The sequence below is a fragment of the Kitasatospora azatica KCTC 9699 genome (genome assembly GCF_000744785.1).
GTDB classification, from domain to species: Bacteria; Actinomycetota; Actinomycetes; order Streptomycetales; family Streptomycetaceae; genus Kitasatospora; species Kitasatospora azatica.
Window position 1 is genome coordinate 2516326 of record NZ_JQMO01000003.1, and the last position, 452775, is coordinate 2969100.

The 452775-nt window shown below is 71.6% G+C and carries 404 protein-coding genes, 6 tRNA genes and 11 pseudogenes (1 of these 421 only partly in view); 213 read left to right on the forward strand and 208 right to left on the reverse strand.

All coding sequences use genetic code 11. From position 1 onward, the window contains the following. The 3 genes from BR98_RS21840 to BR98_RS21850 form a co-directional block, all read left to right on the forward strand. Positions 1 to 109: the 3' portion of a hypothetical protein gene (locus BR98_RS21840; protein ID WP_232247483.1), read on the forward strand. 1223 nt of this gene lie to the left of the window's left edge; only the last 109 of its 1332 coding nucleotides appear in the window; its start codon lies beyond the left edge, outside the window; it ends in the stop codon at positions 107 to 109. Between the two features lie 76 nt (positions 110 to 185). Beyond that, the gene (locus BR98_RS21845; RefSeq protein ID WP_035847110.1) at positions 186 to 833 is read left to right on the forward strand and encodes a DUF433 domain-containing protein; all 648 of its coding nucleotides are present in this window, start codon (positions 186 to 188) and stop codon (positions 831 to 833) included. Then, positions 830 to 1288 (forward strand): DUF5615 family PIN-like protein, encoded by a 459-nt coding sequence (locus BR98_RS21850; protein ID WP_035847111.1) that lies wholly within the window; start codon positions 830 to 832, stop codon positions 1286 to 1288. Before BR98_RS21845 ends, BR98_RS21850 begins: the two co-directional genes overlap by 4 nt. 44 nt (positions 1289 to 1332) lie before the next feature. Here the strand turns inward: BR98_RS21850 and BR98_RS21855 are convergent. Further along, positions 1333 to 1569: pseudogene (locus BR98_RS21855) on the reverse strand (LLM class flavin-dependent oxidoreductase); the annotation flags it as partial. A 203-nt stretch (positions 1570 to 1772) separates the two neighbouring features. Continuing rightward, on the reverse strand, positions 1773 to 4226 hold the full coding sequence (locus tag BR98_RS21860; protein WP_035847114.1) for a non-reducing end alpha-L-arabinofuranosidase family hydrolase: 2454 nt from the start codon (positions 4224 to 4226) through the stop codon (positions 1773 to 1775). A 308-nt stretch (positions 4227 to 4534) separates the two neighbouring features. Here BR98_RS21860 and BR98_RS39530 point away from each other — a divergent pair, with 308 nt between their 5' ends. Further along, positions 4535 to 4807 (forward strand): hypothetical protein, encoded by a 273-nt coding sequence (locus tag BR98_RS39530; protein ID WP_157537876.1) that lies wholly within the window; start codon positions 4535 to 4537, stop codon positions 4805 to 4807. Between the two features lie 36 nt (positions 4808 to 4843). Here the strand turns inward: BR98_RS39530 and BR98_RS21865 are convergent. Together BR98_RS21865 and BR98_RS21870 are read right to left on the reverse strand one after the other, a co-directional pair. Next, positions 4844 to 5080, reverse strand: a pseudogene (locus tag BR98_RS21865) (LLM class flavin-dependent oxidoreductase); the annotation flags it as partial. Positions 5081 to 5118: 38 nt separating this feature from the next. Then, on the reverse strand, positions 5119 to 8565 hold the full coding sequence (locus BR98_RS21870) for a BTAD domain-containing putative transcriptional regulator (protein WP_051971134.1): 3447 nt from the start codon (positions 8563 to 8565) through the stop codon (positions 5119 to 5121). An 81-nt stretch (positions 8566 to 8646) separates the two neighbouring features. On the opposite strand from BR98_RS21870, the gene BR98_RS21875 reads away from it, so the two are divergent. The 3 genes from BR98_RS21875 to BR98_RS21885 all read left to right on the forward strand — a co-directional run bounded on the left by BR98_RS21875 (position 8647) and on the right by BR98_RS21885 (position 12568). Further along, complete coding sequence (locus BR98_RS21875; RefSeq protein WP_051970036.1) at positions 8647 to 9312, forward strand: hemerythrin domain-containing protein; 666 nt, start codon at positions 8647 to 8649, stop codon at positions 9310 to 9312. Between the two features lie 65 nt (positions 9313 to 9377). After that, positions 9378 to 9770 carry a DUF4267 domain-containing protein gene (locus tag BR98_RS21880; RefSeq protein WP_035847116.1) on the forward strand — a complete coding sequence of 131 codons (393 nt, stop codon included), beginning with the start codon at positions 9378 to 9380 and terminating at the stop codon, positions 9768 to 9770. Between the two features lie 155 nt (positions 9771 to 9925). Next, positions 9926 to 12568, forward strand: a complete 2643-nt coding sequence (locus BR98_RS21885) for an RICIN domain-containing protein (protein WP_035847119.1) — start codon at positions 9926 to 9928, stop codon at positions 12566 to 12568. A gap of 105 nt (positions 12569 to 12673) precedes the next feature. Here BR98_RS21885 and BR98_RS21890 read toward each other — a convergent pair whose 3' ends face one another. Beyond that, positions 12674 to 14131 (reverse strand): MFS transporter, encoded by a 1458-nt coding sequence (locus BR98_RS21890; RefSeq protein WP_051970037.1) that lies wholly within the window; start codon positions 14129 to 14131, stop codon positions 12674 to 12676. A gap of 148 nt (positions 14132 to 14279) precedes the next feature. Here BR98_RS21890 and BR98_RS21895 point away from each other — a divergent pair, with 148 nt between their 5' ends. Then, positions 14280 to 14993 (forward strand): TetR/AcrR family transcriptional regulator C-terminal domain-containing protein, encoded by a 714-nt coding sequence (locus BR98_RS21895; protein WP_035847121.1) that lies wholly within the window; start codon positions 14280 to 14282, stop codon positions 14991 to 14993. 86 nt (positions 14994 to 15079) lie between these two features. On the opposite strand, the gene BR98_RS21900 is transcribed toward BR98_RS21895, so the two are convergent. The 4 genes from BR98_RS21900 to BR98_RS21915 form a co-directional block, all read right to left on the reverse strand. Beyond that, the gene (locus tag BR98_RS21900; protein ID WP_083976825.1) at positions 15080 to 16180 is read right to left on the reverse strand and encodes a hypothetical protein; all 1101 of its coding nucleotides are present in this window, start codon (positions 16178 to 16180) and stop codon (positions 15080 to 15082) included. A 265-nt stretch (positions 16181 to 16445) separates the two neighbouring features. Next, on the reverse strand, positions 16446 to 17597 hold the full coding sequence (locus BR98_RS21905) for an MAB_1171c family putative transporter (protein ID WP_051970038.1): 1152 nt from the start codon (positions 17595 to 17597) through the stop codon (positions 16446 to 16448). Positions 17598 to 17605: 8 nt separating this feature from the next. After that, positions 17606 to 18166, reverse strand: coding sequence for a hypothetical protein (locus BR98_RS21910; protein ID WP_035847126.1), 561 nt, complete (start codon positions 18164 to 18166; stop codon positions 17606 to 17608). Between the two features lie 176 nt (positions 18167 to 18342). Next, positions 18343 to 18858, reverse strand: a complete 516-nt coding sequence (locus BR98_RS21915; RefSeq protein ID WP_035847128.1) for a helix-turn-helix domain-containing protein — start codon at positions 18856 to 18858, stop codon at positions 18343 to 18345. 235 nt (positions 18859 to 19093) lie between these two features. On the opposite strand from BR98_RS21915, the gene BR98_RS21920 reads away from it, so the two are divergent. Then, a complete protein-coding gene (locus tag BR98_RS21920; RefSeq protein WP_051970039.1) occupies positions 19094 to 20023 on the forward strand; it encodes an HAD family hydrolase in 930 nt (309 codons plus the stop codon). A gap of 1 nt (position 20024) precedes the next feature. On the opposite strand, the gene BR98_RS21925 is transcribed toward BR98_RS21920, so the two are convergent. The 12 genes from BR98_RS21925 to BR98_RS36530 all read right to left on the reverse strand — a co-directional run bounded on the left by BR98_RS21925 (position 20025) and on the right by BR98_RS36530 (position 36530). Beyond that, a complete protein-coding gene (locus BR98_RS21925) occupies positions 20025 to 20405 on the reverse strand; it encodes a YegP family protein (protein WP_198042266.1) in 381 nt (126 codons plus the stop codon). 187 nt (positions 20406 to 20592) lie between these two features. Beyond that, on the reverse strand, positions 20593 to 22389 hold the full coding sequence (locus BR98_RS21930) for a sensor histidine kinase (protein ID WP_051970040.1): 1797 nt from the start codon (positions 22387 to 22389) through the stop codon (positions 20593 to 20595). Between the two features lie 75 nt (positions 22390 to 22464). After that, positions 22465 to 26073 carry a thiol reductant ABC exporter subunit CydD gene (gene cydD / locus BR98_RS21935; RefSeq protein WP_035847135.1) on the reverse strand — a complete coding sequence of 1203 codons (3609 nt, stop codon included), beginning with the start codon at positions 26071 to 26073 and terminating at the stop codon, positions 22465 to 22467. Between the two features lie 9 nt (positions 26074 to 26082). Continuing rightward, positions 26083 to 27087, reverse strand: coding sequence for a cytochrome d ubiquinol oxidase subunit II (gene cydB / locus BR98_RS21940; protein WP_035847137.1), 1005 nt, complete (start codon positions 27085 to 27087; stop codon positions 26083 to 26085). Between the two features lie 19 nt (positions 27088 to 27106). Continuing rightward, positions 27107 to 28660, reverse strand: a complete 1554-nt coding sequence (locus tag BR98_RS21945; protein WP_035847138.1) for a cytochrome ubiquinol oxidase subunit I — start codon at positions 28658 to 28660, stop codon at positions 27107 to 27109. A gap of 210 nt (positions 28661 to 28870) precedes the next feature. After that, positions 28871 to 30406 carry a sensor histidine kinase gene (locus BR98_RS21950; RefSeq protein WP_232247484.1) on the reverse strand — a complete coding sequence of 512 codons (1536 nt, stop codon included), beginning with the start codon at positions 30404 to 30406 and terminating at the stop codon, positions 28871 to 28873. 1 nt (position 30407) lies between these two features. Next, the gene (locus tag BR98_RS21955) at positions 30408 to 31232 is read right to left on the reverse strand and encodes a response regulator transcription factor (protein WP_051970041.1); all 825 of its coding nucleotides are present in this window, start codon (positions 31230 to 31232) and stop codon (positions 30408 to 30410) included. A gap of 163 nt (positions 31233 to 31395) precedes the next feature. Continuing rightward, positions 31396 to 32088, reverse strand: coding sequence for a VC0807 family protein (locus BR98_RS21960; protein WP_035847139.1), 693 nt, complete (start codon positions 32086 to 32088; stop codon positions 31396 to 31398). A 188-nt stretch (positions 32089 to 32276) separates the two neighbouring features. Beyond that, a complete protein-coding gene (locus BR98_RS21965) occupies positions 32277 to 32939 on the reverse strand; it encodes a hypothetical protein (protein WP_157537878.1) in 663 nt (220 codons plus the stop codon). Between the two features lie 8 nt (positions 32940 to 32947). Further along, positions 32948 to 34156 carry an ABC transporter permease gene (locus BR98_RS21970; RefSeq protein ID WP_035847142.1) on the reverse strand — a complete coding sequence of 403 codons (1209 nt, stop codon included), beginning with the start codon at positions 34154 to 34156 and terminating at the stop codon, positions 32948 to 32950. After that, positions 34153 to 34986 carry an ABC transporter ATP-binding protein gene (locus tag BR98_RS21975; RefSeq protein ID WP_083976826.1) on the reverse strand — a complete coding sequence of 278 codons (834 nt, stop codon included), beginning with the start codon at positions 34984 to 34986 and terminating at the stop codon, positions 34153 to 34155. The genes BR98_RS21970 and BR98_RS21975 overlap by 4 nt, the downstream gene beginning before the upstream one ends. Then, the gene (locus BR98_RS36530; protein WP_051970043.1) at positions 34986 to 36530 is read right to left on the reverse strand and encodes an efflux RND transporter periplasmic adaptor subunit; all 1545 of its coding nucleotides are present in this window, start codon (positions 36528 to 36530) and stop codon (positions 34986 to 34988) included. Before BR98_RS36530 ends, BR98_RS21975 begins: the two co-directional genes overlap by 1 nt. A 211-nt stretch (positions 36531 to 36741) precedes the next feature. Between BR98_RS36530 and BR98_RS21985 the strand changes: the two genes are divergently transcribed. Continuing rightward, positions 36742 to 37296 (forward strand): sugar O-acetyltransferase, encoded by a 555-nt coding sequence (locus BR98_RS21985; protein WP_035847143.1) that lies wholly within the window; start codon positions 36742 to 36744, stop codon positions 37294 to 37296. A gap of 11 nt (positions 37297 to 37307) precedes the next feature. Here the strand turns inward: BR98_RS21985 and BR98_RS21990 are convergent, their stop codons facing one another. Both BR98_RS21990 and BR98_RS36535 read right to left on the reverse strand, forming a co-directional pair. Beyond that, positions 37308 to 37742 carry a GNAT family N-acetyltransferase gene (locus tag BR98_RS21990; protein WP_035847144.1) on the reverse strand — a complete coding sequence of 145 codons (435 nt, stop codon included), beginning with the start codon at positions 37740 to 37742 and terminating at the stop codon, positions 37308 to 37310. Next, positions 37739 to 38905: a PDDEXK-like family protein gene (locus BR98_RS36535; RefSeq protein ID WP_051970044.1), complete on the reverse strand. Its 1167-nt coding sequence runs from the start codon at positions 38903 to 38905 to the stop codon at positions 37739 to 37741. Before BR98_RS36535 ends, BR98_RS21990 begins: the two co-directional genes overlap by 4 nt. Before the next feature lie 182 nt (positions 38906 to 39087). Here BR98_RS36535 and BR98_RS22000 point away from each other — a divergent pair, with 182 nt between their 5' ends. Further along, on the forward strand, positions 39088 to 39483 hold the full coding sequence (locus BR98_RS22000; RefSeq protein ID WP_035847145.1) for a VOC family protein: 396 nt from the start codon (positions 39088 to 39090) through the stop codon (positions 39481 to 39483). A gap of 10 nt (positions 39484 to 39493) precedes the next feature. Here BR98_RS22000 and BR98_RS22005 read toward each other — a convergent pair whose 3' ends face one another. Both BR98_RS22005 and hisC read right to left on the reverse strand, forming a co-directional pair. Continuing rightward, positions 39494 to 39799, reverse strand: coding sequence for a hypothetical protein (locus tag BR98_RS22005; protein ID WP_157537879.1), 306 nt, complete (start codon positions 39797 to 39799; stop codon positions 39494 to 39496). 108 nt (positions 39800 to 39907) lie between these two features. Further along, positions 39908 to 40987, reverse strand: coding sequence for a histidinol-phosphate transaminase (hisC, locus tag BR98_RS22010; RefSeq protein ID WP_035847147.1), 1080 nt, complete (start codon positions 40985 to 40987; stop codon positions 39908 to 39910). Between the two features lie 364 nt (positions 40988 to 41351). Between hisC and BR98_RS22015 the strand changes: the two genes are divergently transcribed. Together BR98_RS22015 and BR98_RS22020 are read left to right on the forward strand one after the other, a co-directional pair. Further along, positions 41352 to 42527 (forward strand): LacI family DNA-binding transcriptional regulator, encoded by a 1176-nt coding sequence (locus BR98_RS22015; protein ID WP_063774822.1) that lies wholly within the window; start codon positions 41352 to 41354, stop codon positions 42525 to 42527. A gap of 567 nt (positions 42528 to 43094) precedes the next feature. Further along, positions 43095 to 43886 (forward strand): metallophosphoesterase, encoded by a 792-nt coding sequence (locus tag BR98_RS22020; RefSeq protein WP_407639478.1) that lies wholly within the window; start codon positions 43095 to 43097, stop codon positions 43884 to 43886. On the opposite strand, the gene BR98_RS22025 is transcribed toward BR98_RS22020, so the two are convergent. Then, positions 43883 to 44296 carry a YrdB family protein gene (locus BR98_RS22025; protein WP_051970046.1) on the reverse strand — a complete coding sequence of 138 codons (414 nt, stop codon included), beginning with the start codon at positions 44294 to 44296 and terminating at the stop codon, positions 43883 to 43885. The genes BR98_RS22020 and BR98_RS22025 overlap by 4 nt on opposite strands. A gap of 60 nt (positions 44297 to 44356) precedes the next feature. Here BR98_RS22025 and BR98_RS22030 point away from each other — a divergent pair, with 60 nt between their 5' ends. Then, a complete protein-coding gene (locus tag BR98_RS22030) occupies positions 44357 to 45136 on the forward strand; it encodes a GNAT family N-acetyltransferase (RefSeq protein ID WP_035847149.1) in 780 nt (259 codons plus the stop codon). 37 nt (positions 45137 to 45173) lie between these two features. Here BR98_RS22030 and BR98_RS22035 read toward each other — a convergent pair whose 3' ends face one another. Continuing rightward, on the reverse strand, positions 45174 to 45629 hold the full coding sequence (locus BR98_RS22035) for a GNAT family N-acetyltransferase (protein ID WP_035847150.1): 456 nt from the start codon (positions 45627 to 45629) through the stop codon (positions 45174 to 45176). Between the two features lie 158 nt (positions 45630 to 45787). Between BR98_RS22035 and BR98_RS22040 the strand changes: the two genes are divergently transcribed. Further along, positions 45788 to 46552, forward strand: a complete 765-nt coding sequence (locus tag BR98_RS22040) for an SDR family NAD(P)-dependent oxidoreductase (protein WP_035847151.1) — start codon at positions 45788 to 45790, stop codon at positions 46550 to 46552. A gap of 42 nt (positions 46553 to 46594) precedes the next feature. Here the strand turns inward: BR98_RS22040 and BR98_RS22045 are convergent, their stop codons facing one another. Next, positions 46595 to 47296 carry a response regulator gene (locus BR98_RS22045; RefSeq protein ID WP_051970047.1) on the reverse strand — a complete coding sequence of 234 codons (702 nt, stop codon included), beginning with the start codon at positions 47294 to 47296 and terminating at the stop codon, positions 46595 to 46597. After that, complete coding sequence (locus BR98_RS38235) at positions 47293 to 48648, reverse strand: sensor histidine kinase (RefSeq protein WP_051970048.1); 1356 nt, start codon at positions 48646 to 48648, stop codon at positions 47293 to 47295. Before BR98_RS38235 ends, BR98_RS22045 begins: the two co-directional genes overlap by 4 nt. Positions 48649 to 48923: 275 nt before the next feature. Between BR98_RS38235 and BR98_RS22055 the strand changes: the two genes are divergently transcribed. Together BR98_RS22055 and BR98_RS22060 are read left to right on the forward strand one after the other, a co-directional pair. Further along, a complete protein-coding gene (locus BR98_RS22055) occupies positions 48924 to 49415 on the forward strand; it encodes an NUDIX hydrolase (protein ID WP_035847152.1) in 492 nt (163 codons plus the stop codon). Between the two features lie 38 nt (positions 49416 to 49453). After that, a complete protein-coding gene (locus BR98_RS22060) occupies positions 49454 to 50038 on the forward strand; it encodes a MarR family winged helix-turn-helix transcriptional regulator (RefSeq protein ID WP_051970049.1) in 585 nt (194 codons plus the stop codon). A 30-nt stretch (positions 50039 to 50068) separates the two neighbouring features. Here the strand turns inward: BR98_RS22060 and BR98_RS36545 are convergent, their stop codons facing one another. Then, positions 50069 to 50524 (reverse strand): hypothetical protein, encoded by a 456-nt coding sequence (locus BR98_RS36545; protein WP_051970050.1) that lies wholly within the window; start codon positions 50522 to 50524, stop codon positions 50069 to 50071. Positions 50525 to 50624: 100 nt separating this feature from the next. Then, positions 50625 to 51521, reverse strand: coding sequence for a LysR family transcriptional regulator (locus BR98_RS22070; RefSeq protein WP_035847153.1), 897 nt, complete (start codon positions 51519 to 51521; stop codon positions 50625 to 50627). A gap of 119 nt (positions 51522 to 51640) precedes the next feature. Here BR98_RS22070 and BR98_RS22075 point away from each other — a divergent pair, with 119 nt between their 5' ends. Next, a complete protein-coding gene (locus BR98_RS22075) occupies positions 51641 to 52027 on the forward strand; it encodes a VOC family protein (protein WP_035847154.1) in 387 nt (128 codons plus the stop codon). A 1-nt stretch (position 52028) separates the two neighbouring features. On the opposite strand, the gene BR98_RS22080 is transcribed toward BR98_RS22075, so the two are convergent. Next, on the reverse strand, positions 52029 to 52748 hold the full coding sequence (locus BR98_RS22080; protein ID WP_035847155.1) for a TetR/AcrR family transcriptional regulator: 720 nt from the start codon (positions 52746 to 52748) through the stop codon (positions 52029 to 52031). 101 nt (positions 52749 to 52849) lie between these two features. Here BR98_RS22080 and BR98_RS22085 point away from each other — a divergent pair, with 101 nt between their 5' ends. Further along, positions 52850 to 53566 (forward strand): DUF4386 domain-containing protein, encoded by a 717-nt coding sequence (locus BR98_RS22085; protein ID WP_051970051.1) that lies wholly within the window; start codon positions 52850 to 52852, stop codon positions 53564 to 53566. A gap of 213 nt (positions 53567 to 53779) precedes the next feature. Here the strand turns inward: BR98_RS22085 and BR98_RS39535 are convergent, their stop codons facing one another. After that, positions 53780 to 53932 carry a thiamine biosynthesis protein ThiC gene (locus tag BR98_RS39535; RefSeq protein ID WP_198042409.1) on the reverse strand — a complete coding sequence of 51 codons (153 nt, stop codon included), beginning with the start codon at positions 53930 to 53932 and terminating at the stop codon, positions 53780 to 53782. Positions 53933 to 54007: 75 nt separating this feature from the next. Here BR98_RS39535 and BR98_RS22090 point away from each other — a divergent pair, with 75 nt between their 5' ends. Together BR98_RS22090 and BR98_RS22095 are read left to right on the forward strand one after the other, a co-directional pair. Continuing rightward, positions 54008 to 55579 carry a recombinase family protein gene (locus tag BR98_RS22090; protein WP_232247485.1) on the forward strand — a complete coding sequence of 524 codons (1572 nt, stop codon included), beginning with the start codon at positions 54008 to 54010 and terminating at the stop codon, positions 55577 to 55579. A gap of 364 nt (positions 55580 to 55943) precedes the next feature. Continuing rightward, positions 55944 to 56246 (forward strand): hypothetical protein, encoded by a 303-nt coding sequence (locus tag BR98_RS22095; RefSeq protein WP_035847156.1) that lies wholly within the window; start codon positions 55944 to 55946, stop codon positions 56244 to 56246. Between the two features lie 85 nt (positions 56247 to 56331). On the opposite strand, the gene BR98_RS22100 is transcribed toward BR98_RS22095, so the two are convergent. The 3 genes from BR98_RS22100 to thiC all read right to left on the reverse strand — a co-directional run bounded on the left by BR98_RS22100 (position 56332) and on the right by thiC (position 59318). After that, the gene (locus BR98_RS22100; protein ID WP_035847157.1) at positions 56332 to 56838 is read right to left on the reverse strand and encodes a hypothetical protein; all 507 of its coding nucleotides are present in this window, start codon (positions 56836 to 56838) and stop codon (positions 56332 to 56334) included. A 36-nt stretch (positions 56839 to 56874) separates the two neighbouring features. Then, positions 56875 to 57402, reverse strand: coding sequence for a ferredoxin (locus tag BR98_RS22105; protein ID WP_035847158.1), 528 nt, complete (start codon positions 57400 to 57402; stop codon positions 56875 to 56877). A gap of 98 nt (positions 57403 to 57500) precedes the next feature. Continuing rightward, positions 57501 to 59318 carry a phosphomethylpyrimidine synthase ThiC gene (gene thiC, locus BR98_RS22110; protein ID WP_035847159.1) on the reverse strand — a complete coding sequence of 606 codons (1818 nt, stop codon included), beginning with the start codon at positions 59316 to 59318 and terminating at the stop codon, positions 57501 to 57503. A 262-nt stretch (positions 59319 to 59580) separates the two neighbouring features. Here thiC and BR98_RS22115 point away from each other — a divergent pair, with 262 nt between their 5' ends. After that, positions 59581 to 59787, forward strand: a complete 207-nt coding sequence (locus tag BR98_RS22115) for a hypothetical protein (protein WP_035847160.1) — start codon at positions 59581 to 59583, stop codon at positions 59785 to 59787. 177 nt (positions 59788 to 59964) lie between these two features. Further along, positions 59965 to 61461 (forward strand): SPFH domain-containing protein, encoded by a 1497-nt coding sequence (locus BR98_RS22120; protein WP_035847161.1) that lies wholly within the window; start codon positions 59965 to 59967, stop codon positions 61459 to 61461. An 87-nt stretch (positions 61462 to 61548) separates the two neighbouring features. Here the strand turns inward: BR98_RS22120 and BR98_RS22125 are convergent, their stop codons facing one another. From BR98_RS22125 to BR98_RS22135, 3 genes are all read right to left on the reverse strand, one after another. Beyond that, the gene (locus tag BR98_RS22125; protein ID WP_035847162.1) at positions 61549 to 61749 is read right to left on the reverse strand and encodes a DUF5326 family protein; all 201 of its coding nucleotides are present in this window, start codon (positions 61747 to 61749) and stop codon (positions 61549 to 61551) included. Between the two features lie 167 nt (positions 61750 to 61916). Next, complete coding sequence (tenA, locus tag BR98_RS22130) at positions 61917 to 62585, reverse strand: thiaminase II (RefSeq protein WP_035847163.1); 669 nt, start codon at positions 62583 to 62585, stop codon at positions 61917 to 61919. A 36-nt stretch (positions 62586 to 62621) separates the two neighbouring features. Further along, complete coding sequence (locus BR98_RS22135) at positions 62622 to 62939, reverse strand: cupin domain-containing protein (protein WP_035847164.1); 318 nt, start codon at positions 62937 to 62939, stop codon at positions 62622 to 62624. A gap of 59 nt (positions 62940 to 62998) precedes the next feature. Here BR98_RS22135 and BR98_RS22140 point away from each other — a divergent pair, with 59 nt between their 5' ends. Further along, complete coding sequence (locus tag BR98_RS22140; protein ID WP_035847165.1) at positions 62999 to 63376, forward strand: phage holin family protein; 378 nt, start codon at positions 62999 to 63001, stop codon at positions 63374 to 63376. Positions 63377 to 63531: 155 nt separating this feature from the next. Next, the gene (locus BR98_RS22145) at positions 63532 to 64068 is read left to right on the forward strand and encodes an NUDIX domain-containing protein (protein ID WP_035847166.1); all 537 of its coding nucleotides are present in this window, start codon (positions 63532 to 63534) and stop codon (positions 64066 to 64068) included. Positions 64069 to 64073: 5 nt separating this feature from the next. On the opposite strand, the gene BR98_RS22150 is transcribed toward BR98_RS22145, so the two are convergent. After that, entirely contained in the window at positions 64074 to 65474 is a 1401-nt protein-coding gene (locus BR98_RS22150) for a globin domain-containing protein (RefSeq protein ID WP_083976830.1), read from the reverse strand. 323 nt (positions 65475 to 65797) lie between these two features. Then, positions 65798 to 66214 carry a hypothetical protein gene (locus BR98_RS22155; RefSeq protein ID WP_157537881.1) on the reverse strand — a complete coding sequence of 139 codons (417 nt, stop codon included), beginning with the start codon at positions 66212 to 66214 and terminating at the stop codon, positions 65798 to 65800. A 334-nt stretch (positions 66215 to 66548) separates the two neighbouring features. Here BR98_RS22155 and BR98_RS22160 point away from each other — a divergent pair. Both BR98_RS22160 and BR98_RS22165 read left to right on the forward strand, forming a co-directional pair. Beyond that, positions 66549 to 66881: pseudogene (locus BR98_RS22160) on the forward strand (DUF6879 family protein); the annotation flags it as partial. Beyond that, entirely contained in the window at positions 66878 to 67783 is a 906-nt protein-coding gene (locus BR98_RS22165; RefSeq protein WP_051970053.1) for a helix-turn-helix domain-containing protein, read from the forward strand. The pseudogene BR98_RS22160 and the gene BR98_RS22165, both read left to right, overlap by 4 nt. Positions 67784 to 67837: 54 nt before the next feature. Here the strand turns inward: BR98_RS22165 and BR98_RS22170 are convergent, their stop codons facing one another. Beyond that, on the reverse strand, positions 67838 to 68032 hold the full coding sequence (locus BR98_RS22170; protein ID WP_035847168.1) for a DUF397 domain-containing protein: 195 nt from the start codon (positions 68030 to 68032) through the stop codon (positions 67838 to 67840). Beyond that, entirely contained in the window at positions 68025 to 68852 is an 828-nt protein-coding gene (locus BR98_RS22175; protein ID WP_198042267.1) for a helix-turn-helix domain-containing protein, read from the reverse strand. The genes BR98_RS22170 and BR98_RS22175 overlap by 8 nt, the downstream gene beginning before the upstream one ends. Positions 68853 to 69165: 313 nt before the next feature. Here BR98_RS22175 and BR98_RS22180 point away from each other — a divergent pair, with 313 nt between their 5' ends. The 5 genes and pseudogenes from BR98_RS22180 to BR98_RS22195 all read left to right on the forward strand — a co-directional run bounded on the left by BR98_RS22180 (position 69166) and on the right by BR98_RS22195 (position 71076). Continuing rightward, positions 69166 to 69567 carry an ATP-binding protein gene (locus tag BR98_RS22180; RefSeq protein WP_035847170.1) on the forward strand — a complete coding sequence of 134 codons (402 nt, stop codon included), beginning with the start codon at positions 69166 to 69168 and terminating at the stop codon, positions 69565 to 69567. Continuing rightward, positions 69564 to 69821, forward strand: coding sequence for a hypothetical protein (locus BR98_RS22185; RefSeq protein ID WP_035847171.1), 258 nt, complete (start codon positions 69564 to 69566; stop codon positions 69819 to 69821). Before BR98_RS22180 ends, BR98_RS22185 begins: the two co-directional genes overlap by 4 nt. Further along, on the forward strand, positions 69809 to 70048 hold the full coding sequence (locus tag BR98_RS22190; RefSeq protein ID WP_035847172.1) for a hypothetical protein: 240 nt from the start codon (positions 69809 to 69811) through the stop codon (positions 70046 to 70048). The genes BR98_RS22185 and BR98_RS22190 overlap by 13 nt, the downstream gene beginning before the upstream one ends. A gap of 178 nt (positions 70049 to 70226) precedes the next feature. Then, a pseudogene (locus tag BR98_RS42795) lies at positions 70227 to 70552 on the forward strand (helix-turn-helix domain-containing protein); the annotation flags it as partial. A 119-nt stretch (positions 70553 to 70671) separates the two neighbouring features. After that, entirely contained in the window at positions 70672 to 71076 is a 405-nt protein-coding gene (locus BR98_RS22195; RefSeq protein ID WP_035847173.1) for a hypothetical protein, read from the forward strand. A gap of 202 nt (positions 71077 to 71278) precedes the next feature. On the opposite strand, the gene BR98_RS22200 is transcribed toward BR98_RS22195, so the two are convergent. Further along, a complete protein-coding gene (locus tag BR98_RS22200) occupies positions 71279 to 72376 on the reverse strand; it encodes a hypothetical protein (RefSeq protein ID WP_157537882.1) in 1098 nt (365 codons plus the stop codon). A 191-nt stretch (positions 72377 to 72567) separates the two neighbouring features. Here BR98_RS22200 and BR98_RS22205 point away from each other — a divergent pair, with 191 nt between their 5' ends. Next, positions 72568 to 72750 (forward strand): hypothetical protein, encoded by a 183-nt coding sequence (locus tag BR98_RS22205; RefSeq protein WP_035847175.1) that lies wholly within the window; start codon positions 72568 to 72570, stop codon positions 72748 to 72750. Positions 72751 to 73335: 585 nt separating this feature from the next. Here BR98_RS22205 and BR98_RS22210 read toward each other — a convergent pair. Genes BR98_RS22210 through pdhA (BR98_RS22220) form a run of 3 tightly spaced genes read right to left on the reverse strand, consistent with a single transcriptional unit; the run spans position 73336 to position 76756 of the window. Next, positions 73336 to 74625: a dihydrolipoamide acetyltransferase family protein gene (locus BR98_RS22210; protein ID WP_035853406.1), complete on the reverse strand. Its 1290-nt coding sequence runs from the start codon at positions 74623 to 74625 to the stop codon at positions 73336 to 73338. Between the two features lie 5 nt (positions 74626 to 74630). Further along, positions 74631 to 75593 carry an alpha-ketoacid dehydrogenase subunit beta gene (locus BR98_RS22215; protein ID WP_051971137.1) on the reverse strand — a complete coding sequence of 321 codons (963 nt, stop codon included), beginning with the start codon at positions 75591 to 75593 and terminating at the stop codon, positions 74631 to 74633. A 29-nt stretch (positions 75594 to 75622) separates the two neighbouring features. Next, the gene (gene pdhA, locus BR98_RS22220; RefSeq protein WP_035847177.1) at positions 75623 to 76756 is read right to left on the reverse strand and encodes a pyruvate dehydrogenase (acetyl-transferring) E1 component subunit alpha; all 1134 of its coding nucleotides are present in this window, start codon (positions 76754 to 76756) and stop codon (positions 75623 to 75625) included. 184 nt (positions 76757 to 76940) lie between these two features. Here pdhA (BR98_RS22220) and BR98_RS22225 point away from each other — a divergent pair, with 184 nt between their 5' ends. Then, the gene (locus BR98_RS22225) at positions 76941 to 77462 is read left to right on the forward strand and encodes an Lrp/AsnC family transcriptional regulator (protein ID WP_051970055.1); all 522 of its coding nucleotides are present in this window, start codon (positions 76941 to 76943) and stop codon (positions 77460 to 77462) included. Positions 77463 to 77492: 30 nt separating this feature from the next. On the opposite strand, the gene BR98_RS22230 is transcribed toward BR98_RS22225, so the two are convergent. Next, positions 77493 to 78074, reverse strand: a complete 582-nt coding sequence (locus BR98_RS22230; RefSeq protein WP_035847179.1) for a TetR/AcrR family transcriptional regulator — start codon at positions 78072 to 78074, stop codon at positions 77493 to 77495. A 122-nt stretch (positions 78075 to 78196) separates the two neighbouring features. Between BR98_RS22230 and paaN the strand changes: the two genes are divergently transcribed. Next, positions 78197 to 79879 (forward strand): phenylacetic acid degradation protein PaaN, encoded by a 1683-nt coding sequence (paaN, locus tag BR98_RS22235; RefSeq protein ID WP_035847180.1) that lies wholly within the window; start codon positions 78197 to 78199, stop codon positions 79877 to 79879. 104 nt (positions 79880 to 79983) lie between these two features. Here the strand turns inward: paaN and argS are convergent, their stop codons facing one another. Beyond that, entirely contained in the window at positions 79984 to 81735 is a 1752-nt protein-coding gene (gene argS, locus BR98_RS22240; RefSeq protein WP_035847181.1) for an arginine--tRNA ligase, read from the reverse strand. A 99-nt stretch (positions 81736 to 81834) separates the two neighbouring features. Further along, entirely contained in the window at positions 81835 to 83037 is a 1203-nt protein-coding gene (locus BR98_RS22245; RefSeq protein ID WP_035847182.1) for a bifunctional glycosyltransferase family 2/GtrA family protein, read from the reverse strand. 103 nt (positions 83038 to 83140) lie between these two features. Here BR98_RS22245 and BR98_RS22250 point away from each other — a divergent pair, with 103 nt between their 5' ends. The 7 genes from BR98_RS22250 (at position 83141) to BR98_RS22280 (ending at position 91493) form a co-directional block, all read left to right on the forward strand. Beyond that, the gene (locus BR98_RS22250) at positions 83141 to 84655 is read left to right on the forward strand and encodes an FAD-dependent monooxygenase (RefSeq protein ID WP_035847183.1); all 1515 of its coding nucleotides are present in this window, start codon (positions 83141 to 83143) and stop codon (positions 84653 to 84655) included. A gap of 63 nt (positions 84656 to 84718) precedes the next feature. After that, the gene (locus BR98_RS22255) at positions 84719 to 85618 is read left to right on the forward strand and encodes an oxygenase MpaB family protein (RefSeq protein WP_035847184.1); all 900 of its coding nucleotides are present in this window, start codon (positions 84719 to 84721) and stop codon (positions 85616 to 85618) included. 209 nt (positions 85619 to 85827) lie between these two features. Beyond that, positions 85828 to 88248, forward strand: coding sequence for a protease pro-enzyme activation domain-containing protein (locus BR98_RS22260; protein WP_051970056.1), 2421 nt, complete (start codon positions 85828 to 85830; stop codon positions 88246 to 88248). Positions 88249 to 88583: 335 nt separating this feature from the next. Then, positions 88584 to 89579: a hypothetical protein gene (locus BR98_RS22265; RefSeq protein ID WP_051970057.1), complete on the forward strand. Its 996-nt coding sequence runs from the start codon at positions 88584 to 88586 to the stop codon at positions 89577 to 89579. A 136-nt stretch (positions 89580 to 89715) separates the two neighbouring features. Continuing rightward, positions 89716 to 90189 carry an HPP family protein gene (locus BR98_RS22270; protein ID WP_035847185.1) on the forward strand — a complete coding sequence of 158 codons (474 nt, stop codon included), beginning with the start codon at positions 89716 to 89718 and terminating at the stop codon, positions 90187 to 90189. 20 nt (positions 90190 to 90209) lie between these two features. Further along, complete coding sequence (locus BR98_RS22275; protein WP_035847186.1) at positions 90210 to 90677, forward strand: SAM-dependent methyltransferase; 468 nt, start codon at positions 90210 to 90212, stop codon at positions 90675 to 90677. Positions 90678 to 90713: 36 nt separating this feature from the next. Then, positions 90714 to 91493: a TrmH family RNA methyltransferase gene (locus tag BR98_RS22280; RefSeq protein ID WP_035847187.1), complete on the forward strand. Its 780-nt coding sequence runs from the start codon at positions 90714 to 90716 to the stop codon at positions 91491 to 91493. On the opposite strand, the gene BR98_RS22285 is transcribed toward BR98_RS22280, so the two are convergent. From BR98_RS22285 to BR98_RS22300, 4 genes are read right to left on the reverse strand one after another with little or no spacing between them, the layout of a single operon-like run. Then, positions 91476 to 93680, reverse strand: a complete 2205-nt coding sequence (locus tag BR98_RS22285; RefSeq protein WP_063774824.1) for an FUSC family protein — start codon at positions 93678 to 93680, stop codon at positions 91476 to 91478. The two genes, BR98_RS22280 and BR98_RS22285, sit on opposite strands and share 18 nt — an antisense overlap. A 29-nt stretch (positions 93681 to 93709) precedes the next feature. Next, entirely contained in the window at positions 93710 to 95056 is a 1347-nt protein-coding gene (locus BR98_RS22290) for an HTTM domain-containing protein (protein ID WP_051970058.1), read from the reverse strand. After that, a complete protein-coding gene (locus BR98_RS22295; protein ID WP_035847188.1) occupies positions 95053 to 95697 on the reverse strand; it encodes a DUF5819 family protein in 645 nt (214 codons plus the stop codon). The genes BR98_RS22290 and BR98_RS22295 overlap by 4 nt, the downstream gene beginning before the upstream one ends. A 37-nt stretch (positions 95698 to 95734) precedes the next feature. Further along, positions 95735 to 96928 (reverse strand): rhodanese-like domain-containing protein, encoded by a 1194-nt coding sequence (locus tag BR98_RS22300; protein ID WP_063774825.1) that lies wholly within the window; start codon positions 96926 to 96928, stop codon positions 95735 to 95737. A gap of 321 nt (positions 96929 to 97249) precedes the next feature. On the opposite strand from BR98_RS22300, the gene BR98_RS41500 reads away from it, so the two are divergent. Together BR98_RS41500 and BR98_RS37115 are read left to right on the forward strand one after the other, a co-directional pair. Continuing rightward, positions 97250 to 98347 carry a PAS domain-containing protein gene (locus BR98_RS41500; protein ID WP_063774826.1) on the forward strand — a complete coding sequence of 366 codons (1098 nt, stop codon included), beginning with the start codon at positions 97250 to 97252 and terminating at the stop codon, positions 98345 to 98347. Continuing rightward, positions 98332 to 100044, forward strand: a complete 1713-nt coding sequence (locus tag BR98_RS37115; protein WP_063774827.1) for an ATP-binding SpoIIE family protein phosphatase — start codon at positions 98332 to 98334, stop codon at positions 100042 to 100044. Before BR98_RS41500 ends, BR98_RS37115 begins: the two co-directional genes overlap by 16 nt. On the opposite strand, the gene BR98_RS39545 is transcribed toward BR98_RS37115, so the two are convergent. Further along, the gene (locus BR98_RS39545) at positions 100045 to 100698 is read right to left on the reverse strand and encodes a hypothetical protein (RefSeq protein ID WP_157537884.1); all 654 of its coding nucleotides are present in this window, start codon (positions 100696 to 100698) and stop codon (positions 100045 to 100047) included. It abuts the gene before it with no gap. A 338-nt stretch (positions 100699 to 101036) separates the two neighbouring features. After that, the gene (locus BR98_RS22315) at positions 101037 to 102866 is read right to left on the reverse strand and encodes a phosphatidylglycerol lysyltransferase domain-containing protein (protein WP_083976838.1); all 1830 of its coding nucleotides are present in this window, start codon (positions 102864 to 102866) and stop codon (positions 101037 to 101039) included. A 183-nt stretch (positions 102867 to 103049) separates the two neighbouring features. On the opposite strand from BR98_RS22315, the gene BR98_RS22320 reads away from it, so the two are divergent. Continuing rightward, the gene (locus BR98_RS22320) at positions 103050 to 103712 is read left to right on the forward strand and encodes a response regulator (RefSeq protein ID WP_035847190.1); all 663 of its coding nucleotides are present in this window, start codon (positions 103050 to 103052) and stop codon (positions 103710 to 103712) included. A gap of 181 nt (positions 103713 to 103893) precedes the next feature. Beyond that, a complete protein-coding gene (locus BR98_RS22325; RefSeq protein WP_035847191.1) occupies positions 103894 to 104133 on the forward strand; it encodes a chaplin in 240 nt (79 codons plus the stop codon). 71 nt (positions 104134 to 104204) lie between these two features. Here the strand turns inward: BR98_RS22325 and BR98_RS22330 are convergent, their stop codons facing one another. Both BR98_RS22330 and BR98_RS22335 read right to left on the reverse strand, forming a co-directional pair. After that, positions 104205 to 104927: an alpha/beta fold hydrolase gene (locus BR98_RS22330; RefSeq protein WP_232247487.1), complete on the reverse strand. Its 723-nt coding sequence runs from the start codon at positions 104925 to 104927 to the stop codon at positions 104205 to 104207. Positions 104928 to 105038: 111 nt separating this feature from the next. After that, the gene (locus BR98_RS22335; RefSeq protein WP_035847192.1) at positions 105039 to 106295 is read right to left on the reverse strand and encodes a hypothetical protein; all 1257 of its coding nucleotides are present in this window, start codon (positions 106293 to 106295) and stop codon (positions 105039 to 105041) included. Positions 106296 to 106556: 261 nt separating this feature from the next. On the opposite strand from BR98_RS22335, the gene BR98_RS22340 reads away from it, so the two are divergent. Further along, positions 106557 to 106928, forward strand: coding sequence for a hypothetical protein (locus BR98_RS22340; protein WP_035847193.1), 372 nt, complete (start codon positions 106557 to 106559; stop codon positions 106926 to 106928). A 21-nt stretch (positions 106929 to 106949) separates the two neighbouring features. Here the strand turns inward: BR98_RS22340 and crcB (BR98_RS22345) are convergent, their stop codons facing one another. From crcB (BR98_RS22345) to BR98_RS41505, 4 genes are read right to left on the reverse strand one after another with little or no spacing between them, the layout of a single operon-like run. Beyond that, entirely contained in the window at positions 106950 to 107324 is a 375-nt protein-coding gene (crcB, locus tag BR98_RS22345) for a fluoride efflux transporter CrcB (protein WP_035847194.1), read from the reverse strand. Next, positions 107321 to 107695 (reverse strand): DUF190 domain-containing protein, encoded by a 375-nt coding sequence (locus tag BR98_RS22350; protein WP_035847195.1) that lies wholly within the window; start codon positions 107693 to 107695, stop codon positions 107321 to 107323. The genes crcB (BR98_RS22345) and BR98_RS22350 overlap by 4 nt, the downstream gene beginning before the upstream one ends. Beyond that, positions 107695 to 108117, reverse strand: coding sequence for a fluoride efflux transporter CrcB (gene crcB, locus BR98_RS22355; protein WP_035847196.1), 423 nt, complete (start codon positions 108115 to 108117; stop codon positions 107695 to 107697). Before crcB (BR98_RS22355) ends, BR98_RS22350 begins: the two co-directional genes overlap by 1 nt. Position 108118: 1 nt before the next feature. Then, entirely contained in the window at positions 108119 to 108355 is a 237-nt protein-coding gene (locus BR98_RS41505) for a hypothetical protein (protein ID WP_035847197.1), read from the reverse strand. Between the two features lie 83 nt (positions 108356 to 108438). Between BR98_RS41505 and BR98_RS22365 the strand changes: the two genes are divergently transcribed. Both BR98_RS22365 and BR98_RS22370 read left to right on the forward strand, forming a co-directional pair. Next, positions 108439 to 108981: a potassium channel family protein gene (locus BR98_RS22365; RefSeq protein WP_083976840.1), complete on the forward strand. Its 543-nt coding sequence runs from the start codon at positions 108439 to 108441 to the stop codon at positions 108979 to 108981. 40 nt (positions 108982 to 109021) lie between these two features. Continuing rightward, positions 109022 to 109207, forward strand: a complete 186-nt coding sequence (locus BR98_RS22370; protein WP_035847198.1) for a hypothetical protein — start codon at positions 109022 to 109024, stop codon at positions 109205 to 109207. Between the two features lie 102 nt (positions 109208 to 109309). Here the strand turns inward: BR98_RS22370 and BR98_RS22375 are convergent. Next, positions 109310 to 109393, reverse strand: a tRNA-Leu gene (locus tag BR98_RS22375). 453 nt (positions 109394 to 109846) lie between these two features. On the opposite strand from BR98_RS22375, the gene BR98_RS22380 reads away from it, so the two are divergent. The 6 genes and pseudogenes from BR98_RS22380 (at position 109847) to pknB (ending at position 118353) form a co-directional block, all read left to right on the forward strand. Then, positions 109847 to 110728: an FhaA domain-containing protein gene (locus tag BR98_RS22380; protein WP_035847199.1), complete on the forward strand. Its 882-nt coding sequence runs from the start codon at positions 109847 to 109849 to the stop codon at positions 110726 to 110728. A gap of 11 nt (positions 110729 to 110739) precedes the next feature. Next, positions 110740 to 111281, forward strand: a pseudogene (locus BR98_RS22385) (FHA domain-containing protein FhaB/FipA). Positions 111282 to 111334: 53 nt separating this feature from the next. Beyond that, complete coding sequence (locus BR98_RS22390; RefSeq protein ID WP_035847200.1) at positions 111335 to 113038, forward strand: BofC C-terminal domain-containing protein; 1704 nt, start codon at positions 111335 to 111337, stop codon at positions 113036 to 113038. A gap of 12 nt (positions 113039 to 113050) precedes the next feature. Next, positions 113051 to 114469, forward strand: a complete 1419-nt coding sequence (locus BR98_RS22395) for an FtsW/RodA/SpoVE family cell cycle protein (RefSeq protein ID WP_035847201.1) — start codon at positions 113051 to 113053, stop codon at positions 114467 to 114469. A gap of 69 nt (positions 114470 to 114538) precedes the next feature. Continuing rightward, the gene (locus tag BR98_RS22400; protein WP_035847202.1) at positions 114539 to 115999 is read left to right on the forward strand and encodes a peptidoglycan D,D-transpeptidase FtsI family protein; all 1461 of its coding nucleotides are present in this window, start codon (positions 114539 to 114541) and stop codon (positions 115997 to 115999) included. A 260-nt stretch (positions 116000 to 116259) separates the two neighbouring features. Further along, positions 116260 to 118353 (forward strand): Stk1 family PASTA domain-containing Ser/Thr kinase, encoded by a 2094-nt coding sequence (gene pknB, locus BR98_RS22405; RefSeq protein ID WP_035847203.1) that lies wholly within the window; start codon positions 116260 to 116262, stop codon positions 118351 to 118353. Positions 118354 to 118384: 31 nt separating this feature from the next. Here the strand turns inward: pknB and BR98_RS22410 are convergent, their stop codons facing one another. From BR98_RS22410 to BR98_RS22430, 5 genes are all read right to left on the reverse strand, one after another. Beyond that, positions 118385 to 119158, reverse strand: a complete 774-nt coding sequence (locus BR98_RS22410) for a class E sortase (protein ID WP_035847204.1) — start codon at positions 119156 to 119158, stop codon at positions 118385 to 118387. A 23-nt stretch (positions 119159 to 119181) separates the two neighbouring features. Beyond that, on the reverse strand, positions 119182 to 120171 hold the full coding sequence (locus BR98_RS22415; RefSeq protein ID WP_324606684.1) for a class E sortase: 990 nt from the start codon (positions 120169 to 120171) through the stop codon (positions 119182 to 119184). 10 nt (positions 120172 to 120181) lie between these two features. Then, on the reverse strand, positions 120182 to 120844 hold the full coding sequence (locus tag BR98_RS22420) for an aminodeoxychorismate/anthranilate synthase component II (protein ID WP_035847205.1): 663 nt from the start codon (positions 120842 to 120844) through the stop codon (positions 120182 to 120184). 62 nt (positions 120845 to 120906) lie between these two features. Then, positions 120907 to 121080 carry a hypothetical protein gene (locus BR98_RS40450; protein ID WP_035847206.1) on the reverse strand — a complete coding sequence of 58 codons (174 nt, stop codon included), beginning with the start codon at positions 121078 to 121080 and terminating at the stop codon, positions 120907 to 120909. A 63-nt stretch (positions 121081 to 121143) separates the two neighbouring features. Beyond that, positions 121144 to 121926 (reverse strand): DUF881 domain-containing protein, encoded by a 783-nt coding sequence (locus BR98_RS22430; RefSeq protein WP_083976842.1) that lies wholly within the window; start codon positions 121924 to 121926, stop codon positions 121144 to 121146. Positions 121927 to 122090: 164 nt separating this feature from the next. Between BR98_RS22430 and crgA the strand changes: the two genes are divergently transcribed. Continuing rightward, the gene (crgA, locus tag BR98_RS22435) at positions 122091 to 122342 is read left to right on the forward strand and encodes a cell division protein CrgA (RefSeq protein WP_035847208.1); all 252 of its coding nucleotides are present in this window, start codon (positions 122091 to 122093) and stop codon (positions 122340 to 122342) included. Between the two features lie 293 nt (positions 122343 to 122635). On the opposite strand, the gene BR98_RS22440 is transcribed toward crgA, so the two are convergent. Both BR98_RS22440 and BR98_RS22445 read right to left on the reverse strand, forming a co-directional pair. After that, positions 122636 to 123538, reverse strand: coding sequence for a rhomboid family intramembrane serine protease (locus tag BR98_RS22440; RefSeq protein ID WP_035847209.1), 903 nt, complete (start codon positions 123536 to 123538; stop codon positions 122636 to 122638). 101 nt (positions 123539 to 123639) lie between these two features. After that, a complete protein-coding gene (locus BR98_RS22445; RefSeq protein WP_035853425.1) occupies positions 123640 to 124164 on the reverse strand; it encodes a peptidylprolyl isomerase in 525 nt (174 codons plus the stop codon). A gap of 143 nt (positions 124165 to 124307) precedes the next feature. On the opposite strand from BR98_RS22445, the gene BR98_RS22450 reads away from it, so the two are divergent. Next, entirely contained in the window at positions 124308 to 125141 is an 834-nt protein-coding gene (locus BR98_RS22450) for a DUF5324 family protein (RefSeq protein WP_051970061.1), read from the forward strand. A gap of 116 nt (positions 125142 to 125257) precedes the next feature. On the opposite strand, the gene BR98_RS22455 is transcribed toward BR98_RS22450, so the two are convergent. From BR98_RS22455 to dnaA, 13 genes are all read right to left on the reverse strand, one after another. After that, positions 125258 to 125330, reverse strand: a tRNA-Ala gene (locus BR98_RS22455). 181 nt (positions 125331 to 125511) lie between these two features. Then, a complete protein-coding gene (locus BR98_RS41510; protein ID WP_211786189.1) occupies positions 125512 to 125640 on the reverse strand; it encodes a DLW-39 family protein in 129 nt (42 codons plus the stop codon). Between the two features lie 281 nt (positions 125641 to 125921). Continuing rightward, positions 125922 to 126107, reverse strand: coding sequence for a hypothetical protein (locus tag BR98_RS22460; protein ID WP_035847210.1), 186 nt, complete (start codon positions 126105 to 126107; stop codon positions 125922 to 125924). Positions 126108 to 126176: 69 nt separating this feature from the next. Next, positions 126177 to 126250 (reverse strand) — tRNA-Ile (locus tag BR98_RS22465). Positions 126251 to 126266: 16 nt separating this feature from the next. Beyond that, a complete protein-coding gene (locus tag BR98_RS22470; RefSeq protein WP_035847211.1) occupies positions 126267 to 127667 on the reverse strand; it encodes an SAM-dependent methyltransferase in 1401 nt (466 codons plus the stop codon). A gap of 277 nt (positions 127668 to 127944) precedes the next feature. Next, on the reverse strand, positions 127945 to 128697 hold the full coding sequence (locus BR98_RS36550) for a DUF3566 domain-containing protein (RefSeq protein WP_232247488.1): 753 nt from the start codon (positions 128695 to 128697) through the stop codon (positions 127945 to 127947). A 140-nt stretch (positions 128698 to 128837) separates the two neighbouring features. After that, entirely contained in the window at positions 128838 to 131432 is a 2595-nt protein-coding gene (gene gyrA / locus BR98_RS22480) for a DNA gyrase subunit A (protein ID WP_035847212.1), read from the reverse strand. A 49-nt stretch (positions 131433 to 131481) separates the two neighbouring features. After that, entirely contained in the window at positions 131482 to 133500 is a 2019-nt protein-coding gene (gyrB, locus tag BR98_RS22485) for a DNA topoisomerase (ATP-hydrolyzing) subunit B (protein ID WP_035847213.1), read from the reverse strand. A gap of 260 nt (positions 133501 to 133760) precedes the next feature. Further along, a complete protein-coding gene (locus BR98_RS22490; protein ID WP_035847214.1) occupies positions 133761 to 134270 on the reverse strand; it encodes a DUF721 domain-containing protein in 510 nt (169 codons plus the stop codon). Between the two features lie 102 nt (positions 134271 to 134372). Continuing rightward, on the reverse strand, positions 134373 to 135506 hold the full coding sequence (gene recF / locus BR98_RS22495) for a DNA replication/repair protein RecF (RefSeq protein ID WP_035847215.1): 1134 nt from the start codon (positions 135504 to 135506) through the stop codon (positions 134373 to 134375). A gap of 33 nt (positions 135507 to 135539) precedes the next feature. Then, positions 135540 to 136415 carry a phosphogluconate dehydrogenase (NAD(+)-dependent, decarboxylating) gene (gene gnd / locus BR98_RS22500; protein WP_035847216.1) on the reverse strand — a complete coding sequence of 292 codons (876 nt, stop codon included), beginning with the start codon at positions 136413 to 136415 and terminating at the stop codon, positions 135540 to 135542. Positions 136416 to 136555: 140 nt separating this feature from the next. Continuing rightward, positions 136556 to 137686 carry a DNA polymerase III subunit beta gene (gene dnaN, locus BR98_RS22505; protein WP_035847217.1) on the reverse strand — a complete coding sequence of 377 codons (1131 nt, stop codon included), beginning with the start codon at positions 137684 to 137686 and terminating at the stop codon, positions 136556 to 136558. A gap of 1027 nt (positions 137687 to 138713) precedes the next feature. Next, a complete protein-coding gene (gene dnaA / locus BR98_RS22510) occupies positions 138714 to 140657 on the reverse strand; it encodes a chromosomal replication initiator protein DnaA (RefSeq protein WP_035847218.1) in 1944 nt (647 codons plus the stop codon). 376 nt (positions 140658 to 141033) lie between these two features. Here dnaA and rpmH point away from each other — a divergent pair, with 376 nt between their 5' ends. The 9 genes from rpmH (at position 141034) to BR98_RS22550 (ending at position 147746) form a co-directional block, all read left to right on the forward strand. Then, a complete protein-coding gene (gene rpmH / locus BR98_RS22515; RefSeq protein WP_035847219.1) occupies positions 141034 to 141171 on the forward strand; it encodes a 50S ribosomal protein L34 in 138 nt (45 codons plus the stop codon). Positions 141172 to 141190: 19 nt separating this feature from the next. Further along, the gene (gene rnpA / locus BR98_RS38265; protein WP_083976844.1) at positions 141191 to 141631 is read left to right on the forward strand and encodes a ribonuclease P protein component; all 441 of its coding nucleotides are present in this window, start codon (positions 141191 to 141193) and stop codon (positions 141629 to 141631) included. Beyond that, entirely contained in the window at positions 141628 to 141945 is a 318-nt protein-coding gene (gene yidD / locus BR98_RS22520) for a membrane protein insertion efficiency factor YidD (protein WP_035847220.1), read from the forward strand. The genes rnpA and yidD overlap by 4 nt, the downstream gene beginning before the upstream one ends. A 3-nt stretch (positions 141946 to 141948) precedes the next feature. Next, positions 141949 to 143151 carry a membrane protein insertase YidC gene (gene yidC, locus BR98_RS22525; protein WP_035847221.1) on the forward strand — a complete coding sequence of 401 codons (1203 nt, stop codon included), beginning with the start codon at positions 141949 to 141951 and terminating at the stop codon, positions 143149 to 143151. A 93-nt stretch (positions 143152 to 143244) separates the two neighbouring features. Beyond that, complete coding sequence (locus BR98_RS22530; RefSeq protein ID WP_035847222.1) at positions 143245 to 143784, forward strand: Jag family protein; 540 nt, start codon at positions 143245 to 143247, stop codon at positions 143782 to 143784. Between the two features lie 184 nt (positions 143785 to 143968). Then, positions 143969 to 144739: a 16S rRNA (guanine(527)-N(7))-methyltransferase RsmG gene (gene rsmG, locus BR98_RS22535; protein WP_051970064.1), complete on the forward strand. Its 771-nt coding sequence runs from the start codon at positions 143969 to 143971 to the stop codon at positions 144737 to 144739. A 226-nt stretch (positions 144740 to 144965) separates the two neighbouring features. Then, positions 144966 to 145952, forward strand: a complete 987-nt coding sequence (locus BR98_RS22540) for a ParA family protein (RefSeq protein WP_035853431.1) — start codon at positions 144966 to 144968, stop codon at positions 145950 to 145952. Further along, a complete protein-coding gene (locus BR98_RS22545; RefSeq protein ID WP_035847223.1) occupies positions 145949 to 147040 on the forward strand; it encodes a ParB/RepB/Spo0J family partition protein in 1092 nt (363 codons plus the stop codon). The genes BR98_RS22540 and BR98_RS22545 overlap by 4 nt, the downstream gene beginning before the upstream one ends. Positions 147041 to 147137: 97 nt before the next feature. Then, the gene (locus BR98_RS22550) at positions 147138 to 147746 is read left to right on the forward strand and encodes a GNAT family N-acetyltransferase (protein ID WP_035847224.1); all 609 of its coding nucleotides are present in this window, start codon (positions 147138 to 147140) and stop codon (positions 147744 to 147746) included. A gap of 102 nt (positions 147747 to 147848) precedes the next feature. Here BR98_RS22550 and trxA read toward each other — a convergent pair whose 3' ends face one another. The 7 genes from trxA to BR98_RS22585 all read right to left on the reverse strand — a co-directional run bounded on the left by trxA (position 147849) and on the right by BR98_RS22585 (position 157966). Next, positions 147849 to 148193, reverse strand: a complete 345-nt coding sequence (gene trxA / locus BR98_RS22555) for a thioredoxin (protein ID WP_035847225.1) — start codon at positions 148191 to 148193, stop codon at positions 147849 to 147851. A gap of 91 nt (positions 148194 to 148284) precedes the next feature. Continuing rightward, entirely contained in the window at positions 148285 to 149262 is a 978-nt protein-coding gene (gene trxB / locus BR98_RS22560) for a thioredoxin-disulfide reductase (protein ID WP_035847226.1), read from the reverse strand. Between the two features lie 147 nt (positions 149263 to 149409). Continuing rightward, positions 149410 to 150369: a zf-HC2 domain-containing protein gene (locus BR98_RS36555; protein ID WP_051970065.1), complete on the reverse strand. Its 960-nt coding sequence runs from the start codon at positions 150367 to 150369 to the stop codon at positions 149410 to 149412. Next, positions 150366 to 151103 (reverse strand): RNA polymerase sigma factor SigM, encoded by a 738-nt coding sequence (gene sigM / locus BR98_RS22570; protein ID WP_051970066.1) that lies wholly within the window; start codon positions 151101 to 151103, stop codon positions 150366 to 150368. The genes BR98_RS36555 and sigM overlap by 4 nt, the downstream gene beginning before the upstream one ends. A 33-nt stretch (positions 151104 to 151136) precedes the next feature. After that, complete coding sequence (locus BR98_RS22575) at positions 151137 to 153035, reverse strand: protein kinase family protein (protein WP_157537887.1); 1899 nt, start codon at positions 153033 to 153035, stop codon at positions 151137 to 151139. Between the two features lie 143 nt (positions 153036 to 153178). Next, the gene (gene murJ / locus BR98_RS22580; RefSeq protein ID WP_198042269.1) at positions 153179 to 155494 is read right to left on the reverse strand and encodes a murein biosynthesis integral membrane protein MurJ; all 2316 of its coding nucleotides are present in this window, start codon (positions 155492 to 155494) and stop codon (positions 153179 to 153181) included. Positions 155495 to 155581: 87 nt separating this feature from the next. Continuing rightward, entirely contained in the window at positions 155582 to 157966 is a 2385-nt protein-coding gene (locus BR98_RS22585) for a DUF6049 family protein (protein ID WP_157537888.1), read from the reverse strand. Positions 157967 to 158271: 305 nt separating this feature from the next. On the opposite strand from BR98_RS22585, the gene BR98_RS22590 reads away from it, so the two are divergent. Together BR98_RS22590 and BR98_RS22595 are read left to right on the forward strand one after the other, a co-directional pair. Further along, positions 158272 to 159708 (forward strand): CCA tRNA nucleotidyltransferase, encoded by a 1437-nt coding sequence (locus BR98_RS22590; protein ID WP_035853446.1) that lies wholly within the window; start codon positions 158272 to 158274, stop codon positions 159706 to 159708. Between the two features lie 166 nt (positions 159709 to 159874). Then, positions 159875 to 160591, forward strand: coding sequence for a hypothetical protein (locus tag BR98_RS22595; protein ID WP_063774933.1), 717 nt, complete (start codon positions 159875 to 159877; stop codon positions 160589 to 160591). Here BR98_RS22595 and BR98_RS22600 read toward each other — a convergent pair. The 3 genes from BR98_RS22600 to BR98_RS22610 form a co-directional block, all read right to left on the reverse strand. Further along, positions 160584 to 161921 carry an MFS transporter gene (locus BR98_RS22600; protein ID WP_407639486.1) on the reverse strand — a complete coding sequence of 446 codons (1338 nt, stop codon included), beginning with the start codon at positions 161919 to 161921 and terminating at the stop codon, positions 160584 to 160586. The two genes, BR98_RS22595 and BR98_RS22600, sit on opposite strands and share 8 nt — an antisense overlap. Positions 161922 to 162064: 143 nt before the next feature. Next, the gene (locus BR98_RS22605; protein ID WP_035847227.1) at positions 162065 to 163147 is read right to left on the reverse strand and encodes an inositol-3-phosphate synthase; all 1083 of its coding nucleotides are present in this window, start codon (positions 163145 to 163147) and stop codon (positions 162065 to 162067) included. Between the two features lie 143 nt (positions 163148 to 163290). Further along, positions 163291 to 163968 (reverse strand): PadR family transcriptional regulator, encoded by a 678-nt coding sequence (locus tag BR98_RS22610; protein ID WP_035847228.1) that lies wholly within the window; start codon positions 163966 to 163968, stop codon positions 163291 to 163293. A gap of 408 nt (positions 163969 to 164376) precedes the next feature. Here BR98_RS22610 and BR98_RS22615 point away from each other — a divergent pair, with 408 nt between their 5' ends. Next, positions 164377 to 167109 (forward strand): transglycosylase domain-containing protein, encoded by a 2733-nt coding sequence (locus BR98_RS22615; protein WP_232247489.1) that lies wholly within the window; start codon positions 164377 to 164379, stop codon positions 167107 to 167109. 114 nt (positions 167110 to 167223) lie between these two features. Then, positions 167224 to 168912, forward strand: coding sequence for a glycosyltransferase family 87 protein (locus tag BR98_RS22620; protein ID WP_083977570.1), 1689 nt, complete (start codon positions 167224 to 167226; stop codon positions 168910 to 168912). Here BR98_RS22620 and BR98_RS22625 read toward each other — a convergent pair. From BR98_RS22625 to BR98_RS22635, 3 genes are all read right to left on the reverse strand, one after another. Then, entirely contained in the window at positions 168795 to 169955 is a 1161-nt protein-coding gene (locus tag BR98_RS22625) for an alanine racemase (protein WP_083976847.1), read from the reverse strand. The genes BR98_RS22620 and BR98_RS22625 overlap by 118 nt on opposite strands. A 16-nt stretch (positions 169956 to 169971) precedes the next feature. After that, the gene (locus tag BR98_RS22630) at positions 169972 to 171090 is read right to left on the reverse strand and encodes a lipid II:glycine glycyltransferase FemX (RefSeq protein WP_035847229.1); all 1119 of its coding nucleotides are present in this window, start codon (positions 171088 to 171090) and stop codon (positions 169972 to 169974) included. Positions 171091 to 171275: 185 nt separating this feature from the next. Then, a complete protein-coding gene (locus BR98_RS22635; protein ID WP_035847230.1) occupies positions 171276 to 171572 on the reverse strand; it encodes a hypothetical protein in 297 nt (98 codons plus the stop codon). A 313-nt stretch (positions 171573 to 171885) separates the two neighbouring features. Here BR98_RS22635 and rpsF point away from each other — a divergent pair, with 313 nt between their 5' ends. From rpsF to rplI, 4 genes are all read left to right on the forward strand, one after another. After that, complete coding sequence (gene rpsF / locus BR98_RS22640) at positions 171886 to 172176, forward strand: 30S ribosomal protein S6 (protein ID WP_035847231.1); 291 nt, start codon at positions 171886 to 171888, stop codon at positions 172174 to 172176. 98 nt (positions 172177 to 172274) lie between these two features. Then, positions 172275 to 172898 carry a single-stranded DNA-binding protein gene (locus BR98_RS22645; RefSeq protein WP_035847232.1) on the forward strand — a complete coding sequence of 208 codons (624 nt, stop codon included), beginning with the start codon at positions 172275 to 172277 and terminating at the stop codon, positions 172896 to 172898. A 75-nt stretch (positions 172899 to 172973) separates the two neighbouring features. Then, complete coding sequence (gene rpsR, locus BR98_RS22650) at positions 172974 to 173210, forward strand: 30S ribosomal protein S18 (protein WP_030304537.1); 237 nt, start codon at positions 172974 to 172976, stop codon at positions 173208 to 173210. Positions 173211 to 173227: 17 nt separating this feature from the next. Then, positions 173228 to 173668, forward strand: coding sequence for a 50S ribosomal protein L9 (gene rplI / locus BR98_RS22655; RefSeq protein ID WP_035847233.1), 441 nt, complete (start codon positions 173228 to 173230; stop codon positions 173666 to 173668). 126 nt (positions 173669 to 173794) lie between these two features. Here rplI and BR98_RS22660 read toward each other — a convergent pair whose 3' ends face one another. Beyond that, entirely contained in the window at positions 173795 to 175123 is a 1329-nt protein-coding gene (locus BR98_RS22660; RefSeq protein WP_035847234.1) for an MATE family efflux transporter, read from the reverse strand. Positions 175124 to 175628: 505 nt separating this feature from the next. Between BR98_RS22660 and dnaB the strand changes: the two genes are divergently transcribed. The 3 genes from dnaB to BR98_RS22675 all read left to right on the forward strand — a co-directional run bounded on the left by dnaB (position 175629) and on the right by BR98_RS22675 (position 179020). Next, positions 175629 to 177146: a replicative DNA helicase gene (gene dnaB, locus BR98_RS22665; protein WP_035853457.1), complete on the forward strand. Its 1518-nt coding sequence runs from the start codon at positions 175629 to 175631 to the stop codon at positions 177144 to 177146. A 104-nt stretch (positions 177147 to 177250) separates the two neighbouring features. Further along, complete coding sequence (locus tag BR98_RS22670; protein WP_035847235.1) at positions 177251 to 177685, forward strand: YciI family protein; 435 nt, start codon at positions 177251 to 177253, stop codon at positions 177683 to 177685. A gap of 60 nt (positions 177686 to 177745) precedes the next feature. Further along, a complete protein-coding gene (locus BR98_RS22675) occupies positions 177746 to 179020 on the forward strand; it encodes an RNA polymerase sigma factor (protein WP_035847236.1) in 1275 nt (424 codons plus the stop codon). A gap of 25 nt (positions 179021 to 179045) precedes the next feature. On the opposite strand, the gene BR98_RS22680 is transcribed toward BR98_RS22675, so the two are convergent. Then, complete coding sequence (locus tag BR98_RS22680) at positions 179046 to 179375, reverse strand: DUF1330 domain-containing protein (protein WP_035847237.1); 330 nt, start codon at positions 179373 to 179375, stop codon at positions 179046 to 179048. A gap of 107 nt (positions 179376 to 179482) precedes the next feature. Between BR98_RS22680 and BR98_RS40455 the strand changes: the two are divergent. Continuing rightward, positions 179483 to 180112: pseudogene (locus BR98_RS40455) on the forward strand (HAD family hydrolase); the annotation flags it as partial. Further along, positions 180089 to 180772 carry a class I SAM-dependent methyltransferase gene (locus tag BR98_RS39555; protein ID WP_157538204.1) on the forward strand — a complete coding sequence of 228 codons (684 nt, stop codon included), beginning with the start codon at positions 180089 to 180091 and terminating at the stop codon, positions 180770 to 180772. The pseudogene BR98_RS40455 and the gene BR98_RS39555, both read left to right, overlap by 24 nt. Positions 180773 to 180832: 60 nt before the next feature. On the opposite strand, the gene BR98_RS22690 is transcribed toward BR98_RS39555, so the two are convergent. Then, the gene (locus BR98_RS22690) at positions 180833 to 181246 is read right to left on the reverse strand and encodes a winged helix-turn-helix transcriptional regulator (protein WP_051970070.1); all 414 of its coding nucleotides are present in this window, start codon (positions 181244 to 181246) and stop codon (positions 180833 to 180835) included. Between the two features lie 108 nt (positions 181247 to 181354). Between BR98_RS22690 and BR98_RS40460 the strand changes: the two genes are divergently transcribed. The 5 genes from BR98_RS40460 (at position 181355) to BR98_RS22710 (ending at position 185247) form a co-directional block, all read left to right on the forward strand. Continuing rightward, entirely contained in the window at positions 181355 to 182017 is a 663-nt protein-coding gene (locus tag BR98_RS40460; RefSeq protein ID WP_035847238.1) for an FMN-dependent NADH-azoreductase, read from the forward strand. A 152-nt stretch (positions 182018 to 182169) separates the two neighbouring features. Next, on the forward strand, positions 182170 to 183027 hold the full coding sequence (locus BR98_RS40465) for an MBL fold metallo-hydrolase (RefSeq protein WP_035847239.1): 858 nt from the start codon (positions 182170 to 182172) through the stop codon (positions 183025 to 183027). A gap of 47 nt (positions 183028 to 183074) precedes the next feature. After that, positions 183075 to 183704, forward strand: coding sequence for a molybdenum cofactor guanylyltransferase (gene mobA / locus BR98_RS22705; protein WP_051970071.1), 630 nt, complete (start codon positions 183075 to 183077; stop codon positions 183702 to 183704). A gap of 38 nt (positions 183705 to 183742) precedes the next feature. Further along, the gene (locus BR98_RS42605) at positions 183743 to 183997 is read left to right on the forward strand and encodes a DUF6457 domain-containing protein (protein WP_051970072.1); all 255 of its coding nucleotides are present in this window, start codon (positions 183743 to 183745) and stop codon (positions 183995 to 183997) included. Further along, positions 183994 to 185247: a molybdopterin molybdotransferase MoeA gene (locus tag BR98_RS22710; protein WP_035847240.1), complete on the forward strand. Its 1254-nt coding sequence runs from the start codon at positions 183994 to 183996 to the stop codon at positions 185245 to 185247. Before BR98_RS42605 ends, BR98_RS22710 begins: the two co-directional genes overlap by 4 nt. Before the next feature lie 75 nt (positions 185248 to 185322). On the opposite strand, the gene BR98_RS22715 is transcribed toward BR98_RS22710, so the two are convergent. Together BR98_RS22715 and BR98_RS22720 are read right to left on the reverse strand one after the other, a co-directional pair. After that, positions 185323 to 186168 (reverse strand): bifunctional 5,10-methylenetetrahydrofolate dehydrogenase/5,10-methenyltetrahydrofolate cyclohydrolase, encoded by an 846-nt coding sequence (locus BR98_RS22715; RefSeq protein WP_035847241.1) that lies wholly within the window; start codon positions 186166 to 186168, stop codon positions 185323 to 185325. Then, on the reverse strand, positions 186165 to 186785 hold the full coding sequence (locus tag BR98_RS22720) for a cyclodeaminase/cyclohydrolase family protein (RefSeq protein WP_035847242.1): 621 nt from the start codon (positions 186783 to 186785) through the stop codon (positions 186165 to 186167). Before BR98_RS22720 ends, BR98_RS22715 begins: the two co-directional genes overlap by 4 nt. 110 nt (positions 186786 to 186895) lie before the next feature. Here BR98_RS22720 and BR98_RS22725 point away from each other — a divergent pair, with 110 nt between their 5' ends. The 5 genes from BR98_RS22725 to BR98_RS22745 all read left to right on the forward strand — a co-directional run bounded on the left by BR98_RS22725 (position 186896) and on the right by BR98_RS22745 (position 193279). Beyond that, on the forward strand, positions 186896 to 187873 hold the full coding sequence (locus BR98_RS22725) for an NAD(P)H-quinone oxidoreductase (RefSeq protein ID WP_035847243.1): 978 nt from the start codon (positions 186896 to 186898) through the stop codon (positions 187871 to 187873). A 218-nt stretch (positions 187874 to 188091) separates the two neighbouring features. Then, complete coding sequence (locus BR98_RS22730; RefSeq protein WP_198042271.1) at positions 188092 to 189063, forward strand: hypothetical protein; 972 nt, start codon at positions 188092 to 188094, stop codon at positions 189061 to 189063. A 58-nt stretch (positions 189064 to 189121) separates the two neighbouring features. Next, positions 189122 to 189748, forward strand: a complete 627-nt coding sequence (locus BR98_RS22735; protein WP_051970073.1) for a bacterial proteasome activator family protein — start codon at positions 189122 to 189124, stop codon at positions 189746 to 189748. A gap of 144 nt (positions 189749 to 189892) precedes the next feature. Further along, on the forward strand, positions 189893 to 191401 hold the full coding sequence (locus BR98_RS22740) for a protein kinase domain-containing protein (protein ID WP_083976848.1): 1509 nt from the start codon (positions 189893 to 189895) through the stop codon (positions 191399 to 191401). Positions 191402 to 191521: 120 nt separating this feature from the next. Then, positions 191522 to 193279 carry a protein kinase domain-containing protein gene (locus tag BR98_RS22745; RefSeq protein ID WP_407639487.1) on the forward strand — a complete coding sequence of 586 codons (1758 nt, stop codon included), beginning with the start codon at positions 191522 to 191524 and terminating at the stop codon, positions 193277 to 193279. Between the two features lie 45 nt (positions 193280 to 193324). Here BR98_RS22745 and BR98_RS22750 read toward each other — a convergent pair whose 3' ends face one another. After that, on the reverse strand, positions 193325 to 194323 hold the full coding sequence (locus BR98_RS22750) for a phosphotransferase (RefSeq protein WP_035853469.1): 999 nt from the start codon (positions 194321 to 194323) through the stop codon (positions 193325 to 193327). A 254-nt stretch (positions 194324 to 194577) separates the two neighbouring features. Further along, on the reverse strand, positions 194578 to 195237 hold the full coding sequence (locus BR98_RS22755; protein ID WP_035847245.1) for a response regulator: 660 nt from the start codon (positions 195235 to 195237) through the stop codon (positions 194578 to 194580). A 360-nt stretch (positions 195238 to 195597) separates the two neighbouring features. On the opposite strand from BR98_RS22755, the gene pdhA (BR98_RS22760) reads away from it, so the two are divergent. The 6 genes from pdhA (BR98_RS22760) (at position 195598) to BR98_RS22785 (ending at position 203272) form a co-directional block, all read left to right on the forward strand. Further along, positions 195598 to 196743, forward strand: a complete 1146-nt coding sequence (gene pdhA, locus BR98_RS22760) for a pyruvate dehydrogenase (acetyl-transferring) E1 component subunit alpha (protein WP_035847246.1) — start codon at positions 195598 to 195600, stop codon at positions 196741 to 196743. 7 nt (positions 196744 to 196750) lie between these two features. Next, complete coding sequence (locus BR98_RS22765; protein WP_035847247.1) at positions 196751 to 197722, forward strand: alpha-ketoacid dehydrogenase subunit beta; 972 nt, start codon at positions 196751 to 196753, stop codon at positions 197720 to 197722. 13 nt (positions 197723 to 197735) lie between these two features. After that, entirely contained in the window at positions 197736 to 199148 is a 1413-nt protein-coding gene (locus BR98_RS22770) for a dihydrolipoamide acetyltransferase family protein (RefSeq protein WP_035847248.1), read from the forward strand. Positions 199149 to 199226: 78 nt separating this feature from the next. Next, positions 199227 to 200456, forward strand: a complete 1230-nt coding sequence (locus BR98_RS22775) for a benzoate/H(+) symporter BenE family transporter (RefSeq protein WP_051970074.1) — start codon at positions 199227 to 199229, stop codon at positions 200454 to 200456. A 110-nt stretch (positions 200457 to 200566) separates the two neighbouring features. Next, positions 200567 to 201802 (forward strand): M64 family metallopeptidase, encoded by a 1236-nt coding sequence (locus BR98_RS22780; protein WP_051970075.1) that lies wholly within the window; start codon positions 200567 to 200569, stop codon positions 201800 to 201802. A gap of 126 nt (positions 201803 to 201928) precedes the next feature. Next, complete coding sequence (locus tag BR98_RS22785) at positions 201929 to 203272, forward strand: MFS transporter (RefSeq protein WP_035847249.1); 1344 nt, start codon at positions 201929 to 201931, stop codon at positions 203270 to 203272. A gap of 28 nt (positions 203273 to 203300) precedes the next feature. Here the strand turns inward: BR98_RS22785 and BR98_RS22790 are convergent, their stop codons facing one another. Beyond that, on the reverse strand, positions 203301 to 204137 hold the full coding sequence (locus BR98_RS22790) for a maleylpyruvate isomerase family mycothiol-dependent enzyme (protein ID WP_035847250.1): 837 nt from the start codon (positions 204135 to 204137) through the stop codon (positions 203301 to 203303). A 173-nt stretch (positions 204138 to 204310) separates the two neighbouring features. Here BR98_RS22790 and BR98_RS22795 point away from each other — a divergent pair, with 173 nt between their 5' ends. The 3 genes from BR98_RS22795 (at position 204311) to BR98_RS22805 (ending at position 206823) form a co-directional block, all read left to right on the forward strand. Then, positions 204311 to 205108, forward strand: coding sequence for a carbon-nitrogen family hydrolase (locus BR98_RS22795; RefSeq protein ID WP_035847251.1), 798 nt, complete (start codon positions 204311 to 204313; stop codon positions 205106 to 205108). Positions 205109 to 205180: 72 nt separating this feature from the next. Next, entirely contained in the window at positions 205181 to 206095 is a 915-nt protein-coding gene (locus BR98_RS22800; protein WP_324606685.1) for a GntR family transcriptional regulator, read from the forward strand. 80 nt (positions 206096 to 206175) lie between these two features. After that, a complete protein-coding gene (locus BR98_RS22805; RefSeq protein WP_035847252.1) occupies positions 206176 to 206823 on the forward strand; it encodes a hypothetical protein in 648 nt (215 codons plus the stop codon). Positions 206824 to 206870: 47 nt separating this feature from the next. Here BR98_RS22805 and BR98_RS22810 read toward each other — a convergent pair whose 3' ends face one another. Beyond that, positions 206871 to 207665: an SLATT domain-containing protein gene (locus BR98_RS22810; protein WP_035847253.1), complete on the reverse strand. Its 795-nt coding sequence runs from the start codon at positions 207663 to 207665 to the stop codon at positions 206871 to 206873. A 413-nt stretch (positions 207666 to 208078) separates the two neighbouring features. Between BR98_RS22810 and purD the strand changes: the two genes are divergently transcribed. The 4 genes from purD to BR98_RS22830 all read left to right on the forward strand — a co-directional run bounded on the left by purD (position 208079) and on the right by BR98_RS22830 (position 214002). Next, complete coding sequence (gene purD / locus BR98_RS22815) at positions 208079 to 209332, forward strand: phosphoribosylamine--glycine ligase (protein WP_035847254.1); 1254 nt, start codon at positions 208079 to 208081, stop codon at positions 209330 to 209332. 497 nt (positions 209333 to 209829) lie between these two features. Further along, positions 209830 to 211356, forward strand: a complete 1527-nt coding sequence (locus tag BR98_RS22820; RefSeq protein ID WP_035853478.1) for a hypothetical protein — start codon at positions 209830 to 209832, stop codon at positions 211354 to 211356. 145 nt (positions 211357 to 211501) lie between these two features. Then, the gene (locus tag BR98_RS22825) at positions 211502 to 213043 is read left to right on the forward strand and encodes a N,N-dimethylformamidase beta subunit family domain-containing protein (protein ID WP_035847255.1); all 1542 of its coding nucleotides are present in this window, start codon (positions 211502 to 211504) and stop codon (positions 213041 to 213043) included. A gap of 59 nt (positions 213044 to 213102) precedes the next feature. Then, a complete protein-coding gene (locus BR98_RS22830) occupies positions 213103 to 214002 on the forward strand; it encodes a phosphoribosylaminoimidazolesuccinocarboxamide synthase (RefSeq protein WP_035847256.1) in 900 nt (299 codons plus the stop codon). Between the two features lie 110 nt (positions 214003 to 214112). On the opposite strand, the gene BR98_RS22835 is transcribed toward BR98_RS22830, so the two are convergent. The 3 genes from BR98_RS22835 to BR98_RS22845 form a co-directional block, all read right to left on the reverse strand. Then, positions 214113 to 214188 (reverse strand) — tRNA-Gly (locus tag BR98_RS22835). A gap of 45 nt (positions 214189 to 214233) precedes the next feature. After that, a tRNA-Gly gene (locus BR98_RS22840) sits at positions 214234 to 214306 on the reverse strand. 150 nt (positions 214307 to 214456) lie between these two features. Further along, a complete protein-coding gene (locus BR98_RS22845; protein WP_035847257.1) occupies positions 214457 to 214774 on the reverse strand; it encodes a histone-like nucleoid-structuring protein Lsr2 in 318 nt (105 codons plus the stop codon). 479 nt (positions 214775 to 215253) lie between these two features. Between BR98_RS22845 and purS the strand changes: the two genes are divergently transcribed. The 4 genes from purS (at position 215254) to BR98_RS22865 (ending at position 219393) form a co-directional block, all read left to right on the forward strand. Continuing rightward, positions 215254 to 215505: a phosphoribosylformylglycinamidine synthase subunit PurS gene (gene purS, locus BR98_RS22850; RefSeq protein WP_035847258.1), complete on the forward strand. Its 252-nt coding sequence runs from the start codon at positions 215254 to 215256 to the stop codon at positions 215503 to 215505. Beyond that, positions 215502 to 216182, forward strand: a complete 681-nt coding sequence (gene purQ / locus BR98_RS22855; RefSeq protein WP_035847259.1) for a phosphoribosylformylglycinamidine synthase subunit PurQ — start codon at positions 215502 to 215504, stop codon at positions 216180 to 216182. Before purS ends, purQ begins: the two co-directional genes overlap by 4 nt. Next, on the forward strand, positions 216182 to 218437 hold the full coding sequence (gene purL / locus BR98_RS22860) for a phosphoribosylformylglycinamidine synthase subunit PurL (RefSeq protein WP_035847260.1): 2256 nt from the start codon (positions 216182 to 216184) through the stop codon (positions 218435 to 218437). Before purQ ends, purL begins: the two co-directional genes overlap by 1 nt. Before the next feature lie 116 nt (positions 218438 to 218553). Continuing rightward, a complete protein-coding gene (locus BR98_RS22865) occupies positions 218554 to 219393 on the forward strand; it encodes a maleylpyruvate isomerase family mycothiol-dependent enzyme (RefSeq protein ID WP_035847261.1) in 840 nt (279 codons plus the stop codon). Between the two features lie 84 nt (positions 219394 to 219477). Here the strand turns inward: BR98_RS22865 and BR98_RS22870 are convergent, their stop codons facing one another. The 6 genes from BR98_RS22870 to rfbH all read right to left on the reverse strand — a co-directional run bounded on the left by BR98_RS22870 (position 219478) and on the right by rfbH (position 225894). Beyond that, entirely contained in the window at positions 219478 to 219693 is a 216-nt protein-coding gene (locus tag BR98_RS22870) for an acyl-CoA carboxylase epsilon subunit (protein ID WP_035847262.1), read from the reverse strand. Beyond that, on the reverse strand, positions 219690 to 221279 hold the full coding sequence (locus tag BR98_RS22875; protein WP_051971144.1) for an acyl-CoA carboxylase subunit beta: 1590 nt from the start codon (positions 221277 to 221279) through the stop codon (positions 219690 to 219692). The genes BR98_RS22870 and BR98_RS22875 overlap by 4 nt, the downstream gene beginning before the upstream one ends. Positions 221280 to 221388: 109 nt before the next feature. Further along, on the reverse strand, positions 221389 to 222354 hold the full coding sequence (locus BR98_RS22880; RefSeq protein ID WP_035847263.1) for a Gfo/Idh/MocA family protein: 966 nt from the start codon (positions 222352 to 222354) through the stop codon (positions 221389 to 221391). After that, the gene (locus BR98_RS22885) at positions 222351 to 223784 is read right to left on the reverse strand and encodes an NDP-hexose 2,3-dehydratase family protein (RefSeq protein WP_035847264.1); all 1434 of its coding nucleotides are present in this window, start codon (positions 223782 to 223784) and stop codon (positions 222351 to 222353) included. Before BR98_RS22885 ends, BR98_RS22880 begins: the two co-directional genes overlap by 4 nt. Positions 223785 to 223831: 47 nt before the next feature. Beyond that, complete coding sequence (locus BR98_RS22890) at positions 223832 to 224593, reverse strand: SDR family NAD(P)-dependent oxidoreductase (protein WP_035847265.1); 762 nt, start codon at positions 224591 to 224593, stop codon at positions 223832 to 223834. Beyond that, complete coding sequence (gene rfbH / locus BR98_RS22895; protein WP_035847266.1) at positions 224590 to 225894, reverse strand: lipopolysaccharide biosynthesis protein RfbH; 1305 nt, start codon at positions 225892 to 225894, stop codon at positions 224590 to 224592. The genes BR98_RS22890 and rfbH overlap by 4 nt, the downstream gene beginning before the upstream one ends. A 110-nt stretch (positions 225895 to 226004) precedes the next feature. On the opposite strand from rfbH, the gene BR98_RS22900 reads away from it, so the two are divergent. Then, on the forward strand, positions 226005 to 226619 hold the full coding sequence (locus BR98_RS22900) for a dTDP-4-dehydrorhamnose 3,5-epimerase family protein (RefSeq protein ID WP_035853483.1): 615 nt from the start codon (positions 226005 to 226007) through the stop codon (positions 226617 to 226619). Between the two features lie 81 nt (positions 226620 to 226700). Here the strand turns inward: BR98_RS22900 and BR98_RS39565 are convergent, their stop codons facing one another. The 7 genes from BR98_RS39565 to BR98_RS22935 form a co-directional block, all read right to left on the reverse strand. Beyond that, positions 226701 to 227798: a glycosyltransferase gene (locus BR98_RS39565; protein WP_035853485.1), complete on the reverse strand. Its 1098-nt coding sequence runs from the start codon at positions 227796 to 227798 to the stop codon at positions 226701 to 226703. 2 nt (positions 227799 to 227800) lie between these two features. Beyond that, a complete protein-coding gene (locus tag BR98_RS36565) occupies positions 227801 to 228658 on the reverse strand; it encodes an SRPBCC family protein (protein WP_051970077.1) in 858 nt (285 codons plus the stop codon). 23 nt (positions 228659 to 228681) lie between these two features. Continuing rightward, a complete protein-coding gene (locus BR98_RS22915; RefSeq protein WP_035847267.1) occupies positions 228682 to 229869 on the reverse strand; it encodes a nucleotide disphospho-sugar-binding domain-containing protein in 1188 nt (395 codons plus the stop codon). Between the two features lie 36 nt (positions 229870 to 229905). Further along, positions 229906 to 231318, reverse strand: coding sequence for an MDR family MFS transporter (locus tag BR98_RS22920; RefSeq protein WP_051970078.1), 1413 nt, complete (start codon positions 231316 to 231318; stop codon positions 229906 to 229908). A 116-nt stretch (positions 231319 to 231434) separates the two neighbouring features. Further along, positions 231435 to 232412 (reverse strand): quinone oxidoreductase family protein, encoded by a 978-nt coding sequence (locus BR98_RS22925; protein ID WP_035847268.1) that lies wholly within the window; start codon positions 232410 to 232412, stop codon positions 231435 to 231437. Positions 232413 to 232539: 127 nt separating this feature from the next. Next, positions 232540 to 233427, reverse strand: a complete 888-nt coding sequence (gene mca / locus BR98_RS22930; protein ID WP_035847269.1) for a mycothiol conjugate amidase Mca — start codon at positions 233425 to 233427, stop codon at positions 232540 to 232542. Between the two features lie 29 nt (positions 233428 to 233456). Continuing rightward, positions 233457 to 234905, reverse strand: a complete 1449-nt coding sequence (locus BR98_RS22935) for a DHA2 family efflux MFS transporter permease subunit (RefSeq protein WP_232247490.1) — start codon at positions 234903 to 234905, stop codon at positions 233457 to 233459. A gap of 122 nt (positions 234906 to 235027) precedes the next feature. Between BR98_RS22935 and BR98_RS22940 the strand changes: the two genes are divergently transcribed. The 3 genes from BR98_RS22940 (at position 235028) to BR98_RS22950 (ending at position 237487) form a co-directional block, all read left to right on the forward strand. After that, on the forward strand, positions 235028 to 235645 hold the full coding sequence (locus BR98_RS22940; protein WP_035853502.1) for a TetR/AcrR family transcriptional regulator: 618 nt from the start codon (positions 235028 to 235030) through the stop codon (positions 235643 to 235645). A 121-nt stretch (positions 235646 to 235766) separates the two neighbouring features. Beyond that, entirely contained in the window at positions 235767 to 236474 is a 708-nt protein-coding gene (locus BR98_RS22945; RefSeq protein WP_035847270.1) for a hemerythrin domain-containing protein, read from the forward strand. After that, a complete protein-coding gene (locus tag BR98_RS22950; protein WP_035847271.1) occupies positions 236471 to 237487 on the forward strand; it encodes an NAD-dependent epimerase/dehydratase family protein in 1017 nt (338 codons plus the stop codon). Before BR98_RS22945 ends, BR98_RS22950 begins: the two co-directional genes overlap by 4 nt. Before the next feature lie 163 nt (positions 237488 to 237650). Here the strand turns inward: BR98_RS22950 and BR98_RS22955 are convergent, their stop codons facing one another. Further along, a complete protein-coding gene (locus tag BR98_RS22955) occupies positions 237651 to 239195 on the reverse strand; it encodes an FAD-dependent monooxygenase (protein ID WP_035847272.1) in 1545 nt (514 codons plus the stop codon). A 253-nt stretch (positions 239196 to 239448) separates the two neighbouring features. On the opposite strand from BR98_RS22955, the gene BR98_RS22960 reads away from it, so the two are divergent. From BR98_RS22960 to BR98_RS22970, 3 genes are all read left to right on the forward strand, one after another. Next, positions 239449 to 240015 carry a hypothetical protein gene (locus tag BR98_RS22960; protein WP_035847273.1) on the forward strand — a complete coding sequence of 189 codons (567 nt, stop codon included), beginning with the start codon at positions 239449 to 239451 and terminating at the stop codon, positions 240013 to 240015. 123 nt (positions 240016 to 240138) lie between these two features. Next, the gene (locus tag BR98_RS22965; protein WP_035847274.1) at positions 240139 to 240924 is read left to right on the forward strand and encodes an SDR family NAD(P)-dependent oxidoreductase; all 786 of its coding nucleotides are present in this window, start codon (positions 240139 to 240141) and stop codon (positions 240922 to 240924) included. A gap of 98 nt (positions 240925 to 241022) precedes the next feature. After that, positions 241023 to 242450, forward strand: a complete 1428-nt coding sequence (locus BR98_RS22970; protein ID WP_051970079.1) for an MFS transporter — start codon at positions 241023 to 241025, stop codon at positions 242448 to 242450. Between the two features lie 99 nt (positions 242451 to 242549). Here BR98_RS22970 and BR98_RS22975 read toward each other — a convergent pair whose 3' ends face one another. From BR98_RS22975 to BR98_RS23020, 10 genes are read right to left on the reverse strand one after another with little or no spacing between them, the layout of a single operon-like run. After that, positions 242550 to 243566 carry an aldo/keto reductase gene (locus BR98_RS22975; protein ID WP_035847275.1) on the reverse strand — a complete coding sequence of 339 codons (1017 nt, stop codon included), beginning with the start codon at positions 243564 to 243566 and terminating at the stop codon, positions 242550 to 242552. Further along, positions 243544 to 245178, reverse strand: coding sequence for an FAD-dependent oxidoreductase (locus BR98_RS22980; protein WP_035847276.1), 1635 nt, complete (start codon positions 245176 to 245178; stop codon positions 243544 to 243546). Before BR98_RS22980 ends, BR98_RS22975 begins: the two co-directional genes overlap by 23 nt. Beyond that, complete coding sequence (gene rfbB, locus BR98_RS22985; protein WP_035847277.1) at positions 245175 to 246161, reverse strand: dTDP-glucose 4,6-dehydratase; 987 nt, start codon at positions 246159 to 246161, stop codon at positions 245175 to 245177. The genes BR98_RS22980 and rfbB overlap by 4 nt, the downstream gene beginning before the upstream one ends. Then, complete coding sequence (locus BR98_RS22990) at positions 246158 to 247234, reverse strand: glucose-1-phosphate thymidylyltransferase (RefSeq protein WP_035847278.1); 1077 nt, start codon at positions 247232 to 247234, stop codon at positions 246158 to 246160. The genes rfbB and BR98_RS22990 overlap by 4 nt, the downstream gene beginning before the upstream one ends. Beyond that, the gene (locus tag BR98_RS22995) at positions 247231 to 248541 is read right to left on the reverse strand and encodes an FAD-dependent monooxygenase (protein ID WP_232247491.1); all 1311 of its coding nucleotides are present in this window, start codon (positions 248539 to 248541) and stop codon (positions 247231 to 247233) included. Before BR98_RS22995 ends, BR98_RS22990 begins: the two co-directional genes overlap by 4 nt. Before the next feature lie 12 nt (positions 248542 to 248553). Then, entirely contained in the window at positions 248554 to 249336 is a 783-nt protein-coding gene (locus tag BR98_RS23000; RefSeq protein ID WP_051970080.1) for an SDR family oxidoreductase, read from the reverse strand. Then, the gene (locus tag BR98_RS23005; protein ID WP_035847279.1) at positions 249329 to 249964 is read right to left on the reverse strand and encodes an antibiotic biosynthesis monooxygenase family protein; all 636 of its coding nucleotides are present in this window, start codon (positions 249962 to 249964) and stop codon (positions 249329 to 249331) included. Before BR98_RS23005 ends, BR98_RS23000 begins: the two co-directional genes overlap by 8 nt. 41 nt (positions 249965 to 250005) lie before the next feature. Continuing rightward, complete coding sequence (locus BR98_RS23010; protein ID WP_035847280.1) at positions 250006 to 251595, reverse strand: class I adenylate-forming enzyme family protein; 1590 nt, start codon at positions 251593 to 251595, stop codon at positions 250006 to 250008. Next, a complete protein-coding gene (locus tag BR98_RS23015; protein WP_035847281.1) occupies positions 251588 to 252535 on the reverse strand; it encodes an aromatase/cyclase in 948 nt (315 codons plus the stop codon). Before BR98_RS23015 ends, BR98_RS23010 begins: the two co-directional genes overlap by 8 nt. 44 nt (positions 252536 to 252579) lie before the next feature. Beyond that, positions 252580 to 253365, reverse strand: a complete 786-nt coding sequence (locus tag BR98_RS23020; protein ID WP_035847282.1) for an SDR family NAD(P)-dependent oxidoreductase — start codon at positions 253363 to 253365, stop codon at positions 252580 to 252582. A gap of 209 nt (positions 253366 to 253574) precedes the next feature. Between BR98_RS23020 and BR98_RS23025 the strand changes: the two genes are divergently transcribed. Further along, positions 253575 to 254018 (forward strand): nuclear transport factor 2 family protein, encoded by a 444-nt coding sequence (locus BR98_RS23025; RefSeq protein ID WP_063774830.1) that lies wholly within the window; start codon positions 253575 to 253577, stop codon positions 254016 to 254018. A 104-nt stretch (positions 254019 to 254122) separates the two neighbouring features. Here the strand turns inward: BR98_RS23025 and BR98_RS23030 are convergent, their stop codons facing one another. The 6 genes from BR98_RS23030 to BR98_RS23055 all read right to left on the reverse strand — a co-directional run bounded on the left by BR98_RS23030 (position 254123) and on the right by BR98_RS23055 (position 259689). Further along, positions 254123 to 254392: an acyl carrier protein gene (locus BR98_RS23030; protein ID WP_035847283.1), complete on the reverse strand. Its 270-nt coding sequence runs from the start codon at positions 254390 to 254392 to the stop codon at positions 254123 to 254125. A gap of 121 nt (positions 254393 to 254513) precedes the next feature. Then, complete coding sequence (locus BR98_RS23035; protein ID WP_035847284.1) at positions 254514 to 255767, reverse strand: ketosynthase chain-length factor; 1254 nt, start codon at positions 255765 to 255767, stop codon at positions 254514 to 254516. Then, positions 255764 to 257038, reverse strand: coding sequence for a beta-ketoacyl-[acyl-carrier-protein] synthase family protein (locus BR98_RS23040; RefSeq protein ID WP_035847285.1), 1275 nt, complete (start codon positions 257036 to 257038; stop codon positions 255764 to 255766). The genes BR98_RS23035 and BR98_RS23040 overlap by 4 nt, the downstream gene beginning before the upstream one ends. A gap of 115 nt (positions 257039 to 257153) precedes the next feature. Then, entirely contained in the window at positions 257154 to 257900 is a 747-nt protein-coding gene (locus BR98_RS39570) for a thioesterase II family protein (RefSeq protein WP_051970081.1), read from the reverse strand. Then, positions 257897 to 258670 (reverse strand): cyclase family protein, encoded by a 774-nt coding sequence (locus tag BR98_RS39575; RefSeq protein ID WP_035847286.1) that lies wholly within the window; start codon positions 258668 to 258670, stop codon positions 257897 to 257899. Before BR98_RS39575 ends, BR98_RS39570 begins: the two co-directional genes overlap by 4 nt. Before the next feature lie 215 nt (positions 258671 to 258885). Further along, a complete protein-coding gene (locus tag BR98_RS23055) occupies positions 258886 to 259689 on the reverse strand; it encodes an AfsR/SARP family transcriptional regulator (protein ID WP_035847287.1) in 804 nt (267 codons plus the stop codon). A gap of 266 nt (positions 259690 to 259955) precedes the next feature. Between BR98_RS23055 and BR98_RS39580 the strand changes: the two genes are divergently transcribed. The 5 genes from BR98_RS39580 to BR98_RS23070 all read left to right on the forward strand — a co-directional run bounded on the left by BR98_RS39580 (position 259956) and on the right by BR98_RS23070 (position 265435). Then, a complete protein-coding gene (locus BR98_RS39580; protein WP_157537894.1) occupies positions 259956 to 260114 on the forward strand; it encodes a hypothetical protein in 159 nt (52 codons plus the stop codon). Next, entirely contained in the window at positions 260114 to 260572 is a 459-nt protein-coding gene (locus tag BR98_RS42365; protein ID WP_324606686.1) for a hypothetical protein, read from the forward strand. Before BR98_RS39580 ends, BR98_RS42365 begins: the two co-directional genes overlap by 1 nt. Beyond that, on the forward strand, positions 260470 to 262404 hold the full coding sequence (locus BR98_RS23060) for a TOMM precursor leader peptide-binding protein (RefSeq protein WP_324606687.1): 1935 nt from the start codon (positions 260470 to 260472) through the stop codon (positions 262402 to 262404). The genes BR98_RS42365 and BR98_RS23060 overlap by 103 nt, the downstream gene beginning before the upstream one ends. 125 nt (positions 262405 to 262529) lie before the next feature. Then, positions 262530 to 264029, forward strand: a complete 1500-nt coding sequence (locus BR98_RS42085; RefSeq protein WP_157537895.1) for a SagB family peptide dehydrogenase — start codon at positions 262530 to 262532, stop codon at positions 264027 to 264029. Between the two features lie 212 nt (positions 264030 to 264241). Then, positions 264242 to 265435: a sensor histidine kinase gene (locus BR98_RS23070; RefSeq protein ID WP_051970083.1), complete on the forward strand. Its 1194-nt coding sequence runs from the start codon at positions 264242 to 264244 to the stop codon at positions 265433 to 265435. Between the two features lie 46 nt (positions 265436 to 265481). Here BR98_RS23070 and BR98_RS23075 read toward each other — a convergent pair whose 3' ends face one another. The 6 genes from BR98_RS23075 to BR98_RS23100 form a co-directional block, all read right to left on the reverse strand. Next, positions 265482 to 266087, reverse strand: coding sequence for a response regulator transcription factor (locus tag BR98_RS23075; protein ID WP_035847289.1), 606 nt, complete (start codon positions 266085 to 266087; stop codon positions 265482 to 265484). 70 nt (positions 266088 to 266157) lie between these two features. Then, the gene (locus BR98_RS23080; protein ID WP_051970084.1) at positions 266158 to 267030 is read right to left on the reverse strand and encodes a 4'-phosphopantetheinyl transferase family protein; all 873 of its coding nucleotides are present in this window, start codon (positions 267028 to 267030) and stop codon (positions 266158 to 266160) included. Further along, positions 267027 to 268814, reverse strand: coding sequence for an acyl-CoA dehydrogenase (locus BR98_RS23085; RefSeq protein WP_051970085.1), 1788 nt, complete (start codon positions 268812 to 268814; stop codon positions 267027 to 267029). The genes BR98_RS23080 and BR98_RS23085 overlap by 4 nt, the downstream gene beginning before the upstream one ends. A gap of 127 nt (positions 268815 to 268941) precedes the next feature. After that, positions 268942 to 269214 (reverse strand): DUF6059 family protein, encoded by a 273-nt coding sequence (locus tag BR98_RS23090; protein WP_157537896.1) that lies wholly within the window; start codon positions 269212 to 269214, stop codon positions 268942 to 268944. A gap of 129 nt (positions 269215 to 269343) precedes the next feature. Next, a complete protein-coding gene (locus BR98_RS23095; protein ID WP_051971147.1) occupies positions 269344 to 270240 on the reverse strand; it encodes an NAD-dependent epimerase/dehydratase family protein in 897 nt (298 codons plus the stop codon). Further along, entirely contained in the window at positions 270233 to 271399 is a 1167-nt protein-coding gene (locus BR98_RS23100; RefSeq protein WP_051970086.1) for an acyltransferase family protein, read from the reverse strand. The genes BR98_RS23095 and BR98_RS23100 overlap by 8 nt, the downstream gene beginning before the upstream one ends. A 249-nt stretch (positions 271400 to 271648) precedes the next feature. Here BR98_RS23100 and BR98_RS23105 point away from each other — a divergent pair, with 249 nt between their 5' ends. Genes BR98_RS23105 through BR98_RS23115 form a run of 3 tightly spaced genes read left to right on the forward strand, consistent with a single transcriptional unit; the run spans position 271649 to position 273575 of the window. Next, positions 271649 to 271975 carry a hypothetical protein gene (locus BR98_RS23105; RefSeq protein WP_035847292.1) on the forward strand — a complete coding sequence of 109 codons (327 nt, stop codon included), beginning with the start codon at positions 271649 to 271651 and terminating at the stop codon, positions 271973 to 271975. Continuing rightward, entirely contained in the window at positions 271975 to 273132 is a 1158-nt protein-coding gene (locus tag BR98_RS23110; RefSeq protein WP_051970087.1) for a WXG100 family type VII secretion target, read from the forward strand. The genes BR98_RS23105 and BR98_RS23110 overlap by 1 nt, the downstream gene beginning before the upstream one ends. A gap of 2 nt (positions 273133 to 273134) precedes the next feature. Further along, complete coding sequence (locus BR98_RS23115) at positions 273135 to 273575, forward strand: hypothetical protein (protein ID WP_035847293.1); 441 nt, start codon at positions 273135 to 273137, stop codon at positions 273573 to 273575. 69 nt (positions 273576 to 273644) lie between these two features. On the opposite strand, the gene BR98_RS23120 is transcribed toward BR98_RS23115, so the two are convergent. Both BR98_RS23120 and fbaA read right to left on the reverse strand, forming a co-directional pair. Then, entirely contained in the window at positions 273645 to 274064 is a 420-nt protein-coding gene (locus tag BR98_RS23120) for a DUF3151 domain-containing protein (RefSeq protein ID WP_035847294.1), read from the reverse strand. Positions 274065 to 274203: 139 nt separating this feature from the next. Then, positions 274204 to 275226 carry a class II fructose-bisphosphate aldolase gene (gene fbaA / locus BR98_RS23125; protein ID WP_035847295.1) on the reverse strand — a complete coding sequence of 341 codons (1023 nt, stop codon included), beginning with the start codon at positions 275224 to 275226 and terminating at the stop codon, positions 274204 to 274206. A gap of 220 nt (positions 275227 to 275446) precedes the next feature. Here fbaA and BR98_RS23130 point away from each other — a divergent pair, with 220 nt between their 5' ends. Then, the gene (locus BR98_RS23130) at positions 275447 to 276178 is read left to right on the forward strand and encodes a DedA family protein (RefSeq protein ID WP_051970088.1); all 732 of its coding nucleotides are present in this window, start codon (positions 275447 to 275449) and stop codon (positions 276176 to 276178) included. A gap of 116 nt (positions 276179 to 276294) precedes the next feature. Here BR98_RS23130 and BR98_RS23135 read toward each other — a convergent pair whose 3' ends face one another. The 8 genes from BR98_RS23135 to sigJ all read right to left on the reverse strand — a co-directional run bounded on the left by BR98_RS23135 (position 276295) and on the right by sigJ (position 286095). Next, entirely contained in the window at positions 276295 to 278139 is a 1845-nt protein-coding gene (locus BR98_RS23135; protein WP_035847296.1) for an alkyl/aryl-sulfatase, read from the reverse strand. Between the two features lie 143 nt (positions 278140 to 278282). Continuing rightward, positions 278283 to 278831: an orotate phosphoribosyltransferase gene (pyrE, locus tag BR98_RS23140; protein ID WP_035847297.1), complete on the reverse strand. Its 549-nt coding sequence runs from the start codon at positions 278829 to 278831 to the stop codon at positions 278283 to 278285. A gap of 76 nt (positions 278832 to 278907) precedes the next feature. After that, positions 278908 to 279906 (reverse strand): CoxG family protein, encoded by a 999-nt coding sequence (locus tag BR98_RS23145; RefSeq protein ID WP_051970089.1) that lies wholly within the window; start codon positions 279904 to 279906, stop codon positions 278908 to 278910. Between the two features lie 126 nt (positions 279907 to 280032). Further along, the gene (locus BR98_RS23150) at positions 280033 to 281649 is read right to left on the reverse strand and encodes a polyamine aminopropyltransferase (protein WP_035847298.1); all 1617 of its coding nucleotides are present in this window, start codon (positions 281647 to 281649) and stop codon (positions 280033 to 280035) included. Positions 281650 to 281924: 275 nt separating this feature from the next. Next, on the reverse strand, positions 281925 to 282617 hold the full coding sequence (locus tag BR98_RS23155; RefSeq protein ID WP_035847299.1) for a DUF2617 family protein: 693 nt from the start codon (positions 282615 to 282617) through the stop codon (positions 281925 to 281927). 419 nt (positions 282618 to 283036) lie between these two features. Then, positions 283037 to 284317 (reverse strand): MFS transporter, encoded by a 1281-nt coding sequence (locus BR98_RS23160; RefSeq protein ID WP_063774831.1) that lies wholly within the window; start codon positions 284315 to 284317, stop codon positions 283037 to 283039. A 228-nt stretch (positions 284318 to 284545) separates the two neighbouring features. After that, the gene (locus tag BR98_RS23165) at positions 284546 to 285211 is read right to left on the reverse strand and encodes an NAD(P)-dependent oxidoreductase (RefSeq protein ID WP_035853533.1); all 666 of its coding nucleotides are present in this window, start codon (positions 285209 to 285211) and stop codon (positions 284546 to 284548) included. 5 nt (positions 285212 to 285216) lie between these two features. Then, positions 285217 to 286095: an RNA polymerase sigma factor SigJ gene (sigJ, locus tag BR98_RS23170; RefSeq protein ID WP_035847300.1), complete on the reverse strand. Its 879-nt coding sequence runs from the start codon at positions 286093 to 286095 to the stop codon at positions 285217 to 285219. Between the two features lie 83 nt (positions 286096 to 286178). Between sigJ and BR98_RS23175 the strand changes: the two genes are divergently transcribed. Continuing rightward, positions 286179 to 286436 (forward strand): hypothetical protein, encoded by a 258-nt coding sequence (locus BR98_RS23175; RefSeq protein ID WP_035847301.1) that lies wholly within the window; start codon positions 286179 to 286181, stop codon positions 286434 to 286436. A 55-nt stretch (positions 286437 to 286491) separates the two neighbouring features. Here the strand turns inward: BR98_RS23175 and BR98_RS23180 are convergent, their stop codons facing one another. Beyond that, the gene (locus BR98_RS23180; RefSeq protein WP_035847302.1) at positions 286492 to 286929 is read right to left on the reverse strand and encodes a hypothetical protein; all 438 of its coding nucleotides are present in this window, start codon (positions 286927 to 286929) and stop codon (positions 286492 to 286494) included. A 22-nt stretch (positions 286930 to 286951) separates the two neighbouring features. Next, positions 286952 to 288181 (reverse strand): L,D-transpeptidase, encoded by a 1230-nt coding sequence (locus BR98_RS23185; protein WP_051970090.1) that lies wholly within the window; start codon positions 288179 to 288181, stop codon positions 286952 to 286954. A gap of 247 nt (positions 288182 to 288428) precedes the next feature. On the opposite strand from BR98_RS23185, the gene BR98_RS36570 reads away from it, so the two are divergent. After that, the gene (locus tag BR98_RS36570) at positions 288429 to 289304 is read left to right on the forward strand and encodes a helix-turn-helix domain-containing protein (protein ID WP_051970091.1); all 876 of its coding nucleotides are present in this window, start codon (positions 288429 to 288431) and stop codon (positions 289302 to 289304) included. A gap of 176 nt (positions 289305 to 289480) precedes the next feature. On the opposite strand, the pseudogene BR98_RS23195 reads toward BR98_RS36570, so the two are convergent. Further along, a pseudogene (locus BR98_RS23195) lies at positions 289481 to 289912 on the reverse strand (aminotransferase class I/II-fold pyridoxal phosphate-dependent enzyme); the annotation flags it as partial. Positions 289913 to 289935: 23 nt separating this feature from the next. On the opposite strand from BR98_RS23195, the gene BR98_RS23200 reads away from it, so the two are divergent. The 8 genes from BR98_RS23200 (at position 289936) to BR98_RS23235 (ending at position 303257) form a co-directional block, all read left to right on the forward strand. Next, positions 289936 to 291375 carry a recombinase family protein gene (locus BR98_RS23200; protein WP_051970092.1) on the forward strand — a complete coding sequence of 480 codons (1440 nt, stop codon included), beginning with the start codon at positions 289936 to 289938 and terminating at the stop codon, positions 291373 to 291375. 896 nt (positions 291376 to 292271) lie between these two features. Beyond that, the gene (locus BR98_RS23205) at positions 292272 to 292529 is read left to right on the forward strand and encodes a hypothetical protein (protein WP_035847304.1); all 258 of its coding nucleotides are present in this window, start codon (positions 292272 to 292274) and stop codon (positions 292527 to 292529) included. 233 nt (positions 292530 to 292762) lie between these two features. Next, positions 292763 to 293887, forward strand: coding sequence for a DUF2637 domain-containing protein (locus BR98_RS23210; RefSeq protein ID WP_035853542.1), 1125 nt, complete (start codon positions 292763 to 292765; stop codon positions 293885 to 293887). Positions 293888 to 294185: 298 nt separating this feature from the next. Then, positions 294186 to 294785, forward strand: a complete 600-nt coding sequence (locus tag BR98_RS36575) for a plasmid mobilization protein (RefSeq protein WP_157537897.1) — start codon at positions 294186 to 294188, stop codon at positions 294783 to 294785. Next, complete coding sequence (locus BR98_RS23220) at positions 294782 to 296536, forward strand: relaxase/mobilization nuclease domain-containing protein (RefSeq protein ID WP_051970095.1); 1755 nt, start codon at positions 294782 to 294784, stop codon at positions 296534 to 296536. The genes BR98_RS36575 and BR98_RS23220 overlap by 4 nt, the downstream gene beginning before the upstream one ends. Positions 296537 to 296696: 160 nt before the next feature. Further along, entirely contained in the window at positions 296697 to 299345 is a 2649-nt protein-coding gene (locus BR98_RS23225; RefSeq protein WP_051970096.1) for an ATP-binding protein, read from the forward strand. A 135-nt stretch (positions 299346 to 299480) separates the two neighbouring features. Then, entirely contained in the window at positions 299481 to 299831 is a 351-nt protein-coding gene (locus tag BR98_RS23230) for a hypothetical protein (protein WP_232247492.1), read from the forward strand. Between the two features lie 219 nt (positions 299832 to 300050). Further along, entirely contained in the window at positions 300051 to 303257 is a 3207-nt protein-coding gene (locus tag BR98_RS23235; RefSeq protein ID WP_035847305.1) for an HsdM family class I SAM-dependent methyltransferase, read from the forward strand. A gap of 36 nt (positions 303258 to 303293) precedes the next feature. Here the strand turns inward: BR98_RS23235 and BR98_RS23240 are convergent, their stop codons facing one another. After that, on the reverse strand, positions 303294 to 304373 hold the full coding sequence (locus BR98_RS23240) for an IS4 family transposase (RefSeq protein ID WP_232247493.1): 1080 nt from the start codon (positions 304371 to 304373) through the stop codon (positions 303294 to 303296). A gap of 52 nt (positions 304374 to 304425) precedes the next feature. Then, positions 304426 to 304548, reverse strand: a pseudogene (locus BR98_RS41520) (transposase domain-containing protein); the annotation flags it as partial. An 859-nt stretch (positions 304549 to 305407) separates the two neighbouring features. On the opposite strand from BR98_RS41520, the gene BR98_RS23245 reads away from it, so the two are divergent. The 4 genes from BR98_RS23245 to BR98_RS38285 are packed head-to-tail and all read left to right on the forward strand — an operon-like array spanning position 305408 to position 313260. Further along, positions 305408 to 305968, forward strand: coding sequence for a hypothetical protein (locus BR98_RS23245; protein WP_051970098.1), 561 nt, complete (start codon positions 305408 to 305410; stop codon positions 305966 to 305968). Between the two features lie 49 nt (positions 305969 to 306017). Further along, positions 306018 to 307322: a restriction endonuclease-related protein gene (locus BR98_RS23250; protein ID WP_035847306.1), complete on the forward strand. Its 1305-nt coding sequence runs from the start codon at positions 306018 to 306020 to the stop codon at positions 307320 to 307322. Further along, positions 307313 to 310579 (forward strand): DEAD/DEAH box helicase family protein, encoded by a 3267-nt coding sequence (locus tag BR98_RS23255; protein ID WP_035847307.1) that lies wholly within the window; start codon positions 307313 to 307315, stop codon positions 310577 to 310579. The genes BR98_RS23250 and BR98_RS23255 overlap by 10 nt, the downstream gene beginning before the upstream one ends. Positions 310580 to 310602: 23 nt before the next feature. Continuing rightward, entirely contained in the window at positions 310603 to 313260 is a 2658-nt protein-coding gene (locus BR98_RS38285) for an RNaseH domain-containing protein (protein ID WP_051970099.1), read from the forward strand. Between the two features lie 130 nt (positions 313261 to 313390). On the opposite strand, the gene BR98_RS23265 is transcribed toward BR98_RS38285, so the two are convergent. Continuing rightward, positions 313391 to 314599 carry an MFS transporter gene (locus BR98_RS23265; protein ID WP_083976866.1) on the reverse strand — a complete coding sequence of 403 codons (1209 nt, stop codon included), beginning with the start codon at positions 314597 to 314599 and terminating at the stop codon, positions 313391 to 313393. Between the two features lie 23 nt (positions 314600 to 314622). After that, positions 314623 to 314841, reverse strand: a complete 219-nt coding sequence (locus BR98_RS23270; protein WP_035847309.1) for a DUF397 domain-containing protein — start codon at positions 314839 to 314841, stop codon at positions 314623 to 314625. 209 nt (positions 314842 to 315050) lie between these two features. On the opposite strand from BR98_RS23270, the gene BR98_RS23275 reads away from it, so the two are divergent. Beyond that, positions 315051 to 315470: a hypothetical protein gene (locus tag BR98_RS23275; RefSeq protein ID WP_035847310.1), complete on the forward strand. Its 420-nt coding sequence runs from the start codon at positions 315051 to 315053 to the stop codon at positions 315468 to 315470. Beyond that, positions 315467 to 317821 carry a tetratricopeptide repeat protein gene (locus BR98_RS23280; protein ID WP_051970100.1) on the forward strand — a complete coding sequence of 785 codons (2355 nt, stop codon included), beginning with the start codon at positions 315467 to 315469 and terminating at the stop codon, positions 317819 to 317821. The genes BR98_RS23275 and BR98_RS23280 overlap by 4 nt, the downstream gene beginning before the upstream one ends. Before the next feature lie 189 nt (positions 317822 to 318010). Here BR98_RS23280 and BR98_RS23285 read toward each other — a convergent pair whose 3' ends face one another. Both BR98_RS23285 and BR98_RS23290 read right to left on the reverse strand, forming a co-directional pair. Next, positions 318011 to 318241: a DUF397 domain-containing protein gene (locus tag BR98_RS23285; protein WP_051970101.1), complete on the reverse strand. Its 231-nt coding sequence runs from the start codon at positions 318239 to 318241 to the stop codon at positions 318011 to 318013. Then, positions 318242 to 319114, reverse strand: a complete 873-nt coding sequence (locus BR98_RS23290; protein ID WP_035847311.1) for a helix-turn-helix domain-containing protein — start codon at positions 319112 to 319114, stop codon at positions 318242 to 318244. Positions 319115 to 319371: 257 nt separating this feature from the next. On the opposite strand from BR98_RS23290, the gene BR98_RS23295 reads away from it, so the two are divergent. The 10 genes from BR98_RS23295 to BR98_RS23340 all read left to right on the forward strand — a co-directional run bounded on the left by BR98_RS23295 (position 319372) and on the right by BR98_RS23340 (position 328788). Next, positions 319372 to 319860, forward strand: coding sequence for an ATP-binding protein (locus tag BR98_RS23295; protein WP_035847312.1), 489 nt, complete (start codon positions 319372 to 319374; stop codon positions 319858 to 319860). Between the two features lie 114 nt (positions 319861 to 319974). Beyond that, positions 319975 to 320979, forward strand: coding sequence for an NAD-dependent epimerase/dehydratase family protein (locus BR98_RS23300; protein WP_232247495.1), 1005 nt, complete (start codon positions 319975 to 319977; stop codon positions 320977 to 320979). After that, the gene (locus tag BR98_RS23305; RefSeq protein WP_035847313.1) at positions 320976 to 321866 is read left to right on the forward strand and encodes a glycosyltransferase family 8 protein; all 891 of its coding nucleotides are present in this window, start codon (positions 320976 to 320978) and stop codon (positions 321864 to 321866) included. Before BR98_RS23300 ends, BR98_RS23305 begins: the two co-directional genes overlap by 4 nt. Then, entirely contained in the window at positions 321847 to 323418 is a 1572-nt protein-coding gene (locus BR98_RS23310; RefSeq protein ID WP_035847314.1) for a glycosyltransferase family 2 protein, read from the forward strand. Before BR98_RS23305 ends, BR98_RS23310 begins: the two co-directional genes overlap by 20 nt. After that, positions 323415 to 324065 (forward strand): AAA family ATPase, encoded by a 651-nt coding sequence (locus BR98_RS36585; RefSeq protein WP_051970103.1) that lies wholly within the window; start codon positions 323415 to 323417, stop codon positions 324063 to 324065. The genes BR98_RS23310 and BR98_RS36585 overlap by 4 nt, the downstream gene beginning before the upstream one ends. After that, a complete protein-coding gene (locus BR98_RS23320; protein ID WP_083976870.1) occupies positions 324062 to 325060 on the forward strand; it encodes a Gfo/Idh/MocA family protein in 999 nt (332 codons plus the stop codon). Before BR98_RS36585 ends, BR98_RS23320 begins: the two co-directional genes overlap by 4 nt. Continuing rightward, a complete protein-coding gene (locus BR98_RS23325; RefSeq protein WP_035847315.1) occupies positions 325057 to 325989 on the forward strand; it encodes a phosphotransferase family protein in 933 nt (310 codons plus the stop codon). Before BR98_RS23320 ends, BR98_RS23325 begins: the two co-directional genes overlap by 4 nt. A gap of 26 nt (positions 325990 to 326015) precedes the next feature. Next, a complete protein-coding gene (locus BR98_RS23330; RefSeq protein WP_035847316.1) occupies positions 326016 to 326417 on the forward strand; it encodes a cupin domain-containing protein in 402 nt (133 codons plus the stop codon). Beyond that, positions 326410 to 327651, forward strand: coding sequence for a DegT/DnrJ/EryC1/StrS family aminotransferase (locus BR98_RS23335; RefSeq protein ID WP_035847317.1), 1242 nt, complete (start codon positions 326410 to 326412; stop codon positions 327649 to 327651). Before BR98_RS23330 ends, BR98_RS23335 begins: the two co-directional genes overlap by 8 nt. A gap of 45 nt (positions 327652 to 327696) precedes the next feature. Beyond that, positions 327697 to 328788, forward strand: a complete 1092-nt coding sequence (locus BR98_RS23340; RefSeq protein WP_051970105.1) for an alcohol dehydrogenase catalytic domain-containing protein — start codon at positions 327697 to 327699, stop codon at positions 328786 to 328788. Here the strand turns inward: BR98_RS23340 and BR98_RS23345 are convergent. Continuing rightward, positions 328778 to 329869: a phosphotransferase gene (locus tag BR98_RS23345; RefSeq protein WP_083976874.1), complete on the reverse strand. Its 1092-nt coding sequence runs from the start codon at positions 329867 to 329869 to the stop codon at positions 328778 to 328780. The two genes, BR98_RS23340 and BR98_RS23345, sit on opposite strands and share 11 nt — an antisense overlap. A gap of 250 nt (positions 329870 to 330119) precedes the next feature. Between BR98_RS23345 and BR98_RS23350 the strand changes: the two genes are divergently transcribed. Further along, positions 330120 to 331076, forward strand: a complete 957-nt coding sequence (locus BR98_RS23350) for a hypothetical protein (protein WP_035847318.1) — start codon at positions 330120 to 330122, stop codon at positions 331074 to 331076. A gap of 95 nt (positions 331077 to 331171) precedes the next feature. Here the strand turns inward: BR98_RS23350 and BR98_RS38290 are convergent, their stop codons facing one another. Together BR98_RS38290 and BR98_RS23370 are read right to left on the reverse strand one after the other, a co-directional pair. Next, positions 331172 to 334054, reverse strand: coding sequence for a tetratricopeptide repeat protein (locus BR98_RS38290; protein ID WP_157537899.1), 2883 nt, complete (start codon positions 334052 to 334054; stop codon positions 331172 to 331174). Between the two features lie 156 nt (positions 334055 to 334210). Further along, complete coding sequence (locus BR98_RS23370) at positions 334211 to 335371, reverse strand: pyridoxal phosphate-dependent aminotransferase (protein ID WP_035847321.1); 1161 nt, start codon at positions 335369 to 335371, stop codon at positions 334211 to 334213. Positions 335372 to 335558: 187 nt separating this feature from the next. On the opposite strand from BR98_RS23370, the gene BR98_RS23375 reads away from it, so the two are divergent. From BR98_RS23375 to BR98_RS42610, 3 genes are all read left to right on the forward strand, one after another. Beyond that, positions 335559 to 336047 carry a hypothetical protein gene (locus BR98_RS23375; protein ID WP_157537900.1) on the forward strand — a complete coding sequence of 163 codons (489 nt, stop codon included), beginning with the start codon at positions 335559 to 335561 and terminating at the stop codon, positions 336045 to 336047. Positions 336048 to 336219: 172 nt separating this feature from the next. Further along, the gene (locus tag BR98_RS36595; protein WP_083976878.1) at positions 336220 to 336927 is read left to right on the forward strand and encodes an HNH endonuclease signature motif containing protein; all 708 of its coding nucleotides are present in this window, start codon (positions 336220 to 336222) and stop codon (positions 336925 to 336927) included. A gap of 133 nt (positions 336928 to 337060) precedes the next feature. Next, a complete protein-coding gene (locus BR98_RS42610; protein ID WP_157537901.1) occupies positions 337061 to 338116 on the forward strand; it encodes a DUF4365 domain-containing protein in 1056 nt (351 codons plus the stop codon). A gap of 123 nt (positions 338117 to 338239) precedes the next feature. On the opposite strand, the gene BR98_RS38300 is transcribed toward BR98_RS42610, so the two are convergent. The 10 genes and pseudogenes from BR98_RS38300 to BR98_RS23435 form a co-directional block, all read right to left on the reverse strand. Next, on the reverse strand, positions 338240 to 339253 hold the full coding sequence (locus tag BR98_RS38300; RefSeq protein ID WP_083976881.1) for a DUF4365 domain-containing protein: 1014 nt from the start codon (positions 339251 to 339253) through the stop codon (positions 338240 to 338242). A 171-nt stretch (positions 339254 to 339424) separates the two neighbouring features. Then, the gene (locus BR98_RS23395) at positions 339425 to 340723 is read right to left on the reverse strand and encodes a DUF4419 domain-containing protein (RefSeq protein ID WP_051970109.1); all 1299 of its coding nucleotides are present in this window, start codon (positions 340721 to 340723) and stop codon (positions 339425 to 339427) included. 148 nt (positions 340724 to 340871) lie between these two features. Further along, complete coding sequence (locus BR98_RS36600; protein WP_051970110.1) at positions 340872 to 342647, reverse strand: ADP-ribosylglycohydrolase family protein; 1776 nt, start codon at positions 342645 to 342647, stop codon at positions 340872 to 340874. Positions 342648 to 342669: 22 nt separating this feature from the next. Beyond that, on the reverse strand, positions 342670 to 343353 hold the full coding sequence (locus BR98_RS23405) for a DarT ssDNA thymidine ADP-ribosyltransferase family protein (RefSeq protein WP_051970111.1): 684 nt from the start codon (positions 343351 to 343353) through the stop codon (positions 342670 to 342672). Continuing rightward, positions 343350 to 344819 (reverse strand): 3'-5' exonuclease, encoded by a 1470-nt coding sequence (locus BR98_RS23410; RefSeq protein ID WP_232247496.1) that lies wholly within the window; start codon positions 344817 to 344819, stop codon positions 343350 to 343352. Before BR98_RS23410 ends, BR98_RS23405 begins: the two co-directional genes overlap by 4 nt. Before the next feature lie 115 nt (positions 344820 to 344934). Next, positions 344935 to 345675, reverse strand: a pseudogene (locus tag BR98_RS23415) (aminotransferase class I/II-fold pyridoxal phosphate-dependent enzyme); the annotation flags it as partial. Positions 345676 to 345729: 54 nt separating this feature from the next. Further along, complete coding sequence (locus BR98_RS40475; protein ID WP_035847329.1) at positions 345730 to 346077, reverse strand: cupin domain-containing protein; 348 nt, start codon at positions 346075 to 346077, stop codon at positions 345730 to 345732. A 95-nt stretch (positions 346078 to 346172) separates the two neighbouring features. After that, positions 346173 to 346715 carry a type III secretion system chaperone family protein gene (locus BR98_RS23425; protein ID WP_035847330.1) on the reverse strand — a complete coding sequence of 181 codons (543 nt, stop codon included), beginning with the start codon at positions 346713 to 346715 and terminating at the stop codon, positions 346173 to 346175. Positions 346716 to 346875: 160 nt separating this feature from the next. Then, entirely contained in the window at positions 346876 to 349467 is a 2592-nt protein-coding gene (gene clpB, locus BR98_RS23430) for an ATP-dependent chaperone ClpB (RefSeq protein ID WP_035853599.1), read from the reverse strand. Between the two features lie 63 nt (positions 349468 to 349530). Beyond that, positions 349531 to 350424 (reverse strand): LysR substrate-binding domain-containing protein, encoded by an 894-nt coding sequence (locus BR98_RS23435; RefSeq protein WP_035847332.1) that lies wholly within the window; start codon positions 350422 to 350424, stop codon positions 349531 to 349533. 70 nt (positions 350425 to 350494) lie between these two features. On the opposite strand from BR98_RS23435, the gene BR98_RS23440 reads away from it, so the two are divergent. The 5 genes from BR98_RS23440 (at position 350495) to BR98_RS23460 (ending at position 355931) form a co-directional block, all read left to right on the forward strand. Next, entirely contained in the window at positions 350495 to 351616 is a 1122-nt protein-coding gene (locus BR98_RS23440) for an SLAC1 family transporter (protein WP_035847333.1), read from the forward strand. Between the two features lie 143 nt (positions 351617 to 351759). Beyond that, positions 351760 to 352746 carry a LuxR C-terminal-related transcriptional regulator gene (locus BR98_RS36605; RefSeq protein WP_051970112.1) on the forward strand — a complete coding sequence of 329 codons (987 nt, stop codon included), beginning with the start codon at positions 351760 to 351762 and terminating at the stop codon, positions 352744 to 352746. Positions 352747 to 352899: 153 nt separating this feature from the next. Continuing rightward, positions 352900 to 353232: a hypothetical protein gene (locus BR98_RS23450; protein WP_035847334.1), complete on the forward strand. Its 333-nt coding sequence runs from the start codon at positions 352900 to 352902 to the stop codon at positions 353230 to 353232. Positions 353233 to 353835: 603 nt separating this feature from the next. Next, complete coding sequence (locus tag BR98_RS23455) at positions 353836 to 354873, forward strand: LuxR C-terminal-related transcriptional regulator (RefSeq protein WP_157537903.1); 1038 nt, start codon at positions 353836 to 353838, stop codon at positions 354871 to 354873. Continuing rightward, positions 354870 to 355931: a helix-turn-helix domain-containing protein gene (locus BR98_RS23460; RefSeq protein ID WP_035847337.1), complete on the forward strand. Its 1062-nt coding sequence runs from the start codon at positions 354870 to 354872 to the stop codon at positions 355929 to 355931. The genes BR98_RS23455 and BR98_RS23460 overlap by 4 nt, the downstream gene beginning before the upstream one ends. Positions 355932 to 356147: 216 nt before the next feature. On the opposite strand, the gene BR98_RS36610 is transcribed toward BR98_RS23460, so the two are convergent. From BR98_RS36610 to dnaK, 6 genes are all read right to left on the reverse strand, one after another. After that, on the reverse strand, positions 356148 to 356774 hold the full coding sequence (locus tag BR98_RS36610) for a TIR domain-containing protein (RefSeq protein ID WP_157537904.1): 627 nt from the start codon (positions 356772 to 356774) through the stop codon (positions 356148 to 356150). A gap of 726 nt (positions 356775 to 357500) precedes the next feature. Next, complete coding sequence (locus BR98_RS23470) at positions 357501 to 358544, reverse strand: helix-turn-helix domain-containing protein (protein WP_035847338.1); 1044 nt, start codon at positions 358542 to 358544, stop codon at positions 357501 to 357503. A 126-nt stretch (positions 358545 to 358670) separates the two neighbouring features. Further along, the gene (locus BR98_RS23475) at positions 358671 to 359198 is read right to left on the reverse strand and encodes a heat shock protein transcriptional repressor HspR (RefSeq protein ID WP_083976883.1); all 528 of its coding nucleotides are present in this window, start codon (positions 359196 to 359198) and stop codon (positions 358671 to 358673) included. 6 nt (positions 359199 to 359204) lie between these two features. After that, complete coding sequence (gene dnaJ, locus BR98_RS23480) at positions 359205 to 360353, reverse strand: molecular chaperone DnaJ (protein ID WP_035847339.1); 1149 nt, start codon at positions 360351 to 360353, stop codon at positions 359205 to 359207. Positions 360354 to 360446: 93 nt separating this feature from the next. After that, on the reverse strand, positions 360447 to 361052 hold the full coding sequence (grpE, locus tag BR98_RS23485) for a nucleotide exchange factor GrpE (RefSeq protein WP_035847340.1): 606 nt from the start codon (positions 361050 to 361052) through the stop codon (positions 360447 to 360449). Next, entirely contained in the window at positions 361049 to 362899 is a 1851-nt protein-coding gene (dnaK, locus tag BR98_RS23490) for a molecular chaperone DnaK (RefSeq protein WP_035847345.1), read from the reverse strand. Before dnaK ends, grpE begins: the two co-directional genes overlap by 4 nt. 303 nt (positions 362900 to 363202) lie before the next feature. Between dnaK and BR98_RS23495 the strand changes: the two genes are divergently transcribed. The 4 genes and pseudogenes from BR98_RS23495 to BR98_RS23510 all read left to right on the forward strand — a co-directional run bounded on the left by BR98_RS23495 (position 363203) and on the right by BR98_RS23510 (position 368599). Next, the gene (locus BR98_RS23495) at positions 363203 to 365419 is read left to right on the forward strand and encodes a (Fe-S)-binding protein (RefSeq protein WP_035847349.1); all 2217 of its coding nucleotides are present in this window, start codon (positions 363203 to 363205) and stop codon (positions 365417 to 365419) included. A gap of 204 nt (positions 365420 to 365623) precedes the next feature. Next, a pseudogene (manB, locus tag BR98_RS23500) lies at positions 365624 to 366688 on the forward strand (mannose-1-phosphate guanylyltransferase); the annotation flags it as partial. 186 nt (positions 366689 to 366874) lie between these two features. Then, positions 366875 to 367651, forward strand: coding sequence for a Yip1 family protein (locus BR98_RS23505; protein ID WP_051970114.1), 777 nt, complete (start codon positions 366875 to 366877; stop codon positions 367649 to 367651). 42 nt (positions 367652 to 367693) lie between these two features. Further along, complete coding sequence (locus tag BR98_RS23510; protein WP_035847352.1) at positions 367694 to 368599, forward strand: alanyl-tRNA editing protein; 906 nt, start codon at positions 367694 to 367696, stop codon at positions 368597 to 368599. Positions 368600 to 368611: 12 nt separating this feature from the next. On the opposite strand, the gene dcd is transcribed toward BR98_RS23510, so the two are convergent. Both dcd and BR98_RS41525 read right to left on the reverse strand, forming a co-directional pair. After that, positions 368612 to 369187: a dCTP deaminase gene (gene dcd / locus BR98_RS23515; protein ID WP_035847353.1), complete on the reverse strand. Its 576-nt coding sequence runs from the start codon at positions 369185 to 369187 to the stop codon at positions 368612 to 368614. A 112-nt stretch (positions 369188 to 369299) separates the two neighbouring features. Beyond that, entirely contained in the window at positions 369300 to 369503 is a 204-nt protein-coding gene (locus tag BR98_RS41525) for a hypothetical protein (RefSeq protein ID WP_035847355.1), read from the reverse strand. A 210-nt stretch (positions 369504 to 369713) separates the two neighbouring features. Here BR98_RS41525 and BR98_RS23525 point away from each other — a divergent pair. Beyond that, positions 369714 to 369784 (forward strand) — tRNA-Gly (locus BR98_RS23525). Between the two features lie 411 nt (positions 369785 to 370195). Then, positions 370196 to 371014 (forward strand): AfsR/SARP family transcriptional regulator, encoded by an 819-nt coding sequence (locus tag BR98_RS23530; protein ID WP_063774937.1) that lies wholly within the window; start codon positions 370196 to 370198, stop codon positions 371012 to 371014. A gap of 37 nt (positions 371015 to 371051) precedes the next feature. Here the strand turns inward: BR98_RS23530 and BR98_RS23535 are convergent, their stop codons facing one another. Then, positions 371052 to 372320 (reverse strand): MFS transporter, encoded by a 1269-nt coding sequence (locus BR98_RS23535; RefSeq protein ID WP_157537905.1) that lies wholly within the window; start codon positions 372318 to 372320, stop codon positions 371052 to 371054. Further along, positions 372317 to 373036 carry an SDR family oxidoreductase gene (locus BR98_RS23540; RefSeq protein WP_035847358.1) on the reverse strand — a complete coding sequence of 240 codons (720 nt, stop codon included), beginning with the start codon at positions 373034 to 373036 and terminating at the stop codon, positions 372317 to 372319. Before BR98_RS23540 ends, BR98_RS23535 begins: the two co-directional genes overlap by 4 nt. Positions 373037 to 373211: 175 nt before the next feature. Between BR98_RS23540 and BR98_RS23545 the strand changes: the two genes are divergently transcribed. From BR98_RS23545 to BR98_RS23605, 13 genes are all read left to right on the forward strand, one after another. Continuing rightward, complete coding sequence (locus BR98_RS23545) at positions 373212 to 374081, forward strand: helix-turn-helix transcriptional regulator (RefSeq protein WP_083976889.1); 870 nt, start codon at positions 373212 to 373214, stop codon at positions 374079 to 374081. An 82-nt stretch (positions 374082 to 374163) separates the two neighbouring features. Beyond that, the gene (locus tag BR98_RS23550; protein ID WP_051970117.1) at positions 374164 to 375204 is read left to right on the forward strand and encodes a phosphotriesterase family protein; all 1041 of its coding nucleotides are present in this window, start codon (positions 374164 to 374166) and stop codon (positions 375202 to 375204) included. Next, positions 375191 to 375568, forward strand: a complete 378-nt coding sequence (locus tag BR98_RS23555) for a cupin domain-containing protein (protein WP_035847359.1) — start codon at positions 375191 to 375193, stop codon at positions 375566 to 375568. The genes BR98_RS23550 and BR98_RS23555 overlap by 14 nt, the downstream gene beginning before the upstream one ends. After that, complete coding sequence (locus tag BR98_RS23560) at positions 375565 to 376398, forward strand: SDR family NAD(P)-dependent oxidoreductase (RefSeq protein WP_035847361.1); 834 nt, start codon at positions 375565 to 375567, stop codon at positions 376396 to 376398. The genes BR98_RS23555 and BR98_RS23560 overlap by 4 nt, the downstream gene beginning before the upstream one ends. A 265-nt stretch (positions 376399 to 376663) precedes the next feature. After that, positions 376664 to 378013, forward strand: a complete 1350-nt coding sequence (locus BR98_RS23565) for a dihydrolipoamide acetyltransferase family protein (protein ID WP_035847363.1) — start codon at positions 376664 to 376666, stop codon at positions 378011 to 378013. A gap of 196 nt (positions 378014 to 378209) precedes the next feature. Beyond that, the gene (locus BR98_RS23570; protein WP_198042272.1) at positions 378210 to 379157 is read left to right on the forward strand and encodes an AfsA-related hotdog domain-containing protein; all 948 of its coding nucleotides are present in this window, start codon (positions 378210 to 378212) and stop codon (positions 379155 to 379157) included. After that, the gene (locus BR98_RS23575) at positions 379150 to 379821 is read left to right on the forward strand and encodes an HAD-IA family hydrolase (protein ID WP_035847367.1); all 672 of its coding nucleotides are present in this window, start codon (positions 379150 to 379152) and stop codon (positions 379819 to 379821) included. The genes BR98_RS23570 and BR98_RS23575 overlap by 8 nt, the downstream gene beginning before the upstream one ends. Then, complete coding sequence (locus BR98_RS23580) at positions 379818 to 380819, forward strand: beta-ketoacyl-ACP synthase III (protein ID WP_035847368.1); 1002 nt, start codon at positions 379818 to 379820, stop codon at positions 380817 to 380819. The genes BR98_RS23575 and BR98_RS23580 overlap by 4 nt, the downstream gene beginning before the upstream one ends. A gap of 66 nt (positions 380820 to 380885) precedes the next feature. After that, the gene (locus BR98_RS23585; protein ID WP_035847370.1) at positions 380886 to 381137 is read left to right on the forward strand and encodes an acyl carrier protein; all 252 of its coding nucleotides are present in this window, start codon (positions 380886 to 380888) and stop codon (positions 381135 to 381137) included. Beyond that, complete coding sequence (locus tag BR98_RS23590) at positions 381137 to 382375, forward strand: beta-ketoacyl-[acyl-carrier-protein] synthase family protein (protein ID WP_035847371.1); 1239 nt, start codon at positions 381137 to 381139, stop codon at positions 382373 to 382375. The genes BR98_RS23585 and BR98_RS23590 overlap by 1 nt, the downstream gene beginning before the upstream one ends. A gap of 54 nt (positions 382376 to 382429) precedes the next feature. After that, positions 382430 to 383134 carry a 3-oxoacyl-ACP reductase FabG gene (gene fabG, locus BR98_RS23595; RefSeq protein WP_035847372.1) on the forward strand — a complete coding sequence of 235 codons (705 nt, stop codon included), beginning with the start codon at positions 382430 to 382432 and terminating at the stop codon, positions 383132 to 383134. Between the two features lie 45 nt (positions 383135 to 383179). Beyond that, positions 383180 to 384721 carry an FAD-dependent monooxygenase gene (locus BR98_RS23600; protein WP_051970119.1) on the forward strand — a complete coding sequence of 514 codons (1542 nt, stop codon included), beginning with the start codon at positions 383180 to 383182 and terminating at the stop codon, positions 384719 to 384721. A 33-nt stretch (positions 384722 to 384754) separates the two neighbouring features. Beyond that, the gene (locus BR98_RS23605) at positions 384755 to 385750 is read left to right on the forward strand and encodes an aldo/keto reductase (RefSeq protein WP_063774832.1); all 996 of its coding nucleotides are present in this window, start codon (positions 384755 to 384757) and stop codon (positions 385748 to 385750) included. A gap of 34 nt (positions 385751 to 385784) precedes the next feature. Here the strand turns inward: BR98_RS23605 and BR98_RS23610 are convergent, their stop codons facing one another. Beyond that, positions 385785 to 386594, reverse strand: coding sequence for a thioesterase II family protein (locus BR98_RS23610; protein ID WP_035847374.1), 810 nt, complete (start codon positions 386592 to 386594; stop codon positions 385785 to 385787). Between the two features lie 220 nt (positions 386595 to 386814). Here BR98_RS23610 and BR98_RS23615 point away from each other — a divergent pair, with 220 nt between their 5' ends. The 7 genes from BR98_RS23615 (at position 386815) to BR98_RS23645 (ending at position 394874) form a co-directional block, all read left to right on the forward strand. Beyond that, on the forward strand, positions 386815 to 388407 hold the full coding sequence (locus tag BR98_RS23615; protein ID WP_051970120.1) for a 2-isopropylmalate synthase: 1593 nt from the start codon (positions 386815 to 386817) through the stop codon (positions 388405 to 388407). Positions 388408 to 388427: 20 nt separating this feature from the next. Continuing rightward, complete coding sequence (gene pdhA, locus BR98_RS23620; protein ID WP_198042274.1) at positions 388428 to 389504, forward strand: pyruvate dehydrogenase (acetyl-transferring) E1 component subunit alpha; 1077 nt, start codon at positions 388428 to 388430, stop codon at positions 389502 to 389504. Positions 389505 to 389507: 3 nt separating this feature from the next. After that, on the forward strand, positions 389508 to 390494 hold the full coding sequence (locus BR98_RS23625) for an alpha-ketoacid dehydrogenase subunit beta (RefSeq protein ID WP_035847375.1): 987 nt from the start codon (positions 389508 to 389510) through the stop codon (positions 390492 to 390494). Between the two features lie 62 nt (positions 390495 to 390556). After that, positions 390557 to 391507 (forward strand): ACP S-malonyltransferase, encoded by a 951-nt coding sequence (locus tag BR98_RS23630; RefSeq protein WP_157537906.1) that lies wholly within the window; start codon positions 390557 to 390559, stop codon positions 391505 to 391507. 17 nt (positions 391508 to 391524) lie between these two features. Next, a complete protein-coding gene (locus BR98_RS23635; RefSeq protein ID WP_063774938.1) occupies positions 391525 to 391758 on the forward strand; it encodes an acyl-CoA carboxylase epsilon subunit in 234 nt (77 codons plus the stop codon). 51 nt (positions 391759 to 391809) lie between these two features. Further along, positions 391810 to 393444 carry an FAD-binding oxidoreductase gene (locus tag BR98_RS23640; protein WP_083976895.1) on the forward strand — a complete coding sequence of 545 codons (1635 nt, stop codon included), beginning with the start codon at positions 391810 to 391812 and terminating at the stop codon, positions 393442 to 393444. 140 nt (positions 393445 to 393584) lie between these two features. Further along, positions 393585 to 394874 (forward strand): flavin-containing monooxygenase, encoded by a 1290-nt coding sequence (locus tag BR98_RS23645; RefSeq protein WP_035847377.1) that lies wholly within the window; start codon positions 393585 to 393587, stop codon positions 394872 to 394874. Between the two features lie 66 nt (positions 394875 to 394940). Here the strand turns inward: BR98_RS23645 and BR98_RS23650 are convergent, their stop codons facing one another. The 6 genes from BR98_RS23650 to BR98_RS23675 form a co-directional block, all read right to left on the reverse strand. Beyond that, positions 394941 to 396071, reverse strand: coding sequence for a tryptophan dimethylallyltransferase family protein (locus BR98_RS23650; RefSeq protein WP_035847379.1), 1131 nt, complete (start codon positions 396069 to 396071; stop codon positions 394941 to 394943). Positions 396072 to 396388: 317 nt separating this feature from the next. Beyond that, a complete protein-coding gene (locus tag BR98_RS23655; RefSeq protein WP_035847381.1) occupies positions 396389 to 397738 on the reverse strand; it encodes a cytochrome P450 in 1350 nt (449 codons plus the stop codon). Between the two features lie 15 nt (positions 397739 to 397753). Next, positions 397754 to 398365: a GTP-binding protein gene (locus tag BR98_RS23660; RefSeq protein ID WP_051970122.1), complete on the reverse strand. Its 612-nt coding sequence runs from the start codon at positions 398363 to 398365 to the stop codon at positions 397754 to 397756. After that, on the reverse strand, positions 398340 to 398717 hold the full coding sequence (locus BR98_RS23665) for a DUF742 domain-containing protein (protein WP_035847382.1): 378 nt from the start codon (positions 398715 to 398717) through the stop codon (positions 398340 to 398342). The genes BR98_RS23660 and BR98_RS23665 overlap by 26 nt, the downstream gene beginning before the upstream one ends. Beyond that, the gene (locus BR98_RS23670) at positions 398714 to 399115 is read right to left on the reverse strand and encodes a roadblock/LC7 domain-containing protein (protein ID WP_035847383.1); all 402 of its coding nucleotides are present in this window, start codon (positions 399113 to 399115) and stop codon (positions 398714 to 398716) included. Before BR98_RS23670 ends, BR98_RS23665 begins: the two co-directional genes overlap by 4 nt. Then, entirely contained in the window at positions 399112 to 400308 is a 1197-nt protein-coding gene (locus BR98_RS23675; RefSeq protein ID WP_035847384.1) for a sensor histidine kinase, read from the reverse strand. The genes BR98_RS23670 and BR98_RS23675 overlap by 4 nt, the downstream gene beginning before the upstream one ends. Before the next feature lie 214 nt (positions 400309 to 400522). On the opposite strand from BR98_RS23675, the gene BR98_RS23680 reads away from it, so the two are divergent. Both BR98_RS23680 and BR98_RS23685 read left to right on the forward strand, forming a co-directional pair. Beyond that, positions 400523 to 401473 carry an NAD-dependent epimerase/dehydratase family protein gene (locus BR98_RS23680; RefSeq protein WP_035853648.1) on the forward strand — a complete coding sequence of 317 codons (951 nt, stop codon included), beginning with the start codon at positions 400523 to 400525 and terminating at the stop codon, positions 401471 to 401473. A 53-nt stretch (positions 401474 to 401526) separates the two neighbouring features. Next, positions 401527 to 404853 carry an aminotransferase class I/II-fold pyridoxal phosphate-dependent enzyme gene (locus BR98_RS23685; protein WP_267886087.1) on the forward strand — a complete coding sequence of 1109 codons (3327 nt, stop codon included), beginning with the start codon at positions 401527 to 401529 and terminating at the stop codon, positions 404851 to 404853. A 72-nt stretch (positions 404854 to 404925) separates the two neighbouring features. On the opposite strand, the gene BR98_RS23690 is transcribed toward BR98_RS23685, so the two are convergent. The 4 genes from BR98_RS23690 to BR98_RS23705 form a co-directional block, all read right to left on the reverse strand. Further along, a complete protein-coding gene (locus BR98_RS23690) occupies positions 404926 to 405504 on the reverse strand; it encodes a toxin (RefSeq protein WP_035847387.1) in 579 nt (192 codons plus the stop codon). Positions 405505 to 405517: 13 nt separating this feature from the next. Beyond that, positions 405518 to 405958: a helix-turn-helix transcriptional regulator gene (locus tag BR98_RS23695; RefSeq protein ID WP_035847388.1), complete on the reverse strand. Its 441-nt coding sequence runs from the start codon at positions 405956 to 405958 to the stop codon at positions 405518 to 405520. A 306-nt stretch (positions 405959 to 406264) separates the two neighbouring features. After that, positions 406265 to 407422 carry an MAB_1171c family putative transporter gene (locus tag BR98_RS23700; protein ID WP_035847389.1) on the reverse strand — a complete coding sequence of 386 codons (1158 nt, stop codon included), beginning with the start codon at positions 407420 to 407422 and terminating at the stop codon, positions 406265 to 406267. After that, positions 407419 to 408141 (reverse strand): TetR/AcrR family transcriptional regulator, encoded by a 723-nt coding sequence (locus tag BR98_RS23705; RefSeq protein WP_035847390.1) that lies wholly within the window; start codon positions 408139 to 408141, stop codon positions 407419 to 407421. Before BR98_RS23705 ends, BR98_RS23700 begins: the two co-directional genes overlap by 4 nt. A 625-nt stretch (positions 408142 to 408766) precedes the next feature. Here BR98_RS23705 and BR98_RS42090 point away from each other — a divergent pair. The 9 genes from BR98_RS42090 (at position 408767) to BR98_RS23740 (ending at position 420315) form a co-directional block, all read left to right on the forward strand. Further along, positions 408767 to 408895 carry a hypothetical protein gene (locus BR98_RS42090; RefSeq protein ID WP_267886088.1) on the forward strand — a complete coding sequence of 43 codons (129 nt, stop codon included), beginning with the start codon at positions 408767 to 408769 and terminating at the stop codon, positions 408893 to 408895. Between the two features lie 341 nt (positions 408896 to 409236). Next, positions 409237 to 411534: a hypothetical protein gene (locus BR98_RS23710; RefSeq protein ID WP_157537907.1), complete on the forward strand. Its 2298-nt coding sequence runs from the start codon at positions 409237 to 409239 to the stop codon at positions 411532 to 411534. 1 nt (position 411535) lies between these two features. Next, positions 411536 to 412753, forward strand: a complete 1218-nt coding sequence (locus BR98_RS23715; protein ID WP_035847393.1) for a TRAFAC clade GTPase domain-containing protein — start codon at positions 411536 to 411538, stop codon at positions 412751 to 412753. A gap of 13 nt (positions 412754 to 412766) precedes the next feature. Then, positions 412767 to 415496 (forward strand): GTPase-associated protein 1-related protein, encoded by a 2730-nt coding sequence (locus BR98_RS23720; protein WP_035847394.1) that lies wholly within the window; start codon positions 412767 to 412769, stop codon positions 415494 to 415496. After that, positions 415493 to 417094 carry a TRAFAC clade GTPase domain-containing protein gene (locus tag BR98_RS23725; protein ID WP_051970123.1) on the forward strand — a complete coding sequence of 534 codons (1602 nt, stop codon included), beginning with the start codon at positions 415493 to 415495 and terminating at the stop codon, positions 417092 to 417094. Before BR98_RS23720 ends, BR98_RS23725 begins: the two co-directional genes overlap by 4 nt. Before the next feature lie 69 nt (positions 417095 to 417163). Then, positions 417164 to 417292: a hypothetical protein gene (locus tag BR98_RS42095; RefSeq protein WP_267886089.1), complete on the forward strand. Its 129-nt coding sequence runs from the start codon at positions 417164 to 417166 to the stop codon at positions 417290 to 417292. 58 nt (positions 417293 to 417350) lie between these two features. Continuing rightward, positions 417351 to 418025, forward strand: a complete 675-nt coding sequence (locus BR98_RS23730) for a vWA domain-containing protein (protein WP_035853653.1) — start codon at positions 417351 to 417353, stop codon at positions 418023 to 418025. A 5-nt stretch (positions 418026 to 418030) separates the two neighbouring features. Beyond that, positions 418031 to 418981 (forward strand): protein phosphatase 2C domain-containing protein, encoded by a 951-nt coding sequence (locus BR98_RS23735; protein ID WP_083977588.1) that lies wholly within the window; start codon positions 418031 to 418033, stop codon positions 418979 to 418981. Further along, positions 418978 to 420315: a protein kinase domain-containing protein gene (locus BR98_RS23740; protein ID WP_035847395.1), complete on the forward strand. Its 1338-nt coding sequence runs from the start codon at positions 418978 to 418980 to the stop codon at positions 420313 to 420315. Before BR98_RS23735 ends, BR98_RS23740 begins: the two co-directional genes overlap by 4 nt. Before the next feature lie 22 nt (positions 420316 to 420337). Here BR98_RS23740 and BR98_RS23745 read toward each other — a convergent pair whose 3' ends face one another. Together BR98_RS23745 and BR98_RS23750 are read right to left on the reverse strand one after the other, a co-directional pair. Further along, positions 420338 to 420670, reverse strand: coding sequence for a hypothetical protein (locus tag BR98_RS23745; RefSeq protein ID WP_035847397.1), 333 nt, complete (start codon positions 420668 to 420670; stop codon positions 420338 to 420340). Between the two features lie 46 nt (positions 420671 to 420716). After that, positions 420717 to 422231 carry a hypothetical protein gene (locus BR98_RS23750; RefSeq protein ID WP_035847398.1) on the reverse strand — a complete coding sequence of 505 codons (1515 nt, stop codon included), beginning with the start codon at positions 422229 to 422231 and terminating at the stop codon, positions 420717 to 420719. A 329-nt stretch (positions 422232 to 422560) separates the two neighbouring features. Here BR98_RS23750 and BR98_RS23755 point away from each other — a divergent pair, with 329 nt between their 5' ends. The 4 genes and pseudogenes from BR98_RS23755 (at position 422561) to BR98_RS23770 (ending at position 425196) form a co-directional block, all read left to right on the forward strand. After that, positions 422561 to 423079, forward strand: a complete 519-nt coding sequence (locus BR98_RS23755; RefSeq protein WP_267886126.1) for a glycosyl hydrolase family 18 protein — start codon at positions 422561 to 422563, stop codon at positions 423077 to 423079. Between the two features lie 162 nt (positions 423080 to 423241). Then, positions 423242 to 423958: a hypothetical protein gene (locus BR98_RS23760; RefSeq protein ID WP_035847399.1), complete on the forward strand. Its 717-nt coding sequence runs from the start codon at positions 423242 to 423244 to the stop codon at positions 423956 to 423958. Between the two features lie 67 nt (positions 423959 to 424025). Next, positions 424026 to 424244: pseudogene (locus BR98_RS23765) on the forward strand (LysR family transcriptional regulator); the annotation flags it as partial. A 109-nt stretch (positions 424245 to 424353) separates the two neighbouring features. After that, positions 424354 to 425196 carry a pentapeptide repeat-containing protein gene (locus BR98_RS23770; RefSeq protein WP_051970127.1) on the forward strand — a complete coding sequence of 281 codons (843 nt, stop codon included), beginning with the start codon at positions 424354 to 424356 and terminating at the stop codon, positions 425194 to 425196. Between the two features lie 146 nt (positions 425197 to 425342). Here the strand turns inward: BR98_RS23770 and BR98_RS23775 are convergent, their stop codons facing one another. Beyond that, positions 425343 to 426257, reverse strand: coding sequence for a sigma-70 family RNA polymerase sigma factor (locus BR98_RS23775; protein ID WP_035847403.1), 915 nt, complete (start codon positions 426255 to 426257; stop codon positions 425343 to 425345). A 69-nt stretch (positions 426258 to 426326) separates the two neighbouring features. On the opposite strand from BR98_RS23775, the gene BR98_RS23780 reads away from it, so the two are divergent. The 8 genes from BR98_RS23780 (at position 426327) to BR98_RS23815 (ending at position 437063) form a co-directional block, all read left to right on the forward strand. Continuing rightward, the gene (locus tag BR98_RS23780) at positions 426327 to 427664 is read left to right on the forward strand and encodes a CoA transferase (RefSeq protein WP_035847404.1); all 1338 of its coding nucleotides are present in this window, start codon (positions 426327 to 426329) and stop codon (positions 427662 to 427664) included. A gap of 196 nt (positions 427665 to 427860) precedes the next feature. Continuing rightward, a complete protein-coding gene (locus BR98_RS23785; protein ID WP_051970128.1) occupies positions 427861 to 428391 on the forward strand; it encodes a GNAT family N-acetyltransferase in 531 nt (176 codons plus the stop codon). A gap of 200 nt (positions 428392 to 428591) precedes the next feature. After that, the gene (locus BR98_RS23790) at positions 428592 to 430712 is read left to right on the forward strand and encodes a hypothetical protein (protein ID WP_157537909.1); all 2121 of its coding nucleotides are present in this window, start codon (positions 428592 to 428594) and stop codon (positions 430710 to 430712) included. A gap of 73 nt (positions 430713 to 430785) precedes the next feature. Then, positions 430786 to 431712: a carbohydrate ABC transporter permease gene (locus tag BR98_RS23795; protein WP_051970130.1), complete on the forward strand. Its 927-nt coding sequence runs from the start codon at positions 430786 to 430788 to the stop codon at positions 431710 to 431712. Beyond that, entirely contained in the window at positions 431709 to 432527 is an 819-nt protein-coding gene (locus BR98_RS23800) for a carbohydrate ABC transporter permease (RefSeq protein ID WP_051970131.1), read from the forward strand. Before BR98_RS23795 ends, BR98_RS23800 begins: the two co-directional genes overlap by 4 nt. Positions 432528 to 432572: 45 nt before the next feature. Continuing rightward, on the forward strand, positions 432573 to 433949 hold the full coding sequence (locus BR98_RS23805) for an ABC transporter substrate-binding protein (RefSeq protein WP_157537910.1): 1377 nt from the start codon (positions 432573 to 432575) through the stop codon (positions 433947 to 433949). A 261-nt stretch (positions 433950 to 434210) separates the two neighbouring features. Further along, the gene (locus BR98_RS23810) at positions 434211 to 435500 is read left to right on the forward strand and encodes an LPXTG cell wall anchor domain-containing protein (RefSeq protein ID WP_157537911.1); all 1290 of its coding nucleotides are present in this window, start codon (positions 434211 to 434213) and stop codon (positions 435498 to 435500) included. Between the two features lie 231 nt (positions 435501 to 435731). Further along, a complete protein-coding gene (locus BR98_RS23815) occupies positions 435732 to 437063 on the forward strand; it encodes a hypothetical protein (RefSeq protein ID WP_407639488.1) in 1332 nt (443 codons plus the stop codon). Here BR98_RS23815 and BR98_RS23820 read toward each other — a convergent pair. Further along, positions 437047 to 437844, reverse strand: coding sequence for an aquaporin (locus tag BR98_RS23820; protein ID WP_035847411.1), 798 nt, complete (start codon positions 437842 to 437844; stop codon positions 437047 to 437049). The two genes, BR98_RS23815 and BR98_RS23820, sit on opposite strands and share 17 nt — an antisense overlap. Before the next feature lie 178 nt (positions 437845 to 438022). Here BR98_RS23820 and BR98_RS23825 point away from each other — a divergent pair, with 178 nt between their 5' ends. Together BR98_RS23825 and BR98_RS23830 are read left to right on the forward strand one after the other, a co-directional pair. Next, positions 438023 to 438787, forward strand: a complete 765-nt coding sequence (locus BR98_RS23825; RefSeq protein WP_035847413.1) for a MerR family transcriptional regulator — start codon at positions 438023 to 438025, stop codon at positions 438785 to 438787. Between the two features lie 147 nt (positions 438788 to 438934). Continuing rightward, the gene (locus BR98_RS23830; protein ID WP_035847414.1) at positions 438935 to 440122 is read left to right on the forward strand and encodes a PD40 domain-containing protein; all 1188 of its coding nucleotides are present in this window, start codon (positions 438935 to 438937) and stop codon (positions 440120 to 440122) included. On the opposite strand, the gene BR98_RS23835 is transcribed toward BR98_RS23830, so the two are convergent. Both BR98_RS23835 and BR98_RS23840 read right to left on the reverse strand, forming a co-directional pair. Continuing rightward, on the reverse strand, positions 440110 to 440697 hold the full coding sequence (locus BR98_RS23835) for a hypothetical protein (RefSeq protein WP_232247501.1): 588 nt from the start codon (positions 440695 to 440697) through the stop codon (positions 440110 to 440112). The genes BR98_RS23830 and BR98_RS23835 overlap by 13 nt on opposite strands. A 51-nt stretch (positions 440698 to 440748) precedes the next feature. Beyond that, positions 440749 to 441786, reverse strand: coding sequence for a DJ-1/PfpI family protein (locus BR98_RS23840; RefSeq protein ID WP_083976897.1), 1038 nt, complete (start codon positions 441784 to 441786; stop codon positions 440749 to 440751). Between the two features lie 233 nt (positions 441787 to 442019). Between BR98_RS23840 and BR98_RS39595 the strand changes: the two genes are divergently transcribed. From BR98_RS39595 to BR98_RS36615, 3 genes are all read left to right on the forward strand, one after another. After that, positions 442020 to 443258, forward strand: a complete 1239-nt coding sequence (locus tag BR98_RS39595) for a hypothetical protein (RefSeq protein WP_035847415.1) — start codon at positions 442020 to 442022, stop codon at positions 443256 to 443258. 79 nt (positions 443259 to 443337) lie between these two features. After that, positions 443338 to 444003, forward strand: coding sequence for an RNA polymerase sigma factor (locus BR98_RS23850; RefSeq protein WP_083976901.1), 666 nt, complete (start codon positions 443338 to 443340; stop codon positions 444001 to 444003). Continuing rightward, positions 444000 to 445388: a hypothetical protein gene (locus BR98_RS36615; protein ID WP_051970132.1), complete on the forward strand. Its 1389-nt coding sequence runs from the start codon at positions 444000 to 444002 to the stop codon at positions 445386 to 445388. The genes BR98_RS23850 and BR98_RS36615 overlap by 4 nt, the downstream gene beginning before the upstream one ends. Positions 445389 to 445468: 80 nt before the next feature. On the opposite strand, the gene BR98_RS23860 is transcribed toward BR98_RS36615, so the two are convergent. Further along, the gene (locus BR98_RS23860; RefSeq protein WP_035847416.1) at positions 445469 to 446965 is read right to left on the reverse strand and encodes an aminopeptidase P family protein; all 1497 of its coding nucleotides are present in this window, start codon (positions 446963 to 446965) and stop codon (positions 445469 to 445471) included. Positions 446966 to 447099: 134 nt separating this feature from the next. Continuing rightward, a complete protein-coding gene (locus tag BR98_RS23865; RefSeq protein WP_051970133.1) occupies positions 447100 to 448650 on the reverse strand; it encodes a PP2C family protein-serine/threonine phosphatase in 1551 nt (516 codons plus the stop codon). A 400-nt stretch (positions 448651 to 449050) separates the two neighbouring features. Between BR98_RS23865 and BR98_RS23870 the strand changes: the two genes are divergently transcribed. Further along, positions 449051 to 449764 (forward strand): bifunctional DNA primase/polymerase, encoded by a 714-nt coding sequence (locus tag BR98_RS23870; protein ID WP_035847417.1) that lies wholly within the window; start codon positions 449051 to 449053, stop codon positions 449762 to 449764. Positions 449765 to 450011: 247 nt separating this feature from the next. Here BR98_RS23870 and BR98_RS23875 read toward each other — a convergent pair whose 3' ends face one another. The 3 genes from BR98_RS23875 to BR98_RS23885 form a co-directional block, all read right to left on the reverse strand. After that, the gene (locus BR98_RS23875; protein ID WP_035847419.1) at positions 450012 to 450995 is read right to left on the reverse strand and encodes a DUF5926 family protein; all 984 of its coding nucleotides are present in this window, start codon (positions 450993 to 450995) and stop codon (positions 450012 to 450014) included. Between the two features lie 80 nt (positions 450996 to 451075). Next, complete coding sequence (locus BR98_RS38315; protein ID WP_407639536.1) at positions 451076 to 451690, reverse strand: ATP-binding protein; 615 nt, start codon at positions 451688 to 451690, stop codon at positions 451076 to 451078. Positions 451691 to 451914: 224 nt separating this feature from the next. Further along, positions 451915 to 452745, reverse strand: a complete 831-nt coding sequence (locus tag BR98_RS23885; protein WP_051970134.1) for a glycerophosphodiester phosphodiesterase family protein — start codon at positions 452743 to 452745, stop codon at positions 451915 to 451917. Between the last annotated feature and the right edge of the window lie 30 nt (positions 452746 to 452775).

Below are 452775 nucleotides of genomic sequence, written 5' to 3' on the forward strand. Positions count from 1 at the left end.
CCGCCCCGGCGTCTCCGTGATCGGTGAGCGCCTCAGCGAGCTCGCCGCCGGCGGCCGACGGCGCAAGCTCACGAGAGCGCGGCGCGTCTCGGCGGCCTCATCCGGGTGAAATGCTGGCGAGCCTGATGCCCGTACGGGACGATGAAGTAGCGTCGGGTCGTCGTCTGGAGCCAAGGAGGTGCCGCATGTCGTACGAGCCCAAGCTGGCTGCCGCGTTGTCCGGTGCGACTCTGCGGCAGCTGTCGCACTGGCGGCGGGCCACCGGTGAGCGCGGTGCTGTCCTGGTGCCGGAGATCTCGGCGTCTCGTCCGATCCTCTACTCCTTTCGCGACGTGGTTGCCCTCCGAGCCTGTGTGCGTCTTCGCGAGGAGGCATCCCTCCAGAAGATCAGGCGGGCGCTGAGCACGCTGCGCGAGGGCCTCGATGAACGTGAACACCTCTCGGCCTACCGGCTGGTCGCGGGCGGTGACACGATCTACCTGGCAGACCCGGACCACGCAGTGGACCTCGTACGGAGCAAGGGCAATGTCGTCATCCACGACATGGTGGACGTGCTTGCGCCTTTCTACCGTGGTGGTCGACGAATCCCGGACCTCCTCGAACCCCGGCCGCACGTGTCTATCGACCCTGCCGTGCGAGGCGGCGAGCCGGTCGTCGAGGGGACACGCATCCCGGCGACGGAGGTTGCCGCTCTCCTACGGGACGGCGTGCCACCTGAGCAGATCGGCGACTACTACCCGGGCGTCACAGCAGAGGCAGCGCGCGACGCAGCGGACTTCGCCGACTACGTCGACAGTTACGAGGATGCGGAAATCCGGCAGGCAGCGTCTTGAAGCTGCTGCTCGACGAGAATGTGCCGCTCCCCATGGCACGGATCGTGCGACTGCTCCTGAAAGGCCACGTCGTCGAGCATGTAGCCGAACTCAGCGGCTGGGCGGGAACCAGGGACGTCGACCTCTATGCGCGTGCGGCAGCGGACGGCTTTCAGATCGTTGTCACAAACGACACGAAGCAACTGAGCCGCCCACTCGAAGTAGTCGCCATCGAGTCGGGCCTGCATCGCATCGAGTACCGCCAGAATCACAAGCACGGCGGATTGGTGGGTCTCGGTGCAGCTATCGCCACTGTGTGCGCCGGCCTGCCCCACGCCTTGGCTGAACTCGACCAGACAGACAGCCAGCGCCTGATCTCGCTGAATGCGGTCGACCCGTCCCGGCAGAGCCGCTTGCGGATCGTGGATCCTGCCAGCGCCCCACCCAAGTTCTGGCCCACCGACTCACAGGGCTAGCGGCATGAGCGGCTGAACCGGCGGAACATCGCAGGTCAGGATGCGATAGGTGAAAAAGGATTGACTGAGGTCACCAGCGTCCCCAGCCGGATCCGCTCGGTGGCCGCCGCGGCCGCCGTCAGCGTGGGCACCGCGCCGAACCAGGGCGCGTCGCGGAAGGACCGCCAGGAGAGGTGGTCGTAGGTGTACGCGGCGTGGAACCCGAGGTCGTCGGCCCGCTGCCAGATCTTCTGACCCTCGCTCCACCGGTGGATGGGGAGGATCACCGTGCTCAGTCGCATACCGGCGACCCTACGCGTACCCACCGGCGGGAGGCGGCCTTCGCAACCCATGGTGACAACCCCGCCAGCGCGAGCAGCCCCCTGATTCCAGAACACCTCCGCATGGGCGCATACCGCAGTATGTGAGTGGTTCGGCAACCGGCCACGAAAGAGGGAACCCCAGCCGGCGCACGGCTGGGGTTCCCCGAAGTGGTGGGTGTCGGTCAGCGCTGCAGGGTCAGGACGCCCGGCTGCCAGGGCAGCTTGTCGTAGGGGCCGCTCGCGCTGGGGGACTTGCCCTGGTAGAGGAGCTGCAGGTTGCAGGGGTCGATGGTCATGGTCTGGTCGGGGTTGTTGCGGACCAGGTCGCCGTGGCTGATGTCGTTGGTCCAGGTGGCGCCGCTGTTGGCCTTGCCCGCGAAGGGGTTGCTCTCGCTTGCGGCCTGCGGGGTCCAGGAACCGCTCAGGCTGGTGGCCGTGAAGGAGCGGAAGTAGCGGCCGTTCGCGCCCTGCGCCTCGACCGTCATGAGGTACTGGTTCTGGTCCTTGACCTTGTAGACCTGCGGCGCCTCGAACAGGTTGGCCGGCGTGTCGCTCATGACCGTGGTGTAGGAGGAGCCGAAGTTGCCCGGGAAGTTCCCGATCGGCATGCTCGCCCGGTAGATGCTGCCGTTGTCACCGGCGAAGAACAGGTACATGTTCTGGCCGTCGGCGATCAGGGTCTGGTCGATCGGGCCGGTGCCCGAGTTGGGGATGCTGCCGGTGAACAGCGGCTGCGGCGCGGACCAGCCGTTGGGGTTGGTCGGGTCGCTGGAGGTGCGGTAGATGAACGGCCACTGGCCCCACTGGTAGGCCAGCACCCAGATGTTCTTGGGCGCGAAGTAGAAGAGCGTGGGGGCCACCGTGGCCTGGCCCATGCCGGTCTGGCCGGCCGAGGCCATGTCCGACCAGTTGGTGAAGGGGCTGAACATCATCGAGCCGTAGGACGATCCCGACACGTTCGAGGCGTAGACGAGGTGCTTGCCGTTGTACACGACGTCGGTGAAGTCCTTCACCGACGCCCAGCCGTTACCCGGCTGCGCCAACGAACCCGTCGAGGACCAGCGGTACGTCGACGGAAGAGCGCACGTGCCACCCGTCGTCGGGGTGGGCGTCGTCGGCGCGGGCGTCGGCGTGGTCGACGACCCGGACGGGGTGAACTTCCAGTGCTGGTTGGCAGCCCCCCAGGAGTCCCAGATCCGGACGGTGGCGCCGTTGGCGGTCTGGCCACCGGCGGTCTCCAGGGCACGGCCGTTGGCGACGTTGGTCAGGGTGTAGGAGCCGTCGCTGTTCCGGGCGGCCTTCCAGTGCTGGTTGGCGCCGCCGTTGGAGTCCCAGACCTCCATCTTCGTCCCATTGGCCGACTGGTAGCCCGGGTCGTCCAGGACCCGGCCGCTGGCGACGTTGGTCAGCGTGTAGGAGCCGTCGCCGTTCTTGGTGGCCTTCCACTGCTGGTTGGCGGCGCCGCTGGCGTCCCACACCTGGACCGGGGTGCCGTTGCCGTTCTGTCCCGTGTACTCGTCGAGAACCCGGCCGGTGGCGACGCCGGTGAGGGTGTAGGTGCCGCCGGAGTCGATGCTGCTGCCCGGCGTGCCGCCGCCACCAGTGCCGCCGCCACCGCCCGTGCCGCCGCCGCCCGTGCCGCCACCACCGGTACCGGCAGCGGTCAGGGTGCTGAGCACCGCGCCGTAGGCGGGCTTCTTGTTGCCGTTGCCGTCGAACAGCAGCGGGTTGTCGCCGCCGCGCCAGGAGTCGCTGTCCCGGATGCCCCACAGGGTGATGCCGGTGCAGCGAGCGACGTTGAGGCAGTCCTGCACGGCGCTGGTGTACGCGGCGGTGGACGCCTGGGCGATGTCGAGTTCGGTGAGCTGGACGTCCACGCCGAGCGCGGCGAAGTTGGACAGGGTGGTCTGGAAGCTGGGCGGGGGGCCGCCGGCGCCGAAGTGGCTCTGGAAGCCGACGCAGTCGATGGGCACGCCGCGGGACTTGAAGTCCTTGACCATGGCGTAGACGCCCTGGGTCTTGGCGTCGGACCAGTTCTCGAGGTTGTAGTCGTTGTAGCAGAGCTTGGCCGAGGGGTCGGCGTTCCGGGCGGTGCGGAAGGCCTCCTCGATGAAGCCGTTGCCCAGCACGTTCTGGAACACCGAGCTGCGGTGCTGGCCGCTGCCGCCGTCGGCGAAGGCCTCGTTGACCACGTCCCAGGCGTAGATCTTGCCCTTGTAGTGGGACATCTCGGTGGTGATGTGGTTGTCCATCACACCGCGCAGAGTGTTGGCGTCGGTGATGGAGCTGACCCAGTTCGGCAGCTGGGAGTGCCAGACCAGGGTGTGGCCGCGCATCTGCTGGTCATGCGCGGCGGCGTGGTTGACGATCTCGTCGGCGGGGCCGAAGTTGAACGACCCGCGGGAGGGTTCGGTGTAGTCCCACTTCATCTCGTTCTCCGGGGTGATCATGTCGAACTCCCGGTCGAGAATGCTGGAGTACGTCGAGTCCCCGAGCCTGCCGCCGGCCACCGCGGTGCCCAAGTAGCGGCCGCTGCCAGCCGCAGCGTTGGCGACCGTGCCGGGCGCGTGGGTGCTCGGCGGGAAGGCGGCCTGGGCAACCAGCGGTACGGCAGCACCCGCGGCGGCGAGAGCCACGGCAACGGCGAGCGCACGGCGGGTTGCCGGACGGCGGCGATGAGAGCGGTTCTGATCTCGCAAGGGGTTGTCCTTCTGGCGCAGTGGGCCCTGGTCTCGGCCCCGGATACCTGCTAGTTGGCGCCGCGCGCCAGAAGGTTGCCGTGATCCGAGAAGAAATTTCCTGCCAAGAATTTCCCGGACCACAAGGGAGCCGATCCGGCCAGTGCTTGTGTCCGGATCCGCCCGCACCGACATGGGCGGCGCCTACCGCTGGGACACCGGGGCCGAGCAGTGGATCCCGCTGACCGACTGACGTACTTGCGGACGTGCTGTCCGACCAACGAAGCCTGAGCCGTCTGGTGACCGCCCTGGGCAGTCTGGGCTTCGCTCCTGCGGGGATGTCACCGCAGGGCAACCTGCTGCACCGCTACCAGCGGGGTGCCGAGGCGGGGCTCTTGGTGGTGGATGTGCTGGCCCCTGACAAACTGGCTCTCGCCGCAGCATTGCACAACCCACAGCACCCTGGCTGGCGCGAACTTCGCGACGCCGCCGCAAGAGCTGATGGCCAGTCTGCTTACGCATTCCTCTCGCCCCCGTGACCGTCCGCTCCAGGCCAGGAGCCTAGGTCAGGATGCGATAGGTGAAAAAGGATTGACCGACGCCACCAGGGTGCCCAAGCGCATACGTTCCGTAGCTGCCGCTGCGGCGGTCAGCGTGGGGATCGCCCCGAACCAGGGCTCATCCCGGAATGACCGCCACGACAGGTGGTCGTAGGTGTAGGCGGCATGGAACCCGAGTTCCTCCGCCGGCCGCCAGATCTTCTGTGCTTCGACCCACCGGTGGATGGGCAGGATCACGGTGCTCAGACGCACGCCGCCGACCCTACGTCGTCGCACGGCCGTGACCCCGGTCAGCCGCTGGCGCCGCGCCCCAGGGCGGTGCTCCACCGTTCGGCGATGGTGGCCGCGTGCGCGAAGTGCGCGGTGGCCTCGGCCTCGCGGCCGAGCAGGAGGGCGAGTTCGCCGAGCGTATACGCGACCGGGCGGATCGCCAGGGTGAAACCCGAGGAGGGCGGCGGTGCGGCACGGTAGGGGAGCAGGGTGCTGTACAGCTCCTCGGCCCGGTCCTGGTCGCCGAGCGCCACCACGGCCGTCGCACGGAAGGTCGCGAGGACCGTCAGGAGGTAGTCCGTGCGCAGCGGCCCGAGCCGAGCCAGGACGGCGCGGGCCTCGTCCTGCTGCCCGGCGGCGCACAGGGCCGCCGCGAGCAGGTCCGCCACCAGCGGGCCGTACTCCTCGGCCAGCTTCCGGGCCTGCGGGACGAACTCGCCGAGCCGTCCCTGAGCGGCCCGGATCGTCGCCAGCGCGACCTGCAGGAAGCCGTCGGCGTGCGGAGAGCCCTGCCTGGCCATTCCGGCGGCGGCTTCGGCGTACAGCTCCTCGGCGTCCTCGCTGCGGCCCTCGATCAGCGCTCGCGTCGCCAGCGCGGTCTGGCCGACCACGACGGGCCCCGGCATCCGGTAGGTCCGGGCCAACTCCACGCAGGTGTCGATGTGGCCGTAGGCGGCGGCGACATCGCCTTCGACAGCGGCAGCGGTCGACAGGCTGAGCAGGCCGAACCAGCGGAAGGCCGGCAGGTCGTGCTCGGTGGCGAGCCGGACGAGTTCCTCGCTCCGGCGCACCAGCTCGCGTTCCTCGCGTTCCTCGCGCTCGATGTCGAGCTCGCGGAGCAGCGCCGCGAGCGCCCGCGCGCGAAGGCCGGGATCTCCCAGGGCCGTTGCGAGTTCGACGGCTTCCTCGGCCGCGGCCCGCGCGCGCGGGTTCTGCTCGTCGGACAGTTCGGCGCAGTAGGCGAGCAGCAGCCCGCACCGAGCGGCGGGTGCCAGGTCCGGCAGGTCCAGCGACCGACCGAGCAGCGCGACGACGGGTTCGTCGACCGCACCGTACGGCCGGGTCTGCCACGGCGTGGGCTCGGACCAGGCGGTGAGTGCGCGGATCAGCAGCTCGCTCCGTCCGGTGCCGACCGCGCAGTCGATCGCCCGCTGCCGGGTCGCCCGGGCGGACATGACCGCCCCGGCCCGCACCTGGGCGCGCAGCAGCCTGCCCAGCAGGTCGACGCGTTCCGCCTCCCGGTCCTGGGACGGGCCGACCGGGGTCCGGTCGAAGCAGTCCAGCGCCGCCGCGAGCAGATCGGCCGCCGCGTCGTGGGCGTAGCGGGCGGCCGCCAGGTCGGCCGCGCGCAGGCAGTAGTGAACGCCCTTGGCGGCCGTGGCCGAAGCCGCCGACCTCGCGAAGTGGTGGGCCAGCGCGGACACATCACTCGAACCGAGCCGCTCCAGCCCGGCCGCGATCCGCCCGTGCATGCGCCTGGCCCGCAGGCCGCTCAGATCGGCGAGCAGCGTGTCGCGCACCAGCGCGTGCGTGAACCGGACGCGGCCCGGGGCGGGCTCGGTCAGCAGTCCGGCGACCAGACCGGTGTCCAGCCCGCCCAGGACTCCGTCCTCGTCGGTGTCGGCAGCGTCGACCAGCAGCTCGACGTCCGCCTCACGCCCGACGACCGCGGCCAGCCGCAGCACCGCCACCACCGCCTCGGGGAGGCGCCCGAGCCTGCGGCGCAAGACGTCCCGCACCCCCTGCGGCACCTCGGACAGGGCGACCAACGCACCTTCGCTGCCGAGCAGTCGGGCGCTCTCCCACACGTAGAATGGGTTTCCGCCGGTGCGTTCGGCGAGCGCGACGACCGTGCCGGCGTCCACCGGCCCGGTACCCGCTGCCCTGATCACCTCGGCGACGGCCGACACGGGAAGCCCCGGCAGCGGCAGCCGCAGCGGTGACCGCCCCGCGAGCACGGCGAGCTGGTCCGCGAGCGGGCCCCCGATCTCGTTCGGACGGTAGGCGGCCACGACCAGGACCGGTGTCCCCAGGGGCAGGTCGGCCAGGTCGGTCAGGCCGGTCAGCAGGGCGAGCGTCTCGGCGTCGGCCCAGTGCAGGTCGTCCAGCAGCACGGCCAGCGGCCGCTCGCGGGCCACCGCCGCGAGCCACTGCGACACCGCGCGGTTCAGGCGGAAGCGGCCAGCGGCCACGTCCTCGTCGGGGCCCTGGCCGGATCCGCGGTCGGAGAGCAGCGGGGCCAGGATCTCGGCGGACTCGGCCGGGGGCGGCGCGGCGGCGGCGATCGTGCGCAGTGCCGCCACCCAGGGCCACGCGGGTGGCGCGCCCTCGTCGTCGGTGGCCTGGCCGGCCGCGACCAGCCAGCCGTCTGCACGGAGCCGCTCGCCTAGCCGCTCCAGCAGCTCCGACTTTCCCAGGCCCGCCTCGCCGGTGACCAGCGCGAACCCGGGCCCCGCGGTGGCAGCCCGGCCGGCGGCCTCCACCAGCCGGGTGAGTTCGGCATCGCGGCCGACGAACAGCCGCGGGTCGGCGTCGCGGCCGACGAACGAGCGGGTGTCGGTGTCGTGGCCGACGAACGAGCGGGTGTCGGTGTCGTGGCCGGCGAACGGGCGGGTGTCGGTGGCGGGTCGGCGAGACGGTGCCGGGGCGTTCCGGCCTTCGGGCGGGGTCGGCGGCCGGTGCCGCGGAACCTCCGTCGCGGTCCGCAGCACCGCAGTGCGACCGCCCAGGATGGCCGCTTCGAGCTCGTTCAGCGCGGGCCCCGGGTCGAGACCCACCTCGGCCGCCAGGACCGCGCGGGCCCGGCGCAGCGTCGCCAGCGCGTCGGCCTGCCGGCCCGCCGCCCACAGCGACAGCGCGTGCAGACGCCAGCCCTCCTCCCGCAACGGCTCGTCGAGGGTGAGGAGTTCGGCCTCGGGAACGGTCACGGCGGCATCCGCCGACCTCAGTCCGGCGACCACGTTCAGCTCGCGCGCGACCAGCCGCAACTCGTCCAGCCGGGCGACCTCGGCACGGGCCCAGGAGTCGTCGACGAACTCGGCGTACGCCGTGCCCTGCCACAGCGACAGCGCCTCGCCGAGCAGGCGCCGCGCGGTCTCCGGCTGCCGCTGCGAGACTTCGCGCGCCTCGCGCAGCAACCGCTCGAACCGCCAGGCGTCGACGGCACCGTCGGGCAGGTGCAGCGCATACCCGGGTGGTGCGCTGACCAGCAGGGCGGCCGGAGTGCGCGGTGCCCGGCCGGGCTCCAGCAGCCGTCGCAGGTTCGACACGTACGCCTGAAGCGACGTCACCGCGCGTGCGGGCGGGGCACCTTGCCAGATCTCCTCGACCAGCCGGTCGACCGAGACGACCGCGCCGCGCGCCACCGCCAGCCGGGCCAGGACGGCGCGCTGCCGCCGGCCGCCGAGCGGGACGGGCTCGCCGTTCCACTCGGCCGCGAACGAGCCGAGCACGCGTATGGAGACCATCACCAGGCACATCGTAGACGGCCCGAGGTTTTCCAAGTCGCTTCCAAATGCCCTCCAGGAGCCCCCGGCGAGGCTTCTCGCATGGACACCACGAACGCACCCGAGCAGACCCGTCCGAACACCCAGGAAATGGTGGTCATCCACCGCGGAATGCGCCGCGAGTCACGACTTCTCATCGAGCTGACCGCCGCCGTGGCTCCCGGAGACACCGCCCGCGCCCGTGTTCTGGCAGACCACTTCCGCGACTACCGGCTCGGACTGAGCAACCATCACCACGGCGAGGACGCGTTCCTGTGGCCTCCCCTGCTGGCCAGGGTCGACCTCGAGGCCGACCTCGTCCTGCGGATGGAGGCCCAGCACGAACGCGTCGCCGCCACCCTCGCGGCGGCCGAATCCGCCCTGGCCGCCTGGGAGTCGGGGGCCGGAGAGGCGGAACGCGACGCGCTCACGGCCGCCCTCGCCGAGCACCGCGCGGTCCTCGTCGAGCACCTCGACGAGGAGGAGACCTCACTGCTCCCGCTCGCGGCACGGCACTTGTGGCTGCACGAGTGGAACGCGATGGGCGAGCACTTCCTGGCCAACACGCCCAAGCCCAAGCTGCTGTTCTTCCTCGGCATGGTCCTCGAGGAGGCCGATCCCGCCGAACGCTCGGCGATCCTCGGCGGCCTGCCGCTCCCCGCTCGACTGCTCTGGTACGCCGTCGGCCGCGCGCAGTACGCCCGCGCCACCCGCCGTGTCCGGGGCTGACCGCCCCGACCGCCCCGATCGCCTCCACCCGGACCGCCCCTCCTCCCCGAAAGACAGGAAAAGCCATGAAGCGCTTCACCACCGTCCTCACCGTCCTGAGCGGCCTGTTCGTGCTGTACATCGGCCTCATCTACCTGCTGGACCCGCAGGGGGCCGCGGCCGGGTTCGGCCTGCCGAGCTGGCCCGAGCACGAGGGCACGGGCTTCCTCACCGTCAAGGGCGGGCGCGACATCGGGTGCGGCCTGGCCGTCTTCGCGCTCCTGCTGACCGGCCACCGCAAGGCCCTCGGCTGGGTGCTGCTGGCGCTCACCTTCGGGCCCGTCACCGACATGCTGACGGTCCTGGGCAACCACGGGTCGGTCGGCACCGCGTACGGCGTCCACGGCCTCACCGCCGTGGCAGTCGCTCTGAACGCCGCACTCCTGCTGCGCGAACGCCCCACCCCGGCCGTCGCCTGAGCAGACCGCGCACCCAACTCGCGGATGCGTCCGGGAAAAAGTTCTCGGCCCGCGGCAACCTCTGCGGAGCCTGTGACCACAAGGGAGTGGATCCGGTCGGTTCCGGTGGCCGGATCCGCTCTCTCATGACCAGTTCGCAAGGAGAACGTCTACCCATGAGCAACCCCACGAACGGCCGGGGACGCGGGCGTCACCGCCGTCGCCTGAGCGCCACCGCTCTGCTGCTCGGTGCGCCCCTCGCCGCCGTCTCGTACTTCGTGTTCGTGCACGAGGACTCCCAGGCCGCCACGGTCGACGGCGGCGCCTACTACCGGGTGCTCTCGGTGCGCAGCGGCCAGGTGATGGACGTCAACGCCTTCTCCACCGCCGACGGCACCCACATCCAGCAGTGGACCGACCAGAACACCGCCAACCAGCAGTGGAAGCTGCGGCCCACCGGGGACGGCTACTACGAGCTGGTGAACCGCAACAGCGGCAAGGTGCTGGGCATAGCGGGCGACTCGACCGCCCAGGCGGCTGCCGCCGAGCAGCAGACGGACCGCTCCTCGGCCTCCCAGCAGTGGCGGATCGACGCTGTGAGCGGGTCCGACGCCGTCACCTTCACCTCCCGCAGGAGCGGTCAGGTCCTGGACGTATCCGGATACTCCACGGACCGGGGCGCGCAGATCATCCAGTGGCCCGGCAAGGGCGGCGCCAACCAGCAGTGGAAGCTGGTGAAGTCAGCCGATTCCCCCGCGCCCGCGAACGGCGGGGCGCAGGGCGCGACCGGACCGTACGTGTGGCAGAACGCCCCGGTGGCGGGCGGCGGTTACGTCACCGGGCTGGTCTTCAACCAGCGGGAGAAGGGTCTGCTGTACGCGCGCACCGACATGGGCGGCGCCTACCGCTGGGACACCGGGGCCGAGCAGTGGATCCCACTGACCGACTGGGTCGGTGAGAAGGACTGGAACCTGCAGGGCATCGAGTCGCTGGCCACCGATCCCGTCGACCCCGACCGGCTCTACCTCGCGGCGGGTACCTACACCAACGGCTGGGCCGGCAACGGCGCGATCCTGCGCTCAACCGACCGCGGCCGCACCTTCCAGCGCACCGACCTGCCGTTCAAGCTGGGCGGCAACGAGGACGGCCGTGGGGCGGGCGAGCGCCTGGTGATCGACCCCGCGAACCACGACACCCTGCTGCTGGGCACCCGCAAGAACGGCCTGTGGCGCAGCACCGACCACGGTCTGACGTGGAATCAGGTCTCCTCGTTCCCCGTCAAGGACGGGGCGAGCTTCGGTACGGGCATCTCCTTCGTGACGTACGGCCCGTCCGGCAGCAACACGATCTACGTCGGCGTCGCCGACAGGTCCACCAACCTCTACCGCTCCACCGACGGCGGCAACAGCTGGCAGGCCGTCTCCGGCCAGCCCACCGGCCAGGTGCCGCAGCACGGCGTGGTCTCCGGTGACGGCTCGCTGTACCTGACGTACTCCAACGGGCCCGGCCCCAACGGCGTGTCGGCGGGTTCGGTGTGGAAGTACAACACCTCCGGCGGGGCGTGGAAGAACATCTCGCCGTCGCAGGGCAGCTACGGGTTCGCCGGTCTGGCCGTCGACCCGCAGAAGCCGTCCACGGTGATGGTCACGACGCTCGACCGCTGGTGGCCCCAGGACGAGCTGTACCGCAGCACCGACGGCGGTGCGACCTGGAAGGCCCAGGCCGACAAGTCGGTGCGGGACGCCTCCGCCGCCCCGTACCTGGGTACCGGCATCGGGCACTGGATGACCGCCCTGAGCATCGACCCCTTCGACTCCGGGCACGTGATGTACGGCACCGGCAACGGCATCTGGGCCAGCAAGGACGCCAACGCGACCGACAGCGGCGGCACCAGCCACTGGACCATCGGAGCCCGCGGGCTGGAGGAGACCGCGCTGGCGGACGCGATCTCCCCGCCCGGCGCCACCGCCCTCATCACCGCGATGGGCGACCAGGGCGGCTTCGAGTACGACTCGCTGACCAAGGAGCCCTCCGGGCGGATGGTCAACCCGACGATCTACCACGGCTCCTCCCTCGACTACGCCCAGTGGAACCCGCAGTTGGTGGTCCGGGCCGGGCGTGGCGGCGAGCAGGACGGCGCCATCTCCACCGACGGCGGCCACACCTGGAACGGCTTCAAGTCGGAGCCGGTGCCCAGCGCCGACAGCGGCCACATCGCCATCGCGGCGGACGGCTCCAGCATCGTCTGGACCGAGGCCGGCCAGGTCCCGTACCGCTCCACCGACCGCGGCGCGAGCTGGTCGCGGGTGAACGGCCTGGGCAACGACGCCGAGGTCGTCGCCGACCGGTCCACGGGCAACACCTTCTACTCGCTGTCCAACGGCACGCTCTACGCCAGCACCGACGGCGGCGCGAGCTTCGGCGCCCGCGCCGGCAACCTGCCCACCGGCAAGCTCAGCGCCGTCCCCGGCGTCCCGAACGACCTGTGGATCGCCAGCGGCAAGGGCCTGCTGCACTCCACCGACGGCGGCCGCTCCTTCACCACCCTCGGGTCGGTGGAGTCCGCCAACGGCGTCGGCTTCGGCAAGGCCGCACCGGGCGCGTCGTACCAGACCCTGTACCTGATCGGCCACGTGAAGGGCGTCGCCGGCGTCTTCCGCTCCACCGACCAGGGCGCCAGCTGGGTCCGCATCAACGACGACGCCCACCAGTGGGGCAACTTCGCCAGCAAGCCCATCATCACCGGTGACCCCGACACCTACGGCCGGGTGTACATCGGCACCAACGGACGCGGCCTCCAGTACGGCGACCCTTCCTGACCCGACCCCCGAGCGGGGCCGCAGCCACACCGGCCCGCGGCCCCGCCCCCGGCTCCTCCCGAAGGGACACCCCTCAGGCGCATACGCCACCACACCGTCCCTGCCTCAACCGCTGAGCGCCTGCTGCATCTGCGGCTCCGGCTCGGCCGACTCGGTGTCGGGCGTCTCCTGGGGCCGGGCGTGCTTCGGGAGCAGGAAGATGGCGAGGAACACCACGGCGAGCATCGCGATCTCCACGCCGAGGGTGAACTGCTCGGCCCGGACGAAGGTGCTGGTCTTGATCCGCTCGAAGAAGACCGTGCCGAGGATCGCGGTGCCCAGGGCTGCGCCGAGCTGCTGGACGGAGGTGAGGGTGCCGGAGGCCGAGCCGGTCTCGTGCGGCTCGACCGAGGCGAGCACGGTGTCGAAGAAGGGCGCCATCACGAAGCCCATGCCGAGTCCGGTCACCGCGAGGGCCGGAGCCAGCTGCCACGGCGTCACGTCGGCGCCGGCGAGCTGCAGCGTCAGGATGACGCCCCCGACGCCCAGCAGCATCACGAGCAGCCCGCCGTGCATGACCTTGCGCCCGAACCTCAGCACGGCCTGCGCGGCGATGAACGCCACGACCATGCCGATCGAGGAGGGGATTCCGGCCAGACCGGCCTTGAACGGCGAGTAGTGCAGGCCGATCTGGGTGTAGAGGCTGAAGGTCAGCCAGAAGCCGGTCATGGCGGAGAAGAAGACCAGGCCGAGCGCCATTCCTCCGCTGAAGCCCCGCTTGCGGAACAGGCTGGGCTCGACCAGCGGGTCACCGCCGCGCGCGCTCTTGCGTGCCTCGAACCAGGCGAAGCAGGTGAAGACCGCCACCGACAGCGCGATCAGCACGAACGCCCAAGCCGGCCAGCCGTGTTCACGGCCCTGGACGAGCGGGAAGACGATCAGCGCCGATCCGACCGCGGCGAGGATCGCGCCGACCAGGTCGAGCCGGACCGCGCGGGTGCTCCTCCACTCGGGCAGGAAGGCGATGCCGCCGGCGATGGCGAAGAGGCCGAGCGGGATGTTGATCAGGAAGATCATCCGCCAGCCGGAGCCCCACAGGTCGGCGTCGACCAGCCAGCCGGCCAGGATCGGACCGCCCACCGTGGACAAGCCCATCACCGGTCCGAACATGCCGAAGGCGGCCGCCTGCTCCTTCTCGGAGAACATCTCCTTCAGCATGCCCAGGCCCTGCGGCAGCATGACCGCGCCCAGCAGCCCTTGGACCACCCGGGCGGCGATCAACTGGCCCGGCGTCTGGGCCAGGCCGCAGGCGACCGAGCCGAGGGTGAAGCCGACCGCGCCGATCAGGTACATGCGCTTGCGGCCGAAGATGTCACCGAGGCGACCGCCGGTGATCAGGCCGATCGCCATGGCGAGGGTGTAGGCGGCGCCGAGCCACTGGATCAGGCTCTCGCCGCCGCCGATGTCGGCGCGGATCGACGGTCCGGCGATGTTGGTGACCAGGGAGTCGAGGAGGTCCATGACCTCCGCGGCGAGGATCACGAAGAGCGCGACCCAACGCCATCTGTAGAGGGTGTCGGCCATCTGGGGCTCCGATCAGGAACAGCGTTTACGTTGACGAACACTGTTCTACAGACGATCGGCGTTCCAGTCAAGACAGCGTTCGCCTGATGGAACAGCGTTCGTCAGAGGTACCATGTTCGCCACAAGACAGCACGAAAGCAGGTGGCCGATGTCCTCCGCGATGCCCGAGATCCCGTGGCACAAGGCACGAAAGACCGAGGCTCGGCAGCCCTTGAGCCAGGAGGCCATCATCGACGCGGGGATCCGCATCCTCGACGCCGAGGGCCTGGTCGGCGTCACGATGCGGCGGGTCGCCCAGGAGCTCGGCACCGGACCGGCCTCGCTCTACGCGCACGTCTCCAACAAGGACGAGCTGTGCGACCTCATGCTGGAGCGGATCGCCGGCGAGATCCGACTGCCCGAGCAGCCCGACCCGGCTCGCTGGAAGGAGCAGGTCAAGCAGATCTGCCTGGAGGCGCAGCAGGTCTACTCCCGCCACCGCGACATCACCGTGGTGTCCCTGGGCAGCATCCCGGTGGGTGCGAACCAGCTGCGGATCACCGAGTTCCTGTTCGGCCTGATGCTGCAGGCCGGCATTCCGGACCAGGTCGCGGCCTGGGCGCTGGACGGCCTCGGCCAGCTGATCGACTCCGATGCCTACGAAGGCGCGCTCTACAGCAGCAGGTTCACCCCGGGCACCGACGTGGACGCCTACTTCCAGCAGATCAAGGACTACTTCTCCCGGCTGCCCAAGGACCGCTACCCGCTGCTCAGCAGCATGGCCGACACCATGGTCGACGGTGGTGGGGACGAGCGTTTCGCGTTCAAGCTGGATGTCTTCCTGCGCGGGCTGGAGTCGTACATCGACAAGCCCGCCGGCTGAACGCACGCGACCCCGAACACACGAGCACCTGGGCGGGCCGGTTGGCCCACCCAGGTGCTCGGTGTGAAGGGAGTGTCAGACGGTCGTCAGGGGACGATCGGGTGCGAGATCTGGCAGCCGCCCGCGCCGCCGTTGTAGTCGTTCGACCAGGTGCCCTGCATGGCGAAGGAGCCGGTCGCCATGGCCACGTTCTGCGCGCCGCCGACGCCGCCGGTGCCCTTCCAGGCGCACTTGTCGGCGTTCTCCTGGCCGCTCGAGTCGGTCCAGCCGCCGGCCGGGTTCTGGTCGGTGATGGTCTCCGAGTACTCGTGGCCGTACACCATGGTCACGCCGTCCAGCAGGCCCGCGTTGCCGGTGTTGACGTAGTTCTGGCCGCAGGAGGTGCCCATGTCGGTGACGTACGGGTCGTTGGTGAACGCGACGTCGCCGTAGGGGGACGCGGCCGCGCCGCCGGACAGCGTGGTGTCGCCGTTCCAGTCGTGCCAGGCGCAGAACTGGCCGGTGGAGGTGTTGAAGCCGTCCGGGTGGGTGCCGGTCGGGGACAGCACGACGTACTGGGCGTTGCGGTTCGAGGCGGCCGTGGTGTTGCCGAAGTGCCCGGCGGCCTTCACCGCCTCGGTGGCCAGCTGGTTGCCGGTGGCCTGGTTCGGCGCGGCGGCCGACTCGTCGACCCAGATGCCGGCCAGCGCGCCACCGGTCGGGTAGCCGACGTGGGCGGCGGTCGAGGGGCAGCTGGTCGAGCCGGTGGCGACACCCTCGCAGTACTGGGTCATGACGCCGGACCAGGTCTCACCGTTGGTCCCCAGGCCCTTGAACAGCTGCTGCGCCCGGACGGCTATGCCCATCGGGTCGCCGGACAGGGTGGTGTAGCCGTTGGCGTCGGTGCCCTGGGTACCCCACTGGGAGCCCAAGAAGACCAGGTAGACCTTGGGGGCGCCGGTGGTCACGCCGATGCCGTCGACGCTGCCGCCGAACTTCAGGTTGGAGGTCCGCTTGCCCGCGGCGGCGGCCGCGCCCTTCGCGGCGACGACGCCGTGCCGGTAGGGGTGGCTGGGGCCGGCGAGCTCGTTGCCCGGCTGGTTCGCCTGGGCCGGGGAGGCGGCGAAGCCCGCGCCGGCGATCATCAGCGAGGTGAGTCCGGTAAGGACCTTGATCCTCGCCTGACGGTTGTTGGGGGAAGTGCCCATCGTGAGGGAGCCTCTCTCCTGCCGACCGCCCGCTGTGGGGGGAGCGGCGGCAGTGCATGGGGAACGAAGGGGCGCCGACGAACTGATGGACCGTCACAGGGAGTTGGGACGGCCCGCCGTCTGACAGCCGGTAGCAAACCAGAGCCGCTAAATGGGCGTCAACAAGGTGGGCGGAAAAAGAAGAAATCGCCAATGAACAGCAAAGGGCCAATAAACTGTAAGCGGGAGCGGCTGAACAGTTTTCGGCGCCGAATCCGCAATGAATTCATTGCGCCCGGGCGGCCGCCGGGGAGGCGTAGGCGGTGGCGAGGCGGAGCAGCCGGTCGGTCTCGGTGGCGAAGTCGAGCTCCTCGAAGGAGGTGCCCGGGGCGGCGGTCACCGGGTGGGCGGGGGTGTGGCCGGCCAGTCGGCGGGCGCAGGCCAGGCGCAGCCAACGGGCCTCGCTGAGGGCGTCGTCGGCGTCGACGTGGGGGCCTTCGGCGTGGCTGGCGTCGGCGTACGGGGCGAGCACCAGGGCGGCGTCCCGGATCTCGATCACCAGGCGGTGCAGCCGGACCCGGGGGCCGCGGCCGAGCCGGGCGGTGAGGACGACCTCGGGCACGGCGGTGGTGAGCGCGGACCAGAGCGGGGCCAGCCGGCGGGCGGTGCGCCAGTCGCGCAGGCCGCGCGCGGCGACGCCGATGGTCGGGATCAGGCTGCCCAGCAGGACCAGCGCGATGGCGCTCCACTCGATGGCGTACAGCACGCCCGCGGCCAGGAACATCGGCCGGTCCGCCAGGTTCAGCAGGATCTGGCAGACCCTCAGCACGGAGTAGCCGAAGCCGGCACCGGTGCCCAGCGCCAGCACCCACAGGCCACAGCGCAGCGAGCGGGTGGCGGCCCGGCGGGCGTAGGTGGTGAAGAGCCAGCTGCCGACGGCCATCGAGGCGCCCAGGTAGCCGGCCACGATCAGCGCGTAGCAGGCGGCGGCGACCGAGCCCGGGTAGGCCTGGTAGAAGTCGACCACCTCGGTGGGCTGGTCCAGCAGGCTGAAGCTGACGATCAGCGCGGCCCAGGCGGTGAGGAGCACCACCCGGTGCGGGCGGCGCAGCCGGTCGGCCAGGTCGGGGCGGGCGGTCTCGGCGGCGAAGGTCAGCGTGGCCTTGCAGGCGACCAGGCCGATCAGGTGCTTGATCAGCACCACCAGGTTGTGCACCCCGCTGGTGGCGTCCACCCATCTGGTGACGGCGGGCAGGCCGAGGGTGACCAGCACGGTCACCCCGGCGAACGCCGTCCACAGCGCGCGGGTGCGCGGCGCCCGCACGGCGGTGGGCAGCCGCCAGACGGTCACCAGCCAGAGCAGCGCCAGCACCGCCAGCTTGGCGGGCGACAGCGGCGGCGGGCCGGCGGCCTCGGCCAGCAGCCGGGTCGCGGTCATCGTCGGGCTCATGTCCGCCGCACCGGGTGTCCGAAGGCGTCGTCCAGCCGGGCCAGCACCTGGGCGGACTGCGGCGAGTCGGTCCCGGCGCCGGCCCGGGTGGCGCGTTCCAGCAGCAGGGTGGCCAGCGATTCGGCGTCCGACTCCTGGCGGCTGCTGTAGCCGTCGCGGGCCAGCAGGGCGAGCACCCGGTCGGTGGCCAGGCCGAGTTCCCGGTCGGCCTCGGCCCGCTCGGCCCGGGCCAGCAGCTCGGCCCGCTCGGCGGGGGTGGTCGTCTCGGGCGCCACGTGCTCGAGCAGCATGTGCGAGATCTCGTGCAGCACGATCTGGGTCTTCAGGATCGGGGCGACACCGGCCTCGTAGAAGACCAGGTCGACCTCGTCCAGGCCGATCCACAGGCCGCACGGCAGATCCTGGCCGGCGGCGTTCTCCAGCGGGACCAGGCGCAGCGGACGGCCGCGGCGGCGGGCGATGCCGGCGCAGAACTCCTCCAGCTGGAACGGCTGGGGCACCTCGATCCGGTCCACCAGGGCGGCAAAGCCGGAGCGGGGCCGCCTGCGCCATCTCATGGCCGCCCTGCCTTCTCCATCACTGCCACCGGAACCAGTGCTACCGAACGTGTCGTCATCGAACGGATCGAGGCAGAAGCATAAGCGCTCGGTCGAGCCCTGGTCACGTGTGGTTGCGCTCGGTTAGGTGCAGGTGCGGTGGATGCCGGAGTCCTCCGCATCCGGTCCTGTTCACCTCACCGACGGTGACCGCTGCGCCCCACGTCCGGCAGGCCCTCGACGGCCCTGACCTGGTCGACGATGGCCCGCAGCCCCTTGAGCGCGCGGGGTGAGAGGCCGGCCAGCCGGAAGGCCACGGCCCGCACGTTGCTGTCGGCGAGCACGTCGGCGAGCTCGGCGCGGTCCCGGTCGGCCGGCTCGGGCCGGGAGTCGGCCCGCTCGGCCTTGAGCTCGCGGACCCGGGCGTCCACCCGCTCGGCCACCTCGTCGTCCAGGAAGTAGCCGGTCGGCACGCCGAAGAAGGCGGCGATGGCCTCCAGGGTCCGCACCGTCGGGTTGGTCTTGGTACCGGTGCGGATCTGCTGCAGGGTGCCGTGCGAGACGGTGGGGCCGTCCGGGCCGGCCTGCTCGCGGATCGCCTGGGCCACCTCGTGGTAGCTGAACGGGCCGCGGCCGGCGGGGTGGATCTCCCGGAACAGGTGGTCCAGCCGGTCGGCGATGGAACGGCGCGCGGCCTGTTCACGCTTCGACATCGCCACTCCCTAGTCCGCCCCAGCCTGCCGTTCCCAGTATCCACTGAAGTAGACGCACAAAACGACCGGTTCGTGATGTTCCCCTAGGGGATATCACGGTTGACAGCCCAGGGAGGGTTCAGCGTATGTTCAGCTTCGCGGCCGTCCAACAAAATAGACGGCGGCTCGACGGCGCACGGTCACACGGGGGTTGACCGCGCGCCGTCATCTTTTTCGATGGCGACAGCTTCGGTGCATGGCAGCAGCTGTCGCAATCCGCACCTGCGAGGATGGACGGGTGACCCAGGCTGCCCCGCGCCCCCGACTCATCGCCACCGACCTCGACGGCACCCTGCTGTGCCATGGCGGCACCGTCTCGGCCCGCACCGCCGCCGCACTGGCCGCCGCCGAGCAGGCCGGACTCCAGGTGGTCTTCGTCACCGGCCGCCCGCCGCGCTGGATGCAGCTGCTGCGCGAGCACATCGGCGGCCACGGCGTGGCGATCTGCTCCAACGGCGGCGCCGTCTACGACGTGCGTCGCGAGCTGCTGCTGGAGAGCTTCCCGCTGACCCCCGAGACCGCGCGCACGGTGGTCGAGCTGCTGCGCGAGCGACTGCCCGGGACGGCCTTCGCCTTCGAGTACCCCGGCGGCTTCTCCCGGGAGCCGCACTACGAGGTGCAGATGTGGGGCGACGCGGAGCCGCACACCGTCGCGCCCGCCGAGGAGCTGCTCGCCGACGGGCGGCCGACGGCCGGGGACGGCGCCGGCGGGAACGGCGGCGCCGGGGATGGAGCCACCGCCAGCTACAAGATCCTCGCCAAGCACCCCGCGCTGGACCCGGACACCTTCCTGGCCACCGCCCGGGCGATCGTCGGCCCGCTGGCCGAGATCACCCGGTCCAGCCCGATCGCGCTGCTGGAGATCAGCGCCCCCGGCGTCACCAAGGCCAGCACGCTGGCCCGCTGGTGCGCCGAGCAGGGCATCGACCGCACCGAGGTGGTCGCCTTCGGCGACATGCCCAACGACCTGGAGATGCTCGCCTGGGCCGGCGACTCCTACGCGGTCGCCAACGCGCACCCCGAGGTGCTGGCGGCCGTCGCCCGACACACCGTCAGCAACCAGGAGGACGGCGTCGCCCTGGTGATCGAGCAGATCGTCAGTTCGCTCAGCCGAACCGCCCGTTGACCTAGGGCCTGTCCGGGAGCGGCAGTTGGCGTTCCAGCAGGGCGACGAACCGCCGGAAGGCGTTCTGGCAGGTCGCGTAGCGCTCGTAGGCTCGACTGCTGCGGGCCTCGGGCAGGCCGCGCGGCCCCGGGACCACCCAGATCCAGCCGATCCCCGCCCGGACGTGGGTGATCCGGGCGGTCAGTCCGGCGGCCTCGTCGCGCAGCACGGCAACGGCCCGGTGTGCCTCGTCCGAGCTCTCGAAGACCGGCGCGGAAACGGCGACGATCCGGCCGTTGGGCGCCTTCAACTGCCACTGGTACCGGCCGTTCGTCGCCCGCTCGATCTGGAAACCGCCCCGGCGGGCCGACGCCCCCGAGCGCCCCCCATCACCCTGGCCCACGCGGCCCACCCACCCCAGTCACCAACCCACGGCCCCCTCAGGCGAACCGTATGTGTGCGGAGCTGGACACAGATAGGGCCGACGACCATTCGGCAGGTCTATTGGCCGGGAAGTTCTCCCCCGTTAATCTTGCGCGGATCACCTGACACAGTCCAGGAGTTGACGGACCGTCGGAAACAGGAATGGCTCAGAGCCGGGCCGACCAGCGCACCCTGGTCCCGCGCCGGTCCGGTCCCGGCTCGTGCCAGGCCGCGCCGCCCAGGTTCTCGGCCCGCCGGCGCAGATTGGCCAGCCCGCTGCGGCGCCCGCCCTCGGGGATGCCCACGCCGTCGTCCGTGACGGTCAGCAGCACCCCGGGCCGGCCGGGCCGGACCGTCGCCTCCGGGTCGCCGGAGACCGGATGGCCCTGCGGGTCCAGGTAGACGGTGGTGTCCACCTCCACGCTCACCCGCGAGGCCCTGGCGTGCCGGGCCGTGTTGGAGAGCATCTCGCGCAGTGCGGCGAGCAGTTGACGGGCGGTCGCGTCGCCCACCAGGCTCTCGACCGGGCCGACGAAGGCCATCGAGGGCTTGAAGCCGAGCGCGGCCGCCGCCTGGCTGCCCTCGCGCAGCACCCGGGTCCGCAGGGTGTCCGGCTCGTCGCCGTGATCGTCGTGCTGGAGGGCGTAGATGGTGGTGCGGACCTCCTGGATGGTGGCGTCCAGCTCGTCCACCGCCGTGCCGAGCCGGACCTTGACCTCGGGCACCACGGCTCGGCGGGCCGCGCTCTCCAGCATCATGCCGGTGGCGAACAGCCGCTGGATCACCAGGTCGTGCAGGTCCCGGGCGATCCGGTCGCGGTCCTGGAAGACCGCCAGGCGCTGCTGGTCGCGCTGGCCCTCGGCGAGCCGCAGCGCCAGCGCGGCCTGCGAGGCGAAGGTGGCCGCGAGCTGCTTCTCGGACTCGGTGAACGGTCGCGCGCCGCGCTCGCGCCAGACCACCAGACCGCCCAGCACCCGGCCGGCGGCCACCATCGGCAGTGCCATCGACGGGCCGAAGTTGCGGGCCAGCCGCATCACCAGCTGCGGGTCCTGGGACATGTCGTCGATGAAGACGCTCTCGCCGTCCCGCAGCTGGGCCGCGTACCCGGCGCCCGGAACCAGCTCGCCGACCACGAACTCGGCGGCCTCGCCGGAGGCGTGCGAGACCCGCAGTCCCCCGTCGCCGGTCGGCAGCATGATCATCCCGAGCGCGGCGTCCGCCAGCTCCCGCACCTGCTCGGCCGCCACCGCGAGGGCGGCGTGCGCCTCGTCGGTGGAGAGCAGCGCGGTGGTGACGGCCGCCGCGCCGGCGATCCAGCGCTCCCGGCGGCGGCCCTCCTCGTACAGCCGGGAGTTCTCGATCGCCACCCCGGCCGCCGCCGCCAGCGCGTGCAGCACCTGCGCGTCCTCCGGTGTGAAGCCGCCGCCGCCGCGCTTCTCGGTCAGGTAGATGTTGCCGAAGACCTCGTCCCTGACCCTGATCGGCTCCCCCAGGAAGGAGCGCATCGGCGGATGGTGCGGGGGGAAACCGACCGAGCGCGGGTCCCCGGTCAGGTCGTCCAGGAGCAGCGGCTCCGGCTTCTCGATCAGCGCGCCCAGGATGCCCCGCCCCGCCGGCAGGTCGCCGATCCGGACCGCCGTCTCGTCGTCGATCCCCAGGTGGATGAAGTCGGACAGTCCGTGCCCGTCCGGCGAGATCACCCCGAGCGCCGCGTACCGGGCGTCCACCAGCTCGGCCGCGCCGGCCGCGATCCGCTCCAGGGTGGCGTGCAGGTCGAGCCCCGCACCGACCGAGACCACGGCCTCCAGCAGCCGCTGCATCCGGTCGGTGACGGCGGCCGCCGACTGGAGCCGCTCGGAGACCTCGGTGACCAGGGTGTCGAGGCCCAGCGAGGAGATCTCCGGGACGCGGTGCGGGGGCGGGGTGACGTCGCCCGGGGTGGCGTCGCTCGGAGTGGGCTCCATGTAAGAGAGCGTAGTTTGATCTGATTTGTTCCGCCGGGATCCGGCACCGCGGAAGCCGGGCGCGCCTCGAAGCCGTCAGCCGACCGCGGCTTCGAGCCGGTCGCCGGCCCGCTCGCGCTCCCACAGCTCACGCAGCCGACCGTCCTGGCGTGCCGTCAGCTCCGCCCAGCTCCCCCGCTCCGCCACCCGACCCGCGTCCAGCACCAGGATCTCGTCCACCGCCGCCTCGGCCAGGCCGGCCAAGCGGTGGGTGATCAGCAGGGTGGCGCGGTCGCTGGTGGCAGCGAGCAGGTCGGCGGTGAGGGCGTCGGCGGTGCGCAGGTCGAGGTGTTCGGCCGGCTCGTCGAGGATCAGCAGCGGGAAGTCCGCGAGCAGTGCGCGGGCCAGGGCGAGGCGCTGGCGCTGGCCGCCGGAGAGACGGGCACCGTGCTCGCCGACCATGGTGTCCAGGCCCTCGGGGAGGGTGTGCACCCAGTCGAGCAGGCGGGCGGCGCCGAGCGCCTCGTGCAGGTCGGTGTCGGTGGCGGTCGGGAGGGCCAGCCGGAGGTTCTCCCGCAGCGAGCTGTCGAAGACGTGGGCGTCCTGGGCGCACAGGCCGATCGCCCGGCGCACGTCGTCGCCGTCGAGCGCGCGGGTATCCACAGCCTGTGGACGGCCGGCCGCGAGGGTGACGCTGCCCGCCTCCTGGTCCAGCAGCCGCAGCAGCGTCAGGGCCAGGGTGGTCTTGCCCGAGCCGGACGGGCCGACCACGGCGACCCGGCGGCCGGCGGCCAGGTCGAGGTCGATGCCGTCCAGGGCCCAGGACAGCTGCCCGGGGTGACGGGCGCGCAGGCCGCGGACCGCGACCGGGAACGGGTCGGCGGGGAGCGGGGCGGGATAGGGAGGTCCCCCCGGCCGAAGGCTGGCGGAGGGCTCCGCCACCGGGTCGGGTGTGTCGCAGACCTCGGTGAGCCGCCCGGCGGCGGCCCGGCTGCGCTCACGCACCTGGACAGCCGCCGGCAGGCCGGCCACCGCCTCGAAGGCGGCGAGCGGAGTGAGGACGAGGACCGCCAGGCAGAGGCCGCCGAGCCGCCCGGCCGCCACCGCCTGCACGCCGACCAGCGCGCAGCCGGCGACCGTGAGGCCGGTGAGCAGCGCGGTCAGGCCGGCGCCGAGCGCGGTGGTCGCGGCGGAGCGGGCGGCGAGCGCGGTGAGGTTGCGGTCCGCCGCTCGTACGGCGGCCAGGCGGCGGGGGAGCGCCCCGGCGACGGTGAGCTCGGCGGTACCGGTGCAGGTGTCGACCACCGCGGTGGCGAGCGCCCCGCGGGCCGGGGCCTGCTGACGCTCCGTCCGGGAGGAGAGCCGGGCGGCGAGCAGCGGTACCCCGGCGCCGGCCAGCAGCAGCCCGAGCGCGAGCACGACGCCGGCGGCGGGGAGCAGGACCCCGAGCGCGGTGGCGGCGGCGAGCGAGACGGTGACCGCGACGGCGGCGGGCAGCCGCCAGCGCAGGTACCAGTCCTGCACGGAGTCGACGTCCGCGACCAGCCGGGAGAGCAGGTCGCCCCGCCGGAACGCGGGAAGCGCGGTGGGCGCGAGCCGCTCCAGACGCTGGTAGACGGTCACCCGCAGGCTGCCGAGGGTGCGCAGCACCGCGTCGTGCGAGACCAGGCGCTCGGCGTAGCGCAGCGCGCTGCGGCCGACCCCGAAGGCGCGCACCGCCGTGACGGCCATCATGAGGTAGAGCACCGGCGGCTGCGTCGAAGCCTTGGAGATCAACCACCCCGAGGTCGCCATCAGCGCCACCGCACACCCGAGCGCCAGCGAACCGAGCAGGACGGACAGCGCGAACCGACGGCGCGGGCGGCCGGCATCGGCGGTACGGAAGAGCCGGGTGAGCCGCCGCAGGGGCGAGGAGCCGTCGGCCGCCAGACCGGCCGCCTGATCGGGGGCGGCCACCGGATCGGTCGCCCTGGAGCCGGTCCGGGCGGCCGGGGTGAGCCTCGGGGCCGGCACGGCGCTGCGGGCGGGTGTGGATGTGGATGTGGGTGTGGGGAGCGGGCCCGGGGCGGGAAGGTGGAGGCGGCTGTCGGCCACGGCGAGCAGGGCGGGGCGGTGGGCGACCAGGAGGACCGTGCGCGCGGGGTCCGCCGCCAGGGCGCGCACCGCCTGCACCACCGCCGCCTCGCTCGCACCGTCGAGGTTCGCCGTCGGCTCGTCCAGGAGCAGCAGCGGACGGTCCGTCAGCAGCGCGCGGGCCAGCGCGAGCCGCTGCCGCTGCCCGGCCGACAGCCCGGCGCCGCCCTCCCCGAGGACCGTGTCCGGAGCGGCGAACGGCAGCGCCTGCGCCGCCGCCAGCGCGGCCCGCACCTCGGCGTCGGTGGCCGAGGGGCGCGCCAGGCGGACGTTCTCCGCGACCGTCCCCGCGAACAGGTGCGGGTGTTGCGGGACCCAGGCGATCTGCGCGCGCCAGCCGGCCGGGTCGAGCTCGGCGAGGTCGTGGCGCCGGCCGTCCGCGGCGAGCACGGTCACCGTCCCCGCGTCGGGCCGCACGAACCCCAGCAGCACCGCGAGCAGCGTGCTCTTGCCCGCCCCGCTGGGCCCGGTGAGCGCGGTGGTGCGGCCGGGCGCCAGGGTGAGCGAGGCGCCCGCGAGGGCCGGTGTGGTCCGTCCCGGGTGGGTGACCGTCACCTCGGAGACCGTCACCGTGGCCCCCGCCAGCGAGGGCGCCGGCACCGTCCCGACCCGGCCGACCGGCGTCTCCAGTACCGCGAAGACCTCCTCGGCCGCCGCCAGTCCCTCGGCGCTCGCGTGGTAGAGCGCGCCGACCTGACGCAGCGGCAGGTAGACCTCGGGGGCGAGGACCAGCACCAGCAGCCCGGTCTCCAGGTCGAGCGTCCCGTTCACCAGCCGGAAGCCGATCGACACCGCGACCAGCGCCACCGACAGGGTGGCGAGCAGTTCCAGCGCGAACGAGGAGACGAAGGCGAGCCGCAGCGTGCGCAGGGTGGCCCGCCGGTACTCGTCCGTGATCCGTCGGACGGCCTCGGCCTGTGCCTTGGCCCGGCCGAAGATCTTGAGGGTGGGCAGTCCGCCGACCACGTCCAGGAAGTGGTGCGAGAGCCGGGCCAGGGAGCGCCACTGGCGGTCCATCCGGCCCTGGGTGGCCCAGCCGATCAGCATCATGAAGAGCGGGATCAGCGGCAGCGTCCCGGCGATGATCGCCGCGCTCACCCAGTCCGCGCCGACGATCCGGGCGAGCAGCACCACCGGCACCACCACGGCGAGGGCGAGCTGCGGCAGGTACCGCGAGAAGTAGTCGTCCAGCGCGTCCACACCGCGGGTGGCGAGGGTGGTCAGTTCGCCGGTCCGCCGGCCGGCCAGGTAGCCGGGCCCGAGTGCGGTGGCGTGCTCGACCAGCCGTCCGCGCAGCCGCGACTTCACCCGGGCCACCGAACGGTGCGCCGCCAGTTCGGTGAGCCAGGCGACCACGGCCCGCCCGACCGCGACGGCGGCGAGCAGCGCCAGCGGCAGGGCCAGCGCACCGATCCCCTGCCCGCGTTGGAAGCAGCGCACCACGATCTCGGCGATCAGCGTGGCCTGGCAGAGCACCAGGACCGCGCCGGCGCCGCCGAGCAGCACGGAGCCGGCCAGGAAGCGGCGCGCGGCCCGGGCTTCGGCGAGCAGACGGGGATCGACCGGCTTCATGACGCTCCCTCAGCCTTCGGCGCCGGGGATGTGCTGGATGCCGATCCGCTTGCGGAACACCCAGTACGTCCAGCCCTGGTAGAGCAGCACGATGGGGGTGAAGACGGCCGCCACCACGGTCATCAGCTTCAGCGTGTAGGCGGAGGAGGCGGCGTTGCTCACGGTCAGGCTGTAGTCGGGGTTGAGCGTGGAGGGCATCACGTCGGGGAAGAGCGCCAGGAAGAGCATGCCGACCGCTGCCACGATGGTCAGTCCGGAGAGCGCGAAGGCCCAGCCCTCGCGGCCCAGCCGGGTGGCGGCCAGCGCGCCGAGCAGGGCCAGCACCGCGACGATCATGGCGGCCAGGCTCCACCCGTCGCCCTGGTCGGCCTGGGTCCAGCTGAGGAAGACCAGCGCCAGCACCGCCGTGACCACGCCGAGTTCCAGGGCGAGCGTGCGGGCCCGCGCCCGGATGTCGCCGACGGTCTTCAGCGCGGTGAACACGGCGCCGTGGAAGGTGAAGAGCACCAGGGTGACCAGGCCGCCGAGGACGGCGTACGGGTTGATCAGGTCCCAGAAGGTCCCGACGTAGTTCTTCTGCTGGTCGATGTCCACGCCGTGGACGATGTTGGCGAAGGCGACGCCCCAGAGGAAGGCGGGGACCAGCGAGGTCCAGAAGATCGCCTCCTCCCAGTTGCGCTGCCAGCGCTCGCCGCTGCGCTTGTGCCGGTACTCGAAGGCGACGCCGCGCACGATCAGGCAGACCAGGATGGCCAGCAGCGGGAGGTAGAAGCCGCTGAACAGGGTGGCGTACCAGTCGGGGAAGGCCGCGAAGGTGGCGCCGCCGGCGGTGAGCAGCCAGACCTCGTTGCCGTCCCAGACCGGGCCGATGGTGTTGATCAGCACCCGCCGCTCGGCCCGGCCGCGGGCCAGCAGCTTGGTGAGGACGCCGACCCCGAAGTCGAATCCCTCGAGGAAGAAGTAGCCGATCCACAGGACGGCGATCAGTACGAACCAGACGTCGTGGAGTTGCATGTCGGATCAGTCCCCGGGCTCAGTAGGCGAAGGCGAGCGGCTGGTCGGCGTCCTCGTCGGAGGACGGGCCGCGCAGCGTCGGATCCTTGGCGGGCGGGCGTTCCTCGACGTCCGGTCCGGCCTTTGCAAACTTTGCAAGCAGCTTGACCTCGATCACCGCGAGGATCGCGTACAGCACGGTGAAGGTGACGAAGGCGCCCACCTGGGTGCCGACGCCGACGTTCGGCGAGACCGAGCTCGCGGTGGTCATCAGCCCGAACACCGACCACGGCTGACGGCCCATCTCGGTGAAGATCCAGCCGAAGCTGTTGGCGATCAGCGGGAAGCCCATGGTCCAGATGCCGATCCGCCAGCTCCACTTGGTCAGCTGCGGGCCGAGCTCGCGACTGCGGGTGAGCATCAGGCGCGGCGGTTCGTCCTCGCCGGTGCGGTACTCGGGCGCCAGGAACCGCTTCTTCCGGGTGGTCCAGAGCCCGATCAGACCGGCCAGGAAGGAGGTCATGCCGAACCCGATCATGAGCCGGAAGCCCCAGTAGGTCACGAAGATGTTGGGGATGTAGTCGGTCGGGTTGCCGCCGTACTTGGCGGCCTCGGCGGCGGCGGTGTCGTTGATGCCGGGGACCGCCGAGCTGAAGTCTCCCTTGGCGAGGAAGGACAGTATCCCGGGGAACTCCAGCTCCACCGAGTTGTGGCCCTGGTTGACGTTGCCGACCGCGAAGATCGAGAACGGCGCCGGGGACTGGGTGTCCCAGAGCGCCTCGGCGGAGGCCATCTTCATCGGCTGCTGCTCGAACATCACCTTGGCCAGCGTGTCGCCGCTGATCGCGGTGCCCAGGCCGGCCACCACGGCCATCACCAGGCCGAGCCGCAGCGAGGTGCGCATCGCGGCCACCTTGCGCCGGGCGGTGTCGTCGGCGGTCCCGGACGCCCTCTTCGCCTTCCACAGGTGGTACGAGGCGATGCCGACCATGAAGGCCGCGCCGGTCAGGAAGGCCGCGGTGAGGGTGTGGAAGACCACCACCAGCGTGGTGTCCTGGAACAGCACCTTGACGATGTCGGTGAGCTGCGCCTTCTTGGTCACCGGGTCGATGGTGTAGCCGTTGGGGTGCTGCATCCAGGAGTTGGCGGCCAGGATGAAGTAGGCGGAGAGCACGGTGCCCAGCGCCACCATCCACATGCAGGCGCAGTGGATCCGCTTCGGCAGCTTGTCCCAACCGAAGATCCACAGGCCGATGAAGGTGGACTCGAAGAAGAAGGCGATCAGCGCCTCCATCGCCAGCGGCGCACCGAAGACGTCACCGACGAAGCGCGAGTAGTCCGACCAGTTCATGCCGAACTGGAACTCCTGCACGATCCCGGTCACCACGCCCATGGCGATGTTGATCAGGAAGAGCTTGCCCCAGAACTTGGTGGCGTGGAAGTACTTCTCCTTCGCCGTGCGCACCCAGGCGGTCTCCAGCCCGGCCACCATCCCCGCCAGACTGATCGTCAGCGGGACGAAGAGGAAGTGATAGACGGTGGTGACCCCGAACTGCCATCGCGCGATGGTCTCGTGAGCGACTGCTAGCTCCATTTCGGCCCTCTTCCCTGCCGGTCGGTGTCCGGTCTGTCCTGGTTCAACCCAGAATCCTGCCTCACCTAACAGACAAAGGTGCTCTTCACCGCAAATGGCACCAATGCATGTCAAGCTTGCGAGCTTGTGAACGTGAATACATTCACAAGCTCGATCACAGTATGACCCACACGTGTTCGATCGAAACAGGCGGGGGGTATCCCGAACGCGCTACAGCCCGCGCGGGGACGGCAGCGTCACCCGGAAGGTCGCGCCCTCGCCGGGCGCGGTGTCCAGCGTCAGCGTCCCCCCGTGCGCCCGCGCGAAGGCGGTGGCGATCGCCAGTCCCAGCCCCGCGCCGCCGCCCTCGTGCCGACTGCGCGAGGCGTCCACCCGGTAGAACCGCTCGAACACCCGCTCGGCCTGATCCTTCGTCAGACCTGGCCCGGAGTCCGCGACTTCCAGCACGCAGCCGTCGTCCAGGGTGCCCACCCCGATCCGCACGGCGGTGCCCGGCGGGGTGTACTTCACGGCGTTGCCGACCAGGTTGGTCACCACCTGGCGCAGCCGCGCCTCGTCCCCGAGCACGGCCGCCGCGCCGGGCGCGCCCGCCCCGCCGGGGCCGGTCAGCGAGACCGCCCGGGTCGGGTCCAGCGCGGTCAGGTCGTGCAGCGCGTCGGCGGCCAGCGTGCGCAGGTCCATCGGCGCCAGGTCCAGCGGCCGTTCCTCGTCGAGCCGGGCCAGCGTGAGCAGGTCCTCGACCAGGCCGCCCATCCGGACCGCCTCGCTCTCGATCCGGTCCATGGTCCGCTTGACGTCCGCCTCCGAACGCAGCGCGCCCATCCGGTACAGCTCGGCGAAGCCCCGGATGCCGGCCAGCGGGGTGCGCAGCTCGTGCGAGGCGTCCGCGACGAAGCGCCGCATCCGGGCCTCCGAGGCGGCCTGCGCGGCGAAGGCCGACTCGATCTGGTCGAGCATCCCGTTCAGCGCCAGCGACAGCCGCCCGACCTCGGTGGCCCGTGGCAGCTCGGGCATCCGGTAGGAGAGCTCGCCGGCCGCGATCAGCTCGGTGCCGCGCTCGATCCGGCGCAGCGGCAGCAGCCCGGCCCGCACCGCGAGCGCGCCCAGTCCGACGATCAGCACCAGCACCGCGCCGCCGATCAGCAGGAAGGCGGCCCGCAGCTTCTCGACGGTGGAGTCCACCTCGTCCAGCGAGGCCCCGACCAGCATGTAGGAGGCCTGGGTGCCGCCGGACGTCCCGGCGCCGCGCTGCACCGGCACGATCAGCAGCCGCCAGGGGCCACCGCGCTCACCGGGCACGTCGAAGGGCCTGCCGAGGTGGGCACTCAGCGCGCCGCCCCGCAGGTCGGGCAGCAGCGGCTCCGGGTCGCTGGCCGTCATCGGCTGGCGCAGCGTCCGCTGCACCGTGCCGTTCGCGTCCAGCATCCGCACCTCGTACTGGCTGGGCAGGTACGCGGAGCCGCGCTTGCTCAGGCCGCTGGACTGGTCGACCGCGAACGGGGAGACACTGGAGACACCGGTGCGCTGCCCACCCCGGTAGGAGGCCTGGGTGCCCAGCCGCTGCAGCTGCTGGTCGATCCGCCCGGTCAGCTGCGAGCGCACGGTCCCCAGCACCACCACGTCGCTCACCAGCAGGCCGGTGAAGACCAGCACCAGGGTGAGCGCCAGCAGCCGGGCGCGCAGCGACAGCTGCCCGGTCCACCGGAAGAGCCCGCGCGGCGACAGCCGCCCGAGGAGCCCGCGCACCTCAGTCCTGCTGCTGCGGCGGGCGGCGCAGCGCGTAGCCGATGCCGCGCACCGTGTGGATCAGCTTGGGCCCGTGGTCCGGTCCGGAGTCGAGCTTGCGCCGCAGGTAGGAGATGTAGGACTCGACGATGCTCAGGTCGCCGCCGAAGTCGTAGGCCCAGACGTGGTCGAGGATCTGCGCCTTGGAGACCACCCGGCCGACGTTGGCCATCAGGTAGTGCAGCAGCTTGAACTCGGTGGGGGAGAGCGAGACGGGCTTGCCGTCCCGGGTCACCTCGTGGGCCAGCGGGTCCAGGGTGAGGTCGGCCACGGTGAGCCGGCCGTCCTCGGCCGGTCCGCCGGCCCGGCGCAGGATCGCCCGGATCCGGGCGATCAGCTCCTCCAGGCTGAACGGCTTGGTGACGTAGTCGTCGGCGCCGGCCGCCAGGCCGTGCACCTTGTCCTCGGTGCCGTCCTTGGCGGTGAGGAAGAGCACCGGCAGGTGGTCGGCCGGGCGCGGCCGGCCCGGGCGGGCGGCCAGGCCGGCGGGGTTGGCGATCTGCTGGCGGCGGGTCTGCTCGCGCAGCCGCTCCACCACGGTGAAGCCGTCCAGGTCGGGGAGCATCACGTCGAGCACCACCAGGTCCGGGCGCTCGACCGAGATCGCGGCCAGCGCCTCCTCCCCGGTGGCGGCGGACTCGACCCGGAAACCGGAGAAGCGCAGCGAGGCGGAGAGCAGCTCGCGGATGTTCGGCTCGTCGTCCACCACCAGCAGGAACGCCTCGCCGGAGGCGCGGCCGGCGGCCGGCACTGCGGGTGCGGTGGTGGCGGGCACAGTCCCTGACATCACGGGGCGGGCCTCCCGGTCCTCGGCTTGTCGTCCGATCGGATGATGGTCATCGGATGATGGTTTTGGAGGCTACGCGAAATCTCTGAGAAATGCATGAGCCGGTTGTTCCCTCCGTAGGCACAGCGACACCCCGCGGGACCAAGCGGCTCGATGCCATCCCTCAGGCCTGCGCGGCCTGGGCGGCCAGGGCGGCGGCTCGGGCCTCGCCCCGGGCCCGGGAACGCTTGGCGTAGCTGATCGTCCAGAAGACCAGGACGCCGGTGACGGCGTACGGCAGGATGTTGTTCACCGTGACCGCCTGCCCGTTGGACAGCGAGTAGACCAGGGCGATCCGCAGCACCGCCTCGGCCAGGTAGCCGACGCCCCAGCCGATGGTCAGGTTGCGCTGGACCTTGCGGAACGCCTCGAACTGCCACAGGCCGTTCCACCAGTCCGCCTGCTCCTTGGTGCCGTCGGTGGCGAACTTGCGGCCGAAGTAGAACATCAGCGGCTTCGGCGCGGCCAGCGTGGCCAGGCAGAGCAGCCCGAACAGGCCGGTGATCGCGGAGTCCTTGGCCAGCAGCAGCTTCGCGTCGTGCGGGCCGATGAACGAGACGATCACGGTCAGCGCGACGAAGACCAGCGAAACCACCGCGAACTCGTCGACCCGGCGGTGCCAGGCCAGGTAGACCACGATGTCCAGCACCGGGCCGAGGCCGGAGAGCAGGATCGCCAGGTACTCGCTGGTGTGGCCGTGGAAGTGGTTGTAGATGAGGATCGGCGCAACGATGTTGAGGCCGATGCTGAGCAGCCAGCCGAGCGCGGCCGCCTTGCCCTTGCGGGCCGGCGCAGACGGAGCGGCAGGAGTGGACACGTGTTTCCCCCGGACAGATGTACTAAGTGCAGGACGGTTCCCGGCTGGTAGCCGGGGCCGCCCGTCATTGTGTCGGATCCGACAACGGGCCGCCTAGGGTCTGGATGGTCACCTGCGGGAAATACGGAAGGTGACTGCTCGTCAGCCCACTCAACCGACGAACAGTCACCTTCCCGGGTGGGCGAGCGTCAGCCGCCGCTCTTCGAACTGCCGCCGCCCTGTCCAGTGGTCCCCCCGCCGAAGCCGCCGAAGCCGCCGGCGCCGCCTTCGGTGAGCTGGGAGGCCGTGTAGCCGCCGGAGCCGTCCGGGGTGCCGACCACGGTCACGGTCTGGCCGGGCTGCAGGTCGGTGACCTTGCCGTCCTGGGTGACCGAGACCTTGGTGGAGCCGCCGGTGGTGACCTTGACGATGTTGCCGTTGGCGTCGGTCAGGTAGACGGTGCTGCCGTCGACCAACTTGACCGTGCCCCGGGTGAAGCCGGCGCCGCCGCCCTGGCCGCCGGTGTTGGCACCGCCGCCGGTGCCGCGGCTGCGCGTGCCGCCCTGACCACCGGCCTGAGCACCGCCCTGGCCACCCTGGCCGCCCGCCTGACCGCGCTGGCCGGCCGCCGCGCTCACCGAGCGCCCGGAGCCGCCCGAGCTGCCGTTGTTCTTCTGGTACCAGGCGCCGCCGCTGAAGGCGACCGCCGCGATCACACCGCCGGCCAGCACCAGGGTGAGCCAGGGCAGCTTGCGGCGCGGCGGGGCGGCCAGCTCGGCCGTGATGTCACGGGCGTCCGGCGCGGTGGCCAGCAGTTCGGCGTGCGCGGCCGACTCCGCGGAGCGGGCCGACGTGCTTTCCACAGTAGACATGGGGTTCCTCACTCGTGCCGCAGGGCGTCGATGGGTCGCAGCGAGGCGGCCCGGTTGGCCGGGTAGCTGCCGAAGAAGAGGCCGATCGCCACCGCGATCCCGAACGCCCCGAGCACCGAGGACGGGATCACCACCGGCTTGATCCCGACCACGCTGAAGTGCGAGCCGATGATGCCCACCGCCACCCCGAGCCCGGCGCCCAGCACCGAGAGCAGGGTGGACTCGGTGAGGAACTGACCCAGGATCACGGCCTTCGGCGCACCGAGCGCCTTGCGGATGCCGATCTCCCTGGTCCGCTCGGTCACCGTGACCAGCATGATGTTGGTGATCCCGATCCCGCCGACCAGCAGCGAGATCGCGGCCACCGCGCCGAGCAGCACGGTGAAGGTCTTGCTGGTGCTCTCCCGGGCGGTGAGCAGCGAAGTCTGGTTGCTGACCCGGAAGTCCAGCTTGGTCGGGTCGGTCAGCGAGTGGGTCCCCATCAGGATCTGGGTGATCTCGGACTGGGCCTGGGTGGTGGTGTCGGCCGAAGTCGCCTGGACCAGGATCTGGTTGACCGAGGCGAAGCCGGTGAAGGCGTTCTGCACGGTCGGCAGCGGGGCGATCACCACGTCGTCCGGGTCGTTGAAGCCGGTCGCGCCCTTGGTGGCCAGCACGCCGACCACGGTGAACGGGGTGCCGCTGATGCTGATCTTCTTGCCGACCGGGTCCTCGGTGTCGAAGACCTGCTTGGCCGTGGTGGAGCCGAGCACGGCCACCTTGCGGGAGTTGAGCACGTCGTCGTTGCTGAAGTAGTCGCCGGAGGCGATCTTCTCGTTGGCGGTCTCGAAGTACGCCGGGTAGGTGCCGATCACCGAGCCCGGGGTGTAGGAGACGTTGCCGTAGAGGGCGCTCGCGGAGGTGGTGACCACCGGTGCCACCGACTTGATGTCGGGGGCGGCGCTCGGGTCGGCCAGCGCGCGGGCGTCGTCCACGGTGAGCTTCTTGACGGTGGACGCGGTGCGCGCACCGCCGCCCGCGCCGGAGGAGACGGTGAGCGAGTTGGTGCCGAGCGAGGTGATCGAGTTCTTCACCGCCTCCGAGGAGCCGTTGCCGACCGCCAGCAGCAGGATCACCGAGGCGACGCCGATCAGCACGCCGAGCATGGTGAGCGCGGAGCGCACCTTGTTGGCCGCCAGGCCCGCGAAGGCGAAGCGGATCATCTGCCAGAGGATCATCCGTGTGCTCCCACCAGCTGGGCGTGCTTCGGCGGCGGCCCGGCCACCGGGCCCTGCCGTACGTCCGAGACGATCTGACCGTCCACCAGCCGCAGCACCCGCTTGGCGTGCGCGGCCACCTCGTCCTCGTGGGTGATCAGCACGACCGTTCGTCCGGTCGCGTTGAGTCCGTCGATGATGTTCAGTACCTCTTCGGTGGAGCGGCTGTCCAGGTTGCCGGTGGGCTCGTCGGCCAGCAGCATCGCCGGGGCGGTGACCAGTGCGCGGGCCACCGCGACGCGCTGCTGCTGGCCGCCGGACAGCTCGTTGGGCTTGTGGTCGGCCCGGTCGGCGAGGCCGACCAGGGAGAGCGCCGCCTCGGCCCGCCGGCGCCGCTCGGCCGCCCGGACGCCCGCGTAGGCGAGCGGCAGTTCGACCTGGGCCAGCGCGGTGGTGCGCGGCACCAGGTTGAAGGACTGGAAGATGAAGCCGATCTTCCGGTTGCGCACCAGGGAGAGCTGCCGCTCGTCCAGGTGGCCGACGTCGATCCCGTCCAGCAGGTAGCGGCCGGCGGTCGGCACGTCCAGGCAGCCCAGGATGTTCATCAGGGTGGACTTGCCGGAGCCCGAACTGCCCATCACCGCGACGAAGTCGCCCTGCTCGATGTCCAGGTCGACGCCGAGCGGCCGACCGTCGGCCGGATCGGACCGACCGCGCAGCGCGTGCACGGTCGCGTCGCCGTGGCCGTAGGACTTGGTGAGCCGGCGGACCTGGATGACGGGCGGCGGCGGGCCCTGCCGCTCCTGCGGCGACTCCGGTGGGGGGCCCGGCTTCCGGGGCCGACGGGCCATCAGTTGCCGCCCTTGCTGCCGGTGGTCCGCGCTCCGCCGCCGGAGCCGGTCCGGCCGGTGCCGCCGCCGAGGCCGCCCGCCCCGCCGCCGAAGCCGCCGGGGAACGAACCGCTCGGGAAACCGTTGCTGCCGCCGGCCGTGGTCGCGACGATCTGCACCTTGTCGCCCTCGCTCAGACCGGAGACCACCTGCACCGTGGAGTCGCCCTGCACGCCGACCGAGACGCTGACCCGCGAGGTGCTGCCGTCCGGCTTGACCACCGTCGCGGTCCGGGTCGACCCGGTGCCCGCCAGCGCCGCCGCCGGCACCGAGAGCGCGTTGTCCGCCTCGCCGGTGACCACCGAGATGGTCGCGCTCAGGCCGGTGCGCAGCTTGCTGGTGTCGCCGGTGATCTGCAGCACCGCGCCGTACTGGACCGCGCCGGTGGAGCCGCTGCCGCTACTGGTGGGCAGCGAACTGACCGACAGGACCGAGGCGTTGAGCGTCGTGTCGGACTGCGCGTTGAGCGTGACGGTGGCGGCCTCGCCCTTCTTCAGCTTGAGCGAGTCGAGCTCGGAGAAGGAGGCGGAGACCTGCATGCCGCTGGGGTTGGTGATGACGATGAAACCGGCGGGGGTGGTGCTGCTGGTGCTCGTCGAGCTCTTGGCGCTGCTCCCGGTACCGGTGCTGCTGCCACTACCGCTGCCGGAGACCGTCTCCCCCACCTTGTTGGAGATGGAGGCCACCGTGCCGCCGACCGAGGCCGTGAGCGTGGTGCCGGCCAGGGCGGTCTGGGCGTTGCCGAGGTTGGTCTGCGCGGTGCTGACCTGCTGCTGGGCCTGGGTCACCTGCTGCTGCGCCTGGGCGACGGCGGCGTCGTCGACCTTGGTGGTGGTGATGGTGGTGTACTGCGGCACGGGGGTGCTGTTCGTGCTTCCCCCGCCGCCGCTGCCACTGCCGGCGCCGCTGCCGCCGCTGTTGCTGCCGCGGGAGGTCGACGGGGCCGACGGCTGGCTCTGGTCGGCGCTCGGGCTCGCGGCGGCCGACGCGGGCGCCGACGGGCTCGGGTTCCCACCGCCGGCCGGCCGCGGGCTGGTCAGCGAGGCCTGCACCGCGCCGTTGCCCTGTACCGGGACCTGGCTGGTCGTGGTGGTGCCCGCCTGTGCCTTGGCCAGGTTCGCCTGCGCGGTGGCGAGACCGGCCTGGGCCGTCGTCAGCGCACCGTTCGCGGCATCCACCTGCTGCTGGGCGACCGTGGTGTCGACGGTGGCGAGCACCTCGCCCTGCGTCACCGTGTCACCGACGGCCACCTTGACGGCGGTCAGCTTGCCCCCGGTCACGAAGTCCTGGGCCGCGTCGGTGGGCGAGGACAGGGCGCCGGATCCGGACACCGTGGCCAGGACGGTCCCCTTGGTCACGGTCGCCGTCCGGGCCGCCGGCCTGCCGGCCGCGGCGCTGCTGGTGCTGTTCACCGTGGTGTACGCCAGCACGCCCCCGGCGAGGAGGGCCGCACCGAGCACTGAGTTGACGAGGACGGCGCCACGCCGTCGCGGGAGGACCTTCATAGCGCACAAGAGTCGCCCGACGCTCTTGCGATGCCCTGAGCACCACCTGAGCGCCCGCTGAGCCGCGCACTCCCGCCGATCACCGACAAATCCGGACAGATCGGCCGTTCACCCGTTGCGCCGGGAAACACTGTTGGCGCAACTCCCAGCATCTTCCCAGCCACCTCGGGCGCCGCGTTCACCCCCGTCACCACCGGGGTAGGGCCCTGGGATGGGAACGAACAAGAAGCTGATGCTGGCCGGCGACTGGTACCTCCCCGACGACCCCGAGCTCGCCGCCGACACCCGCCGCCGGATCGAGCTCTGCGCCCGGTACAACGCCGCCGAACTCGCCGAGCCCGCCGAGCGCCGCGCGATCCTGGCCGAACTGCTCGGCCCGCTCGGCGAGGACGTCCGGATCCGGGCCCCGTTCCGCTGCGACTACGGATACCGGATCAGCATCGGCGCACGGACCTTCGTGAACTTCGGCGCGGTCTTCCTCGACGCGGCGCCGATCGTGATCGGCGCCGACGTGCAGATCGGCCCCAACGTGCAGCTGCTCACCCCCACCCACGAGCTCGACCCCGAGCGCCGCCGAGCCGGCTGGGAGCGCGCGCTGCCCGTGACCATCGGCGACAACGTCTGGCTCGGCGGCGGCGTGATCGTCTGCCCCGGCGTGACCATCGGCGCCGACACCGTGGTCGGCGCCGGATCGGTGGTCACCAAGGACCTGCCGGCGGGTGTGCTGGCGGTCGGGAACCCGGCCCGGGTGCTGCGGGCCCTGTGACTCCAGAGGCCCTAGAGGTCGATCTGGTAGCGGACGAAGCCGCGGTTGTCGGCGACCTTGTCGTAGAGCAGGCGGGCCGTGCTGTTGGTCTCGTGGGTCATCCAGTACACCCGCATGCAGCCCCGCTCCCGGGCGAACTCGGCGACCGCCTCGATCAGTGAGCGGGCCACGCCCTGGCCACGCACGTCGGCGGCGGTGAACAGGTCCTGCAGGTAACAGACGTCCGGGCCCGAGGTGTTGGCGTGCACCAGGAAGTGCGTGATGCCGACCAGGCGACCGTCCAGCTTCGCCCCGAGCGCGTGCGTCCGGGAGTCCGCCTGGAACTCGCGCCAGGACCGGTCGTACATCTCCTGGGGCTCGGTGCGCTGGTAGAAGTCGATGTACGCGCGGAACAGCTCCTCCCAGGCGGGGCGGTCGGCGGGGGTGAGCTTCTCGATTCTGATCATGTGACAGATTCTGCCGTCCGCAGGCTCTCCATCACCGTCGCGTCCGCCCGCCAGCCTGCTGTCACGCTCTCCACCACCCGCTGCGCGAGGCCGTCCAGGACCGGGAGGCCGGGCGGCGGGGTGAGTGGGAGGTGGGCCCACCGGGCCCAGTGCCGGCCCCACTGCTCGCGGGCGAAGTGGGCGGACACCGCGTCCCGCAGGCGGGCGTCCTCGCAGTAGAAGCCCACGAAGGGGGACCACCGGGGATCGTCCGGGTCGACCCGCTCCAGCCGCTGGCCCAGCCCGAACCCGCAGCGCGGCCGGCCCGGCACGAGCCACTCCTTGTGCCCGAGGACCACCGCCACCTCCTGGTACTCGTGCAGCTCGCCGACCGCCGTGTACTCGATCCGCGCCACCGCCAGCCCCGCCCCGAGCTTCGGCGCCAGCGCGCTCAGCGCGGCGTGGGCCCGGTCCGGCAGCCCGACCAGCAGCCGCTTGGCCGCCTTCTGGGCGGTCAGCATGTCCTGATTGTTCGTCAGCCAGAACCGGGCCGCCGCCTCGTCCACCGGACTCATACCGAGCAGCTCCTCCAATGCGTTGAGGTAGTCGCGGGTCACCGCGCGACCCCGTTTCTCGTGCTCCCCGCCCCACCGCAGCGGCGCCCGCAGCGCCACCGCCAGGTCCTGCGCCAGATCCACCAGCGAGACCGCCCGGAACCGGCCGTCGGCCGGCGCCACCCCGCTCGGCGTCAGGTAGACGAAGACCGGGTCCGGGCAGTGGGCGAAGTCATCGGCCTGCCGGCCGGTCTGGCCCTTCCCCTCACCGGCCCGGATCTTGAGCTCCACCACCAGGGTGAAGCCGGGGCCCGCCACCACGATGTCCGGTCGGCTGGTCGCCCCGGCGATCTGACGGTCCACCAGGGAGCGGTCCAGCGCGGCGGGGCTCCGCGTCAGGTCGCCGCGACCCGCTCGGCGCAGCAGCGCGGCCAGCACGGCCGGGCCGAGGCCGTGCGTGGCCTGCGGGTCCAGCAGGAAGGCGAGGTAGCGCTCGTGTGCGGCCTCCTGCGCCTCCCGGTCCAGCACCCCGAGCGCCGTGGACGGGCCGCTCAGCCACTGCCCGCTCGCCCGCAACCGGGTGAGCTCCGCCGCATGCCGCGCCCAGCGCTGGTCCGCCACCATCGCCACCCCCGCTCCTCGCCCGCCCCGCCCCGGCTCCGGCTCCGGCGAGCCGCTCCAGCCGTACCCGAGTGTCCATCACTCCACCTCCAGCAGTGGGACGTGCCTGCTGCCGTACGAGGTCCGGTCGAGGCCCAGTCCGTAGAGTAGACAGGCCCACTGACGATCCGTCCGCCGATCCGGAGGCCACCATGACGTCCCGTGTCCGCAGCATCACCTTCGACTGCGCCGACCCGTTCGAGATCGCGGGCTTCTGGTCCGCCGTCACCGGGCGGCCGATCCACGACGACAGCACCGAGGACTCGCCCGAGGTCATGCTCGCCGCCCCCGACGGCAGTGAGCTCCCCCACCTGCTCTTCATCGGTGTGCCCGAGGGCAAGAGCGTCAAGAACCGGGTCCACCTCGACCTCCAGCCCGAGGACCGCACCCGCGACGAGGAGGTGGACCGCCTGCTCGGCCTCGGCGCGAAGCTGCTCGCCGACCACCGCCGCACCGACGGCACCGGCTGGGCGCTGCTCTGCGACCCCGAGGGCAACGAGTTCTGCGTGGAGCGCAGCGAGGTGGAGCGGGCGGCAACCGGAGGCTGAACGGCCGGCCTCAGGACTCCCGGTGTGCCCAGAACTCCGGGCTGATCCCCAACTCGCGCAGCCAGCTCAGCTCGCCCCGCTCGATGATCGCGTCACCGTGCTGCCGCAGGAGCTGCAACAGGTCGCTCTCCGGTCCGCCGCCCAGTGCCTGACGGACCGTCGGCAGGTCGGCCGGCGGCACGGTGATCACGTACTCGTACTCCAGCCCCCGGAGGTCCTGCCCCTTGATCCGCAGGGCACCGTCAGCCGTGAGCGTCATCGTGACCCGCACACGCTCCCAGGGGTGGAACCGCACCTCATGCGCCATCGCAGTCATGAGGCGACCCTAGGCCTGCCGGGTCGTCCGCCGGGAGTCGGGCCGTCCCTCACCGGGCCCAGCAGGGGGTGCCGGTACCGCCGGCACCCCCACCCCGCCGCCCCGGCCTCAGAGCTCCTTGCGGAACCCGTCAGCCACCGTGAGGAACAGGTCGTTCGCCGCCACCTCGCCGATCGTCACCCGCACGCCCTCGCCCGGGAACGGGCGGACGATCACGCCGGCCGCCGCGCAGGCGGCCGCGAAGTCCACGGTGCGCTCGCCGAGCCGCAGCCAGACGAAGTTGGCCTGCGAGTCGACCAGCGGCCAGCCCTGCTCGGCCAGCGCGGCGGACACCCGGGTCCGCTCCTCCACCAGGGCCTGCACCCGGACCAGCAGCGCGTCCTCGGCGCGCAGCGAGGCGACCGCCGCGTCCTGGGCGAGCTGGCTGACGCCGAACGGGATCGCGGTCTTGCGCAGAGCGGTGGCGACCGACTCGTGCGCGATCGCGAAGCCGACCCGCAGGCCGGCCAGGCCGTAGGCCTTGGAGAAGGTCCGCAGCACGCAGACGTTGGGGCGCGAGCGGTAGAGCTCGACGCCGTCCGGGACGGCCTCGTCGCGCAGGAACTCCCGGTAGGCCTCGTCGACGACGACCAGGATGTCGCTGGGCACGGCGTCCAGGAACCGCTCCAGCTCGGGGCGGCGGATGGCCGCGCCGGTCGGGTTGTTCGGGTTGCAGACGAAGATCAGCCGGGTCCGCGGGGTGATCGCGGCCAGCATCGCGTCCAGGTCGTGCGCCTCCTCGGCGGTGAGCGGGACCGCGACCGGGGTGGCGCCGGCGACCTGGGTGATGATCGGGTAGGCCTCGAAGGAGCGCCAGGCGAAGATCACCTCGTCGCCGGGGCCGGCGGTGGAGAGCACCAGGGACTGGGCGACGGAGACCGAGCCGGTGCCCACCGCGATGTGCTCGGCCGGCACCTCGAAGCGGCGGGCCAGCTCCTCGGTCAGTTCGGTGGCCGCCATGTCGGGGTAGCGGTTGAACGAGCCGGCGGCGGTGACAGCGGCCTCCAGCACGCCGGGCAGCGGCTCGTAGGGGTTCTCGTTGGAGGACAGCTTGAACGCGTCGGCGCCGGCGGGCTTGCCGGGCTTGTAGGTCGGGATGCCGTCCAGGGTCGGCCGAAGCCGCGGGCCCTGCGCTGCCGTACCGCTCATGGTGGTGCTCTCCTTACTGTCAACGGGTCCCGCCCGGTAGGGCGCGCCCCTCGGACCACTGCGCGCCCCGTTCACGCTCCGGCGCTCGATCGAGCGCTGGTCGCGTACGCGGCATCCTGTCCCCGGTCGGGTGCCCAGAACGATACCGAGCGCGCTCACCCGTGCGGGTGAGATGTCCGGCCGGGTCGGCACTGCGGATCAGCCATTGTCTCTCGTTCCCATGGCACATGTCAGAGGTAATCGGCCGAAATCAGACCCCTGATCCAAGGACCGGAACGCGCAGCCAACGTGAAGAAACGGTTCTTCCGAGCCCTCGGCAGGCGTGGTTCAGCGACGAGCTGACGCACCATACGATCGGTCCGCCATGACAGCAGCAGCCAACCAGAGCGGTCGGCGACCCACCACTTCACGACGTCTGGAACGGGCCGGCATCCGGGATGTGGCAGCAGCCGCCGGAGTGTCGATCACCACCGTCTCCGACGCCCTGAACGGGAAGGGCCGCCTGCCCGACGAAACCCGCAGCCGAGTGCGCGAGGTCGCCGAGCGCCTCGGCTACCGGCCGTCCGCCGCCGCCCGGACGCTGCGCACCGGCCGGTCAGGACTGATCGGACTGACCGTCACCACCTACGGCGAGGAGCCCTTCACCTTCACCGAGTTCGCCTACTTCGCCGAGATGGCCCGGGCCGCCACCAGCGCCGCACTCGGCCGCGGCTACGCCCTGGTGGTGCTGCCGGCCTCCTCCCGGCACGACGTGTGGAGCAACGTCGCGCTGGACGGCACCGTGGTGATCGACCCGGCCGACCAGGACCCGCTGGTCAGCGAGCTCTACCGGTCCGGCGTCCCGGTGGTCAGCGACGGCAAGCCGGGCAACTGCCCGGTCACCGCCTGGGTGGACAACGACCACGAGGCCGCCGTGCTCGGCATCCTGGACCACCTCAGCGAGGCCGGCGCCCGCCGGATCGGCCTGCTCACCGGCACCAGCACCGACACCTACACCCGGCTGTCCACCGACGCCTACCTCGGCTGGTGCGACCGGGTCGGCCAGGAGCCGGTCTACGAGGCCTACCCCGCCCACGACCCGGCCGCCGGCGCGGTCGCCGCCGACCGGCTGCTGGCCCGTCCGGACCGTCCGGACGCCGTCTACGGCCTCTTCGACCCGAACGGCACCGACCTGCTCGCCGCCGCCCGCCGCTACGGCCTGCGGGTCCCCGACGACCTGCTGCTGGTCTGCTGCAGCGAGAGCGACGTGTACGCCGGCACCGAGCCGCCGATCACCACCCTGTCGCTCAAGCCGCGCCGGATCGGCACCACCGTCGTCAACCTGTTGATCGACGCGATCGAGGGGGTCGACTCCGGCACCGGCCTGACCGCCGACACCCCCACCACCGGCGCCCGGCTCTTCCCGCCGCGCTTCCGCACCGCCGGCACCGGACCGCCGCCGGGCACCCTGATGCCCACCGAACTGATCGTCCGGGCCTCCTCGCAACGCCGCAGCCCCCGAACCACCGTCAGCCCGCCACGGGCTCCCGGCGAGGTCTGAGCGAGCTGGAGCTGGAGGTCTAAACCTCCGTTCGGACAGATTGGATACCCACCGGGTGAGGACGACGGGAGAGTGGTCTTCCTATGATGGGCGGATGACACCCGAGGACCGCTTCCCCGGGCCTGAACCGCACCACTCAGGCCCCCACCCGCAGCAGGACCTCGACGTGCTGCCGTACGGCTCGTACTTCGAGCCCAACCCCCCTCAGGAGTACCCGGGTTCAGCCGGCGAGCCGGAGGGCCTGCCCGGCGGCCGGGACGCCACCTACAGCGGGTACGGCGGCGCCCGGTACCTGGAGCAGCACTGGCCGGTGGCCGGCCACGCCACACCGGCGGGCGGCACCCAGCCGCTCTTCCTGGCCCCCCGCAGGCCCCGCCGGTCCACGAAGGCGGCGAGTCCGTCGGCCCCCAGAGCACCCAGACCACGCACGGCACCCTCGGCCCGCACAGCTCGCACGACGACGACCCGCCGACCATCGAGCTCGGCCCGCCGATCACCGAGGACAACCCGTACGCCGCCGGCTACGGTCAGCCGGTCGGCGACCCGGGCCCGGTCGGCCCGCTCTACGTGGTCGGCGACGTACACGGCTACCTGGACGAGCTGCTGCTCGCGCTGCACCAACAGGGCCTGGTCGACGCGGACGGCCACTGGTCGGCCGGCCGCTCCCGGGTCTGGTTCCTCGGCGACTTCACCGACCGCGGCCCCGACGGCATCGGCGTGATCAACCTGGTGATGCAGCTGGCCGCCGAGGCGGCCGCCGCCGGCGGCTACTGCCGGGCCCTGATGGGCAATCACGAACTGCTCTTCCTGGGTGCCCACCGGTACGGCGACGAGCCCGTGCAGTCCACCGCGGGCACCGCCTCGTTCCGTGCCGCCTGGCTGCTCAACGGCGGCCAGCAGCACGACCTGGAGCGGCTGGAGGGCCACCACATCAGCTGGCTCTCCCGGCTGCCCGCGATGGCGCTGGAGGACGGCCACCTGCTGCTGCACTCCGACACCACCGCGTACCTGGAGTTCGGCGACTCGATCGCCGATGTCAACGACGCCGTCCACAAGCTGCTCGCCGACGACGGCGCCGACGAGTGGTGGGACGCGTTCCGCCGCTTCACCAAGCGGTTCGCCTTCCGCGGCGCGGGCGGCCCGATGGCGGCCGGCGAGCTGCTCGCCACCTTCGGCGGCCACCGGGTGGTGCACGGGCACAGCCCGATCCCCTACCTGACCGGCGAGGCCGGATCGGAGAGCGGCGAGCGCCCGTACGTGCCGGGCCCGTACATCTACGCCGACGAACTCGCGGTGGCGATGGACGGCGGGGTCACCATGGAGGGCCGACTGCTGGTGGCCCGGCTGCCGGTGGACTAGGGGCGGTCCGCCCGGTCGACGTTGTCGAACTTCTCAACGTTGTCGACGCCCTGGGACCCGAAGAGCGAGTCCCGGTAGCGCGCGGCCAGTGCCGTGTTGGCCAGGCAGAGCAGCGCGAAGGCCAGGCCCCACGGCCACCCCGCCAGCACGGCCAGGGCCGCCGAGCCGCAGCCGAAGACCGCCGCCTTCACCCCGTACACCCCCGCGCGCGGCAGCTTCACCTTCGCGCGCGGGGCGGCGTAGCGGCCCCAGACCGCGGCGGCCAGCAGCGGTGCACCGAGGCCGAGCAGCAGGTGGACCAGCAGGCCGCCGCCAGTGCTCCACCCCCACCAGGCCAGGAACCCCAGCGCGGCGAGTTCGATCAGGAAAGCCAGACCCTCGTTCGCGTAACGCACTCCCCGTGGCAGCATGCCCGGCACCCTACGGGAAATCCCCTTGTCTCCGGCAGGCGGGGCACGCACCATGACGGCATGTCAGACCTCCTCGCCCGGGTCACCGCGCTCCGCTCCTCCTTCGCCCGCCGCCAGTCGGCACGGACCGTGGAGGTCACCGGGGGTGTGGCGGTCGGCAACCCTGACTTCCCGGCCTCCCAGGAGCACAACCAACTGCTGGTGGAATCACCGGCGACGGCTCCCGCCGAGCTGCCCGCCCTCGCGGAATCGGGCCTGGGCCCGCGCCGCCAGTACCGGATCACGGTGCTGGACGAGGCCGTGGGCAGCGCCTGCGCACCGGCCCTGCTGGCCGCCGGGTACGCGCAGGACACCGAACTCGTGATGGCCAGGTCCACCCGGGGCGCCAGGCTGCCCGAACCGGCCGCGCAGCCCGTCGGCCTGCCCGAGCTGCGGCCGGCGCTGGCGGCCCAGAACCTGGTGTGGCTGCCCGGCGAGCAGCAGGCCGAGCTGCGGCGCCAGCTCGTCGACCGCCGCGCGGTCCGGCGTTGGGGCGCCGACAAGGTGCTCTTCCTGGCGGTCCGCACGAGGGACGGCAGCGTCGCCGCCTGGGCCGACCTCTACCTCTGGCCCCGCGAGGGGATCGCGCAGCTGGAGGACCTGGCCACCGCCGATGCCCACACCCGGCAGGGCCACGGCGACACGCTGCTCGCCACCGCGCTGGCGCTGGCCGCCGGGGCGGGCTGCCCCGACCTCTTCCTGATCGCCGATGCCGAGGACTGGCCGAAGGACTGGTACGCCCGCCGCGGCTTCGAGGTGATCGGGCGCAACCACAGCTTCCTCGGCTCCCCCGAGCGCTAGACCGCTCAAGCGCGGGTCCGCTCAAGCGCCGGTCCGCTCAAGCACTGGAACCGGAGAGGTCCGGCAGCTCCTGGGCGAAGTGGAAGGCCACGATCGACATCCGCCGCCCGTGGAAGAAGCGGTGCGCGCCGTGGTTGGAGACCCCCGAGTCCAGCTCGATCCGCACGCAGCCGGCCTGCCGGGCCCGCAGGTCCAGCTCCACCACCAGGCGTTCGCCGACCCCGGCGGAGCGCGCCTCGGGGTCCGTCACCAGGTCGTCGACCAGCAGCAGCCGTCCCCGGCTGGTCGCCAGCACCCGGTGCGCTGCCACCCCCAGGCAGCGCCAACGCTGGTCGTAGGCGGCGGTGAAGACCAGGCCCTGGGCGTGCGCCTCGGCCGCGAAGGTGGTGAACTGCGCGCGGGTGAGCCCCGGGCGCAGGTGCCGGATCAGCGGGGCGACGTCGCGCTCCATCTCCATCTGGTCCGGCGTCACATCACAGATGATCAGCTCCATGGCCGCCAAGCCTACGCACCCGCCGCGGTACCACTTTCGGCTCGTGTCAGGGACACCTAAGGAGAGCGGGGGCCGTCTGAGGGGGTGACGGGCCCTACCGTGAGTGGACCCTCGTAGCGCCCACCCACCCAGCCGCCTCCCCCGCAGGAGGGCCCGCGATGAGCCAACCCCCCGGCCGGATCGCCGTAGTTGCCGGTGTCGGCAACGACATCGGCCTGGCAACCGCCCGCAAACTCAGCCGCCACGGCTACCGGATCGCCGTGGTCGACCGGAAGGAATCCCTCTGTTACCGCGCCCTGGAGGCGGTCAGCGCCGACGGCGGTGAGGCCCAGGCCTTCACCGCCGACGTCCGGCTGCTCCATGAGGCCGAGGCCGTGATCACCCGGATAGCCGAAGACCTCGGCGAACCCTCGGTCCTGGTCAACAACACCTCCCAGCTGCCGGAGTTCGCGCCCAGCTCGCTGTCCGGGACGGCGGCCGACTGGGACAGCCAGCTCCGCTCGGACCTGCGCGCGCCCTACCTGCTCAGCAACGCCGCCCGGCGCCACCTGACCGCCCAGGGCTGGGGGCGGATCATCACCGTGGCCCGGCCGCTGGTCAACGGCGAGGGTCGGGACCTGGCCGCCGTCGCCGCCGTGGACGGGGTGCGCGGCCTGACCAAGGCGCTGGCGGTGGAGCTGGGACCGCACGGCGTCACGGTCAACGCCGTGCTGCCCGGACTGATCGCCACCGAACAGGCCCGCACCGCCGCCGACCTGGCCGGTACCGGCTTCGAGGAGGCCCACAAGGCCGCCCTGGACCTGATCCCGGCCGGACGGCCCGGCACCCCGGAGGAGGTCGCCGAGGCCATCTGGTTCTTCGCCTCGGACGGCGCCGACTTCGTCAACGGGCAGGTGCTGCACGTGGCGGGCGGGCCGGTCTGACCGCCACGAAGCCGGCGGCGAGAGGGCCGACGGCGAGCAGGGCTAGCGGCGCCCGTACCCCGGCACGCCGCGCCCGCCGGCCGGGTCGATCAGCTCCAGCTCCACCGCCTTGTTCACCGCGTCGATCCGCGAGACGGCGTCCAACTTGCCGAAGATGTTCCGCAGATGGCGCTTCACGGTGCCCTCGGTGATGCCCAGCCGACCGGCGATCTGACGGTTGCTCAGGGCCTGCGCCGTCCAGCGCAGCACCTCCACCTCGCGGCCGGAGAGCCCGCCGTTCTGCTCCCCCGACTCGGCGGCGGCCGCCCGCTGCAAGGCCTCCGGGCTGACCGAGACGGTGACCGTGCGGCGCCCGTTCTCCTCGCGCTGGCGGATGGTGGAGACCAGGGTCTCCCGGCTGACGCTCTTGTGCAGGTAGCCGCGCACCCCGAGGGCCAGCAGCTCCTGCACCAGGCGCTGGCCGTCGTCCATGCTCAGCACGATGATCCGGATCTCCGGGTCGCGCTCCAGGATCCGGCTGACCGTCACCGGCGGATCGTTCTCCGGCATCTCGATGTCCAGCAGCACCACGTCGGGGCGGTACTGCTGGGCCATCCGGATCGCCTCGGTCCCGGTGCCGGCCTGCGCCACCACCTCGAAGCCCGGCTCGGTCACCAGCAGGTCGCAGAGCGCCCCACGCAGCAGCGTGTGGTCGTCCGCGACCAGGATCCGCACCGGCTCGGCCTGTTCCCACTCCTCGGTCATGCCCCCGCCTGCCCGTCAATCGGAATCCAGATCAGCACCTGGGTTCCCTGCCCGGGCGCCGAGTTGATGTGCAGCGTGCCGCCGAGCAGCTGGACCCGCTCGCGCATGCCGTCCAGCCCGTTGGAGGTGCCCTCGGCCCGGACCGCGGCCGGATCGAACCCCCGTCCGTCGTCCAGCACTTCGGCCTGCACCTCGTGCGGTGCGATGTCGATGTGCACCACGATGTTGCCGGCCCGCGCATGGCTCAGCGCATTGCGCAGGCACTCGCGGACCATGATGAACAGCTCCTCGGATATCTGACTGGGCACCCAGTCCTCGGAGCCCTTGACCCAGATCTGCACCGCGCCGCCGACCTCCGACATCGAGGCGGCGAAGCCCTTGAGCGCCATCTCCAGCGAGCCGGAGACATTGGACTGCCGCAGCTCGGTGACCAGTTGCCGGGTGGTGTCCATGGCCTCGAGGACGGCCGCCTTGGCCGCCTTGACGTGCGGCGAGAGGTCCGAGCCGGCCCGCAGCTCGTGCAGTTCCAGCTGACGCATCGCCAGGCTCAGCGAGTTGCCCAGCTGGTCGTGGATCTCCCGGGCCAGTTTGCGCCGGCCCAGGTCGTGCAGCTCCTGCACCCGGCTGAGCAGGAAGGTGTCGTAGCCGACCGAGCCGATCGCCAGCCGCCGGCTGACCCCCTCCTGCAGCGAGCGGACGGCCGCCGTGTAGTTGCCGCCGCAGTGCCCGCAGCGGGTGGCGGCGGCCGCCAGTTCCTCGGCCCAGCGCTCCGGCGCGCTGCAGTGCTCGCACACCCGGTCGTGCTGCGGCGGGGCCTGCGTGTCGGCCTGCGCGGCGTGCGCCGCGTGCGCCGTGTGCGGCGCCTCGTGGTTGGCGGCGGCGTGGTTGGGGACGGCATGGTTGGCGGCGTGGTTGCCGGCCACCGCCCGCGCCAGCGCGGCGAGCACGATGTCCAGCAGCAGCATGCCGGCCCGGATCGAGTGGGTCAGGTGCAGACCCTGCCGGATCCGCTCGCCACCCAGGTTCACCACCTCGGCGATCTCGGTACCGGTCACCGTGGCCTTGCCCTCGGCCAGGCTCACCGCACAGTCCATCAGGATCCGGCGGGCCTGCACCACGCACTGCTCCCAGGCCTCGGGATCGGCCACCAGCGGGCTGTTGATGGCCCGCAGCCCCTCCTGGTAGCTGGCCAGCACCTCCGGCTCCTGGCTGAGCAGCCGCTGCGCCGCGCCCTCCTCGCCGTCCATCCTGGTCAGCACGGCCACCGGCTCGGGCAGTGTCCGATGCCCCTTGCGGCCGGTCCGGTCCACCGGCCTGAACGGCAGCACCGATCCCATGTCCTCGACGTTCACTGGCCACCCCTTCCCCCGAGGCCCCTGCGCGGACGCGGTCACTTCGGCGGCCGCCGGTCCCTCAGCCTATGGCGGGACCGTAGGGTTGACGCCAGCGATCGCGCCGACTGATCCGTAGGGTCGGACCCCGCCCGGCGCACTGTGCGAGGTCCCCGCGCGCACTGTCCCGGATCGGCACCGGAAAGCGGGCCCAGCCGGCCTGAGCCCCGGTCGGGATCCGGGCCGAGCCCGGTCAGGCTCCGGGCCGAGCCCGGTTGGGCCCTAGGCTGGGCCGCATGGCCATTCCACCGTTCATCGCCGAACTGCGCGCGCTCGTCGGCACCCGTCCGCTCTGGCTCTCCGCCGCCTGCGCGGTGGTGCTGGACGAGCAGGACCGGGTGCTGCTCGGCCGCCGCGCCGACACCGGCGCCTGGGCACTGATCGGCGGCATCATCGACCCGGGCGAGCAGCCCGCCGACACCGCCGTGCGCGAGTGCTACGAGGAGGCCGGGGTTCGGGTGCTGCCGGAGCTGCTCACCTCGGTCACCGTCTCGCCGCCGATCACCTACGCCAACGGCGACCGGACGCAGTACCTCGAACTCACCTTCCGTTGCCGGGCGGTGGGCGGCGAGGCCCGGGTGAACGACGACGAGTCGCTGGAGGTGGCCTGGTTCACCCAGGACGCACTGCCGGAGCTGGACGCGTCCAACCGGGAACGCCTGAGGCTGGCGCTGGCGTGCAAGGGGGAGACGGCCTATATCTTCACCGCACCTGAACTGCATGATTGACGGATCGTCATATCACTTGACTAGAGTACGACTTCATTATGAAGCAGGTACACAAGTCGCCGCTCCAGTCCGCCGGCAGCCTGGCCCACGACGCCGATGACTGCCTCTACGACCCCAACATCCGCAGCGTCATGGCCGAGTTCACCCTCGGCGACGAAACCCTCGACCTGGAGGCCGCCAGCGCTGTCCGCACCGCCTACCACGCCGTCGAACGCCTGCGCAGCCGCGGCGCCCAGGGGCGCGGACTCAGCTCCGGCGCCCTCGACATCCTGATCCGGCTCAACGCCACCACCGGCGAGGCGCTCAGCATCGGCGACCTGGCCCGCGCGGCCGGCGTCACCTCACGCAACATCACCGGCCTGGTGGACACCCTAGAACGGGAGGGCCTGGTCGAACGGGTCGCCGACCCGAACGACCGGCGCTCCGTCCTCACCCGCATCACGCTGGCCGGCCGCAGCCGGCTCGACACCTTCCGCCAGCCGAGCCAGCGCGCCATGGCCGCCGTCTTCCAGGGCTTCACCCCCGAGGACCTGACCCAGCTGCGCCACCTCTGCCTGCGCCTGGTGGAGAACCAGCAGCGGATCGAGTACTACCTCGAGCAGACCGAGGACGCACTCTCCTGAGCCCTGCGGGCACTGCTGGTCAGCTACTGATCAGGCCTGCGGCTGGTCCGCCGGAGCCGGCTGCGCCTGCGGAGCCTGAACCTGCTGGGCCTGCACCTGCTGGACCTGCGGGGCCTGCACCTGCGGCGGCACGGGCTGCTGGTACGGGTTCGGCTGCTGCTGGTAGGGGGTCGGCTGGCCCGGCTGGAACTGGATCGGCTGCTGCTTCGCCTTCTTCGCGGAGAGCGAGCGGACGAACTGGACGATCATCACCACGGGCAGGATGAACGCCTTGAAGAAGAAGATGACCGTGCCGCCCTGGAAGATGAACGCCAGGTAGAACCCGTACCCGATGAAGCCGACACCCGCGACACCGTTGAACGCCCGCCAACCGGCGCTCAGCCCGCTGGAGTTGATCAGCGCGATGCCGATCATCGCAAGACCGCTGACGAACAGCAGCACCACGTACCACGCGAGAAGCGGATCGGCACTGAAGTCAAGGTTCACTAAGACTCACCCGTAAGGTTCACATAAACATCCGATAGGACCGACCGCGCACAGTACTGGATCACGCCGCTCGGCGTCTCCATGATTCGCTGACGAACCTTCACCGCCCCGCGAGCAGCGCCCCCGCGTCCGTCACGGCCCGCACGAACTCGCGTACCCGCGCCGTGGAGTTGCTCTCCAGCCAGATCGGTCCCCGCTCGATCGGCGGCACGTCGCGGATCGGCACGTACGCGAGGTCCGGGCGCGGGTAGTACCGCCGGCAGTGCGCCCCGACCGGGAGGACGCCCCGGCCCAGCGCGACCAGCGAGAGCATCTCGGAGAAGGTGTTGCCAGCCGGCCCCTGCGGAACGGGGCGGCCCGACGGGGTCCGGTCCGGGGTGCGGTCGCGCTTGAACGATTCGGAGGTGACCGCCGGGTACTGCACCACCGGGTAGTCCGCGAGGACTTCGATGGAGACCGAGTCCGCACCGGCCAGCGGGTGCCCGGCGGCCACGGCCAGCACCCGGTCCTCCGACATCACCGCCGGCCCGGTGGCCATGCCCTCGAAGGGGTACGAGGCGATCAGCACGTCCACGGAGCCGTCGAGCAGGCTCGTCCGGGTGTCGGCCAGTTGGGCTTCGCGGACATCGACCCGGCAGTCGGGGTGCCGCTCGGTGAACAGGCTGACGGCCCTGAGCAGGACCGGTGCGGTCCACTCGCCGAGGAACGCGACCCGCAACTCGCCGGTGACACCACGCCCGGCCTCGACCGCCCGGTGGATCGCCTCGGCGAACCGGGCCACCAGCGGTGCCAGGTCCTCGGCCAGTCGGCGCCCGATCGGGGTGAGCTCGACGACGCGACTGGTACGTTCGAACAACGGGGCGCCGACGGCACGTTCCAGCTTCTTGACCACCTGGCTGACCCGCCCGGTGCTGACCCGCAGCCGCTCGGCGGTACGGCCGAAGTGCAGTTCCTCGGCGAGCGCCAGGAAGGTCTCGATCTCATGCCGTTCCCACATGCCCGCCCCCACCGTTGAATCTGGCTCAACGATCGTAGTCAGTTCGCGCCTTGATGGCCGCTCGCGCCCGGTGGATCGTGGAAGACGTCACCCTCGCCCCACAGGAACCGGAATCCACCATGCGCGTCAAGGCCTTCGACCACCTCGTGCTCAACGTCCAGGACGTCGAGCGCGCACTGGACTTCTACACCGGGCCGCTCGGCCTGGAGCCCGTCCGGGTCACCGAGTGGCGGGCCGGCAAGGCCCCCTTCCCCTCGGTGCGGATCAGCCCCGAGACCATCATCGACCTGGTCGGCCGGCCCCGTGGCGAGTCCAACGTCGACCACCTCTGCCTCGTCGTCGACCCCCTGGACTGGCAGCAGGTCATCGACTCGGACGTCTTCACCGTCCTCGAGGGCCCGGTCCCCCGCTACGGCGCCCGCGGCACCGCCACCTCCGTCTACGTGCAGGACCCGGACGGCAACACCATCGAACTGCGCTGGTACCCGCAGGACGCCGAGAACTGAGTCAGGACCGGTGGGCGGACGTCCAGCCCTGGCGGTGGAGGCGTTCGAACCCGTCCAGCAGGAGATCGAGGGCGAACTCGAACTCGAACTGGTCGTCGCAGCCCTGGCCCACGACCGATGCGTCGTCGTGGGACCGGGCCAGGACGATCTCGACGATGTGCGGATACCTGGCGGCCATCGCGCGCAGCTCGCCCGCCCGCAGCTCCGGATCGACGCTCGGCCCGGCGCTCGACTCGGCGCTCGGCCCGGTGTTGAACAGTTCCTGGGTGAATCCCCACACGCGACTGCCCAGCGCGTGCATCGCGTGGTGGGTGAGGTCGGCGGAGAGACCGCCGGCACGGAACATGCCGATCACCGAGTTCAGGTAGTCCAGCACGCCGGGCGTGGGGTTGGTGCGTGACTCGATGACGCGCGAGGCCCAGGGGTGGCGCAGCAGCGCCCGTCGGGCCGACAGGATGCGTTGGCGGATCGCGCGCCGCCACTCGGCGTCGCCGGCCGGAGGGTCGATCTCGCCGACGATGACGTCCACCATGCCGTCGAGGAGTTCTTCCTTGTTGGCCACGTGCTTGTAGAGCGCCATCGGCACGACGTGCAGCTCCTGGGCGAGGCTGCGCATGCTCAGCGCCTCGATGCCGGCGTGGTCGGCGAGCGCGACGGCGGCCCGCAGCACCCGGTCCCTGCTGAGCGGGGTCCGACGCGCGGCGTCTGTCTGCTGGCCCATCCGAAGCTCCTCCCTTGACGGGTGTACCCCGTACACCTTAGCGTTTGGGCCCGCAGGTGTACGCCGTACACCTGCGGGCCCACATCAACGAAGGAGTCCCGGTGGCCTCACCGAGAAGGCTCGCGACAGCGGCGGGCGTGTGCTACCTCGTCACCCACGTCACCTCGATCGGCGGGCTCGTCCTGTACGGCCCGGTGCTGAACAGCCCCGACTTCGTCCTCGGCTCCGGCCCGGACACCCGGGTGCTGCTGGGCGCCCTGTTCGAGGTGCTCCTCGCCCTGAGCATCGTCGGCACCGCGGTCACGCTGTACCCCGTCACCAGGCGCCACAACGAGGGCCTCGCCATCGGCTACGTCGCCCTTCGCACACTGGAGGCCGCCGTCATCACGGTCGGCATCGTCAGCCTGCTCGCAGTGGTGACGCTGCGCCAACACCCGTCGGCGGGAACGGACACCGCCTCCCTCACCACCGTCGCCAAGGCCCTGGTCGCCGTCCACGACTGGACGTTCCTGCTCGGCCCCAACTTCATCTGCGGCGCCAACACCACCGTGCTGGCCTACCTGCTCCACCGCTCCGGCCTGGTCCCCCGGCTCATCCCCCTACTGGGCCTGCTCGGCGGCACCCTGATCTTCGCCTCGGCCACCGCCGTCCTGCTCGGCCTCTACAAGCAGCTCTCCGTCTGGGGCTCACTCACCGCAATCCCGGTGTTCGCCTGGGAACTGGCACTGGCCATCTGGCTCGTCACCAAGGGCTTCAAGCCAGTTGCCCCTGCGGCAGACCCGGTCGCCCAGCCGGCCGCGGGCCATCTCGTGGGCTAGGGACAGATCAGCTCGGTGGTCGGAAACCAGGTCCGGTAACGCGACGGCCAGGAACCCACAACCGCTCCCAGCCCGCCCTGAGGGCAGGAGCGCGAATCCATCCCTCACACCCCCGTGCCGGGAAGCCCCCTCCTGCCTCCCGGACCGGCCGAGTCACGCGGTGGAACCAGGAGCAGGACGGTGCTCCTGGCTCCACCGCACGGTGTGGACTGCTCAGTCCGCCAGCGGCAGGTAGACCCGGTTGCCGCGCTCGGCGAACTCGGCCGACTTCTCGGCCATGCCGGCCAGTGCCTCGGCGTCGAACTCGGTGTTGACGGCGGTGGAGCCGTCGCCGTGTTCGTCGCGGATCTTCTGACTGATCTTCATCGAACAGAACTTCATCAAAGCCAGAATGAGCTAGTCTGCTGGCTGAAGTTCTCACGAGGAGGGGGCGGCCCACAGATGGCAGCGCGTGAAGAGGTCATCAGCAAGCTCAGGGGTGTGCCGGCGGACCTGCCGCCACTCACCGAAGTGCTGGCCATGCTCGAAGCCAACCCCGGCATGAAGTGCGTGACCTGCTACGCGCGCATCTCCGACGACGCCCGCGCCAAGGACGCTCACGGTATCGAGGACCAGCACCGCGAACTCTCCGACAAGGCCCGTGAGTTCGGTTGGCTGATGGTCTACCGCTACACGGACAACGACAAGAGCGCCAGCAAGGAGAACGTCATCCGTGACGACTTCGAGCGGATGCTCGTGGACCTTGCGGCTGGGAAGACCCCTGAGGGCTACCCGGTTCATGGCGTGATGGCGGTGAACGACGACCGGCTGTACCGGCGGCCAGGTGACTGGGAGCGGTATCTCCGCGCGTTCACCTCGCACGAGGGACGGGTGTACTGGGACTCCAACGGGCTCCAGGACCTCTATGCCGAAGGCTTCGAGATCAAGGGCCTTGTTGGCGTTGCGATGTCGCTCGCGGAGACCAGGAAGAAGCAGCGCCGGGCGCGAGCCAGCCACCGCAACCGCGCGATTCGCGGGCAGTCCGTCTCAGCCTGGCGGCCGTTCGGTTGGGAGGACGACAAGATCACTCTCCGGCCGGTCGAAGCGGAGGCGATTCGCAAGGCTGTGCACGACGTGATCGCTGGCGCGTCCATCTCCGAGGTCACCGGGCAGTGGAAGGAAGCCGAGTACCTCACCGCTCGGGGCAACCTCTTCCAGTACCAGAGCGTCAAGCAGGTACTCATGAACGCCCGGCTCTGCGGATACCGCGAGGTGAGCGGCGAGTTGGTGCGTGATGGCGACGATCAGCCCATCGTCGGCGAGTGGGAGGCGATCATCACGCCGAAGGAGTGGTTCGGCGTGGTCGCGGCCATTCGCGCTCGCGGGCGGGGCGGCCAGCCCGGCGGGAAGCTCGTTCACAAGTACCTGCTGACCGGCATCCTCCGCTGTGGCAACACCCTGGAGGACGGCACCAAGTGCAACCACTCGATGAAGGGCCAGAAGGCCAACGAGTGGGTGAAGTACGAACACGGGTACTTCTGCAAGAAGACCGTGGACGGCGGCTGCAACGGGACCTACAAGCGCGGGGACGAGACTGACAAGCACATCACCAAGCTCGTCCTGGCGAAGTTGAGGGCCGATGCCGCAGCGGCAGTGAAGGACGTGCCGGACTGGGGTCGGGAAGAGGAGCTAGAGGCCGCGCTGCGGCGTCGGGCCACTCTCGAACAACGGTGGAACGCCGGAGAGATTGATGACGAGCAGTTCTTCCGGAATCTCCCAGCGGTCGAGAAGACCATCAAGGAGCTGCGAGCCGATCAAGCGAAGAACATCGCGGCGAAGGCCGCCGCCGAGGAGGCGACGGCCGACGTCGACAGGGAGTGGAAGTCCAAGACCATCCGGCAGAAGCGGGAGCTGATCAAGAAGGCTCTGCACGCGATCATCGCGCTGCCGGGCGGTATGGGGAACAAGCCCTTCGATGTGGAACAGCTCATCCCTGTGTGGAAGTCCGCCGAGTCAGCTGCACTCCCAGAATGAGGCCCATGTCCCGAAGCTGGTCGTCCGAGAAGCGCGGGGCCGTCGCCAAGTGCTTCTCGATCCAGCGATCCACAGCCGCATCGGGGCAGAGCCGGGAGGACGCGAAGGAGGGGCCTTCGGTCAGTGGTGTCACTTCAAGTCCCCCTCTCGCTTACGGCGTTGTGTGGCTTGGCGGTTGTCGCGGACGGTTTGGGCGAGGATTTCCTCACCGGGGCTGTAGCCGGTGGCGAGGTATCGCCAGTCGGAGACAACGAGGGTGGTGGCGGGGTCGAGGGGCGGGTGTCCTGCGCGGATACAGGCCCGTTCGGTCTGCCAGGTGCGGCGGGCCCCGCGTACCGCGGGCCGAGATGAGGAGAGCCCAGACATGACGATCGAAGACGTGATCAAGGAAGCCGCCGCCCGGGGTGTCACGGGGCTTCCGGAGCCTTCCCGGCTCACTCACGTACGGGTGTGGCCGACCGCCTCACAGTGGGTCGGCGAGGTCGGCGAGCCTCCCCACAACGAGACCGTGGGCGAGGGCATGTTCGACACCAAGGACGACGCCCAGGAAGCCGCGTTGAAGGCTGTCGCCGAGGGCCGGTCCAAGCTGCTCGCCGTACTGCCGGCGGATCTGGCCGAGACGGCCGAAGAGTGGCCAGCGCCGGTCGTGAGCGCCTGGGACGCCTGAGAACGCACGGGCGGCCGTACCGGGATCGTGAGTTACCCGGTACGGCCGCCCGTTGGCTGCAAGCCCGAAGCCAGCACATTGGGTGCTACAGATAGTCGAAGTAGCGGATCCACCAGTCGCAGGGGCGTCCTTCCCCGTAGTACGAGAGCAGTGGCGCGCTCACCCCGTTGTATGGACGTGTGAGCAACCGCTCCGGGAGCACCACGTAGCCCAACTCGATGAGTGCTCTCTCCACCGCCGCCAGGTCATCCGCGTGCAGCGCGGCTTCCTCAACCGCCTCGGTGGTGTCGAGGTAAACGCCGGGGTTTTCGGCTGCGACTACCGCCATCAACCCGAAGTTGCTCACCGAGACGACGATCCCTTCCCCGATCTTGGTCGCCGCCGCCGGCACCTCCACCCGCGCGTGAAGACTGGCGTCCTGCACACTCCGGTCAGCCATGCACCGGGTGGCGAAGGCGGTGTCCAACCTGTCCACCAGGCAATCGAAGAGGGCCCGAGTCTCGGTGTGGTTGTAGCCAGGTGGACACTCCAACGATTCCGGATCGTCGACTCGATGGAGCAGAGAAATCAGCTCCGCGTCGGTGTGCAGCATCCACCCATGATGGCGCAGCGATCAGATGCCGTCCGGCTACAGTTCAGGCAGGCGGTCGCCATGCCCGGGGGACCTTCCCTCCTCCAGCCAGTAGAGGTAGATCCTCAGGTCCGTTGCGAGGCTCCCAGTCATGTAGGACTCGTAGTCCTGGACCGCGGCAGCTACGCCTTGGCCTGCCCTGGCGTCGCTGTCATCCCATTCGCTCATTCCGTCGGACAGGTACTGCACAATCCGCCCACGGTCGCGCCACCACTCCCGAACCGCTCTCGGCGTCCAGTGCGCATCACCATCACAGCCGTAGCCGAGGAACGGGTCGCACTCAGCTGCTTCGACCAACTGGGCGGTCTCTGCAGGCGTCCGGGGCTGGCGGTAGACGTACTCGGACAAGTACTCACCACCGTAGAGAACATGCCGAGGCGCAGAAAGCCGACCTGTCCAGCACGTGTCAGTCTCGCCACCGTAAAAGGGCCCTGGCACGTTGAGCCAGAGGCGGTCCTCCCAACGGCCTCGGAACGCGTCGCGGTCCTTGCCAAGGCCCGCCGTGGGGTCGAAGTAGAGGGTCACCGTCCGAGCATAGGACGACCCTTTGGCGCGCTGGTGTGGATCCGGACGACGACGAAGCACCGCCCCGAGGGTGATCGGGGCGGCGCTTCGTCCGGAGGTCAGTCCGCCAGCGGGAGGTAGACCCGGTTGCCGTGCTCCGCGAACTCCTCGGACTTGGCCTGCATGCCCGCCAGGGCATCGGCGTCGTACTCGGTGTTCACGGCCTTGTCGCCGTACAGCTCTGTGATGCTTTTACTAATCTTCATCGAGCAGAACTTCGGCCCGCACATCGAGCAGAAGTGGGCCGTCTTCGCGGGCTCGGCCGGGAGGGTCTCGTCGTGGAAGGCGCGGGCCGTCTCCGGGTCGAGGGCCAGGTTGAACTGGTCCTCCCAGCGGAACTCGAAGCGGGCGTCGGAGAGGGCGTCGTCCCAGTCGCGGGCGCCGGGGTGGCCCTTGGCGAGGTCGGCGGCGTGGGCGGCGATCTTGTAGGTGATCACGCCGGTCTTGACGTCGTCGCGGTTGGGCAGGCCCAGGTGCTCCTTGGGCGTGACGTAGCAGAGCATCGCGGTACCCCACCAGGCGATCATCGCGGCGCCGATGCCGGAGGTGATGTGGTCGTAGCCGGGCGCGACGTCGGTGGTGAGGGGGCCCAGGGTGTAGAAGGGGGCCTCGTCGCAGATCTCCTTCTGGAGATCCATGTTCTCCTTGATCTTGTTCATCGCGACGTGGCCGGGGCCCTCGATCATCACCTGGACGTCGCGCTCGCGGGCGATCCGGCCGAGCTCGCCGAGGGTCTGCAGTTCGGCGAACTGGGCCTCGTCGTTGGCGTCGGCGGTGGAGCCGGGGCGCAGGCCGTCACCGAGCGAGAAGGTGACGTCGTAGGCGCGCAGGATGTCGCAGAGTTCCTCGAAGTTGGTGTAGAGGAAGTTCTCCTGGTGGTGCGCCAGGCACCAGGCGGCCATGATCGAGCCGCCGCGCGAGACGATGCCGGTCTTGCGACGGGCCGTCAGCGGGACGTACCGGAGCAGCACGCCGGCGTGCACGGTCATGTAGTCGACGCCCTGCTCGCACTGCTCGATGACGGTGTCGCGGTAGACCTCCCAGCTGAGCTCCTCGGCCTTGCCGTCGACCTTCTCCAGCGCCTGGTAGAGCGGGACGGTGCCGATCGGGACGGGGGAGTTGCGCAGGATCCACTCGCGGGTGGTGTGGATGTTGCGGCCGGTGGAGAGGTCCATGACCGTGTCGGCGCCCCAGCGGGTGGCCCAGGTCATCTTCTCCACCTCCTCCTCGATGGAGGAGGTCACCGCGCTGTTGCCGATGTTGGCGTTGATCTTGACCAGGAAGTTGGTGCCGATGATGGCCGGCTCCACCTCCGGGTGGTTGACGTTCAGCGGGATGACGGCGCGGCCACGCGCGACCTCGTCCCGCACGAACTCCGGTGCCATGCCCTCGCGCAGGGCGATGAACTCCATCTCCGGCGTGATGACGCCCTGCTTGGCGTAGGCCAGCTGGGTCACCGCGACACCGTCGCGGGCGCGCAGCGGGCGGCGCGGACGGCCGGGGAAGACGGCGTCCAGGTTGCGCAGGTTGCCGCCGCGCGGGGCGGTGTGCTTGATCCCGTCGTCCTCGGGGCGGGCCTCGCGGCCGTCGTACTCCTCGACGTCGCCGCGCTGGCGGATCCACGGGTCGCGCAGGGCGGGCAGGCCGCGCCGCACGTCGGGCTCGTAGGCGGCGTCGGTGTACGGGCCGGAGGTGTCGTACAGCGGGACGGTCTTGCCGTTGGTGAGCTGCACCTCGCGGTAGGGGACCCGCAGGTCGGGGCGGGATCCCTCGCGGTAGGCCTTGCGCCAGGCCGGGGTCGGATATCCGGTGGTGGCCGAGGAGGTGGTGGCGGAGGCCTCGGCCGTGCCCGGACGTGCGTCATCAAACGTGGTCATCTGACCTTCTACTCCCTACGCCGGCATTATCCGGTCCAGGTTCCTGCGGTCGGCGCAGCGGTTGGCACGTCCGTCGACGTGCTGTTCAGCGCCCTCTCAGCCCGGTGCTCCGAGCTCCCGTTCGGCAGGCGGATGTGCCTGCCCAAAGACGTGAACACGGTAGCCGCAGCTCCCGCCGCGGTCCAGTAGGGGTCCATGGGCCGGGCGCTGGGGCAGACTGTTGAGGAGTCCGCGGCCGAGTGGCCGGCGAAGGGGGAGCACGATGGTCGGCTACACGGGACGGGTGACCGGGAGGATCGGCGCCGGGCTGGTCGGCGAGGTGATGGTGCACGTGCCGGAGCGGGTCGGGAGCGAGGCGTTCCTCGCCTACCTCGCGGTGCCGGGCGAGAGCCTGCCGGTCGGTACCCAGGTCGTGGTGGTCGAGTACCAGCCGCCGCGCACGGTCTACGTGGCGCCGGTGAACCTCTGAACACTGCGTCAGGTCGCGCTCTCGTCCCGGTCCTGTCGCAGTGGGTGCGACACGCGGGTGCCGGACTTCCCTTGTGATCCAAACAGGCGCAGAATCCCTGTCGCCACCGCGTTCCGCGCAATCCTGCACATCCGAGCGCAGCCACGGGACCGGTGTGCCCTGAAGGGGGAACGGCCGATGTTGATCGGCACCATCGCGGGTATCGCCGCGGCAGCAGTCCTCGTCATCATCGTGATCTTCAAGCTCTGCTGGCGGGTCGCGGAGCCGAACGAGGCACTGATCATCTCTGGTTCCAAGCACCGCACCGAAGGCCTCGGGGAGGGCCTCGGATTCCGCGTGGTCACCGGGCGGGGCACGCTGGTGACGCCGGGCGTCCAGGTGGTCCGCAAGCTCTCGCTGGACCTCAACGAGTCCGAGCTGGACGTCGAGTGCGTGACCTCGCAGGGGATCCCGGTGCAGGTCAAGGGCGTGGTGATCTTCAAGGTGGGTGACGACGCGGTGTCGATCGCCAACGCCGCCCGCCGCTTCCTGGACCAGCAGAAGTACATGAGCCAGCGGGTCCACAACGTCTTCGCCGGACACCTGCGTTCGATCGTCGGCGGGCTGACCGTCGAGGAGATGATCCGTGACCGCGAGCGGCTGACCGGGGAGACCCGGGCCGCCTCCGGCACCGAGATGGAGAAGCTCGGTCTGATCATCGACTCGCTGCAGATCCAGGAGATCCTGGACCCGACCGGCTACATCACCAACCTGGCGGCCCCGCACGCCGCCCGGGTCCAGCGCGACGCGCGCATCGCGGCGGCCGCGGCCGACCGCGAGGCCACCGAGGCCGAGCAGGAGGCCTTCGCCCGCAAGGCCGAGGCCACCCGCAACTCCGGTATCCAGCAGGCCGGTTACCAGGCCGAGATGGACACTGCGGCGGCCCGCGCACTGCAGGCCGGGCCGCTGGCCCAGGCGGCCGCCCGGCAGGAGGTCGTGGTCCAGGAGACCAAGGTCGCCGAGCTGGAGGCGCACCGCAAGGAGCAGCAGCTGCAGGTGGACGTCCGCAAGCCGGCCGACGCCCGGGCCTACGAGACCCGGACCAAGGCCGACGCCGACCGCGACGCCCGGATCTCGGCCGCCCAGGCGCAGGCCAAGGAGACCGAGCTGAAGGCCGCCGCCGAGGCGAACCGGGTCAAGATCGCCGCGCTGGCCGAGGCCGAGGCCACCAAGGCCCGCGGTCTGGCCTCCGCCGAGGCCACCCGGGCCACCGGTCAGGCCGAGGCCGCGGCGGCCGAGGCCAAGGGTCTGGCCACCGCCGAGGCGGCCCGCGCACTGGGTCTGGCCGAGGCCGAGGCGATCAAGGCCCGGGCGGCCGCGCTCGCCGAGAACCAGGAGGCCGTGGTCGCCCAGCAGCTCGCCGAGAACTGGCCGGAGATCGTCCGGGCCGGTGCCGAGGCCTTCGGCAACGTGGAGCACATGGTGCTGCTCAACGGCGCCGAGGGGATGGGCGAGATGTTCGCCAAGGCGCTCACCATGGGCGGCACCGGGCTCGGCCTGGCCCGCCAGCTGCTGGGGACGATGAACAACCAGCCGCAGGTGGCCGAAACCGAGGACAAGCCCGCCGCCCAGCCGATCCCGGTCCAGCCGATCCCGGTGCAGCCGATCCCGGTCGAGGCGGACCCGATCGCCTGACCCGCGACCGGGAACGAACGCGAGGCGCCCGCCCCCTGCTCGAAGCAGGGGGCGGGCGCCTTTGCGGAGGGGTGCGACGTGCCTGACTCAGCTCCTGGCGGCCTTCTTGACCAGGATCACCACCGCGGCGGCGATGCCGACCACCACCAGGGCCTTGACGGCGAACCAGATCAGCGAGCTGACCACGCCGATGACGAAGCCGATCACGTTGAAGGCAATGATCACCGCAATGATCGGGATGACGATGTTCCGCACCCAGGAGGGCAGCGACTTCCAGATCTCAGCCATGTCCGTTCCTCATCTCCCTTTCGGGTCGGCCCTCTGTCGCCGCATCCCGTCCGCTTTCGGTACTTCGATCGTACGAGGGCCCAGCAGCGGAAACGAGGGAATCGGCCCCCGAGAGAACCCGGATAAAGCCCTGAGGGGAACCCCTCGGGTTCACCCCCAGCCGGGCGTCAGACCGGCCAGCTCTCGCCCCGCCAGGCGGCGTCCCAGAACATCCACTCGTAGCGGGTGGTGGTGGCGAAGTGCTCGTGCACGCGCCGTCGTTCGGCGGCCGAGAGCTGCTCGCCGAGCCGGTCGGTGAGGGCCAGCACCCGGCGCACCACGGACTGGAAGGCCTCGTCCCCGTAGACCGCGATCCACTGGGCGTAGAGCGGGTCGGGCGAGGACTTGGCGAGCAGCTGCTCGCCGACCCGGGCGTAGACCCAGTAGCAGGGCAGCACCGCGGCGACCGCCTCGGCGAAGGAGCCGCCGTAGACGGTGGCCAGCAGGTAGCTGGTGTAGGCCCGGGTGGTGGGCAGCACGGGTTCGGCGGCCGCCTGCTCGGCGCTCTCGCCGAAGGCGGTGAGGAACTCGGCGTGCATGCCCTGCTCGGCGGCCAGCGCCCCGATCGCGTCGTCGGCGAAGGCCCGTACCTCGGCCTCGCCGGGCGCCTTGGCGGCGCAGACGGCCAGCGCACGGGCGTAGTCGCGCAGGTAGTGCGAGTCCTGGATGACGAAGTGGCGGAAGGCGGCGCGCGGCAGCGTCCCGTCGGTCAGGCCGGCCAGGAACGGGTGGTCGAGGATCTTCGCGTAGACCGGCTCGACGGCGGCCCACAGCTCCTCGGTCAGGGTCTGGGTCATGCCCCGACCCTATGCGGCCGGCTCAGGTGAGCCTGGTCACGTCTCGGGCGGCGAGAAGACCACCAGGACCCGCAGCGGCTCGGTGATGTGGTGGAACCGGTGCGGCACCCCGGCCGGCACGAAGACCACGCTGCCGCGCCCCACCGTGGTGGTCTCCTCGCCCACCGTCAGATAGGCCCGGCCGCTGACCACCTGGTAGAGCTCGTCCTGCTGGTGCGCGGACTGGGTGTCCTCCTCGCCGGGCGCCAGCGCGTACAGCCCGGCCGACATGCTGCGCTCCTTCAGGAAGCGCAGATAGGCCCCGTCCTGGGCGGCCCGCTCCGCGTCCAGCTCGTCCAGTCGGAAAACCTTCATCGGTCCGCTCCTCTCCAGATGCTTCCACCAGCCGCCCGAGCCTGTCACGATGCGGAGCCATGAAGCACTTCGTTCTCAAGACCCTGATCAACGCGGCCGCCATCTGGGTCGCCGCCTGGCTCGTCAAGGGGATCACCCTGTCGAGCGGAAGCTGGCAGCACCAGACGCTGACCGTGGTCCTCGTCGCACTGATCTTCGGGGTGGTGAACTGGTTGATCAAGCCGCTGGTGAAGTTCTTCTCGTTCCCGCTCTTCATCCTCACCCTCGGCCTGATCACCTTCGTGATCAACGCGCTGATGCTCTGGCTGACCTCCTTCGCCTCGGACAAGCTGAAGCTGGAATTCCACGTCGAGGGCTTCCTGCCGGCCCTGTTCGGCTCGCTGATCATCAGCCTGGTCGCCTGGGGCCTGCACCTGGCCATCGACGACAAGGACTGACCCGGCGACCGGTCCGGCGACCGGCTGCCTCGGGGCTTCACGCCCGGGCGGGTCGGAATGCGGCACTCCTGTTCGTCCGCCTGTGCGGGTTTCGCGGCTCCCGGGGTGCGGGATGCTCCAGCACAACGCCAGTGGAGGTGGCAGTGGTGACTCCTGTGCCTGCTGAAGTGACCCCACACCCGCGGCCGGTGGTCAAACGCACCGCCCGGGCGATCCTGCTGGAGCTGGACACCGATGATCCACGCCACGGGCCGGCCGCCCTGGTCGTGATCAAGCGCACCCGGCCCGGCAGCAACCCGTACTGGATCACGCCCGGCGGCGGCGTCGAGCCCGAGGACCGCACGGTGACCGAGGCGCTGCACCGCGAGGTGGACGAGGAGCTCGGCGGCAAGGTGGTCGACGTGGTCCCGGCCTTCGTGGACACCGTCGCCCACTCGCACCACGAGGACGGCACCCTGCTCCACCCGCACGGGGTCAAGGTGCAGCACTTCTTCGCCTGCCGGCTGGCCAGCATGGACCCCGAGCGCCGGCACGGGCCCGAGGTGGAGGCGCCGCGCGGCGAGTACGAGATCGTCCGGCTGCCCTTCACCCGGGAGGGGGTGACCGCGGTCAACCTGGTCCCCCCCTCGCTCCGTCGCTACCTGGCCGCGAACATCGAGGGGATCCGCGCGCTGCTGGCGCCCGACCTCTAGGACTCTCAGAGCTCCAGGTCGTGGTGGATGTCCTCCAGCCGCACCCCGGAGCGGACCAGCATGCTGGCCGAGCGCCGGATCATCGCCGCCGGGCCGCTGAGGAAGGCGTGGTGGCCGTCCCAGGGCCCGAGCTGGGCCACCACGTCGCTGAGCAGGCCGGGCAGTACGGTGCCCGGCTGCACTCGCTCCTCCGAGACCACCGGGCGCACCGTCAGCCAGGCGTGCCGGCGCTCGAACTCGCGCAGCGCGTCCAGCTGGTAGAGGTCCGCCGACTGCCGGGCGCCGTAGAACACCTCCACCGCCCGGCCGCCCGCACCGTGCTCGGCCACCTCCTCGACCAGCGCGCAGATCGGCGCGATCCCGGTGCCGCCGCCCAGGCAGAGCAGGTCGGCCCCGGTGCCGCGCTCGGCCAGCATGGTCCCGGCCGGCGGGCCGAGCCGCAGCACGTCCCCGGGCTGGGCCCGGCGGACCAGCGCGCTGCTCACCCAGCCGGTCTGCACCGCCTTGACGTGCAGGGTCAACAGGCCGTCCGGGCGCGGTGCGGTGGCGAACGAGAACGGCCGCCAGACCCGCGGCCACCAGGGCGTCTCCAGGGTGGTGTACTGGCCGGCCCGGTACGGGTACGGCTGGGCGGTGCGGAGTGTGATCACCGCGATGTCCCGGGCGAGCGGCTGGTGCGAGACCACCTCGGCCTGCCACCAGGGCGGCGCGGTGGCGGCCGCGCCTTCGGCCGCCTCGATCATGATCCTGGAGACCAGCCCGTAGACCCGGCGCCAGGCCAGCTCGGTCTCCTGGTCCCAGCGGCTGCCGCAGTACTTGGCCAGCGAGGCCACCAGGCACTCGCCGACCGGGCCGTAGTGCGCGGTCAGGGTGCCGTACTTGCGGTGACCGCGGCCCAGGTTGCCCAGGTACGCGCTGAGCCCGGCCGGGTCGTCGGCGCTGCGGGCGGCCATTAAGAGGGCACGGAAGAGCCGGTCCCGCTGGACGTCCATGGCCGCCGGGAAGAGCGAGCGGACCTCGGGATGGTGGACGAAGATCAGCGCGTAGAAGTGCGCGGTGGCCCGGTCGGCCACCGGCTCGACGATCGCCAGCGTGGTCCGGATCAGCTCCAGGTCGCGGGCGGTGGGCGGCTGGTCGGCAGCCCCGTTGCCGGGCGGTGGCGCCGCAGCGGGCGCGGGCGGCTGCTGGCCGAGGGTCTCCACCGCCCAGGCCTGACTCCAGTGGTCGCCGGGACCGGCCCAGTTGAGGCCGGGCGCCCAGCTGAACAGCGGCTCGATGGCGGGGCGTTCGTCCGGCGGTGCGGGCTCGAGGGAGCGCCTCGGGGCGGGCTCGGGCAGCGCCGAGGGCTCAGCGGCGGACGGCTCCGCGGCGAAGGTCTCCGGGATGCTCGGCGGCTCGCTGGGCATCGGCGGGATCGCCCGCCTCGTCTCCCCGGGAGTGCCGGTCCCGGGAACTCCCGGCGTTCCCGCCGTCCCCGGCATTCCCGGCACCGCTGTCGCCGCAGCCGACCCTTGACCGGAGCGGACCAGCAGCGCGGAGAGCGACTTCACTGCTACCTGACGCGTACTCAAGAGAATCGTTTCGCCTCCGGTCGTCCCAGCAACGCCTTGGGTAGCGTGGCACGGCCGAACAGCTGATCCGACAAATGCAGAGAACGCCGGACGGCGGGCCACTCGGCGCGCTAGGCTCCCGCCTTCGCCCGCAGCGACCCGCCGGTCGGCGCGATCCGTCAGTACCAGCCGTCGCACCAGGTGTTGCGCAGGGTCTTGACGCAGACCTGGTCCCAGTAGCCCGGCCCGTCGTAGTAGACCGGCGTCGAGGCGGAGCCGTTGGCGGGCACCCAGACCAGGTCGCTCTGGGTGTACGTCGCCCCGCCGTCCTTCGACTGGCGGATGAAGACCCAGCAGCTGGTGCCACCGGATATCGTCGCCTGGCCCTGCGCGTACTCGTGCGAGGCGCCGTTGTACCCCTCGATCTCGTAGCGGTTCATCGAGCAGAGCCCAGCCTGGTCGGTCACCAGGTTGGGACTCGAGTCGCGCAGCACGTAGGTCTCGGCGAACGCACTGCCCGCGCCGGTGGCGAGCACCGCGCAGGTCATGGCGGCGACGGCCACCGGGCGAGCGGCCAGGCGGCTGGTACGGGACATCCGGAGCATGGGGAACCCTTCGGCAGGTGAGCGGAACACATCGGAAACCCGATCCCCCGTGGCGGACCGGCACGCCGTAGGGCGCGCTCCCGACCTGCCCGGGATCACGGCGGATATGCGGCCGTCCGTGATCAAGGTGGCAGACAGTACGTGAAGTCGCCGCCTCAGCGCAGGGAGGCCCGTCCGTGGCTCCAGTGGGTCGTCGGCCCGGGAGAATATTCGAGAATCGCTGCTCCCCGCAGGGAGATGCCGGGGCATCCTGATTCAGCCTGTCCGACGGCGAGGGGAGCGGCTGTGAGCCGACGACTGCGGTACATCGGAAGCAACTCGGGGAACATTCGAGCGAGTCAGGATCATGGACAACCCGCCGGCCCTGGGGCAGCGGTACCTGCTCGACAACGCCGAGCGGAACTGCGCCGTCGGAGAGGACATCCGCTACCTCTGGCGCGCCGACGCCGACCGTCTGGGCCTGCCGAGTGAGGACGCCTGGCTGTTCGACTCGCGCGTGATCGCGCTGCTGCACTTCGACACCGACGACGACCTGACCACCGTGGAGCTGATCACCGATCCGGTCCAGGTGGCCCGCGCCTGCCAGGTCCGCGATGCCACCTGGCACTTCGCCACCCCGTACCAGGCGTTCAGCGCTGAGGTACCGTCCGGCATGTGAGCACCGACTTCCAACAGGCTCGAATCGCCCTCGGTCTGCGGCTCCGCGAGCTGCGCACCGAGGGCGGTCTCACGGGGCGGCAGCTTGCTGACCGACTGGGTTGGACGCAGTCGAAGGTCAGCAAGCTGGAAACCGGTCGGCAGACCGCCACTCACGATGACCTCAGGGCCTGGGCGGAAAGTGTTTGTCAGCCCCAGGCGGCAGCTGAACTGTCGGCCAGGTTGCGGGTGTTCGAGTCGCAGTCGCGCTCTTGGCGACGGCAGTTGGCTGCCGGGCACAGGCCGGTGCAGGACAGGCTGACGGTCGAGTACGAGCGTTCGGCCGTCCTGCGTGCATGGGAGGGCTCGATGATCGTCGGCATGCTGCAAACCGCCGACTACGCCCGGCACGTATTCAGTGCGTATGTCGACCTCCACCAGTCACCGCGTGATGTCGAGGACGCCGTACGAGCCCGGGTCCGACGCCAGGAAAGCCTGTACCAGCCCGGCAAGCGCTACCAGATCGTCATGTGGGAGGCCGCCCTCCGCGCCCGGGTCTGCCCTCCGGTCGTGTTGGCCGCGCAGCTCGACCGGCTGGCCGGGGTGATCGGACTGGACACTGTTCGCCTGGGCATCGTGCCGTTCGGCGCCGAGCTTGCACTCCCTCCGGCCAACGGGTTCTGGATCTATGACGAGCGACTTGTCATCGTGGAGGACTGGCACTCCGAGCTCTGGTTGGACCAACCGGACAGCGTGGCGTTGTACCTGCGTGTCTGGGAGGCGATGGCTGGCGCGGCCGTCTACGACTCAGACGCCTGGTGGCAGCGCCATGACCGGCCACACCTGTCGCGGCTCGGCCTGACCATAACGGTGGCTGGCGAGCACCGGGCCTGGCTGGACGAGCCAGGGGTTGTGATCGGCTGAGGCACTGACTGACGGCCGCCCGCGAGTGTGTGCGGGCGGCCGTCCGTCCGTGCGTCAGTCGGCGAAGTGGTCGAACTCGCCGGCCTTGACGCCCTGGAGGAACTTGGCGAACTTGGTCGGGGTGGTGCGGACGATGATGTCGCCCTCGTCGGACTCGCGGAGTTCGATCAGACCATCGGCGGTGCGGACCTCGACGCACTCATTGCTGTTGGTGCTGTAGCTGGACTTCTGCCACGCCGAACTAGTCATGCCTGGTCTGCATCTCTTCCATGATCGAGCGGATGAAATCTCGTGATTGGTGTTCTGAGAGCGCCATAGACCCGACGCGCTCAAGTGCTGCACGATAACGTCCCAGCTGAGCGGGCGACTCCACGAGGTGAGATCCGTAGAAGGCATCCACCTGGACAGTGTCCAACTCCGGTACTGGCCCTGCCATGTGGCCGATGTCCTCGCTGGGGATCGGAAGGACTGCCGCATCGAACGGCACGACTCTGATGGAGATCCCAGGAAGCTCGGAGTCCTCGATGCGCGAGGACAGCTGGTCGCAGAGCACTGCACGCCCGCCAAACTGGCCGCGCAGGGCGGCTTCGTGCAGGAGCGCCGAGTACGGCGTCTTGCCGGACCGAACCACCTGCTGCCTGCGGAGGCGGAAGGTGGTCCTGATGTCGATCTCCTGCTTCGGAAGGGGGAGAAGCCCTCTTGTAAACAGGGAGTTGGCGTAGGAGCGGGTTTGAAGCATCCCGGGGATGTAAGCCAAATTGAAGCTGGTGAGCTCCGTCGCGTGCCCTTCCAGTTCCGCGACATCGAGGAAGTTGCTTGAGAGCACTCCCTGGTACTCCTCCCACCATCCGCCCTTGCTTCGATCGGTGATCATGTCAGCCAGGGCATGCACGAGGGGCTCGTTGGTGCACATGCACAGATCGGCGATGGCATACAGGCGTTCCACGCTGATCCCGGTCCTCGCCGTCTCCATCTGCGTGATCTGAGCCGGAGCGACGCCGAGCAGCCGGGCGAGTTCGCTACCTCCGAGGCCGGCCTGCTCCCGCATCCTGCGCAGCTCGGCACCCACGCGACGCTGACGAAGGGTCGGGGGCGGTCGAAGGGCCATGGTGTCCTCTCTGCGGCTGCTGAGACCAGTCTGCCGCAGCGTGCAGCGTGGTCGCAGCCACGAAAGAGGGAAGTTCCGCCTAGTCGCGTAAATTTTTACGCGACCTGCGCTATGGTCGCTGCTGTACCGATCCGACGGATCGTCAGTAACGCTCTTTCCCAGGGCAGTAGGCGCCTGCTGCCCTCGCACCGCAGAGCAGCCGCGCCCCGGCCTGGCTCACGGCGACGAATCCGCCGGTCGGCGAAATTCACCCTCCTCACCACGGAGTTCCCCCATGCCTTCCTGCACCCTGCCCATCTCCCCCGAGCCGCCCGACTGGTCCGCCGCCCGGCAGGAGCTGCGCGACCTCCTTACCGCCGCCGGCTGGTCCGCCGAGCTCATCGCGGACGCCGAGCTCGCCCTGCACGAGCTCTTCGTCAATGCCTGGAAGCACGGCGGCAGTCCCGCGCCCGTCGTGGTGGTCGCGCTCCTCGCCGACCGGGCGCTGCGCACGCTCCGGGTGTCCGTCGCCGACGACAGCCCAGCCCTGCCCGAGCAGCGCACCCGCTCCGCCGACCCCTACGAGCTGTCCGGCCGGGGCCTGCACCTGGTCCGCTCGCTCACCCACCGGTTCGGCGCCGCCCCGCACCGGCGCGGGGGCAAGCGCGTCTGGTTCGAGTTGGACTCCGCCGCATGACCGGCCCCCACCACCGGCCGATCGCGCCGACCGACCCCGCGATGCGCGAGTACACCGACGCCCAGGTCACCGAGCTGATCCGCGAACTCCAGCAGCGTGGTGCGAAGTTGGGCCTGCGTTGGGGCTCCGCCCGGACCAACGGCACGGTCGATGGCCACGTCCTGGTGAAGTTCGGCAACGCCCCTGTCAGTACCTTGCTCAACCTCCTCGACCTCGTCAAGCGAGCTGAGGTGAGCGGCGCATGGGAGTCGTGATCCCGCTGGTCACCCAGCTGATCCACACCGAGCGGACCACCGTCGCCCACCTCGACGTCGAGTCCGCGCCCGACGCGGCCGTCCAGCTCCGAGCCGCCGTGGATCTCGACATCCAGCTCGGACCCGGCGAACAGCTCCTGCTCGCCCTCACCCACCAGCAGGCCGACGACTTGGTGCAGGGCCTCGGCGCTCGGCTCGGTTACCGCCTCATCGGCATCCGCCGGTAAGGCCCGGCACCGAGGACGCCCTGATCATCGTGGTCCTGGCGATCGTCTTCACGCTCGCGCTCGCCGGCGTCGCCCTCGGGGTCGTCACCACCATCCGGCTGACCAGGTCCGATCAGGACACCACGCCCCCGCCGGGCCCGACCACCCACTCCGATCAGACCTGCCGCAGCAGCATCCCTTGCCGTTCCAGGCAGTCCGCGACCAGAGAACCACGCGGGAGCGGTTACGGCTTCAGGCCGTGGAGCGTTTCGTTTCAAGGGCGGGCAGAAGACCGCAGAGGTTGCCGCTGTCCTGGGGACCAGCGTGCGGTCGGTCGAACGGTGGCGCCGGTCCTGGCGCGAGGGCGGCGAGGCCGGCGTCCTGTCGAAGGGGTCGCCGGGCAGACCTCGGCTCAGTGAGGTCCAGATCGTCAGGCTGGAGCGGGAGTTGGAGCGTGGTTCGCTGGTTCACGGCTGGGCGGACCAGCGGTGGACGCTGGCACGGATCAATACGCTGATCGGCCGGGCCGATCGGTTCGAGCGCATCCTGGCCGATTCTCGACTGGACTGCATGGCCGGGCTGCGATGTGCTCGTGTACCGCCCGGCCCAACTGGAGGGCTGGGAGGAAACGGGGGAAACATACGATGACTCGTGCGATCAAGACTCTTGCTGCGCTCGCCCTGGCTGGGGCGTCCGTCCTGTGCGCGACCTCGCAGGCGTCTGCCGACCCGAACCCGAACCACTACGGCGACCGTCCGCTGTTGATCCAGCTGGACACCAGCGACCACGTGGGCGTGTACACGGCCCCCGATGCGGGATCCAGCAAGGTCGGCGGCAATCTCACCCTCTCGCCGGGCGATTACATCGTGGCGATCTGCTGGGTGGCCGGGGGATACGTCGGCAATGCCGGCGACGTGTGGTACCGCACTACGCAGGTGGACTTCAACGGCGGCGGGGACCTCTACGTGGGGGCTGCCTATACCTTCGCGCCGTATGTGGACTACGCGGCCGCGTTCCACAACGTGCCCGGCGTGCCCCACTGCGCCTGAACCTGGCGGTAGACACACAGCGGCCCCGTGCACTGGGAAGGTGCGCGGGGCCGCTGATCAGCCGCCAGGCCGGCGCTCAGTGGGGGAGGCGGGAGCCTGAGGCGGGCGCGAAGGCGGCGGTAGGCGCGCCAGCCGAGGTCTGCCCGGCGACCCCTTCGTAGCGCCGCGGAACCCGGAACTCACCACCCGCCAGCGAAACCCATCAAGAGGTCGGGAGCATCGTGACGGCGACCCGGGCGGAGAAGGCGTCGGTGAGGTAGGCGCTGGCCCCCGCGGTTACGACTCTCCGTTCGGAAGGATCGGAGCTGCTTTTGCCGGCCGGCATCGGGGCGCACTCGTCCGAGGTATCGCCCCAGCAGAAGGTGAGTTCGTTGGGCCCGTCGATGAGGGTCACCTCGACTCGCGCGATGCCAGCCCCGAGCCGGCCGTTCATGGTCGCGTATTCGGTGTCCAGGTCGAACTCCGCCCAGACCAGGTCGCACGAGCCAATTGTGTGGTTTGCCATCAGATACAGGGCGCCCAGGGTTTTGCCGCCGGCCGTCACGGACACCGAGGTAATCCCCTTACTACCGTGAAGGCAGTCGTCCCGGACCTTCTCGCCGTTGTGGTCCGGGCTTTTGGGCAGCCAATCGGGAGCCGCCGCCGGGCCGACTGCCTTGAGCAGCGGGGCTGGCTGATGCATTGGGGACGATCCGTCTGCGACAAACCATACGAGCCCGACAACGGAGAGGAGGCTGACCGCGGTCGTGATCCTCGCCCACTTGGCCCGAGGGCTGCGGGAAGGTTTCCAGGCATGCCCCCTAGGGCGCCCTCTATCGGATCGCTCCTGGGACCTGTCATCAGAGTGGGTGTCCAAGTCCGAGGCGAGAGGCGAGGGTGTTGCGGTGCCGTTCAGCCTGGCAGGCCGGGTGCTTGGATCGGCCTCATCTTCCAAGGCCTTGCGGGCCTTCTGCCGTTCGACGCCCTCACGCGTCACCTGCGCCCGGCGTCCCTGCTCGGCAGCCCATGTCCCGCGCCAGCGTTCCTCGGCCAGCAGGTCCGCAATGGTCTCCCCCGCGCCGGCCGGGGCGTTCAGGACGCCCTGCTTGTGAGCCTCGGCCCGGATCTTTGCCAAGACCGTCAGCAGTTGCTCCAGCTGCTGCGGGAGGCTCTCCCCGCGCAGCCACCTCCCGACCGTGTCGCGGGACCTCACCTCCGCAGCCTTGGACAAAGCATTGTCCGACGGTCGTGTGCCCAGAAGGTCCCGCTTGAAGGTCCCCACCCGCCGCAGGTCCTCAAAGATGTCGGGCGCCTTGCCCATTCCCCACCCCATGCTTCGCTGTGTCCGCAACGGACACCGGCCGACACCGCAAGGTTAGGCCCGCCACCAGCACCTCGACAGCGAATCTGTCCAACTCCGCATCAGACAGCAGCAGGACACACCACAGGACAGGCAGCGTCTCCTCCCGACCGGTCCTCACTCGAGGCACCACACATCTCAGGGAGCTGGCAATGTCCACACTTCAGGTACTAACGCTGCTTCTCGCGCTGTCCGTGGCCCTGCACATCGGCTGCGCAGCCGCCTTCACCGCCTGGCGCGGGGGTACTCACCCCGCCAAAGCTGTCCTGATCGGCGGCAGCGCCACCGGCACCGTCTGCGCCCTCTACCTGACGGGCGCCAGCGTTTACCACTGAGCATCACCCATCTCGGCAGCCTGGCAATCCTCCCAGACACCGCCAGGCTGCCGATTCTCAAGAACGGCAAGATGCGTGGCGGGCTCGGTAGCCTGATGCCAGGTGAGTTCCGGGGCAGGGTGGTGGCCACCACCCTGAGAACGATCAAGGTTCTCCGGTCTGCTGTCCGCCTCCGCCGCCTCCGGGTGAGGGGCGGTGTGACGACCTGCCCCAACAGGTACCCGCTTGACGACAACCTGTTCAGCCCGGGTCTGCGGGACATCCGTACGCGGGAAGCGGCCCACAAATGCGAAGCATGTAGCCGTTGCGTGCTGAAGAAAAACCGCTCTTTACGAGGCGGTCGACCGTGAGACCGCACAGGCCGCCTGGATTTTCCGATGGACGAGAGTGTCGGCGAGCACTGTGGCCACCTCTTCTACATCCACAAGAGAAAGGTGCAAGAGGTGTTGTAGATCTACAACGCCATTTGTTGTAGATGAGGAGGCCCACTCGAACCACTGTAGATGGGGCGGATTCGGGCCCGGCTTTGCTGCGGCGGTCTTCATGATGACCGCCGCAGCCTTGGCTTCCGTGTTCCCCTGCTGTTCAGACCTGCCGCAGCAGCATCCCCGGTCGCTCCACGCAGTCCGCGACGAACCGCAGGAAGCCGCCCGCCGTACCGCCGTCGCAGACCCGGTGGTCGAAGGTGAACGACAGCTGGGTGACCTGACGGACCGCCAACTGCCCCTCGAACACCCAGGGCTTGGGCGTGATCCGGCCGACCCCGAGCATCGCCGCCTCCGGGTGGTTGAGGATCGGGGTGGAGCCGTCCACGCCGAAGACGCCGTAGTTGTTGAGCGTGAAGGTGCCACCGGTCAGCTCGGCCGGAGTGAGCGAACCGGCCCGCGCGGAAGCCGTCAACCGGCCCAGCTCGGCGCCGAGTTGCTCGGTGGTCAGCTGCTGGGCGTCGCGCACCACCGGGACCACCAGGCCGCGCTCGCTCTGCGCGGCGAAGCCCAGATGGACCGCCTGGTGGCGGCGGATCGCCACCGGGTGGCCGGTCGGGTCCAGGTCCACGCTGGTGTTGAGCTCCGGGTGGCGGGCCAGTGCGGCCACGCAGATCCGGGCGAACAACGCGAGCAGGCTGACCTTCGGGGCGTCCGGTGCCTGGTTCATCTGCGCGCGCACGGCCAGCAGTTCGGTCGCGTCCGCGTCCACCCAGACGGTGACCGCCGGAATCTCGTGGTGGCTGCGGGTGAGCTTCTCCGCCACCGTGCGGCGCAGGCCGCGCAGCGGCACCGACTCACCGGCGGTTGCGGCCACCGGGGCCGCCACAGCCACCGGAGCAGTCGCGGCCCTGATCGCCCGCTCCACGTCGGCCCGCATGATCAGACCGTCGGGGCCGCTGCCGGTGAGCGCGGTGAGCTCGACGCCGTTCTCCCGGGCCAGCTTGCGCACCAGCGGCGAGATGACGGCGACCACGGCGGGAGCGGGAGCGGGTGCGACAGCAACCGGCGCGGCCACCGGCGCGGCGACAGGCGCACCGCCCACCCGCCGCCGGCGCGAGCCCTTGCCGCCCTCGGCCACGCCGTAGCCCACCAGGGGGCGCTCGTTCTCCGCCTCCGGCATGGGCACCTCGGCCCCCGGTTCCGGCGAGACCGCCACCGTCACCAGCGGCTGCCCGACCTCGCGCTCCTCCCCCACCTCGCCGAAGAGCGCGGTGACCACCCCGCCGTACGGGCAGGGCACCTCCACCACGGCCTTGGCGGTCTCCACCTCCACCACCGGCTGGTCCACGGCGATCACCTCGCCGACCTCCACCAGCCAGCGCACCACCTCCGCACCGGTCAGCCCCTCGCCCAGGTCGGGCAGGGTGAACTCGCGCACGATCGGCATCACGGTCACTCCTCCCACTGCAGTTTGGCGACCGCGTCCAGGATCCGGTCCACCCCGGGGAGGTGGTGGTGCTCGAGCATCGGCGGCGGGTACGGGATGTCGAAGCCGGTGACCCGCAGCACGGGGGCGGCCAGGTGGTGGAAGCACCGCTCGGTGACCCGGGCGGCGATCTCGGCGCCGACGCCGCCGAAGCCGGTCGACTCGTGCACGATCACCGCGCGGCCGACCGAGCGGACCACCTCGCAGACCGTCTGGTCGTCGAACGGCACCAGCGAGCGCAGGTCCAGCACCGCGAGGTCCCAGCCCTCGGCCTTGGCCGCCTCGGCCGCCTCCAGGCAGACCGGCAGCGAGGGGCCGTAGGTGATCAGCACCGCCGAGCGCCCGGTGCGGCGCAGCACCGCGCGGCCCACCGGCGCGACCTCGGCGGCGGTGTCCAGCTCCGCCTTGGACCAGTAGAGCCGCTTGGGCTCCAGGAAGATCACCGGGTCGTCGGAGGCGATCGAGGCGCGCAGCAGCCCGTAGGCGTCGCCGACGGTGGCCGGGGTGACCACGTGCAGGCCGGGGGTGCCCGCGTAGTACGCCTCGGAGGAGTCGCTGTGGTGCTCGACCCCGCCGATGCCGCCGCCGTACGGCACCCGGACGGTGATCGGCAGCGCCAGCTTGCCGGCCGTGCGGTTGCGCATCTTGGCGACGTGCGAGACGAGCTGCTCCATCGCCGGGTAGGCGAAGGCGTCGAACTGCATCTCCACCACCGGGCGCAGCCCGTACATCGCCATGCCGATGGCGGTGCCCAGGATGCCCGCCTCGGCCAGCGGGGTGTCCAGGCAGCGGTCGGCGCCGAACTCGGCGGCCAGGCCGTCGGTGATCCGGAAGACGCCGCCGAGCTGGCCGACGTCCTCGCCCAGCAGGTGCACGGTCGGATCGGCGCGCATCTCGTCGCGCAGCGCGGCGTTGAGCGCCTGCGCCATGGTGGCCGTACGGGCAGCGGTCACAGTGGTCACCGGTCGCCCTCCGCTGCCAGCTCGGCCGCCAGCTGCTCGGCCTGCTCGCGCAGTTGGGTGGTCGGCTCGGCGTACACATGGGCGAACAGGCTCGCCGGGTCGAGCTGCGGCTCGGCGTGGAACTCGGCCCGCATCCGGGCCGCCAGTGCCTCCGCCTGCTCGCTCGCGCTGCTCACGGCGGCCTCGTCCAGCAGTCCGAGGGCCTTGAGCTGACGCTCCATCAGCAGCACCGGGTCGTGCTCCTGCCAGGCCGTCACCTCCTCCGACTGGCGGTAGCGGGTGGCGTCGTCGGCGTTGGTGTGCGCCTCCAGCCGGTAGGTCAGCGCCTCGACCAGGGTCGGGCCACCGCCGCTGCGGGCGCGCTCCATCGCCTCAGCGAGCACCTCGTGCACGGCCACCACGTCGTTGCCGTCGACCAGTCGGCCCGGCATGCCGTAGCCGACGGCCTTGTGGGCCAGGCTCGGGGCGGCGGACTGCTTGGTGAGCGGGACGGAGATGGCGTAGCCGTTGTTCTGCACCAGGAAGACCACGGGGGCGTTCAGCACGGCGGCGAAGTTCAGCGCCTCGTGGAAGTCGCCCTCGCTGGTGCCGCCGTCGCCGAGCATGGCCAGCGCCACCACCGACTCGCCGCGCAGCCGGGCGGCGTGCGCCAGGCCGACCGCGTGCGGGGCCTGGGTGGCCAGCGGGGTGCAGAGCGGGGCGGTGCGGGTGGCCCGGGGGTCGTAGCCGGTGTGCGCGTTGCCGCGCAGCAGGGTGAGGGCCTGCAGCGGGTCGACGCCGCGGCCGACCACCGCGAGGGTGTCGCGGTAGCTCGGGAAGAGCCAGTCCTGCTCCTGCAGGACCATCGCGGCCGCCACCTCACAGGCCTCCTGGCCGGTGGAGGACGGGTAGACGGCCAGCCGGCCCTGCTTGGTGAGGGTGGTGGCCTGCTGGTTGTAGCGGCGGCCGACCACCAGGCGGCGGTACAGCTCGCGCAGCAGGTCGGGGTCGTACTTGTCCAGGCCGGTGGTGCCGAGCACCCGGACCGGGGAGTCGTCGGGCAGCAGGGGTGCGGGATCGGTCCGGGGGCCGGTCGCACCGGGCAGCCAGCCGGGCACCGGCATCGTGGGCCGGTGGTCGAGGACGGTCATCTGGGCACCTCCAAGGGGTGGGGGAGGGCAAGTGGGGAGCCGGGTGACTGAGCGGGGGATTGCCTCCCAACCGATTGTTCGGTTGTCTTTTCATTGTGGCCACAGCGCGTGGAAGGTGCTGGACAATCGGCCGTCACAGCAGTCTGCTGAAAGCAGCACGTCCATCATCGGAGGGCTGGGGGACATGGGCGCTGAACAAATGGCCGGACCGGGTGGCAGACCCCCGCTACCGGCCCAGGCAGTGCAGCCGGCGCAGGCCGAACGGGGCCTGGACCGGGTGGACCGGTCGATCCTGCGCCTGCTGCAGCAGGACGGCCGGGCCTCGGTGCGCTCGGTCGCCGAGCGGGTGCACGTCTCGCGGGCCAACGCCTACGCGCGGATCGCCCGGATGATGGAGGACGGGGTGATCCGCGGCTTCACCGCCCGGGTCGACCACGAACGGGCCGGGCAGAGCGCCAGCGCCTACGTCACCCTGAAGATCGTCCAGAACTCCTGGCGGAGCGTCCGCGACCAGCTGCTGGAGCTGCCGGGGGTGGCGCACATCGCGCTGGTCGGCGGCGAGTTCGACGTGCTGATGCTGGTGCACACCGCCGACAACCGGGCGCTGCGCGAGCTGGTGCTGGGCAGCGTGCAGTCGATCCCGGGGGTGCTCTCCACCCAGACCCTGCTGGTCTTCGAGGAGACCGACCGGGTGCCGCCGACCTAGGGCCTGTCCGGCCCTGGTCGACCGGGGCGGCTACGCCCGCAGGCCGTCGAAGGCCAGGTGGACCACCGCGTCCGCCACCCCGTCCGTGTGCGAGGTGCCCGGGCGGTACCACTCCACGATCGAGTTGATCATCCCGAAGAGCAGCCGGGTCGCCAGTCGGGGCTCCACGTCGGCGCGCAGCTCACCGGCCGCCACCGCCTCCCGGACCAGCTCCGCCACCCGGTGGTCGAAGTCCCGTCGCCGCTCCAGCGCCCACTGCTCGGTGCCGGTGTTGCCACGCACCCGCAGCAGCAGGGTGACGTACGGCAGCTCGGCCATCAGCACCTCGGTGGTGCGCCGCACCACGTGCTCCAGCCGGTCCACCGGGCGCCCCTCGACCGCCGCCGGCTCGTCCAGGATGCCGAACAGCCCGTCCAGCGCCCGGCCGACCGCCAGTCGCAGCAGCTCCTCCTTGCCGCGCACATGGTGGTAGATCGAGGACTTGGAGATCCCGGCCGCCCGCGACAGGTCCTCCATCGAGGTGCCGTCGTAACCACGCGTGTTGAAGACCTGCACCGTGACCGCGAGCAACGAGTCGACGGTGTACGTGGTGCGGTTCGGGTTCTCGGCCATACACCTGAGTATCCCCGGCGCGTTCCCGGCTCCTCACCCGGGCGGCACTCTTGACCCGACCGATCGTTCGGTTACGCTGAGGAGCGTCAGCACCGGACTGTCATTTTCCTGAGGAGCGCCAGATGGCCCCCGTCGACGAACTGATCGAGCGTCACAAGGACACCCTCTCCCGGGCGCTGACCGCGCTCGCCGAGCGGGACTACTGGTCGCCGTACCCCGAGTTCCCCAAGGCCTACGGTGAGACCGGCCAGGCCGACGGACAGGCCGCCTTCGACTCGCTGCTCGGCAGCCCGTTCGCGCTGCCCGGCCACCCGGCGGCCGGCGACCTGGTCGGCACCGAGGTCTCGCCGTACGGGATCGAGCTGGACATCAGCTACCCGCGCGCCGAGGTGGACGCGCTGCTCGCCGCCGCCGCCACGGCCGCCCCCGGCTGGGCCGCCGCGAGCCCGGCCGCGCGCGCCGCCGTCTGCCTGGAGATCCTGGCCCGGATCAACGCCCGCTCGCACGAGATGGCCCAGGCCGTCATGCACACCACCGGCCAGGCCTACGGGATGGCCTTCCAGGCCGGCGGCCCGCACGCCCAGGACCGCGGCCTGGAGGCGGTGGCCTACGCCTACGCCGAGCAGGCCAAGCTGCCCGCCAAGGCCGGCTGGACCAAGCCGCAGGGCAAGCGGGATCCGCTGGTGCTGTCCAAGGAGTTCATCACCGTCCCGCGCGGCACCGCGCTGGTGATCGGCTGCAACACCTTCCCCACCTGGAACGGCTACCCGGGCCTGTTCGCCTCGCTGGCCACCGGCAACCCGGTCGTGGTCAAGCCGCACCCGCGCGCGGTGCTGCCGCTGGCGCTGACCGTGCGGATCGCCCGCGACGTGCTGGGCGAGGCCGGCTTCGACCCGAACCTGGTCACGCTGGCCGCCGAGCGCGACCGCGAGGGCGTCGCGAAGACGCTCGCGCTCCACCCGGACGTGCGGATCATCGACTACACCGGCTCCACGGAGTTCGGCGACTGGCTGGAGCAGAACGCCAAGCAGGCGCTGGTCTACACCGAGAAGGCCGGCGTCAACATCGTCGTCATCGACTCCACCGACGACTACAAGGGCATGCTCAACAACCTGGCCTTCGCCCTCTCGCTCTACACCGGCCAGATGTGCACCACCCCGCAGAACATCCTGATCCCGCGCACCGGCGTCGACACCGACCAGGGCACCAAGTCCTACGACGAGGTGGTCGCCGACCTCGGCCGCGCGATCGAGGGCCTGCTCGGCGACGACGCCCGCGCCGCCGCGATCCTGGGCGCCGTGGTCAACCCGGCGGTGCTGCAGCGCAGCGCGGCCGCCGCCGGCGGCGAGTACGGCGACCTCGCGCTCGCCCCGCGCGTGGTGGAGTCCGCCGAGTTCCCCGGCGCCACCATCCGCACCCCCGCCCTGGTCAAGGTCGAGGCGCACAAGCCGGACGACCGTGCGCACTTCCTCACCGAGTGCTTCGGCCCCGTCTACTTCGCGGTCGCCGTCGACTCCACCGCCGACGCCGTCGAGCTGCTGCGCCAGAGCGTCACGGAGAACGGCGCGATGACCGCCACCGGCTACACCACCTCCCCCGAGGTGGACCAGCAGCTCGTCCGGGCCTGCCTGGACAGCGGCGTCTGCCTGTCGCTCAACCTCACCGGCGGCGTCTACCCCAACCAGACCGCCGCCTTCTCCGACCTGCACGGCACCGGCGCCAACCCGGCCGCCAACGCCGCCTACACGGACGCCGCCTTCGTGGCGAACCGCTTCCGCGTGGTCGAGGTCCGCCGCCCGGCCTGACACCAGGTCACACGGTCAGCGGTGGGCCCCTCCCGTCACCGGGCAGGGGCCCACCGGCCGTCCGGGGGAATCTCCTCGCGCCGCCGTCCGGGGCAGCGGCCCCGCTACATCCGTTCCGGCGACTGCAGGCCGAGCAGGTCCAGCCCCTTGGCCAGGGTCTGCGCCGTCAGCCGGCACAGCGCCAGCCGGTTGGTCCGCAGGCCCGCCGTCTCCGCCTTGAGGACGGGGCAGGCGCCGTAGAAGTCGGTGAGCGCCTTCGCGAGGGAGAACAGGTAGCCGCAGAGCCGGTGCGGTTCCAGTTCGGCCGCCACCTCGCGCAGCACCGCGTCGAAGCCGTCGAGCAGCAGGATCAGCGCGCGCTCCGCCGGGTGCAGTGGCGCGGTCGGGTCGAGCGGCGAGGCCGACGCCTGCGCCGGCGCCTTGTCCAGGATCCGCCGGACCCGGGCGTGCGCGTACTGCAGGTAGACACCGGTGTTGCCCTGCAGCGAGACCATCTGCTCGATGTCGAAGACGTAGTTCTTCGCCCGGGAGCTCGACAGGTCCGCGTACTTGACCGCGCCGATGCCCGCCGCCCGGATCACCGTCTCCAGCGCCTCGCCGCCCAGCTCGTGCGGCTTGTCCGCCACCGCCCGGCGGGCACCCTCCACCGCCGCGTCCAGCAGGTCGGCGAGCCGCACGGTGGTGCCGGACCGCGTCTTGAACGGCGTCCCGCCCGGGCCCATCACCATCCCGAACGGCACGTGCACCACCTCGACCGGGTCCGTCAGCCAGCCGGCCCGCCGAGCGGTGGCGAAGACCATCTGGAAGTGCAGCGACTGCCGGGCGTCGACCACGTAGAGGATCCGGTCGACCCGCAGCTTCTGCAGCCGGTACCGCAGCGCGGCCAGGTCGGTGGCCGGGTAGCCGTAGCCGCCGTCCTTCTTCCGGACGATCAGCGGCACCGGAGCGCCGTCGGGCCCGGTGACGTCCTCGAAGAAGACGCACAGCGCGCCGTCGCTCTCCACCGCGACACCGGCCTCGACCAGCTCCGCCACGACCTCGTCCAGGAACGGGTTGAAGGCCGACTCGCCGACCACGTCCTCGGGCGTGAGCAGCACTCCGAGCCGGTCGTACACCTGCTGGAACGCGTGGGTGGAGACGGCGACCAGCTCCCGCCAGACCGCCAGCGTCGCCTCGTCGCCGGCCTGCAGCGCGACCACCCGCAGCCGGGCCCGCTCGACGAACTCCGGGTCGGCGTCGAACTTCTGCCGCGCCGCCCGGTACAGCCCGTCCAGGGCGCTGACCCGCTCGCCCGGACCGCCCTGCTGCCAGCCGGCCTCGGGGTGCTCCTCGAGGTACTGGATCAGCATGCCGAACTGGGTGCCCCAGTCGCCCAGGTGGTTCTGCCGGACCACCTCGGTGCCCAGGAAGCCCAGCACCCGGACCAGGGCGTCCCCGATCACGGTGGACCGCAGGTGGCCGACGTGCAGCTCCTTGGCGATGCCCGGCGCCGAGTAGTCGACCACCGTCCGGGTGCCGCTCAGCGGCTCGCCGACGCCCAGCCGGTGGTCCGCGAGCCGGGCCCCGACCTGCGTCCACAGCTGCGCGTCGCTGACCCGCAGGTTCAGGAACCCGGGCCCGGACAGGGTGGCGCTGACGGCGCCGTCGGCCAGCTCGGCGTGCAGTGCCCGGGCCAGCTCGCGTGGCGGCCGACCGGCCTGCTTGGCCAGTGAGAGCGCCACGTTGGACTGGAAGTCGGCGTGCTCGGAGGGTCGGACCAGCGGGTCTCGCTCGGACAGCTCCGGCGGCAGGACGCGGGCCATGGCGGCCGCCACGGTCTCCTCCGCAAGGCTCATCACGGCAAGTACCTCGGTCACTGGACTACCTCTCCGGCGGGCACGGACGATCCGTCGCCAACGTGCCCGGAATGCTAGGGGTACCGACCACCGGCGCACCTCCGAATTTATGCCGGTGATCTATTCGCGCCCCCGACCGGCCCGCTTCGGGTTGAACACCCAGACCCGCAGCAGCCCGAACCGCACCAGGGTGGCCACGGCGTTCGCCAGCACCAGCGTCAGCAGCTCCGTGGTGTGCGAGGCGCCCGGTGCGGCCGTGCCCAGCAGGGCGATCGCCCCGCTGCTCAGCGCGAGCCCGATCAGGAACGCGATGCCGCCCTCCACCTGGTGCTTCAGCGCGTCCTGAGCGCCCGTCACGCCGAAGGTGAAGCGCCGGTTCGCGGCCGTGTTGGCCACCGCGGTCAGCGCCTGGGCCAGGAAGTTCGCCGCCAGCGCGGGCATCAGCTGACGCAGCGCCAGGTAGAGCAGCACATAGGCCGCCGTGGACAGCGCGCCGACCACCGCGAAGCTCGCCAACTGCCAGCCCAGCCCGGGCGGCAGCTTGGCCTGCCGGACCCGCACCGGCAGGTCCACCCGGCCCCGACCGGCCAGTGAGCGGCGGGCCACCCGGGCCATGCCGCGCAGGTCGTCGAGGACGGTCCGGACGATGTCCACCCGGCTGTCGGGGTCGTCCACCCAGTCCACCGGGACTTCGTGGATCCGCAGGCCGCTGCGCTCGGCGAGCAGCAGCAGCTCGGTGTCGAAGAACCAGGCGTTGTCCTCCACCTCGGTGAGCAAGCGCTTGATCACATCACCGCGAGCGGCCTTGAAACCGCACTGGGCGTCGGAGAACTTGGCCGCCATGGTGGCGCGCAGCAGCACGTTGTAGGTGCGCGAGATGAACTCGCGCTTCGGTCCGCGCACCACCGCCGAGCCACGGTGCAGGCGGCTGCCGATCGCCAGGTCGCTGTGCCCGGAGAGCAGCGGGGCGACCAGCGGCAGGAAGGCCTCGAGGCCGGTCGAGAGGTCGACGTCCATGTAGGCGACCACGTCCGCCTCGCTCGCACCCCAGACCTGGCGCAGCGCCCGGCCCCGGCCCTTGAGGTCCAGGTGGACGGCCCGGACCTGCGCGAACTCCGAGGCGAGCGCGGTGGCCACCGCCCAGGTCCCATCGGTGCTCGCGTTGTCGGCGACGGTGATCCGGAAGGGGTAGGGGAAGGTCTCGTCCAGGTAGCCGTGCAACCGGCGCACACAGCGCTCCAGCACGTGCTCCTCGTTGTAGACCGGGACCACCACCTCGACCAGCATGGTGCGCGTGACGACGGCTGACTCTGTCACTGTCATGCGAAGGAGATTCACAGTGCCGGATGGGCCCGCGATGATGGGAAGCTGAGAGGGGACTGAAAACCCTTCGCAGGAGCGCCGGAGCGAGTACGGGGAGATGTGCATGACCGACCAGCTGACCGAGTCCGATGTCGTGGTGGTCGGGGCCGGCCCGACCGGCCTGCTGCTCGCCGGCGACCTGGCGGCGGCCGGGATCCGGGTGACCCTGCTGGAGAAGCGCGGCAAGGAGTCCAACCTGACCCGTGCCTTCACCGTGCACGCCAGGACCCTGGAGCTGCTGGACGCCCGCGGCCTGGCCGAGGACCTGATCGCCACCGGCTCCACGCTGGGCGAGCTGCGCCTGTTCGGCCGGCTCCACCTGGACCTGGGCAAGCTGCCCAGCCGGTTCCCGTTCGTCCTGATCACCCCTCAGTCGCAGACCGAACGTCTGCTGCAGGAGCGGGCGTTGAAGGCGGGCGCGACACTGCTGCGGGACCACGAGCTGACCGCGCTGCGGCAGGACGCCGAGGGCGTGACCCTGGAGGTGGCCACCGAGGAGGGCAGCCGGCAGCTGCGCGCCAAGTACGTGGTCGGCACCGACGGGGTACGCAGCACGGTCCGGGAGCTGGTCGGCATCCCGTACCCGGGCGAGTCGGTGGTCAGCTCGGTGCTGCTGGCCGACGTCCGGCTGGAGCGGGCGCCCAGCGGCGTGCTCACGGTCGGCGCGACCGAGGACGGCTTCGGCTTCCTGGCCCCGTTCGGCGACGGCTGGTACCGGGTGATCGCCTGGGACCGGACCCGCCAACTGCCCGACGACGCACCGGTGGAGCTGGCCGAGATCGCCGACATCACCCGCCGCACCCTGGGCGCCGACTACGGCCTGCACGACGCCCGCTGGATGTCCCGGTTCCACAGCGACGAGCGCCAGGTGCCGAACTACCGGGACGGCCGGGTGCTGCTGGCCGGCGACGCCGCGCACTGCCACTCCCCGGCCGGCGGCCAGGGCATGAACACCGGGCTGCAGGACGCCGCCAACCTGAGCTGGAAGCTGGCCGCGGTGCTGAAGGGCTCGGCGCCCGACAGCCTGTTGGACAGCTACCAGGAGGAGCGGCACCCGGTCGGGAAGATGGTGCTGCGCACCTCCGGCGGGCTGATCCGGCTGGCGCTGGCGCAGAGCACGGCCACCCGGGCGGTCCGCTCGGTGGTCACCGCGCTGGCCGACACGGTCAGCCCGTTGATCTCCCGGGGGGCCCGGATGGTCTCCGGGATCGGGATCAGCTACCCGGCCGAGCGCGGCGCGCACCCGCTGGCCGGGCGCCGGGTGCCGGACCTGCGGCTCGCGGTGGACGCCCCCGGGCGGCCCGCCCGGCTCTACGAGGCGCTGCGCGAGGGCCGGTTCGTGCTGGTCAGCGCGGACGAGCGGGCCCCGGGCGCACCGTTCAGCGGGCTGGAGCAGGAGGCCAGCGCCCCCTGGGCCGACCGGCTGGTGCGCGCCGCGCCCGCAGACCCGCACGGCAAGCTGCGCTCCACCGTGCTGCTGGTCCGCCCGGACGGCTACGCGGCCTGGGCGGCCGCCGACCCGAGCCGCGCCGAGCTGCGCGCGGCGCTCACCCGCTGGCTGGGCGCACCCGCCGACTGAGACCGGACGGACGGGATCTGAGCCCTGCTCAGGTCCCGTCCCGCTGTGCGACCATACGGCGCTATGAAGCGCTTCGACCGTCTGCGTCAGATCCGCCGGCTCGACCCCGAGCGGGACTTCCTGGAGATCTACCGCCTCACCGCGACCTACGAGTTCCCCTGGGACCACACCCGGGCCCTGGAGCTCGCCCTGTACCGCACCTACGCGGTGCCCAGCATCGGCCGCCTGCTGGACGAGACCGCCGAGCTGACCGACCGCTCGCAGAAGCGCTACGACGACACCTCGCTGCTGCTCGGCGCGGTCACCGAGCACGGCTTCGACACCGAGCGCGGGCGCACCGCGATCCGTCGGATCAACCAGATGCACCAGCGCTACGAGATCAGCAACGAGGACATGCGGTACGTCCTGTGCACCTTCGTGGTGATGCCCAAGCGGTGGATCGACGCCTACGGCTGGCGCCGGCTCAGCGAGCACGAACTGCGCGCCACCGCCGCCTACTACCGCCAGTTGGGCAAGCTGATGGGGATCAAGGAGATCCCGCAGCGCTTCCAGGACTTCGAGGACTGCCTGGACGCCTACGAGGCCGCGCACTTCGGCTGGGACGAGGGCGCCCGCCGGGTCTCCGACGCCACCTTGGACCTGATGGCCTCCTGGTACCCGAGCCGACTGCGCCCGCTGGTCCGCAAGGCGAGCATGGCGCTGCTGGACGAGCCGCTGCGCCGGGCCTTCCGCTATCCGGACCCGTCGCCGGCCACCACCGCCGTGGTGACCAGGGCGCTGCGGCTGCGGGCCCGGGTGGTGCGCGCGCTGCCGCCCCGGCGGGCCCCGCACTTCGCCCGGCAGAACCCCGAGGTCAAGGGCTACCGCTACGGCTTCCGGATCGCCGATCTCGGCACATTCCCGCCGGCCGCCGGCGGCGGCTGCCCGGTGACCGGTTACCGCGCAGAGGACCAGACCAGTTAGTCGTAAAGGTCCGGATCGGCGCATTAACTGTATAAAAACGCCGCTATTCAGTTCAGATTCCACTTTTCCACACTTGACTGTTCTTTGGCATTTCATTACCTGCCTTTGGGTCAACTCACAGGGAATTTCTGGGATGTTCTTCCAAGCGTTCACGACCCCGGAACGCTATGACCCCTTGCCGGTCCCCATGCCGGCCGGAGGAGGAGCCCGTGCGTCCCCGTAGCCTCGCCCTCGCAGCGTCGATAGCCCTGCTGCCGCTGACGGCCGCCTCCCTGGGCCTCAGCAGCGCCCAGGCCGCCACCACGCCGAACGCCGCGGCCCCGCGCGTCGCGCTGCCCAACACCGTGACCCCGGCGGTGGCGCACTCGCAGAAGAAGGGCGACGTCGCCGCCGCCGAGCAGCTCTCGGTGGCCGTCGGCCTCAAGCTGCGCAACACCGCCGACCTGGACAAGTTCCTGGCCGACGTCGCCAACCCGGGCTCCTCGGTCTACGGCCAGTACCTGACCCCGGAGCAGTTCGCCGCGCGCTACGCCCCGACCCAGGCCGACATCGACCACGTGGTCCGCTACCTCACCTCGCACGGCCTGACCGCCACGGTCAGCGCCAACCGCCAGGTGGTCGACGTCAAGGGCTCCGTCGACCAGATCCAGGCCGCCTTCGCGACGCACGAGAGCGCGTACTTCGACGCCGACGCACAGCGCAACTTCTTCGCCAACGACGCCGCCGCCTCGCTGCCGAGCGACGTGGCCAACCTGGTCGAGGGCGTCAGCGGCCTGAGCAACCACACGGTCCGCACCACCCGCCTGGCGAAGCCCAACAACGCGACCCCCAACGCCACCCCGAGCGGCTTCGGCCCGAGCCAGTACGACGGCGCCTACAACCTGAACAAGGTCGGCGCGGACGGCACCGGCGTCAAGGTCGCGCTCTGGGAGTTCGACGGCTACAAGTCGTCCAACCTCAGCACCTACGACACCCAGTTCGGCCTGAGCGGCCCGGCCGTCAGCACCGTCTCGGTGGACGGCGCCAACTACGACAGCGCCCCGGGCCAGGGCCAGGGCGAGGTCGAGCTGGACAGCGAGATCGTCCGCGGTGTCGCGCCCAAGGCCACCCAGCTGGTCTACGAGGCCCCCAACAGCGACCAGGGCGAGATCGACATGGCCGCCAAGATCGTGGCGGACAACCAGGTCTCGGTCATCTCCATCTCGTGGGGCTCCTGCGAGCCGGACACCGTCGCCTCGGTGATGACCACCGTCTCCAACTCCTTCAAGCAGGCCGCCGCCCAGGGCATCTCGGTCTTCTCCGCCTCCGGTGACGACGGCTCGCGCGACTGCACCCGCTCGACCAGCGGCTCCACCGTCAAGGCGGTCGACTACCCCGCCTCGGACCCGTACGTCACCGGTGTCGGCGGCACCAACCTCAAGGTCTCCGGCACCACCTACTCCTCGGAGAGCGCCTGGAGCACCGCCGGTGGCGGCGTCTCCACCCAGTTCTCCAAGCCCGCCTGGCAGACCGGCACCGGCGTGACCGGCACCATGCGCACCGTGCCCGACGTGTCGTCGAACGCCGACCCGCAGAGCGGCTTCGCGATCTACACCCAGGGCACCAGCGCCCCGGGCTGGCAGGTCTACGGCGGCACCAGCGCCGCCGCCCCGCTCTGGTCCGGCTACATCGCGCTGTTCAACCAGAAGGCCAAGGCGGCCGCCAAGCCGAACCTCGGCGAGGCCAACCCGGCCATCTACAAGGTCGCCAACGGCACCTCGTACGGCACCACCTTCCACGACGTGAAGACCGGCGCCAACCAGGACTTCTCCACCAAGACCGGCTACGACCAGGTCACCGGCTGGGGCACCCCGGTCGCCGACGCGCTGACCACCGCCCTGCTCGGCGGCTCCAGCTCGACCGGCAACACCGTGACCGTCGCCAACCCGGGCAACCAGAACGGCACCGTGGGCACCGCGGTCTCGCTGCAGGTCAGCGGCACCGACTCGGCTGCCGGCCAGACCCTGAGCTACTCGGCCAGCGGCCTGCCGGCCGGCCTGTCGATCAGCACCTCGGGCCTGATCAGCGGCACCCCGACCACCGCCGGCACCGCCACCGTGACGGTCACCGCGACCGACACCACCGGCGCCACCGGCTCCACCAGCTTCACCTTCACCGTCGCGGGCGGCTCCACCGGCTGCACCCCGGCCCAGCTGCTCGGCAACTCCGGCTTCGAGACCGGCTCCGCCGCCCCGTGGACCACCTCCAGCGGCGTGGTCGACAACTCCTCCTCCGAGGCCGCGCACGGCGGTAGCTGGAAGGCCTGGATGGACGGCTACGGCAGCAGCCACACCGACACCGTCTCGCAGACCGTCACCATCCCGGCCGGCTGCAAGGCGACCTTCAGCTTCTGGCTGCACGTCGACACCGCCGAGACCGGCAGCACCGCGTTCGACAAGCTGACCGTCACCGCCAACGGCACCACGCTGAAGACCTACTCCAACGTGGACGCGGCCGCCGGTTACACCCAGCGCACCTTCGACCTGTCCGCCTACGCCGGCCAGAGCGTCACCCTCAAGTTCACCGGCGTCGAGGACTCCTCCCTCCAGACCAGCTTCGTCATCGACGACGCGACCCTGAACGTCGGCTGAGAGCAGCTGAGCGCGGTGACAACTGCGCGTCATTATCCGGTAGCTCGCTGACACCAATTGGCGGGAAATCCCAGGTAGTGAGACATCCCGCCGGTTTCGGACCACCGTCCGATACCGGCGGGATTGTTGCATTCTCGTTTCACCGGTTTGGAGATCCCCACCAGTTACGTGAAGTTAATTTGTCGTGACCACTGTCATAGCGCGCGGTTGATGACGTAGCCTCTGGTGCCTGCGTAAGGTTCCTGCAGCTCGGTGACGTCCCCACAACGTCACCGAGCCAGTCCCGCCGCGTATCTCTTCAGGCCACGGGGCGGCTGGTGGGGAAGGTTATTCGCATGGGCACGCCATACCAGCAGAACGCCGGTCACCTCCGTTTGGTGGAACCGGCCACCCTCAGTCCTGTTATTCCCGCCGCCTGTCCCGCTACCGCAGTAACCACCACGGGGAACTTCGCGCAGACCCTGCACAGCGCCATCGAGGCAAGCGGCCTCAGCCTGGACCGGATTCGCACCGAGCTCGCCCAACACGGCGTCAGGATCAGCGTCACCACCCTGAGTTACTGGCGGCGCGGTCGCAGCCAGCCCGAACGGGCCTCCTCGGTACGGGCCGTGGCCCTGCTGGAGGAGCTGCTCGGGCTGCCCTCCACCACCCTGTCCAGCCTGCTCGGGCCGCCGCGCCCGCGCGGCCGCTGGGTCACCCAGGCGATGCCCGACAGCATGCCGGTCTCCGAACTCTGGCCCGAGGAACAGCGGGTGGCCGAGGTCTTCGAGGAACTCGACGCGCCGCCGATCGGCGAGCTGGAGCGGCTCAGCATCCACGACGCCTACTACGTCAACGCCGACCGGCAGGGCCAGACCCTGCGCACCCGACAGGTGGTCCGCGCCACCGTCAGCGGGGTGACCCGCTGCCTGGTGGTGCAGAAGGCCGACGAGGACTCGACGAGCTGCCCCGAGATCACCTCGGTCCGGCACGCCCGGCTGGGCCGGGTGCGGCGCAAGCCGGAGATCGGACTGCTGGTCTCCGAACTGCTGCTGGACCGGCCGCTGGGGGTCGGCGACTCGGCCGTCTTCGAGTACGAGGTCGAGCTGCCGCCGGCCGGGCCGTCCACCGTCTACGCCCGCCGCTTCGCGGTTCCCGTGCGCGAGTTCGTCCTCCAGGTGCACTTCGACCCGGCCAGCCTGCCGGTCCACTGCGAACGCTACGAACGCCTCGGCGGCGAGGAGCAGGACAAGCTGCGCGAACGCCTCTGGATCGGCGCCTCCGCCAGCGTCCACGCCATCGCCACCGACCAGCAGCCCGGCCAGACCGGCATCCGCTGGGAGTGGGACTAGGGGGCTGTCCGGGGCCGCGCGCCCTGTCCGGTCCGCCCTGTCCAGTCCGCTTGCCCGGGGGGCAAAACGCTTCCACCCGGCAGAACCGGCCTGCCTACGCTCCAGTCACCGCACCCCGTGACCGCCGGAGCCGCCCATGTCCACGCCCCGCCCCCACCCGCTGCACGCCGTGCGCGCCGCCGCCTTCGCGATCGGCGCGCTGCTCCTGCTGGTCGCCGTCGGAGTGCTGCTGCACCAGCCGCTGCTGATCCCGCCGTTGGCGGCCAGCGCCGCCCTGGTGCACGGCGCACCCGGGCTGCCGCTCGCCCAGCCGCGCAACCTGGTCGGCGGGCAGCTACTCTCGGCGCTCACCGGCTTCGCCACCCTCACGGTGACCGGTCGCACTGCCTGGGGCGCGGCGGTGGCCGGCGGGCTGGCCCTGGGCGCGATGATGCTCACCCACCTCTCGCACTCCCCGGCCGCCGCCACCGCGGTGATCGTGGTGCTGCAGGGCCCGCACCCGGTGCCGTTCCTGCCGCTGCTGGCGCTGGCCACCGCGCTGCTGGTGGCGATCGGCATGCTGCCCGGCCGGCTCGGCCAGAGTCCGGTGCGGTACCCGCTCAGCTGGTAGCGGGTGGCAGGATCAGCCCCATGAGCAACCAGGTTGAGCTGGACCCGATCGGCCAGGTGGTCGGCGGCCGCACCGAGGTGTTCGACGACGACTGGGGACAGGTCGCCGCCGTGATCCGGCTGGACGCCGCCCGGTACAGCGCCGAGGCACTGCGCGGACTCGACGCCTTCTCGCACCTCGAGGTGGTCTTCCACTTCCACCAGGTCGCTCCCGAGAAGATCGAGACCACCGCCCGCCGCCCGCGCGGCAACCCCGACTGGCCCGAGGTCGGCATCTTCGCCCAGCGCGGCAAGAACCGCCCCAACCGGATCGGCGTCTCCCGCTGCCGGCTGGTCCGACTGGACGGCCTGGACCTGCACGTCCTCGGCCTGGACGCGGTGGACGGCACCCCGGTGCTCGATCTCAAGCCCTGGATGGCCGAGTTCGGCCCGCTCGGCGCCACCGAGCAGCCGCAGTGGGCCACCGAGCTGATGCGCGCGTACTACTGACCTGCCGTCAGGCCGTCCTGGAGAAGCCGAGAAGCAATGACCACCAACCAAGCCACTGGACTCGCGCTGCGCCGCTGGCGCGAGACGGCGGCGCAGCCGGACAGCCTGCTGATCGACGGCTTCCACGCGCTCAAGCACACCCTGCGGTTCGGCGGCGAGGTCCGCCAGGTTCTCACCACCGACCCGGCGGGCCTGGCCGAGCTGGCCGACCGGCTGGCCCCGGACGTGGCGGCGGCGATCGCCGCGGCCGCCGTCCAGGTGCCGGCCGCCGCGCTGCGCGAGCTGGTCCCCCGCCCGCACCCCACCGGGGTCGCCGCGCTGGCCGTCCGGCCGGACGGCGCCGCGCTGTTGGAGCGGCTGCGCGCGCTGCCGCGCAGCGCCCCGGTGGTGGTGCTGGACAACCCCCGCAACCTCGGCAACATCGGCGCGGTGGTCCGCCTCGCGGCCGGCTTCGGCGCCACCGGCGTGGTCACCACCGGCGATGTCGACCCCTGGCACCCGGGCGTGGTCCGGGCCGGCGCCGGTCTGCACTACGCCACCGCGGTGGCCCGGCTGACCCCCGACGAACTGCCGCCCGGCCCGCTCTACGTGCTCGACCCCGAGGGCGCCGACATCCGCTCGGTCACCCTGCCCGACGAGGCGCTGCTGGTCTTCGGCTCCGAGCGGCACGGCGTCAGCGCCGAACTGCGGGCCAGGGCCGACGCGCTGCTGGCGATCCCGATGCGCCCGCAGGTGTCCAGCTTCAACCTGGCCACCTCGGTGGGCATGGGCCTGTTCCACTGGATGTCCCACACCTCCTCAGGCCTGCCGGGCTGAGCTCCTCGGCGCCGAGCCGGCCGGTGCCGAGCTGTTCGGTGCCGAACCGGCCGGCACCGGGCCCTTCGGCTTCCGCAACGCCCGCTCCAGCTCGCCGAGCGCCGTCACCAGCAGCCGCATCCCGCCCCGGACCACCTCCTGCTGGGCCCCCGGGCGGTGGTGACTGAGCACCAGCTCCTGGTCGGTGGCCAGCGCCTCGGCCTCCTCCCAGGCCTGCTGCGCGGCCCGCACCCGCCGGAAGTCCACCGGTGTGCCGGCCAGCACGGCGGCCCCGGCCGCCGCCGTCGCCTCGGCCAGCAGCTCGCCGAACTCGGCCGCGCCCGGCACCGGCTCGGCCTCCCGGCCCGGCAGGTGCGCCTCCATCAGCAGCGACACCCGGGACAGGTGGCCGACCGCCTCGCGGGCCCGGTTCAGCTGCTTGCGGCTCAGCTGCGGGGAATGCACGGCATGGCTCACCGGCTCCGCCTCGGCCCGCTCCCGGGCCTGCAGGAAGGCCGAGCGGGTCTCCCGCAGGTCCAGCAGCGCCCGCCGCACCGCCCGCGGGTCGCGCCCGGCCGGATCGCCGTAGCCGGCCAGCACGGCGGCCGCGTACCGGCCCACCGCGGTGATCCACTCGGCGGTGCGCTCGGGCAGCCGGGCGGTCTCCCAGGTCGGGAAGAGCGCGTACCCGACCAGCGCCACCGCGCCGCCCAGCAGGGTCATCAGGATCCGCTCGTAGGCGGTCTGCACCGCGTGGCCCTGGTCGATGCCGAGCAGGAAGACCACATAGGCCGAGATGCAGGTGGTGGCCAGCGCGTAGCCGGTGCGCAGGGTCAGGTAGGCGCCGCCGATGCAGACCACGGCCAGCACGCAGGACGCCCAGGTCCCCGGGTGCGCCAACTCCACCACCACGGTGGCCAGCACCACCCCGACCACCGTTCCGGCCACCCGGGCGACACCCCGGCTGAAGGTCTGGCCGAAGTCGGGCCGGATCACCATCGCGGCGGTCATCGCCGCCCAGTAGCTGTGGTGCAGGCCGGTCAGCCGGGCCAGCAGATAGGCCGCGGTGACCACCCCCGACAGCCGCACGGCATGGTGCAGGACCGGCGAGCCGCCGTGCAGTTGGCGGCGGGCGGTGCGCAGCGCCACCGGGACCATCCGGGCCAGGCCGGGACGGACCAGGGCGCCGCCGGAACCCGGGATCGGGGTGGACAGGGTGTCCTCGCCGGACTGGTCCAGGCTGTCGGCGGCCCGGCTCAGCAGGGTGGTGAGCCGGCGGGCGGCGCGCAGCGCCGGACCGTGCAGCACCGTCCCGACCGGACCGGCCAGCGCGGCGGGCGCCGACTTCGGGTAGGCCACCGGGTCACCGCCCCGGATCGCCCGGGCCAGCGCGTCCAGCAGCTGCGCGGCCCCCGCCAGCAGCTCCCGGGCCCGGTCCCGCTCCGGTCCCTCGGCGGCCGCGCCGAGTTCGGGGTCGGCGATCGCCGCCAGGGTGGGCCGGATCCGTTCGGCGATGCCGCGCAGCCCGTGCAGCTCCGGCGGGCGGCGCCGCTCCTGCCAGGGCGTCAGGGCGGCCGCGTGCCGGGCGGTCATCAGCGGCGCCGGGTCGATGATGGCGTACGGATCGTGCCGCAGCCGGCGGGCGTAGTCGGCCAGCTCGGCGTAGGCGTCCGCCAGCGCGTCCCGCTGGGCGCCCCAGGCCTTCACCGGGAAGACGGTGATCACCAGTGCCTGCACCACCCCGCCGAGCGTGCAGAGCAGCGCGTGACCCAGCGCGGTCGGCACGCTGACGGGCAGTTGGACGACCACCAGCATCACGGTCACCGTGTTGGCGGCCACCACCCCGGCGGTCGGGCCGAGCGCCCAGGCCAGCCCCGCCGCGAAGCACCAGGCGGCCAGCAGCACCGGGAACAGCCCGGGCACGCCGACCGCCAGGTAGCCGAGGAAGGTGCTGACGCCCAGTCCGATGCCCGCCGCCACCGCCAGCGAGCGGCGCGGCCGGAAGCTGCGCTGAAAGGTCGCGGTGCCGGCGATGAACGCGCCCATCGCCGCCGAAGTGGCCTGCACCGGACCGAGCAGCGCCAACACCGGGAAGACCACCAGCGCCACCGCACCGGCCCCGCGCGCCGCCCGCACCGGATCCCCCACCGCCCGCTCCAGGTGCAGCCCGGCCCGACCGGTGTGGCGAAGCGCAGCGAGCCAGGGCATACCGGACAGTCTAGGAGCGCCCGGACCTCCTAGGAGCGCCGGAGCTTGCGAGCCACCCAGAGCAGGGCGCCGGTCGGCAGGAAGACCGAGTCCGCCGCGATCATCGCCAGGGAGAAGACCGGCAGCCCGAGCAGCACCGCGATGGCCAGGTGCTCGGTGATCATCAGGGCCAGCAGCGCGTTCTTCAACCGCCGGTTCCAGAGCGTGAAGGGGAAGGCCACCTGCATCAGCACGGTCCCGTAGGACAGCGCGAAGACCACCAGCATGCTGTGGCCGAGCAGTCCGGACAGGGCCGGCCAGGGCGTGAAGTAGTCCAGGTGCAGCGGGTAGTAGAGGGCGCTGCCGTCCTGCCAGCGCGAGCCCTGCACCTTGTACAGGCCGGCCGTCGCGTAGACCAGCACCACCTGGGCGGCGATCACCAGCATCGCGCAGTGGTGCAGCATGCTGCCCAGCGCGTCCAGCACGGCCCGCGGTTCGCCCCGCGGCCACCAGCGGTTGACGGCGTACCAGAGCCCGGCGCAGGCCCACGCCGCCCAGAAGAACGCCGCCCAGCCCAGGTACGGCCAGTCCGCCACCGTCCAGCTGATCCGGCCGGTCAGCTGAGCCGCCGTCAGCAGGCCGGCCGAGAGCGCCCAGAGCAGCACCCCGGAGGCCGATCCCGGCTCCCGACGGCGGGCCCGGCGCCGGGCGTCCAGCGACCAGACCTCGGCGCACCGGGTGAAGGCCAGGTAGATCGCCATCAAGTGGACCAGGTTGTCCCCGCCGTCGCCGACCAGGATGCTGCGGTTCTGCAGCGAGATCACGGTCACCAGGAACAGCACCGAGCTGAACCTGGTCCGCCAGCCGAGCAGCATCAGCACCGCCGCCAGCAGCGCCAGCGCGTAGCCCCCCTCGAACCACCAGCGCCCGTTCTGCCAGTCGAGCACCGTGAAGCCGTGGGTCTGCGCCAGCAGCTCGCGGGACAGGTCGAGGCTCCACGGTGACCGGTCGCCGTACAGCAGGCGCCGGTGCGGCCACTCGCGCAGCAGCTGCACGGTGACCACCAGCGCGAAGCCGATCCGCACCACGGCGGCCTGGTAGCGGGCCAGCGGGCGTCCGGTGAAGGCGGTGAAGCCGGTCACCAGGGCGTCGCCGATCCGGTCGGCGAGGGTCCGGCGGGCCGGCTGCGGCCAGGCCGGCGGCGCGACGGGCGGCCCGTCCACCGGTCCGGCCTGCTGCGGGATGCCGGGCAGCAACCCCTCGGCCCCGGCCCCGGCCCCGACCTCGGCCCCGACCCCGACCCCGGTCCCAGCCCCGGTCCCGACCCGGGCCCCGGCCTCCGGGCCTGTCCCGGCCGCTGTCCCGGCCGCTGTCCCGGTCTCCGGCCCGCCGGTCATCGCAACCCCTGGTAGTCCGCGTCGGTCACCGGCCACCAGCCCAGCTCCTGGTACTGCGGCTGGGTCGCCACCGTGTCCTTGCTCCACGGCGGCGGCGCGATGTGCGCGGTGGCCGAGCGCAGCTCGACCGCCACGATCGGCGAGCCGCCCACCGCGCGGCCGAGCCGCTGCAGCGCGATCCGCTTGAGGTACTGCTCGGCCAGCTCGCTGCGGGTGCCGGCGGTGCCGGCGTGCTGGTCGTCGTGGGTGCCGTCGTAGAAGTCCCAGGCCCGGCGCAGCAGGTTCTGGTCGGCGTGGCTGGGAATCGGGTTGTGCCGGATCGCGGCGATGTCACGGGCCGTCAGATCGATCCAGTCGCCCTGCCCGGCCACCGTCCGCACCCGCGCCTGGACGCTGATGTTGTACTGCAGCGGGTCCGGCGCGAAGAGCTTCCAGTTCTGCTCGAACTCCGGGTAGACCACCCCGTTCAGCTGCTCCTGGTAGCGCTGCGAGACGGCGTTCGGCGGCGCCGACTGCAGGAACACCGCGCCGAGGAAGACCACCGTGCCGGTGAGCAGCAGCACCCCGGCGGCCGCGAGCACCACCAGGGCGGGCAGCGACCAGACCCGTGCCGGCCCCGGCGCCTCGTCATCACCGGTCATCCGCGTTTCCCCCCTCGGTCAGCGGTTCCCAGACGGTTCAGAGCACATACGCCTCGACGCCCGAGCTGCTCACCAGCGGGCGCCCTGCCTGCTCCCAGGCGAACATCCCGCCGTCCACGTTGAACGCCTCCCGGCCCTGGCCGACCAGGTACTGCACCACCTGCGCGGACCGGCCGCCGACCCGGCAGAGCACGTACAGCGGCGAGTCCGGCACCTCGCCGAGCCGGGCGACGAACTGGCTCATCGGGATGTGCAGCGCGCCCTCGGCGTGGCCTGCGTCCCACTCGTCCTGCTCCCGCACGTCGAGCAGCAGCGCGTCGGCGGGCAGCTTGTCGACCTGGGCGGTGGGAATCTGCTGGGACATGCCTGGAGTCTCCTGTTCGTGGCAACCGTCGTGGAAGGGCCCATTGTCCCCCGCCGGACCGCCGGGCGGGGGGCCGCCCAGCAGCTCGGCCAGCTCGGCCTGCTGCGCGGCGGCCTTGGCCAGCAGCTGATCGGCCAGCTCGGCCAGCAGTTCGTCCGGGTCGCCGGGGCCGAGCGAGAGCAGCGAGCCCATCGCGGTCGACTCCAACCGGACCCGCTCCGCGGCCAGCTCGCCGATCCGGGCGGTCAGCCAGTCCAGCCGCTGCAGCAGCCACTGCTCGCGGTCCGGCGCGTCCGGGGCCGGCGCCGCCTCCGGGGCGGTGGACCACTCCTCGGCCAGGGCCCGCAGCGCCTCGGCGTCGCCGCGCCCGTACGCCTCGTTGGCCCGGGCGATGAAGGCGGAGCGGCGCTGCTGCTCGGCGGGGTCGGTGGACAGGTCGGGGTGGGCCTGGCGGGCCAGCTCCCGGTAGAGCCGCTGCGCCTCCTTGCCCGGGCGGACCCGCTGCGGGGCCTCGGGCTGGGCCGGCTCCGGCGACTCGGCGCCCGAGCCCGCCTCGGCCTGACGGACGCTGTCGAAGAGCGCGTCCAGGTCCGGCAGCTCGTCCACCACCCGGCGGGCCTCGGCGGCGATCCGCCGGTCCTCCGGGTCGCCGGTGCGGGCCGCCCGGGCCTCGGCGACCAGCGCCTCCAGCTCGTCGAGGCGGGCGTAGAGCGGGCCGAGCCGCTGATGGTGGATCAGTGCGAAGTTGTCGATCTCCACCCGCAGGGTGGCCACGTCGACGTCCAGCGTCAGCCAGGCCAGCTCGGTCGCCGCGACCTGCTCCTCAAGCCGCTGCCGCTCCGGGTCCGTCCACCGGACGGGGCTCATTGCGGTCACTGGTCGCCTCGCTCATCCACTCGTCACTCGCCACCACGCACGCACCGGCACACGCCGCCCCGAGCCTACCGGTGTAGCGCGGTCACTCTGTGGGGAGGAAGTACAGCGATTTCAGGCCAGCTGATGATGGACAGGGCGTGCGAGACGGCGCACGCTGGGTGACACGCAACTGATACTGAGCAATCTGGCGGTTTCGGTACCGGTCACCGCCACGACCGTGCTTCGCTGGGAGCGGCACAGCGAGACCACATACCTGACAGCCGCACAGGTGGCCGGATCGGCGGCCGGACAGGCGGGAGCGACACGGATCCCATGGCGGACGACCCGAACTCAACATCGGACACCCCGGCCCAACTGCCCCGATCGCTGGGCGCGGTCACCTCGGCCGAGCAGATCGAGCCCCTCGAACCAGGCGACCAGGCCACCGGAGTGGTCGCCATGGTGCGGCTGGCGGCCGTGCTGATCGACCCGGACGGCCGGATCGCGTGGTGGAGCCGCGGGGCCGAGGAGCTCTTCGGTCACCGCACCGAGGCGGTCCAGGGCCGGCCGGCCGGCGGCCTGCTGCCCGCGGTGGAGCCGCGCTCGCTCGCCGACTCGCCGATCTCGGCCGGCCGCCGCTGCGACGCCTTCGACACCCTGGACGACCTGACGGCCGGCGGCGCCTGGGCCGGTCTGATGCCGGTCACCGACCGCGAGGACCGGTCCCGCTCGGTGCTCTGGTGGGCCTACCCGCTGCTCGAGCCGGACGGCCGCAGCCTGCTCGCGCTGGCCGCCGACGCCCGCCCGCTGCGCACCCGCGGCCCGCGGATCGCGATCGGCCGCCGGTTGCTGCCGTACGCGGCCGCCGAGGCCGGGCAGGGCGGCTTCCACTGGATCTCCGCCGCGCTGGGGCACGGCGGTCCGGCCGGGGCGGCCGGCGCGCTGGCCCCGCTGCTGCCCAGGATCGGCGCCGCCCGGCAGCGGGGGCTGCTGCGGCAGGTCGCCGCCGCCGGGGGCCCCGCGCTCTGGGTGGACGCCGGCACCCGGCTGCCGGTCGTCCCGTACGAGCCGACCGCCGCCGGCGTGGCCGCGCTGGCCGCCGGGATCGGCCGCCGCTACCCGACCGCCCAGCAGCGGGCCACCGCGGCCGGCGGCGGCTCGGGCCTGCGGGTCGTCCCCGAGCCCAGGCCCGCCGCCACGCCGACCGCACCCGCAGCCGCACCCGCCGCACCGACAGCCGGACCCACACCGACACCCACACCCGCCACGGCCGAGGACGCCACCCCCACCCTGCCGGGCCCGCGAACGGCTGGCCCGGGCCCCGCGCCGACCCCGGGAGCCCCCCTGACCACCGAGCAGCCCGCCGGCCCCGTCCGCTCGGCCCCGTCCCGGCCCCGCACGGCCCGCTCCGCCCGGTGCCCGACCAGCTGACCCCGCTGCTGACCAACGGCCAGGCCGGCGAGCAGCTGGCCCTGTTGAACGAGGTCGGCGGCAAGGTCGGCACCACCCTCGACCTGGACACCACCGCGCGCGAGCTCTGCCAGGTGCTGGTCCCCCGGGTCGCCGACTTCGCCTGCGTGGACCTGCTGGACCGGCTGATCTCGGACGCCGAACTGCCCGACGAGCAGCCCGACGACGACACCATGCTGCGCCGGGTCGCCCGCAGCTTCCACGAGTCCGGCGAATCCTCCAGCGAGTGGGGACACGTGCTGGAGGAGGGCGCGCTGCTCGCGATGCCGCGCAGCACCCCGCCGGGCATGGCGCTGCAGCGCAACCAGGCGGTGCTGGTCCCGGCCGTGACCGAGGACATCGCGGTGGACTACGCGGCCGCGCTCGGGGGCGGACCGGGCCTGGTCCCGGTGGTCTCCGGCCGCTCGATGCTGGTGCTGCCGCTCTCCGCCCGGGGCACCGTGCTGGGCATCCTCAAGCTGCTGCGGCTGCCGGACCGGGCCCCGTTCGACGAGTCGGACGCCGCCACCCTGCTGGAGCTGGCCGCCCGGGCCGCGCTCTCGCTGGACAACGCCCGGCTGCACCGGGCCGAGTCCAAGGTCGCCACCACCCTGCAGCGCTCGATGATCCCGACCCGCCCGCCGCGGATCCCCGGGGTGCAGATCGCCCACCGCTACATGCCCGGTGACCGCCGGGCCGAGGTGGGCGGCGACTGGTTCGACGCGATCCAACTGCCCGGCAGCCGGGTCGCCCTGGTGGTCGGCGACGTGATGGGCCACGGCCTGCACTCGGCCGCCGCGATGGGCCGCTACCGCACCGCGATGCAGACCCTGGCCGCCCTCGACCTGCCGCCCGGCCAGTTGCTGCGCCACCTGGACAACCTCGCCCAGAAGATCGGCGACGACCACCTGGCCACCTGCCTGTACGCGGTCTACGACCCGATCAACCGCACCTGCGAGCTGGCCAGCGCCGGCCATGTGCCGCCGGTCCTGGTCCACCCGGACGGCACCGGCGAGCTGTTGGAGATCCCGGCCGGCGCTCCGATCGGGGTCGGCGGGGTGCCGTTCGTGGCCAAGAAGATCGAGGTCTCGGACGGCTCGATGCTGGTGATGTGCACCGACGGCCTGGTCGAGGTGCGAGGTGGCGACATAGGAGCAGGCCTGGCGGCCCTGTGCGGCAACCTGATCGACCCCAAGCGGACCCCGGACGAGGCCTGCGACACGGTGCTGGACCGGCTGCACTCGGACGACCGCAAGGACGACGTCGCCCTGCTGGTCGCCCGCTTCGACGGCGTGGCCGAGACCGAGGTGGCCACCTGGACCCTGGCGGTGGACACCGCCGAGGTCCGCCGGGCCCGCCGACTGGTCCGCGACCAGCTGGCGGCCTGGCAGCTCACCGCGCTCAGCGACACCACCGAACTGCTGGTCAGCGAGCTGGTGACGAACGCGGTGCGGGTGGCCAGGGACTACGTCCAGCTGCAGCTGATCCGGGTGGACAAGCTGCTGGTGGAGGTCAGCGACGACAACCACAACCTGCCCTCGCTGGAGCCCGCCGAGTCGATGGACGAGAACGGGCGGGGCCTCAACCTGGTCAGCAAGCTGGCCGAACGCTGGGGCACCGCCCGCAAGGCGGTCGGCAAGGTGGTCTGGTTCGAGCAGCCGCTGCCGCGGAAGAACTGATCAGGCGGTGCGCTGACGTCCCTCGGACGCGACCAGGGTGGCCGCGCCGACCCCGCTGAGCACCCGCGGCCAGTAGCTGCCGAAGACCTCGCCGGTGGCGGCGATCAGCAGCGCGGTGACGATCGCCACCACGTGCTCCAGCCCGGCCAGGTTGGGCAGCACCACGGCCTCGGTGATCATCGCCCCGACCACAATGGCACCGGTGAACCAGGCCCTGGTCCGCCAGGCGATGCAGACCGCCAGCGCCACCACGGCCGCCGACGGACCGGTGTCCCGGTAGTGCGCCACATAGGAGGGGAAGCCGAACAGGTGGTCCGGGCCGATCGACACCCCGATCCGGGCGAAGACGGTGCCGGCCAGCGTGCAGGCGTAGGCGACGAAGAGCGTCACCTTGCGGCCCAGCACGATCTCCGCCACCCCGAAGACCAGCAGGACCTGGGCGAGCGCGCCCCAGACCGGCAGGTCGAGCGCCGGCACGTACAGCGACAGGGGAGTGCGCAGCAGCGAGACGTCGAGCGGCAACGCGGCCTTGACGACGCCGATCTGGTTGACGAACCGCTCCCCGTGCGGCAGGTGCTGGACAATGCTGAAAAGGAGGATCAGGAACGTCGCCGCGGTGGCCAACGGGATGGACGCGAACTTGCGACGCGCCACATGATCCCGAACGGTCCCGAACAATGTTCCCCACTCGGCGACGACGGCGCGCTGAACCAACGCCACCCGCCCTCGTCGCTCGCCCCCCGTGTGGGTCCTCTGGTTCACGACAGCCTCTCTCGTCCGTCTGCTTCCGTTGTTTCTCCGCCCCGGCAGAAGTCCGCCGGACCCAGCTGTGGTCCACCTTCCAGCCTAGGCACTTCCGGCACTTCGCGACTCGCTCTTCCTGCCGATATGCGAGTCATCCCCAAGTGGGACGGCGCACTATTCGGTATATCCCGCAGGACCCCTCCCACAGGCCCCCCTCCACAGGCCCCCCTCCGCCCCCCGGCGGAGGGCTACCCCTTCCCGCCGCCTTCCGCCGCGGGCAGCGACGGGCCGGCCGGTGCGGCAGGCGGCCGTCGGTGCCGACGACGGAAGAGCGTGGGGAGACTCGGTGCGGTGATGAAACCCTCGGCGAGCGCATTGGCGATACCGATCCGGGGGATTTCGCTGGTCTTCTCGAAGAGCAGATAACGCGGTTCCCAGATCGGCCGGTACTTCGCGTTCGCCCGGTAGAGCGACTCGATCTGCCACCAGCGGGAGAAGAAGCTCAGCGAGGCCCGCCACAGTCGCAGCACCGGACCGGCGCCGAGCCGCGAACCGCGCTCGAAGACCGAGCGGAACATCGCGAAGTTCAGCGAGACCCGCTCCAGCTGCAGTTCCTTGGCGCCCTTCTCCAGGAGTTCGATCACCATGAACTCGACCAGCCCGTTCTCGGACTCCCGGTCCCGGCGCATCAGGTCCAGCGAAAGGCCCTTCGCCCCCCAGGGCACGAAGCTCAGCAGGGCGCGCAGCTCACCGTCCGCATCGGTGCACTCCAGCATCACGCAACGCCCGTCGGCCGGATCGCCGAGCCGGCCCAGCGCCATCGAGAAACCGCGCTCGGTCTGCCCGTCGCGCCAGCGGTCGGCCTTCTCCAGCAGCTCGGCCATCTCCTCCTCGGGGATGTCCTCGTGCCGGCGCAGCCGCACCGTGTACCCGGCCCGCTTGACCCGGTTGTACGCCTGCCGGACCACCCGCATGGCGCGGCCGTCCAGCGAGAACTCGTCCAGCTCGACGATCGCCTCGTCGCCCATCTCCAGCGCGTCCAGGCCGTGCCGGGCGTAGATCACCCCGGCCTCCTCGGAGGCGCCGGTGACGGCCGGCGCCCAGGCGTGCTCCCGGGCCTCGGCCAGCCACAGCTCGATCGCGCCCGGCCAGGCCTCCGGGTCGCCGATCGGGTCGCCGGAGGCCAGCGAGACCCCGCCGACCACCCGGTAGGTGACCGCGGCCTTGCCGGTCGGCGAGAAGATCACCGCCTTGTCCCGGCGGGTCGCGAAGTAGCCCAGCGAGTCCCGCTCGCCCTGCCGGTCCAGCAGCTCGCGCAGCTTCTGCTCGTCCTCGCCGGTGAGCAGCTCCTTGCCGCGCGGACTGCGGAAGGCGACGTAGAGGACCAGCAGGAAGAGCACCGCGCCCATCGCGTTGATGAAGGCGTTGACCCAGTTCGGCACGTTGATCACGTCCAGCACCCGGTCCGAGGGTGTGACGGTGATCATGCGGAAGATCGCGTACCGGAACCGGTCCCCGAAGCTCGCGCCGGAGAGCGTGTTGAAGATCTCGACCAGCACCGAGCCGACCAGGCCACCCACCACCAGGCCGCCGAAGAAGGTGGCGATCGCCGTCTTCGGGTTGGAGCGGTCTCCCTTGGAGGTGAACTCCTTGCGGCCGACCACCAGGAGGACCATGAACAGGCCGGTCAGCACGATGGAGAAGTAGTTGAACCCGTGCTCGGTGAAGTGGCCGCCCGGCACGGTCATCCACAGCACATAGGTCAGGAAGGTCAGCCCGCCCAGGCCGAAGTTGAAGATCCAGGCGGCCCGCTTGCGCTTGCGCATCGCCACCGCGAGGAAGAGCGAGAGAACCGCCGTGGCCAGACCCGCCGTCATCAGGTACGGAGTGAAGTACTCGCCCTCGGAGTGGTGCCGGACGGTGTTGCGAAACGGAGCGGCCACCACCGCGACCAGGTTGAGCAGCGCGATCAACCGCAGGTACCAGACCGTGCCGGTCGCCGCGACGGACCGGATCCGGGCCGGCGCGGGCCGGGGACCGGCGGCGGCAGCCGACGGCGACTGCTTGGTGGTGGACATGGACTCAATTCCAGACGATCAGGTCCAGGGGCGCATCCGCACCTGGTGGAACGTCATCAATCGTGGCTCAGCCCGGATGAGATTCGCGTGAACCGGAACGCCGATTCCGACCCCGCCGTTCGGCGGGGGTGACGGCGCCGCGAGCCCCTAGGCTCGTGCCGGTAGAGAGACTGAGGAGACGGCATGGAACCCATCCGCGTGCTGATCGTGGACGACGAGCTGCTCGTCCGGTCCGGCCTGGGGCTGATCGTCGGCTCGGCTCCCGACCTGGAGCTGGTCGGCAGCTGTTCCGGCGGCGAGGCCGAGGCGTACGTGCAGCGGCTGAAGCCGCACGTGGTGCTGCTGGACGTGCGGATGCCCGACCTGGACGGGATCTCGGTGCTGCGCCGGCTGCGCGAACTGCCCGACCCGCCGGCCGTCTCGATGCTCACCACCTTCGACACCGACGAGTACATCGGCACCGCGCTGCGGTCCGGCGCGGCCGGGTTCCTGCTCAAGGACACCGCCCCCGACCAGCTGGTGCACGCGGTGCGGATCCTGGCCGCCGGCGGCAGCATGCTCTCGCCCGCCGTCACCCGCACCGTGATCGGCGGCTATGTGGAGGGCGGCGGACCGGACGCCGGCGCGCTGGCCCTGGTGCGCACCCTGACCGGGCGCGAACTGGACGTGCTGGCGCTGCTCGGCGAGGGGCTGGCCAACGCGGAGATCGCCGACCGGCTCTTCCTGGGCACCGGCACGGTCAAGGACCACATCAGCGCGATCCTGGGCAAACTCGGCGCCAGCAACCGGGTCCAGGCCGCCGTGATCGCGCACCGCGCCGGACTGGTCCGACCGACCCAGCAGTAGCCACAGCAGCTCCGCCGTGCGGGTGACTTGGGGGCGACGTGCGGCGGCGCAACCATCCTGGCGGGGATCGAGGACGAAGAGTGACCAAGGGAACACTTTCGGCCATCACTGATCGAAGGTGTTCTTGCGTGATCTCGATCGCTCCGCGAGAAGCGATCCCGTCAAGGAATGGAGAACACCCATGAAGGACTTCCGCAGGGCTCTGGTGCTGGCATGCGCCGCCGGTGCGCTCGTGCTGGGCGGCGCCGGCGCGGCCGCGGCCGACGCCACCGCCGAGGGTGCGGCGATCGGCTCGCCCGGCGTGCTGTCCGGCAACGTCGTCCAGGTCCCGATCCACATCCCGATCAACATCTGCGGCAACTCCGTCAACGTGGTCGGGCTGCTCAACCCGGCGGTCGGCAACGTCTGCATCAACTCCTGACCGTCGCCTGAGCCACCCAGCGCCGGCCGACCCCGCCTCCTGGGCGGGGCCGGCCGGCCGCGTCGTTCCCGTCAGCTCCGCCGGCCGGCACCGCCCGCGACCGGCAGCCGGAGGTCCAGGCCGGCTTCGCTCTCCGCACCCAGCGCGAGGGCCGCGGCGACCTCGCCCGGCATCGGCCGCAGCCCGAGCAGGGCCGCGACCAGTCGGGCGGCTCCGAGGTGCCAGTCCCGGGAGCGGCGCAGCATCCCGTGGTCGGCGCCGGCCACCGTGATCCCGGCCACCGCCGCCCCGGCCGCCCTGGCCCTGGCGTCGAAGCGCACCGTCTCGGCGGGATCGGTCACCTTGTCGCGGTCCCCGTGCAGGGTGACCAGCCGCCGGCCCGCCAACTGCTCGCACGGGTCCTCGGGCGGGCACCAGGGCGCCAGCGCGACCACCCCGGTCACCGAGGGGTGCCCGGCGGCCCGCAGCGCGGCCCGGCCGCCCATCGAGTGGCCGAGCAGCACCACCGGCACCGGCCCCAACTCGGCCGCCACCTCGTCCAGCGCCGCCAGCACGTCCCGGGCGGGGTCCGCCCGCTCGCCGTTCCACCCCCGGTAGCGGTACCGCACCAGCCCGACCGCCACCGTCCCACCCGCCGTGGCCCGCGCCACCGGCCGCACGAACCCGTTCATCCGCACCGCCGCCAACTGCCACGGCCGCGCCGGGGCGGTACTGGCCACCCGTCCCCCGTACAGCACCAGCACCACCCCCCGGGCCCCGCGCGGCCGCTCCCGCCACCGCAGCAGCTCCGTCACCCGTCCCCGCCTTCCCGCCGTAGCTCCGTGTCACCCCATCCTGCCCGCCCGCCGGGAACGGCGAAGGCCGGCCGCGGCACCCGCGACCGGCCCTCACCCGCGAACGGACCGTCAGGCGCGCGCGCCCTTGCGGCGCAGCGCGACCAGCACGCCCACACCCACGGCCAGCACCGCAGCACCGCCGGCGGCGTAGCCCATGGTGTTGCCGGCACCGGTCGAGGCCAGCTCGGCACCACCGGTGGCGGTGTGGCCGGCGCTCGCCGACGGGGTGGCCGCAGCCACCGCCGAGGCCGAGGCGCTCGCCACCGGGGCGGCGCTCTGCGGGGCGGCCGAGGCAGCGGCGGCCTGCACGGTGAAGGTGCCGGTGCCGGTGCTGACCGGCTTGTGGAAGCCGTCGGCCGAGTAGACGTTGTACTCCGCCGACAACTTCACCTTGGTGGTCTTCAGCGCCGCGTCGGCCTTGAAGGTCAGCTTCAGGGTGGTGTCACCGGGAGCCAGCTGGCACAGCGCCAGGAAGCGCTCGTCGTTCGGCGGCACGTGCTGGCCGGACGGCTCGACGGCCTGGCACTTCGCGCCGTTGTCCGCGGTGATGCCGGTCATGTCCAGGCCGGCCGGCAGCGAGATCTGCTCCTTCGACGAGGCGCCCCAGGTCTCGCCGGGGACGGCGTCGTCGGAGCGGATCATCAGGTCCGGATTGTCGGCCGCGTGCACCATGATGGTCTGCACGGCGCTCTGGCCCGCGGCGAAGTCGCTCAGCGAGAGCGTCTCCTTGCCCTGGGCGGCCCGGGCCGCGGTCTCCAGCTCGTAGGAGAGGCTGCTGCTCTGGAAGGACTTGCCGGCCTTCTGGTCGGCCTCGACCTGGGCGAGCGTGGTGTCGGTCGACGGCACCAGGGTCTGGGTGACCTTGACCTGCTCGGCGTCCGGCGCACCGGCGGCGAACGCGATCGCCACGTCGTGGCGGGCCGCGACGGGGCTGCCGGGCGGCGCCGGCGGCATGGTCGCCCCGGCGGTCTTCGTCATGTCGCAGATCAGCGCGGTCACCTCGGCGGCGGGGGTGCCCGGCACCGCCGGGGTGCAGCCGTCCGGCGAGCTCAGGGTGACCCCGGCGAGCGAACCGCCGCCCACCTTCTGCGCGGTCACCAGGACGTTGGAGTCGACCTTGGCGCCGGCCGGGCCGTTGACCCAGACCGCGAGCACCTCCTGGTTGCCGGGAGCGACCACGACGGTCGGCCGGGCCGCGTCGGTCGCCCAGGGCTGCAGCGTCAGCTTGCCGAAGTCGTCGGCCTGAGCGGCCGCGCCGAAGGCCACCTGCAGCGAGGCCATGCCAAGGGCCGCGACACCGATCGCGGCCGAGCGGGCGAGTTTCACGTGTGCTCCTGTTTCCCCCTGCGGCACCTGCTGCCGCATCGGTCCGACGGATGACTCTCTCGTCGGCGCCGCTCACCATATCTTCATCAAATCCCAAGACAACGGCGCCCCCTATCAGTTCGGATCAGCCATCCCCTCGGTAAACGTGCAGAAAAGCAGGACATTTGAGCAATAGCCGATCAATACCGGTCACGCATTCGGCCTGTACCCGTCACCTCCCTACTCTCGTGACCATCCGAACGATCAGTCAGGAGGTCCGGTATGGCAGGTGTGGAGAACGCGCTGCAGGAGGCGCTGACCATCGAGGGGGCGCTCGGGGCGGCGCTGGTGGACATCGGCAGCGGGATGGCGCTGGGCAGCCTGGGGCACGCCGCCGACCTCGACCTGACCCTGGCGGCGGCCGGCAGCACCGATGTGGTGCGGGCCACCGTGCGGGCCGTCGAGCTGCAGGGGCGGGCCGAGGTGATGGAGGACATCCTGACCACGCTCACCCACCAGTACCACCTGATCCGACCGCTCACCGGGGCCGGCGGCCAAGGGCTCTTCCTCTACCTGGTGTTGGACCGGGCCCGCTCCAACCTGGCGATGGCCCGCCACCACACCCGTCGGATCGAGAGCGAGCTGACCATCTGACCGTGCCTCAGCCGACCCGCTTCAGAACAGCAGCCCGGCCAGCCCCGTCCCCGCGTACACCGCCCCGAGCCCGGCCAGCAGCGAGGCGCCCACATTGGCCGCCGCGTACCAGCGCGCCCCGCTCTCGGCCAGCCGCAGGGTCTCGTAGCTGAACGTCGAATAGGTGGTCAGCGCCCCGCAGAAACCGGTGCCGACCAGCAGCTGCAGCTGCGCCGAGGCGGCCCCCGCCAGCACCGCGCCGGCCACCAGACCGAGCGCCAGCGAACCGACCACGTTCACCGCGAAGGTCCCCCACGGGAAGACCGAGTCGTGCCGCGCCTGCACCGCGCGGTCCGTCAGATAGCGCAGTGGCGCGCCCACCACGGCGCCGAGCGCCACCAGTACCGCCCCGTTCACCCGGCCGCTCCGCTCCCCTGGTCGCCGAGGCCCGCTCCTGCGAGGTCGACGACCTCCACCTCGTCCAGCATCACCAGACCGCCCGTCAGCAGGTCCGTCAGCCCGGCCAGGAACGCCCGCACCCGGTCCGCCTCGTCCACGATCACCACCGCCACCGGCAGGTCCTCGCTCATCGACAGCAGCCGCGCCGAGTGCACCGCCGAGCCGGCCCCGAAGCCCTCCACCCCGTGGAAGACCGAGGCCCCGGCCAGCCCCGCGGCGTGCGCCCGGTGCACGATCTCGGTGGCCAGCGGCCGGTGGTGCCAGGTGTCGGTGTCGCCGACCAGCACGGTCAGCCGCAGCGCCGGACCGCTCAACCGTCGCGCGCTCATCACGCCTCCTTCTGCCGGGCCGGTGCCACGCCGCGCCGGGCCAGCACCCAGCGCATCCCACCGGCCCCGGCCGCCACCGCGCCCAGCGCGGCCACGAGCGTCCCCGCCAGGTAGCCGAGGGCCGGGCCCGGCCGGTGCGCGTCCAGCAGCCGGTACGCGTCCAGGCAGTAGGTGGAGAAGGTGGTGAAGCCGCCCAGCACCCCGGTTCCGAAGAACGGCCGGACCAGCCGGTGGGCCGGCCGCCCCTCGGTGATCGCCACCAGGAACACCCCGATCACCAGGCAGCCCACCGCGTTGATCAGCAGCGTGGTCCAGGGGAACGCCCCTGCCGGGGTGTGCCACAACGTGCCCAGCCCGTACCGCGCCTCGGCCCCGAGCACGCCGCCGACCGCGACCGCGGCCACGGTGTCTGCGTTCCTCATCTCAGCTCTCCGAACCGGCGGTGCGACGGCGCGCCAGTTCCCGGGTCTCGGCCGGCAGCTCGGCCACCCCGACCAGCAGCGGCAGCAGCTCGGGCTCGGTGGTCAGCGCCCGGAACGCGGTGACCTCGACCGGCCCCGCCACCGGGCGCTCGTCGATCCCGGTGACGCCCGGGTCGGAGTACTCGCTCGGGGTGGCCGCTCCGAGGTTGACGGAGCGGACAGACGCACGCGGTTCCATACCCTCAACCTACCGCCGCCCGCTTCCCCCCGATGGCTCAGCCGACCGGGCCGCCGCACCCGGCGCGGCCCAGGCTGGAGGCCATGGACTCGCCGCCGGCCCGCCGCCGCTCCCCGCTCTGGTCCTGGCTGATCCTGCCGGGCTTTCCGGCCCTGCTGCTGGCCGCCTACTTCTCGGTCCCGCTCGGGGTCTTCGGCCCCGAACACCCGGAGCTCAGCTGGACCGTCTTCGTCCTGGCGCTGGCCGCACTGGCGGTGCTGGTGCTCAGTCAGATCAGGCTGATCACGCTGGAGTCCGAGCGGGGCGTGCCCGGCCTGGTCATCCTGGCCGCCTCCAGCCTGGCCCTGGTGATCTTCGCCGGCACCTACGTCTCACTGGCCCGCCAGCCCGGCCAGTTCAGCGGCCTGCAGACCCGGGTCGACGCGCTCTACTTCACCGTGGTCACCGTGGCGACGGTCGGCTACGGCGACATCGTCCCCACCGGCCAGGTCTCGCGCGTGGTGGTGATGCTGCAGATCGGCTACACCCTGGTCTTCCTGGCCGCCGGCTACAGCGCGATCAGCAACCGCCTGCGCGGCCGGATCAGCCGGCGGGCCCAGCCTCGGCATCCGGATCAGCACGGTTGAGGAATCCCCCACCCCAGCACATGCTGGTCAGGTGACGGCGATGTTCGAAGATGAGCTGCGCGCACAGCTGGCGCAGGCCCGCAAGGACCTGGCCGAGGCCCGCGCCGACGGGGACCTCGACGGAGTCCAGGCCAGTCAGGGCCGGATCTCCGGCCTGATCCGGCTGGCCATCACCCACGGCATCACCCTCCCGCACACCCCGGAGGAGGAACGCGGCGAGGCCTGAGACAACGGCGGCGAGGCTTGAGACAACTGCGGGGCCCGGGACACTCCTGGGACAACAAAGAAGCCCCGGTTCGGATTTCTCCGAACCGGGGCTTCCGGTTTGTGCGCGAGGGGGGAGTTGAACCCCCACGCCCTTTCGGGCACTGGAACCTGAATCCAGCGCGTCTGCCTATTCCGCCACCCGCGCATCTGGGTGTTGAAGAAGATGCTAGCCGATCGTCCGGGTGAGAGCTAACCGGTTTGGACCCGGGTCCTTCTCGCTCGGCGGTTTCGGCTCCCTCTCGGGCGCCCCTTCCGACATGGAAAACATTAGCACGCCCCACGGGGTACCTACGAATCCATCCCCGGCCCCGGCCTGCACAGCTGTCCCGGGGCCGCCACTCGGACGGGCGGCGGCGGCCGGGGACGAACGGGTGAGACGGCGGTCGGCGCAGGGGTGAGCCGGGGGCGGCGCGGGTACCTCTCGTTGCGCCGGGCGCCGGGCGTGCCAAGGGGTGTGCGCAAGCCCACGCCCGTCCACCACATGGCCGGGGAACCGTACAGATGGCCGCGGCGTGGATACGATCAGTACGGAAGTACCGCAATCGGGCCCGGCGGCCCGGCCAGGTAGAGCTGTGAACCCTTGGAAGGGGGTTGCCCCGTGGGAGTCCTGAAGAAGTTCGAACAGCGGCTGGAGGGTCTCGTGAACGGCACCTTCGCCAAGGTGTTCAAGTCCGAGGTCCAGCCCGTGGAGATCGCCGGCGCGCTGCAGCGCGAGTGCGACAACAACGCCACCATCTGGAACCGCGAGCGCACCGTGGTGCCCAACGACTTCATCGTCGAGCTCAGCCCGCACGACCACGAGCGGCTCAGCCCGTACGCCGGGCAGCTCGGCCAGGAGCTGGCCGGCATGGTGCTGGAGTACGCCGAGGCGCAGCGCTACAGCTTCCTCGGGCCGCTGCAGGTGAACCTGGAGCGGGCCGACGACCTGGACACCGGCCTGTACCGGGTGCGCAGCCGCACCCTGGCCAGCGAGTCCCCCGAGCAGCAGCCCGGCTACCCGCCCGCCGCCGCCCCGCAGCAGGGCTTCGGCCGCGGCCCGGCGGAGCCGGCTCCCGGCGCACCGTGGTCGCAGGGCGCCCAGCCGACGTACGCCGGTGCACCCGCGGCCCCGAGCGCGCCCCCGGCCGCGCCGGCCGCCGGCCCCGTCCCCGGCCTGGGCGGCAATGTCCGCCCGTTCCCCGGCGCGGGCACCGGTGCCGGCACCCGCCGCTGGATCGAGGTCAACGGCACCCGCCACCAGATCACCGGCAACGCCTGCGTGTTGGGCCGCTCCACCGAGGCGGACGTGCGGATCGACGACCCCGGGGTCTCCCGCAAGCACGCCGAGATCCGCCCCGGCACCCCCGCCATGGTGCTCGACCTGGGGTCCACCAACGGCATCGTGGTGGACGGACAGCACACCCAGCGCGCTACGCTCCGCGACGGCTCGCGGATCGTCGTGGGCTCCACGACGATCATCTACCGACAGGTCGAAGGGTAGGGCGAGCAGCGGTGTCCGAACTGACTCTGACAGTCATGCGGCTGGGCTTCCTGGCCGTGCTGTGGCTGTTCGTGATCGTCGCGGTGCAGGTGATCCGCAGCGATCTGTTCGGCGCCAAGGGCTCCCCCCGCACCGGTCGGCGAGCCGCCGCCGCGGCCGCGCCCGCGGCGCCCGCCGGCGCACCGGCCCGCCCGCAGCCGGGCCCCGCGAGGCCACCAACCACGGCGGCCAGCAGCAGCCCTCCCGAGGCCGCCGGCTGGGTCCGACCCAGCTGGTGGTGGTCGAGGGCGCACTGGCCGGCACCACGGTCGCGCTGCAGGGTCAGGTGATCACGCTGGGCCGCGCGCACGACTCGACCATCGTGCTCGATGACGACTACGCCTCCTCGCGCCATGCCAGGATCTACCCCGATCAGACTGGGCAGTGGACCGTGGAGGATCTAGGCTCCACCAACGGCACCTATCTGGAACGGCAGCGGCTGACACAGCCGACGCCGCTGCAGGTCGGCGTGCCGATTCGTATCGGTAGGACCGTCATCGAACTGCGGAAGTAGTAGCGCATGAGGGACAGCACCCCGTCCATGAGCAGCCGGGAGGGCAGCACCGTATGAGCCTCGTGCTGCGGTTCGCCGCCGGATCCCACAAGGGACTGATCCGGGAGGGGAACGAGGACTCCGGCTACGCCGGTCCCCGGCTGCTGGCCGTGGCCGACGGCATGGGCGGCGCGGCGGCCGGTGAGGTCGCCTCCTCCGAGGTCCTCAGCTCGATCATCGCGCTGGACGACTCGGACCCCCAGGCCGACCTGCTGACCCTGCTCAACGACGCCGTCCAGGGCGCCAACGAGCGGCTGCGCCTGATGGTGGAGCAGGACCCGCAGCTGGAGGGCATGGGCTGCACCCTGACCGCGCTGCTGTGGACCGGCGAGCGGATGGGCCTGGTGCACGTCGGCGACTCGCGCGCCTACCTGCTGCGGGACGGTTCGCTGACCCAGATCACCCAGGACCACACCTGGGTGCAGCGGCTGGTGGACGAGGGCCGGATCACCTCGGAGGAGGCCGAGACCCACCCCCAGCGCTCACTGCTGATGCGGGCGCTGGACGGGCGCGGCCAGGTCGAGCCGGACCTGTCGATCCGTGAGGTCCGGGCCGGTGACCGCTACCTGATCTGCTCCGACGGTCTGTCAGGTCCGGTCAGCCACCAGACCCTGGAGGAGACGCTGGGGAGCTTCTACGCCCCCGAGCCGACCATCCAGGAGCTGATCCAGCTCGCGCTGCGCGGCGGCGGCCCCGACAACATCACCTGCATCGTTGCCGATGTGCTCGACGTCGGCCCCAGCGACACCCTGAGCGGCCAGTTCGCCACCGCCCCCGTGGTGGTCGGCGCGGTGGCCGAGGGCCCGCACGGCACCGCCGTGGACAACCAGATCATCGACACCCCGGCCGGCCGCGCCGCGGGCCTGGGCCGCCAGCCCCAGCAGCCGCAGCAGCACGTCCCGGGCGCCTTCGGCCCGGCCGCCGGGTACGACCCGGCCCAGCCCGGCTACCCGGGGCAGCCGGGCGGCTTCGGCCCCGCCGAGGCCTACGGCGAAGCCCAGCACAACGCCCAGCACCCCGGCTACGGCGGCGAGACCCAGCACGACGGCTACGGCGAGGCCTACGGCCAGCCCGGCTACCCGCCGGAGGGCTACGGCGCACCGGCCGCGCCCTACGAGAGCGGGCCGGCCGCCGAGGAGCCGCCCGCGCCGCCGCGCAAGCGCCGCTGGTTCCGCCGCTCGGCGATGGGCGTGGTGGCGATCGGCCTGGTCGGCGGCGCCGCCTACGCGGGGTACTCGTGGACGCAGGACCAGTACTACCTGGGCATCAGCGACGGCCATGTCGCGGTCTACCAGGGCGTCAACCAGAACCTCGCGGGTCTGAGCCTGTCCTCGGTGAAGAACCGCACCGAGGTGGAGACCAAGCTGCTGCCGGTCTCCCAGCAGGACCAGCTGAAGAGCACCATCACGGTGAACAGCCTGGACGCCGCCAACCAGCGGGTGAAGGACTTCGCCACCCAGGCCGCGGTCTGCGCCAAGAAGACCCAGCCGGCCGGCGCCACCGAACCGCTGCCGGCGACCGCCGCGGCCTTCCGCACGGCGCCCAAGGTCGGCGCCTCCCCCGCGGTACCGAGCCCCTCGGCCAGCCCGTCGCCCAGCCAGCCGCCGGCGGCGAGTCCGTCCCCCTCGGCGAGCCCGAGCAGCCCGAGCAGCCCCGCTCCGCCCCCGCTCAGCGAGGACGAGCAGAAGCTGGCCGCCAACTGCCCGCCGCCCTCCTGACCGAGCGATGACGTGAGTGGCGCCCAGCTCAGCAGCCGGCTCGGCCGTACGGTCGGGCCGGTCTGGGCGGGCGCCACGAGCCGCCGGGGCGCGGAGCTGGGGCTGCTGGCCTTCGCGGTGCTGCTGCCGCTGCTGGCCTACGCCAACGTGGGCCTGGCGATCGACCACGCGCTGCCGGCCGGGCTGCCGCTGTACGCCCTGGGCACGGCTGCCCTGGCGCTGACCGCGCATCTGACGGTGCGTCGGTTCGCGCCGTACGCGGACCCACTGCTGCTGCCACTGGCCACCCTGCTCAACGGCTTGGGCCTGGTGATGGTCTGGCGACTCGACAGGGCGGGCCCGGCGCTGCGCGGCAACAGCCCGGCGGCCGGCCACCAACTGGTCTGGTCGGCGCTCGGGGTCGGCCTCTTCCTGGCCGTGGTGGTGCTGCTCAAGGACCACCGGCGGCTGCAGCGCTACACCTACACCTCGATGGCGCTGGCCCTGGTGCTGCTCGCCGCCCCGGCCTTCTTCCCGGCCCGGGCCAGTGACTTCGGCGCCCGGATCTGGCTGCACCTGGGCGGCTTCTCGATCCAGCCCGGCGAGTTCGCCAAGATCATCCTGGCGGTCTTCTTCGCCGGCTTCCTGATGGTCAAGCGCGACGCCCTCGCACTGGCCAGCCACCGGGTGCTGGGCCTGTACCTGCCGCGTGGACGCGACCTCGGACCGATCCTGGTGGTCTGGGGCCTGAGCATGCTGATCCTGGTCTTCGAGACCGACCTGGGCAGCTCGCTGCTCTTCTTCGGCCTGTTCGTGGTGATGCTCTACGTCGCCACCGAGCGGACCAGCTGGATCGTGGTCGGCCTGCTGCTCGCGGTCGGCGGCGCCACCGTGGTGGGCGCCGCCGAGCCGCACGTCCGGGTCCGGATCCAGGCCTGGCTGGACCCGCTGGCCGCGTTCGCCGCGCGGTCCGCCACGACGCCCGGCCCGCCGGTCGGCAGCGAACAGATCGGCCAGGCACTGTTCGCCTTCGGCTCCGGCGGGATCACCGGCGCCGGTCTGGGCCAGGGCCGCTCCTGGCTGATCGGCTTCGCGGCCAAGAGCGACTTCATCCTCGGCTCCTTCGGCGAGGAGCTCGGCCTGACCGGCCTGATGGCGCTCTTCCTGCTCTACGGCCTGCTGGTGCAGCGCGGCCTGCGCACCGCGCTGGCCGCCCGCGACGCCTTCGGCAAGCTGCTCGCCACCGGACTGGCCTCGGCGCTGGCCCTGCAGGTCTTCGTGGTGGCCGGCGGGGTCACCGGACTCATCCCGCTGACCGGGATGACGATGCCCTTCCTGGCCCAGGGCGGCTCCTCGGTGGTCGCCAACTGGGCCCTGGTCGCCATCCTGCTCAAGATCAGCGACAGCGCCCGCCGGCCGGGCCCGGAACCGACCCGGGCGGTCGGGACGTAAGGGCTAGTGCGGTTGAATGGCTCTCGGCCGCGAGTGAACCGGGAACGAAAGGGGAGGGGATCCGTCTTCATGAACAAGCCCATCCGACGGGTCTCCGTCTTCTGCATGGTCCTGATCTTCGCGCTGCTGCTGCGCACCAACTGGGTGCAGGGCGTGGTGGCCGACAGCTACGCCGAGAACCCGAACAACCGCCGTACCGTCTACGACCAGTACTCGTACCCGCGCGGCAACATCATCGCCGGCGGACAGCCGATCACCCGGTCCGACTTCACCAACGGCTACCTGTACAAGTACAAGCGCGGCTACACCGACGGCGCCATGTACGCCCCGGTCACCGGCTTCACCTCGCAGTCCGCGTTCGGCTCCAACGGCCTGGAGAACCTCGAGAACGGCGTGCTGGCCGGCACCGACGACCGGCTCTTCTTCCGCAACAGCCTGGACGCGCTGACCGGCAAGCAGCGCAAGGGCGGCGACGTGGTCACCACGATCAACCCCAAGGTGCAGAAGGCCGCCTTCGACGCGCTGAGCGGCAAGAAGGGCGCCGCCGTCGCCCTGGACCCGCGCACCGGCGCGATCCTCGCCCTGGTCAGCACCCCCTCGTACGACCCGAACACCATCGCCGGCACCTCCGGCGCCGACGGTGACGCCTGGAAGGCCCTCAACGCCGACCAGAACCAGCCGATGCTGGACCGGGCGCTGCGCCAGACCTATCCGCCCGGCTCCACCTTCAAGCTGGTCACCGCCGCCACCGCCTTCGAGACCGGCAAGTACCAGAACCCGGACGACCAGACCGACACCCCGGACCAGTACATCCTGCCCGGCACCAGCACCCAGCTGCACAACGACAGCGACGACGAGGACTGCGGCCAGGCCACCCTCAAGCACGCGCTGACCATCTCCTGCAACACCGTCTACGGCAAGCTCGGCGCCGACCTCGGCAAGGAGAAGCTGCAGGCACAGGCCGAGAAGTTCGGCTTCAACAGCACCGTGGACATCCCGATCCGCTCGGCCAAGAGCGTCTACCCGACCGACTCCACGCCCGACGGCACCGCGATGGACGCGATCGGCCAGCACAACACCGCCGCCACCCCGCTGCAGATGGCCATGGTCGCCGCCGCGATCGCCGACAACGGCAAGCTGATGCAGCCCTACCTGGTGGACGAGGAGCGCTCGGCCGGCGGGACCACGCTGTCCAAGCACGCCGAGAAGCAGCTGGGCCAGGCGGTCAGCCCGGCCACCGCGCAGAAGCTGCAGCAGATGATGGTCGACGTGGTGCAGAACGGCACCGGCCGCAACGCGCGGATCGACGGCGTGGAGGTCGGCGGCAAGACCGGCACCGCCCAGCACGGCACCGACAACAAGGGCCTGCCGTTCGCCTGGTTCGTCTCCTACGCCAAGGTCGGCGCCGACACCCCGGTCGCGGTGGCCGTGGTGGTCGAGGACGGCTCCGCGCAGCGCGGCGAGATCTCCGGCGGCGGCCTGGCCGCACCGGTCGCCAAGCTGATCATGCAGGCGGCGATCGGCCGGTAGGGCCGGTCCGAGCGGCTTTGGCGGATACTGGCTGACGGATACCGGTCTGGTCTCAGCTGCCGGGCGTGTCGAGTTGTCGCCACGCCGACCGGTAGCGTATCCGCGAGCAGCGGGTGTACCCGCCGCTCGGTCCTGCCCCCCGGGGCGGGACTGGGATCGGCGTCACAGAACCACCGTGGCGAGCGCAAGCGTCACTACAGGAACGTGCGGGGACACCTACGTCATATCCTCACCGCCCGGTGAGGGAGAGGGTCGGAACTATGGAAGAGCCTCGTCGCCTCGGCGGCAGGTACGAGCTGGGCGGCGTCCTCGGGCGCGGCGGCATGGCCGAGGTCTACCTCGCCCATGACACCCGGCTCGGCCGTTCCGTCGCAGTGAAGACGCTCCGGGCGGACATGGCCCGTGACCCGTCGTTCCAGGCCCGCTTCCGCCGCGAGGCGCAGTCCGCGGCGTCCCTGAACCACCCCGCGATCGTCGCCGTGTACGACACCGGCGAGGACTACATCGACGGCATCTCGATCCCGTACATCGTGATGGAGTACGTCGAGGGGTCCACCCTGCGCGAGCTGCTGCACTCCGGGCGCCGGCTGCTGCCCGAGCGCGCGCTCGAGATGACCATCGGCATCCTGCAGGCGCTGGAGTACTCGCACCGGGCCGGCATCGTGCACCGCGACATCAAGCCCGCCAACGTGATGCTGACCCGGCAGGGCAACGTCAAGGTGATGGACTTCGGCATCGCGCGCGCCATGGGCGACGCCGGGATGACGATGACCCAGACCTCGGCCGTGATCGGCACCGCCCAGTACCTCTCGCCCGAGCAGGCCAAGGGCGAGACCGTGGACGCCCGCTCCGACCTGTACTCCACCGGCTGCCTGCTGTACGAGCTGCTCACCCTGCGCCCGCCGTTCGTCGGCGACTCGCCGGTCGCGGTGGCCTACCAGCACGTCCGCGAGGACGCCCAGCCGCCGTCCAGCTACGACCCCGAGGTGCGCCCCGAGGTCGACGCGATCGTGCTGAAGGCGCTGGCCAAGGAGCGCGACTACCGCTACCAGAGCGCCGACGAGATGCGCGACGACATCGAGCGCTTCCTGGACGGCCTGCCGGTCGCCGCCGCCCAGCAGGCGGCCGCCTACGGCATGGGCGGCTACGGCTACGACCAGAACGGCTACCCGGCCCAGCACGACCCGTACGGCCAGACCAACCTGCTGCCGCAGGCCGGTGGCGCGCCCACCGCGATGCTCCCCCAGGTCGGCCAGCAGGGCTACGGCCAGAACGGCTACGACGACCCCCGGGCCGGCGGCGGCAACGACGGCTACGAGGACGGCCCGCGCTCCGGGCGCCGCCGCGAGGAGCCGCCGAAGAAGAGCAACACCTCCTGGATCATCCTCGCCGTCGCGGCGGTGCTGGTCCTGGTCGGCTCCTTCTTCGTCGCCTCGGCGATGTTCAAGGGCGGCGGCGGCAACTCGACCAGCCAGGTGAACGTGCCGACGCTGACCGGCAAGAGCCTGGACGACGCCACCGCGGCCGCGCACAACGTGAGCACCAAGCTCACCGTGGTCAAGGGCGAGGCGACCACCTGCGCCAATGTGGCCAAGGACCTGGTCTGCCAGCAGAGCCCGGCGGCCGGCACCAAGGTCGCCGAGAACGGCACCATCACCGTCCAGCTGTCCAGCGGCCCCGGCCAGAGCCCGGTCCCCTCGGTGACCGGCCAGGGCAAGGACGCCGCGACCAAGGCGCTGACCGACGCCGGCTTCACCGTCGGCAGCCCGCAGTACGCCAGCGACGACACCGTCCCGCTGGACTCGGTGATCTCGCAGAACCCGCCGGGCGGTACCAAGGCTGACCCGGGCAGCCCGGTCACCCTGACCATCTCGCAGGGCCCGGCCAAGCAGAACGTGCCCGGCGTGGTCGGCCAGACCACCGACGTCGCCACCGGGACGCTGACCGAGGCCGGTTTCGCGGTGGACTCCAGCAAGACCACCCCGAGCACCAACCCCAGCCAGGTGGTCGGCACGGTCGCGGCGCAGAACCCGCCGGCCAACGCCAAGGCGGCCAAGGGCGCCAAGATCACCCTGACCGTCTACGCGCCGCCGGCCAAGGCCCAGGTCCCCGACGTCACCAACAAGACGGTCAAGGAGGCCACCGCGGCCCTCAAGGCCGCCGGCTTCACCGCCTGGACCTTCTCCGGCCCCAGCGACGACAAGGCCGTGGTGGTCTTCACCAACCCCGGCCCCAACCAGCTGGTCGACCCGGGCACCAACATCCAGATCACCACCAAGGCCGCAGATCCCAAAGGGAACGGTGGCACCGTCGGCTTTCCCCCCTTCGGGGGCGCCACCAACCCGACGCCCTAGGTAGCCGCGGCAGCTGAGCCCACGAACCCCGTCACCCGGCACGCAGCTCGGGCGGCGGGGTTCGTCGTGCGTCCACCTGGTCGACCCGGACCAGGCTGCCCCAGACGGCCATCCGGTAGCGCGAGGTGTAGACGGGCGTGCAGGTGGTCAGGGTGATGTAGTGGCCCGGCTGGGTGTAGCCGGCCTTCTCGGGGACCGGGGCGACGACGCCCACGTCCTCCTTGGTGGTCTGGTCGAGGACGGCGTCGACGCGGTAGACGTACCAGCGGTCCCGGGTCTCCACCACCACCGCGTCGCCCTTGCCGACCGCGTCCAGGTCGTGGAACTTGGCGCCGTGGCCGTCCCGGTGCGCGGCCAGCGCGAAGTTGCCGCTCGGGTCCCAGGGCATCGCGGCGGCGTAGGGCTCCTGGTAGACGCCGGCCACGCCCTCGTTGAGCACCTCGGGGGAGGTGCCGAGCTTGATCAGCACCTGGTAGTCGCGGCCCATCGCGGGCACGTGCAGGAAGCCGATCCCGTCGCCCGCCTGGTAGGCCGGCGCCGCCTCCCCGGCGGGCGCGGTGGGCGCGGCCGAGGCGGGCGGGGCGGCCGGCCCGCCGGGGGCGGCCGAAGCCGTCCAGGACTGGCGCAGCCGGCCCGCGTCCTGCCCGACCTGACGGTTCGCCAGCAGGTCGGTCCACCAGAGCGAGTAGCCGACGAAGAGCGCCACCACCAGGCCGGCCGTGAGCAGCAGGTCCCCCAGCAGGCCGAGCGCGAGCCGCCAGCGGCACCGTCCGGCCCGGGACTGTCCAGCCTGCTGGTGGTTCACGCCGACTCCGCCCTGTTGGAGGGTCAGGTGCCGGTCAGCGCGGGCGGCTGGCCCTGGCTCCTGGGTCGTTCATCCACCATCTTGCCAAAGACAATCAGCCGACCCCGGGCACTGAACTCCGGCGTACAGGTGGTCATCGTGATGTAACGACCCGGTTGGGTGAACGGCGAGCCCTTGGGGACCGCCTGAAGCACCGTCACATTGGTCGGCGGGGTCTCCGGGATGCCGCCGGCCACCTCGTAGGTGTAGTAGGTGGTCGCCGTCTCCACCACGATCTTGTCACCGGGGGAGAGCTGGGCGAGCTTGCGGAACGGCTGGCCGTGGGTGGTGCGGTGGGCGGCGACGGCGAAGTTGCCGGCCGCGTCGGTGGGCATCGCGGTGCCGGTGTAGTGGCCGACCAGGCCGTGGTCCAGCACCTTCTCCTTGTCGGTGCCCTCGGCGATCGGGTAGGTGATGCCGATCTTGGGCACGTGCAGGATCGCGAAGCCCTGACCGGGCGCGAAGACGCCGGCCGGCGGCGCGGACTGGCCCGGGGCGGGCGTGGCGGGGCCGCCGCTGGGGTTGGTCCACTGCTGCTCCAGCTGGTTGCGGGTGCCGTCGGCCGAGGCGTCGGCCTGCACATTGGTCCACCACAGCTGGTACGTGACGAAGAGCAGCATCACCAGACCGAGCGTGATGCACAGCTCGCCGACCACACGGGCGGCGATCACCCGCTTGGACTCCTTGGGCCGCACCCCGGGCTGCGGCCGCCCGGCGGCCCGCCGGCGCCCGCTGCCCGAGCGGACCGACATCCGCCCCTGGGCCGCGCGCCGCCGCTCGGCCCGGCCGACCGGCGGCGCCGAGCCGTCGTCCGGCTCGGTGCCGGGCTGCGTTATGGTCCGCAGCTGCAGCGTCTGGTCGGCCAGCCAGGGGTACTCGGATCCCGACCCGGGCTCCTGGTACACCCCCCAGCCGTCGGGCTCGGGCTCCGGCTCGGGCCGGTACCACTCGTCCTGGCGCCCCTCCGGACGCACCGCCGTCACCTCAGCCCCGGCCGATCACCGGGGCGAGCCCGGCCGAACGGGAGACGGCCTGCTCGTCGCCGCACTCGGCCAGCCAGTTGGCGAGCATCCGGTGTCCCCCCTCGGTGAGCACCGATTCGGGGTGGAACTGCACGCCCTCGATGAGCAGTTCCCGGTGCCGCAGGCCCATGATGACACCGCTCTCGGTCCGCGAGGTGACCACCAGCTCGGCCGGCACGGTGGCCGGCTCGACGGCCAGCGAGTGGTAGCGGGTGGCGGTCAGCGGCGAGGGCAGGCCGGCGAACACGCCGCCGTCCTCGTGGGTGACCAGTGAGGTCTTGCCGTGCAGCAGCTCGGGCGCCCGGTCGACCACCGCTCCGTAGGCCACCGCGATGGACTGCAGGCCCAGGCAGACGCCGAACAGCGGCAGGCCGGTGGCCGCGCAGTGCCGGACCATCTCGATGCAGACCCCGGCCTCCTCGGGCGTGCCGGGGCCGGGGGAGAGCAGCACGCCGTCGTAGCCGCGGTCGCCGTCCCGAGGCGTCGCCCGAGCCACCGTCAGCTCGTCGTTGCGGACCACCTCGCAGGTGGCGCCCAGCTGGTAGAGGTACTGGACCAGGTTGAAGACGAAGCTGTCGTAGTTGTCGACCACGAGGATCCGCGGGGCGGTGACGGGCGAGGCCATGCGTGCTGTCTCCGGAAGGTGCGAAGGGTGCGGGGGGATCGGCGGGGACCGGCGTCGGCCGGTCAGCCGGTGCCACCGCCGTTGTCCACCGTGACGTCGCTGAAGGGGAGCAGCGGTTCCGCCCAGGGGAAGACGTACTGGAAGAGCAGGTAGACCACGCCGAGGACCAGCAGCAGCGAGATGACGGCGCGCACCAGGGTGTTCCCCGGCAGATGGCGCCAGATCCAGCTGTACATGGTCCTCCCTTGGTGATGGCCGTGGGGCACCAGAGTAGACCTCGAACCCTGGGGAAACCCTGGCTACTGCCCAACGGCGGCGTGCAGGTCGGTGGTGCCGGTGTAGCCGGGCAGGTTCAGCTCGCCGCTCTCCTGCAGCTTCCAGCCCAGGCCGTAGGCGGCGACGTACTGCAGGTAGTTGCGGATCGACGGGTCGGCGTCCACGGCCGCGCGCAGGTCGGCGGTCCTGCCGACGGCCCTGATCACGTACGGCGGCGAGTAGACCCGGCCCTGCAGCAGCAGCGTGTTGCCCACGCAGCGGACCGCGCTGGTGGAGATCAGCCGCTGGTCCATCACCTGGACGCCGGCCGCGCCGCCCCGCCACAGCGCGTTGACCACGGCCTGGATGTCCTGCTGGTGGATCACCAGGTCGTTGACGCCCGGCTCCGGCACGCCGGGGATCCGGGCGGTGGCGCCGGGCGGCGCGTCGTTCAGCGTGACGGTCAGCCCGGGGCCCTGCAGCGGGTCCAGGCCGGCCTGCTGGCGCAGCTTGGCCAGCAGATCGGCGTCGGCCGGGCTGCGGCCCTGCTGCTTGGCCAGCTGGTCGACCCGCTGCTGCAGGTCGGAGAGCGCGGACTGGGCCTGCTGGTTCTGGTCGCTGCGCTGCTGTATCACGTCGCTCAGCCGCAGCAGCGAGTTGTCCGAGCGCAGGTCGATGCCGCGGGCGGCGTGCGCGCTGACGTAGAAGAGCACTCCGGCCAGGGCGAAGACGCCGCAGGTCAGGGCACGCCCGACAATTCGGGTGGAGCCGCGGGGCCCGGGAGGGGGGTTCGGGGCGGGATCCCCGGAAATCTCGGAATTCGGCACCGTACCCTTATCTCCTTAAGACCCGGCGAGCCACTACGCTAACGGACGCCGGTGGCATGTGCGGAGTACCCTTCCAGGTCTCCCGTACGGACCCGGTTCCCACAGCCGCCCCGCCCCGCTGCACCCTGCGCGGTCTTCACAGCGCATCGACAGGAGAACCCCTCGTGCCGAAGTCTCGACTCCGCAAGAAGTCCGACTACACCCCGCCGGCCACGGCGACCGCCGTCAAGATCAGTTCCGGCCGCAGCTGGGTGGCACCGGTGATGCTCGGACTGTTCCTGATCGGCCTGGTCTGGATCGTCACCTACTACGTGACGAGCGGCAGCTGGCCGGTGCAGGACTGGGGCAACTGGAACATCCTGGTGGGCTTCGGCTTCATCGCCGCGGGCTTCGGCGTGTCCACCCAGTGGAAGTAACGGCCACCCGCTGACGGTCCGTCTCGTACCGCCTCACCGACCGGTGGTGGGGCGGTGCGTCGTGCTGTGCGCGCCCGGACCAGCCGTGATCCTACGAGCCGCTTATCCACACGGTTATCCACAGTGGGGAAAAGTCGACCCGGTCTGTGGATAACTCTCGGCTTGACTCCTGACAGTACAGCTGGACACGCGTAGACGAGTTTGGCACAAGTGGTGTGCGACCCACTGCGAACTGTGGACAACTGTGCGGACCGGCTCCGCCTGCGGACCGGCCACTCGGGCGGACCGGCTGCTCAGCCCGTCAGGCGGGCGGTCTCCACCAGCACCATGCCCAGGATCGCGGCGAGCATCAGCACCACCGTCCCGGCCTGCACCAGGTTCCGGTTGGCCCGGGGCGCGTGCATCATCCCGATCCCGGTCAGGATCCCCGCCACCAGGCCGCCGACGTGCGCCCGCCAGTCGATGCCCGGCACCGAGAAGGTGATCACCAGGTTGAAGACGATCAGCGCCACGATCGGGCCGATCGGCTGCCTGGCCGCCCGGAACAGCACGGCGGAGGCGCCGAAGATGCCGAAGATCGCTCCGGATGCGCCGAGCGAGCGCACCCCGTCCCCCGAGACCAGGTAGACCAGCGCGCTGCCGGCCAGCCCGGAGACCAGGTACAGCGCCAGGAAACGCAGCCGGCCCAGCACCCGCTCCAGGGTCGGGCCCATCCACCACAGGGCCAGCATGTTGGAGCCCACGTGGAACAGCGCCTGGTGCAGGAAGACCGCGGTGAGCAGCCGGTACCACTGCCCGGGACCGGCGGCCACGCCGTACCTGGTCCCGGACTGCCCGACGCCGCTGAACAGCTCCCAGAGGCCGACGTGGTACTTGTCCCCGGCCAGCTGGGGATAGACGTAGGCCGCGGCAAGGAAGACCGCCAGGTTGATCCCGATCAGGATCTTGGTGACCAGTGCCCCGTCACCGGTGAGCTTCCCGCCGAACCGGGTGGTGGGCACCCTGGTCTGCGCCCGCTCGCCGCGCACGCACTCCGGGCAGTGGAAGCCGACCGAGGCGTCGATCATGCACTCGGGGCAGATCGGCCGCCCGCAGCGCGAGCAGCTGATCCCGGTCTCCCGGTCGGGGTGCCGGTAGCAGCGCGGCAGCCCGGGCCCGGCCGGCCTGGCCGGCCCGTTGGCTTCGTCCTGGACCATCGCGCCTCGTCCTCCTCATGACAAGTCCCGGGGCCGCCGCGCTGCGCGTGGGACCACCGGGACCGTCCAGGCTACTGCCGCCGTGGCGGCGCCGACAGCAGTCAGCGGCGGCTGATCTCCACCGACTCGATCACCACGTCCTGCGCCGGGCGGTCGTTGGCGCCGGTCTCGACCCCGGCGATCTCGGCGACGACCTGCCGGCTCGCCTCGTCGGCGACCTCACCGAAGATGGTGTGCTTGTGGGTCAACCAGGTGGTCGGGGCCACCGTGATGAAGAACTGCGAGCCGTTGGTGGCCGGGCCGGAGTTGGCCATGGCCAGCAGGAACGGCTTGGTGAAGGCGAGGTCCGGGTGGAACTCGTCGGCGAAGCGGTAGCCCGGGCCGCCGGTGCCGCGGCCCAGCGGGTCGCCGCCCTGGATCATGAAGTCCTCGATCACCCGGTGGAAGACGGTTCCGTCGTAGAGCCGGTCGGTGCTGGTGCGGCCGGTCTCCGGGTGGGTCCACTCGCGCTTGCCCTCGGCCAGCTCGACGAAGTTCGACACCGTCTTCGGAGCGTGGTTCGGGAAGAGCTTCACCACGATGTCGCCGTGGTTCGTCTTGAGGGTCGCGAACAGGTCCTCGGCCACCACAGGTGCCTTCCTTCTCATGGTCAGTGACCTTTGCATCATGGCAGACGGCCCAGCCTGCCATGCAAAGGGACAAATCGGGATGCATGATCTCGAACCAGGTGGATATGTGCCTAGACGACGCCCCCAGGAGGAGGATCCCTGTGACCCGCTTGGACACCGCACGTGAGACGGCCGGTAAGACCCTGGACACGCTGGCGCCGTACGCCGCCACCGCGAAGGACACCGCCACGCACTACGCGGACGAGGCCCGCCAGCGCATCGGACCGGCGCTGGAGGCGCTCGGCCCGCGCCTCGAGGCGGCCGCCGGACAGGCCAAGGTGGGCACCGCGCAGGCCGCCCACTCGGCCAGGGTCGGCTACGTGAAGCACGTGGCGCCACACGTCGAGCAGGCCTTCGCGGCGCTGCCGCCGAAGACCCAGCAGAACACCCTTCGGGCCGTGCACCGGGCCCAGGAGGCGGCGCTGGCCGCCAAGCTCTCCGCCGACCGGGCGGCCGCGCACGCCCGCAGCAGCACGCTGCCCCGAGTGACCGGCGCGATCGAGGAGGCCAGGGCCGCCGCCACGCCGGTGGTCCTGGAGGCACAGACCCGCGGAGCCGCCGCGCTGACGGCGCTGCACGGCAATGTGACCGCCGGCCAGATCGAGAAGCTGGCCGCCAGGAACGCCAAGAAGAGCCACCGCGGCGGCCTGACCACCGGGCTGGCCGTGGCCGGCACCGTGGCCGTCGGCAGCGGGGTGCTGATCTGGGCCTGGTGGCGCAAGCGCAGCGAGCCGGAGTGGCTGATCGAGCCGCCGGAGGTGCAGGGCCCGCCGAACGCCGTGCACCCGGTCAGCGGCGCCACCGCCAGCGCCGGCAGCGCCTCGGGCACCAGCGCCCTCAACGGCTCCGGCCCGACCGACGCCGACGACCAGGCCGACGCCGGCTCCGAGGACCACGACCGCCCCAAGCCGCACGACCCACGCAAGCCGCACTGACCCGGCCTCAGCCCCACCGGACGCGGACCGGGCACCCACCGGACGCGGACCGGACGCACAGACGCCGATGGCCGACCTGGTTCCAGGTCGGCCATCGGCGTTGTGCCACTTCGCTGTGGAGCTTAGGAGACTCGAACTCCTGACATCTGCCTTGCAAAGGCAGCGCTCTACCAACTGAGCTAAAGCCCCGCGACGGTGCACCGGGCGCCGTCGGGAAACAGCGTACCGGGTCCGCCGGACGATCGTGCGCAGGTATCCCAGCTGGCGCTGGTTCCGGCCCGCGCCAGGGCAGGCCGGTATCGGGGAGGTCCGGTCCGGACCTCCCGTCGGACTCAGGCCGCCGGGCCCGAGCCTCGGCCTGCCGTCCGGGTCAGCGGCCGGCCGGGATCGGGTCGGTGGCCTCGGTCCACAGGTCCTGCTCGGCACGGTCGGCCTGGACCTGACGGTAGACAAAGAAGCCGCCGAGGGCGACCAGGGCGACCAGGAGGAGCTTCTTCACCGCGGGACCTCGTCCTTCTCAGCAATGGGGGGGCTCGCCTGCAAGGGTCCCGACCGTGGGGCGGTCGGGGCTGCGAGCCTCGGATGTGCACGTAACCGGCGGTCGAATACCCAAACCGCCCTGCGGCCGATGATACACACCCGTGTCCTGTTCGAGACCGGCTATCGGCGGCTCAACCGGGCGCCGGGGCTGACACTTTGACGGCCTGGCGGTTGTCCGCGACACCACCCGACCAGCCGACACCCGGCCGGGTCACCGACCCGGTGGCCCAGCGGGGCCGCTCAGCCGCTCAGGCCCGGCCGTCCGAACGCCACCGTGGCATCGTCATGTCGCTTGCCGGGGAAGCGGCCCACCGGGTCGGCCAGCTCGGCCTCCCGCACGGCCTCGACGACCGCCCCCGGGCCCTGGTTCTCCAGCGTCGCCCGGCCACCCCCCGGCGCCGCCGCACACGCGTAGCCGACCCGCACCCCAGCTCCTCACCGTCCGCGCAGACAGAAGCGCCCCGGATGGTGAACCATCCGGGGCGCTCTCGCAGGTGGGCCTAACAGGACTTGAACCTGTGGCCTCTTCCTTATCAGGGAAGCGCTCTAACCGTCTGAGCTATAGGCCCTTGCCGCACTGAAAGATTAGCGGACCGATGGCCGATCTCCCAAATCCATTCCCTCGCCCCCTCCCGGCCCTGCGATCGCAACCCGCAGCTCAGGGGACTTGGGCTCGGCGGCGGGGCGGGTCAGCCACTGCTCGCGGGTGGCGGGCAGGCCGCTGGCGCCGCGGTCGCCGGTGCGCACGGCCAGCACCTGGTTGACGCCGATCCGGTTCTCCTCGAAGGCGAGCGCGGAGGCCGCCATGTAGAGCCGCCAGACCCGGGCCCGGCCGCGGCCGACCAGGCGGACCGCCTGCGGCCAGCCGGCCTCCAGGTTGGCCACCCACTCGCGCAGGGTCAGGGCGTAGTGCTCGCGCAGCGACTCGACGTCGCGCACCTCGAAGCCGGCCTCCTCGAGCAGCGAGACGGTGCTGCCGATCGGGGCCAGCTCGCCGTCGGGGAAGACGTAGCGGGAGATGAAGGCGCTGGGGACGTAGGGCTCGCCGGGCAGGCTGGGGCGGCGGGCGATCTGGTGGTTGAGCAGCCGGCCGCCGGGGGTGAGCAAGCGGTACAGGCCCTCGGCGTAGACCCGGTACTGCTCGGCGCCGACGTGCTCGGCCATCCCGACGCTGGAGATCGCGTCGTAGGGGCCGTCGGGGATCTCGCGGTAGTCCTGCAGCCGGATCTCCACCCGGTCGGCCAGGCCGGCCGCCTCGACCCGCTCGCGGGCCAGCGCCACCTGCTCGGCGGAGATGCTCACCCCGACCGCCTGCACGCCGTAGTGCTCGGCCGCGTGCAGCACCAGCGAGCCCCAGCCGCAGCCGACGTCCAGCAGCCGCATCCCGGGCTCCAGACCGAGCTTGCGGCAGATCAGGTCGAGCTTGGCGAACTGGGCGTCCTCCAGGCTCTTGCCCTGCGGCGTCCAGTAGGCGCAGGAGTAGACCATCGAGGAGCCCAGCACCAGGCGGTAGAACTCGTTGCCCACGTCGTAGTGGTGGCTGATCGCGGCCCGGTCCCGGGTGCGGCTGTGCAGCCGGCCCTCCTGGCGCGCCTCCTCGGGCGGCAGCGCGGGCTGCGGGCCGAGCGCCCCCGCCTTGGCCAGCGCGCCGATCACCCGGCGGCCGGCGGGACCGGTCAGGTCGCTCAGGCCCAGGTGCAGTCCGCGCACCTCGGGGCGCTCGACGAAGTGCGCCACCTCGGCCAGCACCTCGTAGATGTCCTCGGCCGTGCCGAGCTCGAGGTCGCCGGAGACGTAGGCGCGGGCCAGCCCGAGCTCACCGGGAGCCCAGAGCAGCCGACGCAGCGCCCGCCGGTTGCGCAGCACCAGCAGCGGCGCCTCGGGTGCGCCGGCCACGCTGCCGTCCCACGCCTGCAGGCGGAATGGCAGCCGGGTGCCGACCAGGCCCTCCAGCGCGCCGACGAGCTGGGATGCGATCTGTGCCATCTGTGGAAACCTCCGCGCAACCAGTGGACAGCGATCAGCGGGAGCTGCCCTGTGAGCCGTACCGGTAGCCGTGCAGGCCGCCCAAGCCAATCCGCAACGACGCCACCCTGCCCCGGCGGCACGCCGGGGCCGGACAGCTGTCACCCGAATGACTGAGCGAGCCCCTTCATAAAACAGCTGAAGGGGCTCGCTCATGCCAGGTTCCGAGGAACTGTCTCGTACTGTGTGACTTTCAGTCAGAAGACCTGGCCACCGCGGTAGGTCGGGGTTCCGCCGGTCACTCCTCCTCGGCCAGGGTCAGCTCGACCCCGCCGGTGAAGCCGGCCGCCGCGTTGTAGATGAACGCGGCGAGCGTGGCGAGCGCGGTCAGCAGCACCACGTCCACCACGGCGATCAGCGAGGTGAAGGTGATCACCTTGCCGAAGCCGACGTAGTCCATGATGTTGATCCCGCCGCTGGTGCCGCCGCTGCCCGAGCCGGTGGCGTCCTTGAGCATCTTGCCGATCGAGTCGAAGACGCCCAGCGAGTCCAGGGTCATCCAGAGCACCGCGGCGGCCACGATCAGGATGATCCCGATCGCCAGCGAGAGCAGGAAGCTGACCTTCATCACCGACCACGGGTCGGCCTTGGTGACCCGCAGCCGCGCCTTGCGGGTGCGGCCCGGCGCACCGGCCGGGGAGCCCGGGGCCGGCGGCGCGGGACGGCGCGGCGCGCCCGGACCGGCCGGCGCCCCGGCACCGGCGCCCGGACCGGTGATGCCACCGGTGCGGGTGCCGCGCGGCGGGGTCGGCTGGCCCTTGGTGTACGTGGTCGGCTGCGAGTAGCCACCACTGGCCGGCGGCGGCGAGTTCGGCGGCGGCGGCACCGGCGGCTGGGACGGCGCGGCCGGCGAGCCGTACCCGCCGCCCTGGCCGACCGCGGACATCAGTGAGGTGGACGCAGCCGGGTGCTCGGCCGGCGGCTGCGGTACACCTCCGTACGGCGCACCGCCCGGCGCGGCACCTCCCGCAGCACCCGTGCTCCCACTCACTCTGGTCCTCCCGCAGTTCTCTCGGGACACGGTCCGCGTCCCGTCGACACTCCACTGTGCGGCATCAAGCTGAGAAGCCCGAAACCGGGGCAGCCGGTATCCCCGCCCGACAGGCGGGGATACCGGCTGCCCGACGTGCGTCAGCCCTGGTCAGCCTGGTCGGGCTCGGTGGTTGCGGCGTCCGCCACACCCTCCGCGCCGACCGCCTCGTCGGCACCGGCCTCCTCGTCCTCCGCCTCCGCGTTGCGGGCCATGCCCACCACCGCGTCGCGCTTTCCGAGGTTGATCAGTTGGACGCCCATGGTGTCACGTCCGGTTTCACGAACTCCCGAAACCCTGGTTCGGATCACACCACCCGAAAGCGTGATGGCCATGATCTCGTCGGTCTCCTCCACCACCAGCGCGCCGACCAGCGAGCCTCGGCCCTCGACGATCTTCGCCGCCTTCGTGCCGAAACCGCCGCGGCCCTGGATCCGGTACTCGTCCACCGAGGTCCGCTTGGCGTAGCCGCCGTCGGTCGCGGTGAAGACGAAGGTGCCGGGCCGGACCACGTTCATCGACAGCAGCTCGTCGTCCTCGCGGAAGGCCATGCCCTTGACGCCGGAGGTGGCGCGGCTCATCGGGCGCAGCGCCTCGTCGGTGGCGGTGAACCGGATCGACTGGGCCTTCTTGGAGACCAGCAGCAGGTCGTCCTCGGCGGAGACCAGCTCGGCGCCGATCAGCTCGTCGTCCCGGCCGTTCTCGTCGGTGCGCAGGTTGATCGCGATCAGACCGCCGGTGCGCGGCGAGTCGTAGTCCTTCAGGTGCGACTTCTTGACCAGGCCCTCGCGGGTGGCCAGCACCAGGTACGGCTTGTCCTCGTAGGTGCGGATCGCCATCACCTGGGTGATGTGCTCCTCCGGCTGGAAGGCCAGCAGGTTGGCCACGTGCTGGCCGCGGGCGTCCCGCCCGGCGTCCGGCAGTTCGTAGCCCTTGGCCCGGTAGACCCGGCCCTTGTTGGTGAAGAACAGGATCCAGTTGTGCGTGGTGGTCACGAAGAAGTGGTCGACGATGTCGTCCTGCTTCAGCTGGGCCCCGCGCACCCCCTTGCCGCCGCGCTTCTGCGAGCGGTAGAGGTCGGACCTGGTGCGCTTGACGTAGCCGCCACGGGTGATCGTGACGACGATGTCCTCCTCCGCGATCAGGTCCTCGATCGACAGGTCGCCGTCCGAGGGGATCAGGGTGGAGCGCCGCTCGTCGCCGTACTTCTCGACGATCGCGGTCAGCTCCTCGGAGATGATCTCCCGCTGCCGGCCGGGCGAGGCCAGGATCGCGTTGTACTCGTCGATCTTGCGCTGCAGCTCGTCGTGCTCGTCCATGATCCGCTGCCGCTCCAGGGCGGCCAGGCGACGCAGCTGCATCTCCAGGATCGCGTTGGCCTGCAGCTCGTCGATGGTGAGCAGGTTCATCAGGCCGCTGCGGGCGGCGTCGGCCGACTCGGAGGCCCGGATCAGCGCGATGACCTCGTCGATCATGTCCAGCGCCTTGAGCAGCGCGCGCAGGATGTGCGCCCGCTCCTCGGCCTTGCGCAGCCGGAACCGGGTGCGCCGCACGATGACCTCGACCTGGTGGTTGACCCAGTGCCGGATGAAGGAGTCCAGCGAGAGGGTGCGCGGCACCCCGTCGACCAGGGCCAGCATGTTGGCGCCGAAGTTGGTCTGCAGGTCGGTGTGCTTGTAGAGGTTGTTCAGCACCACCTTGGCGACCGCGTCGCGCTTGAGCACGATCACCAGGCGCTGACCGGTGCGCGAGGAGGACTCGTCGCGCACGTCCGCGATGCCGGCGACCCGGCCGTCCTTCACCAGGTCGGCGATCTTCAGCGCCAGGTTGTCCGGGTTCACCTGGTACGGCAGCTCGGTGATCACCAGGCACTGGCGGCCCTGGATCTCCTCGACCTCCACCACCGCGCGCATGGTGATCGAGCCGCGCCCGGTCCGGTAGGCCTCCTCGATCCCGCGCCGGCCGACGATCAGCGCGCCGGTCGGGAAGTCCGGGCCCTTGATCCGCTCGACCAGGGCCTCGAGCAGCTCCTCATTGGAGGCGTCCGGGTGCTCCAGCGCCCAGAGCGCGCCGGAGGCCACCTCGCGCAGGTTGTGCGGCGGAATGTTGGTGGCCATGCCGACCGCGATGCCGGTGGCACCGTTGATCAGCAGGTTGGGGATGCGGGCCGGCAGGACGGTCGGCTCCTGCGAGCGGCCGTCGTAGTTGGCGGCGAAATCGACGGTCTCCTCGTCGATGTCGCGCATCATCTCCATGGCCAGCGGCGCCATCTTGCACTCGGTGTAGCGCATCGCCGCGGCCGGGTCGTTGCCCGGCGAACCGAAGTTGCCGTTGCCGTCCACCAGCGGCATCCGCAGCGACCAGGGCTGGGCCAGGCGCACCACGGTGTCGTAGATGGAGGTGTCGCCGTGCGGGTGGTAGTTGCCCATCACGTCGCCGACCACGCGGGCGCACTTGTAGTAGCCCTTCTCGGGCCGGTAGCCGCCGTCGTACATCGCGTACAGCACCCGGCGGTGCACCGGCTTGAGGCCGTCGCGGACCTCGGGCAGCGCGCGGGAGACGATCACGCTCATCGCGTAGTCGAGGTAGGAGCGCTGCATCTCGGTCTCGAGCTCGATCGGCTCGACCCGGCTGACGAAGGTGTCGGTGGAGCCGGCGTCCGGCTGCTCGCCGTCGGGACGGTTGTCGTCGACCACTGGTGGTCAGTTTCCTTTCACGCGTGACTGGACGGGATGTGACGGGTGATCACACGTCCAGGAAGCGGACGTCCTTGGCGTTGCGCTGGATGAAGGACCGGCGGGCCTCGACGTCCTCGCCCATCAGGACCGAGAAGAGGTCGTCGGCGCGGGCCGCGTCCTCCAGGGTGATCTGCTGCAGCAGGCGGTGTGCGGCGTCCATGGTGGTGATCCGCAGCTCCTCGGCGTTCATCTCACCCAGACCCTTGAAGCGCTGGATCGCGTCGTCCTTGGGCAGCCGGCGCCCGGCCGACACGCCCGCCTCGATCACTGCGTCGCGCTCGCGGTCGGAGTAGACGTACTCGAAGTCGTCCTTGCCCCACTTGATCTTGTACAGCGGGGGCATCGCCAGGTAGACGTACCCGGCCTCGACCAGCGGGCGCATGAAGCGGAACAGCAGGGTGAGCAGCAGGGTGCGGATGTGCTGCCCGTCGACGTCGGCGTCCGCCATCAGAACGATCTTGTGATAGCGCAGCTTGGACTCGTCGTAGTCCTCCTGAATGCCGCAGCCGAAGGCCGAGATCAGCGCCTGGACCTCGGTGTTCTGCAGCACCTTGTCGATCCGGGCCTTCTCGACGTTCAGGATCTTGCCGCGGATCGGCAGGATGGCCTGGATCCGCGGGTCGCGGCCCTGCTTGGCCGAGCCGCCGGCGGAGTCACCCTCGACGATGAAGATCTCGCACTCGGCCGGGTCCTTGGACTGGCAGTCGCTCAGCTTGCCCGGCAGCGAGGCGCTCTCCAGCAGGCCCTTGCGGCGGGTCAGGTCGCGCGCCTTGCGGGCCGCCATCCGCGCGGTGGCCGCGGTGATGGACTTGCGGATGATGTCCGCGGCCTCGTTCGGGTTGCGGTCCAGCCAGTCGTTCAGCTGCTCGTGCACCACCCGCTGGACGAAGGTCTTCGCCTCGGTGTTGCCCAGCTTGTCCTTGGTCTGGCCCTCGAACTGCGGCTCGCCCAGCTTGACCGAGATGATCGCGGTCAGGCCCTCGCGGATGTCCTCGCCGGAGAGGTTCTCGTCCTTCTCGCGGAGCAGCTTCTTCTCCCGCGCGTAGCGGTTGACCAGGCCGGTCAGCGCCGCCCGGAAGCCCTCCTCGTGGGTACCGCCGCCGTGCGTGTGGATGGTGTTGGCGAAGGAGTAGACCCCTTCGGTGTACGAGGAGTTCCACTGCATGGCGATCTCCACCGAGATCGTCTTGTCCTTGTCCTCCGACTCGAAGTCGATCACCGATGGGTGCACCGGGTCGCCCTTGCGGGAGTTGAGGTGCTTCACGTAGTCGGCGATGCCGCCTTCGTAGTGGTACGTGACGGAGAGCGGCTTGCCCTCGTCGTCGGTGTGCTCCTCGCGCTCGTCGGTCAGCGAGATGGTCAGGCCCTTGTTGAGGAAGGCCATCTCCTGGAAGCGGCGCGCCAGGGTCTCGAAGGAGTAGACGGTGGTCTCGAAGATGTCGCCGTCGGCCCAGAAGGTGACGCTGGTGCCGGTCCGGTCGGTGACCTCGTGCTGGACCAGCGGGGCGGTCGGGGCGCCCATCTTGTAGTCCTGGGTCCACCGGTGGCCGTCGGTGTGGATCTCCACCGCGAGGCGGGTGGAGAGCGCGTTGACCACCGAGACACCGACACCGTGCAGACCGCCGGAGACCGCGTAGCCGCCGCCGCCGAACTTGCCGCCCGCGTGCAGCACCGTCAGCACGACCTCGACGGCCGGCTTGTCCTGCCCGGGGACGATGCCGACCGGGATGCCGCGGCCGTTGTCGACCACCCGGATCCCGTTGTCCGGCAGGATCGTCACGTTGATGGTGTCGGCGTGCCCGGCCATGGCCTCGTCGACGGCGTTGTCCACCACCTCCTGGACCAGGTGGTGCAGGCCGCGCTCACCGGTGGAGCCGATGTACATACCGGGGCGCTTGCGGACCGCGTCGAGGCCCTCCAGCACCTGGATCGCACTGGCGTCGTAGGACTTGGCGGGGTCGGTGGGGACGGGGGACTGGCTGGACTCGCCGGAATCGGCCACGAAGCGCCCTCTCTGGCACAGCACGGGCCGCATCCCCGCCCGGGTTCGGGCGAGCGTGCGACCACGGCGTTTCGACTCAGTTACCGCAAGCAGCGGCGTTTGGCTCTCAGTCTACCGGTACCGCCGACAGAGATGGGCGTTTGGCAGGCCCTGAAGGCTGATTTACCGCCCCGAATCCCCTCCGCACATGTCCCGATACTCGCCCCGGGGGCTCAGCGGCTTCACAAGGGCCGTCAGCGGTTCCGGAAGTGTGCGCTCCGTCAAGACCGAGCCACCCGGACGGCTCAGCCCCAGGTGTCCCGCGGACCCTGGCTGCCGGGCGCCCGCAGCCGGCCGTAGCGCCGCTGCGGCACCGAAGGGCCGAGCACCCGGATCACCCGCACCGTGCCGTGCCCCAGCTCGTGGTTCAGCCTGGCCACCAACTGCCGTGCCAACAGCCGCAGCTGAGTCGCCCAGGCGGTGGAGTCACAACGCACCGTCAGCACCGCCTCGGCCTCGGCGAACTGCTCGGGGACGCAGTGCGCGGCGATGTCCGGGCCGACGATCTGCGGCCAGCGGCCCATCACCCCGCCCACCGCGGCCGGCGCCTCCCAGCCACGCTCCGTGATCAAACGATTGAGCGCCGCCCCCAGCGGCACCGGATCCCGCCCGTCCGCCCGGGCCCCGCTGCGCAGTCCGTGCCGCCGCGCCTCACGCTTCTCGCGCACCTGCTCGCCCCGCTGCCTGGCCTGTTCCTTGGCCGCACGCAGCGCAACGCGAGCGAGGTCGACGCCGGAGAGTTCCGGATCACTCATCTGTGTCCCCAGGCTGTGGATGGACCGTGCTGCCGCCCTTCGCCTCCGGGCGCTCGTGACCGGTGGCGCGCCCTTCAGCTCAGAACGGTCCAGGGTACGGGCTCAGCCACCGATCCGGGTCACTTCGCCGCCGGCCACCGTGTAGCGGGCACCGGCCAGTGCCTTCGGCACGTCCTCCGGGACGGCGGCGGTGACCAGCACCTGCTCGCCGCCGGCCACCAGCTCGGCCAGCCGGTCACGGCGCTTGGCGTCCAGCTCGGCGAAGACGTCGTCCAGGATCAGCACCGGCTCACCGCCGTCCGCCCGCAGCAGCTCGTACGAGGCCAGCCGCAGCGCCAGCGCGAAGGACCAGGACTCGCCGTGGCTCGCGTACCCCTTGGCCGGCAGCGTGCCCAGCAGCAGCCCCAGCTCGTCGCGGTGCGGGCCGACCAGGGTCAGTCCGCGCTCGGTCTCCTGCTTGCGCGCCGCCTGCAGCGCCGCCAGCAGCTGCTGCTCGGCCTCCTCCCGGCTGCCCGGCAGTGCCCCCTCGAAGGAGGACCGGTACTCCAGCCGGGTCGGCCCGCCGCCCGGCGCCAGCCGCTCGTAGGCCTGCTCCACCAGCGGCTGCAGGGCTCCCACCAGCTGCAGCCGAAAGGCCGTCAGCTCGGCCCCGGCCCGTGCCAGATGGCCGTCCCAGACGTCCAGCGTGGACAGGTCGGCGCCCTTGCCGCCGCCGGCCCGCCGCGCCATCGCCGCGGTCTTCAGCAGCGCGTTGCGCTGCTTGAGCACCCGCTCGTAGTCCGAGCGCACGCCCGCCAGCCGGGGCGCCCGCGCGGTCAGCAGCTCGTCCAGGAACCGGCGCCGCTCCCCGGGGTCGCCCTTCACCAGGGCCAGGTCCTCGGGGGCGAAGAGCACCGTGCGCAGCAGTCCCAGCACATCGCGCGGGCGGACGTTGTCGGAGCGGTTGATCCGGGCCCGGTTGGCCTTGCCCGGGGTGATCTCCAGTTCGATCAGGGTGGTCCGGCCGCGGTCCTCGACCGAGCCGCGCACCACCGCCCGCTCGGCGCCCTGGCGCACCAGCGGCGCATCGGTGGCCACCCGGTGGCTGCCCAGCGTGGCCAGATAGCCGACCGCCTCGACCAGGTTGGTCTTGCCCTGCCCGTTGGGCCCCACGAACGCGGTCACGCCCGGGTCGAGGGGCACCTCGACCCGGGCGTAGGACCGGAAGTCGGCGAGCGACAGATGCGCGACGTGCATGGGGAGGAACTGCGCTCGCCTTCTTGGGGGTTGTTACTTGGCTTCGACCGCGTGGCCGCCGAACTCGTTGCGCAGCGCGGCGATCATCTTCATCTGCGGGGAGTCGTCCTGCCGGGAGGCGAAGCGGGCGAAGAGCGAGGCGGTGATCGCCGGCAGCGGCACGGCGTGGTCGATCGCGGCCTCGACGGTCCAGCGGCCCTCGCCGGAGTCGGCGGCGTAGCCCTTGAGCTTGCCCAGGTGCTCGTCCTTGTCGAGGGCGTCCACGGCCAGGTCCAGCAGCCAGGAGCGGATCACCGTGCCCTCCTTCCAGGAGCGGAAGATCTCCCGGACGTCGGTGACGCTGTCCACCGCCTCCAGCAGCTCCCAGCCCTCGGCGTAGGCCTGCATCATGGCGTACTCGATGCCGTTGTGGACCATCTTGGCGAAGTGCCCGGCGCCGGCCTTGCCCGCGTGCACCGCGCCGAACTCGCCCTCGGGCTTGAGCGCGTCGAAGATCGGCTGGACCTTGGCGATGTCCGCGGCCTCGCCGCCGTACATCAGCGCGTAGCCGTTCTGCAGGCCCCAGACGCCGCCGGAGACACCGCAGTCGACGAAGCCGATCCCCTTGGCGGCCAGCAGCTCGGCGTGCTTCTCGTCATCGGTCCAGCGCGAGTTGCCGCCGTCCACCACGATGTCGCCGGGGGAGAGCAGCTCGGCCAGCTCCTCGACGGTCGCCTGGGTCGGGGCACCGGCCGGGACCATGACCCAGACCACGCGCGGGCCCTGAAGCTTGGTCACCAGCTCCTGGAGGCTGGCGACGTCGGCGAGATCGGGGTTGCGGTCGTAGCCGATGACGGTGTGGCCGGCGCGGCGGATGCGCTCACGCATGTTGCCGCCCATCTTGCCGAGACCGATGAGGCCGAGCTCCATGACAAGTCCTTACCTGGGGTGTCGTGCCTGACGGCGGCGCCGTTGCCGCCCCAAGAGCGTACGCCGCGCCGGTATGCACAGCCGGAACATGGCCTGTGGACACCGGCACGACGTCATGTCCGTCATGTCTGGTTCAGGAATCAGCCGGAGAGGCGCACAGGCATGATGAGGTACTGGTACGCCTCGTCCGCCTCGGCGTCCACCGCGGGCTTGCCGCTGAGCAGGGCCGGCTTGGTCGAGGTGGTGAAGGAGAGCTGGGCGTAAGCGGAGTCGATGGCCTTGAGGCCCTCCTCCAGGTAGCCCGGGTTGAAGGCGATCGAGATGTCGTCGCCCTCGAGGTCGGCGTCGATCCGCTCGGTGGCCTGGGCGTCGTCGCCGGAGCCGGCCTCCAGGGTCAGCACGCCCTGCTCGAAGTTGAGCCGCACCGGGGTGTTGCGCTCGGCGACCAGCGAGACGCGCTTGAGCGCCTCCAGGAACGGCTGGGTCTGGATGGCCGCGATCGCGCTGAACTCGGTCGGGAAGAGGCTGCGGAACTTCGGGAACTCGCCCTCCAGCAGCCGGGTGGTGGTCCGTCGGCCGGCGCCCTCGAAACCGATCAGGCCCTCGCCGGCGCCGCCGGAGGAGAGCGCGATGGAGACCGTGTCGCCGCTGCCCAGGGACTTGGCGATGTCCTGCAGGGTGCGGGCGGGGACCAGCGCGACCGCCGAGATGTCCGGCTGCTCGGGCTTCCAGAGCAGCTCGCGGACCGCGAAGCGGTAGCGGTCGGTGGCGGCCAGGGTGATCTTGTCACCGTCGATCTCCACCCGGACACCGGTGAGCACCGGCAGGGTGTCGTCCCGACCCGCGGCCACCGCGGCCTGGCTGACGGCGCTGGCGAAGACCTCGCCGGAGACCGTGCCGGTGGCGCTGGGCATCTGGGGCAGCGACGGGTACTCGTCCACCGGCAGGGTGGGCAGGGTGAACCGCGAGCTGCCGCAGACCACGGTGACCCGCTGGCCGTCGGTGGAGATTTCCACAGGCCTGTTGGGAAGGTTGCGCGAGATGTCGTTGAGCAGCCGGCCGGAGACCAGCACGGTGCCCGCCTCCTCGACGTCCGCCTCGAGCTCGACCCGGGCCGAGACCTCGTAGTCGAAGCCGGACAGCGCCAGGCTGCCGTCCTGGGCGGTCAGCAGCAGGCCGGCCAGCACCGGCACCGAGGGCCGCGCCGGGAGGCTGCGGGCAGCCCAGGCCACCGCCTCCGCGAGGACGTCACGCTCCACCCGGAACTTCACCGGTAACCGCCTCCTGGATCCTGCTGTCGCTGCTGATCTTGCTCTGGTCTTGCTCTGGTCCGGCGCCGGACCGACTGCCGTCCGACACCGTCGGCCGTAGTTGCCGAGGACAGTCTGACGTACTCCGCCGACAGTCGAGGCAGATGGGCGCAACCGGGGCGAACAAGTGTCGGGATCGGGTTGTCCACAGATTTCGGCCCACCCCACTGTTGAGCGAGTCGAGGGGTCTATAGGTGTAGCCGTAGTAGTAGGGCCTGTGGATACCGTGGATAACCCCGTTTGCGCAGCTCAGAGCCGGTTTTTTGTCCACAGTGCCTGTGGAGGGGACCGGTGGATAACCCGGCGCCGCTGTGGACAGCGGAGCGTTACTCACAGGGCACTCTGCGTATCCACAGGTTATCCCCAGCATCGTCCCCAGATCCGGGGCGGGTTATCCACGGGGCCCGGGTCAACATCACGTGACGCCTTTCACACCGGGCGATGAACCAGGCCGTTCCGTTGTCGAACAGTGGATACCACTGTGGAAAAGCTGGGGATAACCGGCCGCACCCTGGGGACAGCCGGTGGACAACCATCCGGTGAAGCTGACGGATCACCAAGTGTCCACATCCTGTGGATAACTGTTGTGCACAAGTCCCCAGCCTGTTGACCTGCGGCGAAGAGCGTAGCGGCGGACGGCCTGTGGAGGAATTCGGGATAACTCCGGGTTCCCCAAGCTGTGGACGGGAGAAAACACCTGATCCTGTGGAGAACGGCCCGGCGGGCCCGCACTGTTCGAATTGATGCTCAGTTGTGCGAAATGGCCCGGAGGGTGGCGGAGCGTCAGCCGGAAGCCTTCCCCGGCCTCCCGGGTCCTACACGCGGGATTTCCCGGGCCCGGCAAGGGGTGTGGCGGCGGTATGGCAGGGCCTGTGGCAGGAGGTGCGGCGGCGGTACGGCAAAGGGCCGCCACCGTCCCGGGTGGGACGTCGGCGGCCCTTCAAGTGGCCTGCGGTAGCTGGCTCTTGCCCCGCTAACTCTTGCCCCGCTAACTCTTGATGCGGTTGGTGAGCTCGGTGACCTGGTTGTAGAGCGAGCGCCGCTCGGCCATCAGCGAGCGGATCTTGCGGTCGGCGTGCATCACCGTGGTGTGGTCGCGGCCGCCGAACTGGGCGCCGATCTTCGGCAGCGAGAGGTCGGTCAGCTCGCGGCAGAGGTACATGGCGATCTGACGGGCCGTCGCCAGCACCCGGCTGCGGGAGGAGCCGCAGAGGTCCTCCACGGTGAGCCCGAAGTAGGCGGCGGTCTGCTGCATGATCACCTGGGCGGTGATCTCCGGCCCGGCGTCCTCGTCCCCACCCGGGATCAGGTCCTTGAGCACGATGCCGGCCAGCTCCAGGTCGACCGGCGAGCGGTTGAGGTTGGCGAAGGCCGTCACCCGGATCAGCGCGCCCTCCAGCTCGCGGATGTTGCGGGTGATCCGGGAGGCGATGAACTCCAGCACGTCCGCCGGGGCGTTGAGCCGTTCCTGGATCGCCTTCTTGCGCAGGATCGCGATCCGGGTCTCCAGCTCCGGCGGGGTGACGTCGGTGATCAGTCCCCACTCGAAGCGGTTGCGCAGCCGGTCCTCCAGGGTGATCAGCTGCTTGGGCGGCCGGTCCGAGGAGAGCACGATCTGCTTGTTGGCGTTGTGCAGGGTGTTGAAGGTGTGGAAGAACTCCTCCTGGGTCGACTCCTTGCTCGCCAGGAACTGGATGTCGTCGACCAGCAGGATGTCCATGTCCCGGTAGCGCTTGCGGAACGCGTCCGCCTTGCCGTCCCGGATCGAGTTGATGAACTCGTTGGTGAACTCCTCCGAGCTCACGTAGCGCACCCGGGTGCCGGGGAAGAGGCTGCGCGAGTAGTGCCCGATGGCGTGCAGCAGGTGGGTCTTGCCGAGGCCGGACTCGCCGTAGATGAAGAGCGGGTTGTACGCCTTGGCCGGGGCCTCGGCGACGGCCACCGCCGCGGCGTGCGCGAAGCGGTTGCTGGCGCCGATCACGAAGGTGTCGAAGAGGTACTTGGGGTTGAGCCGGGCGGCCGGCTCGTCCTTGCGCCCGAGGTCGGTGGAGGGGCCGCCGGGCGGGGCCGGCACGCCCGGCACCGGGGTGCGGTCGGCGACCCGCTCGGGCAGCGCCGGCCGCTGCGGGCCGTCCATCCCGGGACGCTCCAGCTCGGCACGGTCCCGCTCGGTCGACGGCATGGCGGGCGGCATCGAGGGCGGCAGGTCACGGCGGGCGGGCGGGAGCTGGCGTCCCGCGGCCCGCGGCCGCGGTTCCTCGGCCGCCGAATCGTAGGCGCCGCCGAACAGGTCGCCCTGGGCGGGCTCGCCACCCGGGCGGGTCGGCCCACCCGGACCGCCCTGCGGGAGCTCGGGCGCCGGCGGGGCCGCCTCGGGCTCCGGGCGCTGCCACTCGCGGTACTGGTAGGGCTGCTCCTGGTAGGGCTGCTGCTGCGGGTAGCCGCGCTGCTCGGGATAGGGCTGGTACTCGCCGTACGGCTGCTGCTGCGGCTGCGACGGGTACTGCTGCTCCGGGTAGCCGGGCCCGCGGCGCTGCTCGTAGCCGTAGTCCTGGTAGCCGGGCTCGCGGTAGTCGCCCGGTTGTTCGACCGGCTCGGCGGGCATCGGCTGCGGGGCCGGCGGGGCCGGGGTGACGGGCGCGGCCGGAGTCGGGCCGGGCGGCGCCGCGTTGGCGTCGACCATCACCGCGATCCGCACCGGGCGACCGAACTGCTGGCTCAGCCCGTCGGTCAGCTGCGGCAGCAGTCGGCCCTCGAGCACCTGCTTCGCCCACTCGTTCGGGGCCGCCAGCAGGGCGGTGTCGTGCATCATCCACATCGGTTGGGTGCGCTGCACCCACAACTTGTCCTTGTCGCCGACCGAGGAGTCGTTGACCAGCCGCTCGACGACCTCCGCCCAGGCGGGGACGAGGTCGCTGTTGACATCAGCCACTGGTGCACGCTTTCTCGTTCCCCCGAAGGAGGGGATGAACAAAACCAGACAAGTCCTGCAACGGTAGTCAGCGGGCAGACCTGATTCAAGTTGTTGTCCACAGGCTGTGGGCATCCCGCAGGTTGGGTGCCGGTTTGACCCTCGGGCGCCCGTCCGCGTACCGTAACGAGGTCGAGTTGTCGATGGCCGCTGCCGCATGTCCGCGGGTCCTCCCGCTTCCAGAAGGCGCGCAGCACGGGCGCCGTGGATTGCCCGAAACCCAGCAGACCTGGGGATTCGGGCCGGATTTCCCAGCTGTGAAGGGGAGATCACGCGGACGCACGGTGACGGCCAAGCTGTGACTCGTCACCCTACGATTCACCCCAGGAGCCCCCGAGTGAGCAAGCGCACCTTCCAGCCGAACAACCGTCGTCGCGCCAAGACCCACGGCTTCCGGCTGCGGATGCGTACCCGCGCCGGCCGCGCCATCCTGGCGGCCCGCCGTGGCAAGGGCCGCGCCAGCATCTCCGCCTGATCCGCGTCCAGGGTCTGCAGTGCTGCCCTCCGAGAATCGGCTGCGGCGGCGCCAGGACTTCGCGACCGCGGTGAAACGCGGCCGTCGCGCCGGTCGGCCCCTGCTGGTCGTTCATCTCAGACGAGAGGACGAGCAGACGGGGCAGGTCGGCGGGTACAGCGACTCCCACCCGCACGTCGCCGAGGGACTCCCCTCGGCGCGTGCGGGTTTCGTCGTGAGCAAGGCGGTCGGTCCGGCTGTGGTGCGCAATCTGGTGAAGCGTCGACTTCGTCACCTTGTGCGGGAGCGTCTGAGCCGGTTGCCCGCAGGTAGCCTGATAGTGGTACGGGCGCTGCCTCCGGCGGGGACGGCCTCGTACCCGGATCTAGCACATGACCTGGATGCCGCGCTGAAGCGGTTGCTCCGGACGGAGCCGGCCGCCCCGGCGGCGGGACCAGGGCCGACAGGATCAGGGCGATGAAGTACCTGCTCATGGGGCTGATCAGGGTCTACCAGTGGACGATCAGTCCGCTGCTCGGTCCGGTCTGCCGCTATTACCCCTCGTGCTCGCACTACGGCTACGAGGCCGTACGCACGCACGGAGCGGTGAAGGGCAGCGTGCTGACCGCGTGGCGCATTCTGCGCTGCAACCCTTGGTCCCCGGGCGGAGTGGACCACGTACCACCGCGCAAGCGTCCCGTTTGGCATCAGCGGCTGCGTGCCCTGATGCAGCCCAGGACCGGTAGCGCCGTGCTCCCGGAGCCGACGACCAAGCCCAATGCTCAAGGAGTCTGACCGGTGACCTGGTCCTTCCTGAATCCCCTGTACACCTTGGTGTCCTGGATCATCGTCCAGTTCCACTCGCTGTACAGCCACGTCTTCGACCCGAACGGCGGTTGGGCCTGGGGCCTGGCCATCGCCTCGATGGTGGTCGTCATCCGGATCTGCCTGATCCCGCTCTTCGTGAAGCAGATCAACTCGACCCGGGCCATGCAGGCGATCCAGCCGAAGATGAAGGCCATCCAGGAGCGCTACAAGAACGACAAGCAGCGCCAGTCCGAAGAGATGATGAAGCTCTACAAGGAGGCGGGCACCAACCCCTTCTCGAGCTGTCTCCCGATCCTGGTGCAGATGCCGTTCTTCACCGCCCTCTACGGGGTGCTGTCCTCGGTCGCCAACCACAAGCAGATCGGCGTCATCCACGGCACCCTGTTGGACAGTGCCCAGCAGGCGCACATCTTCGGGGCCCCGCTGTCGGCGAAGTTCTGGGGCAGCCACGACCTGAACGTGCAGATCGTCACCGCGGTGATGATCGTGATGATGTCGCTGTCGCAGTTCATCACCCAGCGCCAGCTGATGACCAAGAACGTGGACCTCTCGGTCAAGACGCCGTTCATGCAGCAGCAGAAGATGCTGATGTACGTCTTCCCGGTGATGTTCGCCTTCATGGGCGTGAACTTCCCGGTCGGTGTGCTGGTCTACTGGCTCACCACCAACGTTTGGTCGATGGGCCAGCAGCTGATCGTGATCCGCAACAACCCGACGCCGGGCAGCAAGGCCTGGGACGAGCGGCAGGCCCGCCTCAAGGCGGCCGGCCGGCTGAACCCGGACGGCACCGAGATCAAGCGCGGCAGCGGCCCGTTCGGCCTCTTCGGCCGCGGCAAGGCGGCCGCCGCACAGCAGCAGACGGCGGCGGCGCTGGTCGAGGAGTCGGTGCAGGTGCGCCGGCAGCAGCCGCGCAAGCAGACCAAGGCGCAGCGCCAGCAGGTGCACTCCGGTGCGAAGCCGGCGGGCGCCCAGGCCGGCGGGACCGGTCAGAGCGAGGCGGAGCAGGACGCCGAGCCGGCCGAGCCGGTGCAGGACGCGGTGCCGAGTGGCCAGGGGGCCGGCAAGCCCTCGACCGCGGGCAGCTCCGGTGCCAAGCGCCCGGCCGCCAAGCAGGCCGGCGCTGGCGCGAAGCGCGGGCCGCAGGGCGGTCAGCGGCCGAAGAAGAAGTCCTAGCCGCGACCATCGGCCGGTGCCCGGCCGCTGAACCTCCTTGATCCTCGATTTCGGCCCGTACCCGTGGGCCCCATCTCTGAAGGAGTCCCTCCCGTGACGGAAGGCACCACCTCCGCCGCCGACGCCGGATCGGCCGCTCAGGCTGACGAGTCGGCGGACACCCTGGTCGCTCGCCTGGAGCAGGAGGGTGAGATCGCGGCTGACTACCTGGAAGGTCTGCTGGACATCGCCGACCTGGACGGCGACATCGACATGGATGTGGAGGGCGACCGGGCCCTGGTGTCCATCGTGGGTGACTCCGACGACCGGACGCTGCAGCGGCTGGTCGGCCAGGAAGGCGAGGTGCTGGAGGCGCTGCAGGAGCTGACCCGGCTGGCGGTGCACCGGGAGACCGGCGAGCGCAGCCGGCTGATGCTGGACATCGCGGGCTACCGGGCGCGCAAGCGGGCCGAGCTGGCGGAGCTGGGTGCCAAGGCGGCGGAGCAGGCGAAGCAGACCGGCGAGCCGGTCAAGCTGCGGCCGATGACGCCGTTCGAGCGCAAGGTGGTGCACGACGCGGTGGCCGCAGCGGGGCTGCGCAGCGAGTCGGAGGGCGAGGAGCCGCAGCGCTGCGTCGTCGTCCTGGCGAGCTGATTCCTCACTCCGGTACTCGTCGACCCCGTTCGCACGCTTCGTGCGGGCGGGGTCGAGGTGCCTAGGGCCTCTCTTGTGGGCCCCCAGCGGACTGCTGGAGGCGGTTCGAGTTGGCGGGGGATGTTTCACGTGAAACGGTGCTGGAGGGCGGGGGTCGGTGGATTCGGTGAGTGGAGAGGCTGAGATGGCGACGGAGAGTGCGGCAGCCGCCAGTGGCGCGGAGGGTCTGGCTGAGGCTCCGCAGGCGGCGCGGGAGATCTTCGGCGAGCGCTTCGGCGCGGCGCAGCGCTACGCGGAACTGCTGGCGACGGCAGGGGTGCAGCGGGGTCTGATCGGGCCGCGGGAGGTGCCGCGACTCTGGGACCGCCATGTGCTGAACTGCGCGGTGCTCTCCGAGCTGCTGCCGGAGAACGCGACGCTCTGCGACGTGGGCTCGGGTGCGGGCCTGCCGGGGATCCCGGTGGCGCTGGCCCGGCCGGACGTCTCGGTGACGTTGCTGGAGCCGCTGCTGCGCAGGACGACCTTCCTGGAGGAGGTGGTCCGCGAGCTCGGCCTGGAGAACGTCACGGTGCTGCGTGGGCGGGCCGAGGAGATGGTCGGGAAGATCTCGGTGGAGATCGTCACGGCCCGCGCGGTGGCGCCGCTGGACCGGCTGGCCGGCTGGGGGATGCCGCTGCTGCGCCCGTACGGGCAGATGCTGGCGCTCAAGGGGGACACGGCCGAGCAGGAGCTGGCCGACTCGCGCTCGGCGCTGACCAAGCTCGGTGCGGTCGAGTGGGCGGTGATCCCGGTGGGGGAGAGCGCGCTGGGCGCGGCGACCCGGGTCGTTCAGGTGAAGGCGGGGGAGAGCCCGGGTGGCGTGAAGGCGGCGACTCGTCGGGCCAAGGCGGCCCGGGCCGGGCGGGTCGGCGGCCGTCCGGCGGAGCCGCGCGGTGCTGGGCGCCGCCGCCGCTGATCGAAAGCCTCCGCAAAGCCCCTGGTCGCGAACGTGCGGCCAGGGGCTTGTGCATTCCGTCGGAGTGTCGCACCGTCAGATTTCCGACATTGCGGGCATGGTGTTTCACGTGAAACGTCGCTCTCTGCTCTCGGGAATCCTGACTCGCAGCCGGGCGGTGACTGTTGCCGCTCCGGTTTCACGTGAAACACTGACCCCCATGCAGGACTCGGAGACCATCGACCAGATCGATGACACCCCCATCGCGCGGGCGGCCCAGGCCGCCGTCCAGGCGCTGGGTCGGGCGGGCGAGGGCCTGCCCAGGCCGCCCGCGACCCGGGTGATCGTGGTGGCCAACCAGAAGGGCGGCGTCGGCAAGACCACCAGCACCGTCAACATGGCCGCCTCGCTGGCCATGCACGGGCTGCGGGTCCTGGTGATCGACCTCGACCCGCAGGGCAACGCCTCCACGGCGCTGGGCATCGACCACCACGCGGAGGTGCCGTCGATCTACGACGTGCTGGTGGAGGGCAAGCCGCTGGCCGATGTGGTGCAGCCGGTGGTCGACGTGGAGGGGCTGTTCTGCGTCCCGGCCACCATCGACCTGGCGGGCGCCGAGATCGAGCTGGTCTCCCTGGTGGCCCGGGAGAGCCGACTGCAGCGCGCCATCGCCGCCTACGAGCAGCCGCTGGACTACATCCTGATCGACTGTCCGCCCTCGCTGGGCCTGCTGACGGTCAACGCCCTGGTGGCCGGCCAGGAGGTGCTGATCCCGATCCAGTGCGAGTACTACGCACTGGAGGGCCTGGGGCAGCTGCTGCGCAACGTGGACCTGGTGCGCGCGCACCTCAACCCGACGCTGCACGTCTCCACCATCCTGCTCACCATGTACGACGCCCGCACCCGGCTGGCCTCGCAGGTGGCGGACGAGGTGCGAAACCACTTCACCACCGAGGTGCTGCGGACCGCGATCCCGCGCTCGGTGCGCATCTCCGAGGCGCCGAGCTACGGACAGACGGTGCTCACCTACGACCCCGGATCGACCGGCGCGCTCTCCTACCTGGAGGCGGCCCGGGAGCTGGCCCTGCGGGCCGTCGGCCTGGACACGCCGCCCCCCACGGTGGGGGAGCAGGCGGCCGCCGACGCGCTGGACGCGGTGGGGCAGCACCGGCACACGATCGGCGCGCAGGCGACGCCGATGGCACAGCACAGCACGATGGAGGGCAATCGGTGAGTGGTCGCAGGGGTCTGGGTCGTGGGCTGGGAGCGCTGATCCCGCCGGCCGGCTCGCCGGTACCCGCCGGTGGCGGGGCGGCCGTGGCCGCCCCGGAGCGGCCGGGAGCGGGGGCCACGGGGCTGCCGGCCGGCGCCGGTGCCCTGTCGTCGAGCTCGATGCCGCTGCTGCCGCCGGGGCGGGGAACCGTCGCGGCGAAGGCCGCGGCCGAGAGCGCGCTGGCCGAGCTGGCACCGGTGGCGGGCGCCCGTTTCGCCGAGCTGCCGCTGGACGCCATCTCGCCCAACCCGCGCCAGCCGCGTGAGGTCTTCGACGAGGACAAGCTGGCCGAGCTGGTCGCCTCCATCAAGGAGGTGGGCCTGCTGCAGCCGGTGGTGGTCCGTCAGGTCGGGCCGGAGCGCTTCGAGCTGATCATGGGCGAGCGGCGCTGGCGGGCCTCCCGGGAGGCCGGGCTGGAGCTGATCCCGGCGATCGTGCGGGCCACCGACGACGACAAGCTGCTGCTGGACGCGCTGCTGGAGAACCTGCACCGGGCCGAGCTGAACCCGCTGGAGGAGGCCGCCGCCTACGACCAGCTGCTGCGCGACTTCGGCTGCACCCATGTCGAACTGGCCGACCGGATCGGCCGCTCCCGTTCGCACGTCTCCAATACCCTGCGGCTGCTCAACCTCTCCCCGACGATCCAGCCCAGGGTGGCGGCCGGGGTGCTGTCGGCCGGTCACGCCCGGGCGCTGCTCGGGGTGCCGGACGCCGAGCGGCAGGAGGCGCTGGCCAAGCGGATCGTTGCGGAGGGCCTCTCGGTGCGCAGCACCGAGGAGATCGTGGCGCTGATGGGCCAGGAGGAGGACGAGAAGCCGAAGCGGCCGGTCGGCCCCAAGGCCGGCAAGCTGCTCTCGCCGGCCTTCAACGACCTGGCCGGCCGCCTCTCGGACCGGTTCGAGACCAGGGTGAAGGTCGAGGTCTCGCAGCGGAACGGGAAGCTGGGCAAGGGCAAGGTGGTCCTGGAGTTCGCCTCGGTGGAGGACCTCAACCGGATCCTCGACAGCCTGGCCCCGGGGGAGGACGGACTGCGGCTCTCCCAGAGCTGACTGCTCTGTCGAGCTGACCGTTGCGTCGTTGGAGTCAGTGGGTGCATGTTTCACGTGAAACATGCACCCACTCTTGTTGTACGGGGAGGTGTGCTGCATGGGTCGCAGGATCGTCCCGCTGACGCTGGACAATCTGGCTGACCTGCCCTGGCCCTGCCGCTCCTGTGTCTTCTGGGAGCTCGATCCGGTGCGGGGGCGCGAGGCGGTGGACGCCGGGAAGCCGGAGCAGGAGAAGGAGGGGTGGATCTCGGCGGTGCTGCTGGAATGGGGCTCCTGCGGGCGGATCGCCTATGTGGATCAGCAGCCGGCCGGCTTCGTGCTCTACGCGCCGCCCGCCTACGTGCCGCGTTCGCAGTCCTTCCCGACCAGCCCGGTCTCGCCGGATGCCGTCCAGCTGATGATCAGTCGGGTGCTGCCCGAGTTCCAGGGGCAGGGGCTGGGTCGGGTGCTGGTGCAGACGGTGGCCAAGGACCTGCTGCACCGCGGCTTCCGGGCGATCGAGGCCTTCGGCGCGGCCGGGAACGACCGGCCCAGCTGCCTGCTGCCGGCCGACCACCTGTTGGCCGTGGGCTTCAAGACGGTGCGGCCGCACCACCGCTATCCGCGGCTGCGGCTGGAGGCCCGGTCCACCGCCTCCTGGCGGGAGGGGGCGCTCGAGCGGCTGCTGGGCGCCGGTCGCAAGGAGCCCGCGCTGCGGCCGTTCTGAGCGACCGGCCGGGGACGGATGAAGAGGCGCGGCGAGGAGATGCGACGAAGGGGCGGGCCCAGCTGGGCCCGCCCCTTCGTCGCACGCTCGACCGGATCGGCCTCAGCCGGCCGGCTTGACCTCGATGATGTCCGCCAGGTCGCGCAGCAGCGCCGCCTTCGGCTTGGCGCCGACGATGCTCTTCACGACCTCGCCGTTGACGTAGACGTTGATGGTCGGGATCGAGATGACGCCGTACTGGGCGGCAACGGCCGAGTTCTGGTCCACGTCGACCTTGGCGACGGTCAGCTGGTCCGCGTACTCCTCGGCGATGGCCTCGAGGACCGGGGCCACCTGCTTGCACGGGCCGCACCAGGTGGCCCAGAAGTCCACCAGCACGGGCTTGTCGCTCTTGAGGACCTCGCTGTCGAAGGTCGCGTCGGTCACGGTGATGGTGGCGCCGGCCACGGGATCTCCTAAAGGTCGCTTGGGGTGGTACTTCAGTGGTTCACAACAACGGGGCGGCGGATTCTGTTTCACCCCCCGTACGGGGAGTGGCTCAGACGGCGACGGCCGCCGCGGCCTTGCTCTCCTGCTCGGTCGCGTGGGCCAGCTCGGCGAGGTAGCGCTCGGCGTCCAGAGCCGCGGCACAGCCGGTGCCGGCGGCGGTGATCGCCTGGCGGTAGGTGTGGTCGACCACGTCACCGGCGGCGAACACACCGGCGACCTTGGTGCGGGTGCTCGGCGATTCCACCTTGAGGTAGCCCTCCTCGTCCAGCTCCAGCTGGCCCTTGAAGAGCTCGGTGCGCGGGTCGTGGCCGATCGCGATGAACAGGCCGGTGACGGGCAGCTCGCGCAGCTCGCCGGTCTCGGTGTCGCGCAGGGTGACGTGGGTCAGCTTCGGGTCGCCGTGGATCTCCTCGACCGCGCTGTTCCAGGCGAAGCTGATCTTCGGGTCGGCGAAGGCCCGCTCCTGCATCGCCTTGGAGGCGCGCAGCTCGCCGCGGCGGTGCACGACGGTGACGCTCTTGGCGAAGCGGGACAGGAAGGTGGCCTCCTCCAGGGCGGTGTCACCGCCGCCGACCACCGCGATGTCCTGGTCGCGGAAGAAGAAGCCGTCACAGGTGGCGCACCAGGAGACGCCGCGCCCGGAGAGCGCGTCCTCGCGGGGCAGGCCGAGCTTGCGGTGCTGGGAGCCGGTGGTGACGATCACCGCGTGGGCCCGGTGCACGGTGCCCTCGGAGTCGGTGACGGTCTTGATGTCGCCGGAGAGGTCGACCGCGACGATGTCGTCGGGGACCAGCTCGGCGCCGAACCGCTCGGCCTGGGCGCGCATGTTGTCCATCAGCTCGGGGCCCATGATGCCGTCCCGGAAGCCGGGGAAGTTCTCGACCTCGGTGGTGTTCATCAGGGCACCGCCGGCGGTCACCGCGCCTTCGAAGACGAGCGGCTTGAGGGACGCGCGCGCGGTGTAGAGCGCTGCGGTGTACCCGGCCGGGCCGGAGCCGATGATGATCACGTTACGGACGTCGGTCACTGCATCTCCTGGTTGGCATCGCGACCCGCGCCAGGCGGGGGAGGGTGGCGGTCCTGCTCCGCCGCCCTGGTCAACGACTCCCCAGTGTCGCGCATTCCCGGGGCCCGGGGTACCAGCGGCCCACCCCTCGGGCTGACGGGTGTTGGGTCAGCGGGTCGGGATCTGTTCGTGCAGCTGGACCGAGGCGGGGTCCTGGGTGCAGCCGGGGGTGAGCAGGAAGACGTCGAGGTGGCTGGGATCGTCGCCGATCCGGTAGACGTAGACGTCCACCGGCGCGGTCTGGAAGCTGCCGTGGGCGACGGTCAGCGGCTGCTCGCCCTGGTGGCCGGTCACCGCCTGCTGGACGCAGCCAGGGGGAACGGAGGTGGGGCTCTGGCCGGTGGCCGGGGTGGGGACGCCCTGCTCGCTGGTGGCGTGCGGCTGGGTGCCGGCGCTCGGCTGGAAGACCGGAAGCAGCCGGTGGATCTGGTCCGGCAGGCCGGCGGCGGTGAACTCGGGGCCGGCCGTAGTGAGCGGATGCGGGGTGCCGGCGGGCCGGGCGGCGCTGGCGGTGTTGTGGCCGGCGGTGTCCTGTCCGGCGAGCAGACCGGAGAAGACGGCGGCCGAGCCGAGGCCGAGCACGCCCACCAGGCTTGCCGCGAAGATCAGCAGGCCGCGCCGACGGGCTCGGGTCCGCCCGCCCGCACCGGCCGGACGGTCGCTGCGGTCGCCGCGCTTCGGCGGGCCGGCGGAAGCCGGTCGAGAAGCAGCGGGCCGAGTGGCCGGGGTGGCTGGGGTGGCTGGGGTGGCCGGGGTGGCCGGGGTGGCAGAGGTTGTCGGGGTGGTCGGGGAGGCCGGCAGTGCGGCGGCCGCCTCGGCGAGTGCGGTGTCGATCCGCAGTGCGACGTCTGCGGGCATCGGCGGTACCTGGTCGCCCGCCAGCAGCTCGCTCAGCCCGGCGAGCGCGGCGTCCGTCTCGGCGCACTGCGGGCAGCCGGCCAGGTGTCGGCGCAGGGCGGCGGCCTCGGCGGCGGAGAGCAGCTGCTCGCGCAGATCGGCCAGCTGGTCGACCGAGGGGTGCGACGCGGCCGCGGCCGACTCGACGGGTTCGGGTGTCTGGTGGGTCATCGCGGTGTCGCGTCTCCTTCCTTGGTCAGGTCCTGGCGGGGGAGGGCGGGCGCTGATGGGACGGAGCCGGGCGCCGCTGGGTTCCCGGGTGGCGGTGTTTCACGTGAAACACCGCCCGAAACGACGTCCTCGGTCTCCCGCAGATGTCGCACCAGTGGCAGCAGCCGGGCCCGGCCGCGGGCGCAGCGGCTCTTCACCGTGCCGACCGGGACGCCGAGCAGTTCGGCCGCCTCGGCCACCGGGTAGCCCTGCATGTCCACCAGGACCAGCGCGGCCCGCTGCTCGGGCGGCAGCTCGGCCAGCGCGGCGCCCAGCTCGCGGCGCAGCTCCTGGCGGATCACCAGCGCCTCGGCGGGTTCGGCGGCGGGCACCAGGGTGTCCAGCTGCTGCGGCTGCTCGTCCAGCGAGCCGGTCCGGCGGCTGGTGGCGCGGCGGGCCCGGTCGAGGCAGGCGTTGACCACGATCCGGTGCAGCCAGGTGGTGACGGCCGAGCGGCCCTGGAAGGTGTGCGCCGAGCGCAGCGCGGAGACCAGCGCGTCCTGCAGCGCGTCCGCCGCCTCCTCGCGGTCGCCCAGGGTGCGCAGCGCGATCGCCCAGAGCCGGTCCCGGTGTCGCTGCACCAGCAGGCCGAAGGCCGCGGTGTCGCCGGCGACGTGCCGGGCCAGTAGCTCGGCGTCGCTCTCTTCGCCGGCCCAGGGAGCCTGTTCGGCTCCTGGTCGCGCCGGTTCTGCCATCCGCCCACACCTTCCAGGGCCGGTCCGGCAGGGTCAGCCGGTCACCTTGATCTCGGCCACCTGGCCGCGGTATCTACCGGTCCCATCCTTGGGGAGGCTGGTCAGCCAGATCAAGAGGTAGCGGGTACGGACCGGGGAGCCGAGCTGGAACTGCCCGTCGGCACCGGCCTTGGCCACCGGCTGGCCGAAGTCGTCGAACTTGGTCGGCTCGGTGTCGCCGGCGGCGCCGGGCACCCGCAGTTCGGCGGCGGTGGAGCCGACGAACTGCACCGCGATCGAGCTGACCTGCTTGGTCGAGCCGAGGTCGACCAGCAGACCGGTGCCGTGGCCGAGGGTCGGCAGGTCGTCGAAGTAGCCGTCGGTCTGCCAGGCCGTATTGGGGTCGTTGTCGTGGGTGTTCGGGAGCAGCTCGGTGTGCATCGGGTGGTCGCCGAAGGGGTTGAACGAGGTGACGCCGGTGAGCTGCAGCGGGGTCGGGGCGGTGGTGGAGGCGGTGGCGCTGGGCGGCAGGCCCGGGCCGGAGGCGCCCAGCGTCTTGGGGTCGCCGTTGGTGCCGAGCCGGCCGGCCAGCTGCCAGGAGCCGTAGCCGATCGCGGCCAGCAGCACCGCTGAGACGGTCCAGTTCAGCAGTTTCCTGGCCATCCGGCGGCGGCCCGGGCGCGGCCTGGACGGGGTCGGCTGGGTGCTGGTCGGGTGCGGATAGCCGGCCGGGCCGGGGTGGACCGGGCGCAGCACCTCGGTGCGGGCCAGTGCCGGCCGGGGCGACCGGCCGACGGTCTGGCCGGGGGCGGGGTAGCGGTCGCTCGCGCCCTGGTCGGTCTCTGACTGGCGGATCCGCGGCAGCAGCGCGATCTCCTTGGCCAGCGCGGCCGGGCTGGTGATCGGGCTCAGGTGGCGCGGCGGCGGGTCGCAGAGGGTCCGCGCGGCCAGCTCGGCCATACCCCGGTGGACGCCGGCCCGGACCTGGTCGGGGGCCACCAGGCCGAGGTCCTTGGGCAGGCCCTTCAGGTCGTAGCGGTCCTCGGGGTGCGGCCAGCGATGGGTCAGCGCGGCGTACAGCAGGGTGCCGATGGCGCGGGTGTCGGCCAGCTCGGCGGCGGCTGCCCCGGTGGTCTCCGGCTGCGCGGGAATGCCGCGTAGTGCGGCGTCCACGGCCACCCCGTTGATCCGGTACTGGCCGGTGTCCGTGCGCAGCACACAGCGCGGGGTCAGCCGCAGGTGGGAGCGCCCGCCGCGGTGTGCGGTGGCGATCGCCTCGGTGACCTGACGGACCATCTGGTAGGCGTCGTAGGGCTCCATCGGGCCCGGGGCGAGCAGGGTGGCCAGGTCGGTGGCGTCCGGCAGCCACTCCCGGATCACATAGACCAGCTCGCCCTCCTGGACCGCGTCCAGCACCTGCACGAAGCGCGGGTCGCCGAGCAGCGCGGCCGAGCGGGCGGCGGCCAGCACGCCCTCGGCGCGGGCGCTGCCGGCCGCGAGCAGGTGGACGCCGACGGCCCGGCGCAGCTTCTCGTCCACGGCGCGCCAACTGCTGAAGACGGACGTGCGGGAGATGCACTCCTCCAGCCGGTAGCGGCCGGCGATCCGGTCGCCGCTGTGCCGGGTGGGCACCGGGAGGTGCTCGGGGAGCCCGTCCTCGGTGTCCTCGGCTTCTTCCGAGTCCTCGGCCTGCTCGGCGTCTTCGGCGGCTTCTGAATCCTCGGCGGCCTCGGCGTCTTCTGAGTCCGCTGCGTCCTCAGGGAGCTCGGAGTCGGCTTCTGCGTCCGGCTCGGCGGATTCAACGGGCTCGGCGTTCTCGGCTTTCTCGGCGGGAACTTCGGCCAGTTCGGCGGCGATCTCGGCGGCGGACAGCGGTGCGGTGATCTCGCCCGTCGCCTCGGCCGCTGACATCTCGACAGCTGCCTTGGTGCGATCCTTGGTGCGATCAGCCACCGTCGTCCTGCCTCCCCTGTCCGCGGACCCAAGTCGTTCGAGACAATTGTGCCCACTCTTCCCGCCCGAGTACGACCGCGGACGGGGCCATCCGGTTCCCGCCAAGCCCGAATTGCTCAGTAGGTGGACAAACTGATGGTTGGTCAGCGTCCCAGTCGGCCGCGGACCATCCCGATCATCGCGTTCAACTCCTCGATCCGCATCCGCTTGGCGAGCACCGTGAACACCGCCAGCTGCACCGCCCCCGCGAGCAGCACCGTGATCACGCTGCCCAGCCAGCCGCTGAGCAGACCGGTCAGCGCCAGCGCGAGCAGGAACCCGGCCAGCGCGGCCGGCAGGCAGGCGATCGCCAGCCGGACGTAGGTCTTGGCGATCCGGGCGGTGTCCAGACCGCCGATCCGCTGCTTCAGCTTGGGCAGCGCGACCGCCACGCCCACCGCGTACGCGGCGCCGTAGCCCAGCGCCATCCCGGTGACCGCCCACTGGGCCGGCAGCGCCAGGTAGCAGAGCAGCGCGGTGCCGGCCTGGGTGGCGGCCACCCAGACCGTGTTGGAGAACGGCGTGCGGGTGTCCTCGTAGGCGTAGAAGCCGCGCAGCAGGACGTACTGCACCGAGTAGGGGATCAGGCCCAGGGCGAAGGCGGAGAGCATGTAGCCGACCGCCGTGGTGCCGTGCGCGACGCTGCCGCCGTTGCCCAGGCCGTAGATGGCACCGCCGATCTGCGGGCCGAGCGCCAGGAACAGGAAGGCGGCCGGCACGATCGCCACCGCCGAGGTGCGCAGTCCGTACGAGAGGTCGTCGCGCACCGCTCCGGCGTCCCCGTCGGCCGCCGAACGGGACAGCCGGGGCAGCACCGCGCTCATCACCGAGACGGTGATCACGGCCATCGGCAGCTGCCAGATCAGCAGCGCGTTGGAGTACGCCGCCAGGCCCACCCCGAGGTAGCCGCCGGCCGCGGCGTCGCTGCCGGCGGCGGTGGCCAGCTGAGTGACCACCAGGTAGCCGGCCTGGTTGGCGAGCACGAAGAGGAAGGTCCACTTGGCCAGCCGGGCGGCCTTGCCCAGGCCGTGCCCGCGCCAGTCGAAGCGCGGCTTGAAGTGGAAGCCGGCCGCCCGCAGGTAGGGGATCATCGCCAGCGCCTGCACCGCCAGACCGAGCAGCGTGCCGACGCCGAGCAGCCGCAGGCCCTCCGACGAGACGGTCTCGGGGGTGACCCGACTGTCCTGGAAGGCGCCGAAGACCCAGAGGTACATCCCGAAGGTGAAGATCACCACGACGTTGTTGAGGACCGGGGTCCACATCATCGCGCCGAACCGGCCACGGGCGTTGAGAATCTGACCCATCACCACATGGACGCCCATGAAGAAGATGGTCGGCAGGCAGTAGCGGGCCAGCGCCACCGTGGTGTCGGCGCTGGTCGGGTTGGCCATCAGCGAGTGCGAGATCAGCTGGACCAGCAGCGGCGCGGCCAGCACCGCCACGAAGGCGACCCCGGCCAGACCCACCATGACCAGGGTGAGCAGGCGGTTGGCGTAGGCGGTGCCGCCGTCCTCGTCCTGCTTCATGCTGCGCACCAGCTGCGGCACGAAGACGGCGTTCAGCGCGCCGCCGCCGATCAGGATATAGAGCAGGGTCGGCAGGGTGTTGGCGGCCGAGTAGGAGTCGCCCATGGTGCCGACGCCGATCGCGGCGGCGATCACCATGGTGCGCAGGAAGCCGGTGCCGCGGGAGACCAGGGTGCCGGCGGCCATGACGGCGCTGGAGTTGAGCAGACCGACGACCTTGGCGGCGGCGGAGGGCTCTCTGGCGGGTGCCTCGGGGTCCTCGGGCAGCTCGGCGTCCGGGAAGTCGGCCGCAGGGCCGCCCGGGGGCTCCGCGGGCGGCGTCGGCGGGTTGGCCGGAGCCGCCCGCAGGCCGCTCTCCTCGGCGCTGAGCGGCGGGTCGAACTCGATCACCGGAACGAAGGGCTTGCCGGACTCGGTGGCCACCACGCCGGCGGCTGGGCCGAGCAGCGCGTCCACGCCCACGTAGTCGGTGGCCTCGGCGGGCTCGGCGGGCTGGGGCGAGTCGGGCTCGGGCTCGGGCTCGACGGCCGAGTCGGTGGGGACGGTTGCGGCGGGCGGGTCGGCGACCGAGGCGGCGGCCAGCGCGTTGGCGGCCGCGCGCGCCCAGCGGGAGGCCGGGACCACCGGCTCGTCCAGCGGCTCGGCTGCTTCGCGCGGGCGGCCCGGCAGCGGCCGGCCGGCGTCGACCAGGGCCGCTGCGGCCTCCGGCTCCGCGGCCGGTGCGGGCTCCGGTTCCACGACCGTGGCCGGTCCGGCGGCCGGCTCCTTGACGTACGGACCGGGCCCGGCCGCCGGGGCGTACGGGTCGGCGGCGAACGGATCCCGCGCGTAGGTGTCGGTGAGGTACCAGTCGGGTTCCTCGGTCGCAGGTTCGTTGCCGCCGCGCTCGCTCATGCCACCTCATCGCTGTCCGGGGTCGGCCCTCGTAGAGACCTACTGTCTCATCACCCCGGACCCGATCCCGGCTTTCGACGCCGTGCCCTACGGGTGCGCCGCCGCCTCGCCGGCCGCGCCCGTCAGATCCGTCTCCCGCTGGTCCGGGGCCTTCGGCCGGATGTCGGTTGCGGGCTCGGCCTCGGGCTCGGCCGCTGCGGCGTCCGGGTCGACCAGCGGCGCGTCCGGGTCCTCCGGCGGCTCACCGGCGCGCTTGCGGCGGTGCAGGAAGATCCGCAGACCGGCCGCCAGCACCAGCAGACCGCCGGCGCCGACCACCCACCAGACGCCGCTGGGCACCTGGCTGACCTCGACCACGAAAACCACCGGGTCCCCGTACTTCTGCGGGTCCGGACCGACCGTGTACAGCTGGGCGGTCATCTGCACCGGGCCGTTGCCCACCGCCTGGGCCTGGAACCGGGGCGAGGCGCTCTGCCCCGCGGCCAGCTGGTCGATCGGGTGCCGGGTGGTCACCCGCAGCCGGTTCGGCTGCGCGGAGCTCAGCTGCAGCTCCAGGTTGATCACCGGCTGGGTCAGGTCGTTGCGGACGCTGACCTGGATCAGCCCGGAGTCGCCGGCGAGCGTGATCTTGTGGCTCTTGGCCGGAATGTTGACGGCGCCCATCAGCTGGTTCAGGTAGGAGCGGGCGTTGCGCAGATACGTGGCGCCGGCCGCCTGGTTGCCGCGCCACTCGGTCGAGACGGACCGCGCCAGGGCGGCGCTGAACGGGCTGCTCACCCGCGCCGGCAGGGTCAGGATCCGCAGCATCAGGTCCACGTCCTTCTGCATCCCCGCGACGGTGCTGAAGGTGTCCTGCGGCAGCTCGGAACCGCGCAGGTCCGACGGGTAGGCCTCGGCGCCGGCGATCGCGGTACCGGCCAGCGGGTCGGCCGGGGTGCCGGCCACGGTGTCCAAGGTGGCCGGCTCGATCCACTTGCCGGCCTGCGCCAGCGAACTCTGCAGCACCCCCGCGGTGGCGGCGGTCAGCGAGCGCGGCGGCATCACCAGCAGGGTCCGCTGCTGTGCGGGCTTCTGCAGGGTGACCGCCAGGGTCTCGGCCAGCAGCCGCTGCTGGGCCTGGGCGCGGGAGTCGTCGGTGGTCAGGTCGGACTGCAGCAGGCTCGCGATGGTGCCGTCGGCGACCACCGCGGTCTGGCCGTCGGCGAGCCGGCGGGCCGCGTTCGGGGTGTAGTTCAGGCTCGGCTGGTCGGGCACGGAGGCGCTGTTCACCAGGATCTGGCCGGCGCCGAGCTGCTGGGTGACCTGCGCGGTCTGCTGGTCCAGGTACCCCTGGTAGGGCCAGGCGGTGTTGTCCTTGACGTCCACCGAGAGCCGGCCCTCGACGGTCAGCCGGCCGGCCTGGCGGGCCTTGCCGAGCGCGGTGTCCAGTCCGGCCACACCGTTGCCGTTGTGGGCGATCGAGGCCAGGTCGGGGTCGGCGTAGGGCAGCGCGACCACCTCGGCACCGTTCGCGGTGACCGCCTGACGCAGCTTGTTCAGCCAGGCGGTGGCCACGGCCTGGTTGGTCCCGGCGACGGTGTTGCCGTCCCGGACCGGATCGCCGCCGTGCCCCGGCACCTGCACCCGGTACTGCTTGGTCATCGCGAACACGGCGTCCAGCAGGTCCGGGTCGATCACCCAGGTCAGCGACTGCATCTTCGATCCGAGGTCGACCAGCGCGCCGAGCCGTCCGGTGGTCGCCAGCTCCGCCGCCAGGCTGTCGTCCCGCAGCACCGGGGTCTGCTCCGACTCCGGCCCGGTCTGGGCGACCAGCTCGGGCGCATGGGTGAGCGGCCAGAGGGTGGCGACCTTGGTCGGCTTCACCCCGTTGGCGTCACCGAAGTACGGCAGCAGGGTGCGGGCGATGCCGACCGGGTGGGCCGTCTCCTCGTCGGGGGTGCCGGCCGACACCTCCACGGCCAGTTCGTAGACGCCGTTCTTCTCCAGCTTCAGCTCGCTCATCGGCACCGCGGGCAGACTGAACGGCTGGCTGGCGCCGGCGGCCAGATCGCCCAGCTGGCTCACCGGGGCACTCAGCGGCGTGCCGTCGGCGCTGGTCGGGTCGGTCTTGGCCAGCCGGTCGGCGATCTCGCTGCGGGTCGGCAGCGGCTGCCTGTAGCGGCCCAGCGACAGGTCCACGCTGGCGCCCTTGAGCGCGGCCGCGCCGGTGTTGGTCACCGTGCCGGAGACCTGCAGGCTGTCGCCCGAGCCCGGCGCGGCGGGCTTCACCGAGTTGATGGTGATCGCGACCGGGAAGTCGGGCGAGACGGCGGCGAAGCCGGGTGCGGCGGTCGCCTGCGGGGCGACGGTGGTCACGCCGAGCAGCGCCAGGGTGCTCGCGATCAGCACCGAGAGCCGCCGGGTCCGGCCCGGCCGCGGTGCGACCGGGCATGACCGGTGGGGAACCTCGGTGTGCCGTGCTGGCTCGCCCACGCGCTTCGTCCTCGCCGTTCTGGTCAGCGGTCGCTGCTGGTCGGATGTTGTCGGGTCGTGCGGTTGGTCCGCGCTGTCGGTGACGACGCGTCGCGCCGTGCGCGCGGTTTCCCCAACCGGCATGGTAACGACGTTGCCCGGTCCGCAGTGTTGCGGGCCTGGGGAAAGAGCCGGTGGCCACGGGCGCGCCGGCCGCCGAAAAGCCGGGGGCGGTGGACCTGCGCGGCCACGTAGGCTTGTGTGCCGTGTCCAACGTCAATGAGTCCGCCGCCGCAGCCAGCCCCTCCGCCACCGCCAGCACCGCTCTGCCAGGCCTGAGCGAGGCCCAGACGCTGGGCCTGCAGGAGCTGCTCCGGGTCTCCCCGGTGGCGGACGAGATCGCCCGGCGGTTCCAGGAGGCCGGCTTCCGGCTGGCCCTGGTCGGCGGCTCGGTGCGGGACGCGCTGCTCGGCCGGCTCGGCAACGACCTGGACTTCACCACCGACGCCCGGCCCAAGCAGGTGCTCAAGCTGGTCAAGGGCTGGGCGGACGCCGTCTGGGACGTCGGCATCGCCTTCGGCACGGTGGGCGCGCGCAAGGACACCGCGGACGGCAGCTTCCTGATCGAGATCACCACCTACCGCTCCGAGGCCTACGACCGCAGCTCGCGCAAGCCCGAGGTGACCTACGGCGACACCATCGAGCAGGACCTGGTCCGCCGCGACTTCACGGTCAACGCGATGGCCGTCGACCTGCCCGGGCGCGGGTTCATCGACCCGCACCACGGACTGGAGGACCTCGAGGCGCGGCTGCTGCGCACCCCCGCGACCCCCGAGGAGTCCTTCTCCGACGACCCGCTGCGGATGATGCGGGCCGCCCGGTTCGCCGCCCAGCTGGACTTCACCCCGGCCCCCGAGGTGGTCGCGGCCATGACCGCGATGGCCGAGCGGATCACCATCGTCTCCGCCGAGCGGGTCCAGGCCGAGCTCAACAAGCTGCTGATCTCCCAGCACCCGGTCAAGGGCCTGCGGTTGCTGGTCGACACCGGCCTGGCCGAGTACGTGCTGCCGGAGCTCCCGGCGCTGCGGCTGACCGAGGACGAGCACCACCGGCACAAGGACGTCTACGAGCACTCGCTGACCGTGCTGGAGCAGGCGATCGACCTGGAGCAGGACGGCCCCGACCTGACGCTGCGGCTGGCCGCGCTGCTGCACGACATCGGGAAGCCGCGCACCCGTCGCTTCGAGTCGGACGGCCGGGTCTCCTTCCACCACCACGAGATGGTCGGCGCCAAGATGACCCGCAAGCGGATGCGGGAGCTGAAGTACTCCAAGGAACTGATCGACGACGTCTCGCGACTGGTCGAGCTGCACCTGCGCTTCCACGGCTACGGTGGCGGGGAGTGGACCGACTCCGCGGTGCGCCGCTACGTCACCGACGCCGGCCCGCTGCTCGAACGCCTGCACAAGCTGACCCGCTCGGACTGCACCACCCGCAACAAGAAGAAGGCCGCCACCCTCTCGCGCACCTACGACGGCCTTGAGGACCGGATCGCCCAGCTCAAGGAGCAGGAGGAGCTGGACGCGATCCGCCCCGCGCTGGACGGCAACCAGATCATGGAGCTGCTCGGCCTCAAGCCGGGCCCCGAGGTGGGCAAGGCCTACAAGCACCTGCTGGAGCTGCGCCTCGAGCACGGCCCGATGGAGCACGAGGCGGCGGTGGCGGCGCTGAAGGAGTGGTGGGCGGGGGAGCAAGGGGAGTGAAGCCCGGAGGAGCCCCGAGTTTCAAGATCCCAAAGTGGCCTGAGGCACTTTAGAACTTTCGCTCGAAGGTATGGCTACCTACCAGTTCATGTGACTGGCCGATCAGCGTGCCGTTGCTCTGGTCGAGTGAGGAGACCGTCTCCTCCTCGAAAGGAGCGTGATGGCGATGTCCGTCGACGCAGTGCTGTTGGAGTCCCCGACCATGCGAGCCCGGGTCTGCGACCGGGTCGAGGTGCTGAACCGGGTGCGGGCGCTGAGCCTGATGCCCGACGGGGTGCACGTGACCACCGAGGGGGTGGCGGCGTACTTCGAGGTGAGCCTCAAGACGATCCGCTCGGTGGTGCTCGACCACGGCGCCGAGCTGGGGTCCAACGGGTACACCGTGCTGACCGGTGGGCGACTGAGCTCCTTCAAGGAGCTCAGTGGGATCCAGTCCCGCGCCCGTTCCCTCGCGCTCTTCACGCGGCGGACCGTGCTCAACGTCGCGATGCTGCTGCGCGACAGCGAAACCGCACGTCAGGTGCGGTGCCACCTGCTGGACGTCGAGGAGCGGGCCCGTCACCGGCCTGTGGACAACCGCGGAGTGCCCCCTGTGGACAACCCTGTGGGCGCGCCAGCGGGGAGTGTGGACGCCGCGGTGGCCCGGGTCGCGGAGGCGGTGGTGCGGGGCGTGATCGCCACCTCCGTGGTGCCGCTGCTGAACGTGATCGTCGAGGAGGTCGGCCACAACAGCCGCAAGCTCGACGCGGTGGTCGACCGGGTCGACCGGCTGGAGCGGGTGGTGCTGGACGACGACCAGCGGACGGCGGCCCGGCGCCGACTGCGGCTGCTCCGGGCCATCGACGAGGGCGTGGACGAGGAGCTGATGGACGACTTCAGCTGACCTGATGATCGGGGTGGCGGCGCGCCGCGCGGGCGTAGAGGGCGGCGCTCAGGGCGTAGACCACCGCCACTCCGAGCACCACGGGTACCGAGCGCCCGTGGAGCGGCAGGACCAGCGCGGTGACGGCGGCCGCGGCCACGAAGGCGACGTTGAAGAGCACGTCGTAGAGGGCGAAGACGCGTCCCCGGTAGTCGTCCTCCACCGAGTTCTGCACGATCGTGTCGGCGCAGATCTTGGTGGCCTGGGTGACCACCCCGAGCAGCAGTGCGGCGGCCATCACCGGCCCGGTGGTGAAGAAGAGGCCGAGTGCGGGGACGAAGAGCGCGGCCGAGCCGAGGCAGGCGACCATCCAGCCGGTCAGGCCGAGCCGGCGGGTGAACCAGGGGCTGACCACCGCGGCCAGGAAGAAGCCGAGCGCCGAGAAGGCCAGCGCGGTGCCGAGGGTGGCCAGCCCGCCCTGGGCGTCGGAGGCCTCGTTGAAGGTGTACCGGGAGAGCATCAGCACCGTGACGATCAGCACCCCGTAGCAGAACCGTGCGGCGGTGACGGCGGCCAGCGCGTGCACGGCCGGCCTGCTCTGCCGGACCAGGTGCCGCATGCCGTCGGCGAGGGCCCGGCCGGCCTGGCCGAGGGCGGCGCGCAGGTCGGGTCGGTCGGGGTGGTGCTCGGGGCCCAGCAGCTCGGGGTCCATCCGGTGTGCGGCCAGCGCGGCGGCCAGGTAGAGCGCGGCGGCCAGCGTGACCAGCGCGGCGTCGGCCTGCGGCCCGGGCGGCAGTATCTGGTGGAAGAGGAAGCCGATGCCACCACCGCAGGCGGCCGCGACCGTGCCGGCGGTGGGGGAGAGGGCGTTCGCGGTGACCAGCTGGCCCGGTGCGACCACCCGGGGGAGGGCAGCGGACAGGCCCGCCAGGATGAACCGGTTGAGCGCGGTGACCAGCAGCGCGGCGGCGAAGAAGAGCCACTCGGGAGCTTGGCCGAGCAGCAGCCCGGCGGTGACCAGGCCGAGGCCGAAGCGGGCCAGGTTGCCCAGGTAGAGGACCTCGCGGCGGCGCCAGCGGTCGAGCAGCACGCCGGCGAACGGACCGACCACGGAGAACGGCAGCAGCAGCACCGCGAGCATCGAGGCGATGTCGGAGGGGGTGGACTGGCGCTCCGGGGAGAAGATCACGTACGAGGCCAGTGAGACCTGGAAGACCCCGTCGGAGAGCTGGGAGAGCAGTCGGGCGCTCAGCAGCCGGCGGAAGTCCCGGGTGCGTAGCAGCGCGCCGAGGGTGGTGCGACCGGTGTCAGGGCTGCTGGGGGCCGAAGCCGGCCGTCGGGTGATCGCCACCCGCCCAGGGTGTCATGACGATGGCCGATGTTTCACGTGAAACATCGGCCATCGTCACTCACTGCGTGTCAGAAGAGCGGATCAGCGCTCGCTCTGAAAAGTCGCGACCCGCTGCGGAGCAGCTGATCGATGCGGCGCTACGCTCAGCGCTCGACCTCGCCGCGGATGAACTTCTCGACGTTCTCCCGGGCCTCGTCGTCGAAGTACTGCACCGGCGGGGACTTCATGAAGTACGAGGACGCCGACAGGATCGGGCCACCGATGCCGCGGTCCTTGGCGATCTTCGCCGCGCGCACCGCGTCGATGATCACGCCGGCCGAGTTCGGGGAGTCCCAGACCTCGAGCTTGTACTCCAGGTTCAGCGGGACGTTGCCGAACGCGCGACCCTCGAGGCGGACGTACGCCCACTTGCGGTCGTCGAGCCAGGCGACGTAGTCGGACGGGCCGATGTGCACGTTCTTCGAACCCAGCTCGCGGTCGCGGACCTGCGAGGTGACGGCCTGGGTCTTGGAGATCTTCTTGGACTCCAGGCGGTCACGCTCGAGCATGTTCTTGAAGTCCATGTTGCCGCCGACGTTCAGCTGCATGGTGCGCTCGAGCAGGACACCGCGGTCCTCGAAGAGCTTCGCCATCACGCGGTGCGTGATGGTGGCGCCCACCTGGGACTTGATGTCGTCACCGACGATCGGCACGCCGGCCTCGGTGAACTTGTCCGCCCACTCCTTGGTGCCCGCGATGAACACCGGCAGGGCGTTCACGAAGGCGACCTTGGCGTCGATGGCGCACTGGGCGTAGAACTTCGCCGCGTCCTCGGAGCCGACGGGCAGGTAGCAGACGAGCACGTCGACCTGGCGGTCCTTGAGGACCTGCACGACGTCGACCGGCTCCTCGGCGGACTGCTCGATGGTCTCGAGGTAGTACTTGCCGAGGCCGTCCAGGGTGTGACCCCGCTGCACGGTGACGCCGGTCGGCGGCACGTCGCAGATCTTGATGGTGTTGTTCTCGCTGGCGCCGATGGCGTCGGCCAGGTCGAAGCCGACCTTCTTGGCGTCGACGTCGAACGCCGCGACGAACTCGACGTCCTTGACGTGGTACTCGCCGAACTGGACGTGCATCAGGCCGGGGACCTTACCGGCCGGGTCGGCGTCCTTGTAGAACTCGACACCCTGCACCAGCGACGCGGCGCAGTTGCCGACGCCCACGATGGCTACGCGAACCGAACCCATTCCGGTTGCTCCCTGTATCTCGTGAGGTCCGCCGGAGACCGGCGGTCCTCGTCCTGCATTTCATCTGGATCTGACTGTCTGACGGGCGCGCACTCACGCCCATTTCCCGTCGCGTGGCAGAGCCGGACGCGGCGGTGGCACTCCTAGGCGGAGCGCCCCGGGCGGTCGTGCGGTGGCTGGGGCGGATCTGGGGATCCGTCCTCGCGGCCACGGCCGTCCGAAGACTGTGGTGTCGCGGGCCCGCCCGGTACGGTGCGTCCGCTCCGGTTGGCCCGCTCGGTCTCGATCAGTTCGTTGAGCCAGCGGACCTCGCGCTCCACCGACTCGAGACCGTGTCGCTGCAGCTCGAGCGTGTAGTCGTCGAACCGCTCGCGGGTGCGGGCGATCGACGAGCGCATCCGCTCCAGCCGCTCCTCCAGCCGGCTGCGCCGACCCTCCAGTACGCGCATCCGCACCGCCCGGTCGGTCTGACCGAAGAAGGCGAAGTGCACACCGAAGTGCTCGTCCTCCCAGGCGTCCGGACCGGAGTCGGCGAGCAACTCCTCGAAGCGCTCCTTGCCCTCCGGGGAGAGCCGGTAGACGATCTTCGACCGCTTGCCGTTCAGCGCGGTGGCCGGGACGTACTCGGTGTCGGGGTTGTCCTCCACCAGGAAGCCCTGGGCGACCAGGTTCTTCAGGCAGGGGTAGAGCGTGCCGTAGGAGAAGGCGCGGAACGAGCCGAGCAGGATGTTCAGTCGCTTGCGCAGCTCGTAGCCGTGCATCGGAGCGTCATGCAGAAGGCCGAGGACGGCGAACTCCAGCACTCCTGAGCGCCTGCTCACACTGCCCACCCTTCTTATGCCGCTTCGATGTATCGACTCGATATATCGAGAACGATAGGCCGAGGTCACGATTGGGGCAAGGGGGGCACGGGTGAATGTGATCACAAGCGTCCGCAGAGTCGTCGCACAGGGGCGCGAGGCACCGGTCCGCGCGCGAGGTCAAGGCCAACTCGGGGGTTCTTGGCAACGGGCATGTAATGATCTGCTGGTGTTTCGCGGCATTTGATGCTGTTTGCCGGAAATTTCCCTCATTCGCACTGCGTACGCTGTCGCGTGTGCACGAGGACCACCTCCGGGGATGCGGCCGGAAGCCTCTGGTGTCCGACCAGAGGGGCCTAAGGCGGTTGCGGGCATCGCAAGGAGATCCTGCTGAGCAGGCGTCCCGCCTGGCCTAGGAGTTACTGGACTATGAGCGAACACCGGCGCCGGTCGCCCAACTCGGGCGGCGGCGAGCAGCCGCCCGGCCCGCCGAGCGGCCAACGCCCGTACGCCTACGGCACTCCGCCCGATGGCGCGCCGTCGTACGACACCCCCGGTCGCCCGACGCCCCGTCGGGCCGGTGGGCAGTCGGGCAGTCGGGCGACCGCTCAGCAGCCCCGGATGACCCGGGCCGAGATGCGCAAGGCCGCTCAGAAGGGCGGTCGCAAGGGCGACGGCGGTGGCGCCGGCAAGGGCCCCGGCAAGGGCGGGCGCGGCGACGGCGCCAAGCCGCCGGGCAAGAAGCGCTTCATCGACTACCCGCGCTGGGGCAAGAGCGGCGTGCGCCGGTGGCTGCCGTCCTGGAAGCAGCTGCTGACGATCTTCCTGCTCTTCTTCGGCGGCGGCGTGGCGGCGGTCGGCACCGCCTACGCGATGACCTCGGTGCCGCAGCTCAAGGACATCGCCCCGGCCCAGAACAACATCTACTACTGGGCCGACGGCAGCGAGATGACCCGCACCGGCCAGTCCAACAGACAGATCGTCCAGATCGCCGACATCAACAAGTCCGCGCAGGACGCGGTGATCGCCGCCGAGAACGAGACCTTCCGCTCCGACAACGGCATCGACCCCAAGGGCATCGCCCGCGCCGTCTACAACATGGCGTCCGGCCAGGCCACCCAGGGCGGGTCGACGATCACCCAGCAGTACGTGAAGAACGCCTACCTGAGCCAGGACCAGACGGTCACCCGCAAGCTCAAGGAGTTCTTCATCACGCTGAAGCTCAACCAGCAGGTGTCCAAGGACACGATCCTGGAGGGCTACCTCAACACCAGCTGGTTCGGCCGCAACTCCAACGGCATCCAGGCAGCGGCGCACGCCTACTACGGCGTGGAGGCCAAGGACCTGAACCCCTGCCAGAGCGCGATGCTGGCCGGCCTGCTCAAGGGCGCGGGCTACTACGACCCCTCGCTGAGCGCCGCCAACCACACCCGGATGTTCGGCACCCCCAGCGACCCGGCCAGCGGCCGGTGGGAGTGGATCCTGAGCAAGATGGTCAAGATCAAGGCCATCACCCAGGACCAGATGGACCAGTGCACCAAGGCGGGTCTGCCCGAGCCGATCAAGCAGCAGCCCGCGAGCAACCTGAACGGCCAGGTCGGCTACATCGTCGACACGGTCAACAAGTACATCGAGGGCAAGGACCCGTCGATCACCGAGGCCGCCCTCGGGCACGGTGGCTACCGGATCCACACCACCCTGCAGAAGGACAAGGTGGACATGCTCTCCAAGGCCGTCGACGAGATGGCCCAGAAGAACCTGGATCCGGCCAAGCGCCCCAACAACGACAACTTCGTCCAGGTCGGCGCCGCCTCGGTGGTGCCCGGGGACGGCGCGCTGGTGGCCATCTACGGCGGTCCCGGCATCGACAAGGGCCAGTACAGCAACAACGCGGACACCACCGGTGTCCCGGTCGGCTCGACCTTCAAGCCCTACGTGCTGGCCACCGCGATGCAGGACGGCGTGCTGACCCAGACCGGTCCGGACGGCAAGCCGATGCGGATCAACGAGGACAGCCGCTACAACGCCGACGACCTGAGCACCATCCGCAAGCCGGACGGCTCACTGGTCATCGACACCACCACCGGCAAGCCGTTCAAGCAGAAGAACGACGAGAGCGGCCCGCAGGGCTACGTGACCCTGCGCCAGGCCATGATCCAGTCCTTCAACGTGCCCTTCGTCCAGCTCGGCGAGGACGTCGGCGGACCCAACGTGGCCAAGCTGGCCAACCAGATGGGTCTGAGCATGTCGGCCATGCCGACCTCGAACCAGAGCACCGCCGCCTTCGCGATCGGTACCTCCACCCCGAGCGCGATCCAGATGGCCTCCGGCTACTCGGTCTTCGCCGCCCGCGGGCAGCAGGCCCCGATGTACCCGGTGACGAAGGTCGAGTTCAACGGCAAGGCGCTGCCCTCCTTCACCAAGGCGGCCCCGAAGCAGGTGCTCGACCAGGCGGTCGCCGACAACATCACCAGCGTGCTGCAGGACGTGGTGCAGAGCGGTACCGGTACCAAGGCCAAGGCCGTCGGCCGCCCGGTCGCCGGCAAGACCGGTACCACCGACAAGGGCACCTCGGCCTGGTTCGACGGCTACACGCCGCAGTTGGCCACCGCGGTCACCATGTTCCGTGAGGACGCGAGCCACCCCGGCCTGCTCTCACTGATCGGGACCGGTGGCAAGAGCTCCTTCTACGGTGGTGACCTGCCGACCGAGATCTGGGCCAGCTACATGAAGAACGCGGTGGCCGGCATGCCGGTGACGGACTTCCCGACGCCGCAGGCGGTGAACACCGAGGTCGACTCCTCGGGCGCGCCGAGCACCGCCTCGCCGTCGGCCTCGGCCTCGGCCAGCGACTCCGCCTCGGCCACCGCGGCGCCGACCACCCAGGCCCCGACCGCGGCGCCGACCACCCAGGCGCCGACCACCAAGGGCCCGGGCGGCGGCCCGGAGACCTGCCTGCCCGGCGTGGACTGCACGAGCCCCCCGGCGACCTCGACCAAGACGCCAGGCGGCGGCAGCAGCACCGGATCGAGCTGCATCCCGCTGTTCGACTGTCCGTCCGGGACGCCGACACCGACCGCGACCAAGACCAAACCCGGTGGCGGGGGCGGCAGCTCGACGGCGACGCCCACCGGTGCCGGCACGGCGGCGGCGACACCGTAGCGACGAAGGACCCGAGCCCGGCGGCCCCGCACTCCTGCGGGGCCGCCGGTGTTTTCAGGGCTTGGTGTGGACCAGTCCTCGTCCGAGCAGCGCTCGTGCGGCAGTATGTCCGCCATGACGTCGAGTACGCATGACGAGACCGCCGCCGAGGCCGTCCCGGTGGACCAGGCCGAGGAGCCGCTGCCCACCGCCGAAGGCCCGCTGCCCAACACCGTCGTCGTTCCCGCGGACGAGGACCCGGTCGCGGCGGCCGGCAGCGAGCTGATCGGCGGCCCGCCCGGACGCCGCGCCCTGCTCGGCGTCTCCTGGTGGATCCCGGCCCGGTTCCTGGCGCTGGCCACCGTGCTCACCTACGCGCTCGGCCTGGTGCAGAAGCTGCCCTGCTACACCAGCGGCTGGTTCTTCGGCGCCACCACCCAGTACACCCACGCCTGCTACAGCGACATCCCGCACCTGTACAGCGCCCGCGGCCTGGCGCAGGGCCTGCACCCGTACCTCGACATGCTGCCGCAGCCCACTCCGGACATGAAGTTCCTGGAGTACCCCGTGCTGACCGGCCTGTTCATGCAGATCGCCGGCTGGCTGACCCCCACCGGCGGGGTGATCCAGGACCGCGAGCGGTGGTTCTGGATGGTCAACGCCGGGATGCTGCTGATCTGCGCGGTGGTCACGGTGATCGCGCTGACCCGCACCCACCGCCGCCGCCCCTGGGACGCGCTGCTCTTCGCGCTGGCCCCGGCGCTGGCCCTGAACTCCACCATCAACTGGGACCTGCTCGCGGTCGCCCTGACCGCCGTCGCGATGGCCTACTGGGCGAACAGCCGCACCCTGCTGGCCGGCGTCTTCATCGGCCTGGCCACCGCCGCCAAGCTCTACCCGCTGCTGCTGCTCGGGCCGCTGCTGGTGCTCTGCTGGCGGGCCGGCCGCTGGCGCGCCTTCTGGCAGGCCACCGGCGGCGCGGTCGGCGCCTGGCTGCTGGTCAACGTCCCGATCATGGCCGCCAGCTGGGACGGCTGGGCCACCTTCTACACCTTCAGCCAGACCCGCAAGGAGGACTTCGGGTCCTTCTGGATGATCCTGATGCAGGACCGCAACCAGGCCCTGGACAGCCTCAACACCTGGATCGCCGTGCTGCTGGTCGCCAGCTGCCTGGCCGTCGGCTGGCTGACCCTGTCCGCCCCGCGCCGCCCGCGCTACGCCCAGCTGGTCTTCCTGGTGGTGGCCGCCTTCGTGCTCACCAACAAGGTCTACTCGCCGCAGTACGTGCTCTGGCTGATCCCGCTCGCCGCGCTGGCCCGGCCGCGCTGGCGGGACTTCCTGATCTGGCAGGCCTGCGAGGTGCTCTACTACCTCGGCATCTGGTCCTACCTGGCCTACACCGGCGACAGCAAGCAGCACGGGATCGGGCAGGACTGGTACCACTTCGCGGTGATGCTGCACCTGGTCGGCACGCTCTACCTGTGCGCGGTGGTGGTCCGCGACATCCTGCGCCCGGACCGCGACCCGGTGCGCTGGGACGGCAGCGACGACCCGTCCGGCGGGGTGCTGGACTTCGCCCCCGACGTCTTCGTGCTCGGCTCGGCCCGCCGGCTGCGCGAGGAGGCCGGCTACGCGGCCTTCGCCCCGGCGGCCCAGGAGTCCTCGGCTTCCTCGGCGGACGGCGTGGACTGGCTGACTCCGGAGGATCAGCCCCCGGCGGATTCCATCGCCCCCGAGGCAGCCGCGCCGGGCGCGCCGGTGGACTCGCTCGAGTCGGGCGCGGCGGCCGAGGCCGCCGAGTCGATGGCCGAGGGCTCGGCCTGACGGTCCACCACGCGGTCGAAGTGCGTCGTGGTGTGCCGCACGGTGACCGGTAGCTCGTCGCCCACCGCCGGCGGCTTCCCGCCGGCGGGCAGGAAGACGATGCTCACCTGCATGTGCGGCGGCTCGGCGAACCAGAGCTGACGCCCGTTCCACTGGTACGGCGACAGCGTCCGGTTCAGCGTGGCGAGCCCGGCCCGGGCGATCCCCTTGAGCCGCGGCAGCAGCCCCTGGACGTACTTGGGCGCCTCCAGGCCGATGCCGTGCGCGGTGCCGCCGGAGACCACCAGCAGGTGCCCGTCGGAGGGCGCCTTGTGCTGGCGGTAGCCGTACCGGTCACCGCGGCGCACCGCCGTCACGTCCAGCACGGTGGACCGGGCGTGCAGTGAGCCGACGTCGCCGAGCCAGAGCCGGGTGCCGATCCGGGAGCGGAACTCGGTGCCCGGGTGACGTTCGGTCAGCTCGGCCACCCCGGCCGCGCTCAGATGGCTCAGGAAGACCGTGCCGGTGGGCAGGCCGACCGCGCCGACCGCCCGCACCCAGTCGTCGACCTCGGCCACCGGGTCCGAGCCGTCCGGCCGGTCCAGCGGCAGGTGCAGCGCGAAGCCCGCCACCCGGTGGGGTCCGGCGGCGGTCCGGGTCCCGGCCAGCCGCGTCAGGTCGGCCCGGTCGATGCCGTGCCGGCGCATGCTGGTCATGCACTCCACCACCACGCGCTGCCCGGCCAGGGCGCGCAGCGCCTCCAGACTGGCCACCGTCCGCAGCACCCGGCCCTGCGGCAGCCCGGGGTCCGGCTCGCCGATCCGGTACGGCCTCAGCACCAGCACCTCGCCCTGGTACCCGCTCGCCAGCACCTCGGCGGCCTCCTCGGCGGTGCCGACCGCCAGCAGGCCGGTCCCCAGCAGCTGCGTCTCCTCGGCCAGTCGCTGGTTGCCCAGGCCGTAGCCGTTGCCCTTGGCCACCGGGACCAGGCCGGGGAACTCGGCCAGCAGCGCGCGCTGCTGCGCCCGCCAGCGGTCGGTCTCCACGTACAGCGAAAGGGTCATCGAGCTCTCCCCACCGTCAACGGCGAGACATGTAGAGGTCCAGCGCCTTGTGCAGCAGCTTGTTCAACGGGAAGTCCCACTCGCCCAGGTACTCGGCCGCCTGGCCGCCAGTGCCGAGCTTGAACTGGATCAGCCCGAACAGCGGGTCCTCCTCGTCCAGCGTGTCGCTGATCCCGCGCAGGTCGTACAGGCCGGCGCCGAGCGCGTAGGCGTCGCGCATCATCCGCCACTGGATCGCGTTGGACGGCTTGACCTCGCGCTTGTGGTTGGCCGAGGCGCCGTAGGAGTACCAGACGTGCTCGCCGACGGTGAGCATGGTGGTCGCCGCCAGCGGCTCCCCGTCGTGGTACGCCAGGTAGAGCCGCATCCGGTTCGGGTCCTCGGAGGTCAGCGCCTGCCACATGCGCTGGAAGTAGGCCAGCGGGCGCGGGGTGAAACGGTCCCGCTCGGCGGTGACCAGGTAGAGCTCGTGGAAGACCGCCAGGTCCTCGTAGCTGCCCTGGACCACCTCGACGCCGCTCTTCTCGGCCTTCTTGATGTTGCGCCGCCAGAGCTGGTTGAAGCCGCGCTGGATGTCGTCCAGCGAGCGGTTGGCCAGCGGCACCTGGAAGACGTAGCGCGGCTGCACGTCGCCGAAGCCCGCGCCGCCGTCCTCGCCCTGCAGCCAGCCGGTCCGGCGCAGCTGGTCCGCCGCCTCGAAGGCCCGCGGCTCGTACCAGTCCGGCTCGACGTCGCGCAGCCGCTTGGCCTGCCCGCTGCCGATCGCCTCCTTGATGGTCAGCGCCTCCCAGCGCCGGATCACCACCGGCGGCCCCATCTTCACCGAGAACGCGCCCTGCTCCTTGAGGTGCGCCAGCATCGGGCGCAGCCAGCGGTCCAGGTCCGGGTCGAACCAGTCGATCACCGGGCCCTCGGGCAGGTAGGCCAGGTAGCGCTTGACCTTCGGCAGCTGCCGGTAGAGCACCAGGCCGGCGCCGACCACGGCCCCCGAGCTGTCGATCCAGCCGATCGACTCGCTGCGCCACTCCGCCTTGACCTCGCCCCAGGAGGGCACCTGCATATGGCTGGCCGACGGTCGGCCGCGCAGGAAGTCGAGGTGCTCCTCACGGGTGATCGTCCTCAGACGCAGGCTCATGCTCGGGGTGCTCCTTGGCTGGTTGATGGACTCTGTGACCCTATCGCCCGAATGGTCCGTTTCGGTCGGGTCTCGCGCGGCGCGTTGACGGAACCCTAGGGGCCGCAGCGGGCGAGTGGGTTCCGGGAACTGCGAACGGCGCTCTCCCGAAGGGGAGCGCCGTCGCATGCGCCGGGTGCGCCTGGCTACCAGAGCCCGCCGTGCGCCAGCCCGATGCCCAGGCCGAAGGCCGACATCGCCAGCGAGATCACCAGCACGAACCGTTCGGCCGTGGTCACCGAGATGAACTGCCCCCACAGGCCGGTGACCACGCCGGCCACCCCGGTCCAGGAGCTCAGCATGTGCACGCTGTGAAAGAAGGAGCTGATGAAGGCCACCAGGCCGAGGATCACGGTCAGCCCCACCAGGGTGTTCTCCCTGGGGTGGCGATGGCCGTCGGTGTTGAGGGTGAGCGCGGGGAATCGGTGGACGGTCTGTGCCATGGAACCCACCTCCAGCAAAGGGGGACAAGCAGGGCGTCAGCGGTACCTGTGTACCCGTTCTGCCCAGATTGCGCCCCTTGAGACCCGGCGGCAATCGATGGGCGTTTTGTTCGGCCGGATGGGTGCGGGTAGGCTGTGCGATCTGCACTGGTGTATTTGTGCCCCCGCATGCCCGCTGGTCGGGATCGGGGCCGAGTGTCGGACCCGCCCACTACGGTGGACCGTGGTCGGCACCACTCCAGTGTCGACGCCGTACAACCCTCCTGCCACGGAGAGACCGTGGCCGTTGAGTCCAAAGGAGGTGGGTTTACCCATGCGTCACTACGAGGTGATGGTCATCCTCGACCCCTCGGTCGAGGAGCGCGCTGTCTCCCCCCTGATCGAAGGCTTCCTCAACGTTGTCCGCACTGGTGGCGGCACCGTCGAGAAGATCGACACCTGGGGCCGTCGCCGCCTGGCGTACGAGATCAAGAAGCAGCCCGAGGGCATCTACTCGGTCATCGACCTCAAGGCCACGCCTGAGGTCGTCAAGGAGCTCGACCGCCAGCTGTCGCTGAGCGAGTCGGTTCTGCGGACCAAGGTCCTGCGCCCGGACACCCACTGAGTCATCGTCGGGGCCACTGCGGCCCTGATGGCTCGCGTCCGATGTTTCACGTGAAACATCGCTGAACGGAACTCCTCCTCCCGAGAGGTCAGCACACCATGGCAGGCGAGACCGTCATCACCCTCGTCGGCAATCTCGTCGACGACCCCGAGCTGCGTTTCACCCCCTCGGGTGCGGCGGTCGCGAAGTTCCGCATCGCGTCCACTCCCCGCACCTTCGACCGTCAGACGAACGAGTGGAAGGACGGCGAGAGCCTCTTCCTCACGTGCAACGTCTGGCGTCAGCCGGCGGAGAACGTGGCCGAGTCGCTGCAGCGCGGCATGCGCGTGATCGTGCAGGGCCGACTGCGCCAGCGGTCTTACGAGACCAAGGAAGGCGAGAAGCGGACGGTCTTCGAGGTCGAGGTCGACGAGGTCGGTCCGAGCCTGCGTTCGGCGACCGCCAAGGTGACCCGGGCCAACCGGGCCGGCGGTCCTGGCGGTGGTCCTGGTGGTAGCGGCTTCGGCGGCGGCCAGCAGGGCGGCGGTCAGGCCGGCGGCGGCTGGGGTGGCAACTCCGGCGGTGGCCAGGGTGGCGGCGGCTGGGGTGGCAACTCCGGTGGCGGCCAGTCCGGCCCGGCCGACGACCCGTGGGCGTCCAGCGCTCCCTCTGGTGGCAACCAGGGTGGCGGCGGCTGGGGTGCCCCGGCTGGTGGCGGCTACTCGGAAGAGCCTCCGTTCTAAGAGCTGACAGATTTCGTGCGACCCGGGCACCGTCCTCGGACGGTCCTGGATCGTGATCCTCATTTGGAGCACACCATGGCGAAGCCGCCTGCTCGCAAGCCGAAGAAGAAGGTTTGCGTCTTCTGCAAGGACAAGGTCAACTACGTTGACTACAAGGACACGAACCTGCTGCGGAAGTTCATCTCCGACCGTGGCAAGATCCGTGCCCGCCGGGTCACCGGCAACTGCACCCAGCACCAGCGTGACGTCGCCACGGCCGTGAAGAACAGCCGTGAGATGGCCCTGCTGCCCTACACCAGCACCGCGCGCTAAGAGAGGGTGACCGAAGAATGAAGATCATCCTCACTCACGAGGTCTCCGGCCTCGGTGGCGCCGGCGAGGTCGTCGAGGTCAAGGACGGCTACGCCCGCAACTTCCTGGTCCCGCGTGGCTTTGCCATCCGCTGGACCAAGGGCGGCCAGAAGGACGTCGACGCGATCCGTCGCGCCCGCAAGGTCCACCAGATCCAGACCCTCGAGGCGGCCAACGAGGTCAAGGCCACCCTCGAGGGCCTGCAGGTCAAGCTGTCGGTCCGGTCCGGCGACGCCGGCCGGCTGTTCGGCTCGGTCACCCAGGCCGACGTCGTCGAGGCCGTCAAGGCCGCCGGCGGCCCGGTGGTGGACAAGCGCGCTGTCACGATCGCCTCGCCGATCAAGACCGTGGGCACCCACAAGGTCTCCGTGAAGCTGCACGCCGACGTCGCGGCCAACCTCGACGTCGTCGTCGCCTGAACCAGCCTCCAGCAGGCCGGTCCGGCACGGTAGCCGTAACCCCGAGGGCCGGGGTCTCCTTCACGGGAGACCCCGGCCCTCGGGCGTTTCCGGTGCGGACGTGCTGCGGCGGGAGGTGCTGGGCCCTCAGGCGCGGACGGCTCCGGTGACCAGCCAGTGGCCGGTGCGCGTCCGGCCCGCCATGAAGGCGCCGCGCACCAGCATGAAGAGGTTGAGCGCCCACCAGAGCCCGGTCAGCCCCCAGCCCATGGCCGGCACCGCCAGGGCCACCGGCGCGAACACGGCCAGCGTGGCCAGCATCGCCCAGGCCAGGTACGGGCCGTCGCCGGCGCCCATCAGCACCCCGTCCAGCACGAATACCAGGCCGGCCGCCGGCTCGGTCAGCGCGACCAGCAGCAGCACCGCCAGCAGCTGCTGCCGCACCGCCGGGTCCGGGGTGAAGAGCGGCACGTACAGCGGCCGGGTGAGCACCACCAGCAGGGCCAGCACCACCCCCGAGCCGATGCCCCACTCGACCATCCGCCGGGTGGCCGCCCGGGCCCCTGACGGGTCGTCGGCCCCCAGGTAGCGGCCGATGATCGCCTGCCCGGCGATCGCGATCGCATCCAGCGCGTAGGCCAGGAAACCCCACACGGCCATGGCGATCTGATGGGCCGCCATCTCCCGGTCGCCGAGCCGGGCGGCCACCGCGGTGGCCAGGACCAGGATCGCGCGCAGGCAGCAGGTGCGGACCAGCAGCGGCCCGCCGGCCCGCGCGCAGGCCCGGATCCCGGCCGCGTCCGGGCGCAGTCGGGCCCGCTCCCGCCGGGCGCCGCGGACCACCACGAAGACGTACACCGCGGCCATCGCGGTCTGGGCGATGACGGTGCCCCAGGCCGAGCCGGCCACGCCCAGGCCGGCGCCGTAGACCAGGCCGAAGTTGAGCGCGAGGTTGCCGGTGAAGGCGCCGATCGCGACCAGCAGCGGGGTGCGGGTGTCCTGCAGTCCGCGCAGCACCCCGGTGGCGGCCAGCACCATCAGCATCGCGGGGATGCCGAGGGTGCTGATCCGCAGGTAGGTCACGGCGTACGGGGCGGCGGTGTCCGAGGCGCCCAGGGCGGTGGCGACGGCGGGCGCCAGCAGGTAGCTGAGCAGGGCGACCGGGACCGCGAGCAGCAGCGCCAGCCAGATGCCGTCCAGACCCTGCTGGACGGCCGCCCGGCGGTCGCCGGCGCCGATCCGGCGGGCCACCGCGCCGGTGGTCGCGTAGGCGAGGAAGACGAAGACCCCGGTGAGGGTGGACAGCGCGGCGCCGGCCACGCCGAGTCCGGCCAGCTGGGCGGTGCCGAGATGGCCGACGATGGCGGAGTCGCCGATCAGGAAGAGCGGTTCGGCGACCAGCGAGCCGAAGGCCGGCAGCGCCAGGGCGAGGATCTCGCGGTCGTGCCGGCGTCTGTGCGGGATCACCGATGTCATGCGGGTACCGTAACCATCCACAGGTAAGTACTGCAATGCTCTTGTGTCCATTACTAGAACCTGTGAGCGAATCGTTGTCAGGGTAGGCCCGCCGGCCCGGCCCCAGCTGTGTGAAGTTTTTCTCATGCACAGCCGGTGGATAGTGTCATCGCAGGTCAGCGAGTTGACACCGAAGCGATGGTGTGGTTATCCACAAGGCTTTCCCCACCCTTGTGCACAGCTTTCGGGCAGTTGTCCACAGTGAGGGGCCCGTCGTCCACAGGGGGTGTGGATAACTTCGGTGATCTGGCTTGGTCCCAGCCGGGCCCGCCCCTTAGCGTGGTCGCTCATCCGACGCGCCGCACTCCCACCCGGCGACCGCCCTGTCGGTCCCGTGGCGTATGAAGGAGGTGGACCGGACCGTGCTCTCGTCCGTTCACCCGGGCCACCGCGCCTTCGCACCACATTCGCACCGCTCGCTGATCGGGGAAGACGCGTGACCGGCCCCCAGTACGACGACCACGACGTGCCGCCGCCCCCGGAGGACGACTGGCAGCCGACTGACGACGCCTTCGGCGCGAGCTTCCCCAGCGAAGGACCGAGCGACCGGCTGCCGGTCGCCCGCAAGCGTGACGGCGCGGACTTCCGCAAGGGTGACTCGCGCGGCGGCGACTTCCGCAAGCGGGACGAGGAGCGCGGCCGGGAGGGCGCCGCCGAGGGCTTCGAGCGGGTACCGCCGCAGGACATCCCCGCCGAGCAGTCCGTGCTCGGCGGCATGATGCTCTCCAAGGACGCCATCGCCGACGTGGTCGAGGTGCTCAAGCCGCTCGACTACTACCGCCCCGCCCACGAGCTGATCCACAGTGCGATCCTCGACCTCTACGCCCGCGGCGAGCCGGCCGACCCGATCACCGTCGCCAGCGAGCTCACCAAGCGCGGCGAGCTCACCCGGGTCGGCGGCCCCGGCTACCTGCACACCCTGGTCAACTCCGTCCCGACCGCCGCCAACGCCGAGTACTACGCCGAGATCGTCCACGAACGCGCCGTGCTGCGCCGCCTGGTCGAGGCCGGCACCCGGATCGCCGGCATGGGCTACGCCGCCGAGGGCGACGTCGACGAGATCGTCAACGCCGCCCAGGCCGAGATCTACGCCGTCACCGAGCAGCGCACCAGCGAGGACTACGCCCCGCTCGCCGACATCATGGAGGGCGCCCTCGACGAGATCGAGGCGATCGGCTCCCGCCAGGGCCAGATGTCCGGCGTCCCGACCGGCTTCGCCGACCTGGACGCGCTGACCAACGGGCTGCACCCGGGCCAGATGATCGTGATCGCGGCCCGACCCGCCATGGGAAAGTCGACTCTGGCCCTGGACTTCTCGCGGGCCTGCTCGATCACCAACGGCCTGCCGAGCGTGATCTTCTCGCTCGAGATGGGGCGCAACGAGATCGCCATGCGTCTGCTCTCGGCCGAGGCACGGGTGGCGCTGCACCACATGCGGTCGGGGAACATGACCGACGACGACTGGACCAGAGTCGCCCGCCGGATGCCGGACGTCACCGCAGCGCCGCTCTACATCGACGACTCGCCGAACCTGTCGATGATGGAGATCCGCGCCAAGTGCCGCCGGCTCAAGCAGCGCAACGACCTCAAGCTGGTGGTCATCGACTACCTCCAGCTGATGCAGTCCGGTGGTTCGCGGCGGGCGGAGAGCCGCCAGCAGGAGGTCTCGGACATGTCCCGAAACCTCAAGCTGCTGGCCAAGGAGCTGGAGGTCCCGGTGATCGCGCTGTCCCAGCTGAACCGTGGTCCCGAACAGCGCACCGACAAGAAGCCGATGGTCTCGGACCTGCGCGAATCGGGCTCGATCGAGCAGGACGCCGACATGGTGATCCTGCTCCACCGCGAGGACGCCTACGAGAAGGAGTCCCCCCGCGCGGGCGAGGCCGACCTGATCGTTGCCAAGCACCGTAACGGCCCGACGGCGACCATCACCGTCGCCTTCCAGGGCCACTACTCGCGATTCGTCGACATGACGCGGGACTGACCAAGAAATCTCACCCGAGTTGTCGATTCGGTCGGGTCCCGCTCGACGCATGGGTGGAGGCTGAGAAACGGCCCCCTGATCGAGAGCCCGAGGAGCTGTTGGCGATGCGTTTCATGATGATCGTGCGGTCCGACGAGAAGACCGAGGCGGGCGAGCTGCCGAGCCGGGAACTGATCGAGGCGATGAGCCGCTACAACGAGGAGCTGGCCAAGGCCGGCGTCCTGCTGGCGATGGACGGGCTGCACCCCAGCTCGAAGGGGTTCCGGGTCTCCTTCGACGGCGCGGGGCGCAGCACGGTGACCGACGGGCCGTTCGCGGAGGCGAAGGAACTGATCGCCGGCTACTGGGTGATCCAGGTGAAGACCCCCGAGGAGGCCGTCGAGTGGGCCCGCCGGGTGCCGTACGGTGACGGTGGCGTGCTGGAGCTGCGGCAGGTCTTCGAGGCCACCGACTTCCCCGAGGAGGTCTTCACGCCCGAGGCCCGCGAGCGCGAGCAGGTGCTGATCGACGAGCTCAAGCGCAAGCAGGCGGACCACTAGCGGAAGCGGTTCCGCTGCGGGGTTGCGGTGGGTGGCGGGGCGTTGCTCTGATGGGCTGTTGTGACGAGCAGCGACCCCAACGCCACCGTGGCCGCCGTCTGGCGGATCGAGTCGCCGCGGCTGATCGCGGGGCTGACCGGGCTGACCCGGGACCTCGGGGTGGCCGAGGAGCTGGCCCAGGACGCGCTGGTGGCCGCGCTGGAGCAGTGGCCGGTGGAGGGCGTCCCGCGCAATCCGGGGGCCTGGCTGATGACCACCGCCAAGCGCCGGGCGATCGACCTGATCCGGCGCCGGGAGGTGCTGGCCCGCAAGCTCACCGAGCTCGGCCACGAGCTGGCCGTCACCGAACCGGAGCCAGGGCCCGAGCAACTGGTCGAGCGGGCCGACGGGATCGAGGACGACCTTCTGCGGCTGGTCTTCACCGCCTGCCACCCGGTGCTCTCCACCGAGGCCCGGGTGGCGCTCACCCTGCGGCTGCTCGGCGGGCTGACCACCGAGGAGATCGCCCGGGCCTTCCTGGTGCCGGAGTCGACGGTGGCGCAGCGGATCGTCCGGGCCAAGCGGACCCTGGCCAAGGCCGGGGTACCGTTCGAGGTGCCGGCCGGGCCGGAGCTGGCCGAGCGGTTGGACTCGGTCCTCGAGGTGGTCTACCTGATCTTCAACGAGGGCTACGCGGCCACCGCCGGGCGGGACTGGATGCGGCCCGAACTCTGCGAGGAGGCGCTGCGGCTGGGCCGGATCCTGGCGGGGCTGATGCCCGCGGCGGCGGAGGTGCACGGGCTGGTGGCGCTGCTGGAGATCCAGGCCTCCCGGTCGGCGGCCCGGCTGGCGCCGGACGGTGCGCCGGTGCTGCTGCTCGATCAGGACCGGGGCCGCTGGGACCAGTTGCTGGTCCGGCGCGGTCTGGCGGCGCTGGACCGGGCCGAGTCGCTGTCCGCGGCGGCGGGCGAACCGCTGGGCGACTACACGCTGCAGGCCGCGATCGCCGCCTGCCACGCCCGGGCGGTGCGGCCGGAGGAGACGGACTGGGTGCGGATCGCCGCGCTGTACGAGGCGCTGGCCCGGCGGGCGCCGTCGCCGGTGGTGGAGTTGAACCGGGCGGTGGCGCTGGGGATGGCCTTCGGTCCGGCCGCCGGCCTGGCCCTGGTCGAGGAGCTGACCGAGGAGCCGGCGCTGCGCGGCTACCACCTGTTGCCCGCGGTCCGCGGTGACCTGCTGGCCCGCTTGGGACGCGGCGCCGAGGCCCGGGTGGAGTTCGAGCGGGCGGCGGCGCTGACCCGCAACGAACGCGAGCGGGCGCTGCTGCTGGTCCGGGCGAAGGAGTGCGGGGCTTGATCCGGCTGGGCCGGATCCGGCCTGGTCAGGCCGCGTCGGCGAACCGCTGCCCGGCCCGGTAGCCGTCCGGCACGCCGCCCACCAGCAGCACGTCGCCGACCGAGTTGTCGGTGCGCAGCGGCAGGATCTCCCGGTAGGCGGGGGAGTCGTACCAGGCCTGGGCCCGCGCCAGGTCGGGGAACTCGATGATGATCAGGTCGCCGGCCCAGCTGCCCTCCCGAAGGTCGATCGGATTGCCGTGGATCAGGAAGCGGCCGCCGAAGAGGTCGAGGGTGGCGTCGATGCGCTGCAGGTACTCGATGATCTGCGGGCCGAAGTCGACCGAGTGCAGGTGGCCGAGGGCGTAGGCGGTCATGGTGTCCTCCGGGTCTGTGAGCTGTTTCGAACCGCTCGGTCCGATGGGAAGAACGCTACGGACCGGGCGCCGAGGGCGAATCAGTCAGCCGTAGGTAGCCTGTCCCGGTGATCGAACTGGTGCTCTTCGACTGTGACGGCGTGCTGGTGGACAGCGAGCGGATCGCGGTCCGGGTGCAGGCCGAGGTCGGCGCCGAACTGGGCTGGCCGCTGACCGAGGCCGAGGTGCTGGACCGGTTCGTCGGCAAGTCCACCGCCTCGATCGGCGAGCAGGTGGCCGAGCGACTCGGCGCGGCGGCGGCCGAGCGCTGGCAGCTGCGCTTCGAGGAGCTGCACCGGGCGGCCGTGGACCGGGAGTTGACCGCGGTGCCGGGTGTCGAGCAGGCGCTCGCCGGGCTGCGGCTGCCATCCTGCGTGGCGTCCAGCGGAAGTCACCTGAAGATGCGTCACACCCTGGGCCGGACCGGCCTGTACGGGTACTTCGAGGGCCGGATCTTCAGCGCCACCGAGGTCGCCCGGGGCAAGCCGTTCCCCGACCTGTTCCTGCACGCGGCCGAGCGGATGGGGGTGCGGCCGGAGCACTGCGTGGTGGTCGAGGACAGCAAGTACGGCGTCCGGGCGGCCCGGGCGGCCGGTATGCGGGCGCTGGGCTACGCGGGCGGGCTGACCCCGGCCGACTGGCTGGCCGAGGAGGGCGCGACGGTCTTCACCGACATGCGCGAGTTGCCCCGGCTGCTGGGCGAGCTGGCGTCGGCGGACCAGGCAGTGTCGCAGCCAGCAGACCAGGCGGCAGACCAGGCAGGGGACCAGCCGGCGGGCACGGTCGGCTACGCGGCCGCGGCCGACCGGCTGGTCGAGCAGTACGAGGGGGTGACCTTCGAGCAGGTCCACCGCCAGGTGCTGCACCTGCTGCCGCCCGTACCGGCCCGGGCGCTGGACCTGGGCGCGGGCACCGGCCGGGACGCCGCCGCGCTGGCCGCCCGCGGCTACGCGGTGACCGCCGCCGAACCCACCGCGGCGCTGCGCGCGCACGGCGAGCGCCTGCATCCGGACGCCGGGGTGCGCTGGGTGGCCGACGCGCTGCCGGAGCTGTCCGGGATCCGCGCCGAACGGTTCGAACTGGTCATGGTCACCGCGGTCTGGATGCACCTGGCCCCGGCCGAGCGGGCGGCGGCGATGCGGAGCGTGGCGGCGCTGCTGGCGCCCGGCGGCACGCTGCTGATGACGGTGCGGCACGGTCCGGTGCCGGCCGGGCGGCGGATGTTCGAGGTGCCGGCCGAGGAGATCCTGGCTCAGGCGCGGGCGGCCGGCCTGCGCGAGGTGCACCGGGACGAGCGCGCCGATCTGCACGGTCGCGCGGGTGTGCGCTGGACCGAGCTGGGGTTCGTCCGCGCGTGACGGCTCGGCGAAGTCGCGCGTGGCGCCTCACCGAATCCGATGGTGACGGTGTAGCGGAGTTCAGCAGCTCCGCGGCAGCTCCGGCAGGTGGACGGCCGCCCAGCTGCGCAGTTCCTCCAGCGCCGGGCCGAGTGCCCGGCCCGCCTCGGTCAGCCGGTAGCTGACCCGCAGCGGCGGCCCCTCGTCCACCTCGCGGAGCACCAGACCTGCCTCGGTCAGCTCGGAGAGCCGGTCGGACAGCATCCGTTCGCTGATCCCGGGGATCGCCCGGCGAAGCTCGGCGAAGTGCGCCGAGTGCTGGTTCAGCACGGCCACCACCAGCCCGGTCCAGCGCTTGCCGAGCAGCGCGAAGACCCTGGTCAGGCCCAGGTCCACACTGCCGCACGGACCGGCCGTGGCGACACACGCCTCGAAGTCCGCGGGTAGCGACTCGGCGGTGATCACGGCGATCGGCTCCAACTCTGGCTCACCCATGCGTCCAGGGTACCCGCCGCACGCTAGTGACTAATAAAAAGTAAGCTGCTACCGTAAAGACAGTTGCCAAGGAAACGGTAGCTACTATCAGAACGTTGGAGGACTGCCATGCCCACGCTGCTGCACATCGACTCGTCGGCCCTGACCGAGGGCTCGGTCTCCCGCGAGGTCACCGCCACCTTCGTCCGCGAGTGGCAGGCCGCCCACCCGGAGGGCACCGTCGTCCACCGCGACCTCGGCGCCGAGCCGGTGCCGCACCTGACCGCCGCCGGCATCACCAGCGCCTTCACCCCCGCCGAGCACCGCTCCGCCGAGCAGCAGGCCGCCTTCGCACTGCGCGAGGAGCTGATCGAGGAGCTGGAGCAGGCCGACGCCGTGCTGATCGGCGCCCCCATGTACAACTTCACGATCCCCTCCACGCTGAAGGCCTGGCTGGACCAGGTGATCCTGGTCGGCCGCACCGGCGGCGGCCAGGACACCACGGTGGCCGGCAAGCCGGTGACGGTGGTCGCCTCGCGCGGTGGCTCCTACGTGCCGGGCAGCCCGCGCGCCGACTACGAGTTCGCCACCAGCTACCTGGAGAAGGTGCTGACCGGGATGATGAACGTGACGGTCGACCTGGTGGTGAGCGAGTTCACGCTGGCCCGGGTCAACCCGGCGCTCGCCGACTTCATCGACACCGCCGACGCCTCCAAGGCGCAGGCCCACCAGGAGGCCGCGGCCAAGGCCAAGGCGCTGGTCGCGCGGCTGACCGAGCCGGTCTCCGCCTGACGCTCCGTCCGCTGACGGTCCGTCGGACGGGGGTCGACGGACCGTCGCGGGGTGGCGACGATGCTCACCCTCCCGGGCGCGCCTGCCGGGCGGGGCAGCGGATCGGCTTCCATGCTGGTCCCGACAGCCCCGCCGCCGACCAGGGAGAGCCAGTGACGTCGTCGCCCCAATCGAACGGCGCCACGGCGGCCCCGCCACCCGGCCCGCCGCTGGAGATCGCGGTCTTCACCGGCCCGGAATCCTCGTACTTCGCCACCTCCAGCCTGATCATCGGCACCCGGGACGCGATCCTGGTGGACGCCCAGCCCACCCGCAGCGCCGGGCGCGAGCTGGCCGAGTGGATCGCCGGCAAGGGCCGCAACCTGCTGGCCGTGGTGATCACCCACTCGCACCCCGGCCACTACTTCGGGGTCGAGGAGGTGCTGCGGCTCTTCCCGCAGGCCCATGTGCTGGCCGCCCCGCCGGTCGCGGAGGCGATCGCCGCCACCGCCGTGCAGAAGGCCGCGCAGTGGCGACTGGAGTACGGCGACGACATCCCCGAGCACCCGGTCGTGCCCCGTCCGCTGCGCCCGCAGCCGATGATGATCGACCGTCAGCTGATCCGGGTGCTCAACCTGGGCCAGGCCGACTGCCCCGACTGCACGGTGGTGCACGTGCCCGGCTCACGCACGGTGGTGGCCGGCGACTTCGTCTACAACGGCACCCACGTGTGGACCGCCGAGACCACACCGCAGGACCGGGCCGCCTGGCTGCGCAACCTCGGGCGGATCGCCGACCTGGGCGTGGACCGGGTGATCGCCGGGCACCGGGCCCCGGACCAGAGCGACGACGCGGCCCACGTGCTCACCTTCACCGGCGAGTACCTGCGCGACTTCGACCGGCTGCTCGCCGAGCACGGCAACGACGCGGACGGGCTGATCCTGGCGATGGGCGAGCTGTACGGGGAACTGACGCTGCCGACCTTCCTGACCGCGGGGGCGGTGGCGAACACCGCCTCACCAGTGCAGTGACGTCGGACCGCGGTGAGCCCGGACCGGGTGCGGTCGATACTGGGCGCATGACGCAGGAGTTCGACGCGATGGTGCTGGCCGGCGGCGCGGCCCGACGGCTCGGCGGGGTGGACAAGCCCCGGCTGACGGTGGGCGGCCGCACGCTGCTCGACCGGGTGCTGGTCGCCTGTACCGGGGCCCGGCGCACCGTGGTGGTCGGGCCGGGGGAGTCGGCGGGCGAGGTCCGCTGGACCCGGGAGCAGCCGCCCGGCGGCGGTCCGGTGGCGGCGGTCGCGGCCGGGTTGGCGGCGGGCGCCGGTACCGCGCCGGTGCTGCTGCTGCTCGCCGCCGACCTGCCGTTCCTGGACGCCGCGACGGTCCGGCGCCTGGTCGCCGCGGTGACCGGGCCGGTGCAGGCGGCGGTGCTGGTGGACGGGCAGGGGCGCGAGCAGCCGCTGGTCGGGGCCTACCGCTCGGACGCGCTGCGGGCGGCGCTGGCCGGGCTCGGCGAACCGGCCGGGCAGCCGCTGCGCCGGTTGGTCGGCGGGCTGCGCACCGTGCGGCTGGCCGATCCCGACCGGGTCGGCGAGGACTGCGACACCTGGGAGGCGGTGGCGGCCGCCCGGCACCGGGCCGAGATCTCACCGGGCGTCCAGGGCGCCGGTGAGCGAAACGAAGCAACCGGCACACCTCCCTGACGCCCGGTCGTGCTCCGGATCAGGCAGCATGGACCCTCATGGGACGCACGCTGGACGACTGGATGACCGAGGCCGCCGCCGAGCTGGGGATCGATCTGCCGGTCGACACCAAGGAACTGCTCGACCTGGCCCGGGTGGTCGCGCACTCGGTGGCCCGGCCGGCCGCCCCGCTGACCGCCTTCCTGGTGGGCTACGCCACGGCCGCCGGCGGTGGCGGCGCGGCGACGGTGACCGAGGCCGCCGAGCGGATCACCGCGCTGGCGCAGCGGTGGGCCGCGGAGAGCGACGAATGAACGCGGCCGCGCCCGCCATCGGCACCCCCACCGCGTCCGCCGCCCCGGCCGGCGCCGCCACCCCCTGGCCCCGCGCGCGCGAACTCGCCCGCCGGGCCGGCAGTCGACGGCCCGGCCCCGCCGTCGACAGCGAGCTGCCCGAGGCCCTCGGCCGCTCGCTGGCCGATCCGCTCACCGCGCTCACCGACCTGCCGGCCTTCGACACCTCCGCGATGGACGGCTGGGCGGTGGCCGGCCCCGGCCCGTGGCGACTGGCCGGGCGGCTGCTGGCCGGCCGCACCCCGCCGCCGCTGGCCGACGGCTGGGCCACCGAGATCGCCACCGGCGCCCAACTGCCCCCCGGCGCCACCGCCGTGCTGCGCCGTGAGCACGGGCGGGTCAGCCACCCCACCCCGGCCACCAGCACCCTGCACCCGCTGCCCGAGGCGCAGCTCGCCCCCGGCCAGGACGTCCGTCCGCGCGGGCAGGAGTGCGGGCGCGGCGAGGAACTGCTCCCCGCCGGCACCCCGGTCACCGCCGCCGTCCTCGGCCTGGCCGCCGCCTGCGGCTACGACCGGCTGTCGGTCCGCCGCCCGCCCACCGTCGAGCTGCTGGTGCTCGGCGACGAGCTGTTGGAGGCCGGTCTGCCCGGCCCGGGGCTGGTCCGTGACGCGCTCGGGCCGCTGCTCCAGCCCTGGCTGCTCGCCAACGGCGCCGAACTGCTCGCCCGGCGGGCGGTCCGCGACGACTTCGCCCTGCTGCGCGACGCCATTCGCCACTCGCCCGCCGAGGTGGTGGTCACCACCGGCGCGACCGCCGCCGGGCCGGTCGACTTCCTGCACGCGGCACTGGCCGAGACCGGCGCCCGACTGCTGGTGGACGGCGTCGCGGTGCGGCCCGGCCACCCGATGCTGCTGGCCGAGCTGCCCTGCGCGCAGCCCGGCGGCGCGCCGCGCCATCTGGTCGGCCTGCCCGGCAACCCGCTGGCCGCGGTGGCCGGCGCCGTCACCCTGGCGCTGCCGCTGCTGCACGCGCTGAGTGGCCGCCGGCTGGGCGGCGGACGGTTCGTCAGGACCGCCGAGGCGCTGCCGGGGCACCCCACCGACACCCGGCTGCTGCCGGTCCGACTGACCGCCGACGGCCCGCTGCCACTCGCCTTCGACGGACCCGCGATGCTGCGCGGCCTGGCCCTGGCGGACGCGCTCGCGGTCGTCCCGCCCGGCGGGTGCGCGGCCGGCGAGCGGGTCGAACTGCTCGACACGCCCGCCTGAGCATCCCCGGCGCGACCGGGTGATCACCGTCCGGCGGTCGGCGGCTGCCTCCTGAGTCCTGTCCGGGCAGGGGCCTCAGCCGGCCCGGTCGGCCGCCAGCACGGTGTGCCGCAGCAGCAGCGCGGTGGTCACCGGGCCGACCCCGCCGGGCACCGGGGTCAGCGCCCCGGCCAGCTCGGCCACCTCGGGTGCCACGTCGCCGGTCAGCCCGCCGTCCGCGGTGGGGTTGGTGCCCACGTCGATCACCACCGCGCCGGGGCGGACGTGCTCGGCCGTGATCAGGTGGGTCCGGCCGACGGCCGCCACCAGCACCTCGGCGGTGCGGGTCACGGCGGCCAGGTCGGCGGTGCGCGAGTGACAGACCGTCACCGTGGCGTCCCGGTCCAGCAGTAGGTGCGCGGCCGGCTTGCCGACCACCGTGGAGCGGCCCACCACCACGGCCTGACGGCCGCTCAGCGGCACCTTGTAATGGTCCAGCAGCGCCACCACCGCCTCGGCGGTGGCCGGCGCGAAGGCCGGCAGACCGCTGGCGAGCCGGCCCAGCGAGAGCGGGTTTGCGCCGTCCACGTCCTTCTCGAAGGCGATCGCCGAGGCCAGCTCCTCCAGCGTGGTGCCGGGCGGCAGCGGGGTCTGCAGCATCAGGCCGTGCACCGCCTTGTCCGCGCTGAGCTGCTCCAGCCGCTCCCGGACGGCGCCGGGCTCGGCCTGCGGACCGAGGTCGTGGATCTCGCAGACCAGGCCGGTCTTCTCGGCCGCCCTGGCGATCGAGCGGACGTACCAGGCGCTGGACTCGTCGGCGGTGGCGGTCACCACGGCCAGCTGCGGCGGGTGGCCGGCGGCGGTCAGCTCGGCGGCCCGGGTGGCTGCCTCGGCGCGGATCGCGGCGGCCAGCTCCTTGCCGGTCAGTACGGTCGCGGTCACTTGGCGATCTCCGCTCGGACGGCCGCGGTGACCAGCTCGGCGCGGGCGGCGATCTCGTCCACCCGGGCGGTCCCGGCCAGCAGCGCGCCCCGGGTGCGCTCGTCCTTGATCCCGGACAGGTTGACCTCCACATTGACCCGCGCGGTGGTCGCCGCGGCCCGGGCCGCCTCGGCGGCGGCCGCCACATCGGTGATCACGTTCGGGTTGCCGATCGGCAGCAGCGTCTCGGCCAGCTCGACGGCGTCCAGGGCGGCGGTGATCACCTCGGCCGGCGGCCGGGCGGCCCCGGCCAGTGCCTGCGCGATCGCCGCCGAACGGGCGGCCCTGGCCGGCTCGTCCTCCTTGGGCAGCCGGTAGGCCTCGGTGACGGCGGTGAACGCGGCCGCGTCCTGTTCGGCCAGGGTCAGCGCGCGTCCGCGCAGCAGGTCGCTCTCCCGGATGATCCGGTCCACCACCGCCTGGTGCGCCGCGTACTTCTCCCCGGTGCTGTACCGGGCCACCATCCCCAGCAGGGCCGCCGCCTGGGCGGCGTGCAGCGCGGCCGACGCGCCGCCGCCGGGGGCTGGTACCCGGTCGGCCAGGCGGTCCAGGAACTCACTGATCGTCTCGTCGCGCACGGGCGGCTCTTCCGGTCGGAGGATCGGTAGCCGCATCCTCCCATATCTGACGTGCCGTCAGATCCGTGGGGTTGGCCGGTCCGCGCCGTTCGCGGCGGTAGCGTCGGGCCATGTACGCAATCACGATTCCCGAGCCCGGCGGACCCGACGCACTGGTGTGGACCAAGGTCCCCGACCCGGTGCCCGGCGAGGGCGAGGTGCTGGTCGAGGTGGCCGCCACCGCCGTCAACCGGGCCGACCTGTTGCAGCGTCAGGGCTTCTACAACCCGCCGCCGGGAGCCTCGCCCTACCCGGGCCTGGAGTGCTCGGGGCGGATCGCCGCGCTCGGCCCCGGCGTCGCCGGCTGGGCGGTCGGCGACGAGGTCTGCGCGCTGCTGGCCGGCGGCGGCTACGCGGAGAAGGTGGCCGTCCCGGTCGGCCAACTGCTGCCGATCCCGCGCGGCCTGGGACTGGTCGCCGCCGCCGCGCTGCCGGAAGTCACCGCCACCGTCTGGTCCAACCTCTTCATGGTCGCCCACCTGCACCCCGGCGAGACCGTGCTGCTGCACGGCGGCGCGAGCGGGATCGGCACCATGGCGACCCAGCTGGCCAAGGCGGTCGGCGCCAAGGTGCTGGTCACCGCGGGGGGCGCGAAGAAGCTGGCGCGGTGCGCGGAGCTGGGCGCGGACGTCGGGATCAACTACCGCGAGCAGGACTTCGTGGAGGTGGCCCACGAGGTCACGGACGGCCACGGGGTGGACGTGATCCTGGACATCATGGGCGCCAAGTACCTGCAGCGGAACGTGGACGCGCTGGCGACGGCCGGACGGCTGGTGATCATCGGTCTGCAGGGCGGGGTGAAGGGCGAGCTGGACCTGGCCACCCTGCTGCGCAAGCGGGCCGCGGTGGTGGCGACCTCGCTGCGGCCGCGCCCGTTGGCGGAGAAGGCGGCGATCGTGGCGGCGGTGCGCGAGCACGTCTGGCCGCTGATCGAGTCGGGAGTGGTGAAGCCGGTGATCGACCGGGTGCTGCCGCTCACCGAGGTGGCGGAGGCGCACCGGGCGCTGGAGGCGGGGGAGCAGGTCGGGAAGGTGGTGCTGCAGGCCTGAGCGAAGGCGCGGACCCGGGGCCGATGGCGCCGCACGGCGACCGACCCGGCCCGTCCGGGTCGGCCTGCCGGGCGGCGCCGGTCGCCTCCGGCAGCCGGTCTGACCAGCTGCTGAGGCATCCGACATGCCCGTTTTGATGGCATATGTGACGCTGGTGCGGAGCTGTCCCGCCCGCCGGTGCCCGCAAGGGCGCTCGGCCGTCGGAAGGACCGTCGTCAGTGGCCATGCCTTCGCTGCCCTCGCTCTCGTCGCTCTCGTCGTCCCAGCGCTCCGCGTCGTCCCAGCGCTCCAGGTCCGCCCAGCGCTCCAGGTCCTCCCGCCGCGTGCTGCGGGCCGCCGTCGCCCGCCGGCTCGCCGCCGGTGCGGGGCTGACCGCTCCGTTGCTGCTCTCCCTGGTGCTTCCGGCGACCGCGCAGGCCGCCGCCGCAGCCGCCTGGGCGGCCGGGCCGCGGCCGCCGCTCGCGGGGACGGTCGGCTCCGCCACCGAGCGGCCCGAACTGCGCCCGATGCCGCTGCCCGCCGCGAGCGCGGGCAGCGCCTCGCCGACCGTGGTCACCCCGGGTGCCGGCGTCAGCCCGACCCGGGTGGGCGGCAGTCCGACGCCGAGCCCCGGCTCCGGCGGCGCGATACCCACCCCGGCGCCCAGCGCGGGCGCGACCGGTTCGCCGACCGGCCCGGCCAGACCCACGGGCACGCCGACGCCGACGCCGACGCCCACCCGCACCCCGCCCGGCTCGCCCACCCCTGCGACCTCCACGCCGAGCCCGCACACCGCCCCCGCTGTCGCGCCGCCCACCCGGCCGAGCGGCCCGCCGAGCGCCTCGGAGCCCGTGCCCCGCGTCCCCGCAGCCGCCCGCGCCGTCCCCGCCGCGCCCCCCGTGACCGAGCCGGAGGCGGAGGACGGCGATCTCGCCCCGGACCAGAGCGCCGACTCGGTGGACAGCGCCGCCGTCCCCACCAGTGCGCCGACCGCCGACCCCGGTCTCGCCGACCCTGCGAGCACCGCCGCCACCCCCGGCGACGACAGTGCGAACGCCCCCGCCGTGGTCGCCGCCCCCGCCGTCCAGCAGGCTGCCGCCGCCCCCGTGCGCTGGGGCGACCCGTCCACCCTGGTGCTGCCGTTGGGCACCGGCCTGCTGCTGATCGGGCTCGGTCTGGCCCTGGTCGGCCTGCGGCTGCGGCGCGGTTGACCGCTGCGGTGCGGTCGGTCGGTTGACCCTCCCAAGGGCCGAAGCATATGAAGGAGTTATGACGAAGCCGCTGAACGAACGGCCCGAGCACGAGCCGTACCAGGGATCCGCGCGATCGGACGGTCCGGGGGAGAGTCCGCAGGTGCTGATCGTCGGCCCGGACGGCATGGCCGTGGGCACGGCCCCGGGCGCCGGCGGGCGGGCTTTCGCCCGCACGGGTGAGGAGGGGGAGCACCACCGCGAACTGCCGGTGACCGAGATGGTCGAGCAGCCGGCCAAGGTGATGCGGATCGGCAGCATGATCAAGCAGCTGCTGGAGGAGGTCCGGGCGGCTCCGCTCGACGAGGCCAGCCGGGCCCGACTGAAGGACATCCACGCCAGCTCGATCAAGGAGTTGGAGCTGGGCCTCGCCCCGGAGTTGGTGGAGGAGCTGGAGCGGCTCTCGCTCCCGTTCACCGAGGACACCATCCCCACCGAAGCCGAGCTGCGGATCGCCCAGGCCCAGTTGGTCGGCTGGCTGGAGGGGCTCTTCCACGGCATCCAGACCGCGCTGTTCGCCCAGCAGATGGCAGCGCGCGCCCAGCTTGAGCAGATGCGCCGGGCACTGCCGCCGGGCAGCCTGCCCGACCAGGACTTCGACGAGCCGGGCGAGGGCCGCGGCCTCCGTTCGGGTCCGTACCTGTAGCAACAAGGCTGAGCGAGAGTCAGCACCGCGCCCCGGCGGGTTCCGCCGGGGCGCGGTGCCGATACCCTGGCGCCGGGTAACCGATCTCACCACCATGTCGCGGCCGCGGCCGGCCAGCCCGGGCCGAGGGGGAAGCAGAGGACCATGAGCGAGGACGGCAGCACCGGAGTGGACCAGTCACAGGGGCAGCTCCAGTCGCTGGGCAACGGCCGCTATGTGCTGCAGCACCTGCTGGGGCAGGGCGGCATGGCCTCGGTCCACCTGGCCCACGACACCGTGCTGGGTCGCCCGGTCGCGATCAAGACGCTGCACACCGAGCTGGGCCGCGAGGCCTCCTTCCGGGAGCGTTTCCGCCGCGAGGCGCAGGCCGTCGCGCGGCTGCAGCACACCAACATCGTCACGGTCTACGACAGTGGCGAGGAAGTCGCCAGTGACGGCGCGACCGTGCCGTACATCGTGATGGAGTACGTCGAGGGCCAGTCGCTGCGCGACGTGCTGAACCAGGCGATCTCCGAGCACGGTGCGATGCCCACTGAGCAGGCGCTGAAGATCACCGCCGCGGTGCTGGCCGCACTGGACGTCTCGCACGACCAGGGGCTGGTGCACCGCGACATCAAGCCGGGCAACGTCATGGTGAACACCAAGGGCGTGGTCAAGGTGATGGACTTCGGCATCGCCCGGGCCATGCAGTCGGGGGTCTCCTCGATGACCCAGACCGGCATGGTGGTCGGCACCCCGCAGTACCTCTCGCCCGAGCAGGCGCTGGGCAAGAGCGTGGACGCCCGATCCGACCTGTACTCGGTCGGCTGCATGCTCTTCGAGCTGCTCACCGGGCAGCTGCCGTTCGACGGGGACTCGCCGTTCTCGATCGCCTACAAGCACGTGCAGGAGGAGCCGCCGACCACCTCCTCGCTGAACCGCGCGGTGACCCCGGCGGTGGACGCGCTGGTGACCCGCTCGCTGCGCAAGGACCCGGCGCACCGGTTCCCGACCGCCGAGGCGATGCGCGAGGAGGTCGAGCGGGTCGCGTCCGGCGAGAAGGCGGGCGCCTCTCCGCTGATGGCCTCGCCGCTAGTGATCAGCGAGGGCCCGCGGGCCGCGCACCACTCCTCGCTGGCCAACTTCCCGCCGGTCTCCGGGGACATCCGCACCCCCACGCCGCAGGTCCAGCAGCCGTACCAGCCGCCGCAGGCGCCGCCGTACGGGCCGCAGACCCCGCCGCCGGCCGCCCCGTACGGCCCGCGCACCCCGCAGCCGTTCGCGCAGCCGGGCTACCAGACCCCGCCGCCGGCCCAGCCCGGCTACCAGACGCCGCCGCCGGCCCAGCCCGGCTACCAGACGCCGCCGCCGGCCCAGCCGTACCAGACCCCGGCCCCGCAGGCGTACCAGACCCCGCCGGCCTTCCCGCAGCAGGCGCACACCCCGGCACCGATGCCCCGGCCGGTCGTCCCGCAGGCGCCGTACGCGCCGGTGAAGGCCAACAACAACAACGGCTGCTCGACCGCCCTGGTGGTGGTCGGTGTGATCATCGGCCTGATCGTGCTGATTGTGATCATCATCGCCATTGTGGCCACCAAGACCTCGAGTTCCACCAGCCTGCCCGCACTGCCGACCGTGCTCTCCCAGCTCCAGACCGGTCCGGGGCCGAACTAGGCCGGTCCGGCCCGGGCCCGCACCGGCGCATTCGGGGTGCGGGCACCGGAGGCGGTAGCGTTCTGGGAAGCGAATCGAAAGGGCGACCGCGACCAGAGCGTCGGCCCGGGGCGAGGAGTAATGGCACAGACGCAGCAGCCGGGCGATGGCGAGGGGGAGCACACGCCCTCCTCCGGCAGCGGCCCCGTCGCCCCTGACGACGCCGTCACGCGCGAGACCCCCCTGCCCTCCGGGGCCGAGGAGACCACCGCCGCCCGCGCGCTCGGCCAGCCGCCCGGCGCGCCCTACGGCGGCCCGGCCACGCCCGGCCGGGGCATGGCGGCGGCGCTCGGCACCCTCGGCGACGGCCGCTACCGGCTGACCCACCGGCTCGGCCGGGGTGGCATGGCCGAGGTGCTGGCCGCCCAGGACATCCGGCTCGGGCGAGCGGTCGCGGTCAAGCTGCTCCGCACCGAGCTGGCCCAGGACGAGGTGGCCCGCCAGCGGTTCACCCGTGAGGCGCACTCGGTGGCCTCGCTCAACCACCACTCGATCGTCGCGGTCTACGACACCGGCGAGGAGCTGCTCGGCGGCGAGTCCACGCCGTACATCGTGATGGAGCTGGTCGAGGGCCGCACCGTCCGCGAGCTGCTGGTGGCCGAGCAGGAGCCGCCGGTCGACCAGGCGCTGATCATCATCGCCGGGGTGCTGGAGGCGCTGGACTACAGCCACCGGCACGGCATCGTGCACCGTGACATCAAGCCGGCCAACGTGATCATCACGACCACCGGCGCGGTCAAGGTGATGGACTTCGGCATCGCCCGGGCGCTGTCCGGCGGAGCCACCACGATGACCCAGACCGGCATGGTGATGGGCACCCCGCAGTACCTCTCGCCCGAGCAGGCGCTGGGCAAGCCGGTCGACCACCGCTCCGACCTGTACGCGGCCGGCTGCATGCTCTACGAGCTGCTGACGCTGCGCCCGCCGTTCACCGGGGACACCCCGCTCTCGGTGGTCTACCAGCACGTCCAGGACCCGCCGGTGCCGCCCTCCGAGGCCCACCACCGGGTGCCCTGGCAGTTCGACGCGCTGGTGCTGCGCGCGCTGGCGAAGAACCCGGACGACCGGTTCCAGAGCGCCGACGAGTTCCGCGCCCATGTGCAGCACGCGCTGCGCGAGATGCACGGCGCCGGGGGCGGCTACCCGACCACCGTGCTGGGCGCCGCCGGCCCGGGCACGCCGGGCGAGGGCACCGCGATGACCGAGCTGCTCGGCGGCCTGCCGAGCGAGCGGACCACCGTGCTGCCGTACGGCGCCGCGACCCCGAGCTGGGCCGGTGGCCCGGGCGGTGGCGGCACCGGCGGTGGCGGTCGCCCCGGCGGCGGTGGCGGCGGTGACGGTGACGGCTACGACGACCGGCAGCCGCCCCCGCGCGGTCGGCGCAAGGCGCTGGCCTGGGCGGCCGGCATCGTGCTGGTCGCGGCGGCCGGGATCGGCGCCGCGGTGGCCGCCAACGGCGGCGGCGACCACAACGGCAACCCGACGGTGCCCAGCACCTCGGCCTCGGTGCCGCAGTCGCCGAGCGACCAGCCGAGCACACCGAGCGCCTCGCCCACCCCGTCGCCGACGCCGACCCGGACCCGGACGCCGAGTCTGCCGCCGACCGACTACCCGCCGCAGACACCGAGCCAGCCCACCACCCGGTCGAGCCACTCCAGCTCGCCGACCGCCACGGCCAGCGGCTCGCCGTCCGCGACCGGCTCGGCCACCTCCTCGCCCACCGCGACGGGCTCGGCCACCGCCACCGGCAGTGCCACCTCGCCCACCAGCGCCCCGACCGGCAGCACGGGCGCGCCGCCGCCCACCGCCAGCACGCACCCGACGGCCACCGGCGGCTGAGCGGCCGCCGCTCCACCGGCCGGCCGCCGCTCCACCGGCCGGCCGTCAGTTCACGAAGGCGTCGAGGACCTGCTCGTACTCCTGGCACCACCAGACCGTCTGCGCGGCGGCGGCCGGGAAGAGCGGGTCCGCGCGCGGGTCGGCCCGGTGGTAGTGCCACTGCAGCATCCAGAAGTCGTTGAGCCGCTCCCACCAGACCCGGTGCACGGCCGGCCGCAGCTCCTCGACGCCGGCACCGGCCGCCGCCCGGTAGCCGCGGGCGTAGCGGCGCACCCGGGCCAGGTCCAGTTCGCCGGTCACCGGGTGGTTGAAGATCAGCGTGGCGGCCCGCACCGCCTCCTCGGCGCGCGGGCGCACCCGCAGCCGGTCCCAGTCGAGCACGGCCGCCGGCTGTCCGTCCCGGTACAGCAGGTTGAGCCCGTGGAAGTCGCCGTGCACCCAGCCGCAGCGCCCGAAGGCGGTGTCGGCGGGGCGTCGGTGCCGGTGCGCGGCCAGCAGGTCGAGCCGTTCGGCCAGTCGCCGTTCGGCCAGCCGGTCGAAGGCGCGGTACGGGCGCTGCCGGGTGGCCAGCCGGCGCAGTTCGGTGATCAGCTCGGCGGTCGCGGCCGGATCGGCGGTGGCCAGCGCGAGCGGCTGTGTGACGGGGGCGCAGACCTGGGCGAGTGCGCCGTGCAGTCGGCCGAGCAGCGCGCCGAGCTCCGCGCACTGCGGTCCGGTCAGCTCGGCTCCGGTGCGGTGCGAGCCGGTCACCCAGGGGTAGAGCGCGAACCGGCGGCCGTCCCGGTCGGTGACGGTCCGCCCGGTCCGATCGGCCAGCGGGGGCGGCACCGGCAGGCCGCGGGCGGCCAGCGCGGCGGTGGCCCGGTGCTGGGCGGTGATCGCGGCGGGGGTGGCGGTGGCCCGGTCCACGTAGCACTTGAGGAAGTAACCACCGGTGGTGGTGGTGATCCGGTAGCCGCGGTTGAGCAGCCCCTCGGCCACCGGCTCGACGGTGAGCAGCCGGCCGGCCCGGTAGCCGCGCAGCAGCTGGGAGATCACCTCCACCGGGACCGGTGGGCTGAGGGTGCCGACCGGTGGTGCGGTGCGGTCCGGGCCGTCGTTCTGGAAGATCGTCGTCGTCGCGACAATCTGACTCTCTGTCACGCCCGATGATCGTAGCGCCGCGAAGTGATCACGGGCTGGTTGGCGGAAATTGTCCGCTAGTGAGCGGCGTGGTGCCGTCCATGATCGCTTACGCTGCGTGAACTGTCCTGCCCGGTGGGGGAATCAGTGCCGGTCAGAGCTGTCGGCACGCTCCGTCAGTACTGGCCGGTGCGGGGCAGTCGGGCGACATAGGCGGCCGCCTGGGTGCGCCGTGCCATGCCCATTTTGGCCAGCAGGCTGGAGACGTAGTTCTTCACCGTCTTCTCGGCCAGGTGCAGCTCGTTGCCGATCTGCCGGTTGGTCATCCCCTCGCCGATCAGGTCCAGGATCCGCCGCTCCTGCTTGGTGAGCTGGGCGAGCTTCTCGTCCTCCTGCTCGCCGCCGGCGCGCAGCCGCTCCAGCACCCGGCTGGTGGCCACCGGATCGAGCAGCGACTTGCCGGCCGCCACGTCGCGCACCGCGGAGAGCAGGTCGGTGCCGCGGATCGCCTTGAGCACGTAGCCCGAGGCCCCGGCCATGATCGAGTCGAAGAGCGCCTCGTCGTCGGAGAAGGAGGTGAGCATCAGGCAGCGGATCTCGGGGCGGCGGGAGCGGATCTCCCGGCAGACCTCCACGCCGTTGCCGTCGGGCAGCCGCACGTCCAGCACCGCGACGTCGGGGTTGACCGCCGGGATCCGGCTGAGCGCCTCGGCGGCGGTGCCGGCCTCGCCGACCACCTCGATGTCCGGCTCGACCGAGAGGAGCTCATGGACACCGCGGCGGACCACCTCGTGATCGTCCAGCAGGAAAACCCTGATTTGCCCGTTTCCAGTCATTGGCAAATGCTCCCATATCGGCGTAGAGAAGACGTATCGCCCGCACTGGCCGGTCACACAATCTGTCCGGCGAACCCCCTTACGCGAAACGCGCCGCCCGGATAGCGTGCGCAGGTGTCCTGTCGGCCCCACCCCGGAGCGAGCATGGAGCCCGGGCCGACCCCACCCAGGTCGGAAGAACTAGGACGTCCTAGCGCAGGCGCGCCAAGAGCGCCCGCTGGGTAACGTTCTCGTGGGACGCCGTCGGAAAAGGATCACCACCTGCCGCGTATTCGGCGCGCACACCCCGCGTGCCGTGCGAGGAGGTGACCGGACCGGTCACCGGCGACCCCGGGCGGCCGGACAGACCGAGGAGTGAACGTGACCGTCAAAAGCACGTCGAGGGCGCGCAAGAAGGCCGCCCCCGGCGTCACCGACAGCCTCCGCACGGGGAAGGACGCCCCTGCCGAGCTCGTCCAGCTGCTCACCCCCGAGGGTGAGCGGGTGGAACACCCGGACTTCCCGCTGACCGTCACCCCCGACGAGCTGCGCTCCCTCTACCGGGACCTGGTCCTGGTGCGTCGCTTCGACGCCGAGGCCACCGCGCTGCAGCGCCAGGGAGAGCTGGGCCTGTGGGCCTCGCTGCTCGGCCAGGAGGCGGCCCAGGTCGGCAGCGGCCGCGCGATGCGCGAGAAGGACTACGCCTTCCCGACCTACCGCGAGCACGGCGTCGCCTGGTGCCGCGGGGTGGACCCGCTCAACCTGCTCGGGATGTTCCGCGGCGTGAACCACGGCGGCTGGGACCCGAACGAGAAGAACTTCCACCTCTACACCATCGTGATCGGCTCGCAGACGCTGCACGCGACCGGCTACGCGATGGGCATCACCAAGGACGGCGCGGAGGACGCGGTGATCGCCTACTTCGGCGACGGCGCCTCCAGCCAGGGCGATGTCAACGAGGCCTTCACCTTCGCCTCGGTCTACAACGCGCCGGTGGTCTTCTTCTGCCAGAACAACCAGTGGGCGATCTCCGAGCCGACCACCAACCAGACGAAGATCCCGCTCTACCGGCGGGCCGCCGGCTTCGGCTTCCCCGGTGTCCGGGTGGACGGCAACGACGTGCTGGCCTGCCTGGCGGTCACCCGCTGGGCGCTGGACCACGCCCGTACCGGCAGTGGCCCGGTGCTGATCGAGGCCTTCACCTACCGGATGGGCGCGCACACCACCTCGGACGACCCGACCCGCTACCGCGCGACCGAGGAGACCGAGGCCTGGAAGGCCAAGGACCCGATCTCCCGGCTCAAGGCGCACCTGGAGCGCGAGGGCCTGGCCGACGAGGAGTTCTTCGCCGCGGTGGACGCCGAGAGCGAGACCCTGGGCCTGCGGGTGCGCGAGGGCGTGCGCTCGATGCCGGACCCGGACCCGACCCTGATCTTCGACCACGTGTACGCCGAGCCGCACGCCCTGGTGGCCGAGGAACGGGCCGAGTACGTGGCGTACGCGCAGTCCTTCGAGGGTGGGGAGTAGTCCGACCATGTCCAAGCTCACCATGTCGAAGGCCATCAACGAGGGCCTGCGCAACTGCCTGGAGACCGACCCCAAGACCCTGATCATGGGCGAGGACGTCGGAAAGCTCGGCGGCGTCTTCCGGGTCACCGACGGCCTGCAGAAGGACTTCGGCGAGGACCGGGTGATCGACACCCCGCTCGCCGAGTCCGGCATCGTCGGCACCGCGATCGGCCTCGCGCTGCGCGGCTACCGGCCGATCGTGGAGATCCAGTTCGACGGCTTCGTCTACCCGGCCTTCGACCAGATCGTCACCCAGCTGGCCAAGATGCACGCCCGCGCGCTCGGCCACATCAAGCTGCCGGTCACCATCCGGATCCCGTACGCGGGTGGCATCGGCGCCGTCGAGCACCACAGCGAGTCGCACGAGGCGTACTTCGCGCACACCGCGGGCCTGCGGGTGGTCACCCCGTCCAACCCGGACGACGCGTACTGGATGCTGCGTCAGTCGGTGGAGTCCGACGACCCGGTGATCTTCCTCGAGCCGAAGGCCCGTTACTGGGACAAGGCCGAGCTCAGCGCGGCCCCCGCGCTGGACCTGCACGCCGCGAAGGTGGTCCGCCCGGGCACCGACCTGACCCTGCTCGCCTACGGGCCGATGGTGAAGACCTGCCTGGAGGCCGCCACGGCCGCCGAGCAGGACGGGCACCGGATCGAGGTGGTCGACCTGCGCTCGCTCTCGCCGATCGACTTCGCCACCCTGGAGGAGTCGGTCAAGCGGACCGGCCGGGCCGTGGTGGTGCACGAGGCACCGGTCTTCATGGGCATGGGCGCCGAGCTGGCCGCCCGGCTCACCGAGAAGTGCTTCTACCACCTGGAGGCGCCGGTCCTGCGGGTCGGCGGCTACCACGCGCCGTACCCGCCGTCCCGGGTCGAGGAGCAGTTCCTGCCCGACCTGGACCGGGTGCTGGACGCCGTCGACCGCGCGCTGGCGTTCTGAGAGGAGTGAGTCCATGACCACCGACGTAACCTCACTCCGTGAGTTCAAGATGCCCGACGTGGGCGAGGGGCTGACCGAGGCCGAGATCCTCAAGTGGTACGTCCAGCCCGGTGACACCGTGACGGACGGCCAGATCGTCTGCGAGGTGGAGACCGCGAAGGCGGCGGTCGAGCTGCCGATCCCGTTCAACGGGACGGTCGAGGCGCTGCACTTCCCCGAGGGCGCGACGGTCGACGTCGGCACCGTGATCATCGCGGTGGCGGTGGCCGGCGCGGCCCCCGCGCCGGCTGCCGCCGTGGCCGCCCCGGTCGTCGCGCCCGCCGCGACGCCGGCCGCCGCTCCGGCCGAGGCCGAGCCCGAGCGCCGCGAGGTGCTGGTCGGCTACGGCCCGCGCACCGGCGGTGTGCAGCGGCGGGCCCGGCGGACGACGGCCGCCGCGGCCCCGGCCGCGCGGCCGGTCCCCGCGCCGGCCCCGGTGGCCGCCCCGGCCGCGGTGCCCGTCCAGCTGCCGGCCCAGCCGGTGGGCGAGCGCCCGCTGGCCAAGCCGCCGGTCCGCAAGCTGGCCAAGGACCTCGGCGTCGACCTGCGCAGCGTGGTGGCGACCGGTCCGGACGGGATCATCACCCGCGAGGACGTGCACGCCGCGGCCGCGCCGGCCCCGGTGGTCGCTCCGGTCGTGGTCGAGCAGCCGGCGGCCGTTCCCGCCCCGGTGCTCTCCACCGGCCTGGACGTGCGGGTCCCGGTCAAGGGCGTCCGCAAGGCCACCGCCCAGGCGATGGTCGCCTCCGCCTTCACCGCGCCGCACGTCACCGAGTTCGTCCAGGTCGACGTCACCCGCACGATGAAGCTGGTGCGCACCCTCAAGGAGACCGGCGAGCTGGGCCAGGGGGTGCGGGTCAGCCCGCTGCTGCTGGTCGCCAAGGCGCTGCTCACCGCGATCAAGCGGCACCCGGAGGTCAACGCCAGCTGGGACGAGGCCAGCCAGGAGATCGTCCTCAAGGGCCAGGTCAACCTGGGCATCGCGGCCGCCACCCCGCGCGGCCTGATCGTGCCGAACATCAAGAACGCCGGCGCGCTCACCCTGTCCGGCCTCGCGGTCGAGCTCGGCACCCTGATCGACACCGCCCGCCAGGGCAAGACCTCCCCGGCCGACATGGCCGGCGGCAGCGTCACCATCACCAACGTCGGCGTCTTCGGCGTCGACACCGGCACCCCGATCCTCAACCCCGGCGAGGCCGCCATCCTGGCCTTCGGCGCGGTCCGGGAACTCCCCTGGGTGCACAAGGGCCGGGTGGTGCCCCGCCAGGTCACCACGCTCGCCCTCTCCTTCGACCACCGCCTGGTCGACGGCGAGCTCGGCTCCAAGGTGCTGGCCGACACGGCCGCCATCCTGGAGCGGCCCAAGCGGCTGATCACCTGGGCCTGACGCTCCGTCAGCCCGAAGGGGCCCCGCGGCCGGAAACCCGGCTGCGGGGCCCCTTCGGCGTTCCTGAATACTGCTCGAATGGCCGAACAGCGCACCCTCGAAGCCCCCGTGGCGGCGACCGAACCCCCGTACTCGCTCCGCCGGGACGTCTCCTTCTCCGCCCTGCTGGCCGGGTTGGTGGCGGTGGTGGTCTGCTACTCGGGGCCGCTGGTGGTGGTGCTGGCGGCGGCCCGGGCCGGGCGGTTGGACGAGGCGCACACCGCGTCCTGGATCTGGGCGGTGTCGATCGGCAGCGGGCTGATCTCGCTGCTGCTCAGCTGGTACACCCGGATACCCGTGATCGCCGCCTGGTCCACGCCCGGGGCGGCGCTGCTGGTGAGCAGCCTCGGCTCGTACCCGTACCCGGCCGCGATCGGGGCCTACCTGGTCAGCGGGGTGGCGGTGACCGTGCTCGGGGCCACCGGGCTGTTCGGGCGGCTGATCCGGGCGATTCCGGCGGGTGTGGTGAACGCGATGCTGGCGGGCATCCTGTTCAGCTTCGGCACCGAGATCTTCAGCTCGCTGCACACCGCGCCCGCCGTGGTGCTGGCCGCCCTGGCGGCCTATCTGACGGCCAAGCGGCTGCTGCCGCGGTATGCCGTGCCGGCCGCGCTGCTGGTCGGCTCGGTGGCCGCGGCGCTGACCACCGGGCTGCCGTTGCACGTCGGGCACGGCGGGCTGGTCCGGCCGGTGCTGACCGCGCCGAGCTTCGACGGCGCGGCCCTGGTGGGCCTCGCGCTGCCGCTCACCCTGGTCGCGCTGGCCTCGCAGAACGCGCCCGGGCTCGGGGTGCTGCGGGCCTTCGGCTACCAGCCGGACGACCGGCTGCTGGTCGGGGCGACCGGGGTGGTCTCGGTCCTGCTGGCGCCGTTCGGCGGGCCCGGGGTCAACATCGCGGCGATCACCGCCGCGATCTGCACCAGCCCGGAGAGCCACCCGCAGCCGCGCCGCCGCTACGTCGCCGGGATGTCGATCGGGGTGCTGTACCTGCTGGTCGGCTGCTTCGGCGGGGTGCTGGTGGCGCTGTTCGCCGGGCTGCCGGCCGCGCTGGTCGCGGTGGTCGGCGGGGTGGCGCTGATCGGCGCGTTCCAGGGCAGCCTGGCCGCCGCGCTGGCCGAGGAGTCGGGCCGGGAGGCGGCGGCCGTGACCTTCCTGGCGACCGCCTCCGGGATGACCCTGGGCGGTATCGGTGCGGCCTTCTGGGGCCTGCTGCTCGGGGTGGCCACCCACCTGGTGCTGACGCTCCGCAGGCCCGCGTCTGTCGGCTGATCAGGTGAGATGTTCAACCGAAAGTCGGTTCATCGGCATGGGGCGGGTACGTCTTGGCGACCCCCCACCCGAGCGCCCGCCGGGTGACCGGAGCACCGAGGACCGTCGGTATGACGCCTGGCAATCCTGGCCGTCTCATCCGCAGCCTGGCCGCACTCGTCCTGCTCGTGGCAGCCGTACTGCCGTCCGCCGTGGAGCTGGCCGCACCCGGGCCGTTCGGCGCGCTCGGCCCGATCACCGACCGGGCGCTGCCGCCGCACGGCGCGGCGGGCGTCCTACCGGCCGAACTGCGCGGCCCCGGTGCGGCACCGACCGTGGACATACGCCGCACCGGCGACCCCGCCAACCGGATCACCCTGGTGCTGCTCGGCGACGGCTACACGGCCGACCAGCAGGAGCTCTTCCGGCAGCAGGCCGACCAGGCCTGGCGGGCGCTGATGGAGATCGAGCCGTTCCGCACCTACCAGGACTTCTTCAACATACGGCGGGTCGAGGTGGTCTCCCCGACCCCCGGGATCGCCGAGGCCGACGGCAAGGGCCGGCGCCCCGGGACCCCGCTGGGCATGCACTTCTGGTGCGAGGGCACCGCGCGGCTGCTCTGCGCCGACGAGGCCGCCACCGCCCGCTACGCGGGTGACGGGGACGGCCCGCAGTACCTGATCGCGCTGGCCAACTCGACCGAGTACGGCGGGGCCGGCGGTACCGGGGTGACCACCCTGGCGGGCGGCAGCCCCGACGCCGGCCGGATCATCCAGCACGAGATCGGCCACACCGTCGGCGACCTCGGCGACGAGTACGACAGCGCGCCCGGCGACGCCGACTACCCCAACCTCTCCACCCAGGGCGCCGACGCGATGCGCCGCGACCACCTCAAGTGGTGGCGCTGGCTCGGCGCCCAGTCACCGGACGGCGGCGGTGTGGTCGGCGCCTACCGCAGCGCCAACGGCGTCTACCGCCCGACCACCGACTCGGTGATGCGCACCCTGGGCGGCAGCTACAACCTCCCCTCCCGGGAGGCGATCATCGAACAGCTCTACCGCCGGGTCTCCCCGCTGGACGGCGCGCAGCCCGTGCCGGGCCAGGTGGCGGGGCGCCCCCGGCTGACCGTCCGGCCCCTGGCGCTGGAGGGCGGCCGGAGTCTGCAGGTGGAGTGGCGGGTGGACGGCCGGGTGGTGCAGCCGCAGGCGCCGGACCACACCTGGTACGAGCCGGCCGCGCTGCAGCTGGTCCCCGGCCAGCGGGTCACCGTCGCCGCCACCGTGCGGGACACCACGGACTGGGTGCGCGACGAGGCGTTCCGGGAGCAACGGATGGTGCGGACGGTCAGCTGGGTGCTGACCGGGTGAGACGGCTGGGTGAGACGGCTGGGTGAGACGGCTGGGTGAGACGGCTGGGTGAGACGGCCGGATTTCGCCTGAGCGTGCATACCCGGTGGAAGCATCGAATGATGGGATGACTAATCTGGGTGCACTATGACCGCGGACCCCGCCAGCGCCACCCGCTCCCCGTCCCTCCCTGGTCCCCGCCGCTCCCCGATCGACCTGTCGCCGACCGACACCCTGCGGCCGCCTGGCGGGCGCGCCGCCTGGTTCGCCTGGAGCATCGGCGTCAGCGTCTACGTCCTGGCGGTGATCCACCGCACCAGCCTGGGCGTGGCCGGCCTGGACGCGGCGCACCGGTTCGGCGTCGGCGCCTCCGCGCTCTCCACCTTCTCCATCCTCCAGGTGCTGGTCTACGCCGCGATGCAGATCCCGGTCGGCCTGCTGGTCGACCGCTTCGGACCGCGCCGGGTCCTGCTGGCCGGCGTCGTGCTGCTCAGCGCCGGGCAACTCGCCTTCGCCCTCAGCAGCTCCTTCGGCCCCGCGCTGGCCTCCCGCGCGGTGCTCGGCTGCGGCGACGCGATGACCTTCATCAGCGTGCTGCGGATCGCCGCCCGCTGGTTCCCGGCCGCCAAGAACCCGCTGGTCGCCCAGCTCACCGGCCTCGCCGGGATGGGCGGCAACCTGGTCACCACCGTGGTGCTGGCCCAGGCCCTGCACACCGAGGGCTGGACGGCCACCTTCACCGCCACCGCCCTGCTCGGCTTCGGCGTCTTCGCCCTGGTCGCGCTGCTGCTGCGGGAGGCGCCGACCGGCTCGGCGGCGCCGGCCGTGCCGGTCGAGGACCGGCTGCCGGTGCTCACCCAGCTCCGCCACTCCTGGCGCGAGCCCGGAACCCGGCTGGGCATGTGGGTGCACTTCACCACCCAGTTCCCCGGCAACGCCTTCGCCATGCTCTGGGGACTGCCCTACCTGGTCGAGGGCCAGGGCATGACCCGCGGACAGGCCGGCGGACTGCTCACGCTGCTGGTGTTCAGCAACATGTTCTTCGGGCTGCTCTTCGGCCGCCTGCTGTCGAAGGGCCCGGCGCTACGGATGCCGATCGTGCTGAGCGTGATCGGCGCGACCGGCCTGTGCTGGGCCGTGGCGCTGGCCTGGCCCGGCGGCCACCCGCCGCTGCCGCTGCTGGTGCTGCTGCTGGTGGTGATGGGCAGCAACGGGTCCGCCTCGCTGGTCGGCCTCGACTACGCCCGCTCGCACAACCCCGCCCACCGGCTGGGCACCGCCTCCGGCATCGCCAACATGGGCGGTTTCATCGCCACCATGGTGACGCTGTTCGGGATCGGCGTGCTGCTGGACGCGGTCTCCACCGGGGGCGGGGACGGCTACTCGGCGGGCGCGTACCGGCTGGCGTTCTGCTGGCTGTACGTGCCGCTGGCGGTGGGGACGGCGATGATCCTGCGGCTGCGGCGGAAGGCTCAGCAGCCGGCGGCCTGAGCGGCCGCCGGCTGTCGCGGGCCGCCGGTCAGGGCGTCAGGACGAAGCTCGCCAGGATCCGCTCGGCCAACTCCCCGTCCCCGTTCACCTTCAGCGAGCCGGACGGCAGCGCCTCGGCCCGGACCCGGCCGGTGGCGAGACGGAGGTAGCTCTCCCAGTCCAGGGTGAACTGGACGTCGGGGCCGAGGCTGATCGAGCCGTCGATCGCGGCGCGGCCGGTCTCGTCGACCCGGACGGTGCGCAGGAACTCCAGCGGGCCGGTGACGTCGAAGGCCACGGTGGTGCCGGCGGGGGCGCCGGCGAGCTTGGCGACCACCTTGGGCAGGCCTTCGAGCAGCAGGTCGCGGGTGACCTGGGCGGCGGGGGAGTCCAGGTTGCCGGGCAGCCGCAGGGCGCGGCGCAGGTCCTGCTCGTGCACCCAGACGTCCAGCGTGCGCATCCGCAGCAACTGCGCGTAGGGCAGCTCGTAGGAGAACGGGCCGGCCGGGAAGCGGACCGCCTCGTCGGGAGCCGTGGTGGCGTTGCGCAGGGCGCGGGAGCGCCGGATGATCACGTACTCCAGCTCCGCGGTCATCTCCGGCGCGGTGTGGCAACGGCGCTTGTCGACCGGGAGTTCGAGGTAGCGGGAGAGCTCGTCCTTGACGTGGAAGATGTCGCTGGGGAGCGAGTGGATCGGCCGCGGGTCGCCGAGCAGCTCGGACTCGACGGCGATCACGTGCGAGACGACGTCGCGCACCGACCAGCCGGGGCACTCGGTGGGCCGGTTCCAGGAATCGGCGGGCAGGGGGGCCAGCAGCTCCGATATGGACTCGATGGAGTGCGTCCAGGCATCCGTGTAGGTCTGCACGACCTGATTGTCGGTCACAGCGTCCTTTTCTCCGGCCATCCGTCGGCTGTTCACCCGCGCGCGACGGGAAGTCATGGACGGGAATCCCGGCTTCCGGGCGCACGCGCTATGCGCACGTTACGCTGCCCGGAGAGAGCAGGGCAGCGCTTTCGGGTGACGATCGTAGGTCTCTTGTCGTGGACGGTGGTAGTGTGCGCGCCTCATTGATCCAACTCTCCGTGTCCGATGCCGAACCGGCGGCCGAGCGGCGGGCCCGGGCGGCCGCGCTGGTCCGTGCGCAGGAGGCCGCTGACCTGGTGGTCCTGCCGGAGCTCTGGGCGCTCGGCGGATTCGCCTACCAGTCCTGGTCCACCGGCGCCGAGCCCTTGGACGGGCCGACGGCTGACGTGATGTCAGCGGCCGCGCGGGCCGCCGGAGTCTGGTTGCACGCGGGTTCGATCGTGGAACGCGATCCGGACGGCCCGGTCTACAACACCTCGTTGGTCTTCTCGCCGAGCGGCGAACTGGTGCACACCTACCGCAAGATCCACCGCTTCGGCTTCGACAGCGGGGAGGCGGTCGCCATGGGTGCCGGGCAGGAGATCGTCACGGCCGCCACCGACTTCGGTGTGCTGGGCCTGGCGACCTGTTACGACCTGCGCTTCCCGGAGCTGTTCCGGGCGCTGCTGGACGCCGGGGCGGAACTGCTGGTGATCCCGGCCGCCTGGCCGGAGCGGCGCCGCGAGCACTGGTCGCTGCTGGCCCGGGCCCGAGCGGTGGAGGAGCAGGCCTATGTGCTGGCCTGCAACACGGCCGGCACCCACGGCGGGGTCGAGCAGGCCGGGCACAGCGTGGTGGTGGACCCGTGGGGCCGGGTGCTGGCCGAGGCGGGGATGGGCGAGGAGGTGCTGACCGTCGAGTTCGACCCGGCGGAGGTGGCCAAGGCGCGGGCCGAGTTCCCGGTGCACCGCGACCGGTTGCTGGGCATCCCGGCGCCGGTCCAGCGCTGAATGTGTGAGTTGTGTGGGCGACTTTTGAGAGGATGAGCCCTCGGTCCCGGTCCCACCAGGTCGGGTCCCACTGTGTCGGAGGAGGTTGTGCTGGTGGTCGTCATCGGGGAGGGCCGTCTCCCGATCCAGCGCAACAGCCTGCGCCAGCAGATCGCGGGCGCCCTGCGGGAGGAGCTGATGGCCGGACGCCTGGAGGCCGGCAGCAACTTCACCGTCAAGGAGATCGCCGAGCTGTACGGGGTCTCCGCGACCCCGGCCCGGGAGGCGCTGGTCGACCTGGCGGCCCAGGGGCTGCTGCGGGCCGAGCACCATCGGGGCTTCACCGTGCCGGTGCTCGCCTGGGCCGACTTCCTGGAGATCTTCGAGGCCCGGACGATGCTCACCGACAGCGCGTTCCGCCAACTCGCTCGCCGGGTCAGCCGCTACGACTGGTCCCGGCTGGGTTCGCTGCGCCGCCGGGCCGAGGCGGCCGCCCGGGCTGCCCGGGCCGGGCAGCTGGACGTGCTGGTCGGCTGCGACCGGCGGTTCTGGAACGAGCTCGCGGGGTTCATGGAGAACCGTCGGATCGCCGACTACCTGGACTGGCTCCGGGTGCAGTCCTGGATGTTCGCGGCCCCGTACCTGCGGGCCCGGAGCGAGCTGGCCGGGGTCTGCTGGGACAAGCACGTCGAGCTGGTCGAGCTGATCACCGCACGGGACCTGGCGGGCGCGCACCGGATGGTGAACGAGTACAACCTGTTCACGGTGCACCTGCTCGCGGAGCTGACCGGGGAGTCGGTGACGGATGTCTCAGTGCTGCCGCTGCTCACCGCCGAACCGACCGGGACGCTGCCGGCCGAGCCCGTGCCCGCGCCCGCTGACGCGCCTGCTGACGGGCCCGGCTGCACGCCCGCGGACGGTGCCGGCCCGGATGCCGGGGACGGCCGCGGCGTGGTGCCGCAGCCGCGATCACTGCGGGCCGCTCCGGACCGCACGTTGGGCCGGTAGGGTGGTTCGGGCGTCGACCGAGGCTGGTCGGCGGCCGACCGAAAACGATCCACCCCTGTCCTGGAGAGGAAGAGCGGCCCGTGGCCTGCGACCTCTGGCTCGTACCGCTCGTGGACGTACTGAGCCACAGCCCCGAGAACCCGTTCCGTGAAGACCTCGAGATCTACAACGCGGCGCTCAGCGCGCGCGGCCTGCCACGGGTCCCGGTCTACGAGTTCGCGCCGGGGATCACCGGCGGCGTGGAGCCGATAGCGGCCTTCGACTACGACTCGCTGCACTTCCTGCGCCGGGCCTACCTGCTCCAGCTCACCGGCTTCCAGCTGACCCCGGTCGACGCGCTGGGCGGCGACTACGAGCAGCTGCTCGAGATGTTCGAGGCCACCGCCGAGCACTCCCACCTGGTCTGGCACTTCGACCACGCCGGTGCGTACGTGCCGATCGAGTTCGACATCCCGCTGGTCGACCAGGAGCTGCTGGCCTCCGGCGGACCGCTGGGCTCCTCGTACGGGCTGCTGCGCGAGCTGCAGGCGATCGCTCCGGCGCTGGGCGTCGACCCGCTCAACCCGCCGCTGCCGACCAGGCCGCTCGGCCCGACCGGCCTGGAGCAGCCGTTCGCCCCGCCGCTGGACGACGTGCACCCCTATGCGCGGGAGCGGCACGCCTGGGCCGGGCTGTACGCGGCGGCGACCCGGAGCCTGACCCAGGGGTCGATGGTCGTCTTCGCCTGAGCGCCTCGCGGGCGGGGCTTTGCAAACTTTGCAAAGCGATCCGCCGGCTAGCGCAGCGGGCCCTCCGGCGGTCGCTGACGCGGCATGGTCGGCCTGGTCCCGGGCGGCGGCAGCACCCGCACGTGGGCCGGCGTCCCGCCCTCCGGGCGGGTGCCCCAGCTGCCGGGGGCCTGGGTGGGCAACTGGGTCATCCGGGCGCGGAACTCGAGCATCCACTCGGAGGTCTCGCTGCGGACCAGCTCCGAGATGTCCTCGCAGAACCGGCGGAGCACCCCGAGGCAGCGCTCGGCGGCCTCACCCGCGGTGCCCTCGGTGGGGCCGAGCACCTCGCGCACGCACTCCGAGGCCCAGTCGAACTGGAACGCCTCCAGCCGCCGCTGCAGCGCCTGCCCGGTGCTCACGTCCCGCATCCAGCCGGAGCTGAGCCCGAACGCCCGGTCCGTCGCCAGGCAGCCGGCGGCCAGCGCCAGCGCGACGTACCCCCAGGCGCTGGCGTGCGCCCAGCGACCGGTCAGCTGGACCAGCGGCAGGGTCACCCCCGCCACCCCGAGGCCGGCGGCGCCGACCCGCAGCAGCCGCGCCCAGCGGCGTTTCCAGAGCCGGTCCCGGCGGTACCACTCGATCGCCTCGACGGCCCGCTCCTCGGACCACCGGTACAGCTCCTCGAGCCGCTCGGCCGGCTCCCCCCAGTCCCCGAGTGGGAACTGGCGGGCGCTCAGATCGGCGCGGCGGCGGGTGGCGGCCCGGTCCCGGCCGGCGCCGGCCGCCGCGGTGGGCTGGTCCTCCTCGCCGACGTCCTTGCCCCAGGGACTCTCCTCGGGCTGCATTTCGGGCTGGCTCACCTGTGGGGCTCCCTTGACGGGCCTGACTGATCGGACAGGCCTGACTGCTGCGCTGGCTTGCTGTGGGGCACTACTGGGGGCACTGCTGGGGGCACTGCTGGGTCTGGGGGCATTGCTGGGTATCGCGGCACTGCTGGGTATCCAACAGCACTTCTTACCGCCAAATGGCTGACCGTGTGGATGCTTCCGCAGTGATCGTTACCCGAAAAAGCGTCAGGAACCCGTGGTGACGGGGTTGCGGAAGTCGGAGGGATTTCACTCTTCCGAGCGAGTCCACCGCGTGCCGCGAACCTGACCCCGGTCCACGGCTTGGCCGAACCCACAGTCGGCACCCCCTCCCGGCTGCTGATCCATGGAGGTTCCCACATCCCGGTGGGCGGGCGGGAACCGGCCACCGACTACCCTTGCCAACCGTGAAGGTCCTCGTCATCGGCGGCGGCGCCCGCGAACACGCCCTGTGCCGCTCCCTGTCCCAAGATCCCGCCGTCTCCGAGCTGCACTGTGCCCCGGGCAACGCCGGGATCGGGCGGGTCGCGACGGTCCATCCGGTCGACCAGCTGGACGGTGCGGCCGTGACCGCGCTGGCCCAGCGGCTGGCCGCCGACCTGGTCGTGGTCGGCCCGGAGGCCCCGCTGGTGGCCGGCGTCGCCGATCCGCTGCGCGCGGCCGGCATCCCGGTCTTCGGCCCGTCCGCAGAGGCCGCCCAGCTCGAGGGCTCCAAGGCCTTCGCCAAGGACGTGATGGCCGGCGCCGGCGTGCCGACCGCCCGCTCCTACCTCTGCACCACCCCGGCCGAGGCCGCCGAGGCGCTGGACGCCTTCGGCGCCCCGTACGTGGTCAAGGACGACGGCCTGGCCGCCGGCAAGGGCGTGGTGGTCACCGCCGACCGCACCGCCGCGCTGGCCCACGCCGCCTCCTGCGAGCGGGTGGTGATCGAGGAGTACCTGGACGGCCCGGAGGTCTCGCTCTTCGCGATCACCGACGGCACCACGGTGCTTCCGCTGCAGCCCGCGCAGGACTTCAAGCGCGCCCTCGACGGCGACGCCGGACCGAACACCGGCGGCATGGGCGCCTACTCGCCGCTGCCCTGGGCCCCCGCCGGCCTGGTCGAGGAGGTGCTGGAGACCGTCCTGCAGCCGACCGTGGACGAGCTGCGCCGCCGCGGCACCCCGTTCTCCGGCCTGCTCTACGCGGGCCTGGCGCTCACCTCGCGCGGCACCCGGGTGATCGAGTTCAACGCGCGCTTCGGCGACCCGGAGACCCAGGTGGTGCTGGCCCGGCTGCGCACCCCGCTGGCGGGCGTGCTGCTGGCCGCGGCCAACGGCACGCTGGCCGACCTGGAGCCGCTGCGCTGGGACGAGGGGGCGGCGGTCACCGTGGTCATCGCCGCCGAGGGCTACCCGGCCGCGCCGCGCTCCGGCGACGTGATCGAGGGCCTGGAGAAGGCCGAGGCCGCCGACGGCACGGTCTGGGTGCTGCACGCGGGCACCGAGCAGGACGGCGAAGGCCGGGTGCTCAGTGCCGGCGGCCGGGTGCTCTCGGTCACCGCCACCGGCGCCGACCTGGCCCAGGCCCGCGAGCGGGCCTACACGGGCGTGGCCGAGATCCGGCTGGACGGTTCGCAGCACCGCACCGACATCGCGCTGAAGGCGGCACTCGACAGCTGAGCGCGGAGCCGAACTCGACGGCTGAACTCGAGAAGTACGAAGGGCGCTGGGTCCGGTCATCCCACCGGACGCAGCGCCCTTCCTCGTTCGCCGGAATCCGCGCAGCAGTTCGGATCCTCGGTTCACCTTTGCGAACGGCCGGGCGATTCCAGCCCTTCGAGTGAATGCCGGGTCATCCGGCTGACGGCGGTCGCCTCCCGGCCGTAGGGTGCGCTGAATCGCGGGGCCGTCAGGGCGGCGCCGCGGTCGCCGCCGGGTGCGCCTGCCCGTGTGGGGGGAAGCTGCAAGGTGTCACCGGGACGAGTGGAAACCAGCCTGAGCTGGAACACCCGTCGACCCGCGTGCGTCACACCAGTCAGCGAGGAACGCTCCCCAGGAAGCACCGCAGCACCGGCTCTGCAGCACGACGCACCGCAGCAAGACGTACAACACGACGCACCAGCTCAGCTCACGGCAAGCTCCGACTCCGAAGGACTCCGAAGGGGGTGCAGCACCGGATGGCCGCTCTCGACGCCGCACGCGCACGGGCTCGCGCCGTGCTGCGGATCCGAAGCCTGGCCCGGGCGGCAGCGGTGCTGCCGGCCGCCGCCGCGGTGGTGCTGCTGGCCGGCCGTTTCACCGGCCGGATCGGCGCCCCCGGCTCCGCCGACGCGGCCGGCTGGGACGCCGTCCGCTGGACGGTCTGCGCGATCGCCGTGCTGGTCGGCGCGGTCGCGCTGGCCGCGATCCGGCGGCACGCCCACGCGGTGCCGCCGAGCACCCCGGCGATCACCGTCCAAGCCGCCCAGGCACCCGAACTGCACCAGCTGATCCGGGAGCTGGCCGACCGGCTCGGGGTGCCCGCCCCGACCGCCATCGCACTCACCCCGGACTGCGACAGCTGGCTGGAGGAGCCGCCCACGCCCCGGCCCTCGCCGGCGGCCGAGCTGCGCGGCCTGCTGCGCCCGGCCGCCGTGCCCCCCGCACCCGCCCTGGTGGTCGGCTCGCCCTTCCTCTGGTGGATGCGGGCCGACGAGCTGCGCGCCCTGCTGGCCCCGGTGGTGGCCGGTACGGCCGCCGCCGCCGATCCGGAGATCGCCGCCGCCCGCCGCTTCGTCCGCAGTCTGGACGCCGCGCTCGGCGTTGGTCGTCGCTCGCTGCCGACCCGGCTGCTGGACCGGATCACCCGCGCCCTGCTGCGGGCCTGCCGCGAGCACGTGGCCGAGCTGGAGCGGGCCGCCGCGGCCGCCGCCTCCGAGCAGGCCAAGGCGGTCGACTACGGGCTGCGGATCGCCGCCCAGGGCCAGGTGGGTCTGGCCTACGCGGGCTGGGACCGGCTGCTCACCCGGGTGGCGCTGCCGGCCTGGCGGCTGGGCCGCTGCCCGGCCCAGCTGAACGCCGGCGTGGTCGCGGCCCTCACCGAGCTGTCCCGCCGCGACCGGTTGGCCGAGGGCTACGAGAGCCGGCTCGGTGACCGGCCCGCCTGCGACCTGCTGGAGGAGCCCGGCGCGATGGACGCGGCGGTCTCGCTGCTGGCCGCCGAGCTGTTCCACGGCCCGGTGCCCGGCGGGCAGGCCGAGCTGCTCTGGGAGGACTACCCCGACCAGGTGGTGGACCGCGGCTGGCGGCTGCAGGCGCTGGCGCTGCGCGAGGCGCTGGACGCGGTGCCCGCCGCCGGCGAGGCCCGCCCGGCGCCGACCCTGGCCCGACTGCTGGCCCGGCTGGACGCCGGCGGTGGTGACGAACTGGCCCGCGCGCTGGCGAGCTCGGCGCCGCCGGCCGTGCCGGGCGCCGCCGAGCGCGGAGGGCGCGAGCTGCTGGCCGACTGCGTCACGGCGATGGTCTGCTGCGCCGCCGTCGACAGCGCCGGCGGCCGGCCCGGTCTGGACTGGCTGGACGGTCCGGTGCTGCTGCTCGGCGGGGTCCGCCGGGGCGACCTGGCCGATCCGGTGGTGGAGGCCGTCGAGCAGGGTGACGCCGCCCCGCTGCGCAGCTGGCTGGAGGCCGCCGGGGTGCGGCTGGAGAAGCCGGTCCGGCTCGGCTGACCGGCCGTCAGCTCGCGCCTGGCCGGGATCCGTTGCCACCAGTTGCTAACTTGGGGTGACGCGGCACCAGCACTCTGTGGTCTGCTGGACCACACGCATATTTCCCGGGCACGTGCCACGGGGCAGCGCATCGCGGGAGGGGCGCGTGGACAAGGAGTCGTCGGGTCGCAGATGGGAGTCCGGGACGCTCGCGCACGGCGTCTCCGACCCGTTCGGCCAAGGGCCGCTGCCCTGGTTGCGCAGTCCCGACCAGTACCTCGCCGGCACCGAGGGCTCCATCCCCTGGTACGTCAGCACCGACGCCCCCGGCCAGCAGCCGCTGCCGGCCGCCCCGCCCGCGCCGCTGGTCGGCACCCCGCGCAACGCCGACGACGTGGTCCAGCAGATCAAGGGCTTCGCCTCGGCCGGCGTGGTGCACCCCGGCGGCTCGGTCGACCTGCGGGTCACCGTGCAGCCGCCGCGCGACTTCCTGGTCGACGTCTACCGGATCGGCCACTACGCCGGCGCCGGCGCCCAGCACATGACGGCCAGTCCGCTGATCCCCGGGCTGCGCCAGCCGGCGCCGTTGGTGGTCGGACGAACCGTCAGCTGCCACCACTGGTGGCACTCCTGGCGGCTGCAGATCCCGTTGCACTGGCATCCCGGCGCCTACGTCGCGGTGCTCACCACCGCCGACCAGCGGCACCGCAGCCACATCCCGTTCACCGTGCGCGACCGGCTCGGCGCCGGGCCGGCCACCGAACTGCTGCTGGTCCTACCGGACATCACCTGGCAGGCGTACAACCTGTTCCCGGAGGACGGGCACACCGGGGCCAGCCTCTACCACGCCTGGGACGAGCGGGGCGGGCTGCTCGGCGAGCAGCAGGCCGCGGTCACCGTCTCCTTCGACCGCCCGCACGCCGGCGCGGGACTGCCGCTGCACGTCGGGCACGCCTACGACTTCATCCGCTGGGCGGAGCGGTACGGCTACGGCCTGGCCTACGCCACCGCCTCCGACCTGCACGCCGGCCTGGTCGAGCCGTCCCGGCACCGGGCGTTGATCTTCCCCGGGCACGACGAGTACTGGTCCGAGCCGATGCGCCGGGCCGTCGAGCGGGCCCGGGACGGCGGCACCTCGCTGCTCTTCCTCTCCGCCAACACCATGTACTGGCGGGTCGACCTGACCGCCGGTGCCTCCGGTGAACCCAACCGGCTGCTCAACTGCCGCAAGCGCCAGCGGGTGCCACCGGGCGCCCCGGCGGCCGGACTGGCGGGGGCGGCCAGCGCCCTGTGGCGGGACGCGGGCGAGCCCGAGCAGCACCTGTTGGGCGTCCAGTACGCGGGGCGGGTGGCCCAGCCGGTCCCGCTGCTGGCGGGCAACACCTGGCACTGGCTCTGGGCCGGCACCGGCCTGCGCGACGGCGACCAGGTGGCCAACCTGGTCGCGGGGGAGGCCGACCGGTACTTCCCCAAGGTGGCGCTGCCCGTGCACACCGAGCGGACCCTGCTCGCCCACTCGCCCTACCAGGACGAGCAGGGCCGCCCCCGGCACCAGGAGACCTCGCTCTACCGGGCGCCGAGCGGCGCATACGTCTTCGCCGCCGGCACCTTCGCCTGGTCACCGGCCCTGGACCGCCCCGGCCACACCGACGAACGGATCCAGCGGGCCACCGCCAATCTGCTGGACCGGGTCTGCAAGGGCGCCTAGGGGGCGCGTGAAAGGATCGGTGGGTCCAGCGACCCCCACTCCTGAGGACTGAGACCACCTTGAGCGGATTTGTCACCAAGCCCGAGCCGGTCCAGGTGCCCGGCCTGGAACACCTGCACACCGGCAAGGTGCGCGAGCTGTACCGCGACCAAGCGGGTCGGCTGGTCATGGTGGCCAGCGACCGCACCTCGGCCTTCGACTGGGTGCTGCCCAGCGACATCCCCGACAAGGGCCGGATCCTCACCCAGCTGTCGCTCTGGTGGTTCGACCGGATCGCCGACCTGGTGCCCAACCACGTGATCTCCACCGAGCTCCCGGTCGGTGCCCCCGCCGACTGGGCCGGTCGCACCGTGGTCTGCGAGCCGCTGGAGATGTTCCCGGTCGAGTGCGTGGCCCGCGGCTACCTGACCGGTTCCGGCCTGGCCGAGTACCGCGAGTCCCGGACCGTCACCGGCATCGCGCTGCCCGAGGGCCTGGTGGACGGCTCCGAGCTGCCCGCGCCGATCTACACCCCCGCGCTCAAGGCCGAGGTCGGCGAGCACGACGAGAACGTCCCCTACGAGGAGACGGCCCGCCGGATCGGCGCCGACTGGGCCGCCGCGCTGCGGCAGACCACCCTCGCGGTCTACACCCGGGCCCGGGACGTCGCCCGCGAGCAGGGCATCATCCTGGCCGACACCAAGTTCGAGTTCGGGCTCAGCGGCGGCGAGCTGGTGATCGGCGACGAGGTGCTGACCCCCGACTCCTCGCGCTTCTGGCCGGCCGACCAGTGGGAGCCGGGCAAGGCACAGCCGTCCTTCGACAAGCAGTTCATCCGCGACTGGCTGGCCTCCCCGCAGTCCGGCTGGGACCCGAAGGGCGAACTCCCGCCGCCGGCCCTGCCGCAGGAGATCCTGGAGCGCAGCCGGGCCAAGTACGTCGAGGCGTACGAGCGGTTGACCGGGACCGAGTGGGTCTAGGCGCTTTCCGCCGGCCGGGGACGCGTGCCCCGGCCGGCGGGGGGACCGGCGGGGACGGGGGAGCCCGAAACGCGAAATGGGGCCTTCCGGAGAAGGCCCCATTTCGGGACTGGAGCGGACGACGAGATTCGAACTCGCGACCCTCACCTTGGCAAGGTGATGCTCTACCAACTGAGCCACGTCCGCACGATCTTCACTTGTGTTGCACGTCACCATAACGGTGATACTGCGAGCGGACGACGAGATTCGAACTCGCGACCCTCACCTTGGCAAGGTGATGCTCTACCAACTGAGCCACGTCCGCACGGTGCCTGGTGGCACCGATCGCTGCTTCCGGCGTCCTGTTCGGCTCCGGTTGCGGCGACGAGAAATACTCTACCCCATCGTCGGGGCTGGTCACGCATCCCTTCCGTCGCAGCCCGGTCGGCGGCGACGGAAGGGCGGACCAGCAGTGTCAGTTCGCCTCGGAGAAGGCCTCGTAGACGTGCTTGGGGATCCGGCCGCGAGCGGGGAGCTCCATGCCGCGGGACTGGGCCCAGGCGCGTACGGCGGCCGGGTCCGGCGCGAGCGCGGTGCGGCGGAACGACTTTCCGGTGCGGCTCTGGCGGCGGCCGGCGGCGACGAAGGGAGCGAGCGCCTCGCGCAGCTTTTCCGCGTTGTCCAGGGACAGGTCGATCTCGTACGACTTCCCGTCGACGCCGAAGTGGACGGTTTCGGCGGCGGCGCCGCCGTCCAGGTCGTCGGAGAGCGTGACAACTACACGCTGAGCCATGGGTGTCAATCCTCTCGGCAATTCGGCCGACCGGGCGCGGTGTGCCGCGGCGGCCCTGTGCACCGGCTGTGCGGGAGCCTGCGACAGGGCACATACGGGCGGACCGATGGCCCGCTGCGTACGCGTCTCCCGTCACCGCCGGTGGCCCTATTCTGCACCCCGGAGTCTGGGAAATCGATGGTCGTTGCTTTCTTTTTCCGGATATTCACCTCGCTTCGCCGTCGCACCGTTACTTCCGCGCGGATTGCCCCCGGTATCCGTGGTCGATCTGTCCGGTGTGCGGGTATTCGGCGGCCTCCCGGGCGAAGCTGGGAACTTCTTTAAAGGGGGAGGAAACGGACCTGCGGGAAGGCCGGAAGCCAAGTGGCGTAAGGGGCGCGGGTCTACGCGCGTCGAGATCCCCGGGCCGTCGAACGACCCCGCAGCCCCGGTAGTCTGAAGGTCCCCCGCCTTCACGCACCACACCTTTGGGAGTGCCAGTGGCACGCGTCGTAGTCGACGTCATGCTCAAGCCGGAGATCCTCGACCCCCAGGGACAGGCGGTGCAGCGCGCACTGCCCCGTCTCGGATTCGCCGGGATCGCCGACGTCCGCCAGGGCAAGCGTTTCGAGCTGGAACTGGAGGGCCCGGTGGACGACGCCGCGCTCGCCCGGATCCGCGAGGCCGCCGAGACCTTCCTCGCCAACACCGTGATCGAGGACTTCACCGTTCGGGTGGAGGACGGCCAGTGACCACCCGCGTCGGCGTCGTCACTTTTCCCGGTTCGCTCGACGACCGCGACGCCCAGCGCGCGGTCCGTCTGGCCGGTGCCGAGCCGGTGGCGCTCTGGCACCGTGACGAGGATCTCCATCAGGTCGACGCCGTCGTCCTGCCCGGCGGATTCAGCTACGGCGACTATCTGCGGGCCGGCGCCATCTCGCGCTTCTCGCCGGTGATGGCGAGCATCATCGAGCAGGCCAGGCTCGGAATGCCGGTCCTCGGTATCTGCAACGGCTTCCAGGTGCTGACCGAGTCGCACCTGCTGCCCGGCGCGATGCTGCGCAACAACCACCTGCACTTCATCTGCCGGGACCAGAAGCTGCGCGTCGAGAATGCGAGCACCGCCTGGACCTCGGATTACCAGGCGGGCCAGGAGATTTCCGTCCCGCTGAAGAACATGGACGGCCGCTACACGGCGGATCGGCGCACCATCGACGAGCTGGAGGCCGAGGGCCGGGTGGTATTCCGTTACCTCGACCTCAACCCCAACGGCTCGATCAACGATATTGCCGGGATCACCAACGCGGCCGGCAACGTGGTCGGTCTGATGCCGCACCCCGAGCACGCCGTCGAGCCGCTGGTCGGCACCGGCAAGACCGACGGTCTGCCGTTCTTCACGTCCGTCCTGAAGCAGCTGGTGAACGTCTGATGACTCTCGACACCGTCAAGAACGCCGAGCAGACCCCCGACGCCGCCCAGCCCTGGGCCGAACTCGGCCTCAAGGAGGACGAGTACGCGCGGATCCGCAGCATCCTCGACCGCCGCCCCACCGGCGCCGAGCTGGCGATGTACTCGGTGATGTGGTCGGAGCACTGCTCGTACAAGAGCTCCAAGGTGCACCTGAAGCAGTTCGGCGAGAAGGCCCCGCAGTCCGACGCGATGCTGGTCGGCATCGGCGAGAACGCCGGTGTGGTCGACGTCGGCCAGGGCTACGCGGTCACCTTCAAGGTCGAGTCGCACAACCACCCCTCGTACATCGAGCCCTACCAGGGCGCGGCCACCGGCATCGGCGGCATCGTGCGCGACATCCTGGCGATGGGCGCCCGCCCGGTCGCCGTGATGGACCCGCTGCGCTTCGGTGCGGCCGACCACCCCGACACCCGCCGGGTGCTGCCCGGGATCGTCGCGGGCATCGGCGGCTACGGCAACTGCCTGGGCCTGCCGAACATCGGCGGCGAGGTCGTCTTCGACCCCTGCTACCAGGGCAACCCGCTGGTCAACGCGCTCTGCGTGGGCGTGATGAAGCACGAGGACATCCACCTCGCGCAGGCCAGCGGCGCCGGCAACAAGGTCATCCTGTACGGCGCCCGGACCGGCGGCGACGGTATCGGCGGTGTCTCGGTGCTGGCCTCCGAGACCTTCGACGACTCCAAGCCCACCAAGCGCCCGGCGGTGCAGGTCGGCGACCCGTTCCAGGAGAAGCTGCTGATCGAGTGCACCCTCGAGGTGTTCGCCGAGAAGCTGGTGCTCGGCATCCAGGACCTCGGCGGCGCCGGGTTGTCCTGCGCCACCTCGGAGCTGGCCTCGGCCGGTTCCGGCGGCATGCGGATCGAGCTGGACACCGTCCCGCTGCGCGACGCCACGCTCTCGCCGGAGGAGATCCTCATGAGCGAGTCGCAGGAGCGGATGTGCGCGATCGTGGAGCCCGGCAAGGTCGAGCGCTTCATGGAGATCTGCGAGAAGTGGGACGTCATCGCCACCGTGATCGGTGAGGTGACCGACGGCGAGCGGCTGGAGATCTTCTGGCACGGCGAGCAGGTGGTGGACGTGCCGCCGCGCACCGTCGCGCACGACGGCCCGGTCTACCAGCGCCCGTACGCCCGCCCGTCCTGGCAGGACGCGCTGCAGGCGGACGCGCCGACGGCCGACCGGCTGGCCCGGCCCGCGAACGGTGCGGAGCTCCGGCAGGCGCTGCTGGCCGTGGCCGGCTCGCCGAACCAGGCCTCCAAGGCGTGGATCACCGACCAGTACGACCGGTTCGTGATCGGCAACACCGTGCTGGCCACCCCCGAGGACTCCGGCATGATCCGGATCGACGAGGAGACCAACCTCGGCGTCTCGGTGGCGACCGACGGCAACGGCCGCTACGCCAAGCTGGACCCTTACACCGGCGCGCAGCTGGCGCTGGCCGAGGCCTACCGCAATGTCGCGGCCGGCGGCGCCAAGCCGCTCGCGGTCTCCGACTGCCTCAACTTCGGCTCCCCCGAGGACCCGGACGTGATGTGGCAGTTCGCCGAGGCCACCCGCGGCCTGGCCGACGCCTGCCAGATCCTGGGCACCCCGGTGACCGGCGGCAACGTCTCGCTCTACAACCAGACCGGCGAGACCGCCATCCACCCGACCCCGGTGGTCGCGGTGCTCGGCGTGATCGACGACGTCACCCGCCGCACCCCGATCGGCTTCGCCGACGAGGGCCACCACCTCTACCTGCTCGGCGACACCGCCGACGAGCTGGGCGGCTCCGCCTGGTCGCAGGTGGCGCACGACCACCTCGGTGGGCTGCCGCCCAAGGTGGACCTGGAGCGCGAGCGGCTGCTCGCCGAGATCCTGATCGCCGCCTCCCGCGACGGCATGATCGACGCGGCGCACGACCTCTCCGACGGCGGTCTGGCGCAGGCGCTGGTGGAGAGCTGCCTCAAGGGCGGTCTCGGTGCCCGGGTGATCGTGCCCTCCGAGCTCGACCCGTTCGTCTTCCTCTTCTCGGAGTCGGCCGGCCGCGCGGTCGTCGCGGTGCCGCGCAGCGAGGAGCTGCGGTTCACCGACATGTGCGGTGCGCGGGGCCTGCCGGCCACCCGGATCGGTGTGGTGGACGGCGACGCGCTGGAGGTGCAGGGCCAGTTCACGGTCACGCTGGCCGAGCTGCGCGAGGCGCACACCGGCGTTATCGAGGCGCTGATCGGCTGATCCGTCGATGGTGTCGCAACGGCCCGCTCCGCTTCCGGGGGCGGGCCGTTCGTCTGTGCCGGGAGAGTCGTCATGAGCTATCGAATCGCCGGACAGGTCTTGGGTAGGTTGGCGCCATGGCGAAGACGGTGACCCGGAAGGCGCGCAGCTACGATCCGGCGAAGGTGCGGGTTGCGCTGGCTGCCGAGACCGAGGCGTTGCGGCAGGCCGTGCACCGACTGTGCGGCGACGCCGCGGCGGAGCGGCTGCTGGCGGCGCCGACTCGGCTGGGGGAGTGGACGGTTCGGGACCTGGTGGCGCACCTGGCGCTGCAACTGGCCTGGGTGCCGAACCACCTGGACCAGCCACCGGCCGGACGGGCGGCGCTGGACCTGGTCGGCTGGGTGGGCGGCGTCGGCTCGCTCTCCGAGCTGCTGGATTCGGGGACCCGGGCGTACCGTGCGCAGGCCTTCGCCGGGTCGCCGGCCGAGGTGGCGGCGGAGTTCGACCGGGCGGCGGATGCGCTGGCGGAACTCCTGGACGGGCCCGAAGTCCGGGACGAGCAGCGGCGGTTCGAGATCAGGCTGGGCTCGATGACGCTGTCCGACATGCTGGTCACCCGGCTGGTCGAGACGGTGGTGCACGCGGACGACCTGGCGGCGGCGGTCGGCCTGGCCGACTTCTCGCACGACCGGTTCGCGCTGGCCTCGGTGAGCCGGCTGCTCGCCGATGCCCTGGCCGCGCAACAGCCGGGCGCCGCCGTGGAGTTGCGGGTGCCGCCGTTCGCGGTGGTGCAGGCGGTCCCCGGGCCGAGGCACACCCGGGGCACCCCGCCGAATGTGGTGGAGACCGATCCGCTGAGCTGGATCCGGTTGGCCACCGGCCGGTTGGACTGGTCGGTGGCGGTGGATTCGGCCGAGGTGTCGGCGAGCGGGGAGCGCAGCGACCTGAGCGCCTTCCTGCCGGTGCTGCGCTGACCGGTCGTCAGGCGGCTGCCCGGGCCGGCGAAGCGTGCCGGCCGCCCGTGACCGGAGTCAGGGGCGGCCGACACGGCAGCGGGCTCAGGCGGCCCAGCCGAGCGGGGAGCGGCCTGCCCAGCTGACCGTGCTCGGACCGGCGTCGGCGGGGACCGGCCAGAGCGGCGTCGGGGCGGGTGCGGGGTCGGCCGGGGCGGTCCTGGTGCGGGCGAGCGCCAGCAGCGCGACCACCACCGCAGCCAGCTCCTCCGGGCTCGGATCACCGCGCAGGACGCGCAGGGCGGGTGCGGGGCCGGTCACTGCGGTTGGTTCCCGTGCTTGCGGCTGGGCCGGGTGGCGTGCTTGTCGCGGAGCATCTGCAGGGCCCCGATGATCCGACCGCGCGTCTCGGCCGGATCGATGACGTCGTCCACCAGCCCGTGCTCGGCCGCGTAGTACGGGTGCATCAGCTCGTTCTGGTACTCCTCGATCAGCTGGGCGCGGGTGGCGTCCGGGTCCGCCGACTCGGCGATCCTGCGGCGGAAGATCACGTTGGCGGCGCCCTCGGCACCCATCACGGCGATCTCGTTGGTCGGCCAGGCCAGCGACACGTCGGTGCCGATCGAGCGGGAGTCCATCACGATGTACGCACCGCCGTAGGCCTTGCGCAGGATCAGCTGGATCCGCGGCACGGTGGCGTTGCAGTACGCGTAGAGCAGCTTGGCACCGTGCCGGATGACACCGCCGTGCTCCTGCGCCACACCGGGCAGGAAGCCGGGCACGTCCACCAGCGTCACCAGCGGGATGTTGAAGGCGTCGCAGAACTGCACGAAGCGCGCGGCCTTCTCGGAGGACGGGATGTCCAACACCCCTGCCAGCACCGAGGGCTGGTTGGCCACGATGCCGACCACCTGGCCGCCGAGCCGGGCCAGCGCGCAGATCACGTTGCCGGCCCAGCGCTCGTGCACCTGGAAGTACTCGCCGTCGTCGACGATCTCCTCGATCACCGCTCGCATGTCGTAGGAGCGGTTGCGGTCGGCCGGGACCAGCTCGACCAGCTTCTCGGTGCGCCGGTCCACCGGGTCCTCGCAGAGCGCGGCGGGCGGCAGTTCGCGGTTGTTGGCCGGCAGCAGCGAGAGCAGGTGGCGAACGTCCTGCAGGCACTCCTCCTCGTCCTCGTAGGCGAAGGAGGCGACCCCGGAGAGCTCGGTGTGCACATCGGCGCCGCCCAGCCCGTTCTGGCTGATCGCCTCGCCGGTGACCGCCTGCACCACGTCGGGGCCGGTGATGAACATCTGCGAGGTCTCGCGGACCATGAAGACGAAGTCGGTGAGCGCCGGCGAGTAGGCCGCGCCGCCCGCGCAGGGGCCCATGATCACGCTGATCTGCGGCAGCACACCGGAGTTGCGCACATTGCGCTGGAAGATCCCGCCGTAGCCGGCGAGCGCCGTGACGCCCTCCTGGATGCGCGCGCCGGCCCCGTCGCACAGGCCCACGATGGGCGCGCCGGCCGCGGCGGCCAGGTCCATGATCTTGTGGATCTTCTGGGCGTGGGCCTCGCCCAGCGCGCCGCCGAAGATCCGGAAGTCATGGGCGTAGACGAAGACCCGCCGACCGTCCACCAGGCCCCAGCCGATGATGACGCCGTCGGTGTGCGGGCGCTTGGCGTCCATCCCGAAGGCGGTGGCGCGGTGCTTGCGCAGGCCCTCGATCTCGGTGAAGGTGCCCTCGTCGAACAGGATCGCGATCCGCTCGCGGGCGGTCAGCTTGCCCTTGGCGTGCTGGGCCGCGGTGGCCTTCGGGTCGCCCTCGTGCAGCTTTCGCCGCAGCTCGGCCAGCTGCCCGACCCGCTCGGCGGCCGGCACCGGGGCGGTCGGCTTGGGCGGGTACGGCGGATAGTCGGGCACGGCCGGCTGCTCGGCCCGCTCCGGTTCCCGGAGCTGGACGGGGGCCTCGTCGATGACGGTCACTTGCGTCCTTCCTTGACGTGCGGTGGGTGGCTGGTCGCCGGCCGGGTCACTGCGCGGCCCGGCGGATCTCGTCCAGCAGCCGGGCCTGCTCCAGGCAGGCGGCGGCGCCGGTCCCGGTCCCGCCGGCGCGGCAGGCCGAGACGAACGCGCGGACGGTTCGGGCCACTTGGTCCTCGGCGTCCAGCACGCGCTGTTCGACCGTGCCGCCGCGCTCCAGCTGGAGCACCGGGCGGTGGTCGGCGGGCGGGGTGAAGGCGCGGTCCAGGCGGATGCTGCCCTCGCTGCCCCACAGCTCGTAGCGGGAGCGGTAGGCGTGGTCCAGGCCGAAGGTGAGCTGCGCCAGCACGCCCTCCGGGGAGCGCAGCAGGGCCGCGCCGTTGATGTCGACGTCATGGTCCGAGGTGCGGTCGAGGGCCGCGCCGACCACGGTGAGCGGACCGCCGAGCAGGTGCATCGCCGCGCGCACCGGGTAGACGCCGACGTCCGCCAGGGCGCCGCCGCCGAGTTGGGCGTCGTAGCGGATGTCCCCGGCGGGCAGTCGCGGGATCGCGAAGGCCGCGCTGAACGCCCGCGGCACGCCGATCGCCCCCCGGGCCACCAGCCGCAGCACCTCGGCGTGCTGCGGGTGGTGCACGAACATCACGTTCTCCATCAGCACCAGCCCGCGCTCCCGGGCGAGTTGGAGCAGCCTGCGGGTACTCGCCCGGTCGCCGCCGAGCGGTTTCTCGGCGAGGACGTGCTTGCCGGCGAGCAGCGCGCGCTCGGTCCATTCGGCGTGCAGCGCGGCGGGCAGCGGCAGGTAGACCGCGTCCACCTCGGGCAGCTCGAGCAGGGTCTGGTAGCCGGTGACGGCGCGGGCGCCGAAGCGCTCCGCGAGCTCCGCCGCCCGGCCGGCGTCCCGACTGGCCACCGCTGCCACCTCGGCCGCGGGGTCGGCGGCGAAGGCCGGCAGCAGCCGCCGCCGGGCGATCTCGGCGCTGCCCAGCACGCCGATCCGCAGTCCGGTGCTCATACGGCGCGCCCGGCGAGCGCGTTGAGGCAGGCGACCAGGGTCCGGGCCTGCACGTTGACCCGGTGGCCGTGCTGGATCAGCGGGGCGAGCTGGGCCAGGGTCAGCCAGCGGTAGCCCTCGGGGGCCTCGAGCGGAGCCGTCTGCTCGTCGGCCTCGATCACCAGGTAGCGGCTGACCGCGTCCAGGAAGCGGCCGCCCTCCTCGGAGTGCAGCGCCTGGTAGCGGATCCGGTCCGGGGCGGCGTCCAGCACCTGCGCCAGGAAGGGCGGGGTCGCGCGGCCGCGGTAGTTCTGCGGCGTGTACTGGACGGTGGGCGCCAGCTCGACCAGGTCCGGCAGGCCGCCCTCCATCCTGGCGTGCACCAGCAGGTGCAGCACGCCCTCGATCGGCCGGGCGAGGAAGGCCACCACACCCTGTCCGCGCGGGGCGAAGAGCGGTTGGGTCCAGCCGCGCACCTCGCGGCTGTCGGTCTGCGCGGCGACCGCGACCACGTCGAAGAAGCGCCCCTCGGGATGCTCGATGGCGCGCTCGGTGCGCAGCCAGCCGGGCAGCTCGTTCAGCGGGAGGCACTCGGCCCGGACGTGGTGGCGGGTGCGTTGACCGGTGAACCACGCGCGCAGCTCGGCGTCCGTGTGCCGGGCGCCCGCCTCGGCGTCCCGGGAGCGGACCAGGGCGGCGGTGAACCCGTCGACGCCGGTCAGGTCGGGCGCCGGACCCTCGGGCAGCGGCGCGCAGGCGAGCACGGTCCGGGAGTCCATGTTGACCAGGTTGTCCAGCCGCAGCAGCTCGGCGAGCTGGCCGAAGGTCAGCCAGCAGAAGTCGGGGTGCAGCGGGACCTCCTCGTCCGTCTGCACGATCATGTTGCGGTTGTGCTTGCGGTAGAACCAGGAGCCGTGCTCGGACTGCAGGACGTCGGCCAGCACCTCGCCGCGCCCCGGCTGGGTGAAGTACTCGATGTAGCGCACCCCCGCGCCGCCGTGCGCCCCGGTGTAGTTGCTGCGGGTGGCCTGGACGGTCGGCGACAGCTGGAGCGGCGTCGGGTTGCCGGGCTCCATCTTGGCCTGCATCAGGCAGTGCAGGACCCCGTCGAACTCCTTGACCAGGATCCCCAGGACGCCGATCTCCGGCTGGCGGATGATCGGCTGGCACCAGTCGCCGCCGGCCGTGGTCACCCGCAGGCCTTCGACGCTGAAGAACCGGCCGGTGTGGTGGACCAGGTTGCCGGTGCCCTGCTCGAAGCGCCAGCCCTCCAGGTCGGCGAACGGGATCCGGTCGACCCGGAAGCGGTGCGCGGCCTGCCGCTCGGCGAACCAGTGGTGGAATCCGTCCAGGCTGAGGTGGGCGCCTTCGGCCAGCGCCGCCGAGCGGGCGATCCGGGCTGCCGGGCCCCGGTCGTGTCGCGGGCGCAGCGCCGCGAGCGTGGTGGTCATGCGAAATGCCCTCCTCGGGTCGGGCTGAGTGGTCGGGTGATGGCTGATCAGCGGCCGCCGGCGACGGTCAGCGATTCGCCGGTGATGTTCCCGTTGGCCTCGGAGCAGAGGAACACCACGGAGTCGGCGATGTCCTGCGGCAGGCTGAGGCGCCCGGTGGGGGTTGCCTGGATCTCGCGGTCGCGGACCGGCTGGGGCAGGCCGGCGAGCATCCGCTCGGTCACGGTCAGCCCGGGGCAGACCACGTTGACCAGCACACCGTCGCCGCCCAGGTCCCACATCAGGCTGCGGGTCAGGCCGTGCAGGCCCGCCTTGGCCGCGCCGTAGAACTCCTGGCCGCGGTTGCCGCCGAGCGCGTTGTGCGAGGAGATCAGCGCGATCCGCCCCCAACCGCGCGAGCGCATCCCCGGGATGGCGTGCTGCACGGTGCGGATCACCGGGGCGAGGTTGCCGTCCACGACCGGCAGCCAGTCCTGCTCGGGGACGTTCTCGAAGTGGGTGCCCGGGGTGCGGCGCACGCCCCACTGCACGGCGTTCGCCACCAGGACGTCGAGCCGGCCCCAGCGCTCCTCGACGGCCCCGACCACGTGGGCGGGCGAGGCCGGGTCGTCCAGCGCGTAGCGGACCGCGAAGGAGTCGTCGCGCTGCCCGCCCAGCTCCACCGCCAGCCGCTCGGCGGCCTCCTGGTCGTTGCGGTACGCGACCGCGACCTTGGCGCCCTCGCGGGAGAAGGCGCGGGCCACCTCGCGGCCGATCCCGCTGGTGGCGCCGGTGACCAGCACGACGCGGTTCTCCAGGCCGAGCCTCATCCGCGGGCCGCCACGAACTCGCGGATCGAGGAGGCGATGTAGGCCACCATCTCCTCGGTCAGGCCCGGGTAGACGCCGACCCAGAAGGTGTGCTCGGTGATGATGTCGCTGTTGGTCAGCTCGCCGACCACCCGGAACCGCTGGTTCTGGTAGGCCGGGTGGCGGGTCAGGTTGCCGCCGAACAGGCGCCGGGTGCCGATCCGGCGGCCCTCGAGGAAGTCCACCAGCTCGGCCCGGCTGAACGGCGCCCCGGCGTCCACCGTGAGGGCGAAGCCGAACCAGCTCGGGTCGCTCTTCGGCGTCGGCTGCGGCAGCAGCAGCCACGGCACGCCCTCCAGGCCCTCGCGCAGCTGCTTCCAGTTGCGGCGCCGGGCGGCGCAGAACCCGTCCAGCTTGGCGAGCTGGGTCAGGCCCAGCGCGGCCTGGACGTCGGTCGCCTTCAGGTTGTAACCGACGTGCGAGAAGATGTACTTGTGGTCGTAGCCGGCCGGCAGGGTGCCCATCTGGTAGTCGAACCGCTTGAGGCACTTGTTGCTCTCGCCCGGCTCGCACCAGCAGTCGCGGCCCCAGTCGCGCAGCGACTCCACGATCCGGGCCAGCGCCAGGTTGGCCGTCAGCACGCAGCCGCCCTCACCCATGGTCAGGTGGTGCGCCGGGTAGAAGCTGACGGTGGTCAGGTCGCCGAAGGTGCCGGTCAACTGGCCGTCGTAGAGCGAGCCGACCGCGTCGCAGTTGTCCTCGATGAGGAAGAGGTCGTGCTGCTCGGCGAGTTGGGCGATCTCGGCGACCGGGAACGGGTTTCCGAGGGCGTGCGCGATGATGATCGCGCGGGTCCGCGGGCCGATCGCCGCCGCGACCCGGTCCGCGGTGGTGTTGTAGGTGGCCAGGTCCACGTCCACGAAGACCGGGACCAGCCCGTTCTGCAGGATCGGGTTGACCGTGGTGGGGAACCCGGCGGCCACCGTGATGACCTCGTCGCCCGGCCGCAGGCGGCTGTCGCCGAGCTGCTGGGAGGTCAGCGCGGAGACCGCCAGCAGGTTGGCGGAGGAGCCGGAGTTCGTCAGGTGGGCCTTGCGGCGCTTCAACTTGCGGGCGAAGGCCGACTCGAACTTGCGCGAGCTGCGCCCGGCCGCGATCCGCAGGTCCAGGGCGGCCTCGGTGATGGCCACCCGGTCCTCCTCGTCGAGGACGGCGCCGGCGGGCCAGATCTCGGTCACACCGGGGACGAACGCCCGGTTGTCCTGCTGGTCCACGTGGTACTTGCGCACCGCGTCGAGTATCGGTGTCATGTCGCCGGGCATTTGTGTCTCCTCAGATCGACTCCCGCCCTCGACCCTGGGGGAGGGGTCTCGAACCGGCCTTGACGCGAGCTGGACCGGCATTCGAGGGGATGGACCTAGCGTGCGCGGACATGGAGATCGAAGAGACCGCTGTGCCCGATGCGTACCGGATCACCCCGCGGGTGTGGACCGATGAGCGGGGGAGCTTCCACGAGTCCTTCCGCAGCGAGCTGTTGGAGCGTGCGACCGGGCACGCGTTCACGCCGCGCCAGGTCAACTACTCGACCTCCCGGCGGAATGTGCTGCGTGGTCTGCACGGGGTCGAACTTCCGCCGGGCCAGGCGAAGTTCGTGACCTGCGTGCGGGGATCGGTGTTCGACGTGGTGGTCGACGTACGGTTGGGCTCACCCACCTTCGGGGCGTACACCACCTCGGTGCTGGACGCGGGGAGCGGGTGCGGGGTGTACGTCGCGGAGGGGCTGGCGCACGGGTTCGTGGCGCTGACGGAGGACGCGTGCGTGAGCTACCTGTGCTCGACGGAGTTCGTGCCGGGGACCCAGGTGGACATCGACCCGCTGGACGCGCAGCTGGGGGTGCCGTGGCAGCTGGGGCTGACCGGGGAGGCGCTGATGTCGCCGAAGGACGCGGGGGCGCTGTCGCTGGAGCGGACGGCGCAGGCGGGGCGGCTGGCGGGGTACCGGGAGTGCCTGGCCCACTACGCGGCCAAGCGCCCGCCCCGGGCATAGGGCCGGGGGCGGGCGCGGTCAGTCAGCCGGCCCGCCCATCGGCCGGCGCGCCCGGCCGGTGCGCTCAGTCGGCCGGCCCGCTCAGTCGGCCAGCTCGGCCAGCCGGGGTACCAGGGCGGCCGGGTCGGGCAGCGCCGCGATCTCCGCGGCCAGCCGGCGGGCCGCCGCCCGCGCCGGATCCGCGAGCAGCGCGAGGCCGGCGGTGCGCAGTTCGGCCGCGCCGGCGGCGGCCCGGGGCAGGTGGCGGGCGGCGCCGATCGCGGCCAGCCGGTCGCCGGTCAGGGCCTGCTCGGGGCGCAGCGAGACCACGAGTTGCGGGATGCCGTGGGCCGCGGCGGCCATGGTGAGGATGCCGCTGCCGTGGTGGATGAGCAGGGCGCCGCCGGGCAGCGGGCGGTCCGGGCCGAGCGGCAGGGTCACCTCCCGGTACGGGACGGCGAGTTGGTCGGCCGCCAGGCGCAGCAGGTCGACCGGTGCGCCGTCCTCCAGGCCGATCAGCACCCGGGGCTGCTGATCCGTCCTGGTCGGCCGGTCGGCTGTGGTGCGCGGCGCGGCTGCGGTGCGCAGCGCGAGGCGGCGGACCGGCGAGGGCAGTCGCAGGCTGGGCGGGCAGGGGTCGATCCAGACCTGCGGTGCCCGTCGCGGGTTCGCGCCGAAGCGTTCGCACAGGGCCTGGTAGGCCGGCCGCGGCTGCCCGCCCGGACCGCCGCGCTCCAGTTCCAGCACTGCCGGGCCGCCCCACTGGTGGTGGGCCAGCGGCACCCCGAGCAGGTCCGCGACCAGCGTCCCCGCATAGGTGGAGGCGTCGCTGACCACCAGCGCCGGCCGCCAGTGGCGCGCGAACCCGAGCAGGTCGGGCAGCATCGCCTCGGCGATCGCGGCCTGACGCCCCACCAGCGCGTCGAGCACCCGCCGCGGGCCCGGGCCGAGCGCGGCGGGACGCAGCGGCCAGTCGGCGGGCCAGCTGTCCTCGGGCAGGCCGCGCACCGCGCCGATGGGCGGCGCGGCGGGCTCCGCGCCGACCGGGACCGGGGTGAGCCCGGCCGCTGTCACCGCCGCCGCGCAGCCGGGCGGGACGGCGAGCAGCACCTCGTGGCCGGCGTCCTGGCAGGCCCGGGCGAGCGGGACCATCGGGTGCAGGTGCGCCGGGGCCGACCAGGTCGTGAAGAGGATGCGCACGGTCAGACGGCCGCGGCGGCCGGCAGGTCGGCGGCCGCCTGTCGGTCCAGCCACTCGCCCAGCCGCGACAGGTCCGCCTCCTCGGAGCGCGCGACGGCCAGCTGACGGGCCGTCACCCGGATGCCGTCCGCCGTGCTGTCGAGGTGCCAGCTGCGTCGGTACAGCGCGAACTCGGCCGGCGGCTCCAGGTGCTTGAGCAGCACGGTGTGCGGGTCCCGCAGGATCAGCACAGACCGCCCGGCGCGGCTCGGGCCGTCCGGATGCGCTGCGCGGGCGGTGACGAACTGCGCCTCCTCCTGCGGGGTTTCGCCGAGGTCCAGGGTATCGACCAGGTGCCGGTGCACCTCCTCGATCGTGGTCCCGGCGAGCAGCACCTCGCGCTCGGCCCGCAGCACCAGTGGCTCGGCCTGCTCCCGCTGCTCGACGGCCTCCTTGAGGGTGCGCATCTGCAGCGCCCCGTGCCGGTCGAGTTCGGCGGCGGTGACGGCCGGGTCCTCGTCCGTGGTGAACCAGTGGTGCGACTCGACCAGGCACTGCCCGTCCGGCTGCTCCAGGAAGAGCCAGCGGCCGCCGAGCCGGCGGATCGCGCCGACCGAGCCGTGCTGCTCGAACTCCATGACCAGGGCGGCATCGTCCAGCCGGCGCCGCGAGGTCCAGATCCGCAGGGTGCCCTCGGGGCCGGGGCGCACGGCCCAGAACTTGGTCAGGTCCTCGGGGCCCTGCTGCTCGAGCACCTCGGTGTGGGTGATCCAGGGGTACAGCAGCGGCCAGCCCAGCACGTCGGTGAGCGTCAGGTAGACGTCGCGGGCCGGGGCCTGGACGCTGATGGCGGCCCGGGTACGGTGGATCTCTTCGGTCACTGCTGCTCCTAAGGACGTAAGGGTCAGATCCCGGCCGCGGCCCGGCGCTCCAGGTGGCGGACCAGCTCGGCGGGCGCCGGCATGGCCTCGATCTCCGCGCGCACGCTCCGCGCCCGGTCGGTGTAGTGCGGCCGGCCCAGCACCGCGGTGACGGCCTCGCGCAGGGTCCCCGGCCGCTGCCGCAGGTCGGCCGAGCCGATGCTGATCCCGCTGCCCGCCCGGGTGACCTGCTCGCCCCAGACGCGCTGGGTGGAGTCCGGGCTCTCGGGCAGCACGATCTGCGGCACGCCGTAGGCGGCGGCCGTCATGCCGGAGCCGGCGCCGCCGTGGTGGATCAGGGCGGCGCAGCTGGGCAGCAGCGCGCTCAGCGGGAACCAGCCGGTCAGCCGGACGTTGGCCGGCAGCGGCTGCCCGGCGAAGGCCTCGGGGCGGGCGACGGCCAGCACGATCTCGGCGTCCAGCCCGTCGACCTCATCGAGCAGCTGCCGGCCGCGCTCGTCGATGGTGCGGCTGGTGCCGCCGCCGGTGAGGCAGATCCGCGGCCGCCGCGGGTGCTCCCGCAGCCAGTCGGGGATCTCCCCGGGGCCGTTGTACGGCAGGTAGCGCATCGGCAGCCGGGGGACCGGGTAGGGCAGGGCGAGCGACGGCGGACAGGGGTCGATCCAGGTGTCGGCGCCGATCCGGGGTTCGAGGCCGAAGCGCTCGAACATCCGGAGGTAGGCGGGTGGCACCTCGTCCTCCCGCAGGAAGTACGCGCCCATCGGCTGGCCCCAGGCGTGCCCGATCGCCGGGACGCCGACCGCCGCCGCGGCGACCGGGCCGACCAGCGCGCCGATGTCGTGGACCACCAGGTCGGGGCGCCAGGCGCGGGCGTGCGCGACCAGGTCGTCGGCGAGCGAGTCGGCCAGGCCGAGGAGCTGGTCGGCCCAGCCGAGCCGGCGCTCCTCGGGCCAGTCCAGCGGGCCCACCGGCCAGTCGGCGGGGACCCGCGCGGGCCGCCCGGCCGAACCGCCGAGCCGGCGCCGGGCGAAGGCCTCGCCGGCTGCCGCGGCACCGATCGGGACCGCGAGCAGCCCCGCCGCGGTGACCTTGGGGACGGCCTGCGGCCGGGCGGCCACCTGCACCTCGTGGCCGGCCAGCCGGCAGGCCCAGGCCAGGGGGACCAGCCACGGGGCGTGCGAGGGCCCGTGGGCGACGAACAGGACGCGCATCTCACTCGCCTGCCAGGTAGAGGGGTCGATGATCGGTCAGCCGCGGTTGCGGCCGGGCAGCATGAGGGCCGGCAGCAGCGTGAGGGCGCTGAGCGCGAAGGCCCACCAGAAGGTCGCGGCGAAGGCCTGGGCGGGTGCGTGGCTGCCGCTCTGGTGCTCCAGGACGACGGCGAGCAGCGCGGTGCCCAGCGAGCCGCCGATCCGGTGCAGCACGTTGGTGGTGCCGGCCGCCTGCGGCATCTGCTGCGGCTGGACGCTGCGGAAGACCGCGGCCATGATCGGCGACATCGCCGCTCCCATGCCGACACCGCGCACGAACAGGCCCAGGCCCAGCAGGTACTCGCTCGGGTGCGAGCCGACCCGGGTGTACACGAACGTCCCGGCCATCGCCAGCAGCACGCCCGCCACGATGAACCAGCGCGGCCCGAGCTTGTCGGTGAGCCGCCCGACGAAGAACATCGACAGCGCGATCCCGAAGTCCTGGGGGAGCGTCAGCAGGCCGGTGTGCAGCGGGCTCTGGCCGCGCACCACCTGGTAGTAGAGCGGCAGCAGGAACATCGAGCTGAACAGCGCGGCGCCGAGCATGAAGGAGGAGGCCACCGCGTTGCGGAACGACGGGACGGCGAACAGCCGCAGGTCCACCAGCGGGCTGCCGGTGTGCTTCAGCGCGTGCGCCGTGTACCCGGCCAGCAGCGCCAGACCGGCGATGGTCGCGACGAGCACCCGCGGGGCGGTCAGGCCGCCGCCGTTGGCGGTCTCGGAGAGCCCGTAGATCAGCGCCGCCAGGCCCGGGGAGATCAGCAGCAGGCCGCGCACGTCCAGCTTCTGGCCCGGCTGCCCCACCGCGTCGGGCAGGATCCGGGCGGCCAGCAGCAGGGTCAGCGCGCCGAGCGGCAGGTTGAGGTAGAAGATCCACGGCCAGCTCGCCGCGCTGATCAGGATGCCGCCGATGACCGGGCCGAGGGCGGGGGCGAAGGTCAGCGGGATGATCAGCATGCCCATCACCCGGCCGATCCGCTCCCGGCCGGCGGCCTGGGCGAGCATCGACTGGCCGATCGGCTGGATCAGCCCGCCGGCCGCGCCCTGCAGGATCCGGAAGGCCACCAGCGAGGGCGCCGACCAGGCCAGGCCGCAGAGCGCGGAGGCGAGTACGAAGCCGGCGACCGAGGCCATCCACATCCGCTTGGCGCCGAACCGCTCGGTGGCCCAGCCGCTCATCGGCGCCACCAGCGCGAAGGCCAGCAGGTAGCCGGTGCTGATCCACTGGATGGTGGAGAGCGGGCTGCCGAAGTCGCGGCGGATGGCCTCGATGCCGACGTTGACGACGGTGGAGTCGAGCACGGCGATGATGGTGCCGAGGACCAGCACGATGCCGATCTTGATGAGTGCGGGGTCGAGGCGGTCGTCGCGCGGCGGCGCGGCGGCCGCGCGGGGCGCGGTCGTGGTCACTGGTGCCTTCCTGCAGGGGAGTTGAAGCGGCGGCCCGTTCGGGGGGTAGCGGGCCGCCGCGGTCTGTGGCCGGTCCGGCGGGGTCGGCCGGGCCGGGCCCGAGGGGTGGCGGAGCGTCAGGGGATCAGGACGATGCGCCCGAGCTGCTGCCGGGCCTCCATCACCTCGTGGGCCTTGGCGGCCTCCTCCAGCGGCAGCCGCACGTGCACCGCCGGCTGCACCTTTCCGCTCAGCACCAGTTCGTTGACCTCGCTGATGAGGTCCTCGTAGGAGTCGGTCACCCGCTCGACCACGCCCATCGAGAAGTGCGTGACCCACTTCCCGGCCAGGTCCTCCAGGTCGATCTTGGGCAGGTCCAGGCCGCCGCCGGCCGAGCCGTAGAAGACCAGCCGGCCGAACGGCTTGAGCAGGTTGATGCTCTTCGGCGTGATGTCCGCGCCGACGCTGTCCAGCACGATGTCGACGCCCGCGCCGCCGGTGGCCTCGCGGACCTTCTCCTCCCAGCCGTCCAGGCTGTAGTCCACCACCACGTCCGCGCCCAGCTCCTTGACGAAGGCGAGCTTCTCCGGGGACTTGGCGGTGGCGATCACGGTGCCGGCGCCCAGCGCCTTGACCATCTGCACGACCAGGTGGCCGATCGAGCCGGCGGCGGCGTGCACCAGGACCGTCTCGCCCGGCTTGAGGGCGGCGGCCTTGATGACCTTCAGGCCGACGTGGCCGGGCGAGCTGAGCATGGTGGCCTGGGCGGCGTCGATCTCGGCCGGGATGCGCACCAGGTCCTTGACCCGGGCCAGGCTGTACTCGGCGAAGGCGTCCTTGAAGATGATGCTGGCGACCCGGTCGCCGACCTCGAAGCCGGTCACGCCGGGGCCCAGCGCGTCGATGGTGCCGACCGCGTCGCCGCCGGGGCAGGCGGGCAGCGGGAGCCGGTCGCCGTAGTAGAAGTTGCCCGAACGCTCCTGGATCCCGGCGAAGTTGACGCCGATCGCCTCGGCCCGGAGCCGGACCATCCCGGGGCCGGGCTCCGGCTTCTCGATCTCGTCGACCTGCAGGACCTCCGGGGTGCCGTGCTGGTGATAGCGGACGATGCGCATGCGACTCTCTTTCTCTCGCTCCCAGGCCGCGCCGATCGGCGCCGGCACCGCGGCAGTGGTGTGCGGCCAGCCTGCGGGGGACCGCTCAGGGCGCCACCGAGCCGCGGTGGAGGACCGGTGGAGCGCCTCAGGCCGTGCTGTCCGCCGTCAGACCGGCGAACAGGTCGTCCTCGGGCAGCGCCGTCTCGACCGCCGAGCTGACCAGGTGGTAGTCCTCGGTGGGCCAGGCCTGCTGCTCGATCTCCAGCGGGCAGGACCGCTCCGGACCGTTCGGGTCCACCTGGGTCTCGTGGGCGAGCAGGGCCGCCAGCCGGGTCGGGAAGTACTGCGCGCACCGGACCCGGGTGGTGATCTCCCAGCTGAGCAGCCCGGCCGCGGCCAGCTCCTCGGCGACCGCGCCGTGCGGCGACTCCAGCCCGGCGGCCGTCATCGCCTCGTACAGCGCCTGGAAGTACTCCTTGCTGAAGGCGCAGGTGTAGTAGAGCTTCAGCGGGCGCCAGGGCGGACCGGCCTGCGGGTAGCGGTCCGGGTCGCCGGCCGCCTCGAAGGCGGCCACCGAGACCTGGTGGGTCTTGATGTGGTCCGGATGCGGGTAGCCGCCGTTCTCGTCGTAGGTCACCACGACGTGCGGGCGGAACTCGCGGATCGCGCGCACCAGCGGCTCGGTGGCGCTCTCCAGCGGCTCGAGGGCGAAGCAGCCCTCGGGCAGCGGCTCGCCGCCCTGCGGCAGTCCGGAGTCCACGAAGCCGAGGAAGCGCTGGTCCACGCCGAGGATCTCGCGGGCCCGGTCCATCTCCCGGCGGCGCAGGTTGGGCAGGTCGGCCCAGACCTCGGGGCGGTCCAGGGCCGGGTTGAGCACCGAGCCGCGCTCGCCGCCGGTCATCGTGCAGACCAGCACCTCGGCGCCCTCGGCGACGTACTTCGCCATGGTCGCCGCACCCTTGCTGGACTCGTCGTCGGGGTGGGCGTGGACGCTCATCAGGCGCACGCCGGCGCGGGCGGTGGTGGTCTTCATCCGGGGTCTCCTTCGGGGCTGGGGGGAGGTCAGTTCTTGGACCGGCCGGACACTGGGGCCCGGCGCGGGTAGCAGGCGGCGGGCAGCAGGGTGAGCGCGCCGAAGGCCAGCGCCCACCGGAAGGTGTGCGCGAAGGCGGTCTGCGGGCCCGCGCCGCTCGCGGCGGCCGAGGAGAGCGCCTGCTGCAGGACGACGGCGAGCAGGGCGGTGCCGATCGAGCCGCCGATCCGGTTGAGCACGGTGCGGGCGCTGGTGGCGGCCGCGGCCTGGCTGCGGTCGACCGAGGTGTAGGTGGCGGCGACGTTCGGCGGCACCACGGCGCCGAGGCCGACCCCGCGCAGGAAGAGGGCGGCGATGAGCAGCGGCAGCGCGGGCGGGGTCGAGGAGAGCACGAAGGGGAGGGTCCCCAGCAGGGTGAGCCCGATGCCCGCCAGCACCACCGAGCGCGGACCGTGCCGGTCGGTGAGCCGACCCGCCAGCGGGGTGATCACCGCTGTGCCGAGCGCCTGCGGGGCCAGCAGCAGGCCGGCGTGGAACGCGTCCATCCCCTCCACCAGCGTGAAGTAGAGCGGCAGCAGCAGCATCGAGGAGTAGAGCGCGGCGCCGAGCAGGAAGGTGTTGGCGCCCGCCAGCGCGAAGCCGCGCCCGGCGAAGAGCCGCAGGTCGAGCAGGGGGGTGCGCTCGGTGCGCAGCGCGTGCACCGCGTAGGCCGCCAGCAGGACCACCCCGGCGGCCAGCACGGCGGCCCGCGACCCGTCGATCCCGCCCGCCCGAGGGTCCGTCAGCCCGTAGACCAGGGCGGCCAGGCCGGTCGGCAGGAGCAGCAGGCCGCGGCGGTCCGGCTTCAGCGTGCGGTCGCGCTCGCCGCTGTCCGCCGGTACCACCCGCAGGGCCAGCACCAGGGCGGCGAGTCCGATCGGGACGTTCACCAGGAAGAGCCACCGCCAGTGCGCCCAGCGGGTGATGATCCCGCCGACCACCGGCCCGAGGATCGGGGCCAGTGAGACCGGCACGGTGATCAGCCCGACCAGCCGCCCGATCCGCCGCGGACCGGCGTGCCGGGCGACCAGGGCCTGGCCGATCGGCTGCATCAGGCCGCCGCCGACGCCCTGCAGCAGGCGGAAGGCGATCAGCGTGCCGGCCGAGGGGGCCAGCCCGCTCAGGGCGGAGGCGGCGACGAAGAGCGCGACCGAGGCGAGCCAGGTCCGTCGGCCGCCGAAGCGGTCGACGAGCCAGCCGGAGAGCGGCGCGGTCAGCGCGACGGCCAGCAGGTAGCCGGTGCCCACCCACTGCACGGCGCTCAGCGAGACGTGCAAGTCCGTGGCGATCGGCCCGATGCCGACGTTCACGATCGTGGTGTCGAGCTGGGCCAGTACCGCGCCGAGGACCAGCACGCTGCCGAGCTTGACCAGGGCGGGGTCGAGGGGCTCCACGGCCTCGGCCGGGGTGGTGCGGGCGGTGGCGGTCTGCAGCTTCAAGTGGTCTCCGAGGGCTGGGCGAGCGGGCAGTGATGAGATTAGGTCGGGCACACTTTTATGTCAAGCATAAAAGTTGGTCCGACCTAAAAGGTGCTAGGATGAGCCCGACCAAGGGAGCCGTGATGAGCCTCAGAGAGCGCAAGAAGCAGCAGACCAGGGAGCGTCTGGCGCATGCCGCCACACTGCTCTTCATCGAGCGCGGCTTCGAGGACGTGACCATCGCGGAGGTCGCCGAGGCGGCAGGCGTCTCCAAGATGACGGTCACCAACTACTTCCCGCTCAAGGAGGACCTGGTCTTCGACTTCGGCGAGGAGATGGTCGACAGCCTGGCCCGGGTGGTGCGCGAACGCCGGCCCGGCGAGTCGGCGCTGGCCGCGCTGCACCGCGCCTACCTCGAGGCGCTCGAGGCCGGCCTCCCGTTCAGCGGTCACAGCTCTCCCGGTTTCGCCCGACTGGTGCACGGCAGCCCCCGCCTGCGCGCGCGCGAACGCGTCATCGAGGAGCAGGGCGAGGCGGCCCTGGCGCTCGCCCTCGCCGAGCAGACCGGCGCCGCCGCCGACGATCTCCTGCCGCACTTGAGCGCCGCTCAACTCGCGGCCGTCCACCGCGTGCTGCACGCCCGGGTCCGCTCGCTGATCCGGGCCGGCGCACCGCAGCACGAGGTGCGGGACCGGGCCGCCGCCGAGGCGGACGCCGCCTTCGCCCGGCTGGCGCCGGCGCTCGGCGACTACTGCGCCTGACGGTCCCCCACCCCTCCAGCGGCAGTCCACCGCCCATTGCCACCGTGCGCACCGAGACAGCATTCAAGGGCGCGCGGCGGGTGCCGGGCGGCCCGGACGGTACAACGGAAGGAGGAGGGTGTTGACCGCCAACAACCTGACCGGATTCGACATCACCCACGACCTGATCCGGCGGGTGATCCCGGAACTCGGCCGGCGGCTGCGCAACGGCGCGGCGGCCGGGAGCCTCGACGCGGCCGCGGTGCGGCGACTGACCAGCTGGTGGGAGATGTTCACCAGGATCCTCGACGGCCACCACACCAGCGAGGACACCCACGTCTGGCCGACCGTCCTGGCGGCCGAGCCCGGCCTGGACGCCGTCGCCGCAGTGCTGGAGGAGCAGCACACCGCGCTCGACGAGCACCTGGCCGGCATCGCCGAGGGCCTGGCACAGCTCCAGGACGGCGGCGACGAGCCGGAGTTGACGCTGACCGGCCTGCTGGCCAGGATCGCCGACTTCGACGCGATGATGTACGACCACCTCGCCCTCGAGGAGCGGGCGATGGTGCCCGTGCTGCGCGACAAGGTGACCGCCGAGGCCTACGGGCAGATGCTCGCCGGCCTGGCCGGCGGCCACGACCCGGCCGACTTCGCGCCGACCATGCCGCTGCTGCTGGAGCAGGCCGCCCCGCAGGCCCGGGAGTTCATGCTCGGCAACATGCCGGCCGCCCTGCGCTCCCGCTACGACCTCGAATGGGAGCCCCAGTACCGGGCGTTGGTGGCCTCGCTGCCGCCCGCGACCGGGACGGCCGGGACGGCGAGCACGATCGAAGCGGTGGTGACGGCATGAAGATCCTGATCATCGGCGGCACGGTCTTCCTCGGCCAGGCCTTCGCGACCGAGGCGCTGGCCCGCGGCTGGGAGGTCACCACCTTCAACCGCGGGCGCTCCGCGGCCGACCTGCCCGGCGTGAGCGTGATCCGCGGCGACCGGGAGAGCGAGGCCGACCTGGCCCGGCTCGCCGAGGCCGGGCCCTGGGACGCGGTGGTGGACGTCTGCGGCTACGCCCCCACGGTGGTGGGTGCCTCGGCCCGCGCGCTGAGCGGCCGGGCGGGCAGCTACCTGTACGTCTCCACGATCAACGCCGTCCAGGGCTGGCCGGCGCTGCCCGTCGACGAGTCGGCTCCCCTGCTGCCGGGCGCCGCGGACGCCGGCCCGGGGGACGGGGACTACGGCAGCCTCAAGGCCGGCTCCGAACGCGCGGTCGAGCAGCACTTCCAGGGCGATGTCCTGGTGCTGCGCCCGGGTGTGGTGGTCGGCCCGGGGGAGCGCCTGCAGCGCGTCCCGTGGTGGCTGCGCCGCGCCGAGCGCGGCGGCCCGATGCTCGTCGGCGGCGCCGCCGGGCGCACCATGCAGCTCATCGACGTTCGAGACCTGGCGATCTTCGGCCTGGACCGGCTCGCGGCGGGCGACCGCGGCGCCTACCTCACCGGCGGCGAGCCGGCCAACACCGACTGGGGCGCCTTCCTGGCGCAGTGTGCGGAGTTGACCGGAGGGACGGCCGAGCCGGTCTTCGTGACGGACGAGTTCCTGCTGCAGAACGGGGTGCAGCCGCTGCTGGGCCTGCCGCTCTGGGTGCCGCAGGTGCCGCCGCTGGCGGCGGTGTGGGACTTCTCCGCCACCAAGGCGCTGGCGGCGGGCCTGCGCTGCCGCCCGGTGGCGCAGACCGTGCGGGACACCTGGGACTGGCTGAACCGCCCGGGCAGCGAGCAGGAGGCCTTCGGCCAGTACCGCGACTTCCCGGACCGCGGGCTGAGTGCGGAGCGGGAGCGCGAGCTGCTGGAGGCATGGGCGGCCCGGTAGCAGCGGGGCCGACGGGGCCGGCGGCGGGACCTGGAGACCGGGTCCCGCCGCCGGCCTTGTCGTCTCGCGGTCGTCTCCCGGTCGTCTCCCGGTCGCCCCGGGACGCCCACCCGCAGCAGTACGCCCCCGTCGGCGCGGCCGGCGGGGGCGTACTGACGGCTGATCAGACAGCGAGGACCCGGCTGAGCGCGGTGCCGAGCCGCCCGGCCGCGTCCGCACCCCAGGTGACGGCGCGCCAGGCGATCACGCCGTCCGGGCGGACCAGCACCGCGCCGGCCGGGCCGACCCCGTGCGCCTGGGGCCAGGCGTCCGCACGGCCCAGGCGCACGACGGTGACCTCGCCCGCGGGCACCGGCCCGTCCGCCGGTGCCTGCGGGCCCAGCACGAGCGTGAAACCCGGCCCGTACAGATCCAGGCTGGGTACCTGGCGATCGGCCTGACCCAGCGTCAGGAACGGCGCGCGGGTGCCGGGCCGGCCCTGCTGCGGGCCGTCGTCGTCCACCACGGCGGCCGACTCGTACCGGTAGCCCAACCCCATCGCCAGCCGCTTCACCCGCTCGGCCACGTCCTCACCGTCCCCGCCCGCCCGCTGCTCCTGCAGCCGGGCGGAGAGCGCGCAGGTCAGCTCGGCCACCGGGCGGCGCTCCGCCTGGTAGCTGTCGAGCAGCGCCGCCCCGGCTCGTCCGGCCAGCACCGCCGCCAGCTTCCAGGCCAGGTTGTGCGCGTCCTGGATCCCGGTGTTCGCGCCCAGCCCGCCCGAGGGCGGCATCACGTGCACCGCGTCCCCGACCAGCAGGATGCGGCCCTGCCGGTAGGACTCGGCGACCCAGGAGGCGAGTTCCCACGGGTGCACCAGGCGGCTGCTGCCCGGCACCGCCGGCAGCAGCCGCAGGTCCGGCACCGGTGCGCCGACCGCCTCGCGCACGGCGGCCGCGCACCGCTCGGGGGTGAAGTCCCGCTCGACGTCCTGCTGCTGCGGGTCGTACGGGAGCATCAGCACCCAGCGGTCCGCGCGGTCCAGGCGCGCCAGCAGCGTCCCCGGGACCGGCTGTGCGAGGTAGGCCAGGCCGACCGGCCGCCCGCGCAGCGCCTCGCCCAGGTCGGCCTCGAAGGCGATGTTGACCACCTGCGAGAGCCGCCGGCCGTGCGTGCCGATGCCCAACGCCCGGCGGGTCGGCGACTGGTGGCCGTCGGCGGCGATCAGGTAGCGCGCCCGGACGGTGTACCGCCGCCCGGTGCCGCGCTCCAGCACCTGCGCGGTGATCCCCTCGGTGTCCTGGCGCACCGCCGTGACCTCGGTGTGGAACCGCAGGTCGGCGCCCAGCTGCTCGGCCCGGGCGCGCACCAGCGGCTCGACCGTGCTCTGTTCGACCAGGGCCGGCGGGCAGGGGCTGACCCCCGCCACCGACTCGCCGGGCGGGCGGGTGCTGCGGTACTCCTCGGGGCCGGCCAGGGTCTGCGCCCGGACCACGTCGGTGGCCGCCAGGAAGACCGAGGGCGGCGCCGTACGCACCGGCTCCTCCAGGCCGTGGGCGCGGAAGAGCTCCATGGTGCGCGGGCTGAGCACCCGGGCCTTGGCCAGGAACGAGGTCCCCGGGTGGCGCTCCAGGACCAGCACCGGCACGCCCTGGGTGCGCAGGAACACCGCGGCCGACAGCCCGACGATGCCGCCGCCCGCGATGAGCACCGGGACGTTCTCCTCGGTCATGAACTCCCTTTCGCCGTCGGGTTCCGGGGACCTGCGCCCCGGGCGGGGGCGAGTCTGAGCCGTCCCCGTCGGACGCCGCTCGAGCGCCGCCGGACCGCCGGCACCGCACCCGCACTCGCACCCTCCATCGCCTCCGCACCCTGCACCGCCGCCGCACCGTGCCCGGACTCCGCCGTCGCTCAGGGCGCCGCTGGCAGGGTCCCGTCCCCGGACGAGGGCCCGCCGGGGCCCCGACGAGAGGAGGAGCGGACGCATGAGCACGACGACGCTGCTGGTGCTCGGCCTGCTGCTGGAGCGGCCGATGACCCCGAGCGAGCTGGCCACGACGCTCGCCGAGCGGGCCGCCGAGAGCCCGCTCGGCGGTGCGCTGCCGGCGCCGGGCGAGCCGGAACTCGCCGCGGTCGCCGCCGAACTGCGCAGCACCGGCCTGACGGACGGTCAGGGTGCACTCACCGACCGGGGCCGCGCCGAGTTCGAGCACCGGGTCGGCGAGCTGCTGGCCACCCCCGCCGAGGAGCAGCCGGCCTTCTTCACCGCGGTCGGCTACCTCGGCGCCCTCGACCGGTCGGACGCCCTGGCCGGTCTGCGGCTGCGCTCCGAGCGGCTGCGCGAGCGCGCCGGGCAGTTGGCGGCCGCGCGGGCGGCGGGCACCGGGATCCCGCGGCTCTTCCTGATCGAGACCGAGTACGCGCACCGGATGTGCCTGGCCGAGCTGGCCTGGGTGCAGGAGGTCCTCGGCGAGATCGGGGCGGGCACGCTGGCCTGGCCCCGGATCGAGGTCACCGAGCGGGGCTGGGAGTGGGGGCAGGAGCCGTCCTGACGGCGGGGTCGGGCAGCGGGCTCAGGGAGCGGGCTCAGGCGGCGGGCTCAGGCGGCGGGGTCGGGCGGCGGGGTCAGGCCCGGCTCGAGTCGGCTTCAGGCGCGGCTGCCTAGCGTCGCGGCCATGACTGATCTCTCCTCCCTCAAGGGCAAGACCGCCCTCGTCACCGGCTCCAGCCGCGGCATCGGTGCCGCGATCGCCGCCGAGCTCGGCCGGCGCGGCGCCGCCGTCGCCGTCAACTACCTCAGCTCCGAGGCCGAGGCACAGCAGGTCGTCGCCTCGATCGAGGAGCAGGGCGGCCGGGCCGTCACCGCCCGGGCCGACATCTCCGACAGCGCGAGCACCGCCGCGATGATCGAGCAGGTCGAGCGCGAGCTGGGCCCGATCGACATCCTGGTGCTCAACTCCAGCGGCTTCCGCGACGTGCTGCGCGGCCCCGCGCTCAAGCTGAGCGTGGACGCCCTGGTCGACAAGATGGCCACCCAGGCCAAGGCCACCCTCGGCCCGGCCTGGGCGGTGCTGCCCGGCATGGTCGAGCGCGGCGGCGGCACCGTGATCCTGATCTCGGACGGCTTCTCCCGCCAGGCCGCCGCCGGGGCGATCGGCCACGGCGTGGCCAAGGCGCCGATGGAGGCCGCCATGAAGCACCTGGCGATCGAGCTCGGCCCCAGCAACGTCCGGATCAACACGGTCATCCCGGGTCCGACCCGCAGCGAGAACCTGATGAAGAAGTGGCACGCCAAGGACGAGTTCGGGCGCACCCTGGCCGACGTGGTCGACCAGATCCCGCTGCGCCGGGTCGGCGAGCCGGAGGAGGTCGCGCGGGCCGTGGGCGTCCTGGCCGGCGACGAACTCGCCTATGTCACCGGTGCCTTCCTGCCGGTCAGCGGCGGCCAGCTGATCCTCTGACCTTCCGTCACCCCGTGTACCGCGCGCCGTGCCCCACCCAGTCGTGGGGCACGGCGCGATGCCGTTTTCGACCCACCGTCAACCAGAGAGGTACCCGAATGATGAAGACCGCGCCCCCGGGCCCCGGGTGGACCACCGCCGTGGTGGCCTGTGCGGCCCAGTTCATGATCGTCCTGGACACCACGATCGTGAACGTCGGCCTCCCGTCGATGCGCGAGGACCTGGGCCTGAGCGCCGCCGGCCAGCAGTGGGTGATCAACGCCTATCTGCTCACCTTCGCCGGCTTCCTGATGCTGGGCGGGCGATCGGCCGACCTCTTCGGCCGGCGCCGGATGTTCACCGTGGGCCTGGCCCTGTTCACCGGTGCCAGCCTGCTCGGTGGCCTGGCCACCAGCGGTTCGCTGCTGATCGCCGCCCGCGCGGCGCAGGGCCTGGGCGCGGCCCTGCTGGCCCCGGCCCCGCTGGCCCTGATCAACTCCACCTACCAGGAGGTCTCGGCGCGCACCCGTGCGATCGCCGCCTGGGGAGCCACCGCCACCGCGGCCGGCAGCGCCGGGATCCTGCTCGGTGGTGTGCTGACCGGCACGCTGGGGTGGCGCTGGGTGCTCTTCGTCAACGTGCCGATCGGGATCGTGCTGGGCGTGGTGGCGCTGCGCGCGCTGCCGGCGTTCCCCGGGACCGGGCGCGGCGGCGGGCTCGACCTGCCGGGGGCGGTGCTGGTCACGGGTGCGCTGGCCTGCGCCGAGTACGCGCTCGCCGGGCTGGAGGACCACCCGTGGGGCTCGCCGCTGACGGGTGGGGTGCTGGCGGCGGCGGTGCTGCTGCTCGCGGGGTTCGTGCTGGTGGAGGCGCGCAGCCGACGGCCGCTGATGCCGCTGGGGATCTTCCGCAGCCGGGCGCTGGTGCTGGGCAATGCCGCGGCGCTGGCGGTCGGGGCGGTGACCACCTCGGTGATGTTCTTCGTGACGCTGTACCTGCAGCGGGTGCTGGGCTACAGCCCGCTGCGGGCCGGTCTGGCGATGCTGCCGCTCACGGTGGCGATCGCGGTCGCCTCGCTGCTGGTGCGGCGGCTGGTCGAGCGGACCGGGCCGCGCACGCCGCTGGCGGTCGGCTGGCTGCTGACGGCGGCGGGCCTGCTCTGGCAGTCCCGGTTCTCGGCCCAGGGGTCGTTCCTGGTGGACGTCCTCGGGCCCGGGGTGGTGCTCGGCCTCGGGTTGGGGATGACGGTGCTGCCGATGACGGTCGCGGCCACCTCCGGCGTCGCAGCCGAGAACGCCGGTGTGGCCTCCGCGCTGATGAACACCGCCCGCCAGATGGGCGGCGGCCTCGGCCTGGCGGTGCTCAACGTGGTCGCCGGGGCGACCGGCGCCAGCGTGGCCGCCGCGGTGGCGACCGCGCACTACTCCTCGGCGCTGCTCGGGGCCGCGCTGCTGGTGACGGTCGCCGGGCTGCTGACCGGGTTCATGCCCGGCCCGGGCCGGGCGCCGCGGACGGCTCCCAAGGCGCAGCCGCGGCCGGCCGACTGACCCTCGGCCGCAACGCCGACGGCCGCCGCCGCACCCGAGGAGGGTGCGGCGGCGGCCGTCGGCGTCAGGGCAGTCAGGGCAGTCAGGGCAGGCCCTGGCTCAGCCCCGCCGGGCGCGCAGCATCCGGCTCAGCGTCAGGTTCGGGTCGCGGATCACCGCGTCGCCGAGCACCGCGTCGATCCGGGCCAGCAGCTCCGGCTCCAGGACCGTGCCGACCGCCGCCAGGTTGCGGGTGATCTGGTCGGGCGCCGAGGCGCCGATGACCGCCGAGGCGACCTGCCGGTTCTGCAGGGTCCAGGCCAGCGCCAGCTGGGGGAGCGGCAGGCCGCCTTCCCGGGCCAGCGGTTCCAGGGCCTGAACGCGCTCGAGGACCTCGTCCTCCAGGAAGCGCCAGCGGCGGATGGAGACGTCACCGCCCTTGGCCGCGACCGCCCGGGAGCCGGCCGGCAGCTCCTGGCCCGGGCGGTACTTGCCGGTCAGCACGCCGCCGGCCAGCGGGGACCAGACCATCTGGCCGATGCCGAGTTCGGCGCAGGCGGGCAGCACCTCGGCCTCGATCACCCGCCACAGCAGGTTGTACTGGGGCTGGTTGGAGACCAGCGGCAGGCCGAGCTCGGCGGCCGCCCGGCCGGCCGCGTGCAGCTCGTCCGCCGCCCACTCGGAGACCCCCAGGTAGCGGATCTTGCCCGCCGCGAAGGCCGCGGCGAACGCCTCGAGGCTCTCCTCCAGCGGGGTCGCGTCGTCGAACAGGTGGGCCTGGTAGACGTCGATGTAGTCGGTGCCCAGCCGGCGCAGTGACTGCTCCAGCCCGTGGTTGATCCGAGCCCGGGTCAGCCCGCCGGGGCCGTTGGAGTCTCCGCCCGCGCCGCGCCCGACCTTGGTGCACAGGACCACCTGGTCCCGGGGCACCCCGCCCAGGGCGGCGCCGAGCAGTTCCTCGCCGCGGCCCTCGGCGTAGACGTCGGCCGTGTCGAAGGTGGTGATGCCGGCGTCGAAGGCGGCGCGCATGCAGGCGACGGCGGCCTCGTCGCCGAGCTGGTTGCCCGCGGTGAGCGAGTTGCCGAAGGCGACCCGGCTCACCACCGGGCCCTTCTCACCGAGCTGCCGGAACTCCATGCTCGGCCTCCTTCCGTGTCGTGCCGAGCACCCCGAGCGCGGTCAGTGCGGCCCGCACGCCGCCGCCCGGCTCGTTCGGGCCGGTCGGGCTGCTCGGGCCGCCGGCCGCGACGTACCCGTCGGGGCGGATCAGCAGCCAGCCGCCCGCGAGCAGTCCCAGGTCGGCGGCCAGCTTGCCGTCGGGGTCGGGGAGCTGGTCCGGGCCGGTGCTCCGGGCGCCCAGGGTCCGCACCCGCACGGTGCCCCGGTAGGCCTCGGCGATCTCGCGCAGCTCCGGCAGTTCGGCGGACCGCTCGGTGGTGAGCAACGTCCAACCGCTCTGGCCGAGTTCGGTGAGCAGCTCCTGCCAGCCGGCCGACCCGGCCAGCCGCTGCGCGGTCACCCGCGAGGCCCGCGCGCCACCCTGATCGAGGGCCAACGGCCCGTCCGCGTAGGAGAGGTCCAGCGCCGACATGCCGCCCATGATCTTCCGCTCGATCCGCGACTTCAGCGGCGGCACCGAGCGCATGAAGGTGAAGACGGTGCGCAGGGCGGTCGCAGCCGTGCGGCTGCGCAGCTGCACCAGCATGGTCGCCATCTTCGTCGACTTCAGCAGGTTGGCGCCGACCGGCACCCGCTCGGCGCTGTAGCTGTCGAGCAGGCCCTCCTCGGCCTGCCCGTGCAGCACCGCGGCCAGCTTCCAGGCCAGGTTGAAGGCGTCCTGCACACCGGTGTTCATGCCCTGCCCGGAGGCGGGACTGTGCACGTGCGCCGCGTCGCCGGCCAGGAAGCAGCGGCCGACCCGCATCTGGGGCAGCATCCGCTGCTGGATGGTGAAGACCGAGACCCAGCTGGGCGTCTCCACCCGCACCGGCCGGCCGATGCCGGCCTCGATCTTGCGGGCGAAGCGGCGGGCCACGGCGTGGTCGTCCCCGCCGTAGGAGACCTCGGCGGTGTCCAGCAGGCGCCACTTGTCCTGGTCGGGGAAGGGCACCATCATCACGGTGCCGCTGGGCGTGCGCATCCAGTGGATGCTGTCGCGCGGCAGGTCGCAGTGGACCACGGCGTCGGCGATCAGCCAGGTCTCGCTGCTCTCGCCGACCAGCTTGAGGCCGAGCTGCTTGCGGACCGTGCTGTGCCCGCCGTCCGCGCCGACCAGGTAGGCGGCCTCGACCGTCTCGCCCCGCCCGTCGGCGTGCTCCAGGTGGACCCGGACCGAGCCCTCGCGCTGCTCGAAGCCGGTCAGCCGCACGCCCCACTCGATCGCCACACCGCGGCGGGCGACGGCGCCCCGCAGCACCTCCTCGGTGATCACCTGATCCACCATCAGGGTGAACGGGAAGCGGGTGGGCAGGTGGCTGTAGTCGGTGTCGAAGCGGATCAGGCGGCGGCCGTTCTGGTGCAGCGTGAAGTGCTCCACCCGCTGGCCGCGCGGCAGCAGCTCGTCCACCACGCCCATCTGCGCGTAGGTCTCCAGGGTGCGGGCGTGGGTGGCCAGCGCCCGGCTGGTGACCGCCGGTCCGTCGGCCGCGTCCACCAGCCGCACCCGCACGCCGTGCCGGGCGAGCTCGTGCGCGGCGGTCAGGCCGACCGGCCCGGCGCCCACCACCAGCACCAGTTGATCGGTGGTCATCGGGTCTCTTCCTCCACGTGATCGGCGAGCGGCTTCCACCAGCCCGGGTTGTCCTGGTACCAGCTGACGGTCTGCGCCAGCCCCTGCTCGAAGGGGACCAGCGGGCGGTAGCCCAGCTCCTCGCGGATCTTGCCGCCGTCGAGCGAGTAGCGCAGGTCGTGCCCCTTGCGGTCGGCGACCCGCTGCACCAGTCGGCGGTCGGCGCCGCACAGCTCCAGCAGACGGTCGGTCAGCTGGGCGTTGCTCAGGGCCGCGCCGCCGTCCACGTTGTAGACCTCACCGGCCCGGCCGCCGGTGAGCACCAGCTGGACGGCCCGGCAGTGGTCGTCGACGTGCAGCCACTCGCGCTCGTTGGCGCCGTCGCCGTAGAGCGGCACCGGCAGGCCCCGCAGCAGGTTGGTGACGAACCGCGGGATGACCTTCTCGGGGTACTGGTACGGGCCGTAGTTGTTGGAGCACCGGGTGATCGACAGGTCGAGCCCGTGGGTGCGCCAGTAGGCGCGGGCGATCAGGTCGGAGCCGGCCTTGGAGGCCGCGTACGGGGAGTTGGGCGCGAGCGGCCACTCCTCGGTCCAGGAGCCGCGCTCGATGGAGCCGTAGACCTCGTCGGTCGAGACGTGCACCACCCGCTGGACGCCGGTGCGCAGGCAGGCGTCCAGCAGGTTCTGGGTGCCCTGCACGTTGGTGCGCACGAACTCGGCGGAGGACTCCAGCGAGCGGTCCACGTGCGACTCGGCGGCGAAGTGCACCACCGCGTCGTGGCCGGGCAGCAGGTCCAGTAGGAGCGGCAGGTCGCAGATGTCGCCGCGCACGAAGCTCAGCCGCGGGTGGGCGGCGGGCAGGTTGGCGCGGTTGCCCGCGTAGGTGAGCGCGTCCAGCACGGTGACCTGGGCGTCCTGGTAGCCCGGATAGCCGCCGTCGAGCATGGTGCGCACGTAGTGCGAGCCGATGAAGCCCGCGCCGCCGGTGACCAGGATCCTCATGCCGCCACCTCCACCTGGGTGTGGTCGCCGACCACCAGGCGGTGGTGGTCGTTGCCGCGGTCCGCCGAGGTGACCGCCGCCGAACGGCCGATCAGCGAGCCCCGCAGCCGCGGCACCCCGCTGACCGAGGCGCCGTCCAGCACGATCGAGTCGTCGACGTGGGTGCCGATCAGGGAGCAGTCGCGCCCGACCGAGGTGTACGGGCCGACCCGGCTGTCCTGCACCAGGCTGCCGGCGCCCACCACGACGGGCCCCTGGATCCGGGAGCGGACCACCCGGGCGCCCGGCTCGAGCAGCACCGTGCCGATCAGCAGGCTCTCCTCGTCCACCTGTCCGGCCGCTGCCTGCGGCGCGGGGTCGAGCCGGCCGAGCAGCTCGCGGTTGCAGTCGAGCACGTCCTCGACCCGGCCGGTGTCCTTCCAGTAGCCCCGGTACTCCTGGGCCACTACCGCCGAGCCGCGGCTGACCAGCCACTGGATGGCGTCGGTGATCTCCAGCTCGCCGCGCGCGCTGGGCTCGATCCGCTCGACGGCCTGGTGGATCGCGGGGGTGAAGAAGTACACCCCGGTCATCGCGAGGTCGCTGCGCGGCTGCTCCGGCTTCTCGACCAGTCCGGTCACCGTGCCGTCAGCGGTCACCTCGGCGACCCCGAAGGCGCGCGGGTCGGCGACCTTGCGGACCACCACCAGGGCGTCCGGGCGGCGGGCCGCGAACTCCTCGGCCGCCTCGGCGAAGCCCTGCGGGAGCATGGTGTCGCCCAGGTGCATGACGAAGTCGTCCTCGCCCAGGTACTCGCGGGCCAGCCGTACCGCGTGGGCCAGGCCCTGCGGGTGGAGCTGGCAGATGTAGGTCAGCCGCATGCCCAGCCGGGAGCCGTCGCCGAGCGCCGCGATGATCTCGCTACCGCGGTTGCCGACCACGACGGCGGCCTCCTCGATGCCGAGCGCGCGGATGTTCGCCAGGACGTACTCCAGCACCGGCCGGTTGGCGATCGGCATGAGCTGCTTGGGCATGGAGTAGCTGAACGGCCGCAGGCGGGTACCCGTACCGCCCGCGAGCACCAGGGCCTTCATCGGTTCCTCCTGTCGGTGAAGCACTCCTGCGCGATCCTGATCGCGCGGTTGCCGTAGGCGATGCGGTCGAGCACCCTGCGGTACAGCGGGGTGTGCCGCAGCAGTTGGGCGAGCTTGGGGCGGACCCGGGTGGCGAAGGCGCCGTGCGAGAGCATGGCGGTGCTCTGGATCTGCTGGAGCCGGCTGACCTTGGCGATGTCGCGGCTGCGCCGGCGCTCGAAGGCGGACAGGTAGCTCGCGGACGCGTCGCCGGACCGCAGCGAGGCGACCAGCAGCGGATGCAGGACCACGGCGTCCTGGATCGCCAGGTTGATGCCCTGCGCACCGATCGGGCTGTGCGTGTGGGCGGCGTCGCCGATCAGCACCAGGCCCTCGTCGGCCCAGCGCTCGGCCCGGCCGGAGAAGACGTCCAGCAGGGTCAGGTCCCGCAGCGAACCGATCTGGTCGCGGATCAGATCGGCGTACGGCGGCACCGCGCGGGCCAGCTGCTCCTTGACCTTCTCCAGTCCCTGGGCGGCGACCTGCGCGTAGCCCTTGTGCGGCAGCGTCCAGCCGATCTGGATCTTGTCGGGCCAGGAGTCGTAGACCAGCACCGGGCTGCCCTCGGCCCGGAAGACCCGCACGTCGCGGACCTTGTCGCGGCCGTTCTCGCGGGCCTCGCCGTGGGCCGGCTCGTGGGCCGACTCGAGGGCCGACTCGCGGGCCGTGAGCTTGAACCAGAGCACGTCCAGGTCGAAGGCCTCGGTGCGGCCGGCCTCGATGCCCGCCAGCCGGCGGACCTTGGAGAACCGGCCGTCGGCGGCGACCACGCAGTGCGCCAGCACCCGGCAGGGTCCTGACGGTCCGTCGGCGAGAACACCGGTGACCTTGGCACCCTCGCGCACCAGCTCGCCCACCCGGCGCCCGTCCAGGTACCGGAAGCCCTCGAACTTCTCGCAGTGCAGCAGCAGTTCGTCCAGGACATGGGCCTGCGGAATGCTCAGCAGGTGGTCGTACGGGGCGGGCAGCGCCCGGTAGTCGATGTCGAGTAGCACCCTCTCCTGTTCCACCAACCGGAATCTGGTGTGCTCATGGGCCCCGCGCGCCCGGGCCCCGCCCAGCACGCCGAGCTGGTCCAGCAGCGCCATCGCACCGGGCTGCAGGATCTCCCCGCGGAACTCCCGCTGGTGGGCCCGGGCCCGCTCGACCACCGCCACCTTGACCCCGGACTTCAGCAGCAGCAGGGCCAGCACCAGACCGGCCGGCCCGGCGCCGACGATGCAGATGTCCGTCTTGATCTCTTCCGTCTCCACGCTCTCCACGCTCACCCTCCCCTCCTGCTAGCCGCGCAGGCTCAAGCCGCCGTCGGCTGTGATCACCTGTCCGTGGATCCACCCGGCCTCGGCCGTGCAGAGCAGTGCCACCGCGTCGGCCACGTCCTCGGGCGTGGTGAGGCGGCCGGCGGGCGTGCGCGCGGCGAGCACGGCGGCCACCTCGGGCTGCGGAGTGGCCGCGCCCTTGTCGATCTTCGCGGTGGAGACCGCGTTGACCGCGATCCGACGGTCCGCCAACTCCACCGCCAGGTAGCGCACCAGGCCCTCCAGGGCCGCCTTGGCCACGCCCGCGCCCACATAGCCCGGGACCACCGAACGGGCGCCGCTGCTGGAGACCGCGACGATCCGGCCGGGGCCGCCGGCCATCAGCTCGGCGACGGCCGGCGCCCCGGTCAGCAGCGGGTCCAGCGCGGCGGCCAGATCGGCGTGCACCGAGGCCGGGTCGGCGCCGAGGGCCGCGGCGGGCTGCCACCGGGCCGCGTTGTGCACGAAGATGTCGAGCCGCCCGAAGCGCCGGCCGACCTCGGCCAGCAGGCCGGCCAGCTGCTCGTGGTCGGTGACGTCGGCGCGCAGCGCCACCGCCTCGCCCGGCAAGCCGGCCAGCTGCTCGAGGGCCTGCTGCGCGTCCGCCTCGCGGCGGGCGTAGTTCAGCACCACCCGGCAGCCGGCCGCGCAGAGCCGCCGGGCGACCGCGAGGCCGACGCCCCGGGTCGCCCCGGTGACCAGGGCGACCTTTCCGGCGAGCCCGAGGTCACTGGGACCGGGGTCGGACCGACCGAGGTCAGACACCTTCGGGCACCTTGGCGAACTCGCCCCGGTTGCCGGCCACCGGGGCGGCCGACACGGTCTGCGCCTCGGCCAGCGCGAGCACCGCCGCGTACTGCGGCAACTCCCGCGCGGCGCGGGCCGAGGCCTCGTCGCGCCAGCTCGCGGCAGCGGTGTAACCGCCGGACCGGGTCAGTGCCTTGGCGAAGTCGCTGTGCCCGAAGCCGTCCAGCCGGGCGGCGGCCTGGGCGTACTCGCGGTAGGCGCCCTCGAAGGCCTCGGCGCCCTCGGTGGACTTCACCTGGTAGCGCTCGACCACCACGACCGGCTGCCCGCCGGCCGGGCCGCCGTCGATCCGCAGCACGGTCAGCGAGGGGTCCGCCTCGACGTCCACCAGCTGGTGGAACTCCTTGGCGTGGGCCTGGAAGGTCTCACTGGCCAGCACCTGCTTGAAGTGGTCCGGCGAGGTCCACCAGCCGAAGTTGAGGTAGACCTCGGGGCGCTCGGTGGAACGGACGGCCTGGTGGGCCTGGAAGCCGGGCTGCCGGCGCATCCACTGGACGTGGTCGAGGAACTGCCGCTCGAAGCTCTCGGCTTCGGCGGGGTTCTTCAGGGTGAAGGTGTTGATCACGGTGAAGAGCGGAGCGCTCATGGTCGCCGCCTCTCGGGAAGAAGTGATGGTCTGACGGTCGGTCAATGGACGGCGGGCATCGCGAGCAGCTCCTCGCGCAGCACCCGGCGCTGGATCTTTCCGTTGCCGGAGCGCGGGATCGCCGCCACCGCCTCGGCGCGCTGCACCCGCTGGTAGTAGGGCAGTTGCTCGTTGACCTCGGCCACCACCGAGGCCAGCACCGAGGCGGGCAGCGCGGGGTCGGCGGCGGGGTCGGCGGCGGTGTCGGCAGCGGGGTCGGCGAGGACCACCAGGGCGCCCGCGACCGAGCCGCTGAACTCGTGCGGCAGGTCGACCACCACCGACTCGCGCACCCGCGGGTGGCGGTTCAGCATGGTCTCCACCTCGGAGGGCGCGACCAGGAAGTTGTCGCACTTGAAGACGTCCTTGAGCCGGTCGACCAGGAAGAGCCGCCCGTCCTCGTCGATCCGCCCCACGTCGCCGGTGTCCAGCCAGCCGTCGGCCGCGAGCCCGCTGCCCGCCGGGCCGCCGAGGTAGCCCTTCATCACCTGCGGACCGCGCAGCTGCACCTCGCCCACGCCGCCGGCCGGCAGCACCGCGCGGGTGTCGACGTCGACCACCCGGCACTCGGTGCCCGCCACCGGCGTGCCGACCGAGCCGTGCACCGGGTGCTCGGGGTCGTCGCTGTGGGTCAGCGGCGAGGTCTCCGCCAGGCCGTAGCCCTGGAAGACCGGGATGCCGAAGCGCTCGGTGAGCCGGCGCGCCGCGTCCGCCGGCAGCGCCGAACCGCCGGAGGCGATCCTGCTGACGCTGTCCAGGCGCAGCTCGCCCAGGGCCGGGTCGGCCGCCAGCCGGGCGAGCCGCACCGGCAGGCTGTACAGATGGGTGGCTCGGTGCTCGTTGGCCGTCCGGACGGCGTCCACCGGTTCGGGGCCGGTGCAGAGCACCTGGGTGGCCGCGGCCCGCACCGCCGAGTTGAGGTGCATCGGATGGAAGGTGGGCAGGTGGTTCAGGGTGACCGAGCCGCTGTCCAGGCGGTGGGCCACGGCGATCTGGTCGGCGTTGACCGTCACGTTGCGGTGGGTCAGCTGGACCGCCTTGGGGCGGCCGGTGGTGCCGCTGGTGAACTGGATGCAGGCCACGTCCTCGGGGCGCTGCGCGGAGGTCGGGGCCGGGCGGCCCTGGCCGGCGGTGACCAGCTCGTCCAGGGTGCGCAGGCCCGGCTCGGTGCCCGCGCCGATCAGCACGACCTCGCGCAGCTCGGGCAGCCGGCTGCGCACCTCGGCCAGCCGCTGGTAGAGGCCGGCGTCCACGAAGGCCAGCTTGGCGCGGCTCAGCGTGAGCACGTGCAGCAGGTCCTCCTCGCGCAGCAGCGGGTTGACCACCGCGGCGACCTGGCCGGCCCGGGTGGCCGCGTAGTAGGCGGTCGCGAAGTCCGGGTGCAGCACCGAGGCCACCGCGACCGTGGCGCCCGGTTCGGGCAGCAGCTCGGCCAGCGCGGCGGCGGCCGCGCTCACCCGCTGGTCGAGCGCGGCGTAGCCGATCCGCTGCCCGCCGCCGATCAGCGCGGTCCGCTGCGGGTGCGCGGCCGCGGCCTCGGCGAGCAGGCCGTCGAGCCGGGCCGGGACGGTGAAGAGCGGGTGCTCAGCCACGGCGGGCCTCGGCGAAGTCCCGTGCGAACTTGAGGGTGGTGGTGCTGTTGGTGCTCAGCGCGTGGTGGATGTACGCGCGGGCGTCGGCGACGGTCTTGCCTTCGCCGAGGATCCGCTCGATCGCCGAGGGCTTGATGATGACGGTGTGCCGGGAGGTGACGTCCACGCCGTCGCCGGCGGCCTCGATGGTCCAGCGGCCGGTGTGCGCGGTCATCAGGGCCGGCACGGTGGTCTGCTTGTAGACGATCCGGTCGCTGCCGAAGACCACCCGGATCGACTCGGTAGTGTGGGTCGAGCCGTCCGCGGTGCGGGTGTCCATGGCCATCACCTGCACGCCCGGCACGTCCTCGGTCAGGTCCAGGCGCGCGACGTGCGGCACCCGCTCGGGCCACAGGTCGGCCCGGTTGAGGAACTCGAAGACGTCGGCGCCGTCGGCGGCCACGTGCAGGGTGTCGTCGAAGCTGAACATCAGCTGGTCCAGCTCGGTGTGCTGCTCGGCGATCCGCTTGATGCCGGCCAGCTCGGCGGCGCTGTTGGTGTCCAGCGCGGAGTTGATCCAGGCCAGGCCCTCGGGCGCGTCCTCGACCACGGTGAAGTCGTGGTGCAGGTCGAGCCGGGAGCGCCGGGCGTCGATCGCGGTGACCACCCACTCGCCGCCCATCGAGGCGACCGGCGGCTGGGAGACCTCCTGGCGGAAGCCGACCTTCAGCTGCTCGGCGTCGAACTCCCGGCGCGAGATCCAGGTCTTGACCTCGCTGTTGGCGGTGGCCCAGATCTGGATCCGCTCGCTCGCCGCGGTGCGCTCCAGGTGCTCGACGTGGACGTTGGGGGCGAAGAACTCCGGCCAACGGGTGACGTCCGAGACGATCCCGTACACCACCTCGGCCGGCGCGTCGACCTCGGTGCTGTGCAGGGTGCGGTGCCTGTCGGCTCCGGACATGGGGTACTCCTAGTCTGCTCGGGAGGGGGCTCGGGTTGGGGGGCTCAGTAGTTGCCCAGACCGCCGCAGACGTTCATCGCCTGTGCGGTGATGGAGGCCGCGGTGTCGGTGGCCAGGTAGCCGACCAGGCCCGCCACCTCTTCGGCGGTCGAGTAGCGGCCGAGCGGGATCTTCGCCTCGAACTGCTCGAGGATGTTCTCCTCGGTGGTCGAGTACGCGGCCGCGTAGCCCTGGCGCACCCGCTGGGCCATCGGCGTCTCGACGTAGCCCGGGCAGACCGCGTTGACGGTGATGCCGGTGGGGGCCAGCTCCTTGCCGAGGGCCTTGCTGAAGCCGATCACGCCGTGCTTGGAGGCCGAGTACGGCGCGGCCAGCACCACGCCCTGCTTGCCGCCGGTGGAGGCGATGTTGATGATCCGGCCCCAGCCGCGCTCGCGCAGACCGCCGGCGTTGAGCACCTCACGGGTGGTCAGGAAGACGCTGTTGAGGTTGGTGTCGATGACGTCGTACCAGAGCTCGTCGGAGAGGTCCGCGGTCACGCCGCCGCCGTTGCGGCCGGCGTTGTTGACCAGGACGTCGACCCGGCCGTACTGCGCGACGGCGGCCGCGACCAGCTCCTTGACGGACTCGGGGCGGCGGACGTCGGCCGCCAGGCCGGAGACCTCCAGGCCCTCGGCCCGCAGCTCCTTCACCGTCAGCTCGACCGCCTCGGTGGTGCGGGCGCAGATGAAGACCGCCAGTCCCTGGCCGGCCAGGTCGCGGGCCACCGCCAGGCCGATCCCGCTGGTGCCGCCGGTGACCAGCGCGACGCGCCGCTCGTCGTTCGCCATGCTGTGCGCTCCTTGTTCGGAGTTCGGACGTTGGTGGCGACGAGCCTGCCGGGCGGGACTCGGCCCGTCCTCGGCCCCGGCTGGAGCTGCGGTGGACGCCCCGCACCGCGGCGCTCCAGTGGCCGTCCAGGCGACCCCGAGCAGGCGGTCGAAGACTCGGGCTGTCCGCGGCGCGGCAGCTGTGCCGGCCACATCCATGAGGAGACGACGTGACCGTGATCGACGAGACCCCCGCCCTGACCGGTGGCGAGCTCTACCACCAGGTCCAGCAGTTCTACGCCCAGCAGATGCAGCTGCTGGACAGCGGCAACGCCGAGGAGTGGGCCGAGACCTTCACCGAGGACGGCGTCTTCGCCGCCAACGCCCACCCGGAGCCGGCCGCGGGCCGCGCCGTCATCACCGCGGCCGCCCGCACCGCCACCGACGACTACGCGGCCAAGGGCATCCAGCGCCGGCACTGGCTGGGCATGGTCTCGGTCGAGCGGCGCGGCGCCGACGAGGTCTTCGCGCAGTGCTACGCGCTGGTCATCGAGACCCCGCGCGGCGGCCAGGCCGCGGTCCGGGTCAGCACCCGCTGCGACGACCTGCTGGTCCGCGTCGAGGGCCGCTGGCAGGTCAAGCACCGTCAGGTGACCCGCGACGACCTCGCGTGATTCGTTCCGCGTACCAATGCCGTCCGCCCGGCACCTCCTCGGAGGTGCCGGGCGGACGGCATTTGGCAGCGACCGAATGTGGCAGCGACCGACCAGCAGGCCGGTCAGGCAGCGGCCGCGGTGGCCGCGGAGAGGCTCTCGTTGACGAACTCCAGCAGCAGGCGCGGGGTGTAGGCCTCGGCCACGGTGTCGTCGGAGAGCTGGATGCCGTAGTCGCGCTCGATCCGGCCGCTGGTCTGCAGCACCGCCAGCGAGTCGTAGCCCAGCTCGACGAAGGGGACGTCCAGGATGTCGCCGTTCAGGTCGACGCCCTCCTCCTCGCCCGCGCACTCGACGAGCAGCGCGATCAGGGTGGACAGGCTCATCTCGGTCATGCGAAACACCTTTTCCTCGTTAGCAGTTGCATCGGCGGTTGCGGGAGCAACCGCCCTGGCGGTTGCCCGGCCGCGGCGCGGTGCCGCGGCCGGGTCCATCTGGCGGGAGCGACCGGTCGGGTCACTGCGCCGCGGTCACCACCGCCGCGGCGTTGAAGCCGTTGTAGCCGCGGGCGAGCACCAGCGCGGCACGCAGCGGGCCCGGGCGGGCCTCGGTGACCAGGTCCAGTTCGCAGCCCTCGGCGAGCGGGCCGACGTTGACGGTCGGTGGGATCACCGCGTCCCGCAGCGAGAGCAGCGCCGCCGCCAGGTCGAGCGAGGCACCGCCCGCGGCCAGCCGGCCGGTCATCGTCTTGGGCGCCGTGACCGGCACCCCCGACCGGCCGAAGAGCGCGGTGATCGCGGCCGCCTCCGCCCGGTCGAGCTCGGGCACGCCGGCCGCGTCGGCGAACACCACGTCGATCTGATTGACCGTCAGACCGGCTTCAGAAAGCGCGAGTTCGGCCGCGCGCTGCAGGCCGGGCGGACCGCCGGTGCCCGGCGCGGGGTCGAAGGTGGCCGCGTAGCCGGCCAGCGCCCCGTAGGCGCGGGCACCGCGGGCGCGGGCCGCCTCGGCGTCCTCCAGGACCAGGATCGCCCCGCCCTCGCCGGGCACGTGGCCCGCCGCGTCGCGGTCGAAGGGCAGATAGGCGCGCTCCGGATCGGCGGCGGTGCTGATCCGCCCGCCGGCCAGGTGCGCCGCCCAGCCCCACGGGCAGATCGAGCCGTCGACCCCGCCGGTGACCATCAGGCTGCTGCCCCGGCGCAGTTGGCGCCGCGCCTGGGCCACCGCGTCCAGGCCGCCGGCCTGCTCGCTGACCAGCACGCCGCTGGGGCCGCGCAGGTTGTGCCGGATCGAGATCTGGCCGGTGTTCACCGCGCAGAACCAGGCGAAGGACTGGTAGGCGCTGACGTGCTGCCCGCCCTTGCTCCACAGCGCCTCCAGCTCGCGCTGGCCGAACTCGAAGCCGCCCGCCGAGGCGGCGGTGACCACACCGGCCGCGTACTGCGGCAGCTCGGCCAGCTCGACCTCGGCGTCGCCGATCGCCTCCTCGGCGGCGACCAGGGCGAGTTGGGTCATGTGGTCGGTCTGCGGGATGAGCCGGTTCGGGATGTGCTCCTTGGGGTCGAAGCCCGCAACCTCGCCCGCCAGGGTGGCCGGGTACCGGGCGGCGTCGAACCGGCGCACCGGTCGGATGCCGCTCTCGCCGGCCAGGGTGGCCCGCCACCAGGCCTCGGTGCCCAGGCCGTTGGGGGCCGTCACGCCGATGCCGGTGAAGACCGGGTCGGCGGCCCGGGTGCCGGTCACGGGCTGCTCCAACAGGTCGGCCGTCATGCCGCGGTCCTCCGCTCGGGTCGGGTGAGCACCATGGCGCTCTGGAAGCCGCCGAAGCCGCTGCCGACGCTGAGCACCGTGTCGACCTTCGCCTCGCGGGCGGTGATCGGGGTGTAGTCCAGGTCGCACTCCGGGTCCGGCTCGTGCAGGTTGGCGGTCGGCGGGATGACGCCGTGCTCGATGGTCAGCGCGCAGGCCGCGATCTCGAGTGCGCCGATGGCGCCGAGCGAGTGCCCGATCATCGACTTGATCGAGCTGACCGGGGTCCGGTACGCGTGCTCGCCGAGGCTGAGTTTGAAGGCCGCGGTCTCGTGGCGGTCGTTCTGCTTGGTGCCCGAGCCGTGCGCGTTGATGTAGTCGACCGCGGTGCGGTCCAGGCGGGCCTCGTCGAGGCTGAGCCGGATCGCCTCGGCCATCTCCTTGCCGTCCGCCCGCAGCCCCGTCATGTTGTAGGCGTTGCTGCGCGAGGCGAAGCCGGCGATCTCGGCGTAGATGTGCGCGCCGCGGGCGCGGGCCTGCTCCAGCTCCTCGAGCACGAAGACGGCCGAGCCCTCGCCCAGCACGAAGCCGTTGCGGGTGCGGTCGAAGGGCCGCGAGGCGTGGGCCGGGTCGTCGTTGCGCGGCGAGGTGGCCTTGATGGCGTCGAAGCAGGCCACCGAGATCGGCGAGATCGGGGCGTCGGTGGCGCCGGCGATCATCACGTCGGCGCTGCCCTCGCGGATCAGCTCCACCGCGTGGCCGACCGAGTCCAGGCCGGAGGTGCAGCCGGTGGAGACCACACCCGTCGGACCCTGCGCGCCGACCGCCCAGGCCACCTCGGCGGCGAAGGAGCTCGGCACGAAGTGGTCGAACAGGTGGCGCGGCGCGTACTCGTGGTCCACGAGCCACTTGGCGCCGCCGTCGCTGACCACCGAGTACTCGGTGTCCAGGCCCATGGTGGCGCCCACCGCGGTGCCGATGGTGACGCCGGTGCGGTACGGGTCGAGCTCGGCCAGGGCGAGACCGCTGTCGGCCACCGCCTCCTTGGCGCACACCACGGCGAACTGGGCGGCCCGGTCCATCCGCCGGATCTCCTGGGGGCTCAGCCCCGAGGCGAGGGGGTTGAAGTCGGCCTCCGCCGCGATCCGGGAACGGAACGCGGAAGCGTCGAACAGGGAGATCGCCCGAGTGGCGGTCCGCCCCGCGGTCAGCAGCGACCAGAACTGCTCGCGGCCACCGCTGCCGCCGGGGGCGACCACGCCGATCCCGGTGATGACCACACGCCGGCTCATCGCGCTCCCCCCGTCCGCAGCTGTGCCGCCCGAGATCTGTTCCGGGAGCACTCTGTGTTCACGTCCGCGTCCTTCCTTCTCGGTTCGTTGTGTGTCCGACGGTCCGCCAGGACCCTCAAACCGTGCTCGACTCCGGGCGGACCGCCGGCGGCAGTGCGTCGAGCACCTCGCGCAGCAGGGCCGGCAGGGCCCGGTCGCGTACGAAGACATGGCCGCCGGGGACGGTGCGCAGCTCGAAGCCGGCGCCCGCCCAGCGGCGCCACTGGGCGACCCCCTCGACCGGGGCGATCGCGTCGTCGAGCCCGGCCAGGGCCAGCACCGGGACGTCCGGCAGCGGGGCGGCCGCCGCGCGCAGCGCGCGGGCCAGCATGAGGTCGTCCCGGAGTACGGGCAGCACGGTGCGCCGCCACAGGCTGCTCGCGCCGCCCTCCAGGGCCTCCTGGGGCAGCATCCCGTGCGCCACCAGGCGCCGCAGCAACTCGCCGTCGGGCATGTCGACGTAGCCGAGCAGCGCGGTGTCCAGGTGCGGTGGCAGCACTGCGCCGATCACCGCCAGCCGCGCGGGCGGCAGACCGGCGGCGGTGGCCGCGCGGGCGAAGGTGTGGGCGACCAGGCCGCCCAGGCTGTGTCCGTACAGCGCGTACGGAAGGTCCGTCAACGGCCCGAGCTGCTCGACCAGTTCGGCGACCAGCCGGTCGTGGTCGGTGATCCGCGGCTCGCGCCGGCGGTTGTCGCGGCCGGGCAGCAGGACGGGCACCACCTCGGTGCCGGGGCCCAGCCGGTGCTGCCACCGGGCGAAGGCGGAGCTGCCCGCGCCCGCGTGGTGGAAGCAGAACAGCCGCTGTCGCGCTGCGCCGCTCACTCCTCGACCAGCGCCACGGCCCGGCTCCAGCCCGCCCCGGCGCCGGCGATCTTCACCGGGAAGCAGGCCACCTGGAAGCCGAACGGCGCCGGCAGCGCGTCCAGTTGGGTCAGCCGCTCGATCTGGCAGTACTCCCGCCGGCGGCCGGCGAAGTGGGCGGGCCAGAGCACCGAGCGGTCGCCGGTCTCCTGGTAGCGCTTGATCATGTCGCCGAACGGCGCGTCCAGGCTCCAGGCGTCGGTGCCGATCACCCGCACGCCGAGGTCCAGCAGGTAGTCGGTGGCCGGGCCGTCCAGCCCCGCGAAGTCGGTGAAGTAGCGGGGGGTTCCGGCGTGCCGGGAGGCACCGGTGTGCAGCAGCACGATGTCCAGTGGCTGCGGCCGGTAGCCGATGTCCGCCAGCGCCTTCTCGATCCGCTCCACGCCGATCGCGCCGGTGCCCACGTCGGTCAGGTCCAGCACCACGGCGGGCCGCAGGAACCAGTCCAGCGGCATCTGGTCGATGTGGCGCGGCGTGCCGTAGTCGCCGACCGAGCCGTAGTGCGACGGGGCGTCGACGTGGGTCCCGGTGTGGCTGGTCAGGGTCAGGGTGTCCAGCGAGAGCAGTTCGCCGCCGGGCAGTTCGGCCGGGTCGAACTCCAGGCCGAAGTGCAGCCGCATCTCCTCGGCCATGTGCCGGGCGCCTTCGGCCGGCGTCATGATCTCGTGGACGATCGGGTCCGGCTCCCAGCCGGCCGCGTCCACCGGCTGTGACAGGTCGATGATGCGCAAGATGCCCCCACACTCGTGGTGTCCAGTTCCGTCCGACTGGTCCGGCCCTTGGGCGGGAGCGGCGGAACACGTCGACCAGACTCTCGGCGCAGGCCCTCGAGGGGGGATCGAGCGCGAGCCGTGGCACCCGCCCCGGGGGACGGGCCGGGGCATCGAGCAGCATCGCGTTGACGGTTGACAGATGACAGAATCGCGATTCTGTCATCTGTCAACGCTCAGGCGGCAGCCCGGCGCTGGTAGCGGGCCGCGTCCAGACCCGGGTCCGCACCGAGGATCGCCCGGTGCAGCTGGCGGATCCGGGTGGACGGCTCCAACCCGAGCTCCTCCACCAGGCGCCCCCGCAGCCCCTGGTAGACCTCCAGCGCGCGGACCTGGCGCCCCGCCCGGTAGAGCGCCGTCATGTACTGCGCGTGCAGGCCCTCGTGCAGCGGATGACGGGCGATCAGCGTGGTGAGCTCGGTGAGCAGTTCGGCGTGCCGGCCCATCCGGAGCTCGGCGTCGATCCGCTGCTCCAGGGCGACCAGCCGGCTCTCCTCCAGGCGCACCAGCTCGATCTCCAACAGCGGGCCGATCTTCACGTCAACCAGCGCGGACCCGCGCCAGGTGGCCATCGCCTCGCGCAGCCTCGCCGAGCCCGAGACGTCGTCCCCCTGGTCCAGCGCGTCGTTGCCGGCCGCGATCAGGCGCTCGTAGCGGTAGGCGTCCACCGCCTCGGGCGGCACCTGGAGCAGGTAGCCGCCGTGCCGGGTGACCAGCACCTGCTTGGGGTCGATCGGGCTGTCCGGGCCGAGGGCGGCACCGATCAACCGCCGCAGCTGCAGGATGTAGGTCTGCAGCGTGGTCAGCGCACTGGGCGGCATCTCGGTGCCCCAGATCTCCTCCATCAGGGTCGGCACCGGCAGCACCTGATTGGCGTTCAGGGCGAGCAGCGAGAGCAACTGGCGCGGCTTGCCGGCGCTGGGGACGAAGGACACGCCGTCGATCTCCGCGCTCAGCGGGCCCAAAACTCTGATGTCCATAGGAAATCCTCCGTGCAGCCGGGGTTCCGGCCATGCGTGATCGGGTTTCCTCGAGCATGGCTCAGCAGCCGCTCCGCGCCCAGTGCGGCGCTCCTGAAGCGGGCGTGGATCCGTACCTGTCGGGGACCGTGAATTTTTCACCCGGGCCCGGTGATCGCGGCACTACTGCCTCCACCGCGGCTATAGCAGGATCGTTCTCGCCGCCACCGAGCGGTGCACCGCACACCAGTGAACGCACAAGCAGTCAAGACCTGATGGAGTTACGCATGGCCACGCACCAGACCGCCGCCACCCAGCTCGTCGACGACCTCGTGATCGAGGAGCTGGCCCAGAGCACCGGCTGGGCGGCCCCGTCGGCCGGCTTCGTCTGCTGGGCCGAGGCCTCGGTCTCCGCCGTCACCGCCGCGGACCGATTCGCTGCCTGATGAACAGTCAGTCCGTCGCACCGCTGCCTCCCGACACCGCCCCGCTGCTCGGCTTCAAGCCGTACCTGCAGGTCGAGGCCGTTCCCGGGGAGGCCGTCTACCTGGTCTCCGAGCAGCGCTTCACCGCCCTGCACGGCGGCCCGATCCACCGGCTGGCGCCGCTGCTGGACGGGACCCGCTCGCGGGAGGCCGTGCTGCGGGAGGTGGCGGACCTGATCCCGCAGCAGCAGGCCGACCGGCTGCTGGACCGGCTGGCCGCAGCGGATCTGCTGACCGAGCACCCGGGTCCGCAGCCCGCGCACCCGGTCGCCGAACTGGCCTACTGGGAGGCCGCCGGGCTCGCGGGGGCCCGGCGGTGGAACGCGCCGCCGACGCGACCGTGCGGGTCACGGCGGTCGGCGGCGCCGATCCCGAGGCGCTGCGCCACGCCGCCGAGGCGGCCGGGCTGCGGACCGTGACCGGTACCGCGGACCTGACGCTGGTGCTCTGCGAGGACTATCTCGACCCGGTCCTGGGGCTCGTGGACCAGGAGCACCGGGCGGCCGGACGCCGCTGGCTGCCGGTCAAGCCCGGCGGGACCGAGGCCTGGATCGGTCCGTTCTTCGGCGCCGCCGACGGCCCGTGCTGGTCCTGCCTGGCCGAACGGCTCTGGCGCGGGCGCCCGGCGGAGGCCCATCTGCAGCAGGAGCTGGGCCGCTCGGGCCCGCTGCGCCGCCCCTTCTGCGGGGTGCCCGCCAGTCGACTGGCCGGACTGCAGCTGGCCGTGCTGGAGGCCGCGAAGTGGCTGGCCGGCCACCGCCACGAGGGCCAGCAGGCGCTACTGGCCGTCGACAGCCTGAACCTGACCACCTGTCACCACCAGGTGCACCGGCGCCCGCAGTGCACCGCCTGCGGTGACCCGGGCCTGGTCCGCGCGCGGGTCGAGGCGCCGGTGCGGTTGGGCTCCCGGCTCAAGCAGGACAGCATCGGCGGCGGCCACCGCGCGCTCACCCCAGAGCAGTTGCTGGTCCGCTACCGCCACCTGGTCGACCCGCTGACCGGGCTGGTCAAGGAGATCCGCCGGGACCCGCGCGGCCCGGCCTTCCTCAACGCCTTCCACGCCGGGCAGAACCTGGCGGCGGGCTCCGACGGCCTGGCCTCGGTCCGGGCCGGGCTGCGCGCCACCAGCGCGGGCAAGGGCAGCACCCCGCTGCGGGCCGAGGTGAGCGCGCTGGCCGAGGCGCTGGAACGGCACTCGGGACACCTCCAGGGCGACGAGCCGATGCTGCGCGCGAGCTACCGCTCGCTGGGGGCGCGGGCCGTCCACCCGGACACCGTGCAGCTGTTCGCCCCCGAGCAGTTCGCCGACCGGCACCGCTGGAACGCCGGCCACGGCACCTTCCAGCAGGTTCCCGAACCCTTCGACGAGGACGCCGAGATCGAGTGGACCCCGGTCTGGTCGCTCACCGCGCAGCGGCACAAGCTGCTGCCCACCGCCCTGCTCTACTACGACACGGCGCGGCTCGCCGGCCGTCCGTACTGCCAGGCGACCTCCAACGGCACCGCCGCGGGGGCCAGTCTGGAGGACGCCGTCCTGCAGGGCGTCCTGGAGCTGGTGGAACGCGACGCGGTGGCCCTGTGGTGGTACAACCGCATCCGCCGCCCCGGACTGGACCTGGCCGCCTTCGAGGACCCGTGGATCGCCGAACAGCCGGCCGGGCACCGCTCGTTGAACCGCGAGCTGTGGGCCCTCGACCTCACCTCGGACCTCGGCGTCCCGACCGTGGTCGCGCTCTCGCGCCGCACCGACAAGCCGGCGGAGGACGTCATGCTCGGCTTCGGCGCCCACCTCGACCCGCGGATCGCCCTGCACCGGGCGCTCACCGAGGTCAACCAGATGCTGCCGTACGTCGTCGACGCGCGCGCCGACGGCACCGGGTACGGCACCGACGACCCCGAGGTGCTGCACTGGATGCGCACCGCCCGGACCGCGGAGCAGCCGTACCTGCTGCCGGACCCGGCCGCCGCGGCGGTGCGTCCGCAGGACCACCCGTACACGGCCCGCGCCGACCTGCGCGAGGACCTGGCGCAGGTCGAGGAGCTGGTGCGGCGGGCCGGACTGGAACTGCTGGTGCTGGACCAGACCCGACCGGACGTCGGCCTGCCGGTGGTCCGGGTGCTGGTCCCGGGACTGCGCCCGCACTGGGCGAGGTTCGCGCCGGGCCGGCTCTTCGAGGTACCCGTCCGGCTGGGCCGGCTCGCCGAGCCCACCCGCTACCAGGACCTCAACCCGGTCCCGCTCTTCCTCTGAAGCAGCCTGAAGCACCCTGTAGCACTCCGAAGCACCTCTGAAGCGCCCCCGAAGCACCGCCACCTGCCCGCGAGGCACACCCTCACCGTCCCTGACGCCACGTCATGAATCCCTGGACTACCTCCGTGCGCATCGACCGTCTTGCTCCGCCGCAGCTTGCCGATCTCTGGTCACTGTCCGACGACACCGTTGTGGACTTCGAGTCCGACCCCGGGGGTGGCATCGTGCTGGACACCCGCTGGGGAGAGCTGCGGATCGCAGCGCCCAGCGCGGGCCTGCGGGAGGCGCTGCGCCGGATGACGCTCGGCGCGATCTCGCTGCGCAACGCCGTGGCCGACCCGCAGGGCGGCGGTGGGCCGGCCGGGCTGCGGGTCACCGCGCTGCTGCGCGAGATGGCCCCGCTGCAGCACCTGCTGGTGCGCACGCTCAGCGTCGGCCCGATGCCGCTGCTGTCGGTGGTGCCGCTCTCCCGGGAGGCCAGGTTCGCCTCGCTGCCGCTGACCTCCGGGCGGACCTGCCGGCTCTCCCGGTTCGCGGTGCTGCGCTACGTGGCGGGCGGAATGCGGGTGGAGTCGCCGCTCTCGCACCACGTGGTGGAGCTGCACCGTCCGGAGGCGGTCGGTGTGATCGGCCGCCTGGAGGGAGTGGCCGGGCCGCTCGGGCCCCGCGACGGCGATCTCGAACTCTCCTCGGAGGCGGTGGACGCGGCCCGGGCCTACCTGGTGGCGGCGGGCATGGTGGTGGTGGCCGAGCGGTCGGCGGGGGCGGCCGACGGGGCGCAGTCGCCGTGCTTCGCCGAGGACCACGACCCGGCGCTCCTCGGCTGGTCCCCGGACGACCTGCTGGTGCACGCGCGCAGCCGACTCAGCCGGCGCGGCAACCCGCGCGGCGCGACCTTCGCGCACGTCGGCCAGGTCGCCGCGCCGCCGGTGGTCAAACCGGCCGTCGGCACCGACCGGATCGCGCTGGCCCGCCCCGACCTGGACGAGCTGCTGACCACCGACCAGCCGTTCACCGCGGTCCTGGAGAACAGCCGGGCGCGCAGCGGGTACCCGGACGCCGAGATCAGCCGCGAGCAGCTCGGCGCCCTGCTGTACCGGGCCGCCCGAGTCCGCGAGCTGTTGCCGGCCGGCCGTTTCGAGCCCACCGACTACCCCTCCAGCGCCCGCCCGTACCCGAGCATCGGCTCCACCTACGCGCTGGAGCTGTACGTGGTGGCCGGCGAGGGGGCCTGCCTGGCTCCGGGCGCCTACCACTACGACCCGCTCGGCCACTTCCTGGAGCGGGTCGAGAGTGCCCCCGAGGCCCTGGCCGAGCTGAGCTCCGGCGCCCGGGCGCCGGAGCGGCTCGGTGGTCCGCCGCCGCTGCTGATCACCATCACGGCGCGCTTCCTGCGGGCCTCCTACAAGTTCAGCGGCATCGCCTACAGCAGCCTGCTCAAGGACGTCGGCGCGCTCCAGCAGAGCATCGGCCTGGTGGCCACCGCCATGGGTCTGGGCACCCACACCCTGGCGATCGGCGAGGCGCAGACCTCCCGACAGGCCTTCGGCCTGGACTGGCGGGTGGAGTCGAGCGTCGGCGAGATGGTGGTGGGTACGCTGCCCGCGCACCCTCGCGCGGTCTAGACCAAGGTGTTCCTTTTCTCACTCTAGTGATCTTGAAGCCCGGAACGGAAGCTCGCTAGTGTGCTGTGCGGCTATGACTTTCACGGCCGCAACAGGGGAAGTCCGAACGTAACGGGGGATCGTTGCACGTTATGGATTCTGAATGCGCAAGGGATTCTGAATACCCATCGACATACCCATCGACAGCGGGCAGGGAGGAGGACCCCCGGCAGTTGGCGCCCACGATGGCGATGGCCATCACGACGGCGGTGCTCTTCGCGTTCGGCTTCGTGGCCGTCACCTATGTGCTGGCGGCCAGGCCGTCGACGGTGCGGCTGGTGGAGGCGCTGCTGCTGCTCGTGGTGGTGATGGCGATTCAGCTGGTCATCGCCTTCCCGCGGCTGGTCCGGCGGCTGACCCCCTACCGGGGCGGGGTGCTGGCGCTGCAGGGGCTGCTGACCTACGGGCCCTTCCTGGTCTTCCAGCAGGCCTGGATGCCGCTGCCGGGTCTGCTGGCCGGCTCGGTGCTGCTGGTCCTGCGCGAGAACTGGCGGGCCTGGACGGGCTTCGCGGCCGTGGTGCTGAGCACCGACGTGCTGCAGTTCTGGGTCGGGCTGGGCTGGCGCGACGTCGCCTACACCACCGTCTCGACCGTGCTGACCGGCCTGGTGGTCTTCGGGCTCTCCCGGCTCTCCGACCTGGTCAGCGAGGTGCACCGGTCGCGGGCCGAGCTGGCCCATCTGGCGGTGGCCCAGGAGCGCCTGCGCTTCGCCCGCGACCTGCACGATCTGCTCGGCTACAGCCTCTCCACCATCACGCTCAAGTGCGAGCTGGCCTACCGACTGGCGCCGGTGGACGCGGGCCGGGCCCAGCAGGAGCTGACCGAGATCCTGCAGAACTCCCGGCAGGCGCTGGCCGACGTGCGCGCGGTGGCCAGCGGCTACCGGGACATGTGTCTGGCCACCGAGGTCGAGGACGCCAAGGCGATGCTGGCCACCCTGGGGATCAGCGCCCAGGGCCAGGTGCGGTGCGGCACGCTGCCCCGGGCGGTGGACACCGTGCTGGCGACGGTGCTGCGCGAGGGCCTGACCAACATGCTGCGGCACAGCGCGGTCAAGCAGTGCACGCTCTCCGGCGAGCGCCGGGGGGAGACCGTGCGGTTCTCGCTGGCCAACGACGGGGTCGATCGCAACCTGGCGCTGCCGATGGCGGGCGAGCCGCGTGCGGACTGCGGTGGCAGCGGCATTCGGAACCTGGCGCTGCGGGTCGAGCGGCTGGGCGGCCGGCTGGAGGCCGGGGTGCGGCCCGACGGCTGGTTCGAGCTGGAGGCGGTGCTCGCGCTGCCGCTCCCGTCGGCCGGTCACGGCACCGATGACGGGGCCGGCTGCGCGCTGCTCTCCGAGCAGTTGGAGACCGCGAGCGGCTGAGGGCCGGTCCGGTCGGACCGGCCCTCAGCCGCGCAGGGCCGGCTGGTCAGAGCCAGCCGGCCTCGCGGGCGATCCGGATGGCGTCCACCCGGTTCCGTGCGTTGAGCTTGCTCACCACGGTGGTCAGGTAGTTCCGCACCGTGCCGGGGGACAGGTAGAGCCGTGCCGCGATCTGCGCGGCCTCCTCGCCCTGGGCGGCGAGCCGCAGCACCTCGATCTCGCGCGAGGTGAGGACCGGCGGCTCGGTCTCCAGCGCCGCCAGCGCCAGCGAGACGTCGATCGCCCGCTGGCCGTCCACGATCGCCCGGATCCCGGAGATCAGCGTGTCCGGCTCGGCGTCCTTGAGCAGGAAGCCGGAGACGTGCGCGGCCATCGCGCGGCGCAGGTTCCCCGGCTGCCCCAGGCTGGTGAGGATCATGGTCCGGCACTCGGGCACCGCGGTGTGCAGTGCGCCGGCCGCGGTGATCCCGTCCATCCCGGGCAGGTCGATGTCCAGGACCGCGACGTCCGGGCGGCACTCCTCGGCCCGGGAGACGATCTCGGCTCCGCTGGAAAGTTCGGCCACGACCTCGATGTCCGGCTCGAGCTCGAGAAGAGCCACCAAGGCCTTTCTCAGCATGTACATGTCTTCGGCAATGAGCACCCTGATCATGCTTCCCCCGTTCGCATGGACACTTTTCCGCCGTTCGGCCGATTATGCCTCACGCCTTTCGGAGAAATGATCAAGGGTCCGAGGTCACCTGAGCCGCTCCGGCCTGCCGCTCACCGCGTTGCAGCAGCTCCACCACCTGCCCCAGGAAGCCCTCGTCGAGCATCGTGGCGACCGCCGTGTCCTGCACCCCGCCGTGCCCGGCGTCCTGGCAGGCGACGCTGACCAGGTACCGCCCGGCCTGGGCGGGGCCCAGCTCGAAGGTCCCGAAGGTCCACTCGCCGTGCGAGGCCGGCGAGCCGTCCGGGGTGCACAGCTCCCGTCCGGACAGGTCGAAGCCGAACTGGGTGAAGCCCATCCGCATGCCCTGGCCCAGGGCCTTGGTGTACGCCTCCTTGAGCGTCCAGATCCGCCGCAGCTCCGCCTCCTGCCGCGGCTCGGGCAGGTCGGCGAGCAGGGCCCGCTCGGCGGTGGTGCACATCTGGCGGTTGACCTCCGAGTAGCGCATCCGGCGCTCGGACAGCTCGACGTCGACGCCGATCCGGCCGTGCCGGTTGAGCCCGACCACGATCAGGTCCTCGGTGTGGCTGAGACTCACCTCGATCTGGTCGCAGCCGCGCAGATAGGGCCGCCCGCCCGGCTTGTAGGCCAGCTCCACCGCTTCGGGCGGCACCCCCAGCGCCGCGCTCGCGGCGTACCGCACCAGCAGCCGCGAGACCACGAACCGGGCCCGGACATCCGGTTTGACCAGCGTGGTGGACCGCTGGAAGTCGTGCCGGCCCAGCAGCGGGCGCAACTCCTCGACCGACTCCACCGCGGGCAGCCACTGGCGCCAGTCCGCGTAGACCACCGCGTGGCCGAACCAGGACACCGACTCCCGCACCCGCAGCCAGGGCCCGCTCGGCCCCTCGATCAGGGTCGGCTGCTGGACCCGTCCCGCGCTCATCGCCCACCCCGCGGCTCGCCGCGCTCGGCCAGCTCCGCGCCCGCCAGGTCGAAGGCCCGCCGCTCGCGGTGCCGGACCACCGCCTCGGCGAAGACCCGCTCCAGGCAGTCGCGAGGCAGCTCGGGCATCCGCCGCCCGAGCCGGCCCGCCAGCCGGAAGAGCGCCACCACCAGCCAGGCCGGGTCGGCCAGGAACGGGCTGTCGCCGTCCTGCGCCATCCAGTGGCCCAGCGCGGCGCCTGCGGCGGCCACCAGCACGTAGCGGTCGGCGGGGCCGATCCACTGCGGACTGGCCGTCACCCCGCGGTCCGTCAGGGCGGCCTCACGGAAGAGCTCCCGAAGGTCGGTCAGCTCGTCGAGGAAGGCGTCGACCAGGCCGCGCAGGACGCCCAGGTCGGTGTCCGCCCGGTCGGCGCCCGGCAGCTCGCGCAGCCGGGCGGCCGCATCGACCAGCGCCGCGGCCAGGAAGTCCTCGCCGCCGGCCACCTCCAGCGCCCCGAGTTCCAGTGGCCGCAGGTCCTCGGTGAAACGGAAGAGGGCCGGCGGTGGCGGCGCGGTGGTGAACCAGGAGCCGCGGGCCAGCAGTGGCAGCTGCGGGATCAGCACGGCCTGGCAGGCCGCGGTGCCCAGGTGGCCCAGGGACGCCGCAGGCAGGTCGCGCTGCAGTTTCTGCAGACTGCCCTGGTCACCGCCCCCGTCACTGCCCCGGTAGCCGGCGGAGCCGAGCACGGTTCCCAGCTCCTCCAGGTCCTCCCGGAGCAGGTCGGGCACCAGGTACTTCACCGCGGCGGCCCCGAGGTGCCCGCTGGCGGGCAGCAGGTGCAGCGAGCGCAGCACGGTGGTGGCCATGCCGTCGCAGAGCAGCAGGTCCGCGAAGACCCCGGCGAGCAGCGCGCGGTGGCGGTTGCCCGGGCGGCCGTCGGAGCCGGCCAGTGCGGCCCGTACGGCGGTCCGCAGCGCGGTGTCCGCCGCGCCGACCAGGGCGGCCGAGATCAGCGAGCGGTTGAGCTGGAAGGTCTGCAGGGCCAGGCGCACCCCGTCGCCCTGCTGCCCGACCACGGCCTCGTCGGGGACCGGGCAGTCGGTGAACTCCACCCCGGCGAACCGGCAGCTGCGCATCCCGGTGCTGGCCTGCCGGGGCAGCACGGTCGCCCCGCCCGGCTCCACCAGCAGCACCGAGTGGCCGCGCGGACCGCGCTCGGGGGCGGTACGGGCGTAGACCACGAGCGCGCCGGCCTGCTCGGCGTTGATCACGACGTCCTTGCGGCCGTCCAGTCTGAAGCCCTCGCCGCCGCTGCTCGGACGAGCCGTCAACTCGCCTTGCCACATGGCGTTCCCGTGCGCCAGGGCGTGGTGCACGATGCACACCCGGCCGCCGCCGCTGATCAGCTCGGCGGTCCGCCGCCGCTGCTCCTCGGAGCCCGCGGCCCAGACGGCGGCGGCGGCGAAGAGCGAGGTGATCCCGTAGCCGAAGCCGAGCGCCACGTCCCGGCGGAACACCGGGCGCAGGATCCGGGCGAGCGCGTCGGCCCGGCCCAGCCGGCCGCCCAGAGCGAGCGGGACGAACTCGGCCCCGAAGCCGAGCTCGTCCAGCAACTCGACGGCTGCCGGAAGTAGTTCGGACCGCTCGTCGGCGGCCAGCAGGGCGGCGAAGCCGACCGGGTTGGCCGGGTCGCCGGGATCCCCGAAGCGCAGCTCCAGCTCTGCGACCCGGCGGCGGATCTCCTCCTCCGCCGTGACCGGCGGACTTTCCTCGATGGTGGTGGCTGCTCCGGGTCTGTCCATCGGCCGACTCCAGTACTCCTCAGCTTGTGTGGGCCCGAAGTCTGCCGCCACCGCCTTGACCTGCCCTTGAGCACCGACCCGGGGCAGCACGGCCAGGGGCGCCCTCCGGCAGCGTCGCAGGGCAGCCCTAGCGTTCCGGCTTGGTGAGCAACTGCCAGCCGGATCCACCGAGTTCGCGGAGCAGACGGCGCTCCGTCCGGCTCAGCGGCAGGTCGGGCCGCAGGGCCTCGGGGTGGCCGGGCGGCAGTCCGTCGGTCCGGCTGGGGCCGTGTCGCAGCAGCTCCGTGCGCATCCGCAGGTCGCCCGCGAGCATGACGACCCCGAGCGCGACGAACCCCTCCCAGACCGGTCTCAGCACCCGATCGACGATCACGTCCCGCACCCGCCTCGGACCGCGCACAGCCGCCTGCTCCCTCCGAACTCGCTCAGACCGACCGGCGATTGGGGCCGGTCCTGATCCCGCTGGCCGAACGCCGCCGGCCGGACGCTGCTCATCATCGGCAGCGGTGCTCGACCAGCGGTGGAACGCTCAGCCCGCGGCCGCCAGCAGGTCCCGCAGTGACTCGTCCACGCTCCACCGCGGGCGCCAGCCCAGCAGCGCGCCGGCCCGTGTGATGTCGAGCCGCTGCCACTCCACGGCCTGGTGCGGGGCTGCGCCCGCCCCGTCCTCGACCAGGCGAAGCTCGGTGCCGCGCAGCTCGGCCAGCCGCAGCACCAGCTCCCGCACGCTCAGCGCCTCGCCGCGCCCGACATTGACCACCTGCCCGCCGACCTCGCCCAACGCCGCGGCCAGCACCGCCCCGGCCACGTCGCGGACGTCCACGAAATCCCGCCGGGCCACCAACGGCGCCAGTCGCAACTCCTGTTCGGGAGTGTGTGTCAGGTGGTGGGCGACCATTCCGAGCAGGCTGCTGCGCGGGGTGCCGGGGCCCGAGACGTTGGCGATCCGCAGCACCACCCCGTCCAGCTCGCCCGCCCGCGCCGCGTCCAGCACGGCCCGCGAGCCGGCGAGCTTGGTGCGCCCGTACCCGCCGACCGGCTCGGTCGGCGTGTCCTCGGTGATCCCGACACCGGCGGGCAGCGGACCGTACTCATGGATCGAGCCCAGCTGGATCAGGCGCGCCCGCCGGGGCACCGCGGCCACCAGTCGGCGCGTCAACTCCGCGTTGCTCTGCTCCATCTGATGATCGGTCACACCCCAGGCGGCGCCGGCGGCATTGACCACGACCGCTGCCGACGCCAGCACCTCGGCGGCCCGCTCCAGCGGATCCGCGCACAGGTCGAGGGCGGCCCACTCCCCGTCCCCGGAGACCGGCCGGCGCGCGATCCGCAGCACCCGCGCACCCGACGCCTCGAACGCCGCCGCGATCCGGCTCCCCAGGAAGCCCGCGGCGCCCACCACGACGACCTTGCGTCCGTCACCCAACGCCGCCACCACCGACGCCGACCAGCTCGCGCTCCGGGGCGCTGTCCCGAACGGGACCGCTCCGCCGCCGGCCCAGCTCCCGGTACAGCGGCCGCTCCACCACCGTGTGCAGCACCCCCGCCAGCAGCACCGTGCAGCCGAGGGCGAGCAGCAGCACGCCAGCGGCCTCCCAGGTGCTCCAGGTCCGTCCGGCGCCCAGCGCCCGGTGCCCGTAGACCAGGATCATCTGGTGGATCAGGTAGAAGGCCAGCGACCACTCGCCGAGCCGCACCAGGACCCGGCCGCGGAAGACCGAGCCCGCGCCCCGCACGTCGGCGCTCGCGGCGCTCGCCACCAGCACGGCCATCGGCACCAACTGCGCGGCCGCCAAGGCCCAGGAGTCGGGCACCCGCTGCTGCAGGAGGTAGCCGAGCACCACCAGCAGGCCCGGCCAGAGCAGCGAGATCTTCGGCCACTTGCCGGCGAGCACCAGCCGGGCCAGCATGATGCCGATCACGAACTCCAGTGCCCGCACCGGCGGGAACGCGTAGACGAACCAGAACCGCGGGATCGAGACCCCCGCGTACTGCGGGGTGGCCGGCAGCAGCGAGGTCGCGAACGGCACGCACCAGACCAGTACGGCCAGGGCGCCCAGCCAGTACCAGAGCCGCTCCGTGCGGATCCGGCGGACACCGGCCGCCAGCAGCGGGAACGCCAGGTAGAAGAGCGCCTCGCAGGCGAGCGACCAACTCACGGGGTTGAGGCCGAAGGTGACGTCGATCTGCGGGAACCACGACTGCACCAGCAGCAGGTTCGACAGCCACTGCCGCACCGCCGGCAGCTGTCCGGCGCTGACCTGCAGCAGCACCACCGCCGCCAGCGCGGTCACCAGGTGGCTCGGGTAGATCTTCGCGGCCCGCCGCCGCCAGAACTCCACCGCCCGGTCGCCCGGCCGGTAGGCCCAGGCCAGCACGAACCCGCTGAGGATGAAGAAGAAGCTGACGCCGCTGTAGCCGACGTTGCGCAGCGCCTCCCCGTAGGCCTTTCCGACGCCGAGGTCCCGGAAGACGTTCTCGTCCACCGTGTGGGTGAGGAAGACCAGCACCGCGGCGGCGAACCGCAGGCCGGTGAGGGACGGAAGTCGCGAGATCTTCGGTCTGGACTGGCTGTCTGTCGTCATCGTGCCGCTCCCCGTGAATCGCCTGCTCTGGACGCGGGCACTCTGACGAGTCGCCATCGAGCGGCCCCGGGGCGGCGTTCGAGTCCGGCAAGAGGCTCAGCTCAGGGGACCGGTTGAGCGCCTGATCGGTTGGGCAGCCGGGCAGTTGGTGGATGCTCGGCGGAGGAATGGCGAACCACCGCCGGAACCAGGAGCCGAGCTGACACCATCCTCGATGGCAACGCCAGGCTGAACGGGGAGACAGCAAGGATGGCTGACGACGGATTCAAGGTCGATCTCGGTGCGTTGGAGAGCGCGGCCGAGGGGATCAACGCCACTCTGAACGACCTGCAGACCAAGAAGGTCAGCGATATCGGGGGCAAGGACAGCGACTTCGGACACGGGGACCTCGCCGACACGGTCTCCGACTTCTGCGACCGCTGGGAGCTGGGCGTCGAAAACCTGGCCAAGGACGCGCAGGTGGTGTCCGGGCGGCTGAACAAGAGCGTCGAGGCCTACCTGGCCACCGACAAGTCCCTCAAGGGCGAGCTGGACGGGATCCTGACCGGTAGCGGCACCGACCCGGGGGTGCGCTGATGGCCAAGAACCTGGGCGAGAGCAGCAGTCCGACCGAGCTCGTCCCGGGGAACCCCGGCGCGGTGACCGGCGTGGCCGCCGCGATGCGCGGCTACGGCGACGCCCTGCACAACGCGGGCACCGGGCTGAAGCGGATCGACACCACGGACGGCTGGACCGGCCCGGCCGGCGACGCGTTCCGGCAGGCCTTCCAGGGCGTTCCGGACAAGTGGCTGGAGGCCGGCGACTGCTTCCACAACGCGGCCACCGCGCTGGACACCTACGTCTCCACGCTGACCTGGGCCCAGGGCCAGGCGGCGGAGGCGATCCGGCAGTGGGACGCCGGCCAGAGCGCCACCGACCAGGCCAAGACCCAGCACACCCAGGACGTCCAACAGGCCGGCCACGACCTGCCGTTCAACGACCCGGGGGAGGCCGGCCGGCAGTCCGCGCGGTCCACCCTGGACAGCGCCCGCAGCCAGCTCGCCACCGCCGGTGACACCGCGAACAAGGCGGTCGGCGCCGCCCGCGACAAGGCACCCGAGAAGCCGGGCTTCTGGGACGACGTCGGCGGCTTCTTCGAGGACGTCGGCGCCGGCCTGGCCAACTTCGGCGGGACCGTGATCAACGACCTGGCCTCGGTCGGCAACGCGGCGATCAACCACCCCGGGGACCTCGCCGCGACCGCCGGCGGCATCGGGCTGATGGCGCTCGGGGCGGCCGGCGAGGTCGGCGGCGGCGCGCTGGACCTGACCGTGGTCGGCGCCGCGATCGGCGTGCCGCTGAACATCGTCTCGGCCGGCGCGATCGGCGTCGGCGGCACCATGGCCGCCGCCGGCATGGGCGACATGCTGATGAACGCGGCCGGCGACGACGGCGTGCACCCGATGCGCACCGACTACAGCGGCTCGGGCGGCGACGACTTCGAGCCCGTCGACGGCTTCCGCGACAGCGAGTTCAGCAAGGATGAGATCGTAGAGTTCGTGAACGGCCACACCGGCGACGGGAACCCGACGATGGGTCGGCCGTCCCGGTCCCAGATCGACGACGCCCTCACCAAGGGGACGCCGCAGAAACTGCCCGGGCAGAACGCCGAGAAGTTCGAGTACAACGGTGTCCGGGTGATCGTGAACTACGACATGCCCTGGAAGTCCACGTCCTACTACCCCGGAAGTTGACGATGCCTGAGACCCCCGAGATCCGCTCCCTGTTCGGCGAGGAGGAGCTGGCCCAGATCGCCGAGCACCGGATCACCGTCGGCGGCGGCACCGAGCGGGACGCGGTCGAGCTGGCCGTGGCGTGGGCGGGCAACGTCCGCAAGATCGACGCCGATCGGGCGCTGCCCTCCTCCGACCGCAGTGTCTGGACCGAGCACGACCTGGCCGGGTCGCTCTTCCTGCGCGACCACCTGGAGCGGGCGCTGAACGCCCTGCCGGGCGGGCTGCGGGAGCGGCTGGGCGGACCGGTCGGGGCGGCCGACGAGCAGTTCCGCTCGTTCACCGTCTCCGACTCCGGGCAGCGGATCGAGAAGGTCGCCGAGGTGGACCTGACCGGCCGCTCCTGGTGGTGGTTCCGGGTGCCCTCCTCCGGCCCGATCGCCGAGGACCTGGCCCGCTACTGAGGCGGACGTCACGGACGGCGAAGGCCGCCCCACCTACCGGGTGGAGCGGCCTTCGCGTGTCGGTGACGGCTACTGCTTCAGCTCCGCGTACGCCTCGGGGCTGCTGTCGCGCAGGAAGTCCCAGCAGCGGGTGGCTTCCTCGGTCTCCTTGATCGACTCGGCGGCCCGGGCCAGGGCGGCCAGGCAGCGCAGGAAGCCGCGGTTGGCGCGGTGGTCCCACGGAACCGGCCCGTGGCCCTTCCAGCCCGCCCGGCGCAGCGAGTCCAGCCCGCGGTGGTACCCGGTCCGGGCGTAGGCGTAGGACTCCACCACCCGCCCCTCGGCGAAGGCGTCGTCGGCCAGCATCGCCCAGGCGAGCGAGAACCACGGGTAGTCCGCCGCGAGCTGGGTGGGCGACGCGGACTCCTCGGCGAGCCGGCGGTACGGCTCGGGCTCCTCGCTGAGCAGCGTCGGGGCCGGGCCCGACAGCAAGTTCTTCCGTTCAGTCATGCTCCCAGTCTGCCAGCCGTCCGAGTGGCCGCGGTGGGCCCCAGGTGGAGGTTCCGGTGGAGGTTCGGCAGACACCGAGGGCCCGGCCGACGAGAAGTCGGCCGGGCCCTCGGGCAGGGACTCGGATCGCCGGGCGGTCCTACTTCATGCGGGTGCCGGCCGAGCGCAGGGTCTGCGCGGCCTCGAGCACCCGGGCGGCCATGCCGGCCTCGGCCAGCTTGCCCCAGGTGCGGGGGTCGTAGGTGTTCTTCTTGCCGACCTCGCCGTCGACCTTCAGCACACCGTCGTAGTTGCGGAACATGTGGTCCACGACGGGGCGGGTGAAGGCGTACTGGGTGTCGGTGTCCAGGTTCATCTTGACCACGCCGTTCTCCAGCGCGGTGGCGATCTCCTCGGCCGAGGAGCCGGAGCCGCCGTGGAAGACGAAGTCGAACGGGTCGTTCTTGCCGTACTGGGCGCCGATCGCGTCCTGCAGGTCGCGCAGCAGCTCGGGACGGAGCACGACGTTGCCCGGCTTGTAGACGCCGTGCACGTTGCCGAAGGAGGCGGCCAGCAGGTAGCGGCCGTTCTCGCCCAGGCCCAGCGCCTCGGCGGTGCGGACGGCGTCGTTGACCGTGGTGTAGAGGTTGTCGTTGATCTCGTGCGTGACACCGTCCTCCTCGCCGCCGGTCGGGGTGATCTCGACCTCGAGGATGATCCGGGCCGCGTGGGCCTGGGCCAGCAGCTCCTGGCCGATGGCCAGGTTGTCGGCCAGGGTCTCGGCGGAGCCGTCCCACATGTGCGACTGGAACAGCGGGTTCTGGCCCTTGGCCACGCGCTCGGCGGAGATCGCCAGCAGCGGGCGGACGTAGCCGTCCAGCTTGTCCTTGGGGCAGTGGTCGGTGTGCAGCGCGACGGTGATGTCGTACTTGGCGGCCACGATGTGGGCGAACTCGGCGAGCGCGACGGCGCCGGTCACCATGTCCTTGTTGTGCTGGCCGCCCAGGAACTCCGCACCACCGGTGGAGATCTGGATGATGCCGTCGCTCTCCGCCTCGGCGAAGCCGCGCAGAGCCGCGTGCAGCGTCTGCGACGAGGTGACGTTGATGGCCGGGTAGGCGAACTTTCCGGCCTTGGCCCGGTCGAGCATCTCGTTGTAGACGTCGGGAGTTGCGATGGGCATGCGAATCCGCTCCTGTCGGTGTGGGGCGATCGGACGACGCTGTCCGATGCTCGTAACGCCTGTGGTTCACGGCGTCGACGCGGGTACGAGGAATGAGGGTGGTCCTCGACCGCGGGCCGGACACCGGGGTCATCTTCCCAGACTCGTGCCGGAGCTTCACCTACGGGTTCACCATGCGGTCTTTCAGAGTGTCGCCATCCGGCCGCGCTATCCTGCGCCCGTGACTAATGCCACCGCCCTAGCGGTCAATCTCCTGGACGCCAAGTCGTTGATCAGCTCGGTCGGGACCATCGGCCTGCTCGCGATCATCTTCGCCGAGACCGGCCTGCTGATCGGTTTCTTCCTGCCTGGCGACTCACTGCTGATCCTGGCCGGGGTGGCGGCCTCCTCGGCCGCCGCCAAGGCCTTCGGGCCGGGCGTCCAGATGCCGATCGGGGTGCTGCTGCTCGCCGCGCCGATCTGCGCGATCGCCGGTGCCCAGCTCGGCCACCTGCTCGGCGCGAAGGCGGGGAGCAAGCTCTTCGACAAGCCGGACTCACGGATCTTCAAGCGCGACTACGTCGTGAAGGCCGAGGAGTACTTCGCCAAGTTCGGGCCGGAGAAGGCCGTGGTGATGGCCCGCTTCATCCCGATCGTGCGCACCTTCCTCAACCCGGTGGCCGGGATGCTGGAGATGCCGGCCCGCAAGTTCTTCGCCTGGAACGTGATCGGCGGCGTGCTGTGGACCGAGCTGATGCTCTGCATCGGCTACTTCTTCGGTGACTCGATGGCCCCGGTGATCGACAAGTACCTGATCCCGGCGATGGCGCTGATCATCCTGCTGTCGATCTCGCCGATCCTGGTCGAGCTGGTCCGCGAGCGCAAGAAGCGCAAGGCGGGCGGCGCGGCCTTCGCGGCCGAGGCCGAGGCGGGCGACGCGCTGCAGCCCGGTGGCCGGCACCGCCGCGGCTGATCCCGCGGAACGCTTCGAGGCCGCGTCCCCACCCGGGGGCGCGGCCTTTTCGCGCGCCGGATGCAGGGCACGCCGGATTCAGGACGTGACGACGCCGGATTCAGGGCGTGACGATCTCAGGGCGTGACGATCGCGAAGTTCGGGTCGGGGGTGTCCAGCAGGGAGAGCAGCTTCGCCAGCACCTGCGGGTCGCCGCTCTGCTCGATGCCGGCCAGGCCGCCGCCCGCCAGCAGGCCGAGCAGCTGGGCCTTGCCGAGGGTCAGCGTGAGGTCGGCCGATCCGCCGCCCAGCGGTTTGCCGAGCGGGGCGCTGCGGTGGGTGAGGGCGCCGTTGGACAGGGTCAGCCGCCAGCCGCGCCGCTCGTCGGTGACCCGCCAGTCGAGGGTCAGCGCGGTGTCCCAGGCCCGTGGACCGTTCACCCGCACCGCCAGCGAGTCGATCAGCTGGTCCACGGTCAGCGCCATCGCGACCTCGGGGTTGCTCGGGCTCAGCTCGACCGTGGCGAGGGTGCCGCGCAGTTCCATCGCGGCGGTCAGGTAGACGTTGCGCCAGGTGCCGTTCTCGGCGCCGTGGCCGAGCAGGTCGTAGGCGCCGGCCAGGGTCCGCCGGGCCTCCTGGTGCTCGGGCGCGGCGAAGACCGCGTGGTTGAGCAGGGTGACGGCGAAGCGCGGGTCGTCGGCCGCCAGGTACTCCTTGGCCTTGGCCACGGTGGCGTCCACCCCGCCGAGGGCCTCGGTGTGCCGCCTGGCCAGCTCGACCGGCGGGTGCTCCCACAGGTGCGCCGGGTTGCCGTCGTACCAGCCGAGGTAGCGCTGGTAGATCGCCTTGACGTTGTGGCTGACCGAGCCGTAGTAGCCGCGCAGCGCCCAGCTGCGGTCCAGCTGCGGCGGCAGCGCCAGCTCCTCGGCGATCTCCGGGCCGGTCAGGCCGCTGTTGAGCAGCCGCAGGGTCTGGTCGTGCAGGTAGGCGTAGAGGTCACGCTGTTCGGTGAGGAAGTCGGCGATCCGCTGCTGTCCCCAGGTCGGCCAGTGGTGCGAGGCGAAGGCGACCTCGGAGTCGGCGCCGAACAGGGTCAGCGCCTCGTCCAGGTAGTGCGCCCAGACCCGGGCGTCGCGGACCAGGGCGCCGCGCAGGGTCAGCACGTTGTGCATGGTGTGGGTGGCGTTCTCGGCCAGGCAGAGCGCCCTGAGGTCCGGGAAGTGGAAGTTCATCTCGGCCGGGGCCTCGGTGCCCGGGGTGAGGTGGAAGACGATCCGTACTCCGTCCACGGTCTCCAGCTGGCCGGTGCGGGTGATGTCCACGGTCGGCGCGATCAGCGTGATGCTGCCGGTGGAGGTGGTCATCCCGAGGCCGCAGCCGATCTGGCCCTGCGGGCTCTTGGGCAGCCGCGCGCCGTACATGAAGACGGCGCGGCGGGTCATCGCGTTGCCCGCGTAGACGTTCTCGCTGACCGCGTGCTTCAGGAAGCCGTGCGGGGCGATCACCGGGACCGGCTCGTGGCCGTGCGGGACCACGCCGCGGGCGCCGCCGAAGTGGTCGCCGTGCGAGTGGGTGTAGATCAGGCCGGTGACCGGGCGCTCGCCGCGATGGCGGCGGTAGAGGGCGAGCGCGGCGGCGGCGGTCTCGGCGGAGATCAGCGGGTCGATCACGATCACCCCGCGGTCGCCCTCGATCAGCGTCATGTTGGACAGGTCCAGGCCGCGCACCTGGTAGATGCCCTCGGTGACCTGGTACAGGCCCTGTCGGGCGGCCAGCCGGCCCTGGCGCCAGAGGCTGGGGTTGGCGGTGTCCGGGCAGTCCTCGGCGAGGAACGCGTAGGCGTCGTTGTCCCAGATCACCCGGCCGTCCCGAGTGGTGACCACGCCCGGGTCCAGGCGGTCGATGAACCCACGATCCGCGTCGGCGAAGTCCTCGCCATCTTCGGAGGTAAGGGTCTCGAAGGAGGGAGCAGTGGAGGTCATGTCGGTGAGATTGTCACAGTATGGGCGGTTTTTCCTGCCATGGAAGCTGCGTCGGAGAGCCGAAACGGCCGGGGTGGGCGAGGTTTCACGTGAAACATCCCACCCCGGCCGTTGCGCCGGACGGAGCTGTGCGGACCGACCGGTCAGGCCAGGTCGAGGTCCTCGGCGGTGAAGATGGTGTAGTACGGCAGGCCCGCCTCCTCGATGGCCGGCGCGGCCCCGCGCTCGACGATCACCGCGACGCCGACCACCTCGGCGCCCGCCTCGCGCAGCGCCTCGACGGCGGTCAGCACCGAGCCGCCGGTGGTGGAGGTGTCCTCGACGGCGAGCACCCGGCGGCCCTTGACGTCCGGGCCCTCGATCCGGCGCTGCAGGCCGTGCGCCTTGCCCGCCTTGCGGACCACGAAGGCGTCCAGCTCGCGGCCGCGCGCCGCGGCGGCGTGCAGCATCGCGGCGGCGACCGGGTCGGCGCCCAGGGTCAGGCCGCCCACGGCCTCGTAGTCGAGGTCGGCGGTGGCATCCAGCAGCACCCGGCCGACCAGCGGCGCGGCCTGCGCGTCCAGGGTGATCCGGCGCAGGTCCACGTAGTAGTCGGCCTCACGGCCGGAGGAGAGGATCACCTTGCCGTGCACCACGGCCTTGTTCTTGATCTGCGCCAGCAGGGCGTCGCGGTCGTTGCTCGGGTTGCTCATGGACAGTCAGTCTATGCGGTCGGTGCCGGCCGGCCCGGTGAGCACCGGCCCGGCCTGCCGCCCGGCCGGACAGGCCCTAGCGTCGGCGCAGCGCGCGGGCCACGATCACCGCGCCGCCGAGCAGCGCGACCCCGCCGCCGATCACCCAGGGGGTGCTGATCCGGCCGGAGATCCGGGCCGCCACCGGCGCCCCCGCGTGCTGGTCGCCGTACCAGCGGCTGGCGGCCCGGGCCCGGGCGCTGCGGGCCGGCAGGGCGGGGGCGTAGCGGCCGCGCGGCGGGGCGTGGTCCACCTCCTCGGCGGACCGGCCGACGATGCTGCGGCGGACCGGCCCGGCCAGTACGTCGTCCGCGGTGAGCGGCTCCTCCACGGCGCGCGGGAAGCCGTACGGGACGTCGATGCGTTCGCCCTCCTCGTGGGCCGGGGTGATCTCCTCGTCCGGGCCGGAGAAGGCGATCAGGTCGGAGAGGTCCTCGGCGAAGAGGTCGTCGGGGAGCGGTTCGGGCTCGGCCGCCGCCGACTCGTCGGTCGGTTCGGGCTGCCCGGTCGGCTCCGGCTCCTCCGGCTCCAGGTCGGGCACCACGGTGAGCGCCGGCCCGGCCGGCGGCGCGGACAGCTCCTCGGCGAGGGCGGCGGTGAAACGATCCAGCAGCCGTCGGCCCGCGACCGCCAGTGTGGCGGCGTCGAACTCCGCGAGCCGGCCGCCCGGGGTGAGGTCGCCCTGCCAGCGCAGCACGGTGTTCCCGGCGCCGTCCGGGTCGAGGCTGAGCCGCACGGTGGCCACCACCTCGCCGTCGCCGCGGGCCTCCTGACCCTCGACGAAGGCCGTCAGCCGGCCCGAACCGCCGCTGCGGATCAGCGAGATGACGCCCCGGTAGGTGATGGTGGAGCTGCCGACCCGCAGCTTCAGCCGGCCGTTGACCTCGGTCGGCGCGTCCTTGGCGGCGGCCGCCCTGGCGGGCGCGTCGGAGGCTTCGGCGCTCAGGCCGGGGACGCAGCGGGCGAGCAGCGCGGGATCGTCCAGGGCGCGCTGGACGAGTTCGACCGGCAGCGGAATGACAACCTCATGCTCCATGTCTGTGAGCCTACCGACCCGCCCCGCAAGGAGGAGGACACGCCACCGGGTTGACGCGGATCAGCACCGCGACAGCGCCGGGGCGACAGCGGGTGCGGCGGTGCGGTACAGGTGCGGCAGCGGTGCTCAGCGCGGCTCCAGCAGGGTGCTCGGGGGTGGCAGCGGCTCGGGGCGGTGGGTGGCCAGCTCCTCGGCCGCCGCGCCGAGCGCCGGGACGGTCAGCGAGCGCGGCGCCGGCGCATCGGCGGCCAGCGCCGGCGCCGGCCGGCTGTCGCGGGCCGCCAGCAGCACCGCTGCCCGGTCGCCGCTGCCCGCCGGATCGCAGGCCGGTCCGCGGCCCGGCACCGGGAACGGCACCGTCCACAGGCCCGCCGCCCGCAGACCCGCCTCCACCGTCCACAGGCCCGGGCCGGCGGGGGCCGGTACCGCCAGGCGTCCGGCGGTGGCCAGTCGGGCGGCGGCCAGTCCGTAGAACTCGGCGGCGTGGTACTCGCTGCGGGCGGCCCGCTCGGGGGCCGGCAGGTCGGCGAGCACCGCGTCGAAGCGCTCGGTCCCGGTGTCCTCGCGCAGCCAGGTCAGCGGGTCGGCGGTGACCACCCGCACCCGGGGGTCGGCGAAGGAGTGCTCGTCGAGCGCGGCCAGCGCGGGGTCGGTGCGGGCCAGCGCGGGCAGCGCCGGGTCCAGGGTGACCACCAGCACCTCGGTCACCCTGCGGTGCCGCAGCACCTCGCGCAGCGCCAGCCCGTCGCCGCCGCCGAGCAGCAGCACCCGGGTGTCGGCGCCGCCGGCCAGCGCCGGGTGGACCAGCGCCTCGTGGTAGCGGTACTCGTCGCTGCCACAGGCGGCCAGCCGGCCCGCCAGGTAGAGGCGCAGCGGCTCGGCGTGCTGCTCGGGCACCCGGTCGGCCGGCCGGGCGGCGGGCGAGGGGGGTCCGTCGCCGGTCAGCACGATCTCGCCGTACCGGCTCTGCACCGCCTGCCGGGGCGCCGAGCCGTAGAGGGCGTGCCGGGCGGCCCGCTCGATCGCGCCGGTGCAGGCGGCGGCGACCGCGAGGGCGGCCAGGACCACGCCGCAGCCGGTCCACAGCAGCAGCCGGGCCCGCGGACCCGGCTCCTCGCGGAACAGCCAGAGCACCACGGCCGCGCCGGCCACCGCGTTGACCGCGCCGGTCAGCAGCGCGCCGGTGGCCTGGCCGAGCGCGGGCAGCAGCAGGAACGGGAAGGCCAGGCCACCGATCAGCGCTCCGACGTAGTCGGCGGCGAACAGGTCGGCGGCGGCCCGGCCGGCCTCCTCCCGGCGGATCCGCTGTATCAGGGTCATCAGCAGCGGGATCTCGGCGCCGATCAGCACCCCGATCAGGAAGGTCAGCGCGACCATGGCGAGCTGCGCGAGCACGGCCGGCTGGAGGCGGCCGAGCCAGGCCCAGCTGGCGTAGAGGACCAGCACCGAGAGGCCGCCGACCACCGCCAGGGCGCACTCGACCAGGGCGAAGGAGACGGCCGGGCGGTGCGTGAAGCGCTTGGCGGCCAGGGAGCCCAGGCCCATCGCGAAGACCATCACGGAGAGCACCACCGAGGTCTGGGTGACCGAGTCGCCGAGCAGGTAGCCGCCGAGGGCGACCAGCTCCAGCTCGTAGACCAGTCCGCAGGCGGCGCAGACGAAGGCCGCCAGCAGGACCAGGAAGCGGGCCTTCCGGGGGCGGCGTGCCGGGCGCGGGGGGCGGCGGGTGGCTCTCGGTCGCACCGTTCGGCCGCGTCTGTCCGGGGTATATGCGCGCACCCGGCGCCGGACCCGGTCCCGCACCTGCCGGTCCCGCGCGGGCCCGGCAGGGGGCACCCCCTGCCGGGCTGGCTGGCGAGGTCCGTCGCGGTCGAGGCCCGGCTCGGTGGGTGGGCCCGTCGGCTGGTTGATCACGCAGAAACGCTAGGCGACCGGTGCCGCAAATAGTTGTACCCGTCCGAGGGATAGCGCGTCGGTTTGAGTTGACTAATCGTCATGGTGTTCGGACGGTGGGGAAGTCAGGGCACGGTCGGGCGGGCCATCGCGCACCGGGCGCCCGGCCAGGGCGCGGCCGCCGCCGGGGCGCGCACCACCAGCGAGGAACGGGTGCAGACCAGCCGCCCCTCCTGCGGATAGGCGTGCCAGGTCCGCCACAGCACCCGTTCCGCGCTGCCCTGGGCGACCAGCGCGGTGAAGGCGCTCGGGTCGCCGGGGAAGACCCCGGCCAGGCCGCGCGGATGCTCGTCCACCAGGGCCAGGATCTCCTGCGCCCGGGCCGCGAAGACATGCGGCGGAAGCGACTCGATCCGGGCCGCGAACTCGTACTCCCACCCGGCGACTTGCTCGGCGACCCGGGCCGGCAGCGGGGTCCGCCGCCCGGGCATGCAGGCCACCGTCTCCAGGCACTCGCCGGGCCCGGCCGTGATCACCACCTGGTGCGAGGCGCCCAGCAGACGCAGCTGCAGGGTGCCGGCCGTGCTCGCGCTGCCGCTCGCGACGCTGCTGCGCTCCGGGGCGCGGTGCCCGCCGGCGCTGCCGTGGGCGGCGGTGATGCTGGCGGCGGTCCGGGCCGGGTCGGCCAGGGCCGCGTCGTCCGTACCCGGCAGCGGCAGGTCGCGCACCGCCAGCGCGGGCAGCGGCCCGCCGCCGAGACACCAGGCCAGGTCGCCGGCGCGGGTGTCGGTATAGGAGGTCTGCAGTGTGGTGAGCATGCTGGGCTCCGCATTTCAGCTCCGTACGCGCCCGCCGTGCAGCGTCCGACTCGGCCGAAGGCGAGGTGGTTCGTGGCTGTGCGGTCCAGGACGCGGCCGACCGTGGAAGGAAGGATTCCGGCTGGAGATTCAGCAGCAGAGAAGCACGAATTCTCCGGGTCCGTCAGGGATTTACCCATTCTTGTTGCACATTCACCGTTCTGGGCGTAGTGCCTGGTCGGGTGTGACCGGCCAGGTGAACGAGATTGGTCGCTGCGCGCCCCCTGAGCTGGATCGCACGCCGTGCGAGACGCACTCACGCCGGAGGAGCGCGTGCGCGCGGGCTGCGCGGCGCGCCGGGGGCGGTGCGCGCCGCGCAGCGGTGGTTCGGTGCGTCCGGACAGTTCAGCGTGCCTGGACGGTTCGGTGCGTCTGGAGGTTCAGTGCGCCTGGGCGGCGAGTGCGCGCGGGCAGGGCGCCACGGCCCCGGGGGCGGGCACGGTGCCGGTGGCAGCGGCGGTGGCGGCGGCCGCTGCGGGAGCCCGGCGCAGCAGCGTCCCGCCCAGGGCGAGCGCCTCCAGCAGGCAGACCGCCGCCCCGTACCAGGTCGCCGTGCCGGTCAGCCCGAAGTGCGAGACCGCCAGACCGGCCGCCACCGCCGGCAGGCTCAGCGCCAGGTACGACAACACATAGACGGCCGTGACCACTTCGGCCCGCCGGTCGGCCGGCGCCAGGGTGGTCAGGGTGCGCAGCGCCCCCGAGAAGGACGGCCCGAAGCCGACCCCCGCCAGCGCGCTGGCCACGAAGAAGAGCACCGCCGAGCCGGTCCGCAGCGCGATCAGCGCCAGCGCCACCCCCGCGATCAGCGCCACCGGACCGACCAGCAGCGAGCGCCGTACCGTCCAGTCCCTGGCCGCCACCGCCACCAACGCCGAGGTGCCCTGCAGCGCCACGATCACCAGCCCGCCCGCCAGGTGGCTGTGCAGGTGCAGCACCGAGCGGACCAGCGAACCGCCCAGCGACAGGTAGAGCCCCGCCAGCGCCCAGGTCGCCACGATCGAGGGCAGCAGCGCCGCGAACGCGCCGCGCACCACCGCCGGTACCGCCACCTCGGGCCGCAGCGAGCGCAGCCAGGCACCGTCCGGGGTCACCGTCTCCGGCAGTACGGCGAGCAGCGGCAGCGCCGCCGTGAAGGCGGTCACCAGCAGCCAGTACACCAGCCTGGTCGGCGCCGGGCCGTACTCCACCAGCAGTCCGGTGGAGAGCGCGCCGATCGCCAGACCGCCCGCCGAGGCCACGTTGGTCATCAGCGCGCCGAGCCGGCTGCCGACCGGCTGCAGGTCGATCAGTGTGGCGCTGAGCGCCCCGGTGGCCGCGCCGGTGGCGATGCCCTGCACGATCCGCCCGACGAACAGCCAGGCCAGGCCGCGCGCCTCGGCGAACACCACCATCGAGGCCAACTCCACCGCCACCGCGGCCAGCAGCACCGGCCGGCGCCCCAGGTGGTCGGAGAGCGAACCGACGAAGAGCAGCGTGACCAGCAGCGCGAGCGCGTTGGCGGCGTAGACGGCGGTGAGCACCAGCGGGGAGAAGTGCCAGGTCTGCTGGTAGAGCACATAGAGCGGGGAGGGCGCGGCCGAGGCGAAGAGCAGCAGACCCAGCACGCAGGTGAGCAGCCAGAACGCCACCGGGCGTGGCAGCAGTGAGCCGATGGACACCATGAACTCCCCCTTGGGACGCCGAAGCGCCGCTGGCCGTACGTGGTCTGACGAATCGCCAGAGTCATCTTGGCCCCACCGGGGGTGACGGGGAAACAACCGCTCGGTGTCCTCGCGACAACCATCCGTTGTGACTGAACTGTGGATGGTCCGCTGTGGTTTCAGGCTTCGGGTTTCAGGCTTCAGGTTTCAGGTTTCAGCGGCGGGGGCGGGGGACGGGGAGGGGGATCGTCAGGTCGCGATCCCGATCGTCTGCGTGATGCTCGCCGGCTCGCCGGCGGCGCGCAGCATGTAGTGGGCGACATCGGCGCGCGGGATCGTGCTGCCGCCGCGCAGGTTGCGGTCGACGGCGGTGCGGTAGCGGCCGGTGAGCGGCTTGTCGGTGAGGCGGGGCGGGCGGACGATCGTCCAGTCCACGGTGGAGGCGCGCAGCACGTCCTCCATCTCCGCCAGGTCGGCGTAGTGCCGGCGCAGGATCCGGCGGACCATCGGGCTGAGCAGGTGGCGCATCACGAACCCGTCGCCCGGGTCGTGCTTGGGCGGGTTGGGCCGGGCCGGCGAGGCGACGGTGCCGATCGGAGCGGCGCTGACCACGATCAGCCGACGGGTCCCGGTGGCCCCCATCGCCTCGACCAGCGCCCGGGTGCCCCGGGTGGCCACGCCGGTGTCGGCCGTGGTGCGGGCGCCGAGGCCGGACAGCACGGCGTCCGCTCCGGTGACGGCGGTGGCCAGCGCGGCCGGGTCGGGTGCGGCCAGGTCGGCGGTGACGCTGCGCACGCCGGGCGGCAGTTTGGCGGGGTTGCGTACGACAGCCGTCACGTCGTGGCCGGCCGCGAGGGCCTGCTCCAGCAGTTGGCGGCCGATGCCGCCGGTGGCGGCGACGACGGTGAGCTTCATGGTCATCACTCCTGTGCGCTGAGGTGCGCGAACTTGTCGGGGTTGGTGAGGAAGTAGATGCCGCAGACCTGCCCGTCGTCCGGGGTCAGGTCCAGGACCAGCACGCCGAACAGCCGCTCGCCGCGATAGAGCAGCGCCGAGGGGTCGCCGTTGACCAGCCGGTAGCGCACCTCGAGCCCGCCGCCGGGCCGACCGGCCTGCTGCTCGCCACGGGTGGCCAGCAGCTGGGCGACCTGGTCGCGGCCGTGCACCGGGCGCGGCCCGGCGTCCGTCGCCTTGCCGCCGCCGTCGGCCCACATGGTCACGTCCGGGGCCAGCAGCCGAAGCAGCGCGTCCAGGTCGCCGCCGCCCACGGCGGCCGCGAAGCGCTCGGTCACCTGGTGCCGCAGCCGCGGGTCGACCCGGTAGCGGGGCCGCCGGGCCTGGACGTGCTCCCGTGCGCGGTGCGCGAGTTGACGCACCGAGGCCGGGCTGCGGCCGAGGATCTGGGCGGTCTCGGGATGGCTGTAGCCGAACACCTCGTGCAGGATGAAGACCGCGCGTTCCAGCGGCGTCAGCGTCTCCAGCACCACCATCAGCGCCATCGACACCGCCTCGGTGTCCGGCTCCTCGGTGGTGACCAGCGGCTCGGGCAGCCAGGGCCCGACGTAGGTCTCGCGCCGCCGCCGAATCACCTCCTGGCGGGCCAGCGCCTTGTTGACGGCGATCCGCACCAGGTAGGCGCGCGGGTGCGCGATTTCGCCCTGCTCGGCCCTGGGCGCCCAGGCCACCCAGGTCTCCTGGAGCACGTCCTCGGTGTCCGCGACGCTGCCGAGCATGCTGTAGACGACGGAGAACAGCAGCTCCCGATGCTCGGTGAACTCCCGCGTCGCGCTGTCGGACATCCTGACCTCCTGAAGTGTCGCAATCTGAGAGCAGCACAGGGGGCCGGAGTGTGACATCCCGAGCGAGGGAAATGACAACGGGTATGAGCGAGGACGAGGCACAGCACCGGCCGGGGGCCGAGTACGTGAAGTTCCGGATGCCGTGTCCCTGCTGCGACGACGGCACCCGCACCCGGGTACGCGGCGGCGCCCGGCCGCACGTGCACCGGGACGGCTCCGACTGCCTGCTGACCGGCACCGGTTTCGTGCCGCAGACCTGCGGCGACTGCGGCGGCAAGGGCTTCCTGCCGCTCGGCTCCGGGGAGTGGAAGGGCCGCCCGGAGCCGGGCGTCGCGCGCTAGCGTCAGCTTCTCTCAGGCGCCGTTGCTCAGACGGGTGTTGCTCATGCGCTGTTGCTCAGGCGGTGAGCAGGCCGGCCAGGCGGTCGACGGCCTTCTGCGCGGAGCGCTGCTTGAACAGCCCCTCGAAGGCGGCGCAGCGCAGCCGCACCTCGGTGGCGTCCGAACCGCCGCGCACGGCACGGACGGTGACCAGCACGGGGTTCATCCCGCCGACCCCGCCACGGGTGAGCACCCGGAAGGTCCGCCGGTCCGGGTCGGGTTCGGGGCGCCTCGGGTGCAGCTCGGGACCCTCCCGGTCGAGCAGCGCGCCGACCAGGGCGAGGGCGTGCTCGAACGGGAGGGGGAGCCGCAGCTCGACCTCGCGGACGTCCTTGTGCAGGAACCGGGCGGCGAACCGGGCGCCCCGGCTGCCGGGTCCGGCCAGCGCGCCGAGCGCCTCGGTGAGGACCTCGTGCTCCAGGACCTCGTCGTCTCTGTCATCCGCAGTTGTCACGAGCTGCGTTCTACCAGTGTTGCTACCAGGCTGACCAGGGCAGGCTCCAGCCGCTCAGCCCGTTGTCCGGATGGACCTTCTCGCCCACCGAGTTCTTGACGATCACCACGTCGCCGATCATCGAGTCGGCGTAGAACTTCCCGGCCACGGAGCTGTCGTCGCCCTCCGGGGTGTCGGGCAGGCCGATGCAGCCGTGGCTGATGTTCTCGTGTCCGGCGAAGGTGACGGCCTTGGGGTTGCCGTGCACGTAGGAGCCGGTCGTGGTGATCTTCAGCGCGTGCGGCTCGTCGGCGGTGTAGCCGGCGCCCTTGATGTCGGTGGTGGTGGAGTCCATGTGCTCCATCCGCTTCCTCTCGAAGACCACCATGGTGCCGTTCCACGAGGGGTTGAGGTTGTCGCCCGCGGTGATGGCGATCACCTGCGGCGCGGCGCCGTCCTTGACGACGGTCATCCGGTGCGTAGCGGCGTCCGCCGTGCTGATCTTGGAACGGCCGACGGTGAAGGACTCGTCCAGGTCGGAGTCGCCGTAGACCCCGGGGGAGAGCTCCACCCCGGTGGTGCGGCGGTGCACGGTCACCGTGGTGCCCGGCTTCCAGTAGTTCTCCGGGCGCAGGTCCAGCCGCTTGTCCCCGAACCAGTGACCCTTGACCTGGGTGTCGTCCGAGGCCTGCACGGCGATCGCCTGCTCCACCGCCTTCTTGTTGCTGACCGGCTGCGTGAACTCGACGCTGATGATCATGCCGACGCCGTAGGTCTGCTTGTCGCCCAGGTTGTCCACCACGTGCGCCGTGTGCGCCGGGGTGAGCGTGCTGAAACTGGTACTGGTGCTGGTGGCCACGCCGTCGGCGTCGACGGCCCGCGCGCTCACCCGGTACTGCTTCCCCACGGTGAGGCCGCCCGAGGGCACCCAACTCCCGTCGGCGGCAACCGCCCCGTCCACCGCCTTGCCGTCCGGCCCGGCCACCGTCACCTGCGTCAACTTGCCGTTGCTCACCGACACCTTGAGCGCGCCGCTGGGCGCCACGTTCTGCGCCCCGTCCTGCGGCTGCACGGTGAGGACGGCAGCGGAGGCCTTGGGAGCGGCCGGCGCGGCGGCTGACGGGGCAGCTGACGCGGCAGCCGAGGTGCTGCCCGCGTCCGCCTTCTTCTCGCCGCCGCCGCCGCTGCCCGCACTGCTGCAGGCCGTTGCGAGCAGCAGTGCGCCGCCCACCAGCAGTGCCGTCCCCGTGGTCCGTATCCGTGTGGATCGCATGGCGATCTCCCCCTGTGTGCCGACTGTCGCTACGAACCGTCTGACGCTGTGGAGGGGAGCTGGTGTCGCAGGGTGGCAGTGACTGTCACAGAATCAGGACATTCGGCTGAGAGTGGAGTTGACGTCTGGTCAGCGCACGTGCTGACTTCGCGTAGCATCTCAGCCACGTTCCGTAAAGCCTGCGGGACATGATTGACCCCGGCGGTGCGCCAACACCCCGGGGCCCGGCACGGGAGTCGAACCTCCAATGCGAATCCAGCGTAGCGCTCACGCGCGCAGTTTCACCGTCCTGCCCAACGGCCTGTTGCAGGACCGTCGGCTCAGCTACACCGCCCGAGGCCTGTTGGCCGACCTGCTCTCCCGCCCCGACGGCTGGCGCGACGACGGCCGGACGATGGCCGACTCCAGCCCGCAGGGACGTGGAGCCATCCGCAAGGCCCTCAAAGAACTCACCGAAGCCGGGTACTACCGCGTCGTGAAGCGGCGGATGCCGGACGGCACGATCCGCAGTGAGGCCCAAGTGTTCGACACTCCGCAGCTGGTGGAGCCGAGTGTCCCCCGTCCGGTTCCCGGTGAGACGAACCCCGGTCCCGCTGTCGTCCCCCTACTAAAGAACCAGGAACAAGAACCCACCCTCCCCGGCCCAGAAGTTGACGACCCGCCAGAAGATGTCCGGGCGGCCGTCGCCACACTCTTCCGAGCGATCCGCCCCGAGCCCCGCCTACGCCTCGGCGAGGCCGAGGCGAGAGAGCTGGCGCCACTGGTCGCCCGCTGGCTGGAGCGCGGGCGGACGGCCGTAGACCTGGCCCAAGCCCTGCTGCCAGGCTTGCCGCCCACGATGCACTCCCCGGCAGCCCTGCTCCGCTACCGCCTGGAACGCAAACTCCCACCAGCGCACAGGAACGACCCGCCCCCGAGCCCGCGCTACACCGAGTGCACCGCCTGCCACGACCCGATCCCCCGCCCCGGCCGCTGCCGCCCGTGCGAGGGCGCCGCGCCGAGAGCGGTGGCAGTCGGCGGCGGCGAAGCCGCAACCACCGGCGGCGCCGCACGAGCCCGAGCCGCCCTCCGCACGGCGAAGACCGTCGGCCTGAACGTTGGAGGCTTGGCTGCCACCGGATAGGACATTACGGTTCTGCCGAGCACCTACACGCGACCACAGGTATCGGTCAGCCGAGGCCGAGGACTGGGCTTCGGTGATGGCGTCGTTCGTCGGGGGCGGTGTGATGGGTGACGGGGTCGTACTGCAGCCGGAGTAGTAGCTCCGATGCGGAAGCGTTGTCTGGCCGACCTGTAGCGTCAGAGCTGCCGGAGCCGCGCTACCGCTTCGGCTAGTACTTCATCGCGTTTGCAGAAGGTGAAGCGGACAAGGGAGCGGCCGGCGTCGGTGTTGTCGTAGAAGACGACGTTGGGGATGGCGACGACTCCGCAGCGCTCGGGGAGGGTGCGGCAGAACTCGATGCCGTCCTTTTCGCCGAGGGGGGTGATGTCGGTGGTGATGAAGTACGTGCCCTCGGGGGTGAAGACCTGGAAGCCGGCGGCCGTGAGTCCGTCGGCGAGCAGGTTGCGCTTGCGGAGCAGGTCGGCGCGGAAGTCGGCGAAGTAGCTGTCGGGGAGGCGCAGGGCCTCGGCGACGGCGTACTGGAAGGGGCCGGCGCTGACGTAGGTGAGGTACTGCTTGGCGGTGCGGACGGCGGCGACCAGCTCGGGGGCGGCGGTGACCCAGGCCACTCCTTGTTCGTACACTCATTCGCGTGCGACGAACCAGCCCTGACCTGCGAACCTCCACCGCCGGACAACCGGCGGCCATCTACTGCCGAATATCCCAGGCGGACGACGACGACCAGACCGGTGTGGACCGCCAGGAGCGGATCTGCCGCGAGGTCGCCGAGCGTCGTGGGCTCGTGATCAGCCCCGAGCACATCTACGTGGACAACAGCCGCTCGGCCTGGAGCCGGAGGCGCAAGCGGCCGGGCTGGGACCAGCTGCTGGACGAGGCCCGGAACCGGAGCTTCCAGCACATCATCGCCTACCACCCGGACCGGCTGATGCGGCAGCCACGGGATCTGGAGGAGCTGCTCCAGGTCTCGGACGACCAGGCGATCACCTTGCACGGGGAGGCGAACCGGCGCGACCTCTCCGACCCTGACGACCGGTTCATCCTGCGCATCGAGGTCGCGCACGCCTGTCGCTCGTCCGACGACACGTCGCGGCGGCTGAAGTCGGCGATGAAGGATCGTGCCCAGGAAGGGAAGCCGCAGGGCGGCGTCCGGCGCTTCGGCTACGCCTCAGGCGGGATGACGATCGTCGAGGAGGAGGCTGAGATCGTCCGTGAGGTGTTCGACCGCTACCTCAAGGGCGAGGGCCCCTCGCCGATCGCGCGTGACCTGCACCAGCGCGGAATCACGACGGCCAACGGCAAGGAGTGGAACGCGGGCACCGTACGAGCGCTCCTCGACTCTCGGCACGTCGCCGGCATCCGCATGCACCAGGGGGAGGAAGTCGGTCCGGGCACCTGGCCCGCCATCATCGACCCCGGTACCTGGGAGGAGACCAAGACGCGGCGCGAGTACCGCGCGGCGGCACACCAGGAGAGCCGGAGCAACGCGCCGCAGCGGTTCTACCTGCTGCGCGGCCTCGTCATGTGCTCACGCTGCGGCACGCTGATGTCCGGCACCGCCAAGCAGACCGGCCCGGCCTACCAGTGCAACCGGCGGAACCGGAACGGCGAGCAGAAGTGCGTCCGGTCGATCAGGGCCGAGTCGCTGGAGGGCTTCGTGCGGGACGCCGCCATCGACCTTCTCGGGAAGCTCCGGGTGGATGGACGGCTGGCCGCGAGCAACCTGTCGGAGAGCGTGTCCGAGGCTCTGGAGGCCGACCAGCAGCAGCTCGCCGAGCTGAACGAGATGTGGACCGCCAAGGAGATCACGACAGCGGAGTTCCGGAAGATGCGCAAGGAGATCCAGGCGCGCATCGACAAGGCTCAACGCAGGGTCGTCGTACGCCCGATGGTCCTGCTCGACGGTCTCACGGGCACGGGCGCCCGACAGGCTTGGTCCGCCAAGGAGATGACGGACGAGCGGCGCAACGCGGTGTTGCGGTTCCTCTTCTCCGGCGTGGTGATCGACGAGCCCTCGAAGTACGGCCGGTACATGGACTGGGACCGGATCAGCATCGAGCAGAACCCTCTCTGAGCCCGCGAAGCGTGCCCATACCACGATGTCGGCCGGACGCGTTCGGCCGCGCAGCGGCGACAGTGGTCTCGGGCGCCGATACCGGGCCTGTCTGCTGAGGGAGTCGTGGAGGGAATGGCGTGCGTGCGTGCATTACCACGAGGGTCGGCCGTTTTAAAACGGCCGCTCGATCGGGATGATGGTGTGCGGCGGGGCCAGAAAGGCTCGCTAACCGACTGCCGCCGGCGCATTGGCCAGAGAGGGGGAATGCGATGGGGAAGTCCCATGGATTCGTGGCGCGCGGTGGCCGGGATAGCTGCCTTTGTCGCGGGAACGGCTCGCCGATAGGAGAAATGGCATCGGTCGTTGTCTGGTCTGGCGAGCCTAGGGTCGGAACGCCGCAGATCAGCACTGTCCTTGGCCTGCCTCGACGGCAGTCTGTCCGAGCCACCCATTGGCCTGCTGGAGCGAGAGCGCGCGGTCAGTGCGAGGAATCTTCGGCCTATTTCGCTGAAATCCTTGCACGGGAGATATGGGCGATGGTTGTGTATTCGTATCCCCGCAGCTGACCCACGTCCCTCTCCCATGCCCCCACACCCTCCACCGCGCGCGATGACGCGCCCTTATCACCGGATTCCGGCCGCACCAAACCGGCCCTTTCGTGGTCACCTACGTACGGCGCAGGCACCTTGCCTTCGCCGGATGCACCCGCCTGCCCTGAAGCGAGGAGTTCTGACATGTCGTAACCGTTGAGGAGCGGCCGACCGCCTGCCAGCGTCGGCGCGCCCCACTGTCCCGCGGGCCTGGTGTTGGAGCACCAGGGATGCGGCTTCGACCACCTGACGACCGCCCACTACACCCGCGACCCGGCGCACATGGGGCCTGCCAGCACCGCACCCGGTCGCGAGGAGACTCGCTTGCCCCTGCCCGCACACACCCCGGAGGCGGACCCGCCCGCCGCCGGTGGCCGAGTGATCGCCCTGTGCCAGCCCGCTGGCGCCGACGCGAAGCCCGATGACGGCACGCAGCGTTCCGTCCGCCAGGACGAGGAACGCGCGCGAGCGCTGGAGCGGGTCTGCGCCGGCTTCCGCACGACGATCAGCCCGCGCAGCGCCGCCCGGCTGGCCGACCTCATGGGCGCCACCACGGCTCGCGCCGTCGGCCGCGCGGCCTGACCGCACCCGCCTACGGGAGCGGCCCTCGGTGTTGGAGCACCGAAGGCCGCGACAACTCCCTGACGACCGCCCACAAAAACGATCTACCAAGGCGCCGCCGGCCTGCCAGCCTGCGGCACCGAGCGAGGAGTGTTGTGTCCCAGCGTACGTTTCCATCCCAGCGTGCCGCAGCCCCCTATCCCGGACATCCTGTTGGGCATGACGAGGGCGGGTTGGACGGGTTGCCCGAGCACTTGAGCACCGCGTCCATATCCCCGGCCCGTCCGTCGCGCGCCCAGGTCACCGTCTGGGACCGCCTCGCGGTCGCGCTGCTCGGCGCGATCGGCTTCGCCCTGTCCTACGACGCGCTCCAGCAGATGGCCGTCGCCATCCACGTGCGTGGCTGGCTGACCTACATGTTCCCGCTGACCATCGACGGGTTCATCGCCTACGGCGTGCGCGCGCTGCTTGTCCTGCGCGAAGCCCCGTGGCCGGCGCGCGCCTACGCCTGGCTCCTCTTCGCTGGCGCCACCGGCGCCAGCGTGTGGGCCAACGCGCTGCACGCGGTGCGCCTCAACCACCTCGCCGAGGTGGGTGGCGGACTGCGGCTCGGCGACAGCGTCGTCGGCCTGCTGTCTACGCTCGCCCCGCTCGCGCTCGGCGGCTCGGTCCACCTGTACATCCTCATCGCCCGCCACAGCCTCGCCACCGTGCCTCCTACGAGCGGCGGGCTGCAGCGGGCTGCCGAGGGCCCGGACAGCCTCGACCGTCCGGAGAGCCTGGTCGAGCCGTTCGCCGACATGGATCGCCAAACGCACGCCGCCGCGTCGGCGGAGGACGCCGGTCCCGCCACAGCGGAAGCGGGTGCGGCCCCCGCGGACCTTTTCGTGCACTGGTCCCCGGACGGAGCGGGCAACGGTCCGGCCGACGGCGCTGCGGCTGAGCACACCCGCGCTGGGGACCAAGCCGAGCCCCAGTGGTCAGCGGACCAGCCAGCGGCTGGCGCCTTTGACGTGCCGCCGGTCCCCGCTGTGTCCGAGGAGGTTGTCGGCAGTCCCGAGGCCGATCCGGGCAGTGTGGACCATGCCCGTGCCGGTGACAGCGTGGACGGTGTCGCGGGTGAAGTCGCAGGTCAGGGGATTTCCGGTCAATCGGGTCAGTCTGAGGGTGCCAGGTCGGCGGGCCGTCCGCCGGGCGCTCCGACCGAAGAGCTTGTCGCGATCGGCCGCGAAGGCTGGACCGTTGCGGGCCGTCTGACCCGGCACGTGGTCAGGGACGCGATCCGTGCACGGAATCTGACTGTGTCCGAGGACCGGGTCACCGAGGTGGCCAACATCCTGCGCGCCGAGCGTGACGCCGCAGGCGGTCTTCGCGCCTGATCCGTGCAGTGCGGGTGCCCCACCAGTCTTAGTCCCGGTGAGGCACCCGCCCTGGTCCCGGGTCTTCGCCCGGGACCAGGGAAGCCGACCGCGCTGAACGGTCCAAACCCCATGTTCTCTTTCGGAACAGTCCCACGCCGATGCATCCCGGCACTCTCATCCTCCGCACCAGACGCACCAGGAGCCCGCCCTGCGCGCCACCCGCCGTACCTCGACCGACCAGCCTGTGAAGGCTGTAAGCTCCATGGACCGCAAGGGAGTTGACCACCCGTCTGTCTCAGGCGGAGCAAGCGAGTGCGTGCGGGGCCCCTACGGGGCCACGCACGCGGGGGTCCACGCCCAGGGGGGCGTGGACGTGCCGTTGCTGCCGAGGGCGGCAGCACCGGAGCTTCACCGCGAGGGCGCGGCGAAGCAGGAGGAGACACCCGCCGTCGAGCCGTTCACGCCCGCCCGAGCTGCTGACCGCGCTGAGCGTCCGAGCACGCGCCGTCCCAAGCGCCGCCGACGTGACAACGAGAACCCCAAGACGAAGAAGCTCGGTTTTCGCTGCACCGCGGAGCGGGCAGCGGAGATCAAGCGGCTCGCGCAGGCGGCGGGCCTGAACGTGGCCGACTACCTGGAGCGCCAGGCCCTGACCGTCGACGGCGCCGGCCTGGTGACCCGCGACGAGCAACTGGACCAGTCCGTGCAGGCGCTCGATGCCGCGCGGTTCCAGGTCGGCCGGGTCGGCGTCAACGTCAACCAGATCGCCTTCCAGCTCAACGCCCTGATCGGCATCGACCACGGCCCCGCGCAGGTCACCCTGAAGAAGGCCAGGGAGCTGATGGTCGAGACCCGCCGGGCCGCCGCCCAGGTCGACTCGTCCGCGATGCGCGTGGCGAAGGCCGGCCGCCGGTGATCACCACTGCCCGCTCCGGCAAATACACGCTCGGGGCGCTGCAGTACCTGTACGGTCCGGGGCGAGTGAACGAGCACACCGACCCGCACCTCGTGGGCTCCTGGGACGGCTTCGCACCCGACCCTGGCCGCGACCCCGAGGCCACCCTCGCCCAGCTGCGGGACGTCCTGGACCTGCACGTCGTCCGCTACGGCCAGCCGGTCAAGAAGCACGTCTACCACCGCATGGTCCGCGCCGACCCTTCCGACCGGAACCTGAGCGACGAGGAGTGGGCGGACATCGCCCGCCGAATCGTGGCCGTCGCCGGAATCGCCCCCGACGGCGATCCGGACGGCTGCCGGTGGATCGCCGTGCACCACGGGGACAACCACATCCACATCCTCGCCACCACCATCCGCGCGGACCTGACCCAGGCCCGCCTGCGCGGCGACCAGTACCGGGCCGAGGACGAACTCACCGAGATCGAGAGGCAGTACCGACTCAAGGACCTGTCCGACACTCGCACCCCGGAGTATCGGGCCGCGATCCCCAAGCGCGCCAAGAGTCCAGAACTGCGCAAGGCTGAGCGGCTGGGGCAGGAGGAGACCGGGCGGGCCCGGCTGCGGACAGGTGTCCGCCGGGCGCTGGCCGGCGCCGCCACCGAGGAGGAGTTCCTCGCACGCCTCACCGTGCAGGGCATCCGCTTCGAGATCCGCCGCCTACCCTCCGGCGACGCCAAGGGCTACACGTTCGCCCTACCCACCGGCGGTCCGAGCGGTCCGGTGTGGTTCTCCGGCAGCAAGCTCGCCGCCGACCTCACCCTGCCCAAGATCCACGAGCGCTTCGCCATCGGCGTCAACCAGCCCGCACCCAGCCGCGCGGGTGATCAGGGGCGGTCGGTCACAGTCCGGTACCGGGCCAGCACCACCACCGACCGTGCCGTACGCACCATCGACGACGAACCCCAGGCCGGTCAGATCGCCGCGGTGGTCAGCGGCGCCATCGAGATGCTCGACACCCTCGCGCTCACCAGCCCCGTCCTGTCTCGAAAGGAGATCAACCAGGCCGCTCGGGCCTTGGAGTACACCGCCGTCGCCCGCACCCGCGCCGCCCGCACCGAGGTACGTGCGATGCGCTCCGCCGCCCGGGAACTCCTCTACGGCGGCCTGGCCGGCGGCAGCGGCGACGAGGGCACGGCCGCGGCCACGGTCCTGTCCAGTCTGGTGCTGCTGGCGATCGTCATCGCCAAGTGGCACGCCGCCCAAGGCAACCAGCGCCAGGCCGAGGCCGCACACGCGGCGGCAGCGCACCTGCGTACCGCCTACGGCAGGCACGCCGGGCGCCCGATCGCCCTGCTCGACACCCGAGGCCGCCAGCTCTCGGAGCCGATCCGCGACCGGCAGGAGACAGCGATCCGCCAGGCGCTGCCTGCCGACCAGGCCGCCCGGGTACTCGCCGAGGACGGCTGGGCGGCACTTGCCGCCACCCTGGCCGAAGCCGAACAAGCAGGCCACGACCCGCAGGCCCTTATCGCCCAGGCCGCCGGTCAGCGCGAGTTGGCCAGCGCCGACTCGCCCGCCGCCGTGCTGACCTGGCGCATCCGACGCAATGGCGGCCTCCCGGCCCCCGCGCCGAAGGCCACGACGGAGGAACGTCGCACCGGCGCGGCCCTGTTCCGCTCCACCACCAACCGCACCACCAGCTCACCGGCCGCCGCGGTCACCCCGCCGCCGGCGCCGCCCGCACCCGATCAGGTGCGCCGCACGCGGTGACCAACCCCGGTGGGCGGGTGCCGACACCATGCTGCACCCGCCCCCAAAGTCCACCCTGCTGGCAGCCACGAGGCCAAGCAGGCTCTTCCGCCCTCTCCACCCCCGCCGCCCACGCGGCGGGGGCAACCCACCATCCTCATCAGCATTTGGAGACAGCTTCTTGAGTTCGATCCCGGTCGTGCAGCGCACCGTGTTCTCGACGTCCCGCACCGCGGAGTTCCTGGATTGGCGGGCCCTGCAGTCCCAGACCGGACAGTCCCGTGAGCGGTTCGGCGACGTCGTCATCAAGGAACTGCTCGACAATGCCCTCGACGCGGCGGAGACCGAGAGCAACCGCCCCGAGATCGGCCTCGCCGTGACGTGGGCCGACGGTGTGGCGCGGGTTTGTGTGACGGACAACGGGCCCGGCATGGCGGGCGGGGTGGTCGAGCGGATCCTGGACTTCACCCGCAACGTCTCCGACAAGGAGAGCCTGCGCTCGCCGACCCGCGGAATGCAGGGCAACGCGTTCAAGACCCTGCTCGGCATCCCCTACGCGCTCGGCATCGCGGAGCCGGTGGTGGTCGAGGCGCTGGGGGTGCGCCACGAAATCGCCGTGTCCGCCGACCCCTCGGGCGACGTCGCCCCCCACCACACGAAGGCCCCCTCCAACCGCACCACCGGCACCTCGGTCACCGTGCCAGTGCCGGCCGAGCAGGTCACGGCCGAGAAGGCGGCTGCCTGGCTGCAAAAGTTCGCCCTCATCAACCCGCACGCGCGCTTCGTTGACCACGCTCAGACCGGCGGCGCAGACAGGGCCGGAATTTACGAGCCCACCGCGCCCAAGAAGTGGCGCAAGCCCCTGCCCACCGACCCGACCAGCGCACACCACTACGACGAGGCCGCAATGACGAAGCTGGTCTTCGCCCACATCCGCGAGCACCGCGCGGGTGGTACGGACCTGACGGTTCGGGCGTTCGCCAACACCTTCGCGGGCCTGACCGGCTCGGCCAAGGCCAAGAAGATCGCCGAGCAGGTTCCCCAGATCACGCACCTGTCCGGCTTCGAGGAGCACCCAGACCAGATCCCGGTGCTCCTGGCGGCGATGAAGGAGCACAGCAAGCCGCCCACGCCCTCCTACCTCGGCCAGGTCCCCCGCGACCACTACACCCACGTCCTCGACCACGCGTTCGGCGTCGAGGAGGCATGGTTCTCCCGCAAGCAGCTGACCGACAAGGCGGGGATCCCGTGGAGCATCGAGGTGGCGGTTGCCCGCACGGAGCGCCCCGGCGCCGTGTGCTTCGCCGTGAACTACTCGGCGACCTTCGGCGACCCCCTCGCCCAGACCCTGCTGCTCGGCGACAACGTCACCAGCACCGGGGTGCGCTCGTTCCTCGCCCAGACCGACGCCGCCCCCACCCTCGGCAACCAGTCGGGTCGAGCCGCCATCGTCCATCTGGTCTGCCCGGTACCGCAGTTCACCGACAAGGGCAAGACCGCACTCGTCGTCCCGGGCGAGGTCGCCGCGGCCTGTGCGAAGGCCCTCACCTCCGCGACGAAGGTGCTGGCCCGGGACCAGCGCTCCAAGCAGGTCTCCGACCGGCGTGAGCAGCGGGCTGCGATGCGCGAGTACAAGGCCAGCACCGCCAACCTGACCGCGCCGAAGCTGTCCAAGAAGGACGCTGTGTTCACCGTCATGCGTGAGGCCATCAGCCAGGCTCGAGGCACCGAGGGTCTGTCTTTCTCCGCCCACACCCTGTTCTACAAGATCCGGCCGCTCGCGCTGAAGCTCCTCCCCATCGGGTCCAAGCTCAATGCCCCCTACATCGAGCAGACGCTGATCCCCGACTGGGAACGCCAGAACGGACCCATCCAGGGCCTCTACCGCGAGCCGCGTGGAACCCTGCACCACCCCCACGACCCCACCGGGCTGATGGACGTGCGGCTGGGTACCCGCGAGGTCCAGCAGTACATCCCGCCGAAGTGGAGCTACAACAAGATCCTCGTCATCGAGAAGACGGGCCTGTGGCCGCCGGTACGCGAGGCGGGCCTCGCCGAGAAGTACGACATGGCCGTCATCACCAACGAGGGCTACGGCACCGAGGCGTGCCGCGAATTGCTCGCCAAGATGCCCCCCGGCAACGTGCAGATCTTCGTTCTACACGACGCCGACCCCTACGGCTACAACATCGCCCGCACCCTCGGGGAGGAGACCACCCGCATGCCCGACCACCGCGTGAAGGTCATCGACCTCGGCCTGACCGTCGACGACGCCCAGGCCAAGGGACTCGAGGCCGAGCCCGACACCCGCGACGCCGCCCTGCCCGCTCGCATCCTGCCCCACCTGTCCGACGCCGACCGTCAGTGGTTCACGGGCAAGCCCTGTGCCTGGCGCCCGAACGGCGAGCCCGCCAAGTGGCGCTACCAGCGCGTCGAACTCAACGCCTTCTCCTCCCCGGAGCTCATCGCCTACATCGAGGAAGGTCTCGCCCGCTACCAAGCCCTCGGCAAGGTCGTACCGCCCGACAACCAGCTGTGGTCCACCGCCCAACAGCGCCTGCAGCACCGTGTCGTCGCGGCCGTCGGCGAGGCGATCGACGCCATGTTCCCCATGGACCGGCTCGTCCAAGCAGTATTCGCCGGCCTCGACACCGACCAGATCACCGCCATCGGCTCAGCCCACCTCGCCCAGCTCCACGCCGACCGCCCCGCCCTCTCCTGGGAAGACGCCGTCACCACCCTGGTCGACAACCGGATGCCCGACGACCACCACCTCACCGCACTCGCCCGCCAAGCCGTAACCGCACAACAGGCCGCGCACAGCCGGTAGCTGGCACACCCCATGGCGGCCGCCCCCACGTCCGAGGCGGCCGCCACAGGCACGGGTGTCGTTTCGATGTCCCTTCCGCCGCCCCGGATCCATTCAACGACCTTGCGTCATATGGTCCTTGCTACCCAGCAGCCGATGCGAAAGGACCGCATGACCGACTACGACCACGACTTCCACAACCCCGCCCCCGAACCCACCCCCACCGTCATCCTCGCCGTCCCCCACCCCGCCGCGCTCAACCCCCGCGGCATCACCATCACCTGCCCCAACTGCCGAGCCCACCGCGACTGGCTCCTCCTGAACGTCGGGCCCCAGGTCTTCGTCCGCTGCCGCTGCGCCCACGAGTGGTGCGAGCACGACCTGGAGGCCGTTGACGTCACCGCCGCCCGAGGCGACATCGAGGGCGAGCGGGAATGGGAGTCGTTCGACGAGATGTATCGCGGACTCAGCTTCGACGGTCTCTTCCGGTACACCTACCTCAACTAGGGTCGCCTCTACCACCAGCGCTCCCAGCACTGGAACCGGTGTGACTGAGCGCTTCAGTTGGCGAGTGAGCATGACACTTGGCGGGCTGAGCATTCAGTCTCGATCACGGCGGCCAGGCGGTTGGCGACTCGGTCAGCTAGGAGGGAGTTGTGGGGGCGAGATCGGGTGAGATCAGGCGTACCCTGGGCGACGAAAACCGCTTGGGGTGGGGAGAGTTGAGTGGCAGCAGACGAGAACGGCGTGCTGGCGGAGCTGTTCTGGAGCGTCACCCGTTTGCTGAGGGGCAGCTTTAAGACCCACAGCTACGGCAACGTCGTACTGGTCCTCACCGCGCTGCGTCGCCTGGACTGCGTCCGCCAGCAGGAGTCGGGCGCTCAACTGACAGAGGACTGGTTCGGCGTTCCGGCTCAGGTCGCGAGCAAAGGAGCAACGGCCCAGCCTGAGCAACTGGTCGCCGACAGGATCCGCCAGCTGCTGGTGACGGACTTCCCCGCCGGCAGCATGGAAATACTGGATTCTCTCGACTTCTCGAGGACCCTCCAGACCCTCGTGGACTCGCGACTGCTCTCGAAAGTCGTGGCCTGCTTCGTCGCCGTTGACCTGAGCCCGGTCACCGTCTCGAACGAACAGATGGGGCGTGCCTTCGAAGAACTCCTGCAGCAGTGTGCCGACGCATCGTCCGAACCCTACGGGGAGCACAGAACCCCTCGGGACATCGCCGAGCTGACCGCCAGGCTTCTTCTCAGCCCCGACCTGGCACCCCTTGGTGGCACGGCGGCACCGAGCCGGGTCTACGACCCTTGCTGCGGAACTGGCGGAATGTTCTACGCCGTCGAGACCGTCTTCCGGAACGTCGGCGCCACTGGCGCCCTGACCGTTTCGGGACAGGAGATCAACCAGCAGTCGGCGGCGCTGGCCCGCCTCGCGCAGATGATGAGAGGCGGGGATCCGGACGCCATCGTCCTCGGCGATGTCCTCATCGACGACAGACACCGCGGCCAGAGGTTCGAGTACCAGCTGGCAGCCCCTCCGTTCGGCATGTACTGGAGTGGACAGCAGGACGCAGTCATCCGGGAGGCCAAGGATCTGGGGTGGGACGGAAGGTTCGGAGCTGGTCTGCCCACCCGCGTCGATTCCTCCCTGCTCTTTGTGCAGCACCTGGTGGCCCACATGCGGCCCACGGACCAGGGCGGTGGCCGAGCGGCGATCGTGATCAGCCCGGCGCCCCTTCAGCGGGGCAGCGCTGGCTCAGGCGATTCGGAGATCCGCCGGTGGCTGCTGGAGCAGGACCTGCTTGAGGCCGTGGTCGCCCTGTCGGACCGCCTGTGGCCGAACACTGCAATGCCCAGCTACATCTGGCTGCTGTCGAACCGCAAACCCCAGCACCTCCGGGGCAAGGTCATCGCGCTTGACGGGAGCGGGAGTTCCGCGACGGTGCGCCGTCCGGTGGGTGCCAAACGGCAGTACATGACGGCTCGGCACATCTCCGAGCTCGTCGAGCGGTACTTGGAGGCGCGCGATGGCATGCTCGATGAAGGACGCCTGGCCGAGAGCGAGGACGGCGCGTTGCTGCTCGACATCAGCGATCTCGGCTACCGTCAGGTCGCGGTCGAGCGGCCACTGCGGCAGTCGTTCATGGTGGGCGCGGATGCCCTCGCCGCCCTTGAGGAAGCCAAGCCACTGGAGCGATTCAGCGACGCGAAGGCCCTGATGGGCGCGTTGCGCTCGTTCGTTGACAAGAGCTTTCCGACCTGGGCCGAGTTTCAGGGCGCCTTGTCAACGGCGCTGCGGGACGCAGGGGTGCAGGGCGAGCTCACGGGCCCGATGTGGCGGCGCGTTCGTAGGGCCGTTGCCGTCGAAGATCCTGAGGGCGAAGTCCAGAGAGGTGCGGACGGCAAGGCGCTGCCCGATCCCGCGCTTCGTCTTCAGGAGCGGTTGCCGCTGCACCAGGACATCGACCAGTTCATTCGGCGCGAGGTCAAGCCCGAGTTCCCGGACGCATGGCCCGCCCACAACACCGCAAAGGTCGGCTATTCGATCCCGCTGGCTCCCTTCCTGGCTCAGCGGCCCGGTACGGGCTTCGGGCCGCTGTCCAAGGTGGCGCAGTTGATACCTAACCGAACCCTGCCCAGCCGAGAGAGAACCGGTAAACCCCTGTTGAACGGCCGCGACCTCCAGACGGCCGACACTGCGGCAGAGCTCCCGGACGCGGCTGAGACACGACCGCACCTGGCCTCCTGCACCAGCGGCGACGTCGTCGGGCTGGGCGCCAACTGGCGGCTCCTCCCACCGGAGTTCGGAGACGCGTTGACGCCGCTGACGGTCCTGCGCCCGATCAGCAACAGCGGACGCGCCCTGTGCGAGTGGCTGCGGACCCGCCCCAGCGACCAGAGAAGCGCGCTGGTGCCGCGGTTCTCCATGAACTCGCTGGTCCCAGTCGATCTCATCAAGGACCCCGAGTTCAACGCCCTCGTGGACACCCTCGAAGCTGGCAGGGCCACTCTGGCCAGCACTACCGCCGGAATTCTCCCCAACGTGTTCCGCGACGCGCAGGCTGACGTCGGCGAACTGCGCCACGCAACCCGCGCAGCTGCCTCCCAGGCCCGTCTCATTGGAGAACTCGTCAGGCCGCTCGAAGATCCTGTGTGGCGGGCTGAATGGAGCTACCCGTACCACGTGGCGGCGCTCGCCAGGCAGTACAGGGTCGCAGCGACTCCTAGTGACCGCTACCAGACGCTACTCAAGCTCGCCGAGGGCATCGCCCGCTGCGTCGGAGTGTTGGCGCTCGCCATCGAGATTCGCCGCAAGCAGGCTTTCACCAGAACCCTGAAGGACAAGTTCAACCGGGGTGACGGTGCGACCTGGGGCACCTGGCACAACCTGATCACGCCACTGGTCCAGGCCGGCCCCATCCCTGAACTCCCGGAGTTGGAGGGTGTACTCGACCCGGGCGGGGTGATTGAGTCGCTGACAGCTCTGCTGGACGGCAGGAACAAGAACGGCCACGCGTATCGAGCCCCCGCAGCACACAAGGTGGAGCGCGAGATCAGCGTCCTTGAGCCCTTGGTCGTCACAGCCCTGGAGTCGGTCGGCTGGTTGGCCGCACACCACTGGGACCTGGTCGACACCTGTAAGTACGCCACGAACAGGTTTACCCTGACCGGGCGTCGGCTGCGCGGCAGCCATCCGGACTGGGAGTCCTTCGAATACCCGCCTCGCGATTCGCCCGTGGAGCCAGGGCGGATCTACGTGCAAGGTTCCTCTCCCGACGACCCCTTGGAGCTTTGGCCCATCGCCAGGGCCGAAGTGTGCGTCGAGTGCGATGCGCCGGAGCTGTTCCTGATCAACAAGATCAACAGGAATCGCACCATCATGACGCTGCGCTGCAGCAAGGACCACGAGATCGAGCCCGCGATCGGCAGCTAGTACCAACGCCGTTCAGTTAGGACGGCCAGGGCCGCGTCAAGGGTCGGTTGTGAGCATGTTGACGCTGATCGTGGCTTTGTAGGTGGCTCGGTCGATGGCGGGTCCGCGTGCGTTGTACTTGGAGATCGCTCGTTTGACGATCCGGTCTTTGGTGCGGACCCGCCGTGCGGGCAGGAGATGGGCCAGCACATGGCGGCCGATGACTCCGACCAGGTCGATCACGGTCTCGGTCATGATGCCCGCGGCCAGGACGAGCTGGTCGCGGGCGGCAGACAGGGCGACGGTGAAGCCGGCCCGGTCCGGGTCGGTGCCCGGGACACTGTCGGTGGCGTCCGTCATGGCGGTCCGCAGCACCTGGTAGGCGACGAGCAGTGCCCAGATCTCCTGCTCGACCCCGGCCGGGGTGCGGGCGCGCAGGACACGTCCGCCCAGGATCGTGGATTTCAGCTCCGCGTAGGCTGTCTCGACCTCCCAGCGTTCGTGATAGAGCCGTATGAGCTCGGCGGCCGGGTGCGCTGACGGGTCGGTGAGGGTGGTCAGCAGCCGGTAGTGGCCGGTGCGAGCCCCTTTGGACGTGACGAGGCTGATCTCGGCGTCGATGACGCGTACGGTCAGCGCGCCGAGCCGGGCCAGGAACGAGCCGTCACCGCAGCGGGCCACCGGCGGCAGCCTGCGACCGGACTTGCACCGCACCAGCAGGTGTGCTCCGGTGGCGGCAAGGCGGTTCAGCAGATCAGCGGCGGCGAAATTCCGGTCGCCGAGCAGCAGCATCCCGGCACGCAGATCGCCTGCCAGCCGGCCCGCGTACTCCAGCTCGCCGGTGGTGGCCGGGCCGAACGCCGCCCCGATCACCGCCCTCGTTCCGCAGGCCACCAGTGCCGCCAGCCGGACCTGCGGATAACCCCCTGCCCCGTTGTTGCACCGCTGCTTGGCGAACACCGCGAGGTTCGCCGGCGTGTCCGGCACGGGCAACAGCGTGCCGTCGACCGCCACCACCAACAGCCCGCGCCAGCGGGCCTGGGTCGCGGTCGTCGCCACCGGCCCACGTACCAGATCGAACAGTGCCTTCAACGGCGCCGCCCCCAGGCGCTGGCGAGCCTGGCAATGCGCCGGCACTTGGCCTGATGGGCGCCGGGCCCGCCAGGCCCGCGCACAACCGGTCGAAGACCTGCCGGTAGCCCAGCCCGGCGAACAACGCCCCGGCCAGCAGCAGGTACACGGTCACTCGCGCCGGCAGCAGCCGGACCCGCTGCTGGACCGCCTTCGTCCCCGCCAGTACCTCATCGACCATCTCGAACGGCACGATCCGAGTTAGCTCACCCAGATGGCCAGGCGCGAACGGCCCTGCCGCAACAACGACTTCACAAGGGATGACAGAATCAGCACGCAACGGAGCTCCTGCAGAACAGTGATCTTGGCAGACACGGTTCTAACAGGAGCTCCGTTCATACATCAGGCGACTTGACACACCAGTCTCACGCCTAACTACACGGCGTTGCAGCTAGTACTCCGGCAGAACTTCGACGAACAGTCACGGATCCGTGGTGTGGGCGGTGCCTCTGGCCGATCCGCGATTTGTGAAGCCCCAGATCCGCACCTAACTGTCCGGATCGCGCTCCACCCGCCAGCTGAAGCACTCAGTCACAACCGGTCGGCTGGCGGCGCGTCAGGGGCCCAAGTGGCTGACGCTGGCCAGCATCGGCTGCGCCAGCTGCAACTTGGTGCTCTGCTGGGACTGTCACCGGGCTGCCGTAGCCTGGCCGGCGTCCTGGTGACGCTATGACGGAGGGGTGGGCCGTGATGGGCCAGCACGCCACAAGCCAGGCGATTCCCGGCCCGGCGTCAAGCGCGCGGAAGCTTCACCAAGGCTGGCCTCGGCGCGGGGGAACCACTTCCCGGCTGGGCTCTGAGAGCGTAGGAGCGCCACATTCCAGCGACGCCAGTACCTGGCGTGGCCGCCGGGTGATGGCTCTGCTCCCTTGACGCGCAGAAGGGCCGACGCGATGTGGGAAGGTCTGAACGGCCGTCAGCGAGCCTATCTGCTCGCCTGCTTCCACGAGGATCGGGAAGCTGAACTCCGCGCAAGGGCAGCCCGCACAGCCTTTCGGGACCCAGGGCCGGCGTCCGCGTGGCGAAAGCTGCCCTTCTCGATGAAGACCGAACTCCCGTTCGCCGACCACACCACCATCCAGGAGCGACTTCGCGAGGAAGGCCACCTCGACGCTGGAGCCGGAGCCACCCTGCACGCGCTTGCCCGCAGGGGACTTCTCCAGATCACTGAAGATCGGGTCAACCTCCCCCAGGTCGGTCTCGTTCACCGCGTCCTGGTGGAACTGACCCGTGCGGGCCGGGCCTGTGCCCGCGCCGGACTCGGCATTGCCCCCACGCCGCGCAGGCCCGCGCACCTGCTGTCGGAGTGGCTGTGGCGCAACCTGGCCAGGGTCGCCGAAGCGAGACCTGACGGTCTGCCAGAGGCTGCCATGGGAGGTACGTCGAGATTCCACCTCGGCGTCGGCTACCGACCCAACGGCAGACCAAGCCGGGGATACATCGACTCCTTCGCTGTCCGCGTGGAGAAGGGGCGTGGGACGTTCGTCCTTGAGTACCGGTGGCGGATCACCGAGGCAGGCAGGCAGCACATCAACGCGCACCGGACCGACTACCAAAGCCGTTACCCGGCTGTCCAGTTCAGCATCCCGGATCCTCTGTGATTGGTCGATCTGAGCGCGACTGTCGTACCCCAGGTTTATGGTGCTATGCGTGAAGTTCACCTCCACATCGGAGCCGATCAGTCACGACATGATCCGGCAGATGATGATGCGCGCGGCAACAGTGGCGGCCAAGGCCCTCACGGACACCGAGCAGGCGCCGGAAGGCCGTCTGAGCACTTTGATGGAAAGCCACGGCGAAGTCCTTGCCGCGCGCGGCCCTGGCCAGCCCCTCCCGTTCGAGTCCTTCCTGGCGATGCTCACCGGCTACCTCGCCCGGCTCCTCCCCGACGGGGTATCACCGGAGGAGATGACGGGTGTCCATCTGATCAACGACGACGGCCTGTTCGAAGAAGATCTGTTCGACCTTGACCAGGAACAGCGGGAGGTCGCGCGGGCAGTCCAGAAGGCCACCCGGGACGGCCGGTCCACCTCCCTGGCGGAAATCGAGCAGGAGATGGACCAGGTCACCGTCAACTCGGGGCTGAGGAAGCGCGGCACTCAAGATGCCTATGCCAAGGGCCGGTCTGACCTCTCCCGGCTCCCAGCCGGGACCGAGACCGAGGTGCGGAGGCTGAACATGCCCAGCGTCGTCGGCCAGTTCTACCGTCCCATCAACTACGCTGCTCTCTACGAGCAGTGGTGGTTTGCCTGCCCCGTGTGCCGCTGGCCGATGAAGATCACCCGGCACCGTTCGCGCAAGTCGGTCACCGGCAGGGTGCGGTGCTTCTACCGGCCGCACGCGGAACTGATGGGCGCCTCCTACACCTTCAAGATCCCTGATGCAGGTAAGCCGCCGGCACTGATCCCCGGCTCCCCGCCTCCGGCCCCCACTGGGGCGGCGTCGGTTCTCGCCCATGACCTGCGGGGATCCGTGCCCCAACCGCTGCCAGCCGCAGGGCATCTGGCGCTGGCACGCGGACCGTGGCGCTACACCACCGTCCCCGGCCTCCTCGAGATCGCCCTGTACGACGCGCTGATCTCACGCGGCTTCGCCGTCGCCCCAGAGCCTCACATGAGCCGCGCAGCCCTGGGAGCCGGGGCCGACTGCCCCGGCACCGTCACCGTGTGGCCCTACCTGGATGCCTACGACCTGCACGTTGACGTGTGGCAGCTCGGTGACGAGAGAGAGTCCTTTCTGCTCGACATCAAGGACTTCACCTCGGAGAAGCTGCTGGCGAAGAAGATCCAAGCCGACGGCGGCGATGACGCAGCCGAGTGGATCATCGTCCCCGACTACCGGGAAACATCCCTGCCCCTGCTGCGCGGGGTGTGCGAGGAGTTCGGCCTGAAGGTGACCACCGCAGGTGAGATCGGCCAGAAGATCTGCAGGACGGCGGGTATCCGATGGGCCTGACAAGCAAGCTCCGCAAGGACGACGCGGCAGTCTACTGCGCGCTGGCGCTCGCCGCTCACTATTTCCCCGGCCCGTCCGACGATCATGGGCAGCCCGCGGGGACGTTCCGGCACGCCGCGTTCCTCCTGTCCGGCCAGTACGACAAGTGGTCGGCCTGGGCGAACCTCCCGCACGAGGAGAAGCAGCGCCTCGCCGACGTTCTCGTCAACGCTCCCGGAGAACTCGCCAGCGCACCGGCCTTCGCTCAGGCTGCCCGCAGGAGACTGGCCACGCCCCCTGCTGGCCAGGCACCCCAGTTCGTCCCCGTCGGCGAACCTCACACAGCGGAAGCCGCCTCGCCGCTGGTCGGAGACGACCTCCTGGCCTACGTGGACCGCACCCTCAAACGAGTCCGCAAGGATCACCCTCGCCCCAAGCCGGCACCACCCGCCGCAGCCGGGGTGTGGATGACCCGCAAGCTCTACGCCGGCGGTATCGGGGAGATCCAGGGCCGCGCCACCATCCCCACCTTCGCAGGCGGCACCGAGGCCGACCCGTGCCAGAGCCCGCCCCAGGTGCACACCGCTGCCTACCTACCGAACGTCGAGGCGCCAACCAGTGACCTCCTCGACCTCGCCCGGCAGCTGGATCAGCGGCTCAAGCCCGAAGGCCGGCACCTGTACCAAGTCCTCAAGACGCTCTTCAGTCAGCTCAACACCACGGACACGATCTCCCCGAAGGAGGCGCTCCGCCTCTGTGCCGGCGCCACCGAGGTCTTCAACGCCCCTACGGGCACCGGTAAGAGCGTCCTCGTCCGTGTCATGGCCTCGTGGTTCGCAGTCAACGGCCTGACGCTCGCGATCGTCCTGCCCACGGTCGAGGCGACACTCTCGGCAGCATGGGACATCAGTCAGGACCTCGAATACCTCGGCCACCCCGAGACATGTACTCCCCTGATGTCCCCCTACGGCCTGCACGAGCGGGCCATGAAAATCGCCTCCCGTATCGAAGGATCGATCGCCGAACAGTCGGCCAAGATCCGCTGGAAGATCAGCCAGCTCTCCTACGGCTGCGCGCTGAACCGCTTCACCGAGGCCACACACCCCTACCCCGCGGGATCCGAATCCTGCATGACCCTCTACCCGCTCCCTCCAGCCAAGGGAACCCGGCGCTGCCCCTTCGTGCCGGTCTGCGGGAAGTACCAGCAACACCACAACGCGTGCACCGCTTCAGTGGTGGTGACCAACCACCACAACTTCATGATGGGCCGGATGCCTATCGGCATCACCCTCGACGACCGCCCCACCAGCGGCCTGAGCGTGGCCGAGTTCCTGCTGCGCCGCTGCCACGCCACCCTCATCGACGAGATCGACCAGTTCCAGTCCACGGCCATCGGGAAGTGCTCCAGCGAGCTGGTCCTGGACTCGCGACTCGACAAGAAGATCCCGCTCCAGCAGCTCCACGACGAGCTGCGCAAGCAGCCACCGGCCACGGTCAAGGAACTCGTCCCGCCGGTCACCTACGCCCGTTACCTGACAGAGTTCCTACTGGCCGCCGTCTGCGAAGGCCAGCTCCACCTGCGGCACTACGAGGGCGATGGCGGTCCCGTCGGCGACCGGGCGGGTATGAACAGCACCGGATGGCACATCTCCGGAGGCCGGGACCGCCGACTGATCCACCTGCTGCTCCCAGAGGCAGGCATCACCAGCGAGCACGAGATCCCGCAAGAGCTCTTCGACAAGCTCAACGCGCTCAGGCCACCGAAGCCCGGCCAGGACCCGCTCGACGACCCGTTCAGCACCGTGGAACTGGAAGACCACTACCTTGACGTGCGCAACGCCCTCGGTGACCTTCTCGGCCACCGCGGCGCCGATCTGCTCACCCACACCCAGCACCGTCTGGGTGACCTCCTCAAGGCCATCGTCAAAGACGAACACGACCGCGCAGAAGCAGTCGAACTGCTCATCGTCCGCACCTGGCTCTCCGAGCTGGACGACACCCTCAACGACCTGATGGGCAAGACCGCCCAGCTCCGTGCGAGCGGCCTGGCCTCGGCCCGCGCCCTCGCCGAACGCCTTGAGCGCGGCATCGGAGCCAACATCCTCCCGTTCGGCATGCTCGGCCGCGCCCTGTTCGGCTACCGGGTCACCGGCCTGGACGACCCAGCCAAGACCGGCGAACTCACCTCCCAGAGCATCACCGGAGACCCGCACACCTACACCGCCCAGCTCGGCAGCATCGTCTCGCTCGCCCTCGCCGGCATCGAGCGGCCCGTCATGGGCCTGTCCGCGACCGCATACTTTCCGCAGGCCGTCCGCGAGCACATCCACAGCACCGTGAAGTGGTGGATGACCGACGCCGCACCGGACAGCATCCGCGCGAAGAAACACACCATCACCGACTCCCTCAACAACCCCATCCAGATCTCCGGGCTCCCCCAGCACCTCAAGGCAGCGGCCCTCAAGCAGCTCGGCGAGAGCCTGTACGACACCCGCATCCACCCCGAGCTCGAACGCCTCGAGAAGGAGGACAAGGACCGCGCGCACGCCGCCGTGGTGGTCAACTCCTACCTGCACTGTCGCTACATCGCGTTGGGGATCTACAACTCCGGCAACTACACAGGCGGCCTGTGCGTCGCCGTCCCGCCGGACAAGGAACGCCGCAGCGACCTGCCGCCGCTGCCCGCAGGCATCATCGAGCTGACGCCCGAGGAATTCGAGACCTTCCCGGCCAAGGGGAAGATCCTTGTCGTCCCCATGGCGCGCATCGCCCGCGGCCTGAACATCGTCATCGGCACCAAGTCGGCGATCACCCCCGTCTACCTGTGCACCCGGCCCCTGGCGCTGCTGAGCGATCCCCCGGAGATGTACGCCTCGGTCAACGCCGCCGGCCTCAACAGCCTCCCCAAGGAGCCCAGCGATGACCCAGTCGCGGCTCTCGCAGCAGCACGCACCGAGGCGTGGAGGCGCCTGAGCCTGATCATGCGCTCCGCGCCCGGTTTCGGGTCGACCCACAAGGTTCTGCAAGAGGAGATCGTCGCAGGCATGGTCGTCGACATGATCCAGCTCGCCGGACGAGCGCGCCGCGGCGGAACGGACATGACCCTGCACCTCGTGGACTACGCCTTCCACCGCGACTCGTGGCAAGCCGACCTCGCCAGCATCCTCCAGCGGATGTACATCAACTGGGACGAGGACGAACGCCGCCGCATGGACGACATCTACCGCGAAGCCCTCTCCGCCTTCCTCGCCTACGCCGGAATCGGCCCGGCCGCATGACCCTCGAAGGAGAACCCGCCCGCATGACCGCCCGCCCGCCCAAGCAGACCCAGCGCCTTGACCTCCTCGCCGGCCGGGTCACGCCCGCCCTCCTCGCGGACGCCTCCGTCCACATCCGCGACTGCGGCCCAACAGGCGTCAACATGTGGAAGATCTTCGAGAACGCCTACCGCCGGCGCGCCGGGCGGGACCAGGTCCAGGCCCCCCACTCCATCGCCACGACGGCTCTGCGTGCCCTCACTGGCGGGTACGTCTGGCTGGATGCCAAGCGGGCCGTCCTAGCCAGCCTGGACCCGATCGACGACGATACGGTGCGCGACGTCTTCACCCTGCTGCATGGCCTGGCCATGGGCGAGGACATCGACGACATCGACCTCAACCAACCGGTCAGCCTCGCGGAAAAGTTCGCCTCCACCCCCCAGGAACAGCGCGCTCTGTCCGACTACCTGCTCCGCTCGCCCAGCGGCCAGCCCGACGCCCCCACATGGGTCTACCAGACCGTCACCTGGGATCTCGCCCGCCGAATCGCAGCCGAGCCCTGGAGCATCGACGGCCTGTCCGTTCGGCTTCGCCCCGACACTTCGGGTGGCCTCGTCGCATGGGACGACCCGTGGCCGGACGAGCCCGGAACCCGCTTCTCTCTGCCGCGGATCCGACTGCGGATGAAGACCGAGCCCAACGTGAGCGATCCACTGATCCTCATCTCCGCCTCGGCGACCCGTATCAGCCGCTCCATGGACTTCACCCGCACGGTCCTCGTTGAACAGGACCATCCGAACCGGCCACTGGTCGAGGTCGAACTCGACGGCCGGGGACGTCTTCGCGACGTCAACCGCCTCGCCCTCCAGGCCCTCTCCCGGCTCGGTATGGGCCGCTCGGTCCTCCACGAGATCGACAAGCAGATCCAGGCTGATCGGCTGACCCGCCAGCAAGCCCAGGAGAACGGCGAGGAGCCGCCCGAACCCCAGCAACTGGGCACCGTCAGGCCCATCATGGCCAAGAACTTCTACTTCCCTGTCGGCTCCGGCGTGGGCATGGACTACTACCGCGGGCTGTACGACCACATCCAGAACACCCTCGGCAACAACTGGCGGCCTCTCCACGGCTTCTTCGAGGGCGGCAACTTCAAGCAGGCCAAGAAGGACGAAGTCCTCATGGAGCCGCTGGACATCACCCGCTCCCTGGACGCCATGGGCCTCGAGCACCTGCGCATCGTGTGCCTGTGGGCGACTGACGAGATTCGACAGCGGATGATCAACGCCCTCGCCCGCGCCTACGGACTGGACCCCGCCGCCCTCAACCCCGCCGAAGGCAAGAGCGCCACGCTGCACGGCACCCGCGTCAGTGCCGTCTTCCACCACGTCCCCGAATTCCTCCAGCACGGGCCCGCCGCCGGCCGGTCCGCACACACGGCCGATCTGCTCGCCCTGAAGGCAGCAGCCGGCGAGATCGTCGGTGTATGGGCGGAAACCGAGTACGGCGACGGAAAGAAGAACTCGCCGCCACGGCCGAAGGACAGCGAAGACGCCAAGCACCAGACCCACCGGATCCTCGCCAAGAAGGACCTGGTGGTCCAGTACATCGACAGCGCCGTCCAGACCGGCATCGACAAGTCCACCGACATGGACCACCAGAGCCTGTCCTGCCTCATGGACCTCTACCGCAACCTCGGGTTCGTCGACCGCCGTGTCTCCAGCGTCCTGACCAAGCCCATCGGTGAGCACTCCGCCGATGGCGTCGCCCACTGCGGCATCCATGTCCGCAGGCAGTCCCGCCGACCGGGCGAACGCGACGCCAGGATCGTCGTCTCCGCCAGCGTCCTTAAGCCCCCCACCGTCCCGAACGGCGCTTGGACGCTCCACGGATGGTCCTACACCGACCGCGTCTGGAAGCCTTACCACTTGGCCGAAGCCGCCTTCCATGCTGCCGACTACCCGGCCGGGAAGATGACGGAGTTCACGGACAACATCGCTGGCTACTCCAGCACCGCCAAGGTCATCGACCAGGCGCTGGAAGACCTCGCCGATTACCTCGGCGGCGTCCCGTACACGGTCACGGTGGATGGCTTCGCCTGTCGCCGCCTGTGGAAGGGCCTGCACAACAAGGCCCAGGGCCAGCCGCCCGAGGCCAACACGACCTGGCTCCCGGGTTCCACCATCGCTCCCCGGTACCGGCCCATCGCCGTGATCCGGCTGAACACCACTGATGAGGAAGTCCCCCGTCCGGTGCAGGTGACGATCACCGACGAGGAGGACGCGGAGATCAAGACCAAGGAACGCACCACCCAGGTCTTCCGGATCGACCCCGACCTCGGAGAGAGCAGCACCTGGCTACTCGTCAACACCACCCACCAGTTCGATGGGAACGGTGCCGGCAGGCAGGGCTCGAAGAAGACCCGCTGGTCCGCTCTGCCGTGGAACAAGGGCAAGAACGAGATCAAGGCCAACTACTACGCCATGACCGCCACCGAGATCTTCCCGATCGCCGTGAACACGGACCACCGGCGGGAGCTGACGATGGTGACCGCCAGGCTCTGCCACCAGGCGCTCGCGTGGAAGCACCGCACTCGCTACCCGATCGCCCTCCACGCGGCGCTCCAGATGGACCAGGACCACCCGCAATACCGACGCACCACCACACCCGAGGACATCGAGGACGAGACGCCCGACGAGGACGCATAGTCCGCCGTGCTTCGCACCGTGCGGCGCGGCCCTGGGGCAATCCGGGGCCGCACGTGGCATCACGCGGACGGGCAACGTCTGGGGCCGAAGTTGCCGTGTCCAACGGCAGTGACCAAGCCAGGAAGGAGCGCTACTGGTCCCGGCGCCAGGGCCAGGTGACCGACGCGGCGATGACCAGGAGGATCGCGGAGATCCAAAAAGGAGCATGGAGGCCGGCCGCTCCCGCGGTTGCACCGCCGGTGAGGGCTCCCAGAGCGGCTGAGCCGATGCCGAACAGGCGGAACGCCGAGACCACTCGGCCGAGCAGGTGGTCCGGCGTCATCGATGACCGAGCTGAACCGGCAGCGACACTGATGAGAGCCGAAGCGGCTCCCAAGAACATCAGGAGAACGCCCGTGACGTAGACGTTCGGCAGCAGGGTCACGCCGAGCCACACGAGACCCTGAGCGAGGCTGGCGATGGCCATGACCTGCCGGTAAGAGAGGTTGCGCGTGAGCGGGGCCGCGCGCCAGCCGGCCAGCATCCCGCCAACGGCGGCTGTGGCGAGGAGGAGGCCGTACCCGGCGGCTGCCACGTGCAGGACTCTGGTCGCGTAGAGCACGAAGGTGGCGAAGGCGACGTTGTAGGCGAAGTTGTACGTGGCCATGCTGGCAGCGAGGACGCGCAGCTCGCGGGTCTCGCGAAGATGCCGTAGCCCGGCGCGGATCGCGGCGGTCATCGTCTGATGCTGCTCGCTTGCCGCGGACATCTGGGGCAGTCGGCTGACGCACAAGGCGGAGGCGACGAAGGAGACCGCGTCCGCTGCGAACGGCAGGAACTTGTTCAGCACGAACGTCGCCGTCCCCAGCGGCGGGCCCACCAGTGACCGGCCGACCGTGTCGATCGCCCAGTAGCGGCCGTTGGTCCGCGCGAGCGCCTCCTTGTCGCGGCCGACCAGCGTGGGGATGACGGCCTGGGCGGACGAGTCGAAGAAGCACTGCGCGATGCCCACGAGGAGGATCGCCGCAAGCAGGAGCGGCAGACTCGCGTGACCCGTGGCCACCGCGAGGGCCAGGACGGCCAGGACCGAGGCCCGGGAGAGATCAGCGCTGACCATGACCAGTCGCCGGGGCCAGCGGTCTGCCAGGGCTCCGGCTGGCAGACCTGCCACGAGCCAGGGCGCGTAGAAGGCGGCGGTGACGGTGGAGACCTCGAAAGCGTTGCGGGTCAGAGAGGCGGCCAGCAACGGTGCTGCGGCCAGGAAGGCGCCGTCGCCGGTCACGGAGATTCCGGTCGACGCGAGCAGCGGCCCTACTCCGCCCGTTGTGCGTGTGCGGCGCAGTTCCTCTACTCGCGTCATGGACGGCCCTCCTGGATCTGCGGTTAGTTTGCGAGCTGGTCCAGCGTGAACTCACCGTTGTGCGCGCCGTCGAGGAAGGTCAGCCACTCGTGTTCGGTGAAGGCGAGCACCGGGCCTGCTCCGTTGTTCTTCGTGTCGCGGACGCCGATCCATCCATCCTGAAAGGCCACTTCAACGCAGCCACCCTCGCCGCTTCCGTTGGCCTTGCGCCAGCGTGCGGCGCTGAAGTCCGGACTAGCCATACGTGCCTCCTGAATCGGTTGCATCGCAGTTCGCTTCCCTTGGAGAGGAGCGGGTGCCACCCAATCCAATGATCAGACCATGGCGCAACCCCTCCCGGGGGCGCATTTGAATATGCGTCAGATCCGGCCAAGGTCGTCGGGTCTTCTGGTGGACCGGTGGCGCCACGTCGTAGCCTTGCCACGGACCGTGAGCAGACGTGGGGGGACAGATGGATCCGCAGGTGGTCGACCTCGCGCGGACAGCAGGAACCACTGTGGTCACCCTGATGGCCTCGGACACCTGGAACCGGGCCCGCGACGGCCTCGTAGCGCTGTGGCGACGGGCTCACCCCGAACGTGCGGACCAGCTCGCGGACCAGCTCGACGCCACACGGGACGAACTCATCGCCGCCCGAGCGGCAGGCGACGAGCAGAGCGAGGAGGAGCTGAACTCCGAGTGGCAGAGTCGGCTGCGGCGACTGCTGATGGCTGAGCCGGGCTTGGCGGAGGAACTGAGCCGCTTCCTGGAGGAGTTCGCCCCCTCGACAGGCGGCCAGCCCGTGGTGGGCGAGGTACACATGCACGCGAAGGCGTCCGGTCGCGGCCGGGTCTATCAGGCCGGCCGCGACCAGCACATCACCGAGGGATGAACCAGGGCACCGAGGGGGAGCGCGGCGCCGGCGGGCCCCGCATCGAGGGGGAGGCATCCGGCCATGGACGGGTGTACCAGGCGGCCGGTGACCAGCTCATCACCGAGCACCACCATCACTACGCATCCCCCGAGCAGCTGACCCGGGTGCCGGTGGGCCCCGCCGGCGTCAGTGCACCAGCGCGGTGGCCCGGCCCCGACACCGTGCGTGTACCGCTGGCCGAGCGCCCGCCCCGCGTCCTGCGCGACCGGCGTGACCTGATGAGTGAGTTGCGTCGGCCTCGCACGGGCGGTGACGGCGCTATCCACCTCCTGCACGGAATGGGCGGCAGCGGTAAGACGGCAGTGGCCTACACGCTCTTCCAGGAGTCGGTCGGCAATGGCCGGATCGGTCTGTGGGTCAACGCCTCCGACCGGATGACACTTCGCGCGGGGATGCTGGCCGTCGCGGCGGATCGCGGCGCCGAGACGGGTGAGCTCGTCGCCGCCCACAGCGGGCAGCGAGCCGCCGCCGACCTGGTCTGGCACTATCTCGACCACTCCGCGCAACCGTGGCTACTGGTCATCGACAACGCTGATGATCCCGCGATCCTGGACGAGGGTGGCTGGCTGCGCGCGAGCCCGATGGGCACGGTCCTGGTGACCTCACGGCATGCCACCTCGCCCCTGTGGCGCTCGGCTGTGCGCCACAAGATCGACGTCCTGCCACTTGAGGACGCGGCCCAGGTGCTGTGTGACTTCGCACCGGACGCCGGCAGCCACAGCGAGGCCGAACAGGTTGCGCGCACCCTCGGCTGCCTGCCGCTGGCCCTCACCCTGGCCGGCTCCTACCTGGCCCACCAACTTCTGGAGTCATGGACGATGAGCGAGTACGACGAGCGGCTGCGCGAAGAAACAACCGACCTCATCGACCAAGGCGCCGCACCGGGGGCTGCCGCTCGCGGACACCGTCAGCTGGTGAGCCGCACCTGGCAGATCACACTGGACACCCTCGCCGAGCACGGACTCCCACAGAGCACCACCCTGCTACGACTGCTCTCCTGCTGGGGCCCGGAACCGCTGCCCCTGACCGTCCTGGCCCGCACCCCCGTGGACGCCGCCGGTCTCAACCACGCAGACCCCGCCCTCGACAGCCCCCAGCTCGAGGCGGCTCTGCGGGCTCTCCTGGACCACTCGCTGTCGAGTCTCATCGAGGTACCCGGGGGCGACGGCGCCCAGCCCACTCGCTGTATCCAGTCCCACGGCGTCCTGCTCGACAGCGTGGCCAGCGCTACACCGCCCCAGCAGAGGCAGGTGCTGATGGAGGCAGCGATCTACCTGCTCGCCTCGGCCCTGCCGGAGGAGACCTCACCGGGAGCGGGCAAGGAGCTGCTGCGCCTGCTTGCCCCGCATGCCACTGCGCTGCTACGCCGGGCGACGCGCGAGACCGCATCCGCGGTGACGCGGCTGGCAGTGCGGGTGGCCGCCCAGATCTACGTGGCGGGCGACTACGAGGCTGCCCTGGCACTCGCCAAGGCAGCTGCCGAAAGCGCACAGCACCTTCAAGGGCCGGACCACCCAGACACGCTGGCCGCCCGTCACCAGGCCGGGGATGCGCTGTGGCGCGTGGGTCGGATCCAGGAGGCCGTCGACCTGCTACGCACGGTCCTGACCGATCGTGAGCGCGTCCTCGGACCCGACCACCCGGACACCTTGTTGACGAGCGCCGCGATGGCGCTTCCCCTGCTCCTTCTCAGTCGGTACGCCGAGGGCCTGGCCTGCCTGCAGCGTGCGATCGTGGGTCAGCAGCATGCTCTCGGCGAGGGGCACCCGGAGACTCTCCGCAGCCGCGCCCTGACCCTGGAAATCCTGGCCCAGGCCGGTGAGCTGGAGGAATTCCTGCGCGTCGGTCCCCAGACGGTGGCCGACTGCGAGCGCTTCCTTGGCCCCGATAACCCGGTCACCGTGACCGCCTACAGCAACTACGCGTTCGGGATGCTGCACGCCGGCAGCCCCCAGGACGCGGTGGCAGCAGCCCAGCGAGCGCTGGAAGGACGCATCCGCGTCCTGGGTCGAGAGCACCCGTTGGTCTACTCGGCGAAGCTCGTGCTCAGCTGGGCGCTGATGCTCAGCGGCAGCCACGAGGAGGCCGTCCGGTTGATGCGCGAGGCCGTCGAAGGACGCGAGAGGCTGCTGGGTGAAGGGCACCCCCTCACAGTCAAGGCCCGGGTTCTGCTGGCTGAGCGGCTCGCAGCAGCCGGCCAACTGGACGAGGCGCGACTTCTGCTGAGCCAGAACCTTGCCGACTGCGTGCGCCTCTACGGCCCGGACGATTCGGACGTGGAGCGAGTCCGACCGCTTCTCGGACCCTGAGCACCTTCCGGTCCAACAGCATGCGCAGGGGATCCACCTCCGCGCCGAAGGTGTTGGGCCACCGAGGCCGCGGCGGAATGGACTTCGCGGACTGCAGAGGCATTCTCTGGGAGGATGGCGGCGGCCGGCCCCACTAAGACTGGGGCCGGCCGCCGCTTCTTCGCGCTGATCGCCGGGGTGGCGGAGTGGTCAGACCAGGTGGTCGAAGGCGCCGGCCTTCGCGCCGAGGATCATGGCCTTGATCTCGTCGCGGGTGTAGACCAGCGGCGTCTGCTCAGGCCGCTTGGAGTCGCGAACGGCGACCAGCGTGCCGACGACGCCGAACTCCACGCAGTTGTCGCTGCCCCCGCTGAATGGGCTCTTCTCCCAGGTGACGCCGGAGAAGTCCAGGTCGGCGGGGTTGGGCTTGGTGGTGCTCACTTACAACTCCTCGATCATGCGGTAGATCCGGCTGCGGGTCTCGGGTGGACCGAGGGCACGGGCCCGCAGGTGGTCGAAGACCCCGGTGTACCGCTCCACATCGGCTGACCCCTCGAAGTACACCGAGTTGGGGCCATTCTCTACCCACACGACGTCCGGGTTCGGCGGCGCGAACCCCATGAGCACGAAAGACCCGTCCAGACCGGGGTGGAATCCGGCGCTGAACGGCATCAGCTGGATCGTGACGTTCATCCGATCGCCCATGACGACGAGATGCTCCAACTGCCCCTTGAGGACCGCCGGCGAGTCCTCGATGCGGCGGATCGCGGCCTCGTCGATGACAGCCCACAACTTGCAGGCGTCTGGGCCTTCCAGCAGCTTCTTGCGCGCCATACGGACCTTCACGAGGTCCTCGACCTGATCGGGGGTGAGGTCGACGCGCATCGCCGTGATGACCTTGCGCGCGTACTCCTCGGTCTGGAGCAGGCCCGGCATCAGCGTTGGCTCGTAGTTGTGCAGCGAGCTCGCGCTGGACTCCAGGGCGAGGTATCCGCCGTAGCGGGTGGTGTTGATGACGGCGGAGTACTTGCGCCACCACTGCTGGCGCTGGGCAGCGTCCGCTCGCACCAGGTCCAGGATGTCCTCGCGGACCACCGGGTCGGTGACGCCGTAGCAGTCGAGCATCGCCTTGACGAGGATCGGACTGGTGCCGCGGTCACCGCTCTCGATCCGGCTGAGCGAACCCTGGTTGACCTCTATGGCTGCCGCCACCTCAGCCATCGTCAGATCCGCTCGCTCACGCAACTCCTTCAGCCTGGAAGCAAGCTGACGGCGATACACGGACTTGAGAGCGGGACTTCTCTTCGGCGCCATGCCCTCAGTGTGTCCCTCCGCGAGTGTGGTGACAACCAATCTGAGGAATCTCGGCGGGACATGTTGTCCAATCCCATTCGGAGGGGCATCCTGGCTATCGGTAGCGAAGCGTGACGCAGCGAACCCGCTTCGTGTCAGCTGCCGTGCCCTGTGCTGACCCGCAGGGCTCTGAACGCCATCCCATGGCCGCAGTGCCGTCCGAGCCGCGCCCGGTGAACTTCTGCTGTCCGCAGGCTCTTTCGAGTGGGGAGCACGTCATGCATGAAGAGCAGAACGACAGTGGTCCGGTGAGGTGCGAGCCGGAGGTCGCCTCGCTCGGGTTCTACCTCCAGCCCCGGCCGGACGGTTTCGTGCTCCACATGAGCGCCAGCCGCGAGCATGTCCAGGCGATGCGGATCCACGTCTTCAAGTCGGTTACCAGTGCCGGTGTGGATGAGGACACTGCGGACACCGCACGACTGCTGGCCAGCGAACTCGTCGGCAACGCAGTGCGGTTGTGCGGGCCCTGGGCTCCGGTCGTCGTGCGGATCGTGAACGCCGCAGAGCACGTCAGGGTCCAGGTCCACGATCCAGAGCCCGAGGCGATTCCCCGGCGAAGCCGGCGGACGCCAGACAACAGCAGGGCGGAGACCGGACGGGGGCTGTGGATTCTCGACGCCGTCGCGCCGGGCTGGAGCGTCGAGCCGAGTCCCGTCGGCAAGCAGGTCAGCTGCACCCTTCCCCGTACTCATTCCGAAGTCGCCTGATCCCAGAGGGCCCAACCAGGTCGCGCGGGCCAGCTCTTGGTGCCCGAATCGCGTCCACGAACGGAGACGACCATGACGTCGCCCACTGTGTTACCCCCTGCCCATCCGTCTGCGGTGGCGGTGTCCTTCGAGCAGCGCAAGGTCCTGGTGACCGGGGCCGCGGGCTTCATCGGCTCGCACCTGTGCGAGCTCCTCCTCCGCCTCGGTGCCAAGGTCATCGGGGTCGACAACCTCGCCACCGGCCGCATCGAAAACCTCTCGACAGCCCTGTCGAACAGCAGCTTCACCTTCGAACCACGCGACATCACCACGCCGTTCGAGATCAGCGGGCCACTCGACTACGTGTTCCACCTCGCCTCGCCCGCGTCCCCGCTCGACTACGCGCGGCTGCCGCTGGAGACGCTCAAGGTCGGTGCCCAGGGCACCCTGCACACGCTGGACGTCGCCCAGGCAAAGCAGGCCCGGCTGCTGCTGGCCTCGACCTCCGAGGTCTACGGCGACCCGCTGGTCCACCCGCAGCCCGAGTGGTACTGGGGCAACGTCAATCCCATCGGGCCGCGCAGCGTCTACGACGAGGCCAAGCGCTATGCCGAAGCGCTGGCCACCTGCTACCGGACGATGGGGCGCGCGGACACCGCGATCGTGCGGATCTTCAACACCTACGGGCCGCGAATGCGCCACGACGACGGCCGAGCCGTACCCGCCTTCCTCCAGCAGGCCCGCTCCGGCGAGCCCATCACGGTCGCTGGCGACGGCAGCCAGACCCGGTCACTGTGCTACGTGGACGACACCGTGGAGGGCCTGCTCGCGGCGGTCGCACGCGGATACCCAGAACCGGTCAACATCGGCAACCCGCACGAGATCAGCATGTTGCGACTGGCCGAGGAGATCCGTGTCATGGCGGCCTCGTCCTCCCCGATCACGTTCATCCCCCTGCCGGCCGACGATCCGAAGCGCCGCTGCCCGGACATCACCGTTGCTCGCACCGAACTGGGCTGGGAACCGCGCACCTCGCTGACCGAGGGCCTGCGGCAGACCTTCGCGTGGGTGCAGAGCGCCGCCCCCACGACGGACACGGACGCCACCACCGCCCTGACGACAAGGAAGGTCGGAGCGTGAGCAACCCGCTGCCCCTGCCGCCCCTGGTCTGCGGCATCGACGACGGATACGTCCGCCCGCTGCGGGCGCTGATGCGCTCGATCGCCCGCGCGCACTCTGGCGCCATCGGGGAGCTGCGACTCATCGTCCTCGACCAGGGCCTGGCCGCGGGGAGCCGCGAGGCGATCGAGCACGACGCCCAAGTTCTGGGCCTGGCAACGCAGCTGAGGCCCGCTCCCGTCCCGGACCCCAACTACCCCGTCTCCGACTGGGTGAGCAGCGCCGTTTACACGCGCCTGTCGATCCCCGAGGTCATCCCCGAGGAGCCGAGGGTGCTGTACCTGGACGCGGACACGATGGTGCTGGGCGACCTGCGGCCGTTGCTGCGCCGACCGCTGCTGGGATCGCCCGTCGGTGCTGTCCTGGACGCGCAGAACCCCGCGATCGGCTACGGCATCGCGTTGCCGGGCTGGGACCGACTCGGCATTCCGATGGGCCGTGAGTACTTCAACAGCGGCGTGATGCTCATCGACCTTGCTCGCTGCCGCAAGCTGCGGACCTTCGAGAAGGCCCACCAGTTCCTGGCCGAGCACCCCGGCAAGGTGAGGTTCTGGGACCAGGACGCGCTGAACGTCGCCGCTGACAACAACTGGCTCCGCCTGGAGCCGCGTTGGAACACATTCGCGCTGTCGCCGCTGGCCTCCCAGCCGGGCTTCATCCACTACGCGGAGGCGTTCACCCCGCTTGAGCAGCTCCTCGCGGACGAGGAGACCGCTGCGGTCATCCACTTCGCAGGCCCGGACAAGCCGTGGAACGACGGCTACCCCGAGGGGCGACTCAAGGCGCTGTACCAGGGCTTCCTGAGCGAGATGGAAGGACGGGGCAGCCGTGCCGATCTCCTCCCCTGACCAGCCGTGGTGGCGGCGCCCGTCGTGGTGGTTGGCGGCGGCTGCGGCGGCGCACCAGGCCGACGGCCTGTGGCAGTTACGCAAGACTCTCGCGTGGGCCGACCAGCCGCCCGCGCTCGGCACGTCCGCTGCCGAACCCGAGGGACTGCGGTTCCACATCGTGCTGCCGGTACTGCGCGAGCAGGGGCACATCGCCGACGCGCTGGACTGGTTCGTGCCGCTGCTGGGCGGCTTCCCGGGATCGACGCTCACGGTGGTGACCACCGCCCGCGAGGAACGCGAGCGCGAACACCTCGTCGACTCGCTCACCGGCCTTCGGGCCGGCCAGATCACCGGTCAGCGCTTCCCCCAGCTCACGGACACGGAGGTTACCGAGCTGGCCAAGGCCGCGACAGCCAGCACGGCCGGCGTCCTGCCCCGCCACCACGCGGTGCGCATCCTTCGCGCCAGCCCGTTGACGTCGCAGATCGTCGGGCAGGAGCTGAGGACCCGGCCGGCGGGGCCGGTGCCTGTGCGGCACGTGCACTACGAGGGCACCGGGCGCAAGGCCGCGCAGGTCAACGCCGCGGTGGAGCGGATCACCGCAGCGGGCGAGGGCGACTACATCGCGGTCTACGACATCGACTCACGCCCGGATGCGCTGCTGCTCGGCCGCACCGCCGCCTTCATCGGCCAGCACTTGGCGGCCGACGGCCACTGGCCGCACGTCGTCCAGCAGTCGGCCCGCTTCACCACCCAACAGGTCGCCGAACGGTGGTGGGATCGCAACCTGTGCCAGGGTGCCGCGCGGCTCCAGACCTTGTGGACCCTGCGCCGGGAGATCCCCGCCTTGCGCCGTTACAGCGCCTCGGCCCGTCGCGCACCGCAGACCCCGGCGGTCGACACGCTGAGGCGCGGGCTGGCCCAGACGGTCGGGCACGGGCTGCTGGTCCGCGTGGACACCTTCCGCAAGGTCGGAGGGCTGCCGACCTTCACCGTGCTGGACGACGTGCCATTCGGCTACCGGCTCACGATCGAGGGCATCCCGGTCGACTCGCTGCCGCACACATACACCGTCGCGGCCCCTGAGCAGGTCGGCGAACTTCTCGCGCAGGGCTCCCGGTGGTTCCAGAACTACCTGGACTACCCCGCCTGCTTCACCCAGTGGCGGGGCGAGGGCGAGGGTGTTCACCGCCACGCGGCGGCCCTGGCCGTGGCGGTGTTCCGCGGTGGCACGTGGATGTTGGCCACGCCCGTGACCGCCGCCTGCCTCGCGCTCACCCTCTTGCCGAGGACGGCTCCCGCGACACGCGTGACGGCCGCGACGGCCCTGTGGCTGGGCGTCGTCGCGCCGGTGCGGATGCTCGGCGTGGCGGAGAGCGGCAGAGCGCCCGGCGCCGTCGAGACCGTCCGCCAGTGCGGACAGACGCTGGCGGCCTACCTACTCAAAAGTGCCGGCCCGGCGTTGGCGATCGGGCAGTGGGCCGCCTGCGGCACTCGCCAAGGGGTGCTGTCACCCAAGAGCAACCACCGTGCCGCAATGTCGGCGCCGGCTGGAAGGAACGCCTTGTGATCATCGGTATCGAAGGGGTCAGCTGCGCGGGCAAGACCGCGCTCGCCGCAGCCCTTGCCCCGCAGCTGAACAGCCCTGTGGTCATCCCCTGTTACTACCACGTCGCCCCGGACCCGCAGTCGCTTCCCGCGCCCCGGGTGCGGACCGCTCGCCAGCAGCTGGCGAGCCTGGCGGTGTTCCTGGAAATCGAGCAGCTGCGACTGGATCGGGCTCGCCAGGCCCAGGCCGCAGGTCGCGATGTGATCCTCGACCGGACAGTGGACACCCTTCTCGCCCACGCCCACGCGATTGGCCGCATGGAGGGGTTCGACTGCGACGAGCGAGCGCGGACGATGGTGCTTCGGCACGAGGTCGCCATGCCCGACCTCACCCTGGTGCTGACCACCGATCCTGCGGTCCTGGCCACGCGGGCGACCTCGCGGCCCGGCATGCCACCGATCTTCTACGACCCGCAGTTCAGCGAGCACTTCAACACCTATCTGAAGCAGTCCCTCGCTGCCCGCACCGCCACCTTGGACACCAGCGCGTGCCCGGTCTCCGAGCTGACCGACCAGGCCCTGGCCCATATCCGCCAGCACCGGGCACCTGTGCGGCCCCCGTACCCGGCGGCGACCGGCCGCGGGGATCTGCGGCAGGTCGCCTCATGAAAGCGGCCATTGTGGGGTGCGGCGCGATCGCCGGCCGCTGGATACGCTCCCTGGCCGTGGACGGCCGCCTGACCGTGGGCGTCCTCGTCGACTCCGACCTAGCTGCCGCCGAGCGCCTCGCCGAGCGCTACGGCCTGTCGACCGCCTACGCGGCGACCGTCGATGAGGCGCTGGCCGAGCACCGGCCCGAGGTCGTGATCAACCTGACGCCGCCTCGGCTGCATCACTGGGTCTCTCGCAGCGCGTTGGAGGCTGGGGCGCACGTCCTGACCGAGAAGCCGCTGGCCCTGCGCCTTGCCGACGCGAGCGCGCTGGTCGAGCTCGCACAGCAACGGGGCTTGGTCCTGGCGGTCATGCAGAACCGTGGACGCGACCGGCAGTTCATCGCCTTCCGCGACCAGGTCCGGCAACTGGGTGACGGGCCATACCTCGTCACTGCCGAGACCCTGGTCCCGCTCCGCACGCCGGGATTCCGCCGCGAGCAGCCGCTGCCCGCTACCAGCGACCTGGCGGTGCATGCCTTCGACCAGGTCCGCGCGCTGATCGCTGCCCAGCCCGTCGAAGTCACCTGTACGGAGACACCGGTGAGCTTCCTCGATGCCCACTGCGCGGCCACGACGATCACCGTGCGATTCTCGGACGCCTCCCTGTTCAGCTACCGGGGAGCGTTCACCGCCCAAGCCGACCTGCGTACCGACGCCGGTGGCAGCTGGCGTGTGGAAGGCCGCGGCTTCGCCGCCTCCTGGACCGCTGGCATTGCGGTTGGCGTCGCCGACAGCGCGGGCAGCCGCAGCGTGACCCTGCCCGCGCACGTCGACGTACCCGGCTACCAGCTGTGCGTCAGCGAGATGGTCGACGCGATCCACCACCCAGGCAAGGCGCCGTGCCCGGCGGCCGAGAACCTGGGCTCCATCGCGCTGTTGGAGGCGGCCATCACCTCCGGCACCGCACGCCGCCCGGCCATGGTCCACCGCGTCCCTCGGCGGTGGCCATGACCGCGACCGACCCGCAGGAGGCCCTGATACGGGCACTCGCGGCCGTAGGAGCGGCCAGTGTCGTGCCGGAGTTGATCGCGCTGGAGCAGGGTGCCGACAACCTGCCCTTTGCGTTCAGGGCCCCCGACGGCCAGAACCTGGTCGTCAAGATCCGAAAGTCCACCGCAGTACCCAGGTACGCCACCGCTGCCTGGGCCTCAGCCCGCTTGCGCGCGGCAGGAGTTCCCGCCCCGCAGGTGCTCTGGCACGACCAGGACGCCTGCGTGGAGACCCGGTGCCCCGGCCGACCCCTCGACCACACCGGCACCGGGACGGCCGACACGGCGGCAGCCGCGCGCGCCGGCGAAACACTGCGCCGGATCCACGGGCTCACCGTGACGGGCTTCGGGCGCATCGACGCCGCGAACGGCACCGGCCGGTACGCCAGCTCCCGCGACTGGCTGCGGGCCGCCACGAACACCGCGCTCCCGACGACGCTGCCTGGTGACGCCCTCGCCTTGCTCCAGCGCGCGTACCGCACCCTGCACCTGGGTGCGCGGCTGATGCCGCGCACCCACCCGCGGTTGCTGCACGGCGACTTCGTGGCCCGACACGTTTTCACCGATGGGCAGGACACCAGTGGCGTCATTGACCTGGAGAGCGTGCGTGGTGGTGATCCGCTGGCGGACCTCGCCGGGTTCTCCCTCCAGGAGACGCCGGAGCTGACCCGAGCTCTGTTCGCCGGCTACTTCGAGGGCACCAGGCCGGTGAAGGCTCTCATGCCGCTGGTGCTGTGCCGCCTGCGGATTGCCGTCTCCCTCCTCCAGTACCACGCCTCCTGCAAGGACACCGCGCTGATCGAGCTGCGGACCGCGCAGATCGCGTCCGAGCTGGACGACCTGTCCAGCGGCGACCTCGCCCTCATTCCCCGAATCACCCCGGGCACTTGACCCCTGCGATCGGAAGGACCGTCCCCATGACTGTTTTCCACACTGCTGGCCGTCAGCGGATCACCCCCGCTGACCTGCCCGACGGCAGCTCGGTGTTCTCCTCAGGCCAGTTCGTCATCCGAGCCGACGGCACCGCCCGCTTCGACCGGCACTACCACGACTTCCCCGAGCTGTGGATGGTCGCCGCTGGCCACGGCACCGTCCTGGTCGGCGACACCGAGCACCAGGTCGGCCCCGGCGACATCGTCCACACCGCCCCCGGTCTGGAGCACGACATCCTCAATGTCAGTGACGAACTGCGGGTCTTCTGGCTCTCCTTCGACCGACCCGACGGCTCGGACGGCGCCCACCTGCACCGCACCCCGGCCCACGCCGACAAGCACCTCGTCCCCGTCCGCCCGAACACCGAGGCAGGCCACCGTGACTGACTCCGCCGACCCCGTCGGCGGCTCTGCTGGGCAGCCGGCCGTCACCCTCCCCTTCCCGCGCACCGCGAAGTACGGAGCGGCCGAGACCGAGGCCGTCCTTGCCGTGATGCAGGAGGGGCACCTGTCCGACATCGACCGCGGACCACGGATCGCCGCCCTCGAAGACGCGTTCACCACGCTGACCGGCGCCCAACACGCGCTGTCCTTCAACTCTGGCACCGCGTCCCTGCACTCCGCCCTGCACGGCGTCGGCGCGGGTGCGCACGGCGGCGTCGTAGTCTCCCCGATGACGTGGGTCTCCGCGATCACCGCGGTCTTCCAGGCCGGTTCCTACCCTGTCTTCTGCGACATCGAGCCGGCCAGCCCCAACCTGTCGGCCGACAGCCTCGCCCACTTGCCGGGCACCTACTCGGCCGTGCTTGCCACCCACGCCTGGGGCATCCCGGCGCGCATGGACGAACTCGCGAGCGCGACCGCGCTGCCGATCGTGGAGGACTGCTCGCACGCCCACGGCGCCGTCTACCGGGGCCGACCGGTCGGGTCCTGGGGAGCGGCCGGCTGCTTCAGCCTCCAGGAGTCCAAGTCCGTCTCCGGCGGCGAGGGCGGGGTGATGACCACCTCCAACCGGCAGGTCTACGAGCGCGCCCTCACCCTCGGACATCACCCCCAGCGGCTGCAGCGGGAACTCACCCTGGCGAGCCTTCGGCCCATGGCCGCCAGCGGCGCTGCCTACAAGTACCGCATGCCGGTGCTGTCCGCCGTCGTCGCCACCGAACAACTCCGGGGTCTGCCAGCGCGGATGAAAGCCGCCGAAGCCAACCTCGCCACCCTGCGCGAAGTCTTGGCCAGCTTCGACGCCCCCATCACCTTCCCCGTGGTCGACGAGACCTCGGTGCGGGGCTGGTACGGCACTCCGCTGATCATCACCCTGCCCGTCCACGATCCTCAGCAGCTGTGGGACCGGCTGACGCAGGCCAAGGTGCCGATCCGGCCGCTGTACGAGGACTGGGCCAATGTCCCGCTCCTGCAGCACCCCGACCTCGCCGCCCGCTACTGGCCGCACCTCGCCCACACCGCCTACACACCGCCGAGTCGGCAGATGCTGGCGAACTACTACCGGGCCCGTCGGCAGATGCTCATCCTCAAGATCCCCCACATCCCGGCCCCCGACTACATGGAGCAGGTCGCCACCGCCATGGCCTCCGCCGTGCACCGCGCTCTGTCTGATTCCTGAGGACCTGTCACCACTCGTCAGTCGAAGTCGAAGGAGACACCGACCATGTCCTACCGCTGCAGTGCAGCTGTCCTGACCGCCCCGGGCGAGCCGATGCGCATCGAGGAGATCGAACTCGCGGAGCCCGCCGCCGGCGAAGTCCTCGTCCGCACCGTGAGCGCCGGGATCTGCGCGACCGACCTGCACTTCGCCGCAGGCCGCTTCCCCTACCCCACCCCCACTGTCCTGGGCCACGAGGCCAGCGGTGTCATCGAGGCTGTCGGCCCCGGCGTCACGGGCTTCACCGTCGGGGACCGGGTGATCGTCTGCGACCAGATCTTCTGCGGACGCTGCGCGGCCTGCCTGTCCGGCGCGATGGTCTACTGCACCGACACCTCGGGCAAGGACCGCCAACGCCACCGCATCACCCTGGCCGGCCAGCCGATCCGCCAGTACCTCGGGGTGTCCGCGTTCGCCGAGCTGATGCTCACCGATGCCAACGCCCTGATCCCGCTGCCGTCCGCTCTCTCTCACGACGCCGGCGCCCTCCTCGGCTGTTGCCTGACCACCGGCATGGCCTCGGTCTTCAACATCGCCCAGCCGAAGCCCGGGGACAGCGTCGCCGTCTTCGGCTGCGGCGGGGTCGGCCTGGGCGCTGTCCAGGGGGCACGCATCGCTGGCGCGACACAGATCATCGCCGTGGACCTCGAAGACCACCGGCTGGCCGCCGCGGCCAAGGTCGGAGCGACCGTCACGGTCAACGCCAGCATCAAGGACCCGCTGGAGGCGATCCGGGCCGTCGCTCCCAACGGCGTCAACCTGTCCATCGAGGCGGTCGGCCTGGTCGAGACTGCTGGTCAGGCGTTCGAAGCGCTCGCGCCAGGCGGCCAGGCCACCGTGCTCGGCATGCTTCCCCCGGGCGCGGCAGTCCCGGTGCCCGGCAGGCTCCTGCGGCACGGACGCTCCCTGGGAGGCAGCATCATGGGCTCCGTTCGCACTCGCGCGGACATCCCCCGGTACGCCGACCTCGCCCGCACGGGCATGCTGGAGGCCGACGACATCGCGACCCACCACCGCCCGCTCCGGGAGATCAACGAGGCCCTGCGAGCTGCGACGGCGCGCGAGGGCATCCGTCAGATGATCCGCTTCACGCTTTAGCGGTGAACGCGCTCACGACCTCTTCGCGGCGCTCGGTCCACCAGGCCAGCAGCCGCTCCTGAGGAGCGAAGAGCTGATCACAGGAGTGGTCGCCACGGTCGTAGTGGAAGACCAGCACCCACGGGTCCGTCATCCGCTTCCACCACAGGCGCGACACCGCATCCTCCAGCTCCGCCGGGCTGATCGCGATCACCGATCGGTAGCCGTCCATGAACGCCGAGATGCGCTCCAGGTCCAGCAGGCCGTCCTCGCCGCCGAACTGCACGGTGGCGGTGCGGGCGGCCTCCTCTCCGAAGGGCCGCACGCGGATGCGGTCCCAGTCGAGAACGGCGACGACCTCGCCGTCCCGCCACAGGAGGTTGCGGTGCTGGAAGTCGCCGTGGGTCCAGCCGAACGGCCCAGCAGGGACCTCCAGCGTCGGCCGCTCGTCGGCGTACTTCTCCAGCAAGAGCCTGCGCTGGGCCAGGAAGTGGACTGCTTCTCCATCAAAAGGCGTCGGCTCGTCCAGCGTCGCGAGGCGCGCGACGTAGCGGTCGATCTGGGCAAGCGCTGTCCCGGGCGCGGTGACCGAAGCGGAGGGGGCGTTGAAGGCAGGTGGTAGGCCAGTTGTGGAGCGGTTGAGGATCTCGTGCAGGCGACCGAGCAGCGTCCCCAGCTCGGTCACCTCAGGCAGGGCCAGGTCGTTGCCGCGCTGGTGATGGCCATCGATCCACGAAAGCAAGGAGAAGCCGTGTTGACCGACCGTGACGACCGGGTCCGCCTCCAGGCTCAGGACCGGTGTCGGCACCGGCACGCCGGCTTCTGCGAGGGCGGCCAGTGTCCGAAGGTTGCGGCGGGCTGTGTCGAGCGGGACGTCCCGGATCCTCTTGAGGGCGAAGTTCCCGGCGTCGGCCTCGATGCGCCAGTTGTCGTTCATCAGCCCATCGGGCAGGTGGCGGACCCGCTGGACGGCGCCGATCCCGAACTGGGCGGTCACATGCTCAAGCCCGTCCGGGCCGCTCGTGCTGCCAATGGTCGAGGTGAAACGTTGCCCACTCACCCCACCGAGCGTATCGGAGACCACTCGCTGCACGCGGGTCATCACCCGAACCTGACAGAACTGGCGCACCACTCACCGCAGTGCTATTTGGGTCAGGACTGTCGGAGCAGGTCCTTCCGTAGCGGCTGCAAGCGTCTTCCCTGGTCAGGGCCAGAATGTGATCGAGATCGCTCGGTCAAGCCCTGGGTCCTTCGACCGTGTGTGTACTACGTTCCGTAGTCCAACCGAACATAGGCGACCCCGGCGGTGCTGGTAACACCCCGGGGTCCGGCAACAGGAGCTATCACTCCCGATGCGTGTAAATCGTAGCGCCCACCCGCGCAAATTCATCGTGCTGCCCAACGGCCTGCTTCAGGACCGACGGCTCAGCTACACGGCCCGTGGCCTCCTGGCCGACCTCCTTTCGCGCCCCGACGGCTGGCGCGAGGACGGCCGACAGATGGCGGACTCCAGCCCGCAGGGTCGCGGAGCGATCCGCAAGGCCCTGAGGGAGCTGACCGACGCCGGTTACTACCGCGTCGTGAAGCGGCGGATGCCGGACGGGACGATCCGCAGCGAGGCCCACGTCTTCGACACCCCGCAGCGCCCGGAACTGCCGGGCGTCCCCCGTCCGGTCGCCGGTGAGGCGACGACCGGCCCTGCTGACGCCCCTCTTGTAAAGAACCTGGTCAAAGAACCTTCCCTCCCCGCTACCCGGAACGACGAGCCGTCGGCCGACGCCGAGGCCGGCAAGGAGCCGGGTGGGGAGGAGGAGGGCCACGACATCGTCGCCGACACTCCGGCAGCCCCGGACGAGGAGGTCCGCACAGCGGTGCTGACACTGTTCCGGGTGATCAAGCCGGAGCCGCGCCTACCCCTGGGCGAGGCCGAGGCGATGGAACTGGCCCCGCTGGTAGCCCAGTGGCTGCAGCGGGGCAGCACCCCCGGCGAGCTGGCTCAAGCCCTGCTCCCCGGGCTGCCCACGACCGTGCACTCCCCAGTCGGCGTGCTTCGCAGCCGCCTGGAGCGCAAAATGCCACCGGTCCGCGTCCCCGAGGTGCCGGGAGCGGCGCGGTACGCCGAGTGCGCCAAGTGCCATGACCCTGTGTCGCAGCCGGGGATCTGCGGCGCATGCGCTGGCCTCGGCGAACGCCAGGTCGCAGTCGGCAGGGGGGCCGATGTGACCCTCCGCGGTGCCGCCCGCGTCCGCGCCGCGATGCGCCTCGCAAAGCCGGGGTTGAGCAGCGGGCAGCTCGCTGCGGCCCGATAGGGCTGTCATGTCGGCCAGCTGACCACCTGTCATTGGGCATGGCTGATCGCCGAGATGGAACAGTAGATCCGGATGAGCGGCATCGCGGCATCGACTCAGGAGTCCTCAACGGTGGCGGCCCGTCGCAGCCAAAAGAACAGGTTGTGACGCGTGGCGATAGCGCCGGGGTGGTCTGGCCCGAGCACCCGCACTACGTCTCCCAGGAGTTCCTGTAGTGCGCTGGCTGCTCCGGCTGGATCCCCAGCATCACCAAGACAACTGGCAAGGTTGCCACGAGTGTTCAAAGTGTCTGGGTGGTCGGGTCCGAGCACCCTAATGTTGTCGGCCAGGAGCTGGGTAAACGCCTCGACCGCGCTGGCAGCGTCCCCTCTTTCACCAATCCAGTGCGCGAGGCTTCCCCGGGTAGTGAGGGTGTCGGGGTGCTCTGGCCCGAGTACCCGGGTCATGTCTCTCAGGAGTTCCTCCAGAGCGCTGACGGTCCCTGCCGCGTCTCCTGCCTCGCCGCGCCAGCTGGCAAGGTTCCCACGCGTGATGAGGGTGTCCGGATGGTTGGGGCCGAGTACCCTCACCCTGTCTGTGAGCAGCTGGGCAAAGGAATCGACCGCCTCGGTCGCGCTCCCGATACGACCGCTCCAGTACGCGAGATTTCCGCGAATAGTGAGGGTGTCGGGGTGGTCTGGTCCGAGTACCCGGGTCATGTCTCTGAGGAGTACCTCCAGCGCGCTGACAGCGCCCGCTACGTCGCCGGCCTCACCACGCAAGCTCGCGAGGTTCCCCCGGGCGGTGAGCGTGGAGGGGTGATCAGCGCCTAGAACTCCCAGACGATCTCCCGTGAGCTTCTCCGCTGACTCGGCTGCGCCGGCCAGGTCTCCTGCTTCGCCACGCCACATTGCGAGGTTCCCCCGGGCGGCGAGCGTGTCGGGATGGTCGGGCCCGAGCACCCGAACCAAGTCGTCCAAGAGCTCCTCCAGCCCGCTGACCGCGCCCGCCACATCGCCGGCTTCACCACGCGAACTGGCGAGATTCCCGCGGGCGATCAGGGTGTCGAGGTGGTCAGGCCCGAGTTTCCGCACCACGTCACCAAGAACGTCCTCCAGCGCGCCGACAGAGTTAGCGGCGTCACCCGCCACACCACGCCAGTGCGCGAGGTCGCTCCGGGTGGTGAGAGTGTCGGGGTGGTCTGGCCCGAGCACCCGCACTACGTCATCCAGGAGTTCCTCCAGCGCGCTGACGGCGCCTGCGACGTCACCCACCTCACCGCGCCAAATCGCAAGGTCCCCACTGGTGGTGAGAGTATCCGCGTGGTCAGATCCGAGCACGCGCACCATGTCATCCAGGAGTTCCTCCAGCGCGCTGACGGCGCCCCTTACATCACCTGCCTCACCACGCCACCTTGCGAGACTCGCCCGGACTTTGAGAGCCCAAGGGTGATGGATGCCGGGCACCGGCACCATTTCGTCAAGGAGTTCTTGTAGTTCATGGACGGCGGCGGTCGCGTCCCCTGCCGTGCCGCGCGATCTCGCGAGATTCGCCCGCGTCGCGAAGGTGAGCGGGTGCTTGGGGCCGAGGTGCTGATGGGCTTCAGCCTGAAGGCGCTGCCAGTGCTCAATGGCCGCGCTCACTAGTCCCGCTTGCCCCAAACTGGTGCCGGTGCGAAAGAGCACCATATGGCCGTCCGGTCGCCACAATGCAGCAGGGGCATTCGGATGAAGGGCGCCACTGTTGGCCCGAAGAGCCCGCGTGAGATCAGTGTCGGCTTCGACATCGGGCCATGCCTCGAGCAGGGCGTCGGCTGCGATACGCGCAAGGGCAGCCAACTGCTTTGGGCGAAGGTCATCGCGTGTTGCGCGTTGTGTGAGCTGGTGAATGCGCAGACCGTGGTGGGGCGTATCTGGGAAATAGTCAGCGAGGCTGAGTCGATGTAGTAGCCGCATCGCGCCTACGGCATCCTCCATGCTGACCGGCGGCCTTCGTCGTGCCGACCTGGCGAAGAAGCGTGCGATTCGGTCCCTCCAGCCGTTGGGCCCGTCGGTCGGGCCCGAACGGTGCCGCGCGAGGTAGGACAGTGCAGCGGGGCTGGTGAGAGCAGTGAGAGGGATGCCCGCAGGGGCAAGCATCGAGGCAAGATGCAGCATCGGCCGGGCGAGTCCAACCGGGCGACTTCGGTCAGCGCGTGCGATTGACAAGGCCCAGACGGCAGCTAACGCAGTGCGTTGATCATCTGGCAGTTCGGCTTCCTCCGGTACGAGTTCGACCAGCGGTCGACGCTCACGTAGGAGTTGGCGGTAGGTGGGAACCGTGAGGTCTTCGTCGATGAGGTAGGCAGCGGCCTGCGAGAGAGCAAGTGGCAAGCATCCGAGGTCGGCAGCGAGATCAGCAAGCTCGACTTCGGCCTCCCGGCGATCGGCAACGGCGAGCTTGGCAGTGAGATACGTGATGGCTTCGGTTTCGGTGAAGAGGGCGACATCAACTAGTCGTCGGCGCGCGCCGCGCAGGCTTGCATCGCGGCGACGGGTGGTGACGAGCGTCCAGCCGTCCGCTCGCTCAGGAGGCCACAGAGCGCGAAGGTCCTCCGGGTCCGTGAGGTCGTCCAGCACGATAAGCCACCGGTGTTCAGTTGTGTTGAGCCACGCTAGGAAACGCTCTGCGGCGTCTTCGGGGCCTGCCGCGTCAGCAGCGACAGCAACATCGGCAGCAGCCTGCGCGTACGCGGCCTGGATGGCCGCGCGGCTACCAGCATTGATCCAGACCAGCAGGTCTACCCTGCCGCCCCTCAGCATGCCTCTGGCGTGGTGGGCTGCGAGCTGGCTCTTGCCGACTCCGCCTGAACCGGCCAACACCTGACACAGCGTCACCGTCCCGCTCGCTGAGGCGGTTCGCTGGAACTCGTCGATCCCATCGCGGTACTGGAAGCAGTCTGCCTCGCGTGGAAGGACCCCGACCTGGTGCGGCCATGAGACCGGTGCCTGTGCTCCCATGGGCGCTTCGTGAACAACCATGTCGCGAGCAGCTTGATACGACCTACCGCCGCTCGACACCTGCGCGAACATCCGCGTCGAAGTGCTGGAGGGAGGAGGTTCAGGCCGCCCGGGTTCTCGGGCTGGGGGAGAGCTTTGAGGATTGGCCACTGTCGGTCAGAGCTGCTGGAGCCGCGTCACCGCCTCAGCGAGGACTGCGTCCTTCTTGCAGAAGGTGAAGCGGACCAGGCTGCGGCCGGCGTCGGAGTTGTCGTAGAAGACGATGTTGGGGATGGCGACGACACCGCAGCGTTCGGGGAGGGCGCGGCAGAACTCCAGGCCGTCCTTCTCGCCGAGAGGGGTGATGTCGGTGGTGATGAAGTAGGTGCCCTCGGGCGCGAAGACCTGGAAGCCCGCCGCTGACAGTCCGTCGGCGAGCAGGTCGCGCTTGCGGCCCAGGTTGGCCCGGAGCGTGTCGAAGTAGCTGTCGGGCAGGCGCAGGGCCTCGGCGACGGCGTACTGGAAGGGGCCAGCGCTGACGTACGTCAGGTACTGCTTGGCCGTTCGGACCGCTGCGATCAAGGCCGAGTTCGCCGTCACCCATCCAACCTTCCAACCCGTGAAGGAAAAGGTCTTGCCGGCTGAGGAGATAGAGACGGTGCGTCCGCGCATGCCGGGCAGGGCGGCGATGGGGTGATGGCCGGTGGCGAAGACGAGGTGCTCGTAGACCTCGTCGGTGATGACCAATAGATCGTGCTCGACTGCGATCTCGGCGATGGTGGCGAGTTCCTCGGGGGTGAGGACAGTCCCGGTGGGGTTGTGCGGAGTGTTCAGCAGGAGGAGGCGGGTGCGCGGGGTGATGAGGGAGCGCAGCTCGTCGAGGTCGGGGCGGAAAGCGGGTTGACGCAGGGTCAGCGGGACCCGCACGGCGCCGGCCATGGCGATACAGGCCGCGTAGGAGTCGTAGAACGGCTCGAAGGCGATCACCTCGTCGCCGGGTTCGAGGAGGGCCAGGAGCGACGCGGCGATGGCTTCGGTGGCGCCGGCGGTGACCAGGACCTCGGTGTCGGCGTCGTAGCCGAGGCCGTAGAAGCGCTGCTGGTGCTCAGCGATGGCGGTGCGCAGTTCGGGGATGCCGGGGCCGGGCGGGTACTGGTTGCCGCGGCCGTTGAGGACCGCGTCGGCGGCGGCCTGGGCGATCTCGGCGGGGCCGTCGGTGTCGGGGAAGCCCTGGCCGAGGTTGATCGACCCGGTGGCGACGGCGAGCGCCGACATCTCTGCGAAGATCGTCGTTCCCATGCCCGCCAGCCGGCGGTTCAGCAGCGGCCTTGCACCCATTGTGGCTCCTCGCGGATCGTCGTCAGGCTATCTTCTGACGACCGACGAGCGATGGACAAGCTCCGGTATCCCCTGCTTCAAGCACAGAGCTGACTGACCCTGCAGACGGCTCGACGCTCATCCGACTTATAGGATCGCGGCCGCGGTCGTTGAACGGTCGGTGGGGCGGGAGAGGTTGGGGGAGCGCGTGGATCAGTGCACGGCGATGACGAAGGCGGGCAATCGCTGTCGTCTCCAGCGGATGTCCTGGTACGGCACCGGTCCGGACCCGGGGGTGTGCACCCGGCATGCCACCCCCGAGCAGACCGCCGCTTCCACCGCGGTGCTCGACCGGCCCCTGGACATCGCCACCGCTGATCCCGCGGCCCCGTTCCCTGAGGTGTCCATCACGCCCGAGCGCGTCAGCTGCCCGGCCATGGGTGGTTGGGTAGCCAAGATCCGTGGCACGAACGAGCGTTACGTGTACGCGCGCACGTTCCTCAACCGAAGCGGCCCGCCGCACGGCTGGCAGCTCAGCGGCAAGGGCCTGTACGAGTGCCGCGAGATCGGCCCGCGCAGCAAGTTCTCATGCTTCTTCGTGGTCAAGGGGGTATTCCGGCGCCGAGTGGAGCTGGTGGCACCGGAGACGGCCGCGCGTCTCGCGCGTCGGCTCGGCTCGCAAAGCGCCCGTTCCTGAGGCTGCCCAGCCATGCCGAGTGCGTGGCACGACTGGCCCACGCCGCCGTCGTGCCTGTCAGTCGGCGTTCGGCTGTTGTGGCCGTCCTCAGGCGTTCGCGCGAGCGGGGGCGAGACGGGCTGACATGTAGCCAAGAGCGGTGCATGTCAGGCAGGTTGAGTATCCTCCTTGCATGCCTGCCGGACGTACCGCAGTACCGCGTGAACTGCAACGTGCTCTCTTGGTGGAAGCCGGGCATCGTTGCGCGATTCCGACCTGCCAAGCAGTCCCGGTGGAACTGGCCCACATAGTTCCATGGTCGCGAGTGCGCGCGCACGATTTCAATAACATGATCGTGCTTTGCCCGAATTGCCATACGCGCTTTGATCAAGGCCAGATCGATCAGCTTGCGATGCGGGAGTACAAGGCCGGCTTGCGGAGGTCGGTCGAGCGGCTTCATCTGCTGGACGTTTACCGCAGCCTTCAGATGGAGATCGATTGTTGGGGTGCGTCTGTTGCGGAGATCGAGCGGGCGGACGTGGCAGATGACGCTGATCTCCTGCGGTCCGACCTCGTCGCCGCCTGCGGGCTCAACGGCCGGCGAGCGCAGCAGGCATTGGCTGACCTCACCGAGGTTGCTGCGGCGGAGGTTTCGTGGCAGTCGGCAGCGCTCTTTCGCTGGGTCGAGTACTGGGCCGACGACGTGGTCGACGGGCTTTGGCCGAGTACCCACTCTGGCGCTACTCAGCATGACCGTCTTGAGTTCGGTGAGATCGAACAGGCGCTTCACCGCGCGGTCTGCGATCAGCTCGGGCTTCAGGTTGATGAACTCCCCCTCGGGGTTGATCGGGAGATTGGGGACTCCCCTCTCCAGCTCGGAGGCACAGGGAAGGTCTATTGACCACTTCTCGCGATGTCGCTCGCGCTGAACGCTCCAGCCAAAGCGTGCTCATCAACCAACGGAGGTCGCACCCCATGTCAGTCCTCGTCCCTACGATGGTGTCGGTAGGAGCAGCCGCAGTGGGGGTTCTGAGTTGACCAAGGTCCGAGCCACGAGGGTTACCGAACGGGCCGGAGTAAACGAGTTCCGCTCTTTGATGGAGTCCGCCGGTCACATCGTCCAGGAGATCGACGGAGGAAATGATCAAGGTGAAGACTGCTACCTGAGCTTCACCAAGCTTGGAGAGCGGACTGGCGAGATTGTAGCCGTCCAGGTGAAGAGTGGAGCGGCGTACCGGCGACCCGTCGGGTATGGAATCCCATGTCGTAATCATCTCAGAGACTGGACCCTAAGTCGGATTCCCGTAATCGGTGTTGTCTATGACCCAGAGCTACGCAAGCTCTTCTGGGAAAATATGAGTGAGTATCTTCTGGAGCGGGTCGGCCAGGGCGAGACTCCGAAGAGTGTGCCGATTGGGGAGAGCGCAATTCTCGATGCGGCTACGGTGGCTGATTTTGCATCCAGGGTTTCACGGTTTATAGAGCAGCGTGACGGGGTGAGGCCAGTTGCCCCGAGAACCTTTCGGCAGGCAGCTGGGCTCATGGCGCGACGTCTCGGCAGTCGGGGGGCTGTAGCCGAGGCGCCGATTGGGGGGACTCCGTATGAGTTGGGGGTTGCCTCGGTTGACTTTCGCGAGCGTCATCCACGTTTCGATGGTCGATCTATTAGGGTGGCTTTCTCTGTTGCTCTGGTCTGCGCGTTCGTTCTCATGGGGCCAGGCCTGTATAAGGCTGCGGGGCGTGAGGGTGACGGATGGCTGTGGAATGGGTGGCTTTGGCTGGTTGCTTTTTGCGGAACCTTGTCTTACTTGTACAAGGCGAGCATCACGGACCGTGACAGGAAAAGATCTCGGATAATCTCGTGGTCAGCTCACCTTCTTCTCCTGTGCGGTTGGTATGTGGGAGTAGGTGAAGAACTTTCAGCATGGCCCGTCAACTCAATTTTCCGCGGGATATTCGTCGGGATGATGCCAGCGATCGCTCAGGCGATGCTTCTCTATCTAGGCGCTTACTATGCGGATAAAGAAGCTAGTCGACGGAGAAGGCTGCGTGCGGCATACCCAAAGGGGGTGCCGGAGAGCGCCGACTGACTGGCATACAGGTCCGGCATATGCGAGGCTTTGTTGAGGGCAGGTGGGGCCAGTGAAACTCTTTCCTGATATCCAGTCCCTGTCTAAGGTTCGATAATTTGCTTGTGCCTGCGGGCGAGCCAGTCATTCTTCAGAGAGGTCTCCTCGCGCTGTGCGCTTCCTCGCCATGGCGGCACGGATATAGTTGGCAAATAGCAGCTTCAGGCCGAGTGATGGCACAACGATGCCTGCTGTAATCCACGTGGTTCCCCACCAGCCCTGACCTTTCCCGTTGTCGATCACTGGAAGCCAGAGGAAGTTGCTGACGATTAGTCCAAAAAATCTTCCCGTGTTGGCTGGGAGTCTTCCGGCACGAAGCTCGAAGAACATCGTCAGGGCCATGTAGTAAATGAAGATGTACAGGCCCAGGATCCACGGTACTGGCGGTAAGCCGCTGCCATAGGCTTTGACGAATCTGACCTGGTAGGGCCACTCGAAGATCATGATCCCGGCCAGGGCCAGTAGGGGGATAATCCGCAGGTAGGCTCGGGCGAAGCGTTTGATCTTCTCTTCGTGTCGTAATGCCATTTCGGCCATTCCCTCGTAAAGAGGGTTGGTGGCCTCGGTCGACCCGGGTTCGTATGTGCCGCGCCGGGCTTGGGCGGCTCCTGCGAACGTTTCTTCTTTCGTGGCACCCCGGATTCTCATGCCTTCGCTGTCGATGTACATCTCAATTTCAGCAGCGAATCCTCGGATACTTTCCGAGGAAAGGTGAGAGTCGCCAGGGATCTGGACCCATTTAGGGGCTTCGCCGGGAAGGTTCAGCCGGCGCGTGAGGTTCACCCAGAAGAGGCCGCCAGATTCCATGTCATGGACCACTCCGACGACCGGGATTCGGCTTTCCTTCCAGTCGTGGTAGTGATCTTCCACGGGGACGGCGTACCCGCTGGCCCGCTTGTATTTCTTCCCGCTTTTCACCTGGATCGCGACTACATGGCCTGTCCTTCGGCCATTGCGCGTCAAGAGCACATGCATATCTTCGCCGTGATCGTTGCCGCCGTCGATCTCCTGGACGATGTGCTCGTGATCTTCAAGGAGGGTGCGCAGCGCGTTGACGCCTGCCCGCTCGACTCGTCGGCTTGGCCGGATAGCTGTCACGCGACCCCCTCCTTGGTCACGGACACCTTACTTACAGCCACAGACACGCGGGACAGGTTCGCGGATGACGTGCTCCACCCGCTGCAGTGAAGGCGGATGGGAGCAGAGCCGGGGGTTGACGGAGCGTCAGCGGCACCCCGGACGACGCCGGCCATGGCGATGCACGCGGCGTCAGCGCGGGAGTGCCCGGAGGGCAGCGGTGAGGTCGCTGCCGGACGGGCGTACCGCCATGAACTCCTGCTCGAAGAGGTGGCCCGGGTACCAGAGGCCGTCGGCCTCCACCACGGCTTGGTCACCGAAGGAGATGGCCCGAGTGGCGAGCAGCTGGTGGCTGTAGTCCGCGGAGATGGCGATCAATTGGTCGGTCGGGAGGAGGGCGGCGTCCGAGCGGCCGGTGAAGGCGTTGATGTCGGTGATGGTCCAGGCATCGGGCAGGGGGCGGTCGGTGAGTTCGAGGACGGCGAAGCCGAGCCGCGGGCGGATCCAGTCGCCGTCGCGCTCGATGCCGAGCACTCCGCCGAGGAAGGTCATCGAGCGGATCCCGTCCGGACGCTCCCACTTGTACGGGACGCGGGAGAGGTGGGCCGGGAACTGGCCATCCTGAATCACGTCGCCGGTGACCGGCTGCGGGCCGTCGGCGAGGTAGCGGTGGGCGAAGAAGGCGGTGATCCAGCCGGTGACCCGTGCTCCGCCGGAGGCGGACCGCCACTTGTAGATCGACCGCCAGAAGTCCTGGTCGACCGGTTCGCCGGAGGCCGTGGCGACGATGGTGGTCAGCACCGGCCGCAGGTTCCGCAGCCACGGCCGCAGGCCCTCGAACCATCCCTCCAGTTCGCGGACCCGGGCGGTCAGCAGCTGCCAGTCCTGGGCGGTGCCCTCCAACCGGATCCGGGGGATGCCACAGAGTGACTGCCAGCGAAAGTCGTAGTACGGGCTGACTACATCCATCAGCGCGACCAGCGTCGCGGAGGTGTCCACGGGTGTGGTGGTGGAGAAGGCCGGCTGGAGGAGGTCCGCGACGTCGTCGCCGATCCGATCCCGGAGGGGCTGCTGGATCAAGTGGAGTGACCGCTGCCAGTTGGGCTCGTACAGCAGCGAGTCGTCGCGGACGGTGATGGTCTGCTTCTCACCCGGCGTGTCGGTGAAGAGCCCGGCGTACGTGTCACTGTTCAGCCGGACATGGGTGGCGACCTCGTGCACCACCGTGTACCAGAGCAAGTCGGGGGAGAGGCTCAGCGGCAGGTGGGCGCAGAAGCACAGATGCAGCGCGCGCAGCAGCAGGCTGGAGGCGGACTCGTCCGGCTCGTCCAGCGGGAACCCGAGTAGCCGGTCGGTGGACTGGTGATGCACGGTGAAACCCTCGCGGACCACCGTACGCAGGAAGCTGTCGTTGCCGAGCTCGGCGAGCGTGGCGGCGAGTTCGGCCGCTTCCTCGTCGTCGTCCAGCGGCAGGTCGAAATCGACGGCCATTTCTCATCCCCCAGAAACGTGATCGAGCCCGCCCCCAGAGTGTGGAGGGCGGGCCCGATCGTAATGTGGGGAGCGCCGAACACCGTCGGAGGGATGTCGTCCTCGGCCACGATGTCTGAAGCAGCCTGCCGAGAACCGCGTCTCAGGATCAGAAGCCGGAGCCCCAGCGCGGTGCGCGACGATCGCTGACGGCCGTGAACACGACGCTGAGGAAGGGGTCGATCTGGACGCGGAACGTGCCGGCATTCTCGTCGCTCATAACCATCATGTCTTGGGTTGCAAGTAGCTGCCGCGTCTTGTGCGGGTCGGCCACTGAGATGCGCAACTCAGTGACTGGCTGCGCCGGTGCTGCCACGTACTCGCGGTCTTGGGCGAGAACGAGCTGACCATAGGACACCCACGTAGGCCCGTAGTGGTCGGGGTGGAGGCCAAACAAGTCGGTGAGTGTGCGGCGGACGTGCTCGATGTCGGCGATCGGCAGGTACGCGCCCTGCAGCTGGGCTCCGATGTGCGGTACGCGGGCGGGTGGGCGCGATGGTTCGACTCGGACGGGGGCGGGGCTTGATTCGACGTCGAACAACGGGATTTGACGTGAATCGGGCCTGCGCAGGCGGAGGGTCTGCCCGTCCTTCGTCACAGCTACTAGCCACTGGCTGGCGCTGTCGCCCACGGCCGGGCTCACTTGGGCGCTGCGGCGGTCAGGCAGTTGCAACACGCGCGGGACAGCAACCACGCCAGAGATCTGCTCAGTGAAGGCGGTTCGGGCCCGGTGAGCCTGCTCGTGCGTTGGAGCCTGCATCCGGGCCTTCTCTGGGACGGCGAGGAGGTCTTCGGCCAGGTTGATCAGCAAGGCGCGATCCTGGACGGTGCGACCGTAGATGCCGAGCCATTCGGTGCCGAGTGCCGCGCCGAGCAGGGCTCCAGTCATGGAGGCCAGGGTGTCGGTGTCGGCTCCATCGAGGCGGGCGGCGGTGGCAAGGCCCAGGTCCGGGCTGGAAGCCGAACGTGCGGCTAGGTAGGCGGCCGCCACCGCGCACAACGTCCCTGACCCGCGCGTGTCCGGCGAGGTGAGGCCCTGCCGAGTGAGGAACACGGTTGGGGCGCTGACCGCGCCCTCCTTCAACTCTCGTTGCGCGAGGGTCAGAAGCTGCTCGACCTCGCCCGCGACCCCCAGCCAGGCATGGTCGAACCGGTCGTCGAACTGCCCGCTGGCTTGGTGCTGCCATGCGTCCGGAAGGGCCCGCCAGAACGGCTGCTGCCACTGCTTCGCGTCGTCCAGCAGAGTGTCGACCAGCCACCCGTACGGCAGTGGAGCGGGTTCACGCAGGCTGACCCACAGCGCGTAGGCGTGGACTAGCGCGCCGAGCAGTGCCCGGGGGTGGCCGTGAGTAGTGGCCGCGTCGCGGACCACGTCAGTGGCGAGTTCGTCGAACCGCAGGTCCTGGTGGTGGAGGAGGACATGCGGGGCGATCCGCATCGCGGCGCCGTTAGCGCCGGTGGCGAAGTACCGGGCCACCGCCGAAGCCGGGGCGGTCCAGGGGGCCCGGCCGCGCGCCCAGGAACGGCAGGCGGCCTTTACGCTGGCTCCCGCGCCGCGCTCGTATTCCAGCAGGAACGGCCACTCCACGCGCTCCAGCCAGGCCAGCCACTGCCTACCGCCCATCAGTCGTGCGCGCGCGACCGCGATGGTCATCTGGGTGTCGTCGCTGTAGTCGCCAGCGTCGACCTTCTCCGGAATGCGTTGCTGGCGCGAGCCCGCAAACCGTTCCCATGCGAAGAAGCCCCCCGAGCCCGGAGACCCGGCCAGCGGCCGGGTGCGATCACGGCGTTCATAGGGCCAGCCCAGTGCGTCGCCGACCGCAGAGGCCAGCAGCGTGCCGGTGGCACGGTCGAGCCAGGGGTACGGGGCGGGCGAAGCAGTCACGGGGTCACTCTGCCAGAGTCATTCACGGATTCACGGGACGCTCGGTGGGACGCCTCCCGGCCCGTACCAGGTTGCTGAGCTGATACTTGTCGAACAGTGTCGGCGCCACCAGCATTGGCGGCAGGACCTTGCCGGTGCCCAGATGCACGGTCAACCGGTACCGCTCGAGTTCGGCCTGCTCCTCGGACTGGACGATCACTGCAGTGATCCGGGCGGCGGACACCGGCCCGGGTAGCAGCAGCTCGGCTTGGTCATCGGTGGGTGCCCAGGCCGGATGCCCGGCGCCACGCCGGCGGAGCGCGTTGCCGGTCACCTCCGGCGCGAACATGGCCTCGAACGCGGTTAGGCCCTCGGCGACTCCCGCACCGCCCCGGCGGGCGGCGTTGTAGGGGCAGAACCCCGCCCCCGGCAGGTCCAGTAGCTGGGGATCCAGCGCGAGGATCACCCACTCCTTGAAGTGCGGATCCTGGGCCCGGGCCCGGTCCAAGTACCAAGTATTTGGGTACTCGATGCTGCAGTTGATGTGGTGCAGGTAGCCGTCCAGGCGCTGCTGGTCGGTGGGCCTGAACCCCTCGGTGCCCTCCCGCAGCTCCGCCGCGCCTCGCAGCTCGCCCGAGGCCAGGATATGGCCCAGGCCCACGGCCTTGGTGAAGTGGCACAGCCGCGTGATACCACGTTGCTGCGCCCGCTCCCAGATTCCCGTCATGAAGGCAGCCTATGGAACAGGTCTGACATTGCGTCGGGCAATAGCGCAGTCAGCGGCCCCGACCGCAGGATGACCAGTTCGCTGCGGGCGCGGGTGACCGCCACGTACAGCTGCCGTGCCTCCCGCGCCATAGCCTCCTCCAGGCCGTGGGCCGCGACCTCGCTCGGCTTGGGCAGCTCGTCCGCGTCGCACAGTGGCAGGATCACGGAGTCGAACTCCAGGCCCTTCGCGGCGGAGTAGGTGCCGTAGAACACGCCGGGCCCCTGCGGCCACGACTGAAGCTCGCGGTGGATCCGGTAGTGCCGGTGGCGCGGATCCAGATGCTGCCGCAGCGCTGACTCCTGGTCGCGGGTGCGCATCAGCACGGCGACTCGCCGGTCGGCGGCCAGACCGTTGGCGTAGGCGGCCGCCTGCCGCAACTGCTCCGCCTTCGAGGCCACCGTCGCGATTGTGGGCAGAGGCCCATCGGCGGTGGGCGTTCGCGGAGCGACCAGGTCGACCTCGTCGCGGAAGTGCGGCATGTCGGACATCGCCTGCGCCAGGCGGGCGATCTGCCGACTGTTGCGGTAGTTCTGCTCGAACTCGACCTTGCTGGGGACCGACAGCCCCAGAGAACGCCAGGACATTCGGCTGCCGTAGATCTGCTGCGCGTAGTCGCCGAAGAACGTCAGCGACCCGTCCTGGGGGATCGCCGCGGCGAGGGAGCGGATCATCTCCGGGGTGAAGTCCTGGCCCTCGTCGATCACGATGTGCCGGTAGCGGCGCGCCCGCGCGTCAGTCTTCAGGTGCTCCAGTACCTGACTGGCCGCGTCGTCCCAGTCCAAACTCACGCCGGAGGCGGCGCGCAGCTCGAGGTACCGGCGATACACCTGGTACACCACGGCCCGGTCGGCCGGCGCGAGAGGCGTGCCCCGGCCGATGCGCGGTACCCCGTTGAGGTAGATGTCTTCGGCGGTCACCCCATGGCCAGACATCCAGTGCAACTCGTCCAGGAAGAAGTCCAGCGGGCGGTCGGCCACCGCTCGCTGCGTGGTCGCCCGGACCTCGATCAGGGCCTTCTCGACCAGCGCTTTCTTGATCTTGCATACATAGATCGGGCGGCCGGTCACCGAGCGCAGGTAGCCCAACGCGAACCTGTGGTAGCTCTCCACGGTCAGACCCGGCGCGTGGGCGCCGACAGACTTCAGGTACGTCACCAGTGCCCGGTTAAAGGTGAGCAGGAGCGTCGGCCCGCCGATCCCGGGTGCCCCGGCCAGATATCTGGACCGGTGCACCGCCATCGTCGTCTTGCCGCTGCCTGCTGTGCCCAGCACCACCAGATGCCCCTGCGCAGTCAGGTAGACGACCTCGCGCTGCTGTCCCTGCGGCTCCGGAAGATCAACCCCCACCATGGGAGAAGTATGTCGTGAGTGCGCACAGATTGCTGTGCGTTCCCGTGCATTCGCACACATCGAACGTTCCGTCATATGAGCGAGAACGCTTTGACGTCACCCACTCCGGGAGAGGGGCCAGGGACGGGCAGCGCGCCACCATCCGGCCCGGTGTTCAGCTCGCCAACAAATAGGTAGGTGATCAGGGCTTGACCCAGCCGACCTTCCATCCCGTGAAGGAGAAGGTCTTGCCGGCGGAGGAGATGGAGACGGTGCGCTCGCGCATGCCGGGCAGGGCGGCGAGGGGGTGGTGGGTGCCGGTGAAGACGAGGTGTTCGTAGACCTCGTCGGTGATCACCAGGAGGTCGTGCTCGATGGCGAGTTCGGCGATGGCGGCGAGTTCGGAGGGGTCGAGGACGAGGCCGGTGGGGTTGTGGGGGGTGTTGATGAGGAGGAGTCGGGTGCGCGGGGTGATCAGGGCGCGCAGCTCGTCCAGGTCGGGGCGGAAGGTGGGCTGACGCAGGGTCAGCGGCACCCGGACGGCGCCGGCCATGGCGATGCAGGCGGCGTAGGAGTCGTAGAACGGCTCGAAGGCGATCACCTCGTCGCCGGGCTCCAGCAGCGCGAGGAGGGCGGCGGCGATCGCCTCGGTGGCGCCGGCGGTGACCAGCACCTCGGTGTCGGGGTCGTAGCTCAGACCGTAGAACCGCTGCTGGTGCTCGGCGATCGCGGTGCGCAGCTCGGGGATGCCGGGGCCGGGCGGGTACTGGTTGCCGCGACCGTTCAGCACGGCGTCGGCGGCGGCCTGGGCGACCGAGGCAGGCCCGTCGGTGTCCGGGAACCCCTGGCCGAGGTTGATCGAGCCGGTGGCGGTGGCGAGGGCGGACATCTCGGCGAAGATGGTCGTGCCCATTCCCGCCAGCCTGCGGTTCAGCAGCGGCCTTGCGCTCATCTCGGCTCCTCACGCCTGGTAGTCGCGGCTCATCCTTGCGCTACCCGTCCGGCGTCACAAGTCCGGCTCGAAGAGGTGGAGGTCCGCGCCTTCCAGGGCCAACGCGGTGAGGCCGCTGTCGGTGCCGGAGGTGTGGTCCTCGCCGGCGGACCAGTGGACGGCGGTGCCGGCGGTGACGGGGATGCGGACGCCGTCGGGGCCGCTGACCCAGCCGGCGCCGGCGATGACGAGGAAGAGTTGGTCGACCGGTGCGGGATGGGTGCCGATGGTGCCGCCAGGGGCGATGCTGAGGCAGGTGAGATGGGTCAGGCCGGGGGCGGTGGCCAGCCGGGTCGCGTGGGCGCCGGCGCTGCGGTAGCGGTCGATCAGCCGCTCGGCCCGGTCGAAGGAGAGCAGACGCACAGGGCTCCTGTGATGGGGTGATGGGCGGAAGCGCACCGGCCCGGCTCGCCGGGAGGGCGGGCCGGGCCGGGTGAGTGGCGCAGGGGGAGGAGGGATCAGGCCTCGTCCTCGGTGCCCGTGCCGTCCTCGCCCTCGATGTCCTCCTGCAGGCCCAGGCGCTCCACGATCCACTGCTCGAAGCCGACCGCCGCCTGGGTCCAGTTGGCGGTGGTGGTGACGAAGTAGTCCAGGTTGACGCCGGTGCCGATGATCATCTGGCACTCGCCGATCAGCCGGACGATGCCGTCCTCGTGGGTGTGGGTGTAGACCTTCGGCCAGAGGGTCTCACGGTTCCACTCGTCGATCAGGTCCAGGATCTCGGACTTCTGCTCCAACGTGTACGGGCGGTCGTAGAAGGCACGGACCGCGAAAAGCTCCTTCTGGTCGCCGCGGAACATGTAGTAGACGCGGAAACCCTCCCAGGGGGCGGTGAGGTCGCCCTCCTCGTCCACCACGTGCTTGAGCTGCATCTGGTCGAGGAGCTGGGTCACCAGGGCCTGGTCCGGGACCACGATCGGCGGCGGACCGGCCGGGCGGCCGCCGCCGGCGGGGGGCTGCGGCATGCCGAAGGACGGGATCGACGACGGGTCAATGCTCACGGGGTGGTCCCTTCACAGGTGCAACGAGGGTGGCTGATGGTCGAGGGGCCGCCCTTCCATGTCTCCATCCTGCCTCATCCGGGGCCCTCGGCACAGGCTCTCCCGGAGCGGCGCCGACCCGCCGGGCGAGAAGGCGCGACGCCCGTCGGTAGCGGCCTGGTCACGCTGCCCGCACGGTGAGCCGGTCTCCCGCCTCGTCCCGCTCCACCAGCACGGTGTCGCCGTCGTGCACCTGGCCGGAGAGGATCGCCTTGGCCAGCTGGTCGCCGATCGCCGACTGGATCAGCCGGCGCAGCGGCCGGGCCCCGTAGGCGGGGTCGTAGCCGGTGAGCGAGAGCCAGTCGCGGGCGGCGGGGGTGACGTCCAGGGTGAGCCGGCGGTCCCGCAGGCGCTCGCCCAGCTTCGCCACCTGGAGGTCCACGATCCGGCTCAACTCGGCCGAGCCCAGCTGATCGAAGACCACGATGTCGTCCAGCCGGTTGAGGAACTCCGGCTTGAAGGCGGACCGGACGCTGTCCAGCACCAGCTCCTTCTTGGCCGGGTCCGGCACGGTCGGGTCCACCAGGTACTGGCTGCCGAGGTTGGAGGTGAGGATCAGGATCGCGTTGCGGAAGTCCACCGTGCGGCCCTGGCCGTCGGTCAACCGGCCGTCGTCCAGCACCTGCAGCAGCACGTCGAAGACCTCGGGGTGGGCCTTCTCCACCTCGTCCAGCAGCACCACGCTGTACGGGCGGCGGCGGACCGCCTCGGTGAGCTGGCCGCCCTCCTCGTAGCCGACGTACCCGGGCGGGGCGCCGACCAGCCGGGAGACCGAGTGCTTCTCGCCGTACTCGCTCATGTCGATCCGGACCATGGCGCGCTCGTCGTCGAAGAGGAAGTCGGCCAGGGCCTTCGCGAGTTCGGTCTTGCCGACGCCGGTGGGGCCGAGGAAGAGGAAGGAGCCGGTCGGGCGGTCGGGGTCGGCGATGCCGGAGCGGGTGCGCCGCACCGCGTCCGAGACGGCCTGGACGGCCTCGCTCTGGCCGATCAGGCGCCGGCCCAACTCCTCCTCCATCCGCAGCAGTTTGGCGCTCTCGCCCTCCAGCAGCCGGCCGGCCGGGATACCGGTCCAGGAGGCGACCACATCGGCCACGTCGTCCGGGCCGACCTCCTCCTTGACCATCGAGGCGGTGGTGTCCTCGTCCTGCGCCTTCTGCTGCGCCTCCGCCAACTCCCGCTCGGCGGCCGGGATCTCCGCGTACATCAGCTTGGAGGCCTGCTCGAAGTCGCCGTCCCGCTGGGCGCGTTCGAGGGCGCTCTGCAGTTCGTCCAGGCGTTCCTTGACCGCGCCGACCCGGTTGAGGCTCTTCTTCTCCTGCTCCCAGCGGGCGGTCAGCGCGCTCAACTGCTCCTGCCGGTCGGCCAGATCGCGTCGCAGCCGGGCCAGCCGGTCCATCGAGGCCGGGTCCGACTCCTTCTCCAGCGCCAGCTCCTCCATCCGCAACCGGTCCACGGCGCGCTGGAGTTCGTCGATCTCGACCGGTGAGGAGTCGATCTCCATCCGCAGTCGGGAGGCGGCCTCGTCGACCAGGTCGATCGCCTTGTCGGGCAGGAAGCGGGAGGTGATGTAGCGGTTGGACAGAGTGGCGGCGGCGACCAGTGCGGCGTCCGAGATCTGCACCTTGTGGTGCGCCTCGTAGCGGCCCTTGAGTCCGCGCAGGATGGCGATCGAGTCCTCCACGCTGGGCTCGCCGACCAGCACCTGCTGGAAGCGCCGCTCCAGCGCCGGGTCCTTCTCGATCCGCTCGCGGTACTCGTCCAGCGTGGTGGCGCCGACCATCCGCAGCTCGCCGCGGGCCAGCATCGGCTTGAGCATGTTGCCGGCGTCCATCGAGGAGTCGCCGCCGGCGCCCGCGCCGACCATGGTGTGCAGCTCGTCGATGAAGGTGATCACCTGGCCGTCGCTCTGCTTGATGTCGTTCAGCACGGCCTTCAGCCGCTCCTCGAACTCACCGCGGAACTTGGCGCCGGCCACCATCGCGCTCAGGTCCAGCGCGACCAGGCGCTTGCCGCGCAGCGACTCGGGGACGTCCCCGGCCACGATCCGCTGGGCCAGGCCCTCGACCACGGCGGTCTTGCCGACGCCGGGCTCGCCGATCAGCACCGGGTTGTTCTTGGTCCGACGGGAGAGTACCTGGACCACTCGGCGAATCTCCTGGTCCCGGCCGATCACCGGGTCCAGCTTGCCGTCCCGGGCGGACTGGGTGAGGTCGGTGCCGTACTTCTCCAGCGCCTTGTAGGTGCCCTCCGGGTCCGGGGAGGTGACCTTGCCGGAGCCGCGCACCTGGGTGAATGCGTCCAGCAGGGCGGTGGGGGTGGCGCCCTGGCGGGTCAGCAGCTCGGCCACCGCGCCGCCCTCGGCGGCCAGCCCGACCAGCAGGTGCTCGGTGGAGACGTAGGCGTCGTCCAGCTTGTCGGCACGGCGGCCGGCGTCCTCCAGCACCGCCAGGGTGTCGCGGCCCAGCTGCGGGGCGGCGACCGTGGAGCCCTGGGCGCTGGGCAGCGTCTTGAACTGCCGCCGGGCGGCGCCGATCAGCTCGACCACGTCCGCCCCGACCGCCTCGAGCAGCGGGCGGGCGATGCCCTCGGGCTGCTCCAGCAGGGCGAGCAGGATGTGCACCGGCCTGACGTCCGGGTTTCCCGCGCTGCCGGCCTGCCGGATCGCGGCAGACAGGGCGTCCTGCGTCTTGGTGGTGAACTTGCTCGCGTCCATGGCCACTGTGGTGTGCTCCTCCAGGTGTCGTTACCCACGTCAGTTAAGTTGAGTCTAGCGCGCTCAAGTTTTCTTTGTCAGGCTCAGCAGGTCACGGGCCGGCCCCACCGGGCGCCGCCCGGTCGGCCAGACGGCGCGCAGCGGGCGGCGCAGGTCCAGGCCGGTCAGCGGGACCTCGACCAGCCGCCTGGTGGCCAGCTCGTCGGCCACCGCCAGCTCGCTCAGGCAGACCGGCCCGGCGCCGGCCAGCGCGGCCGCCTTGAGCGCGGTGGTGGAGGCCAGCTCCAGCAGCGGGACCGCGGGGGCGGGCAGCGCGCGGTCCAGCACCTCGCGGGTGCCGGAGCCGGGCTCGCGCAGCACCAGCGGAGTCGCCGCCAGCTCCGCGCCGTCGACCGGCGAGCGGCGCCGGGCCCAGCGGTGGCCCGGCGCGACCACCACCACCAGGCGGTCGGCGGCCACCACGGCGCCGGCCAGACCGGCCGGCGCCCGGGGGCCCTCGACGAAGCCCAGGTCGGCCTCGCCCGCGAGCACCTGCTCGGCCACCGCCTGCGAGTTCGCCGTGCGCAGCACCACGGCGGTGTCCGGGCGGACGGCGCGCAGCGCCAGCAGCCAGCCCGGCATCAGGTACTCCGCCACCGTCAGACTGGCCACCACCCGCAGCCGGGCGTCCCGCGACCCGCGCAGCGCGGCGATCCCGGCGTCCAGCGCCTGCGCGGCCTCCAGCACCGGGCGGGCCCACTCGATCACCAGCAGCCCCTGCGGGGTGGGCCGCGAGCCGCGCGGGGAGCGGACCAGCAGGGCCACCCCGAGCTGGCGCTCCATGCCCTTGATCCGGCCGCTGGCGGCCGGCTGGCTGATGCCCAGTTCGGCCGCGGCCCGGCCCACGCTGCCGTGCCGGGCCACCGCGAGCAGCAGTTCCAGGGCGCTGAGCTCGGGCACCTGGGGAGAGAGAGCCATAGGGCCAGGTTATGCCCTGATAGCGAACGGACGGCTACCGGCGCGCGAAGCCCCGGCGCAGGGTGGGGGCATGACCAGCCTCGTCCTCACCCGCCCCGCGAGCCCCCGCTCCTCGACCCGCCCCGCCTTCGACCTGAGCGGGCTCGGCCCCAACTGGTACGCCGCCGTGATGGGCACCGCGATCGTGGCCAACGGCGCTGCCGCCCTGCCCTACCGGGTGCCCGGGCAGCTGGGCTTCGCCGAACTGGTCTGGGCGCTCGCGGCGGCCCTGCTGACGCTGCTGGTCGGCGCCCGACTGGTGCACCTGACCCGGCACCGGGCGGCCGCCCGCGAGCAGCTGCTGGCGAACCCGGCCACCGCCGTCTTCTACGGCTGCCCGCCGATGGCGCTGCTGGCGGTCGGCTACGGGACGCTGGCGGTCGGCGCCCGGCTGATCGGCACCGGCCCCGCGGTGGTGCTGGACGCCGTGCTGTGGACCGTCGGCACCGCCTACGCGCTGCTGGTCGCCGCCGGGATCCCGTATCTGATGATCACCCGGCACCAGCTGTCGGCGCTCAAGGCCAACCCGACCTGGCTGCTGCCCGTGGTGGCGCCGATGGTCGCGGCGGCGCTCGGCCCCGCGCTGCTGCCGCACCTGGCCGAACCGCTGCGCCCCGCCCTCTTCTACGGCTGCTGCACGCTCTTCGGCGCCAGCCTGCTGGCCGTCCTGGTGGTGCTGCCGGTGGTCTTCGCCGGGCTGGTGCACAGCAAGCTGCCCACCGTGCTGCTCACCCCCTCGCTCTTCCTGGTGCTCGGCCCGCTCGGCCAGTCCGCCACCGCCGTCAACCAGCTCGCCGACGCCGCCCACCCGGTGGCCCCGCAGCTGGCCGGCCCGGCCCTCGGCTTCGCGGTGCTCTACGGGGTGTCGGCGATCGGCTTCGCGGTGCTCTGGCTGCTGATCGCGCTGGCCGCCAACGTCCGGGCGCTGGTGCACCACCGGATGCCGTTCGGCCTGACCTGGTGGGCCTTCACCTTCCCGGTCGGGACCTGCGTGACCGGCGCGGCCGGACTGGCCAGGCACACCGGCTTCGCGGGCTTCGGCTGGCTGGCGGTGGCGCTGTTCGGGCTGCTGCTGACGGCCTGGGCGGTGGCCGCGGCCCGGACCGTGAGCGCACTGGTGGACGGCCGGCTGCTGCGCGCCGCCGTACGCTGAGCGGGTCGCGGCGCGAGCCGAGCCGGTCCCGGTGGGCGCGAGGAGTGTTCACCCACCCTCGCGCCCGCCGGGACCGACTGGCAGGATGGCCGCGGACAGTCAAGCGCGGCCGCCGTGACGGCCCGTCAGAGCATGGGGGGCAGATGGGGCAGGCGGAGCCGGGCCGACCGGCGGTGGAGCTCGCCCTCGACCCCGCCGCCCGTGAGCTCTACCTCGCCGTGGTGGCCAAGGGCGGCTGGGTGAAGTCCGCCGAGGTCCCGCCCTCCGACGCCGCCGCACTGGACCGCCTGCTCACCCTCGGCCTGCTCCGCGGCCTGCCCGGCGGCGCCTTCTACTCCGCCGTCAGCCCCCGCGCCTTCCTGCAGCGGGCCGCCGGCATGCTGCGCACCAGGGCGGTCGGCCTGTTGCGGCAGGCGGACGAGCTGCCCGCACTGCTGGACGAGCTGGCCCACGCCTACGACGCGTCGCCGCGCCGGATCGAGCGGACCGGCACCGTGGAGACGGTGCAGGACCGGGACAGCATCCGGCACCGGATCGCCCAGCTGGTCGCCGACACCGAGACCGAGATGCTCACCGCCCAGCCCGGCGGCGACCGCCCGGCCGACCACCTGGCCTGGGCGATGGCCCAGGACATCCCGTTCCTGCGCGGCGGCGGCGCGATGCGCACGCTCTACCAGCCGGTGGCCCGCACCGACCCGGCGACCAGCGCCTATGCCGCCGCCGTCACCCCGTACGGGGCCCGGATCCGGGTGCTGGACGAGGACTTCCAGCGGATGCTGATCTTCGACCGGGCGGTCGCGGTGATCCCCGCCTCCGCCGACATGGGCAGCGCCGCCTTCGTCTCCGACCCGACCGCCGTGGAGCTGATGGTCGAGCTCTTCGAACGGGACTGGCAGCGCGCCGAACGCGTCGCCTGGGGCTCGGCGCACGCCGCCCCGGACGCGGGCGCGGTGGCCGACCGGATCGCCCGGCTGCTGGCCGGCGGGCTCAGCCGGCGCGGCATCGCCAACCGGCTCGGCCTGAGCGAGCGCACCGTGGCCGCGCACATCGCCCGGCTGCGCCAGGAGTACGAGGCCGAGACCCTGTTCCAGCTGGGCTGGCTGATGCGCGGGCGCGGCGAAGGGAACTGACGCAGAGTCATCAAGTCCGCAAGCCCCGAAGTCGCCAAGTCCCTGCACGTTCACGCAGCTGCGGGAACGTGCACTGCCCGCTGCCTTGTCGTGCCCGCCCCCTTGCGCGAGCCTCTCTGCTGGGGGATGCGTGACGACGGGGAGGAGCACGTGATGGCCGGACGCTCGCACGTCCTGGTGGAGAGCCAGGCGGTCTGGGGCAAACCCGAGGCGGACCGTTTCCTGAAGGAGGCGGTCTCGCTGGCCGAGGCCGGCGACCGGGTGATCCTCTACCTGGTCGAGGACGGCGTCTTCGCCGCCGTCTCGGACGGCATCCCGGAGCTGGCCAGGCTGGTCGAGCTGGGTTCCGAGGTCTGGGCCGACGACTACTCGCTCACCCACCCCGCGCTGGCGGCCACCCGGCTCTTGCCGTACGTGCGGGTCAAGGGCGCCGAGGCGCTGGACGGCGCGGTGCGCGGCGCCGACGGGCGGGTCGCGATGCACTGAGTCCCCCGTCCCCAGCCGGTCGCGGCCGCGCCGCGGGCCCGCTGCCGACCGAGACCGAACGTTCTGCCATAGCCGCAGCTCAGCCGTGTGTGGACGGACCTTCGCAGCGGCATTCTGCACGTTCGTGCAGTTGCGGGAACTTGAAGGAGGACGGCCCTTGTCCCGTGGTCCGGCCCCTGTGAGGCTGGGGACACGCCAAGCCGCCCGGGCAACCGCAGCCCGTCGGTGGTGACTCGTTCTCCCTCGTCGCACAGGGGCAGAAGTATCTGTGGGGTGGTCGGGGGAACGCCGGGCGGTCTGCCATATGTGGTGATGGCGGCCGCTCCCGGTACCAGCGAGGCGTTGCTGCTCCGCCTCGCTGGAAGCACCTCGGATTTGGCGTAGTGAAGTGGATCCGCCCGGAGCACAGGAGACTTCGCGTCCCTGGCTCCGGGCCGGATCCGCCCACGGTGCCCGGGTGGCCCGCTCGGGGGGCGGGCGGCTTGGGCCCCGTGGTCCGGACCTGCACTCCTGATGAGATGATGCCGCCCAGGCGGTCGTTCGACCGCTTCCGGTCCAGCGCACAGGGGGGACGGGGTGTCCGACGCCACCGCGGATCCGCCCGTGCCCGCTGATGATCTGCTCGCGCCCGCCGGCGCCCCGGAGCTCGATCCCGCCGCCCGCGCCCTCTACCTGGCCGTGCTGCGCGGCGGTGGCCGACTGGCGGACCACGAGATCCCCGAGGCCGAACGCCCCGCCCTGCACCACCTGGTCGAGGCCGGCCTGCTGATCCCACAGGCGCACGCCGCCGCCTACGTCGCCGTCAGCCCGCGCGCCCTGACCGTCCGGCTCGGCGCCGAGATGCGCGCCCAGGCAGTCCGGCTGCTGGTCGAGTCGGAGAGCGTCAACGACCGCTACGGCGACCTGATCCGGGCCTACGACCGGGTCGCCGCCCCGCCCGCCGGCCGACCGGTCGCCGACTGGGTGCACGGCCTGGAGAACATCCAGAAGCGAATCTCCCAGCTGGTCTCCGAACTGCGCAACGAACTGATCACCGTCCAGCCGGGACACCGCCCGCCCGAACTGCTGGAGAGCGCGCTCGCGCAGGACCTGCCGTTCCTGCGCCGCGGCGGCACCCTGCGCACCATCTACCAGCCGTGCGCGCTGTCCGCGCCCGCCACCGTCTGCTACGCCGCCGAGGTGACCAAACACGGCGGCTGCGTGCGGATCCTGGACGAGCCGTTCCAGCGCACCTTCATCCTGGACCGCAGCATCGCCGTGATCCCCGCCGTCGAGGACTCCAGCACCGCCGTCTTCGTGGAGGACCCGGCCGTCGTCGCCCACCTGCTGCGCGTCTTCGAACGGGACTGGGAGCGGGCCGAGAGCGTTCGCTGGGCCCAGATCCGGATCGCCGAACGCTCCGCCCCGGTGGCCGGACGGGTCGGCGCGCTGCTCGCCCAGGGCCTGACCCAGCAGGGCGTGGCCCGCCGGCTGGGCATCAGCGAGCGCACCGTGGCCGGCCACATCGCCCGGCTGCGGAACCGGTACGGGGCCCGGACGCTCTTTCAGCTGGGCTGGCTGATGCGCGGGTCGAGCGATGAACCGCCGCCCGCGCTGGACGAGGAACCGTTGGACGAGGAGTCGGGGGAGAGCACGCGATGACCGAGACGAGCGGGACCGGGAGCAGCGGGCCTGAGAGCAACGGCCAGAGCGGTAGCGGCCAGAGCGGCAGCGGCACCGGGATCGGCCCGGAGACGAGCCCCCTGCCACTGCCCGGCGAGGCCGCCCGGGCGTTCTACCTGGCGGTCCTCGGCGAGGGCGGCCGACTCCGGATGGCGGAGGTCGGCGAATCCGAGCAGCCCCTGGTCGCCGAACTGCTCGAACTCGGCCTGCTGGCCGCCGAACCCGCCGACGGCGCCTACACCGCCGTCAACCCGCGCGCCGTCGGCGGCCGGCTCAGCGAGGAGCTGCGCTCGGCCGGCACCAGGCTGCTGGTCCAGGCCCAGGAGATGCCCGCGCTGCTGGAGGACCTCAGCCGCGCCTACGACCTGACCCCCCGCAAGGTCGACCGCTCCGGCGAGGTGCGCCACCTGCACGACCAGGCGGAGATCCGCCGCTGGCTCGACCAGAGGTTCGACGACGCGGAGGAGGAGATCCTCTCCGCCCAACCCGGCAACGCCCTGCCCACCTACATCCTGGCCGACTCCGCCCGCCGCACCCGCCCCTTCCTGGAACGCGGCGGCGCCGGCCGTTGCCTCTTCGAGCCCGCCGCCCGGTCCGACGGCCCCACCGCCGCCTACGTCCTGGAATCCACCGAACTGGGCGCCAGGTTCCGGGTGCTCGGCGAGTCCTTCAAGCGGATGACCATCTTCGACCGCCGCACCGCCCTGATACCCGCCACGGCGCAGTACACCAGCACCGCCATCGTCGAGGACCCGGCTGTGGTGTCGTTCCTGGTGGGCATGTTCGAACGCGACTGGTCCCGCGCCGAGCCCGTCCCCTGGAGCACCACCACCCCCGACCCCGCCGCCCTCCCGGTCCACGTCCAGGTCGGCCGCATGCTCTCCCAGGGCCTCACCCAACGCACCGTCGCCACCCGCCTGGGCCTGAGCGAACGCACCGTAGCCGGCCACATCTCCCGCCTGCGCGAGCTGTACGACGCCGCCACCCTGTTCCAACTCGGCTGGCTGATGCGCGCCGCAGCGGGGGAGCGGCGGTAGGGGCGGTAGGGGCGGCAGCCGGGCTCGGTGCCGAACTGCGCGCGGCATCGTGCGACGCACCGTCGACCAGCCCAGGGCCCGTACGGACCCGGGCACCGCAGAGTACGCGGCGTACGCGACTGCTCTGGGTGCCAGGGTCCGGATCCTCGACGAGGACTGACAGCCGACGTTCCGACAGCCGACGTTCCGTCAGCCGACGGTCAGCCGGTCAGCCGGTCAGCCGGTCGCCGCGCCCGTGCTCGGCCAGCTGCGGTACGGGTCGTGCTGCGCCTGGGCGGTGACCGGGCTGAAGTGCTCGCCGGGGGCGGTCCAGAAGCCCTCGCGCAGCGAGAGCGCCATGCCGGCCCAGTCCAGGGCGGTCTCCACGATGTGACGCAGGCTCTCCTGCGACCAGGTGTCGTCGAAGACCAGCGGCAGCACCGGGGCGACCTGCTCGATGGTGGCGATCAGCGGGTTGTGCGTGATCGCCTCGTCCACCAGCAGCACGATCGGCTTGCGCAGCGCGGAGCCCCAGCCGAGTTCCAGCGAGACCCCGGCCGACAGCGGCGAACCGACGTAGGCGAAGACCAGGTCGGCGGTCTGCATGGCACGGAAGTCCGACGGGACACGGGGTTCGGGTGCACGCCCCTCCACCGTCCACGCGTCGCTGTGGTGCGCGCTGAAGACGGCGGCGCCGCTGCGCAGCAGCGAACTGCGCAGCGCGGTCAGCCGGGTGCGGCTGGCCAGCGTCACCACGCTGTCGGCCGGCCCGGTCAGCCGCATCAGCGGCGCGGCGAGGAAGACGCGAGCCCGGCGGCCTTCGGGGGCCTGGGCTGCGTGCTGGCGCATGTAGGGCTCACTCATGGCGATGGCTCCGGGGAAGTGGACGGTCCTGCTGAGTGTGGTGTCAGAGCAGGTGAAGCAGTGCAGGGGGCGGGTGGGGCGGTCGCTGAACCGCTACGAGCCGGAGGGTGCTCGGAACCCGTTCCGCCAATTGATCGTCACTGCTGGTGGCACATGCCGTCCACAGAACCGGTGTGTCATCTCCCTGACTGGCATTTGGATGACACCGGAGTCGGGGGTGATGTCTGGCGGCGCTCCGACAAACAGGTGTCATATTTATGCCTGGCAGCACGATGACATGGGCTGCTGGACGCCTGAGCTTGCCTCTAGGCCGGAGTATGGCTTTGATAAACGATTGTTCGCGTCTACCCACCAAGGGTATGGCGGGGCGCTGACAATGTTCGTTATATCAGGTTCATGACAAGGAGGCACCGCATGCGTCGTGCACCTCGATCCGGGATTCGCGCGGTGGTGACGGCTGCTGCTGTCGGCGCAGTTCTGCTGGTGTCTGGAGCCATTGGCGTCAGCGCTGCCCAGCCGAACGATTGGAAGTGGGGCACTCTTGCGGCACCTGCCGACTACGGCTGGGGACCCACTCACGCTTTGGCCGGCGGCACGGCTGACGCCGCAGCGGTGGCATCGCCGTCCGACTACGCCTGGGGCGTCTAGGACAGCCCGCCTCCGTGGGAGTGGCCCGGCGCTGTTGTCGCTCGACGACGACGCGCTGGGCCGCCGAGTGGAGTGCCGCTAGTCCTTCTTGGTTTCCTCGTTCACGAGAACCTCGCCCTCGTCGTCCCGGTAGAGGCTTCCCGGGGCACTGAGCGCCATCCGCCAGCCGAGCTGGAAGAGTGTCTCCGACCCGTACTCCTCGCGGAACTCGGCGATGTGCCGGGCAAGGGTCCGCTCACTGATGCCCAGGTTCCGGGCGATGACCCGGTGGCCGACCCCTTGGATCATCATGCGCAGGATATTGGTGCGCAGCCGGGATATGACCTCGGGCGGGACCTCGGCTGCCCCCAGAAACGGGCTGGACCGCTCCCACAGGCGCTCGAACGAGTCCAGCATGTAGGCGACGACACCCGGGTCACTGACGAAGGCGGCCTTCTCGGTGTCGCCCTGAACGGGTATCACGGCGACCCGGCGATCGATGATGATGAGTCGGGTGAACGGCTCCTCCAAGGTCCTGACCTCGGCGCCCTCTTCCGTCATGCGCTCGACGTACTGCCTGGTCGGGGCCGAGTAGCGGGCACTGGGGTGGTAGACGATCCGCCGCGCGACGCCCCGGCGGATCAGCGACAGGTCGCCCTCCATCACCTCCTGCACCAGGGACTGGCGCCGGCTCCCGCCCGGTTGGGCGGTCAGGACCTCCCGCTCGGCGCCGTCGACCAGAGTGCTCACCCGCTGGTTGATCTCAACCAGTCCGTGGATGTGCTCCACCGGACCACCCGGATGGAATTGCTGATCCAGGGACTGATAAGCGTGACTCAAGTCCTGCATGGCAGCTGGTATGGATACCGCCTGAGAGAGCAGAGAAAGAGCCTGCTTCTGCCAGGCAGAACTGAGGCGGTTGGCCAACCGATTCGGATCAGTGGCGGTCACCACCGAGGTTTTTCCTTGGCCCAGAACCAATAGACCGAGTTCGGCGAGTTCCGTGTACGGGCCACCGAGTTGCGTCTCGTCGACCTCGATACTTCCACCCGCGGCGATGACCCGGAGATACAGGGACTTCGCCTCCGCTGACACGAAGTCGACGTGCTCCTTCTCCACCTCGGCCCCGCCTGTCGAACTCATCCCTTGGCTCCCCCTCCCGGGAAAAGTCGTTACTGCTGCAGTTGGCAGCACTCTACGCAAGTGCGGGAGCGCTTGGCACCCCACCAACCGATGGGGTGCCAAGCGCTCCTGTCAGGCTTGCCTTCGCTACCGCCGAGGCCGCCACACCACCAGCGCGCTCGACTGGGTCGCCGGCTGGTACGGCACCAGATCCCGCCGGTACGAGGCGTGCACCGCGGCCTCGCGGGCCTGCAGGGCGGCGCCGGCGCCCTCCACCGCGGCGGCGAGTTCGGCGACCCGGGACTGCAGGGCGGCGACCTGGTTCTCGAGTTCGATGATGCGCTTGATCCCGGCCAGGTTGATGCCCTCGTCCTGGGAGAGGCGCTGGACCTCGCGCAGCTGCTGGATGTCGCGGGCCGAGTAGCGCCGGCCGCCGCCGCCGGTGCGGTCGGGGCAGACCAGGCCGAGGCGGTCGTACTGGCGCAGGGTCTGCGGGTGCAGGCCGGAGAGCTCGGCGGCCACCGAGATCACGTAGACCGGGGTCTCCTCGGTGAGCACGTAGCTCGGCCCGGCCGAGGCGGCCGTGCGGCGGGGGCGGGGCGAGGGGCCGCCGGGCAGGCCCTCGCCGAGGCCTGCGCCGATGCCGGGTCCCGTGCCGGATTCAGCGGGGGTCATGTCAGGTCACGCTCCCTCCGCCGCCTTGAAGAGGGCGGCTCGCGGGTCCTCGGATGCGGTGGCGTCGCGGTACTGCTCCAGAGCGTTCAGGGCATCCCCGGTGGTCTGCTGGGGCACCGTCACCTCGACGGTGACCAGCAGGTCGCCCCGGGTGCCGTCCTTGCGGGTGGCGCCCTTGCCGCGGGCCCGCAGGGTCAGGCCGTTGGCGCTCCCGGCCGGCAGCCGCAGCTTCACGGCCGGGCCGTTCAGGGTGGGGACGTCGATGGTGCCACCGAGTGCGGCCTCGGGGAAGGAGACCGGCACGGTCACGGTGAGGTTGTCGCCCTTGCGGCCGAAGACCGGGTGGCTGGAGACGTGCACGGTGACGTAGAGGTCGCCGGGCTGGCCGCCGCGCTCGCCCTGGGCGCCCTTGCCCTTGAGCCGGATCCGCTGGGCGTCCTGGACCCCGGCCGGGATCCGGACCTGCATGGTGCGGGCCGAGCTGGCCCGGCCGCTGCCGTGGCAGTCGGGGCAGGGGTCGTCGACGATCATGCCGCGGCCCTTGCAGTCCCGGCAGGGCTCGGAGAGCGCGAAGGCGCCCTGGCCCCGGCTCACCGTGCCGGCGCCGACGCAGGTCGGGCAGACCCGGGGGGTGGTGCCGGCCTTGGCACCGGTGCCGGCGCAGGTCCGGCAGGCGGCCTGGCTGGTCATCCGCAGCGGGACGGTGGCGCCGTCCACCGCCTCCTCGAAGCTGAGCGTCACCTCGGTCTCGACGTCCGCGCCGCGGCGGGGCTGGGCCTGCCGGCCGCCGCGGTTGAACAGCCCGCCGAAGACATCGCCGATGCCGCCGCCGCTGCTGGTCTGGGAGCCGCTGAACAGGTCACCGAAGTCGAAGCTGTAGCCGTTGCCGCCGGCGCCCGGGGTGCGCATGCCGCCGGGGCCGAAGAGGCTGCGGGCCTCGTCGTACTCCTTGCGGCGCTTCTCGTCGGAGAGGACGTCGTAGGCCTCGGAGATGTCCTTGAAGCGGTCCTCCGCCTTGACGTCGCCCTTGTTGGCGTCCGGGTGGAACTCCCGGGCGAGCTTGCGGTAGGTCTTCTTGATCTCGGCGGTGGTGGCGTCCTTGGGCACGCCGAGGACCTTGTAGTAGTCCTTCTCCACGTAGTCCTTCGTGCTCATGGCTGCCGCCACCTCCCATTCGTAATCACTGATACGGCACTGCGGAGCCGCACGTCACCAGAGGCGACGCGCGACCCCGCAGCGCACAGCGTGTCAGTTCTCGGACGCACCGTCAGCCTCGGGGGCCTCCGAATCCGGGCCGCCGGTGGACTGGGTGCCCGGCTGAGGTTCCGCGACCGCCACCATCGCCGGGCGGATGATCCGCTCGCCGATCCGGTAACCGGGCTGCAGCACCTGCACACAGGTGTCCTCGGTGACCTCCGAGGAGTAGCTGTGCATCAGTGCCTCGTGCAGGTTCGGGTCGAAGGGCTCGCCCTCCTTGCCGAACTGCTGCAGGCCCAGCTTGGCGACCACCGTCTCCAGGTTGTCGGAGACGGACTTGAACCCGCCGGTCACCTCGCCGTGCTCACGGGCCCGGCCGATGTCGTCCAGCACCGGGATCAGGGACTCCAGGATGTTGGAGACCGCGATCTCGCGGACCGTCAGCCGGTCGCGCTCGACCCGCTTGCGGTAGTTCTGGTACTCGGCCTGCAGGCGCTGCAGGTCGGCGGTGCGCTCGGCCAGCTCGCGCTTGGCGGCGGCCAGGTCGTCGGTCCCCTCCGCCGAGGCGCCCTTGAGGGCTTCCTCGGCGGCCTTCAGGACCGCCTCGTCGGCGTTGGAGTCGTCGCTGGGCTCCACGCCCTGCGGCTTCTCCGTCATGCGGCACCACCCTTGGGCTTCTCGTCGTCGATGATCTCGGCGTCGACGACGTCCTCGTCAGCGGCCCCCTTGCCGTCCTGGGCACCGGCGGCACCGGCGGCGGCACCCGAGGCCTGGGCGTCGGCGTAGAGCGCCTGACCCAGCTTCTGGGCGGTGGTGGAGACCTTCTCCGAGGCCTCGCGGATGGCCGCGATGTCCTCGCCCTTCAGGGCCTCCTTGAGCTCGCCGATCGAGGCCTCGACCTCGGTCTTGACGTCGGCCGGGAGCTTGTCGGTGTTGTCCGCGATGAACTTCTCGGTCGAGTAGACGAGCTGCTCGGCCTGGTTGCGGGTCTCCACGGCCTCGCGGCGCTTGTGGTCCTCCTCCGCGTACTGCTCGGCCTCGCGGGTCATCCGCTCGATGTCGTCCTTCGGCAGCGAGGAGCCGCCGGTGACGGTCATCCGCTGCTCCTTGCCGGTGCCGAGGTCCTTGGCGCCGACGTGCATGATGCCGTTGGCGTCGATGTCGAAGGTGACCTCGATCTGCGGCAGGCCGCGCGGGGCCGGCGGCAGGCCGGTCAGCTCGAACATGCCGAGCTTCTTGTTGTACGCCGCGATCTCGCGCTCGCCCTGGTAGACCTGGATCTGCACGGAGGGCTGGTTGTCCTCGGCGGTGGTGAAGATCTCCGAACGCTTGGTCGGGATCGTGGTGTTGCGCTCGATCAGCTTGGTCATGATGCCGCCCTTGGTCTCGATGCCCAGGGACAGCGGGGTGACGTCGAGCAGCAGGACGTCCTTGACCTCGCCCTTCAGCACACCGGCCTGCAGCGCGGCGCCGATCGCGACGACCTCGTCCGGGTTGACGCCCTTGTTGGCGTCCTTGCCGCCGGTCAGCTCCTTGACGAGCTCGGCGACGGCCGGCATGCGGGTCGAGCCACCGACCAGGACGACGTGGTCGATCTCGGAGAGCGAGATGCCGGCGTCCTTGATCACGTTGTGGAACGGGTGCTTGCAGCGGTCCAGCAGGTCCGCGGTCAGCTGCTGGAACTGGGCCCGGGTGAGCTTCTCGTCCAGGTGCAGCGGGCCCTCGGCGGAGGCCGTGATGTAGGGCAGGTTGATCGAGGTCTCGGAGGAGGAGGAGAGCTCGATCTTGGCCTTCTCGGCCGCCTCGCGCAGACGCTGCAGCGCCATCTTGTCCTTGGACAGGTCGACCCCGTGGCCGGCCTGGAAGACCTTCACCAGGTGGTCGACGACCCGCTGGTCCCAGTCGTCACCACCGAGGTGGTTGTCACCGTTGGTGGCCTTGACCTCGACCACGCCGTCGCCGATCTCGAGCAGCGAGACGTCGAAGGTGCCGCCACCGAGGTCGAAGACCAGGATGGTCTGGTCGTCCTTGTCCAGGCCGTAGGCCAGGGCTGCGGCGGTCGGCTCGTTGACGATGCGCAGGACGTTCAGGCCCGCGATCTCGCCGGCCTCCTTGGTGGCCTGGCGCTCGGAGTCGTTGAAGTACGCCGGGACGGTGATCACCGCGTCGGTGACCGTCTCGCCCAGGTAGGCCTCGGCGTCGCGCTTCAGCTTCTGCAGGATGAAGGCGCTGATCTGCTGGGGGTTGAAGTCCTTGCCGTCCAGGTTGATCTTCCACCCGGTGCCCATGTGGCGCTTGACCGAGCGGATGGTGCGGTCGACGTTGGTCACCGCCTGGCGCTTGGCGACCTCGCCGACCAGCACCTCGCCGTTCTTGGCGAAGGCGACGACGGACGGCGTGGTCCGGGCGCCCTCGGCGTTGGTGATGACGGTGGGCTCACCGCCTTCGAGAACACTGACCACCGAGTTGGTCGTGCCGAGGTCGATACCGACCGCGCGTGCCATCGTGGATACCTCCATGGAGAAGTTGAGCTTTACGCGCTCAAGCATGCCTGAGCGACGGAGGGTCGTCAACAGGGCTGAGTGGATGTCGCTCAACTTTATTGCGCGCTTATCTGCAAGGGTTCCGGTGCGCCTTCCGGGTGAGGGATCCTGGAGTGACTGCCGCCATAGCCTGCGCATCTTCTGAGTGGACGTTAACGCGCGGTAATGTCCGCCCCGATCCCTGGATTAAGTTACCGGTGAGTACACTGCCGGGAGGGGCCCCTCCAACTGCAGGGGTCGGCACGCACAGGAGACGGAGAGCCGATGCAGCTAGCAGCGATCGTCATCTCGCTGATCATTACCGTGATCGGCATCGCGCTCGCCACTCGCGCGGGCATGTACATCTACAAGGTCGTCACGACCGGGCAGCCGGACGCCACCCGGACCGGCCGGCCGGTCCAGCGCGCCAAGACGGTGGGCGTCGAGTTCCTCGGCCACACCCGGATGAACCGCTGGGGGATCGTCGGCGTCGCGCACTGGTTCGTCGCGGTCGGCTTCTTCAGCCTCTTCCTCACCATCGTCAACGCCTTCGGCCAGCTCTTCGACGTCAACTTCGTGCTGCCGGTGCTCGGCGACTGGCTGCCGTACGAGCTGTTCGTCGAGTTCGTCGGCACCTTCACCGTCCTCGGCATCGCGACCCTGATGGTGATCCGGCTGCTCAGCCTGCCCTCCCGGGCCGGCCGCAAGTCCCGGTTCGCCGGCTCGATCGCCTGGCAGGCCTTCTACGTCGAGTACACGATCCTCGGCATCGGCATCTGCATCATGCTGCTGCGCGGCCTGGAGGGGGCGCTGACCGGCGTCACCTCCTACGAGGCGAAGTACCTGGTCTCGTACCCGCTGGTGGCCGCCTTCGGCAGCCTCTCGCACGCCACCGTGGTCAACCTGATCTACATCGTCGCGATGGTGAAGATCAGCGTCTCCTTCGCCTGGGCGACCACCATCGGCCTCAACCCCTCGATGGGTGTGGCCTGGCACCGCTTCCTGGCGTTCTTCAACATCTTCTTCAAGCGCGAGGAGGACGGCGGCGTCGCCCTCGGCGCGCTGCGCCCGATGACCAGTGGCGGCGCCCCGATCGACTTCGAGGACCCGGCCGACGACGCCGTCTTCGGCGTCTCCCAGGTCGAGCACTTCGCCTGGAAGGGCATTCTCGACTTCTCCACCTGCACCGAGTGCGGCCGTTGCCAGTCGCAGTGCCCCGCCTGGAACACCGGCAAGCCGCTCTCGCCGAAGCTGCTGATCATGGGCCTGCGCGAGCACGCCTTCGCCAAGGCGCCGTACCTGCTGGCCGGTGGCGGCAAGGACATGGAGGGCAACGAGAAGGCGACCGCCGAGCAGCTCGCGGGTGTGCCGGCTTCGGCCCTGGCCGAGGCCGAGCGTCCGCTGATCGGCACCGCCGAGGAGAACGGCGTCATCGACCCCGACGTGCTGTGGTCCTGCACCACCTGCGGTGCCTGCGTCGAGCAGTGCCCCGTCGACATCGAGCACATCGACCACATCGTCGACATGCGCCGCTACCAGGTGATGATCGAGAGCTCCTTCCCGACCGAGGCCGGGACGATGCTCAAGAACCTGGAGAACAAGGGCAACCCGTGGGGCATGGCCACCAAGGCCCGCCTGGACTGGGTGAAGGAGCTGAAGAAGGAGACCGGCATCGAGGTGCCGGTGATCGGCGAGGACATCGACCCCGCCGAGGTCGAGTACCTCTACTGGGTCGGTTGCGCCGGTGCGCTCGAGGACCGCGCGAAGAAGACCACCAAGGCCTTCGCGGAGCTGCTGCACACCGCCGGCGTCCAGTTCGCCATCCTCGGCAAGGAGGAGTCCTGCACCGGTGACTCCGCCCGCCGCCTGGGCAACGAGTTCCTCTTCCAGATGCTCGGCGCGCAGAACGTCGAGACGCTGAACGCGGCGCTGGAGGACGCTCCGAAGAAGCGGATCGTCGCCACCTGCCCGCACTGCTTCAACACCATCGCCAACGAGTACCCGCAGCTCGGCGGGCACTTCGAGGTCATCCACCACACCCAGCTGCTGCAGCACCTGATCGACGAGGGCAAGTTGGTCCCGGTCAACCCGGTCGAGGGTCTGATCACCTATCACGACCCGTGCTACCTGGGCCGCCACAACAAGGTCTACAGCCCGCCGCGCGAGATCATGGACAAGGTCCCGGGCCTGCGCCAGCAGGAGATGCACCGTCACAAGGAGCGCGGTTTCTGCTGCGGCGCCGGTGGCGCGCGGATGTGGATGGAGGAGCGGATCGGCAAGCGGATCAACACCGAGCGGGTGGACGAGGCGCTGTCGCTCAACCCCGACATCGTCTCCACCGCCTGCCCGTTCTGCCTGGTGATGCTCTCCGACTCGGTGAACGGAAAGAAGAACGAGGGTGTCGCCAAGGAACACCTCAAGGTGGTCGACGTGGCGCAGCTGCTGCTCGACTCGGTGAAGGCCACGCCGGCCGCTCCGATTGCCGAGGCTGCCGAGGTTTAGAGCGGGAGTTCGAGGCGAGCGCGAATGTGCTTGCGGCTCGAAGCCTCACATATGATGCCTGCCCCGGGTGGTATCCGCCCGGGGCAGGTTGCTGCGCTGTACTACAAGCACCTCTGTACGACAAGCACCAAGCACCCAAGCGACGGTCCTGGCAACACTCCACAGGCCAGGTCGCTGACCGGAACCAAGGGGAGAAACCCACAGATGACCCAGGCGATCATGCTGGTCGGCGGTCAGGGCACTCGGCTGCGCCCGCTCACCACGCACACCCCGAAGCCCATGCTCCCGGTCGCCGGTGTGCCGTTCATCGCGCACCAGCTGGCCCGGGCAGCGGCGGCGGGCGTGACCCGCGTGGTGCTGGCCACCTCCTACCTGGCCGAGGTCTTCGAGGAGCACTTCGCCGACGGGTCGCCGTACGGGCTCGAGCTGGTCTACCTCACCGAGGTCGAGCCGCTCGGCACCGGTGGCGCGATCCGCAACGCCGCCGAGGGCCTGACCTGCGGCCCGGACGAGCCGGTGCTCATCTTCAACGGCGACATCCTCTCCGGCCTGGACATCGCGGCGCTGCGGGACGGCCACGTGGCCGCCGGCGCCGACGTCACCCTGCACCTGACCCGGGTCGAGGACCCGCGCGCCTTCGGCCTGGTCCCGACCGACGAGGCCGGCCGGGTGCTGGAGTTCCTGGAGAAGCCGGAGACCCCCGAGCAGATCGTCACCGACCAGATCAACGCCGGGTGCTACGTGTTCACCCGATCGGTGATCGACCGGATCCCGGCCGGCCGGGTGGTCTCGGTCGAGCGCGAGACCTTCCCGGAGCTGCTGGAGACCGGCGCCCTGGTCCGCGGCGTGGTCGACACCTCGTACTGGCTGGACCTCGGCACCCCCGCCGCCTTCGTGCGCGGCTCGGCCGACCTGGTGCTCGGCCGGGTCGACTCGCCCGCCGTCCCCGGCCCGACCGGTGAGGCCCTGCTGCTGCCCGGCGCCACCGTCGACCCCGCCGCCGTGCTCAGCTCCGGCACCGTGATCGCCGACGGCGCCTCGGTCGCGGCCGGTGCGATCGTCGAGGGCAGCGTCGTGCTGCCCGGCGCGGTGATCAGCGCGGACGCCGTGGTGAAGGACTCGATCGTGGGCGCCTTCGCGGTGATCGGGGACCGTACCGTGCTGGACGGCGCGGTGATCGGCGACGGCGCCGTGGTCGAGTCCGACAACGAGCTGCCGAACGGCATCCGGATCGCCTGCGGCACCCGCCTGCCGGTGGGCGCGGTGCGCACCACCGCGGGCCCCGGCGGCTGCCCCGCCGGCGAGTCCTCGGCGGCGACCGTGCACGGCTCGGTGCTGCAGAAGTAGTACCGACCGGCTCCTGCGGCGGGGCTGCGGCGCCGGTGTGCGTCACAGCCCTGCTGCAACCCGCCGGGTGTCCGGGCCGCCGTTCGGCTTTCCGGGTACCTTCGGAGGGTGGCTGGCAACGGGTATCAGAGCGGGTGGGGCGGGGCGCCGTCCGGGGGCGAACAGTACGGCGGTGACCAGTACGGCGGTCCGTACCAGGGGGACCAGCCGGGGTTCACCCGGGAGTTCCCGGCAGGCGGGGCGGACGGGTATCCGGAACCCGCTCACGACCTCGGGTACGAGCAGGCGGAGAGCGTCGCCACCTACCGGGCCGGCGCCCGCACCGCGCCGCGGGCCAGCGGTCCGCGACCGCGCTGGCGGGAGCTGCTGACCGGCCTCTACCGGTCGCCGAACCGCACCTTCGACCTGACCCGCGACCACCAGCTCTGGCTGCCCGCCGTCACCGTCTCACTGCTCTACGGCGTGCTCGCGGTGCTCGGCTTCGGCGACACCCACAACGAGGTGGTCAGCTCCACCTTCACGGTCGCCGCCTGGTCGCTGGCCGGGGCGGCCATCGGCTTCACGCTGGCCGGCCTGATGCTCGGCTCGGTGACCTACGCGCTGGCCCGCCAGCTCGGCGGCGACGGCCCGTTGGCGTCCACCGTGGGCCTGGCGGTGCTGATCGGCTGGACCACGGACGTGCCACGGCTGCTGCTCGCGCTCTTCCTGCCGTCCGGCAACCCGGTGGTGCAGGCGCTCGGCTGGGCGAGCTGGCTGCTCTGCGCCGGCCTGCTGACCGCCATGGTCCGCCGGGTGCACGACCTACCCTGGGGCAAGGCCGCCGGTGCGGCATCCCTGCAGCTGCTCGCCCTGCTGGTGCTGATCAAGCTGCCGACACTCGGCTGATCTTCCCCACCCTGTCTGCGTGTTCACCTACGGAGTTCCTGAATGACCCTCCCCACCACCCGAGTCAGCTTCCCCGGCGGGGCGGTGACCGGCGAGTCCACCGTGCTCGCCGTCCACCCGCTCGGCGACGGCCGGTTCGGCCTCGTCACCGCCGAGACCCCGTTCCACCCGCTCGACCACACCTGGCCCGACCAGCCCGCCGACACCGGCACGCTGACCGTGGCGGGCACCGAGCTGGCTGTGGTGGACTGCCTGACCGGCGCGGTGGGCCCCGACAGCGACGAGCTGCTGGTCGGCGCGGACATTCCGGTGCGGCGCGGTGACGAGGCCTGGTCCTGGCTGGTGCTGCACGTGCTCGCGGGCGACCCCGCCGCGGCGGTCGGCGGCGAACTGCTCGGCGCCGAGGTCGCCCTGGCGGTGGACGCCGAACGCCGGCTCGCCGTCTCCGCCGCGCACACCGGCTGCCACCTGCTCGCGCTCGCCCTCAACGAGGCGCTGGCTCCGCGCTGGCGCAAGGACCCGGGCCGCGCGGACGCCTTCGGCAACCCCGACTTCGACAGCCTCGCGATGGCCTCCTCGGTGATGGACACCGAGGCCAGCACCGACGTCTACCGGCTGGGCAAGTCGCTGCGCAAGAAGGGCTTCACGGTCGACGCGGTCGAGGAGCTGCCGGCTCTGGCCGAGGCGCTCCCGGCGATCACCGCCGCCGTCAACGAGCGGCTGGCCGGCTGGGTCGCCGCCGACGCCCCGGTGCGGATCGAGGTCCCCGGCCCCGAACTGACCGCCCGCCGCCGCTGGCTGTGCGAGCTGCCGGCCGGCTCGGCGGCCATCGCCTGCGGTGGCAGCCACCTCCACCGTCTGGGTCAACTCTCCTCGCTGGAGACCGAGTTGACCCTCTCTGACGACGGATCAGAGCTCACCGCGGTGACCCGCCCGAAGCGGATCTGATCCGACTGCGCCCTACACCTTGGTCTGGTGGAAGTTGAGGTAGGACCGCGAGGGCGTCGGCCCGCGCTGCCCCTGGTAGCGCGAGCCGTACCGCTCCGAGCCGTACGGGTGCTCGGAGGGCGAGGAGAGCCGGAACAGGCAGAGCTGCCCGATCTTCATCCCCGGGTACAGCTTGATCGGCAGCGTCGCGACGTTCGACAGCTCCAGCGTCACGTGCCCGCTGAACCCCGGGTCGATGAAGCCGGCCGTCGAGTGCGTCAGCAGCCCCAGCCGTCCCAGGCTCGACTTGCCCTCCAGCCGGGAGGCGACGTCGTCCGGCAGCGAGATCACCTCGTAGGTGGACGCGAGCACGAACTCGCCCGGGTGCAGGATGAACGGCTCCTCGCCCTCCGGCTCCACCAGCCTGGTGAGGTCCGGCTGCTCCTGCGAGGGATCGATGTGCGGGTACCGGTGGTTCTCGAACACCCGGAAGAAGCGGTCCAGCCGCACGTCGATGCTGGAGGGCTGGATCATGGCAGGGTCGAACGGGTCGAGCACGACCCGGCCCTTGTCGATCTCATTGCGGATGTCTTTGTCGGAGAGCAGCACGCCACGAGAGTACGTGCTCGCAGGCCGACACCCAATTCTCGTCGGCCGCAACGGCGCCTCGGGCCCCTCCCGGCCATCCGCCCGGAAGGGGCCCCGCCCGTCTCCCGCGCCGCTACGCGAGCCGCAGCGCCCGGGCCAACTGGCCCTCCGACAGCGCGCTCACATCCGCCGGCACCGCACTGCGCAACCGCCCGCACTGCGGACACCGGATCAACCGCCCCGGCCCGAGCCGTCCGGCCCCGAGATTCTGCATCGGGAACGTGCTGGTACTGAACAGGTGCCCCTCAGCACAACGAACAACGGTCCGCCGCTCCATTGATCCCCTTCCCACACTGCTTCCCACACACTGCACTGCTCTGCATTGCACTGCACTGCACTTGCCCCAACCGCGGCCCGCACCGCACCGCGCCAGCGTCACATTAGGGGATCTTCCGGACATCCCTCACCAGGGCTCGCCGGTGTGCAGCACGGCGGATGGGATGGGGTAGCATGGTGCATGATCGAGCCGTTCCTGACGGATCGTCACGCGGGCGTAGTTTAATGGTAGAACATGAGCTTCCCAAGCTTATAGCGCGAGTTCGATTCTCGTCGCCCGCTCAGAAGGAAAGCCCCAGGTCAACGGCCTGGGGCTTTCTTGCTGTCCGGACCAGTCCGAGCAGGTCGTCGGCCGGCGGCTCGCTCGTTGCCCGGAGTTCGGCTGGGAGTAAAAGTCGTATGCGTGATCGATTTCAGGCGGCCGGCGGATTCGGCCAAGATGTTGAAAACTTTAGCAAAGTCACTTGACTTAATTTTTTCGTTAATCTCAGCGGTATGTCGGAGCCGGTATCTAAAATCGCTCATACGGTACCAATCGGGGCATCTCGATATTTGAGATGATCGTGGGCGTACTCTCCAAAGTCGTGTTAGTGTCTAAAGTGTTCTGAACTGATCAAAGTTAAGATCGGTGCGAGCGGCACGCTTCTGTTAACGGCATGGAAACGATTCTGGCTGCTTGAATGGGGGATGTGTATGGTCGAGATATCAGCGCGAGTTCTCGGCGAGCTTTCGGTGCGAGCCGGCGGGCGGGATGCCGCGCCGAGTGCACCAAAGCCGCGGCAGGTCCTGGCGCTCCTGGCGATCAACGCGAACCGGCTGATCCATACCTCTGACTTCTACCGCGAGCTGTGGGGCGACCGCCCGCCCAGAACTGCCGCGGCGACGCTGCAGACCTATGTCGGGCAGCTGCGGCGGTCCCTCTCGGAGGCGCTGGGCGTGACCCCGCAGGCGGCCTCGGAGACCATGCTGATCACCCAGCCCGGCGGATACGTCCTGCGGGTGGCCGCGGAGCACCTCGACCTCGAGCAATACCGCCAGGTCCTGGCGCGGGCGGAGGAATCCAGGCGTTCCCAGAAAATGGAGGAGGCGGTCTTCTGCTATCGGTCGGCTATTGATCTCTGGCGTGGTCCGGCGCTGGCCGACATCAACTGCGGGCCAATTCTGCGGGCCTGGGCCGATCGTTTCAACGAAGGTCGCCTGAATGCCACGGAGCAGCTGATCGCACTGGAGCTGCAGCTGGGGCGCCCGCTGAATGTGCTGAGTGATCTGCGGGAGCTGACCGCGCACCATCCGTTCCACGAGAACGTACACGGGCAACTCATGATCGCACTGTTCCAGGCGGGCCGCCGGAGCGAGGCGCTGGAGATCTACCGCACGTTACGCCAACGTATCGTCGACGAGCTGGGAATGGAGCCCTCCGCTTATCTGACGCTGCTGCAGCAGGAGATCATTCGGTCCGGGCCGCAGCGGCGCGGGCCCATCGCCTACCGCGACATGAAGTTCTCCGCCTGACAGGTTCTTCGCCTGACCCGTTCTCCACCTGATGGAGTCACCGCCGGCGACGGATCAGCTCCCCGGCGAGCAGCACCAGCAGAGCCGCGGCAGCCATCGCGATCCCGACCACGCAGACGCTGGGCCACCCCCCATGCGTCCAGGCGAATCCCGCCGCGGTCGATCCTGCGGCGCCGCCCAGGAAGTAGCTCGTCATGTAGATCGTGGTGACCCGGCTTCGCGAGTCGGCGGCGCCCGCGAACACCACGGTCTGGTTGGTGATGTGGGCCCCCTGAGCGGCGAAGTCCAGTACCAGGATGGCCGACACGAGAACCGCGAGCTCCCCCGAGAGCGAGTGCGCCCCGGTGAAGGTGAGCACGATCAGCGCGAAGGCGGCCGCCGTCACGGTCCGACTCAGACCGCGGTCGGCCAGCCGGCCGGCGAACGAGGCACCGATCGCGCCGGCGACGCCGAGCAGCCCCAACAGCCCGATGGCCGGGGCGCCGTAATGGTAGGGCGCCGCGGAGAGCCGTAGCGGCAGCGCGGTCCAGAACACGTTGAAGGTGCCGAAGCCGAGGGCGCCGTAGAGGGAACGCTCGATGATCACCGGCCGGGCCCTGACCAGCGGGCCGAGCGAGGTGAACAGTCGGGCGTACCCGCGCAGCGTCAGACCACTGCCCTGCGCGCCGCTCCCCGCGCCGCGGGTGGGCACCACCCGGCGGACGGCGACCGTCATGCCGATGGTGAGGACGGCGGCCACCCAGTAGACCGACCGCCAGCCGGCCAGGCCGGCCAGCGCGCCGGCGAAGGTGCGGCAGAGCAGCGCGCCGAGGATGAGTCCGGTCATCACCGTCCCCACCACGCGCCCGCGTTGCCGCTGCGGCGCCAGTTCGGCGGCCTGCGGGACGATCACCATGGCGGACACGCTGACCAGGCCCAACAGCCCGTAGAACAACGGCAGCAGGGCGCTCGAGGCGAGTGGCAGCAGCGCCAGTACGACGGCCGCCGCGCTCATCAGGCAGGTCAGCAGCTTCCGGCGGTCCAGTACGTCCCCGAGCGGGACCAGTCCGAACAGGCCTGCGGCGTAACCGATCTGGGTGCTGGACACGGCCGGTGCCAGCGCGGCCGGGGCGATGTGCAGGTCGGCAGCCATCACCGGGACCAGCGGCTGGATGTAGTAGAGGTTGGCGACGCTCAGCCCGCAGCCGGCGGCCAGCACCACAATGGTGGCGCGTCGCAGGCCGCCTGACCGGTTCTCGGTTTTCGCCGGGGGTGGTGCGGCCGAGCCCTGGGCCCCGGCCGCACCACCCCCTACCGCCTGGGTCACAGCAGTGCGCCACCGTCGACGTGTACCAGCGCGCCGCTGACGAAGGTGTTCTCCAGCAGGTGGATCACCGAGGCGGCGACGTCGGCGGGCTGGCCGATCCGGCCCACCGGGGTGGTCTTGGCGGTGTGCTCGAAGAACGCGGCCCGGTCGGACTCCGGGATGAAGTCCCACAGCGGCGTGTCGATCAGGCCGGCCACCACGACATTGACCCGGATCGGCGCCAGCTCCAGGGCCAGCGAGCGCCCCATCGCGCCGATCCCGACGTTGGCCGCCGCGGTGACGCTCAGCTCGGCAAACGGCTTGTACCCGCCGGCGCCTGCCAGCAGCACGATCGAGCCCTCCGGCGTGAGCTTCTTGCCCGCGTGCCGCACGGACAGCAGCTGACCGACCAGCTTGGTGTCGAGGCAGGCCCGGATGGACTCCGCGCTGACCTCGTAGACCGAGCCGTTGGCCATGTCGCCGGGGCACACCACGAGGTGGTCCAGGGACTCGATCGGGGCGAACAGGGCCCGCACGCTCTCCTCGTCGGTCACGTCGACGACCGCCGTGGCCACGTCGCCGAGCTCGCCGGCCGCCGCCGCGAGCTTCTCCGCCGACCGGGAAGCGATCGTGACACGCGCACCGGCAGCGAGCGCCTGCGCCGCGACCGCCTTGCCGATGCCTGAGCTACCGCCGACAACGACAACGTGCTGGCCGGCCAGGTTCTTCGTGGACATCTGTTCTCTCCAGGAGGTACGGAGTACACGGGCGTGGCGGGGTTGCGCCGGACGCCGCGCTGACGCACAACTGCGCCTGCGACCTACCCTGCTCGCCCTTCACCGGACTGAAAAGATGGGCACTTATCCTGGGTTTTTGACCACCAGGCGCCGATCCGGCGGCAAGGGGAATGCCATGAGTGAGTCACTGCAGCGCCGCCGTGAGCTGGCGGCCTTCCTGCGCAGCAGGCGAGAGCGACGCACTCCGCAGTCAGCGGGGCTGGAGAGCGGCGGACGGCGGCGCACGCCGGGTCTGCGGCGCGAGGAGCTGGCCGCGCTGGCCGGGGTCAGCGCCTCCTGGTACACGTGGCTGGAGCAGGGACGCCAGATCCGGGTCTCCCGGCAGGTGCTGTCCGGACTGGCCGGCGCGCTCGGCCTGGACCAGGTGGAGACGGCGCACCTCTTCCAGCTGGCCGACGAGGTGCCACCAGGGGTGGGGAACCCGGTGCCGGGCCCGGTGCCGGAGGGATACCGGCTGCTGCTCGAGCAGTTGGAGCCGAACCCCGCCTTCATGACGAACCGTCGGTTCGACATCCTGGCCTGGAACCGTGGCCAGACCGCCCTGTTGGGGGACTTCGGCCTGGTACCGCCGGCCGACCGCAACATCCTCTGGCTGATGTTCATGTCGCCCGAACTGCGCGAGATGCACGTGGACTGGGAGCACGAGGCCGCCCACACGGTCGCGTTGTTCCGTTCCCAGGCGGGCGAGCAGCTGCTGTTACCGCACTTCTCCTCACTGGTCCGTCGCCTCGAGCAGGCCAGCCCCGAGTTCCGGGTGATGTGGGAGCGGATGGACCTGGTCGCCTACACCCCGGGCACGCGCACCTTCAACCACCAGAGGTTCGGCAAGATCGCACTCGAGTACGTCAAGATGCACGCCGCAGACGGGGTGCACACGCTGGTCGCGCACCTGGCTCCGGCCGGCTCCGAACTCGCCGCTGAGCTGCCGAAACTCATCGAGGCGCAGCAGCTCGCCGACGGTCGGGCCGACCAGACTGGTGGTTGAGCCACCATCCAGGCCGCTGGACCTCGAGCCGCGCTCCACCGGAGGATGACCGGGACGTACGACGGCCCAAGGGAGTTCGACCATGAGCACCAGCCCCGGCACATCGGCACCGGCGACCGTCCAGACCGTGCGCGGTCCAATCGGCGTGGACGAGCTCGGCGTTACCCTCTCGCACGAGCACCTGTTCGTCCTGAGCAGCGAGTTCCAGCACAACTACCCGAGCCTGTGGGACCGCGAGAGCGGCGCCCGGACGGCCGCCGAGCAGCTGGAGCTCGCTTACGAGCTGGGTGTTCGGACCGTGGTCGACATGACGGTCATCGGGCAGGGCCGGGACATCGGTCTGGTCCAGCAGGTTGCCGCCCGGACCCGGGTGAACCTGCTGGTCGCGACCGGCATCTACGCAGCCGGCGGACTGCCGCCGTTTCTGCGCTTCCGCGGACCCGGCTGCGCGATCGAGGTGCCGGATCCACTGGTGGACCTGCTGGAGCAGGACATCACCGAGGGCATCGGCGGGACCGGGATCCGGGCGGCACTGCTGAAGTTCGCCGTCGAGGACGGAGTTCCGGACCGGGACGCGACCCGCACGGCCGCCGCCGTGGCCGAGGTCCACTCCCGCACCGGGGTCCCGATCGTGGTGCACTCCAATCCCTTCGAGGGCAACGGACTCGCTCTGGTCGAGCTGCTCACCGGGCTGGGCGTGGCGGCGGAGCGGGTGGTGGTGGCGCACGCGGGTGACTCCGCGGACGCGAGCTACCTGCACCGCCTGGCCGAGACCGGGTGCTTCATCGGCTTCGACCGGTTCGGGATGGAGGACCTGGCGCCCGATCCGCAGCGGGTGCGGATGATCGCCGACCTGGTGGCGCGTGGCCATGCGGGGCAGCTGCTGCTCTCCCAGGACTGCGCCTCGCACATCGACTACGTGACCGTCGAGCAGCGCCACGCGCTCTACCCGCGGTGGAGCTACACCGAGTTGCACACCCGGGTGTTCGACGATCTGGCGGCGGCCGGCGTCGCGCCCGAGATCGTCACCTCGCTCATGGTGGACAACCCCCGGCGGATGCTGACCCCGGGCCTGGCGGCCGGCGCGGCGAGCCCCCGCGAGGTGGCCGGTGTCGGACGCTGACGAGTCGGCAGCACTGCCGCCCTGGGTCGAGCTGGGCACCGAACTCCTGGTGGACCAGCCGGGATTGAAGTGCTGGATGGAGACGGTACGCCCGGGCGAGACGCGGCCGGCGCACACCCACCGGCATCCCTGGGTCACGGTGGTCCTCTCCGGCGCGGCCGGGAACTCGCTCGGGCCGGACGGCGAAGTCCTCTCCAAGGGCGAGCTGACAACGGGTCAGGTCGTGTTCAACAGCGGCGAGGGACTGCCGATCCGGCACGCCGTGCACAACACCTCCGACCGGACCCTCGTCACCGTCGCCATCGAGATCGCCGGGCCGTGGGCCGTGGCAGAAGCAAGTACAGAAGGGTTGAACGGCAGATGAGCAGTGCCGACCAGACCGTCCTCCTCACCGGGGCCACCTCAGGACTGGGGGAGTGGACCGCGCGTCAACTGGCGGGCAAGGGTGTCACCGTGCTGCTGCACGGCCGGAACGAGCAACGCTGCCGGCAGCTGGCGGCGGAGCTGACCTCGGCCGGTGGCCGGGTGCATCCGGTGGTCGCCGACCTGTCCTCGCTCGCGGCCACCGCCGACCTGGGTCGGCGGATCGCCGCGGAGTTCGGCGCCCTGACCGTGCTGGTCAACAACGCCGGCGTCGGCGGTGGTCGCCCCGACAGTGGGCGCGAGCTCAGCCAGGACGGCTACGAACTGCGGTACGCCGTCAACTACCTGGCCCCGGTGGTGCTCAGCCGCGCGCTGGTCCCCACACTGCGCGCGAACCGGCCGGCCCGCATCGTCAACGTCGGATCGGTCGGTCAGTCCGAGCCGGATCTGAGCGATCTGCGGATGGACCGCGGCTACGACCGGGTGGCCGCGTACACCCGCAGCAAGTTCGCGCTCGCCGCGTTCACCTTCGACCTGGCCGAGGAGTTGCAGGGCACCGGTGTCACGGTCAACTGCCTGCACCCTGCCAACTTCATGGACACCCCGCAGGTTCGGGAGGCCGGGATCCAGCCGTGGAGCACGGTGGAGTCGGGGGGCGAGCCGTTGCTCGCACTGATCCTCGGTCCGGCCGGTGCGGAGGTGACCGGTGGCTACTTCGACGGCAAGCGGAAGAGCCGGGCGCACACCGCCGCCTACGATCCCGCCGTTCGCGGTCGGCTACGGGAGACGACCGACGCCCTGATCCGCAAGTCCGTGCCACACCTCGGCTGACCGGGGATTCCCTCGGAGCTGAGACCTTCCCACAAGCCCGGCCGGAGCCGCTGACCACGCGCGGACTCCGGCCGCGGGAACGGGCCGGCCGTCGGAGTCCGGCGGTATCCCGCCGCTGACGCGCGGCCGTCATCACGGCCTGCGCACCCGGCCCATCGCGCCGGGGGACCTCGTGACGTACCGCGGGGGACCCCTGCCTGCCCAGCGAGGCTCCCCCGGCGCCGTCCGAACACACCCACGATCGAGACGACGGAGCGATCCCCCGGTGACAGTTCATCATTTCCTCCTGCCCGACGTAGGAGAGGGTTTGACCGAGGCCGAGATCATCAGGTGGCAGGTTTCGCCTGGTGACTCGGTGCGGATCGACGATCCGATCGTCGAGATCGAGACCAGCAAGTCCCTGGTCGAGTTGCCGAGCCCCTACCAGGGGACGGTGGTCGAACTGCTCGCGCTCCCCGGGACCCTGGTGCCGGTGGGCAGCCCGATCATCGCGATCGCGTCCGAGCTGGGGGCCGAGGCGATGTCCGAGGCGATGTCCGAGGCGATGCCCGAGGCGATGCCCGAGGTGATGTCCGAGGTGATGTCCGAGCGCACGGGCGGGACCGGCGGCGAGTTGCCGGAGCGCGAGAGCCTGCTGGTCGGGCACGGTCCCTGGCAGGCCGGCCCGACCCGCCGGCGCCGTGGTCGGCCGAGCGCTCCTGCCGTGCCGGTGCGGGCCGCCCGCGCGGCCGGTGTGGCCACCGCGGCCAAGCCGCCAGTGCGCAAACTGGCCAAGGAGCTGGGGATCGACCTGGCCACGCTGCTCGGCACCGGCCCGGACGGGACCGTCACCCGGGCCGACGTCCTGTCGGCGGCCTCGCCCGCTACCGCGCCCGCCACCTCGCCCGCTGCCCCGCCTGCCCCTGCCGAGGCGCCCGCCGGCCCGGTCACCCGGGTGCCGATCACCGGCGTCCGGCGCGCCACCGCCGCCGCCATGGTTCGCAGCGCCTTCACCGCCCCACAGGCCAACGTGCACACCTCGGTGGACGTCACCGACGCGATGGCGCTGCTCCACTCGCTGCGGGAGCGCAGCCCGGAGAGCGACCTGCGAGCAACCCCGCTGCTGCTGGCCGCGAAGGCGCTGATCGCCGCCGTCGAGCGGCATCCGTGGATCAACGCCTCCTGGGACGAGGCGGGTGACGCGGTCCTGGTGGCCGAGACGGTCAATCTGGGCATCGCGGCGGCCACCCCACGAGGGCTCCTGGTCCCCAACATCAAGGGCGCCGAGCAGCTCTCGCTGAGCCGGCTGAGCGCCGCGATCGGTCGGCTGGTCGCCGACGCGCGGGCGGGCCGCACCACCCCGGCCGAGCTGCGCGGCGGCACCGTGACCCTGACCAACATCGGCGTCTTCGGTGTCGAGGGCGGCATCCCGATCCTCAATCCCGGCGAGTCCGCGATTCTGGCCGTCGGAGCGGTGCTGCCGCGTCCCTGGGTGCATGAGGGCGAGGTCAGGGCCAGGTCCGTGGTCGAGTTGTCGCTCTCCTTCGACCACCGGGTGGTCGACGGCGACACCGCCGCCCGCGCCCTCGCGGACACCGCCGCCTTCATGGCCGACCCGTTGGCCGCCCTTCTTTAGCCGCACTCTCTTCTGGTGCTTCTCTTGCCGGTTTACGGTCGGCTCCCAGAGATGATTCAGAGCCCTGTGCGATGCTTGTTCAAGAAAGCCGCTCGGACTGCTGATTGGATATTCCGAAATGGCGACAGAAGTGGCTGTAGAAGGCCCTCTGGAATTACTTTCAAGGCTTCGCTTCGACCGCACGGTGGACCGTTCCATGGTGCATCGCCGGTCAGTTGCCGAGGTATTTCTCACGGACTTTCAGGACGTCGACGAACGCCGGTATGTCGTAGCCGCCGAGCTGCCGAGGTCCCATCCGTATTTCGTGGAGTCCGGCGCGGACCAGGCCGGCTACGACCTGCCGCTGCTGCTGGAGTGCTGCCGGCAGGCGGCGACCTTCGGGGCGCACACCAAGTTCGACGTGCCGATGGACTCGGTGTTCCTGGTCAACGACTGGACGCTCGACCTCGATCCGGGCGCGGACCGACCGCTGGTCGGCGAGCAGCCGGGCCGGCTCACCGTCCTGGTGACCATGGTGGACCCGGTGGTCCGGGCCGACCGGCTCCGGTCGCTCGGCTTCGAGATGGCGCTGCGACTCGACGGGCGGCTGCTGGCCACCCTGCGCGCGCACGGCACCTACGCGGCCGCCGAGGAGTACGCGGCGCTGCGGCTGATCGGCCGCGAGGAGCCCCCGCCGACCTCCGACTCGCTGGCCGATCCACCCTTGGGCGCCCGACTGGCCGCCGCCGCCGTCGGCCGCGCCGACCAGCGCAACGTGCTACTGGCGGACCTCGAACGTGGTGACGGCGCGTTGCTCACCCGGCTCTCGGTACCGGGGCGCAACCCGACGCTCTTCGACCACCCGCTGGACCATTTCACGGCGATGATCCTCAGCGACGCGGCCGTCCAGGCGGCCGTGCTGCACGGCACGGACGCGCGGTCCACCGGCCAGGGCGAGGTTCGGGCCGTCGGCCTGGAGTTGGCGTTCAGCAGGTTCGCCGAACTCGACTCCGAGGTGGTGGTCCGCACCGCACTGACCGTCGACCCGGGCGGGGCCGAGCGGGTCGCGGCCGGCCTCGTGCAGGTCAGCTTCGTCCAGTCCGGCCAGGAGTGCGCGGCCGGGACGGTACGACTCGCGCCGGCCGCGGGGGCCTGCCGTGGCTGAGCCCGGCGTGCGCTTCCTGTGGACGGATTTCGGTGGCGTGCTGACCCCGCCCTCGGCCGAGAGCAATCGGGCGTTCTGCGCAGCTCAGGGAATTCCCGAGGACGCCTTCATGGCTGCGGTGCGAAAAGTCGCGCAGCCGTTCGGCGGCGACCTGATGGTGGCTCTCGACACGCCCCTCATCACGCAGGACGAATGGTCCCGGAGAGTGGCCCGGGCGCTCGCCGAGGATGCCGGGATCGAAACCGATCTCTCGGATTTCCCGGCCACCTTCTTCGCCGACCGCAGGGTGAACCAGGAATGGCTCGACTTCCTGCACTCGGTCCGGGCCCGCGGGATATTCGTCGGCCTGCTCTCCAACATGGTTCCGGCCTGGGATCCCTACTGGCGGCAGATGGTTCCCCCCGCGGACGTCTTCGACGACGTCGTGCTGTCCTTCGAGGTCGGGGCCAGAAAGCCGACGGCCGCGATCTTCGAGCTCGCCGCCGCCCGGGCGGGTGCCGCGCCGTCCGCCTGCGTGCTGGTGGACGACCTCGCGGCCAACTGCGAGGGCGCTCGGGCGGCCGGCTGGAACTCGGTCCGGTTCAGCGACACGACTGCGGCCGTCGCCCAGGTCGAAGCGCTGCTCAGCGTCCCTGTCCCGCTCTCCCCAGGAGGCCAACGATGACCCGTGCAGCAGTACTGGAGAGCCTCGGCGGCTTCCTGCCGGCCAAGGTGGTACCGAACAGCGAGCTGGTCCAGCGGATGGACACCACCGACGAGTGGATCCGGACCCGGACCGGAATCCGCCAGCGGCACGTCGTCAGCCCCGGGCAGGCCACCTCGGACCTCGCGGTCGAGGCCGGCCGGAGCGCCCTGGACTCGGCCCTCGGCAGCGGCGTCGACCTCGTGCTGCTCGCCACCACCACGCCCGACCGCCCGGTACCCGCGACGGCCCCCGAGGTGGCGACCCGGCTCGGCCTGCGGGACGTGCCCGCGTTCGACATCGGGGCCGGTTGCAGCGGCTTCCTCTACGGGCTGGCGACTGCCCGCGCCTACCTGGTGTCCGGGGCTGCCGACCGGGTCCTGATGATCGGCGCCGACGCCTTCAGCACCTATGTGGATCCGACGGACCGGACCACCGCACCGATCTTCGGCGACGGCGCCGGGGCCGTCGTGCTGCGGGCCGGCACGGCCGACGAACTCGGGGCGCTCGGTCCACTGGAGATCGGCAGCGACGGCGAACTGGCCGAGCTGACCGTGGTGGCGGCGGGCGGCTCGCGCCAGCGCGGCTCGGGCGTGCCACCCGAGCCGGCCGACGGCTCGCTGGTGATGCGCGGCAAGGACCTGTTCATGAACGCCGTGATGCGGATGTCCGACTCCGCGCGCAGCGTGCTGAAGCAGGCCGACTGGGAGCTCGCGGACATCGACTGCTTCATCGGCCACCAGGCCAACCGGCGCATCCTCGACGCGGTCGGCGAGGAGCTGGGGCTGGCCGAGGAGCGGGTCGCCGTCAACATCGACCAGGTCGGCAACACGGTGGCGGCGTCGATCCCGCTGGCCATGGCGGATGCGGTTCGCCAGGGCCGACTGAGCGCGGGCGACCGCGTGTTGCTCGCGGCCTTCGGCGCGGGCGCGACCTGGGGGGCCGCCACGCTGCGCTGGCCCGCGACCATCACAGCCTGACAGTCCGTCAGGCGAGTACCCGTCCAGTTGGGCACACAACCTCTCGATCAGAATCAGGAGCCGGTCATGGCAGAACAGCTCGCTTCGGTGGAAGAGCGTCTGGTGGAGATCATCTGCAAGCGCTTCGCGGTACCCGCGGACGAGGTCGCGCTCGACACCCCGCTGCGCGACATGAAGGTGGACTCGCTGGCAACGGTGGAGCTGAGCCTGGCGCTGCAGCGCGAGTTCGGCGTGCGGTTCAAGCCCGGCGAGATCAACTCCGGCCACTCGCTGGGCGATCTGACCGCGATGCTGCAGGAGAAGGGCGCCGCGTCCTGATGGCTGCGACAGCCTGGACGGGTCCCGAGGTGGCGGTCACCGGACTCGGCGTCGTGTCCGCCGCCGGCATCGGGGTGGCCACGAGCTGGGAGCGGGTCTGCGCCGGCCTGCCGACGGCGGCCACCGATCCTGAACTGGCGGGCCTGCCAGTGGACTTCTCCTGCCGGATACCGGACTTCGAACCGCAGGACCACCTGGACCCGCGGAGCCTGTGGCGGATGGACCGGACCACTCAACTCGCGCTGGTGGCGGCGAACGAGGCCATCGCGGACGCCGGCCTGGACCCCGCGGTCTGGGACGGCGCGCGGGTCGGCATCGTGCTCGGGACCTCCAACGGCGGTGGCGGCACCCTGGAGCGCGAGCACACCCGGCTGGTGCACGAGGGTCCGGAATGGATCTCGCCGCTGGTCTGGGTGATGGCGCCGGTGAACATGCTGGCGGGCTCGCTGGCGATCGAACTGGGCGCGCACGGACCGAACCTGGTCACCGCGACCGCCTGCGCCTCCGGCCCGACCGCGATCGCCACCGCGGCCCAGTTCCTGCGGGCCGACATGTGCGACGTCGTGATCGCCGGCGGCGCCGAGGCGCCGATCACTCCGATGGCCTTCGCCGGCCTGTACCAGATGGGCGCGCTGTCCCAGCGGACCACTGCCCCCGCCCAGGCCTGCCGGCCGTTCGACAGCGACCGGGACGGCATGGTCGCCGCCGAGGGCGCGGGGATCCTGGTCCTCGAACGGTCGGCGGACGCCCGGGCCCGTGGCGCCCGGATCCGGGCACGGATCGCCGGGTACGGGGCCTCCGCCGACGGCTACCACCTCTCCGCCCCGGATCCCACCGGCACCCACGCGGAGGCGGCCACCAGGATCGCCCTGGCCACCGCGGGCGTCTCGCCCGGCGACGTCGACCACGTCAACGCGCACGGCTCGTCCACCCCGTTGAACGACATCACGGAGGGTCAGATGCTGCGCCGGGTCTACGGCGACCGGCCGGCCGTGACCTCCACCAAGGGCGTCACCGGGCACGCGCTGGGGGCGGCCGGCGCGATGGAGGCGGCCTTCACCGTGCTGAGCCTGGAGAACGGCCTGATTCCCCCCACCGCGAACCTCGAGTGCCAGGACCCGGAGATCGACGTCGACGTGGTGGCCGGCGACGCCCGCAAGGCGCACGTCGATGTGGCCGTCACCAACTCCTTCGGGTTCGGCGGCCAGAACGCCGTCCTGGTGATCAGCGCCGCCTGAGCCCGGTCGGTCCGGAGCAGGCAACCGGAGCAGGCAAGCAGAAGGGAAGAGAACGTGAGTCGTTCGGTCATGGTGACCGGCGGAAACCGTGGCATCGGCCTGGCCGTCGCCCAGGCGATGGCGGTGGCGGGCGACCGGGTGGCGGTCACCAGCCGCAGCGGCCACGCGCCGCAGGGACTCTTCACGGTCGGCTGCGACGTCTCGGACACCGACTCGGTGGAGTCGGCCTTCGACGCGGTGGAGAAGGAGCAGGGTCCGGTGGAGGTGCTGGTCGCCAACGCCGGGATCACCCAGGACATGCTGCTGCTCCAGATGGCGGACGAGGACTTCACCGATGTCCTGGACACCAACCTCACCGGGGCGTTCCGGGTGGCCCGCCGCGCCGCCGCCGGGATGCTGGCGGCCCGCTGGGGGCGGCTGGTCTTCATCTCCTCGGCCGTCGGGCTGATGGGCGCCCCGGGCCAGGCGAACTACGCGGCCTCGAAGGCCGGTCTGGTCGGGCTGGCCCGATCGCTCTCCTGGGAGCTGGCCCCGCGCGGCATCACGGCGAACGTGGTGGCGCCCGGGCTGATCGAGACGGGGATGACGGCCGAGCTGACGCCCGAGCGCCGCGAGGCGGTGCTCGGCATGATCCCCAGCCGACGGTCCGGCGCGCCGGCCGAGGTGGCGCACGCTGTCCGCTTCCTGGCGGACGACGCCGCCGGCTACATCACCGGCGCTGTCCTGCCGGTCGCAGGCGGCTTCGGTATGGGTCACTGACCAGCCGCCCCACTGCCACCCCAACACTGAGTCGGAGCGACGTCCATGACATCCGAGCACACCAAGAGCGGTCACCAGCCCCGCGGTTCGGCCGACGGCACCGAGGTGCTGGTGGTGGGCGCAGGCCCCACCGGGCTGACGCTGGCCGCCGAGCTGTTGAAGTCGGGCACCGAAGTCCGGGTGGTCGACCGGGCCGAGCGGTCCAATCCGCACTCCAAGGCGATCACCCTGTGGCCGCGAGCCCTGGAGGCGTTCGCCGCGGTGGGCGCCGGCGACGCCATCTACGAGCGCGGCCTCAAGCTCCGCGCGGCCAACTACTACGCGGGCACCAAGCTGCTCAACCGGCTCGTCTTCCGCCCGATGCCCGGGACCCGCTACCCGTACCCGCTCTCGCTCGCGCAGAGCGAGACCGAGGAGTTCCTCCGAGTGGCGCTGGCCGAGCTGGGCGGGAAGGTCGAGTACGGCCGGCGCGTGCGATCGGTCCAGGCCGGGCCAGATCAGGTCAACGCGGTCTTCGAGGACGGCAGTTCGGTGCTGGCCGACTGGCTGGTCGGCTGCGACGGTGCGCACAGCACGGTCCGCGCCGAAGCCGGCATCGCCTTCGAGGGGGCGACGTACCCGCAGACCTTCGTGCTGGCGGACGGCGTGTACGACACGCCGCTGGCGCACGACGAGTCGTACTACTTCATGGGCCCCAAGGGCGTCATCGTCGTGGTCGGCCTCCCCGACGGGCTGCTGCGCGTCTTCGGCGCGGTGGCCCCCGACGTGCCGGTGACCGATGCGCTGGCGACCGTGCAGCAGATCGTGGCCGAGCGCAGCCCGTTCCCGCTGCGGCTGGTCGAGGCCCGGGGCAGCGGTGTCTTCCAGGTGCACCGGCGGATCGCCGACCGGATGCGGCAGGGCCGGATCCTGCTCGCCGGCGATGCCGCGCACATCCACAGCCCGGCCGGGGGCCAGGGCCTGAACACCAGCGTGCAGGACTCGCACGGCGCGGCCTGGCGGCTGGCGGCGATCCAGCGCGGGACGCTGCCGGCCAGTGCCCTGGACAGCTGGGAGGCCGAGCGCCTGCACGTGGCCCGGCATGTCGTCGCGGACGCCGACCGGCAGACCAGGATGTGGTCCGTGACCGGTTGGCGGCGTCGGCGCCGCGACCTCTCGCTGGCCGTCACCTCCCGGGTGCCCGCGCTGGCCCAGCGGGTTCCGATCGGCATCTCGCAGCTGCGCCTGGCCTACCCGAACGGCGAGCCGGGCCACCCGGTGCTGCGCCCGGGGAGCCGGCTGCCCGACGTCGCGCTGAACGGCGGCCGGTGGCTGCACGACCACCTGCACTCCGGCCGGCACCTGCTGCTGGTGTCCGCGACCGACGCCGAGCCGGCCCGGGAGCTGCTGGCCCGCGCCGCCGAGGCTCCGGTGGAGGTCGTCCAGGTGGACGACCGCATCCTGCGGGCCCTCGGAGTACGGACCACACTGGCCTGCCTGGTCCGCCCGGACGGCGTGATCGCGGCCTCCGGCACGCTCGTCGACCCGGCGGCCGCCGAGCGCCTGCTGGCCCGCCTTCCGGCCGGCCGACCGACCCTCAACGTCTGAACCACCGTCAAATCTCTGGGAAAGGACAGCACCATGGCAACCGGCATCCAGTCGATCCGGCGCACCATCCTGGGCGGCGTACTCGACGTCCCGGTGATGGGTCTGGGCTGCATGGGCATGGCCGAGTTCTACGGCGCCGCCGACGAGACCGAATCGATCCTGACGATCCGTCAGGCCATCGACTCCGGCCTGAACCTCGTCGACACGGCGGACATGTACGGAGCCGGCCTGAGCGAGCAGATCGTCGGCAGGGCGCTGCGGGACGGCTACCGGGACCGGGCGGTCCTGACCACCAAGTGCGGGCTGGTCCGCACGGCCGACGGGGTCCGGGTGGACGCCAGTCCCGAGCACATCCGGGCGGCCTGCGACGCGAGCCTGAGCCGGCTGGGCACGGACCGGATCGACCTCTACTACCTGCACCGGGTCGACAAGAACGTGCCGATCGAGGAGTCGGTGGGCGCCATGGCGGAGCTGGTGGCGGCCGGCAAGGTCCGCCACCTCGGCCTGTCCGAGGCCGGCTCCGCCAGCATCCGGCGGGCCAGTGCCGTCCACCCGATCGCGGCCCTGCAGACCGAGTACTCGCTGTGCAGCCGCAACCCGGAGAAGGACATCCTGGCCACCTGCCGCGAGCTGGGCATCAGCTTCGTCGCCTATAGCCCGCTCAGCCGGGGACTGCTGTCCGGTGAGATCGTCCGCCCCGAGGACCTGGCCGCCGATGACATGCGCCGCCACCTGCCCCGGTTCAACGAGGCCAACCTCGCCCACAACCTGGATCTGGTCGCCCGGCTCGGTGAGCTGGCCGAGCAGCTGGGAATCAGCCGGGCCCAGTTCGCGCTCGCCTGGCTGCTGGCCCAGGACGTGATCCCGATCCCCGGCTCCAACAACCGCATCCACCTGGGCCAGAACTCCGCCGCGGCTGAGGTCGCGCTCAGTGACGAGGTGCTGAAGGCCGTGGACGAGATCGCCCCGCGCGGCGCCTTCGCGGGCGAGCGCTTCCCGGAGCCGATGATCTCGATCGTCGAGGAGTGAACGACCCTGAGTGGGCTGCCGGCCGGCGGCCCACTCAGGCCGGCTCGCTCGGCAGGGCCACGCCGCTGTCCTTCCAGAACCGGCCGGCGGCCTGGTCGAGCGCCCACCGCAGGGCGGCCGCGACGGGCCGGCGGTGTTCGGCGGCCAGGATCGCGAAGTGGCCGCCGGCCAGCGCCGTCGGGTGGAACGGCGCACGGGTCACCGCCCGCCAGCCGGCCAGGGTGCGGGACGGCACCACCGGATCGTCCAGGCCGCCCAGGACGGCGATCGGGCAGCGCAGCTCACGGCCCCTCAGGCCGGCTCTGACCTGGGCACCGAGTGCCAGATCGGCGCGCAGTCTGGCGAGGATGAACTCCCGCCAGCCGTCGTCGGCGAGGACCGACTCAGGGGTCTCGCCGCCGAGCCGGACCAGCCGCAGCAGGTCCGTGGTGTGCACCGCGCCGTCGGCCCAGTTCGGCACCGCCGGCGGCGACTGACCGCTCACCACCAGGGCCTGGCAGCCCGTCGGCCCGAGGTGGTCCGCGACGGCCGCGGCGAGCAGGGCCCCGACGCTGTGGCCCACGGCGACGGTCGGCAGTGCGGGCAGCGGCCGGAGCTCGTCGTCCACCGAGGCCAGCAGCTCGGCCGGCGAGGTCTGCGGCGCCTCGGTGAAGCGGTGCTCCCGGCCCGGCAGGGTCAGGGCCAGCACCTCGACCGTTGCGGGCAGCAGCTCGATCAGTCCCAGCAGCGCCGCCGGGCCGGCCCCTGAATGCGGGCAGAGCAGCACCCGGGCGGTGGCCGCGGAGCGTCCCGAGGTCGGCCGGCTCCACCAGAGCGGGTTTTCCGTCGATTGTCCGGAATTCATCACGAACCTCCTGGCGAACCTCTTCGCGAAATCCCTTGGGCCCGGCTCACAATGCCGCTCCGCATTTCCCTCTGCAAGGTGCCGGCGGACCGTCTCGGCCCCGGCACTACGGGCTCTTGTGGATTTCTCTGGCAGCTCTTCGGTGAACCGCTGGAAGAGAATGCCAGACTGATCGCGAGGCCCGGTCAGAATGCCGACCCATTCCTTCGAAGGAGCCCAGATGTCCACGAGCTCGACGGAGAACCGCGGCGCACATCTTCGGTACCGCCCGTTCCCGCCGATCGACCTGCCGGACCGGACCTGGCCGAGCAGGGTGCTGCAGGCGGCGCCGCGCTGGCTCTCCACGGACCTGCGCGACGGAAACCAGGCCCTGCTCGACCCGATGGATCTCGAGCGCAAGCTGGAGATGTTCCAGCTGCTGGTCAGGATGGGGTACCGCGAGATCGAGGTCGGGTTTCCGGCGGCCAGCCGCACCGACTTCGAATTCGTCCGGGAGCTCATCCGCGCGGAGCTGATCCCGGACCAGGTTCGGATAACCGTCCTGACCCAGGCCAGGGAGCCGCTCATCGAGGAGACCGTCCGCAGTCTGGCCGGAGCCCGGCGGGCGACCATTCATCTCTACAACGCCACCGCCCCGCTCTTCCGCGAGGTGGTGTTCGGAATGGATCGGAACGCCTGTGCGGAACTCGCCGTCCAGGGCACCCGGCTGGTGATGAAATACGCGGACGCGCTGCTGCCGGACTGCGATCTCGGATTCGAGTACTCGCCGGAGATCTTCGTCGACACCGAGCTCGATTTCGCCCTGGAGGTCTGCGACCGGGTCATCGAGGCCTGGGACGCCGGGCCCGGGCGGGAGATCGTCATCAACCTGCCGGCCACCGTCGAACGGTCCACCCCGAACAGCTACGCCGACCAGATCGAGTGGATGAGCCGGCGGCTGAGCCGCCGGGACTCGGTCTGCCTCTCGGTCCACCCGCACAACGACCGGGGCACGGGGGTGGCGGCCGCCGAACTCGCGGTGCTGGCCGGCGCGGACCGGGTGGAGGGCTGCCTCTTCGGCAACGGCGAACGGACCGGGAACGTCTGCCTGGTGACGCTCGGCCTGAACCTCTTCAGCCAGGGGATCGACCCGGGGATCGACTTCTCGCAGATCGACGAGATCCGCCGCACGGTCGAACGGTGCAACCAGCTCCCGGTCCACCCCCGGCATCCGTACGCGGGCGAGCTGGTGTACACCTCGTTCTCCGGTTCGCACCAGGACGCGATCGCCAAGGGCTTCGCCCACCAGGAGCGCGAGGCGGAGCGGCGCGCGGTGCCGGTCAGCGAGCTGCCCTGGGAGATGCCGTACCTCCCGATCGACCCGAAGGACGTCGGACGGTCCTACGACGCCGTGGTCCGGATCAACTCGCAGTCGGGGAAGGGCGGGATCTCCTACCTGCTGCGCAGTGAGCACGGCCTCGCGCTGCCCCGGCGGCTGCAGATCGACTTCGCCCAGGTGGTGCAGCGGCTCACCGACGAGGGCGGCGGCGACGTCTCCGACCGGCTGGGCGAGCTCTTCTGGGCCGAGTACTCCGGCGCGTCGATCGCCCCGACCGAGGCCGAGCCGCAGCCCGCGGCGGAGGTTCTGGAACTGTCGACCCACCCGGCCCTGAACGCCGGCGCCGAGGGGAGCGTCGCCTACCTCGAATGCCGAGTGCTCGGGCGCACCGCCTGGGGGGCGGCCGCGGATCCGGATCCGGCCGAGGCCGAACGGCTCGCTCTCGCCGCCGCCGTGCGCCGCGCGCTGGCCGGCCCGCGCTCGTCCGCGCTCTGACTCACTCCCTGGGAGACACCGTGCTTTCGGAATCCGTCGAGACCGTCCAACTGCTCAGCAGTGACGGTGAGTGGATCGACCACCCGGACTACCCGGCGGCCTTCTCGGCCGAGGAGGTGCGCTCGCTCTACCGGGACATGGCCCTGCTGCGCGCCTTCGACAGTCAGGCCGTCATCCTCCAACGGCAGGGTGAACTCGCCCTCTGGGCACCGTCGCTCGGCCAGGAGGCGGCTCAGATCGGCGCCGGCCGGGCGCTCGCCGAGCGGGACTACGCCTTCACCAGCTACCGGGAGCACGGCATCGCGCGCTGCCGCGGCATCGGCGTCGCGCAGATGCTGGGCTTCTGGCGCGGTGTCGGCCACGGTGGCTGGCAGCCCGACCAGTACCGGATGGCCAACGCCATGGTGGTGATCGGCGCGCAGGCGCTGCACGGCGTCGGCTACGCGATGGGCATGGCGCTCGCGGGTGAGGACGCAGCCGCGCTGGTCTGCTTCGGCGACGGCGCGACCAGCCAGGGCGATGTGCACGAGGCCATGGTCTGGGCCGCCTCCTTCGACGCTCCGACCGTCTTCCTCTGCCAGAACAACCAGTGGGCCATCTCCGAGCCCTGGCAGCGCCAGAGCCGGATCCCGCTGGCCCGGCGCGCCGCCGGCTTCGGCTTCCCGGGCATCCGGGTGGACGGCAACGACGTGCTCGCCTGCCTCGCGGTGACCCGGGCCTGCCTGGAGCGGGCGCGCCGGGGCCAGGGACCCTCGCTGATCGAGGCGTACACCTACCGGCTCGGCGCCCACACCACCTCCGACGAGCCGAGCCGGTACCGGGAGTCCGCCGAGGAGGAGTACTGGCGTTCGCTCGACCCGCTGGCCCGCGTCAAGGCCTACCTGCTGGCGAGCGGCGGGGCCGACGAGGAGTTCTTCGACCGGACGGCCGGGGAGGCCGCCGCGCTCGGCAGCGCCGTCCGGGAGGTCTGCCTGTCCATGACCCCACCCGCCCCGTCCTCGTTCTTCGACCACGTCTACGCCGAGCCGCACCCGCTGCTCGCGCAGGAGCGGGCGCAGTTCGAGGAATGGCTGGCCGGCGAACTCCAGGAAGGCTGAGGGATGATGACGCTGACCATGGCGAAGGCCGTCAACGAGGGCCTGCGCAAGGCGATGGAGGACGACCCGCGGGTCCTGGTGATGGGGGAGGACGTCGGCCGGCTCGGCGGCGTGTTCCGGGTCACGGACGGGCTGTTCAAGGACTTCGGCGAGGCGCGGGTGATCGACACCCCGCTGGGGGAGTCGGGGATCATCGGCACCGCCATCGGCCTGGCGATGCACGGCTACCGCCCGGTCTGCGAGATCCAGTTCGACGGCTTCGTCTTCCCCGCGGCCGACCAGATCATCACCCAGCTGGCCCGGCTGCACCAGCGCTCCGGCGGCAGTGTGCGGGTTCCGGTGGTGATCCGGATCCCCTACGGCGGCGGCATCGGGGCGGTGGAGCACCACGGCGAGTCGCCGGAGGCGTACTTCGCCCACACGCCGGGTCTGCGGGTGGTCAGCTGCGCCACCCCGCAGGACGCCTACGACATGCTGCGCCAGGCGATCGACTGCGACGATCCGGTGGTCTTCTTCGAGCCCAAGCGCCGCTACTGGGACAAGGGCGAGGTGGTCACCACTGAACTGGCTGACCGCCAGGTGGTGCCGATGGACCAGGCCGTGGTGCGGCGACCAGGGGACGAGCTCACCGTGCTCGCATACGGCCCGATGGTGCACACCGCCCTGGAGGCGGCCCGGATCGCCGAGTCGGAGGGCCGCTCCCTGGAGGTGGTGGACCTGCGCTCGCTCTCCCCGTTGGACATCGACACCATCACCGCCTCGGTCGAGAAGACCCGGCGCTGCGTGGTGGTGCACGAGGCGCCGCTGTACGCCGGGCTGGGCGCCGAGATCGCCACCCGGGTCACCGAGCGCTGCTACTACCTGCTGGAGGCCCCGGTGTTGCGGGTGGGCGGCTACTCGACGCCCTATCCGCCCTCGCGGATCGAACACCACTATCTGCCGGACGCCGATCGCCTGCTGGACGCGGTGGACCGCGCGTTCGCCGCCTGAGCCGGCCCGTTCGCCGCCTGAGCCCGCCGCCTGAGCCCGCCCCCGTTCGCGAGAGGAACACGATGTCAGTCACCTTCGAGCAGCTGATCGAGGAGCCGTTCGCTGTCGTCTTCCCCGGCCAGGGTGCCCAGCAGCCGGGCATGGGGCTCGCCTGGCGCGACGCCGAGGCGTGGCAGCTGGTGTCCGAGCTGTCGGAGGGATCCGGCCAGGACATCGCCGAGTTGCTGCTGACCCGATCGGCGGACGACCTGAAGCGCACCGACCTGGCGCAGCTGTCCGTCTTCGCCGCCTCCCTGATCGCCTGGCGGCACCTGAGTTCGGTGGTGGGGCTGCCGGTGCCGGCGGCCTTCGCCGGCCACAGCCTCGGTGAGTACACCGCGCTGGTCGCGGCCGGTGCACTGCCGATCCGGGACGGCGCCCGCCTGGTGGCGGCCCGCGGAGCGGCGATGCGCGAGGCCGCGAACGCCACCGACGGGGCGATGGCCGCGGTGATCGGCGCGCCGCTCGACGAGGTGGCCGAGCTGGTCGAGGACCAACGCGTCGCGGGCCACGCGCTGTGGATCGCCAATCTGAACAGCCCCCTGCAGACGGTCGTGGCGGGAGCCGCCAAGGCGGTGGCGGTGTGCGAGGAGGAGGGCTACCAGCGGGGCCTCCAGGTGATCCGGCTGCCGGTCGCGGGCGCCTTCCACACCGAGCTGATGTCCGCCGCCGGGGAACCGCTGCGGCAGGCCCTGGCCGAGGCCGCCTTTGCGCCGGCCCACGCACCGGTGGTCGCCAACGTCGATGCCCGGGTCCACCGGTCCGGCGGCGACTGGGCGGAGCTGTTGCCGCGTCAGCTGGTCAGTGCGGTGCTCTGGGAGGGGGTGGTCCGGACGTTGACCGATGAACTCGGCTGCACGGCGGTGATCGAAGTGGGTCCGGGCCGGACCCTGAGCAATCTGACCGCTCGGATCCGGCCCGGCGTCCGCACCCTGTCCGTCGACGCCCTGTCGGCCGCCGGCCGGGTGGCCTGACCACGGTGACCACCGAGATGACCGCACGCTCCCGGGACGTGGAACGAGGTGGGTTGAAGGCCGACCTGATCATTGTCCGCGGTTCGCCGACCGACCAGGAGCTCGCCGCCCTCACCGCCGTGCTGCTGGCCCGCGCCGCCGCCACCGGGTACCTGGCATCCGCCGTCCGGTTCGAACCGACGGCGCGCCGGCGCCGCCCGGAGCACCGACTCGCCTACCGCTCACCGGTCAGTTGGCAGCAAGCCGCGTAGTTCTTGTTCTCCGCTCAGTCACCCCACCCACCCGAAGGACGGCAGCAAGCCATGGTTGTTGAGACAGCACGTCGCAGATTCCTCGGTGCGTCGCTCGCCGGTGGCGCCCTGACCGGTCTGACGATCGGCGGCGCAGGCCTGGCCACGGTGTTCGGCGCCGAGCCGGCCCTCGCCGCGACCTCGGCACCCGTCCAGATCCCCGACGAGGTGGTCGTCACGGCGGCCGATCCCCGCTACGGCTATCTGAACACCCGCGGCCAGAACCGCCGACTGTCCGGCAGCCCGGCATCGATCTTCCAGGTCTTCACGGCGGACCAGGTCCGCCAGGCGGTCGACTCGGCGGTCCGGGCCGGGCAGCAGATCGCGGTCCGCAGCGGCGGCCACTGCCTGGACGCGCTGGTCGACAACTCCTCGGTCCAGGCTCTGATCGACGTCTCGCGGATGAACGCCGTCTACTACGACCCGGCCCACAACGCCTTCGCCGTCGAGTCCGGAGCGCTGCTCGGGGATGTCTACAAGCAGCTGTACCTGGGCTACGGGGTGGTCATCCCCGGTGGCACCTGCCCGACGGTCGGCGTCGGCGGGTACGTCCAGGGCGGCGGCTTCGGGGCGCTCTGCCGCCAGCACGGCCTGATCGTCGATCACCTCTACGGCGTGGAGGTGGTGGTGGTCGACGCGACCGGCAAGTCCCGCACAGTGGTGGCCACCCGGGACCCCGCGGACCCGAACCACGATCTGTGGTGGGCCCACACCGGTGCCGGCGGCGGAAACTTCGGGGTGGTCACGCGCTTCCTCTTCAGGTCGCCCGGGGCAACCGGCAGCAACCCGGCGGACCTGTTGCCGAAGCCGCCAGCAGCGACCCTGGTCAGCACGGTCAGCTGGCCGTGGAGCACCATGACCGAGAAGGACTTCACCCGACTGGTCCAGAACCACAATTCCTGGCACGCGGCGAACAGTGCTGACGGGTCCCCGTACGCCAGCCTCTACAGCGCGCTCACCCTGGGCTCCTACGCGGTGGGGAAGATCTCGCTGGTGGCCGAGTTGGACGGGACCCTCGCCAACTCCGCCGACCTGATGAGCTCCTACCTGGCGGCGCTCACGGCGGGCACCACCGCCCCCTACAGCGTCCAGTCGAGCACCATGCCGTGGGTCTCCGCGATCTTCTCCTACCTCTACGGCGGCGCCCCGAGCCCGTACAACCGCGGCAAGGGGAAGGGGGCCTACCTGCGCCGGCCGTTCGCGGACGGGCAGATCGCCACGATGTACCGGTACCTGTCCGATCCGACGTATGACGGCCTGGGCTCGGTGGCCATGTTCTCCTACGGCGGGAAGATCAACACCGTGTCGCCCTCGGCCACGGTCGCCGCCCAGCGCGATTCGATCCTCAAGACCTATCTCGGCGCCAACTGGGCGAACCCGGCGGAGGACGACAAGCACGTGGCCTGGGTGCGGGCGTTCTACCGCGACGTGTTCGCGGCCACGGGCGGTGTGCCGGTGCCGAACGACATGACGGACGGCTCCTACATCAACTACCCCGACGTGGACCTCGCGGACCCGACCTGGAACACCTCGGGGATCCCCTGGTACACGCTGTACTTCAAGGACAACTACCCCCGCCTGCGGCAGATCAAGGCCCAGTACGACCCCGGCGACGTCTTCCGCCACCCGCTCTCCGTCCGGGCCTGATCAGGCGGTGCCCGATGAAGCCGCAGGCCACAGGCCTGCGGCTATTCTGTTGTCCGGGCTGGTGTGAGCCACGAAGATGCTGGGCAATCAAGATCCGTCATAGATCGAGAATTTGTCGCGGGTTTTCTGTGGAGGCAACCTTGAGCGTGTGCGTGATTGGCGCGGGTCTGTCTGGGCTGGCGGCTGCCCACGCGCTCCGGGGGAGGGGGATCGAGTTCGTCTGCCTGGAGAAGGCGCCGGATGTCGGCGGGATCTGGCGGATGCCGGAGGCGGGTGAGCCGGGGCCGGCCTATCGGGCGCTGCATCTGAACAGTGCCAAGCAGCTCACCGGGTATGCCGAGTTCCCGATGCCGTCCGAGCTGCCCCTCTATCCTCGGCACAGCGATGTCGCCGCCTATCTGCGGTCCTTCGCCGAGTGGGGCGGGCTGCTGCCGCACATCGAGCTGCGCACCGAGGTGGTCTCCGTCCGCCAGGAGGCCCGCGGCGGGTGGACGGTCACCAGCCGGGACGCGGCCGGGGTCGAGGCGGTGCGCGGGTTCGACCAGGTGATCGTCGCTTCCGGACACCACTCGGAGCCGGCCCTGCCGAACCCCCTTCCGCCGGGCGCCGATTCCTTCGCCGGAACGATTCTCCACTCGATGGACTACCTGGACGGCAGGGACTTCGCCGGGCAGCGGGTGGTCGTGGTGGGGCTCGGGGCGTCGGCGGTGGACATAGCCGCGGACCTGTCGCGCAATGCCGCGCTGACGGTGCTCTCGGCCCGCCGGGGGCTGCACATCGTGCCCAAGCAGCTCTACGGGATGTCGGTGGACCTGATCGCCGAGGCCGAGTGGTTCACCAGCAAGTCCCTCGACGAGCAGCAGCGCTTCGTCGAGAAGGCGCTGCTGGTGGCGCGCGGCAAGTTGTCGGACTACGGCCTGCCCGAGCCCGACCACCCGATCTTCTCCTCGGCCGTGACGATCTCGGACGAGATCCTCAGCCGAATACGGCACGGCGCGGTGATCCCGAAACCCGCGATCGCCTCCCTGGACGGCGACCAGGTGTGCTTCACCGACGGAAGTTCGGTCGAGGCGGACGCGATCGTCTACTGCACCGGCTTCAACATGGCCTTCCCGTTCCTGCCGGCCGGATGTCCGGCGGCTCCGCAGGGGCCGGTCGAGCTGTACCGGCGGATCGTCGCACCGGATCGGCCCGGCCTGCTCTTCCTCGGCCTGATCCGCCCGGTGGGCTCGATCACGCGCCTGGTGGAGGCGCAGGCGCGGTGGGTGGCGCAGATCGTCGACGGCGAGGTCGCCCTGCCGTCCGCGGACGTCATGCACAAGGAGATCGACGAGTACCTGAGCGGCATCGAGACGCGCTACGGACTGAGCACGGGCTCCTCGGTCCAGGTCGACGTCGGCTCGTACCTGCGGGAGCTGCGGGAGGCGTAGCGAAGGCCGGCGAAGTCCCGTGGAGGTCGGAGGTCCACGGGACTTCGCCGTCCTGCGTCCAACGGCTCAGTGCACGGCTTCGACCTGCGGCGACCGCACGGCCGGTGGCCGCACCTCGTAGGCCTCCGAGGAGATGTACACCATCACCCGCGGCGGGCGGCCCTGCTGGTGCGCGAGTGCCAGGTAGGCGATGAGTCCCGCACCGTCCTCCAACCGTCGCGAGGTGACGGCGGCCAGCGAGTCGCGGAGCTGGGCCTGGTCGATGCCGTAGCGGCGCAGCAGGACCGACGCCCGCTCCAGGGCCTCGCCGTCGTGCCGGACGTAGTCACGCACCGGGACGTAGAGGGTGAAGCCGCCCGGCAGCCCGGTGGCCGTTTCGGTGAAGGCGTGGCAGGCCTGGACCGGACGGCGGTCGAGCAGTGGGTCCTGGCCGTCCCCGATCCCGGAGGCGGTGCGGAAGAACGCCTCGATCTCGGCGGGATCGGTCCCGTCCTTCATCCGGGACAGGCCCCCCGCCGCCACGGCTGACAGGTCGTGATGCGCGGTGTACACCTTGACCCGCGGCTCCTCCCAGTCGCCCAGGTCCAGGGCGAAGAAGAGGATCCGGTCGGCCTCGGGCAGCGCGCTGAACGCCTGCCGGTGGCCGAGCCGGCGCAGCGCCTCCCGGACGGTCTCGGCAGCGCGCGCCGGTCCGGAGGCGGCGGGATTCAGGTACACCTTGACCCGGGGGACACCACCGGGACGCAGCTCCAGCGCGCACCACAGGGCCAGCGGGCCCTGTGGGGAGAGCGGGAAGAAGAGGTCCTCCAGCTCGTCGAGCCGGTCGGTGGCGAAGTTCCAGCGGCGCGCGAGCTCGCGGACGGCCCGGAGCCCGGTGCGCCCGCTCTGGGCCAGGCTGCCGGCGCCGCTCCCCGGTTCCAGCAGGACGCGCAGGGTCGGGGTGGTGCCGGGTTCGAGGGAGAGCGAGAACTCCACCGGCGTGTGGTCGTCGGAGAGGAAGGAGCGGCTGGGGGACGGCAGGTCCAGTGGCCGTTCGGCGACCGGGCCGAGCGCCGTGGTCAGGGTCCGGGCGTAGTCGGCGGCGTCGGCTGCGTCCAGCCCCGCGACCTCGCACAGCCGCAGCAGCTGGCGCGCCGTGTGGCTGCCGAGCGTGTTCAGGACGGGAGTTCTGGGGGATCTGCTCCGCGCGCCGATCATCGGGCGGCCTGCCGCAGACGGGGGCGCAGCAGGAGATCGGCGCGCAGCAGGGGACCGGCACCTACAAGGAGATCGGAAGCCACAAGGAGATACCCGCCCCTGGGGGCGGGTATCCGAGGGTGCGACGGTGCGGGGAGCTGGATGAGATCGGCATCAGTGGAATCGTTCTCCATGACACCCTCCTGTCCTGGAATCAACGGCGGGGAAGTACCGCTGCTGGTACCCCTGATGTTGAATGTTCATGCAGTTGCTCAGGAGCAGGGAGGTGTTGCCTGAATCACGTCATGAGCCGGTTTGACAGTACTTCGTCAACCAACTTACTTCGTGAGCCAGTTGAGGAACTGGCTCCAGCGGCCGCCCCGTTCGGGGGTGCGGTTCGCCTGGGCGGCCTGCTCGGCGCGCACGGGCGGCTCCGGGCGGGCGTGCTGGGCCGGCCGGCGCGCGGGCTCGACCGGGGTGAACCGGGTGGGCAGCGCGGACAGACCACGGTTGAAGGGGCCGGGCCGCCAGGTCAGGCTCTCCTCCGGCACGGCGAGTTGGATGTCGGGGAGCTGGTTGAGCAGGTTCTCGATGGCGGTCACCGAGATCTGCCGGGCCGGGTCCTTGGACGGGCAGGCGTGCGGGCCCGCGCTCCACGCCAGGTGGGCCCGGCTGCTCGCCTGGCGCGCAGCCGCGAGGGCCGGGCTGCTGTTGGCGGCGGCGAAGCTGACCAGCACGAGATCGCCCGCCTGCAGCCGCTGCCCGGCGAAGTCCATGTCGACCGCCGGATAGTGCGGCGCAAGGTTCGACATGGGCGGGTTCTCCCACAGCGTCTCGTCGATGGCGTCGTCGATCAGCCCGCCGGTGTGCGCGTAGGCGTCATGGGTGAGCAGCCGGTGCAGGGTGTTCCCGATCAGGTTGCCCAGCGGTTCCGTGCCGGCCGCCAGCAGCAGGGCGAGCTGATGGACCATCTCCTCGTCGGTGAGCTTGGCGTGGTGCTGCATCAGCCACGAGGTGACGTCCTCGGCGGGCCTGGTCCGCTTGAGCGCCACCAGTTCGCCCACCGCGCCGAACAGCACCTCGGCCGCCTTCTCGGCGTTGACACCGTCGAACATCCCGGAGATGCCGAACAGCACCCGGTCGCCGATGTCGGCGGGGCAGCCGAAGAGCTCGTTGAACACGAACAGCGGCAGCTGCCTGGCGTAGCTTCCGAGCAGGTCGGCCGAACCGCGGTAGCCGAACTGGGCTATGAGGTAGTTGGACACCTGCTCGGTGGTGCGGCTCAGTCGACGCTGGTCGATCCGGGCCATGCTGTCCGTGACCGCCTGGCGCAGCCGCAGATGCTCGGCGCCGTCGCTGAACATGCAGTTGGGCCGGTACGCGAGCAGGGGCACCACCGGGCTGTCCGGGGTGACGTGTCCCTCGTTGAAGGCCCGCCAGCGGCGCGAGTCCTTGCGGAACGAGGCGGAGTCCTGCAGCAGTTGCAGGGCGGCCGTGTAGTCGGTGACGAGCGTGGCCTCCACACCGGGAGCGAGCTCGACCGGCGCGGCCGGTCCGTAGCTGCGCAGGTAGGAGTAGTAGGCATGCGGGTCGGCCGCGAACTCCGGCCCGTACAGCGGCACTCGGCTGCCGCTGCCGTGGGCCGGGCAGCCGGGCGGGGGCACGGGGGCGGAAGGGCGAGCGTCCATGTCTGCTTCTTGCTCCTAGCTGGCACGGTCCAGCAAATAGCGGACCAGTGTGGTCAGTGCGGCGGCCGACGACTTCTCGTCGCGCGCGTCGCAGGTGACGACGGGGGTGTCGTCGAGGAGATCGAGGGCCTCCCGCAGCGCCGCCTCGGCGCGCTGCGGATTGCCGTCGAAGTGGTTCACCGCGATCGCGTAGTCGAGGCCGTACTGCTCGATGAGGTCGATCACGGCGAAGGAGTCGGCCAGCCGCTCGGGGTCGACCAGGACCAGCGCGCCGAGGGCGCCCCGGGCCATGTCCTCCCACAGCTGCACGAACCGCAGTTGGCCGGGCGTGCCGAACAGGTACAGCACCACGCGCTCGCTGATGGTCAGCCGGCCGAAGTCCATCGCGACCGTGGTGGTGGTCTTGCCCTGGACGCCCTTGAGGTCGTCCACCGCCGCCGCCGCCCGAGTCATCGTCTCCTCGGTGGACAGCGGCTCGATCTCGGAGATCGAGCCGATGAACGTGGTCTTGCCCACCGCGAAGTGGCCGACGACGAGGATCTTCACCGCCGTCTGGGTCGCTCCGCCCGGGACGTAGTCCTGCTCGTCCAGGCTCTGCACCTCAGCCGAACTTGGCCTGGAGACCATGGAGCACCTCCTCCAGCAGCTCCCGGTCGGCGTCGCGGGCGCGCGGCACCGGCGGACGGGTGATGAGGTGGCCGGCCTCGACGAGGCCGGCCAGGACGATCCGCACCACGCCCAGCGGCAGCCCGGTGTGCCCCGCGATCTCGGCGACCGCGAGGTAGCCGGCGGAGCAGATGTCCAGCAGCCGCCGCTCCTCCGGCGACAGGCGCAGGAACTGCTGCCCCTGCTCGGGCGCCGCCGTGACCAGCGTGATCAGGGAGAGCTGCTGCTCGTCGGGCAGCCCACGTCCCTTGGTGATGACGTAGGCCCGTACTAAACCGGTGGCCTCGAGCTCGAACTCCTCCGGATTGGTCATCGCAATGCCCCCAGGTTCTCGCGCGGCGGCGCCGCCAGGACCTTGCCCAGCTGGCCGACGAGCTGCTGCATCCGGAAGGTGATGTCCTGCATGTCGATGTCGGGCGAAGCGGAGACACCGAGGTAGGCGCCCTCGCCGGCGGAGATCAGGAACACCCAGCCGCCGTCGAACTCGACCAGGGTCTGCTGCCAGCGCTGCTCGGGGTTGTCGCAGAAGAACCCGAGCGAGCGGCTGAGTGACTGCACACCGCTCATCGCGGCGGCGACCCGGTCCGCGTTGTCCTTGTCGAAGTCCTTCGTCCGGGCCATCAACAGACCGTCAGCGGAGATCAGGACGGCGTGCAGGGCCCCCGGAATCTCCAGTGCGCTGTCGAGCATCCATGACAGATCGTCATTCACGAGAACTCATGCCCTTCACTGCTTGCACCACGTGTGCTGGTCGCCTGGTCCCCGTTGTCCAGGTGTGTGGCCCGGCCGGACCGGGTGCCCTTCAGGAAGGCGCCCATGATCGCCGCCGTCTCCGCGCCGGAGCGGCTCGAGCTCCCCGGGCCGGGCGTGGTCGGCGGCACGATCGCCATCGGCCGCTTGCGTCGTCGCAGCGGCAGTCCGTCGGCGGTCGAACCCAGGGCCCGCTCGGACTCGGACCCAGCCGCTGCCGGCATCGGTGCCGGCAGCGCGGCGGAGGAGATGGGCGCGGAGGACATGGATGCGGCGGGAACTCTCTTCTCGGGCATGCCGGTGAGCAGTTCGTGCGGCAGCAGGACCACCGCGCGCACCCCTCCGTACGGTGAGGAGGAGTCGACCGACACCTCGAAGCCGAAGCGTTCGCACAGGACGCCGATCACAGCCAGGCCGAACTGCGGCGGATTGCCGAGCCCGGCGACGCCCGAGACCCGCTCGCTGCTCAGCAGCTTCTCGGCGCGCGCCCGCTCCTCGTCGTTCATGCCGACGCCGGCGTCGTCCACCACGATGACCACGCCCTTGGGCACGGTCCGGATGTTGATCTCGACCACGGTGTCCGGGCTGGAGTAGCTGGTGGCGTTGTCGAGCAGCTCGGCGAGGGCCAGCGCCACCGGCTCGACGGCCCGGCTGGAGACGCCGAAGTCCACCTGGGACAGGATCTCCACCCGCCGGAAGTGCCGGACCCGGCCCTGCGCGCTGCGCACCACGTCGTAGACCGAGGCGGTGTCGCGGTGCCGGCCCAGCCAGCCGCCGCAGAGCACGGCGATGGACTGCGCACGTCGCCCGAACTGCGAGTTGGTGTGGTCGACCTCCAGCAGGTCCTGGAGGATCACCGACTCGCCGTACTTGCTCTGCAGCCGTGAAAGGATCAGCTGCTGCTCGGCGGCCAGGCCCTGCAGGGTCCGCATCGCGGACTTCAGCACGGTCTTTGTCGCCTCGTCAGCCTGCTCCTGGGCCGCTTCGACGGACTGCGTATAGTGGTGCTCCAGGTCGGAGTAGTGCTCCCTGAGCCCGTCGATCTCCTGCCGCAACGCCAGAGCCGCCTTGCGCTGGCGGACGATGAGGGCGACCGCGGCGACAAGGACGAGGACAAGAGCCCAAAGCACTGGGTTCGCTGTGTATTTCGTCATAAGACTCTCTTCAGGCGACTGACGGCCGACTGCTGAATCCCCGTCCCTGCGGGGTGAACCCGCCGCTCCGCAAGCGCGATGATCGTATCACCGGGCTGAACATGTCATCGATGAGTGTCCAGATGTGAGGATCCGTCTCCTGGTCCGGGAGCAGCCGGAGTTGGCCGGATCGGTGCCGACAGCCGTCCCTCCGTACCCGCGCTACTGTGCACGGGTGAGCCTTCACGTTGTTCTCGGGTCCGGGCCCGCAGGGGCCGCCACCGCTCGACTGCTGGCCGAAAAGGGTCATTCGGTACGGGTCGTCACCAGGTCGGGCAGAACCTCGGAGCCCGGCATCGAGCAGGTCGCGCTGGACGCGACGGACAGCGGGCGCCTGATCGAGGTGACGCAGGGCGCGGAGGCGATCTACAGCTGTGCCGCACCGCCCTACCACCGCTGGGTGAGCCAGTGGCCGCCGTTGGCCGCGTCGGCCTGCGCGACGGCCGAGGCCACCGGGGCCGTCCTGGTCATGCTGGGCAACCTCTACGGCTACGGGCCGGTGGACGGTCCACTGACCGAGCAGCTGCCGCTCGCCGCGACCGGGCCCAAGGGCCGGGTGCGGGCCGCCGGTTGGGAGCAGGCGCGGACGCTGCACGAGCAGGGCCGGATCAGGGCGGTCGAGGTGCGGGCCTCGGACTTCTTCGGGCCCGGCGTGACCGATGGCGGCCACCTGGCCGGGCGGGTGGTGCCACGGCTGCTGCGCGGCAAGCCGGTCTCCACGCTCGGGGATCCGGACGCCCCGCACAGCTGGACCTATCTGCCCGACGTGGCCGGCGCCCTGGTCGAGCTCGCGGGCGAGGAGAAGGCTTGGGGACGGGCCTGGCACGTCCCGACGGAGCCCGCGCTGTCCACCCGCGCGATGGTCGACCGGCTGGCCGCCGCGGCGCGGACGGGACCGGTCGCGGTGCGCAGGATCCCGCCGGCCGCGCTGGGCGTGGTGGCGCTCTTCTCCCCGCTGATCCGGGAGCTGAAGGAGATCCGCTACCAGTTCGACCGTCCGTTCGTCCTCGACTCCAGTGCCTACCAGGCCGAGTTCGCGGTCCGGGCCACCCCGGTCGACGAGCAGGTCAGGGCGACGGTGGACTGGTGGCGGGCCCGACTGGCCACCACGGGGAGACAGCTGTGAGAGCGAGGGGCGCCGCAGCGGGTCCGGCGGGAGCGCGGCATGACGATGTCGCGGTGGTGGGGATGGCCTGCCGGTTCCCGGGGGCGCGGAACGTCAACCAGTACTGGCGGCTGCTCATGGCCCCGCAGGCGCAGTTCGCCGGCGTGCCGGACTCGCGGTGGCGCTCCGCCACCTTCCTCAGCGACGACTTCCGCGACTCCTCCGCGGCCTACACGGACACCATGGCGTTACTGCCGGACGTGGGCCACTTCGACGCCGCGCACTACGGCATCCCACCGCGCCGGGCCAGGTCGATGGATCCCCAGCACCGGCTGCTGATCGACCTCGCCCGGGAGGCGATCCAGGACGCGGGGTGGGAGGCCGAGGGCTTCGACCGCGAGGAGACCTCGGTGATCACCTCGCTCACCGACAGCGGCTACCGCGGGATCAGCACCCTGCAGATCCGGATGCGTCAGATCGCCGGCGGCGAGTTCGGGGCACCGGCGAGCGACCCCGGATGGTCGGAGGCGGTCCGTGCGGTGGACGGGCTGCACGGCACCTCGGTGGCCGGGCTGCTGCTCAACATGGGACCGAACACCATCAGTTCGGTCCTCGACTTGCACGGCGAGAGCTATGCGCTGGACTCGGCGTGTTCCGGTGGGCTGATGGCGGTGGCCAACGCCGTGTTCGCGCTGCGGGCCGGCCGGTGCCGGATCGCCCTCGCCGGCGGCGCCCAACTGCACCTCACCCCCGACCTGCTGGTGGGGCTGTGCCGGATCGGCGCGATCTCGCGCAGCGGCAGCTGCCTGCCGTTCGGCGCCCAGGCCGACGGCTTCGTCCTGGGGGAGGGGGCCGGGGCCCTGGTGCTGCGGCCGCTGGCCGACGCGCTGGCAGCCGGTGACCGGGTCTATGCGGTGATCCGGGGGGTGGGCACGGCCAACGACGGGACCGTGCAGGGCGGCATGCACCCCCAGGCGGCCGGTCAGCTCCGCGCGCTGCGCCGGGCCTACCGGGACGCGGACCTGGCCCCGGAGACGGTGGGCTACCTGGAGGCGCACGGCACCGGGACCACGGTCGGCGATCCGGTGGAGGTCGACGTGCTGCGCGAACTGCGCGGTGAGCGAGCCGCACCCGCCTACCTGGGCGCGGTGAAGGCGGTGGTCGGCCACGCGCTCAACGCCGCCGGGATAGCCGGACTCATCAAGACCGTGCTGGCCGTGCACCGGGGGGTGATCCCGCCGCAGCCGCAGTTCGAACCGGCCGACCGTGCCGGGCTGGACGCCGCGCGGCTGACCATCCCGACGGCGCCGACCCCATGGCCCGGGGACGGCCGGCCGCGCCGGGCGGGGGTGAGCGCCTTCGGCTTCGGCGGTACCGGCGTTCACCTGGTGGTGGAGGAGTGCACCACAGCACCGGGGCACGCGGCACCGCAGCTCCTGACAGCGGAGCTCGCGGCAGCGGAGCTCAAGGCACCGGACACGGGGCCGCAGCTCCTGGTGCTGACCGCCCGCGACCGGGCCGGGCTGGCCGACTACGCCCGGGAGCTGGCGCAGACCATCAGCGAGGACCAGCTGCCGCTGGCGACGGTGGCGGACACCCTGGCTCGCCGGGCGCCACTCGGGGAGCGCCTCGCCGTGCTGGCCGAGGACGCCGCGGACGCCGCCCGAAAGCTGACCGCAGCGGCGCGGGCCGTGGCGGCGGGCCGTACCGGAGAGCTCGACCAGCTGTCGCAGGCCGCCGTCGCGGCGCGGCGAATACCCCCGTGCACCCTGCCGCCGAGTCCGCTCGCCCCACGCCGCCACTGGGCGGTGGACGAGTCGGCCCGCGAACCGGTGGACCGGCCGGAGCCGGGGCCGGCGGACCCACCGGCGACCGTGCCCCAGGAACCCCGGGCCGGTGGCGCATCCGCTGCGGCCCTGGTGCTCGAGGAGGTGTCGCGGGTCGGCGTCTACCCGCTCGCCGACCTGGGCGAGCGGCTGGCGCTGGTGACCGATCTCGGCTTCGACTCCCTGATGCTCCAGGAGTTGGAGGTCAACCTCGCCCGGCGGATACCGGACTTCCGGTCCGAGGAGATCTTCTCGCCCGGCCTCACCATCGAGCGGCTGATCAAGCTGGTCGAGCCGCAGCTCACCCAGCCGCCGGCCCCAGGTGGGCTGCTGCCGCGCGAGACCGGCGCGGACCGGGACGCCGCGACCGCGTGCGTCGACGAGTTCCCGGAGGTGCGGCAGTTCGAGGAGCGCCTGAGCGCGATCGCCGACAGTGGCGCGGCCTTCCCCTACTTCCGGGTCCACCAGGGCAATATCCGCGACACCACGCTGATCGGCGGCCGACCGTACCTCTCCTTCGGCAGCTACAACTACCTGGGGCTCTCCGGCCATCCGACGGTCAACGAGGCCGTGCACCAGGCGGTGGAGCGGTACGGCAGCTCGGTCTCCGCGAGCCGGGTGCTGTCCGGCGAACGGGACCTGACGGTACGGCTGGAGCGGGCGCTCGCCGAGTTCCTCGGCGTCCCGGACTGCCTGGCGCTGGTGAGCGGGCATGCCACCAACGTCACCGCGATCGGGCACCTGGTCGGCGCGGGAGACCTGGTGATCCACGACGCGCTCGCCCACGACAGCATCCTCCAGGGCTGCGCGCTGTCCGGCGCGGCGCGACGCCCGTTCGCGCACAACGACATCGCGCAGCTGGAACGGCTGCTGCGGCTCAACCGGTCCCGGTTCCGACGGGTGTTGATCGCCGTCGAGGGCGCCTACAGCATGGACGGCGACCTGGTGGACCTGCCCGCCGTGATCGACCTGAAGAAGCGTCACGGCGCCCTGCTGCTGGTCGACGAGGCGCACAGCATCGGCACCGTGGGCGAACACGGCCGTGGTGTCGGCGAGTTCTACGGCGTCGACCGCTCCGAGGTGGATCTGTGGATGGGCACCCTGTCCAAGGCCTTCGCCAGCTGCGGCGGTTACCTCGGCGGCTCGGCCCGGATGGTGCGGTGGCTGCGGCACACACTGCCGGGCTTCGTCTACAGCGTGGGCCTGACCCCGGCCAACGCGGCCGCGGCGCTGGCCGCCACCGAGCTGATCGTCGCCCAGCCGCACCGGGTGCGCACGCTGCGGCGGAACTCGGAGCTCTTCCTCGGCCTGGCCGCCGCGGCCGGTCTGGCGACGGGCACCAGCGGCAGCACACCGATCGTGCCGATCCTGCTCGGCGGCTCGCCGCGGACCCTGCGGGTCGCGGACCGGCTGTTCGAGCGGGGTGTGATCGCCGACCCGATCTTCCACCCCGCCGTGGAGGAGGGGCTCACCAGGCTGCGGTTCTTCATGACCAGTGAGCACCGCGAGGAGGACATCCGACGGGCCGTGTCGATCCTGGCCGAGGAGGTGGCGGCCGCCCAGCCGTGTGAGTGACTCGGCCGTGAGCGGCTCAGCTCGGATCACGGCTCAGCTCGGATCACGGCTCGGATCGGGTCACGACTCCGATCAGATCAGCGTGCGTTCGATCCGGCTGATCGTTGCGTTCGTTGCGGACTCGGCGCCGGTGCCGGCCTCCTCGGCCGGGGGCGTGCCGGTGCGTTCCCTGGTGCTGCCCACCCGCTCGGAGAGCAGGTAGGCGATGATCTCCGCCTCCTGCTCCTGGACGTCGTCGTAGGTCGCGCGCAGCAGCATGTCCCGCACGAGGTCGGGGTCGAGATTGGGGAAGAGCAGGCGGGAGCTCGCCTCGTCCAACCCGCCGGCCCCGCGATGGCAGCAGATGATGTGGCCCAGCTCGTGCAAGATGATGTGCTCCTGGTGCGCGCTGGTGGTGTTGGCGTCGTAGAAGATGAGGTCCTCGTCGCGTGCGGCGACCCACATGCCGCACGGGTGCGAGGCGGGCATCTGCATCGCGACCAGCGTGATCGGGCGGTCGCGGACCTCACCGAGGTAGCGGCAGAGTTCGGCCACGTCGGCCACCTTGGGCAGGTCGAGTCCGGCGATCCGCTGTGCGCCGGCCTTCCGGAGTCCCTTGAGCTGACTGCGGCGGTCCTGGTCGGCCGACCACCAGTGCCTGGTACCCCTCACCTCGCCGGGTCCCTCATTCCGGGTCCACGGGGTCGGCGACGGGCGGGAGACCCTGCATCTGCCGGTACTGGTCCATGATGGCCGTGATGGCCTGCAGGTTCTCCTTCTTCATCCCGGCCGCCCGCATCGCCACGGCGCGGACCCCCGCCTGCCGCAGCGCCTCGATGGCGGCGACCTGGCTGAGCACCGACTCGGCGACCTCGTCGTCGAAGAAGTAGGCGACCGAGACGCCGAAGAAGCGGGCGACGGCTGCCAGCAGGTCCGGTGTGGGATTGGAGCGCTTGCCGGTCCGCAGCTGCGACAGGTACACACCCCCGACCTTGAGCTCGGGGTTGGCGCGCTTCAGCTCCTCCGCTACCTCGGCATTGGTCCAGTGCCTGCCCTTGGGACGGACCGTCTTGAAGAGGTTGTCCAGACGCACTGCCATCACGGGCCGGTCGTCGGTCTCGGACATTGAGAAGCTCCCTCCCGTCACCTCCCCGGCATAGCCCTTGGCTATCCGTCAGTTTCGCAGATTAGCTGCTAGTTGACAATCGAGCGGGACTCCGCCACCGTGGACCTCGCCGATAGCTGCCAGCTAACTTCGTTCACGGGGGTGACCAAGGTGGCTGATCGTCATATCGGCCTGACCCGAGGTCACGGGTGACAGGGTCAGGTCGGGCCGGGCGGGACACACTCGCCCGGCCCGACAGCAAGAACCGGGGGGACCGACGAAAAAAACCCGCCCGGTCTGACGGGGGTGCAGACCGGGCGGGAGCTCTCAACTCACGTTGTTGAGCCTATGGTAGGCGGATGCGACCTGGGTGAGCCAGGCGACTTCCGCGGTGAAGTTGTCCGTGTCACGGTCCTCGAAGTCGCCGGCGTCCTTGTCGTCGTCGGGGAGGGCGCCGGCGCGCTTGGCGTGCAGGGCGTGTCTGATCTGCGCCGCCTCGGCGAGCGCCTGCCGGGACTCCTCGCTCACCCCGCCGTCCACGCCGCTGACGCCGTTGGCGGAGCGGTCGATGTAGGGGCGCAAGTCCCGCCAGCCGTCCCGTATTTCGACGACCCGCCGGTGGAGCCGGTAGTCGAGGTCGGAGACCGAGGCGCCCGGCGGCTCCAGGGCGATGTCCGGGGAGGACTCGTACAGGTCCCGCCAGAGCGGGTAGAGGGCCCGGTACGACCGGTAACTGCGGGCCCACCCCACCAGTTTGGCGGCCGAGGTGCCCCAGGAGGAGACGGTCAGGCTGAGCGAGAGGGTGACGATGCCCGCCGCGCTGAAGACGGAGGCGGCGACCTGCCAGACGCCGATGTCGATCCCGCACGCGGCGGTGACGATGTTGACCGTCCTGGCCAGGCAGTACAGGAAGAGGATCACCGCGGCGACGGAGAGCAGCCGCAGGGCCTGTCGTACCGAGGCCTTGCCGGCCATCCGGGCGTAGGGGCCGCACTGGCGGTAGATGGTGACGCACGGAACCGCCTGGGAGACGATGAAGACCAGGAGGTAGCCGAGGATCAGCGGCCGGCCGCTGCCGGTGGTGAAGTCCGAAGCCGGCCGGTCGGGGCCGTCGGCGACGAAGAAGAGCGTCACCAGCAGCGCGTTGAGGGCGATGCCGGCGATCAGCCAGTAACGGCTCTTGCGCACCGCCTCCTCGGTGGCGGTCGCCGCCCAGTGCAGCAGGATGATCTGCGCATTGACGCAGAAGGCGACCGCCGACACGTGCATCACCAGGATGGCGAGGTTGCCGACGCCGAGGAAGCTCTTGCTCCCCATGGCGACGGCGCCCATCGTGAAGGTGAGGCACTGCAGCAGCAGCGTGACGACCAGCGTGCGGTAGGCGTTGTCCCGCCAACTGCGCCGTACCTGGCAGAGCCGGTAGACGAGCGCGGCGTACGACGAGAGCGCCGCGATGACGAAGCAGAGTGTTCTGGTGGTGTTCACGGCCTGCCTGAGGGGACCTCGAGTCCGATGCTTTCGGCCGCCACGGCGATGGCGTAGTCGAAGAAGGCGGACTCGTCGCGGACGCTGTCGTGGGTGCGGCTGAAGACCTGGAACACCAGGAGTCCGATCAGATTGCTCCACAGCACGATGCCGCGCTCGATGATGTCCGAGAACGGGGCTTCGGGCACCCCGCCGAAGAGCTGCACGGCCTCCGGCAGGAGCAGCGGGGGACCGGGCACCGCCCGCCGGGGCGGGGTGAGTTCACCGGCCTCCAGCGCCGACCGCACGATGCCGGCCAGCACCACGGGGGTGCGCGAGGCGGGCGGGACGGTCTCCTGCGGGGCGTGGTAGCCCGGCACCGGCGAGCCGTAGATCAGGGTGAACTCGGCGGGGTTGTCGAAGGACCACTGCCGCAGCGCACGCGTAACCGCCAGGAGCCGCACACCGGCTGACGCACCGGCAGCCACGGCGGCCTGATCGGCCTGCTCCATGGCGGCGCCCGACCCGTTGTAGGCGTCGATGACCAGCGCGGTCAGCAGGTCGTCCCGCTGCGGGAAGACGGCCGCCACCTCGGCGACGGCCAGACCGCCGTCACGGGCGACGGCGTCCAGGGACAGCCCTGCGGCGCCCAGTCCGACCAGCAGTTGACGCGCGGCGGCCTTGACGACGGCCGGCAGCTTGGTGTTTTCGTCGGCAGTGCTGTTTCCGGAAACATCCATGGCCCAAACCGTACCCGCCGGTCGCGAGGCCCATAAGTGCAGTCGGCCGAGCACGCCCGGTATCCGCTGTGATCCGGGCCACACCTGAAATGGAGACTCAGAAGTCGGCGATGCGGGGGTGGCGGACGGCCTCCAGCGAGGTGTCGGCGAGGACCGCCGAGATGAGTTCGGGGGAGCCGAGGATCTCGGTCGTCGTACTGCTTCAGCGCGCGCTTGATCGCGCCGATGTCCCAGACGCTGAGCGGCGGCTTGGGGGTACCGCAGTCGCCCGGACGGCAGCCGCCGCCGTGGGTGGCGTCCTGGCCGTGCTCGGCGCCCCACTCCTGGTTGGCGGTGGTGCCGCAGCCGCCGGGGCAGCCGCTGTCGGGCCCGTAGCCGCAGCAGGGGCCTTCCTTGCCGCAGCCGTCCGGGATCAGGCCGGTGGGGTCGCTGGTGGTTCTGGTAGCGCCGCTGGCCGGTGACGGTGGTCCCGGTCAGGGTGAGCTGCTCGGCCTCGTTGAACAGGTACAGCATCGTGCTGCTCGGGCCGCGCTGGATCGGCAGGCCGCCGCCTGCGCCGATCTGCTGCTCCCGCTGACCGGGGCCGGCTGGGGGCGTGCTTGACAGGCCCAACCCTCATGGGTGGGTGCTTGGCACCCTGGGCTTCTCCGCCGGGTTGGTGGTGATCAGCACGTTGACCCGCAGCTACCGGCAGGCCGTGGTACCGGCCGAGCTGCTGCCCCGGGTGATGGCGACCGTGCGGTTCATCTCCTGAGGGATGCTGCCAGTCGGCGGGTTGACGGCGGGTTGACGGCGGGTTGCGCGGCCGATGCGCTCGGCACCCGGACCGGTCTCTGGCTGGTCTGCGCGGCTTCGCGGCACTGCTGCCGATCCTGACGACCTCGGTGCGGACGCTGCGCGAGCTGAACTGAGCAGTACGCAAAGGCGGTGCGCAGAGGCGGTACGCAAAGTCGGCGTGGTCGACCTTGGGTGACAGCTTTCGCGATTGACCGGAAATGATCCGCTGCCATCTGGTGCAATGGTCGCTCCACCGACCGCGTACACGGTCGGACCGGCAGCTGCACGGGGGCGTGGGTGGCGAGAGCGACTGGTCGGGTGCACAGTTCGCCCGACCCTGCTGCCGTGCTGCCGCTCTTCCCGGCCGTGCGCGACTACCAGGGGTGGCTGACCGGCCTGCGCGAACTCGGCGTCGCCCATGTCGCCCGGGCCCTGCTGCCGCCGGCCGCGATCGACTCGCCGCCGGCCTTCCGGGTGCTGGACGGCCTCTGGTACCCGGCCCCCGGCTGGGACCGCTGGCGCCGGGTCGACCGCGGCTACCTCGCCGAACTCGCCGTCGCCTGGCGGGCCGTCGCGGATCCGCGCCGCCCGGCCGCGCTGGCACTGCTGGACCGGGCCGACGCGCTGCTGGACCGGGACCCGATGGGGCTGCGGCGGCTGACGCTCTACCAGCTGTCGGTGCTGCTGCACGAGGGCGGCGCGCTCGGCGCGGACGCCGTCCGCCGACTCGGCGTGCACGACCGCGAGGCGGCCGAGCTGGCGGCCGCCCTGGCCGACTGGGGCGGCGGTGCGGGGGTCGACCGCGAGGCCGCCGAGGGAGTGCTGGACGCCTGGCTGGAGCGGCGGCTGACCCAGGTGGCGGCCTTCCTCGACCGGCTGCCCGAGCGCCCCGCGGACCAGCTGCTCGACCGGCTGCGGCGGCTGCACGAAGCGGACTCGGCGGAGCTGGAGCGGCTGCTGCTGGAGGCCGGACGGTCGGCCGCGAGCGGGCAGTTCGACCAGGCCGCCCGGCACTGCCTGCGGGCGGCCAGGCTGGACCGCGACGACCAGCGGCCGGTGGCCGAGCTGGTCCGGGTCTGCGGACTCGCCGGCCCGCCGAGCGGCGAGCGCCTGGTCCGCGCCCGGCCCACCGAGCAGGGCGTCCGGGTCAGCTGGCAGCCGGCCGGCGGGCGACCGGCCGACGGCGCCGAGGTCCGCTACCGGGTGCTGCGGCAGAGCGCCGAGGACCGGGCCCGGCTGGTCGAGCTGGGGGTCGTGGGGCAGGCCGAACTCCTGGACCGCGGCGCTGCGTTCGGCAGCACCGTGCGGTACGCCGTGATCCCGGTGGCGGCCGGTCGGCCGGTCGGCCCGGCCAGGCTCAGCCGCCCCGGCCCGGTCGCCCCGCCGGTCAGCGCGCTGACCCTGACCCCGGGACGGCGCCGGGTGGCGCTCGACTGGTCGGTGCCGGCGGCGGCGGTGGCCGTGCGGGCCGCCCGGACGGCGCTGAGCGGGTCGACGGGGCCCGCCGCCGCGCCGACCGTGTTACCGCTCGGCGCGGACCGCGCGGGGCTGCTGGACGAGGACCTCGAGCCCGGCCGCTACCGCTACACCGTGGCCTGCGCCTACCGCACGCCGGACGCCCGGCAGATCTGGTCCGAGCCGGTCGCCGCCGAGGTCCTGGTCGAGGAGTACCCCGACCCGGTCGGCGAGTTGACGCTGCACCCGGCCGACTCCCGGGGGACCGTCAGGATCAGCTGGACCCCGCCCGAGCACGGTGCGGCGCGGCTGGTCCGCTGGCCGGACCAGCAGGCCCCCGCGCCCGGCACCGACCTGACCGACCGCCTCGCCGACCTGCCGCCGGCGGTGGCCCCGGCCGTCCCGGTCGAGACCGGGCCGGCGGCTGCCCGCCTGGTCCAGGTCGAGCTCCCCCCGCCGACCGCCGACTGTTGGCGCCTCACCGCCGTCACCACCCACGGCCGCCGCGCCGTGGCCGGGGCGACGCTGCTGCTCGACGCCCCCGCCGCGGTCACCGACCTGGCAGCCGAGCGGCGGACCGACGGTCAACTGCGGCTCTCATTCGGCTGGCCCGACCCGGCGCTGCAGGTCGACGTCGCCTGGACGCAGGGCGGGCAGCGCCGGACCCGGCGGGTCGCGCGCAGCAGCTACCTGCGGGAGGGCCTGCTGCTGCCAGCCGACGACCGCGCCTGCCTGGTCACCGTCGCCGCGGTCGCCCACCCGCGGGCCGATCTGGTGCTGACCGGCCCGGCCGCGCTGCGGCTGCCCCCGTGCGTGCGGATCGCCTGGACCGTCGAACGCCCGAAGCCCTGGTCCGCCGCTCGCTACCGGGTCCGGATCACCGTGCTGGCGCCGCCCGCGCAGGCCCCGGGCCAGTCGCCGCGGTGCCCGGACTTCCTGCTGGTCGCGGGGGAGGGCAGGCTGCGCCCGCTGCGGCCCGAGCAGGGCCGTGAGCTGCTCCGCGTGGCCGGATCCCAACTGGCCGCCGAGCACTCGCACCTGGCGCAGCTCGACCTGCGCCGACTCGCCCGCCCCGCCGTGCTGCGGGCCTTCCTGATCGGCCCGCACGCCCCCGACGCCCGTCTGCAGGACCCTGCACCCGACGCCCTGGTGGTTCGCTGAGATGACCGATGTGGTCTGCCCCTACTGCTTCAGCCGGGACAGCTCCTCCCGGCTGCCGTACCGCTGCCTGATGCTGACCTCCGGCGTCCGCGGCGCGGCGCCGTGCGCCGCCGAGCCCGACGACGTCTGGGCCGCCTTCACCGGGCGCGGCGGCAGCGGCGGGGGCCGGCACGCGGCCCTGCGCGGGCCGCTGTTCACCCCGCCCAGGCGCCTCGGTGGCGCGCGCACCCGCGAGGCCTGCCCGAACTGCGGAGTCCAGACGCCGGTCCGGGTCTGCCGGACCTGTCACAGCGACCTGCCGAACGAGTACTGCGAGCAGGGGAGCCGGATCATCGCGCTGGTCGGCCCCAAGACCGCGGGCAAGAGCACCGCCGTCACGGTGCTGCTGCACGAGCTCAAGGGCTCGACCGGCCGGCCGTTCCAGGCCGCGCTGTCGGCGATGGGCGCGGCCACCCAGGACCGGTTCCGCGAGCTCGAGGAGGACCTGTACGACGGCCTGCGGCTGCCCGCGCCGACCCAGAGCGCCGCGATGAGCCTCAACGACCCGCTGCTGTTCCGGCTGAGCCTGCCTGCCGGCCGGCTGCGGTCCGGCAGCCGGCACACCTCGCTGGTCTTCTTCGACGCGGCCGGCGAGAACCTGGTCAGCTCCGAGGCGATGGACCGCTACACCGCCTACCTCGCGGCCGCCGACGGCGTGATCCTGATGGTGGACCCGCTGCAGCTGCGGGCGGTGCGCGAGCCGCTCGCCCAGCAGGGGCGCCGGCTGCCCGACATCGAGGCGCCGCCCGAGCAGATCGTGGCCGACCTGGCCGTCCAGCTGCGCGGCCACGGGCGCCGCAACTCGCAGGGCCGGGTGACCACCCCGGTGGCCGTGGCGCTGACCAAGAGCGACGAGCTGCGCACGCTGCTGCCGGCCGGCTCCCCGGTGGGCGGAAACCCGCAGCACCTGGGCGGGGAGCTGGACGAGGCGGACCGGATCGCCGTGCACGAGGAGGTGCGCGCACTGCTGGACGAATGGGACGGCGGCGTCCTGTACCGGCAGTTGGAGCGGGACTTCCAGACCTTCTCGCTGTTCGCACTCTCGGCACTGGGTGCGCCGCCGCCCTCCGACGCGCCCTCCGACGCCCCCAAGCAGGGCCCGCAGCCCGTGCGGGTGGCCGACCCGCTGCTCTGGCTGCTCGGTGTGCGCAGGCTGCTGCCGGTGCGCCGGGCCAAGTAGGAGAGGAGCCAACGTGACGCTGCGTCAGATCCACTACACCTCCGCCCCGCCGGGTCCGGACGGCTCGGGGTTCCGGTTCACCTCGGTCAGCCCGGAGCTCACCGAGGAGACGCTCCGACTGGCCGAGCCGGTGCTGGGCTACGAGCCGCCCAGGGACGCGCCGGGGCGGCCCACCGAGGACGAGCTGGACGCCTTCCCGGTGGCCCTCGCCTTCACCCGACTGCCCGACGGCAGCACGCTGCTCAGCCGGACGGTCTACACCGGAGCCGACTACACCGGCCGGTACGGCAACTTCCATGCGCACGGGGTGCACCTGCCGCGCGGTGCGGCGCTGCCGATCCGCCCGATCGAGGCCTGGGAGTCGCCCTCCTGGCAGTCCCGGACCCCGGCCGGGCCGCCGGAGCCGCTGGCCGAGCTGTCCGTCGGCCGGAGCTTCGGGCGCGAGGTGCTCTGCGGCTTCGCGCGGCAGCGGTCCGCCGAGCTGGCACCGTTCCTGGCGGACGTCCGCGCGCTGTTCGCCGATCCGCCCGGGCCGCAGCTGGTCCTGGTGGAGCAGGACGCCCAGTCGGTGGCCCGCTGGATCGCACTGGCCAGCGGGGCGCTGCCCGGGCGCCGCGCGGCGGAGCTGACCTTCACCACCTACACCCGTCGCCCCTACCGCTCCAAGCACATGGTCATCGGGATCCGGACGGATGCCGAGTTCGGCTTCACCCCGGCCGAGCTGAACCACCAGTACCGGGTGCACCACGGCGCCGGCGGGCCGTCCAGCCCGGCCGGTGCGGACCTGTGGGCCCAGGTGGCGGCCGAGGTCTGGCTGGCCGGCCAGACCGTGCTGTTCCTGCGGGCGGAGCAGCTCGGGGCTGCAGAAGTCGGGGCTGCAGGGTTCGGGGCAGCGGAGTTCGGCACGGCGGAGTTCGATCCCGGGCCGCTGGCGGCGCTGGCGCTGCAGGCGGGTGTTCCGCTCGCGGGGCCCGCGCTGGCCGCGGCGGTCGACTGGGCCTGCGGGCACGCGGCCTTGCTGGGCGAGGAGTTCTGGGAGGCCTTCGTCCAGCGGCTGTCGGCCCACGGCGGCGCCCAGCCGGGCGCCGGGGTGGGCGTGGAGCGGTACGGCAGGCTCGGCGCCGCGCTGCTCGCGGCGGGGCGCTCGGCCCGGGTGCTCGACCCGCTCGCCGTCGCGGCCGCCCGGGCGGTGGCCTACGCCCCCGCCGCGCCGCCCGGCCGGGAGCAGTGGGCGCTGCCGCTGAGCACCGGGGCCCGGCAGGTGCTGGCCGCCGAGCTGGGCCCGGACCTGCGGGCGGAGCTCGGCCAGGTCGGCACACCGCTGGACCGGGTGCTGCGGCTGCTGCAGCTCGCGGCCGAGCTGCAGATCGACGCCGGGGCGGCTCCCGAGCGGCTGGCGGCCCGGCTGGCGACGGCGCTGGTCTCCGGGGACGCCGCGGCGCTGCGGCAGGTCTCGGAGCTGCTCGCCGGCCCGGCCGGCGCCGGACTGCGCGCGGGGGTGCTCGACCGGCTGAACGACATCGCCCGGGAGGCCGACCCGTGGCCGGTGGCCGCCGCCCTGGCGGGTGAGCCGGGCCGGCGGGGCCTGCCGGACGGCTGGGCCTGGGCGGACTTGGCGGACCACCCGCACCTGCGGGCCGCCCGGGCGGCCGGACAGGCGCGCCGGGACGGCGGGCACAGTGGGCTCGCACTGCTGTTCCGCCTGCTCGACCTGTCGACGGTGGGCCTGGCGGCCGACGATCCCCTGCTGCTGCGCACGCTCTACCGGCTGACCTGGCCGAGCGGCCGGCCCCAGGCCGCCGAGGCGCGTCAGGTGCTGGCGCTCACCTCGTCCGGAGCCGCGACCGGAGCCGCGACCGGAGCCGCGACCGGGTACGGGGCGGTACCGGCGGCCGGTGACGTCACCGGGATGCTGCGGCAGACCGGGCTCGGCCCGGCGCTGGCCGAGGTGGCCCTGCGGAGCGCCGCCACCGAGGCGCAGGCACCCGAGCTGGCGGCGGAGCTGCTCGCGGCGCTGCCGCCGGGTGAGTTGCCGGCCCGCGACCGAGCCGCCCTGCAGGTGCTCTCGTACGCCGGTCAGGTGAAGGCCGGCCTGATCGAACTCGGCTTCACCGCACGGGCGCTGGCGTTGCGGAAGGCGGCCGAGCCGGTCGAGCCCGGGATCGCCGAGCGGCTCGCGGCGGTGCTGGCCGAGCGGCTGCTCAGCGGCCAGAGCGGACTGACCGGCTATCACGGGGACGGCGTGCCAGAGGTGTTGCTCTACGAGGAGATCACGGACCTGGCGTACAGCGGCGACGAGGCGGTGCTCGCCGCCTACCGGCAGCAGGCCGGCGCCGGGGTGGCCCAGCAGCGGCTGGGTTCCGGACCGCACTACCCGGCCGCCTGCTTCGTCGCCTGGCAGTCCTACCCGGGCGTCTCGCGCAGCTGGGACCGGGTGCGCCAGGAGCTGCTGGCCGAGGTGCTGCGGCCCGCGCTGCGTGCGCTGTCGCCGAACGAGGTGGGCCGGGTCGAGCTGCTGGTGGCGCGGGCGCCCTACCCGGTGCCGGCACTCGGCTCCTGGACGGAGCACTGGCAGGCCTGGTGGCAGCAGGGCCGGTCGGGGCTGCTCGGGCGGTGGCTCGGCAAGGGGCGGGCCGGCGAACCGGCGCCGGGTGGCGGCGCCAAGGGGCGCGCCGCCGACCTGGCACCGCGGTCCGGCCGGGCCGAGGGCGGCGCCCGCCGCGACCGGGAGGGGGACCGGTGAGCGTTCCGAGTTGGCTGACCGTGCAGAACGCCGGGCTGCTGCTGGGCGGCATCGTCGGGCTGACCGCGGCCCTGGTCGCGGTGCGTTCAGGGCCGGAGTTCTACGGCGCGCTGGCCCAGGCGGCCGGGCGCCGGATCGGCCCGTGGCAGGCCGGCCGGGCTGACAGCCGGGTGCCGCTGCCCGGCGGCACCGGCGAGCCCGCCCACGCCTCGTACTGGTGGCGGCAGGTCTGGGTGGACAGTGTCAGCGCCGTCCGGAGCGGCTTCAAGGCCTGGTGGCGCAGGCTGGCCGCCGACTGGTTGGCGGCCACGGCCTGGCGGCTGATGCAGTCGCGGAACAAGAACCAGCTCCCGTTCAAGAACTGGCTGGGGCGCAAGGTCGTCCGGCTGATCGGGGCGGGCATCGCGATCGGTGCGGTGGTCGGCGCCGCACTGGCGGCCGTGGTCGCCCTGGTGATGGTGCTGCTCTTCGCCGTCCAGCTCGGGCTGGCCACCCTGCTGGTGGCGGCCACGGCCGGCGGGCTGCGCGCCCTGGAGTGGGCCTGGCTGAGGGTGCGTCGGATCCGGCTGCGCTGCCCCTACCCGGGGTGCTGGGAGGCGATCGCGCTGCCGACGTACCAGTGCCCGGGCTGCGCCCGGCAGCACCGGGCTCTGCGACCGGGCCGGTACGGGGTGCTCCGCCGGGTCTGCCAGTGCGGGCGGACCCTGCCCACCAGCGCGCTGCACGGCCGGGGCGGGCTCACCGCCTCCTGTCCGCACTGCGCTCGCGGGCTGCCGGCCGAGCTGGGCGCCGCCCGGCTGGTGCACCTGCCGTTGATCGGCGCGGACTCGGCGGGCAAGACCATGTTCCTGATGGCCGTGGTCACCGCCTTGCGCTCGGCCGCCGCGAACTCGGGCATCGAGGTCGACTTCGCCGCCGACGCGGACCGTGACCGCTACGAGCGGGCCGAGCAGCAGCTCGCGGCCGGCGACTGGGTGAACAAGACCAACGAGCCGCTCCCACAGGCCTTCCTGCTGCGGCTGTCGCGCGGGCGCAGCCGCCGGCTGCTCTACCTCTACGACCCGATGGGCGAGAGCCTGCGCCGCACCGAGTCGCTGCGCGAACAGCGCTACCTCGCCCACGCGGACGGCCTGCTGCTGATCTGCGACGTGCTGGCCCAGAGCGAGGTCCGGCGGACGCTGAACGGCCCGGATGAGAGCCAGGCGCAGCGTGCCCGGCCGGCCCTGGAGTCGCCGATGGACACCTACGAGCGGCTGGTCGGCGAGTTCGGCGCGATGTCCCCGCGTCGGCGCCGCACGCCGGTGGCGGTGGTGGTGACCAAGCGGGACGTGCTGGACGGGCTGGGCACGCTGCCGCGGATCCGCCCGGAGGAGGTGCGGGAGTGGCTGTCCGAGAACGGGCTGCGCAACCTGGTCCAGGGCCTGCAGCACGACTTCGGCGGCAGCCGGTACTGGTCGGTCAGTTCGCAGGCGGCGACCGGTCCGCAGGCGCAGCCGGCCGAGCTGCGGCAGACCGTGGAGCCGGTGCTCTGGCTGCTCGCGCGGACCGGTCTGCGAACGCGCGTCCGGTCTGCGAACAGCACGACGAAGGCCAAGTGACGAGCTGTGACGAAACTCTGACGACAACTCAGTTCTACGCTACATTTGGGGCGCCCGAGGAGGCGGTTAGTGAACGTTCCAGCGCATGTCGCGCGCCAACGACGGGTGGTGCTGGTGCTGTTCGTCCTGGCCGCCACGGTGGCCGGACTCGGCGCCCTGGCCCTGGCCTGGTTGCTGGGCGTCACCTACACCAGCTGAGCGGTCCGTCGCCACTTCGAGGGGAGCGAACACCATGAACGACATGCCCGGCGGTCCGATGGCGACCCGACCGGTCCACTTCTTCTGGATCCTGGACTGCTCGTACTCCATGGACTACAACGGCAAGCTGGGGGCGTTGAACTACGCCATCCGGGAGGCGCTGCCGGAGATGGAGTCGGTGGCCCAGGACAATCCGTCCGCGGACCTGCTGGTCCGAGTGCTGACCTTCTCCTCCACCGCCCGCTGGCTGCAGCCCAACGCCACGCCGATCCACGACTTCCGCTGGCAGGACGTCAAGACGGACGGCACCACCAACCTGGGCGAGGCGCTCAAGCTGGTCGCGCGTGAGCTGGACATCCCGCCGATGCCCTCGCGGGCGCTCAAGCCGGTGCTGGCACTGGTGTCGGACGGCCAGCCGACCGACGACTGGCGGGCCGGGCTGCGGGCGATCGACGCCACGCCGTGGGGCAAGCGGGCGGTCCGGGTGGCCATCGCGATCGGTGAGGACGCCGACCGGGCCCAGCTGAAGGAGTTCCTCGGCAACCCCGAGCTGGAGCCGCTGGACGCCAACAGCCCCAAGGCGCTGGCCGCGGCGATCCGTTGGGCCTCCACGGTGGCCATCAAGGCGGCCTCCGCGCCGGTGGCCAACGCGGACGCCGGCACCGGCGCCGGCTACGGACCGTACGCGCCGCCGACGGTGGCAGCGGACGACGATGACGACAATGTCTGGTGACAGCGGTGGCGCCGCAGCACGGGAGTGACGACCCGGACGGTCCGGCACGACCCGCTCCCAAGCCCCACTGGCGGCTGCTGACCTGCGGTGTGCGCGGCCCCCGGAAGGCGCGCTATCAGGACTGGGTGGACGGCGGCGTGGGGCGGTCGTTCGGTGTGCTGGTGGCGGTGGCCGACGGTCACGGCTCGGCGGCACACACCCGCAGCCACCAGGGCGCGAAGTTCGCCGTCGAGGTCTTCCTGGAACTGGCCGCGGAGTTCGCCCGGCTGGCGCTGGACGGCGGTTCGGCCCTGGCCCAACTGCGCACCCAGGCCCAGCAGCGGATGCCGTGGAACATCGTCCGGGCCTGGGAGCAGCGGTGTGCCCAGGACCTGCGCGAGGACCCGTTGGAGGGCCGGCCGGCTCCGGCAGCCGGCGAGAAGCCGAGCCGGCGGGACCTGGTGCCCTACGGCAGCACCCTGCTGGGCGCGGTGATCACCCCCGGGCTGGTTGTGGCCTGGCAGTTGGGCGACGGCGAGCTGACCCTGGTGAACCTGGACGGCACCGGCCCGCTGCTGCCGCTCGCCCCCGAGCAGCCCGAGCTCGGGGACGAGACCGACTCGCTGTGCAGTCGGGACGCGGCCCAGCTGATCCGGGTCCACTGGTCGCCGATCGCGGGCGCCGCGCAGCCGCCAGGCCTGCTGATGCTCTCCACCGACGGGCTCTCCAAGAGCTTCGCCGACCAGTCGGGGTTCGAGGAGTTCGCCACCGGGCTGTACCAGCGGCTCGAGCAGGGCGGGCCGGGGCCGGTGCGGGCGCAGCTCGGCCAGTGGCTGAGCCAGGCGGCGACCTACTCCGGCGACGACACCACCCTGGTGGCGGCCTGGTACGACCGCCGCGCCGGCCTGCCGGTCGAGGAGCCCGACGACAGCGTGTACCGCCAGGATCTACCCAGCAGTTCGGAGGACCCTTCATGAGTAACGGCATGCTCGAGACCGGCGCGACCCTGGCCACCGAGTCCGGCGGGACCGTGACCGTGCTGGGGCTGCTCGGTGCCGGCGGCCAGGGCGAGGTCTACCAGGTGCGGACGCAGCGGGGCGACCGGGCGCTCAAGTGGTACTACCCGGAGAGCGCCAGCCCCCGGCAGCGGCAGATCGTCGAGGACCTGGTGGCCCGCGGCTTCGCCGACACCCGGTTCCTCTGGCCCGAGGAGGTGGTGGTCGGCCAGGACGGCCTCTTCGGCTACCTGATGGGGCTGCGGCCGGACCGCTACCAGGGTCTGCCGAAGCTGTTCCGGCGCCAGTTGAAGACCACCACCCGGGCGCTGCTCACCGCGGGCGTGCACATGGTCGAGGGATACAAGGCGCTGCACTCCCAGGGCGTGGCCTACCGCGACATCTCCTGGGGGAACGTCTTCTTCGACCCGGCCGACGGTTCGGTGCTGATCTGCGACAACGACAACGCCGTTCCCGAGGGCGCCGATTCGGGCATCACCGGCACCATGAACTTCATGGCGCCCGAGCTGGTCCGCGGCGACCAGGGCGCGATGCCGCGCACCCAGACCGACCTGCACTCGCTCGCCGTGCTGCTCTTCATGCTGCTGATGAACCACCACCCGCTCGAGGGCAGGCTGGAGTTGGGCATCAAGTGCAAGGACGAGGCGGCCGAGCGACGGCTCTACGGCACCCAGCCGATCTTCGTCTTCGACCCGCAGGACGCCTCCAACCGCCCCGACCCGATCGAGCAGGCCACCGTGCTGGCGACCTGGGCGGCGACGCCCCTGGTGCTGCGTCGCCTGTTCGAGCAGAACTTCGTGGAAGGACTGCGCGATCCGGGCCGCCGGGTGCGCGAGTCGCAGTGGCGGGACGCGCTCAGCCAGGTGCTGGACACCATGGTGGACTGCGCGGCCTGCGGGCGGGCGAACATGACGGAGCCGGCCGGCGCGGTGCCCGGGACCTGCTGGTCCTGCGGTCGCACCCTGGTGCTCCCGCCCAAGCTGCTGGTGACGACGAGCAGTCCGCGGGTCACCCGGATCGTGCGGCTCGGCCGCGGCGCCCAGCTGTTCAGGCACCACCTGGTGGGAGAGCCGACCCGGCACGACTTCACCGCGGCGGCGGTGATCGCCGAACTCGGCGAGAACCCGCAGCGGCCCGGCCGGTTCGGCCTGACCAACCGGTCCGGGACCGAGTGGACCAGCCGGAAGAGCGACGGCAGCCTGCTCGCCGTCGCGCCCGGCCGCACGGTTCCGCTGCGGGACGGTCTGCTGGTCGACCTCGGCGGCGGTGCCGAGGCGCTGGTACAGGTGGGCTGACCAGCCGTCAGGCCCACCGGGCTCAGCCGCCGAGCGCCCTGAACAGGCCCTCGGCGGCGGTGGCGGCGGCGGTGCCCGCGGTCACGCCGCGAATGATCAGGTCCAGGAAGCCGCGCAGCCGGCCGCGGTCGGGCTCGGCTCCGTCCTGCGCCGCCTGTTCCAGCTCGGCGTGGACCGCCTCGGCGGTGGGCACCAGCGCCGGTGAGTCCGCCCGCAGCAGCTGCAGCAGCTGGGCGGCGAGCTGGAGGTCGCTGACCCCGTCGGCCGCGCCGTGGTTGTTCTGCACGTTGTGGTGGCCGCCGATCACGGACTGGCTGACGTTGCCGTTGAAGGTGAACTGGTCGCCGTCGGACATCACTTGCTCCTGGGTGAGAGGGTCGTCGAGTTGCTGGTCGGACGGCTCAGGGGGTGGCCGCCGGTGCGGCGGCGCCGGACTGTTGGCCGGAGCTGGATCCGCCGCCGGGCGGTGCCACCGGCCCCTGGTTGTTCTGCACGTTGTTGGCGCCGCCGATCACCGACTGGCTGATGTTGCCGTTGAAGATGGTGGTCTGGGTGGTGATGATCTGCTGCTGCTGGGCGTCCAGGTCGAAGGTGTCGATCCGGTGCGCCTCCAGGAACTCCTGGGTGGAGCTCAGCACCGCCTGCACCATCAGCTTGAAGTACGTTGCCGCGTCCCGGCGTTCGGCGAAGCCCATCTGGGTCCAGGAAGCGGCCCGCTCGCGCAGGCTGTTGGTGGTGCCGTAGTCGTAACTGGCGTAGCCCTTGCGGATCTCGCGGCGGGTCTTCTCCAGCGCCCGCGCGCCGGAGGCGGTGTCGAGCGAACGCCGCAGCAGTGCCCGGGCCGAGCCGAACAGCAGCCCGGGGGTCGTGCGCAGGGCGTCCTCGGCGGCCCGGAACCGGAGCCTGAGCGGCCCGGCCACCAGCCGGTTCGGCCGGAGGAACCGGGTGCCCAGCGGCGGCAGCACGTAGGCGTTGATCTCCCAGGTGAGCAGCGGGTGGTTCAGCTGGGCGCGGGCGTGCATGGACACCACGACCTTGCCGCCCTCGCCGATGGCGCGCAGGCAGAGGTAGGTCTCCAGGCCGCTGGTCGGCTGGGCGGCGCCGGCCTTCACCCAGTCGCTGTCGATCACCGACAGCGGACGCTGGGTCGGATCGGGTAGCGCGCCCGGGAGTTGGGAGACGAAGTGGCCCTTGACGTACAGCCGGTTGCGGACCGACAGCCCGTCGAGACCGCTCGCCTTGGCGATCCTTCGGGCGACCTGGCCGTGCAGGTCGGCGGCGGTGAACGGGATCGGCGTCTGCGGGTTGCCGGCGGCGTCCTTGGCGGGGCGGCCGACGTTGATCGGCGTCCAGACCGTCTCGGAGATCCGCCAGCCGCTGCCGACGAAGGGGTTCTGGGCGGCCACCGACTCGTGGTAGACGACCAGGTTGACGCGCTTGAGCGAGGCCAGTCGCTGCTCCAGCGCGGGGTCCACGGGCGGGGCCAGGGCGAGGGCCGACTGCTGGCCGTCGCCGAGCTCCAGCGCCAGCTGCCAGGCGCTCCACAGCGCCCGGTGCACCACCACCAGCGCCGCCGCGAAGACGGCCAGGACCCCGGCCAGGGCGCCGGTCGCCACCGGTGTCCGACCGGCCGACAGGCTCAGCACGACCGTCGCCAGCAGGGCGAGCAGGAGCGCGAGCAGCGCGGCCAGCGCCCGGTCCCGGCGGAGCAGCCTCGACTCGGACAGCCGGGCATGGCGGACCAGGGCGATCACATTGACACCGACCGGCAGGCCCACGGCCTGCAGCCCGTCCTCCGCGTACTCGGCCAGCACCTCGCGGGTGAACCACGGGTCGAGGTGCGCGGTGGCGCACAGGCGCCGAGTGACCAGATCCGTACGGAACTTGGGCAGCGAAGGCAGCGGTCCGATCGGCATTCACCCAGCGTAGCCGGGAGCCGGGCGCCCGGTCCGGCGCTTTCTCAGATTGCGGATTGGTACAGACCTGTTGACCCGGGCAGGTCGCAGGCCATACGTTCTGCGCCAATCCGCGGAAGCAGGGCGGGTCGGGTGCGCACCCGGCCGGGCCCAGGTACCCCCCCACGCGGCGCTCGGGCCCCCACCCACCCGGGCGTGACCGACTGGAGCGACCATGCCCGAACGCGCCACCGCCGCGCGGCAGGTCGAGCGGTCCCACACCGCTCGACGCCCCCTGAGACAGCGCCCCTTGAGGAGCGTGACGGCGGGACGCGACCGGCCCGACCAACCTGCAGGACCCGCTGTACAACAGCCCGAACGATCCGAGCAAGGCGGTCGCCCCGGGTACCGAGAAGTACACCGTCGATAACGCGGTCAACGCCTTCCTGAACGGCGACGCCGCCTACGGGATCAAGGGCGGCTACCCGGCGGCCAAGCTGGTGCTCGGCGTGCCGTTCTACTTCCGCGGCTGGACCGGTGTGCCGGCCGGCTCCACCAACGGCCTCTACCAGAGCGCCACCGGCGCCTCGGCGGCGCAGAGCACCAGCCAGGCGGCCGGCGTGGCGTTCTGGAAGGAGCTGGTGGCCACCGGCAAGACCGCCGCGGCCAACGTGCACTGGGACCCGACCACGCAGAGCTCGTGGATCTACGACGGCACCAACTTCTTCACCGGTGACACCCCGCAGGCCATCGCGGCGCGCGGGTCGTACGCCACCAGCAAGGGCCTGGGCGGCATCTTCGCCTACTCCCTGGAGGCCGACGACCCGTCAGGCACCCTGGTCAACGCAATGGCCGGCAGCATGAGGTAGCACCCGCGTCAGCAGCCCGGGTAGTACCTGCCCGAACGGCCCCCGGCGCCTACCCGGCACCGGGGGCCCACTGCCGTTCGAAGCACCATCAAGACCTGCTAATCTCAGCCGATTTCACCGCGCTGGAGGCGGTGGACAAGACGGGGCAAGAGGACGGAATTCATGGCTATTCGCCGGGCCAAGCAGAAGGCTCAGGTCATAGAGAAGCTCTCCCAGGTGGCACCGCCCGGGGAGACCTTCATCGCCTGCGTGCACGTGGAGACCGGTCCCAGCCCGTGGCTCAACGCGATCTTCGACGAGATCCCGGCGGTCGGCCTGATCGTCGCGCTGACCCGCAAGTTCTACTTCCTCACCCTCACCAGCAGCTCGGTCGTGGTGAACAACGCCAACCGCTGGACCAACCGGCCCGGCGAGGTCGTCGCGGTCTTCCCGCGCAACGGCTTCCCGGTCAGCCGGGTCAAGCGGGCGACGGTGTGGAGCTCGATGTACCTGCAGCTGCCCACCGACACCAAGCCGAAGCGGCTGAACATCCACCGGTACTGGCGCGCCGAGCTGGACCAGCTCAGCGCCGCGTTCCCGCCCGGATCGATCGACCCCGGCTCGCAGCCGTTCGAGCTCGCCCCGCAGGGCCAGCCGCTGCCCTACCCCGGCCAGGTGCCGCAGGGCGCGCTGCCGCAGGGCCAGCCGATGCCGTACCCGGGCCAGGCGCAGCCGTTCCCGCAGCAGGCGGCTCCCCAGCCGTTCCCGCAGCAGGCGGCTCCGCAGGGCCAGCCCTACCCGGCCCCGCCCGCCCAGCCTTACCCGGGCCAGGCGCCGCAGGCCCCGTACGCGGGTCAGCCCGGTCAGCCCGGCTACGCGCCGCACCCCGACCAGCTCTGATCCACGGTCAGGTCCGGGCGCCGTACCGTTCCATGAGCCGCGCTCATGGAACGGTACGGTGGGCCGGGTGACCGATCTCGCCGTCCGCGAACTGCGGATCCTCGTCGCCGTCGAGCGCCGGGGCAGCTTCACCGCCGCCGCCGCCGAGGAACTCGGCCTGACCCAGTCGGCCGTCTCGCACGCCGTGACCTCCTGCGAACGCAAGATCGGCGCGGTGCTCTTCGACCGCGGCCGCCACGGCGCCCGACCCACCCCGACCGGTGCGCGCGCGGCCGGCCCCGCCCGGCCCACCCGCTCGGTCGGCTATGTCACCACCCCCGAGCTGGCCCGCACCCTCGCCGTGCGGGCCCTGATCCGGGAGCTGCGAGCCGTCGCGGCAAGGTAGCCTCGGTCGGATGCCCGACGATCGAGTGGAAGTGGAAGAGGAACCCGTGAGCGAGACCCGGCTGAGCCTGACGGCCGACTGCGGGAGCTGCTTCGGCCTGTGCTGCGTGGCGCTGCCGTTCACCGCCTCGGCCGACTTCGCGATCAACAAGGAGGCCGGCAAGCCCTGCCGGAACCTGCGCGAGGACTTCGGCTGCGGGATCCACACCCAGCTGCGCCAGAAGGGGTTCAACGGCTGCACGGTCTACGACTGCTTCGGAGCCGGCCAGCACCTCTCCCAGGGCACCTTCGGCGGCACCGACTGGCGCCGGGAACCGAAGAGCGCGCAGCAGATGTTCGAGGTCTTCCCGGTCATGCGCCAGCTGCACGAACTGCTCTGGTACCTGAACGAGGCGCTCACCCTGGCCCCCGCCAAGCCGGTCCACGCCGACCTGCGCGAGCTGCTCGCCCGGACCGAGGCGCTCACCGGGGGCAGCGCCGAGGAGCTGGCCCGGCTCGACGTGCCGGGCCACCGGCAGCAGGTCAACCTGCTGCTGCTGCGCACCAGCGAACTGGTCCGGGCCCAGGTGCCGGGCAAGAAGCGCAACCGGCGCGGCGCCGACCTGATCGGCGCCAAGCTCCGCAAGGCCGAGCTGCGCGGCGCCGACCTGCGCGGCGCGTACCTGATCGCCGCCGACCTGACCGGCGCCGACCTGCGCGATGCCGACCTGATCGGCGCGGACCTGCGGGACGCGCAGCTGGCCGGCGCCGACCTGACCGGCGCGTTCTTCCTCACCCAGCCACAGGTCAACGCGGCCAAGGGCGATCCGAGCACCAGGCTGCCGGGCCGGCTGACCCGGCCCGCGCACTGGTAGCCCGCGTCGGTCGCAGCGGTTCCGTCGCAGCGGTTCGGTCGCAGCGGTTCGGTCGCAGCGGTTCGGTCGCAGCGGTTCGGTCGGAGCGGTTCGGTCGGAGCGGTTCGGTCGCAGCGGTTCCGTCGGAGCGGTTCGGTCGGAGCGGCTCAGTCCAGCACGGCCAGGTCCAGCCGGGCCAGCCGCTCCGGATCGGCGAGCAGGTTGATCTCCACGATCCGCCCGTCCGCCACGGTGAACGCCAGCACCGAGAAGGCCTTCCCGTCCGGCGCGCTGACCAGCCCGGCCGCGCCGTTGACGATCGCGCGGCGCGAGTGGTGCGAGAACCGGGAGAAGAGCAGCGCCTGCGCGGCCACCGCGCTCGCCCCACGGACCAGTGCGGCGCCGCCCCCGTCGTCCGCCCGGAGCAGCACCTCCGGGTCGAGCACGGCGAGCAGCCCCTCGAAGTCGCCGCCGCGGGCCGCCGCCAGGAAGGCGTCCACCACCTCGCGCTGCCGGCCCGGATCGGGCTGCGCAACCGGCGTCGCCCCGCGCACCCGGCGCCGGGCCCGGCTGGCCAGCTGCCGGGCCGAGGCCTGTGAGCTGCCCACGATCGAGGCGATCTCCTCGAACGGCACGGCGAACATGTCGTGCAGCACGAAGGCGAGCCGCTCGGCCGGCGCCAGGGTCTCCAGCACCACCAGCAGGGCCAGCCCGACCGAGTCGGCGAGCAGCGCCTGGTACTCGGGGTTGACGCTCTCCTCGCCGGTGATCACCGGATCGGGCATCCGCACCTCGGCCGGTGAGTCCAGCCAGTCCAGCGGGTCCTCGCGGCGGGAGCGGCGCGAGCGGAGCATGTCCAGGCAGACCCGGCCCACCACGGTGGTCAGCCAGCCGCCGAGGTTCTGGATCTCGCTGCTGTCCGAGCGGCTGAGCCGCAGCCAGGCCTCCTGCACGGCGTCGTCGGCCTCGCTGACCGAGCCGAGCATCCGGTACGCGACCGCCCGCAGATGGCTGCGGTCGGCCTCGAAGCGCCGGGCCAGCCAGTCCTGCTCCTGTTCCTGCTCGTGCGCCTGCTCCCGCATCTGTCTGCTCTCCCCGGTGCTGTCGGTACGGTCATCTCTCTGACACACGGGACGACAGGAGTGTGACAAGTGGACGAGTTCACCATCGGCGCCTGGACCGCGCTGGGCGGCGCGCCGGAGCTGCTCGAGCTGGTCGGCCACCGGGAGCTGCCCGGGGTGCTGCCGTCCCGGCTCCCGGTGCGGCGGCTGGCCCGGGCGACCGTCGCCGCCTGCTCGCTCGCCGCCGCCGAGCTGCTCGCCGCCCGGACCGGTGAGCCCGTCCGCCCGGTCCTGGTGGACGAGGGCGCGGTGGCCGCGGCCTTCGTCAGCGAGCGCCACCTGCGGATCGACGGGCGGGCGCTGACCACCTTCGCGCCGCACTCCGGCTTCTGGCCCACCGCCGACGGCCGGCTGCGCACCCACGCCAACTACCCGCACCACCGCGCCCGGTTGCTGGCCGCCCTCGGCCTGCCCGAGGACGCGTCGGCCGAGCGGCTCGGCCAGGAGCTCGCCGGGCGCTCGGCGGTCGAGGTGCAGGAGACCGTCTACGCGGCCGGCGGCCTGGCCGTCGCCGTCGTCCCGCCCGCGCCGTCGGCCGTGCCGCACCCGCTGGTCGAGCGGCGCCCGCTGCCCGGGCACACCCCTCGCCTGCTGGCGCCGGCCGAACTGCCCGCCGCCGGGGTCAAGGTGCTCGATCTCACCCGGGTGATCGCCGGACCGGTCGCCACCCGCACCCTCGCCCTGCTCGGCGCCGACGTGCTGCGGGTCGACTCGCCACGGCTGCCGGAGAGCGAGGACGCCCACGCCGACACCGGCTTCGGCAAGCGCTCCACCCTGCTCGACCTGGACCTTCCCGCCGACCTCGACACCCTGCGGCAACTGGCCGAAGCGGCCGACGTGGTGGTCACCGGCTACCGTCCCGGCGCGCTGGACCGCTACGGACTGACCCCCGAGGAGCTGCCCGGCACCGTGCTGGTCCAGCTCTGCGCCTGGGGCTGGACCGGGCCGTGGGCCGGCCGGCGGGGCTTCGACAGCCTGGTGCAGGCGGGCTGCGGGATCGCCGCGCTGGAGGGCGATGCGGCGGGAACGCCCGGGGTGCTGCCCGCCCAGGCGCTGGACCACGGGACGGGGTACCTGATCGCGGCCGGCGTCCTGCGCGCGTTGACGGAGCGTCAGCGCAGCGCGCGGGGGACCCAGGGGACCCAGCTGCGCTACTCGCTCGCGGGAACGGCGCACTGGCTGATGAGCAGCCGACTGCCCGCCGACCAGCCGGGCCCGGAGTTCGACCCCGCGCCGTACCTCACCGAGACGGCCGGCCCCTACGGCCTGCTGCGGCACGCCCGCCCGCCGATCGGCTACCGGGGCGCGCCGACCGAGTGGGCGAGCGGCCCGACCCGCTGGGGCACCGACCGGCCCAGCTTCGGCTGAGCACTCTGTTTCGGCGACCACCCTGCTTCGGCGACCACCCTGCTTCGGCGACCACCGGGCGAGCTGCTGGTCCGGCTGCGGATCGAGAAGGTCAACGCCGTGGCCGGGGTCTCGGACTAGAGCCGGTCCAACCGATCCTGCCGGGGGTCGACAAATCACCTGGTGGGCGCCGCGCGTTGGTGCGTACGCTCACGGCATGACCGACACCACGGACTCCCTGCGCCTGGTCCGCACCGAGCGCCTCGACCTGCACGCGGTCTCGTTGGCGGACCTGGACGCGCTGTACGCGATCAACTCCGATCCGGGGACGTGGCGCCACCTGCCGCAGGGGCGCCACACCGAGCCGGCCAAGACCCAGGACTGGATCGAGCGGGCGGCCGCGCGCTGGGCGGACGGCCTGAGCTACTGGACCGCCCGCCGGCGCTCGGACGACGCGGTGGTCGGCGTCGGCGGGGTGCAGCTCACCGGGCGCGGGCACTGGAACCTCTACTACCGGCTGGACACCGCGCACTGGGGCCACGGCTACGCCACCGAGCTGTCGGCCGCGGCGCTGGACGCCGCCCGACTGCACACGCCCGAGCTGCCGGTCTTCGCCTGGATCCACCCGCACAACACCGGTTCGCGCGCGGTGGCCGCCCGGCTCGGGATGATCGACCACGGGCTGCGGCTGGACCCGTTCTACGGCGACCACCTGCACGTCTACGCCGACCGCCCGATCGAGGGCTAAACCTCCCGGGGCCGCAAGCCTGACCCAACCAGCGCCATTTCACCGCGACTTAACCCCAGAACCGGACACGCCTCCTGTTGCGTTCAGACGGGCTGTGGCAGCCTGTGGCACGCACGACGGGGATCACCGAGGTGCTCCCCGATCGGCGATCTACGCGCGTTCCATCGCGGGCGCGCGATCGCGCCCAGAGAGGGAGCAGGATGCGCACAAGCAAGATGCTGGCCCTGTCGCTCGCGGCCGGCCTGGGGTTCGGGATGGTCGGCGCCGGTGCGGCGACGGCTGATCCGGGCCAGAACCGGCACGATCGGACCAACTGCCAGATCTCGGCCGACGGCCGTGATGTGAAGCATGTGATCTACCTCCAGTTCGACAACGTCCACTTCACCCGGGACAACCCGAACGTGCCCTCGGACCTCGAGCAGATGCCGCACCTGCTCGACTTCCTGGAGAGCAACGGGAGTCTGTCCACCAACCACCACACGCCGCTGATCGCCCACACCGGCAACGACATCCTGACCTCGATCACGGGTCTGTACGGCGACCGGCAGGGCCAGGCGGTGTCCAACTCCTACCGCTACTACAAGCCGGACGGCACCACCAACTCGGCCAGCAGCTTCGCCTACTGGACCGACGGGGTGGCCGACAACTCGGTGCCGACCCCCGCCGACGCGGCCCCGACCATGGTCGGCCCGGACGGCAAGAACGCCCCGGCACCGTGGACCGCCTACACCAAGGCGGGCTGCGACTTCGGCGCGGTCTCCACGGCGAACACCATCCTGGAGAACACCACCGTCGACATCCGCAAGGTGTTCGGCACCGACGGCCCTCAGTACGCCGAGTCCAAGGCCGACCCGGCCAAGGCGCAGGCCGACTACGTGGGCATCGGTGTCCACTGCGCCAAGGACTCCAAGGTCTGCGCCAAGGGCACCACCAGTCCGGACCTGCTGCCGGACGAGCCGGGCGGCTACGACGACTACAAGGCGCTGTTCGGCGCCAAGTACGTGGACCCGGCGATCAGCGCCGACGGCGTGGTGCGCAGCACGGCCGGTGCCCCGATCACCGACCCGAAGGGCAACCCGGGCTTCCCGGGCTTCGACGCGATGACCGCCGACAACTCGCTCGGCTACGTCGCCCAGATGCAGGAGGCCGGCGTGCCGGTCACCTACGCCTACATCTCCGACGCGCACGACCAGCACGGCGCCACCAGCGGTGCGATGGGCCCGGGCGAGGCCAACTACGTGAAGCAGCTGAAGTCCTACGACGACGCCTTCGCCAAGTTCTTCGCCCGCATCCACCAGGACGGCCTGAACGCGGACAACACGCTCTTCGTGGTCACCGCCGACGAGAACGACCACTTCGTGGGCGGCAAGCCGACCCCGGCGAACTGCGACGGCGTCACCGTGCCGTGCACGTACAGCCAGATCGGCGAGGTGAACGCCAACTCCCGTGGCCTGCTGGCCACCCAGCAGGGCATCACCACCCCGTTCCAGGTGCACGCCGACTCGGCGCCGAACTTCTACCTGAACGGGCAGCCCGGCCCGAACGACCCCAAGACCCGGGCGTTCGAGCAGGCCTGGTCCAAGGTGACGGCGGACAACCCGATCACCGGCAAGACCGACACGATCTCCAGCTACCTGGCCGACCCGGCGGAGCAGAAGATCCTGCACATGCAGACCGGCGACCCGCTGCGGACGCCGACCTTCACCTCCTTCGCCAACCCGGACTACTACGTCTACGCGGGCGGCAGCACCTGCACCCCGACCTGCGTGGCGCTCGGCCCGGCATTCGCCTGGAACCACGGCGACTTCGCGCCCGACATCAACACCACCTGGCTGGGCCTGGTGGGTCCGGGCATCCGCAACCTCGGTGAGACGGACGACGTGTGGTCCGACCACACCGACATCCGGCCCACCATGCTGGCACTGCTCGGCCTGAAGGACTCCTACGTCTCCGACGGCCGGGTGCTCTCCGAGTACATCGAGAACTGGGCGCGCCCGCGCGCCCTGGTGGGCCAGCACGGCTACGACTACGAGGAGTTGGGCGCCGCCTACAAGCAGCTGAACGCGGGCGTGGGCCAGTTCGCCGCCGCCACGCTGAAGGCCGCGACCAAGGGAATCGTCTCCAACACCCCGGGCGACGCCCAGTACCTGGACAGCACCGCCAAGCTGACCGCGCTGGGCGCCGAGCGTGACGCGCTCGTCGCCAAGATCGCCCAGCTGCTGGACAAGGCCGCCTTCGGCCAGCAGAAGCTGGACGGCGACCAGGCGGACCAGCTGTCGGCGCAGGCCGAGCAGCTGGTGAAGCAGGCCCAGCAGCTCTGACCCGCGGATCCACCGTCCCGGGAGCGGGAGTTCTCCCGGGACGGCGGATCGGCAGCTCGAGAAGGAAGACCCGATGCCGCGACCGCCGTCCTCGATACGCCCCCAGCCTTCGACCGGGGGTGCCCCCATCGCCGAAAAGGCGTTGGCCTGGGCCTACCTACTGCCTTCGCTGGCCGTCTTCGCGGTCTTCCTCGGCTATCCGCTGTACCGCACGCTCTATCTGAGCACCCACGGCAACGACCTGTTCGGCGCGCCCACCCGCTATGTCGGCCTGCAGCACTACACCGAGCTGCTCGGCTCGGCCCAGTTCGGCCGCACCCTGGTCACCACCGCGCTCTTCGTCCTGCTCACCGTGGTCCCCGGGGTGCTCGGCGCGCTCGCCCTGGTGCTGCTGCTGGAGAACCGGATCCGCGGTGTGCGGCTGCTCCGCTCGGCCTTCGCACTGCCCTTCGCCTTCTCGGTGGCCAGCGCCTCGGTCGTCTTCGGGGTCTTCTACAACCCGGCCACCGGCGTGCTCAACGGGCTGCTCTCGCAGGCCGGCCTGGGCCCGGTCGACTGGCTGACCGACTCGCACTACGCCCTGGTCTCGGTGGCGGTGACCACGGTCTGGCTCAACCTCGGCTACAACGTGCTGGTGCTCTCCGCCGGGATCGGTTCGATCCCACCGGAGATCACCGAGGCGGCCCGGCTGGACGGCGCGGCCGGCTGGCGGCTGGCCCGCTCGGTGACGGTGCCGCTGCTCGGCCCGCACTTGTTCTTCCTTGTGGTGGTCTCCACCATCAACGCGCTGCAGAGCTTCGGGCAGATCAACATCCTCACCCAGGGCGGCCCGGACGGGGCCTCCCGGACCCTGGTCTACTCCGTCTACGAGAAGGCCTTCGCCTACGGCTCCAGCGACTTCGGCGCGGCCAGCGCGCAGGCCGTGGTGCTGCTGGTGGTCGTACTGGCCTGCACCGCCGTTCAGTTCGGCGTGGTGGAGCGGAAGGTGCACTACGCATGAGAGCCTCGCTCGGCCGGCTGGCCGTCTACCTGCTCCTCGCGCTGGCCGCGATCACCGTGGTCTTCCCGGTCTACTACGCGGTGGCCGGAGCCTTCATGACCAAGGGCGACCTGGCCACGTACCCGCCGGCGCTGGTCCCGCACCGGCTGACGGCGGCGAACTTCGGCGGCGCCGCCCGCTCGGTGCCGCTGGCCCGCCAGTACGTCAACTCGGCGCTGGTGGCGGGGGTGATCACCGCGGCCCAGCTGCTCACCTCGATCCTGGCGGCCTACGCGCTGGTCTTCCTGCCGCTGCGGTGGCGCGGCCCGGTCTTCGCGGTCTTCCTGGCCACCCTGATGGTGCCGTGGGAGGCCGTGGTCATCCCCAACTACCTGACCCTCTCCGGCTGGGGCCTGGGCAACACCTACTTCGGGCTGGTGCTGCCGTTCCTGGCCTCCGGGTTCGGCACCTTCATGCTGCGCCAGTCCTTCCGCCAGTTCCCGGCCGAACTGCGCGACGCCGCCCGGATCGACGGCGCCGGGCACTGGCGCTTTCTGTGGCGGATCCTGGTGCCGCTCAACCGGCCCTCGCTGGCCGCGATCGCCATCTACGTCTTCCTGTCGGCCTGGAACCAGTACTTCTGGCCGCTGATCATCACCCGTACCGCGCAGATGCAGACCCTGCAGATCGGTCTGACCAGCCTGCGCAACGCGGACGCCGCCGACCCCGGGCTGATCCTGGCCGGCGTGCTGCTCTCACTGCTGCCGACGCTGGCCCTGGTGGTCTTCGGGCAGCGCTTCATCGTCCGCGGGCTGACCGCGGGCGCCGTTCGCTAGACACCCCCGAGCTTCACCAGACACATACCCACAGGGAGAGTTGACGTGCGCAAGCTGTTGGCAGCGACGGTGGTGGCGGGCCTGGCCCTGACCGCCTGCAGTTCCTCGAGCGGGACCGGTGGCGACCAGGCCGGCGGCGCGCCCGGCGCCCAGGCGCTGCAGGACGCCAAGGGGGTGACCACGGTGACCTTCTGGCACGCGATGACCGGCCAGAACGCCGCCGTGCTGAACGGCCTGGTGGACGCCTTCAACCAGGCGCACCAGGGCAAGATCGAGGTCAAGCCGGTCTTCCAGGGCACCTACGACGACGTGATCACCAAGTACAAGGCCTCGGTGCAGCAGAAGGGCACCCCCTCGCTGGTGCAGATCTACGACATCGGCACCCGCTTCATGGTCGACTCCAAGCAGACCGTCCCGGCCCAGGCCTTCGCGGACAAGGACGGCTACTCGCTGGCCGACCTCGACCCGGGCATCCGCAACTACTACACGGCGGGCGGCAAGCTGGTCTCGATGCCGTTCAACTCCTCGATGCCGCTGCTGTACCTCAACGCGGACGCGTTCAAGGCGGCCGGCCTGGACCCGGCCAAGCCGCCGCAGACGCTGGCCGAGATCGGCGAGGCGGCCAAGAAGCTGACCGTCAAGGACGCCAACGGCCAGACCACCCAGTACGGGTTCGGCGCCGCGATCTACGGCTGGTTCATCGAACAGCTGCTGGCCGAGTCCGGCACCCTCTACTGCGACCAGGGCAACGGGCGCGAGGCCAAGGCCGCCAAGGTGGTCTACAACTCGGCGCAGGGCGCACAGGCCGTCCAGTGGTGGGCGGACCTGGTCAAGGGCGGCTACGCGGTCAACACCGGGCGGACCACGGCGGACGCCCAGGCGGCGTTCAAGGCCGGGCGGGCGGCGATGAACCTGGAGTCCACCGGCGTGCTCGGCGGCTACACCCAGGCGGCCAAGTTCACCGTGGCCACCGCCCCCTACCCGAAGATCAACGCGACCGACCCGGGCGGCCCGGCGATCGGCGGGGCCTCGCTGTGGATCGACGGCCCCGGGCACTCGGACGCCGAGCAGCGGGCCGCCTGGGAGTTCGTCAAGTTCCTCGACGAACCCGCCCAGCAGGCCACCTGGCACACCGGGACCGGCTACTTCCCGGTCAACCGCAAGGCCCTGGACGACCCCAAGGACCAGGCCTGGCTGGCGAAGTACCCGCAGTTCCAGACCGCGATCGACGAGCTGCACGCGACCAAGCCCTCGCCCGCCAACGCCGGCTGCCTGCTCGGGGTGATGCCGCAGGCCCGCAAGGGCGTGGAGACCGCGATCGAACAGACCATCAGCGGGGCGAAGACCGCGCAGCAGGCGCTGGCGGACGCGGCGAAGGAGATCCAGCCCGCGATCGACAGCTACAACAGCTCGGTGGGCTGAGCGCCCGGCCCGAGGTTGACGACCGCCGACGACCGCCGCCCCGGCTCGGGTGCGGCGGTCCATCGTGTACGGAACGTCAAGCTGCGGCGAAGTTTCCCGGGAAGATGGTGAACCCGACTTCTATACCCATCAGTTCGTCAGATATTCTCCGGCGGACTCTCCGTCATTGGCCCGTACTGCGACACCATCGGGCCCGACGGTCCACCACTGCGCGCTCCGACGACCCCCGGTCGGCGCGGATCTCCGTGAGGTGCTCTCCTTATGCGTCGTCCCTTTGCTCTCATGGCGGCCACCGCGCTCGCCTCGACCGCCGTCCTGGCCGGAGCGCACGCCGCGCTCGCCGCGCCGTTCGCGGTCCCGGCCGTGGCGCTGCCCGCCGTCGCGGGCTCCGGCAGCCCCGCCCCCTCGCTCTCCGCCAAGCCGTCGGCCAAGCCCTCCGAGAAGGGCGACGACTCGCACAAGACCACCGAGGGCACCGAGGGCTCGGCCGGCGAGTCCGACCAGGACAAGGCCGACATCGACAAGAAGGTCCCCAAGGACGCCCGGCCGAAGCTGCAGGTCGAGGGCCTGCGGCACAAGGTGGACGCCGGCGACGAGACCGAGTTCACCGTTGAGCTGACCAACCGCTCCGGCAGCGACCTGGTCTACTACCCCTCGGTCAAGGTGCAGGACAAGGCGGGCGACCTGGACAACGCCTCGCTGACCCTGGACTACCGCCACGGCAAGCAGGACTGGCAGCACAGCACCATCCCCGCCTGGATGAACGACGTGCGCCTGCTCGGCCCGCTGGACGACAGCGGCGTGCCCTCGCCGGACGGCCTGGTCTTCGTCAAGGCCGGGAAGTCGGTCCAGTTCAAGATCAAGCTCGGCCTGCCGGACGACGCGCCGACCGGCCCGGCCTACGTGCAGTTCCTCGCCTACTGGGCGCCGGTGGACGCGGACAAGCAGCCGACCGCGGCCGGCGAGCTGTCGGCCAGCGCGCCGAGCTTCTTCTGCATCGGCGAGGGTGACGACGACCACCACCACCCGTCGGGCAGCCCGTCGGCCAGCGCTTCGCACACCGGCAAGCCCTCGCCGAGCGCCTCGGCCTCGCACTCCGCCTCGCCCTCGGCCTCGGTGACCGTCTCGGCCACCCCGTCGGCCACGCCGTCCGCCTCGGTCAGCGAGAGCAAGTCCACCTCGCCCTCGCCGTCCGCCTCGGTCAGCGAGAGCAAGTCCACCTCGCCGTCGCCGTCCGCCAGTGCGACCAAGAGCACCTCGCCCTCGGCCTCCGCTTCGGCTCCTGCCTCGGCGAGCGCCTCCGCCTCGGACTCCGACGCGCCGGTGACCCCGTTCCCGGTCACCCCGCCGAAGCCGGTCGCGGTGCCGATCCCGGCCACCGCGGTGCAGCAGGCCAAGGCCGCGGCCACCACGGACGAGAAGGCCCTGGCCTCCACCGGTGGCGGCAGCGACGCCACCCCGATCGCCATCGCCGGTGCCACGGTGCTGGCCGCCGGTGTCGGCACGCTGGTGCTGGTGCGTCGCCGCAAGCAGGGCTCGCGTCACGCCTGACCCTGCTCAGGGAGGGGCCGGCAGTGACCTCCTGACCGACTGAGTTCCGGTGCTCCGGGCCCGTCCGCGCAGCCGCTCGGACGGGCCCGTGGTGCGTGGCACGGCATCCGGGCTCGCCCTGGCGGCCACTCGGGGCCGGTCTGCTGTTCGCACTGATCGCATAGGATGTCCGGCCGAGGGGGCCGGTGCGGGGAAGAGGAACAGGTGCGCGGAGCGAGCGCGGATGAGGGCGTGACGGATTACGGGTCGAACACCGGCCGGATCTGGTTCCTCCCTGTCCGCAGACACCACGCCCTGCTGGTGGTCTGGACCGTCATCTGGTTCCTGATCGTCGAGCCCAGCGGCGGCTTCTCCTGGCACTACCTGCGCCAGGGCGAACAGCTGCTGTTCAGCTCCGAGCACGGCGGCGGCCTCTCGCTCTACGCACACCATCCCGAACTGCAGATCGGTCCGGTGAGCCTGGCGGCCGCCCGACTCTTCGCACCCTTCCCCGAACACCTCGGGCAGGTGCTGGCCGAGGGCACCATGTCCGCGCTCGGACTGGTGATGCTGGTCCTGGTCGGCCGCACCGCCGCCTGGTACTACCGCGGCACCGGCACCAACCACCGCCGGCTGCAGCAGCGGATCCTGATCGCGGGCCTCGCCTTCATCCCGATGTGGGTCGAGGTCTCGGTGCGCTTCGCGCACCTGGACGACGTGCTGGCGCTGTTCTTCACCATGCTGGCCGTGCACTCGCTGGTGCGCAGCAAACCGGTGGCCGTCGGCGTCTTCCTGGCCCTCGCGGTCGACTCCAAGCCCTGGGCGATCTCCTTCCTGCCGCTCATCCTGGTGCTGCCCAGAGCGGACTGGAAGCGCTCGGTGCTCTGGTTCGGCGGACTCGTGGCGATCGCCTGGCTGCCGTTCTACCTGGGCAACCTGGGCTCGCTGCAGGCCGCCAAGTTCACCATCCCCAACCAGCCGGCCTCCTCGCTGCGCTGGCTCGGCGTCTCCGACCCGTCCACCCCCTGGTGGGACCGCCCGGCGCAGTTCGCGATCGGCATGGGACTGGGCGCGCTGGCGGTGCGGCGCGGGCGCTGGCCGGCCGTGGTGCTGATCGGCGCCAATGCCCGGATCCTGCTCGACCCGAGCGTCTACACCTACTACACGGCCTCGATCCTGCTCGGCACGCTGCTCTGGGACGCGGTCGGCCAGAAGCGGCTGGTCCCGTGGTGGAGCTGGATCGCGCTGGCCTCGCTCTACGGCGGCACGCTGCTGATCCCGTCCGACTCGGCCAAGGGCATGGTCCGCCTCGCCTTCGTGGTGGTCTCCACGGCCTACGTGCTGCTCTGGCCGACCAAGCAGCCCCGGCGGGGTCGCGGTGGCCGCGGCAGTCGCGGCGGCGGCGGTGGTCAGCGCGGCGGCCGGGCCCAGGTCGAGCGGGACACCCTGGCGCTGACCCCGGTGACCGTCCCGGTGCCGGTCGGCAGCGGCGACAGCGGCGGCGGCCGACGCGGCCGGGGCCGGGGCACGGTGCCCCGGCCGGGCGTCGGCGAGACCCGGGCGCCGGCTACGACGCGCGCCTGAGCGACTCCGCTCCGACCCGCTGCGCGGGAAGCTCCACCGGCCGCTCCACCGGCTTCCCCACCGGCCGCTCCACCTCGGTCTGGTCGGCAGGCCGCGGCCGCGGCCCGAAGACCAACGCCAGCAGCAGCAGTCCGATCACCGCACCCACCACCTGGGCCAGCACGAAGCCGGGCACTGAGACCGGAGCGATGCCGGTCTGGCTGTCGCTGAGCGAGCGCGCCACGGTCAGCGCCGGGTTGGCGAAGCCGCCCGAGGCGGTGGCCCAGATCCCGGCCGTCACCCAGCCCGCCACCGCCACCGGCACCTTGCGCTGCTGCCCGCCCCGAGCGAGCCCGAAGGCGACCAGCAGCAGCACCCCGGTGGCCACCACCTCGCCGGTCCACTGGGCCGCCCCGCTGCGCACCTGGTGCGCCGCGCCCAGCGAGTCCTGATCGAACATCAGGCCGGCCACCGCCACCCCGGCCACCGCCCCACCCAACTGGCCGAGCAGGTACCCCGCGAGCTCGCGGGCGCGCAGTGCCTGGGCGGTGCCCCGGTTCGTCCACCAGACCCCGGCCGTGATCAGCGGATTGAGATGGCCCCCCGAGACCGGGGCGAAGACGGTGATCAGCACGCCGAGCGCGCAGACCGAGGCGACGGTGTTGGTCAGCAGCTGGACCCCGCCGTCCTGGCTGAGTGCGGCCGCCTGCAGTCCGGAGCCGACCACGGCCAGGGCCAGCAGGCCGGTACCGACGGCCTCGGCGGCGACTCTGCGGCCGAGCGAGGGAATGCATAGGATCATTCGACCATCGTCTGTTCGCGGGCAGCAGCTCACAATGCCCGGCAGGATGGCGGTATCTCCAAGCTTGCCCGCCCGCCGCCCGAGCACCGCTCGGAGACTCGCACGGAGCTGGTGCCGCTTGACCCTCACGTGACGTCAGGGCCCAGGGTGGTGCTCCAGCAAGGAGGGAGGAACCGGGATGACGGACTACTCGGTCGGCGAGGTCGCGAAGGTCGCCAAGGTGACCGTGCGGACCCTGCACCACTACGACCGGATCAGGCTGCTGTCGCCCAGCGGACGCACCGCCGCCGGCTACCGGCGCTACCAGGACGCGGACCTGGACCGGCTGCAGCGGATCCTGTTCTACCGCGAGCTCGGCTTCTCCCTCGAAGAGATCGCGGCCATCCTGGACGACGATTCCACCACCCCCAGCGAGCACCTCAGGCGTCAGCACGCCCTGCTCAAGGACCGGATCCGTCACCTGGAGACCCTGGCCGCGGCCGTCGAACAAGCCATGGAGGCGACCACGATGGGCATCCAGCTCACCCCCGAGGAGAAGTTCGAGGTCTTCGGACCCGAGTACGACCAGGCCTGGGAGACCGAGGCCGAGCAGCGCTGGGGCGATTCCGAGGCCTGGCACGAGTCGCAGCGCCGCACCGCCTCGTACGGCAAGGCCGACTGGGAGCGGATCACGGCCGCGCAGGCCGCGTTCAACGAGCGCCTCGCCGCCGCGATGAAGGCCGGCGAGGCCCCCGACAGCGGCCCGGCCATGGACCTCGCCGAGGAGCACCGCCGGCAGATCTGCGACACCTTCTACGACTGCGGCTACCCCATGCACCGCTGCCTGGCCGAAATGTACGTCGCGGACCCGCGCTTCACGGCGACCTACGAGAAGGTCGCGCCCGGCCTGGCCCAGTGGCTGCACGACGCGATCCTGGCCAACGCGACCCGCGCCGGACACTGAGCGAAAAACTTTTTGAAGTCACCTGCAACCCCCTCGGGGGATGGACGTCTATCAAGGTGAGAGCAAGGGGAACGGGACCGGCCAGGCCGGACTGAGTCGGTCGCTCTCACCACACCGAAGACACCCACGCCCTTGGGGGGTTGCGTCATGCGCGCGTCCGTTATCAGCCGTTTCGCGAATTTCGTCACCGTCGGCGCCGAGGGTCGTGCCGCCAGCTCGTGGGCGCCGCGCCTGGCCGTGTCGGTGCCGCTGGCCGCGATCGTGGCCGTCGGCGCGGTCGGCTGCTCCGACCCGAAGGCGGACAACGCCGCCGCCAAGCCGAGTGCCACGCCGAGCGTGAGCGCCTCGGCCGTGCCGTCCGCCGTGCCGTCCACCGTCCCGTCCGCCGCGCCGACTTCGGCCGCGCCGAGCACCCCGGCGCCCGCGCCGAGCACGGCCACCCCGACGCCTCCGGCGCCCACCACCCTCGCGCCGACCACCCCGGCGCAGGCGCCGGCCGCGCGCCGCAGCACCGCCCCCGCCGCCCCCGTCAACACCCACGGCTCACTGACCGTCAGCAACGGCACCGGCTCGGTCTGGATCGACGGGCGCTGGACCGGCTTCGGCTCCCCGGTCCGCGACCTCGCCTGGTCCCCGGACGGCAGCCAGGCCGCCTTCGTCGACGGCGTGGGCGACCTGATCGTCACCGGCCCGAACGGCCAGGGCCGCATGGCGGCCCGCAACCCCGGCGGCCAGACCTGGTCGCACCCCACCTGGCAGGTGGCCGCGGCCGACCCGCGGGACCAGCTCCCGGCCAAGAACAACATCATCTTCACGGTCGCCGAGGGAGGCACCACCCGGCTGGTCAAGGTGCCCGCCACCGCCCACGAGGGCACCCCGACCGTGCTCCCGCTGGGCGGCTACTCCGACCCGGACCAGCCCCCGATGCCGCAGACCGGCAACACCTGGGCGAACGCCGCCGGCGGTCAGGGCAGGGCCGTCTACGCGAACAGCGGCGACGGGCAGGTCTACCTCCGGGACGACAACCTGCGCGAGCAGGGCGGCGCGCTCACCAAGGGCTCCGAGCCCGCGCTGTCCCACGACGCCGAGTCGGTGGTCTTCGTCCGCTCGGTCGACGGCCACGACCACCTCTTCGTCGAGAGGGTGTACGGCAAGACCGCCCCCAAGGACCTGACCCCGCACGCGACCACGGACTACACCGAGCCCGCCTGGTCCCCCGACGGCGCGGTGATCGCCGCCCGCACCCCGGCCGGCATCGTCATCGTCCACGCCGACGGGTCCGGCACCCCCGCCCTGGCCACGACCGTCACCGGCCTGCCCGCCTACCGGGGCTGACGCTGCGCCAGCTCGGCTTCCAGCTCGGCCAGGTGCTCGTCGGCCGCCGCGTGCGGCAGGAACTCGACCACGTCGAGGAACCGGAAGAGCACCTGGCTCGCGGTGATCCCGAACTCGTAGTCGGCGAACCCCACCACCGCCCCCGTGCCACCGCGCGCCGCACCGCGCACCACGTGCGCGGTCAGCTCCGACGATCCGTCAGCCGACAGGCCGCGCCGGGCGTTCGGGCGCGCCAGGTACGGGCAGACCATCGAGGCGTAGAGCATGCAGGCGCGATGCCCGGGACCCTCCAGGGTCGGCGCCATGTTCCGGTACGGACGCCCCTCGGCCAGGGCTTCGGCGATCGCCGCGCTCTCCGTCGCGCCCACCACCCGCCACACCGGCCCCTTGGGCATCAGCACATTGCAGACCGAGCAGAGCCGACCGCGAGCACAGTCGGCGCTGCGCCCGTAGTCCGTCAACGCGAACTGCGGCTCCTCCCCGGTCCACGGGGTGATCGCCGGAACGGGGTAGCCGCGGGTGTCGCGGGGCCTGGCCTGCACGGCCTGCGGCATGGGGACGGAGTCGAAGCGCACCCCTCATCCCTATCAGCCGACGGCCGGTCAGTACACCCGAGGCGACAGGCCCTAGGCCACCCCGCGCCCGAAGCTGCGCCGGTAGGCGGTGGGGGAGGTCCGCATGGTGCGCCCGAAGTGGTGGCGGTAGGTGGCCGCGCTCTCGAAGCCGACCGCGGTGGCGATCTCCTCCACCGTGCCGTCCAGCGACTCCAGCAGCGGCAGGCTGGCCGCGATCCGCTGGGTGACCACCCAGCGCATCGGACTGGTGCCGTTGCGGGCCGTGAAGTGGCGCAGGTAGGAACGGTCGGACATGGTGGCGGCTCGGGCCAGCAGCGAAATGGTCAGCGGGGCCGAGAGGTTCTCCATCGCCCACTGCATGCTGCGGGTGATCCCGTCGTCCTCCTCGTCGACCGGCTTGACCGCGGCCTCGATGAACTGCGCCTGGCCGCCGTCGCGGTGCGGCGGCACCACGAACCGGCGGGCCACCGTGTTGGCCACCCTGGCGCCGTGGTCCTTGCGGATCAGGTGCAGGCACAGGTCGATGCCGGCCGCGCTGCCGGCGCTGGTGAGCAGCTCTCCGTTGTCCACGTAGAGCACGTCCGGGTTGACCCGCACCGCCGGATAGTTCTGCCGCAGCAGTTCGGCGTAGCGCCAGTGGGTGGTGGCCTCCTTGCCGTCCAGCAGCCCGGCGGCGGCCAGCGCGAAGGCACCCGAGCAGATCGAGACGATCCGGGCGCCGCGCTCGTGCGCCGTGCGCAGCGCGCGGATCAGCCCGGGGGAGACTTCACCGCTGAACGCGTTGGGCACGCCCACCACGATCACGGTGTCGGCGGCCGCCAGCTCGTCCAGTCCGTGATGGGCCGTCAGCGAGAAGCCGCCGAGTGCGCCCAGCGGCCGGCCCGGCTCGTCGGCGCAGACCTTCAGCCCGTACCAGGGCGCGGCCAGCAGCCCCGCCAGCTCCGGCCGGGCCAGCCCGAAGACCTCGACCACCACGCCGAGTTCGAACGGCGCCATGCCGTCGAAGGCGTACACCGCCACCGTGTGCACCGGCTCGGGCCGCCGGGAGATCACCACCGGGACCGGCTGTGGCCTGCGCTGTTCTGCCATGGAGCGGCCCCCTGACGTACGTGGCGGGATCTTGGCGAGTGTAGCTGTCGGCGCCACCGGGGACCGTCGGCCGCGCCGCGCGAAAAATTTCCGAAGTCACCTGCAACCCCCTCGGGGGATGGACGTCTATCAAGGTGAGAGCAAGGGGAAACGGGACCGGCGGAGCCGGACAGCGCCGGGTCGCTCTCATCACTCACTTCCGATCACTTCTCACGTCCCTTGGGGGGCCTGCCATGCGTGCGTCCGTTATCAAGCGTTTTGCGAAGAACATCACCGTCGGCGAGCAGGTTGCTCGGGACACCTCCTGGACCCGCCGGCTGGCCACCACCGTGCCGCTGGTCGCGATCGTGGCGGTCGGTGCGGTGGGGTGCAGCGGTGGCGCCGAGCACGGCAGCGCGGCGGCGGCACCGACCAAGGCGGCGGCGGTCGCGCCGACCGGCAGCACCCCGAGCACCCCGGAGCCCACCAGCCCCGCGCCCACCACGCCCACCACCCCCGCGCCGGCCGCCCCGACCACTGCCCCGACCACGGCCGCGAAGCCCGCGCAGGCCCCGGTCCGCCCCGCCTCCGCCACGGACCCCGGCAAGGAGGTCGCGATCCGCATCGACGGCCTCGCCGAGGGCGAGAAGCTGGCCGCCGGCGGCGCGCCGACCACCTTCTCGGTGACCTTCAGCAACGTCAGCGACCACGCCCTCGCCGGCCTCGCGCCCTCGGTGTCGACCGCCCCCTTCGCTGGCGCCCGCTGCCAGCTGATCCAGGGCCAGGCGCAGGGGACCCTGCAGCGCAAGGACGGTGACAGCTGGACGGACGTGGTCCTCAGCGAGGGCACCGGCATGGACTACACCCAGGCGGGCAAGGACGTGGCCTTCGCGCTGGCCCCGGGGGCCGGCCGGACGATCCAGTACCGGCTGGCGCTGTCGGCCGACAACGGCCCGGCGCCGCTGACCCTGGACGCCCGCGCCTTCGCCGCGGACCGGAACTTCGCCCTCTACGGCCTGCTCGACCGTCACCTCACGGTGGTCGACCCGCACCGCCCCACCGCCTCGATGCCCACCATGACCCCGATCCCGACCTCGGTCACGGTCGGCGGCCCGGCCGTGCAGATCGAGGACTCGCCGGGGAACTTCACCGCCGCGCCGTTCACCTCGCTGGCCCCGCTGCTGACCTTCGCGCCCTCGGCCGGACGGTTGAGGCCGCAGGACCTGACCGTCGAGGCCCAGGTGGCGGGCGGCTGGCGCAAGCTGGCGGTGCAGCAGGACTGCGCGGGTGAACTCACCGTGGACACCAGCTCGCTGGCCCAGCCGCTGGAGAACGGCCAGTACGGCCGGGTCACCAACTACCTGTTCCGCTTCTCGGCCGCGCCGAGCCTCGACCCGGCCGTCACCTCGCTGACCGTCTCGACCGGTGCGCTGGCCGACGGCCACTACGCGGGGCCGGTCGGCACTCAGGTCGCCGTCCACCGCCAGGGCTGACAGTGCCACAATTCCGCTGATCACGAACCTTGATCAGTTCTGAAGGCTCGCCGCCGTCTCTTGGGAAAGCAGATCACGCATGTCGATAGCCGCAGTGCCGGGCCGTCCGGGGGGAAGCTTCGGGCCGGCGGGAGGCTTGCTGGCCGGCCTGAAGCTGTTGTTCGGCGCCCTGGGGCCCGCACCGGCCGAGGAGGACGCACCGCAGCGCCGTCGCGCCGGATTCCGCCTGCTGCGCGGCGGCCGGGCCGAGAGCGAGGAGCGGCCCACCGTCACCGACCTCTACCACGCGCACCGGCTCAGCCTGGTCCGCACGGCGCTCCTGCTGGTGGACCACCAGGACCAGGCCGAGGACGTGGTGCAGGAGGCCTTCACCGCGCTCTACCAGAAGTACGGCGAGCAACTCGACGACCTGGACAACGCGCTGGGCTACCTGCGGACCTCGGTGGTGAACGGCGCCCGCTCGGTGCTGCGCCGCCGCCGCACGGCCCGCGAGTACGTGCCGCCGCACGAGGCGGACGCCGAGTCGGCCGAGGACCACGCGGTGCTCAACGACGAGCACCGCCGGGTGGTGGTCGCGCTGCGGGAGCTGACCGAGCGCCAGCGCGAGGTGCTGGTGCTGCGCTACTGGTCGGATCTGTCGGAGGCACAGATCGCCGAGGCTCTTGGCCTGTCGCGAGGCGCCGTCAAGTCCACCGCCAGTCGGGCCCTGGATGCCCTGGAGAAGGAGCTGGAGAAGGTTCGATGACCGAGCAGAAGCGACCTTTCGGCGACGACGGCCCCGGTGACACCCCGCTGGAGCTGCTGCTGCGCGAGGCGCTGGCGGCCCGCGCCGGGCAGGTCACCGCCAACGACCTGCGCCCCGAGGCCCCGCCGGCCCGCCGGGTGCGCCGGATCCGGCCGCTGTACACCGTGGCGCTGCCGCTGGTCGGCCTCGCGGCGGCGGCCTCGATCGGCTACCTGGGCTTCCAGGGCAGCCCGGTGGCCAAGCACGAGACCCCGGCCCCGGCGGCCAGCGTGGACGTGACGCCGACGCCGGCCCCGGCGCCGACCCCGAGCACCGCCGCGCCCAGCGCGTCGGCGGGCATCGACCCGGCGGCCGTCGGCGAGTCGCCGAGCGGCACCACCACCGGCCGCAGCAGTGCGCCCGCCGTGGCCCCGTACAGCTGGAACGGCATCAGCTTCCCGGTGCCGGCGGGCTGGACGGTCGAGCAGCAGGGCCCCACCATGCTCTGCGCGTTGCCGCCGAGCGGGAAGACGCTGCCGGCCGGCTTCGACTGCGAGCCGTACGGCGTCCGGATCGCCGCGTACAACACTCCGGAGCAGGTCCACAACGCGACGTGGCCCAACCGCTACGACGTCTGGTACAAGAACGCCGACCAGCACCAGCCGGCCTGCTACGACTGGGACAGCCCACGCGCCGGCGGGGCCCAGACCCTGCAGCAGTACTCCTTCTCGGCGGCGGTGCTGGCACAGCTGCCGGTCGACGAGGCCACCTGGCAGCTGGCCTGCGACGGGGGCGGAAAGTTCACCGCCCGTCGCTGGTCCTTCGGGCCGCAGGAGGTGTTCATCTCGGCCATGGGGCTCAGCGCGGACTACGAGCCCGACCTCCAGTCCCTGCTCTCCGGCCTCGACATGACGCTGCGTCAGAACCCGTTGTCGGGGACCACGGAGCGCAATGTCGCGATCACCTTCGACGGGCTGACCCGGGGGGAGCAGATCCCGGCCGGCTCGACCGTGACGTTCTCGGTGACCTGGACCAACATCGGCTCGGTCGACTACGGCACGGTGCTGCCCGCAGCCGCCGGTGAGCAGTTCGACGGGAACGGCTCGACGGGCACGCAGCCGAATCCGGTCCTCGGCACCCTGGAGCGCCAGGACGGGACCACCTGGACGAAGCTGCCCGCGACCATCTTCGGTTCCGCGATGGACTTCGCCCACACCAGCCAGGCCGCGGCCTTCAAGCTGGCGCCGGGCGAGCACCACACGGTCACCTACCGGCTGACCCTGGACCCGAAGAACGGAACGGGCACCCTGCCGCTGCACGCCGCGGCGTACCTCCCGGCGGACGGGACCGCGTCGATGGCAACCGTCGGTGAGGCCTTCTTCCCCGTGGTGATCGCCGCCAAGTGAAACGACGAGCGCGCCGCCCCGGTGGGTACTACCGGGGCGGCGCGCTCGTCTGCTGTTGTGCGGCAGGTCAGCCGACCAGCTCAGCCAGTCAGCTCGGCCATCCACGCCTCGACGTCCGCCGAGGTGCGGGGCAGCCCGGCCGACAGGTTCTCGTTGCCGTCGGCGGTCACCAGGATGTCGTCCTCGATCCGCACCCCGATGCCCCGGTACTCCTCGGGCACGGTCAGGTCGTCCAGCTGGAAGTACAGGCCCGGCTCGACGGTCAGGCACATGCCCGGCTCGAGCTGCGCGTCCACGTACTGCTCGCGGCGCGCGTGGGCGCAGTCGTGCACGTCCAGGCCGAGCATGTGGCCGGTGCCGTGCAGGGTCCAGCGGCGCTGCAGGCCGAGCTCGAGCACCTTCTCGACGTCGTAGACCGAGGCGTCCAGCAGGCCCCAGGCGAGCAGGTGCTCGGCCAGCACGCGCTGGGCGGCGTCGTGGAAGTCGCGGAACCGGCCGCCGGGCTGGACGGCCGCGATGCCGGCCTCCTGGGCGGCGTACACGGCGTCGTAGATCTGGCGCTGCAGCGGCGAGAAGGTCCCGTTGATCGGCAGCGTGCGGGTGACGTCGGCGGTGTAGAGGGTGCTGGTCTCCACGCCGGCGTCCAGCAGCAGCAGCTCGCCGGGACGGACCTCGCCGTCGTTGCGCACCCAGTGCAGGGTGGTGGCGTGCGGGCCGGCGGCGGCGATCGAGCCGTAGCCGACGTCGTTGCCCTCGACCCGGGCGCGGCGCCAGAAGGTGCCCTCGATCCAGCGCTCGGAGGTGGCCACGGCCTGGCTCAACTCCCGCACCACGTCGGTGAATCCGTTGACGGTGGCGGCGCAGGCGGCGCGCAGCTGGCCGATCTCCCAGTCGTCCTTGACCAGTCGCAGGCCGCTGAGGAAGACCTTCAGCTCGTCGTCGCGCTCCTCGTCGGTGCCGAGCGCGGCCTGCAGCGCGGCGTCGTAGCCGCGCACCATCCGGGTGGGCACGGCGGTGTCGGCGGCCAGCTCCTCGGCGGCCTCGCGCACGTCGCGGGCGGGCAGCCCGAGCAGCGCCTCGGCCTCGGTCAGGCTGTGCCGCCGGCCGACCCACAGCTCGCCCTGGCCGTCCAGCCAGAACTCGCCGTTCTCCCGGTTGGAGCGGGGCAGCCGGTAGAGCACCGCGTCGTGGCCGCCGGCGGCGACGGGGTTGAGGACCAGGACGGCGTCCTCGGTCTGGTCGCCGGTCAGGTGCACGTACTCGCTCGCGGCGCGGAACGAGTACTCGGTGTCGTTGGCCCGGGTGCGCAGGTTGCCGGCCGGGACCACCAGGCGCTCACCCGGGAACGCGGCGGACAGCGCGGCCCGGCGGGCGGCGGCGTAGGAGGCCTGCTCGAGCGGCTGCAGGTCGCGCAGCTCGGTGTCGGCCCAGCCGCCCTTCATGGAGGCCGCGAGCTCGTCGGAGACCTCGCCGTAGAGCCCGTTCTTGCGGCCCTTGATCGGCTGGTCCGCCGCGTCCTCCTCGGTGCCGGCCCCTTCGGGGTTCTCGGCCACTGCCGGGGTGCGGTCCTCGGTCACGTTCGTCGCCTCCTTGCGAGTCACCCCGCCCTCGGCGGGTCGGATCGCGACTCGGACGGGGCGGCTTGCGCGTCCCATGGTACGGAGCCGGTACCGATCAGCCGTTCGGGAGGGGGCGGCGCTCCTTGCTCGAACTACTCGAACCGGGCCGCGAGCATGACCAGGTCGTCCGTCCGGCCGGTGGCCTCGTCCGCGCACAGGGCCAGCAGGTGCGTGCACAGCCGCTCGGGATCGTGGCGGATCTCGCGCGGGGCGTCGGCGGCGGCCTTGCGCAGTCGGGCCTGGCCGGCGTGCAGGGTGCGGCCGCAGCGACGGGCCAGGCCCTCGGTGTAGAGCAGCAGCAGGTCGCCGCGTTCGGCGCTCAGCTCGACGCCCGGGGCCTCCCAGCAGCTCAGCATGCCGAGCGGGGCGGAGAGCGAGGTCTCGACGAAGTTGGCGCCGTAGCGGGTGACCAGCACCGGCGGGCAGTGGCCGGCGCCGGCCAGCGTGATCCGCCGCTCGACCGGGTCCACGCAGGCGTAGGCGGCGGTCGCGGTGCGGTTCGGCTCGGTGCTCTTCAGCAGCAGTTCCAGGTCGCCGAGGACGGCCACCGGATCCTCGCCCTCGAGCACCGCGTAGGCGCGCAGCGCGGCCCGGATCCGCCCCATCGCGGTGGCCGCGCCGGGCGCCGAGCCGGGGCCGGCGCCCGGTCCGTCGCCGGCCACCGAGCCGACGGTGAGGCCGAGCGAGCCGTCCGCCAGGGCGATCGCGTCGTACCAGTCGCTGCCCGCCGAGTGGTCGAAGCCGGCCGGTACCCAGCGGGCGGCCAGCCGCAGGCCCGGCAGGTACGGCAGGTGGTCGGGCAGCAGGCCGCGGCGCAGTGCGGCGGCGGCCAGTCGGCCGCGTTCGGCGGCCAGTCGTTCGGCCACCAGCGGGGCGGCGAACTCGGCGTACCGGCGGGCGAGTTCCTGGCGTTCGGGGCCGGGGCTGGTCGGCTCGGACCAGAACCAGACGGCGGCGGCGAGTGGGCCGTCCTCCTCGGTGGCCAGCGGCAGTGCGAAGCAGGCGCCGAGGCCGAGGTCGCCGGCGACCGCGCGGAACCGGGGGGCCACCGCCGGGTCGGCGGCCAGGTCGCCGTACAGCAGCTGGGCCGGGCGCCGGGCGGTGTGCAGCAGACCGGCGAACGGGCCCTGCCCGACCGGGACGGTCTCCAAGGCGCCGATCGCGGCCCGGTCCAGCGCCAGGCCGACCATCGGTCCGTGGCCCGCGTGGTCCTGCCAGCCGGCGCCGGCCGGCCCGCAGACCACGGCGGTGCCCTCGGCTGCTCCGGCGGCGGCCTGCTGCGCCCCGACCGGTTGGTCGCCGGCCACCGGGACCAGCAGGGCCCGGCCGGCGCCGAGCAGTTCGGCGCCGGAGTCGAGCAGGGTGGCCAGCGTGGCGGCCAGGCCGCGGGCCCGGACCAGCCGTTCGCTGTGCCGGGCCAGCCAGTCCAGGGCGGCGGGGTGGTCGCGGCCGGGGCCGAGCTCGACCGGGGGAGCGGCGCGCGGGGTACGGGGTTCGGGGGCGGCGGCGCGTTGCGGCAGGTCCAGCAGCCGGGCCAGCCGCCCGGTCACGACTGGCGGTCCCTCGCCGCCGTCGGCGCAGCCGTCCTCGTCGCCCAGCTCGGGCGTCGTACCGTTCGCACCGGACGGACGCTTGTCACTCATGCCGCGACTCCCAGCGCTGTACGTATCCCCCTGTGGGGCAAGCCATGCCAAACCGCTCGCAATGCCCCACTTCTACACAGGACGGTCGTCGTGTGTCCAGGATCCACCCCGGCCGGATGGCTGGTTCTGGGCCGTGGAGTGGAGCGGGCGGGGAACGGGCAGAAGAACGGGCAGAAGCCGCGCGACGGCTGCCGGTCCCCTGCCCGAAGCGTAGGGATCCCCCCACCCGGCAACCCGGCTGACCAGAAGTCACTCACTCGTACGGTGGAACCAGCGGGTGCCTGCGGGCGTCCATCTGGTCGCATGAGGGATTCTCGTTGAGCGTCTGCGGCTCCCCGGCCGCGTCAGGTCTTGATCCAACGGTCTTGATCCACCCGGTCGCGGAGAGGAACGAGTGCCCATGCCTGAGTCGCGGGAGCTGTCCGGCAGACACCGCAGAAGCCGACAGGCCCTGCTGCAGGCCGCGTTGACCTGCGCCGAACGCTGGCAGTGGCCGGTGGTGCCGGGCGCGGTGCTGGTGGAACGGGTGGGGGACGGCTCCGGTCCGGCCGTCAACTGTTCCTGCGCGGATCCGCAGTGCCCGGTGCCGGCCGCGCACCCGCACGACCAGCCGTTGCTCGCGGCCACCACCGAGGCCCGGATGGTGCGCTGGTGGTGGGAGCGGCACAGCCCGCAGGCGCCGGTGATCGTGGCCACCGGGCGGGCGGTGGCGGCGGTCAGCCTGCCGGCCGTCGCGGGCGCCCGACTGCTGGCCTACCTGGACGAGCTGCGGATCACCCCGGGCCCGGTGCTGGCCACCCCGACCCGCTGGTCGCTGCTCGTCGAGCCGTACGGCTACCCGGAGTTGGCGGAGCTGCTGACCGAGCAGGAGCGGACGTTGCGGCCGGGCGGCGGCCCCGGCGCGGTGCCGAGCTCGGTGCGCTACCACGGGCCCGGCGGCTATCTGGTGCTGCCGCCCTCGCGGGTCGGGACGGGCGGGGCGGCGGTGCGCTGGGTGCGGCGTCCGATGGTGGCGCCGGGCGGCGGGGTGTGGCTGCCGCCGGTGGCGACGCTGCTGGAGGGGCTGGTGGCGGCGGGTTCGGCGGTGCCGGACGGCAGTCGGCTCGCGTACTGAGGTGCCCACGGGTGCCACTGGCACAGCCCAGTCCGTACTCGGGCCAACTCCGGCCCCGGACATGGAAGATCCGGCCGCTGGCGACGGGGGATGCACCAGCGACCGGACTGTTTAGACAGTAACAAGGAATGGCGCCGTAGCCAAAGTCCTCGGCCGATCCGACCCCGATATTTCGGTTCTACCGGGGTCGGATGTGACTGGACTCACGCTCCCATGATCAAAGTCGATCACGCTCGGCCATGTTCTGTCAGTTCAGCGTGACCTGACGACTCACCAGGTTGGCCCGCGAGCGGCGCTCCTCCCCGCTGAGCGGCGCATTCGAGGCGAGTGCGCCGGCCAGTCGCTCGGCGAAGGCCGCGGCCGGCTTCTCGCAGTCGGCGGCCGACATCGTCACCGGCAGGTCCCAGACCGGCACGGTCAGGCCGTGCGCGCGGAACGAGCCGACCAGCTTGGTGCCCTCGCCGATCGAGGCCTCGCCGGCGGCGTTGAGCCGGGCCAGCGCGTCCAGCAGCTGCTCCTCGGGCACGGTCATCACCCAGCGCAGGTGGTTCTTGTCCGGGGTCCCGCACCAGTAGGCGCTGTCCACGCTGGAGAGCTTCTCGGTCGGGATCGCCGAGGCGTTGGCCCGCTCCAGCGAGGCGGCCACCTCGCCGGTGGCGGACTCGGCGTCCTCCAGCCAGAACTCGAAGCCGGTGTGCACCGCCGGGGTGAACGGCGCGGCCGGGTCGAGCAGGTCCTGCAGCCGCGGGCCGTCAGCGGCGGCGCGGCGGGTCGGCACCGGGTTGCCCGGCTCGGTCACCAGCGCCTCGGTCAGCGCGTCCGCCAGGTCGCGGCTCAGGTCGCCGGAGGAGGACTGGGTCTGCAGGCCCAGCAGGATCGAGCCGTCGGGGCGGCGCAGCGCCGGCCAGGCCAGCGGCAGCACGGTGGCCAGGGTGACCGACGGGACGTCACCCGTCGCGGCGTCAGTCACGCCGGCGGCCAGCGTCAGCGGCACCGTGGCGGCCGGCACCAGCTCGCGCAGCGCCACCCAGTCGGCCTCGCCCGGCAGCCCCTCGAACGGGCGGTGCACCAGCTCCTGCACCGCGTGCGCGGCCTGTCGGCCGTGACAGGCCTTGTACCGGCGGCCCGAGCCGCAGGGGCAGTCCTCACGGGCGCCGACCACCGGGACGGTGCCGTCGGCGGCGATGCTGCTGGTGGACTGGGGCGACTTCTTGGCGGCCTTCTTGGCCATGGTGCGGCTCTCCCGGGACGGTGGTCGGTGTGCTCCGGGCAGCCTACTGAGATTCGGGCCTGCTGAGATTCCGGCGCGGCTCAGGCCGACCTGGCGTGCTGCCCGGCGTGCCCCGCGTGCTGGCCGGAGTGCTGGCCCGGGTGCTGCTGGGGGTGCTGGCCCGGATGCCGCCGGTCGCGGGCCGGCAGCGCGGCCCAGACGGTCACCTCGCCCGGGGCGTCCCGCACCCCCCAGTCGGTGGCCAGGGTGCCGACGATGCTCAGCCCGCGGCCGCCCTTGGCGGTGAGCGAGGGGCTGGCCGGCAGCGGCCGGGTGTTGGCGCCGCCGTCGGTGACCTCCAGGGTCAGCACGCCGTCGCTGTGCATCTGCCAGCGCACCAGGATTCCGCCGAGATCCTCGGTGACCGATTCCGTCACCTCTGCGGTCGAGTCCGGAGCCGGCGTCAAATCACCTCGGTGCCCACGGAATTCCTGGCCGGCCCCCCCGGCGAGATCCAGCAATGGGCCGAGTGGCCGCGCATAGCGACAGGAATTGCTGAGCAGTTCGGAAAGGATCAGAACCGCGTCATCGATGACGGCGTCGGGCACCTCGCGGTCGCCCAGGTCACGCCGCAGCCGGCGCCGGGCGGCCCCGACACTGGCTGGGCCGTGCGGCACCGCCATGGTCGATGAAGTCGGCACTTCACGCGCCACCATCAACGCCACCCCCGGACCTCCTTCAGCGTTTGCCGAGGGATGGATGCCCCGAGGGAATGGGGTGGAAACGGGATGGGTCGTTCGGCGTCCGTCAATTGTGATGTCGTGCGTGATGTCGCGGAAGAGCCGCGACCCGCTGTGCGCAAAAGGTGATTATCCGCTCACCCTCTGTCATTTGAGTGGGCGGGATTCCGCCACTCCGCACGGCACATCGGCCCGACCGGTCAGCGGCCGAGCTGCTCCAGCACCTCGCGCGGCCGGTTGGTGATGATCGCCTCGACGCCCAGCGAGAGGCACAACTCGACGTCCTCGGGCCGGTCCACCGTCCACACGTGCACCCGGTGTCCGGCCGCCCGCAGCGCCCTGACCAGCTCCGGCCTGCGCCGGACCAGCTCGATGCCCGGGCCCGCGACCACCGCGCCGGCCGGCAGCCCGGCACCCGGCCAGAGCTTCAGCATCGCCGGGTGCTCGAACAGGAAGACCCGCGGGAAGTCCGGCGCGGCGGCGCGCAGCCGGTTCAGGGCCAGCCCGGAGAAGCTCATCAGGCGCGCATGCGGCCGGTCCGGTGCGCCCTGCGCTCCGTTGACCGCCCCCTGGATGCCGAAGCGCTTCAGCATCGTCAGCAGTTCGGCCTCCACCCGGCCGCGGTAGCGGACCGGGTGCTTGGTCTCGATCGCCAGGTCGACCCGGCGCCCGGCGTCGACCACCAGCTCCAGCAGGCTCTCCAGGGTCAGCACGTCCTGCCGCTCGGGGGCGTCGGGCTGCTTCCAGGAGCCGAAGTCGTACTTCTCCAGCTCGGCCAGGGTGAGGGTGGAGACCACCCGGCGACCGCCGTCGGAGACCCGCGCGATGGTCCGGTCGTGCACGCACACCAGCTGCCCGTCGGCGGTCAGCCGGACGTCGCACTCGACCGCGTCCGCACCCTCGGCCAGCGCCAGTCGGTAGGCCGCCAGGGTGTGTTCGGGAAGCGCCGCGGAGGAGCCGCGGTGCGCGACCACCTGGACCGCCCGCGCGGTGGGGGCGGCGCCGGCGGTGGACCGGGAAGGAGTCGTCACGTCCCCACCCTAGAGCGGGGACGTGACACG

What these genes read in the sequence shown, in the direction of transcription:
- BR98_RS21845 (WP_035847110.1), top strand. Translation starts at nt 186, where the DNA reads ATGTCGTACGAGCCCAAGCTGGCTGCCGCGTTGTCCGGTGCGACTCTG.
- BR98_RS21870 (WP_051971134.1), bottom strand. Translation starts at nt 8,565, where the DNA reads ATGGTCTCCATACGCGTGCTCGGCTCGTTCGCGGCCGAGTGGAACGGC.
- BR98_RS21875 (WP_051970036.1), top strand. Translation starts at nt 8,647, where the DNA reads ATGGACACCACGAACGCACCCGAGCAGACCCGTCCGAACACCCAGGAA.
- BR98_RS21880 (WP_035847116.1), top strand. Translation starts at nt 9,378, where the DNA reads ATGAAGCGCTTCACCACCGTCCTCACCGTCCTGAGCGGCCTGTTCGTG.
- BR98_RS21885 (WP_035847119.1), top strand. Translation starts at nt 9,926, where the DNA reads ATGAGCAACCCCACGAACGGCCGGGGACGCGGGCGTCACCGCCGTCGC.
- BR98_RS21890 (WP_051970037.1), bottom strand. Translation starts at nt 14,131, where the DNA reads ATGGCCGACACCCTCTACAGATGGCGTTGGGTCGCGCTCTTCGTGATC.
- BR98_RS21895 (WP_035847121.1), top strand. Translation starts at nt 14,280, where the DNA reads ATGTCCTCCGCGATGCCCGAGATCCCGTGGCACAAGGCACGAAAGACC.
- BR98_RS21900 (WP_083976825.1), bottom strand. Translation starts at nt 16,180, where the DNA reads ATGGGCACTTCCCCCAACAACCGTCAGGCGAGGATCAAGGTCCTTACC.
- BR98_RS21905 (WP_051970038.1), bottom strand. Translation starts at nt 17,597, where the DNA reads ATGACCGCGACCCGGCTGCTGGCCGAGGCCGCCGGCCCGCCGCCGCTG.
- BR98_RS21910 (WP_035847126.1), bottom strand. Translation starts at nt 18,166, where the DNA reads ATGAGATGGCGCAGGCGGCCCCGCTCCGGCTTTGCCGCCCTGGTGGAC.
- BR98_RS21915 (WP_035847128.1), bottom strand. Translation starts at nt 18,858, where the DNA reads ATGTCGAAGCGTGAACAGGCCGCGCGCCGTTCCATCGCCGACCGGCTG.
- BR98_RS21920 (WP_051970039.1), top strand. Translation starts at nt 19,094, where the DNA reads ATGGCAGCAGCTGTCGCAATCCGCACCTGCGAGGATGGACGGGTGACC.
- BR98_RS21930 (WP_051970040.1), bottom strand. Translation starts at nt 22,389, where the DNA reads ATGGAGCCCACTCCGAGCGACGCCACCCCGGGCGACGTCACCCCGCCC.
- cydD (WP_035847135.1), bottom strand. Translation starts at nt 26,073, where the DNA reads ATGAAGCCGGTCGATCCCCGTCTGCTCGCCGAAGCCCGGGCCGCGCGC.
- cydB (WP_035847137.1), bottom strand. Translation starts at nt 27,087, where the DNA reads ATGCAACTCCACGACGTCTGGTTCGTACTGATCGCCGTCCTGTGGATC.
- BR98_RS21945 (WP_035847138.1), bottom strand. Translation starts at nt 28,660, where the DNA reads ATGGAGCTAGCAGTCGCTCACGAGACCATCGCGCGATGGCAGTTCGGG.
- BR98_RS21955 (WP_051970041.1), bottom strand. Translation starts at nt 31,232, where the DNA reads ATGTCAGGGACTGTGCCCGCCACCACCGCACCCGCAGTGCCGGCCGCC.
- BR98_RS21965 (WP_157537878.1), bottom strand. Translation starts at nt 32,939, where the DNA reads ATGTCTACTGTGGAAAGCACGTCGGCCCGCTCCGCGGAGTCGGCCGCG.
- BR98_RS21970 (WP_035847142.1), bottom strand. Translation starts at nt 34,156, where the DNA reads ATGATCCTCTGGCAGATGATCCGCTTCGCCTTCGCGGGCCTGGCGGCC.
- BR98_RS21975 (WP_083976826.1), bottom strand. Translation starts at nt 34,986, where the DNA reads ATGGCCCGTCGGCCCCGGAAGCCGGGCCCCCCACCGGAGTCGCCGCAG.
- BR98_RS36530 (WP_051970043.1), bottom strand. Translation starts at nt 36,530, where the DNA reads ATGAAGGTCCTCCCGCGACGGCGTGGCGCCGTCCTCGTCAACTCAGTG.
- BR98_RS21985 (WP_035847143.1), top strand. Translation starts at nt 36,742, where the DNA reads ATGGGAACGAACAAGAAGCTGATGCTGGCCGGCGACTGGTACCTCCCC.
- BR98_RS21990 (WP_035847144.1), bottom strand. Translation starts at nt 37,742, where the DNA reads ATGATCAGAATCGAGAAGCTCACCCCCGCCGACCGCCCCGCCTGGGAG.
- BR98_RS22000 (WP_035847145.1), top strand. Translation starts at nt 39,088, where the DNA reads ATGACGTCCCGTGTCCGCAGCATCACCTTCGACTGCGCCGACCCGTTC.
- BR98_RS22005 (WP_157537879.1), bottom strand. Translation starts at nt 39,799, where the DNA reads ATGACTGCGATGGCGCATGAGGTGCGGTTCCACCCCTGGGAGCGTGTG.
- hisC (WP_035847147.1), bottom strand. Translation starts at nt 40,987, where the DNA reads ATGAGCGGTACGGCAGCGCAGGGCCCGCGGCTTCGGCCGACCCTGGAC.
- BR98_RS22015 (WP_063774822.1), top strand. Translation starts at nt 41,352, where the DNA reads ATGACAGCAGCAGCCAACCAGAGCGGTCGGCGACCCACCACTTCACGA.
- BR98_RS22025 (WP_051970046.1), bottom strand. Translation starts at nt 44,296, where the DNA reads ATGCTGCCACGGGGAGTGCGTTACGCGAACGAGGGTCTGGCTTTCCTG.
- BR98_RS22030 (WP_035847149.1), top strand. Translation starts at nt 44,357, where the DNA reads ATGTCAGACCTCCTCGCCCGGGTCACCGCGCTCCGCTCCTCCTTCGCC.
- BR98_RS22035 (WP_035847150.1), bottom strand. Translation starts at nt 45,629, where the DNA reads ATGGAGCTGATCATCTGTGATGTGACGCCGGACCAGATGGAGATGGAG.
- BR98_RS22040 (WP_035847151.1), top strand. Translation starts at nt 45,788, where the DNA reads ATGAGCCAACCCCCCGGCCGGATCGCCGTAGTTGCCGGTGTCGGCAAC.
- BR98_RS22045 (WP_051970047.1), bottom strand. Translation starts at nt 47,296, where the DNA reads ATGACCGAGGAGTGGGAACAGGCCGAGCCGGTGCGGATCCTGGTCGCG.
- BR98_RS22055 (WP_035847152.1), top strand. Translation starts at nt 48,924, where the DNA reads ATGGCCATTCCACCGTTCATCGCCGAACTGCGCGCGCTCGTCGGCACC.
- BR98_RS22060 (WP_051970049.1), top strand. Translation starts at nt 49,454, where the DNA reads ATGAAGCAGGTACACAAGTCGCCGCTCCAGTCCGCCGGCAGCCTGGCC.
- BR98_RS22070 (WP_035847153.1), bottom strand. Translation starts at nt 51,521, where the DNA reads ATGTGGGAACGGCATGAGATCGAGACCTTCCTGGCGCTCGCCGAGGAA.
- BR98_RS22075 (WP_035847154.1), top strand. Translation starts at nt 51,641, where the DNA reads ATGCGCGTCAAGGCCTTCGACCACCTCGTGCTCAACGTCCAGGACGTC.
- BR98_RS22080 (WP_035847155.1), bottom strand. Translation starts at nt 52,748, where the DNA reads ATGGGCCAGCAGACAGACGCCGCGCGTCGGACCCCGCTCAGCAGGGAC.
- BR98_RS39535 (WP_198042409.1), bottom strand. Translation starts at nt 53,932, where the DNA reads ATGAAGATCAGTCAGAAGATCCGCGACGAACACGGCGACGGCTCCACC.
- BR98_RS22090 (WP_232247485.1), top strand. Translation starts at nt 54,008, where the DNA reads ATGGCAGCGCGTGAAGAGGTCATCAGCAAGCTCAGGGGTGTGCCGGCG.
- BR98_RS22095 (WP_035847156.1), top strand. Translation starts at nt 55,944, where the DNA reads ATGACGATCGAAGACGTGATCAAGGAAGCCGCCGCCCGGGGTGTCACG.
- BR98_RS22100 (WP_035847157.1), bottom strand. Translation starts at nt 56,838, where the DNA reads ATGCTGCACACCGACGCGGAGCTGATTTCTCTGCTCCATCGAGTCGAC.
- thiC (WP_035847159.1), bottom strand. Translation starts at nt 59,318, where the DNA reads ATGACCACGTTTGATGACGCACGTCCGGGCACGGCCGAGGCCTCCGCC.
- BR98_RS22115 (WP_035847160.1), top strand. Translation starts at nt 59,581, where the DNA reads ATGGTCGGCTACACGGGACGGGTGACCGGGAGGATCGGCGCCGGGCTG.
- BR98_RS22120 (WP_035847161.1), top strand. Translation starts at nt 59,965, where the DNA reads ATGTTGATCGGCACCATCGCGGGTATCGCCGCGGCAGCAGTCCTCGTC.
- BR98_RS22125 (WP_035847162.1), bottom strand. Translation starts at nt 61,749, where the DNA reads ATGGCTGAGATCTGGAAGTCGCTGCCCTCCTGGGTGCGGAACATCGTC.
- tenA (WP_035847163.1), bottom strand. Translation starts at nt 62,585, where the DNA reads ATGACCCAGACCCTGACCGAGGAGCTGTGGGCCGCCGTCGAGCCGGTC.
- BR98_RS22135 (WP_035847164.1), bottom strand. Translation starts at nt 62,939, where the DNA reads ATGAAGGTTTTCCGACTGGACGAGCTGGACGCGGAGCGGGCCGCCCAG.
- BR98_RS22140 (WP_035847165.1), top strand. Translation starts at nt 62,999, where the DNA reads ATGAAGCACTTCGTTCTCAAGACCCTGATCAACGCGGCCGCCATCTGG.
- BR98_RS22150 (WP_083976830.1), bottom strand. Translation starts at nt 65,474, where the DNA reads ATGCCCAGCGAGCCGCCGAGCATCCCGGAGACCTTCGCCGCGGAGCCG.
- BR98_RS22155 (WP_157537881.1), bottom strand. Translation starts at nt 66,214, where the DNA reads ATGTCCCGTACCAGCCGCCTGGCCGCTCGCCCGGTGGCCGTCGCCGCC.
- BR98_RS22170 (WP_035847168.1), bottom strand. Translation starts at nt 68,032, where the DNA reads ATGACTAGTTCGGCGTGGCAGAAGTCCAGCTACAGCACCAACAGCAAT.
- BR98_RS22180 (WP_035847170.1), top strand. Translation starts at nt 69,166, where the DNA reads ATGCCTTCCTGCACCCTGCCCATCTCCCCCGAGCCGCCCGACTGGTCC.
- BR98_RS22185 (WP_035847171.1), top strand. Translation starts at nt 69,564, where the DNA reads ATGACCGGCCCCCACCACCGGCCGATCGCGCCGACCGACCCCGCGATG.
- BR98_RS22190 (WP_035847172.1), top strand. Translation starts at nt 69,809, where the DNA reads ATGGGAGTCGTGATCCCGCTGGTCACCCAGCTGATCCACACCGAGCGG.
- BR98_RS22195 (WP_035847173.1), top strand. Translation starts at nt 70,672, where the DNA reads ATGACTCGTGCGATCAAGACTCTTGCTGCGCTCGCCCTGGCTGGGGCG.
- BR98_RS22200 (WP_157537882.1), bottom strand. Translation starts at nt 72,376, where the DNA reads ATGGGCAAGGCGCCCGACATCTTTGAGGACCTGCGGCGGGTGGGGACC.
- BR98_RS22205 (WP_035847175.1), top strand. Translation starts at nt 72,568, where the DNA reads ATGTCCACACTTCAGGTACTAACGCTGCTTCTCGCGCTGTCCGTGGCC.
- BR98_RS22210 (WP_035853406.1), bottom strand. Translation starts at nt 74,625, where the DNA reads ATGCCGATCGTGCGCGAGTTCACCCTGCCCGACCTGGGCGAGGGGCTG.
- BR98_RS22215 (WP_051971137.1), bottom strand. Translation starts at nt 75,593, where the DNA reads ATGGCGCAGGCGCTCAACGCCGCGCTGCGCGACGAGATGCGCGCCGAT.
- pdhA (WP_035847177.1), bottom strand. Translation starts at nt 76,756, where the DNA reads ATGACCGTCCTCGACCACCGGCCCACGATGCCGGTGCCCGGCTGGCTG.
- BR98_RS22225 (WP_051970055.1), top strand. Translation starts at nt 76,941, where the DNA reads ATGGGCGCTGAACAAATGGCCGGACCGGGTGGCAGACCCCCGCTACCG.
- BR98_RS22230 (WP_035847179.1), bottom strand. Translation starts at nt 78,074, where the DNA reads ATGGCCGAGAACCCGAACCGCACCACGTACACCGTCGACTCGTTGCTC.
- paaN (WP_035847180.1), top strand. Translation starts at nt 78,197, where the DNA reads ATGGCCCCCGTCGACGAACTGATCGAGCGTCACAAGGACACCCTCTCC.
- BR98_RS22245 (WP_035847182.1), bottom strand. Translation starts at nt 83,037, where the DNA reads ATGACAGTGACAGAGTCAGCCGTCGTCACGCGCACCATGCTGGTCGAG.
- BR98_RS22250 (WP_035847183.1), top strand. Translation starts at nt 83,141, where the DNA reads ATGACCGACCAGCTGACCGAGTCCGATGTCGTGGTGGTCGGGGCCGGC.
- BR98_RS22255 (WP_035847184.1), top strand. Translation starts at nt 84,719, where the DNA reads ATGAAGCGCTTCGACCGTCTGCGTCAGATCCGCCGGCTCGACCCCGAG.
- BR98_RS22265 (WP_051970057.1), top strand. Translation starts at nt 88,584, where the DNA reads ATGGGCACGCCATACCAGCAGAACGCCGGTCACCTCCGTTTGGTGGAA.
- BR98_RS22270 (WP_035847185.1), top strand. Translation starts at nt 89,716, where the DNA reads ATGTCCACGCCCCGCCCCCACCCGCTGCACGCCGTGCGCGCCGCCGCC.
- BR98_RS22275 (WP_035847186.1), top strand. Translation starts at nt 90,210, where the DNA reads ATGAGCAACCAGGTTGAGCTGGACCCGATCGGCCAGGTGGTCGGCGGC.
- BR98_RS22280 (WP_035847187.1), top strand. Translation starts at nt 90,714, where the DNA reads ATGACCACCAACCAAGCCACTGGACTCGCGCTGCGCCGCTGGCGCGAG.
- BR98_RS22285 (WP_063774824.1), bottom strand. Translation starts at nt 93,680, where the DNA reads ATGCCCTGGCTCGCTGCGCTTCGCCACACCGGTCGGGCCGGGCTGCAC.
- BR98_RS22290 (WP_051970058.1), bottom strand. Translation starts at nt 95,056, where the DNA reads ATGACCGGCGGGCCGGAGACCGGGACAGCGGCCGGGACAGCGGCCGGG.
- BR98_RS22295 (WP_035847188.1), bottom strand. Translation starts at nt 95,697, where the DNA reads ATGACCGGTGATGACGAGGCGCCGGGGCCGGCACGGGTCTGGTCGCTG.
- BR98_RS22300 (WP_063774825.1), bottom strand. Translation starts at nt 96,928, where the DNA reads ATGAGCCCCGTCCGGTGGACGGACCCGGAGCGGCAGCGGCTTGAGGAG.
- BR98_RS41500 (WP_063774826.1), top strand. Translation starts at nt 97,250, where the DNA reads ATGGCGGACGACCCGAACTCAACATCGGACACCCCGGCCCAACTGCCC.
- BR98_RS22315 (WP_083976838.1), bottom strand. Translation starts at nt 102,866, where the DNA reads ATGTCCACCACCAAGCAGTCGCCGTCGGCTGCCGCCGCCGGTCCCCGG.
- BR98_RS22320 (WP_035847190.1), top strand. Translation starts at nt 103,050, where the DNA reads ATGGAACCCATCCGCGTGCTGATCGTGGACGACGAGCTGCTCGTCCGG.
- BR98_RS22325 (WP_035847191.1), top strand. Translation starts at nt 103,894, where the DNA reads ATGAAGGACTTCCGCAGGGCTCTGGTGCTGGCATGCGCCGCCGGTGCG.
- BR98_RS22340 (WP_035847193.1), top strand. Translation starts at nt 106,557, where the DNA reads ATGGCAGGTGTGGAGAACGCGCTGCAGGAGGCGCTGACCATCGAGGGG.
- BR98_RS22350 (WP_035847195.1), bottom strand. Translation starts at nt 107,695, where the DNA reads ATGAGCGCGCGACGGTTGAGCGGTCCGGCGCTGCGGCTGACCGTGCTG.
- crcB (WP_035847196.1), bottom strand. Translation starts at nt 108,117, where the DNA reads ATGAGGAACGCAGACACCGTGGCCGCGGTCGCGGTCGGCGGCGTGCTC.
- BR98_RS41505 (WP_035847197.1), bottom strand. Translation starts at nt 108,355, where the DNA reads ATGGAACCGCGTGCGTCTGTCCGCTCCGTCAACCTCGGAGCGGCCACC.
- BR98_RS22365 (WP_083976840.1), top strand. Translation starts at nt 108,439, where the DNA reads ATGGACTCGCCGCCGGCCCGCCGCCGCTCCCCGCTCTGGTCCTGGCTG.
- BR98_RS22370 (WP_035847198.1), top strand. Translation starts at nt 109,022, where the DNA reads ATGTTCGAAGATGAGCTGCGCGCACAGCTGGCGCAGGCCCGCAAGGAC.
- BR98_RS22390 (WP_035847200.1), top strand. Translation starts at nt 111,335, where the DNA reads ATGAGCCTCGTGCTGCGGTTCGCCGCCGGATCCCACAAGGGACTGATC.
- BR98_RS22400 (WP_035847202.1), top strand. Translation starts at nt 114,539, where the DNA reads ATGAACAAGCCCATCCGACGGGTCTCCGTCTTCTGCATGGTCCTGATC.
- pknB (WP_035847203.1), top strand. Translation starts at nt 116,260, where the DNA reads ATGGAAGAGCCTCGTCGCCTCGGCGGCAGGTACGAGCTGGGCGGCGTC.
- BR98_RS22420 (WP_035847205.1), bottom strand. Translation starts at nt 120,844, where the DNA reads ATGGCCTCGCCCGTCACCGCCCCGCGGATCCTCGTGGTCGACAACTAC.
- BR98_RS40450 (WP_035847206.1), bottom strand. Translation starts at nt 121,080, where the DNA reads ATGTACAGCTGGATCTGGCGCCATCTGCCGGGGAACACCCTGGTGCGC.
- BR98_RS22440 (WP_035847209.1), bottom strand. Translation starts at nt 123,538, where the DNA reads ATGGTCCAGGACGAAGCCAACGGGCCGGCCAGGCCGGCCGGGCCCGGG.
- BR98_RS22470 (WP_035847211.1), bottom strand. Translation starts at nt 127,667, where the DNA reads ATGGCACAGATCGCATCCCAGCTCGTCGGCGCGCTGGAGGGCCTGGTC.
- BR98_RS22490 (WP_035847214.1), bottom strand. Translation starts at nt 134,270, where the DNA reads ATGAGTGATCCGGAACTCTCCGGCGTCGACCTCGCTCGCGTTGCGCTG.
- recF (WP_035847215.1), bottom strand. Translation starts at nt 135,506, where the DNA reads ATGCACGTCGCGCATCTGTCGCTCGCCGACTTCCGGTCCTACGCCCGG.
- gnd (WP_035847216.1), bottom strand. Translation starts at nt 136,415, where the DNA reads ATGGAGCTCGGCCTCATCGGTCTCGGCAAGATGGGCGGCAACATGCGT.
- yidD (WP_035847220.1), top strand. Translation starts at nt 141,628, where the DNA reads ATGAAGTACCTGCTCATGGGGCTGATCAGGGTCTACCAGTGGACGATC.
- rsmG (WP_051970064.1), top strand. Translation starts at nt 143,969, where the DNA reads ATGGCGACGGAGAGTGCGGCAGCCGCCAGTGGCGCGGAGGGTCTGGCT.
- BR98_RS22550 (WP_035847224.1), top strand. Translation starts at nt 147,138, where the DNA reads ATGGGTCGCAGGATCGTCCCGCTGACGCTGGACAATCTGGCTGACCTG.
- BR98_RS36555 (WP_051970065.1), bottom strand. Translation starts at nt 150,369, where the DNA reads ATGACCCACCAGACACCCGAACCCGTCGAGTCGGCCGCGGCCGCGTCG.
- sigM (WP_051970066.1), bottom strand. Translation starts at nt 151,103, where the DNA reads ATGGCAGAACCGGCGCGACCAGGAGCCGAACAGGCTCCCTGGGCCGGC.
- murJ (WP_198042269.1), bottom strand. Translation starts at nt 155,494, where the DNA reads ATGAGCGAGCGCGGCGGCAACGAACCTGCGACCGAGGAACCCGACTGG.
- BR98_RS22595 (WP_063774933.1), top strand. Translation starts at nt 159,875, where the DNA reads ATGTCCGTCGACGCAGTGCTGTTGGAGTCCCCGACCATGCGAGCCCGG.
- BR98_RS22605 (WP_035847227.1), bottom strand. Translation starts at nt 163,147, where the DNA reads ATGGGTTCGGTTCGCGTAGCCATCGTGGGCGTCGGCAACTGCGCCGCG.
- BR98_RS22615 (WP_232247489.1), top strand. Translation starts at nt 164,377, where the DNA reads ATGAGCGAACACCGGCGCCGGTCGCCCAACTCGGGCGGCGGCGAGCAG.
- BR98_RS22620 (WP_083977570.1), top strand. Translation starts at nt 167,224, where the DNA reads ATGACGTCGAGTACGCATGACGAGACCGCCGCCGAGGCCGTCCCGGTG.
- BR98_RS22625 (WP_083976847.1), bottom strand. Translation starts at nt 169,955, where the DNA reads ATGACCCTTTCGCTGTACGTGGAGACCGACCGCTGGCGGGCGCAGCAG.
- BR98_RS22630 (WP_035847229.1), bottom strand. Translation starts at nt 171,090, where the DNA reads ATGAGCCTGCGTCTGAGGACGATCACCCGTGAGGAGCACCTCGACTTC.
- BR98_RS22635 (WP_035847230.1), bottom strand. Translation starts at nt 171,572, where the DNA reads ATGGCACAGACCGTCCACCGATTCCCCGCGCTCACCCTCAACACCGAC.
- rpsF (WP_035847231.1), top strand. Translation starts at nt 171,886, where the DNA reads ATGCGTCACTACGAGGTGATGGTCATCCTCGACCCCTCGGTCGAGGAG.
- BR98_RS22645 (WP_035847232.1), top strand. Translation starts at nt 172,275, where the DNA reads ATGGCAGGCGAGACCGTCATCACCCTCGTCGGCAATCTCGTCGACGAC.
- rpsR (WP_030304537.1), top strand. Translation starts at nt 172,974, where the DNA reads ATGGCGAAGCCGCCTGCTCGCAAGCCGAAGAAGAAGGTTTGCGTCTTC.
- rplI (WP_035847233.1), top strand. Translation starts at nt 173,228, where the DNA reads ATGAAGATCATCCTCACTCACGAGGTCTCCGGCCTCGGTGGCGCCGGC.
- BR98_RS22660 (WP_035847234.1), bottom strand. Translation starts at nt 175,123, where the DNA reads ATGACATCGGTGATCCCGCACAGACGCCGGCACGACCGCGAGATCCTC.
- BR98_RS22670 (WP_035847235.1), top strand. Translation starts at nt 177,251, where the DNA reads ATGCGTTTCATGATGATCGTGCGGTCCGACGAGAAGACCGAGGCGGGC.
- BR98_RS22680 (WP_035847237.1), bottom strand. Translation starts at nt 179,375, where the DNA reads ATGACCGCCTACGCCCTCGGCCACCTGCACTCGGTCGACTTCGGCCCG.
- BR98_RS39555 (WP_157538204.1), top strand. Translation starts at nt 180,089, where the DNA reads ATGCGCGAGTTGCCCCGGCTGCTGGGCGAGCTGGCGTCGGCGGACCAG.
- BR98_RS22690 (WP_051970070.1), bottom strand. Translation starts at nt 181,246, where the DNA reads ATGGGTGAGCCAGAGTTGGAGCCGATCGCCGTGATCACCGCCGAGTCG.
- BR98_RS40460 (WP_035847238.1), top strand. Translation starts at nt 181,355, where the DNA reads ATGCCCACGCTGCTGCACATCGACTCGTCGGCCCTGACCGAGGGCTCG.
- mobA (WP_051970071.1), top strand. Translation starts at nt 183,075, where the DNA reads ATGACGCAGGAGTTCGACGCGATGGTGCTGGCCGGCGGCGCGGCCCGA.
- BR98_RS42605 (WP_051970072.1), top strand. Translation starts at nt 183,743, where the DNA reads ATGGGACGCACGCTGGACGACTGGATGACCGAGGCCGCCGCCGAGCTG.
- BR98_RS22710 (WP_035847240.1), top strand. Translation starts at nt 183,994, where the DNA reads ATGAACGCGGCCGCGCCCGCCATCGGCACCCCCACCGCGTCCGCCGCC.
- BR98_RS22725 (WP_035847243.1), top strand. Translation starts at nt 186,896, where the DNA reads ATGTACGCAATCACGATTCCCGAGCCCGGCGGACCCGACGCACTGGTG.
- BR98_RS22735 (WP_051970073.1), top strand. Translation starts at nt 189,122, where the DNA reads ATGACGAAGCCGCTGAACGAACGGCCCGAGCACGAGCCGTACCAGGGA.
- BR98_RS22740 (WP_083976848.1), top strand. Translation starts at nt 189,893, where the DNA reads ATGAGCGAGGACGGCAGCACCGGAGTGGACCAGTCACAGGGGCAGCTC.
- BR98_RS22745 (WP_407639487.1), top strand. Translation starts at nt 191,522, where the DNA reads ATGGCACAGACGCAGCAGCCGGGCGATGGCGAGGGGGAGCACACGCCC.
- BR98_RS22755 (WP_035847245.1), bottom strand. Translation starts at nt 195,237, where the DNA reads ATGACTGGAAACGGGCAAATCAGGGTTTTCCTGCTGGACGATCACGAG.
- BR98_RS22765 (WP_035847247.1), top strand. Translation starts at nt 196,751, where the DNA reads ATGTCCAAGCTCACCATGTCGAAGGCCATCAACGAGGGCCTGCGCAAC.
- BR98_RS22770 (WP_035847248.1), top strand. Translation starts at nt 197,736, where the DNA reads ATGACCACCGACGTAACCTCACTCCGTGAGTTCAAGATGCCCGACGTG.
- BR98_RS22775 (WP_051970074.1), top strand. Translation starts at nt 199,227, where the DNA reads ATGGCCGAACAGCGCACCCTCGAAGCCCCCGTGGCGGCGACCGAACCC.
- BR98_RS22780 (WP_051970075.1), top strand. Translation starts at nt 200,567, where the DNA reads ATGACGCCTGGCAATCCTGGCCGTCTCATCCGCAGCCTGGCCGCACTC.
- BR98_RS22785 (WP_035847249.1), top strand. Translation starts at nt 201,929, where the DNA reads ATGACCGCGGACCCCGCCAGCGCCACCCGCTCCCCGTCCCTCCCTGGT.
- BR98_RS22820 (WP_035853478.1), top strand. Translation starts at nt 209,830, where the DNA reads ATGGCCGCTCTCGACGCCGCACGCGCACGGGCTCGCGCCGTGCTGCGG.
- BR98_RS22845 (WP_035847257.1), bottom strand. Translation starts at nt 214,774, where the DNA reads ATGGCTCAGCGTGTAGTTGTCACGCTCTCCGACGACCTGGACGGCGGC.
- purL (WP_035847260.1), top strand. Translation starts at nt 216,182, where the DNA reads ATGACTCTCGACACCGTCAAGAACGCCGAGCAGACCCCCGACGCCGCC.
- BR98_RS22865 (WP_035847261.1), top strand. Translation starts at nt 218,554, where the DNA reads ATGGCGAAGACGGTGACCCGGAAGGCGCGCAGCTACGATCCGGCGAAG.
- BR98_RS22880 (WP_035847263.1), bottom strand. Translation starts at nt 222,354, where the DNA reads ATGAGCACCGGACTGCGGATCGGCGTGCTGGGCAGCGCCGAGATCGCC.
- BR98_RS22885 (WP_035847264.1), bottom strand. Translation starts at nt 223,784, where the DNA reads ATGACCACCACGCTCGCGGCGCTGCGCCCGCGACACGACCGGGGCCCG.
- BR98_RS22890 (WP_035847265.1), bottom strand. Translation starts at nt 224,593, where the DNA reads ATGAGGCTCGGCCTGGAGAACCGCGTCGTGCTGGTCACCGGCGCCACC.
- rfbH (WP_035847266.1), bottom strand. Translation starts at nt 225,894, where the DNA reads ATGCCCGGCGACATGACACCGATACTCGACGCGGTGCGCAAGTACCAC.
- BR98_RS22900 (WP_035853483.1), top strand. Translation starts at nt 226,005, where the DNA reads ATGGAGATCGAAGAGACCGCTGTGCCCGATGCGTACCGGATCACCCCG.
- BR98_RS22915 (WP_035847267.1), bottom strand. Translation starts at nt 229,869, where the DNA reads ATGCGCGTCCTGTTCGTCGCCCACGGGCCCTCGCACGCCCCGTGGCTG.
- BR98_RS22925 (WP_035847268.1), bottom strand. Translation starts at nt 232,412, where the DNA reads ATGCGCATCGTCCGCTATCACCAGCACGGCACCCCGGAGGTCCTGCAG.
- mca (WP_035847269.1), bottom strand. Translation starts at nt 233,427, where the DNA reads ATGAAGACCACCACCGCCCGCGCCGGCGTGCGCCTGATGAGCGTCCAC.
- BR98_RS22940 (WP_035853502.1), top strand. Translation starts at nt 235,028, where the DNA reads ATGAGCCTCAGAGAGCGCAAGAAGCAGCAGACCAGGGAGCGTCTGGCG.
- BR98_RS22950 (WP_035847271.1), top strand. Translation starts at nt 236,471, where the DNA reads ATGAAGATCCTGATCATCGGCGGCACGGTCTTCCTCGGCCAGGCCTTC.
- BR98_RS22955 (WP_035847272.1), bottom strand. Translation starts at nt 239,195, where the DNA reads ATGACCGAGGAGAACGTCCCGGTGCTCATCGCGGGCGGCGGCATCGTC.
- BR98_RS22960 (WP_035847273.1), top strand. Translation starts at nt 239,449, where the DNA reads ATGAGCACGACGACGCTGCTGGTGCTCGGCCTGCTGCTGGAGCGGCCG.
- BR98_RS22965 (WP_035847274.1), top strand. Translation starts at nt 240,139, where the DNA reads ATGACTGATCTCTCCTCCCTCAAGGGCAAGACCGCCCTCGTCACCGGC.
- BR98_RS22970 (WP_051970079.1), top strand. Translation starts at nt 241,023, where the DNA reads ATGATGAAGACCGCGCCCCCGGGCCCCGGGTGGACCACCGCCGTGGTG.
- BR98_RS22975 (WP_035847275.1), bottom strand. Translation starts at nt 243,566, where the DNA reads ATGGAGTTCCGGCAGCTCGGTGAGAAGGGCCCGGTGGTGAGCCGGGTC.
- BR98_RS22980 (WP_035847276.1), bottom strand. Translation starts at nt 245,178, where the DNA reads ATGACCACCGATCAACTGGTGCTGGTGGTGGGCGCCGGGCCGGTCGGC.
- rfbB (WP_035847277.1), bottom strand. Translation starts at nt 246,161, where the DNA reads ATGAGGATCCTGGTCACCGGCGGCGCGGGCTTCATCGGCTCGCACTAC.
- BR98_RS22990 (WP_035847278.1), bottom strand. Translation starts at nt 247,234, where the DNA reads ATGAAGGCCCTGGTGCTCGCGGGCGGTACGGGTACCCGCCTGCGGCCG.
- BR98_RS23005 (WP_035847279.1), bottom strand. Translation starts at nt 249,964, where the DNA reads ATGAGCGCTCCGCTCTTCACCGTGATCAACACCTTCACCCTGAAGAAC.
- BR98_RS23015 (WP_035847281.1), bottom strand. Translation starts at nt 252,535, where the DNA reads ATGTCCGGAGCCGACAGGCACCGCACCCTGCACAGCACCGAGGTCGAC.
- BR98_RS23020 (WP_035847282.1), bottom strand. Translation starts at nt 253,365, where the DNA reads ATGGCGAACGACGAGCGGCGCGTCGCGCTGGTCACCGGCGGCACCAGC.
- BR98_RS23030 (WP_035847283.1), bottom strand. Translation starts at nt 254,392, where the DNA reads ATGACCGAGATGAGCCTGTCCACCCTGATCGCGCTGCTCGTCGAGTGC.
- BR98_RS23035 (WP_035847284.1), bottom strand. Translation starts at nt 255,767, where the DNA reads ATGACGGCCGACCTGTTGGAGCAGCCCGTGACCGGCACCCGGGCCGCC.
- BR98_RS23040 (WP_035847285.1), bottom strand. Translation starts at nt 257,038, where the DNA reads ATGAGCCGGCGTGTGGTCATCACCGGGATCGGCGTGGTCGCCCCCGGC.
- BR98_RS23055 (WP_035847287.1), bottom strand. Translation starts at nt 259,689, where the DNA reads ATGGACATCAGAGTTTTGGGCCCGCTGAGCGCGGAGATCGACGGCGTG.
- BR98_RS39580 (WP_157537894.1), top strand. Translation starts at nt 259,956, where the DNA reads ATGGCCACGCACCAGACCGCCGCCACCCAGCTCGTCGACGACCTCGTG.
- BR98_RS42365 (WP_324606686.1), top strand. Translation starts at nt 260,114, where the DNA reads ATGAACAGTCAGTCCGTCGCACCGCTGCCTCCCGACACCGCCCCGCTG.
- BR98_RS23075 (WP_035847289.1), bottom strand. Translation starts at nt 266,087, where the DNA reads ATGATCAGGGTGCTCATTGCCGAAGACATGTACATGCTGAGAAAGGCC.
- BR98_RS23080 (WP_051970084.1), bottom strand. Translation starts at nt 267,030, where the DNA reads ATGAGCGCGGGACGGGTCCAGCAGCCGACCCTGATCGAGGGGCCGAGC.
- BR98_RS23085 (WP_051970085.1), bottom strand. Translation starts at nt 268,814, where the DNA reads ATGGACAGACCCGGAGCAGCCACCACCATCGAGGAAAGTCCGCCGGTC.
- BR98_RS23100 (WP_051970086.1), bottom strand. Translation starts at nt 271,399, where the DNA reads ATGACGACAGACAGCCAGTCCAGACCGAAGATCTCGCGACTTCCGTCC.
- BR98_RS23105 (WP_035847292.1), top strand. Translation starts at nt 271,649, where the DNA reads ATGGCTGACGACGGATTCAAGGTCGATCTCGGTGCGTTGGAGAGCGCG.
- BR98_RS23110 (WP_051970087.1), top strand. Translation starts at nt 271,975, where the DNA reads ATGGCCAAGAACCTGGGCGAGAGCAGCAGTCCGACCGAGCTCGTCCCG.
- BR98_RS23115 (WP_035847293.1), top strand. Translation starts at nt 273,135, where the DNA reads ATGCCTGAGACCCCCGAGATCCGCTCCCTGTTCGGCGAGGAGGAGCTG.
- BR98_RS23120 (WP_035847294.1), bottom strand. Translation starts at nt 274,064, where the DNA reads ATGACTGAACGGAAGAACTTGCTGTCGGGCCCGGCCCCGACGCTGCTC.
- fbaA (WP_035847295.1), bottom strand. Translation starts at nt 275,226, where the DNA reads ATGCCCATCGCAACTCCCGACGTCTACAACGAGATGCTCGACCGGGCC.
- BR98_RS23135 (WP_035847296.1), bottom strand. Translation starts at nt 278,139, where the DNA reads ATGACCTCCACTGCTCCCTCCTTCGAGACCCTTACCTCCGAAGATGGC.
- pyrE (WP_035847297.1), bottom strand. Translation starts at nt 278,831, where the DNA reads ATGAGCAACCCGAGCAACGACCGCGACGCCCTGCTGGCGCAGATCAAG.
- BR98_RS23145 (WP_051970089.1), bottom strand. Translation starts at nt 279,906, where the DNA reads ATGGAGCATGAGGTTGTCATTCCGCTGCCGGTCGAACTCGTCCAGCGC.
- BR98_RS23155 (WP_035847299.1), bottom strand. Translation starts at nt 282,617, where the DNA reads ATGCTCACCACACTGCAGACCTCCTATACCGACACCCGCGCCGGCGAC.
- BR98_RS23160 (WP_063774831.1), bottom strand. Translation starts at nt 284,317, where the DNA reads ATGGTGTCCATCGGCTCACTGCTGCCACGCCCGGTGGCGTTCTGGCTG.
- BR98_RS23165 (WP_035853533.1), bottom strand. Translation starts at nt 285,211, where the DNA reads ATGAAGCTCACCGTCGTCGCCGCCACCGGCGGCATCGGCCGCCAACTG.
- sigJ (WP_035847300.1), bottom strand. Translation starts at nt 286,095, where the DNA reads ATGTCCGACAGCGCGACGCGGGAGTTCACCGAGCATCGGGAGCTGCTG.
- BR98_RS23175 (WP_035847301.1), top strand. Translation starts at nt 286,179, where the DNA reads ATGAGCGAGGACGAGGCACAGCACCGGCCGGGGGCCGAGTACGTGAAG.
- BR98_RS23185 (WP_051970090.1), bottom strand. Translation starts at nt 288,181, where the DNA reads ATGCGATCCACACGGATACGGACCACGGGGACGGCACTGCTGGTGGGC.
- BR98_RS36570 (WP_051970091.1), top strand. Translation starts at nt 288,429, where the DNA reads ATGCGAATCCAGCGTAGCGCTCACGCGCGCAGTTTCACCGTCCTGCCC.
- BR98_RS23230 (WP_232247492.1), top strand. Translation starts at nt 299,481, where the DNA reads ATGCGAAAGGACCGCATGACCGACTACGACCACGACTTCCACAACCCC.
- BR98_RS23245 (WP_051970098.1), top strand. Translation starts at nt 305,408, where the DNA reads ATGAAGACCGAACTCCCGTTCGCCGACCACACCACCATCCAGGAGCGA.
- BR98_RS23255 (WP_035847307.1), top strand. Translation starts at nt 307,313, where the DNA reads ATGGGCCTGACAAGCAAGCTCCGCAAGGACGACGCGGCAGTCTACTGC.
- BR98_RS38285 (WP_051970099.1), top strand. Translation starts at nt 310,603, where the DNA reads ATGACCGCCCGCCCGCCCAAGCAGACCCAGCGCCTTGACCTCCTCGCC.
- BR98_RS23265 (WP_083976866.1), bottom strand. Translation starts at nt 314,599, where the DNA reads ATGACGCGAGTAGAGGAACTGCGCCGCACACGCACAACGGGCGGAGTA.
- BR98_RS23270 (WP_035847309.1), bottom strand. Translation starts at nt 314,841, where the DNA reads ATGGCTAGTCCGGACTTCAGCGCCGCACGCTGGCGCAAGGCCAACGGA.
- BR98_RS23275 (WP_035847310.1), top strand. Translation starts at nt 315,051, where the DNA reads ATGGATCCGCAGGTGGTCGACCTCGCGCGGACAGCAGGAACCACTGTG.
- BR98_RS23280 (WP_051970100.1), top strand. Translation starts at nt 315,467, where the DNA reads ATGAACCAGGGCACCGAGGGGGAGCGCGGCGCCGGCGGGCCCCGCATC.
- BR98_RS23290 (WP_035847311.1), bottom strand. Translation starts at nt 319,114, where the DNA reads ATGGCGCCGAAGAGAAGTCCCGCTCTCAAGTCCGTGTATCGCCGTCAG.
- BR98_RS23295 (WP_035847312.1), top strand. Translation starts at nt 319,372, where the DNA reads ATGCATGAAGAGCAGAACGACAGTGGTCCGGTGAGGTGCGAGCCGGAG.
- BR98_RS23320 (WP_083976870.1), top strand. Translation starts at nt 324,062, where the DNA reads ATGAAAGCGGCCATTGTGGGGTGCGGCGCGATCGCCGGCCGCTGGATA.
- BR98_RS23325 (WP_035847315.1), top strand. Translation starts at nt 325,057, where the DNA reads ATGACCGCGACCGACCCGCAGGAGGCCCTGATACGGGCACTCGCGGCC.
- BR98_RS23330 (WP_035847316.1), top strand. Translation starts at nt 326,016, where the DNA reads ATGACTGTTTTCCACACTGCTGGCCGTCAGCGGATCACCCCCGCTGAC.
- BR98_RS23340 (WP_051970105.1), top strand. Translation starts at nt 327,697, where the DNA reads ATGTCCTACCGCTGCAGTGCAGCTGTCCTGACCGCCCCGGGCGAGCCG.
- BR98_RS23345 (WP_083976874.1), bottom strand. Translation starts at nt 329,869, where the DNA reads ATGACCCGCGTGCAGCGAGTGGTCTCCGATACGCTCGGTGGGGTGAGT.
- BR98_RS23350 (WP_035847318.1), top strand. Translation starts at nt 330,120, where the DNA reads ATGCGTGTAAATCGTAGCGCCCACCCGCGCAAATTCATCGTGCTGCCC.
- BR98_RS38290 (WP_157537899.1), bottom strand. Translation starts at nt 334,054, where the DNA reads ATGGGAGCACAGGCACCGGTCTCATGGCCGCACCAGGTCGGGGTCCTT.
- BR98_RS23370 (WP_035847321.1), bottom strand. Translation starts at nt 335,371, where the DNA reads ATGGGTGCAAGGCCGCTGCTGAACCGCCGGCTGGCGGGCATGGGAACG.
- BR98_RS36595 (WP_083976878.1), top strand. Translation starts at nt 336,220, where the DNA reads ATGCCTGCCGGACGTACCGCAGTACCGCGTGAACTGCAACGTGCTCTC.
- BR98_RS23395 (WP_051970109.1), bottom strand. Translation starts at nt 340,723, where the DNA reads ATGGCCGTCGATTTCGACCTGCCGCTGGACGACGACGAGGAAGCGGCC.
- BR98_RS23405 (WP_051970111.1), bottom strand. Translation starts at nt 343,353, where the DNA reads ATGACGGGAATCTGGGAGCGGGCGCAGCAACGTGGTATCACGCGGCTG.
- BR98_RS23410 (WP_232247496.1), bottom strand. Translation starts at nt 344,819, where the DNA reads ATGACGGAACGTTCGATGTGTGCGAATGCACGGGAACGCACAGCAATC.
- clpB (WP_035853599.1), bottom strand. Translation starts at nt 349,467, where the DNA reads ATGGACGCGAGCAAGTTCACCACCAAGACGCAGGACGCCCTGTCTGCC.
- BR98_RS23435 (WP_035847332.1), bottom strand. Translation starts at nt 350,424, where the DNA reads ATGGCTCTCTCTCCCCAGGTGCCCGAGCTCAGCGCCCTGGAACTGCTG.
- BR98_RS23440 (WP_035847333.1), top strand. Translation starts at nt 350,495, where the DNA reads ATGACCAGCCTCGTCCTCACCCGCCCCGCGAGCCCCCGCTCCTCGACC.
- BR98_RS36605 (WP_051970112.1), top strand. Translation starts at nt 351,760, where the DNA reads ATGGGGCAGGCGGAGCCGGGCCGACCGGCGGTGGAGCTCGCCCTCGAC.
- BR98_RS23450 (WP_035847334.1), top strand. Translation starts at nt 352,900, where the DNA reads ATGGCCGGACGCTCGCACGTCCTGGTGGAGAGCCAGGCGGTCTGGGGC.
- BR98_RS23460 (WP_035847337.1), top strand. Translation starts at nt 354,870, where the DNA reads ATGACCGAGACGAGCGGGACCGGGAGCAGCGGGCCTGAGAGCAACGGC.
- BR98_RS36610 (WP_157537904.1), bottom strand. Translation starts at nt 356,774, where the DNA reads ATGAGTGAGCCCTACATGCGCCAGCACGCAGCCCAGGCCCCCGAAGGC.
- BR98_RS23470 (WP_035847338.1), bottom strand. Translation starts at nt 358,544, where the DNA reads ATGAGTTCGACAGGCGGGGCCGAGGTGGAGAAGGAGCACGTCGACTTC.
- BR98_RS23475 (WP_083976883.1), bottom strand. Translation starts at nt 359,198, where the DNA reads ATGACCCCCGCTGAATCCGGCACGGGACCCGGCATCGGCGCAGGCCTC.
- dnaJ (WP_035847339.1), bottom strand. Translation starts at nt 360,353, where the DNA reads ATGAGCACGAAGGACTACGTGGAGAAGGACTACTACAAGGTCCTCGGC.
- grpE (WP_035847340.1), bottom strand. Translation starts at nt 361,052, where the DNA reads ATGACGGAGAAGCCGCAGGGCGTGGAGCCCAGCGACGACTCCAACGCC.
- dnaK (WP_035847345.1), bottom strand. Translation starts at nt 362,899, where the DNA reads ATGGCACGCGCGGTCGGTATCGACCTCGGCACGACCAACTCGGTGGTC.
- BR98_RS23495 (WP_035847349.1), top strand. Translation starts at nt 363,203, where the DNA reads ATGCAGCTAGCAGCGATCGTCATCTCGCTGATCATTACCGTGATCGGC.
- BR98_RS23510 (WP_035847352.1), top strand. Translation starts at nt 367,694, where the DNA reads ATGACCCTCCCCACCACCCGAGTCAGCTTCCCCGGCGGGGCGGTGACC.
- BR98_RS41525 (WP_035847355.1), bottom strand. Translation starts at nt 369,503, where the DNA reads ATGGAGCGGCGGACCGTTGTTCGTTGTGCTGAGGGGCACCTGTTCAGT.
- BR98_RS23530 (WP_063774937.1), top strand. Translation starts at nt 370,196, where the DNA reads ATGGTCGAGATATCAGCGCGAGTTCTCGGCGAGCTTTCGGTGCGAGCC.
- BR98_RS23540 (WP_035847358.1), bottom strand. Translation starts at nt 373,036, where the DNA reads ATGTCCACGAAGAACCTGGCCGGCCAGCACGTTGTCGTTGTCGGCGGT.
- BR98_RS23545 (WP_083976889.1), top strand. Translation starts at nt 373,212, where the DNA reads ATGAGTGAGTCACTGCAGCGCCGCCGTGAGCTGGCGGCCTTCCTGCGC.
- BR98_RS23550 (WP_051970117.1), top strand. Translation starts at nt 374,164, where the DNA reads ATGAGCACCAGCCCCGGCACATCGGCACCGGCGACCGTCCAGACCGTG.
- BR98_RS23560 (WP_035847361.1), top strand. Translation starts at nt 375,565, where the DNA reads ATGAGCAGTGCCGACCAGACCGTCCTCCTCACCGGGGCCACCTCAGGA.
- BR98_RS23570 (WP_198042272.1), top strand. Translation starts at nt 378,210, where the DNA reads ATGGTGCATCGCCGGTCAGTTGCCGAGGTATTTCTCACGGACTTTCAG.
- BR98_RS23580 (WP_035847368.1), top strand. Translation starts at nt 379,818, where the DNA reads ATGACCCGTGCAGCAGTACTGGAGAGCCTCGGCGGCTTCCTGCCGGCC.
- BR98_RS23585 (WP_035847370.1), top strand. Translation starts at nt 380,886, where the DNA reads ATGGCAGAACAGCTCGCTTCGGTGGAAGAGCGTCTGGTGGAGATCATC.
- BR98_RS23590 (WP_035847371.1), top strand. Translation starts at nt 381,137, where the DNA reads ATGGCTGCGACAGCCTGGACGGGTCCCGAGGTGGCGGTCACCGGACTC.
- BR98_RS23600 (WP_051970119.1), top strand. Translation starts at nt 383,180, where the DNA reads ATGACATCCGAGCACACCAAGAGCGGTCACCAGCCCCGCGGTTCGGCC.
- BR98_RS23605 (WP_063774832.1), top strand. Translation starts at nt 384,755, where the DNA reads ATGGCAACCGGCATCCAGTCGATCCGGCGCACCATCCTGGGCGGCGTA.
- BR98_RS23610 (WP_035847374.1), bottom strand. Translation starts at nt 386,594, where the DNA reads ATGAATTCCGGACAATCGACGGAAAACCCGCTCTGGTGGAGCCGGCCG.
- BR98_RS23615 (WP_051970120.1), top strand. Translation starts at nt 386,815, where the DNA reads ATGTCCACGAGCTCGACGGAGAACCGCGGCGCACATCTTCGGTACCGC.
- BR98_RS23625 (WP_035847375.1), top strand. Translation starts at nt 389,508, where the DNA reads ATGATGACGCTGACCATGGCGAAGGCCGTCAACGAGGGCCTGCGCAAG.
- BR98_RS23630 (WP_157537906.1), top strand. Translation starts at nt 390,557, where the DNA reads ATGTCAGTCACCTTCGAGCAGCTGATCGAGGAGCCGTTCGCTGTCGTC.
- BR98_RS23635 (WP_063774938.1), top strand. Translation starts at nt 391,525, where the DNA reads ATGACCGCACGCTCCCGGGACGTGGAACGAGGTGGGTTGAAGGCCGAC.
- BR98_RS23640 (WP_083976895.1), top strand. Translation starts at nt 391,810, where the DNA reads ATGGTTGTTGAGACAGCACGTCGCAGATTCCTCGGTGCGTCGCTCGCC.
- BR98_RS23650 (WP_035847379.1), bottom strand. Translation starts at nt 396,071, where the DNA reads ATGATCGGCGCGCGGAGCAGATCCCCCAGAACTCCCGTCCTGAACACG.
- BR98_RS23655 (WP_035847381.1), bottom strand. Translation starts at nt 397,738, where the DNA reads ATGGACGCTCGCCCTTCCGCCCCCGTGCCCCCGCCCGGCTGCCCGGCC.
- BR98_RS23660 (WP_051970122.1), bottom strand. Translation starts at nt 398,365, where the DNA reads ATGGTCTCCAGGCCAAGTTCGGCTGAGGTGCAGAGCCTGGACGAGCAG.
- BR98_RS23665 (WP_035847382.1), bottom strand. Translation starts at nt 398,717, where the DNA reads ATGACCAATCCGGAGGAGTTCGAGCTCGAGGCCACCGGTTTAGTACGG.
- BR98_RS23675 (WP_035847384.1), bottom strand. Translation starts at nt 400,308, where the DNA reads ATGACGAAATACACAGCGAACCCAGTGCTTTGGGCTCTTGTCCTCGTC.
- BR98_RS23695 (WP_035847388.1), bottom strand. Translation starts at nt 405,958, where the DNA reads ATGTCCGAGACCGACGACCGGCCCGTGATGGCAGTGCGTCTGGACAAC.
- BR98_RS23705 (WP_035847390.1), bottom strand. Translation starts at nt 408,141, where the DNA reads ATGGATGTTTCCGGAAACAGCACTGCCGACGAAAACACCAAGCTGCCG.
- BR98_RS23715 (WP_035847393.1), top strand. Translation starts at nt 411,536, where the DNA reads ATGACCGATGTGGTCTGCCCCTACTGCTTCAGCCGGGACAGCTCCTCC.
- BR98_RS23730 (WP_035853653.1), top strand. Translation starts at nt 417,351, where the DNA reads ATGGCGACCCGACCGGTCCACTTCTTCTGGATCCTGGACTGCTCGTAC.
- BR98_RS23740 (WP_035847395.1), top strand. Translation starts at nt 418,978, where the DNA reads ATGAGTAACGGCATGCTCGAGACCGGCGCGACCCTGGCCACCGAGTCC.
- BR98_RS23745 (WP_035847397.1), bottom strand. Translation starts at nt 420,670, where the DNA reads ATGTCCGACGGCGACCAGTTCACCTTCAACGGCAACGTCAGCCAGTCC.
- BR98_RS23750 (WP_035847398.1), bottom strand. Translation starts at nt 422,231, where the DNA reads ATGCCGATCGGACCGCTGCCTTCGCTGCCCAAGTTCCGTACGGATCTG.
- BR98_RS23760 (WP_035847399.1), top strand. Translation starts at nt 423,242, where the DNA reads ATGGCTATTCGCCGGGCCAAGCAGAAGGCTCAGGTCATAGAGAAGCTC.
- BR98_RS23770 (WP_051970127.1), top strand. Translation starts at nt 424,354, where the DNA reads ATGCCCGACGATCGAGTGGAAGTGGAAGAGGAACCCGTGAGCGAGACC.
- BR98_RS23775 (WP_035847403.1), bottom strand. Translation starts at nt 426,257, where the DNA reads ATGCGGGAGCAGGCGCACGAGCAGGAACAGGAGCAGGACTGGCTGGCC.
- BR98_RS23785 (WP_051970128.1), top strand. Translation starts at nt 427,861, where the DNA reads ATGACCGACACCACGGACTCCCTGCGCCTGGTCCGCACCGAGCGCCTC.
- BR98_RS23790 (WP_157537909.1), top strand. Translation starts at nt 428,592, where the DNA reads ATGCGCACAAGCAAGATGCTGGCCCTGTCGCTCGCGGCCGGCCTGGGG.
- BR98_RS23795 (WP_051970130.1), top strand. Translation starts at nt 430,786, where the DNA reads ATGCCGCGACCGCCGTCCTCGATACGCCCCCAGCCTTCGACCGGGGGT.
- BR98_RS23800 (WP_051970131.1), top strand. Translation starts at nt 431,709, where the DNA reads ATGAGAGCCTCGCTCGGCCGGCTGGCCGTCTACCTGCTCCTCGCGCTG.
- BR98_RS23810 (WP_157537911.1), top strand. Translation starts at nt 434,211, where the DNA reads ATGCGTCGTCCCTTTGCTCTCATGGCGGCCACCGCGCTCGCCTCGACC.
- BR98_RS23820 (WP_035847411.1), bottom strand. Translation starts at nt 437,844, where the DNA reads ATGATCCTATGCATTCCCTCGCTCGGCCGCAGAGTCGCCGCCGAGGCC.
- BR98_RS23825 (WP_035847413.1), top strand. Translation starts at nt 438,023, where the DNA reads ATGACGGACTACTCGGTCGGCGAGGTCGCGAAGGTCGCCAAGGTGACC.
- BR98_RS23830 (WP_035847414.1), top strand. Translation starts at nt 438,935, where the DNA reads ATGCGCGCGTCCGTTATCAGCCGTTTCGCGAATTTCGTCACCGTCGGC.
- BR98_RS23840 (WP_083976897.1), bottom strand. Translation starts at nt 441,786, where the DNA reads ATGGCAGAACAGCGCAGGCCACAGCCGGTCCCGGTGGTGATCTCCCGG.
- BR98_RS39595 (WP_035847415.1), top strand. Translation starts at nt 442,020, where the DNA reads ATGCGTGCGTCCGTTATCAAGCGTTTTGCGAAGAACATCACCGTCGGC.
- BR98_RS23850 (WP_083976901.1), top strand. Translation starts at nt 443,338, where the DNA reads ATGTCGATAGCCGCAGTGCCGGGCCGTCCGGGGGGAAGCTTCGGGCCG.
- BR98_RS36615 (WP_051970132.1), top strand. Translation starts at nt 444,000, where the DNA reads ATGACCGAGCAGAAGCGACCTTTCGGCGACGACGGCCCCGGTGACACC.
- BR98_RS23865 (WP_051970133.1), bottom strand. Translation starts at nt 448,650, where the DNA reads ATGAGTGACAAGCGTCCGTCCGGTGCGAACGGTACGACGCCCGAGCTG.
- BR98_RS23870 (WP_035847417.1), top strand. Translation starts at nt 449,051, where the DNA reads ATGCCTGAGTCGCGGGAGCTGTCCGGCAGACACCGCAGAAGCCGACAG.
- BR98_RS23875 (WP_035847419.1), bottom strand. Translation starts at nt 450,995, where the DNA reads ATGGCCAAGAAGGCCGCCAAGAAGTCGCCCCAGTCCACCAGCAGCATC.
- BR98_RS38315 (WP_407639536.1), bottom strand. Translation starts at nt 451,690, where the DNA reads ATGGTGGCGCGTGAAGTGCCGACTTCATCGACCATGGCGGTGCCGCAC.